Origin of the sequence: Gimesia alba (assembly GCF_007744675.1) — a bacterium.
Lineage (GTDB): Bacteria > Planctomycetota > Planctomycetia > Planctomycetales > Planctomycetaceae > Gimesia > Gimesia alba.
Genome location: NZ_CP036269.1, coordinates 4,934,166 through 5,395,538, shown reverse-complemented (window position 1 = coordinate 5,395,538; position 461,373 = coordinate 4,934,166). Strand labels below are relative to the sequence as shown.

General features: G+C 49.1%; 322 protein-coding genes, 1 tRNA gene and 1 pseudogene. 162 read left to right on the top strand and 162 right to left on the bottom strand.

Annotated features, from left to right (window positions below; translation table 11 throughout):
• The first annotated feature begins 400 nt into the window (after positions 1 to 400).
• The 6 genes from Pan241w_RS20020 to Pan241w_RS20000 all read left to right on the top strand — a co-directional run bounded on the left by Pan241w_RS20020 (position 401) and on the right by Pan241w_RS20000 (position 3,616).
• Entirely contained in the window at positions 401 to 826 is a 426-nt protein-coding gene (locus Pan241w_RS20020) for a hypothetical protein (protein ID WP_145219261.1), read from the top strand.
• A 122-nt stretch (positions 827 to 948) separates the two neighbouring features.
• Positions 949 to 1,176: a hypothetical protein gene (locus Pan241w_RS30085; protein ID WP_232107209.1), complete on the top strand. Its 228-nt coding sequence runs from the start codon at positions 949 to 951 to the stop codon at positions 1,174 to 1,176.
• An 8-nt stretch (positions 1,177 to 1,184) separates the two neighbouring features.
• A complete protein-coding gene (locus Pan241w_RS20015) occupies positions 1,185 to 1,697 on the top strand; it encodes a dioxygenase family protein (protein ID WP_232107208.1) in 513 nt (170 codons plus the stop codon).
• Positions 1,698 to 1,846: 149 nt separating this feature from the next.
• Positions 1,847 to 2,314: a DinB family protein gene (locus tag Pan241w_RS20010; RefSeq protein WP_145219260.1), complete on the top strand. Its 468-nt coding sequence runs from the start codon at positions 1,847 to 1,849 to the stop codon at positions 2,312 to 2,314.
• 102 nt (positions 2,315 to 2,416) lie between these two features.
• The gene (locus tag Pan241w_RS20005; protein ID WP_232107207.1) at positions 2,417 to 2,626 is read left to right on the top strand and encodes a hypothetical protein; all 210 of its coding nucleotides are present in this window, start codon (positions 2,417 to 2,419) and stop codon (positions 2,624 to 2,626) included.
• Between the two features lie 105 nt (positions 2,627 to 2,731).
• Entirely contained in the window at positions 2,732 to 3,616 is an 885-nt protein-coding gene (locus Pan241w_RS20000; RefSeq protein ID WP_145219259.1) for an SDR family NAD(P)-dependent oxidoreductase, read from the top strand.
• 13 nt (positions 3,617 to 3,629) lie between these two features.
• Here Pan241w_RS20000 and Pan241w_RS19995 read toward each other — a convergent pair whose 3' ends face one another.
• Both Pan241w_RS19995 and Pan241w_RS19990 read right to left on the bottom strand, forming a co-directional pair.
• Positions 3,630 to 4,055: a hypothetical protein gene (locus tag Pan241w_RS19995; RefSeq protein WP_145219258.1), complete on the bottom strand. Its 426-nt coding sequence runs from the start codon at positions 4,053 to 4,055 to the stop codon at positions 3,630 to 3,632.
• A gap of 60 nt (positions 4,056 to 4,115) precedes the next feature.
• Complete coding sequence (locus Pan241w_RS19990; RefSeq protein ID WP_315940498.1) at positions 4,116 to 5,018, bottom strand: DUF1559 domain-containing protein; 903 nt, start codon at positions 5,016 to 5,018, stop codon at positions 4,116 to 4,118.
• A gap of 440 nt (positions 5,019 to 5,458) precedes the next feature.
• Between Pan241w_RS19990 and Pan241w_RS19985 the strand changes: the two genes are divergently transcribed.
• The 3 genes from Pan241w_RS19985 to Pan241w_RS19975 all read left to right on the top strand — a co-directional run bounded on the left by Pan241w_RS19985 (position 5,459) and on the right by Pan241w_RS19975 (position 10,245).
• Positions 5,459 to 6,154 carry a GntR family transcriptional regulator gene (locus Pan241w_RS19985; RefSeq protein WP_145219256.1) on the top strand — a complete coding sequence of 232 codons (696 nt, stop codon included), beginning with the start codon at positions 5,459 to 5,461 and terminating at the stop codon, positions 6,152 to 6,154.
• 46 nt (positions 6,155 to 6,200) lie between these two features.
• Positions 6,201 to 8,864, top strand: a complete 2,664-nt coding sequence (locus Pan241w_RS19980) for a DUF1592 domain-containing protein (RefSeq protein ID WP_145219255.1) — start codon at positions 6,201 to 6,203, stop codon at positions 8,862 to 8,864.
• 64 nt (positions 8,865 to 8,928) lie between these two features.
• Complete coding sequence (locus tag Pan241w_RS19975; protein WP_145219253.1) at positions 8,929 to 10,245, top strand: DUF1552 domain-containing protein; 1,317 nt, start codon at positions 8,929 to 8,931, stop codon at positions 10,243 to 10,245.
• Positions 10,246 to 10,305: 60 nt separating this feature from the next.
• Here Pan241w_RS19975 and Pan241w_RS19970 read toward each other — a convergent pair whose 3' ends face one another.
• The 11 genes from Pan241w_RS19970 to Pan241w_RS19920 form a co-directional block, all read right to left on the bottom strand.
• A complete protein-coding gene (locus tag Pan241w_RS19970) occupies positions 10,306 to 11,196 on the bottom strand; it encodes a transglutaminase family protein (RefSeq protein ID WP_145219251.1) in 891 nt (296 codons plus the stop codon).
• Positions 11,193 to 13,730, bottom strand: a complete 2,538-nt coding sequence (locus tag Pan241w_RS19965; RefSeq protein ID WP_232107206.1) for a circularly permuted type 2 ATP-grasp protein — start codon at positions 13,728 to 13,730, stop codon at positions 11,193 to 11,195. Before Pan241w_RS19965 ends, Pan241w_RS19970 begins: the two co-directional genes overlap by 4 nt.
• Positions 13,731 to 13,865: 135 nt before the next feature.
• Positions 13,866 to 17,231, bottom strand: coding sequence for a transglutaminase family protein (locus Pan241w_RS19960; protein WP_145219247.1), 3,366 nt, complete (start codon positions 17,229 to 17,231; stop codon positions 13,866 to 13,868).
• Between the two features lie 54 nt (positions 17,232 to 17,285).
• A complete protein-coding gene (locus tag Pan241w_RS19955; protein WP_145219245.1) occupies positions 17,286 to 18,290 on the bottom strand; it encodes an alpha-E domain-containing protein in 1,005 nt (334 codons plus the stop codon).
• Entirely contained in the window at positions 18,283 to 19,773 is a 1,491-nt protein-coding gene (locus Pan241w_RS19950) for a circularly permuted type 2 ATP-grasp protein (protein ID WP_145219243.1), read from the bottom strand. The genes Pan241w_RS19955 and Pan241w_RS19950 overlap by 8 nt, the downstream gene beginning before the upstream one ends.
• Positions 19,774 to 20,197: 424 nt before the next feature.
• A complete protein-coding gene (locus tag Pan241w_RS19945; RefSeq protein ID WP_145219241.1) occupies positions 20,198 to 20,650 on the bottom strand; it encodes a carboxypeptidase-like regulatory domain-containing protein in 453 nt (150 codons plus the stop codon).
• 91 nt (positions 20,651 to 20,741) lie between these two features.
• Positions 20,742 to 21,743: a DUF1559 domain-containing protein gene (locus tag Pan241w_RS19940; protein WP_315940497.1), complete on the bottom strand. Its 1,002-nt coding sequence runs from the start codon at positions 21,741 to 21,743 to the stop codon at positions 20,742 to 20,744.
• A 398-nt stretch (positions 21,744 to 22,141) separates the two neighbouring features.
• Complete coding sequence (locus tag Pan241w_RS19935; protein ID WP_145219237.1) at positions 22,142 to 23,464, bottom strand: cyclic 2,3-diphosphoglycerate synthase; 1,323 nt, start codon at positions 23,462 to 23,464, stop codon at positions 22,142 to 22,144.
• 17 nt (positions 23,465 to 23,481) lie between these two features.
• Positions 23,482 to 24,420 carry a carbamate kinase gene (locus Pan241w_RS19930; protein ID WP_145219235.1) on the bottom strand — a complete coding sequence of 313 codons (939 nt, stop codon included), beginning with the start codon at positions 24,418 to 24,420 and terminating at the stop codon, positions 23,482 to 23,484.
• Positions 24,421 to 24,436: 16 nt separating this feature from the next.
• Complete coding sequence (locus tag Pan241w_RS19925; protein WP_145219233.1) at positions 24,437 to 26,914, bottom strand: Lon protease family protein; 2,478 nt, start codon at positions 26,912 to 26,914, stop codon at positions 24,437 to 24,439.
• Positions 26,915 to 26,948: 34 nt separating this feature from the next.
• Positions 26,949 to 27,359: an Hsp20/alpha crystallin family protein gene (locus Pan241w_RS19920; protein ID WP_198000041.1), complete on the bottom strand. Its 411-nt coding sequence runs from the start codon at positions 27,357 to 27,359 to the stop codon at positions 26,949 to 26,951.
• A 344-nt stretch (positions 27,360 to 27,703) separates the two neighbouring features.
• Here Pan241w_RS19920 and Pan241w_RS19915 point away from each other — a divergent pair, with 344 nt between their 5' ends.
• Positions 27,704 to 29,521 (top strand): arylsulfatase, encoded by a 1,818-nt coding sequence (locus Pan241w_RS19915; protein WP_145219229.1) that lies wholly within the window; start codon positions 27,704 to 27,706, stop codon positions 29,519 to 29,521.
• Between the two features lie 153 nt (positions 29,522 to 29,674).
• Entirely contained in the window at positions 29,675 to 30,376 is a 702-nt protein-coding gene (locus Pan241w_RS19910; protein WP_145219227.1) for a 3-keto-disaccharide hydrolase, read from the top strand.
• Positions 30,377 to 30,586: 210 nt separating this feature from the next.
• Here the strand turns inward: Pan241w_RS19910 and Pan241w_RS19905 are convergent, their stop codons facing one another.
• From Pan241w_RS19905 to Pan241w_RS19895, 3 genes are all read right to left on the bottom strand, one after another.
• Positions 30,587 to 32,212 (bottom strand): SPFH domain-containing protein, encoded by a 1,626-nt coding sequence (locus Pan241w_RS19905; protein WP_145219225.1) that lies wholly within the window; start codon positions 32,210 to 32,212, stop codon positions 30,587 to 30,589.
• 54 nt (positions 32,213 to 32,266) lie between these two features.
• Positions 32,267 to 33,895, bottom strand: a complete 1,629-nt coding sequence (locus Pan241w_RS19900; protein ID WP_145219223.1) for an SPFH domain-containing protein — start codon at positions 33,893 to 33,895, stop codon at positions 32,267 to 32,269.
• A gap of 684 nt (positions 33,896 to 34,579) precedes the next feature.
• A complete protein-coding gene (locus tag Pan241w_RS19895) occupies positions 34,580 to 36,355 on the bottom strand; it encodes an adenosylcobalamin-dependent ribonucleoside-diphosphate reductase (protein WP_198000040.1) in 1,776 nt (591 codons plus the stop codon).
• Between the two features lie 246 nt (positions 36,356 to 36,601).
• Here Pan241w_RS19895 and Pan241w_RS19890 point away from each other — a divergent pair, with 246 nt between their 5' ends.
• Positions 36,602 to 37,981, top strand: coding sequence for an alkaline phosphatase family protein (locus Pan241w_RS19890; RefSeq protein ID WP_145219219.1), 1,380 nt, complete (start codon positions 36,602 to 36,604; stop codon positions 37,979 to 37,981).
• 10 nt (positions 37,982 to 37,991) lie between these two features.
• Here the strand turns inward: Pan241w_RS19890 and Pan241w_RS19885 are convergent, their stop codons facing one another.
• Complete coding sequence (locus Pan241w_RS19885; protein ID WP_145219216.1) at positions 37,992 to 40,742, bottom strand: MGH1-like glycoside hydrolase domain-containing protein; 2,751 nt, start codon at positions 40,740 to 40,742, stop codon at positions 37,992 to 37,994.
• 1,205 nt (positions 40,743 to 41,947) lie between these two features.
• On the opposite strand from Pan241w_RS19885, the gene Pan241w_RS19880 reads away from it, so the two are divergent.
• The 4 genes from Pan241w_RS19880 (at position 41,948) to Pan241w_RS19865 (ending at position 45,212) form a co-directional block, all read left to right on the top strand.
• Positions 41,948 to 43,354: a cation:proton antiporter gene (locus Pan241w_RS19880; RefSeq protein ID WP_145219215.1), complete on the top strand. Its 1,407-nt coding sequence runs from the start codon at positions 41,948 to 41,950 to the stop codon at positions 43,352 to 43,354.
• A gap of 159 nt (positions 43,355 to 43,513) precedes the next feature.
• Positions 43,514 to 44,014 carry a hypothetical protein gene (locus Pan241w_RS19875; protein ID WP_198000039.1) on the top strand — a complete coding sequence of 167 codons (501 nt, stop codon included), beginning with the start codon at positions 43,514 to 43,516 and terminating at the stop codon, positions 44,012 to 44,014.
• A gap of 145 nt (positions 44,015 to 44,159) precedes the next feature.
• Positions 44,160 to 44,354: a hypothetical protein gene (locus tag Pan241w_RS19870; protein WP_145219211.1), complete on the top strand. Its 195-nt coding sequence runs from the start codon at positions 44,160 to 44,162 to the stop codon at positions 44,352 to 44,354.
• 447 nt (positions 44,355 to 44,801) lie between these two features.
• Positions 44,802 to 45,212, top strand: coding sequence for a hypothetical protein (locus Pan241w_RS19865; protein ID WP_145219196.1), 411 nt, complete (start codon positions 44,802 to 44,804; stop codon positions 45,210 to 45,212).
• A gap of 187 nt (positions 45,213 to 45,399) precedes the next feature.
• On the opposite strand, the gene Pan241w_RS19860 is transcribed toward Pan241w_RS19865, so the two are convergent.
• The 4 genes from Pan241w_RS19860 to Pan241w_RS19845 form a co-directional block, all read right to left on the bottom strand.
• Positions 45,400 to 47,331: an ankyrin repeat domain-containing protein gene (locus Pan241w_RS19860; RefSeq protein WP_145219194.1), complete on the bottom strand. Its 1,932-nt coding sequence runs from the start codon at positions 47,329 to 47,331 to the stop codon at positions 45,400 to 45,402.
• Positions 47,332 to 47,799: 468 nt separating this feature from the next.
• Positions 47,800 to 48,222 carry a hypothetical protein gene (locus tag Pan241w_RS19855; RefSeq protein WP_145219192.1) on the bottom strand — a complete coding sequence of 141 codons (423 nt, stop codon included), beginning with the start codon at positions 48,220 to 48,222 and terminating at the stop codon, positions 47,800 to 47,802.
• Between the two features lie 222 nt (positions 48,223 to 48,444).
• The gene (locus tag Pan241w_RS19850) at positions 48,445 to 49,050 is read right to left on the bottom strand and encodes a hypothetical protein (protein ID WP_145219190.1); all 606 of its coding nucleotides are present in this window, start codon (positions 49,048 to 49,050) and stop codon (positions 48,445 to 48,447) included.
• Positions 49,051 to 49,151: 101 nt separating this feature from the next.
• Positions 49,152 to 50,171 carry an MBL fold metallo-hydrolase gene (locus tag Pan241w_RS19845; RefSeq protein WP_145219188.1) on the bottom strand — a complete coding sequence of 340 codons (1,020 nt, stop codon included), beginning with the start codon at positions 50,169 to 50,171 and terminating at the stop codon, positions 49,152 to 49,154.
• Positions 50,172 to 50,812: 641 nt separating this feature from the next.
• On the opposite strand from Pan241w_RS19845, the gene Pan241w_RS19840 reads away from it, so the two are divergent.
• Positions 50,813 to 52,183 carry a Gfo/Idh/MocA family protein gene (locus Pan241w_RS19840; protein WP_145219186.1) on the top strand — a complete coding sequence of 457 codons (1,371 nt, stop codon included), beginning with the start codon at positions 50,813 to 50,815 and terminating at the stop codon, positions 52,181 to 52,183.
• A gap of 108 nt (positions 52,184 to 52,291) precedes the next feature.
• On the opposite strand, the gene Pan241w_RS19835 is transcribed toward Pan241w_RS19840, so the two are convergent.
• From Pan241w_RS19835 to Pan241w_RS19805, 7 genes are read right to left on the bottom strand one after another with little or no spacing between them, the layout of a single operon-like run.
• Positions 52,292 to 53,095: a radical SAM protein gene (locus tag Pan241w_RS19835; protein ID WP_145219184.1), complete on the bottom strand. Its 804-nt coding sequence runs from the start codon at positions 53,093 to 53,095 to the stop codon at positions 52,292 to 52,294.
• Positions 53,092 to 53,709 (bottom strand): heparin lyase I family protein, encoded by a 618-nt coding sequence (locus Pan241w_RS19830; protein WP_145219183.1) that lies wholly within the window; start codon positions 53,707 to 53,709, stop codon positions 53,092 to 53,094. Before Pan241w_RS19830 ends, Pan241w_RS19835 begins: the two co-directional genes overlap by 4 nt.
• The gene (locus tag Pan241w_RS19825) at positions 53,687 to 55,837 is read right to left on the bottom strand and encodes a glycosyltransferase family 2 protein (RefSeq protein ID WP_145219181.1); all 2,151 of its coding nucleotides are present in this window, start codon (positions 55,835 to 55,837) and stop codon (positions 53,687 to 53,689) included. The genes Pan241w_RS19830 and Pan241w_RS19825 overlap by 23 nt, the downstream gene beginning before the upstream one ends.
• 6 nt (positions 55,838 to 55,843) lie before the next feature.
• Positions 55,844 to 56,245 (bottom strand): iron-sulfur cluster assembly scaffold protein, encoded by a 402-nt coding sequence (locus Pan241w_RS19820; RefSeq protein WP_145219179.1) that lies wholly within the window; start codon positions 56,243 to 56,245, stop codon positions 55,844 to 55,846.
• A 40-nt stretch (positions 56,246 to 56,285) separates the two neighbouring features.
• Positions 56,286 to 56,990 carry a hypothetical protein gene (locus tag Pan241w_RS19815; protein WP_145219177.1) on the bottom strand — a complete coding sequence of 235 codons (705 nt, stop codon included), beginning with the start codon at positions 56,988 to 56,990 and terminating at the stop codon, positions 56,286 to 56,288.
• 55 nt (positions 56,991 to 57,045) lie between these two features.
• The gene (locus Pan241w_RS19810; protein ID WP_145219175.1) at positions 57,046 to 58,593 is read right to left on the bottom strand and encodes a class I SAM-dependent methyltransferase; all 1,548 of its coding nucleotides are present in this window, start codon (positions 58,591 to 58,593) and stop codon (positions 57,046 to 57,048) included.
• Between the two features lie 48 nt (positions 58,594 to 58,641).
• Positions 58,642 to 59,661 (bottom strand): glycosyltransferase family 9 protein, encoded by a 1,020-nt coding sequence (locus tag Pan241w_RS19805; protein WP_145219173.1) that lies wholly within the window; start codon positions 59,659 to 59,661, stop codon positions 58,642 to 58,644.
• Between the two features lie 2,454 nt (positions 59,662 to 62,115).
• Between Pan241w_RS19805 and Pan241w_RS19800 the strand changes: the two genes are divergently transcribed.
• From Pan241w_RS19800 to Pan241w_RS19755, 10 genes and pseudogenes are all read left to right on the top strand, one after another.
• Positions 62,116 to 68,844: an RHS repeat domain-containing protein gene (locus tag Pan241w_RS19800; RefSeq protein WP_198000038.1), complete on the top strand. Its 6,729-nt coding sequence runs from the start codon at positions 62,116 to 62,118 to the stop codon at positions 68,842 to 68,844.
• Positions 68,845 to 69,663: 819 nt separating this feature from the next.
• Positions 69,664 to 70,371: an ankyrin repeat domain-containing protein gene (locus tag Pan241w_RS19795; RefSeq protein ID WP_145219169.1), complete on the top strand. Its 708-nt coding sequence runs from the start codon at positions 69,664 to 69,666 to the stop codon at positions 70,369 to 70,371.
• Positions 70,372 to 70,552: 181 nt separating this feature from the next.
• Entirely contained in the window at positions 70,553 to 71,188 is a 636-nt protein-coding gene (locus Pan241w_RS19790) for a transposase (RefSeq protein ID WP_232107205.1), read from the top strand.
• A 43-nt stretch (positions 71,189 to 71,231) separates the two neighbouring features.
• On the top strand, positions 71,232 to 72,527 hold the full coding sequence (locus Pan241w_RS19785) for an RHS repeat-associated core domain-containing protein (RefSeq protein WP_145219166.1): 1,296 nt from the start codon (positions 71,232 to 71,234) through the stop codon (positions 72,525 to 72,527).
• Positions 72,524 to 73,306, top strand: a complete 783-nt coding sequence (locus tag Pan241w_RS19780) for an ankyrin repeat domain-containing protein (RefSeq protein WP_145219164.1) — start codon at positions 72,524 to 72,526, stop codon at positions 73,304 to 73,306. Before Pan241w_RS19785 ends, Pan241w_RS19780 begins: the two co-directional genes overlap by 4 nt.
• A gap of 1,796 nt (positions 73,307 to 75,102) precedes the next feature.
• Positions 75,103 to 76,386, top strand: coding sequence for a DUF1552 domain-containing protein (locus Pan241w_RS19775; RefSeq protein WP_145219162.1), 1,284 nt, complete (start codon positions 75,103 to 75,105; stop codon positions 76,384 to 76,386).
• 2 nt (positions 76,387 to 76,388) lie between these two features.
• Positions 76,389 to 78,908, top strand: a complete 2,520-nt coding sequence (locus Pan241w_RS19770) for a DUF1592 domain-containing protein (RefSeq protein WP_145219161.1) — start codon at positions 76,389 to 76,391, stop codon at positions 78,906 to 78,908.
• A 51-nt stretch (positions 78,909 to 78,959) separates the two neighbouring features.
• Positions 78,960 to 80,390 (top strand): recombinase family protein, encoded by a 1,431-nt coding sequence (locus Pan241w_RS19765; protein ID WP_145219159.1) that lies wholly within the window; start codon positions 78,960 to 78,962, stop codon positions 80,388 to 80,390.
• Positions 80,391 to 80,474: 84 nt separating this feature from the next.
• A complete protein-coding gene (locus tag Pan241w_RS19760) occupies positions 80,475 to 81,206 on the top strand; it encodes a hypothetical protein (protein ID WP_145219157.1) in 732 nt (243 codons plus the stop codon).
• A gap of 262 nt (positions 81,207 to 81,468) precedes the next feature.
• Positions 81,469 to 82,515 (top strand): annotated as a pseudogene (locus Pan241w_RS19755) (IS3 family transposase).
• Positions 82,516 to 82,740: 225 nt separating this feature from the next.
• On the opposite strand, the gene Pan241w_RS19750 reads toward Pan241w_RS19755, so the two are convergent.
• The gene (locus Pan241w_RS19750; protein ID WP_145219155.1) at positions 82,741 to 83,436 is read right to left on the bottom strand and encodes an IS630 family transposase; all 696 of its coding nucleotides are present in this window, start codon (positions 83,434 to 83,436) and stop codon (positions 82,741 to 82,743) included.
• A complete protein-coding gene (locus Pan241w_RS19745) occupies positions 83,433 to 83,876 on the bottom strand; it encodes a helix-turn-helix domain-containing protein (protein WP_145219154.1) in 444 nt (147 codons plus the stop codon). Before Pan241w_RS19745 ends, Pan241w_RS19750 begins: the two co-directional genes overlap by 4 nt.
• 518 nt (positions 83,877 to 84,394) lie before the next feature.
• On the opposite strand from Pan241w_RS19745, the gene Pan241w_RS19740 reads away from it, so the two are divergent.
• From Pan241w_RS19740 to Pan241w_RS29460, 4 genes are all read left to right on the top strand, one after another.
• The gene (locus Pan241w_RS19740; RefSeq protein WP_145219152.1) at positions 84,395 to 124,192 is read left to right on the top strand and encodes an Ig-like domain-containing protein; all 39,798 of its coding nucleotides are present in this window, start codon (positions 84,395 to 84,397) and stop codon (positions 124,190 to 124,192) included.
• 74 nt (positions 124,193 to 124,266) lie between these two features.
• On the top strand, positions 124,267 to 124,914 hold the full coding sequence (locus Pan241w_RS19735) for a hypothetical protein (RefSeq protein ID WP_145219150.1): 648 nt from the start codon (positions 124,267 to 124,269) through the stop codon (positions 124,912 to 124,914).
• A gap of 390 nt (positions 124,915 to 125,304) precedes the next feature.
• Positions 125,305 to 125,940: a transposase gene (locus tag Pan241w_RS19725; RefSeq protein ID WP_232107204.1), complete on the top strand. Its 636-nt coding sequence runs from the start codon at positions 125,305 to 125,307 to the stop codon at positions 125,938 to 125,940.
• A 247-nt stretch (positions 125,941 to 126,187) separates the two neighbouring features.
• Positions 126,188 to 126,340 (top strand): hypothetical protein, encoded by a 153-nt coding sequence (locus tag Pan241w_RS29460; RefSeq protein ID WP_198000036.1) that lies wholly within the window; start codon positions 126,188 to 126,190, stop codon positions 126,338 to 126,340.
• A gap of 531 nt (positions 126,341 to 126,871) precedes the next feature.
• Here the strand turns inward: Pan241w_RS29460 and Pan241w_RS19720 are convergent.
• The 3 genes from Pan241w_RS19720 to Pan241w_RS19710 form a co-directional block, all read right to left on the bottom strand.
• Positions 126,872 to 126,958, bottom strand: a tRNA-Ser gene (locus tag Pan241w_RS19720).
• Between the two features lie 51 nt (positions 126,959 to 127,009).
• Positions 127,010 to 127,243: a hypothetical protein gene (locus tag Pan241w_RS19715; RefSeq protein ID WP_145219143.1), complete on the bottom strand. Its 234-nt coding sequence runs from the start codon at positions 127,241 to 127,243 to the stop codon at positions 127,010 to 127,012.
• A gap of 274 nt (positions 127,244 to 127,517) precedes the next feature.
• The gene (locus Pan241w_RS19710; RefSeq protein ID WP_198000035.1) at positions 127,518 to 127,784 is read right to left on the bottom strand and encodes a BON domain-containing protein; all 267 of its coding nucleotides are present in this window, start codon (positions 127,782 to 127,784) and stop codon (positions 127,518 to 127,520) included.
• A 436-nt stretch (positions 127,785 to 128,220) separates the two neighbouring features.
• Between Pan241w_RS19710 and Pan241w_RS19705 the strand changes: the two genes are divergently transcribed.
• Positions 128,221 to 130,017 (top strand): glycosyltransferase family 39 protein, encoded by a 1,797-nt coding sequence (locus Pan241w_RS19705; protein ID WP_145219139.1) that lies wholly within the window; start codon positions 128,221 to 128,223, stop codon positions 130,015 to 130,017.
• A gap of 50 nt (positions 130,018 to 130,067) precedes the next feature.
• The gene (locus Pan241w_RS19700) at positions 130,068 to 131,411 is read left to right on the top strand and encodes a CehA/McbA family metallohydrolase domain-containing protein (protein WP_198000034.1); all 1,344 of its coding nucleotides are present in this window, start codon (positions 130,068 to 130,070) and stop codon (positions 131,409 to 131,411) included.
• Position 131,412: 1 nt separating this feature from the next.
• On the opposite strand, the gene Pan241w_RS19695 is transcribed toward Pan241w_RS19700, so the two are convergent.
• From Pan241w_RS19695 to Pan241w_RS19685, 3 genes are all read right to left on the bottom strand, one after another.
• Entirely contained in the window at positions 131,413 to 133,419 is a 2,007-nt protein-coding gene (locus tag Pan241w_RS19695) for a hypothetical protein (RefSeq protein ID WP_145219137.1), read from the bottom strand.
• A gap of 241 nt (positions 133,420 to 133,660) precedes the next feature.
• On the bottom strand, positions 133,661 to 135,118 hold the full coding sequence (locus tag Pan241w_RS19690) for a DUF1501 domain-containing protein (RefSeq protein WP_145219135.1): 1,458 nt from the start codon (positions 135,116 to 135,118) through the stop codon (positions 133,661 to 133,663).
• Between the two features lie 251 nt (positions 135,119 to 135,369).
• A complete protein-coding gene (locus Pan241w_RS19685) occupies positions 135,370 to 138,048 on the bottom strand; it encodes an FAD-dependent oxidoreductase (protein ID WP_198000033.1) in 2,679 nt (892 codons plus the stop codon).
• A 359-nt stretch (positions 138,049 to 138,407) separates the two neighbouring features.
• On the opposite strand from Pan241w_RS19685, the gene Pan241w_RS19680 reads away from it, so the two are divergent.
• From Pan241w_RS19680 to Pan241w_RS19660, 5 genes are all read left to right on the top strand, one after another.
• Positions 138,408 to 139,373, top strand: coding sequence for a DUF1559 domain-containing protein (locus Pan241w_RS19680; RefSeq protein WP_145219131.1), 966 nt, complete (start codon positions 138,408 to 138,410; stop codon positions 139,371 to 139,373).
• 97 nt (positions 139,374 to 139,470) lie between these two features.
• Positions 139,471 to 139,941 (top strand): carboxypeptidase-like regulatory domain-containing protein, encoded by a 471-nt coding sequence (locus tag Pan241w_RS19675; protein WP_145219129.1) that lies wholly within the window; start codon positions 139,471 to 139,473, stop codon positions 139,939 to 139,941.
• Positions 139,942 to 140,156: 215 nt separating this feature from the next.
• Complete coding sequence (locus Pan241w_RS19670) at positions 140,157 to 142,787, top strand: PSD1 and planctomycete cytochrome C domain-containing protein (protein WP_145219127.1); 2,631 nt, start codon at positions 140,157 to 140,159, stop codon at positions 142,785 to 142,787.
• A 5-nt stretch (positions 142,788 to 142,792) separates the two neighbouring features.
• Positions 142,793 to 144,241: a DUF1501 domain-containing protein gene (locus Pan241w_RS19665; RefSeq protein ID WP_145219125.1), complete on the top strand. Its 1,449-nt coding sequence runs from the start codon at positions 142,793 to 142,795 to the stop codon at positions 144,239 to 144,241.
• A gap of 93 nt (positions 144,242 to 144,334) precedes the next feature.
• On the top strand, positions 144,335 to 144,544 hold the full coding sequence (locus Pan241w_RS19660; protein ID WP_145219123.1) for a hypothetical protein: 210 nt from the start codon (positions 144,335 to 144,337) through the stop codon (positions 144,542 to 144,544).
• 15 nt (positions 144,545 to 144,559) lie between these two features.
• Here Pan241w_RS19660 and Pan241w_RS19655 read toward each other — a convergent pair whose 3' ends face one another.
• Complete coding sequence (locus Pan241w_RS19655) at positions 144,560 to 145,468, bottom strand: aminotransferase class IV (RefSeq protein WP_145219121.1); 909 nt, start codon at positions 145,466 to 145,468, stop codon at positions 144,560 to 144,562.
• 18 nt (positions 145,469 to 145,486) lie between these two features.
• Positions 145,487 to 146,515 (bottom strand): FAD:protein FMN transferase, encoded by a 1,029-nt coding sequence (locus Pan241w_RS19650; protein WP_198000032.1) that lies wholly within the window; start codon positions 146,513 to 146,515, stop codon positions 145,487 to 145,489.
• A gap of 50 nt (positions 146,516 to 146,565) precedes the next feature.
• Between Pan241w_RS19650 and Pan241w_RS19645 the strand changes: the two genes are divergently transcribed.
• The 8 genes from Pan241w_RS19645 to Pan241w_RS19610 all read left to right on the top strand — a co-directional run bounded on the left by Pan241w_RS19645 (position 146,566) and on the right by Pan241w_RS19610 (position 156,267).
• Entirely contained in the window at positions 146,566 to 147,609 is a 1,044-nt protein-coding gene (locus tag Pan241w_RS19645; RefSeq protein ID WP_145219120.1) for a formylglycine-generating enzyme family protein, read from the top strand.
• Positions 147,610 to 147,751: 142 nt separating this feature from the next.
• Entirely contained in the window at positions 147,752 to 149,080 is a 1,329-nt protein-coding gene (locus tag Pan241w_RS19640; RefSeq protein WP_145219118.1) for a Gfo/Idh/MocA family protein, read from the top strand.
• Between the two features lie 137 nt (positions 149,081 to 149,217).
• Positions 149,218 to 149,667 (top strand): acetyltransferase, encoded by a 450-nt coding sequence (locus Pan241w_RS19635; protein ID WP_145219116.1) that lies wholly within the window; start codon positions 149,218 to 149,220, stop codon positions 149,665 to 149,667.
• An 88-nt stretch (positions 149,668 to 149,755) separates the two neighbouring features.
• Positions 149,756 to 151,288: a hypothetical protein gene (locus Pan241w_RS19630; protein WP_232107203.1), complete on the top strand. Its 1,533-nt coding sequence runs from the start codon at positions 149,756 to 149,758 to the stop codon at positions 151,286 to 151,288.
• Positions 151,289 to 151,362: 74 nt separating this feature from the next.
• Positions 151,363 to 151,569, top strand: a complete 207-nt coding sequence (locus Pan241w_RS19625) for a hypothetical protein (RefSeq protein WP_145219114.1) — start codon at positions 151,363 to 151,365, stop codon at positions 151,567 to 151,569.
• Positions 151,570 to 151,761: 192 nt separating this feature from the next.
• Positions 151,762 to 152,640 carry an ion transporter gene (locus Pan241w_RS19620; protein WP_145219112.1) on the top strand — a complete coding sequence of 293 codons (879 nt, stop codon included), beginning with the start codon at positions 151,762 to 151,764 and terminating at the stop codon, positions 152,638 to 152,640.
• A gap of 151 nt (positions 152,641 to 152,791) precedes the next feature.
• Positions 152,792 to 153,940, top strand: a complete 1,149-nt coding sequence (locus tag Pan241w_RS19615; protein WP_145219110.1) for a VWA domain-containing protein — start codon at positions 152,792 to 152,794, stop codon at positions 153,938 to 153,940.
• Between the two features lie 68 nt (positions 153,941 to 154,008).
• Positions 154,009 to 156,267 (top strand): VIT and vWA domain-containing protein, encoded by a 2,259-nt coding sequence (locus tag Pan241w_RS19610; protein WP_145219109.1) that lies wholly within the window; start codon positions 154,009 to 154,011, stop codon positions 156,265 to 156,267.
• 13 nt (positions 156,268 to 156,280) lie between these two features.
• Here the strand turns inward: Pan241w_RS19610 and Pan241w_RS19605 are convergent, their stop codons facing one another.
• The 16 genes from Pan241w_RS19605 to Pan241w_RS19530 form a co-directional block, all read right to left on the bottom strand.
• On the bottom strand, positions 156,281 to 157,639 hold the full coding sequence (locus Pan241w_RS19605; protein ID WP_145219106.1) for an MFS transporter: 1,359 nt from the start codon (positions 157,637 to 157,639) through the stop codon (positions 156,281 to 156,283).
• Positions 157,640 to 157,901: 262 nt separating this feature from the next.
• On the bottom strand, positions 157,902 to 158,798 hold the full coding sequence (locus Pan241w_RS19600; protein ID WP_145219105.1) for a hypothetical protein: 897 nt from the start codon (positions 158,796 to 158,798) through the stop codon (positions 157,902 to 157,904).
• The gene (locus Pan241w_RS19595) at positions 158,798 to 159,658 is read right to left on the bottom strand and encodes a hypothetical protein (protein ID WP_145219103.1); all 861 of its coding nucleotides are present in this window, start codon (positions 159,656 to 159,658) and stop codon (positions 158,798 to 158,800) included. Before Pan241w_RS19595 ends, Pan241w_RS19600 begins: the two co-directional genes overlap by 1 nt.
• Positions 159,659 to 159,661: 3 nt before the next feature.
• Positions 159,662 to 160,390 (bottom strand): hypothetical protein, encoded by a 729-nt coding sequence (locus Pan241w_RS19590; RefSeq protein ID WP_145219101.1) that lies wholly within the window; start codon positions 160,388 to 160,390, stop codon positions 159,662 to 159,664.
• A complete protein-coding gene (locus Pan241w_RS19585) occupies positions 160,390 to 161,646 on the bottom strand; it encodes a DUF6754 domain-containing protein (RefSeq protein WP_145219099.1) in 1,257 nt (418 codons plus the stop codon). Before Pan241w_RS19585 ends, Pan241w_RS19590 begins: the two co-directional genes overlap by 1 nt.
• Before the next feature lie 6 nt (positions 161,647 to 161,652).
• Positions 161,653 to 162,789: a hypothetical protein gene (locus Pan241w_RS19580; RefSeq protein WP_145219097.1), complete on the bottom strand. Its 1,137-nt coding sequence runs from the start codon at positions 162,787 to 162,789 to the stop codon at positions 161,653 to 161,655.
• A gap of 21 nt (positions 162,790 to 162,810) precedes the next feature.
• Positions 162,811 to 164,652 (bottom strand): glutamate mutase L, encoded by a 1,842-nt coding sequence (locus tag Pan241w_RS19575; protein WP_145219095.1) that lies wholly within the window; start codon positions 164,650 to 164,652, stop codon positions 162,811 to 162,813.
• Between the two features lie 66 nt (positions 164,653 to 164,718).
• On the bottom strand, positions 164,719 to 165,120 hold the full coding sequence (locus Pan241w_RS19570; RefSeq protein ID WP_145219093.1) for a hypothetical protein: 402 nt from the start codon (positions 165,118 to 165,120) through the stop codon (positions 164,719 to 164,721).
• A 390-nt stretch (positions 165,121 to 165,510) separates the two neighbouring features.
• Positions 165,511 to 166,284, bottom strand: a complete 774-nt coding sequence (locus Pan241w_RS19565) for a TatD family hydrolase (RefSeq protein WP_145219091.1) — start codon at positions 166,282 to 166,284, stop codon at positions 165,511 to 165,513.
• 11 nt (positions 166,285 to 166,295) lie between these two features.
• The gene (locus Pan241w_RS19560; RefSeq protein ID WP_232107486.1) at positions 166,296 to 166,778 is read right to left on the bottom strand and encodes an ExbD/TolR family protein; all 483 of its coding nucleotides are present in this window, start codon (positions 166,776 to 166,778) and stop codon (positions 166,296 to 166,298) included.
• A gap of 11 nt (positions 166,779 to 166,789) precedes the next feature.
• A complete protein-coding gene (locus Pan241w_RS19555) occupies positions 166,790 to 167,206 on the bottom strand; it encodes an ExbD/TolR family protein (protein ID WP_145219087.1) in 417 nt (138 codons plus the stop codon).
• Positions 167,203 to 168,066, bottom strand: coding sequence for a MotA/TolQ/ExbB proton channel family protein (locus Pan241w_RS19550; protein ID WP_145219085.1), 864 nt, complete (start codon positions 168,064 to 168,066; stop codon positions 167,203 to 167,205). The genes Pan241w_RS19555 and Pan241w_RS19550 overlap by 4 nt, the downstream gene beginning before the upstream one ends.
• Positions 168,067 to 168,100: 34 nt before the next feature.
• Positions 168,101 to 169,159, bottom strand: coding sequence for a tetratricopeptide repeat protein (locus tag Pan241w_RS19545; protein ID WP_145219083.1), 1,059 nt, complete (start codon positions 169,157 to 169,159; stop codon positions 168,101 to 168,103).
• Between the two features lie 28 nt (positions 169,160 to 169,187).
• Entirely contained in the window at positions 169,188 to 169,751 is a 564-nt protein-coding gene (lspA, locus tag Pan241w_RS19540; protein WP_145219081.1) for a signal peptidase II, read from the bottom strand.
• A gap of 66 nt (positions 169,752 to 169,817) precedes the next feature.
• Positions 169,818 to 170,846: a vWA domain-containing protein gene (locus tag Pan241w_RS19535; protein WP_145219079.1), complete on the bottom strand. Its 1,029-nt coding sequence runs from the start codon at positions 170,844 to 170,846 to the stop codon at positions 169,818 to 169,820.
• A gap of 151 nt (positions 170,847 to 170,997) precedes the next feature.
• The gene (locus Pan241w_RS19530) at positions 170,998 to 171,972 is read right to left on the bottom strand and encodes a LolA family protein (RefSeq protein ID WP_145219077.1); all 975 of its coding nucleotides are present in this window, start codon (positions 171,970 to 171,972) and stop codon (positions 170,998 to 171,000) included.
• Between the two features lie 326 nt (positions 171,973 to 172,298).
• Between Pan241w_RS19530 and Pan241w_RS19525 the strand changes: the two genes are divergently transcribed.
• The 6 genes from Pan241w_RS19525 (at position 172,299) to Pan241w_RS19500 (ending at position 178,713) form a co-directional block, all read left to right on the top strand.
• Positions 172,299 to 173,438 carry a hypothetical protein gene (locus tag Pan241w_RS19525; protein ID WP_232107202.1) on the top strand — a complete coding sequence of 380 codons (1,140 nt, stop codon included), beginning with the start codon at positions 172,299 to 172,301 and terminating at the stop codon, positions 173,436 to 173,438.
• Between the two features lie 157 nt (positions 173,439 to 173,595).
• On the top strand, positions 173,596 to 174,342 hold the full coding sequence (locus Pan241w_RS19520) for a hypothetical protein (protein WP_145219075.1): 747 nt from the start codon (positions 173,596 to 173,598) through the stop codon (positions 174,340 to 174,342).
• Between the two features lie 67 nt (positions 174,343 to 174,409).
• The gene (locus Pan241w_RS19515) at positions 174,410 to 175,678 is read left to right on the top strand and encodes a DUF11 domain-containing protein (protein ID WP_145219073.1); all 1,269 of its coding nucleotides are present in this window, start codon (positions 174,410 to 174,412) and stop codon (positions 175,676 to 175,678) included.
• 495 nt (positions 175,679 to 176,173) lie between these two features.
• Complete coding sequence (locus Pan241w_RS19510) at positions 176,174 to 176,509, top strand: STAS domain-containing protein (RefSeq protein ID WP_145219071.1); 336 nt, start codon at positions 176,174 to 176,176, stop codon at positions 176,507 to 176,509.
• A gap of 160 nt (positions 176,510 to 176,669) precedes the next feature.
• On the top strand, positions 176,670 to 177,785 hold the full coding sequence (locus tag Pan241w_RS19505) for a serine hydrolase domain-containing protein (RefSeq protein WP_145219069.1): 1,116 nt from the start codon (positions 176,670 to 176,672) through the stop codon (positions 177,783 to 177,785).
• A 118-nt stretch (positions 177,786 to 177,903) separates the two neighbouring features.
• Positions 177,904 to 178,713: a lysophospholipid acyltransferase family protein gene (locus Pan241w_RS19500; protein WP_198000031.1), complete on the top strand. Its 810-nt coding sequence runs from the start codon at positions 177,904 to 177,906 to the stop codon at positions 178,711 to 178,713.
• Here Pan241w_RS19500 and Pan241w_RS19495 read toward each other — a convergent pair.
• Complete coding sequence (locus tag Pan241w_RS19495; RefSeq protein WP_198000030.1) at positions 178,673 to 183,244, bottom strand: putative Ig domain-containing protein; 4,572 nt, start codon at positions 183,242 to 183,244, stop codon at positions 178,673 to 178,675. The genes Pan241w_RS19500 and Pan241w_RS19495 overlap by 41 nt on opposite strands.
• Positions 183,245 to 183,562: 318 nt before the next feature.
• Here Pan241w_RS19495 and Pan241w_RS19490 point away from each other — a divergent pair, with 318 nt between their 5' ends.
• The 5 genes from Pan241w_RS19490 (at position 183,563) to Pan241w_RS19470 (ending at position 189,575) form a co-directional block, all read left to right on the top strand.
• Positions 183,563 to 184,279 (top strand): pyridoxine 5'-phosphate synthase, encoded by a 717-nt coding sequence (locus Pan241w_RS19490; protein WP_145219063.1) that lies wholly within the window; start codon positions 183,563 to 183,565, stop codon positions 184,277 to 184,279.
• 665 nt (positions 184,280 to 184,944) lie between these two features.
• Entirely contained in the window at positions 184,945 to 186,357 is a 1,413-nt protein-coding gene (glnA, locus tag Pan241w_RS19485) for a type I glutamate--ammonia ligase (RefSeq protein ID WP_145219061.1), read from the top strand.
• Between the two features lie 364 nt (positions 186,358 to 186,721).
• A complete protein-coding gene (locus tag Pan241w_RS19480; protein ID WP_145219059.1) occupies positions 186,722 to 187,165 on the top strand; it encodes an Hsp20/alpha crystallin family protein in 444 nt (147 codons plus the stop codon).
• A gap of 575 nt (positions 187,166 to 187,740) precedes the next feature.
• Entirely contained in the window at positions 187,741 to 188,556 is an 816-nt protein-coding gene (locus Pan241w_RS19475) for an HAD-IIA family hydrolase (RefSeq protein WP_145219057.1), read from the top strand.
• A 227-nt stretch (positions 188,557 to 188,783) separates the two neighbouring features.
• A complete protein-coding gene (locus Pan241w_RS19470) occupies positions 188,784 to 189,575 on the top strand; it encodes a phosphoadenylyl-sulfate reductase (RefSeq protein ID WP_145219055.1) in 792 nt (263 codons plus the stop codon).
• Between the two features lie 11 nt (positions 189,576 to 189,586).
• Here the strand turns inward: Pan241w_RS19470 and Pan241w_RS19465 are convergent, their stop codons facing one another.
• Positions 189,587 to 190,546: an endo alpha-1,4 polygalactosaminidase gene (locus Pan241w_RS19465; protein ID WP_198000029.1), complete on the bottom strand. Its 960-nt coding sequence runs from the start codon at positions 190,544 to 190,546 to the stop codon at positions 189,587 to 189,589.
• Positions 190,547 to 190,659: 113 nt separating this feature from the next.
• Between Pan241w_RS19465 and Pan241w_RS19460 the strand changes: the two genes are divergently transcribed.
• Positions 190,660 to 192,165 (top strand): sulfatase-like hydrolase/transferase, encoded by a 1,506-nt coding sequence (locus Pan241w_RS19460; RefSeq protein WP_145219051.1) that lies wholly within the window; start codon positions 190,660 to 190,662, stop codon positions 192,163 to 192,165.
• A gap of 12 nt (positions 192,166 to 192,177) precedes the next feature.
• On the opposite strand, the gene Pan241w_RS19455 is transcribed toward Pan241w_RS19460, so the two are convergent.
• The 7 genes from Pan241w_RS19455 to Pan241w_RS19425 all read right to left on the bottom strand — a co-directional run bounded on the left by Pan241w_RS19455 (position 192,178) and on the right by Pan241w_RS19425 (position 200,434).
• Entirely contained in the window at positions 192,178 to 195,075 is a 2,898-nt protein-coding gene (locus Pan241w_RS19455; protein WP_145219049.1) for an outer membrane protein assembly factor BamB family protein, read from the bottom strand.
• A gap of 93 nt (positions 195,076 to 195,168) precedes the next feature.
• On the bottom strand, positions 195,169 to 195,831 hold the full coding sequence (locus Pan241w_RS19450) for an MFS transporter (protein ID WP_145219047.1): 663 nt from the start codon (positions 195,829 to 195,831) through the stop codon (positions 195,169 to 195,171).
• A 5-nt stretch (positions 195,832 to 195,836) separates the two neighbouring features.
• Positions 195,837 to 196,817: a tryptophan--tRNA ligase gene (gene trpS / locus Pan241w_RS19445; RefSeq protein ID WP_145219044.1), complete on the bottom strand. Its 981-nt coding sequence runs from the start codon at positions 196,815 to 196,817 to the stop codon at positions 195,837 to 195,839.
• A 78-nt stretch (positions 196,818 to 196,895) separates the two neighbouring features.
• Positions 196,896 to 197,834 (bottom strand): dihydroorotate dehydrogenase, encoded by a 939-nt coding sequence (locus Pan241w_RS19440; protein WP_145219042.1) that lies wholly within the window; start codon positions 197,832 to 197,834, stop codon positions 196,896 to 196,898.
• Positions 197,835 to 198,162: 328 nt separating this feature from the next.
• Positions 198,163 to 198,381: a hypothetical protein gene (locus Pan241w_RS19435; RefSeq protein ID WP_081459548.1), complete on the bottom strand. Its 219-nt coding sequence runs from the start codon at positions 198,379 to 198,381 to the stop codon at positions 198,163 to 198,165.
• A gap of 535 nt (positions 198,382 to 198,916) precedes the next feature.
• A complete protein-coding gene (locus Pan241w_RS19430; protein ID WP_145219040.1) occupies positions 198,917 to 199,375 on the bottom strand; it encodes an HU family DNA-binding protein in 459 nt (152 codons plus the stop codon).
• Between the two features lie 627 nt (positions 199,376 to 200,002).
• The gene (locus Pan241w_RS19425) at positions 200,003 to 200,434 is read right to left on the bottom strand and encodes a YkgJ family cysteine cluster protein (RefSeq protein ID WP_145219038.1); all 432 of its coding nucleotides are present in this window, start codon (positions 200,432 to 200,434) and stop codon (positions 200,003 to 200,005) included.
• A gap of 72 nt (positions 200,435 to 200,506) precedes the next feature.
• Here Pan241w_RS19425 and mobA point away from each other — a divergent pair, with 72 nt between their 5' ends.
• Positions 200,507 to 201,154 carry a molybdenum cofactor guanylyltransferase gene (gene mobA / locus Pan241w_RS19420; RefSeq protein WP_145219036.1) on the top strand — a complete coding sequence of 216 codons (648 nt, stop codon included), beginning with the start codon at positions 200,507 to 200,509 and terminating at the stop codon, positions 201,152 to 201,154.
• Between the two features lie 15 nt (positions 201,155 to 201,169).
• Here mobA and Pan241w_RS19415 read toward each other — a convergent pair whose 3' ends face one another.
• From Pan241w_RS19415 to Pan241w_RS19400, 4 genes are all read right to left on the bottom strand, one after another.
• The gene (locus Pan241w_RS19415; protein WP_145219034.1) at positions 201,170 to 202,921 is read right to left on the bottom strand and encodes an ArnT family glycosyltransferase; all 1,752 of its coding nucleotides are present in this window, start codon (positions 202,919 to 202,921) and stop codon (positions 201,170 to 201,172) included.
• A gap of 462 nt (positions 202,922 to 203,383) precedes the next feature.
• Complete coding sequence (locus Pan241w_RS19410; RefSeq protein WP_145219032.1) at positions 203,384 to 203,833, bottom strand: hypothetical protein; 450 nt, start codon at positions 203,831 to 203,833, stop codon at positions 203,384 to 203,386.
• Between the two features lie 32 nt (positions 203,834 to 203,865).
• Positions 203,866 to 205,389, bottom strand: a complete 1,524-nt coding sequence (locus tag Pan241w_RS19405; protein WP_145219030.1) for a 2-isopropylmalate synthase — start codon at positions 205,387 to 205,389, stop codon at positions 203,866 to 203,868.
• A 383-nt stretch (positions 205,390 to 205,772) separates the two neighbouring features.
• Positions 205,773 to 207,494, bottom strand: coding sequence for an NADPH-dependent assimilatory sulfite reductase hemoprotein subunit (locus Pan241w_RS19400; RefSeq protein WP_145219028.1), 1,722 nt, complete (start codon positions 207,492 to 207,494; stop codon positions 205,773 to 205,775).
• Between the two features lie 325 nt (positions 207,495 to 207,819).
• Here Pan241w_RS19400 and Pan241w_RS19395 point away from each other — a divergent pair, with 325 nt between their 5' ends.
• Both Pan241w_RS19395 and folD read left to right on the top strand, forming a co-directional pair.
• Positions 207,820 to 208,311 (top strand): phosphatidylglycerophosphatase A family protein, encoded by a 492-nt coding sequence (locus Pan241w_RS19395; protein ID WP_145219026.1) that lies wholly within the window; start codon positions 207,820 to 207,822, stop codon positions 208,309 to 208,311.
• 70 nt (positions 208,312 to 208,381) lie between these two features.
• Positions 208,382 to 209,257 carry a bifunctional methylenetetrahydrofolate dehydrogenase/methenyltetrahydrofolate cyclohydrolase FolD gene (gene folD / locus Pan241w_RS19390; protein WP_145219024.1) on the top strand — a complete coding sequence of 292 codons (876 nt, stop codon included), beginning with the start codon at positions 208,382 to 208,384 and terminating at the stop codon, positions 209,255 to 209,257.
• Positions 209,258 to 209,380: 123 nt separating this feature from the next.
• Here folD and Pan241w_RS19385 read toward each other — a convergent pair whose 3' ends face one another.
• Positions 209,381 to 209,647: a hypothetical protein gene (locus tag Pan241w_RS19385; RefSeq protein ID WP_145219022.1), complete on the bottom strand. Its 267-nt coding sequence runs from the start codon at positions 209,645 to 209,647 to the stop codon at positions 209,381 to 209,383.
• 471 nt (positions 209,648 to 210,118) lie between these two features.
• Here Pan241w_RS19385 and Pan241w_RS19380 point away from each other — a divergent pair, with 471 nt between their 5' ends.
• On the top strand, positions 210,119 to 211,054 hold the full coding sequence (locus Pan241w_RS19380) for a YybH family protein (protein WP_198000028.1): 936 nt from the start codon (positions 210,119 to 210,121) through the stop codon (positions 211,052 to 211,054).
• Between the two features lie 119 nt (positions 211,055 to 211,173).
• Here the strand turns inward: Pan241w_RS19380 and Pan241w_RS19375 are convergent, their stop codons facing one another.
• On the bottom strand, positions 211,174 to 211,407 hold the full coding sequence (locus Pan241w_RS19375) for a hypothetical protein (protein WP_145219018.1): 234 nt from the start codon (positions 211,405 to 211,407) through the stop codon (positions 211,174 to 211,176).
• A 41-nt stretch (positions 211,408 to 211,448) separates the two neighbouring features.
• Between Pan241w_RS19375 and Pan241w_RS19370 the strand changes: the two genes are divergently transcribed.
• The 4 genes from Pan241w_RS19370 (at position 211,449) to Pan241w_RS19355 (ending at position 215,508) form a co-directional block, all read left to right on the top strand.
• The gene (locus Pan241w_RS19370) at positions 211,449 to 211,775 is read left to right on the top strand and encodes a hypothetical protein (RefSeq protein ID WP_145219016.1); all 327 of its coding nucleotides are present in this window, start codon (positions 211,449 to 211,451) and stop codon (positions 211,773 to 211,775) included.
• Positions 211,772 to 212,773, top strand: coding sequence for a hypothetical protein (locus Pan241w_RS19365; protein WP_145219014.1), 1,002 nt, complete (start codon positions 211,772 to 211,774; stop codon positions 212,771 to 212,773). The genes Pan241w_RS19370 and Pan241w_RS19365 overlap by 4 nt, the downstream gene beginning before the upstream one ends.
• Before the next feature lie 975 nt (positions 212,774 to 213,748).
• Positions 213,749 to 214,225: a hypothetical protein gene (locus Pan241w_RS19360; protein WP_198000027.1), complete on the top strand. Its 477-nt coding sequence runs from the start codon at positions 213,749 to 213,751 to the stop codon at positions 214,223 to 214,225.
• A gap of 176 nt (positions 214,226 to 214,401) precedes the next feature.
• Positions 214,402 to 215,508, top strand: a complete 1,107-nt coding sequence (locus Pan241w_RS19355; RefSeq protein ID WP_145219010.1) for a hypothetical protein — start codon at positions 214,402 to 214,404, stop codon at positions 215,506 to 215,508.
• Here the strand turns inward: Pan241w_RS19355 and Pan241w_RS19350 are convergent.
• Both Pan241w_RS19350 and Pan241w_RS19345 read right to left on the bottom strand, forming a co-directional pair.
• A complete protein-coding gene (locus Pan241w_RS19350) occupies positions 215,471 to 215,944 on the bottom strand; it encodes a hypothetical protein (protein WP_145219008.1) in 474 nt (157 codons plus the stop codon). The genes Pan241w_RS19355 and Pan241w_RS19350 overlap by 38 nt on opposite strands.
• 115 nt (positions 215,945 to 216,059) lie before the next feature.
• Positions 216,060 to 217,277 (bottom strand): dipeptidase, encoded by a 1,218-nt coding sequence (locus tag Pan241w_RS19345; RefSeq protein ID WP_145219006.1) that lies wholly within the window; start codon positions 217,275 to 217,277, stop codon positions 216,060 to 216,062.
• Between the two features lie 307 nt (positions 217,278 to 217,584).
• Here Pan241w_RS19345 and Pan241w_RS19340 point away from each other — a divergent pair, with 307 nt between their 5' ends.
• Positions 217,585 to 217,827, top strand: coding sequence for a putative signal transducing protein (locus Pan241w_RS19340; RefSeq protein WP_145219004.1), 243 nt, complete (start codon positions 217,585 to 217,587; stop codon positions 217,825 to 217,827).
• A 7-nt stretch (positions 217,828 to 217,834) separates the two neighbouring features.
• Here Pan241w_RS19340 and Pan241w_RS19335 read toward each other — a convergent pair whose 3' ends face one another.
• Both Pan241w_RS19335 and Pan241w_RS19330 read right to left on the bottom strand, forming a co-directional pair.
• Complete coding sequence (locus Pan241w_RS19335) at positions 217,835 to 218,404, bottom strand: class I SAM-dependent methyltransferase (protein WP_145219002.1); 570 nt, start codon at positions 218,402 to 218,404, stop codon at positions 217,835 to 217,837.
• The gene (locus Pan241w_RS19330; RefSeq protein ID WP_145219000.1) at positions 218,401 to 219,474 is read right to left on the bottom strand and encodes an NAD(P)/FAD-dependent oxidoreductase; all 1,074 of its coding nucleotides are present in this window, start codon (positions 219,472 to 219,474) and stop codon (positions 218,401 to 218,403) included. Before Pan241w_RS19330 ends, Pan241w_RS19335 begins: the two co-directional genes overlap by 4 nt.
• A gap of 628 nt (positions 219,475 to 220,102) precedes the next feature.
• On the opposite strand from Pan241w_RS19330, the gene Pan241w_RS19325 reads away from it, so the two are divergent.
• Positions 220,103 to 221,116 carry a DUF1559 domain-containing protein gene (locus Pan241w_RS19325; protein ID WP_145218998.1) on the top strand — a complete coding sequence of 338 codons (1,014 nt, stop codon included), beginning with the start codon at positions 220,103 to 220,105 and terminating at the stop codon, positions 221,114 to 221,116.
• An 89-nt stretch (positions 221,117 to 221,205) separates the two neighbouring features.
• Positions 221,206 to 221,661 carry a hypothetical protein gene (locus Pan241w_RS19320; RefSeq protein ID WP_145218996.1) on the top strand — a complete coding sequence of 152 codons (456 nt, stop codon included), beginning with the start codon at positions 221,206 to 221,208 and terminating at the stop codon, positions 221,659 to 221,661.
• Positions 221,662 to 221,743: 82 nt separating this feature from the next.
• On the opposite strand, the gene Pan241w_RS19315 is transcribed toward Pan241w_RS19320, so the two are convergent.
• Genes Pan241w_RS19315 through Pan241w_RS19305 form a run of 3 tightly spaced genes read right to left on the bottom strand, consistent with a single transcriptional unit; the run spans position 221,744 to position 224,646 of the window.
• Positions 221,744 to 221,947 (bottom strand): hypothetical protein, encoded by a 204-nt coding sequence (locus tag Pan241w_RS19315; RefSeq protein ID WP_145218994.1) that lies wholly within the window; start codon positions 221,945 to 221,947, stop codon positions 221,744 to 221,746.
• Positions 221,948 to 221,962: 15 nt separating this feature from the next.
• A complete protein-coding gene (locus Pan241w_RS19310) occupies positions 221,963 to 223,348 on the bottom strand; it encodes a hypothetical protein (RefSeq protein WP_145218992.1) in 1,386 nt (461 codons plus the stop codon).
• A gap of 41 nt (positions 223,349 to 223,389) precedes the next feature.
• A complete protein-coding gene (locus Pan241w_RS19305) occupies positions 223,390 to 224,646 on the bottom strand; it encodes an outer membrane protein assembly factor BamB family protein (protein WP_145218990.1) in 1,257 nt (418 codons plus the stop codon).
• A gap of 449 nt (positions 224,647 to 225,095) precedes the next feature.
• On the opposite strand from Pan241w_RS19305, the gene Pan241w_RS19300 reads away from it, so the two are divergent.
• The 3 genes from Pan241w_RS19300 (at position 225,096) to Pan241w_RS19290 (ending at position 229,793) form a co-directional block, all read left to right on the top strand.
• On the top strand, positions 225,096 to 225,872 hold the full coding sequence (locus tag Pan241w_RS19300) for an ABC transporter ATP-binding protein (protein ID WP_145218988.1): 777 nt from the start codon (positions 225,096 to 225,098) through the stop codon (positions 225,870 to 225,872).
• On the top strand, positions 225,872 to 228,094 hold the full coding sequence (locus Pan241w_RS19295; protein WP_145218986.1) for an ABC transporter permease subunit/CPBP intramembrane protease: 2,223 nt from the start codon (positions 225,872 to 225,874) through the stop codon (positions 228,092 to 228,094). Before Pan241w_RS19300 ends, Pan241w_RS19295 begins: the two co-directional genes overlap by 1 nt.
• Before the next feature lie 142 nt (positions 228,095 to 228,236).
• On the top strand, positions 228,237 to 229,793 hold the full coding sequence (locus Pan241w_RS19290; RefSeq protein WP_145218984.1) for a sulfatase family protein: 1,557 nt from the start codon (positions 228,237 to 228,239) through the stop codon (positions 229,791 to 229,793).
• Between the two features lie 17 nt (positions 229,794 to 229,810).
• On the opposite strand, the gene dinB is transcribed toward Pan241w_RS19290, so the two are convergent.
• On the bottom strand, positions 229,811 to 231,010 hold the full coding sequence (dinB, locus tag Pan241w_RS19285; protein WP_145218982.1) for a DNA polymerase IV: 1,200 nt from the start codon (positions 231,008 to 231,010) through the stop codon (positions 229,811 to 229,813).
• Positions 231,011 to 231,272: 262 nt separating this feature from the next.
• Here dinB and Pan241w_RS19280 point away from each other — a divergent pair, with 262 nt between their 5' ends.
• The gene (locus Pan241w_RS19280; protein ID WP_145218980.1) at positions 231,273 to 232,646 is read left to right on the top strand and encodes a Gfo/Idh/MocA family oxidoreductase; all 1,374 of its coding nucleotides are present in this window, start codon (positions 231,273 to 231,275) and stop codon (positions 232,644 to 232,646) included.
• A gap of 120 nt (positions 232,647 to 232,766) precedes the next feature.
• On the opposite strand, the gene Pan241w_RS19275 is transcribed toward Pan241w_RS19280, so the two are convergent.
• Together Pan241w_RS19275 and Pan241w_RS19270 are read right to left on the bottom strand one after the other, a co-directional pair.
• Entirely contained in the window at positions 232,767 to 233,606 is an 840-nt protein-coding gene (locus tag Pan241w_RS19275) for an MBL fold metallo-hydrolase (RefSeq protein ID WP_145218978.1), read from the bottom strand.
• Positions 233,607 to 233,864: 258 nt separating this feature from the next.
• The gene (locus tag Pan241w_RS19270; protein ID WP_145218976.1) at positions 233,865 to 234,926 is read right to left on the bottom strand and encodes a Gfo/Idh/MocA family protein; all 1,062 of its coding nucleotides are present in this window, start codon (positions 234,924 to 234,926) and stop codon (positions 233,865 to 233,867) included.
• Between the two features lie 720 nt (positions 234,927 to 235,646).
• On the opposite strand from Pan241w_RS19270, the gene Pan241w_RS19265 reads away from it, so the two are divergent.
• The 6 genes from Pan241w_RS19265 (at position 235,647) to Pan241w_RS19240 (ending at position 241,070) form a co-directional block, all read left to right on the top strand.
• Positions 235,647 to 235,850, top strand: coding sequence for a carbon storage regulator (locus tag Pan241w_RS19265; RefSeq protein WP_145218974.1), 204 nt, complete (start codon positions 235,647 to 235,649; stop codon positions 235,848 to 235,850).
• A gap of 107 nt (positions 235,851 to 235,957) precedes the next feature.
• Complete coding sequence (locus Pan241w_RS19260; RefSeq protein ID WP_145218972.1) at positions 235,958 to 236,269, top strand: acylphosphatase; 312 nt, start codon at positions 235,958 to 235,960, stop codon at positions 236,267 to 236,269.
• 338 nt (positions 236,270 to 236,607) lie between these two features.
• On the top strand, positions 236,608 to 237,522 hold the full coding sequence (locus Pan241w_RS19255) for an ABC transporter permease (protein WP_232107200.1): 915 nt from the start codon (positions 236,608 to 236,610) through the stop codon (positions 237,520 to 237,522).
• Positions 237,523 to 237,577: 55 nt separating this feature from the next.
• Positions 237,578 to 239,665 carry an ABC transporter transmembrane domain-containing protein gene (locus Pan241w_RS19250; RefSeq protein ID WP_145218968.1) on the top strand — a complete coding sequence of 696 codons (2,088 nt, stop codon included), beginning with the start codon at positions 237,578 to 237,580 and terminating at the stop codon, positions 239,663 to 239,665.
• Positions 239,666 to 239,694: 29 nt separating this feature from the next.
• On the top strand, positions 239,695 to 240,282 hold the full coding sequence (locus Pan241w_RS19245) for an HD domain-containing protein (RefSeq protein WP_145218966.1): 588 nt from the start codon (positions 239,695 to 239,697) through the stop codon (positions 240,280 to 240,282).
• A 152-nt stretch (positions 240,283 to 240,434) separates the two neighbouring features.
• Positions 240,435 to 241,070 carry a DUF3124 domain-containing protein gene (locus Pan241w_RS19240; protein WP_145218964.1) on the top strand — a complete coding sequence of 212 codons (636 nt, stop codon included), beginning with the start codon at positions 240,435 to 240,437 and terminating at the stop codon, positions 241,068 to 241,070.
• 43 nt (positions 241,071 to 241,113) lie between these two features.
• Here the strand turns inward: Pan241w_RS19240 and Pan241w_RS19235 are convergent, their stop codons facing one another.
• Positions 241,114 to 242,826, bottom strand: a complete 1,713-nt coding sequence (locus Pan241w_RS19235) for a hypothetical protein (protein WP_145218963.1) — start codon at positions 242,824 to 242,826, stop codon at positions 241,114 to 241,116.
• A gap of 295 nt (positions 242,827 to 243,121) precedes the next feature.
• Between Pan241w_RS19235 and Pan241w_RS19230 the strand changes: the two genes are divergently transcribed.
• The 4 genes from Pan241w_RS19230 to Pan241w_RS19215 all read left to right on the top strand — a co-directional run bounded on the left by Pan241w_RS19230 (position 243,122) and on the right by Pan241w_RS19215 (position 247,391).
• The gene (locus Pan241w_RS19230) at positions 243,122 to 244,408 is read left to right on the top strand and encodes a glycosyltransferase family 2 protein (RefSeq protein ID WP_145218960.1); all 1,287 of its coding nucleotides are present in this window, start codon (positions 243,122 to 243,124) and stop codon (positions 244,406 to 244,408) included.
• The gene (locus Pan241w_RS19225; RefSeq protein WP_145218958.1) at positions 244,405 to 245,025 is read left to right on the top strand and encodes a class I SAM-dependent methyltransferase; all 621 of its coding nucleotides are present in this window, start codon (positions 244,405 to 244,407) and stop codon (positions 245,023 to 245,025) included. The genes Pan241w_RS19230 and Pan241w_RS19225 overlap by 4 nt, the downstream gene beginning before the upstream one ends.
• Positions 245,006 to 245,710 carry a class I SAM-dependent methyltransferase gene (locus Pan241w_RS19220; RefSeq protein ID WP_145218956.1) on the top strand — a complete coding sequence of 235 codons (705 nt, stop codon included), beginning with the start codon at positions 245,006 to 245,008 and terminating at the stop codon, positions 245,708 to 245,710. Before Pan241w_RS19225 ends, Pan241w_RS19220 begins: the two co-directional genes overlap by 20 nt.
• A 136-nt stretch (positions 245,711 to 245,846) precedes the next feature.
• The gene (locus Pan241w_RS19215; RefSeq protein WP_198000560.1) at positions 245,847 to 247,391 is read left to right on the top strand and encodes a sulfatase family protein; all 1,545 of its coding nucleotides are present in this window, start codon (positions 245,847 to 245,849) and stop codon (positions 247,389 to 247,391) included.
• 8 nt (positions 247,392 to 247,399) lie between these two features.
• Here the strand turns inward: Pan241w_RS19215 and Pan241w_RS19210 are convergent, their stop codons facing one another.
• Entirely contained in the window at positions 247,400 to 248,821 is a 1,422-nt protein-coding gene (locus Pan241w_RS19210) for a sulfatase (RefSeq protein WP_145218952.1), read from the bottom strand.
• 239 nt (positions 248,822 to 249,060) lie between these two features.
• On the opposite strand from Pan241w_RS19210, the gene Pan241w_RS19205 reads away from it, so the two are divergent.
• Together Pan241w_RS19205 and Pan241w_RS19200 are read left to right on the top strand one after the other, a co-directional pair.
• Positions 249,061 to 249,918, top strand: a complete 858-nt coding sequence (locus Pan241w_RS19205; protein ID WP_145218950.1) for a deoxyribonuclease IV — start codon at positions 249,061 to 249,063, stop codon at positions 249,916 to 249,918.
• A 110-nt stretch (positions 249,919 to 250,028) separates the two neighbouring features.
• The gene (locus tag Pan241w_RS19200; RefSeq protein ID WP_145218948.1) at positions 250,029 to 252,047 is read left to right on the top strand and encodes a hypothetical protein; all 2,019 of its coding nucleotides are present in this window, start codon (positions 250,029 to 250,031) and stop codon (positions 252,045 to 252,047) included.
• 39 nt (positions 252,048 to 252,086) lie between these two features.
• On the opposite strand, the gene Pan241w_RS19195 is transcribed toward Pan241w_RS19200, so the two are convergent.
• Entirely contained in the window at positions 252,087 to 252,437 is a 351-nt protein-coding gene (locus Pan241w_RS19195; protein ID WP_145218946.1) for a PilZ domain-containing protein, read from the bottom strand.
• 556 nt (positions 252,438 to 252,993) lie between these two features.
• On the opposite strand from Pan241w_RS19195, the gene Pan241w_RS19190 reads away from it, so the two are divergent.
• Together Pan241w_RS19190 and Pan241w_RS19185 are read left to right on the top strand one after the other, a co-directional pair.
• The gene (locus Pan241w_RS19190) at positions 252,994 to 255,222 is read left to right on the top strand and encodes an efflux RND transporter permease subunit (RefSeq protein WP_145218944.1); all 2,229 of its coding nucleotides are present in this window, start codon (positions 252,994 to 252,996) and stop codon (positions 255,220 to 255,222) included.
• Positions 255,223 to 255,476: 254 nt separating this feature from the next.
• Complete coding sequence (locus Pan241w_RS19185; RefSeq protein ID WP_145218942.1) at positions 255,477 to 256,610, top strand: SDR family oxidoreductase; 1,134 nt, start codon at positions 255,477 to 255,479, stop codon at positions 256,608 to 256,610.
• Here the strand turns inward: Pan241w_RS19185 and nusB are convergent.
• From nusB to polA, 5 genes are all read right to left on the bottom strand, one after another.
• Positions 256,603 to 257,139 carry a transcription antitermination factor NusB gene (nusB, locus tag Pan241w_RS19180; RefSeq protein WP_145218941.1) on the bottom strand — a complete coding sequence of 179 codons (537 nt, stop codon included), beginning with the start codon at positions 257,137 to 257,139 and terminating at the stop codon, positions 256,603 to 256,605. The genes Pan241w_RS19185 and nusB overlap by 8 nt on opposite strands.
• Before the next feature lie 79 nt (positions 257,140 to 257,218).
• A complete protein-coding gene (gene ribH / locus Pan241w_RS19175) occupies positions 257,219 to 257,701 on the bottom strand; it encodes a 6,7-dimethyl-8-ribityllumazine synthase (RefSeq protein WP_145218938.1) in 483 nt (160 codons plus the stop codon).
• Between the two features lie 157 nt (positions 257,702 to 257,858).
• Positions 257,859 to 259,292: a transcription termination factor Rho gene (gene rho / locus Pan241w_RS19170; RefSeq protein WP_145218936.1), complete on the bottom strand. Its 1,434-nt coding sequence runs from the start codon at positions 259,290 to 259,292 to the stop codon at positions 257,859 to 257,861.
• A gap of 229 nt (positions 259,293 to 259,521) precedes the next feature.
• Positions 259,522 to 260,154 (bottom strand): dephospho-CoA kinase, encoded by a 633-nt coding sequence (gene coaE, locus Pan241w_RS19165; protein ID WP_145218934.1) that lies wholly within the window; start codon positions 260,152 to 260,154, stop codon positions 259,522 to 259,524.
• A 298-nt stretch (positions 260,155 to 260,452) separates the two neighbouring features.
• On the bottom strand, positions 260,453 to 263,161 hold the full coding sequence (gene polA / locus Pan241w_RS19160) for a DNA polymerase I (RefSeq protein WP_145218932.1): 2,709 nt from the start codon (positions 263,159 to 263,161) through the stop codon (positions 260,453 to 260,455).
• A 486-nt stretch (positions 263,162 to 263,647) separates the two neighbouring features.
• Here polA and Pan241w_RS19155 point away from each other — a divergent pair, with 486 nt between their 5' ends.
• Positions 263,648 to 265,144: a hypothetical protein gene (locus Pan241w_RS19155; RefSeq protein WP_145218930.1), complete on the top strand. Its 1,497-nt coding sequence runs from the start codon at positions 263,648 to 263,650 to the stop codon at positions 265,142 to 265,144.
• Between the two features lie 86 nt (positions 265,145 to 265,230).
• Here Pan241w_RS19155 and Pan241w_RS19150 read toward each other — a convergent pair whose 3' ends face one another.
• Positions 265,231 to 266,991, bottom strand: a complete 1,761-nt coding sequence (locus Pan241w_RS19150; protein ID WP_145218928.1) for a DEAD/DEAH box helicase — start codon at positions 266,989 to 266,991, stop codon at positions 265,231 to 265,233.
• A gap of 539 nt (positions 266,992 to 267,530) precedes the next feature.
• Here Pan241w_RS19150 and Pan241w_RS19145 point away from each other — a divergent pair.
• The gene (locus tag Pan241w_RS19145) at positions 267,531 to 269,579 is read left to right on the top strand and encodes a prolyl oligopeptidase family serine peptidase (protein WP_145218926.1); all 2,049 of its coding nucleotides are present in this window, start codon (positions 267,531 to 267,533) and stop codon (positions 269,577 to 269,579) included.
• A 152-nt stretch (positions 269,580 to 269,731) separates the two neighbouring features.
• Positions 269,732 to 271,096 carry a sulfatase-like hydrolase/transferase gene (locus Pan241w_RS19140; RefSeq protein WP_145218924.1) on the top strand — a complete coding sequence of 455 codons (1,365 nt, stop codon included), beginning with the start codon at positions 269,732 to 269,734 and terminating at the stop codon, positions 271,094 to 271,096.
• Positions 271,097 to 271,126: 30 nt separating this feature from the next.
• Here Pan241w_RS19140 and Pan241w_RS19135 read toward each other — a convergent pair whose 3' ends face one another.
• Positions 271,127 to 271,600 (bottom strand): DUF2203 domain-containing protein, encoded by a 474-nt coding sequence (locus Pan241w_RS19135; RefSeq protein ID WP_145218922.1) that lies wholly within the window; start codon positions 271,598 to 271,600, stop codon positions 271,127 to 271,129.
• Positions 271,601 to 271,790: 190 nt separating this feature from the next.
• The gene (gene trpD, locus Pan241w_RS19130) at positions 271,791 to 272,813 is read right to left on the bottom strand and encodes an anthranilate phosphoribosyltransferase (protein WP_145218920.1); all 1,023 of its coding nucleotides are present in this window, start codon (positions 272,811 to 272,813) and stop codon (positions 271,791 to 271,793) included.
• A 294-nt stretch (positions 272,814 to 273,107) separates the two neighbouring features.
• Here trpD and Pan241w_RS19125 point away from each other — a divergent pair, with 294 nt between their 5' ends.
• From Pan241w_RS19125 to Pan241w_RS19095, 7 genes are all read left to right on the top strand, one after another.
• Entirely contained in the window at positions 273,108 to 274,253 is a 1,146-nt protein-coding gene (locus Pan241w_RS19125; RefSeq protein ID WP_145218918.1) for a hypothetical protein, read from the top strand.
• Between the two features lie 60 nt (positions 274,254 to 274,313).
• Complete coding sequence (locus Pan241w_RS19120) at positions 274,314 to 275,522, top strand: outer membrane protein assembly factor BamB family protein (RefSeq protein ID WP_145218916.1); 1,209 nt, start codon at positions 274,314 to 274,316, stop codon at positions 275,520 to 275,522.
• A 49-nt stretch (positions 275,523 to 275,571) separates the two neighbouring features.
• Entirely contained in the window at positions 275,572 to 275,967 is a 396-nt protein-coding gene (gene crcB, locus Pan241w_RS19115; RefSeq protein WP_145218915.1) for a fluoride efflux transporter CrcB, read from the top strand.
• Positions 275,968 to 276,218: 251 nt separating this feature from the next.
• A complete protein-coding gene (locus Pan241w_RS19110; RefSeq protein ID WP_145218913.1) occupies positions 276,219 to 276,731 on the top strand; it encodes a TIGR03546 family protein in 513 nt (170 codons plus the stop codon).
• Positions 276,728 to 278,464, top strand: coding sequence for a TIGR03545 family protein (locus tag Pan241w_RS19105; protein WP_145218911.1), 1,737 nt, complete (start codon positions 276,728 to 276,730; stop codon positions 278,462 to 278,464). The genes Pan241w_RS19110 and Pan241w_RS19105 overlap by 4 nt, the downstream gene beginning before the upstream one ends.
• Before the next feature lie 437 nt (positions 278,465 to 278,901).
• Positions 278,902 to 280,068, top strand: coding sequence for a M24 family metallopeptidase (locus Pan241w_RS19100; protein WP_145218909.1), 1,167 nt, complete (start codon positions 278,902 to 278,904; stop codon positions 280,066 to 280,068).
• Positions 280,069 to 280,263: 195 nt separating this feature from the next.
• On the top strand, positions 280,264 to 281,259 hold the full coding sequence (locus tag Pan241w_RS19095) for a cation diffusion facilitator family transporter (RefSeq protein ID WP_145218907.1): 996 nt from the start codon (positions 280,264 to 280,266) through the stop codon (positions 281,257 to 281,259).
• A gap of 41 nt (positions 281,260 to 281,300) precedes the next feature.
• Here the strand turns inward: Pan241w_RS19095 and Pan241w_RS19090 are convergent, their stop codons facing one another.
• Complete coding sequence (locus Pan241w_RS19090) at positions 281,301 to 282,470, bottom strand: porin (protein ID WP_198000025.1); 1,170 nt, start codon at positions 282,468 to 282,470, stop codon at positions 281,301 to 281,303.
• 1,112 nt (positions 282,471 to 283,582) lie between these two features.
• Between Pan241w_RS19090 and Pan241w_RS19085 the strand changes: the two genes are divergently transcribed.
• The 3 genes from Pan241w_RS19085 (at position 283,583) to Pan241w_RS19075 (ending at position 300,564) form a co-directional block, all read left to right on the top strand.
• The gene (locus Pan241w_RS19085; RefSeq protein WP_198000024.1) at positions 283,583 to 296,548 is read left to right on the top strand and encodes a beta strand repeat-containing protein; all 12,966 of its coding nucleotides are present in this window, start codon (positions 283,583 to 283,585) and stop codon (positions 296,546 to 296,548) included.
• 380 nt (positions 296,549 to 296,928) lie between these two features.
• Complete coding sequence (locus Pan241w_RS19080) at positions 296,929 to 297,288, top strand: DUF3467 domain-containing protein (protein WP_145218901.1); 360 nt, start codon at positions 296,929 to 296,931, stop codon at positions 297,286 to 297,288.
• Positions 297,289 to 297,696: 408 nt separating this feature from the next.
• Positions 297,697 to 300,564 (top strand): 2-oxoglutarate dehydrogenase E1 component, encoded by a 2,868-nt coding sequence (locus tag Pan241w_RS19075; RefSeq protein WP_145218899.1) that lies wholly within the window; start codon positions 297,697 to 297,699, stop codon positions 300,562 to 300,564.
• A gap of 29 nt (positions 300,565 to 300,593) precedes the next feature.
• On the opposite strand, the gene fhcD is transcribed toward Pan241w_RS19075, so the two are convergent.
• The 4 genes from fhcD to surE form a co-directional block, all read right to left on the bottom strand.
• On the bottom strand, positions 300,594 to 301,520 hold the full coding sequence (gene fhcD, locus Pan241w_RS19070; RefSeq protein ID WP_198000023.1) for a formylmethanofuran--tetrahydromethanopterin N-formyltransferase: 927 nt from the start codon (positions 301,518 to 301,520) through the stop codon (positions 300,594 to 300,596).
• 85 nt (positions 301,521 to 301,605) lie between these two features.
• A complete protein-coding gene (locus Pan241w_RS19065; protein WP_232107198.1) occupies positions 301,606 to 302,262 on the bottom strand; it encodes a response regulator transcription factor in 657 nt (218 codons plus the stop codon).
• Positions 302,252 to 304,300 carry a PAS domain S-box protein gene (locus tag Pan241w_RS19060; protein ID WP_145218895.1) on the bottom strand — a complete coding sequence of 683 codons (2,049 nt, stop codon included), beginning with the start codon at positions 304,298 to 304,300 and terminating at the stop codon, positions 302,252 to 302,254. Before Pan241w_RS19060 ends, Pan241w_RS19065 begins: the two co-directional genes overlap by 11 nt.
• A gap of 202 nt (positions 304,301 to 304,502) precedes the next feature.
• Positions 304,503 to 305,306 (bottom strand): 5'/3'-nucleotidase SurE, encoded by an 804-nt coding sequence (surE, locus tag Pan241w_RS19055; RefSeq protein ID WP_145218893.1) that lies wholly within the window; start codon positions 305,304 to 305,306, stop codon positions 304,503 to 304,505.
• Between the two features lie 104 nt (positions 305,307 to 305,410).
• Between surE and Pan241w_RS19050 the strand changes: the two genes are divergently transcribed.
• Together Pan241w_RS19050 and Pan241w_RS19045 are read left to right on the top strand one after the other, a co-directional pair.
• On the top strand, positions 305,411 to 306,046 hold the full coding sequence (locus Pan241w_RS19050) for a nucleotidyltransferase family protein (RefSeq protein ID WP_145218891.1): 636 nt from the start codon (positions 305,411 to 305,413) through the stop codon (positions 306,044 to 306,046).
• Positions 306,047 to 306,453: 407 nt separating this feature from the next.
• A complete protein-coding gene (locus tag Pan241w_RS19045; RefSeq protein WP_145218889.1) occupies positions 306,454 to 307,785 on the top strand; it encodes a hypothetical protein in 1,332 nt (443 codons plus the stop codon).
• A gap of 164 nt (positions 307,786 to 307,949) precedes the next feature.
• Here Pan241w_RS19045 and Pan241w_RS19040 read toward each other — a convergent pair whose 3' ends face one another.
• The 5 genes from Pan241w_RS19040 to Pan241w_RS19020 form a co-directional block, all read right to left on the bottom strand.
• A complete protein-coding gene (locus tag Pan241w_RS19040) occupies positions 307,950 to 308,285 on the bottom strand; it encodes a hypothetical protein (protein ID WP_390620949.1) in 336 nt (111 codons plus the stop codon).
• A gap of 411 nt (positions 308,286 to 308,696) precedes the next feature.
• The gene (locus Pan241w_RS19035; RefSeq protein ID WP_145218887.1) at positions 308,697 to 309,035 is read right to left on the bottom strand and encodes a hypothetical protein; all 339 of its coding nucleotides are present in this window, start codon (positions 309,033 to 309,035) and stop codon (positions 308,697 to 308,699) included.
• A 79-nt stretch (positions 309,036 to 309,114) separates the two neighbouring features.
• Positions 309,115 to 309,444 carry a hypothetical protein gene (locus Pan241w_RS19030; RefSeq protein WP_145218885.1) on the bottom strand — a complete coding sequence of 110 codons (330 nt, stop codon included), beginning with the start codon at positions 309,442 to 309,444 and terminating at the stop codon, positions 309,115 to 309,117.
• A gap of 843 nt (positions 309,445 to 310,287) precedes the next feature.
• The gene (locus Pan241w_RS19025) at positions 310,288 to 310,617 is read right to left on the bottom strand and encodes a hypothetical protein (protein WP_145218883.1); all 330 of its coding nucleotides are present in this window, start codon (positions 310,615 to 310,617) and stop codon (positions 310,288 to 310,290) included.
• A gap of 736 nt (positions 310,618 to 311,353) precedes the next feature.
• Positions 311,354 to 311,671, bottom strand: coding sequence for a Flp family type IVb pilin (locus tag Pan241w_RS19020; RefSeq protein ID WP_145218881.1), 318 nt, complete (start codon positions 311,669 to 311,671; stop codon positions 311,354 to 311,356).
• A 746-nt stretch (positions 311,672 to 312,417) separates the two neighbouring features.
• Here Pan241w_RS19020 and Pan241w_RS19015 point away from each other — a divergent pair.
• Positions 312,418 to 313,287 carry a formyltransferase family protein gene (locus tag Pan241w_RS19015; RefSeq protein WP_145218879.1) on the top strand — a complete coding sequence of 290 codons (870 nt, stop codon included), beginning with the start codon at positions 312,418 to 312,420 and terminating at the stop codon, positions 313,285 to 313,287.
• 14 nt (positions 313,288 to 313,301) lie between these two features.
• Here the strand turns inward: Pan241w_RS19015 and Pan241w_RS19010 are convergent, their stop codons facing one another.
• On the bottom strand, positions 313,302 to 313,994 hold the full coding sequence (locus Pan241w_RS19010) for a uracil-DNA glycosylase (protein ID WP_145223444.1): 693 nt from the start codon (positions 313,992 to 313,994) through the stop codon (positions 313,302 to 313,304).
• 297 nt (positions 313,995 to 314,291) lie between these two features.
• Between Pan241w_RS19010 and Pan241w_RS19005 the strand changes: the two genes are divergently transcribed.
• Positions 314,292 to 314,762 carry a hypothetical protein gene (locus tag Pan241w_RS19005; protein WP_145218877.1) on the top strand — a complete coding sequence of 157 codons (471 nt, stop codon included), beginning with the start codon at positions 314,292 to 314,294 and terminating at the stop codon, positions 314,760 to 314,762.
• A 39-nt stretch (positions 314,763 to 314,801) separates the two neighbouring features.
• Here the strand turns inward: Pan241w_RS19005 and Pan241w_RS19000 are convergent, their stop codons facing one another.
• Positions 314,802 to 316,523: an SMP-30/gluconolactonase/LRE family protein gene (locus Pan241w_RS19000; RefSeq protein WP_145218875.1), complete on the bottom strand. Its 1,722-nt coding sequence runs from the start codon at positions 316,521 to 316,523 to the stop codon at positions 314,802 to 314,804.
• A 58-nt stretch (positions 316,524 to 316,581) separates the two neighbouring features.
• The gene (locus Pan241w_RS18995) at positions 316,582 to 317,412 is read right to left on the bottom strand and encodes a DUF5077 domain-containing protein (protein WP_145218874.1); all 831 of its coding nucleotides are present in this window, start codon (positions 317,410 to 317,412) and stop codon (positions 316,582 to 316,584) included.
• 177 nt (positions 317,413 to 317,589) lie between these two features.
• On the opposite strand from Pan241w_RS18995, the gene Pan241w_RS18990 reads away from it, so the two are divergent.
• The 5 genes from Pan241w_RS18990 (at position 317,590) to Pan241w_RS18970 (ending at position 325,187) form a co-directional block, all read left to right on the top strand.
• Complete coding sequence (locus Pan241w_RS18990; RefSeq protein WP_145218872.1) at positions 317,590 to 318,129, top strand: NUDIX hydrolase; 540 nt, start codon at positions 317,590 to 317,592, stop codon at positions 318,127 to 318,129.
• A 102-nt stretch (positions 318,130 to 318,231) separates the two neighbouring features.
• Positions 318,232 to 319,347, top strand: coding sequence for a pyridoxal phosphate-dependent aminotransferase (locus Pan241w_RS18985; RefSeq protein ID WP_145223443.1), 1,116 nt, complete (start codon positions 318,232 to 318,234; stop codon positions 319,345 to 319,347).
• A gap of 161 nt (positions 319,348 to 319,508) precedes the next feature.
• The gene (locus Pan241w_RS18980; RefSeq protein WP_145218870.1) at positions 319,509 to 321,209 is read left to right on the top strand and encodes a serine/threonine protein kinase; all 1,701 of its coding nucleotides are present in this window, start codon (positions 319,509 to 319,511) and stop codon (positions 321,207 to 321,209) included.
• A 187-nt stretch (positions 321,210 to 321,396) separates the two neighbouring features.
• On the top strand, positions 321,397 to 323,121 hold the full coding sequence (locus Pan241w_RS18975; RefSeq protein ID WP_145218868.1) for a SpoIIE family protein phosphatase: 1,725 nt from the start codon (positions 321,397 to 321,399) through the stop codon (positions 323,119 to 323,121).
• 59 nt (positions 323,122 to 323,180) lie between these two features.
• Complete coding sequence (locus Pan241w_RS18970) at positions 323,181 to 325,187, top strand: ATP-dependent DNA helicase (protein ID WP_145218865.1); 2,007 nt, start codon at positions 323,181 to 323,183, stop codon at positions 325,185 to 325,187.
• On the opposite strand, the gene Pan241w_RS18965 is transcribed toward Pan241w_RS18970, so the two are convergent.
• Complete coding sequence (locus Pan241w_RS18965; protein WP_145218864.1) at positions 325,184 to 325,594, bottom strand: hypothetical protein; 411 nt, start codon at positions 325,592 to 325,594, stop codon at positions 325,184 to 325,186. The genes Pan241w_RS18970 and Pan241w_RS18965 overlap by 4 nt on opposite strands.
• Positions 325,595 to 325,964: 370 nt before the next feature.
• Here Pan241w_RS18965 and Pan241w_RS18960 point away from each other — a divergent pair, with 370 nt between their 5' ends.
• The 8 genes from Pan241w_RS18960 (at position 325,965) to Pan241w_RS18925 (ending at position 342,981) form a co-directional block, all read left to right on the top strand.
• Positions 325,965 to 327,137, top strand: a complete 1,173-nt coding sequence (locus Pan241w_RS18960; protein WP_145218862.1) for a serine/threonine-protein kinase — start codon at positions 325,965 to 325,967, stop codon at positions 327,135 to 327,137.
• A 179-nt stretch (positions 327,138 to 327,316) separates the two neighbouring features.
• The gene (locus tag Pan241w_RS18955; RefSeq protein WP_145218860.1) at positions 327,317 to 328,228 is read left to right on the top strand and encodes an SGNH/GDSL hydrolase family protein; all 912 of its coding nucleotides are present in this window, start codon (positions 327,317 to 327,319) and stop codon (positions 328,226 to 328,228) included.
• Positions 328,229 to 328,297: 69 nt separating this feature from the next.
• Positions 328,298 to 331,783: a PVC-type heme-binding CxxCH protein gene (locus Pan241w_RS18950; RefSeq protein WP_145218858.1), complete on the top strand. Its 3,486-nt coding sequence runs from the start codon at positions 328,298 to 328,300 to the stop codon at positions 331,781 to 331,783.
• Positions 331,784 to 331,908: 125 nt separating this feature from the next.
• Entirely contained in the window at positions 331,909 to 332,928 is a 1,020-nt protein-coding gene (locus tag Pan241w_RS18945) for a hypothetical protein (protein ID WP_145218856.1), read from the top strand.
• Positions 332,929 to 333,347: 419 nt separating this feature from the next.
• The gene (locus tag Pan241w_RS18940; RefSeq protein ID WP_145218854.1) at positions 333,348 to 334,841 is read left to right on the top strand and encodes an aldehyde dehydrogenase family protein; all 1,494 of its coding nucleotides are present in this window, start codon (positions 333,348 to 333,350) and stop codon (positions 334,839 to 334,841) included.
• A 291-nt stretch (positions 334,842 to 335,132) separates the two neighbouring features.
• Positions 335,133 to 338,276, top strand: a complete 3,144-nt coding sequence (locus Pan241w_RS18935) for a PSD1 and planctomycete cytochrome C domain-containing protein (RefSeq protein WP_198000021.1) — start codon at positions 335,133 to 335,135, stop codon at positions 338,274 to 338,276.
• Between the two features lie 2 nt (positions 338,277 to 338,278).
• Positions 338,279 to 339,736 carry a DUF1501 domain-containing protein gene (locus Pan241w_RS18930; protein WP_145218849.1) on the top strand — a complete coding sequence of 486 codons (1,458 nt, stop codon included), beginning with the start codon at positions 338,279 to 338,281 and terminating at the stop codon, positions 339,734 to 339,736.
• Between the two features lie 173 nt (positions 339,737 to 339,909).
• On the top strand, positions 339,910 to 342,981 hold the full coding sequence (locus tag Pan241w_RS18925; RefSeq protein WP_145218847.1) for a DUF7133 domain-containing protein: 3,072 nt from the start codon (positions 339,910 to 339,912) through the stop codon (positions 342,979 to 342,981).
• Positions 342,982 to 343,114: 133 nt separating this feature from the next.
• Here Pan241w_RS18925 and Pan241w_RS18920 read toward each other — a convergent pair whose 3' ends face one another.
• The 9 genes from Pan241w_RS18920 to Pan241w_RS18880 all read right to left on the bottom strand — a co-directional run bounded on the left by Pan241w_RS18920 (position 343,115) and on the right by Pan241w_RS18880 (position 354,098).
• Positions 343,115 to 345,418, bottom strand: a complete 2,304-nt coding sequence (locus Pan241w_RS18920) for a glycoside hydrolase family 2 protein (protein ID WP_232107195.1) — start codon at positions 345,416 to 345,418, stop codon at positions 343,115 to 343,117.
• Positions 345,419 to 345,471: 53 nt separating this feature from the next.
• The gene (locus Pan241w_RS18915; protein ID WP_145218845.1) at positions 345,472 to 346,566 is read right to left on the bottom strand and encodes an aldose epimerase family protein; all 1,095 of its coding nucleotides are present in this window, start codon (positions 346,564 to 346,566) and stop codon (positions 345,472 to 345,474) included.
• 10 nt (positions 346,567 to 346,576) lie between these two features.
• Positions 346,577 to 348,208, bottom strand: a complete 1,632-nt coding sequence (locus Pan241w_RS18910; RefSeq protein ID WP_145218843.1) for a solute:sodium symporter family transporter — start codon at positions 348,206 to 348,208, stop codon at positions 346,577 to 346,579.
• 300 nt (positions 348,209 to 348,508) lie between these two features.
• On the bottom strand, positions 348,509 to 349,657 hold the full coding sequence (locus Pan241w_RS18905) for an AraC family transcriptional regulator (RefSeq protein ID WP_198000020.1): 1,149 nt from the start codon (positions 349,655 to 349,657) through the stop codon (positions 348,509 to 348,511).
• Between the two features lie 140 nt (positions 349,658 to 349,797).
• The gene (locus Pan241w_RS18900) at positions 349,798 to 350,244 is read right to left on the bottom strand and encodes a hypothetical protein (RefSeq protein WP_145218842.1); all 447 of its coding nucleotides are present in this window, start codon (positions 350,242 to 350,244) and stop codon (positions 349,798 to 349,800) included.
• 202 nt (positions 350,245 to 350,446) lie between these two features.
• Entirely contained in the window at positions 350,447 to 351,469 is a 1,023-nt protein-coding gene (locus Pan241w_RS18895; protein WP_145218840.1) for a DUF1559 domain-containing protein, read from the bottom strand.
• A 351-nt stretch (positions 351,470 to 351,820) separates the two neighbouring features.
• Complete coding sequence (locus tag Pan241w_RS18890; RefSeq protein WP_145218838.1) at positions 351,821 to 353,371, bottom strand: hypothetical protein; 1,551 nt, start codon at positions 353,369 to 353,371, stop codon at positions 351,821 to 351,823.
• Positions 353,372 to 353,388: 17 nt separating this feature from the next.
• Positions 353,389 to 353,748: a hypothetical protein gene (locus Pan241w_RS18885; protein WP_145218835.1), complete on the bottom strand. Its 360-nt coding sequence runs from the start codon at positions 353,746 to 353,748 to the stop codon at positions 353,389 to 353,391.
• Positions 353,749 to 353,768: 20 nt separating this feature from the next.
• Positions 353,769 to 354,098, bottom strand: coding sequence for a DUF2089 family protein (locus Pan241w_RS18880; RefSeq protein ID WP_145218833.1), 330 nt, complete (start codon positions 354,096 to 354,098; stop codon positions 353,769 to 353,771).
• Positions 354,099 to 354,384: 286 nt separating this feature from the next.
• Between Pan241w_RS18880 and Pan241w_RS18875 the strand changes: the two genes are divergently transcribed.
• Together Pan241w_RS18875 and dgt are read left to right on the top strand one after the other, a co-directional pair.
• Positions 354,385 to 354,948, top strand: a complete 564-nt coding sequence (locus Pan241w_RS18875) for a tetratricopeptide repeat protein (protein ID WP_145218831.1) — start codon at positions 354,385 to 354,387, stop codon at positions 354,946 to 354,948.
• A 195-nt stretch (positions 354,949 to 355,143) separates the two neighbouring features.
• Complete coding sequence (dgt, locus tag Pan241w_RS18870) at positions 355,144 to 356,508, top strand: dGTP triphosphohydrolase (RefSeq protein WP_145218829.1); 1,365 nt, start codon at positions 355,144 to 355,146, stop codon at positions 356,506 to 356,508.
• A 15-nt stretch (positions 356,509 to 356,523) separates the two neighbouring features.
• Here dgt and Pan241w_RS18865 read toward each other — a convergent pair whose 3' ends face one another.
• Both Pan241w_RS18865 and Pan241w_RS18860 read right to left on the bottom strand, forming a co-directional pair.
• A complete protein-coding gene (locus Pan241w_RS18865) occupies positions 356,524 to 359,892 on the bottom strand; it encodes a M56 family metallopeptidase (protein ID WP_145218827.1) in 3,369 nt (1,122 codons plus the stop codon).
• Positions 359,889 to 360,308, bottom strand: a complete 420-nt coding sequence (locus Pan241w_RS18860; protein ID WP_145218826.1) for a BlaI/MecI/CopY family transcriptional regulator — start codon at positions 360,306 to 360,308, stop codon at positions 359,889 to 359,891. The genes Pan241w_RS18865 and Pan241w_RS18860 overlap by 4 nt, the downstream gene beginning before the upstream one ends.
• Positions 360,309 to 360,889: 581 nt before the next feature.
• On the opposite strand from Pan241w_RS18860, the gene Pan241w_RS18855 reads away from it, so the two are divergent.
• The 4 genes from Pan241w_RS18855 (at position 360,890) to Pan241w_RS18840 (ending at position 365,298) form a co-directional block, all read left to right on the top strand.
• On the top strand, positions 360,890 to 361,321 hold the full coding sequence (locus tag Pan241w_RS18855) for a hypothetical protein (protein ID WP_145218824.1): 432 nt from the start codon (positions 360,890 to 360,892) through the stop codon (positions 361,319 to 361,321).
• 43 nt (positions 361,322 to 361,364) lie between these two features.
• Positions 361,365 to 362,855, top strand: coding sequence for an amidohydrolase (locus Pan241w_RS18850; protein WP_145218822.1), 1,491 nt, complete (start codon positions 361,365 to 361,367; stop codon positions 362,853 to 362,855).
• Between the two features lie 242 nt (positions 362,856 to 363,097).
• Positions 363,098 to 364,036 carry a PAC2 family protein gene (locus tag Pan241w_RS18845; RefSeq protein ID WP_145218821.1) on the top strand — a complete coding sequence of 313 codons (939 nt, stop codon included), beginning with the start codon at positions 363,098 to 363,100 and terminating at the stop codon, positions 364,034 to 364,036.
• 56 nt (positions 364,037 to 364,092) lie between these two features.
• Positions 364,093 to 365,298, top strand: coding sequence for a methionine adenosyltransferase (locus Pan241w_RS18840; RefSeq protein ID WP_145218818.1), 1,206 nt, complete (start codon positions 364,093 to 364,095; stop codon positions 365,296 to 365,298).
• Between the two features lie 9 nt (positions 365,299 to 365,307).
• Here the strand turns inward: Pan241w_RS18840 and Pan241w_RS18835 are convergent, their stop codons facing one another.
• Together Pan241w_RS18835 and Pan241w_RS18830 are read right to left on the bottom strand one after the other, a co-directional pair.
• The gene (locus Pan241w_RS18835; protein WP_198000019.1) at positions 365,308 to 365,982 is read right to left on the bottom strand and encodes a protein-L-isoaspartate(D-aspartate) O-methyltransferase; all 675 of its coding nucleotides are present in this window, start codon (positions 365,980 to 365,982) and stop codon (positions 365,308 to 365,310) included.
• Between the two features lie 28 nt (positions 365,983 to 366,010).
• A complete protein-coding gene (locus Pan241w_RS18830) occupies positions 366,011 to 366,448 on the bottom strand; it encodes a CBS domain-containing protein (RefSeq protein ID WP_145218817.1) in 438 nt (145 codons plus the stop codon).
• 283 nt (positions 366,449 to 366,731) lie between these two features.
• Between Pan241w_RS18830 and Pan241w_RS18825 the strand changes: the two genes are divergently transcribed.
• Both Pan241w_RS18825 and Pan241w_RS18820 read left to right on the top strand, forming a co-directional pair.
• A complete protein-coding gene (locus Pan241w_RS18825) occupies positions 366,732 to 366,983 on the top strand; it encodes a hypothetical protein (RefSeq protein ID WP_145218815.1) in 252 nt (83 codons plus the stop codon).
• Positions 366,984 to 367,163: 180 nt separating this feature from the next.
• On the top strand, positions 367,164 to 367,703 hold the full coding sequence (locus Pan241w_RS18820; protein WP_145218813.1) for an Hsp20/alpha crystallin family protein: 540 nt from the start codon (positions 367,164 to 367,166) through the stop codon (positions 367,701 to 367,703).
• Positions 367,704 to 367,828: 125 nt separating this feature from the next.
• On the opposite strand, the gene Pan241w_RS18815 is transcribed toward Pan241w_RS18820, so the two are convergent.
• Both Pan241w_RS18815 and Pan241w_RS18810 read right to left on the bottom strand, forming a co-directional pair.
• Positions 367,829 to 368,476, bottom strand: coding sequence for a response regulator transcription factor (locus Pan241w_RS18815; RefSeq protein WP_232107194.1), 648 nt, complete (start codon positions 368,474 to 368,476; stop codon positions 367,829 to 367,831).
• A gap of 167 nt (positions 368,477 to 368,643) precedes the next feature.
• Complete coding sequence (locus tag Pan241w_RS18810; RefSeq protein WP_145218808.1) at positions 368,644 to 369,804, bottom strand: baeRF3 domain-containing protein; 1,161 nt, start codon at positions 369,802 to 369,804, stop codon at positions 368,644 to 368,646.
• 695 nt (positions 369,805 to 370,499) lie between these two features.
• On the opposite strand from Pan241w_RS18810, the gene Pan241w_RS18805 reads away from it, so the two are divergent.
• From Pan241w_RS18805 to hypE, 12 genes are all read left to right on the top strand, one after another.
• Entirely contained in the window at positions 370,500 to 371,003 is a 504-nt protein-coding gene (locus Pan241w_RS18805) for a Crp/Fnr family transcriptional regulator (protein WP_145218806.1), read from the top strand.
• Positions 371,000 to 372,127, top strand: a complete 1,128-nt coding sequence (locus tag Pan241w_RS18800) for a 4Fe-4S dicluster domain-containing protein (RefSeq protein ID WP_145218804.1) — start codon at positions 371,000 to 371,002, stop codon at positions 372,125 to 372,127. The genes Pan241w_RS18805 and Pan241w_RS18800 overlap by 4 nt, the downstream gene beginning before the upstream one ends.
• Positions 372,124 to 372,999, top strand: coding sequence for an FAD/NAD(P)-binding protein (locus Pan241w_RS18795; RefSeq protein WP_145218802.1), 876 nt, complete (start codon positions 372,124 to 372,126; stop codon positions 372,997 to 372,999). Before Pan241w_RS18800 ends, Pan241w_RS18795 begins: the two co-directional genes overlap by 4 nt.
• A gap of 2 nt (positions 373,000 to 373,001) precedes the next feature.
• Positions 373,002 to 373,790 (top strand): NADH-quinone oxidoreductase subunit B family protein, encoded by a 789-nt coding sequence (locus Pan241w_RS18790; protein WP_145218800.1) that lies wholly within the window; start codon positions 373,002 to 373,004, stop codon positions 373,788 to 373,790.
• Between the two features lie 5 nt (positions 373,791 to 373,795).
• Positions 373,796 to 375,088: a Ni/Fe hydrogenase subunit alpha gene (locus Pan241w_RS18785; protein ID WP_145218798.1), complete on the top strand. Its 1,293-nt coding sequence runs from the start codon at positions 373,796 to 373,798 to the stop codon at positions 375,086 to 375,088.
• A 26-nt stretch (positions 375,089 to 375,114) separates the two neighbouring features.
• Positions 375,115 to 375,594: a hydrogenase maturation protease gene (locus Pan241w_RS18780; RefSeq protein WP_145218796.1), complete on the top strand. Its 480-nt coding sequence runs from the start codon at positions 375,115 to 375,117 to the stop codon at positions 375,592 to 375,594.
• Positions 375,587 to 375,958, top strand: coding sequence for a hydrogenase maturation nickel metallochaperone HypA/HybF (locus tag Pan241w_RS18775; RefSeq protein ID WP_198000017.1), 372 nt, complete (start codon positions 375,587 to 375,589; stop codon positions 375,956 to 375,958). Before Pan241w_RS18780 ends, Pan241w_RS18775 begins: the two co-directional genes overlap by 8 nt.
• The gene (hypB, locus tag Pan241w_RS18770; protein WP_145218792.1) at positions 375,955 to 376,644 is read left to right on the top strand and encodes a hydrogenase nickel incorporation protein HypB; all 690 of its coding nucleotides are present in this window, start codon (positions 375,955 to 375,957) and stop codon (positions 376,642 to 376,644) included. Before Pan241w_RS18775 ends, hypB begins: the two co-directional genes overlap by 4 nt.
• Entirely contained in the window at positions 376,622 to 378,919 is a 2,298-nt protein-coding gene (gene hypF / locus Pan241w_RS18765; RefSeq protein ID WP_145218790.1) for a carbamoyltransferase HypF, read from the top strand. Before hypB ends, hypF begins: the two co-directional genes overlap by 23 nt.
• Positions 378,910 to 379,185: a HypC/HybG/HupF family hydrogenase formation chaperone gene (locus tag Pan241w_RS18760; protein ID WP_145218787.1), complete on the top strand. Its 276-nt coding sequence runs from the start codon at positions 378,910 to 378,912 to the stop codon at positions 379,183 to 379,185. Before hypF ends, Pan241w_RS18760 begins: the two co-directional genes overlap by 10 nt.
• Positions 379,182 to 380,276: a hydrogenase formation protein HypD gene (gene hypD / locus Pan241w_RS18755; protein ID WP_145218785.1), complete on the top strand. Its 1,095-nt coding sequence runs from the start codon at positions 379,182 to 379,184 to the stop codon at positions 380,274 to 380,276. The genes Pan241w_RS18760 and hypD overlap by 4 nt, the downstream gene beginning before the upstream one ends.
• A 78-nt stretch (positions 380,277 to 380,354) precedes the next feature.
• Positions 380,355 to 381,392 (top strand): hydrogenase expression/formation protein HypE, encoded by a 1,038-nt coding sequence (gene hypE / locus Pan241w_RS18750; protein ID WP_145223439.1) that lies wholly within the window; start codon positions 380,355 to 380,357, stop codon positions 381,390 to 381,392.
• 19 nt (positions 381,393 to 381,411) lie between these two features.
• Here hypE and Pan241w_RS18745 read toward each other — a convergent pair whose 3' ends face one another.
• Genes Pan241w_RS18745 through atpD form a run of 10 tightly spaced genes read right to left on the bottom strand, consistent with a single transcriptional unit; the run spans position 381,412 to position 388,784 of the window.
• A complete protein-coding gene (locus Pan241w_RS18745; protein WP_145218784.1) occupies positions 381,412 to 381,918 on the bottom strand; it encodes a CBS domain-containing protein in 507 nt (168 codons plus the stop codon).
• A 57-nt stretch (positions 381,919 to 381,975) separates the two neighbouring features.
• Positions 381,976 to 382,878 (bottom strand): F0F1 ATP synthase subunit gamma, encoded by a 903-nt coding sequence (locus tag Pan241w_RS18740; protein WP_145218782.1) that lies wholly within the window; start codon positions 382,876 to 382,878, stop codon positions 381,976 to 381,978.
• Between the two features lies 1 nt (position 382,879).
• Entirely contained in the window at positions 382,880 to 384,427 is a 1,548-nt protein-coding gene (locus tag Pan241w_RS18735; RefSeq protein WP_145218780.1) for an alternate F1F0 ATPase, F1 subunit alpha, read from the bottom strand.
• Positions 384,428 to 384,476: 49 nt separating this feature from the next.
• A complete protein-coding gene (locus Pan241w_RS18730; RefSeq protein WP_145218778.1) occupies positions 384,477 to 385,274 on the bottom strand; it encodes a F0F1 ATP synthase subunit delta in 798 nt (265 codons plus the stop codon).
• Positions 385,275 to 385,304: 30 nt separating this feature from the next.
• Complete coding sequence (locus Pan241w_RS18725; protein ID WP_145218776.1) at positions 385,305 to 385,583, bottom strand: F0F1 ATP synthase subunit C; 279 nt, start codon at positions 385,581 to 385,583, stop codon at positions 385,305 to 385,307.
• A gap of 14 nt (positions 385,584 to 385,597) precedes the next feature.
• Positions 385,598 to 386,326: a F0F1 ATP synthase subunit A gene (locus tag Pan241w_RS18720; protein WP_145218774.1), complete on the bottom strand. Its 729-nt coding sequence runs from the start codon at positions 386,324 to 386,326 to the stop codon at positions 385,598 to 385,600.
• Positions 386,323 to 386,643 (bottom strand): ATP synthase subunit I, encoded by a 321-nt coding sequence (locus tag Pan241w_RS18715; protein WP_198000015.1) that lies wholly within the window; start codon positions 386,641 to 386,643, stop codon positions 386,323 to 386,325. Before Pan241w_RS18715 ends, Pan241w_RS18720 begins: the two co-directional genes overlap by 4 nt.
• Positions 386,643 to 386,996, bottom strand: a complete 354-nt coding sequence (locus Pan241w_RS18710) for an AtpZ/AtpI family protein (protein WP_145218770.1) — start codon at positions 386,994 to 386,996, stop codon at positions 386,643 to 386,645. The genes Pan241w_RS18715 and Pan241w_RS18710 overlap by 1 nt, the downstream gene beginning before the upstream one ends.
• Positions 386,989 to 387,384 carry a F0F1 ATP synthase subunit epsilon gene (locus Pan241w_RS18705; protein WP_145218768.1) on the bottom strand — a complete coding sequence of 132 codons (396 nt, stop codon included), beginning with the start codon at positions 387,382 to 387,384 and terminating at the stop codon, positions 386,989 to 386,991. Before Pan241w_RS18705 ends, Pan241w_RS18710 begins: the two co-directional genes overlap by 8 nt.
• On the bottom strand, positions 387,381 to 388,784 hold the full coding sequence (gene atpD / locus Pan241w_RS18700; protein ID WP_145218766.1) for a F0F1 ATP synthase subunit beta: 1,404 nt from the start codon (positions 388,782 to 388,784) through the stop codon (positions 387,381 to 387,383). Before atpD ends, Pan241w_RS18705 begins: the two co-directional genes overlap by 4 nt.
• 450 nt (positions 388,785 to 389,234) lie before the next feature.
• Here atpD and ppsA point away from each other — a divergent pair, with 450 nt between their 5' ends.
• The 4 genes from ppsA (at position 389,235) to Pan241w_RS18680 (ending at position 394,866) form a co-directional block, all read left to right on the top strand.
• Positions 389,235 to 391,658, top strand: a complete 2,424-nt coding sequence (gene ppsA, locus Pan241w_RS18695) for a phosphoenolpyruvate synthase (protein ID WP_145218764.1) — start codon at positions 389,235 to 389,237, stop codon at positions 391,656 to 391,658.
• A 54-nt stretch (positions 391,659 to 391,712) separates the two neighbouring features.
• A complete protein-coding gene (locus tag Pan241w_RS18690; RefSeq protein WP_145218763.1) occupies positions 391,713 to 392,168 on the top strand; it encodes a hemerythrin domain-containing protein in 456 nt (151 codons plus the stop codon).
• Between the two features lie 77 nt (positions 392,169 to 392,245).
• Positions 392,246 to 393,250: a zinc-dependent alcohol dehydrogenase family protein gene (locus Pan241w_RS18685; RefSeq protein WP_145218761.1), complete on the top strand. Its 1,005-nt coding sequence runs from the start codon at positions 392,246 to 392,248 to the stop codon at positions 393,248 to 393,250.
• Positions 393,251 to 393,411: 161 nt separating this feature from the next.
• Positions 393,412 to 394,866 carry a sulfatase gene (locus tag Pan241w_RS18680; RefSeq protein ID WP_232107193.1) on the top strand — a complete coding sequence of 485 codons (1,455 nt, stop codon included), beginning with the start codon at positions 393,412 to 393,414 and terminating at the stop codon, positions 394,864 to 394,866.
• 11 nt (positions 394,867 to 394,877) lie between these two features.
• Here the strand turns inward: Pan241w_RS18680 and Pan241w_RS18675 are convergent, their stop codons facing one another.
• The 4 genes from Pan241w_RS18675 to Pan241w_RS18660 form a co-directional block, all read right to left on the bottom strand.
• The gene (locus Pan241w_RS18675; RefSeq protein ID WP_145218759.1) at positions 394,878 to 395,765 is read right to left on the bottom strand and encodes a sugar phosphate isomerase/epimerase family protein; all 888 of its coding nucleotides are present in this window, start codon (positions 395,763 to 395,765) and stop codon (positions 394,878 to 394,880) included.
• A gap of 52 nt (positions 395,766 to 395,817) precedes the next feature.
• On the bottom strand, positions 395,818 to 396,834 hold the full coding sequence (aroF, locus tag Pan241w_RS18670; protein ID WP_145218757.1) for a 3-deoxy-7-phosphoheptulonate synthase: 1,017 nt from the start codon (positions 396,832 to 396,834) through the stop codon (positions 395,818 to 395,820).
• A gap of 358 nt (positions 396,835 to 397,192) precedes the next feature.
• Complete coding sequence (locus tag Pan241w_RS18665) at positions 397,193 to 398,137, bottom strand: hypothetical protein (RefSeq protein WP_145218755.1); 945 nt, start codon at positions 398,135 to 398,137, stop codon at positions 397,193 to 397,195.
• Positions 398,138 to 398,370: 233 nt separating this feature from the next.
• Positions 398,371 to 399,138, bottom strand: a complete 768-nt coding sequence (locus Pan241w_RS18660; RefSeq protein ID WP_145218753.1) for a 3-keto-disaccharide hydrolase — start codon at positions 399,136 to 399,138, stop codon at positions 398,371 to 398,373.
• 284 nt (positions 399,139 to 399,422) lie between these two features.
• Between Pan241w_RS18660 and Pan241w_RS18655 the strand changes: the two genes are divergently transcribed.
• Positions 399,423 to 401,147, top strand: coding sequence for a GGDEF domain-containing protein (locus tag Pan241w_RS18655; protein WP_145218752.1), 1,725 nt, complete (start codon positions 399,423 to 399,425; stop codon positions 401,145 to 401,147).
• A gap of 162 nt (positions 401,148 to 401,309) precedes the next feature.
• Complete coding sequence (locus Pan241w_RS18650) at positions 401,310 to 402,107, top strand: glycosyltransferase family 2 protein (RefSeq protein ID WP_232107192.1); 798 nt, start codon at positions 401,310 to 401,312, stop codon at positions 402,105 to 402,107.
• Between the two features lie 26 nt (positions 402,108 to 402,133).
• On the opposite strand, the gene Pan241w_RS18645 is transcribed toward Pan241w_RS18650, so the two are convergent.
• The 3 genes from Pan241w_RS18645 to Pan241w_RS18635 all read right to left on the bottom strand — a co-directional run bounded on the left by Pan241w_RS18645 (position 402,134) and on the right by Pan241w_RS18635 (position 405,633).
• Positions 402,134 to 403,108 (bottom strand): leucine-rich repeat domain-containing protein, encoded by a 975-nt coding sequence (locus Pan241w_RS18645; RefSeq protein ID WP_145218750.1) that lies wholly within the window; start codon positions 403,106 to 403,108, stop codon positions 402,134 to 402,136.
• Positions 403,098 to 404,135 (bottom strand): mandelate racemase/muconate lactonizing enzyme family protein, encoded by a 1,038-nt coding sequence (locus tag Pan241w_RS18640; RefSeq protein WP_145218748.1) that lies wholly within the window; start codon positions 404,133 to 404,135, stop codon positions 403,098 to 403,100. Before Pan241w_RS18640 ends, Pan241w_RS18645 begins: the two co-directional genes overlap by 11 nt.
• 142 nt (positions 404,136 to 404,277) lie before the next feature.
• Positions 404,278 to 405,633 (bottom strand): HEAT repeat domain-containing protein, encoded by a 1,356-nt coding sequence (locus Pan241w_RS18635; RefSeq protein WP_145218746.1) that lies wholly within the window; start codon positions 405,631 to 405,633, stop codon positions 404,278 to 404,280.
• Between the two features lie 652 nt (positions 405,634 to 406,285).
• On the opposite strand from Pan241w_RS18635, the gene Pan241w_RS18630 reads away from it, so the two are divergent.
• Entirely contained in the window at positions 406,286 to 407,221 is a 936-nt protein-coding gene (locus tag Pan241w_RS18630; RefSeq protein WP_145218744.1) for a histone deacetylase family protein, read from the top strand.
• Between the two features lie 27 nt (positions 407,222 to 407,248).
• Here Pan241w_RS18630 and Pan241w_RS18625 read toward each other — a convergent pair whose 3' ends face one another.
• From Pan241w_RS18625 to Pan241w_RS18615, 3 genes are all read right to left on the bottom strand, one after another.
• Positions 407,249 to 408,277 (bottom strand): prenyltransferase/squalene oxidase repeat-containing protein, encoded by a 1,029-nt coding sequence (locus tag Pan241w_RS18625; RefSeq protein ID WP_145218742.1) that lies wholly within the window; start codon positions 408,275 to 408,277, stop codon positions 407,249 to 407,251.
• A gap of 110 nt (positions 408,278 to 408,387) precedes the next feature.
• Positions 408,388 to 408,747 carry a 2Fe-2S iron-sulfur cluster-binding protein gene (locus Pan241w_RS18620; protein WP_145218740.1) on the bottom strand — a complete coding sequence of 120 codons (360 nt, stop codon included), beginning with the start codon at positions 408,745 to 408,747 and terminating at the stop codon, positions 408,388 to 408,390.
• Between the two features lie 123 nt (positions 408,748 to 408,870).
• Entirely contained in the window at positions 408,871 to 409,341 is a 471-nt protein-coding gene (locus tag Pan241w_RS18615) for a universal stress protein (protein ID WP_145218738.1), read from the bottom strand.
• Positions 409,342 to 409,845: 504 nt separating this feature from the next.
• Here Pan241w_RS18615 and Pan241w_RS18610 point away from each other — a divergent pair.
• Positions 409,846 to 410,949 (top strand): hypothetical protein, encoded by a 1,104-nt coding sequence (locus Pan241w_RS18610; RefSeq protein WP_145218736.1) that lies wholly within the window; start codon positions 409,846 to 409,848, stop codon positions 410,947 to 410,949.
• 13 nt (positions 410,950 to 410,962) lie between these two features.
• Here the strand turns inward: Pan241w_RS18610 and yidD are convergent, their stop codons facing one another.
• The 4 genes from yidD to Pan241w_RS18590 are packed head-to-tail and all read right to left on the bottom strand — an operon-like array spanning position 410,963 to position 412,971.
• Positions 410,963 to 411,214, bottom strand: a complete 252-nt coding sequence (gene yidD / locus Pan241w_RS18605; RefSeq protein WP_145218734.1) for a membrane protein insertion efficiency factor YidD — start codon at positions 411,212 to 411,214, stop codon at positions 410,963 to 410,965.
• The gene (gene rnpA, locus Pan241w_RS18600; RefSeq protein WP_145218732.1) at positions 411,211 to 411,576 is read right to left on the bottom strand and encodes a ribonuclease P protein component; all 366 of its coding nucleotides are present in this window, start codon (positions 411,574 to 411,576) and stop codon (positions 411,211 to 411,213) included. The genes yidD and rnpA overlap by 4 nt, the downstream gene beginning before the upstream one ends.
• A gap of 37 nt (positions 411,577 to 411,613) precedes the next feature.
• The gene (locus Pan241w_RS18595; protein ID WP_145218731.1) at positions 411,614 to 412,054 is read right to left on the bottom strand and encodes a hypothetical protein; all 441 of its coding nucleotides are present in this window, start codon (positions 412,052 to 412,054) and stop codon (positions 411,614 to 411,616) included.
• A 5-nt stretch (positions 412,055 to 412,059) separates the two neighbouring features.
• Entirely contained in the window at positions 412,060 to 412,971 is a 912-nt protein-coding gene (locus Pan241w_RS18590; RefSeq protein ID WP_145218729.1) for a DnaJ C-terminal domain-containing protein, read from the bottom strand.
• 349 nt (positions 412,972 to 413,320) lie between these two features.
• On the opposite strand from Pan241w_RS18590, the gene Pan241w_RS18585 reads away from it, so the two are divergent.
• Positions 413,321 to 414,676, top strand: a complete 1,356-nt coding sequence (locus Pan241w_RS18585) for an ABC transporter permease (protein ID WP_145218727.1) — start codon at positions 413,321 to 413,323, stop codon at positions 414,674 to 414,676.
• Positions 414,677 to 414,724: 48 nt separating this feature from the next.
• Entirely contained in the window at positions 414,725 to 415,402 is a 678-nt protein-coding gene (locus Pan241w_RS18580; protein ID WP_145218725.1) for an ABC transporter ATP-binding protein, read from the top strand.
• A gap of 98 nt (positions 415,403 to 415,500) precedes the next feature.
• Here Pan241w_RS18580 and Pan241w_RS18575 read toward each other — a convergent pair whose 3' ends face one another.
• Positions 415,501 to 415,998, bottom strand: coding sequence for a hypothetical protein (locus tag Pan241w_RS18575; RefSeq protein ID WP_145218723.1), 498 nt, complete (start codon positions 415,996 to 415,998; stop codon positions 415,501 to 415,503).
• A gap of 567 nt (positions 415,999 to 416,565) precedes the next feature.
• Here Pan241w_RS18575 and argB point away from each other — a divergent pair.
• Positions 416,566 to 417,441 carry an acetylglutamate kinase gene (gene argB / locus Pan241w_RS18570; protein WP_145218722.1) on the top strand — a complete coding sequence of 292 codons (876 nt, stop codon included), beginning with the start codon at positions 416,566 to 416,568 and terminating at the stop codon, positions 417,439 to 417,441.
• Between the two features lie 5 nt (positions 417,442 to 417,446).
• Here the strand turns inward: argB and Pan241w_RS18565 are convergent, their stop codons facing one another.
• On the bottom strand, positions 417,447 to 417,941 hold the full coding sequence (locus Pan241w_RS18565; protein ID WP_145218720.1) for a hypothetical protein: 495 nt from the start codon (positions 417,939 to 417,941) through the stop codon (positions 417,447 to 417,449).
• On the bottom strand, positions 417,938 to 418,903 hold the full coding sequence (locus Pan241w_RS18560; protein WP_198000013.1) for a hypothetical protein: 966 nt from the start codon (positions 418,901 to 418,903) through the stop codon (positions 417,938 to 417,940). The genes Pan241w_RS18565 and Pan241w_RS18560 overlap by 4 nt, the downstream gene beginning before the upstream one ends.
• A gap of 183 nt (positions 418,904 to 419,086) precedes the next feature.
• On the opposite strand from Pan241w_RS18560, the gene Pan241w_RS18555 reads away from it, so the two are divergent.
• From Pan241w_RS18555 to Pan241w_RS18530, 6 genes are all read left to right on the top strand, one after another.
• Positions 419,087 to 421,054 (top strand): hypothetical protein, encoded by a 1,968-nt coding sequence (locus Pan241w_RS18555; RefSeq protein WP_145218716.1) that lies wholly within the window; start codon positions 419,087 to 419,089, stop codon positions 421,052 to 421,054.
• Positions 421,051 to 421,722, top strand: coding sequence for an ABC transporter ATP-binding protein (locus tag Pan241w_RS18550; RefSeq protein ID WP_145218714.1), 672 nt, complete (start codon positions 421,051 to 421,053; stop codon positions 421,720 to 421,722). The genes Pan241w_RS18555 and Pan241w_RS18550 overlap by 4 nt, the downstream gene beginning before the upstream one ends.
• Positions 421,719 to 422,897, top strand: a complete 1,179-nt coding sequence (locus tag Pan241w_RS18545) for an ABC transporter permease (RefSeq protein WP_145218712.1) — start codon at positions 421,719 to 421,721, stop codon at positions 422,895 to 422,897. The genes Pan241w_RS18550 and Pan241w_RS18545 overlap by 4 nt, the downstream gene beginning before the upstream one ends.
• Before the next feature lie 11 nt (positions 422,898 to 422,908).
• Positions 422,909 to 423,862: a metal ABC transporter substrate-binding protein gene (locus tag Pan241w_RS18540; RefSeq protein ID WP_145218710.1), complete on the top strand. Its 954-nt coding sequence runs from the start codon at positions 422,909 to 422,911 to the stop codon at positions 423,860 to 423,862.
• A 504-nt stretch (positions 423,863 to 424,366) separates the two neighbouring features.
• Positions 424,367 to 424,603: a hypothetical protein gene (locus Pan241w_RS18535; protein WP_145218708.1), complete on the top strand. Its 237-nt coding sequence runs from the start codon at positions 424,367 to 424,369 to the stop codon at positions 424,601 to 424,603.
• 83 nt (positions 424,604 to 424,686) lie between these two features.
• Positions 424,687 to 425,535, top strand: coding sequence for a TatD family hydrolase (locus Pan241w_RS18530; protein ID WP_145218706.1), 849 nt, complete (start codon positions 424,687 to 424,689; stop codon positions 425,533 to 425,535).
• A 70-nt stretch (positions 425,536 to 425,605) separates the two neighbouring features.
• Here the strand turns inward: Pan241w_RS18530 and mog are convergent, their stop codons facing one another.
• The 7 genes from mog to Pan241w_RS18495 are packed head-to-tail and all read right to left on the bottom strand — an operon-like array spanning position 425,606 to position 432,628.
• A complete protein-coding gene (gene mog, locus Pan241w_RS18525; protein WP_145218704.1) occupies positions 425,606 to 426,148 on the bottom strand; it encodes a molybdopterin adenylyltransferase in 543 nt (180 codons plus the stop codon).
• Positions 426,149 to 426,175: 27 nt separating this feature from the next.
• Positions 426,176 to 426,868, bottom strand: coding sequence for a hypothetical protein (locus tag Pan241w_RS18520; protein ID WP_145218702.1), 693 nt, complete (start codon positions 426,866 to 426,868; stop codon positions 426,176 to 426,178).
• 40 nt (positions 426,869 to 426,908) lie between these two features.
• Positions 426,909 to 428,573: a formylmethanofuran dehydrogenase subunit A gene (locus Pan241w_RS18515; RefSeq protein WP_145218700.1), complete on the bottom strand. Its 1,665-nt coding sequence runs from the start codon at positions 428,571 to 428,573 to the stop codon at positions 426,909 to 426,911.
• 58 nt (positions 428,574 to 428,631) lie between these two features.
• A complete protein-coding gene (locus tag Pan241w_RS18510; protein WP_145218698.1) occupies positions 428,632 to 428,892 on the bottom strand; it encodes an FmdB family zinc ribbon protein in 261 nt (86 codons plus the stop codon).
• A gap of 31 nt (positions 428,893 to 428,923) precedes the next feature.
• A complete protein-coding gene (locus tag Pan241w_RS18505; protein WP_198000012.1) occupies positions 428,924 to 429,916 on the bottom strand; it encodes an ABC transporter permease in 993 nt (330 codons plus the stop codon).
• 44 nt (positions 429,917 to 429,960) lie between these two features.
• On the bottom strand, positions 429,961 to 431,493 hold the full coding sequence (locus Pan241w_RS18500) for a sugar ABC transporter ATP-binding protein (RefSeq protein WP_145218694.1): 1,533 nt from the start codon (positions 431,491 to 431,493) through the stop codon (positions 429,961 to 429,963).
• On the bottom strand, positions 431,486 to 432,628 hold the full coding sequence (locus Pan241w_RS18495; RefSeq protein WP_232107191.1) for a sugar-binding protein: 1,143 nt from the start codon (positions 432,626 to 432,628) through the stop codon (positions 431,486 to 431,488). The genes Pan241w_RS18500 and Pan241w_RS18495 overlap by 8 nt, the downstream gene beginning before the upstream one ends.
• A 349-nt stretch (positions 432,629 to 432,977) precedes the next feature.
• On the opposite strand from Pan241w_RS18495, the gene Pan241w_RS18490 reads away from it, so the two are divergent.
• Complete coding sequence (locus tag Pan241w_RS18490) at positions 432,978 to 435,905, top strand: c-type cytochrome (RefSeq protein WP_145218690.1); 2,928 nt, start codon at positions 432,978 to 432,980, stop codon at positions 435,903 to 435,905.
• A 199-nt stretch (positions 435,906 to 436,104) separates the two neighbouring features.
• Complete coding sequence (locus Pan241w_RS18485) at positions 436,105 to 437,376, top strand: hypothetical protein (RefSeq protein ID WP_232107190.1); 1,272 nt, start codon at positions 436,105 to 436,107, stop codon at positions 437,374 to 437,376.
• Between the two features lie 43 nt (positions 437,377 to 437,419).
• Here the strand turns inward: Pan241w_RS18485 and Pan241w_RS18480 are convergent, their stop codons facing one another.
• The 3 genes from Pan241w_RS18480 to Pan241w_RS18470 all read right to left on the bottom strand — a co-directional run bounded on the left by Pan241w_RS18480 (position 437,420) and on the right by Pan241w_RS18470 (position 444,422).
• Positions 437,420 to 440,314, bottom strand: coding sequence for a c-type cytochrome domain-containing protein (locus tag Pan241w_RS18480; protein ID WP_145218688.1), 2,895 nt, complete (start codon positions 440,312 to 440,314; stop codon positions 437,420 to 437,422).
• Positions 440,315 to 440,378: 64 nt separating this feature from the next.
• Positions 440,379 to 442,895 carry a DUF1549 domain-containing protein gene (locus Pan241w_RS18475; RefSeq protein WP_145218687.1) on the bottom strand — a complete coding sequence of 839 codons (2,517 nt, stop codon included), beginning with the start codon at positions 442,893 to 442,895 and terminating at the stop codon, positions 440,379 to 440,381.
• Positions 442,896 to 443,045: 150 nt separating this feature from the next.
• Positions 443,046 to 444,422, bottom strand: a complete 1,377-nt coding sequence (locus Pan241w_RS18470; protein WP_145218685.1) for a DUF1501 domain-containing protein — start codon at positions 444,420 to 444,422, stop codon at positions 443,046 to 443,048.
• 200 nt (positions 444,423 to 444,622) lie between these two features.
• On the opposite strand from Pan241w_RS18470, the gene Pan241w_RS18465 reads away from it, so the two are divergent.
• Positions 444,623 to 445,384 carry an AraC family transcriptional regulator gene (locus Pan241w_RS18465; protein WP_145218682.1) on the top strand — a complete coding sequence of 254 codons (762 nt, stop codon included), beginning with the start codon at positions 444,623 to 444,625 and terminating at the stop codon, positions 445,382 to 445,384.
• Here Pan241w_RS18465 and Pan241w_RS18460 read toward each other — a convergent pair.
• From Pan241w_RS18460 to Pan241w_RS18445, 4 genes are all read right to left on the bottom strand, one after another.
• A complete protein-coding gene (locus tag Pan241w_RS18460) occupies positions 445,381 to 446,868 on the bottom strand; it encodes a DUF1501 domain-containing protein (RefSeq protein WP_145218680.1) in 1,488 nt (495 codons plus the stop codon). The two genes, Pan241w_RS18465 and Pan241w_RS18460, sit on opposite strands and share 4 nt — an antisense overlap.
• 68 nt (positions 446,869 to 446,936) lie before the next feature.
• Positions 446,937 to 450,059: a DUF1549 and DUF1553 domain-containing protein gene (locus Pan241w_RS29455; RefSeq protein ID WP_198000011.1), complete on the bottom strand. Its 3,123-nt coding sequence runs from the start codon at positions 450,057 to 450,059 to the stop codon at positions 446,937 to 446,939.
• Positions 450,060 to 450,153: 94 nt separating this feature from the next.
• A complete protein-coding gene (locus tag Pan241w_RS18450) occupies positions 450,154 to 451,797 on the bottom strand; it encodes a LamG domain-containing protein (RefSeq protein WP_145218678.1) in 1,644 nt (547 codons plus the stop codon).
• Positions 451,794 to 452,411, bottom strand: a complete 618-nt coding sequence (locus Pan241w_RS18445) for a sigma-70 family RNA polymerase sigma factor (RefSeq protein ID WP_145218676.1) — start codon at positions 452,409 to 452,411, stop codon at positions 451,794 to 451,796. Before Pan241w_RS18445 ends, Pan241w_RS18450 begins: the two co-directional genes overlap by 4 nt.
• A gap of 428 nt (positions 452,412 to 452,839) precedes the next feature.
• On the opposite strand from Pan241w_RS18445, the gene Pan241w_RS18440 reads away from it, so the two are divergent.
• The 5 genes from Pan241w_RS18440 (at position 452,840) to Pan241w_RS18420 (ending at position 458,222) form a co-directional block, all read left to right on the top strand.
• Complete coding sequence (locus tag Pan241w_RS18440; RefSeq protein WP_145218674.1) at positions 452,840 to 454,090, top strand: beta-ketoacyl-[acyl-carrier-protein] synthase family protein; 1,251 nt, start codon at positions 452,840 to 452,842, stop codon at positions 454,088 to 454,090.
• A 321-nt stretch (positions 454,091 to 454,411) separates the two neighbouring features.
• Complete coding sequence (locus tag Pan241w_RS18435; RefSeq protein WP_145111109.1) at positions 454,412 to 454,675, top strand: acyl carrier protein; 264 nt, start codon at positions 454,412 to 454,414, stop codon at positions 454,673 to 454,675.
• Between the two features lie 21 nt (positions 454,676 to 454,696).
• The gene (locus tag Pan241w_RS18430) at positions 454,697 to 456,082 is read left to right on the top strand and encodes a phytoene desaturase family protein (RefSeq protein WP_145218672.1); all 1,386 of its coding nucleotides are present in this window, start codon (positions 454,697 to 454,699) and stop codon (positions 456,080 to 456,082) included.
• Between the two features lie 248 nt (positions 456,083 to 456,330).
• On the top strand, positions 456,331 to 457,758 hold the full coding sequence (locus tag Pan241w_RS18425; protein WP_145218670.1) for a phytoene desaturase family protein: 1,428 nt from the start codon (positions 456,331 to 456,333) through the stop codon (positions 457,756 to 457,758).
• Positions 457,759 to 457,796: 38 nt separating this feature from the next.
• Positions 457,797 to 458,222: a 3-hydroxyacyl-ACP dehydratase FabZ family protein gene (locus Pan241w_RS18420; RefSeq protein WP_145218668.1), complete on the top strand. Its 426-nt coding sequence runs from the start codon at positions 457,797 to 457,799 to the stop codon at positions 458,220 to 458,222.
• Between the two features lie 11 nt (positions 458,223 to 458,233).
• On the opposite strand, the gene Pan241w_RS18415 is transcribed toward Pan241w_RS18420, so the two are convergent.
• Positions 458,234 to 459,520, bottom strand: coding sequence for an outer membrane protein assembly factor BamB family protein (locus tag Pan241w_RS18415; protein ID WP_145218665.1), 1,287 nt, complete (start codon positions 459,518 to 459,520; stop codon positions 458,234 to 458,236).
• Between the two features lie 175 nt (positions 459,521 to 459,695).
• Positions 459,696 to 460,196 carry an FxsA family protein gene (locus tag Pan241w_RS18410; protein ID WP_198000010.1) on the bottom strand — a complete coding sequence of 167 codons (501 nt, stop codon included), beginning with the start codon at positions 460,194 to 460,196 and terminating at the stop codon, positions 459,696 to 459,698.
• Positions 460,197 to 461,373 lie beyond the last annotated feature (1,177 nt).

Below are 461,373 nucleotides of genomic sequence, written 5' to 3'. Positions count from 1 at the left end.
GATCATATTTAAAAGCGGATCTTTATCTCTAATATGCGTTTGTGGTACCTATCTTATCAAATGTAAAACAACAGGAGTAGTTAACCGGGAACTTTACAGAAGCAGGAATATGAAATGTTTTTCACCACTTTTCCAGATTCTTCGCAATATTTCCGTTTCGATTTCGAATTACATTACAGGTTTTAATGCGGTCAAGTTAAAACAGCATAACGACTTATTTTTTCAATTTCAGAAAGGGGAGGAATTTTAAGCAAAAATCGGGAACGTTCCCTGTCTTAGAAATGTCAAACAGAGTCAAGTAACCAGTAAGGTAAGAAGGTTGATTCTTTTCAGCCTTTCCATCGTATCCAACATTTCAAATGATCGCTTTCGCAGGCATCGAAAGTGGGAGATCGCTTCAATGAAAGATCTGCTTACGACCACTTCATCCGTTATTGTGATTATATTTTGTTGCTCGGTGTTGTTTCTCGCAGACGATGCAGAAAAAGGCCTGCAGGAACAAGATTTAGAAATGATCACAGCCCGTAACGGCGAAGAGTTTCTCAAGGCACCCCATCCTTTGGCCAAGACCACTCTATTTCATCGGGTACAATCTGTCAGACTGGAAAATGGAGTTTTGATGTTTGTCACTCTAGAACAGGATCGGGTTAAGGAACATTTTTTTGTAGTTCGAGACAAAAATGTCATCTTAGTCAAACAGGATGCGGGAGACATGCCTTCTAATTCCATCAAGTTTTATGATGATGGGCGTAGCAGAATCGAGGTGACCATTCCCAACACATTTGAGCTTGATCCGATGCAGGACTTGCTTTCCTGCAGGAACTGAGGTTAATCAAATCATCGCGTTACGAAAAATTCATCTTTCGACGAAACCTGTTTCCGTTCTGTGTGTTTCATGTTAGAATGCTTTACCGGTAAACTTTGATTCTAATAGCGACCAGAGGACATATGATGAATTTTCAATTACCAGATTGGGATCGACGGGATTTTTTGAAATGGTCTTCTTTCAGTGTGGCGGCGTTTACCACGCCGGGACTTATGGCTGAAGAATTGACGCGGACGCCTGCGATGACGGAAGGTCCGTTCTATCCAGACAAAATGCCACTGGATACCGATAACGATTTGCTGGTCATTAATGACTCGATCACGCCCGCCGTGGGAGAAATCCTCATCTGACCGGCAAAGTGCTGGATGCCAAAGGACAACCGCTCAGAAATGCGTTCGTCGAAATCTGGCAGGTGGACAGCAAAGCTTCCTATATTCATACGCGTGGCGAAAACAAAGATGGCCGGGACGGAAACTTTCAAGGCTATGGCCGTTTTCTGACCGATTCCAAAGGGCAGTATTACTTCCGCACCATTAAACCGGTTCCCTATCGGGCTGGTCGCGGGTTTCGTACGCCGCACATTCATGTCGCCGTCAGCAAAAACGGAAAACGCATTCTGACGACACAGTTATTAATTAACGGTCATGAACTCAACTCGGAAGATGGCGTTTATCGCCAGATCAGAGAGCCCGAACTGCGCAAATCGATTCTGGTCGATTTCAAACCGTTACCTCAATCCAAGCTCGGCGAACTGGCTGCCAACTTTGATATCGTTTTGGGCAAAACTGCGGAAGAGAACGAAGATGGAACCATCAAGGGGGGCATCGGAAAGTCTCAGCTTAGTCGCCGTCCTCCTCGTCGTCGTAATTGAGAATTGTCTCTTCCGTGACTCAACAGATTGAAAGATCCACGTGGTTGAACATCGGCGACCTGGAGACGATAATAAAGGCGTCTCTACGAACGTGGAATTCGTTTCTCGTTCGGTTCAAACCTTTTTTTCAAACTGAATTTGAGTGACTTATGGATATCGCACAACGGATTGAAGAGTATCTTGCCGGGCCAGAAGCATTACGCCAGTCGATTGCCGGCATGACGGCTGCGGAAATAGACGCGGCTCCCGTACCGGGCAAATGGTCGACGCGGCAGGTCATCTGTCATATTGCAGATTTCGAACCGGTGTATGCCGATCGGATGAAGTGGATCATTGCGGAAGAGAATCCCCCATTACCAGAAGGTGATCCGAATCTGTTCGCGGAACGGCTGGCGTACGAGCATCGGGATATTGAAGAGGAACTGCAACTGATTACTGCCGTGCGTCGGCATACCGCTCGAATCCTGAAAACACTCAGTCCGGATCAGTTTCAGCGGTCGGGTCTTCATTCTCGTGATGGCAAATTGACCATTGCTGACTTGCTGGATCGGATTACCAATCATATTCCACATCATATTCAGCTGATCCAGGAAAAACGGGAAGCCTTAAAAGGATAAACAATTCTTGATGTTTCCCGAAAACCGTGATCGGATTTGAATCCACGGGAGATCTGCTATGATGGGGCGAGACATCTTCTTTGTCCTTGAAAGGAATGGTTAATGATGACAAACCTTGGGTTGGAATCCAGCGTGGTCGAGTGGGTCATGGAGTATCCCCAAGTTCAGGGCGTTCTGGAATCATTGGGAATTGATCAGTCTTGCCAGGGAAAATCTCTTGAATTTGTGTGTCAGCAAATGGGGCTGGAGCCTCATTTTGTTCTAAAACAGCTGCACGAGGTCATCGGTGATGATTCAACCGTGAACGAGTGATCTCAGTTTGCTCAGAACCCCTGAAGAAACTCTTTACCCTTTTCGCCGTATCTCATACACTCCTCGCTCGGGCATGGAATTTGGACAGAGGAGTCAGAGTGAGCGATGCAGAGTTTATGTGGGAAAAGAGCACTCGTAACGGGGGCTGCAGCTGGGATTGGCCGAGAAATCTCGCTTCAATTAGCGGCGGAAGGCGTTGATCTCTTTCTGCTTGACATTGATGAGAGTGGGCTTGCTGATACCGTGGAAACCGCATCTCTGCTGGGTTCTCAGGTTTTCTCTCAGTATTGTGATTTGTCTGAGCCGCAGCAGATCACCAATGCAGTGCAAGCTGTACTCGATGAGTGGGGTTATATTGACATCTTAGTCAATAATGCTGGTGTCGCGTTTTACGGCCCCACACATACGATGACTGCCGCACAGTGGGACTGGTTGCTGGCGATTAATTTACTCGCACCGATTCAGATGACGCGCGAACTACTGCCTACACTAATCAATCGGCCCGAAGCTCACATTGTGAATGTATCCAGCATCTGCGGGCTCGTTTCCGGATCTCGGTTCAGCGCCTATCAAGTCAGTAAATTCGGTTTGCTCGGGTTCAGTGAAGCCCTGCGAGCGGAATACAGTCGGCAGGGACTGGGTGTTTCGACGATCTGCCCCGGTCCTGTAACGACGAGATTATTTGAAACGGCTCCCTGTGGACGCGCAGATAAAAAAACACCCGTGCCTCCGCGTTGGCTCTGTAGTACACCCGAAGTCGTCGCACTAAAAACGATCAAAGCCATCTACCAGGATAAAGGACTGTGTCTGGTTGGGTGGTTCGCCTATCTCTTGTATTACGTGAAACGATTGGCTCCCTGGGCACTGGATCTGGCACATCGATTCGGACGCCATAAAAGAATGAAAAAGAAAGCAGAACAGCTTAAGCAGGGGCCCGTGTTGCAGACGGCAGAAAAGCGTGCCACAGACTCTCAGTCGAATGCCGCTTAGCATCGCGAGTGGACTACGGTTTGCTTGTTAATTCAAAGTCATGAACATGATCTCCGTCTTGCGTGACCATGACTTTCAAGATGCTTTTTCGATTGTATTTCTCCGGAATGACATTCTGAAACTCCTCTTCGAATGCATCACCAACGCTGCTCTGGACTTTCTTTCCAGTCGATTGGCTGGAATCAATTTCGACCCGGTATTCCCCTGCCAGTGCTCCGTCGCTGGAATCAATCAGATACTTTCCGTCTGTAATCGTAGTTCCTACTGATGTACCTGGTCCTACCGGGATCAAGGTAATTGCCCCAGAGGAGAGCATCTCTCCCTCCAGTTTGACAGTACCATTAATTTCCAGTCCTTGAACATGGTCGCCCGATCCACAACCAGTTGAAAGGGGCGAGAGGACGAATAGCGAGAGGTAAATCAGCTTATAGGGCATCATGATACCATTCCTCATCTGCGAAAATGAAATAGAATTGAGCCAGTACATTATCAGGTTCGTTTAGTATTCTCCGATCACTTCGCCACCGGCCATACTGCTCAGGCTTTGCCAGGTTGTGAGGTCGATATTATTTGAGACAAATCGAACCGAGCCATCACACAACAGAGTATGCACGCCACCGGTGTGCATGCTGCGCGCTGCAACACTGCGATTGCCGGGGGTGGCTTCCGCAACACATGGCAACCGGCCAGCCTCGTTAACGCATCGGGTAACTAGATCGGGAGAGGAAGAGTTGGGGCTGACGCGCGTCATTAACGGATACGCGTCTGGCTCATCGTTCCAGATCCAGGCACGCAGGTCCCAGGCGGTTGTCGCAGGTTTTAGCATTTCCATCATAGCCAGTGTATTACTGGTTCCGTCTGTAATATCACGAAACTTGGCACCAAAAATATTATTGAAGGGAGACGCAACGCCCTGATTTGCAAAAGTATTGCGGCCCCAGTTCAGGCCATAGTTTCCTCGAATACTTTCACCGGCCATATAGAATTGGAAAGGAAAAATCGCTTCCCTGTCGCTGGGACATTGCCACGTTGGAATGGGAATGATGCGGGCCGGGTCGTTTGAGGTCAGGTGCCAACTGTCATTGTGATTATAGAGGTTGTAAATGTTGGCCTGATCAATGAACGGCAACAGGAAGAGGCAGAAGGGGGTTCGCTTCGTACTTGAAGTACCGGGAATTTTGACCCGGTAAAGCATTCCCGGGGGAAATCGCGTGTGTGCATCATGGTAATTGTGTAACGCCAGACCCAATTGCTTCAGGTTGTTTTTGCAACTGGATCTGCGAGCCGCTTCACGTGCTTGTTGTACTGCGGGTAGCAATAACGCAATCAGAATGGCAATGATGGCGATCACGACCAGTAATTCAATCAGAGTAAATCCGCGTTTTTGAGTTCGGATCATCATTTGAGCGCTCCTCAAGAAAGAAATTAATGAATTGAAAGGACAGCAAAGAAAGAATATTCCGTCGACAGATTGAACATCTGACGCCACTGTTCTGGGAGATAGCTTGCTAATTATTATGCATAATATATAATGCATAATGTTTAATGTCAATAAGGCGAGATTTAATTCATGATTCTTGTCAGGGTGCGTCTTTCGAACGAGGAATGTAAATGTCTGTTATATAGAAGGATACGGTAATTAAATATGGTGGATTGGTGTTTAAGTAGCGACAGAAGTAGGGAGGGTTTGGTAATCACAGGTTTTAGGTTTTCTACTCTGACCATCTACATTGGCGTTGAGTGGTCAAAATGATGTATTATGCATAATGTGTAATTGGAGGGCCAATTGAAATGAATCTCATCTTTCGTTTCTCAGACATCTCAAATTGAGGAGTTTTAACAATGAATCCGCCGGCATCACTCACCGCGCATCGGTTAAATGTAGGCTCACTTCGATTCGATATCTTCAGTCAGATTCTGCTCTCCATTTTTACAGGGGAGTATCAGGCGGGAACGCGTTTGAAAGTGCAGCATCTGGCAAAACAATATGGAGTGAGTAGTACGCCAGTCCGGGAAGCCATCGTTGAATTAACGGGGATTGGCGTGGTCGAATTGATTCCGAACCGCGGTGCCGTGGTTGCGCCGTTTGGGATTCCCGAGATTCGAGAAATCTATCACGTCCGTCGAATCCTGGAAGTGGAAGCCGTACGCTGCGCCTGTGATTGCATTGATTTGCACGAGATTGAACAACTCCTGAAAGACACAAAAGCATTACAACAGGCAAGCCGCGATGAAAACTGGGGCGTTCGCTGTTCCGATTTGGATAAAAGAACGCACATCGCCATTGCGAATGCAGCCGGGAATACACGGTTGAAAGCAGAATTGGATCGCTATGATCGCCTGATGCATATCATTCGAGTTCTGGTGAATGACTGGGAGCCCTTTCTGGACCAAATTCATTCGGAACACATTGATGTCCTGGAAGCAATCATTCGCCGGGATAAAGATGCGGCAGGCGAGGCCATGTCACGTCATCTAAAAGCAACCTGTGAACGTGCCATTGAAGGCGTGTTTCTACACGGACTTCCTGAGGCATAAGAAGCTTCGAACCAATTCAAACTCGGAGAGAGTTATTCCAGGTCTTATGAAAGCCATTACAATGATGATCATTCGCGTGTCTCTTCAGCAAGCGTTGCAATTCAATCAAATCGGGAGAATTGTCATCTGGTTGGGCATCACACTGATCGTATTTTCCCCGAGTGGATTTGCAGCAGACACTGTCAGTCCAACGTCGGGTGAAGTTGTTCATCAGCTGATCCTGAAGTCTTGCGTTGACTGTCACAATGACGAGACGACGGAAGGCGGACTCAATCTGGAACGGGTTGACTGGAAGCTGGAAAACCCTCACCTACGTCGCCGCTGGGTACAGATCCATGATCGTGTTGCTGCAGGAGAAATGCCCCCCGAGGCGAGTGAACTCCCGCCAGTAGAACGCCAGGCTCTGGTGAATCAACTCTCAAAGGCAATCCTTAAAGCAGACATACAGGATGTCCGCGCAGCAGGACGGGGCCCTATACGACGGCTGACACGTCATGAATTTGAACAAAACCTGCGCGACCTGCTTAAGTTGCCGCATCTTGATATCAAAGACATGCTGCCCGCGGATCGGGAGCAGCACCATTGTAATAAAGTCGCTGAGGTCCTCGATATCTCCCGCATTCAGATGGAAGCATATCTTAATGCTACGGAAGCGGCACTGCGTCAGGCGGTTGTTTCAGGGCTCAAGCCACGGGAACCGGAACACCATCGGTTGCCTGCCACACGCATGTTTCTGACTGCGCAGACATTCGGCGAACGTGAGGCGATGTTTTACGCGAAGCATTCGCAAATGGTTCCATTGACCGGTGCTGATCTGGCACGCATCCGTAAAGAAAATAAACACGACCCGGAAATGGAACTGGCTATCTTTCGGTCGGCTTCCTGGCCTTATTATGGATATCCGGATGTATTCAAAGCGGTCGAACCAGGTACGTACCACCTCCGTTTTTCCGCTCGTGCGGTTCGGCAATTACCCGATTTCAGTCTCAGGCCGGCCCGAAATTCCATTTCCATGAATTTTCGGGCACGCAAGCGATCCGGTGCCGATGTTTCAGGTGATGTCCGTGCCACTCGCGACATTCTAGATATTCAACCACAGGTTGCTGAATACGAAACGACCATTAGGCTCAAACAGAATGAAACGTTCGAGTACAGTCTGCTCGGGCTGCCCGTTCCCCGTGCCATCAATCCGCCGAATGCACCTCTGTATTATGACTTTCCACCAATGCCAGAAGGGGGGCATCCGGGAATCGCGTTTCAATGGCTGGAAGTGACCGGTCCCATTGACTCGGAAGAATGGCCTCCCCCTTCGCACAAACAACTTTTTGACAACCTTCCGATTCGGAAGGCAAGTCAAGGTTCATTGGCTGTTGAACTGGTTTCCACTCATCCGAAACAGGATGCGGTTCGACTCCTCAAGCGTTTCGTTCATCTTGCACAGCGTCAGCCGACGCCTGAGGATGTTATCAAAATATATGAGCGACTTGTATTAAGTGAACTCAACCAGGGAGCGCCTCTGGCCGAAGCGCTTCTGACAGGATATAGCGCGTTTCTGTGCTCCGGACCGTTTTTATATCTCCCGGAACCTCAGTCAGAGTCTCTCGACAGACATTATGCCATCGCTTCACGGTTGTCGCATTTTCTGGGAAATACGCGTCCGGATGCCAAATTGATGGCACATGCCGTACAAGGAGAGCTATTGGATCCGGGTATCTTGCAGAAAGAAACTCAGCGATTGCTCAATTCCGTTACCAATGAAAACTTTGTGACGAATTTTACGGATTACTGGTTGTCTTTAAAAGAGATCCGCCGCGATGAGCCCGATGTGCGACTTTATCCGGAGTACCGCTTTGATGATTATCTGATTGAATCGATGGCAGCGGAAACGCGTACGTTTTTTAAAGACATGATTCGCAATAATCAGCCCGTTACAGCACTCGTGAATTCAGATTATGTTTTCATCAATGATCGACTTGCGCGTCACTACGATCTGGAACCGATCAGCGGATCAAAATTAAGACGGATCTCTTTGCCAGCCTCAAGCCCTTACGGTGGTCTGCTCACACAAGCAGCGATGATGAAAGTCACGGCCAACGGGACTACGACGTCACCGGTGTTACGTGGTGCCTGGATTATGGAACGCATCATGGGTGACCCGCCTCCACCACCGCCCGCCTCAGTTCCCGCTGTTGAACCTGATATCCGCGGAGCTTCCACGATTCGCGAACAGTTGGCCCGACATACAAAAGACCCGGTTTGTGCCGCCTGTCATGCCCGTTTCGATCCGGTTGGATTCGCACTGGAGAATTTCGATATTATGGGGGCCTGGCGTCAGCGCTATCGTAGCTTAGGCAGTGGTGAAAAAGTAACGGGCATCGATCGTGCCGGGCATGCATTTGCTTATCGTGTAGCCGGACCCATTGATGCCAGTGGGCAGCTCAGAGACGGACGGAAATTTCGGGATATTCAGGAACTCAAACAGATTCTCATGGCCGATCCCCGACAGCTTGCACGAAATTTGATCCAACAGTTAACAGTCTACGCAACCGGCACGCCAGTCCGGTTTTCGGATCGACCAGCCATTGAAGCCATTCTCGATCAATGCAGCGCGAATGGATATCGTACGCGTGACCTCCTGCTGGCGCTGATTCAAAGCCCGATTTTCCTCGGCAGTGATCTACGATCAGATGTGACGCAAAATTCCGAATAACGCTTTCGAAACCACAAGCATACTTGAAACTCGATGCAGCATTCTTAACGACAAGAAAAGTATTATGACTTCCAGAACGAATTGCTCGAAGACTGCAAAAATGATGTCCCGCCGCCGTTTTCTGCGTGGCGCTGGAGTCACGTTGGCTCTACCGCTGTTGGAGTGCAGTGCGAAACAGATCGATGCCTCACTCACGGGAAAGTCGCAACCCGGTCGAATGCTGTTGATCTCTAATAATCTAGGAGTCTTGCCGAAGCCATTTTTCCCGAAGACCACGGGCGCCAATTACCAGCTCTCGCCCTACCTGCAGGAACTTAAGGAATATTCTCAGGATTTCACTGTCTTTAGCGGCTTGTCTCATCCCGCCTGCGAAGGAGGGCACTCGACAGAAAACTGTTTCCTCACCGGAGCCAAACATCCCACGAGTAGTGGATTTCGCAATACGGTCTCGCTCGATCAATATGCCGCAGAGCATCTGGGGCGACAGACCCGTTTCAGTACGCTGAATCTTGGTGTGAATATTGATAAAGCAAACCGCAGCCTGTCATGGACCAGAGACGGCGTCTTGTTACCAGCGGAAGACAGCCCGTCCCGCCTCTTTCAAAAGATGTTTATCCAGGGGAGTGATGCAAAGGTCAAACAGCGTCTGCATCAGCTCAAGCGGCGTGGCAGTATTCTGGATGCCGTTTCAGAATCGACACAAAAATTCAGCAAGAATCTGGGACGCAATGATCGGGCGCGACTCGATCAATATTTCACATCGATTCGCGAACTGGAACAGAGACTGGTCACTGCCGGTGAGTGGGAACAAAGTCCCAAGCCGAAAACTGATCAGGAACCACCGAAAGACATTGTAGACCGCGCTCTACTTTTCGAAAAATTCGAACAGATGCTGACAATGGCGACATTGGCGCTGCAATCGGATTCCACGCGCATCGTTACATTAATGGTGGATGCTTTTGCAACGCCCGTCTTTCAGTTGAAGGGGGGCGAGAAAAGTTCTACTGCTTACCACCCGCTGAGCCATCATGGCATGCGTGCCGACCACTTGGCCCAACTGGAAAAAGCGGATCGCCGTCAGATGAAGCTGTTAAAGCAGTTTTTGCAAACACTTGCGAGCGTGCAAGGCGAATTCGGTCGGCTGCTGGACAGTACGATGGTCTTGTATGGCAGTAATATGGGGGACGCGAATACGCATGACAATACGAACCTGCCGATTCTGTTGGCCGGCGGTGGTTTTCGACATGGTCAGCATCTTGCCTTCAACCGCGACAACAACGCACCCCTGTGCAATTTGTATGTGAGCATGTTGCAACAGCTGGGTATCGAGACCGATCAGTTTGGGTCAGGACATACCGCACTGACAGGACTCAAAGCTTAAAGTAACTCTCATCGGCATGCACTCCCGGGAGTCTGCGTTCAAACAGGATGACTCCCGTTTTTATGTGGGAGAAACTTCTTCGGGAGCGACGTCTACAGAAACGTTCATGCGATGTTCGCCACCTCCGACAATCGTTCCCTGGATCGGACAGACGTCGTAATAATCTCGCCCCCAGGCGACTGTAACATGGTCAGTTGAGGCGGGGACATTATTTGTCGGGTCGAGATCAATCCAGCCTGCTTTTTCGCCACAGTATACCGAGAGCCACGCGTGTGAGGCATCGGCTCCTACAAGACGCGGTTTGCCCGGTGGCGGTTCCGTTCTTAGATAGCCGCTCACATATCGTGCCGCCAGACCCAGTGAACGCAGGCAGCCGATCTGAAAATGGGCAAAGTCCTGGCAGACACCATGGCGTTGTTCAAAAACTTCATTGATTTCGGTATGCACGGTTGTCGCACGCGGATCATATTTAAAATCTTGATGAATGCGTGCTGTCAGATCTGTCACCGCCGCTAAGATCGGGCGATCCTTCTCGAATGAAACTTTCGCATAATCCAGTAGCTCGGGAAACAGCTTCACACCCGCAGAATTAAAAACAAACTGATACGCGTCGAGTGTTTCCGGGGATCGGTCTTTTTCCAGTTGAGTAACGACAGCCTCCCACGCGGGTGTTTCATGTTCTGAGATTTTGGGGACGGGAGAAACCACAACATGACTCGTCGCCGTCACGGTCAGCCCCAGATGCGGTTGATCGATCGAAAAGTATGAGACATCGTTACCGAAGTAATCTTTACGGTTCGTAATACTGAAGGGATCAGGATGAATCAGCAGCTTGAATTCATGGCACTTTTGATGCGGCAATTCTCGCGGAGCCAGATGCACCAGGTTATGGCAGACCGGCACCGCCTGGGAATAGGCATATTTTGTAGTGTGTGTGATTTTATATTTCATTGCGGGCTGATGTCTGAGAGTTGGTGAGAAGGAACAGCATGCACGAGATACCGGTGTGAAATCGCCTCCGAAAGTTTGGGTAACTGAAACTCCCAGGTTTCAATCAGACGTTCGAGTGGTTCATAGTCACCCAGACTATGTGCTTCTGCTGCCTCCTGGATATCTAACATTCGAACCGAATGCAGTAACGTCATGGCCAGTCTTTGTTCTGCCGTATAACCCGGTTGTTCGTGATTGCGTGGCAGTCGTTCCACATGTTTGGAAAGCTGCATGAATTGGAATACCAGAGAACGCGGGTTTGTTTCATCTGTTAATAAAAGATCAAGGACCGCTGCTAATTGCAGGTTGGCCAGATAGCGCGAGCGGTAGGTCATTAGACTGTCAGCAACTTCCAGCACGGTTTCGAATATCGGTCCTTGTGCTTCCGGCATCGGGATAAAGCAGTTCTTGACGAGGCTGATAATTTGAAAAGACCGTTCTACCCGGCGGCCTAGTTCGAGAAATCGAAACGCCTGGGTCCGAGTCATACTTTCCATGATAATACCACTGAATGCGGAGAGCTCGGTAATCAGATCGTCGGTTTTCGTCAAGACATCTGCCAGGTTGGTAACGCCGAATCGTTCCGGAAGAAACCCTTTGTCAATGCGACGGATAATCCGCCACGTATCAAGCGAAATTCGGTCTCGTACGATTGATCCCAGTCGGAAAAGTTCACCAATCACAGAACGCAACGACGCGGATTGTGTTTTGTCAAATACGGAAGTTGGTAAGACATGTTCAATCGGCGGCATCTGGTTGCGCATTTTATCAATGGCATAACCTGGTTCGATTTGACCTTGATCGGCCAGACACCGCAATAGTACTGGCAATTCAACATCGCTCGTAAAGCGGGTTTCGCCACTCATCCGATTGACGGCGGCACGCAGCAATCGTGCCAGTGCTTCTGCCCGTTCCAGGTGGCGTCCTAACCAGAAGATATTGTCCGCTGCACGACTGGGGAGTTCGGAACCACTGCGACGTAGTTTGATCGTGCGTCCCTGTTCTTTCAGCAGCGTTACATGTTCGACCGGACTGTCTGATAATACCCAGGCGTCTTTACTGCCTTCTCCTTTACGAATCGAAACTTCCAGTGGATCAAGGGCAGAAGAGGTTCGTGCCAGTGCGCCTCGCATAACTGTATAAGAGTCGCCGCTGGCAACTGCATACGCACGCAGAGCCAGATGAGCTGGCTGGATTTTTCCGCGCCAGACTGGCACACTGGATCGCATCACTTTTTCCTGTGCGGCAAATTGTTTTGGGTTTGCCTTGATTAATTCCGTCAACTTTTTCGGAGACATCTGGTTCAATGACTCCAGTGAGGGAGTGTCCTTTCCACGGATGCGAAATGCGGGTTGAATAATCAGTTTCTCGAGGTTCTTGAGCACATAATTCAATTGATCCGGCAGGCCGCACCACCACGAGGCCACGCCGGGTATCAACAGGTCTTTTCCCAAAAGTGATTGTGACAGGCGTGGCATAAAGGCCATGAAGGCAGCGGATTCAAGTAAGCCGCTGCCTAGTGCATTCGCGATTCCGACTTGTCCTGACCGTGCCGCCTGGGTGAGTCCGGCGACACCCAAACTGGAAGACGCATCCAGTTCCAGTGCGTCGCAATCACTGCTGTTTTGTCGTCTGAAAATGACGTCTACCGGAATCAGACCGCCGAGCGTTTTCAGCATCACTTGATTTTTACGGACAGCCAGGTCTCCCCCTTCCACAAGTGTGTAACCCAGATAGCGTGCCAGATAAGCATCCTCAAAGTAATTGGGGCTCGTTGGTCCATGACTCAACAGTACGACCCGCGGGTTTTCTTGTCTTTGGGGGGCCAAGTTATGCAGCGTTTCCTGCGCGGCGATAAAAAATGGTGCCAGTCGTTCAACATGGTATTGTTGAAACAGATCCGGAAACATGCGCGAAGTCAGAATGCGATTTTCCAAAGCGAAACCGATGCCTGATGCTGCTTCTGTTCGATCTGCCAGAACCCACCACTCACCGTTGGGAGCACGTGCCAGATCAGCCGCATAAAAATGTAGAAAGCGGTCGTTTGGCAGATCTTCTCGCTGGTAGGCGCGCAGAAATCCAGGATGAGAGAAAACCAGTTCCGGCGGTAAAACTCCCTCCTTCAATAAGGATTGTTTGCCATACAGGTCTTTCAGGATCAGGTTCAGTAACTGGGCACGTTGTTCCAGAGCCGTTGAAACTTGATTCCATTCATCAGCGGAAATCAGAAAGGGAATCGCATCCAGTTCCCACGGACGTGGTTTATCTTCCGGGGTGACATAGCCACTATAGGCAAAATCATTGGCTTGTACCGTGCGTTGTGCCTGCTGCCAGCGATGTTCGAACTCGTCACGACCAATTTTAACAACGGCATCAAGAAATAATTTCGAATGCGGACGCGGCTGAGTGGCATCCATCATGAATTCGTCGAAGACACCTCCGGGGGGAGCGTAGCCTTGGAATATATTGTTCACGGAAAGTGGATGTGTCGACACGTTCACTCTTGTTCCTAAAGAAAAGTATGTAGATCAACCAGTCGCTTTACGACATCTGATTTGATGGGGAAAGCAACTGGTAGAAAATAAGGCAACCCGGAGGCAGTTGTTGCTGCAAACCGGATTGCCGTTATTTTATACAATGCCTCGGTTCCGGCGAAGGTCAAGTGTCATCGGAAATAGAGGGTTTTTCTCATCTGCAGGGATTGCTTTCGTGCCTCCCGTGTGTCCCATCTTGAAAAAGCGGGCTGCGCGGCGACCTTCTGCTTCATAAGCGTTCACAGGGAACGTTCCGGGATTGAGTCCTCCCGGATGGCCGACATGGTAAGTACAGCCTCCTACCGAACGGTTCACCCAGGTGTCCAGTATGTCAAACACCAGCGGCTCGTCGACCGGAATGGTGGGATGCAGGCAACTGGGCGGCTGCCAGGCACGATAACGTACCCCGGCGACAAATTCTCCTTCCGTGCCCGTTGAATGCAGCGGAATTTTTCGACCGTTGCATAACAGGATATGACGTCCGTTCGACATCCCTCGCACTTTCACTTGTAAGCGTTGAACCGAAGAATCAACAAACCGTGCCGTTGCACCCCCCGCGGGTTCTTCACCTAGTACGTACCAAGGCTCGATGGCAGTTCTCAGTTCCACATGAATTCCCCGATTTTGAATTTCACCAATGAAAGGAAATCGAAATTCATAGTGTGGTTCAAACCAGTTTGCTTCCAGCGGGAATCCTTCCTCAAACAATTCTTCAATGACGTCTTCAAAATCCTGGTGGATAAAATGTGGCAATAACCAGCGATCATGAATTGACGTATTCCAATCGACCAGATCCGGTGTATATGGTTTTTTCCAGAAGCGGGCGACTAGTGCGCGGAGCAGCAGTTGCTGCGTCAAACTCATCTGCCAATGAGGCGGCATCTCGAATCCACGAAATTCCACCAGCCCCAATCGGCCCGTAGCACTGTCGGGAGAGTACAGCTTATCAATACAGAATTCTGCGCGGTGCGTATTGCCTGTCAGGTCGACCAGCAGATGCCGGAACACACGATCCACCAGCCAGGGGGGGCAATCGCCTTTTTCGGGAATCTGCTCAAATGCAATCTGCAATTCGTATGTCGCATCGCGTCGGCCTTCGTCGACTCGCGGGGCCTGGCTGGTCGGTCCAATAAACCGTCCTGAAAAATAATACGAGAGTGAAGGGTGATTATGCCAGTAGGCAAGCAGACTTCGCAGCAGGTCCGGGCGGCGTAAAAATGGACTGTCATGAGGTGTGTGGGAACCCAATACAATGTGATTCCCGCCACCGGTGCCAGTGTGCGTGCCGTCCAGATCGAATTGTTCGGTACCCAGTCGCGTATGGCGTGCGTCTTCGTAGACCCCGGCTGTGATTTCGACCAGTTCCTGCCAGTTGTGGGCCGGTTGCACGTTGACTTCAATCACTCCCGGGTCAGGGGTAACTTTAATGTGTTGTAATCGATAGTCAGTCGGCGGAAGGTAGCCTTCCAGAATGACGGGAATATCCAGTTCTTCCGCGGTCAGTTCGATCTCTGTGACCAGTTCCAGGTAACTTTCGAGTCGGTCTACGGGAGGCATGAAAACATGCAGGTTGCCTTCTCGCGGTTCAAAGCACATCGCAGTGCGAATGATTCCAGATTCTTCTGAGGGAGGTTCTGTATCTGTTTGTTCTTCTTCAAGCGGTTTCTCGAGTACAGCACCCGAGCCAGCTCGCTGCAGAACCTGATGCTGAACACGACCGTTTGACTTGTGTGCGGGACGCTGAAATGCGGCGTGCTGACGCAATCGTTCGTAATCCGGCAGCGCTTCTGTTTCTTCAAAGGGGACGACCGGCACGGGAGAATACTCACCCGAAGTAGGAGCAGGTAGAGAATCCAGAGGCAGTCGAAGTCCCATGGGAGAGTCGCCTGGAATCAGAAACAGATTCTCGGATCGAACCGGCCAGTGACCGCTTCGCCAACGCGGTTTGGCATTCCACCACTGGTGCATTAAAGGGAGCAGGCAACCTACGGGGGAATCCAGACCCTGCTCAAAAACACGCGCCAGGCGAATTCGTTCTTCTTCATCTTCAAGATCAGAATTTAAAACGTCGACATTCACGGCCAGCCGACGCTCTTTCCATAAGTAATACATCGCATCTTCATAAGCGAGTGTCGCATGTTCGGAATTGAGCCCCAGTCGTTTTGAGAATCGTTCTGCAAAAAGTTGGGCGTGTTTGATACTGATACCATTATCCTGATCCGGATCGGCGAGCAGCCGCACATTTTTCCAGATCGGTTGCCCGTCTGTTCTCCACATGCATGTCATAGCCCAGCGAGGCAAAGATTCACCGGGATACCATTTTCCCTGTCCATAGTGGATCAGGCCGTCCGGGGCAAACCGCTGTCGCAGCAGTTCAATCAGATTTCCTGACAGACGTCGTTTTGTCGGACCAACGGCGGCGGTTTTCCATTCATCTCCTTCCATATCATCAATGGAAACGAACGTCGGTTCTCCCCCCATAGTTAATCGTACGTCATTGTTTTCTAGCTGCTCATCGACCTCGTGACCAACTGATTCGATCCGCTGCCACTCTTCTTCTGTGTAGGGTTTCGTGATCCGGGCGTCTTCATGAACGCGGGTCACAGACATTTCATGCCGAAATTCGACTTCGCATTTTCCTACGTTCCCGCTGATGGGGGCCGCATTGGAGGGCTCTGGGGTACATGCTAGTGGAATATGTCCTTCACCAGCCAGTAAACCGGATGTCGGATCAAGCCCGATCCAGCCGGCGCCAGGCAGAAAGACTTCAGTCCAGGCGTGCAAATCGGTAAAGTCTTCCGCGGCACCTGAGGGGCCATCGAGTGACTCGACGTCGGGCTTGAGCTGAATCAGATATCCGGAGACGAACCGGGAAGCGAGTCCCAGATGTCGCAGGAGTTGTACCAGCAGCCAGGCGCTGTCGCGGCACGAACCGCTGGACAGTTTTAATGTTTCTTCCGGTGACTGGACCCCGTGTTCCATCCGAATGACATAGCGAATCATTTCCTGCAAACGTTGATTCAGACCAACCAGAAAATCGATTGTTTTGATCTCGGAGCGATCGATGGAATTGATCAGGGCAGTAAATTCCGGTCCCGGTTCGATCTTAGCCAGGAATGGCTGTAAATCTTTTGCCAGGCTTGCTTCGTATTGGAACGGATATTCCATCGCCTCCGGTTCGAGGAAGAAATCAAATGGATTGACCACGGTCATTTCCGCGACGAGATCGATTTCCACTTGCAGGTGGCGTGTTTTTTCGGGGAAAATCAGCCGGGCAAGATGGTTGCTGTGCGGGTCCTGCAGCCAGTTGACAAAATGCTCTTCCGGAGTGACACGAAGCGAATAGCTGCAGATCGGAGTGCGACAGTGTGGCGCAGGACGCAGGCGGACGACTTGTGGCGCCAGTTCCACGCTACGATCATACTGATAAATTGATTTGTGATTTAATGCAATGCGGATCATGTTGTATCATCATTCAGTTTGAAAAATTAAAATACGTTCTTATGTATGTCGGATTCAGTAATTCGACTGCGTCTGGCTGACTGTCTCAGAAGTCTGGACCTGAGTTTGTGATGACTGTTTCGATGTGAAAAAGTCATCCTGAATCGCTTCACCAACGAGATTCAACTGTTTCTGAAAGCCGTCGATATATTGGTGCAACCCTTGTTGAATGATATTCTCGATACTGGTGTAATCCATATTCGCACATAACAGGCCGATGCGTTGTTCGGTCAGGTTAAGAAACGTGCCTGCGGTGCTGCCTGTAATACTTCTTAACGACTGTTGTGCTTTGGCTAGGCAGAAGTGCATTGAACGGGGAAACCGGCTGTCAAGAATCAGAAAATCAGCGACGTGGTCTGGAAGAATCTTACCGTATTGGCGTCGATACATGGCCAGGGCACTGGCAGATTGCAGTAAAGCCGACCAGCGAACGACATCGAGTGCAGAACCGACATCGTGCGCGTCGGGAAGTAAAATGTAGTATTGCACATCGACGATTCGCGATGTTTTATCGGCCCGTTCGATCATTCGTCCAACGCGTGAAAAATGCCACGCTTCACCGTGAGACATGGTGGCGTCAGTTGCACCAACCAGCATATGACTAGCCAGTCGCACACGTTCACAAAATTCTTGCGGCTGGTCCAGTGTTGCTTCAAGACTGGCCGCCGAGCGGACCATGAAAAAGAACTGGTTTAACTGTTCCCAGACGACCGAAGGAATAATCTCGCGGATGGTGCGGGCATTTTCGCGGGCAAATGAGGCACAGGAGAGAATGGAATTGGGATTTTCCTTATCAAATAAAAGGAACTTTAAAACATTCTCGCGGCTGAAATCTTTGTATTGTTCTTCATATATGGCTTGATCACCGGTTGTGAAGATCAAGGGGGCCCACTGGTTGCCGAGTGTGTCGGTTTCTCCCAGGGTCAGATTGTAGTTGACGTCGATAAAGCGTGCGACGTTCTCCGCGCGCTCGACATAGCGACTCAACCAGTAAACAGAATTCGCGACTCGACTAAGCATTCTTGTCCTCCCAGGCTGCTCGTGAAATGTGCGGCTCAGGGATTGAGTTACCGTTTCGCAGGATCCACGTATCTTTGCTACCACCACCTTGCGACGAGTTGACGACCATTGACCCCTCTTTCAAAGCCACTCGCGTCAGTCCGCCCGGCATCACATAAATGTCTTTTCCACAGAGGACGAACGGACGCAAATCCACGTGCCGTGGCTTGAGTTCGTCTTCGACCAGTGTCGGGACAGTCGAGAGGTTCAACATCGGTTGGGCAATCCACTCGCGAGGATTGGCCCGAATCGCGTCGGCACATTTGTCTCGTTCTGCTTGTGAGGACTGAGGGCCCATCAAAATTCCATACCCGCCCGATTCGTTCGTGGGTTTCACAACAAGTTTGTCGAGATTTCCAAGCACATGATTCCGTTGCTTTTCATCAGAACACAGATGTGTGGGAACGTTGGGCAGAATAATTTCTTCACCGAGATAATATTTTATGATGTCCGGTACATAGGCGTAAACGGCTTTATCGTCGGCGACTCCGGTACCGGGGGCATTTGCTAAAGTCACGCGTCCTGCCCGACAGACATCCATCAAATGGTCGACACCCAGAGCAGAATCAGGGCGAAAACATTTGGGGTCAATAAAGTCATCATCGATCCGACGATAGATAACATCGACGCGACTTAAGCCTCGCGTCGTTTTCATATGGACGTAGCCGTTTTCAACAACCAGGTCAGTACCCTGGACCAGCTCGACCCCCATTTGCTGAGCTAGAAACGTATGCTCAAAATAGGCCGAATTGTAGATACCTGGTGTGAGTACGACGGCTGTCGGATCGGTCACCCCTTCCGGTGCGCAGTCCAGTAATGTTTTCAGAAGTTGTTCGGGATAATCTTCGATCGGTGCGACAGACATGCCTTGAAAGACGTGTGAGAATGTCCGCTTCATTAACTCGCGATTTTCAAGCACGTACGATACGCCGGAAGGACAACGCAGGTTGTCTTCCAGAACGTAAATCTGTCCATCACGATCACGGATCAGGTCAACGCCGGTGATATGGCACCAGACTCCCTGCGGGGGGCGATATCCTTTGCATTGAGGACGCAATGTTTTGGAAGACTGGACCAATTCTTCTGGGATTTTGCCGTCTTTTATTATTTTGCAGTCATTGTAGAGATCATCAACAAACAGGTTCAGAGCGTGAATTCGCTGGCGCAGTCCGCTTTCGACCATTTTCCATTCATGTGCGTCAATGATCCGCGGGAGAAGGTCGAAAGGCCAGACTTTTTCGGTACCCGCTTCATGTCCGTAAACATTGAAAGTAATCCCCATGTTCTGCAGACTGAGGTCGGCTGTTTTTTGCCGTTGCTGCAAACTACCTTCTGAGAGCGTTTGCAGCCGCTCTACAAACTTTTCCCCACTGGGTCGCGGCTGACCATCGGGGGCAAACATTTCATCAAAACTTTCGCCAGACTGGTAGGGAGCTAGCCTCATTAACTGGATTCCTCAACGAGCGTTTTTGGACGGAATTGCTGTAATTTCACTATATGAAATAGATTTAAAGCAGATTGCGTGCCGTTGCTGGTGCTTATTCGCTGTTTACAAGAATCAGTGACGAAATATCTTGATTTAGCGGATTTTTCAAGATCCTTTCGCGCAATGTGTCAGCAGCTCTCCAAGAAGCATGCCTGTTATTTAGGCAAATGTAGTCTGAGTAGAGCTCTGTTAGTTTTGTTGTCTACGCAGCATAATCTGTAGACAAAATGGGAACTTGTTGTTTGCCAGGCAATTTCACACGTAAGTCCATAGGGTAGCAGTTCTTGATTCACCGTGCATAGATCAAAAGGCATAATTCGTGAATCGGAGGGGAATGCCAGCATTTCATAAATATAAAAACAAAAAAAATCAACGAAGTTCCTTAATCTGCAATCGATTTCAGATCAAAGGTAAAGTCATTCGTCCCTGAGCCCACTTCGACCTTATAGGGGCTGGTGGCAATTTTTTGTGCCTGCTTGGGGATGGGGAGAGCTACTTTCGGTTTGGGAGCTGTTTCGATACCGGGGATTACCGGTTCCTCAGCAGGGGGATTGATGGTGACGGTGTATGATCCCAGTGCCACCATTGTCATCGTTGTTTTTCCCTCGGCATCGAGAGTGCCACCTCCACCTTCCCCCGTTTGTTCATTCACAAGATCGACCTGTGCATCTACGACAGGGGCGCTGCCGTTTGTAATCCGGATCGTAACATCACCTCTTGGTTTCTCTGAACCTGGCGAATGATCACAACTGTTGAGACCTACAAGGAATAGAATTAAGAGTCCTGTCAGACTGAGTTGTCGAAATGCGGAAGGGGAAAACGGGATATATTTCATGATTTTTCCAGCAGCGTTGTTTGGTGGGAAGGAAGTTGTCTGGCTCCCCTGATCGAGAATCAGGGGAGTTAGAAAAGAAGTTTAAGAGAGATTAATATTCTCCTATCACTTTTCCATCATCGCGAACACACAATTGTCTGAGCGTATCCATGTCGATGTTTTCAGAAAGAAATCGAACGGAGCCATCAGCTAATACGGCATGTACGCCTCCGACATGATGCGAGTTAATAATCGTATTGGCAGAATAACGACTGTTTCCTGGCCCAGGGGCGGTAGATTTCCAATATGCATTCGGTGGGTAGCGAACCGTGGTGGTACCAGCGGCATACCAGAAACCACCTGCACTGAGTGGCATGGGAGTCCGTGCATTCCAGGCTGAAAGACTGGAATTAGCCCAGCCATGCCATGCACCCAGCGCATTTGCACTTTTCTGAGTACCACTCACTTGACCCGATTGTTCTGCCAGGATGATGGTATTGGTGGTTCCGTCTGTGCAATCGCGAAATCGCTTGCTTTCAAAAGGAACCAGCATTCCCGTATTACAGTTACTGGAACTGCTTGCCAGAATATCTCCCGTACATACATTCGTTCGACCTGCAGGGTCCGGCGTTGCCCCCGAGATACCAACATAGTCAATAATCATACTTTGCAGACTGGCGTCCGCATTACTGGCAGAGTAATTGAAATCGGTCGTGTTGGTCATGCCATACGGATTTGAAGGACATTTATAGACGGGGAGACGAACGGAATATAGAACCGTGTTTCCGGGAAACCCTGAATGCGCCCAATAGCCGTTGGCCCTGGTTAACAGATTGTAGACATTTGCCTGATCCAGATAAGGCAGGACACCAACACGCCAGTTGGGGAAAGAGCCGGTTTGTGAACCGATCGGTAAGACGGTGAAATTATCATTGTAGTTGTGCAAAGCCAGTCCGAGTTGTTTCATATTGTTTTTGCAAGTTGAGCGGCGGGCTGCTTCACGCGCCTGCTGGACTGCCGGTAGCAGTAACGCAATCAGAATCGCGATGATGGCAATCACCACGAGTAATTCAATTAAAGTAAAACCTCGTTTTAAATGGGATCGGTAGTTCATAATCAGTTTCCTGTGGAAGGAGAGGAGGGCAAGCTTGTTTGTGAGGACTTAAGATACAGCAACTTAAATGCCATAATTAAGTATTATTACAAAATAATGCTAATTAAGTGGAGGGGAAACACTTATGTGCGATCTTTTATGCTTAATTTCAAAAATGGATTCAGATCGTTCTGTGATCGATGTGTGTAACTAATTGTTAAATATATAGATACGAGAATATGCTATCGAAGTGGAAACTGGTGAGTTCGCAGGTGATTCTTCACCTGGATCCATTTTCAGGGAGCCAATCTGCTTAGAGGATAAACAAGCTTTGCCCAAAATTGATGCGTCTTGAGCATCCCTGTCCATGGAGAGAATGGTCTGGCGGATGTCTGTAATGAGTGAGATCTATCAGGGACTTACCGGCCTGCAAATTCTTGGATCATGCGTTGCAGGGAAGTCCCGGAAGACTGCTGGAATTCGTACCGGACTCGAACGATGGGAATGGACGTCTGGATGACATGAGACAGACCGGCCGGGGTGGCGTCGATAATCAGATCGGCCTGGGAGGCCTGAATCGTCTGACTTAATTCCGCTCGCTGCCTCTCGGAGTATCCGAGTGCAGGTAAGATTGATCCCATGTGTGGGTATTGTTGAAACGCCTTGGCAACGCTACCAACAGCGAACGCGCGCGGATCAATCACCTGCTTCGCCTGAAACTGAATTGCCGCACAATAGCCAGCCCCTGTTGCCATCCCGCCGTGGAGCAGGGTCGGGCCATCTTCAACCACCAGCACACTCCGATTCGCAATTTGCTCAGGTTGTTCAACGACTATTTCCAGATTCGATTCCATCACTGCCGCGTTCGGATTCAAACGCTTGATATTTGCCTTGATTTGTGAAATGTGGTCTGCTTCTGCAGCAGCGACTTTATTAATTACAATCACGTCCGCCATTCTCAGATTTGATTCGCCAGGGTAATAATGCACTTCGTGTCCGGGGCGTAAGGCGTCGGCAACAGTGATCAGCAAATCCGGTTTGATAAATGAGAAATCATTGTTGCCTCCATCCCACAAGATGATGTCCGCTTCCTGTTCGGCGGTTCGCAGAATCAGTTCGTAATCGACGCCTGCAAAAATGGGAAGTCCCATTTCCAGGTAGGGCTCGTATTCCTCGCGTTCCTCAATCGTACAATGATTCGCGTCTAGATCGTCTTCGGTAGCGAAACGCTGGCAGCGCTGTTGTTCCAGATCTCCATAAGGCATTGGATGTCGAATGATGCCCGGCGTTCGTCCCCATTCAACCAGTTGGCTGGCAATCCAGCGTGTCAGCGGACTTTTCCCGGCACCTGTTCTGACGGCCGTGACCGCGATGACAGGCTTGATTGATTTCAGTTGAAACTGATTCGGTCCCAGTAGCACGAAGCTTGCTCCACACGACTGCACGAGCGAGGCGGTATGCATCACCGTGTCGTAGGCGAGGTCACTGTAGGCCAGGAAAACGAAGTCGATTTCAAACCGGTTGATGAGTTCCGGCAACTGTTCTTCTGGAAAAATGGGAATATCAGAATCGTAGTCCGGCCCTGCCAGTGATTGTGGAAAAACACGCGCATCAATAAATGGAATTTGAGTGGCTGTAAAAGCACAAACATGGAATTCAGGATGCTTGCGAAAGAAGGTCTGAAAATCATGAAAGTCACGGCCAGCCGCTCCAGCGATGAGACATTTGAATTTCGAGGGCATAAACTCAATCTTTCTTTTCAGTCGTGTTCTATGATCGTTCCTGATCGCCCCTGTAACGCCTGCTCAAGAGTGTCGATGTTACAGATAATGGTGCGGCAGTTAGGGCGGCGGGAAAACTGGATTCCTGCTTCGATCTTCGGCTGCATACTCCCTTCGCCAAAATGTCCCTCATCAAGCATGCGTTGTGCTTCAGAGATTCCGATTCTGCCGATTGGACTTTGTTCGGGTGTGTTGAATTCGCGATACGCACAAGGAACATTGGTTAGAATCAAAAGCAGTTGTGCCTCGATCAACGTGCCCAGCAGCGCAGAAGTCAGGTCCTTGTCGACGACTGCTTCTACTCCCCGCAGTCGATTTCCATCGCGAATGACCGGAATTCCGCCTCCGCCTGCAGCGACTACAAGCACACCATCGCGAAGTAATGACGCAATCACATCAACGTCAATAATCTCTCGCGGATGGGGGGAAGGAACGATTCGCCGGAAACCACGTTCTCCCTCGTCTCGTAACGGAAAACCGCGTTGACGGATTTCATCCGCCTGGGCGGCGGTGTAGAAGGGACCAATTGCTTTTGTCGGGTGCTCGAAGGCGGGGTCATTATGATCTACTACAACCTGTGTCAGAATTGACGCAATCGGGCGATGCCGTTCCCCTTCATCCAGAACGTTATGGAGCGTTTGCGTAATCACGTACCCCAGTTCTCCTTCAGATTCCGCAACGCAGACTTCCAGGGGAACCGCATAGGCTTTCCCCAGTGCTTCCTCGACTCGAATCAGCATATGCCCCACCTGCGGACCATTGCCATGAGAAATGATTAATTCGCGATCACCCATCAGTAACGGGGAAAGAGACTGAAATACCTGCCTGGCAAATTCAAACTGCCGGGCCATTGTGAGCGGGGCTCCCGGTTTCGCAAACGCATTGCCTCCCAGCGCCAGGATGGTTCGTTCTGTCATCGAATTGGCTTCCCGTTTATTGCCCTGGCATTGGTGGTCTGGGATCAGGGGGAGGAGGCAGGAGAGTACCAGGCGTCCACAGCAGACGGCCAGTATCAGTCAGCATCTGCTTTTCCAGTAGAGTGGCAATTTCGGTCAACCGTTCCAGCACGCGACCATGAAAACTGCGTTTGTCAGAAATGTCACCGGGTTTCATGCCAGTGAATAACTCGATGGCCTGATCCACGTCTGAAATGGCCCAGACGTGAAACTGCTTTTTTTGAATCGCTTTGACAACTTCGGCTCGCAATACAAGATTCTGCGCGTTCGATTCCGGGATGCAGACTCCCTGAGTTCCCGTCAGTCCGTATTCATTACACACATCAAAGAAACCTTCAATCTTTTCATTCACGCCTCCAATTGCCTGCACTTCACCCCATTGATTGATCGACCCCGTGACGGCAATATCCTGACGCAGGGGGACATCGGCCAGCGCACTAAGCAGACAGAGTAGTTCTGCGACCGAAGCACTATCTCCATCGACGCCGCCGTAGCTTTGCTCCATCGCAATACTGGCGGACAGGGTAAGAGGTTGCTCGCCAGCATAATAATTGCGTAACAGTCCCTCCAGAATCAGCATGCCTTTATCAAAGGTATTGCCGCTCATTCGGCTTTCACGCTCAATGTTAATGATGCCGGCCGTTCCGACGCCCACACTGGCTGTCAAACGGGAAGGGCGTCCAAATGCATAGTCTCCCAAGTCAGCCACAGCCAACCCATTGATCTGACTGACTTCAGAGCCTTCCACCTGGATCAATAGCGTGCCGTCTGCAATCAGTCCTCGAATTTTTTCGGCGATCAAATCAGAGCGATAGACTCGCTCCTGCACCGCCTGGCGAATGTATTTGGCTTTGACGACTTTGAGCTTTTTCTTGCTGGCCCAGAAACTGGCTTCGCGTGCTACATCTGCGATGTGACTGAAGACCGAAGTCACTTTTTTCTGATCACTCGCCAGCCGCGCACCAACACAAACCAGCTCGGCGATCGCCGCTGCATCGAAGGGAAGTAACTCTTCTTTTTCTGAAAGCTGACGGATCAGACGCCCATAAATCAAGCCCGTTTCGGTATCTCGATTCATTTCCGGATCAAAGTCGGCTTTCACGCGAAATATTTCCCGGAAGTCTTCATCGTGCAGATAAAGCAGATGGTAGATTAACGGTTCACCCAGCGCAACCAGACGCACATTCAGCGGAATCGGTTCGGGTTGCAGGGCGGTCACAGTAAACATGGCAAACGGATCCTGTACCTGAATGCCGAGCGACCGGCTTTTCAGTGTCCGTTTCAATTCTTTCCAGACAAATGGTTCAATGATCGCATCCATCAGGTTGATCACCAGGTAGCCGCCATTCGCCTTCAGGATACTGCCTGATTTAATCCGCGTGAAATTGGTAATCACGCGACCGGCACGATCCACGACCCGCTCGATCGTACCGAACAGGTTTCGGTAATTGGGCGCGTCTTCCACAATGATCGGCGGTTCTTTCAACTGGCTGTTATCCACGACCACGTTGATGTGGTATTCCAGAAAACGCTGTTCCGGGTCGGTCGCTCCCTCACCCATCATCATCGCCGCAACTTGAGGCGGCATATCAGATACATCACGGAACAGGTTCAAATGGTCAATGATATGTGACTTGAGATGGTCAAACCACAGGCTGAGTTTGGGGTTGTCGTACTTTTGTTGGAGTTCCACAACAAGTGGTTCCACGAGATGAACGGCAAATCGCTGCGCCACTTCACGAACGTCGGTCGAAAGTTGCCGCTGAATTTCCCGTTGTTCCTGCAGCACTCGACCGGCCATTTCCACCAGTTCGTCCTGGTGGCTGTCCAGAACTTTCATTTCCTCAGGCGTCAGTTGCTCAATCTCTTTCTGCGTCATGGGACGGTTATCTTTGAGCGGGATGAACAAAATTTGTCCGTCCGGGAGTTGCTGGACTGTCATGCCGTGTTGTTCTGCCAGCTTGAGGAGTTTGTCGAAGACTTCATCGCCGCGCTTGCGATAGATCTGTCGAAGTTTTTCTTTTTCTTTGCCAAAGTCTTCTTCTTTGAACGCTTTTGGCAGAGATTCCTGCAATTGTTCGATCAGCGTTTCCATATCCCCACGCAGCTGGACTCCTTGACCTGCAGGAAGACTGATTGCCAGCGGACAATCTGGTTCATCAAAATTGTTGACATAGACCCAGTCCGGAGGGGTGGAATCATCAAGGACCCGTTCACGCAATGCATGGGTCACCAGATCCATGCGGCCCGTTCCTACCAGCCCGGCAATGTAGATATGGTAATTGGGATGGCGAATTCCGGTTCCCAGATCAAGGGCCCTTAACGCACGAGGCTGACCGACGATTTCGGTCAACGGTTCTAATTCGGCTGTTGTCTTGAAACCGAACGATTCAGGATCAATATCTAAAGTGACTTCACCCTTACTCAGTTCGCGATATTCCGTGGTGTTCGTCATGAGTTTCCTCGGCTGGTCGGCAAGATCGGGGTTGTTACTTTTGTTTCAGTTTGGGGATTTTCAAGATCAGTGTTCCCGACTGAGTTTCTCGTTTCACATGGTGAGGATCAATTGCCTGATCGAGAGAAAAACGACGGTAAAAACTCCCTTTCCGACGTTCAATACAGACGCCTTGCGCTGATTTCTCGACACAACCAGATCGCCTGGTTCCGGAGATCGCCAGCGAATACTGATCTACTTCCACATGAATTTCTTCAGGGGGGACGCCGGGCACATCGGCTTCTACAAAATAACTGTCTGTGGTTTCATAAATGTCGATGTCCGGCTGCCAGACACCGCTGGGGCCAGCGAGCCCCCATTGACCATGAATCAGTTCATCAAAGGCCTGGTCGATCTGCTGTTCCAGATTTCGCAGACGAATTGGCTTCCAGGGTAAATGCGACATGGGATCACCTGTCATAAAATCAAGGATCAGAAGCATGTAAATTGGATCAACGACTCTTAATATTTTACCCGGATCAGACTGGCTCGTCTACAACACTAAATCTGTTTGATAAATGTTGTCTTCAATCTGCTTTCCTCATCAGTCGTATTCAAAGTTCTCTGTGAACGCCCGTAGGAGCTTGGTTCGCTTTTTAGAAATCACGTGATTTCGCTACAGCTTCATAATAGGATGCAGTATCATGAAAAGTTCGAAAGGGGAGACGAGTAACGTTTCCCCTCCACGATACTTATTTTTATCCGATTTCGAAGTCGGATCTTAATCATTACTCACTTAAGAGCACCCAAATGAAATTGATTATCACTCTAGGTATGCTGGCTTGCGTTCTCACCAGTGGCCTGTCGGCAGAGGAAAAAGCCTCAACACAAACGAAGCGATCCTCGTCTGAACCTGCAGGGGACAAAACGCAGCATCCCAATATCGTCGTGTTCCTGGCGGACGATCAGGGTTGGGGCGATGTGAGCCATAATGGAAATACGAATTTGTATACGCCGAATATCGATTCACTGGTTCGAGACGGTGTGCGGTTTAACCGATTTTATGTCGGCGCAGTCTGTGCTCCCACGCGTGCTGCATTTCTGACGGGACGCTACCACGCCCGCACAGGTACTACGGGAGTTTCAAAAGGCGAAGAACGTTTTAATTCGGATGAATTTACCATTGCTCAAGTCTTCAAAAAAGCGGGATACGCCACCGGTGCATTCGGGAAATGGCACAATGGAACACAGTATCCCAACCACCCGAATGCGAAAGGATTCGAGGAATATTACGGTTTCACATCCGGTCACTGGGGGCACTATTTCAGTCCGATGCTGGATCACAATGGGACCTTTGTGAAGGGCAACGGCTATATCACCGACGATCTGACAGACAAGGCGATGGCGTTTATTAAAAAACAGGTTCAAAACAACAAGCCTTTTTTCACTTATATTCCGTACTGCACACCTCACTCTCCGATGCAGGTCCCCGATCGGTTCTGGGATCGCTTTGCAGATAAGAAACTGGAAATGCATAATCGGGAGCCTGGAAAAGAACAACCCGACCATCTCCGTGCCGCCCTGGCGATGTGTGAGAACGTCGACTGGAACGTTGGACGTGTCCTGAAACAACTCAACCGGCTGGGAATCGCCGATGATACGATTGTGATTTATTTCTCAGACAACGGCCCAAATGGATTTCGCTGGAATGGGGATATGAAAGGCAAGAAAGGTTCGCTCGATGAAGGGGGAGTTCGTTCGCCGTTCGTCATCCGCTGGACAGGTCACCTGCCCGCCGGTCATGAAGTCGACAAGATCGCTGGTGCGATTGATCTGTTGCCTACGTTGACCGATCTGGCAGGAATTCCGCGCCCCGAGCCGAAACCCATTGATGGTGTCAGTCTTAAACCACTCATGATGGATGCAGTATCTGATTGGCCGGACCGCATGATTTTCTCAAGCTTGCGTCAGCGGACCAGCGTTCGCACCGATCAGTACCGCCTGTCACATAAAGGTCAGCTCTATGATATGACAAAAGATCCCGGTCAGCGAAACGACATCGCCAAGCAGCAGCCCGAGGTCACCGCAAAACTCAAACAGGCGGTCGAAGCCTGGAAAAAGTCAGTCTGGCCGGATGGCTATACGAAAGATACGCGACCGTTTTTAATCGGGTATGGCGGCGCACCAACCACACAACTGCCGGCCCGCGATGCCCTCTCACACGGCGGAATCAAACGCTCCTCACGTCACCCGAACTGTTCCTTTTTTTATCATTGGACCAATACTGAAGACAGCATCACCTGGAATGCGAAAGTAGTTGAGGGGGGAACCTACGAAGCGATGCTGTACTATACCTGCCCTCAGACTGACATCGGTTCGACCGTTGAACTGAGTTTCAACGGCAGCAAAGTTCAAGGAAAGATCACAGAGGCCCATGACCCGCCACTTCAGGGAGCAGCGCAGGATCGCGCCAAACGGTCAGAATCGTTTGTCAAAGACTTCAAGCCAATGGTACTGGGGAAGATTAAATTGTCTCAGGGAACCGGCCCGTTAACCCTGCGTGCACTGGAAATTCCAGGCGATCAGGTCATGGATTTTCGTCTGCTGATTCTCAGACGGGTTCGATAATGAAACGAATTGAATCGTGATCAGCGCGATCTCGATTCTGTTCGGAAACTGAGTCAAATGACTGGAATCATCCTGAGGGACAGGTCATAATGTTCTCTGACAAAATGTTGAAGCTAAAACTCTTTTTAAACCACTTAACATGATGGATACACCATGAAACATCACCTGACTTTTTCCGCGATCTGTATCGCATTACTGTGCAATGTAACAAGCTATGCCGGCGACAAAGGCTTCACTCCTCTGTTTGACGGCAAGACTCTCGACGGCTGGGTTCAGCAGGGGGGGAAGGCCAAATATGAAATTGTCGGTGACACGATCGTCGGTACCTCGGTTCCGAAGACCTCCAACAGCTTCCTCTGCACAAAAAAGAAGTACGGCGACTTTGAGTTGGAGGTCGATTTTAAAGTCGATCCGCTGTTGAACTCAGGCATTCAGATTCGCAGTAATGTGTTCGATGAAGACAAGGTCATTAAAATCAAAGACGCCAAAGGCAAAGAGACAAAAAAGAAAATTCCCGCTGGTCGTGTTCACGGCTATCAGGTTGAAATCGACCCTTCTAAACGCGCCTGGTCGGGTGGGATTTACGATGAAGCCCGGCGTGGCTGGTTGAACAATCTGGCTGATAACAAAGCTGCCCAGAAAGCGTTCAAGCAGAATGAATGGAATCATTACCGAATTGTCTGCAAAGGCGATTCCATCAAGACCTGGATTAACGGCGTCCCCGCCGCTGATCTGAAAGACGGTCTGACCCCGGAAGGCTTCATCGCCCTCCAGGTGCACGGTGTCGGAAATGATCCAAAGAAAATCGGCAAGCAGGTCAGTTGGCGCAACATCAAAATCAAAGAGCTGAAATAACACTCATTGGATAAAAACGTTCTGTCTGCACAGCAGGAGTCATGCTCCGCTGTGCAGACTTTTTTATGCGCTTACCACAAGCGTTTGCTAACCACAAAAGCACGAAAAATAAACCCATTCAAAAGAATTTCGTGTCTTTCGTGCTTTTCGTGGTAGAAATTAAAAAACAAGCCACCTTGTATGGCCGTTGCTAGTGCTAACCAACGGTTACTACTTTGAACTGGTTCTGTGCACGGTACTTGAATCCGGTTTCAGAGGAATCGTTGCCCGCACGCCGAATCCACCATTGACTCCGTTCATGTCGGTCCACAGCGTTCCTTCGCCCGCGTACAGAAAATTGAGATCCACGTCTTCAGGCAGGTTTGTGGCAAAGAACCAGTCATTGTAGGCTTTGGCTGATCCAAACGCTTCCACGGCCAGTTTAAACCGGTCCGCTTTGGCTTCTTCCACCATTTTCTTGCCTTCGTTTGTCGCTTCACCCAGAATTGTGGCCGCCTGCGCTTTCAACTCTTCGGTCTCTTTGTCAATCGCTGCGACCTTTTTTTCTGTTTCGGCGTTGATCTTCGCGGCCTCGCGTGCCCCGCCGGCTTTGGCTTCTTCTACTTGCTTTTCGGTATCCGCGTCCACGGTATCTGTCGCCAGACCAACTTTATTTTCCGCTTCACGCAGTTTGGCTTCTTCTTGCGCTGTGGTCTGTTCTTCTTCCCGAGTGAGTTTCATTTCATCCGCAATGAAAGCCATCTGGATCGGTTCACGTACCTGTTTGGGAATATACACGTGGCGAACCAGGCCGTACAACAGCGTGATCTCTTTGTCGTCCAGCACACCATGAAACTGTTCCAGGCAGGTTTTCTGATAGACCTCTCGATCACTACCCACCAGTAGCTGGACCGCCTTGTATTCCGATCCATTATTCCGGCAGATAGATTCAATCTGCGGTAACACAACCTTTTTCTCAACCTGATCCACATTCCCGAATGTACGAACTGCGTGGGGAGCCTGGCTGGGCATTAAACCCCAGATCCCGGTGAAGTCAATGTGCATGGGAAAACCGTCTGCACTCGGAAATGCGATTCCGCTGTGCGTATCAGCAATCAGAGGTTCTCCGTTTTCATCGACAAGAGTATTCCCCTCGGCATCACGTTTGACTTCTACTCGAATGGTACTGTGACGGAAGCCGATTTCCACGATATCGATTTGTTGCTCACGTCCGTTGATCGGATAGTTTCCAGGAGGAAGCACCTCTTCCTGAACGCCTTTTTTAACACCAGTGGCTTTATTGTCTGACAGTTGAGTGACGACGCCCACATACCCGGTCGGGATCTCAACCCAGCCTGCCACTTTATTGGATTGGCCGGATGTGAAATCGATTTGTTTCTTCACTTCGACAGTGTATCCGTACGGATTAATTCGGTAACGTCCGGGATGCAGGACCTTGCGGAGCACCCCTTTGTATTCCGTATTTCCAATGTCACCATCAACGAGGAAGTTCGCCCCTTCGAGGTTCTTTCCCAGTTTACATGTGACTTCGCCGATTTCTCCGGGTTTGATTACAACGTCATCGACAATTTTACGTTCCCACCAGATGGGACAGTAGAAATGCCGCCCGGGGCCGCGTAATTCTGCCTGTACGCCCATCTGTCCTTCTTTGGCCCACATGCCGGGCTCTGCTTTGATTCGACTGCCAAATAGAAGCGGCCCTTTGTAACGCAACTGCAGGCTTTGGCCTTCTTCGACATAGATCCGGTCTATTGTCCAGTGAAAGGCAAGACCCGCCATGAGCAGTAACAGCAGTAAAATCGTAATCGGGATCGTTAATATTTTGATTTTATTCATCAGTCTTCTCCTGAAGAGAATTGGTTGATTAGTTTGTTTTTCTATTGGGCAGATTTACTTGTTTGTTGTTTTCGAGGGAACAGGTTGAGGTGTTCCCTGTTTTTCATCCACGAAATTATCAAACACCCTCATCAGTGGAGAGTCTGCCGTATTGGTCATGATTTTCTTGAAACCCGGTGCGAGCTTCTGATAAAGAACGTAGCGACCAAAACTGGATCCATCGCCACCGAAGGCTTCTACCGTCCGTTTCCATCCGGCGGCATCAGCGATATTCTCAAATCCGATTACGGCTGCTTCTGCACGTGACTTTGCCAGAATCGCCAGGGCTTTATCTTTGGCGGCTTCGAGCTCTTCTTGTGCCACTTCTTTGTCTCGCTCCGCTTCTTCAAGAGCAACACCCTGTTCCTGTTTCGCCAGTGTGATTTTCTTAATGATCTCACGTTCCGCATTAATCAGTTCTTTCTTCTGTTCGATTAATGCGGTTTCCGTTGCCAGTACCGCTTCCTGTTCTTTCTGCAACGTTTCCTGTTTGTATTGCCCTTTCTTTTGGACGGCAAGTTCCCGATCACGTAACGGTTCTGCAATCGCTTCGGGTGGTTTAATCGTGGTAATCAGTGCTTGTACAATCTCAATGCCTTGTTCTTTGCAGGTTTCGGTGATTTTGGTTTGAAACTCTTTCTGGAAGGCTGCTCGGGTTTCGCCACCAATAAATTCGCGGGCACTGGTATTGGAACCGCGTAAACGACAGAATGCCCGCGCGTTTGGCATGATGACCTTGTTGATGATTTCATCCGCGATTTCCGTAGAAGTGAGTTCATCGTTAGAAACATCATTGTAGGTTACATAGGTTTGAGCCGCCGTTTCCGGTATCACACGAAACTCGATCACGCCGTCGAGGGTAATCGGAAAGCCATCCTTACTGGGAAACATCATTACGCCTCCCTGTGACAGGTCAAACCGCAGCGAACGCGTATCGATGGCATTGATCCGAATGGTATAGGGATTGAGATAATACGTTCCCTCGTCCAGGGTCGCTTTCTGCGGTCCACGATGATCGGCTTCTACCAGAAGTTGATTCGGGTCCTCCGGCATGGGGCCCGCCAGATTAGTGACGATACCTTTATATCCGGCCGGAATCACTTTGGGTTCCCAGAGTTCGATGATCTCGATGTAGTCACTTTTCACTCGAGGTGGACCAATCGGTTTCTTGGTGATCCGGTCGATCACAAGTGCGTTGATTGCATAACGACCCGGTTTGAGGACTTCCTCGATGATCCCTTTGTGTTTTTCGCTGGTTGACATGAAATCTCCCGGGGGCAGATCTTCGCCGTACAGGCGAATGCGAACTCCCATCGAGTCAGCCGGGATTTCAACCATCGGATAAATTTCCCAGTTCCAGTGGTAACAGTTATAAAAGTAGCGTCCTTCCGGCAGCACTTCTCGCTGCAGGCCTTTGTGGACTGCTTCCTTCAGAGTGGCGTCCGGCGAGATTTCTTGATCGTTCGTAAGATCGATCCCAGTTTTTCTGGTTAAGACGGCAAAGTGTTTGGCGGGCACATCAATGCGAAACTGCGTGTAAATGATGTATCCACCAATCACGAGAAATAATCCGCTCAGAAAGAGCCCGATAATTCCAAACTTGAGCCAAAGCATTCTGGCTTTCATCTTATACTCGTCTCTCATGTCTGTTCCTCCTGTTGGGTTGCCGCCGGATTCCACAGAAAGCTCTGAGCCGGCCCGTGCTGTGTTCTTTTCTCTTCATCATGAAGCTGTGAATATTTTCTAACTTTGGTCTGTGAGGGTAATAAAGTTTCCCCCGTTTGTAAGTGCAATCATCATAGATCGTATCTGTCAAAATCATATTCAGTGTTGGCTATGTGTTGTAAGGCGTTATTTAGTAATGCCTTAATGCTATTAATTGAAACCCGTTAATAATACGAGTCTGTCTTATGATCGAAAACGGTAAAGGAGAGAGTAGAGATCAAAAATAATCGACAGTGAGGGCCTGTTCTCGCGAAAATTGATAAACACAAAAACCCTAAAAATACGGCGAAAATCCAACATCCTTCTCCTGTATTTCGTAATAAGTATGAGAGGGAAGGAAATCAGGGATGAGAAAAAGGGGCGCGAGATTCGGACCCGCCATCCGGCTCGCGGTATGAGTGTCGAAGAGAGGAGGATAGATGGTACGGGTAATCAGCAGTATTGGGAGGCAGCTTCGTAATCGAAGGTGAACTTCGAGATAAGAGGGCCAAGGCCGTTGGGCTGCGGCATCCTGCAAACGGGGAATTGCGATTCACACGCTTACGAAGCTGAGTGGCCGGTGTCGGAAACGACAGCGGTTTTTTAATGCGCAGAAGAGCGGCATTATAGTTTACAGTCATGCGGATCACAGCGGGCAAAGTGTTCGTGCTGTGTGATCGTCTCTCCTGTTCCCAGGTAGAGTACCTGTTGCCCCTTGCTGCCATAGCGGTAGACTGTCACGCCTTTGAGGCCCATCTCCCATGCGCGCCGATAGATCTCAGCGATTGTTTCAACGCTTGCCGATTCCGGCAGGTTAACCGTTTTCGAAACCGCGTTGTCCACATGTTTCTGAAACGCAGCCTGAATTCGCAAATGATCTTCGGGAGCAATTTCCAGAGCCGTGCGGAATAATGCCTTAACTTCTGCAGGCACTCCCGTCAATTTCGACAGCGAACCGAGACACTGTAAATCATCTTTTAGTTTCTGACTCTGCAAGCCATATTGTTCTGCGTAGCGCAAAAACAGCGGGTTGACTTCCACCAGCGTTTGCTCTCCTAGAACATGCTCCCGGCGGTAGGCCAGGGCAAACAACGGTTCAATTCCCGCAGACGTGCCGGCGATAATTCCAATCGTCCCCGTGGGAGCAATCGAGGTCCGCGTTGCATTTCTTAGTCGAATTCCTTTGGCAGCATAGATGCTTTTTTCCCAGTTGGGAAACACCCCTCGTTCTTCTGCCAGTTGCTGTGAAGCGGCCAGCGCTTCAGCCGCGATGTACTGCATTAATTCTTCAGCAAGTCTCACTGACTGGTCAGAACCATAGGGGATTTCCAGGAGAATCAGCAGTTCGGCAAATCCCATCACACCCAGGCCAACTTTGCGGTTTCCACGAACCATTTCAGCGATACGGGAATCAGGCCAGCGGCAGACTTCGATGACATTATCCAGAAACCGTAATGAGAGTCGCGTCGTATCTGACAGTTTTTTCCAGTCGATGAAATACCCCGTCGCATCCTTCCGCACCATGCGACTGACATTGATCGAGCCCAGGTTGCAGGCTTCGTAAGGGAGCAGGGGAACTTCACCACACGGGTTAGTGGCTTCGATCGCACCGAGTTGGGGTGTCGGATTTTCGCGGTTGATGGCATCCATAAAAATCATGCCGGGATCACCAGTTTTCCAGGCAGCCTCGGCGATACTCTGCAGTAGTTCCCCCGCCGGGATTGTCTCCGTCGCTTGTCCGCTGCCCGGATGAACGAACGCGAAAGGCTCGTTCTTTTGTGTGGCCTGCATGAAAGCATCCGTGATGCCGACCGAGAGATTAAAGTTCTGAAAGCTGACTCCATCGAGCTTGGCTCCAATGAAATCGCGGACATCGGGATGATCAATTCGTAGCACCCCCATATTCGCACCGCGACGCTTTCCTCCCTGACGGATGTTTTCGGTCGCACAGTCGAAAATTCGCATAAATGAGATCGGTCCCGAGGCCTGGCCGCCGGTCTTTTTTACCAGATCACCTCGTGGGCGCAGACGCGAAAACGAAAATCCGGTTCCCCCGCCAGCCTGTTGAATCAATGCCATCAGTTTCAGAGATTCAAAAATCTCTGGCATGCTGTCTTCGACCGGCAGCACGAAGCAGGCACTTAACTGCCCCAGCGGTGTCCCCGCATTCATCAGCGTTGGTGAGTTCGGCAGGAATTCCCGCTTTGAGAGCAGGTCAAAGAATTCTTCTGCGTATCGCTCTGCTGTCTTGGCGTCAGCAAAACTCTGTTCCGCGAGCGCCACGGCATCCGCCACTCGATGAAACATTTCCTCGGGAGTTTCGATAAGAGCCCCCTCTGAATCACGCAGCAGATACCGCGCTTCCAGGACTCGAATCGCATTTTCAGAAAATCTTTCCACGATGTATTCCTGGTCCTACGCCACTCAATTAAACAGGAGAACCGCTCTCTTTAAGCATAACAGAAAACAGACGGGAATAAATCCGGGAAGTGGATTCTTGTATCGGAACCAGATAATTTGCTGGCGACAGACCGATCCTTCGGTTGCATTGCCCCCGTAGGGGCAGCACAATGGAAAGGAGTCAGTCCATTGAAATGGGACAAGACTTTAAACGATCTGATTATAGAACCTGGGAGACTGCTTCTAATGCGCGAAAAATTTGTGGCTTTCATTCTGGCCTTGATGGTGTTGTTTCATCTGGGAACGGTTTCTCAAGCAGCCGAGCCTCATGACGACCGTTGTGTGATTCTGGTCAGCGTAGATGGCCTGGCCAACTTTTACCTGGATGATCCGCTGGCTGACATGCCGACGTTGCGAAAACTTGCGAAAGACGGTGCCCGTGCAGACGGAGGCATGATTTGCTCGTTTCCGACTGTTACCTGGCCCAACCATACAACTCTCGTAACAGGAACAACTCCCGCAAAACATGGTGTGATCGGAAACAATTATCTGGATCGCAAAAGTGCTTCGTCGGTGGCATTCATTCCCGATCCACTGTTCGATAAAGATCAGATTGTCAAAGTGCCCACGATTTACGATGCCGCGCATCGTGCCGGACTGGTCACTGCAGGAATCGTCTGGCCGGCAACGCGGAATGCCCGTACGCTCGACTGGACGGTCCCCGATATGTTTGGCAAAGAAGCCTGGCCCAAGTATGGCACACCGGTCTGGCTGGATGAACTGAGGAAAGCCGGACTTCCCGTTGATCTGCACGGTTCCTGGACGGGAGAAAAAGGGGGCGGCGTAAAACGAGACTGGCTTTATACACGCATGACGCGGCATCTGTTCCAGAACCATCCCCCCAATTTATTATTAATTCACCTTGTCGAGGTCGACCATGTGGAACACCAGTACGGCCCGAAAACTCCGGAAGCCTACTGGTCGGTCAGCTATGCCGATGACCGTCTGCGAGATATTGTCGAAGCGGTCAAACTCTCTCCGCATCGCGACAAGACCACACTGGTCATTGCCAGCGATCATGGTTTCTTCCCGATCACGAAAGATATCCGTCCCAATGTCCTGCTCAAACAGGAAGGGTTGCTCTCCAAGGAGAAAAAGCAGGTCTACTGTCTGTCGCAAGGCGGAGCCTGCATGGTCTACATTTTAGATGATGCAAACCGCGCAGAAACAATCAAAAACTTGAAGAAAAAAATGGCGGCTGTTGAAGGCGTGCAGGCCGTGCTCGATGCGGATGAATACACAAAACTCGGTCAGCCAACTCCAGAGCAGGATTCTCATGCCCCCGATCTCTGGCTGGCAGCGAAATCCGGCTACTCGTTTACAAACAGCGATTCAGGCGACGATGTCGTGACGCCACGCAAGACTCCCGGCGGGACACACGGTTATCTTCCCGATCAGCCGGACATGCTCGGTTCTCTGGTCATTTCCGGACACGGCATCAAGCCCGGCACCAAGCTCGGCAAGATCCAAAGTCTCGACGTGGCACCGACCATCGCCCGTTTACTGGGAGTCAAACTTCCCACCGCCCAAGGCAAACCACTCACACCAGCCTTACAGGAAGATTGATCGAATCAAGTTACGAAAATCGATGTTTCACTTCTTCCGGATTGACTGCACTGCCGGTCGCTTCGTTCTGTTGTTGGGACTGACAGCGACTGGCCAGTGTGCCCAGAATCGGTGAAATCAAAGCCGTCCAACCGGTCTGGTGGCTCGCCCCCAGACCGCGGCCTGTCTCTGCGTCGAAGTATTCGTAAAACAATACCAGATCGCGCCAGTGCGGATCGTTGAGTAAAACATCGGTCCGTGCATAACTGGGACGATCCCCTTCTTCGTTTGACAGGAACAGTTTCGAGAGCCGCTTGCGAATTTCGTCGGCCACTTCCTGGAGGTCCATGTAGTTACCCGATCGCGTGGGGCATTCAACACGCAGCGATTTCCCGTAAAACATGTGATACCGTTCCAGCGCTTCAATCAACAGGTAGTTGAGCGGAAACCAGATCGGGCCGCGCCAGTTGGAATTACCACCGAACAGACCGCTGTCCGATTCGGCCGGCTGGTACTGCACTCTTAACAGCTCGCCATTCAGTTCATATTCGAACGGGTGTTCTTCATGATACTTGGAAAGAGAACGAATGCCGTAGTTCGACAAAAATTCGTCTTCGTCTAACAGATATCGCAGCATTCGCATCAATCGATCACGCGTAGGAATCGCCAGCAGACGATGACCGCCGTCAGAGGTTTCTGAATCACGTTCCATGTAAGTCATGAATTTGGCCAAGTCAGGGCGGCTCTTGAGGAACCAGTCCATGCGTTTCCGAAAACCGGGCAGCTTGTCGATCGTTTTATCGAAAATAACATCGACGGTGAATAAGGGAATCAACCCGACAATCGAGCGGATTTTCAATGGAATACTGCGACCATCCAGATGCAGATGATCGTAGTAGAAGCCGTCTTCTTCATCCCAGAGTCCGGTGCCGTCAAGCGAATTCATCGCTTCGGCGATCGAAACATAATGCTCGAAGAATTTCGAGGCCATGTCTTCGTAGGCAGGGTTGCCGTCGGCCAGTTCAAAGGCAATGGACAACATGCTCGAACAGAAAAACGCCATCCAGGCAGTTCCGTCTGCCTGCTCCAAGTGTCCCCCTGTCGGCAAAGGCTTTGAGCGATCGAAAATCCCAATGTTATCCAGTCCCAGAAAACCGCCACTGAAGACATGCTTGCCGCGAATATCTTTACGATTCACCCACCACGTGAAGTTGATCAGCAGCTTCTGAAAGACTCGTTCCAGAAAGTTGCGATCCCGATCGCCGTTGGATGCCGTCATTTGATAAACGCGCCAACAGGCCCAGGCGTGAACCGGCGGATTCACATCGCTGAAATTCCACTCGTAGGCCGGCAGTTGTCCGTTGGGATGCATATACCATTCGCGGAGAAACAGAATTGCCTGTTCTTTCGCGAAATAGGGATCGATTTTAGAAAACGGGATCAAATGAAAAGCCGAATCCCAGGCCGCGTACCAGGGATATTCCCACTTGTCGGGCATCGAAATAATATTGCGATTATATAAGTGTCCCCAATCAGCATTTCGGGGACTGGGCGCACCAGGCGAAGCAGGGGTCGGCTTCGTTTCACCTTTTCCGGAAGCTTGCAACCAGCGAGGAATCACATAGTGATAAAACTGTTTCGTCCACAAGAGCCCGGCATCAGCCTGTCGCATCACTTGTTGTTCGTCAACAGAGAGCCCTGGTGAAACAAGCGATTCTGCATAGCGATCGGCTTCTTTAATCCGCTGCTCAAAGGCATCGTCAAAGCTGGCTCCAAACGCTTCGACCGGAAGTTCGTCGACAGCCGACATGCGTAACCGAAATTGTACGGAATCACCGGCGGGAACCGTGCACTGAAAATGAGCCGCCGTCTTGGTTCCTTTCGGACGTGGATTGATCACGCCTTCGACGCCGTCAACGACTGCCAGATGAAAGGCATCTTTGCAGGAAGGGCGCCTGCTCTCAGGATCATCAAACCGCCAGGTGTTGGTTTCGTTTTCCGTGAACAGCCATTGGGGAAGCGCACCGTCCGGACCGGCGTCAGCGTAAAGATGAAACTCGCCCAGTGTTTCGTGTTTTGCAACAAGCTGGTTGTCCGCCACCTGAGACAGGCTTGGCTTTTCATCCGGTCGATCAAACGTCGAGCCCCAACTCCAGGTATTCCGAAACCACCAGGAAGGGAGGAAATGCAGCGGAGCGTCTTCCGGACCACGATTAAAAATTGAAACCCGGATTAAGATGTCTTCGTCAGCCGCCTTCGCATATTCAATCTGAACGTCAAAGTAGCGCCCTTCATCAAAGATGCCGGTGTTGGTCAATTCGAATTCGGGCTCTTCGCGCGAGCGCCTTGCGTTTTCTTCGCGCAGCTGTGTATACGGAAATTCGGCCTGGGGATATTTATAGAGTGCCTTCAAATAAGAATGCGACGGCGTGGAATCGAGATAGTAATACGCCTCTTTGACATCCTCGCCATGGTTGCCTTCCGGCCCGGTCAAACCAAACAGGCGTTCTTTGAGAATCGGATCTTTTCCGTTCCAGAGTGCCAGTCCAAAACAGAGTCGGCATTGACGGTCGCAAATTCCCAACAGGCCATCTTCACCCCAGCGATAAGTCCGCCACGTGGCTTCTTCGTGGGTAAAATTCAGCCAGGGGTCGCCGTCGGCAGTACTCTCACGTACAGTACCCCATTGTCGCTCTGCCAGATAAGGCCCCCAGCGTTTCCAGTTCGCACCCGACTCACGACGTGATTCTGAGACAAGACGTTCCCATTCCGGTTCTGGCATAAATGTTTCAACTTTTAACAGTCAGGCAGAGGCAAGCGTGCCTGATAAAATAGCAGGATGCGCAAGAATATTGCGTTCCTGCGCGGGAAAAAGCGTTATAACTCTACGATATGCTTCTAATTCAAGCAATGCGAATCTCATTCCGATTGGCAAGATTAAAATGGGCATCAGCGGTGAGAGGCATCTGGTGCAACTCAGGAATATTCATTCTAAATAAATTGGCACAAAAATCTGTGATGATCAGCTGGATATTTTCGACTTGACTCCCTCGCGCCACCCGCGATAACCCTTGTTATGCGTCGCGCGCGTGAGCACTGCTGGTTCAGGTGAAACTGTGAAAGCGGTTTTAACCGCACCTGCAAAAAACCGCTTGTTTTAGACCGATTTTTCAATTGGAATCCTTCAAAAGTTATGCGGGTCGACACACATCGGCGCATTTCCGACACCGTCCGGTCCACTCTCCGCTTCTTGAGACACACTGCCAACCCCCGTTCGTACCACATCAAAATCTCCTTTCCTCTTGACCACCTCACGCCCCTGCAGATGATCTGCATCACAGATTTTGTATTTTCATTCCAACCACGAGTAAGCCCGGAGACAAATCCCAAGACAAATCCGGGCCGCACGCAGCGAGCAGCAAACCAACAGATGATCTTACAAAAGCAGAACATAAATTCATCCACCAAAAGTAGGGAGCGGCCCTATGTGGCCGCCCGCCTGGCGACATTCAATTTCAACTCACCGCGTAAATGGAACCAGTGCGGCCTGAAAAAAAGTGAGCACCTCGGCACCAACCGCCGTTTGCAACCAGAGTGCGAAATCAAACCAACGGCAAACCAACCCTACCAGATATCACCAGACCAGCTTAGATGAACTTTCAACACCTGCGGCTCGTCGGAAAAAATACCTACCCCTTTTAGCTCATCAGTTTTTCTGATCAGACTTGGCGTCCCTCATGGATGCATAAACAAAAAATAAGTGAAGGACAGACTCTGATTCGGAATCGGCGTCACAATTGGGAAATCAGGCACGCATTTTACTAGAGAGCAACGCAGCCCCTGAGATGAACATCGTTAACTAGAACCAGAACGGCTTTTCTGAGTCCGTAACAGGTCAGTGTGGGCAAACGAAGCTCGTTGATTTTTCTGTGCCGCAAAACCACCAGACTCCTTTTCTTCCGGGCACAGGCCCCTATAATAGCGGCCATGAACTTCTTCGATATCGCCGGCATCCTCGTGGCCCTCGCAGCGGCCTTCGCATTCATTAACCACAAACTGCTCAAGCTGCCGACAACGGTCGGCCTGATGCTGTTGGCGATGCTGCACGCAATCGCCCTGCTGCTGATCGATCAGATCGTGCCCGGGGCGACTGTGCTCACCGTGGCCGAAACGCTCATCGGCTCGATTGACTTTGACCAGACGCTGATGCAGGGTATGCTCGGCTACCTGCTCTTTGCCGGGGCGTTGCATGTCAACCTCAACGACCTCAAGGAACAAACCGCGGCCATCGCCCTGCTCGCGACCATCGGCGTCCTCGCCACGACATTCATCGTCGGCGGGCTTACCTTCGTGATCACCGGCTGGCTCGGTATCGAGGTCCGCTTCATCTACTGCCTGATCTTCGGCTCCATCGTCGCCCCCACCGACCCGATCGCAGTTTTGGGAATCTTCAAGAGCCTCGGCGCCCCCAAGTCGCTGGAGACCAAAATCGCAGGCGAGTCACTGTTTAACGACGGCGTCGGCGTGGTGGTCTTTATCGCACTCCTGGGCATCGCGGGGTTGGGCGGGCATGGCGAGTCACACACAGACGAAAATCAGCAGGAGAAGTCTAGTCAGGTCGTTCAGCAGAGCGAACAGGAACATCCGCACGAGGCTCAAGCAGGCACAGAGGTCGCAGAGACGAACGCCAGCGACGTCGCGAAACTCTTCGCCCTCGAAGCCGGCGGCGGAATTGCGCTGGGCTTTGTGCTGGGGCTGCTTGCGTTCTTGCTGTTGCGATCCATTGATCACTACGCGACGGAGATTTTGATTTCGCTGGCGGTAGTGACATGCGGATACGCGCTGGCGATGAAGCTGCACCTCTCCGGGCCGCTGGCGATGGTAGTCGTGGGGCTGATCCTGGGGAACCACGGCCGCACGCTGGCGATGTCCGACAAAACCCGCGATCACCTGGACACGTTCTGGGAGCTGGTCGACGAACTTCTCAACGCGGTACTGTTTGTGCTGATCGGTCTGGAGGTGCTGGTGCTGTCGTTCCAGGAGAAATATCTGCTGGCCGGGGCTCTGGCCATCCCCGCGGTGCTGCTGGCGCGGTTCCTCTCCGTGGGCACGGTGATAACCGCCCTGAAGAAGTCGGCCGGCCGAAAATTCACGCCCCACGCGATCAAGGTCATGACCTGGGGCGGCCTCCGCGGCGGAATCAGTGTGGCCCTCGCCCTCTCGCTCAAGGAAGAGATCCACGCACAGCAATCGAAGTACAACAACGTCGGCGAACTCATCCTGACCATGACCTACGTCGTCGTTGCCTTCTCAATCCTCGTCGGCGGCCTGACCATCGGCCCCATGCTAAACCGCCTGGGCCTTGCAGGACAAAGCAAAACAGACGCCCATTAACGATTGATTAAAATAAAGAGACCTGACCCCTTTTACTGTCCCTGACGGCTTTGTGGTAACGCGGAATTATGGTTGTTTGTGAGATCTAGCATGGTGTATGATGAAAGATTCATTTCGGAAATAGCAATCTGGTATACGGTTTCAATAGGCTGGAATAACATGCAGGTGGGAATAGCGCTCGTTGTGGTTGTCTGTCTGAGCATCAGCGGTTGCTCGGGCCAGCAGGCTTCTGTTGACAAAATGACTCATCAGACCGGCGATTTTGAATCGCTGGTTGAGGCTGCCCGCCAGGTCGCTGACACGATTTCAGATACCCATTCTTCCGAAGGGCACACCTATACGCTCGAGGTTATTGGCGGTTATCCCGATAAAGAAGAAATACTGATTGCCTGTGATGACAGAAGTGCGTCAGATGTCTCGACCAACTTTGCGCTCGTCAAATGGAAGAAGGTTGATGGAGTGTGGCGATTCGACTCGATGGAGTCTGGATGGGACGACTTTGGCATGCTGTCGATTATCATTGAACAGCAAATCGTCAACAAACTCTGCCGGGCACTTGATGATCAATTTAAACCGCCCCGGTCCGACCCGAAGAAAAGTGCAGAAACCGCTGAGGCTCTGATGAAACTCATCGAAATGAGTAAACAGAAGCAGGACTGAATTCTTTATTATTGCCCGGGAGCAGGTCGTTTTCAGTGAACGAATTAAAAGGGCGATTAAAAGGGGTCAGGACTCTTTGATTATATAGTCCTGACCCCTTTTTTCTGTTCTCAAATACACTTTCTCTGGCGTCTTGGCAGCCCCCGTGTATGATGACAACCGTTGCACGATTTACTCATTGTATGTCTGTCATGCGATCAAGTTTGCACAAGACTTGAATGCACATCAGATCGCCCTACCTGTGCCCATCGGCCCTTGGCGTTGCCGTTGGTGGGACAAATACCAGTCTGGATTTCGTGTCGATTGCGAGTTCCCGGAAGATGATGCTCTGTTTCAATGATCGCAAAAATGCCAGATAACAAGACGCTCAACCTGCCCGTATTTTTAGAACTTACCAGCACTTGAACCACTACTGGTTCTCCCACCTCGATCACATTCGTAATCCTATCAACTCATACGTATTCCGGTTTATACCTTAATTTCACTCATTTAACGTTTTCCGGTACGGCTCTGAATGTCCCGAGAAACAGTGTTCTAAAGCAACTCGGACAGGTAGTATGCTGACAGCTTCAGTTCGACTTTTGGAGTCGCATTAATCGAACTATTATTCGGAAACATTTTTGGTCGGTTCACCAAAGCGAGTCATTCAACATAAATTCCTTGTTGATTTAACTTCCTCAATTTCCGCTTGACTATTCATCCCTGTTTAAACAGAATTTCACAAACCTTTCCGTTTAATGGGTGATACCGAAACAATTCAGTCTAATTCAAGTTATGTTGTTATTTGATGGCGACACCTGAAGATGAATTCGATCCACACTGGTCGCTGCTCGAAGCGATCGTCGAGGAGATACTGACACCGGCGCTTGCGCGCACTAGCAATCAAATCGGGAAACCATTCGTCGCTCGGGTCGCTGTTTGGGTGCGTGACACAGAGATCCCAAAATTCTCCCTGTCCCCAACGGATCGTGGCCACTATGATGTTGAAGAGAACACTGACGTTAGGATTCGATTCCGACAAACCATCAAAGCAACGCGACACCTATTCTCGATTCAGGTCCAGCACGCGGAGGCGTGGCGTCAACAAAAACTGTCTGGCATCTGGATCAAGGGTGATGTCGATATAGCCCAAAAAGTCCCGATATTCAGAGTCCGGGATGAGACTATTCGGTACACTGGCGAGTGGAAGAAGTGGTAACGTTCATTTTGGTTTCGCACCTTCCGAGGAGAATAAAGGGGGCAGATATCACCAGACCAGCTTAGATGAACTTCCAATACCTGTTGCTCGTTGGATAAAATTCCAGGGGGGACAGAAAAGGGGTCAGGACTCTTTGATTATAGAGTCCTGACCCCTTTACAATCATCCTGAAGGTAAAGTGCCATGCTCATTGAGAAAATTTCTTAATTTTCGATTTGACTGGCTTTCCTGGTTCTGCATTTACTGCCAGAAGAATTTTCACCATGTCTGTTTTTTTGTATTTACGAGCAAGATCGAGCGGCGTTGCCCCATCGCGATTTTTCAGGTTGGCTTTTGCACCTTGTTTGAGGAGGAATTGAAGCATCGTTGTATGTCCATGCTTTACCGCTAAGTGCATAGCGGTTTCTAGAACGGGACTTTCATCAAAGTCAGGTGGACCACAAGGCGGAAACCTTGGTGATCCTGAAAGTGCGTCGATTGATGCACCATACTTCAAAAGAATTTTCATCGCTTCGAGATGGTTATACTGTGCAGCAAGATGCAAGGGAGTCTCTTCATCGTAATTCAGAACTTCAGGACTAATACCATGCTTCAACAGAAGTTCAAGAGCATTCTTTTTGTTGTGTAAAGTGGCATAATGCATTAAGGTTAAACCATTATATGATGAACCAATCGGGTCAGTCGTGTTGGCTTTTGATTCTAAAAGTAACTCGATTATTTTTGGGTGATCAATCTTTACCGCATAATACAATGGGCGCATATCATCTGTTTTTGAATTGACAAGTGCACCTGCATCAAGAAGTTGTTTCACAATTGTGGTTTGTCCGTTACTTGCAGCAAATGCAAGGGCAGTCCCTCCCCTGTTTTTCAGTTTGAATGTATCGATCTCGTAAAGATTCAAGAACCGAGCAACAGTCCTTTCATCGCCTAAAGCTGCTGCTGCTTTCAAATCAACTCTTGAGCCATGTGCGATCAATATATTTGCAATTTTCAGTTTGCCTTCCAACAGTGCTTCATGTAATGGAGTAAAACCATTTTGTTGGTAAGCATTTACGTTCGCTCCCCGTTTTAATAACAACTCGACTATCTTCAAATCGCTGGTTGCAGCGACATGTAATGCTGTTTGTCCGCGATAGTTGATCGCATCAATATCAAGGCCTCGTTTAATGAAGAGTTCTATGTGTTGGGTTGATTTTTTCTCCACTGCCAAATGCAAAAAGGTTTTTTGCTGGTAACCACCACGATCGTGGCTGACAGAATACTGCACCAAGTCAGGATGCTTATCAAGTTTTGCTTCAATTGCATCAAAATTATCACTCAATAAGAATTTATCAAAATCCCAATCTGAGTAGCCATCTTTTTTGATGGAGTTCCTAAGTTTGGCGTTGCGGATTTTATTAAAGTGGTTGTGAATTGCGATTTCCATTCCGTGTGGAGAGAGCCAGCCATGTCGTTCTAACAACTCAGGACGTTTTTTGGATTCATCCTTGGATTTTATCAATAGTCTGTCGTTCGATACAAATAGAGCAGTGTTCGGTCCGCCACCGAATAACTTCCAAGTGGAATTCTGCATGTTATCAACTAGAATTGTTGACTGGATACCCATCTTTTCTTGATATGTTTTTGCTCTGACAATCCGAGCTTTCAGTGTTGTTGGTTCATTTACGAGTATCTCATCATGCACATTCCGGCGAGTTAGCCATTCGCGGTCGCTGTAGGGCGAAGGCGATCCCAGAGGGTGCGCTTCTGTAGTATAAATAATCACAACATTGATTTTATCCCCATATTTTTTTTGAATACGATCGACTGCAGGGCAATTATCACGAGAGACCGGGCAGGTGAGAGAAGACATGACCAATAATACCGGTTTGTCCTTCCATGTCTCAGAAAGTAAAACGGGCTCGCCGTTAAGAGTATGCAGTGTATGCTTTGAACCTTCTTCGATGAGTGGGATATGTTTCAATTCGAAGGTAGGAATTTCACTCGGGCGACCTATCTCACCTCGGCTGAGTTCTATTTTTCTGGGGTTGTCCGTATTCTCAAATGCCATGATCGGGAGTAAGCATGATTCCAGGCAAAGTAAGAATGAAATTAAAAACGGAAACGTTGTAAATTTCATCAAATATCTCTCTGTTGGAGAATTAATTGACCATCGGCTGAGGCATAAATCTTTACGAAACTCAGCTTCGGTGTATACCGATAAATACCACTCAAATCAATGTCAATCCAATGCTGTGTTTCATACTTTAATCAGCCTAGAAAACTACTTACGTCAATAAACAATTTTACCATCAAGCATGGTAGTGAGAATCTTGATCTTTTGGATTTCTTTTTCAGAATAGGTTAAGAAGTTGCGATCGATGACGATTATATCTGCAAGGTAGCCTTTTGGGAGGGGAGATAAAAGGGGTCAGGTCTCTTTGATTACCTCGACGATCTACAAAGTCGCAGCTCATCCCTGATGGCCATCAGGGATGAGCTCTTGTCAATATAACCAGCCACATCAACTCTGTAAGCCTGGTTAAACAGTGCTCGTACCAGAGATACTAGGACTCTTTGAATATAAAGTCCTGACCCCGTTTACTGTCTAAGGAATAAAGACGAATACAATTCTTACCCGCTCTTTACCAAAAATATTAGATAAGTAATCTATGATATGGATCAAACGTTGTACCGGTTTTTGTAACTGACATTTATCGATGGAAGCGTGTTGAAGGGAACATTCAAATTCGTTTGCATCTAACCACCCAACATTTTCTTGATCTTCAATATGTTGGCTAGCATAGCATAAAGAGTCGATAAAATCAGAAACTCCACGAAGCTGAAAAAGTGGAGCTGGAAAACTATTGTCAGGGTCAAAACCAAGTGCAGCATACAGTCGTCTTTCACCACAGTTGACTAAGGAGTAATCATCTGAAAAAGCCCATATAGAGGGGCTGTGTGAAAAAACAGGAAGATCTTCAGGTGTGTTGTCGTCAAAAGCGATATATGTTTCAAATCCTATTGACATTGATTTAACTCTCCACCTGGCTAAGAAAACAACAAGTGTGCGAACAACTTTCAAATGGCCTTGAACTTCTTTAACAAATCAAAAAGGACCAGGACTCTTAACTCTATTAAAGAGTCGCTGGCCCCTTTACGCATCGTTGCTTTGCGGTTCGATGTTCCAGTTTTTGGGGAAAACTCTGTTGGGAAATATCTTTTGGAGATAAAAGGGGTCAGGACTCTTTGATTACCTGACCCCTTTATAACCTTCTGACCGTTGTTTACACCTTGATCCTAATACAAAAAAAACTGGCGATAACAAGCCAATCAAAGCTAAGATCTCGATTGCCCATGAATTCATCCGAGTAGGTTTCAATGCCAATAAATGTTCTTTTTTTGCAAAAGGTAGAGTATTGACATCTTTAATTTCGAATTGTTTTCTCTCAGGGGGATAATAACCATCGAGTTGAAGTGGTGCTTGTATACTGAATATTCTACTTTTTTCACCTGTTCGTCTAATAAGTATTTCTGAAAATTGAATATCATCGTAATCGTAAATGAAATTTTTTAGACCACCGGGTTCAATAGGATAATCAATTTTAGAAGGTATTATGAAGTAAAATGAAGATGAAAATGAGTAAGGTAGTTGATGCCAGGACCCATTGGGGCTCTTTGTACCGATGGGAGTAATAAATAGAATTTCGTTCGTCTTATTTTCTACATTGAAATCAGTCAGGAAAGCCAATGCCATCGGGTTTATGGTATTCCCAATAACTAAGATCGTCAGGCAAAAAAATGGCAGCAACAGAAACGCCAATATCTTAAAGATTTTACTTTTCTGAAATAGAGTCATAATAAAGATCTCCTTAGGATCATCAATTTCCTCATGGAAGATGAGTAAAAGGGGGCTTGATGACCCGTGAAAGACGAGCGTGGCTTCGGTGCAACGCCTTGTTAGATACCGTTGTTTTGCGGTTCGATGTTCCAGTCTTTGGGGAAAACTGTGTTGGGAAATATCTTTCGGCATTCGGCCAGCATCTCAGCCCATTCCTCTGTCGTATACCGGTCGGATAGATGGAATAAGACGAGTTTGCCGAAACCGGAGCGGGCGGCAAGGTGGGAGACCTTTGTTGTCGTTGTGTGAAAGTTGCGTTGTGCGAGATCGATGTCTTGATCCCGGTACTGCGCTTCGCAGACAACCGTGGTGCAATCGCCTAAGACTTCCTGCAGTTGTTCGCTCGTTGTATCGTCGAGCAGGAAATCAGTCAGGTATGCGATCGATTCCCCAGGCGATTCAATTAACAAATCGTTTCGTAGTGCCGCGAGATCAAATGTCCGGCCATCGATGTCAATCACAGGTGTCGCAGTGTCACTTTTGAGTTCTTTCATCCATGGGCCGGGCCGCAGGCCCATTTCAGCAACACGGTCGGTCTGGACGTTCCACTTTGGTTTTTCTCGAACCACATATCCCAGGCAGGGGCCGTTATGCTTCAGGTGGATCGCAGAGACCGAATAGTCGCTTGTATCCAGTATCGGACTGCATTGTTCGGTCTTATTCTCGTTGTGGCGTTCAGAAAACGCCTCGGAAATCTCGTATCGGAATCGTTCAATGTGGGTCGGGTGTACGTCGTTTACAGACCACGTTCCAGATTGATCCGCGTGAAGATTCCACCAGAACCCTTGAAAGCGATGGTGCAGAATGGCAGACGTACCGGCAGGGCCCCAAATCACGTTCGGCTTGACATCGCGATTGAAAGTGCAACGGAAAAACGAATCAAAACCGCCAATGTGGTCCATGTGCAGGTGCGAGAAGAATAGATGATCAATCGCCTGGATCTCGGAAAATGGCAGGCTCGATAAGCAACCATCGCCACAGTCGAAAAGCAATCGCGCGATCGATTGTCCCGACTCGACGCGAACGAAAAGTGCATTATCGCGGCCTGGGTTTCCAAGCACCTGGTAGTGGAGAGTCATTTATCTCAAGGCATCTAATTTATTATTCACCTGCACGGACTTGTTCTGATATGACGCTGATATAGAACAAATACGCACAAAATAATCGATTTTGGTTTTGATATGCTGCCGCAGCGGATTCATATCACACATCGATGCTGGAAATAATGCCAGCATCTTGAGTATGATACTAAGCAAAATTAGATTTACAATATGTAACTTGACTCTTATCTTTCTACCAACAGAATCAGGTGGCATGACCAATTCTGTTCGGCCCGGCAGTTGCTCTCGACGTCTGATTTTTGATCAGGGCTTTCGATGATTGTAAAATCGACGGCGTTCATTGTTTCCAACGGTGCAAGTCGACAATCCAGCAACTGTGATCCGCCTGGCTTGTCAAAATCTTCACGCGTGTCAATTTGAGTTGAATCACCCGCATTTCGTCCCCGTTCGTATTCTGTCAAGTCGATTCCGGCGACAGATTGCGAATTGGCCCCATCTTCCCCAAAGGACCCGATTATGGTGTACTCAATGGTCGGTTTCGTGTAGAATTTATGGTCCCAATGAGCACTGTTTTAGAGGCTGATTGCATGCCCAGAGCGATGCTCACCTGCTTTTGACTTTAAGACTTCAGAATTATTTCTCTAAGAGGATTTCGCTTGATGCCAACATCTCGACAAATTACGCGCCGCAATTTTCTTCAGGGAGCCGCCTTCGCAGGGGCTGCCAGTATTTTCTGCCCTTCTGCTGAGCGAGCATTCGGATATAAATCGCCGAACGATCGTCCGGTTTTTGCGACCATTGGTCTGCGGAACCAGGGTTGGGCGATTACTTCCAAGTCATTCAAATTTGCTGATTTCGCGGCACTCGCCGACGTGGATGCGAATGTCCTCGCAGACAACGTGGCAAAAACAGAAAAGAAACAGGGCAAGAAGCCAGACGCTTACAAAGACTATCGGAAAGTCCTTGACCGAAAAGATGTTGACGCCGTCATGATCGCCACGCCCGATCATTGGCATACCAAGATCGCGGTTGAAGCGATGCTCGCCGGCAAAGATGTCTACTGTGAAAAACCATTAACGCTGACGATTGATGAAGGCAAGTTGATTGAAAAGGTCGTCAAGCAAACAGGCCGCGTCTTCCAGGTTGGTACGATGCAGCGATCGGAATCGGGACAGCGGTTCCTGCAGGCTGTCGCTCTGGTGAATGATGGCCGGATTGGTAAGGTTAAAAAAGTGACGTGCGGCATCAATGGAATGTCGGCTTCACCGGTCATTACGAAGGCACCTGTTCCTGAAGGGCTGGACTACGAATTCTGGCTGGGACCGGCACCGAAAGTGGATTATCGGGCACTTCCCGAAATGCGCAAGGGATATGGCGGCGGCGTGCCGCTCTATAGCAACTGTCACTATTCCTTCCGCAACTGGCATGAATATTCAGGCGGAAAACTGACTGACTGGGGTGCGCATCACGTTGATATCGCCTGCTGGGCTCTGGGGGCCAGCGATACGGGGCCGAGCAAAGTGACGCCACTCGAATTTTCGTTGCCGGTGGAGTACAAAGATGGGCACCCGGTAGTCCAGGATCAGTACAACGCCGCGACGAAATTTAAAATCCAGGTCGATATGCCTGATGACGTGGAAATGATTATCACCAGCGAAGGGGATAACGGCATTCTCTTTGAAGGAACCAAAGGCCGGTTCTTTGTTAACCGCGGCAAGATCGTCGGAGCGCCTGTGGAAGCTCTCAAAGACAATCCTCTGCCGGATGGCGCCATTGAAGCCGTTTATGGCGGCAAGGTGAGCGCAAATCATACTGCCAACTTTATTGAAGGTATGAATGCCCGCAAGCAACCCATTTCGGACGTCTGGTCGCATAACAGGATGCTTGAGATCTGTCACCTTTCCAATATCGCCATGCGACTGGATCGCGGACTCAAGTGGGATCCCGTGAAGCGAGAAGTAATCGGCGACGCCCAGGCGAACTCGTTCCTCTCAAGAGAAAATCGTAAGGGATACGAAATCAATATGTAGTCAGTAAGGTTGCGGCCTGCTGAACGATTAAAACAAAGGCCCACAGCACCTTGGTGACAAGGGGCTGTGGGCCTTATTTTTTTTGGGGGGGATGAAGTGGCCCATTTTTTATGAGGCAACAGCTTTGGGTTGCGGGAGCGGCGAGGGGATTTCAAAGTAACGGTGAAAAGCAGGGCACATTGAACAGGCTGCTTCGACTTTGGTATTGAAAAATTGTTCCAGTTCTTCATCGGAGCATTCAGGATGTAATGGTCGGTAGGCCAGATATTGATCCCAGATGGCAGGCAGATTGTATTTACGGTCCATTAAATTCAGGTAGGCAAGTTGCGGGCACTTGTATAATTTGCTTTCAAAGATCTGAGGGCAATGTTTGGCCACACAGATTTTATAACTGGCCGCGGAATCACCATCATTCCATGGCACCATCTCAGCACCAAAGCCTTCGAAAGTCGTCCTCCATTTTGCCGCCGAGGGGCGATAGGTCAACTTGAATTGATGTTTGCTTTGCCAGGACTCAGTGAGTTTTCTCACGGGAATCAATTTCTCAGTATATTCTGGTCCATCATGATGAACCGAGATGTCGAGTTCACAACCGGTTTGTTCAAGAACGCGGGGGAGGTCCGGATGATTCTTCAGGAAAAATCCATTGGACACAAGCCGTAGTTTCGAGAAGGGCCATTGTTTCCGGCATTCTCTTACAATTTGAGGCAGCTGTTTGTTCAAAGCAGGTTCCCCACCCAGAATCGAAAACACTTTTGGTTTGATTCGGCCGCTCCATTGCATCATCTGGTCTTTGATCTCTTCCAGAGAGATATTTTTACCGACTCTCTGGTCACTGAAATGTGAACAACTTTTGCATGTCAGGTTGCAGGCATAGCTGGCATGAATTTCTAAATTAGGACAAGTAATCATAACACAATCTCCCGTATTTCGTTGCTTTCAAACCTGGTGTCCAGGTAAAGTCCAAATTGAAGATGGCAGGGATTCGAATTAAACATCGTTTTCAGATTGCTTATCTTTCTGCCATTACATTCCACAAATCCATCTCGATGGAGCGACCATTTGATTGAGATTTCGAGGTCGATCCATTCATTTAGGCTGACAGGAAAGAGTTCGTAGTGCGTGAACTTGTTTTTCTCAACAACCAGCCATTCATGTTCCATGTCCAGTAACGGTGTGCTGAGTAACTCATTGTGAGACAGCACCAGATGGTTTTTCCGCACTGAAAACGCCAAAGGTGGAGGCGATGCCAGATACAGAAAAGATTTAGTCCCAACATTGATGTTGTCAGGAATCGTCCACCAATCATGAAACTGAAGAACGATGGTTGCTTTTTCCGAAAAACTTCCATTGAGCCTGAATGAATATTGATAACGTCGTATCCCAGACGCGGTGTTCTGTTTGATTTTGACTTCGGATCTTCCGTTCGGATGCGGTCTGGCAATGATGGTTTCACCAGAACAGGTCACATTCCCGCATTTCTCAGAGCGATCCCACAGCCTTTTATCGATGGTTTTTGTGTGCATTGATTACTTCTGTCTCCAGGGAATCATCGAGGACAGCGTCCCCATAAAGTCCGAGGTCATTCTGGTGAGTTGATGATTGAAACCAGCCTTCCGGGTGTGCTACCACAACTTTGGTATAAGAATGGTTATAAGACAGTTTGAAGATGGCGATGTCTTCCATGTCCGGCAGGTCCATATCCGCCATCGACATTTTGATATCGTCCGTATGGAAACCAATCGTGCCGGTTCCCAGAATGTCCACGAAGGTATCTTCTTTCACCTCTTTGCGTGCATCCAGAACGGTTCGGTCTTTGTAGTATCGATCGATCTTGCCTGGTTTGAGGATGTTGCCATGCGCACCAACCAGACATTTATGCTTATCGATGGCCGAGCACATAACTTCGACATAATCTGAGGGATAAATTAAGTCGTCATCGACGGTCAAAATATATCCCTGGACTTTGTCGGCCCAGAAAAATTTGGTTGAGCCTTTCCGACTGTTATCGCCAAAAATTAATTCGATTTTGTCGTGCTTTAAGAAATCTGGCACATGCTGGAATTGATTCAGGTAAATTTTCAGGTAATCAGCCTGATCAATTAAGGATTCGATGGTCTTTTCTAATGCATAAATCCTGCGTGGAATCGCGGCCATGCAAATATAAACGGGACTGGATCGTCTGAAAATGATCGAATAATCCGGCTCAAAGACATCGGGTTGTACGTCCAGCGTGCCATATTCTGTCGGGTCGATTTTGTCTTGCGATTTCCAGAACGCGTATCTTCTTAAACTCTCTTTCGTCACCGCGTCTCGTTCCGGAGATTTTAAACCGAAGCGCGTATCGCTGTTTGACAAACTGTTACTGCAGACCCGGCGGAATGCAGTGATGTCGGTTGAAACATGAATTTTCGCATTGATATCACTGGGGAACTGCAGACGCTGTGAAAACTCGGTATCTGCGCCGCAGAACATACGACCGTCAAACCCATTAAAGCTCTGAAACGTACTTCGTTTGATGACCATAGTTCCATTGATCAGGCGCGGGTAGGGAATGCAATCGGGTCTGGCACCGGAATCGACGACGGGAATCCGATTGATGATGTTTTGATTTCGCTGGTTATGATTCTCCATCGGGTTCAAAAACTGACGCATGGAACTGCCCCAGACATCAGCGTTATTTTCTTTCAAGTCATGCAATGCCGTCATGAAGTGAGTCGGTTCAAGAATGTCATCTGAATCGGCAATCCCGATCAGGTCTGTCTGCATGTGATAAAACAGATTGTTGGCAATCGCATAGGGACCACTGTTCTGTTTTGTTTTATACCATTTGATGTTTGTCAGATGGCCATACCTCTGTTTCAATGCTGTGTCATCTTCGCGCGAACAGTCATTGACCAGGTGAATAAACGGTCTGACTTTATGTTGCCAGAGGATCGAATCGATGGTTTGTGGTACCAGATGCAGATTCCGAAAGTAGGGGACGAAGACATCGATATCGTATTCAGTGGAAGGACCTTGATCTCGGTTGAGGTCCCTTTTGACTGGCTGGAAAGACAGAGTTTGATCTGCTTTCAGCAGCGTTCCGTTTTGAAACTGAAAGCGAAGCGTCTCGGCTGTCTGCAAGTCGTCTGCAATTTCATTTTGTTTGGAAGACAGTTTGATAAAGAGTCGATTTTCAATACAATGCCTGTTTGGTAAATGGGCGTGTGTTTGAACTGATGCCTTCAGATCGTAACTTCTTTTCCAGCGTTCGATCAGTTTTTTTGCCTGATTGTACTTGCGTTGAAAATCGGGCAGGTCATTTTGCAGATAAATATCAAGCTGACAGCCGGTTTGTTCCAGCAATTCGACTAGATACTCATACCGAATCAAATGCTGTCCATTCAGTTTTAATTGAAGTTGGTATTGGTTCTCTTGAAGTCGATCTTGAGAAATTAATTCGCGCAATTTCGAGAGAAGTTGATCGGAACCATGTTCGTAAACTGCCGTTCGCGCCTCATGTGTATCTGTGATACAAGAGACCTCGTTGAGAACTTGTCTAATCGAACCGGTCAGATCAGACGTTGAAGCGTGATCTTGTGGCTTCTTACTTTTCTCCGGATGCGAGACTTCCGGAAATCGAATCTCGATAGTGAGACATACTGCTTTCATTGATGTTTATTTCCTTTTCACTGATGACTCAAACTTGGTTTTCATTTGTTGCAGTGTTTCCCAGGCCAGCAGCCCACACCGCATTCTCCGCGGAGACAATATGATTCGCATGGATTTAAGCATCTGAGGTGCATCCAAAGAATTCAGTTCAGAAAGCTCCATGCCCTCGATGGTTTCACATAAAATCGAAGCGGCGGCCTGGCAGATCACACAACCCTCGGCTTCAAACTTTGCCTGAATGACTCGATTGCTTTCCAGAAGCAGGTCCAGTGTCACGCTGTCTCCACAAGTGCGATTTAATATCTGGTGACTGACAGTTGGTTTCTCCAGCCGCCCCCGATAGGTTTCAGATTCATAATGTTCCAGGAGAAACTCTTCGTCTTCCTGATCGGAATTCTGATGTTCCATGTCAAACGCTTACCTTTAGAATTGATGGTGTATCTTTAGTTCATTGAATGTGTTCCAAAAAATGATTTGCTTTGCGATGTCCCGCTACGGAAGCAGTGGGGTAAATGGTTGACGTTTCACCGATGTGTTGCACCAGACTGGGGGAATGGACGAAATAAGGAAGTTGCTGCCGTTCGCACCAGAGTCCCACGACGGCATCAATCTGCTTCAAACCCTCTGCAGGGCCGAACCCACGATGATTCAAGACAGTGACATCACTGAGCAGTAAACGCGCGGATGGATTGGAAAAGATATAAGCTAACGCGCCCCAGCTTCTCCAGCCGCGATCTTCGCGAATAAAATCTGGTGTTGAGTTTTGCTGGTAATGACTGGGGCAATAAATTGAAACGACACCAATTTCTGCTGCCGGCCATAAGCGGCGTTCCAGATACGCACGCGTGTTTTCCGCAATCAGAACATCGTCCTGGCAGAGCAAATATGCTTCTGCTTTGGGATCTCGCAGCAGCATTTCCGTGAGCGCAAGATACCAGTTCGGAAACGCACCGAGCCGCTCCGTGCGCGGAACGATCAATAGATTCTGAGAATCAGCGGGGATCTCAACCCCCGGTTCTGCATAGATTTGCAGTTGATCCCACCCCGCTTTTCTGAGACTGTCGATCGTTTGATTCAGCGTTGGCTCAGTTCTCGGTGCGGTCGTAATGCCCACTGACCAGTGGGTAATATTGCGGTTTGATAAAACGTCCATGTCTTCCTGCCTGGTGAAATACTCAATGTGAAAGGAACAGTTCCTCGAAGCCGATTTAAGCGACCCTGGTCCACCAGATGTGTCCTGTGGGAGTGCTTTGTACTTCCCCCAGTTTTTCATGCACGGCTGCTTTTACGGAATCCCATCCATAATCATCACCGGCGATAATTCCACCCGGCTTGACTTTTTGCTGCCAGACTCCGATATCACATAAAACCGCAGCAGAGTCGTGGCAGGCATCGATAAAAACAAAGTCCAGACTGGCATGATCGAACAGATTCACTGCATAACGCGAATCGCCGGGAATCAGTTTGACACGCGTGGAAGGAAAACGGGATAACGTTTCCAGATAACGTGTCCGGGAGGGAAGAGAGTGGCCATCCATGGTTCCATTCATGTTACCCATAAACGATTCGACGGAATAAAAATCCATATCGCGATGAGCAAAGCGGACTCCGAGTGTCATAATCGAGCCTCCCTCATAACTGCCGACTTCGACATAACGTTTGATCTCGGGATTGGACTTCACCAGTTCAATCAATTCCGACATACTGCCTCCCTGCAGGCTCAGCATGCGATGCACGCCGCTCACAATTCGATCCAGGACCGGCTCGTCTAACTCGTCCCAGAGTCTGCGTGCTTCCGGATAGACCTGAATGATTTGTGGCAGGAAGTCAATTAAATCTTGTACTAAATGCTGGCTCGCGTCCGGCAGATATTGACAGGGATCGGTTTTCCATTGGCTGCATTTTCCAAACCAGAACATCGTCAGAAACCAGATGTAAGGATAGGTCTGTAAAGCATGTTCCTTGAGAATCTTGTCGCGATGGCCCTGTGACCAGTATTTTTCTGCGCCTCCACAATGAAACGCGCGTTGCGGCGCATTATTCAATGAGCAGTTGATAAACTGACCGTTCCGGAAGTTGATGATGGAGTTCCAGTAAGCCCAGTGTTGACTCCAGAGATGATTCGGCAGCAGTTTGATTTCATCAGTTCGCCCGGCGGCAAACAGGATTGCATTCAAGACTCCCTGATCACCGTGCCCGGGGCACGGCCCCTGGCTATTGAACTCAGCGGCGTTACAGCACTCGCTCCATTTTTTTAGAATCTGTCGATTCTGCTCTGTGACCGCACAGAAAAACAGAGAGGTGCTCATGTACTTGGGGTTGTGCACCGGGGCTTTGATTCCATAGACCTGATAGGGCAGACCATAATCAGCACCGTTGCCGTCGGCGCCTCCCAGAAAACCGCCCGTTTGCTGACAGCGTTCGATTACATCATCAACATTGCTGCACAACAGACAGTCTGAATCGATGCCGATGACGACGTCATATCCTTCACAGAGGTCTTCACAGGCGTAGGCTTTCAGTTCCCAGGCATTGATAAAGCGGGATTTTTTTTCCAGCGCGCGCGAGCTGATCAGCTTCACATGTTCGTCCGCTTGCAGGCATTCGATTTGTGGTGCGGTGAGCGGGTTTTTCTCATTGATCACCACATGGATGGTGGTATCGGGGTGATAGTGTAAAACACTGTTCACGGTGGCTAGTGTGCCGGGAAAAAATGCGTAGTCGGTGACCGTGATGAAGGTAGAACGCGGCTGCATCGGTTGTGTCTCTTTCTCAGGATGGGAACAACAGTGAGAGGTACTGCTTCAGACAGCTTGTACTTCACGGCGTTCGAATGAATTTCGTTCGACTTGGGGCTGATTGTATTGAAGGGCGCCACCTTCGAAATACATTTCAATGCGTCGAATGACATCCTGTGGTGCGATCATGTTCATGCATTTGGGGATCTGCAGATCCTCAGTGACTTGAACCGGGTAGAGACATAGATCCTGGTTTTTGGGGTCGTTATCGTCGACCGGCTGACAGCGTGATTTCCAGCAGCCTCCCTGATCACAACATCGCAAGGCGCCGTTGGTGTTGATGAACTGGTGATGCGGATAGGCTTCCCACTGCGCGGGTTCTCTGCCTCCAGCCAGAACGACGGCAGCCCGGTTTTTCGGTTTTCCTCGTTTCGTTTCCACCGCGGCGGCCAGATGCATGGCAAACGTCACCGGGCAGACCACGCCATCCGCGTGATACATCAGTCGGATGAACTGACGCGTGTCGGTTTTACCAATCAAATTGATCACGCCCTCTAACGGAGGGTGAAAATGTTTTGCTTCGCCGCACTGCACGAATTGAATTCGACCCCGAAAATGGTCGACAACCTGCTGGTAAAACGCGGGATTCCACCACTTGGCGGTGAAATCGTATTTACCGCCGGCCATCATAATCCAGTAGTTTCCCTGAAAGCCGGTCTCCCGCACTTGCGACATCCAGCGTTTTTCCTGTTCTGTCAGATGGATGTCTCCGTGAAAGTTCGTGACCGGAATTTTCAAATCCAGCTGTTTCTCCAGGTACTGCGTAAACCCATGAATGAAATGGAAGGAACTGCGATTCGATTGATGGACCAGGGGATACTGCATTTTAATCGTCGTCACGCCCGGCTCCCCAGGATCGAGGGGAGTGATGTAAGGATTATTCTCCCAGATCTGCATCGCGGTAGTGCGGACATCTGTCAGAAAGCGTCCCGGGTAGGCTCGATGCAGGTCCCGGAGCGTCGCCGTCAACATGACAATATCGCCGGGGCTGAGGGAGTTGCTTAGAATGATCTTGCGTGGTTCCATAGGGCAGGCCAATCCTTTGGCTGGTGAAGGGGAGACTGATGACGAAATCCGGGTGCCTGATATCGAGAGTGCGAGTCTGAATTTAGAGGGACTCCCGTAACCGTTTCTTAATTTCTGGCATATCCAGCCTTGCTGCAAGATCAAGTCAGCGCTCATTGTTCAGCTCAGTACGAGACAGATTCGCACCCTAAATAAACGTGGGGGACGATTACTGAATGAGGCAAGAGAATCACCAGAATATCACGCGATTGATATAAAGTTTTGAAAGAGATAGGCGTGGGCAAGAAATAAGGGGGCAGGTCTCTTGGAACAGAAACCAGACCCTTTTTGTGTTCATCTACGGGTTTGACCCTTTCGAATCGTCTTCTGAATGCCTTCTTAGGTATTGTATCCAATACCAGATTGTGTGAGCGAAGCCGAAGATGCAGCCATAATCTACAAGAAGACCGATCCACCACCAACTAGAGAGGGATTCGTAAGGCTGGAGCCAGAGTCCGAAGGAAACCAAAGCGCCGCCCACAATCGGTACCCATGATGGTGCCTCTTCCTTTGCAACCCAGATTTTCCATGCCACCAGCCAATTCATTGCGACAATCCAGCATCCTGCCAAAATCATAATAACACTGAGAATATTCATGTGATGACTATTAAGCGGGTAGGGGAACTGGAAAAAACTTCTGCGCATTTTTGTATCTTATGAATCTTCCTGGAAAATCAAATACAGAATTATTAATGCAAGTAGAGTGAAATGAATCATTGCTTGCAGCAGGAAAGTTAGCAATAAATAAGGGGCCAAGTCCACTAGAAGTGAGACCAAACCTCATTTGTGTTTTCGTGATAGAAAATTTTAGTTGAGCTTCATTGTCCATTTGGCCTGTTTTATTGATAGAGAACTCCGTCTAAAGATCTTCCTAGAATGTACTGAAAGTAAATGATAATAAAAAAAATATAAATAATATAATTAGAGATTACTTGGAGTAAGAAAAATACTACAGCAAGAAATGCGTTGATAACTTTAGACTTCGTTAATTTTATGTAAAAAGAAGAGACTAGTAGTAGCAGAGTAGAAGAAAATGCTAGAGCCCCAAAAAGAGGTCCTAAGATTTTATCTGGATATAGATATACTTCTCCAGGTGCCACTTCCAAATCCATTCCAATTACTCTAATTAATAAATAATCAAGGACAGTAAGTAGCAAGAAACTAGACCAGAAGATGAAATATGCAAGCAAGGTATTGTTTTTGCAAAGAAATTTGTTCATTCAGGCACCTCGAAATTAATCCTGTAAATAGAAGAGTCATTGCTACTCTCTTTACTATGTGATTAAATTCTATACATTTTATTTTTTTACCCATTGGTCTCTTTACCAATAAGTAAGAAAATGTCAGACGAATCAATACGTAGATTAGCCGAAGCGGTGTTAGTGTAGTGGCTGTGTTTTCGTTCCTTGTACTCGACGGAGTCGTTCGGATTGTCGTTGTGGTCTGCTTTTCAAAAACTGATCCAATTGTTATGACGGTTCTTAGCGTCCTTTAGACGAGGAGAACTTTTGATGAACAAACGAAGAAAACGTCACAACCCTGGGAAAGAAATGAGGGTCAGGTCCACTAGGATTGGTCCTGACCCCTTTTAATCTTCCAGGATTGAATCTATACCTCATTTTCGTTTTTCAAAAAATTAATCGAATCCACAAATATAGATACCTAAACATTATTAGGGTTTTTATTGATAGCGTATGTCACACCTTACATGTCACACTTAGGATGCATTTTTTTACCGTAATCTGCCTTTATGATTCTTTTAACAAAGAGATTAAAACCAGCGCAGATCTTTTTTTACCGCCTTAAGATACGGTGGCAGCACAATCAAAACGTGATCAGAGAAAGAATCTCGCTCCGCTCTGAAACGACACACAGTAAGTCGTATTACAACGACATACTTTTTTTGCGACTGGATGAATCAGCCAAACCATCCACACCTGATTCTTCAGTCCTGAAATAGGAACTTGATCCCCTGCTGACTATTTTTTGCGTGTCAGTGAATTGTCGCGTTATTCGGGTGCAGATTCGCTAATACTCACCCCGATAGCCCTACCAAAACTCTCTTAAACCTGCTGGTTTCAGCAGTTTTTTTAGTCGAGTCGATCATTCGACACCCCTCTCTTGCGACACATTTTGAACCGCATTGAAACGGCTTGCCATGGGTCCAGGGCAGATTGAGCTTTTTTATTGATGACACCAGTCATCTGACGCAGTGCTCATCCGGTCCCATCCGTCTTGAATATTTTCGTTCCCTGGTCTTGTCGGAGTGCCGCCCGCGAATAAATTCCCAACCATAAATGCGGCACTAAATAAAAACATCACGGGCTCCCGGCCCAATGGAACTTTTTAGGGCTCGACTTAAAAACAAAATCACTGAGATCATCTATCTCTACTTTTCAAATTCAAGGACGAAAATGAACGGCAACACCCAAACAACAGCATGGCAGAACAACGTTTCAAAACAGATTCAGGTCTCTCTCAATGGAGCTGCATCCCACCTGACTCCCTCTAATCAATCGTTTGATTTAAAACTAATGCATCTCGGATCGAAACGCTGCCTCTGGGAACAAGAGTTTTCTGACACCAATGGTTTATCCACAGCGGTTTTCAGCGCGACACAAAATAAGAATGGTCTGTTTGAGGTCTGGTTCGGCCTTGAAGGAAATGTTCAAGGACCCCAGTGGTCTGCAGTAGGTATTCAAGGACTCTTTAACACCATTAAATTGTTTCTTGATTCGGATTTCCCGGCAGACTCCTCGATCGCCCAAGGTTGGCCCAAAGAAATTCTGGTCACGTTTTCTCCTTCCGTTCCAGAAAGAAGTGCCTTCTACATCGCTCCTGAATTGAGCGAAAATCAGTTTGCCATGATGGCCGGCATGGGTGAATCTGATTCCGGCTCTGGTTCCGAAAGCTCAACTTCGACTTCTTCTGAATCCTCAGAGTCAGGCGGAAGTCTCGGTAGCGGCGGAAGTGGTGGGAGCGGCGGCGATGGTGGCGGCAGTGAGGGAGGCGGCAGCAGTTCCAGCACCGCCGAGGATGACACTCCCGAACCCAGAACCGAAGTGGGCGGCTGCGGTGATGTTTCAAATGACCCCATTCGCTATGTCGACGGACAAATTCAACTACAGGCCGTCGACGTAGCCAGCCGCGGCTTCGGTCAATACTGGGCACACGAACGAAGCTACTCCAATCAGTTGGCCCGAAATGTCAACATGGGTAATGGATACTGCTGGTGTCTGCCTTACCTGTCTCAGATCGTCAGTGTCACCATCACCAGATATGCGCTGGTGGGGAATATGAACAACGTGATCTATTTTGATAAAGACCTTGAGACCGGTCTGTTTACCACACTTAATGGAAACCTGGAACGACTTACTTATGACGATGTGAATGAAGTGTTTTACCTGCTGTCTCCGGACGGCACATACAGTAAATTTCATGGGTACGATGATACCAGCAATTATGGAAAACTCATCTACTCCCGCAGTCCGGGAGGCAATGAAACAACGGTCGTCAGGACCACTTCCAGTTTCAGCGTCGAACGATCGATCACACTCCAGGCGGGAACGTTTACCCAACGTTTCACTTATACCACCGAAAGTCAGGGCGCTCATGCCGGACAAATTACTGCCTGTTTTCTACAGGTAACTGATCCGTCTGAAAACGTGACGAATATCGCCAAAGCCAACTACACTTACTATGACGGCAGTTCAGACAACGGCTCTCTGAACGACTTAAAAACGGTCTCCATCCAAAAATGGGACACCGATACAAGTGCCTGGATCGACCAGGGAACTACTTACTATCGTTACTATAAAGACAACGAATCCGACGGTTTTAAGCACGGGCTCAAGTATGTCGTCCTGCCCGGTTCCTACGAGCAAATGGTCAGCGACAGTATCGATCCACTAACGACTTCAAATACGACAATCGCCCAGTATGCCGACAATTATTTCGAGTTCGATACTTCCCAGCGCGTCGTGCTGGAACGAAATAAAGGGGGCGCACTCACCTTTACCTTCAGCTATACCGAAAATCCTGCCACAAGCTCATCGACTAGCGGTGGCTCAACAACCTACAACCCCAATTCCTGGGTCAAGAAAACCGTTCAGACTCTGCCCGATTCCAGCCAGAATATTCTGTATTTCAACGGTGCAGGGCAAACGATGCTTGAGGTCAAGAAATCCGGGAATGATGAATGGTGCTGGTTTAAAAAGTATGATGGAAACGGACGGGTCATTCTGCAGGCAGAACCTTCGGCGATCTCCGGATACGACGAACAGTACACCGATCTCCTGCACTATTCCGGTGGCAGCTATCAGTACTTGAATAACAGCACCGGCCTGATTCATCTGTATGACTTTTATACAACCACGGGATCGGGAGCCGCAGAAGGCTATCCCTCTTTCACAAAAATACAGAATGGCGAAAATGGAACGCCCATCAAACTCAGTAAAACCGAATATTCATCTCATTCGGCAAATGGGAATACCATCTATCTGCCCTCCAAAGAAATTTCCTACCCGGACGAATCGAATCAATCGACAACCATTTCGGCGAGCTATTCTTACACGTTCCATACGGGAACCTTGCAGGTAAAACAAAAAACAATCACCCTGCCCGTCATTTCCACCTCTCAGAACGGATCTGGAACCGCCAACACCAGAATCGAAGTCCACGACACGGAAGACAACCTGACCTGGGTGAAAGATGAACTCGGCTTCATTACCAAAATGGTCTACGACAATACGACCGGAGCGCTCATCCAATTAATTGAAGACGTGGATACAACCCAGCAGACTGACGAACCCGCGGGCTGGGTCACTCCCTCAAACGGGGGAAAGAACCTGGTGACCGATTACGAAGTAGACGATCTGGGACGAGTCACTCAAGTTCTGGGACCTGCGCATTCGATCGACATCAATGGTCAGACAACATCCATTCGAACTGCCACCTGGAATGTTTACAAGCAAGGTTCGAGTGTTGACGAAGTCTGGCAGGCCAGAGGATATCAGTCGGGGCCTTCCAACAATTACCAGTACACATTGATCAATCCGGTATCAATTAATAAAACAGATAAATACGGGAACGCACTAGAGCGAATTCAGGCCACACGCAGTTCAACCAGCGGAAAACTGCTGCCCACCGATTCATTCCCGCAGTCTTCATTCGTCAGCTGGATCACCCGCCAGTACACGGGCTGCTGCCTGTTGGAATCCGAACGCGTCTATCATACCATCCCCTCCTCGGGCACCGGTTCCTCGGGAACGAACTACGATCAGTCCAGCTATGGCTACGACAATATGCAGCGGCAAAACCGCAGCACATCACCGGGCGGCACAATCTCCTTTACGGTCTTTGATGTTCGCAATAACCCCTATCAGGTTTATGTGGGCACCGACGATACCGGAGCCACTCAGCAGGACCCGACGGGAGGAGGTGCGACCGGCAACAACATGGTGCTGGTCTCTCAGAATGAATATGATAACGGCGCTGATGGCGGCGACAACAATCTGACGAAACAGACGCTGTACGTTGACTCGTCAGAGACACGTATCACTTCCATGAGTTATGACTGGCGTGACCGCCCCGTCGATACGGATGGCGAAATTGACGCGTTTCAGAGAAAATACTACGACAACCTGAATCGCGTCACCAAAGTGGAACAGTACCATACCACTGCTGCAGGGGTTTTACTCGGACGCTCAGAAACAAAATACGATGATCTGGGCCGCGTCTATCAGTCAATCCAGTATGCCGTCGATCCATCAACGGGGACCATAGGCAACAGCCTCGTCAACAACACCTGGTACGATGCAACAGGCAAAGTTCTCAAGCAGCTTCCCGCCGGCTCTGATCTGTTTACGAAACTGGAATATGACGGCCTTGGACGACAAACCGCCAGTTACACCGGCTACGATCTGGATGAAACCAGCTATGCTGATGCCGGAACCGTTACCGGCGATACAATCCTGGAACAGGCAGAAACAGTCTACGATGATGCAGGTAACGTCATCGAGAACATCACACGGATGCGTTATCATGATGCTCCCGCCAGCCAGACAGGTGCGCTGCAGGATCCAACGACCGCTCCCAAAGCGCGGGTCACATTCCAGGCAAGTTATCCCGATGCCATAGGGCGTGTCATTGCGATCGCGGACTATGGTACGAACGGGGGCACAGCCTTATCGCGTTCCAGCACCGTTCCCACGCGCAGCGATACGGTGCTGGTCACAACTTCGGCCTTTGATTCCGCAGGTCGCGTTTATCAATTGATTGATCCTGCCGCGATGGAATCGCGTAAGGAATATGATTCCGCCGGACGGACCATCAAAGTGATCGAAAATTATCAGGCCACGGCGTCATCCAGTTCCAGCAGCTCTGCGGGATCTGATCCTTCAAATGATACCAATCGCACAACGCGTACGACATATACACCCGATGGTTCCATCGCCACCCTGACTGCGGAAAACGCAGAGACCGGAAATCAGGTTACTACTTACACCTATGGAACGACATTAAGCGATTCCGAAATCGCCAGCAGTACGCTGCTGCGAACAGAGACCTATCCCGATTCCGTGGATGGGAACGATGTGATTACCTACGCCTACAACAGGCAGGGGCAACCGATCAAAAGAACCGATCAACTGGGAACCATTCACGAAATCGACTACGACAAACTGGGCCGAACGACTCAGGATCGTGTCACGACACTGGGTACTGGCGTTGATGGAGCCGTACGACGTATTGGTCTATCTTATGATGCGCGTGGGCTTAACACGGAAATCGGCAGCTATAAGAATGCCACAGCCGGTCAGGGAACACTCGTCAACGAGGTCCAGTTTGCCTATAATGATTTCAGGCAGGCCATTACCAGTTATCAGTCGCATGCGGGAGAGGTGAATGTGAGCACCAGCCCCAAGGTTCAAACCAGTTTTGCCAATGGCAGTGACAATACGATTCGTCCCGCCAGCCTGACCTACCCGGATGGCCGCGTGCTGTCTTACAGTTACGGTTCGTCGGGAAGTATCGACGATGCGACCAGCCGTGTGGCGGCGATTGTGGACGACGACCTCAGTGCTACCCATCTGGCCGAGTATTCCTACCTCGGTATGCGCAGCCCGGTCATCGCTGATGAGACCGAACCGGATGTGAAATACACGCTGGTCGGCACAGCGGGAGGCAACGATCCGGATACCGGCGACATTTATCGCGGCATGGATCGCTTCGGTCGGATTAAAGAGTCCCTCTGGTATGACTACGGTGCTTCTGCTGATAAGGCAAACATCCAGTACGGCTACGACCGAGCCTCCAATCGGACCTGGCGGTATAATCCCCTGGATACAACCCACAGCTTCGATGAATTTTATTCCTATGATGGTCTGCAGCGTCTAAAAGAAACGGATCGCGGCGAATTGAATGCCCCGAAGACCGGCATCAATATGCTCAAATTCGCTCAGTCCTGGTCGCTCGATGAAACCGGAAACTGGAAAGGCTTCCAGCAGGACAATACGGGCAATGGAACCTGGGATTTAGAGCAAACCCGCACGAGTAACACAGCCAATGAAATCACTGACATCACCGAGACGGCTGGCTCGAGTTGGATCACTCCCGCGTACAACAAAGCGGGCAATATGACGACGATCCCGCAACCCACTGATCTGACAGCCAGTTTTACCGCAACCTACGATGCCTGGAATCGGCTGGTAAAAATTATGGACAGCAGCAACACGGTTGCCGAATATGCCTATGATGGTCGCAACTTTCGGATCATCCAGAAATCCTACGTCAGCGGATCACTGGATGAAACCCGACATCTTTACTACACCGATTCCTGGCAAACCATCGAAGAACGCATCGACAGCGAAACCAGTCCCGAACGCCAGTTCGTCTGGGGAATGCGCTACATTGATGACCTATTTCTTCGCGACCGCGATACCACCGGCAACGGCACACTGGATGAACGCCTCTACGCGTTACAGGACGGCAACTGGAATGTCACGGCGATCTGTGATGAAAACGGTGATGTCCAGGAACGCTATGCCTACGACAGTTACGGCAGTCCTACGTTTTTAACCCCCAGCTTTGGTTCCCGCAGCAGCTCCAGTTTTAATTGGGAAACTTTCTATGCAGGCTATCGTTGGGAATCTGCTTCAGAACTATTTCATGTGCGTAATCGAGCTTATCATTCTTTTATGGGGTGCTGGACTCAACGTGATCCGGTTGGATATACAGACTCATTGAGTCTGTATGAATATGAGTTTGGAAAGCCTTTTATCTTTACCGACCCTTATGGTGATCAAGCTTATATGCCAAACTGGAATCCATATGAAGAAAATGTTAAGTGGCATAAAATCCAGGAGCAGAAACGCCTAAATGAACTACATAATACCATGAAATGGATGACAGTTATTGCTGATAGTTATGCACAGACTGGTGATATGAACCGGACTTTAAAAAGATTTAACGACTTACCTCAGGGCTATATCCAAGATCCTGTTCGACCATTTAAATTCCCCGCTAAGACTTATCAAAGCACAACTAATAAAATGATTTACAGCTGGGAGAATTATAACCGGATTGGATTATTTAATGTGGATGCCGGCCAATCAATCATGAATTTGATGGGATCAGGAACTGCGCACAACTATCCAGTTATTCCAGGATTTCAAATTTCTAATAACCAATTTTGGAATGAAAACCCTATTAGTGCGATAGGTACATTAACGCACGAACCACAGCATGACCTTGGATTAGGACCATTTCTAATGGGCATTGGAGGACATGCTAATGATGGATCAGGTTATCACATTCATGGAGTACCAGCTGGAACATATTTAGAAGGTAATATCGAGGATTTAGCCAATTGGATTGAGAGGTTCATTGATCCTCAAACTCGCGATAGGAAAGATAATTTATTGGAACAGATTATAAGACTCTCCACTCAAGAGCCGCCGGTAGCTCCTCCGTATTTACCAAAGCCTAGTAGTAGTCCAGTAACCCCCAAAGGCCGAAAGACACCTTCTTGTCCAAATTTGCCAGGTCTATTGAGAGAGAAGGATTCGTCCGGACGAGACATTATGCCGATTGGGACAATGCCTGGAGGTAGGCAACGGAATGGGAAAATACCTATTTATAAATAATTAGCTTCGAGACCAGATCAAACGTAAAACGTTAGTAACATTGTAAACTAGAAAACTCCATTAATTCGACGCTTAATGAATTGCATTCTTCAAGGAGAATTCATGAATAGAAACCCGCGATTAAGTTCGTTTCTGCTTTTAGGGGTATTGGTGTCACTTACCATAACGATCCCTGCAGCTTACCATTTAAAATCGTTTTTTTATCAAATTTTACTTTTGGGAATATTCTTAGGACTACTCATTTCTTTTTTGTTATGGAAAAAGAGTATCTCGCACACAGTCGTCGATATCATAATTGGTGGCAGTTGCTTCTTTTGGATAAGTCATGGCTCAGATGTTCGGTCTGTCTTAACATTTTTTATTGGAGGCTTGATGGGACTTGGAATCAGCTTTCTACCTTCTTACTGGAGAATAGGTATTTTCACTCCAATGCTATTTGTTTTAGCAATATTTGGGCTTGGACTGTTAACTTCCCCATAAAGAACTCTCAAAAGGGACTAGGCTCAACTTAATCGACGTGTCTCCCAAGCCCTACAGTAGTACCTAACCCAATAATCGAAAACTCAGGGACATAAATAGGGTCTGATAAACATAAAAAGGGGCTGGTCAAATCCTGTTCGGCAAGGCGGTTGCCCTCGGCGTTTGATTTTTGGATCAGGGCTTTCGATAATTGTAAAATCTGCGGAGAGAGTGCGAGTGTTGAACACAAAAGGGGGTCTGGTCTCAATTCTAGTGGACCTGACCCCTTATTTCTTCCACCTTAAAAAAAGAAATGATCTCTAAGCAGACTAACTTACGAAATGTATTTGAGGTTCACAGATGAAACAATCACGGTTGATAAAATTATTGTTTATACTGACAGGAGTGCTTGTAGCTTCACTCCTGGCAGTTCAAGCGTGTATGGTGATAATTATTCATTCTGTGTCTGCGAATCCTTGTGGATTGAATAAATCTATCATGGTAGAAAATACATCTCACGCAGAAAGATTAATATCCCAAGGTATGTTTGATAAACCATGTGGTGGAATATATCCAATCCACGCTGCTTCCCAAAAAGCGAATCAGCAAATCCTGAAACTTTTGCTGAATAAAGGGGAAGACCCAAATCGTCTAGATGACGCAGTATTCATGTCTCCTATAATGTGGCTTGTTACGGGTACTGGTCTAACAAATGAAACAAGCATTGAGTGTTTTGAATTATTAGCAGAAAACGGTGCCAACATAAATCTGAAGTCTCCCGATACAGGGCTGTCTCCTCTTCACTTAGCTGTCGATTCCAGGGACTTTAAAACAACGAAAGTTCTCATTGAACGAGGCGCAGAAATTGATGCTCAAGATAAACAAGGAAAAACACCTTTACACTATGCAGTTGAGTATAAGAATGAAATGCTTGTTGAACTCTTATTGGATAGTGGAGCAAACAGCTCGCTTGTTGATAATAATAATGAAACACCTCTGGATATCGCCAAAAGAATGAATTTCCCGGATATTCAAAAACGATTAACCGAGCAATCTAAGACCGAATAAATATCCTCTATACTGACAGCTGGATACAAAAAGGGGCAGATCTCAATTCCAAGAGACCTGCCCCTTATTTCTTCTCCTTTGAGAAAAAGGGGTCAGGACTTTTTTGTTTTGCTCCAGTTTCTGTTATACTTCAGTCATGCCTAGATCGAAGCGAATTTGTCCTGCTGGTGAAGTGTTTCATGTGCTGAACCGATCTGTTGCGCGGCTGACTCTATTTGAGAAGCCGGACGACTATGCTGCTTTTATGCGGGTGGTGGAGGAGACGTGGCAGAAGAACCCTCTGCCGATCTTTGCGATGTCAGTGATGCCCAATCACTGGCACTTTGTCGTACGGCCTACGACGGATACCCAGTTGACGGACTTCTTCCGACTGCTCACCGTCACCCACACAATGCGCTGGCACGCTCGCTATGCAACTGGCGGCACCGGGCATCTCTACCAGGGACGCTTCAAGTCATTCCCAATTCAGCCTAACGACCATTTACTGACCGTCATGCGTTACGTCGAACGCAATCCCTTGCGAGCGAATCTGGTCAAGAAGGCAGAGGAGTGGGAGTACGGCTCTGCCTGGGCCCGGCAGCAGAAACAGGCCACGCCGGAATGGCTGGCGACGCCGAAGAATCCACCGCTGCCACGAAACTGGCGGGCACTGGTCAACAAACCCCAGACCGAAGCCGAACTGGCCGCCCTCCGCAAATGCATCACCCGCGGCACCCCCTTCGGTAATGAAAAATGGACCAGCAACACTGCCAAAAGGCTCTCATTGGAAAGCACCACCCGACCCCGCGGCAGACCCCGTCTTATAAAAGAGTCCTGACCCCTTTTAAGTCGCTCAGATCAGTCAGACGGCGATTGAGTATGTGAATGGTGTTCCAGAAACTCCCCAGACGCTCATCTTCCTGGCTGATGGTCATGGCAGTACGCGCGTCCTGGCTGATGCTGCTGGTGCAATTGCCAGCATTTCCGGAGTCGAGCAGCTCTTCTTTTATGATGCGTATGGCAATCTGCTGAATATGCAGGCGACACAGGCTGCGACCAGTTATCTATATAGTGGTGAGCAATTTGATCCCAAAATTGGTCAGCAGTACCTGCGTGCTCGCTACTACGATGCGACCACAGGACGCTTTAATCGGCTCGATCCGTTTGCAGGAAATACAAATGATCCACAGTCACTGCATAAGTATCTCTATACTCACGCTGATCCAATTAATGGAACTGATCCGAGTGGTTTATCGAATCTTCCATCTGCGCTTGGTGGACTCTCGATTGGCTCAACCCTAGGTAGTTTTATTAGCGCAGCGGTAACACAAGTTCTAATAAATGTTGCTACTTCAGCAGCAGTTTATTTAGGAGAGGTTTACAAACAGAAAATACGTCCGATCCCCAGGAATAAGCTTGGTATAGACCAAGGGTATGCGGAACTCGCACGAGCAGTATATTCGCAAGATACTAAAGGCGCACGTCCAGTCTGGAAAAGAAAAGCCCGCTTCAGTGATGATGCATCTGGTTACAAAGCTGCTCTGTATGAGAATAAAGATACAAGAGAATTGGTTCTTGCCTTCGCTGGAACGGAAGAACTAAATCCTATTCAATGGCCGCTGCTTGGGATTGATATGGTTACAAACATAGCCTATGGATTATTCAACAGTAGTCTTCAATATCAACGCGCAGTTGATGATTCCTGGGATGTCATTCGCAAATTCCCGGGTCGCAAGCTTCGGTTTGTTGGCCATTCCCTTGGAGGGGGATTGGCAACTGTTGCGTCTTTGTCATATAATATAAAAGCGACGACCTTCAATGCAGCTGGAGTTCATCCTGTAGGCAACTTAATTATTGGACGGGGACAATTATTTCCTGCTCCGAATCCAGTTTTTGAATGGTTTTTTAATCCAGGACCTAAAGCAGATAAATTCGTAGATGCGTATCGTGTTCGAGGAGAAGTTTTAAGTACTTTGCAAGATCTTCCGCCTGCATATGCGAATGCTTGGCAATTTGGAAGAGCTTTTTATGGGATAGCAGGAGCCGGCGCATTAGCTATTCTGATGCCAAATTCTGCTGGTAAAGCGTATTGGCTTCCGAGCCGTTATTATATCGACCCATTTAGTAGACATACTATTGGTACCGTGCTTGACTCATTCGATATTGTGTTAAAATGACCAAAATCTTTCTTCAATCTGTGGCGAGTAAAACCTATTATGTCTGGGGTTTCGGAATATTTTTATTACTGCTTCAGAGTTGCAGTGGATCAGCGGGTGGGGTGGATGTGTGGGAGGCAGTGGAGAAGGAAAATCTGAAGGCCATCGAACAATATGTCAAAGCGGGCGGAGACGTGAATTGTCAGTCATGGGATGGAGTAACGCCATTACTCAATGCTTTGATCAACAGGAAACGAAAAAGTTATGAGAAGTTACTCAAACTTGGTGCAAACCCTAATATCATCGCTGATAACGTAGCGAGTATGCCCCATTATAATCGTTCAGTGATGACTGATGCTGCTCGTATCAAAGATACATTCTGGATAAAGCTTGCTCTTGAGCATGGTGGAAATCCAAATCTTCAAATTAAAAGTTCTGATAAAGTGCGTAATAGTACTGTATATCAATATGCTCTAGAAAATGATGCGTTTGAAAATATAAAACTGTTAGTTAAACATGAGATGGATCTTAATCTAATTGATAAGCGGGGAGAAACACCATTAGTCTTGGCAGCTAATTATGCACGATTTGATATCGTCTATTTTCTCTTAGAGGCCGGCGCAAACTACAAACAAAAAGGAACAAAGGGTTCTGAATCTTTTATTGAGTTTATGAGGACAAGGGAACTTGGGGAATATCCAGATGAAGAGACGAATCAATGGCTTGCAAAAGTCTTCGATTGGTTGAAAGCAAGAGGTGCCCACCCTAAAGCTCAGATGAAAGTTAACGATCGATCATAGTTGATCGGATGAAAAAGGGAACATACTTCATGAAAGGCTTACGCCGTGCATCACTTTGGAGTAAGTTAAATAAAGAACAAATGGTGGAATGGTTCCATGATAAACTTCGTTGTGATTGGATTACTCGGCTTGCTGATATGTATTGCTATTGGTATGCTTGAAAGTGCTGGTATAGCGATGTTAATAGGGTGTATCCGTTTAATTCTGCGAGTTGAAAGTGATTGGGTAAGAATCATCGTTGTGTCTATTCTTTTGGCTTTCTGTAGTCTTGTAGGTTGGTTTATTGTTAAATGACTGCCACGACAGACATAAAAAGGGGGTAGCGACGAATGTCGCGCTGTCGCTGAAATATTGATTTGTATTTGCACAACGCCTTCTGTGTGACGCAGTCACGATTTTAATATTCTGATTTTTTGTCAGTTCGCTGGAAATTTTGTTTGGCAAAACCTCTCCTGGCATGATGCCAGATAAAACAGCTTTTGGCTTGGATGTAGTGTTATCTTCCCTTTTTAAAAGAACGATGATGCAAGATCGTTCGCTCCCGTAGGTCGACGGTCTGCGCTGGCATGTCCACTGCACGAGCGCTTATTCGGGGCATGTTACAGGTGAGTTTTATTCATGCGCGGTGCGGGGTGTTCATCTCTCATGCTGCCGGTGATATCGGGTAGGATTTGTTTACCGGTGGGTTGGTTCTTTGATCTGGTTTCTACCGGCGGCGTGGTAGTGTTTCTTAATTCGAACGGTCCTTACCAATGACGTACAACCGGGGCTAAGGCCCTGCGGCTAATTGGGCTTTCCTGTTGTCAAAGTCCTGAAAACAAGGGTAACAGCACATCGACTCGTCCCTGTATCTGGAGAGAGTATCATGATTGTGAAACGGATTTTTGCGAACTGCGTGGGGGAGTCAAGGGGGCGTTGCGTATTTTCGTCAGGAATGTCATTTGATCTCCTGGGATGGGCTTGTGATGTTCTGGGAATGTTAAATGAAGTCTTGCGATGTCGTTTGATAACTGAGGTGCATCGGAGCAGTGGTTGGGAAAATCGTGCTGAAACAAGCGGGTTTGATGGTGCTGATGATTTCAGTGGTTTGAAAAGGGTCACTGAACCCGTAGTGCTCACTCACGCGCGCGACGTTATCTCCGCATGATGATCTTGATCTGCGCGATGCGGTCAAGTCGAAAATTGACAGTCGTGAGGTGACGTCGTTTCCTGGATCAAAGCAGGGGAGTGGAGATGCTGGCGTCCTCGGGAAAGGCTGCGCCAAAAAGAAAAGCCTGCCGAGGGTAACACAGCTGGCAGGCATGGGGCACAACTCAAACCCATTTTCCGAAAGAGGGAAATAATGAAGTTTCAAACAGAAACCAACGCAGTCATTCAGATCAGCGTTGTGAAAAGAGTGTGATTCGATCTCGTCAAGTGAGTTTCTCTCTCCATTTCTCTTGATAGGAAAAAAGGAATGCCACAAGACTGCCACAAATATTTTGGTCACTCATGAGTTTACATTTGCTATCGCAGGCCTGGATTAGTCTCTCTGACTACTATAATGCCGATAATTGTACTGGACTCACCACTCCGATCAGATGTGATATTGGGGATCTTGTTGTAAATATACATGGCGTTGCATCTCCATTTCGGGTAAAATCAGGCGGCCAGATTCAGTTTCTTGACCAGGCTCTGTGCGTATTGAAAATACACTTAAACGCTGATAGAAGCGGTTTTCAAACAACCAGACTTTCAAGAGGCCCGACTTTCAATAGGATTCTACGTTTCCCTTTGTGATTGGACAGACTGCTAATATGAACGATAAAATCAATCGCCGCCGATTCATTCTTCGGTCCTTTGCCGGATCTCTGGCTTTGCCTGGGCTGCCATCCCTGATGACGGGCTCACTGGCGGGGAATTCCGCGATTACTGAGTCTCGTGGGGCCGGTGCGGGGGCACAACGGTTTGTCGCTGTCGGGAACTTGCTTGGTTTTCAACTGAAACATTTTTTTCCTGAGAAAACAGGCAAAGGGTATGAAGAGACGACGCTGCTCAAGCCTCTCGCAGCCAATCGAGATCAGCTGACGGTCTATCGCGGACTCGATCATGGACTTCGCGGCGGCCACTTTGCCGTGCATACGTTCCTGTCGGGTTTGCTCCATCACGAGTCCAAGAATCGGACAGACGGCAACGTTACCATCGATCAATTCATCGCGGATGAAATCGGTAATCAGACACGCTTTCCGTCGCTCACGGTCGGGTCTGAAGGGGGAATTCATGGTGGCTGTCAACTCTCTTGGACGAAGTCAGGTGTGCGGGTTCCGCCGATCACAGGGCCTGCGGAATTGTTTGACCGACTCTTCATCGCGGATTCGAAACAGCTTCAGGCACAGAAAGTGAAAGAGAATTCACTGCAAGCGTCGATTCTTGATTCGATTCACGACGAAGCCCGCTCGCTTTCGAAACGAGTGAATAGTGAAGACAAGGCGAAACTCGATGAGTATTTCAGTTCCATTCGCGATGTCGAAAAACGTCTGAAGCTCCGTCAGATCTGGTCTGATCAGCCCAAGCCGAAAGCACCCTTCGACAAGCCCGCCGATAAGAACACCGTTGAAGACCTGCCTATGCTCTACGAATTGATCGCGCTGGCTTTGCAGACAGATTCAACACGGATCGCCACGCTGGAAATTGGCGGCAGCTTTTTGCCACAGCACCTGGGTATTAATAAGTCCTACCATGGTCTTTCGCATCACGGTAACAACGAAGAGTCGGTTGGGCACCTGGTCACCCTTGAGCGATATCAGATCGAACAGTTTGGAAAATTCCTGACCCGTCTGGCTGGAATATCCGACGGCGAACAGACGCTTCTCGATTCCACGGCGGTCCTGTTCGGCAGCGGCATGGGGAATGCCAATTCACACACCAACTCAGATTTACCCATCATTCTGGCTGGAGGCGGGTATGGGACTGGCGAATTTAAGAAAGCCCCCTCGAAAGGCCCGGGCAAAGTCCCTCTGTGCAACCTCTTCCTGGATATCGCCCAGAGAATGGGGGTTGAGAAGGAATCGTTCGGAACGAGTACCGGAAGGTTCTCTTGAAGATGAATACACAGTTTATAGAGACTCTCAGTATGCGAGCATTTCGCGCCGTTTGCGGATTCGTTATCAGCGTTTCCGTGCTGCTGCCTTGCTCAGCAGAGGAAAAGCAGCACAAACACAATCCAACCGTCACCCGGCTTTTAAAGAAATACTGTCTTGATTGCCATGACATCAAGACTGCGGATGGTGAGCGCGAGTTTGAATCGTTCTCGCTGCCGATCAAAACCCAACAGCAGCTGATCACCGCTGATGGAATTATCGATCAGGTCACACTGCGGAAAATGCCACCGGAAGAATCGGACCAGCCGACCGATGAAGAGAGACTCGCTTTAATCGGTGCCTTGCGAGACAGTATTCAGGAAGCGCGCAGCCAGTTTGAAAGTACCGGGTCACGCACGATCATGCGTCGCCTTTCCAATCGGGAATATGAAAATACCCTGGCGACTCTGTTTGGCCGTCGTGTCGACACGCTGGGATTAACGGCGGACTTCCCGAAAGAAGAGACCAGTCAGCACATGGACAATATCGGTGAGTCGCTGGTGACTTCCGGATTTCTGTTGGATCAGTATATTCAAGCCGCCTCCCGACTGGTAGAAGCCCGTCTTGGAAAACCTGAAATGAAACCCAAGTCGTGGCACTTTACTGACAATTTCAAACAGTATGAAGAACTGTCGGGCTCGCATCGAAGTGTCTTCAAATATCGGTATCTCTGTCTCTACGAACAGCCCAACACTGATACGCGCCAGGGGGGCTACGGGCACATTGAAGATTTCCTGGCGGGCGTGCCGATCTCAGGGCTTTATGACATTCAGGTGCAAGCGCAAGCGATGCACCGCGACACTCACTACGATCCCAAGATTTTCCGCATCGACTTTTCAGAACCATTTCAATTGGCGGTTGTTCCCGGTGATGTGACGAAAGGTCATATCCATTATCCCCAGGCGATTGAACCGATCCTGGCAAGCACCGTGGTTCCAGATGACAAACCAGAGTGGTTCAAGTTTCGCGTCTGGCTTGAAGCAGGGCAGACACCGCGCTTCATTTTTCCAAATGGACCTTATGAGTCGCGTGCCTCTGTCATCGCACTTAACAAACGCTATAAAGATGAATTCAAAAATCCGGATACCGGTGTCAGACGGAAGGCGTTGCTTCGCGAGGGAAAGCTGCCTCATATCAGGATCGGCGAAATCAAAATCCATGGTCCAATTTCAGAACCAGCCGGCAGCAAAGAAGAGATCGCCGTGTTCGGGAAAGAGGGGTTTCAGGAAGACCATGCGCTGGAACAACTCTTTGCCTTTGCGAACAAAGCCTATCGGCGTCCGTTAAACGAATCGGATCAACAGCGGATCAAAGCGCTTTACGAGCTGCGATTGTTCGAGCAAGCAACGCCACGTCAGGCGGCTCTCGATACACTCAAGATGATACTTTGCTCTCCCTCCTTTTTGTACCTCAGCGAGATCACTCCCGAGGATGAGCTCGAATTGCACCCGTATGATCTGGCGTCGCGACTTTCCTATGCGCTCTGGACAGCACCCCCTGATGCAGAGTTATTCGCCGCGGCCGCCTCTGGTCGACTGAAGAAAAAAGAAGAATTACAGAAGCAGATTCGACGTCTGCTGAAAGATCCACGTTCTGATGAATTCGTCAATGGTTTCCTTGATAGCTGGCTGAATCTTCGCGCCATTGGTGACCAGCCTCCACCGCGCAGAGCTGCGTGGGAATACTACGCTCAGAACCTGCCTGAGTCGATGAAACAGGAAGCTCGCTTGTTTTTCCGTTCCCTGCTGGATGAGAACGGATCGGTGAATTATTTTCTGGACGCTGACTTTACTTTTGTTGACAAGAAACTGGCCCATCTCTATCAGTTACCAGAGAAAGACAAGCTGCGACTGAAAGATGGTTTCAGGCGTGTCAAGCTCTCTGGCACGAAACAGCGTGGAGGGTTGTTAGGCATGGCTGGTGTGCTGACGGTCAGCGCCAATGGCGTTGATACCTCTCCGGTAACGCGCGGTGTCTGGGTTCTCGAAAATCTACTCGGAACACCACCACCGCCTCCTCCAGACGAAGTGCCTGCCATTGAGGCTGATGTCAGCGGGGCAACGACAATTCGTGAGAGACTGGCAAAACACAGCACGGATCAAACGTGTTACGTATGTCATCGAAACATCGATCCACACGGTCATGCATTGGAATCATTTGACCCTATTGGCCGGTGGCGAAACAAGTACCCCAAACCGAAAGGAAAAGGAGTCGGTCCTAAAGTCGATCCGACAGGCAAACTTCCTTCTGGGGAAACATTCACTGATTTTGCCAGCTTTAAGCATGTGCTGCTCGAAAACCGTCTTGATCAGTTCACCCACTGTCTGATTGAAAAGCTGCTCACGTACTCAACCGGACGGCAGATGGAACGGTCCGACCAGTACGAGATCGAAGACATACTGAAACGTGCCAAAGCCGAGAACTACGGCCTGCAGACAATCGTGCTCGAAGTCATGACGTCCCGAATCTTTCGATCGCGTTAAAACAGCACGGCTACAATCAGGAATTTCCACACAGGGACAAAGACGAAACAAGTGGGGTGCACAATAAAACAATGGCTCGAAACCTTTTTTACTAGAGGTTTCGAGCCATGGTTCATTGAATGCGGAGAGAGGGGGAAACTCACCCCCGGGTTTCCACAAGTTATTTTTCGGTCTGTCTTTCTGTTGTTAGTGCTTTCTGTCGTTACTCTTGCGATCAGTGTGTTCTTCACGGTTGGTAACGGTTATCACCGGTTGTTGGGGAAACAGTCTAACACATTTTTATCACAATTTACGGGTTTAGAAGCCGTTAGTGACGAGCGTTATGTGGTTCCGATTCCGTCCTTAGCAGGCTTTGGTTTTTACTTTGTATGTGTGCCTCTTCAGAAACATTTGCGAATTCTGTTTTATGGCAGATTTTCCAAAGATGAACAAAGGCAGCAAAGTATTGAAGACCAACTGCAATATTGTAAGGAATTTCTGTCTGAGATGGGGGTGGATGTCTCATCACTTGATGAACAGTGTGATCGTGGAATTTCAGGTGAAATTCATAGTCGGCCAGGTATTGACCAAGTTCGTCAGGGAATCTGGAAACGCAATTGGGACCTGATTATCTCTGAGGATTCCAGTAGGCTGTTTCGAGGTATTTCTCCGTGCATGGATCTGGTTGGTGCGGCTGTCGACAATGATATCCGTGTAATCTGTATCAATGACCGGGTTGATACAGCCAACGACGACTGGCAACAGCGGTTGGAGGAAGCTCAGAGACACCACGGACAAGATAACTATTATACTCGCTTTCGCATTAAACGGGCGCTCAATGGCCTGTGGGATATGGGAGCAGCCATTGGGCCAATTCGAGCTGGATACGAACGGTATCAGAAAAATCCGGAACAGCATAAAGCTCCCAAATTTGATCGTGTCGATCCAGATTGGGCGGGAATGATTCGCGATGCGTTTCAGATGGTTGCGGATGGGCGCCCGTTAGATTTGATTGCGAATTATTTGACAGAACAGGGCCTCCCTAAAGGGTCAAATGCACAGAAAGAGGAATGGACTGAGGGCAATGTTCGCAGCATGGTTCGTTGCTCTCTTTATCGAGGAGAGGAAATATTTCGCAAGACGATCTCTCGTAAACAACATACGACAGGTAGGTCAAAACAAATTAGAAATCCAGATCCAGGGAATATTCAAACTCGAGCGATGCCACACTTAAGAATAATTGAGGATTGGCTTTGGTATAAGGCGAATGAAGTGATTGATCAAAGAGGAGCGAGATCAAGTTATCCTCAGGGGATCGATCATCCACTTTACGGGATTTCCAGAGATTCTCGCAGCCCTCTGTCGAGATTATTTATCTGTGGGATCTGTGGGAGTAAGATGCATATGGACGGTCGAAGAGAGGGTGGATTTCGTTGCAGTGCAGCCTCGAAAAATCGGTGTTGGAACAGTGCTACAGCGCTGCGTGATTTTGTTTATCGTTAAATTGGAAGCAGGGTTTCTGAAGTTATCCTGCAGTCCTCCAAAGCGATTCTAGATCCTCTGATTGCCTACATCGAGAATTTACTGTTGACTCCAGTAGAAATCGAAAAATTAAGAGTTGGGTTGAAGAAACGCCGTGCTGAACTCAAACGGCAGAAGGACAACCTGTTGAAGGTGGTTATGAAAAGTGGGGATCCTCCAGAGTTTGTCATTGTCAAAGCCGAGGAAATTCAGGCTCAACTGGATGGTCTGAGGCGGGATGAAGAGCAGCTGGAGAGTCAGTTAACCCAAGCCAGAATGCTGCCATCCCGAGATGAGATTATTGAGAAATTCCAGGGGGCTGCCGAGCAGATACTTGCAATGGAACGCAGTTCAGGTGCGGTATTGGAGCAACTTCTAAAAGGCCCCATTCGAGCGGTCCCTTGCCAGCAATTTGGTCGTAATAAGGTGGTTCTTCGGGCAGAAATGACACTTCTCCTTTCTGAAATCAGAATACAGGGGATAGAACTACATTCAGCTGGCCGAGAGGAGGTTCCAATTAATCCTAAAATATTTCAAAAAGACGTTGTCGTCGATTTATTTGAGCCTTCAATTGCGCCCAGGTATGCGATGTCGGCTCTGAACTATTACAATCTCAATTCAGATCACCGACCGACATTAGAGGAGATTGGTTCCTATCTCGGGATTTCGAAACGAGGTGCCCACCTTGCTCTCCAGATGGGAAAAGAACTTCGGAGACAAGGGCTGAGTGATCCCTTTGTCCCGCTGACAGAGGCACCGGAAAATGCCTCTCGCAGGCGTCCTCAACAGACTGCCTGAAGCAAAACAGGTCCAGCGATAGCCATCCAGCAGGGGGGGCTATTGTTGTTTTTTTAGCTATTAGAGAATTCTGTATTCTGGGGAGGAATAAATGGGTTCTTACAAGTTGATTGTATCTGTGAGTTTCATTCCAAGAGACAACAAAAACAAGCGGAATATAGTTGTTATCTTTCTTCATCAAGTAACCTTCCCCTCCCGTTTCCTGATCCATGCGGTATGCGAGAGATTTTGTTATCTTGTATTCACAAAAAGGACCAGATCTATGAAACGAAAACGATACACAGAAGAACAAATTGCCTTCACTTTACATCAGGCGGAATCAGGAACTCCGGTTGCGGAAGTAACCCGCAAAATGGGAATCTCCGAGTAGATCCTCTACTGCTGAAAAAAGAAGTTTGCCGGGATGGGAGTGGCTGAGTTGCGGCGCCTGAAACAGCTTGTGGCCGATCTCAGCCTCGATGAAAAGATGCTGCAGGATGTAGTCCAGTGAAAGGTATGAGGTCTGATCGTCGTCGCGTAGTGGTGAAGCGGCTTCAGGCAGGTTATTTCCAAAATGAACGTCGTGTTTGCAGGGCATTGAATTTTCCCCGAGTCAGCCACCGTTACAAAAGTATTCGAGACGAGCAGACCGAATTACGAATCCGGTTACGTGATCTTGCCAGTACCCGTGTGAATTTCGGTTATCGGCGGTTACATATTCTCTTGTTGCGTGAAGGATGGAATGTGAATCACAAGCTGGTTTACCGACTTTTTATCGAAGAAGGCCTACAAATGCGTCGAAAACATCCACGGCGGAATCGAAGTTGCCAGGTCCGAGTAACGCGACCGAAAGCCAGCTGCACTAAATGAGAGTTGGAGTATGGACTTCATGGCCGACCAGCTGTTTGACGGGAAGCGATTCAGGCTGTTGACGTTAGTCGATAACTTTAGTCGTGAGAGTCTTGCCATTCGAGTCGGCACGCGGCTGACGGGGGATGATGTAGTAGCAGCATTGGAACGAGTCAAAGAGGTTCGGGGCTGACCTCAATCGATTCGCGTGGATAACGGTCCCGAGTTCATTTCGAAGAGCCTGAACTGGTGGGCTTAATTCAACAACGTGACTCTGGATTTCAATCGGTTTGGAAAACCGACGGAAAATGCGTATATTGAATCGTTCAACGGACGGGTTCGCCAGGAATGTTTAAACCAGCATTGGTTTATAAGCTTGGCAGACGCTCAAGAACAAGTTGACCAGTGGCGGCTGTACTATAACGTAAACCGCCCGCACTGCTCACTGGGAATTCTAACATTCCAACTGGCTCAAGGTTAGGGCAAAGTCACGCAATTTCCACAAGCACAAACCACTCGCATCTCGTCCTCGCAATTTCTACAATAACTCAAGGACAAGTTTCAAAAAAAGAGTACACCTCGTACCCAAAATACTAGGTCATTTTCCTGTCCTTGTCCAAACCAACCCAATAAAAGCCTTGCCAGAACGCAGCATATCGACAGGAGAGGTTTTGCCAAAATCAAACTCCAGAGGACTAGTGCTGTGTCATGTTTTGATTTTGGGATAGAGTGATTTCAATTTCACTCGGGCGTTCTGAACTTTGAATTGCCAGTCCACTCCACGCTGCTTTTTGTTGGCGTACTTCGACCAGGCTTTGGTTTCCGCTCGCAACAGTCGTGCGGATTCGAAGCGGCGACCAGTAACGTACTGTCGGGGCATCGTGCTCAGTTCGTTTTCAGCGATGTTCAGCCAACTGCCATGAATGGGAGTGTGGCGAAATTCGATCCGCCGGACCAGTGAGCGCGCCTTCTCTGCGGGGAACGCTTCGTAAAATGCCCCTTTGGTGTGCGTGTTTAAATTGTCGCAGACGACGATCACTTTTCTGGCAGAACGGTAGCGCGTTGTCAGCAGCCGTTCCATTTCAATGGCCCAGTCGACTTTGGTCCTTTGATCGCGGACACGGACCTCACGCCAACCCGACAACGGTTCTGTAAACAGGAATACGCTGACAGTTCCACACCGCTCATATTCATAGTCGACTCGACGTGCCTGTTTTCTGGTCGCCGGTATGGGCTGGCGAACTTCTTTGTGAAGCTGGACGGGTTGCTCATCCATGCACAGCACGGGATATTCGCTGTTGTAAGGTGCTTCGTAGGTGTCCAGAACCTCTTCCATCGACGCTATAAATTCTGCGTCGGCCTCTGGTGGAATCACCCAATACTGAATTTTGCGCTGTGTCATACCGTTTTTTTAAGCGTTTGCCGAATTGTCTCGTGACTGATCGATTCGACCAGTCCCAGTTCCACCACATGTTCCGCCAGCAGCCGAAGCGACCAGTTCGCATATCCTTTCGGCGGTTTACCCAGACGCATGGCAATCACCTGCGCTTCCTGCTTGCCATCGAGAACTTTCTGTCTCGGTGGTGATTCCCGCGCTTTGCCATTCAAGGCGATCTCAAACCCTTCGACGACCAGTCGTTTGCGGAGATTATCAACAGTCTGTACGCGGCACGAAAACGCCTCGGCGATCTTCATGTCAGTCCAGTTCGGTCCCTGCACATCCGCCTTTAGCAGAATCTCCGCGCGCCTCACCTTCTGTGATGAACCTTTCAGCCGCTTGCGGACATCCGTAAGCGTATCTCGTTCCTTCTGCGACAGACGTACCATGTATTTCTTTTCCATATCAGATCCTCCTTGAATACGTAAGGGATCTGATATTCAATCGATCTTGGCAACCTAAATTAGTAAAACTGACGGAGCACTAGTGATAAAAAACAAGACCGCACCACGATGGCACTGTTGCACTAACTCGAATCAAAAACTGCGGCAGCACCATTCGCACTTGGCACATTTCTACCCCACAGCGCAGACTTCTTATAGATTGGCTAGATGTTAGACAGGTGGGTATGGGTGCTGTGGGTGATTAGGCGCGTTTGTTGTGATTGCGTGTAATAGGTGCGGGGTTACGACGACTTGCTGTGTTTTTTTAATCTCTGTTTTTTTCCAATTTTTGTATAGATATACTGAGTTTTGTACGGTATTCTCCTCCTTTTGGCTTATACATAAACTCATTGGGACAACTGTAAACACATCCCACGTGTAAATGGCCCCTGGTTTTTATGTACTGAATCCCATTGCCATTCATTTGTTGTCCACAGTGAAGCAGCAATAGATTTACATTCGGTTGAGAGGAGTTCACCGTGCTCATATCCAATTGGCTCAGTTCTTTGGTTTCCCGTATTCGTCGCCGTCCCCGCTATAATTCCCGCGCGCGACGCGCCATTCGAAAACGGTGGCAAGCCATCCAGCAAAACCGACTCACAACCATAGATCGCTTAGAAGACCGGACTCTTTTAACGGCGCAGGTTGTTGATCTTAATGGCACCGCTGGAGCGGACGATTTCCAGGTACAGATGAATGCGGATGGCGTGACGCTGGAAGTCTGGAACGGCGCTTCTCTCGCGTTCTCCGACCTGCTGACGGAAGTGGCAGAGCTGAACATCAATGGTGGTGCAGGCGCTGATACATTCACTGTCGATCTGAGTAATGGTCTGCCATTTCCGGTTGGCAACATCAACTTTGATGGCGAAGCCGACGGCGGATCGGTTGTATTGGATTCGGGCAGCTACGCTGGTTCTCTGACCACCGTCACCCATACCTTGAACAGTAACACTGCGGGCACCATTTCCATCGACGGTCAGTTGATCAATTACAACAGCACTGGTTCCCTCGCCGATAATCTGGATGTCACTAATCGGGTGTTTGATTTCCTGGGGGCCACGGAAACGGTCACACTCTCTGACTCTGGCACGAGCAGCGATGGCATCTCCAGTATTGATTCCACACTGGGCGCTGCGATCACGTTTGCAAACACGGCGTCTGCCGTCAGCTTGTTAACCGACTCCGGCAGTGGAACTGATGCGATTAACGTCACCGGACTCGACAGCCTGAATGCAGCCGACTTCACCATTACCGGCGACAGTGACGATGATGTGACGTTTCTGACCAATACAACAACCATGGGAGCCAACGACCTGACCGTCAGCGGGCAAACCATCACTGTCAATAGTGGGATTGATTCTACAACAGGAGCGATTTCTCTGACCGCCAGTGAAAACATCCTGCTCAATTCCGGCAGCAGCCTGACCACCGTGGATGGGGGCATCACGCTGCTGGCCAATAATGGCGGGACTGCTCCGGGAACCTTTATCGGCATCGAAGCCAATAATGCCACGATTCAAACCACGGGGACCGGGAATCTTTCATTAACCGGCTACGGTGAAAATGGAGAAGGGATTTATTTACACTCCGGAACCTCAATCACATCCACGGCAACTGGTTCGTCAGCAGGAACGATTACTCTAGAGGGAACCGCAGGAACTGGTGCTGCTTATCAGCATGGTATTCTGCTGATTGATGTTTCGATCAGTAGCGTTGATGGTGCAATCTCCCTGACCGGCCAGGGGGGCGGCGATGGGACTGGCGACAATAACAACGGCCTGTATTTATACGATTCCAGCATCAGTTCAACCGGCACGGGCGCGAATGCTGCTACCATGACACTGAATGGAACCGGGGGAGCGGGGACCAGTATCATCCGTGGTATCCGGACCAATCTGCTTGATTTGAACAGTGTTGATGGTGACATTTCCATTACTGGTATCGGGCAGGGGGGCGTAGCGGGTAGCGACAATGAAGGAATTGTGCTGGGCACGTATACGACCATTTCCTCCACAGGGACCGGCGCGGATGCCGCGAATATTAGTATTCACGGGACAGCGGGAGAGGGTGCTTCGTATAACCAGGGTATTTATACTAGTAGCCTGGCAAATACCAGCAGCGATGCCGGTGATATTTCCATAATTTCGGATGGTAACTACTGGATCGACACCAACAGCGCGATTACGTCGACTTCGGGTGATATTGCAGTCGACGTCAATTATGCGAATGCCAGCAATCTTGGTACCCTGACGATGAACAGTACCACTTCCTTTCTCACGGACAGCGGAGATATCAACATCGACGCGAACGGCGATATTTCCTTAACGCGCGTGTCGACGACAGGAACCGTGACCATCGATTCGACATCCGGCTCGATCTTGGACAACGATGATACCTGGATGGATATTACCGCTGGCACAGCGGCTCTTACTGCCGCCGGTTCGATCGGGACCTCGGGCAACCCGTTGACCACCCAGATGGATTCCCATACCGCTGTCTCTGGAATCAACGACGTTAATATCAACAATCGCGAGCTGTTTTCTATCAATGATGTAACCGATAACGAAGACGGCACCTTCAGCTTTACCGTAAGCATCGCTCACGCGACCGATCAGAACGTAACCGTCCTGGCCAGTACTTCGTATGGGACAACCAATTCAGGTGACCTGACACCGATCAGCAATCAACTGGTCACGATTCTCGCTGGACAGACATCAGCAACTGTTACCGTGAATGTCACCGATGACAGTGTGCTGGAAAACGACGAAACCTTCACTGTCGTTCTCTCCGATCCCCAATACAATGGCGCAACCAATTCCGCTCGAATCACCATCGGAGATGGCACTGGTGTTGGCACAATTCTGAACGATGACACCATAAAAATCATCGACAATGGCGACACCGGATTTTCGCAGACAGGTACCTGGATCACCGCCAGTGGCAATCCTGCCTTCTATCAAGGCGATTATTCCTACGTAGATGGCATCGGTGGTACTGGTCAGAACACCTCGTCCTGGGCATTTACCGATTTGGCCGCTGGAAGGTATCGAATCTCAGGAACCTGGAGCAACGATCCGTTGGGGGCCAGTAATCTGCCCATTACAATCTCCGGCGTCACAGGCGGCGATGTGAATCTGACCGTCAGCCAGAGAGGAGTCATCCAGGATCTGTATGACGACGGTGTCTACTGGCAAGACCTTGGATTCTTTGAAGTAGACGCAAATGGTGTGATTACGATTTCCATTTCTGATGACCAGACCAATGGGTACGTACTGGCAGAAGCATACCGCCTGGAAAGAGCTGACGGCATTTTGTCAGTTTCTGATGTGAGTGTCAGTGAAGAAGCAGGAATCGCCACCGTCACTGTTACTTCCAGCAATGCAGTCGGCGGGGCATTTACTGTGGACTACTCCACCGTTGATGGTACTGCTCTCGCGGGCTCCGATTACACCACGACCAGTGGTACATTGAATTTTACGGGAACCACAGACGGTGAAACACAAACCTTTACAGTTGCTCTCACAGATGATGCGATTGATGAGCAACTGGAATCATTTCTGGTCACTCTGAGCAATGCACAGCATCCTACGGCTAATATCGTCATCGCGAATCAGGGTCAGGTTTCGATTGCAGGCAGTGATGGACCGGTTGTCACCGTGGATGGCACTTCCGCAGCCGACGACTTAAAGCTGCAAATGAACGCCGACGGCATGACGCTGGAAATCTGGAATGGCACAACGCTCCTGCATTCCGGTTTGCTTGTGAATATCACAGAAATCAACATCAACGGCGGCGCGGGCGCTGATACATTCACTGTCGATCTGAGTAATGGTCTGCCATTCCCCGTCGGGAACATCAACTTTGATGGTGAAACTGACGGCGGTTCGGTCGAATTAGAATCTGGCAGCTACGCTGGTGCTCTGAGTACGGTCACACATACATTGAACAGTGATACGGCTGGCAGTATTTTGATTGACGGTCAGTTGATCAATTATACGAGCACAAGTTCCCTCGCCGACAATTTGGATGTGATCAATCGTGTGTTTGATTTCCTGGGCGCTGCAGAAACGATCACGCTCTCCGACTCGGGTACCAGCAATGATGGGCTGACCAGCATTGATTCCACACTGGGCGCTGCCGTTACCTTTGTGAACACGGCTACAGCCGTAAGTATCTCAACAAACTCCGGCAGCGGCGCTGATGCTATCAACGTCACGGGCCTGGATAGTTTGAACGTAGCAGACGTTACGATTACTGGTGATACCGACGATGACGTGACCTTCCTGACCGATACCACAGCCATGGGAGCGAATGACCTGACAGTGACCGCGCAGACCATTGCTGTCGACAGCGGTATTTCTTCTACGACGGGGGCCATTTCTCTGACCGCCAGTCGTAACATTCTCCTTAACACTGGCAGTAGCCTGACGACCATCGATGGCGGAATCACTTTACTGGCGAATAATGGTGGCACGACTACAGGCGACTTCATTGGAATTGAAGCCGATAATGCGTCGATCCAGTCGACCGGAAACGGGGATATATCACTCACGGGGCGGGGAGGTGCTGGAACAGGTGTGAATAGCTTTGGCGTCTCAATCACTAATGGAAGTATCACTTCTACAGGGACTGGAGTGAATGCAGCTACGATTACGATTGATGGAACTGGTGGCACAGGCAGCAGTGGCCATCGTGGCATTTTTGTTTATCAAGCTGACATCTCCAGTGTTGACGGCGATATCTCATTCACTGGAGTTGGCGGAGGGAGTTATACTTCGGATGAAAACTCGAATCATGGAGTCAATTTCCATGAAGTCAATATTACTTCAACAGGGACAGGCGCTAATGCTGCCACGATTACAGTCAATGGAACAGCCGGAACTGGACTGACTGGTAACGTCGGGGCCTATATTTTGGGAACTGACATTACGAGCGTTGATGGAGCTATCTCACTGACCGGAAATGGAACGACTACCTTTGGAGATCACAACTATGGTTTGATCTTGCAGGGGGGCACTGTTGGATCAACAGGAGTGGGAACAGGTGCAGCTACGATCACCCTGAATGGAACAGGTAGCGCAGGTGTCAATGATAATTATGGGGTTTATCTGACGCCGGAAGCTACTGTGACAACAATCGATGGTGATATCAACATTACAGGGCAAGGGGCCGGTACAGGATCTAATAACTATGGAGTGTATCTGACTGGAGGAATCACTTCCACGGGGACAGGAGCCAATGCAGGTCAAATTATTGTGAATGGAACCGGCGGAAACGCGGGAGGAGAGAGAAACTACGGTGTCAGCCTGTGGGCCTCAGTACTGGAACACGATTTTGTTTCCAGTGTTGATGGAGATATCGTCATTTCCGGAACTGGTGGATCCGGGAGCGGGGGGAACCATTTTGGTGTCTTAACTACAAATGGTATGATTTCCTCAACAGGAACAGGGGCGAGTGCAGCAACCGTTACGATCAATGGGGATGGTGGGACCGGTGGGTCCGATAACTATGGCATTTTCCTCTCTGGCACAGAAGTAAGTAGCCAATCAGGCGATCTTTCGTTTGTAGCTGAAGAAGATTTCGTGCTGGGAGGCGGCAGGTCGATCAATTCAAGTTCCGGTAACATTTCTCTGACGGCAGATCACAGTGCGGGTAATAACGGGGGACTTATTTATCTGTATGAAAGCGCATACGTTTATACCGGCTCAGGAGATATTGACTTAGACGCCGATGGTCATATTTACGTGACAAGCTTGACTACATCAGGAACCGTAACCGTGGATACGACATCCGGTTCAATCGTGGATAACGACGATCTCAAATCAGAGGTCTTTGCAACTACGGCAATCCTGAATGCTTACGATTCTGTCGGCACCAGCGGAAATCCCTTAGAGGCCAACGTGGTGAATCTTTCCGGCACTGGAACCTCCGGTGGTTTCTATGTCAATAACTCGATTTATACCCATATTATTGACGATGGAGACAGTGGATTCTCAACCACAGGATGGGATTATAGTAACGCTCCTGGCAGCGAATATAATCAGTCTGATATTCATTATCTGGCCCCCGGTGCGCATCCGGGGGAATCAGCCAGTTGGGCGTTTAGCAACCTTCCGTCAGGCACCTACCGCATTTCCGGATTCTGGGCTCCCTGGACCAATCGTGCCACTAATACAGAAATCACGGTATCCGGAATTGAAGGCGGATCGGTTTCACAGACAGTGAATCAGCAATACCTCACTGCAGACTTGAATGATGCGGGCAAGGACTGGCAGGATCTGGGTTACTTCACCGTTGATGAGAGTGGAACGATTACCGTTACAATGACCAATGAAAATGCCGACGGTTATGTGCTGGCAGATGCGATGCGGATTGAAAAAGTGACCGTGCTTTCAGTCAGCGATGTCATCGTCAATGAAGATGCCGGGACAGCAACATTTACTGTCACATCCAACAAAGCAGCTGGGGCGGCATTTTCTGTTGACTTTGCTACTTCTGACGGCACTGCGATCGCCGGATCGGACTATACCGCTACGAACGGCACACTTAACTTTGCAGGTAATGTGGATGGGGAATCACAAACGATTACGGTCACACTCAACAGTGATACAACGGTGGAGCTCGATGAAAGCTTCGTAGTCAATTTATCCAATGTTCAGAATTCGGGTACATTGAATATCGTTCTGGAGGACGTTCAGGCGACTGGCACCATTACTAATGATGACAGCACTGTCTTTTCAATCGGAACCCCGAATGTCTCAGAACTGGAAGGCGACAGCGGCAGTACTCAATTCAACGTGGTCGTAAATATCTCAAACCCGCTGGATGTCGATCTTCATTTCTGGTCTCCCGTGTTAGACAATACTGCAACAGCCGCCGATGGTGATTTCATTGATCCTCAAATTGGTGGCTATGGAATGATTGCAGCTGGATCTACTTCAGCTACTGTTACATTTACGATCAGTGGTGATACAAAAATCGAAGCGGATGAAGTATTTGACTTTGCCTTCATTGATACGTTTTACAGTTCAGTGAGCCCGTTCACTGTAATTTCAGAAGACTATTCCAACAGCATCAGTTTAGCTGGTGGTGTTGATACACTCTGGGGTACCGGGACCATTATCAACGATGATCATGTGCAAATCATTGATGATGGCGATGCCGGATTCACAATAATTGGTAATGACTGGACTCAAGCTGCTGACAGTGCATTTTACGGCGGTGATATCGAGTATATGAATTCCGGTAATCATACAGGGGACTATGCGAGTTGGGCTTTCAGCGATCTTCCATCTGGAACGTATCGAATCTCGGGTCACTGGTATGTCGATGCCTACCGCGCGACGAACAGCACATTTACCGTTTCAGGGATAACGGGGGGGGCGAGTTCCATACCTCTGGACCAGACTGTGCCACTGGTGGCCGATGTGACTGATGCGGGGTTTGACTGGCAGGACCTTGGTTTCTTTACAGTTGACGGCAATGGTACGATCACTGTCACTCTGACAAGTGATAATGCCGATGGGTACGTTGAAGCCGATGCCATGCGCATTGAAAAAGTCGGTGAAGTTGCAATCTCTAATGTGACGATCGATGAAGCTGCAGGCACAGCAACGTTCAACGTCACATCTAACCGAGCGGTCGGCAGTGCCTTTTCTGTTGACTTTGCTACCGCTGATGGGACTGCTGTCGCGGGCAGCGATTATACAGCGACGAGCGGCACCTTGAACTTCGCTGGTACTACTGCCGGGGAAACACAGACGATTACCGTTACCCTGTCTGATGATGCGGTTGTGGAATCTGATGAAACGTTTTATGTCAACTTGAGTAATCTTGTCACGGGAGGGCAGGCACTCGTCCTCAGCCAGGCACAGGCGAGCGCGACCATATCTGATAACGACAGCGCGAGTCTCTCGATTGCTGATCTGACGGTTAATGAAGGGGCAGGGACAGCCACGTTCACCGTCACTCTGGATCAGGCCGTTCAAGGGGGGGGATTAACCGTCGACTGGTCAACCCTGGATGGAACCGCATTGGCAGGAACCGATTATACGGCTGGTTCCGGTACGCTTAATTTCACTGGTACCGCTGGTGAAACACAGACAATTAGCGTGACCCTGTCCGATGATTCGACGGTCGAATTAGACACAAGTTTTCTGGTCAATCTGTCGAATCTGCAGGCGGGAGGATTGAATGTCACACTGGCCGATGACCAGGCGACAGGCACGATTTCCAATGACGACACTGCGAGTCTTTCGATTGCAGATGTCACCGTCAATGAAAGTGCGGGCACCGCAACCTTCACGGTTACATTGAATGAAGCAGTGCAGGGGGGCGTTGCTGTCGACTGGTCCACCGCCGACGGAACAGCGGTCGCGGGCACCGATTACACGACTGGATCCGGAACCTTGAACTTTGCAGGAACAGCCGGTGAGACACAGACAATCACGGTCACCATTACAGATGATGCGACTGTTGAATTAGATGAAACCCTTCTGGTCAATCTCTCGAACCTACAGTCAGGTGGGTTGAGTGTTACGCTGGCTGATTCACAATCTATTGGTACGATTAGTGATGATGACAGTGCCAGTCTTTCAATTAATGATCTCACAGTGAATGAAAGTGACGAAACAGCCACTTTCACGGTCACTCTCGATGAAGCTGTGCAGGGAGGTCTGAGTGTCAACTGGTTTACCGCCGGTATCGGTTGGGACTCTACTGCAATTCAAGGTGTTGACTACCTCGCTGATTCAGGCACATTAAATTTCTTAGGGACTTTGGGGGAAACTCAAACCATCTCAGTCACACTAATTGATGATAGTGTAGTCGACTTAGATAAAACCTTGTTTGTTATTCTGACGGGATTAGAGGCATCTGGCATGAATGTACTCCTGGCAGATGCAAAAGGGGTTGCGACGATTGTGAATGCGGAAAAGGGCATCCTTTCGATCAACGATGTAACACAGGCAGAGGGGGATTCTGGCACAACGCTTCTTACATTTACTGTTTCTTTAGATACTCCATCTGATGCGGATGTGACAGTTGACTACACGACAGTCAATGGTACTGCGGATGCAACTGACTTCACACCCGTCAGCGGTTCCGTAACTATCGCCGCTGGTCAAACATCGACAACAATAACAGTGGAGGTTGCTGGTGACAGCTTAGTCGAATCTGACGAACAATTTTATATTGAGTTATATAATCTCCAAAATCATGGTCGAGATATTCAATCTAATCAGGTACTGGGTAGTATCGATCGTCTTGGATCTCTTGAAACATTCTATAAAGCAACTTCTGTGCAAATAGTAGGAAACATTGCTTATGTTACGAATAGAGAGACCTCAGATGGTCTACGAATCCTGGATATCAGTGATCCAACCAATATCATTGAATTAGGGAAAGAAACAACCACTTCGTCTACGGGGGTGGAAGTCGTTGGGAATATCGCGTATGTCGCTGGAGCTTATGGCTTCTATGCTTTAGACATCAGTGTCCCTTCCTCTATTATCGAACTTGATATGATCCCTCTTAGTCTTGGGCAAGATCTGCAAATTGTCGGAAACTTGGCCTATGTCGTGGCTGGTAGCGGTGTTCATGTCATAGATATTAGTGATCCTTCCAATCTCATCCAATTAGACCTGATTCAAACAATCGGTACCGAACAGGGCTTGGCAGTCGTGGACAATACTGCCTATGTCGCTGCTGGCTCTGGTGGTCTTTTCTTCTTAGATATCAGCGATCCTTATAATATCACAGAGTTAGGTCACTATAGTGCTTTAGATAATGCTCTAGATGTGGAAGTCGTTGGGGATTTTGCTTACATCGCAGATCGCCATAATGGTTTTCGTGTTTTGGACATCAGTAATATAAACAGTATCACCGAAATTGGTTCCTATATTACTCCTGGTATCGCTTTAGGAGTACAGATTACTGGAGATCTCGCCTATGTCGCGGCTAGTAGCGGTGTGCATGTTCTGGACATTGGTGATCCAGCCAGTATCAAACAAATTGGTTCATTCGAGACTCCCGGTGATGCGCGGCGTCTGGATGTTGTCGGAGATACAATCTATGTTGCAGATTTCGGTGGTGGCTTACAGGTCCTAAATATCAATCTTTTGCCACAGGATGCAACAGGCACGATTACAAACGATGATAGTGCGACTCTTTCCATAGATAATGTTACCGTCAATGAAAGTATGGGGACCGTGACGTTCACCGTAACATTGGATGAAGCGGTGCAGGGGGGCGTTGCCGTTGATTGGTCAACCGCTGACGGCACTGCGGTCGCGGGTAGCGATTACACAGCCGGCTCTGGTACGCTCAACTTCACGGGAACGGCTGGTGAAACACAAACGATCACAGTCACTCTGGCTGATGACAATGGAATTGAACTCACGGAAACATTGCTGGTGACATTGAGCAACCTGGTCGCTACCAGTGGTGTGATCTTGGCTCAGAGCCAGGGAACCGCCTTGATTACAAATGATGACAGCCTCGTGATTGACGAAGATGCTGCCGAACAGACAGTTAATCTGACAGGGATCATCGCCAGTGACAGTGGCCTACAGGTCACAGGCGTGACGGCCAGCAGTGATGATCTTACTTTACTTCCGAATCCCGCCGTTAATTATATCCCTGGAGACACAACGGGAACACTTACATTTACTCCCCATCCCGATCAACATGGTTCTGCACTCATCACAATTACAGTGACCGATGAATTGAGTGTTGAAACGACTCATACTTTTACGGTCGTTGTCAATCCTGTGAATGATGTTCCCACAGTCAGCGCTGTCGTGAGTTCCACTGTCACTGAAGATGACGGCAGCTATAGTCTGGATCTATTGACTGGTGCCAGTGATGTGGACTTGAGCGACATTCTGAATATCGATGGTCTGACTCTCGTCAGCGGTGATGATTCGGGTATCACTCAGAATGGCAACAGTCTGGACATTGATCCGAATGCATATACGGGTCTTGCGGGCGGTGAAACGGAAGTTATCACGTATAGCTATAACGTGACTGACGGCAACGGCGGTGTCGTAGCTCAGACCGCATCCATCACGATCACCGGCGTGAACGATGCTCCCACAGTCAGTGCTGTCGTAAATTCCACTGTCACTGAAGATGACGGCAGCTATAGTCTGGATCTGTTGACTGGTGCCAGCGATGGAGATACCAGTGACATCCTCAGTGTGAGTGGTCTGACGCTGGTGAGCGGGGATGCCTCTGGCATCAGCCAGAACGGGAACAGTCTGGACATTGATCCGAATGTCTATAGCCATCTGGCAGTCGGTGAAACCGAAGTCATCACCTACACTTACAACGTGACTGACGGCAACGGTGGTGTTGTGGCTCAGACCGCCACGATCACGATCACCGGCGTGAACGATGCCCCGACCGTCAGTGCGGCCGTGAGTTCCACCGTCACCGAAGATGACGGCAGCTATAACCTGGATCTGTTAACTGGTGCCAGCGATGTGGATCTCAGCGACATTCTCAATATCGATGGCCTGACGCTTATCAGTGGTGATAATTCCGGTATCACTCAGAGCGGTAACAGCCTGGACATTGATCCGAGTGCCTATAACAGTCTGGCATTCGGGGAAACCGAAATCATTACCTACAGTTACAACGTGACTGACAGTAACGGTGGTGTTGTGGCTCAGACCGCAACGATCACGATCACCGGCGTGAACGATGCCCCCACCGTCAGTGCGGCCGTGAGTTCCACCGTCACCGAAGATGACGGCAGCTATAGCCTGGATCTGTTGACCAGTGCCAGCGATGCAGACACCAGTGACATCCTCAGTGTGAGTGGTCTGACGCTTGTCAGTGGGGATGATTCCGGTATCTCTCAGAATGGCAACAGTCTGGATATTGATCCGAATGCTTATACGGGTCTTGCGGTCGGTGAAACAGAGGTTATTACGTACAGCTATAACGTGATCGACGGCAATGGTGGCGTTGTGGCCCAGACCGCCACCATCACAATCACCGGCGTGAACGATGCCCCCACAGTCAGTGCTGTCGTGAATTCCACTGTCACTGAAGATGACGGCAGCTATAGCCTGGATCTATTGACTGGTGCCAGCGATGTGGACCTCAGCGACATTCTCAATGTCGATGGCCTGACGCTCGTCAGCGGGGACACCTCCGGCATCGTGCAGAACGGGAACAGCCTCGACATTACTCCGAGCGCCTATAACAGTCTGGCGGTCGGTGAAACCGAAATCGTCACCTACACTTACAACGTGATCGATAGCAACGGTGGCATTGTGGCTCAGACCGCCACGATCACGATCACCGGTGTGAACGACGCGCCCACCGTGAGTGCTACGGCGAGTGTAACTGTCACGGAGGACGATGGTATTTCCAGCCTGGATCTGTTTACCAATGCGAGTGATGTGGACCTCAGCGACACGCTCAGCATCAGCGACCTGACGTATGTCAGTGGCAACGCGACCGGTATTACTGAAAGTGCCACTAGTCTGAGTATTGATCCGAGTGCCTACAGCAGTCTGGCGGTTGGGGAAACAGAAGTTATCACCTACAGCTATAACGTGATTGACGGCAATGGTGGTATTGTAGCTCAGACCGCAACGATCACGATTACCGGTGTGAACGACGTACCCACCGTGAGCGCCGCGGTCAGCTCGACACTCACCGAAGATGACACCATCGCCAACCTGGATTTGCTCACCAACGCCAATGACGTCGATTTGAGTGATATTCTGAATATCAGCGATCTGGTGCTCGTCAGCGGAGACGCGTCCGGCATCGCGCAGAACGGCAATAGCTTGGACATAACGCCGAGTGCCTATGACAGTCTGGCGGTCGGTGAAACCGAGGTGATCACTTACACCTACAACGTGATCGATGGCAACGGCGGAGTTGTGGCTCAGACCGCGACCATCACGATTACCGGCGTGAACGACGCGCCCACGGTCAGTGCGGCCGTGAGTTCCACTGTCACCGAAGATGACGGCAGCTATAGCCTGGACCTGTTGACCAGTGCCAGCGATGTGGACACCAGTGATATCCTCAATGTGAGTGGTCTGAGTCTGGTGAGCGGGGATGCAACAGGCATTATCGACAATGGTAACAGCCTGAGCATTGATCCGAGTGCTTATAACAATCTGGCGGTCAGCGAAACCGAAGTCATTACTTACAGTTATAATGTGACTGACGGCAACGGTGGCGTTGTGGCTCAGACCGCCACGATCACCATTACCGGTGTGAATGATGCCCCCACGGTCAGTGCGGCCGTGAGTTCCACTGTCACCGAAGATGACGGCAGCTATAGCCTGGACCTGTTGACCAGTGCCAGCGATGTGGACACCAGTGATATCCTCAATGTGAGTGGTCTGAGTCTGGTGAGCGGGGATGCAACAGGCATTATCGACAATGGTAACAGCCTGAGCATTGATCCGAGTGCTTATAACAATCTGGCGGTTGGTGAAACCGAAGTCATCACCTACACTTACAACGTGATTGACGGCAACGGCGGCATTGTGGCTCAGACCGCCACGATCACGATTACGGGAGTCAACGACGCGCCCACGGTCAGCGCCGGCGTGACTTCCACGCTCACCGAAGATGACGGTGCCGCGAACCTGGATCTGCTAACCAATGCCAGCGACGTGGATTTGAGTGACGTCCTGAATATCAGCGATCTCGTGCTCGTCAGCGGCGATGCCTCCGGCATCGCTCAGAACGGCAACAGTCTGGATATTACTCCCAGTGCCTATAACGGTCTGGCAGTCGGTGAAACCGAAGTCATCACCTACACTTACAACGTGATTGACGGCAACGGCGGCATTGTGGCTCAGACCGCCACGATCACCATTACGGGAGTCAACGACGCGCCCACGGTCAGCGCCGGCGTGACTTCCACGCTCACCGAAGATGACGGTGCCGCGAACCTGGATCTGCTAACCAATGCCAGCGACGTGGATTTGAGTGACGTCCTGAATATCAGCGATCTCGTGCTCGTCAGCGGCGATGCCTCCGGCATCGCTCAGAACGGCAACAGTCTGGATATTACTCCCAGTGCCTATAACGGTCTGGCAGTCGGTGAAACCGAAGTCATCACCTACACTTACAACGTGATTGACGGCAACGGCGGCATTGTGGCTCAGACCGCCACGATCACCATCACAGGAGTCAACGACGCACCTACCGTGAGTGCGACCGTGAGCTCCACTGTCACCGAAAATGATATCAGCTACACGCTTGATTTATTAACGGGTGCCGGTGATGTGGATGCCAGTGACACACTCAGTGTCGATAGTCTGGCTCTGGTGAGTGGCGATGTATCCGGCATTACTGTTAACACCACCACCCTTGATATCGATCCTGCTGCTTATTCCTACCTGACTCAAGGTGAATCTGCAGTCATCACTTATTCCTACAATGTCATTGACGGCAATGGCGGCATCGTCGCTCAAACGGCGACAATTACAATTCATGGTATTAACGGTGCTCCCGTCGCTCAGGATGACAGTATTTCAACCACTGAAGACAGCTCCGTTTATGGAAGTCTGTTTGCAGATAATGGCAATGGAACGGACAATGATCCTGATGTCGGCGACTCCATCCAGATCACGAAAGTCAATGACAGCGAAGCAAATGTTGACAACCAAATCAGCTTGAGCTCTGGTGCTCTTCTAGCCGTCAGTTCTGACGGCACATTCAACTATAACCCCAATGGTGCATTTGAAGATTTGGCGACCGGTGAAAGCACCACGGATACTTTCACATATACAATTGCCGATCTCGATGGAGAGGCAGATACAGCAACAGTCACCCTGACCATTACCGGTGAAAATGATGCTCCCACAGTAAGTGCTGCTGTGATTTCAACTGTCACCGAAGATGATAACAGTTTTGATTTAGACCTGTTAACGGGTGCCAGCGATATCGATTTGAGCGACATACTGAGCGTCGATGGCTTAATACTCGTCAGTGGTGACAATACGGGTATTACTAATAACGGGACGACTCTGAGCATTGATCCCAGTGCCTATAACGGTCTGGCAGTCGGAGAAACCGAAGTTATCACTTACAACTACAACGTGATTGACGGCAACGGCGGCATTGTCGCACAGACGGCCACCATCACGATCACCGGAGTCAACGACGCCCCCACCGTGAGTGCCACCAATATTTCAGCGACAGAAGATGGGACAACGGTCACAACTGGCATTCTGATTTCGGATGTCGACAGTGACGACGATCTCAATTCGCTGGTTTATGAAGTCATCAGTCAACCCAGCGAAGGATTGGCGAGTTCAAATGATAATGGAACCTTCACCTTCGATCCTGAAAGCGCGTTTCAGGATCTATCCGCAGGTGAAACACGCGATGTATTGTTTACCTATCGAGTGACTGATTCCCATAGTGCAGTCAGCACAGAAACCGTAACCGTGACCGTCACGGGCACAAACGACGCGCCTACTGTCAGCGCTGCCGTGAGCTCGACACTCACCGAGGATGATGTCACTGCCAGTCTGGACCTGCTGACCAACGCCAGTGACGTGGACCTCAGTGATATTCTGAATGTTGAGAGTCTGGTCCTCGTCAGCGGGGACGTGTCCGGCATTGTCCAGAATGGCAACAGCCTGGACATCACTCCCAGTGCCTATAACAGTCTGGCAGTCGGAGAAACCGAAGTCATCACTTACAACTACAACGTGATTGACGGCAACGGCGGCATTGTCGCACAGACGGCCACCATCACGATCACCGGAGTCAACGACGCCCCCACCGTGAGTGCCACCAATATTTCAGCGACAGAAGATGGGACAACGGTCACAACTGGCATTCTGATTTCGGATGTCGACAGTGACGACGATCTCAATTCGCTGGTTTATGAAGTCATCAGTCAACCCAGCGAAGGATTGGCGAGTTCAAATGATAATGGAACCTTCACCTTCGATCCTGAAAGCGCGTTTCAGGATCTATCCGCAGGTGAAACACGCGATGTATCGTTTACCTATCGAGTGACTGATTCCCATAGTGCAGTCAGCACGGAAACCGTAACCGTGACCGTCACGGGCACAAACGACGCGCCTACTGTCAGCGCTGCCGTGAGCTCGACACTCACCGAGGATGATGTCACTGCCAGTCTGGACCTGCTGACCAACGCCAGTGACGTGGACCTCAGTGATATTCTGAATGTTGAGAGTCTGGTCCTCGTCAGCGGCGACGTGTCCGGCATTGTCCAGAATGGCAACAGCCTGGACATCACTCCCAGTGCCTATAACAGTCTGGCAGTCGGAGAAACCGAAGTCATCACCTACAACTTTAACGTGATTGACGGCAACGGCGGCATTGTCGCACAGACGGCCACGATCACGATTACGGGCGTCAATGACGCACCAACCGTCAGCGCTGCCGTGAGTTCCACGCTCACCGAAGATGATGGCGCGGCGAACCTGGATTTATTAACCAATGCCACTGATGTCGATTTGAGCGACACTCTCAATATCGAGAGTCTGGTCCTCGTCAGCGGCGACGACTCTGGCATTGCCCAGAACGGCAATAGCCTGGAAATTACTCCCAGTGCCTATAACGGTCTGGCCGTCGGAGAAACCGAAGTTATCACTTACAACTACAATGTCATTGACGGCAACGGCGGCATTGTCGCACAGACGGCCACCATCACCATCACCGGAGTCAATGACGCGCCCACGGTCAGTGCCGCCGTGAGTTCGACGCTCACCGAAGATGATGGTACCACCAGTCTGGATCTGCTGACCAACGCCAGTGACGTCGATTTGAGCGACACTCTGAATATCGATAGTCTGGTCCTCGTCAGCGGCGACGCCTCTGGCATCGCTCAGAACGGCAACAGCCTGGACATCACTCCCAGTGCCTATAACAGTCTGGCAGTTGGCGAAACGGAAGTCATCACTTACAACTTTAACGTGGTCGATGGTAATGGTGGTATTGTCGCTCAGACGGCAACCATTACCATTACCGGCGTCAATGACGCACCGACCGTCAGTGCCGCCGTGAGCTCGACGCTCACCGAAGATGATGGTACCGCCAGTCTGGATCTGCTCACCAACGCCAGTGACGTCGATCTAAGTGATATCCTGAATATCGATAGTCTGGTCCTCGTCAGCGGCGACGCCTCTGGCATCGCTCAGAACGGCAACAGCCTGGATATCACGCCCAGTGCCTACGACAGTCTGGCCGTCGGAGAAACCGAAGTTATCACTTACAGCTTTAACGTGATTGACGGTAACGGCGGCGTTGTTGCTCAGACCGCCACGATCACGATTACGGGAGTCAACGACGCGCCCATAGCAAACGATGCGAGTATCGAAGCAACTGAAAATGGTCCCATCGTAACCTTCAATGTGTCGGGTTCCGATAGTGACAGTGACGACGACGCGAGTTCATTGACTTATGAAGTTATTTCGGGACCGAATGAAGGGACTGTCGTTTCGAATGCAGGTGGGGAGTTTGCCTTTGATCCCGGAAACGACTTCCAGGACTTAGGGGTCGGCCAAACGCGGGATGTAACGTTTACTTATACGGCAACCGATGGGCATGGTTCTATGAGTAATACAGGAACGATCACGGTGACGGTTACGGGCGTGAACGATGCACCGACAGCCGCCGCAGTGGAAGTTGCGACCACGGAGGATGGTGTCACCGTTCATGGCGCATTTGCCGGTGACGATGCTGATTCAGACAATGATGTTAACAGTCTGACTTACGTGATAACCTTGATGCCGGGTGAAGGTTCTATACTCAACAATGACGACGGGACGTTCACGTTCGATCCTGGCAGTGACTTCCAGGACCTGGCGATGGGTGCGACGCGCACGGTGACGATTGATTATACAGCCACCGATACCCACGGCGCGGTGAGTACTACGGGAGAGATTATCGTAACCGTCACCGGTATAAATGACGCACCGACATCCACCGCGGTGGAAATTACGGCTATGGAGGATGATCTAACAGTCGCTGGTTCATTTGCTGGCGCTGATGTGGACTCGGACGATGATATCAACAGTCTGATCTATGCAATTAATTCCATGCCCGGTGAAGGAACAGTTCTCAATAACAACGACGGGACATTTACGTTTGAACCAGGGAGCGACTTCCAGGATCTAGAGGCGGGTGCATCGCGCACAGTGACGATTGATTATACAGCCACCGATATCCACGGCGTGGTGAGTAATACGGGAATGATTACCATAACCGTTACTGGTATAAACGATGCACCCGTTGCCGTCGATGATACATTCAGTACCGATGAAGCGACGGCACTGACTACGGGTAATGTATTGAATTTCAATCCAATGACCGCCGACAGTGACGTCGAAAATCAGAGCTTTAATGTAACAGCAGTAACTGGCGGGACTATTGATTCACAATTCGCTCTAAATTCTGGCGCACTCCTGACTCTGAACTCTGATGGAACTTTCATTTATGATCCGAACGGTCAGTATGAATCACTGGCGGTTGGGGAAACAGCCACAGACAGCTTTACCTATACAATTACTGATTCCCAGGGAGGAACCGATACGGGTATGGTAACGATCATGGTCAACGGTTTGAATGACCCGGTGACGGCTGCGAATGATAGTATTACGACAAATCAATACAGTGCAACTTCTGGTAACCTGTTTGACGATAACGGGAGTGGCGTTGACAATGATATTGACACCAATGATGTCTTTAGTGTGAGTGACATTTCAGAGGGGACAGTGGGGACTCAGTTCGCGTTATCTTCAGGTGCTCTACTGACGGTCAGCTCTGATGGGACTTTCAGTTATGATCCAAATGGCCAATATGATTCACTGCTGGCTGGTACAACAGCAACGGAGAGCTTCAGTTATACAATTGATGACGGACACGGTTCCACAGATACTGCAAGCGTAGTAATTAGCATTCAGGGACTAGAACCGGATCCGGTAGCTGCATCAGATTCTTTTGAGGTGAATGAAGACAGCATACTCAACGGTGATCTCTTTGCAGATAATGGAAATGGGATAGACCATGATCCGAATAATAATTTTGTCGTTTCAAAAGTGAATGGATTTGAAGCGAGTGTGGGGACGCCATTCCTGCTTGGGTCATATGCTATGGTCACCATTTACAGCAATGGTACCTTTACCTATGACACTAATGGTCAATTTGAGGGTCTGGCGGCAACAGAGACTGTTAGCGACAGCTTTACCTACACTATTATTGATGACAGCGGACTTACAGACACCGCGACAGTCACGATCACGATTACAGGAGTGAATGACGCGCCTGTAGCACAGTCAGACAATATTATTGTGAATGAAGGCTATGGTGTTTCCGGTAATTTATTCTTTTCTCACGGAAGTGGCAATGACTTTGATTCTGACATCAGTGATTCATTTGACGTCACAGCAGTAAACGGTATTTCTGGGGATGTGGGTTCTCAGATTTCACTTTCCTCAGGAGCCTTACTGACAGTGTATCAAGATGGCAACTACAGCTACGATCCAAATAGTCGGTATGATTATTTAGGCCATGGAGAGACTGCAACAGAGTCGATTACTTATACTATTGAAGATTCTTCTGGGGCTACAAGTACTGCTACTGTGACATTCATTATCCAAGGAGAAAATGAATACGGAATTGAAGGAGCGGTTCTCAGCATTAATGATGCCACGGATTATGAGACTTTTGCTGCCAGCGACAATGATCTCAGCGGCGTTCTGGAATTTACTATTAGTTTAAGCCAGTCGATACAAGATGACGTCACTTTTCTGGTGAATACGATTAGTGGATCTGCAGATGAAGCTGACTACACTGCATTGAACAACCAACTGGTTACCATTGCTGCAGGGGAATCATCAGCAAAAATAAGTATAAATATCCTGGATGACTTTATTTATGAAGGAACAGAAACATTCAGTGTGGTACTGTCAGATCCTAAAGTAAATAACGTTGCAGATCCTGCTCGCGTTTCTCTTGATGCTTCTGTAGGAACTGGGACGATTTATGACAATGAAATCGCCACAATATCGATCGACAATATTGTCATTTCGGAAGATGCTGGCACGGCTACATTCACAGTAACCCTGGACCATCCTGTAAACGGGTATGTCTCTGTAGATTATAAAACCGTCAATTACTCGGCACAGAGCTTCGAAAATGATTTCACTGAAATAAATGAGACGACGCTCTTTTTTGATGGGACGACCAGTGAGCAGAAAACAATCACTGTTCAGATTAATGATGACATAGAGGTGGAAGGGGATGAATTCTTCTACGTTCAACTCAGCAATGTGGACTCCGTTGGTCTTCCGGTCGTGCTGGGTAATTCTCGAGGCACGGCGGTTATTGAAGATAACGATGATGCTACTGTGCCCTCCGTACCCGGCTTTTCGCATCTGACATATAGCGAAGAGACCGGCGTATTAGTCGGTGTGGTTGATCAAAGTTCGGTCTTGTCATCTCAAGTTGTTGAAATTGATTACAATCTCGACGGTCAGGTTGATCTCACTACGACAGCTCGGGAGTGGGATGGCTTCTTTTCGGTGACTCTGGATCGTAGCAGATTTGCGACTGTTGTTTCCAGCCCCTACACCAGGTCATTCCAAGTCCGCATGACTGGGTTTAATGTGGAAACAATTACCAGAGATTACTATGACTGGCATCAGGTTGGAGTCACGGAGACCGAATTGCCTCCGCTGCCCGAGACCCTTTCCAGTTTTGCTTATATTGTCGTAGATGGTCCATCTGCTGTCGTCACGGGATTTGCGAATGACGCGCTGTTTCTATCCGATAAGTCTGTTGAAATTGATTATGACCTTGATGGGGTTGCAGATGTAACCGTGACTGGTATCACTGCGGTTGATGAATTCCAGACCACGCTGGATCCGGCTCAAATGGACTCCAGTGGTTTTGTTAACTTCCGGCTCACCGGGGTTCAGTCACCGAACCCGGATCGGGTTACGCAGCAATGGTATGCACTGGATGCTTCCTCTGTTTTGATTACTGCTGATCTTGAAATTACCAGCTTACAACTGCTGAATGATACGGATATTGTTGGTGACAATATCACGTCAGATCTGACGATTGTGGGACAGGCCACATCAGTAAACGGCTTTGAGAATGTCATCATCGAATTTGATACGAATGGGGATGGCATTATCGATCACTGGGTCAAGCCAGACAGCAATGGAGCTTTTACGATTGAGCCAGCCAGTTATCTGGAGCATATTCACCAAAATACAGTGCGTGTCCGTGCGCGGGATCTGTTTCAAAATGTAATATCGGAGTGGGAATCACAATCGTTATACTGGGTGTTTGATGGTTTTACATTTGAAAATACTTCAGTAGTAGATCAAGGGTATGCCTCCGTATTTCTCAGGTCGACCAGTTCATCTGCCTTCAAGGGAATTGAAGTAGACTATAATTTGGATGGTATTGTTGACCAGACCATCCTTTTTAATTCTGTCTATTCTGGTACTGGATATGGATGGGTCTCTGCTGGCAAGGTTGATATTGAACAAATTCAAGCAGACAATCTGCTGAGAATTCGGGGGTTCGGCACCAGTTCAAGTGTGGACAGTGGGCTGCTCGATGTGAACACATCCTGGCATGACACCCTCTACAGTCCAACTCCCAAGATTATTCCAAACTCCCTCGAATTAATGAATGATACCGGGTGGTTCGACTCTGATCATATCACATTTGATCCTAAGATTAAGGGGGTTGTTGATTATGAAAGTGATCTTCTGGGAGACTTGATACAAATTCAGGTTGATGTGGATGGAGACGGGGGGGTTGATGGGGTTTATGTTCCTGGGGCTACGGGAAGGTTTGCTTTCGATGCCGCAGCCCTGATTGAGTATGGCCACTATGACCTGCGTTTGCGGCCTGTTTCGGAATATACCGGAGTTGTCGGAGAGTGGGAGACGATCACGTTTAGCTATGTCCCTCCTCCGACATATCCTGCAGTGATTAACCTGCATCTGGTGCAAGATACAGAGAATCCATACGATCATATTACCTCTTATCCTGAAATTAGGTGGGCTTTAAATTATGTGGGAAATATCTTTGATGATCAAGTAGTGACGCATGTGGACTTCGATCAGGATGGAGCCACAGACTTGATCCTGACTCCTGACAACGCGAACGTCATGTCATTGGATCTTTCAGAGTATTTAGATTATGGAGCTTACACTGTTCAAATCAAAGCCGTCTCTCAACTCACAGGACAGGCAGGCCAATGGACTCCGATCGATGTGACTCTGATCCCACCGGAACAACCTGATCGAACTCCATCGATCAGCTGGATCTACCTGGTAAATGATGACAGAATTCCGGGTAACAGAAAAACGACTGATCCGCGGATCGCAGGTTTTAGTGATTATGCAGATCTTATTAAAATTGATCTGAACAGTAATGGGACGATCGATCAGATTGTCAGTGTGGATGCTGCGGGCAAATTTACATTTGATCCCACTGGATTGATCACATATGGCAGCAATCAAATGCGGTTTCAGCCTGTCAAGAGTACAGGCGAAACGGGGGATTGGATTGACTTCGGATTCAAATATTATCCACCCAGTTCAAGTGCTTTCTATCCTGAAATCCAGAATCTTTATCTTGTGAATGATACCGATCTACCAGGGGATCTGGTGACCCGAGATGCCACGATTGGAGGCCATATCACCTATGACACGGATCTGGTAGATTCAGGACAAATTTGGAATTTAGAAGTGCTCATCGACTTGGATGGAGATGGGCACTCTGATGCGAGAGTCATTCCGGATGAAAATGGCGATTTTACGTTTGATCCGGCAGGTAATATCGAGTTTGGGGCAAACCAGATCGGCTTTGCAGTTGCCTATCAGACCTGGAATGAGGGGGAGTATGAATATGTTTCAAGTCTCTGTTCGCATATTTCTTTTGACTACCGCCCCGAGCCTCCTATACTGATAGACTTTGGTATTCAGGAAGGTAATCCGTCTGTTGTAGTCGGACAAGTTGAGTATGAAGGAGACATGTCTGATCTCGAAATTCTGATTCAAATGGACAATCATGTGATTCAGTTTCCAGTGAATTCTGACGGAACCTTTAGTTTCGACCTGCTGGCTTTCAATCCTTACGGGATCTATTCGCCCGTTACGGCTTCGATTTATCAGATCTCGACAGACACGATGTGGGTAGATGGCTGGTCAAATTTCTTTGTTGATTATTATCCAAGCGAAACGGTTTTCGATATCAGAGAGTTAGACCTGCTGAATGACACCGGAATTGTCGGTGATAATGTCTCAGATGATTTGACAATCCGAGGCTTTGCAGCGGCCGCAATTGGCAGTCAGTTTGAATTAGGACAATTAGTCGTAGAGTATGAATCCAATTCAGACGGAATCATTGATGGAACTATTTCACCTTCTTATGACGATACTTCGAATGCGTTGTACTTCGAGTTCTTTCCTCATTCGTTTGATCCTGTTCCTACGGACTTATTTTCCCTCGCACCTGAACTTGGTTATGGAGCATTTACAGTTGATGTCCGCCTGAAGTTTGTATTTTACCCTGAAGTCGGTTTAGAGGATGAGGTCAGCGTCTGGAGTACGATTACCATTCAGAGAGAATCTCCCGAAGGAGGGACACGTCCTAAAAAATATGTTAATGAAGGAGGTACGATTTCGTTTACCCCCGAACCGTACCCGACTAACATTGCTGGTTTTCAACCCGGCGAGGCCCCACCTACAATTCGACTCCTGAACCCGCAACCGGGGATGAGCTATGATTCGGAGACGAATACATTTTCCTGGACAACAACGCCTTTCCAGTCAGGTTACAATGGTGTGGCGTTCGAATATGAGGTAGATGGATATTTCCGTAAGGGGGACTATCTGGAAGAAGGTACATACAGGACAATCTTGGGATATTCTATTGTCGTCTTGGAATTAAACCATCAACCGATTTTTACAGGTGGTGACGATCTGGTATTCCCACCGGGAACGGATGAGATCGAGGTTGAAAACTGGGCGACGGATATCATTCCGGGGATTGATGTCGAAGATGAAGAAGAACAGGAGCTGTGGTTTGATGTCTCGAATTCAGCCCCGGAATTATTTTTAGTTCCCCCCGAAATTTCCCCCGACGGTACTCTGCACTTTATTGCGGCTCCCGGTGCTTCCGGCACTGTTACCGTTAGTGCAGTTCTGCACGATGACGGGCTCCCTCATTTTTCGATGTGTGGCACGCACTACGGTCCCCATTCAGAACTTTATGGAGCTTATGCTCCTAATCAGTCAGATGCGTATCAGTTTACAATTATGCTGATGCCTCACCCCGTGAATACCAAGCCCCAGTTCCAGAATACGCCACCGACTGAAATTTATGTCGGTGAAACGTTCGACTTTACACCTGTTGTCATTGATATAGATGGTGATGATTTAGAATTTGAGTTGATTGCGGACAGTTCCGGAGGAACGACGATAGGGCCGGCTGATCCCGTAACGGGCCATTTGAACTGGACATCCACAGCCAATCAGGTTAATCAAGATTTTACATACACGATACAGGTCGATGATGGGCATGGGGGGACTGATACGCTGACCTTTACTGTAGAAGTCCTGGAAGATCCACAGAACAGTGCACCGATTATCTGGTCCACACCAGATACGGACCATACTGTGGCCACCAATCATAATCCAGCGACCGGTGAAGTCTCGCCGACCAGTATCAATCTGGAACTGGCACCCGGTGAAACAGCGACTCAAAATGTTACCGTAAAAGTTACTAATAATGAATTGGCTTATCCTCTTCCTGCAGGTGTAGAAGATTCATTGGCAGTCATAAATCAAGCAGATGAACTGAAGTTATTAGATGCGCTGTTAGCGGGAGGCGGCGCTGGTATTAATGTCATTAGTACAAATTTAGTCGGCCTGCATGCAAAAGATATAGAATTAGTGCATGGGGCTAATCAACTCGCTGATCCGGATACTTCATTTGAATTTACCTATCAGCCAGAGATTACACTCGATTTTACGCCAACTTATTATCTGGATGCCCTCTCTTCAGGCAAAGGTATGGCTATTGACTCTGTGACGGGAGAGCTCACATGGACTCCAACAACAGGTGATGTTGGTCATCATATAGTACAGATCTTTGCCTATGATGAATTTGATCAATTGAGGCAGTGGATCAACATGGTGATCACAGTAGGGACAGTAAGCACTCCTCCTCCAGATGGAAAAAGCTTTGAAATACATCCTCTGATTGGTCAGAGTTATTCATCTACTGGAGTCTATGTAAATGATAATGGTACGTTTGGTCTCGACAAATACGGTATTATTCTTTCGACTGGCGATGCTTATCAACAGGGAGAGAGCGATAACGAAAACGCAGCTGAGACTACTCCATTAGTAGAATATTTTGATAAACACAAAAACTATAGTTACGAGTATGATGACGAATTAATCGCGATTGCCAGTCATCCAGATTTATTTGAAATGACTGAATTCACAATCGACTTCGAACTCTTACCCGGGTATGACACTCTCAGCTTTGATCTTGCTTTTGGGTCTGAAGAATACCCGGAATATAAGAATGAATATAATGACAGCTTTGGAATATTTTTGGATGGTGAAAATATTGCTGTGTCTAATGGAGCCCCTGTAAACATCAGCCATTCTGATATGGAATTTGCTGGAGTTTTGTCGGGAATAATTGATAATTCTCTGGATCTTCTCAGTGCGAGCGTACAAGTGGATTATGATGGTGACGGGGTGGTAGATGTAGAAGCTCCTGTTAACCTTGCTGATGGTACTTTCGATTTTCTATTGCTGCAGCATTCAAAACTCAACGAGTCCAACAATGTCAACATTCGTCTGGTAGGTGTTGATTCCAATCAAATGAACGTGGAATATAACTGGAACTCGGTTGGAGTTTTGCCAGCATCGATTGATGTCTCGGGAACTAGCGAATTCACAGAGTTGAATTCAACTGCAGCTCTCTTAGGGACAGAGTTAAATGGTTTTTTAGCACCTGATGGAAATCCGATCCTCAATTTTACTTCACTTGTAGAGAACCAGACCTTAGATTCAACAGCTTGGCTTGAAGTTGACACAGTAGTTTCCCAATCAAATACAACAAGTCTGGCAGGATTTGATTTATTCACATTTGATTCTTCATCAGGACAGTTATCCGGTAAAGTTGCTGATTCATTCATGCCTTATTTACCATTCATTGAGATCGATTACGATCTGGATGGGATTTCCGATGAGACAATTAGTGTCAATTCTCAAGATGGGACATTCCAGGCAACCCTGGACGCATTACAGATTGATGTGAGTGGGAACGTCAAACTTAAGGCGAATGGCTATTCTAATTATGATACTAACACAGGTAAATTCACGCATTCTCTGACTTTTGCAATTGCTGATGTTCGAGATGCTATTTTAGATACCGCCGTTTATATTTCTAATCTCGGAGCAACTGGGGGAGCAATAGCCTCAGTAGATGTTTCAGCATCACAGCCTGATGCGAATTTTGTCAGGACCCCTGGTCCCATTGCCGCTGATCCAGGTGACGTTGTCACCTTCTCAACAGAAATCTCAGCCAGTGCTACCGGTGATGCAGACTCTTTTGATTTAAAATTTGTTGATCTGAGCACCGGTACCTTATTAGGAACGATTCCGGTCACGATTAATAATGGGTACCTATATCAACTGCGGGCAACAGACCCTGATGGCGACGAATTGCAGTATACACTACAAGATGCACCCGAAGGCGTTGAAATTGATCCGGAAACTCATGCGATATTCTGGGCTTCACCAGAACTTGGTTCTCATGAGTTCTCAGTAAGTGTGAGTGATGGCAAAGGTGGCGTTGCGACTCAGGACTTTATCCTCAACGTTACCGACAGTGAAGGGCCGAATGTTGCTCCGGAGATTGTTTCGACTGCCGTCATTACAGCCGAGGTGAACCAGGAATATATATATCAGATCGAAGCTACGGACGCTGATGGAGACGACCTGCGATATTACTTGCAGGGGACTTCACCAGAGGGAATGAGTATCGATATCAATACGGGCGAGATCAACTGGACTCCCTATTACGGACAGGAACTGATTAATGATGGTGTCTATACGGTTTCTGTTCTCGTTACTGATCGACGTGGTGGATCGGATGAGCAGACATTCCAGTTAGACGTTTCTCGAGATGACATTTTTGTTAATAGTATCCCCCACATTACATCCAGTCCCGTTACGGAGGTATTAGTTGGTACTGAATACCGCTATCAGGTGAAAGCAACTGACCCGGACGGTAACCGGTTACAATATCAGGTGATCACACCTCCTGGAGCTCCAGCAGGCATCACGATTGACCGGGATTCAGGAGTATTGTTTTGGGATGTACCGATAGACTTTGTCAGTTTTGAAGGATCCACGTCGATTCCAGTTATCGTTCGTGTGACAGATGCTTATGGTGGAATTGCTACGCAGCCGTTTGAGATCCATGTTACAACAAATAATCATGCTCCCGTCTTCAGTCTTGACGCACCTTCGTATACTGAACCGGGTGAAGAATGGACTGGCCAGCTTAGTTTTACAGATGAAGATGGAGACGATGTTATCTTCTCTCTCCAGAATGCACCATCTGGCATGACTATTGATGAGCAGAATGTCATCCACTGGACACCATCTGCTGCAGGGACCTTTAACTTTTATATCCTGGCTGATGACGAGCACGGCGGGCAGGTCAGCCTGCAGGTTCCGCTACTTGTCAATAGTCTACCGGAAATTCTGTCGATTCCTGAATTGACTACGCTGATCAATACTCCTTATTCCTATGCGGTGAATGCATCTGATGCTGATGTCAATCAGACATTAACCTTAAGCCTGGTGAGTGTCTATCTGCTTGATGCCCAGAGGAATCCGACGGGCCAGAATCTGGCAGAGTTGACTGATGGATCAGAACCAACATTATCCAGTCAGGTACTTAACTGGACTCCCACGCAAAGTGGTTACTACCAGATTGTAATTACGGCAACTGATGACGTCGGAGCTGTGGCGACGCAAACGTACGTTCTGGATGTCTCTACTGGTGCAGATCCGGTCTTTAGCTCCGTACCGATTGGGCCTGCGATTGTGGGTAACGAATGGACTTATACCGTTTCGGTAGAAGATCCGACCGGAATTGAGTTTGAGTTGATCGACCCTCCGATGGGTCTAAACCTGGACGGTAATGTGCTGACCTGGACTCCTTCAGCAACTGATCTTCTGGCTGGTGTAGCGGAAATTAAAATTCGTGCTTTGGGCGAGCACGGCAATGCAACAATCCAGTCCTTCCTGCTGCCGATTGCGAATTCTCAGCCGGTGATTACATCAATTCCTCAACTGTCAGCAACCACTAACAGTGTCTATACTTACGCTGTCAGTGCCAATGATCCGGATGCCGGTCATAGTGTGACGTTAGCATTTTATATTGATAGTCAACTGATTACAGACCCGGCGATCTGGGACGGGAGCAACGTCACCTGGACACCCACCACAGCTGGAGACTACGTCTTTAGAATTGAAGCAACAGACGGCTTTGAGACCACAACTCAGGAATTCACCGTTCCCGTTACCGATGCGGCGGCAAATCAACCGCCGGTCATCATTTCAAATCCTCCACAAACAGTCGAGAAGGATTCATTGTGGGAATATACACCCATAGTAAGTGATCCGGAGTCGGATGCGTATACATTCACTTTACCTCCTGATCTGAATCATCCTGAGCTGAATCCTCCTGGAATGACCGTTTCCCTAGATGGCACAAAGATCCTCTGGACTCCTACAGTTGCCGGAACTTTCACCGTCACGATCAAAGTCACTCAAAATTCAGACCCGTTGAAATTCACAACTCATACGTTTGAGTTGTTGGTCACAGATACCAACCAGAACCCCACCATTACCAGTCATCCGTCACCGAACGCTGAAGTAGGGCAGCAGTATTCGTATACCGTGGATGCTTCTGATCCTGATCCCGGTGACACGGTGACCGTGACACTCAACCCTTACTTCAAAGTCGATGCACAGGGGACTATCCTCTCCGGCCCTCATACTGATGCGGTGCTTGATACCGATGGAAAAACAGTTCTCTGGACACCTGCATCCGCCGGCTATTATCGATTTGAAGTCGAGGCTACTGACGGGAATGGAGGCGGCATTCTTCAGCAGTTTTACATTGCGGTGAATTCGGTCGATCTCAATTCTCCTCCACAGATTACATCTTCCATCTCCAGCGTTCCCGTGATTGGGCAGCCCTGGTCGTATACCGTCACAGCAGACGATCCGGATATGGATACGGTTACTTTCCATCTTAAAACAGCGCCTCCAGGGATGGTAATCAACTCGTCGACGGGTGAGATCACTTGGACTCCGAACAATAATTACTCCAATGGAGATGAAGTGGATGTTGTGATCCGTGCAACGGACGGCAATGATGGCTGGTCGACCCAGTCATATAAATTAACGATTTACGAGAAACAGCCTTCCTTCAGTGCCGGCCCGAGGATTACTTCGTCACCTGTGCAGGATATCGCTGTAGGAGAGTTGTATGAATATCAGATAGCAGCTAACAGCAGTAATGGCCCCCTCTCGTACCATGGCAAGTCGATTGATGATACAGAATCTCGCCTGCCTGCCTGGTTGACGATCAATGAAATGACGGGGCTAGTATCCGGCACTCCTTCCGAAGCAGGAACATACGGACTTGATATTTTCGTCCGTGATGCAGATGGCAACGAGTCATCCCAGTATTACCAACTGATTGTCTCACCGATCAATCACACGCCTGATATTACCTCTGTTCCATTCAGCCCTCTCTTTTCTGGTGTCCCATGGACACATGAATTTACCTATTCTGACCCCGATGATGATTTTGTGGTACTCGGATTACCCACACAGGATGACCAGGGGAATCCGATCAATCAGGATTTCACGCTCGACGGAGACACGGTGACCTATAATGGGTCGACAGTAGGCGAAGTGGAACTAACCGTCACTGTGCGTGATTATTCACGACGCGAATCGTATTGGCAGAATCCGGAAGACAACTGGAAGAGCGAACGGACGGTAACATTCACGTTTGATGTCAGTGCCCCCAATTCAGGTGTGAATGACACACTCGTCGTTCAATCAACTCCGGGATCGGAAATAGATTTTATGTTAGATCCGGTTAATCCGGCTCTCTCAACAGCGTATTGGAAATACGATTTCCAGCTTTCTCCTGAATCCGTCACATCAAACTATCAGTATAAGATTGAGCCTTATGTCAGCGACGGGGAGAGTATCTTTGATGAAAATGATCCAATCCAGACTGCAGGAACCAAGGGCGTTAACACACCGGGGGTCAACATCTATGCGGTCAATAATCAGACAACGGATCCTGTTGGGGATCCAATTACAGGTCGCGCTGAGTTTTTCTTAACTGCGGATGATATCGCCCAGGGGTTTTTCGATGTCTCCCTCATTGTAATTGAATACAATGGTGATATATCCAATAGTGCTAATTTGACCGGCAAAGCAGTCATTCAGCAGTTCCGTATCAATATTGTTGAGCCGACTACGCCACCTGCTTTCACTACCACTCCCGATGTGACGACAACTCCGCTCACGCCATCGACTCCCTGGTCGTATGACTTTAACATTTCCGATCTGCCAGCCGGGGCAATCAGTTATGAAATCGTCGGTCTGGCAGGGGCGACCATTGATGATGTGAATACCGTGCTCAACTGGACGCCGCCATCAGGGAATTATCCAGATGGTCCCGGCAATCAGACGTTCGAAGCAACCATCTATGCCAAAGATGCTTCCGGGTCGATCCTGGCATTACAGCGGTTCAATGTGCCCGTTTATGATGCCAGTGCAACTGGGGATCTCAAATTCACCCAATTGCCAGAACGCTATGCCGAGAGTAACTTCCTCTTCTCAGAACAGGTAGAAGCTTTGGCCCTGTTCGAAGGCGATCCTGATCCCAATGCGGTCCTCGTCTACTCGATCGAAGGTGCGCCCAGTGGCATGGTAATTGATGCCACGACCGGCCTGATTACCTGGTGGCCTAACTTACTGGAAAATGCGGAATATAAGATCATCGTTCAGGACACATTCAATAACGAAACCATCGAAACCACGATGTTCATTTCGGTAATTGCACCGCCTGAGCCTAATGAGGCACCTGAGTTTACTCCTCAGGTCTTAGCACCGGCTATTAAGGATGTGGAATACAACTTTATTCCGACCGCCTATGATCCGAATGGCAGTCTGCTCACTTATGAGCTCGATCCGCAGCAGGCAGCCGCCTACGGCCTGACCATTGACGAAGAGACAGGGGAACTCTCCTGGACGTTCACTTCCGCGATCTTCTCTCCGGAGATCGACTCGGCAACGATCAGTATTACTGTCTCCGATGGCGTTTTTGACACCGTCAAAGAATTTAACATTCCGTTATTGCATAACGCGGATCCCGAGTTTAATTCCAATGATGTGGCCGATTCCGCCAGTATCGGCGTGGAATATACCTATACGATTTCAGCCGGTGATCCGAACCCGGAAGATTTGAGCAGCCTGGCTTACGAAGTTCTTGAAGCACCTCCCGGCTTTGATATCTCTCAAAACTTCAACAGTCTCACGAATCAGATTACCTGGACGCCGGAACTGGATCTGGCAAATGGCATCGACGATACCGGTCTGCAGCGATTCACGTTTAAAGTGACCGACAATGACGGTGCCACCGATACGATGACACTGACGCTCCGCGTAGAAGATCCCGCCGGCACGAATGCGCCTGTCATCGTTTCAGCACCCCGGTCTGAAATTACTGCCCGGTTCCCGTACTCGCATCTGCTAGAGGGTTATGACGCGGACGGTAACGCGTTTAGCTTTGAGCTGGTATCTGGTCCGATAGGTCTGGTTGTCTCGGAAACGGGCCAGTTAACCTGGACTCCTACCTTGGCGCAAGTCAGTCCGACTCCCTATGACGTGCAAGTGAAAATCAGCGAAGTGAATAACCCGGGTTCATTCACAACGGAAACATTCCAGATTGGGGTTGTGAACACCTGGCAGAATGAGTCTCCCGAAATCAACGACGTTGATTTTGCCGAAGCGACCGCCGGAATCAAATTCACTCACACACTCACCGCCACCGATGCGGAAAACGACTCCCTGTTCTGGGTGCTCGAATCCGGTCCAGAGGGCATGACCATCAACGGTGAAACCGGCGAAATAGAATGGGTTCCCGTTCACGATCCGGAAGGTCTCAGTCAATTGAGAGATCAGACGTTTGTCGTCAGGGTCTACGATGCCTATGGCGCTTCCAGCAAACGTGAATTCACGGTTTATGTCAATGAACACAACACGCCTCCCCTGGCTTCCAATACGCCACCGACACTGGCGCCCAACGATGCCATCTATACTCACACCTTTGCTGCCACCGATCCGGAAAACCGCGGCGTCTTCTTCTCTCTGCAGAATGCACCGGCCGGGATGGTCATCAATCCCCGTACCGGTGTGGTCACGTGGGACATCCCGCAGGAAAGTATTTCTCCTGGTCCATACAGCTATCAAGTCGAAGTCCATGACCAGCGCGGTGAATTCGAAATCAGTAAGTACAATGTGAAAGTCTACAATCCCTCCGTCAATAAGCCGCCCGTAATCACGTCGACGCCTGATCCAGTTGCCTTGATTGATGCTCCTTACAGTTATCAGGTTGATATTGATCCTGCATCGATCGATCAGAATGAAACACTCAATTATGCCATCGCTGCCAATGATCAGGGAGCATTGGGGCTGCAGATCGACGACAATGGTCTGGTGACAACGGCTCTCAATCAGGGTCACTTCATCGCCAGCCAGGCGGGAACGTATCAAATCACGATCTACGTCAGTGACGAGACCTTCACCATTCCACAACACTATCAGTTGACAATCCGTGACAACGCGGCTCCGGTGATCACGCCGATTGCCGATCAGAGTGTCACGGCCCGAAACACCTTTACCCAGCAGGTCACCGCCACCGATACCGAAGGCGATACACTGGTTTATTCCATCGCCGCCGTCGATTCAACCAGCACCCCCGTCGCCGGCTTCTCGATTGACCAGAATGGTCTGATCAGCTTCGAGTCAGACGATATGATGATTGGCGAAGTTTATACCGTCACCGTCACCGTCTACGATCAGGTCAACGGCGATAACAAACTGATGACAACCGAAAGCTTCGACCTCACCGTCGAAGCCGATACCACCGATCCCGAGGTCGGCGTAGATATTTCTCATGAAACCATCATTGTAGGCAGCGATCTCACGATTGACTTTTTCGCCAGCGATAATGTGGGAGTTGTGTCGCTCAACTTATCCTATAACGATACCGATAACAGCGGTGCTGATGTTGAAATCACCTCCTTTGAAGAATTGAACTACTATCAGAACAACGGCTCGATCACACTCAATGTCGGTTCAGTCGTGGGAACGTTTACCTTCGATCTGACCGCCACAGATGCAGCCAATAGAGAGACCACTGTCTCCAGAAGTGTGACCGTCGTGACTGATATCTGGCAGCCGGAAATCAGCATCAGCGAGCCCTCTCTGAATGGAGAGATCACGGTTCCCACCGACATCAAAGGCACCGTCAAAGACGATGATCTCAAGTCATACAAAGTCGAACTGGTCTCCAGCGAAACCGGTAATGTCATCTTGCTCAAAGACAATGACGAAAACAACGACGCCAATGTTAATGACGGCGTTCTGGCTCACATCGATACCACGCTGCTGGCAAACGGCTTCTATGACATCGTGGTGACCGCTACCGATAAAAACTTCAATAAAGCGACCACCACTCGCCGTATCGAAGTCAGCGGCAACTTCAAACTCGGCAACTTTACCACCGGCACCACCGACCTGACGGTCAACGCGGGTAACATCCCGATTACCGTCTCCCGCACCTACGACACCTTGAACGCCAACCACGCGGGCGACTTCGGATACGGCTGGTCGCTCGACTTCGGCATTCCGACCATCCAGGTCATCTACCCGGACACCAGTTTCTCCACCATCGGCGAAGGGACCTTCGTCCCATTCCGCGACGGAACAAAGATCATCGTCACCCTGCCGGACGGCACCACCGAAGGTTACACGTTTAAACCTCAATTGATCATTAATAACGGCATCGGTGCCCCCTGGGGTGAAAGAACCTACAAAGCGTACTTCGCCCCCGATGCCGGCGTCACCGGACAGCTCTGGCTGGAGAACTACGAAAACATCGTGCTCTACAAACTGGGCGACGAATTCCTGCTGAACGGCACCGTCTTTAATCCCGCTCGCAGCTACGGCAAACAGTTCTTCGAATACATCACCCCAGACCGGACTCGGTACGGCCTCGATCCGACCGACTCCACCAAAGCCTGGATCGAAGACACGCACGGCAACCGCACGACCTACACGAAAAACGGCATCACCACCACCTACGGCCGGAATGTGATCTTTGAACGCAACGATCCGAGCAACGATTTCATCACCGCCATCATCGACCCGGCCGGCAACCGCCTGCAGTACGAATACGACGCGGAAGGAAATCTGACCCACGTTTACGATCGCAACTTCAATCACAATCTCTACGACAGCACCGATACCGCCAGTCTGCACGACGAATATAGCGATGCAGATGCGAAAGATAATTTCACGCTGCAATACACCTACGACACAACCTTCGCGCATCATCTGGAAACAATCACCAACGCCGCCGGCCGAGTGATTCAGACTGTAGAGTACGACAGCGAAGTGCCACGCGTTCTCTCGTCAACCGACGAGTTGGGTAACAAGACCTCATACTACTTCAACAGCACCACCCGGAAACAACGAATCACCACCGTCCAGGTAGACGCGCCGGACATTGTGCGCGTAGTGGAACTGGATGACAACGGCAACGTCATCCGCGAAGACGACGCGTTAGGCAACATCATCCTGCGAGAATACGACGGCGAAAATCGATTAAAGAAAGAAATCCGCGTCATCGGCGCCATCGACGGCCAAAACGGCAACACCGAAACCGACGACCTGGTCAAATCCTGGACCTATAATTCCTGGGGTCAGAAACTGACCGAAACCGACGAACTGGGGAACACAACCAGCTATCGTTACAACAAATACGGTCAGTTGATTTCCACGGTCGATCCTGGTGGTCAGCAGACGAAGAACTATTACGATGAAGAAAACGGGAATCTGCTTAAAACTGTGAATGCTTTGGGTGATGAGACGACGTTTACGTATTATGTGAACGGTTTGCCCGAGTCGATATTAACTCCTCAAGGCACTATAAATTTAACTCTGAATTCAAAAGGTGATTTTGTTAATATTTCATCAACTGGAGAAAATTCAGAAGAACGTCAATATGATGATTCAGGCCATTTGAAATTAGTCAAACATGAATGGATTGATCCAAATGTACCCAATGCTTTACCAATAGAGGTGGTGTCATCATTTAATTATGATGAAGAAGGGCATCAAATTAGCTTTGTTGGTAATCAAGGATTGATTAGTCACTCTTATTACGATAATACAGGTGAACTGATACTGACACGCTCTCAAGCTCTTAATGAATCAGGTGATATTGTCTGGTTGGTTAGTATGACTATGAAAGTCTATGATTCGACGAGCTATCGGAAAATTACGATTAGTTCGTTTGAAGATAAGAGCGGAACAGATCTCTTTGATCTCAATCCCACATCTTCTTCGGTGACCTATACTGTACCAAGCGGGACAGTCGAACTTTTCGACCAATATGGCCGTTTAAGAAAAACTGAAACATATTCAGACATCGAAGTCACAGTGTCACTTTCTCATGGTGATTATGAAATCAGTCTGTCAAATGGTTTTGAACTTGAGACACCCATTCAAAGTACCGGAGAAACCGTCTATGACAACTATGGACGAGTTCATTCAACAACTGATATCGACGGTCATGAAACGCAATACACATATAACAATCACGGACAGGTGGTTGAGACTCGTAGCGAAAGTAAAAATCAGGATGGAACAACTGCTTGGTTGATCAGTCACACCGTGTATGATGTGTATGGTCGGGTGCAGTATCTGACCGATACCTATCTCGAGTCGGGTAATGGAACTTCCAACGGAATATATACTGAGTACGATTCTTTAGGTCGTGTTGTCAAATCGACCCGTTACCAGAATATGGAGATCAGCCTGGAACCTGCGACAGGAGAGACCACACTGGTCAGTGCCGGAACTCCTGTTTCTTCACAACAGTCTATTTATAACAGTCTGGGACAACTGGTTCGCTCTATCTCACAGACCTTCAATGAATCTGGAGATGAACTCCAATCTACGCAGGAAACCCGCTATGAATATGACAGCCAGGGAAGAACAACGGCAGTTTTATCCCCGATTCGAGAAACTGAGTCAGGCGATCTAGTCCGAGAGCGAAGCGAAACTCGGTATAACGAACTGGGACAAGTCAGCGAGATCCGCAACAATATTTGGGTTAATGTTGCAGACAACAGTATAGACGATGTGAATCAGGTTATTACGACTTATGTCTATGATCAATACGGTAATCGGGTGGAGACAACAGTTATACAAGGAGAAAGTTCACTGACCACATCTACCACCTACGATGCTTTTGGAAAAGTGTTATCAGAAACCGACGCGACTGGGGGGACTCATGGCTATGAATATGATACCCAAGGAAGACAGACCGCGATTCTCAATCCCATTCGTGAGACTGCAGACGGGACTCAGGTCCGACACCGGAGTGAAACCCGGTATAACGCACTGGGACAGGTGATCGAAACCCGCAGCAACATTTGGGTCAATGTCGCAGACAGCAGTGTAGACGATTCGAATCAAGTTATTACGACGTATGTCTACGATCAGTACGGTAATCAGATATCAACATCAGTTACGCGGGGGAGTAGTACACTTTCTACCTCTACCACCTATGATGCTTCTGGTCGAGTAATATCTGAAACCGATGCGACCAATGCCACTCGCGACTATGAATATGATACTGTGGGGCGTCAGGTGGCGGTCCTGGAACCGGTTGTCGACCTGGGGGGAACCCTGATCCGTCACCGAGTAGAGACGGTTTACGATGCGTTGGGACAAGTTGTCCAGGCACGGGCCAATATCAAAGTGGCCGTGGATGGGGCTGGTAATGTACTTGGTGTCGATGATACCCAAGTACAGGTGACCGACTATGAATACGATGCCTTTGGCAACCGTACGAAAACGACCGTTTATCAAGGTCTGACGGAGCTGTCGACTTCGACGGCTTATGATCACCAGGGACGCATCATTTCCGAAACCGATGCACTGGGGCAGACGAAATCGTATGAATATGATGAGTACGGCCAGTTGATCAGAGTTACGTTGCCTGAAGTACCTGATCCTGAGAATGGCGATGCTCCCACCCATCCAACCTATGAATATGCTTACGATGAGTACGGCAATCAGATCTCCATCACCGATCCCCTGGTGCATCTCACAATGTTTACTTACGATGCGCGGGGGAATCAACTGTCACGGACGCTGCCGGACGGCTTGGAGGAAACGTTTACCTACGATGAATTCAACCGGATGTCCTCACATGTCTCGTTTGAAGGGGTAAAAACGGTTTATGTCTATGACGACAGTCTGTACGTCAGCAGTCAAGTCATGGAAAAGCAGTTCTTCCAGGCCACCAATGTGACCACGACCCCCAATGAAACATTTACCTACGAATACGACGAGCGGGGACGAGAAATCAGTGTCACTCAGACCAAAGGAGCTGAGATCCGTGTCACCACCCAGACCTATAACGGTAAAGGAGAGTTGATTCAGATTGATTCCCCCGAAGGAACGGTCAACTACGAATATGACGAGTACGGTCGTAAGACGCGGACCTTTACCGGCGACTCCGCTGATCCGGTCACCGATACACTTTATACTTATGATGAACTGGGACGACTCTTAACCGTCAGTGTTGTCGAACGCAATGACGTTACCCTGGTTACACCTGAAACCACCAGCTACGAATATGACTTGGTGGGGAATCTCGATGAGACGATTCTCCCTGACGGCGTCATCACCGATTACGTCTACGATGAATTGAATCGCTTGACCTCACTGATCCAGTACGAAGGGGATGCGACTCCTGAAGACTTAAGCGACAATCAGAAAATCGTTCAGTTCGATTACGATCTGCGTGCCGATGGCAGAAAGAATGGTTCGGTTGAGACCTGGTATCTGGATGCCTTTGATGCCTTTGATGCCAACACTGACGGCATCGTCGATGAGAACGAGGCAAAAGAGGTCACAATATCCTGGACCTACGATGAAGCCAACCGGCTGACCGATGAAGTCTTTACGCATTACGATGATCTACTTTCGCAAACGTCGCACTTCGCTTATGACCTGACTGGGAATCGGCTGGAACAGGAACTGGTTAAAGATTTTGACAACGATGGAAACGTCGATCGAAAGACGACGAGTTATTACTATGACGAAAATGACCGCCTGCTGTCGGAATCCACAGAGTTCGATGACAATGATGATCTGACAAACGATCAAGTCACTATTTCAACTTCGAACTACACTTATGAAGGTACGCAACAGGCTGGTAAGACGGTCATCAACGAGTCAAATTATACCCAGTCGACGACGGCATTTACTTATGATTTGCAAGGCCGACTGGAAACCGTGACCCGTGCAGAAAAGGATGGCACACAACAGCAAAATTCAACCAGGGTTGAAAAGACCTCCTATGATTACGATGCCACCGGCATCCGTGTGTCCGCTAAGCATGAGGTCGATGCGGATGTGAACGGTACCTTTGAGGAAACCACGAAAACTGAATATCTGAACGATCCGCATAATTTCACGGGCTACTCCCAGGTGATTCAGGAAACTGAGTTTGATGAGAATGACGTCATCACGAAACGCACGATTTATACGATCGGCCACGACCAGATCAGTCAGACGACCATTGAACACGAAGCCGGTGTGCCGCAAACACCACAGACGCTCTTCTTCCTGGCTGATGGTCATGCCAGTACTCGCGTTCTGGTGAATGTCGCCGGAGCAATTGCCAATATCAACGGCAGGGAGCAGGTGTTCTTTTTTGATGCCTATGGAAACCTGCTGGATCAAGAGAATTTCCAGCCTAACCGAATCGGGACCAGTTACCTCTATAGTGGTGAGCAGTTTGATGCGAAGATCGACCAGCAGTATTTGAGAGCCCGTTATTATGATGCGACGACGGGACGCTTTAATCGATTGGATGACTTTGCTGGAAACAGTCGTGATCCGCAGTCATTCCATAAATATCTATATACACATGCGGATCCAGTAAATGGGATGGATCCTTCAGGATTATTTTCACTCGGTAGTTTATTATCGTCACTTGGATCTGTTTCATCACTTCGGTCTTCAAATGCTGGTGCTCAATATGTTGCTCGGCAATCGATAATAACAGTAGCTCAAACAACTATTGAATATTCTTTGTATAAAATAATCTTCCCCGATGCTGATTTTAATTTAATTCGCACATTATATACCAATTTTGCAGTAAATCTTGTAACGGGTGGAATAGGTAATTTTTGGATTAGAAATCTCGCTGATATTGCTGTAAATTCAGCAATAGATGCTGCACATGGCGAGAACGTAACGTCTTCTTTGGTAATCAATATTTTTGGGTCATTTGGTGGAGAAGCGATAGCTGGTTTAACCGGGAGTATTTTAAAGCGAGCAAGTTCAGAATTGGGAACTGCGGTAAAAGAACTTGACGATATTGGATTGTCATTTACCCCCAAAAAATTGCTACCAAGTGTCCCTATTAGAGTTAGTGAGGGGCTGAAGAAAGTAATTGACTTACGGCAAAAATTCAGAATATCAAAACACAAAACAATTGCTTACGCTGAAGTTGATTTGAATACTGGAGATGTTTTAGAATTAAAAGCGGTTTCAAGTGCAGATCTACGTGAGGGATTCCTACCTCCGCCAGGTCAACCTGGTGGGATTAAAGAATTGCAAAGACGTTTCAAGACTCAACGTACAAGTATTAATTCAGGTAATCAAAGACGATACGATGCTGAATTAATTATATTAGAACAAATAGCGAATTCATTTCCCCAAACAGCAACAGGAACCATTCGACTATTTAGTGAATTTCCGATATGCGCAAGCTGTAACGGAGTAATCAAGCAGTTTAAAGATAGGTATCCTGGAATTACACTTTTAATCAGCGAAGGATATTTTCCGAATTAATTCGAGAATTATTTACTCAAGAAAGAGTATCTTTAGTTAGTTTTACTGCTCGTTCTTGATCAAGGAGTCCTTAAATGACACAACATATTGCGGATATAATAAAGCAGGCTGATTTAGAAAAATTAAATTGGGATTTTTATGAAGATGCGGAAGACGCAGAAGAATACGCTAGGGAAAAGACTATCCCAGGTCGAATCGTAAGTTTCATATTCGATGAAGCAAAGGACGTTAATGATGCGGAAAAAATGATTGGTCTTCTAACTACGTTCGCCTCTCGTAGAAGTTTAGTATGTTGGTTTTTATATTGTAAAAATGAATTTCCATTTTTTGTTGCAAATTCTTTAGAGAAATATTGGTTAGAGTTCTGGCCTGATCGACAAAATATTGATGATTCATGGCTTGAGATCACTGAACCAACTGAAAATGGAAGCCCTATCTATGATTGTAGAAGGCAGGACACGCTTTCTGCTAGTAGTGCAGTTGCACATGCGGCTAGATATGCCAAAAATCAATCTCCACATGATGCAGTTATATCTCTATCACATGCATTTATAGCATTCGATATTTCCCCTGTTAGTTCATATGTCAATTACATCGATTGGCTAGTAAATGTTGCAGTTCCATCTGCATTTGATTTGGAGTATATGCCTCCAGAGAAGATGTTTGCCATGGCCGATTTTGAAATTCCATCCGTCATGAAAAATATGATATCTAAAGGATAGGCTAGACAGGTGGGGGAGAAAAAGGTGTCAGGAACCTTAAATTGGCCAGAAAAAGGTGTCAGGAACCTTTAAATTGACAGTTTAGGTATTTTTCACTTAAATACTGCTTATGGGACGACCAAAACGGGCCGCTCAGGCGGGCTATATTTATCATGTGCTCAATCGGGCGAATGCCCGGATGACGATCTTTGAGACGGACGACGACTACGCCGCCTTTGTGCGGATCTTGTCGGAAGCGGTCGAGCGGTTCGAGATGCGGCTGCTCAGTTTTTATGTGACGGACAGAAAAAGGGGTCAGGACTCTTTTCTCTTGTCATTCTCTCTGGTTTCTGCTAGACTTGGGACATGCCTAGAGCCAAACGAATTTGTCCTGCCGGTGAGGTGTTTCATGTGCTGAACCGGTCTGTTGCGCGGCTGACTCTGTTCGAGAAGCCCGACGATTATGCTGCGTTCATGCGGGTGGTCGAGGAGACGTGGCAGAAGAATCCTCTGCCGATTTTTGCGATGTCGGTGATGCCCAATCACTGGCACTTTGTCGTACGGCCCACGACGGACACCCAGCTGACGGATTTCTTCCGACTGCTCACGGTCACCCACACCATGCGCTGGCACGCCCACTATGCGACCGGCGGCACGGGGCACTTGTACCAGGGCCGCTTCAAGTCGTTCCCGATCCAGTCGGACGACCATTTACGGACCGTCATGCGTTACGTCGAACGCAACCCATTACGGGCGAATCTGGTCAATAAAGCAGAAGAGTGGGAGTTTGGCTCCGCCTGGGCCCGGCAGCAGAAACAGAACACGCCGGAATGGCTGGCGACGCCGAAGAATCCATCGCTCCCTCGAAACTGGCGGGCCCTGGTTAACAAACCCCAGACCGACGCCGAGCTGGCCGCCCTGCGAAAATGCATCGTCCGCGGCACCCCCTTCGGCAATGACAGATGGACCAGCAACACCGCCAAAAGGCTCTCCCTGGAAAGCACCACCCGCCCCCGCGGCAGACCACGCCTCAGAAAAAAGTCCTGACCCCTTTTAGGCACTTTCTGACCCTTTTTAGGCACTTTTAGGCAGGTGATGATTTCTGCATGTCTGCTTCTCTCTGTTCATCTCTCATGCTTTCGGTGCGATCTGGTAGGATTGGTATGCCGGTGGTCAGGTAGACGTTCGGAATTCGAACGCCCCTTACCAAAGATGTACAACCGGGGCTAACGCCCTGCGGCTGATTTGTCTTTCCTGTTTTGAACGTTCCTGAGAATAACGTCTGCTGTACGGTGTGAGCGGTTCATACCTGGGGGATGTACCGGCGGCTAGTGCCGACCCGCTCACATTATGGGGAGCCGAACTGGTTCCACTTGGTCTGTTGTCAGTATTTGAATGTCGCGCGGCGGGTGAGCACATCGACTCGCCCCTACAGGAAGAAGCATAATGCTAGAGGAGAATTCATCATGATGGTGAAACGAATTGTTGTGAATGTCGTGGGCCGGTCAAGGCGTTTTGAGAAACGTTATGCGGAGAGGAGTGGTGGGATGTGTTGCACCAGTGGCGGGGTGTGTTGTTTATGGGGTGTTATGCGTCGGCGTGTGTCGACCCGCATAACTTTTGGGGGAGTGATTGATGAAAATCGTGCTCAAACCAGCGGTTTATTGCATGCTGCCGTTTGTTTCGTTCGTGGTCTTCACCTGAACCAGTACTGTTCTCGCGCGCGACGCATAACCAGAGATCATGAAGAACCGCACGGCGGCGTCAAGATAATTTTATTCAGGGAGAGGTGCGGGAGATTCAGGAGTGAAGAAGAAGAATTAGTATACGAAAAAAGAACAGAGGCTTTGGTCTGGCAATAATTGATAGAAAATCAGAGTCAGGAGATGCGACTCAAAATTATTCCAAAAGGGGAAAACCGATGTGAGTGCAGAGAAAAACCAACGCCGCCGTTTCGAGCAGCGTTGGTCAAACTAAGCGGAGAGAGGGGGATTCGAACCCCCGGTCCCGTTACCGGGACACAGCATTTCCAGTGCTGCACAATCGGCCACTCTGCCACCTCTCCGAGTGGTTCATCGTCGGTCGAGCAATGTCAACCAGATTGAAATCTTAGAACTTAGCCTTCTGCAGCCAGTTTCTGTTTGATCGCTTCTTCTCTGTCTTCAATGACTTTCAGAGATTTGAGACGGTTTACGATCTGAGTTCTTTGTGCGTTGACCTGCCGCCATTTGGGGTGTTTTTTCCGAGCTGATTCATCAATCTTTTGCTCATCAAGTACTTTACCATAATCGGCAATAGCAGTTTCCGCGTTCTGTAATTGTCGTTCCAATTGAGCTCTTCGTAAAGACATAGTCTTCCACTGTCCCTTTTGATGTTGTAGTAATGACCGTTTTATTGTGATTCAGGTTCGACCTGATTCTCTTTGCGCAAAGCGAACACTTCCCTTTTCAGAAATTCAAGGGAACGAAGATTCTAACAAGATCCGATTGGATTTGACAACGCTCAAATCGCGCAACATGCTGCATTGCCTTGTTTTTTTGTTGGGAAACAGAGCAAATGAACATGTATTATGGCTACACCGAAAGTGGAAGGAGTTGTTGTGAGTCGAAGACAGGCCTCAATACTCAATTGGTACTGAGTGTCTCGACTGCTTTCTGAGCAGGTTCTACCGTCAAACGATTGTGGACCTGGCGAACTCCGGTGATACGACTAACCGACTCCTGAGCCAACTGCTTTTCGTAATAGCTGCTGACAATGCCGGTCAAGAACACCTGTTCCTGCTCAATTTTGTATTGAACATTCTGGTTGGCGATTAAATTAGAAGTGGATATAGCATGCTTGACCAGTTCACTGAGCTGGTGGGCATGGTCAAAGGCGATGTGATGTGACATAATAGACCGATACTTTAAGGATCTTAAAAAATTCACTCTATCCTTATACATTTTTCTCATCCTGAAGTTAGAAGAAGTAGTGCAGCCTGCATTTGCACACTTTGTTCTCTTCGGTCAGGGGAATTGAGAGCTATCAGGAAAAATGTAACGATCCGATCGATTTCGTAGCTCTGGTGATGATTAGGGATTACAATCCTGAGAATTGGTATGAACGATACTGATGAGAAGTAAGAAATCTCTTTCCGTGTCTAAAGTTAAACCTAATGACTGCTGATTTCTTCGAGGCTTTTCTCTGAGAAACAGTGTTCCTTCGTTTTTCCGTCCGGTACAATCAGAGAGACAGGGATAGTGAAGTGCGATGTTGTGCTCTGTCGTCAGACGTTGAGTCAGATGTATCGCAGAGGGTGCTGCGGTTTTGGTAGAAGGATTAAGCCTGTTGGTAATTATTAGTGATCAGGAACTATTACAGCGGTCAGTAGAGCCTGCTCATGATTTATTTCCGGTGATGCGACGTGCGGCAGTCATGTCGCCTCTGGTCATCTTATTGGCTTTAGGTCCCGGTTTATTAGCCTTTCATTCGTATCGCATTGATGAATTGTCTGCCTGGTTTGGCTTGGAGTGTCTCGGAAAAGCCAGCCTGATCACCGATAATACCAACGCACTTATTTCTCAACCCCCATTGGTTCGCTGGCTTTGTATGGGGCTGCTTTCTTTAGTCGGACACTGGTCTTCATCACTGGTTCTCTTTTCTTATTTTTCGACAGCCTGCATGTTGGTTGTTGCGTATCGATTAACGAGAAAAGTTTGTAATCCTCGTTACGCGCTGGTGTTTTGTTTTCTGCTTGCCTTTCATACAGTCGTCTTAAAACAAATTCAACTGATTGAAGCGCCTGCATTTCCGATTCTGTTTGCCTTGCTGACGATCTGGGGATACATCACTCATATCCAATTCGAATCTGGAATTGTATCCTACAAGCTATTGTGTGGGGGAATTTCGCTGGGGCTGTGCCTGTTGTCCGGAGGGGCTCTGGCATTGGGAGTCCTGCTGATGTTGTCGTTGTATATTGTGAATCCCACCGATCTGCCGAAAGGTCGTTCCACCTCAGAACAGAAAAAACTACCCGTATTGAAACAGGCGGTGCGAGCCTGGAAGTCATTATTGATTTTGGGATTTACCGGTTTTGCTGTCGGGGGCTGGTGGGAGTTAATGGCGGCATCACAGATTGAAGGATTCTGGGGGAAATGGTTTGCGGGTCCCGGGCAGCCCACGATCAGCCTGTATTGGAAAACGGAATTCTATCCTGCCTATTTCGTTCGCGATGTGATTTCTTCGCTGGGTTTTTTATTAGGATTTGCACTGTTTGGTCTATTTCATGGCATTAAGCGTGTACTGAAGCCGGCAGGAAATCAACAGGAAATTGCCTGGCTGCGATTGGTTGTGATCTGGGTATTTTGTGGTGCTTTTTTCTGGTGGGGAGTGCAATTCCTTCCCCAAATGGAAGCCAGTACCCGTGCGATGTGGAAATTATTTTTCATCATTCCGTTGATGGCGATTGTGACTTGGGAATTTCAGCAGATTGCACTCCGCCGTGTCAGTTATCCAACGGTGCTTGCTGTATTTACTGTTGGTGTGTTGTCGGTTATTTTCATCAGTGCATCACAGGGAGATACACTCAGCCCTCAGATCTCCGCCCGTTTCTTACGTCAGTTAGTCATTCTTGGGTTATCGCTCGTGATGGTGCTCTGGTACAGTCATCGCTTTAAAAAAGAGCAAGGCCATCGTGTGGTGGAAATGGCATTGGTGGTTGCGTTATCTGGCCTGCATGTCGTTTATGGCGTGTATTCCGTACCCAAGCCGAACCCGGCAGGCGAACGTTTATTGCAGTTTGAACAACAACTTCGTTTAACCCAAAACGTGACTAACTGCATTCTGGTGAGCAAAACGGATAAACCTCCTCTGGAACTCACGTTTTTAATCTTCTATCTCTGGGGTGATATAGATTTCAAGCAGATTCAGGGGACAGTGCTTCCACAGGACCTGGAGATACCAGTAACAGAAGAATCGGATGCGACACCAGAAAAACAGGTGATTATTCGCTGGGGGGCTTCATCTGTTTCATTACGAAATATCGTCAATGCCGGTTTTGTTTTAAAGCCGGTGGCTTCGCCTGATGTTTACAAACAACACGAACTGCAGGCAGATTTAATCAGTAAGTCTCCTCAGGGTTTTTAAGATTTGAATTGGATTTATTTTCTGTGATATTTTACTTCGGAGTGATAAAGATGAACCGCCTTGAATCGACTCGCAGTGTGCAAAAGCATTCTTTTCTAAAATCTGGTTTGTTACTGGTAGCCTGCTTTTTCTTTCTGGGAACAATAACCTATGCAGCAGAACCAGTTCAGTTAAAAGAAACCGACAGTCAGAAATGGTATAAAGGGAATTTGCACACGCATTCCTTGTGGAGCGATGGTGATGATTATCTCGAGATGATTGCCGACTGGTACAAAACTCACGGTTATGATTTCCTCTCTTTTACCGACCATAATGTGCTTTCCACGTCAGAACGCTGGACGGTTCCTGAAAAGAATAAAGGTAAGCTGCACGCTTACCAGGAATTAAAAAAACGTTTTCCGAATTGGATCGAAGAACGGAAAAATAAAGACGGTCAGATCGAAGTACGCTTGCGCACATTTGAGGAAGTATCGGATAAACTGGGGGAACCCGGAAAGTATCTGATGATTCAAAGTGAAGAAGTGACGGATCGCTATAAAAATATGCCCGTGCATATGAACGCGACCAACTTGCATTCACTGCTGACTCCGCTTGGAGGTAAGAGTGTTTATGAGGTGATGCAGAACAATACAAACGCGCTGTTGGCACAACGGGAACGGACCGGTCAGTCGATGATGATTCATTTAAATCATCCCAATTTTCATTATGGAGTGACAGCAGAAGAGTTGATGAAGGTCATCGGCGAAAATTTCTTTGAGGTTTATAACGGCCATCCCGGTGTGAATAACAAAGGTGATGACACTTATGCCAGCACGGATCGGATCTGGGATATTATTTTAACGAAGCGACTGGCGGAGTTGAACCTGCCTATGATGTATGGTCTGGGAACAGATGACGGGCATAACTACCACAAAATCCCCAGTCGTGCGAGTGAACCGGGCAGGGGATGGGTTGTTGTTTTATCGGAGAAACTGGAGCCCGAAGCACTGGTAGATGCGATGGAAGCTGGACGCTTTTATGCTTCATCGGGCGTCAAACTGAAATCTGTTACTTCTTCCGACAAAGGAATTCAGATTGAAATCGACCCGGAAGAGGGAGTGGAATATACCACTGATTTTATTGGAACGTTGGAAGGTTATCCCAAAGCGGGAATGCCGGTGTTGGATAAACGAGGACAGGAATTACATGCCACAAAACGTTACAGCAAAAAAATCGGTGCAACATTGAAGTCAGTGAAAGGCAACTCTCCCAGCTATAACTTCAACGGCAAAGAAATTTATGTGCGGGCATTGGTGCGATCAACAAAGCTGCATCCCAATCCTGCACAATTGGGTGAAGTCGAACGTGCCTGGGTTCAACCTGTTAAAGGGCCAGCCGCTCCCAAACAGGAGTGATTTAAGGCTTCTCGGCCAGCTCTGAGTTCATGAGGCCGCTGATCTTGGTGACAATCAGGGTCTGGCGGCTAAGGAGCTGACTGTTCTTTGTGTTATAGACTGAAGTTTCCATCTGTGCGATTCCAAAGGGGATCTGGTCTGATATCCAGAGATCCTTGCGATACCGCAGTTTTTGTTCTGCTTCAGTTTGGGAGGCAATGGTGACCGCGACTTGTGACGCTGCCAACTGGCAGCGGAACGCGTCGTCGCGGAGTGGTGTAAACAAGTGCCTGATCTTTCCCGGGTTATACTTTCGGGGACGTGGCATCCCATAAAAAAATCGGTAAGCCGCAAATTTCTCGGCTTGACTGACATCTGCGTTCGGCCAACGTAAGAACTCTTTCGGCCATTTTCCTGCTTCGAACGCAGTCACGTCAATTGTGTATTGCTTTGTCTCTACTTCTTCTGTGCCGAGGAAGCGTGAGACTTGGATCGTGCGTAAGTTCTCTTCGGAAGCTTGATCTTTAGTGAGTTTGACAACGCTGATTCTGAGTTTAATCAGGCGACCGTCGTTGGCAGGGCCTGAGAACTCGACAAACGGTTCTGGGATTTCTGGCGTTGGTTCCGGAATCGAGGCTAGCCAGGTCGTCATTGGTCGCTCCATTGCAGGTGGGCGTTGCTCATAACTAATCCAGCCGGCTTGTTTCAGTGCCGTGAATAACCAGGGAGCCCGCCAGGGATTATGCAATGGATGCTGGGCTGAAAACACCGATCCCAGTAGGCAGATCACTCCCAGAACCTTCAGCCAGCGTTTGTCTGCAAACTCATCCAGGAGTGGGATCATACTGATCAGCCAGAATGGTGTGAGCCATAACATCCAGCGGAGTGCGGCACTATTACCACCGTAGTTGTAGTTACCCGTTCGTGACATGTAAAAGCCGAAGACAATTAGACTCAGGCAGACGCTGACCCATAACAGGGGGCGTAGAATATGGCCTTTTGTTTTGCCGATTCGCAGCCACGAAATCAACGTCAGCAGATAAATTGGTGAGAGCGAAAAAATGCCGTGATGTCCCAGCGTGCAATGGAACAGATATACCAGTGGCGAATCCAGGTTCTGGTCGAGTCCCTGGGGATTCTTCCAGTAGCTGGGGATGCCACGATATTCATATAAGTATTTTTCCGTTCCATAATACATGTAGAACGGTTTCCAGCCTCCTGTCGCAGCATAATTGGTTACGAAAAATCCAATCAGAGGGACCAGAGCGGCAGGGGCAAATACGAGGCACGTTAAACGCGGGTTCGCTTTGAATAGAAGCCCGAAAACAATGACGCCGAATAATGCGGCCGGCAATTCATTGCAGCAGGTAAACATTGCAAAGAACCCCGCCAATAGAAAGTAGCGTTTTCTTTGTTCTTGGTCGAGCAGGATTCTCATCAAGGGGTATAATGTGAAGACCGCACTGACCGCTGCAATTGAGTGATTATTCAATGTTAAAAGAAACGGAGTTAAGAGTGTTGCAAAGCAGGCTGCTATGACGACGAAGTAGCGAGTGAACTCGGTTTGTGCATAGCGTTCGACCATTTTGCAAATCAGCATCAGGGCGATCAGCATCGGCAGCAGATTGACAATGATTAAGATAATGTGCGCGACATCATAGAGATTGGAATTCAGGCTCATTCCGGTTGTCGTTTTAATCAACCAGTACAAACCAGCGACCATGGTTGGGAAGAGGGGGGGCTTTGAGGAATAAAAGTGTCCGTCGTGTCGAACTTTATCGATACTCGACCAATTGGATCGCTCGTTGATAGTATCGATCTGATAGGTGCCTTGTTCCACAAGTGACCAGACAGTGCACCAGCGCGAACGATCATTGGCACTTTGCAGAGGCACACTGTTAAGAATTGCAGCCAGATTTTGTCCCATCGTGACGGATAACAGTAATACATAAACAAGCCAGCGTAGTCGGGCTGAGCTCGTATTTTGTTCCGGAGATGAGATCGATGGCGAGGCGGTGGAATTCGGCATAAATCAGAGGCATTTTCTGAAAGGACGCATGTTGAATCAAAGTGGATGACGAAAAGCAGATATGTCTTGGCATAAACTGGTTTTCGGAGTCAAAGTGCAGGTTATAATATGCCATGAAAAAAGCAAACGGGGAACGACCGCCTTTGCCGCCTGTTTTTGATTTTTTCGGTAAATAAGACTGTTTTACAGGACTAAATCCGCGCTGAGCGGGCACTCTGGTAGTCGCTGCTGGAACGAATGCTTAGAATAATTCGTGAATCGGTTCACCATTTTCGATGGCGAAATTCGGGCGGCCTTTTTCATCAATATATTGAGTATCCAAGGGGACTCCCATGTATTGATAGATCGTGGCTGCCAGGTCTCCCGGGCGAACGGGACGATGTTTGATCTCGGCACCATCGTGTTCACTGGCGCCGATGACCTGACCGTGGTTCATGCCACCGCCGGCCATACACATCGACATCACTACGGGCCAATGGTTGCGGCCATCGGTACTACCTTGGGTTCCGGACATTGGTGAGCGACCGAATTCTCCCATCGCGATGACCAGCACCTGATCCAGAAGCCCGCGTTCTTCCAGGTCGAGGACAAGGGTCGTCAGCAGATGGTCGAACAGAGGGAGCAGTGGACCAAGACCATTTTTAATACCACCGTACGGCGGAATATTATCGCCGTGATTGTCCCAGGTTCCGGAAGCGGTATGGTAACTCAAATCGAGAGTCACAAATGAGCTTCCTGCTTCAACCAGACGACGGGCGAGCAGTGCCTGTTGACACCAGAGATGTTTGCCATAGCGATCTCGTGTGGCCGGTGATTCCTGGTTCAAATCGAACGCCTGTTGCACACGCTGACCAAGCACCATGTTATACGCGCGTTGACTGTAGCTGTCGATAGCTGACATCGAGCCGGCTTGATCAATGTCACTTCGCAGCTTATCAAACTGTTGCATCAAATCGCGTCGGCTTTTCATTCGTTCGTAGGATAGACCAGGGGCGAATTGGAACATTTTGCCGCCACTGGTTTTTCCGGAATCTTTCCCCACCAAGTCATAGACAGGCAGGTCAGCTGCATCGTTGGCGATGAACGGATCGTATTCTTTTCCCAGATAACCTCCCCAGGCAATGTGCGAATGATGTTTCATGAACGCGACATAGGGCGGCATGCCGGGATGGTTAGCGCCATGATGCTTGGCCACGATTGAAGCCATCGCAGGATACTTGTCACCTTTACGATTCGTACGAGGGGTAGCGCGCAGATTGGCAGTCTGCATCACCTGATTAGGCTGATGGCTGCTCATCTTGGGATCAACGGAACGGATCAAGGTGAAACGATCCATCATTGCAGCTTGCTTTGGTAACCGATCTGTAATGGTGATGCCGGGCACGGATGTTTGTGTCACTCCGAACGGTCCCCGGTTTTGAATCGGGCGGTCTGGTTTGGGATCCCAGGTATCGATATGACTCGGTCCCCCGGTCATCCAGAGGAGAATGACACTTTTTTTGGACAGCGAAGATTTCCCGGCGGCCATCAGTTGATCTGAAGTTCGTAAGAGGTTGGGGACAGATAGACCTGCCAACCCTGCCAGTGAAGCCTTGAGCATATTCCGCCGACTACGTAACACCAAGCCTTCAGGAACCAGCGGGTTAAACGCAGTAAAAGCGTGCTGGGTGTGAGTGCGTGAATGGTTTCTGGACTTCATTGCTGATTCCACTTTGCATTATGGATAGCGAAGCGCGAGCGGCGCGTGGCTTACATATTTAATCTTCTTAAATATATCGTCATTTACTGATGTGTTCAATATGATTCTCCGGTCGCTACGGAAAATAAACAGAAATCGGTTTGGGTCAGGAATAGCTGGAAACTTGTCTGGGACAGGCGTGATTCCACAGAAGCTCTTCTGTGTCTGGCGACTGAAATCGGAAAAGCCAGGTGAGAAATCCGTCTTTCAACTCATTTCTTTTGAGGGGCAGGCTCAAATGTGACCCAGTTCAGACAGGTATTCGTTCCGGAATCAGGCTTACCAATCTCAATGGTCAATCGCTGGTCTGTGACGGTTACATTGGCTGACTGTTCCAGGAAAAAGCCGTCTATCGTGGCTGCGTCTTTTACAATTTGTTTTCCCTCGACGGTGACCCATTGTCCGATTTGTTCGTGCCCTGAGTCTCCCACACAGACAGTCACGAGCCATGTACCGTTTGGAACTTCGCATTCCCAGGTATCGTGGTCTCGGGTAAATACAAAGGTATCACGATAGGTCTCGGGGACTTTATTTCGTTGTCGATGATTTTGACTGAGATCCCGGCGCCATCCATATCCCCGTTTGGCGTCATAGACATGACCATGGTCCGCTTCAAAATCTGTGAGAGGGGCCGTCTTCTTTCCTGCGAAATTGATGCGTCGGGCTTTCTTTGAAGTGGCTTTATCCAATAGCCCATCCTGGTCTTTGGATGCTATTTTTTTCTTCCATTGAATTGGTTCACCCGGAGTAAACAGACTGGGGTCATCGATGTCCGGGATCCCGTCTCCGTCAGCATCTTCGCGGTTCACTCGAGAATAGGGGCGTATGGGCAATGCCTTCAGCGAATCCCACAAGCGTTGGCAGTACTCTCCTCGACTGAGCCCCTCTTCCGGGAAGATCGGCAGGTTGGCAACTTGGACTGTTTGATAAGCGAGTTGCCGAGTTTTGTGTCGCCATTCCGTTGTCGCGGGGGCATCGGGTTGAAAATCAATCTTGCGGATATCCATTGGTATAATGCCGCGGGCCGCCAGTCGGTTGATGGCAACAAAGGCCGGATGCGAAGGTGCTAAATCACGATAAGGCCAGATCAGGACTGCCACTCCCTCGTCTGCTGCACCGCACAATGCATGGCGAACCTGTTCCAGTCGTTCACGATTGTAGGGGATGTCGCGGGGGGCGATGTTCTGTTGTAAAGAAACCGCTGCCGTTGCGCCTGCTGCTTGTCCGAGTGTGACGCATTGATCATGCAGACGAATTGCCGCGCTTACAATACTGCTGTACCCCACATTTTTCTGAGCGCCCAGCAGGCCATCCATGTCGACAGGAACCAGGCTGCGTAGCGGAAATACGGAACGGTCGCTGACCAGTTTGGTATTTCGTCCCGGTTTTTCAAAATCAATCCAGGGACCTGAATTCCCTTCCGACTTCAAGTAGGCACGTCCGGTACGGTGGAAATCATAATGGAACTGCCAGGCGAATAATCCATCAGGATACATGACCCGTGCAAATCGTTCACGGGCGAATTTCTTGGTAGGACCATCCATGTTCCGGCCATCCTGCTCGCGCATCATATACATGGCTTTCAGACGCAATGACTCACGAATATAGGGTTTAGGAGGCAGCTGATCTGCAGTGCCAAATTCTTTACTCAACTGGAAGTGTCTGAAACTGTTTGTTTTATCGGGGGCATGTTCGTGTACGAAATTCTGTAGATGATAGAACAGACATAACGAATGTCGTTTGGCATCGTCAAAAATGATCTGCCGCTGACGACGGTTCATTCGCACAATATTTTTTGTAGATGCTCCGGGTTCGGTTGCTTCCAGTGCGTCGACCACATGTTTTGGCAGCCGTTCGAGCGGGTAATCCTGGCCCAGCATATAATTCAACAGGATGCTGGTTTTGTGATCTTGACTGGTATAGCCATCTACAATTCGACGAACTGTAAAAATCGAAAGCTGTCGAGGTGATGCTTTTCCTGCGTCTGGCCAATGCAGAATCGATCCCAGTCTCGCCGGTCGATCCCATTTTAAATGTTTCATCTCAGCCAGGCTCAGTTTCGAGGTCCGCACAAAATTGCGATCATCATAGCGTTCCGGTTTCGGAATCGGCGTGTCTTTGTCGGCTTCTTCAACGATCATCGCCCACGTGATCGGATTCATTTCATTGGCAGGGTAGTCATCAGTATTCACCGGGGCACTCGGTTCGTTGTAACGCGAACGCGGATCGGCTCCGACTTCAAAATCTGCCCCTGAAACCTGGATCACGTCTCCCCAGTCCGACGCATCGATGGTCAGTCTCGCGGTAATGTGTAGATCAGGCGTTTCTGAACCGACGGGGGCAAACCAGAGTCCCGTGAGTTGCTGCCTTGACTCATTTTGTTTCAAGTCAGCTTTTACCGGATAATGTCCGGTGATCAGTCGCACTTGGCCACTCTCAATATAGGGTTGGAGCATTTCCCGGAAGATCGCCTCTGCTTCAGCCGGACGAAAGGTAGACGGACCATGAAATGGGCGTCCGGGCATTGGGGAGCCATACTTTTCAGTATTGAAGGCTTCGATGCGATCCATCAATTCTTTAAACAGGCCACTTCGATGAAACGAACGCTTCATCGGATGCCAGTCGACTCCCCAGCCAACTTTGCCGGGGCCTTTGTTTTCATCAACGCAGGCCAAAGCTTGTTCGGTATATTGTCCGCCCAGCCACGTCCCATCCAGGACAAGCGTGACCGATTTCACTCCCAATCGTGCTGCCTGAATTGCAGCGGCCCAACCTGATTCAGTCCCTCCAACGATTAACAGGTCGGTCGTTTTCTGTGGCAGTTCTGCTTGAATTTCTCTTTCCGAAAAAAAACAAAAAAAACAGATCAGGAGCGCGATCTTATTTTTCATGGAGAGGGTTTCTTTCATTTGTAAGGATTATTTTTTAAGGATTGCCAAACACCAAATTGTAATAAATATGATCTGAGCCATCATAAGGCATGTTCACGTGGAAAGTCATCAGTCATTTCATTTTGGTATCGAGATTGGTTCAAATTCAATAATACAGAGTACCGTCATTGAGGAGGCTGGATTTAAGAACGGGACCGTGAAATGGCATTGATTTTGCATATTCTGAATTGTGTTTAGAAATTCTAGTCAAAAAACCTCAGTTCGCCTGATAAAGCAGCATTTTCTGGAGGTTTCGTGAGCAATTCACGTTAGAGTTTTTCAGTTTATTTTTATGTTTCTTATTTTTCAGGAGTTTTCTGATGTCCCAATTTCTGAGGCAGAAGCGGGGTTTTACGCTGATCGAGTTACTGGTTGTGATTGCAATCATTGCGATTTTGATTGCACTACTTTTACCTGCTGTACAACAGGCCCGTGAAGCGGCCCGAAGATCTCAATGCAAAAACAATATGAAACAACTGGGATTGGCCCTCCATAATTATCACGAAACGTTTCGAGTGATGCCTCCTGCCCATATTGGTCGCTGCACCACTCCCCGGCTGTCTGCTAGTGGGTTGACGATGTTGCTGCCTTACATCGATCAAGCCCCTTTATACAATCTCTACAACTCCAATGGCAGTGCGACCACTCATACAAGTATTTCAACTGCCGGTCCCTTAATTGCTGGTGACGACCCCGTGACAAACGGAAATGCTGCAGTTGTAAAAAACCTGATTACCGTATTTCTCTGTCCCTCGGACAGTGGGACATATCATATCACTGCGACAACCGGTAGCTATGGAATTTCCTCAACGAATACGGGTACAGGTGGGGCAAAAACCAACTACGATTTCATTACCATTACTCCCTATAACTCTTGTGAGAACTGGGCGGGAACAGCACCAACATCCCGCTGCATGTTTGGGGATAACAGTAAATGTCGACTGGATGACGTTAAGGATGGAACCAGCAATACATTAATGATGGGCGAAACCACACGCGACGTCTACAACGGTGGTACAAACGCCTGGGGTTATCGCGGACACGTGATGGTCGGTCTGAACCTGGTTTCGTATCCGATCAATCGTTTCTGGTACAGTTCTGCGTCTCCTCAAGATCTCCCGCAAGGAAAACTGGGGAGCTGGTCTTATGCCGGGAGTCTTCATACGGGCGGTGCTCACTTCCTGCTGGCCGATGGATCAGTTCACTTTATGAGCGAAAACATCGATACCACGACCCGTCAAAATCTGGCACGAATGTCAGATGGTAACGTAATTGGCGAATGGTAAGCTGATTGACTTGTATTAGCACTCAAGAAAAAACTCCACGGTCTCAATGACTCTATTTCATTGGGACCCTGTTGGAGCTCAACAGAGGAAGACAGAAATGAAGTTGCAAAGTTATCGTGTTCATTTTGTGCTCTGCATCTTATTGGTCGGAATGACCGGATGTGGCGGAGCCAATGCTAAGGAGTCACTCCCCGAAACCGTACCCGTCTCAGGGATCGTCACAATGAATGGAACTCCTTTGGTTTCTGCAACGGTGACATTCGTTCCCCAAGGAGCAACTAAGGGCGTAGAATGTGTCGGAGTCACCGATGAAACAGGGAAGTATACACTGAAACAAGTGCGCGGCGCAGAAGGAGCGCCACCCGGGGATTACCGGGTTGTCATCAATCATTTTATAAAAGCGGATGGAACTCCCATAAAAATCGACGGAACAGAAGCACCTGCTAACTTGGGTGCTGATGAATCGTTACCCCCGATCTACAGCAGTTTCACTGATTCAAAATTATCTGCGAAAGTAAGCCAGGCAGGGGGCGATTTTCCGTTTGAGTTAAAAGGTAAGAAGAAATAAGAACTGGTACTGTCAAATCGTACGGTTCGATTTTCAAAATCAAATCATCAGGCAACACTGTTTTGCCTGATGATTTTTTTATTTCTCCAGTGATATGAATTATTGTTGTTGGGGCTATTTTTCAAACTTTGAAGTGCATGCTTCCCTACGTATAAATATTTGGTTATATTAAAGGCCGGACTGTCCCAAACTCACTCTTGAGACAAGGAGCTTTGATGCGCGATCAAAGTGGCTGCCAGAAATGGAAAGGGGACACAACTGGACTGGGATTTGTCTGTTGTGTGTTGGTCCTTTTCTGTTTAGATCTGAGATCAGTTAAAAGCAGTCCGCCTCCGAAAAAATTACCTGCAAATGCCATCAATTTTGCACGAGATATTCAGCCGATTTTGGAGGCACACTGTCTTTCCTGCCACGGTTTGGATGAACCGGAAAGCAGCTTTTCGTTAACCACACGTCAATCTACGCTTGCTGGTGGTAACTATGGTAAGGCCATTCAGCCTGGCACTCCTGAGAATAGTCCCCTGTTTCAAATGGTCTCCGGCACGCATCAGGATCAAATCGTGATGCCACCTGAAGGGGAGGGCGAGCGCCTTACTCCCAAGGAAATCGCACTGATCCGGCAATGGATCAGGCAGGGAGCAAAGTGGCCAAAAAAACTGGTAATTGGCGCTCCAGTGAAACACAAACGCAAAGAGAAACATTGGGCCTTTCAGCCGATCTCCAGGCCGGAAGTTCCTTCCGTACGACAGAACACCTGGGCAAAGAATGAAATCGACCATTTCATTTTACATCGACTGGAGCAGGAAAAAATTCAACCCGCAGAAGCTGCCGACAAGGCGACGCTCATTCGACGTGTCACTCTTGATCTTACCGGACTGCCTCCCACTCCCGAAGAAGTTTCTGCTTTTTTAAACGATGATCGCGATGATGCCTATGAACGGGTCGTGGACCGACTCTTAAAATCGCCACACTTTGGTGAAAAATGGGCAAGGCTCTGGCTGGACTTATGCCATTACGCCGATAGTGATGGCTATCTCACCGATGCTGTTCGTCCTCATGCCTGGCGGTTTCGTGACTGGGTTGTGCAATCGCTGAATGAGAATAAGCCCTTCGATCAGTTTACGATTGAGCAGATCGCAGGCGATCTGTTGCCCGATGCCACACCGACCCAGCAGGAGGGAACGGGATTTCTGCGACAGACGTTGAGTAACAGGGAGGGAGGCGCGGATTTAGAAGAATTTCGCGTGAATAAAGTCATTGACCGAACCAAACTGGTTGGCACAATCTGGTTGGGACTTACTCTGGATTGCTGTCGCTGCCACAATCATAAATATGATCCAATCACTCAGAAAGAGTTTTATCAGCTCTACGCGTTTTTCAACTCCGCGTACGAAGTGAACGTCGACGCACCTCTCAAAGACGAACAACAACGACTGAATCAACAAGCGGCATATCAGAAAAAACGACATGCATTAATTAAACCTGTGCAGGAGCCTCTGAAAAAACTGCAGCGGGAGTGGGAAGCAAAAATGCTTTATGCGGCTGCGCATCCCGCAGAAGACCATCACTGGGCGCGTGCCTGGGAAGTCATGGGACTCGTCTGGGGTGTTGGTACGGGAGAAGGACAGCAGGAAGGCCTGGAAATTCTCAAGCTGGATCCCGAGCAGAGAAGTCAGCGTCAACAGGATGACCTGCTCGATTATTTCCTGGCGCGAGGACACATCGTCAGCGGGGAAAAATTTAAAGAACTCAAATTAGCAGCACTTGCCAAAAATCTGGCTGCCTTGAAACAGGAATATCCTCCCGTTTCCCGGGCTCCCGCAATGCAGGAAATGCAAATACCTAATCTGGCCTTTGTACATTTGCGAGGCTCATTTCAGTCGCCAGGGGTTCCCGTTCATCCCGGCACACCAAAGACTTTGCCTGTATTTGATTCTGGCAAGAATCCGAATCGACTCGATCTGGCACGCTGGCTCGTCTCAGCTGAGAACCCGTTGACGTCCCGCGTGACTGTGAATCGTATCTGGCAGGAGTATTTCGGCCAGGGAATCGTGATTTCGTCAGACGACTTTGGTACGCAAGGTGATGATCCTTCACATCCCCTATTGCTCGATTGGCTCGCGTTTCACTTTAAGAGTCGTGGCTGGGATGTCAAAGACCTGCATCGGTTGATTGTGACTTCAGCTACTTATCGTCAATCTTCAAAATTCCGTCCTGACATGCATCAGAAAGATCCTGCGAATCGGTTACTCAGCCATCAAAACAGTTTGCGTCTGTCTGCCGAAACGGTCCGCGATCAGGCACTCGCCGTCAGCGGCTTATTGACGCGGAAACTGGGTGGACCCTGTGTACGACCACCTCAACCAGACAGTGTCGTGATGGAAGCCTTTGGTTCGAATACCTGGGACGTCAGTACTGGGGAAGACCGTTATCGTAGAGGGCTGTATACGTTGATTTTAAGAACGTCCCCCTATGCTCAGTCGGTGATTTTCGATGCACCCAACCCCAGCCAGACTTGTAGTCGTCGAGATCGCTCCAATACACCTTTGCAGGCTTTGACGCTGTTAAATGATCCGGTGTTTTATGAAGCGGCTCAAAAACTGGCCCAGCGAATTCGACAGGAAAATTCGAGTGATCTCGACGCACAATTGCATTTTGCGTTTCAACTCTGTCTGGCTCGTGAACCTCACAAAGAAGAAATCGAAAGACTCAAAACACTTTATCAGCAGCAAATACATCGACAGTCACAGCAACCTTCCAGCGGAAATGTTTCCGGAGAAGAAACAGCTTGGACTGTGGTTGCCAGTGTTTTAATGAATCTGCATGAATTCATCGTACGGGACTGAGAACAATGCTTGAACAGGGCGGAAGTTTAAATCAGCGGCGACGTCTTTTTTTAAAGTCGACTGCCTGCGGCCTTGGTTCGATCGCCCTGCATCAACTCCTGGCACAGGAGAATCCGGTTCGTCAATCAACGATGGACGCCGTGAATCCGCTGGCAGTGAAAGCACCGCATTTCAAGCCGAGAGCCAAAAATGTAATCTTTATCTTTATGTCCGGCGGGCCAAGCCAGATGGATTTGTTTGATCCGAAACCAAAATTAAAAAAACTGCATGGTCAGCCGGTGCCTGAATCGTTTCTCAAGGGTATCAATGACGCCTTAATCAAATCCACCGCACAGGTCATGGCATCCCCCCGCACCTTTAAAAAATATGGCGAGGCAGGACTCGATTTTTCTGATAACCTGCCTCATCTGGGAACCTGTGCCGACGACCTCTGTATGATTCGTACCGTGCACACAGATGTCAGTAATCATCACCCCGCGCAAATGCTGATGAATAGCGGGTCAACCATGTTCGATCGACCCAGTATGGGATCGTGGGTGACTTATGGGCTGGGTAGTGAATCAGAAAACCTGCCCGGCTATGTCGTCCTGCTCTCGAATTCCGGCAAAGGCGTAGATGGAGGTTCGTCACTTTGGAGTAATGGTATTTTACCTTCGACCTATCGCGGCGTCACCTTTCGCAGTCGTGGCGAAGCAATTCTGTATCTATCGAATCCAGAGGGAATGACACCTCCCCTTCAACGGGAACGGTTGGATGCCATTCGAGATCTGAATACTCTGCGTTTTGATCAGACGGGCGATCCCGAAATCGCTTCCCGAATCGCCTCCTATGAACTGGCATATCGCATGCAGACTTCGGCTCCGGAGCTATTGGATTTTAGTGATGAGTCCCAGGCGACACTCAAAATGTATGGGATTGAAAATGAAACCACAAACTGGTTCGGCAGTAATGCCCTGCTTGCCCGCCGAATGATTGAGCGCGGCGTACGGTTTGTGCAACTCTACCACTCCACCTGGGATGATCACTCAAACCTCAACAAGAACCTCAAAACAAACTGCGACATGACAGACCAGCCCAGTGCAGCATTGATTAAAGATCTTAAACAGCGGGGGTTGCTCGAGGATACGCTTGTCATCTGGGGTGGGGAATTCGGTAGAACACCCATGACCGAAGTTCGCAGAGGTTCTTCTCCAGGAAGAGAAGGGCGTGACCATCATCCTTTCAGTTTCACCATGTTAATGGCCGGCGGCGGAGTCAAAGCAGGGACGGTGATTGGCAAAACGGATGAGCTTGGTTTTCATCCAGTGGAAGACGAAGTACACATCCATAACCTGCATGCCACCATTCTGCATCTGCTGGGATTTGATCACACTAGACTGATCGTGAAGCACAAAGGGCTCGACTATCGTTTGACCGGCGTGGAAGGAAAAGTCCTCGAGAATCTGATTGCCTGATACAGTCTGGTGTATACTTGTGTTGACTGGTGTGTTATTCTCAGTCAAAACAATCACTGTAACAACTGTATCAATGGTAAAGAGCGTGATTTCATGAAACCCAAAACCGCAGTATTGCTGATATTGAGCACTTCCGTATTCTTTGCGTGTGCCATCATCTTGGCTGACACTTTGCTTGAAGGCACGAAATGGAATCAGATTGTGATGTATTCGCTCATCGCTCTGTGGTGGATTCCATTTGTGTATTTGTCGGTTGCATCCAAACGTTCGAAGCAGACTGCGTTTAATGGCACAGCCGAATAACAGTTGCATCAGTCATTAATCTGACTGTGCCTGCTCGAGGAGATCAACGCCCACCATTTCACTCCACGCGGCCATCAGTTTTTTCGTGATCGGTCCGACTTGGCCATTGCCGATCATAGTACCATTAAACTTCGTCGCCGGCATGATGCAGTAAGGCGTGCTGGTGAAAAAAGCTTCGTCAGCAGTGATCACGTCATAGGGCAGCAGTCGACATTCTTCGATGGGAATATTGAGCTGCTCGGCCAGTAAAAAAATCGTCTGCCGACTGATTCCATCCAGGCAATTGATTGTACTCGGAGTGCGGATACAATTGTTCGTCACCAGGAAAAAGTTACCGCCTTTATTTTCGGAGAGAAAACCATCGGTGTCGAGCAGCAGGCTTTGTGCCTGCGGGTCAACCAGCTTCACTTCTGACTCAGCCAGTGTATACAGGAAGCGACTGCGATTTTTTATGCGCGCGTCAAGTGACTGTGCGGGCTGAATTCGAGTAAAAGGAGTCACCGCATGACAGCCCACCCGATAAAAGTTAGCCCAGTAGGATAGATCGAGTGGCAAGGTAACGATCATGACCGTCGGTTTTGATTCTGCCGGTTTCTGTCCACTGGAGGGGACCCAGGTGCCGGGGGTGATATTGTGAATAATCCAGGCATCGGTGCCGGGGGCATAATTGGGCTCGTTCTTTTTCCAGACTTCCAAAGTGAGCTGTTCCAGTTCATCCGCCGTCATTCCCGCGTCAAAGCGGGCCGCTTTCAGACTGAGAAACAGGCGGTTGATATGATCACGCAAACGATATGGTTGATGTGCGAAGGTACGCGTGGATTCAGTGACAGTCATTCCCAGGCTGATCGCACCATCAAAGATAGAGATCTTTGCTTCATCTGCAGGAACATATTCGCCATTCAAATAAACGAGATTCTCAGACATGGAAGTTCCTCTCAAGATTTAATTTTGTTCCAGTTCGTAGCATGAAAAACAATTTGATTCGTATGCTCTTAGTTGCCCCGCTTCGTGTCTCAGAATCAAACAGGCGGTTCCGGGTTTCTGATTCAAAAGTTGCATTCCCCGCTCTGGCCCCAGGACACTGATGGCGGAAGCCAGGCTGTCCGCAGTCACACCATCCGGGGCAATCACGGTGACCCGACTCTGATCGGTCAGCCCCAGTCCTGTATGCGGATCAACAATATGTGAATAGCGTTTCCCATTGATGACAACATGCTGCAATGCATCGCCGGAAGTCGCCACCGCCATATTGTGTATCTGCAGATACCGGTCAATCTTTGCATTTGGGGCATCCGATGAAGAGATACCAATTTTCCAGCCGCAAGTACCTGGAGGAGGGTCACCTAATACAATATCACCGCTGGCATCAACCATTGCCCGGGTGATGCCCTGTTCTTTCAAGACGCTGAGAGCGATATCCGCGGCGTAGCCTTTCGCAATGCCTCCCAGATCCAGTCGCATGTCTTTTTGGGTCAGTTCAACGGTCTGATTTGGGAGGGAAATCTTCATCAATCCGAAACCGACTTTGGAGCGAGCCGCCTCGAAGCGTTGACTGTCAGGCAATTTTTTTTGTCGCCGGGCCCGACGCCAGAGTCGTACCACGGGGCCAATTGTCACATCAAATGCCCCCTTTGTTTCCTCTGAGAGTGCTTGACTTTTTTTCAGTAGTTTTAGCAGGTGAGGACTGACTTTGATTGGTTTTCCCGGCCCAGATAACCGACATAACTGATTTAACTCACTTTCCGGATCGTAATCGCTGAGTATTTTGTTAAGTTCCTTTATACGGGCAAAAGCATTTTGAGAGGCTTTGTTTGCGATTGGTTTGTCGGTAGCATATAATACGATGCTCCACTGCACCCCCATATGTACTTCCTGAAATTCATACCGATTCAGAATTTCGCTATCCGTGCACTGTTGATTGCCTGACAAAGTGGAGAGCAGCAGGCATGTCTGAAAAACGTATGACATCATCAACCCTGATAAAAGACCGATTGAAGCTTACCAATACGGAGTAAACTAATATGCTTAGCGTATGTCGTTCCAGTCTCTTAATGCAAGGCAAATTCGCATTCCTTGCTGCAATCCTGTTTTCTGTTTCTCTGGCGAATGCTGGTGAAAAAGCCAAGGAGATGAAACCTTACACAGAAAAAATTGCGAATACCGATGTTTCTTTCGATATGGTTCCCATTCCTGGTGGCGAATACCTGATGGGGAGCCCCGCGAATGAGAAGAATCGGGAAGATGACGAAGGTCCACAAATCAAAGTCAAAATCGACCCCTTCTGGATGGGCAAGCACGAAGTCACCTGGAATGAATACGATATCTGGAGTTTCAATCTCGATATTCAACGTCGTAAACTGCTACGGGGAAAATCGGACGCGAAAGAAAAAGCCGCCGATGCCGTGACTCGTCCAACCAAGCCATATACTGACATGACCTTTGACATGGGCCACGATGGCTATCCTGCGATCTGTATGACTCAGTTGGCTGCCAAGACCTATTGTAAATGGTTAAGCGAAAAAACAGGTCACTATTACCGTCTTCCCACTGAAGCAGAATGGGAATACGCGTGCCGCGCCGGTACCACCACTGCCTATTCCTTCGGCGATAATCCGGAAAAGTTAGATGACTATGCCTGGCACTACGCCAACTGCAACGACACCTATCAAAAGGTCGGTAAGAAGAAACCAAATCCCTGGGGACTGTATGACATGCACGGCAATGTCTCCGAATGGGTACTTGATCAGTATATTCCGGATGCCTACAAAAAATGGAGTGGTAAGGGAACCCTGAATTTCCCAATCAATGTACCAACGACGCTCTATCCTCGTGTCGCCAAAGGTGGCTCCTGGGATGATGAGCCAGAAGCATTGCGTAGCGCAAACCGAATTGCTTCCAGTTCTGACTGGAAAATTCAGGACCCACAAATTCCACAAAGTATCTGGTATCACACCGATGCGATTATGGTGGGATTCCGCGTGGTACGTCCTTTGAAAGTACCAACGGCTGAAGAACGAAAGAAATATGGTCTTGATCCAGCAATCCCTGAGGATGAAGGACGCTGATTATAAACTTAGAGTGAAGAATTTTATTGAAAACAGATGCATAGGCTGAAATTCAACAAACGATTTGTCTCGCTGATTGCATATGTAAATTAGGTAACGTAAAACCGACCAAATCCACCTGCAGATTAGGGAAAGGCCTCTGATGACTCAATCTAACAATCAATCAACCTCCAGACGTGACTTTTTAAAAACAACAACGGCAACGGCTGTTGGGACTGGAATTCTTGCCAGTTTAGGATCGGCGGCTCATGTCCATGCAAGCGGCGACGATCAAATCAAAGTTGGTCTGGTAGGCTGTGGTGGCCGCGGTACCGGTGCTGCTTCACAAGCCTTGTCCACAAAAGGAAACGTGAAGCTGGAAGCAATGGCGGATGCATTCAAAGATCGAATGGACAGCAGCCTGAGCAACCTGCAAAAGCAGTTTTCCGGTCGACCGGAGCGAGTCGACGTCGCCGAAGAGAAAAAATTCGTCGGGTTCGACGCCTACCAGAAACTCCTCGACAGTGGTGTCGATGTGGTGATTCTGGCAACACCTCCCGGATTCCGTCCAATTCACTTTGAAGCTGCCGTCAATAAAGGCGTGCATATCTTCATGGAAAAACCAGTGGCCACAGATGTGACCGGAGTCAAGAAAGTCCTTGAAGCCGCTAAAAAAGCCAAAGAAAAAAATCTGGCGGTTGGAGTTGGTTTGCAGCGTCATCACCAGGCTCCTTACATTGAAACCATCAATCGCCTGAAAGATGGTGCGATTGGCGATATTACTTCAATGCGTTGTTACTGGAACAGTGGTGGCGTCTGGGAACCACGTCTGGCTCGCGAAGATGCCAAATCAGAAATGGAATACCAGATGCGAAACTGGTACTACTATAACTGGCTGTGTGGTGACCACATCAACGAGCAGCACATTCACAACATTGATGTATGTAACTGGTTGAAAGACGATTTCCCCGTCAAAGCATATGGTATGGGGGGACGTCAGGTTCGTACCGACAAGAAGTATGGTGAAATCTATGACCATTTCGCTGTTGAATTCGTTTACGCCGATGACACTCGGATGTATAGCCAATGTCGGCACATTCGCAACTGCTGGAATAGCGTGACTGAGCATGCTCAGGGAACCAAAGGTTCTTGTGATATCAGTGGTGCGAAGTATGAAACTACAGCTGGGTACAAATGGAAATACCGTGGCAAGAAAGCCAACCCTTATCAGGTTGAACACGATGATCTGTTCGCTGCCATCTATAACGGAACGCCTTATAATGAAGCGGAGTATGGTGCGAAATCAACCATGACTTCCATTCTGGGACGTCTGGCAACCTACAGTGGTAAACCAGTCACCTGGGACGAAGCCATGGCATCGAACGTCGATCTGATGCCAAAAGAGTTCTCCTGGGAAGCAGCTCCCGTTACAGGACCTGATGAAAATGGTTTCTACCCGATCCCAACTCCAGGTGTGAGCAAAGTTCTCTAATATTTGTTCAACGTCAATTACCAAGCCGATTCGTTCCTCACGAGCGAATCGGCTTTTTTTCTTGGAATGAGTTCAGTAAACTCACTCGGTGAATTCGAATTCCCTGTCATTCAATTTATCTGAAACTCACTACAACGATGACTTCTCAACATCAGATTACTGCTGTCACTCCTGCTGACTATCCCCGTGCATTAGAAGTCTGGGAATCTTCGGTAAGGGCCACGCATGGTTTTCTAACAGAAGCAGACATTCAATCGCTTAAGCCTCTCGTATACGACCATTGTTTAACGCGAATGCCTCTCTTCTGCGTCCGCGACGATACTGAGACTGTGATTGGTTTTCTGGGTGTGGACTCACCAAAAATTGAAGCACTGTTTATCGATCCTGACTGGCGGGGAAAAGGTCTGGGACGCCAACTTGTGGAATATGCAATCAAGGATCTGGACGTGGAACTGGTCGATGTGAATGAGCAGAACGAACAGGCCGTCGGTTTTTATCTGCATTTGGGGTTTGAAGTCGCTCTTCGCTCTAAGCGGGACGGGTTTGGAAAGCCGTTTCCCTTATTGCATCTGAAACTACCAGGTTGAATCGGTCGTTGAGTTCGCTGCAGGTGCATTTCTGTTTTGAGTATGGTATCGTAAAAGCCTCTCTTTTTTCTTTCCAGGAGTCTGAACCATGCCCGTACGTTTCATTCAATGTCTGCTGATGGCTGCTTTTTTATTACTTTGCTCGTCGCTGAGTTTTGCCGAATCGCCGCTCGAAATTGGGAATCGACGGGAGTTATTTATCGATGACGTGTTAGTGGAAAAACTGACGGGAGAAATCGAGATTCGCCTCCAACATCCTATCCCGCGTGAGGTGGTTTTTAAATTTGATCAAGACTGGGAAGGGAGTAGTTCTGGTTATCATACCATTTTCCAGGACGGCGACTTGTATCGGCTCTATTATCGCGGCTCCCATATTATTGTTTCAGACGGGCGCATCAATACTGGCAGCCATAAGCCTTTTTATTGTTACGCGGAAAGTAAGGACGGCATTCACTGGACGCGACCTGAGTTAGATTTAGTTGAGTTTCAGGGATCGAAAAAAAATAACATTATTTTGGAAGGGTTGGGCACACATAATTTTGCACCCTTTAAAGATGAAAATCCGAACTGCAAACCGGAAGCAAAGTACAAGGCACTGGCAGGTACTCAAAGTGAAGGAGGCCTCTATGCTTTTCAGTCAGCGAATGGAATACACTGGAAGTTGATGCAGGAAAAACCGGTGATTACGAAAGGAGCCTTCGATTCACAAAATCTGGCGTTCTGGGATACCGATCAACAGACCTATCGAACCTATTATCGCGTCTTTTCTGGAGGAGTTACCACTTCCAAAACTTGGAAACCAGAAGGCGATCGCGCGATTCAAACAGCCACTTCTGATGATTTTCTCAACTGGAACAATGCAATTGATCTGACTTACGAAGATTCTCCCAGCGAACAACTTTATACCAATCAGGTGAAAGCCTATTATCGGGCACCTCATATTCGGATCGGCTTTCCTGCCCGTTATGTGGAACGAGGCTGGTCCGAATCGATGCGGGCACTTCCCGATCCCAAACGTCGTAAACAGCGGGCTTCTTCTGTGGAACGTTATGGGACTGCTATCAGTGAAGGGCTTTTGATGGCCAGCCGTAATGGCGTCCACTTTAAACGTTGGAATGAAGCGTTTCTGCGTCCCGGTATCGAACGTACTGGTACCTGGCAGTACGGGCATCAGTTTATTGCCGAACACGTTGTCGAAACAAAATCAGCACTTCCCGGTGCTCCGAACGAATTATCGATCTATGCTGCCGAAGATTACTGGCACGGGAAAGGAGGATCACTCAGACTCTATTCACTTCGATTGGATGGGTTTACTTCGGTACACGCTTCGATGAAGGGGGGAGAACTGATCACACGACCGTTTACTTTTGAGGGAACGAAATTATCTGCTAACTTTGCGACATCTGCCGCCGGGAGCATGCGAGTGGAAATTCAAACTGCAGAGGGGCAGCCGATTCAAGGATTTACTTTAAAAGAGTGTGCGGACCTGTTTGGCGATACGGTCGATCGGACCGTGACCTGGAATCAGAAAGCAGATGCCAGCAGCCTGCAAGGGAAACCAGTTCGCCTGCGCATTCAATTGAAAGATGCTGACTTGTATTCATTTCAGTTTCAGAAGTAAATCAGATCAGTCCCTTCAACTCGCCGTTACTGTCACCAAAGCGGTCAGACACCACTTTGGGAATCTTCAGGATCATGACAGTCGGCGCAATACTGGAACAGGATAGGGCGAACGGACTTTTCAAAGAAGTCCGCGGGTTCCGGCTCCGCAGTAAAAGTGCTTCTACACAACAGGCAGGCAATCTAACACCAGAAAACGATACGCATATTCAGACCTGTTCCAGACTGGGGGGAAATATGTGCAAAGGCAAGGAGCGGGAGAATTCTTTCGAATTGAATTAACTCTGGTTATAAACGGATTCAGAATCAGAGAAAAAGTAGTGATCTGATAAGTTTCCAGTTACGTATATTACTCATGTTATGAAGGACCGTTTTGCTCGGTGAGACATGTTGACCTCATCAAGGTTTATCAGACATAATCCCTTTGCAATACAAAGAATCGTTATCCGCGGCTTACTCTTGGAAAGTATTTGAATGTCAGATCCCAAACCTGCTCAAGAAAAGAAACCTCAAACCTGGCGCGAGCAGATGTATGAGATAATCTTTGAAGCAGATACACCTGCCGGAAAACTGTTTGATGTTGTGCTGCTGATTGCCATTTTAGTGAGCATTCTGGTGATCATGCTCGAGAGCGTCAAATCGTTTGATGCGAAGTATGATCGCCAATTTAGTATTGCCGAATGGTTCTTCACAATTTTGTTTACCATCGAATATGTCGCGCGGATCATCTGTGCCCGTCGACCGCTGCGGTATATCTTCAGCTTCTACGGTGTGGTGGATTTGTTGTCGATTCTTCCCACCTATCTGATTTTTCTGGCATCAGTCGATACAGTGGATATGCAGCGACTGGGGGTCATTCGAGCGTTGCGACTACTGCGTGTGTTCCGAATCTTCAAGTTGGGGCATATGTTGACCGGTGCGTCGGAATTACGCCATGCCATCTGGACCAGTCGTTCAAAAATTATTGTGTTTTTAACAACGGTCCTGATTGCCGTCGTTATTGAAGGGGCTGCGTTGCATTTAGTGGAGGATAATGCCCAAAGAGAGGCTAATTTAAATGGTTTTGATTCGATTCCCGAAAGCATGTATTGGGCGATCGTCACGATGACAACCGTAGGTTACGGTGATGTCACACCCATCACCCCTTTAGGGAAATGTCTGGCGGCCATGATTATGTTTTTTGGATACAGCCTGATTATCGTACCCACAGGAATTGTGTCCGCTGAGTTAGCACATTCGGGATCGAAATCGGACTCATCTCGAATTACGACTCAGGTATGTCCGGAATGCATGAAAGAAGGGCACGATTCCAATGCGATTTTCTGTAAATTCTGTGGCTCACGCCTGAACTGAATGGCTGCCATTCGATCTTCCAGATAAAAGAAGTTCCTGAAATTGATCAATTTTTGGGAACTTCTTTTTTGCGCACGCCGTCCAATGAGCGGTGCCCGGTGTGAGGCACTTCATTTCTCAGTAATCCTGTGCTTATCCAGGAGAAGTTTCCATGCGCAAACTGTTTCGACTTACGGCGTTAATTCTATTTACTTTTTGTCTGTCAGCCCAAATGAGTCAGGCAAAAGAAAAGCCACAGCCAGCACAACCTTCAGTCGAATTGGCGATTCTGCTTGATACGAGTGGCAGTATGAGTGGATTAATCAATCAGGCACGGACACAACTCTGGAAGATTGTAAACGAACTGGCCACCGCGAAACAAAACGGGAAGATTCCCGTGATGAAAGTCGCCCTGTATGAATACGGGAAAAGCAGTCTGCCTGCCAGCGAAGGCTACTTGCGACAAATCGTGCCGTTGACGGAAAATCTGGACCAGATTTCGGAGGAACTGTTCGCATTAAAAACCAATGGTGGTGAAGAATATTGCGGTCAGGTAATTCAGGCAGCGACCAACGGTCTGCAATGGAGTGAAGACAATGATTGTTTGAAAATGATCTTCATCGCCGGCAATGAAGGCTTCAGTCAGGGAAAAGTGGACTATAAAGTGGCCTGTCCGAATGCTGTCCAAAAAGGAATCACGGTCAACACGATTTTCTGTGGCCCTGAGCAAACGGGGATCCAGACGGGGTGGAAAGAAGGAGCATTACTGGCAGACGGTTCTTATCTGAGTATCAATCAGGGACTGGAAATTGTGACTCCTGCCACACCCTACGATAAGAAATTGAATGATTTGAGCCGGGGAATCAACAGGACCTATCTCTTTTATGGCTCTCAGGAAGAACAGAAAAAATCCACCACCAGTCAGTCAGCAGCAGATTCTTTATCTCAGGAAGCAGCTCCTGCATCTGGTGCAGAACGTGCGGCTTTTAAAGGCTCAGGCCGGTATCGTGCCAAAGGCGATTTAATCGAAGCGCTAGCTGGTAAGAAAGTCAAACTTCAGGATCTGAAAGAAGCAGAACTACCTGCCGAACTAAAAAAACTGTCACCTAAAGAACGAGAAGTTTATATCAGTGAGAAGCAAAAAGAACGAAAACAAATTCAGTTACAGATTCAGGAACTGACTAAAAAACGAAAACAGTTTATCGCTGCCGAAATGAAAAAACAGAAAAATCAGGCACAGGATAATACATTCGATGCTGCGGTGATCCGAGTGATTCGTTCCCAGGCAAAGAAAAAGAATTTCCAGTTTGAGTCAGAATAATGTAGTTCAGAAGTCGAATCCTGAATCTTTCATTCCACCGGAAGCCGTTTTAATCAAGGGGCAATGACATGCGATTTTATCTACGCGGTTTCGGAATTATTGCCGCTGCCATCCTGCTTTCCACTGTCAGCACTGTGACGCATGCCTGTTTTATGCGGGCTCCTCAACCGGTTCAGGTCTGGCTGGATCATATCAACGTCGATATTCAGGATCAGGTTGCCGTGAAGACCTATCGTTGTGGCTTCCGCAATCCCAACGGCAGGGCCATCGTCGGTGGTACCTGTTACATGGAACTGGAACCGGGGACGCAAGTTAACAACATGTCTGTGCTTGTTGACGGAAAGGAAATGCAGGCGGAAATTCTGGATGTCGAAAAAGCAAATCAGGTGTTTCAGGAGATTGTGAAGAAAGGTGGCTCGCCTGCATTACTGGAATATTATGGCAACCAGCTCATCCAGACAAAAATTCCGCGGGTCGAAGCAGGGAAAACCGTGATGGTTAAACTGACTTATACTACGGTTTTGAAGAAGCGGGGCGATCTGATTCGCTTGCAGATGCTCAATACGAATCCCAAAGCGTTAATGCAACCGCTCAAGGAAGCATCTGTGACTGTGAATATTCGCAGTACCGAACCCATCAAAAATATTTATAGTCCGACCCACCAGGTGAAACTGGTTGAGAAGAGAGACTGGGATATTTCCGTCGAATGGAAACAGAAAAATTATCTGCCAAAACATCCGTTTGTGCTTTATTATCAGACTACCCCCGATGAAGTCGGCGCCAGTCTGATTGCACATCGCGAGCCAGGCGAACCCGGTTATTTCATGATGATGCTCTCACCCACTCAAGGGCAGGGCGTCGGGAAGTTGACCGAAGAGAAGATCCTGCCGAAAGATGTGGTGTTCTGCGTCGATACCTCTGGCTCTATGTTGCAGCAGAATAAGATGGAGCAGGCCCGCGATGCTTTAAAGTATTGCATCAATCACCTACGTCCGGGGGATCGGTTTAATATCATCGATTTCAGTACCACGGCGCGGCATTTCCACCAGCATGGGCTGATCGAGTTCAACGAAGAATCAAAGCAGAAAGCGCTGGCTTATGCCGATGCGATGACCGCCCGCGGTGCCACGGCGATTGAAGAAGCGTTGTTACTTTCGTTAAAGCATCTCGAAAAGGAAGTTTCACTGAGGAATCAGCGGCTGAAAATGATTGTCTTCTCAACGGATGGATTGCCGACTGTGGGAGAACGCGATGCCAGTAAGCTGTTGAAAACCATTTCAGAGAAGAACTCGCAACATGTCAGGCTGTTCGTATTTGGTGAGGGATACGATGTGAATACAAAGCTACTTGACTTTCTGGCTCTCGATCACCGTGGAGAAGCAGACTATATTTTGCCAGATGAAGATTTGACGAAGAAAATCAGCCAGTTCTTTGACCGGGTTGGTAGCCCGATCATGGCGGATGTGTCGATCGATTTTGCAGGGGCAATAGTGACTGATGTCTATCCGCGTCATGTGAAAGATCTCTTCAAAGGCGAACAATTACTGATTTATGGACGTTATACCGGTTCAGGATCAAAGACGGTTCGAGTTACAGGTACCGTCAACGGTGCGAGAGTGACCCAATCCTATCAACTGGAATTTCCCAGGAAATCGGCTGATGATAAAAACAGTTTTGTACCGCGACTCTGGGCGGGGCAGAAGGTTGATTATCTGATTGCACAAATTCGTAATAGCGGACAGGCAAAGCCGGATCAGGAACTGGTTGATGAGATCACTTTGCTAGCAAAGCAGCATGGGATCGTAACTCCTTATACAAGTTTTCTGATGGCCGATGATACCATCACAGAGCAGTCTCCGATGCCTCTATTGGGAGCATATCGACGGAAACTGGGGCAGAAGTTCGAAAAAGAACTGGAATATCAACCATTCAAACGTTCGACAAATGGAAGTGTGCAGCAGGAAAAAGTCCTCGATGCACAAAGCACCAACCGGGACCGATATGCAGCTGGTAAAAGTGGGAATGCCGCCCGTTATTACGATCAAGCAGAACGTGAAATGAAGAAATTCAACAAGAGAGGTTCTGCACTAAAGACCATTCGTTATATCGGAAATCGAACCTTCTATAAATCGAAGGGACTGTTCTGGAACGAAAGTCTGTACGATCCACATCTCCATCAAAACCTTAAAATAATCGAAGTGGGATCTACAGAATATTTTGAACTACTCAAGCAAGATCAGCGGCTGGCCAAATATTTCTCACTGGGGAACGTGATACTGCAAATTGATCAGCGCTGGTATCAGGTTACGGAAAAGTCTCGATCGTAGGATGCCGTTTGAATTAGACGACTGGTTCTGATTCAGTCTCTTCTTGTTCTTTAAACAAGCGAGGAGGATGCGCTGACCAGACAGCGAATGCCGCCACAAGAGGCATGGCTGTGAATAAACACAGGACCGGGTTGTAAGAACCAAAATAGTCGATCGACATCGCGACCGGCAAAGGGCCGAGCGCGGATGCCAGGATCATCATCGACCAGGCAACGCCGCGGACAGCTCCCTGGTTCATGCGTCCGTAATAATTGATCCAGACGACTGTCGCCGTACTACGAAAAATACTACCAGTCATTCCCAGTAAAAAAGAATAACCGACCACCATCCAGACAGCGGGCATCGTCAGGACGATCAGATTCGCGACAGATAAACAGAGCATCGAAAAGCAGAGGATATAGCGGCTGGGAAGTCGGTCAGTCACCCAGCCTGCTGGAAACATCAAGACCGTTGCACAAATCGCCTGGAACGACATCATTCGGATGGCCCAGTGTTCGGGAACGCCGTGGCTGCCGAGTAAAGAAATCTGATGAAAGACCAGACCGGTGCCTACCAGAGCATGTGTGGTGATTACGGTTAACAGCTTCCAGAATGTCGGATCACGCAGCACTTCACGCACTGTCCAGGATTCAATCGTGGCAGTGATTAAGGGGCGTCTCGGGTTCTTCCCGGATATTTCCTCTTCTGGTTCCGGTTCCAGTGCAGGGTCGATCCCATCGGGGTGCAGTCCCATGTCTTCCGGTCGGTTTCTAACAATAAAAATTCCCGGCAGAATCAAACAAAGGGCAACAGTGACGGCATGAAAGATCCAACCGGTTTTCCAACCATAATGAGTAATGAGCCAACTATTGAGTAGCGGTACCGTCATGACGGAAAAGGCACTACCAAAGCCAGCCAAAGCGGTGGCGCGTCCTCTTTTCTTTTCGAACCACTCACCCACCATCCAGACTGAGATTAAAGTGAGAGCGCCCTGTCCCAGACTGCGTACCAGACTGAATCCGATATAGAGCTCCGGGAGTGTGTGGATGCGGGACATAAAAAAACAGGCCAATGCCAACCCTGTAGCAGTTACCGGGAGAATAATTCGGGCGCCCCAGCGATCCAGCATCCGACCAACAAATGGCAACAGACAGGCACTGACAATGGTGGCAAAGCCATAAGCTAAGGAGTATTGCGTTTCCGTTAGTCCCAGGCCAGCCCGCATCGGGTCTTTAAACACAGCCACAGAAAATGACTGGCCGGGAGCCGACAGAAATTGCGCCATGGCAGCAATTCCCAGCATCGTCCAGCCGGGAAAGTATTTGTGGGTGGTGGAGATTTCGTCGTGTTCTTTTTTGGGTTCCGCGTCAGCACAGGCAGGCTGCGAATTCATTTCTCTGGTTTTCTTCCCTGGGATCAATAATCAGTCGGCAGGGCGCGCGACCGGTGGGCTGAATTCGAATATAGCAGAAGCAGAAACGAACGCGTAGGGTATCGAGTGGTTGCTTTAGACAAAAATCATTTCTTCACACAGATCTCATCAGAATAAACTGTGCGGTATTTCTATCTGATTCGTGATTGAATTGTCTGTTTTATCATATTGAGGTTAATAGACTTAACAGAGTTGAGGTTACTGGAGTCAAGACGGAACCAGTCTAGATGCCCAGCCAGTCGTTGAATAGAAAATTGAGCCGGCCACTAAGTAGGGCAATTCGTCCCATCACCGTATAAGCAAAGCTGGCACCGAAGGTGACCATCAAAAACCAGACGCCTAAACGTGAAATATATTTGATGATCCCTTCATGTTCGATTGAGAAAAAGAAATAGACCATGCACGACAGTACGCCGACAATCACAATTGAATTCCGCAATGATTCGATCCACAGGAAAGCGCCTTTGGAATCAAAGACGATGAACGGCATAATCGTGTTTTGGATTTGCCCGACGAAATCCGCTTCAAGATAACTGATGAGACGTATTCCAGCGGTCGCGCCAATAAAAAATGCCAGCGGCCAACGCGCGATCCAGCTTCCCTTTGGCGCCAGTCGCCAGAGGAGTAGAACACTCAGGACAAGCGGGATGAGATATAGCAAACTGGCTTTGGTTCCTTCTTCCATATCTGGGAAAAAACTAATCCTTGCCAGGCCGGGCAGAAGCTTTGCAAACAGATTTGTGACAATTTCTGTCCAGAACGCGACGACCATAGCATAACCCGCGGAGACACCGACAAAGACCGATTCCGTAAATTTGTAGAGTGGGTTATCACCATAGAGAAAGGAAAAAATAGCCAGCGTGCAAAAGGCGGCCACCCACAAACCTATGGTTCTTGACAGGCTAAAGCTGACGCCCGGTTCGCCTTTTTCTTTCGCGGGAACCTGTTGGTATTTCGACCATCGATAAACCTGCTCTGGAGATTCCGGCTGTGATGCTTTGGCTTCGACGGGAACTTCACGAACATAAACAGCGCCTTGAGTTCTGAATATTTGAACGGACAGCAGGCCCAATCCACCAAAAATCATCAGCAGTGTCCAGATGAGTGTTGACTGTTTCATTAAGCCATTCCCTGCTTTCGTTCCCAGAAATAAATCACGTTACCCAGCACAATCAGGCTAATCAGCAGTACGTGGGCTACCAGTTGTGGCCCCATGCGTTTCAGTCCTTCTTTGGCGTTCGGGTTGTCTTTCAACTCAGGATAACCATTGATGATTGCCTGTTCGTACTCTGCAGCACCTTTAATGGCGGCAAGCATTCCATCGAGTTGCTGAGGGATATAAGGCAGCATGATCGGTGCCTGAACCCCGGTGCAACCGACGACTGTCGGAATATCAAACGGGGCCGAACCATACAGCACCCATTCTTTCGAGCCGGGGTAGCCGGCACTGACATTCGCTAACAGATCAACCTGTTGAATGTTCTTAAGATTCTTAGTGAGTGGGATGTTCTCTAGATCCGTACCATTGATGTCCGAGGAATACGATTTTTTTAAATCTTCTACTACCAGTTTAATGACCCCCTCATTGCCTGCCCGAAATCCCAGATTCACATACTTGGTGCCGTATTTTCCTTTGTAGGTATCGGGGTATTCACTTTCCAGCAGATCAATTGAACGTTGAATCATCGGGATTCCCTGAGGCCAGAGAGTCATGAAATAGAGGTTGTGTTTTTTTAAGGCACAATGCCGGGTAAATGCCGACGCCATTGGCTGTAGCTCACCCTCACTGGCTGGGTCATAATCCAAGGCGACGACCACATTCGATCCGTCGGGGAGATCATCGACGGCATGAAAAACGGCCATTACCTGATCGGATGGTTCTTCCGGAAACGTGGTGCCCATGATCAGCGGCACTGAGACGGCGATAAACATCATTAAAAAGATCCAGCGACGATCCAGGTTTTGTAGTATATCCAGCATCGTTCACGCCTCCTGATCTGATCCAAGGTAAGAACGATCGACGCCTAGAAGAACTTTCAATGAAGTCGAGGCGACCCCCAGTGCAATTCCAATCGTAATCGCTCGCATGCCGGGAGTGGTAAAGTCGTCCATGATGATTTCCGATAAATGGGATAAATGAAAATCGCTATAAGTGATGCCACTAGTACCAAGGATAGGTTCATTCGGGAGCCAGCTGGTGAGCCAGACACCAGCGTAAGTCCGTCCAAGTAACACGATCACGGCGATCAAGAGTAAAATAGTGGCTTCGGTATTTTTCGCTCGGAACGCACGAAATGCAGCTGAGGAAATATAGAACGCCAGCAAAGCAAACATCGTGGCTGAAAGTGGGTAGAAAATATATTCGAACAGCCACCAGAAGGCACTCCCCTCTTCGAGGTAGTCTCCGGACCAGGCATACTCCGGAAAATTGATATTCGGATGCACTCCGACTTTCAGCAGGCCGACAATCAAAGTGATGAAAAACGCGATGAGAGTGACTGCTGAGTATCCCCAGCCCGCTTGCTGCGCGGAAATTTTCTGCAATTGCATTTTCAGCAAGTTACCGCCACCCAGGATAAATGCAAACGCCGCCAGAATATTAAACCAGGCCATCGCATCATTGCCCCAATCCACAAATTTGGGAATGAATGCCGTACAAATCAGCACAAATCCCGTGACTGCGGAAATAAACAGGGGGATGGTTCGTTTCATTATTTAAAACCTCCTTTACCGAGGATATTCTCTTTAATATAGGCTTGAGCAGACTGCAGAAAGGTTTCGTGTTCTTGGTCCGGAGCGACACCCCGCGATTCAATAGCAGACAGCGTCATGAGCAGGCAGCCGGCAATCAGCAACAGTCCACCAATCAGCTTGCCGAAGTCCTGTCCTTTCAGACTTCCTAACTGTTGTGGTTCTCTGGAAAGGTAGGCGGATGCGGCAAAAAATTCTTCTCCAATCAGTGTGAAGTCACAGGCCGCTACAAAGAACGGAAGCTGTGTGGGCATTGCGGTTCCTGCCACCTGAATTGCTCCGACTGAGTTGCCAGTTTCTGCCAAAATTAATGATTCGGCATAAAACGCACCCATGTAGAAACAGGCGGCCGGTTTGTCACGGACCATTTTCCCCGTCACACTGGCTACGTACCCAAATTGTTCGTCAGTGATATAGTAAATGTCGTCTTCGTTGTATTCATCAGGGCGACCTGCGGCGAGGTAGGCGGCTTCGACGGTATCCCGAGCTGTTGTCATAACCAGAGACCGTGATGTTGGTACTTCAAGATGAGCGCGATAGTCGGCCGTTGTTTCTGCAACCTGGGCCAGTACTGTGATTCCCGCAACGGTTTGAATGTCATTGATATCCTGGATGCCGGGCACGAACAGACAGGATCGCCCCATTTCGGTCGCACGTCCAACGGCATCTGTGATTGCTTCCAGGCCGGCGATTTTGCGTACCTTGAGTTTTTTTCCCTTGCGCGCCATTTCGATGAATATGATCACCGAACCACAGATCAGAAACACAAAAACTGCGAACCAACTGCGCTGCAGGTTAAACCACTGCAGCGAGGCAATCACGGGTTCGCTGATGACAACCGGTTTTGATTTCAGATTTTCCTGCCCGACCGCTTCAATGCGATATAGATAAGGCACGTCGGTTTCGCAGTTGGAATCTCGAAATGTATTCACGCGGTAAGTCGGTTCGCCGATGTTCTCGTACAGGGACTCGTCGCTGTTAGCCTCTTTGCGGGAGATGATATAACGTAAAACCTTGCGTGGTTTTGTGTGTTCCTCGTCATCTGGGGATAGGGTCCAGAACAGATCGATACCAGTTCCTGCATCGCCGGGAACATCTTCCGCTCTGAAATCCGTTGGCGGAGCCGGTGGTTCGGCGGCGTTCGCTCCCGCCAGATCTACTGTTAAGAACAGGAGCGGAAGTATGAGTCTGAGAATAACATCTTTCCCTAAATGCATCACGATTTATCCTTCGATGAGTTCCACATTGGCACGGGGAACAATCACTTTATTTCCTGTATGCAAAACCACCTCAAGCACACGGGATTCGGAACCTGATTCCAGTGTTCGTAATTCCGTTGGCATCTCTCCTACTTCACCAAGCAGTCCGAAATAAGGTTCGCGAATAATACGCACGGGAACGCCGGTTTCCAAAATGCCCAGTGAAGCAGCCTGTTTTGTTTCGGATTGGGGCGCGGCCTTCATTTTTTCATCCAGTGGGATCACTATTTCAGGACGCATGACACCTGCACGGATTTGTGTGGTCCCATTGACGGCGGCTTCGGATCCTTCCCGTTCTTTGAGAAGATTGAAGGTTCGTTCTGCCATCGCGATGTCGCCAAAGCCTTCGGTGATGATTAGTGTGGTACCAATATGTTCTGACCCGGTGACGGCGACTCCCAGATCATAGCCCAGAATTTCTTTCAGATCCTCGTCGTCCATTCCACCAGAGATGATGGCCGCTACGCCAATTTCGATTCCCCGCTTGACGGCTTCTCCCGTCATACGGGCACCGCCGATGATGATTTTTCCCTGCATCGATTCATCAAGTAGAGAGGCGATCAATGGTTCATCTTTATCCTGGCAGGCAAACTGAATGGTTCCATAAGCTTCTCCGCCAATCCCCAGAATGCCCTGCAAGAATGTCACTTCCGACTCGATGACGACTCCTTGTTCGGGAATGACTTCTTTAATCGTGCCTGCCTGATAAGCGCGGACCTGAATCGGCAGGGGCGCTCCGCGCAGAATAACCTGGCCTGTCACATGAGAGATGGATTCAATCGTTCCAGCCGTTTTGGCTTTCGTTTCTGCTTTGAAGAAACCAAAAATCCCTTTACTGCGGGCCAGTACGTCGCCTACATGAATTTCGTCTCCCACCGAAAACAGCATGCAGCTCGGTACTTCAGAGGGAGCCACCGAAATTTGATTGGCGATATTAATGGGTGTGACATCACCGGGCATGAAGGTTTGGGCGACGATTTGTTGAGAGGTGACTTGATCGCCGACCTTGCCCAGTACATCACCCGGAATGGGGAGTATGCGCCGGCTGGAATGCAGCACTCGCTGGCGGATTTGTAATCCTGGTGAATATGCCTTTGCCATAATAGCCAATTCTCTGAGGGGTTATCGTTGTGCCATCACATGAGTTTCGGGGTAGAGCTTCATTTCCTCGACCCAACTCGTCAATTCTGCTAAATGATTTTGTTCGTCAGCAGGGACCATGAGCGGTCTGCCTCGAGCATCAAGAATCAATCCCACTGTGCCGCCCCGCGCTTCGAATTCCATTCGTTTTCCTGAACCGGCTCCAAAGTCATAACCGCGTCTTGGTTCTACTATGACTGTTGCTGACTCATCGTAACCTAGAGGAAACAGTTTCATCTCACCGCAGACCATCTCACCGGTTTCATTCAGCGAGTTTCCGGAAATTTGATACTGAAAACAGGTTCTTCCAGATCGATAAAAGCCGCGCGGGGCGATGCAGGTTCCCAAATAGATCAAGCAGTCCCGCTCAAATACCTGTAACGCTGCATGGGGATGGACCTGAGCCAGTACACCTAAATGGGGCATCATGAAAATACTGTCTTTGGCAAGTACGGTCATTCCTTCTGGCTCGAAGGCATCGACCATCATGGCTGCGGTCTGATTCATGTTCGGAGCATGTGAAAGAACACCACCTGAGCCGACCAGCAGGTTCAGTTTCATGTTATCCACAATCGATTGACCGCTGCTGACCTGACTGAACGTATCACCGACCGTTCGTTGCTGCTGGACCCCTTTGAGTGTGGTTGCAAACTCTTTGTGCTGAATATAGGCCAGCCGCAATGCCTCACGGGCAACCGCCTGTTCAAAAACCAGCCCTTCCTTTGTCTGGGGAATCGTGGTCGGGCGGATCATTTTGTTTTTGATGCGGTTCTGCAGTTCTCGTGGATCCATCTCCAGGTGTACCCAGCGTAAAATCATGGGGAGAGTTGCAGAAGCACAGACGTTGGAGATGGAATAGCTCATTCCCAGATTGGCACTCACGGTACGGTTAAAGGTCCCGTCGAACACACTAAAGACATCTGTCGTCGCACCCCCAATATCAACTCCCAGAGCGTTGATGCCTTGACGCTCCGCGATCGTTTGCAGAATATTTCCCACGGCACCGGGGGTCGGCATGATTGGAGCATCGGCCCAGGAAATCAATTTGTTATAACCCGGGGCATGAGCCATCACATGTTCTAGAAACAGATCGTGAATCGCATCACGAGCGGGGGCTAAATTTTCCTGCTCCAGCACCGGACGAACATTCGCTACTGTGGTCAGTTTGACATCTTCATCGAAGGCTTCTTCAACCAGTTCCTTCGCTTCCTGATTGCCAGCGTAAATGATTGGCATTTTATAGGTGCCACCAAAGCGGGGTTGCGGCTTGGCGGGAGCAATCAGTTCTGCTAATTCGACGACGTGTTTTTGAGTTCCTCCATCCGTTCCGCCAGCCAGCAGAATCATATCAGGCCGCAATTCACGGATGCGTTGAATCTGTTCGTGAGGCAGTCGTTTGTCATTGGAGCAAATCGTATCCATGACAATTGCCCCGGCCCCCAGGGCGGCACGTTTGGCACTGGCGGCAGACATTTCGCGTACGACTCCTGCGACCATCATTTGCAGTCCGCCACCGGCACTGGAAGTCGAAATATAAATATCACAGCCTGTATCACCCTGTGCTGGGCGAATGATTTCCCCATTTTCATCGATCAGTTTGCGACCCGCTAATTCGCCGACTTCCGTTACGGCATTCACCACACCCACGGTCACATCTGCGGCTGGCTCTTCAACGGTTGTGGGAGCTTCGCCTCGAAATGTCTGCCGATACTCGCCATTTTTTTTCTCAATCAAAATCGCTTTGGTGGTGGTGCTTCCACAGTCCGTGGCCAGGATGACATTGATTTGATCAGGGTCTAATTTTTTCTCTGCTGTCGAGTTCATATTCTGATTAACCATCCGTGTAAATATGAAAGCGGGTTGGGCACGATTCGGGTTGATTGATCTACGTCAGGAATCATCCTGTTTGACTGTGTATTCAGAGTGGACCAGAGAATGGTCCTCATTCAGAGAGGCGTTCTCAGAGTCAACCAGTGACGAACTCAATGTTTCCAGACGCTGGCATAACCATTCGATGGAACCTCGTTTTTCGAGAAATTCTGCGAAGATTTTTTGTGCTTGGGGATCGACCAGGAAAGACAGGAAGGGAGCAAAAAAGTGAATCGCCTGTGAGCCGATATAATTTAAGGGGCGGCAGGTTTCCAATGAGAGGATCGCCAGCGTGACCATATCCCGCCGAATAATTTCTCGGCAGATGCGGTCTGCAATCTGTTGTTGCTCTGCTGTCGGAGCAAAATCTTCCGGGCGTTCTACCGCGAAGGCGTGCGCAAGCCACTGTTTGATCATTACCATCCTAGCCAGTGTCCAGGTTTATTGCAGCGTCTCCACGGCCATGCGGATCAAGTCAATTAACATGGTAGATACTATGGTTAAATGGGACGCGCTTTAGGAATTCCTGCTGTGGGTTCAATTGACGCAAGTTATGTCTATGACTCAACTAAATGTAACAATAACAGGATTGAATAAAAATGAAAGTATCCTCTCGGAAGAAATGCAGATTACGAAAGAATCAACTCGGAGAAAATCCAGGCGAAATCAGGCGACGCTGACGCTTCTTGAGGTCAGTCTCAAAAAATGACGAGGCCGACATCTAGACTGTGTCCAGTTTTACTGTAGCGTCTCCAAGGCTTTTTGGACCGAGTATATTAGATTGAGGCACGCTATGGTAAAATGTGATGCGATCTAGTTGATTTTGAAGAGCGATTTCGCGTTCGCCGTTGTGATTTCTGCCATCTCTTCTGCTGTTTTGTTGTGGAGTTCTGCCAGACAGGCACAAGTGTGCTTTACAAACGCCGGTTCATTTCGTTTGCCACGCATCGGGACGGGAGCCAGATACGGTGCGTCTGTTTCTACCAGCAGGCGATCTAATGGGATGTGACAGGCTGTTTCGCGGAGTTCGTCATTCTTCTTGAAGGTCAACATGCCTGCAAAAGAGATATGCAGCCCCAGTTCCAGGCAGGCAGCGGCGGTTTCCGGGCTTCCGCAAAACGAGTGCATGAGCCCTTTGAGGGGAGCTCCCTTTGCTTCCTGCTGTAATAGCTCGACCACATCGGCTTCCGCTTCGCGACAGTGAATGACGAAAGGCAAATCCAATTTTTGCGAGAGCTGGATATGCTTGCTGAAATACTCGCGCTGTAATTCGATGGGCGCGTAATCCCAGTAGCGATCCAGGCCCGTTTCACCAATCCCGACCACTTTGTGAGCGGTGGAGAGGCTTTCAATCAGTTCCCAGTCACCTGGTTTCATTTGCGCGACATAGTTGGGTTGAATGCCGACAACGGCATATACGTTGGGAAAGGTGTCGGCAAGATCGACAGCGCGCTGGCTGCTCTCAGCAGTAGTGCCGATGGTGAGTATCGTTTCGACGCCCGCATTAATCGCTCGTTGCACAGTTTCAGGGCGGTCAGGATGAAAGGCTTCTTCATCAAGGTGGGCGTGAGTATCAAATAAATTCATCGTGAGTGAGTTCAGTTGTGGGATGTAATTGATTTCTTTTTGGGGGTGATCTTGCTTACGTCAGTGGCAAAATTAATGGAATTGAATCCGGCTGCCAGGCAGGTATCGTAGGTGCGAATCATTTCACCCAGCGGGACATCCTCGTTGATATCGAGAATCACGGGAATCTCCGGAGCCAGTTCTGCCAGTTCGGTCAATGTCTGTTTTAATTGTTCGAACTGAGCATACTCGCGCTCATTCAATTCTACAATGGTCTGGTTATCTTGCCGTTTCAATTTCAACCAGACTTCCCCTAATGGTTGTTCCTGTGGAACGGTTTCTGTTGATTCAATACTGCCGGTTGCCAGTTCTGTGGGGAGCAAAAATTCCCGAATCTGATTCGCTGAGGCACTGATAAAGAAGATCAACAGTAGAAATACCACGTCGATCATCGGCGTCATGGTCGCCTGATCCTGAATGTCGTGTCGTGTATTATGGTGCGAAGGAATTTTCATCTCAGACAAGCTTACTCGTTCAGGACGGCAAATTGAACATTGGAAATTCCAGCACGGGCACAGCTGATGAGCACGCGTTCGACGATCTGGTACGGAATCCGTTGATCACCGCGAATGCGAATTTCCGTTTCTTTTCGCTTGGTGTCATCAATCGACAGAAGTTGCGCGTCCAGTTCTTCAGCCGAGATTTCTTTGCCGCGCAGATGCAGCTTTTCATCTAAAGTGATCGTGATGATCATTCGCCGTGGGGCTTCTACGGGTTCATTTTCATGCTGTGACGCTTGTGGAAGCTCAACTGCTTCCAGTTTTTCATTTTGTGTTAAATGGGTGGCTGCCAGAAAGAAAACAATCAGCAGAAACACAATATCAATCAAGGGGGTGATATTAAAACGAATTCCCTGCTGACGGGCGCGGGTTGGAATTTTCACGGTTCTTGTCCTCCGGGCGGAGGTGTTGGCCGAGTTGCCTGCTGGGGTGCGATTCGTTGGGCCAGTTCTTCTTCAGGACGCTTGCGAAGCGGCTTTCCAGTCTGTTTAGCGGGAAGGGCCATTGTGTGTTTAAAGTCGGCAAACACATGTTCCGCTAACAATGAGGATTGTGCAACAAGTTCATCAATCCGGTTTCGAAAGAAGGCGAAACTGGCTAGTGCTGGCACGGTCACACTCAAGCCGAACAGTGTTGTGATCAAAGCTTTGGAAATGCCGGGCGCGAGTTCAGCGACGTCCGGATTTGCTTTGGCGGTGAATTCAGAGAATGCCAGAATCATCCCCCAAACCGTTCCCAACAGACCGAGCATGGGGGACAGCGTTCCGATTACGGAGAGATATTCAATTTTGCGATTCAATCGTGCCGACTGTTGCATGGCAGCATCTTCCATCGCTTTCTCAACCGCACCATAGCCCATTTGAACTTCTGCTAAACCTGCCGAGAGCACATAGGATAAAAAGCTGGGGTTGGACTTACAGACGGAATCGGCACTGCGGTATTGCTGTTGGGTAATTAATCCATGAACTTCTTCAGCCAGTCCAGGAGGCATCAGGGCATTGCTGCGGATGCTGATGATGTGTTCGACAATCAGCGCAACCATTGCCACACTCAGTACGGCAATGATAATTCCAATCGCACCGGCATCATCAACCAGTTGACGGAGATCAACTTTGGCAGCGCCTGTACCCTCGGCGTCCGCAGGTTCGTCCGCAGCTGAACAGAGCGCAGGGGTCGCCAGACTGATGCTGAAACAGACAAGACTCAACCAGACAAATTTTAAAAAAGGCTTACTTCGATCCATCAAATTTTTCTTTTCCAGACTTGTTCGATTCAAATCAATTGGGGGCAGTCGTCGGACTGTTGTTGAATGTATTGGTTTTTAAGAGTTGGTCCACCATCTGTTGTGCCATTTGTTTTGAAGGAGATTTTGGATAACGGGCAACGGTTTCCTGATACAGACGCAGAGCATTGGCTGTTTGGCCTAGAGCCAGCAACGAGTCGGCCGCTTTCAGATTCGCCAAGGCCGATAATTGCGGATTGGAATCGTAGGCCAGTGGAATCCAGAGAAACGAGGCGGCAGCCTGACCGTGGCGTTCCAGCATGGCATAACCTGTTCCCAGTAGAAAATAGGGTCCCGCACGTAAGTGCTCCGGCACCTGATGTAGGTTTCGTTCCCAACGCTGCAGTTCCCTATGGCTGACATCGCCTTCTCTTAAACGGAGACGCCAGAGTTGTGTTCGAGCCAGTTGCTGGATATTGATGTTTGTGCTGGTTGCCAGTGATCTCATCGCGGCTTCGGCCTGTGCCTGATACTCAGGGGCGGTCAGCAGAATGCTTGCCCCCATCAATTTCTTGAGTTCGTTTTTGTCAGTCAGCCAGCCCCGCGCGGCACTACGAGCTGGAGAAAGTGTTTCTTTGATGGACCAGTCCAGTGGAATCAGATCAAAAGAACGAGAGTCCGGTTCACTTTCTACCATGATCTGAAACCGCAGCGCTGCCTTCAGGTCATCACCCTGGCCTAACGCAGCTTTGATCATCAAGGCCAGGACTTCACGCCGCACCCAAGACCGATTTTCAATATTCAGCGCTTCAGTAAACGAGTTGATTGCCTTTTCATATTCCCCATTTTGCAGTTGTTCCAAACCCTGTTGATGTTGCTCTGTTTGCGGAGTATGGACCTTGACGATTTGTGAACTGGGATACGTTCGCACGAAACCACTGGGAAGCAGTTTGACTTTAATATTTGATTGCGTGAAGTCCAGAATAGTGCAGGGGAGTGTTGCCTGACCGACGTGATGATCGGGGCGAACTTCGATCTTATCCTGGGCACAGGTGGGGACTGTTTTCAGTAATAGAAAAACAGTGGTCAAAATGGCGAGAGCAAAAGTTCTCATAGTATTCTTTCGAAGTCAGCCGAATTGATTACTCCGTTGTAGAGGGGGTGACCTGCTCAGTCGGAGACGATTCAACGTGGTTCCCTTTCTGGTTTTGATCTTTCGTAAATAACCAGGATACCAGCATCAGTAAGGCGCCCCCTGTGATTGCCATGTCAGCAACATTAAAAATTCCCGTACGTAATGGACCAAAGCCAATGTTGAGAAAATCAATCACAATCCCATTCAGAAAAACGCGATCAATCAAATTACCAATGCCACCCGCGAGTAGCAGTGAAAGTGCAATGAATTGAATCAGCGGCATTTGCCAGCGGAAGATCAACATGCCGCTGACAATGATCAAAAAGGCTGCGTTGGCAATCACTAACAGAAAAAATCGGACTGGTTTCGAAAGTCGACTGCCGACACTGAGAAAAGCGCCGGTGTTCTCAGCGTATTCCATGCGCAGCGTATTATTAAAATAGGTAATGGGCGGTTCGGATTTTAGTTTTTCGACGGCGATTTTTTTGGTGTATTGATCACAGCCGACGCAAAACAGCAAACAGGCTATCAGTAAGGTATAGCGAGTTGCTTTGGATACCGTCGCAGACATGAATGATCGACTTTCTGGGGTATGTTGGTTTTGATTAGGGATCAAGTTGGCAAAACTGAAAAACAATTAACGGTTCTTGATAAACTTGCGGACATTATAATAACGGTAGCTACCCCGGTTCTGTCGAGCGAGCTTGTCGAGGGAATTCCCCTCTTTGACGGGGAAACCTTCTCCAAACTCGATACAGTGAATCTTGGCCTTGCCGCCATTGCGGACGCGAATTTCGTTCAAATCCGCGCTGGATAACTGAGGATGCTTCGCGTCTGTCAGAAAGAATATGACATCTGGTTGAAAACTTAAAGCTCTTTTTAAAGCCGGGAGGTGATCCGTGCCTCCGTCTGGTTCGACACTCTGGATAAACTGGCGGGCCAGGGTACGGTTAATATCAGTCGCATACAGCAATCCGGCTGCTTTGCCGCGCTGCTGCATTGCTCGAGTGGTGGTATTATAGAAGATGATTTGAAACTGCTGGTGATGATTGAGACCAGCCAGGCTGGCGATCAGTTCCGAGCGAGCCTTACGAATAGGGGCTCCCTGTGGTGCTGCCATACTGCCTGAACAATCGAGGACAAAAACAAATCGCTTACCGGAATCGACGGCATCAAAAAAGTTGACATTGCCAGTCCCCATGACAGGGGGAGCGAGCGCTGTGCTGGGAGACATCAACTGGTTTGTTGTTAAATCTGTTGTGGGAGAACTGGGAATACTGGGATTCTGACTTGGTCCTGCTCCCAGCAATTTTGAGTTCAATTCCGGCAGTTGCGGATCAACGGGGGGCTGATCCATCACTTCTGTCACCTGGTCCTGTGGAGACAGCTGGTTTTGAGTGGTTTCCTGCGATTCCTGTTCTGATTCCTGAATTTGTTCGGCATCGGGAGATTGTTTGACATAAATGCCAACACTTCGGAGGTCTCCTTCCTGGCCTCCCGTCTGACCACTGTCACACCGGTTGAGGCTCGTAATCAGAATCAGTAGGAAAAGAGAATGGATGGCCAGCGAGGCAGCCCAGCTTGGAACCGCGAGCAGAGGAGAATTGCTCTGCCATCGTGATTTTTGCTGTTTTAGTTCTGTGAACGCTGCCGGCATGGTTGTCATGGTCCGATGATTGTGTTTCAGAGATGAAACAGAGACTCTTAATAGTAATTAACTAAGTTGTTATTCAGTAATGGATTAGGAGATATGAGTTAGCTTGATGAGAAAGCCCCGTTTTTGCTGACAGAACGAGACCCTTCTCCTTATTACGTATTTATTGCGTTAATTGTTTAAGATATTGATTCGTAATATCAACCGGAAAGACACCATCGGGGGGCTCATAGGCAAATTCCGTCGCTTTAATGGGGGCATTGAGGGTGACTTTCGAAAAATTGAGAGTCACCATACTCTCCAAAGTCTCTTTATTTTTTTTCAGGTACACAATTCTTCTGGGAAAGAGTGTTTGCTGATCTAGATAGATTCTGACCCCATCCGGTACATATGCAGGAAGTTGCACAGGAGCAGTAGGATCTCCCCCCTTCCATTGTGCCAGAAATTTGTCTTTCCAGGTCCCGTTTAGGACGGTCAACGTTTTCCCATTGACCTTGCGTTCAGAGACGCTCTCCAGTTTCATGTTTTTCTGGATTGATGCTAACATGCCGGGAAGTCCACCCAGACCTAACTCAGCCACCAGCATGTTTGGCTGTGATTTCGGGTTCAACTCGGCTTGTTGCATAATTGCCTGCACATCGCGACGGGTGACCCGTGAGGTGCCTTTGATGTTATGTTCCGTCCAAAGAACCTGCCCGTCACAGATTTCTAATAACGTTCCGACAGGCTTCTCATTTTTCTTCTGACTCTGGACTTGAAATTCCAGCCGAAGCTTCAGGTCTTTGCCTTGCAGATAGCTGCCACTGATCACAAAGGACTTTGGCCCGATTTCTACTTTTTCGGTGATCTGTGCCCTGATTGAGGTGTAGGTCCACAATTTTTCGCGTGCTTTTTTGAGTAATGCATTCGCTTGGGCCGGATTTTTTTTCAAATTCTTTTCCGACTCGTCTGCCGGAGCCGCGGTCTTTTTTTGCTCTGGCTCTTGCGAGGCCCAGGCCAGCAGCCGGTCTGGGATGGATTTTGTATCCTCTTTACTGGTAGCGGCTTGTGATGAATCAGCCCAGGAAGTAATCGTAAAAACGTCATTCAGGCCCGCCACGAGCAGGAGACAAATTGTCAGAGTTAAAATGCGTAACATGTTCTAATTGTTCGGAAAAAAACGAATTTACCAAAGAATCGGACCACAATAGTCCGAAAACAGATGTATGAGGCCATCTATGTGCCTCTAGTTGGCTGGAGTATTTCAGTCAGCAGACCGTTTTAGCTCAGAGTGAAATCGTCGAAATACGGGACTCGCTGTATTTTAACGATATTTCGGGCTTGGGGTCGACCTGAAAACTGAGTCTTTTTTGAACCGAACGTCGACCGTTCCAAATTACCAGGGATCGACGTCTTAGTTTGTGATGGACGGTTCTTCACTTAACAAGTCGCATTATTCGTCGTGGGGTATTCGAACAAGGGGTCATGATGAAGTACTACTTCCTGGCTTTAGGAACATTGGTTGTTGTTTGCGTAGGCTGTGCAGCCGACGGGCAACAAGTTATTAACAAAGGTGAGTACCATGCTCCACCGGCTGCGATGATGCAGCGTCCGGGGCCAATGGTAGATGGACCGGGACCCGGCGTGTTGCCGATGCTGGCTCCCCCTCCAATGAGCGCGTTTGCTGCTCGCACCTCACAAATTCGTTTTGTGGGACCAGCAGGGATGAAGGTTGGCTGGCAGGTTGCTGAAGGCTATGCCGAAAACCAAATCACTGCACCCGGACGTTACAATTTTAACCAGGGGGCAACCTACCGGTTAAAGCTGTCACACATTCCAGGGCGTGCGATTCCAGCTTTGTATCCTTCGTTGCAGGTGTATCCTTCACACCCGACAACGGACGCTTATCTGTCTCATAACAGTATTCCTCTGGAGATCACTCCGGAAGATCTGGATCAGGTAGAAAGCAACAACTTTGTCACTAAAGTCATCTATCTACCAGATGAAAAGTTCCAGGAACTGGCGATTGCCGGTGTGGAGACTCTGGTTTCAACACGTCTGGATCCTGGTGTGGACCCTGTCGCAGAAGCAGATCGTCGTGGTACGATTATGGCTGTGTTGCGAATGGGTAACATGGATCTGGAAATGCCGTCCGGAGATGGTGGAAACGAAACCGTTTCACAAGTTTCTTACGATGGTGATGCAGGGGCTCACATGGCTCCGATGCCAATCCCCGGTAATTCCATCGGCGTCGCTTCTGGCGTACCTGTTCCTACAATGATGGGCGGAATGGGAGCACCTGGACAACCTGCTTACAATCCGATTGCCGGTGCCGGCCCTACTCCTGCCTGGGGTATGCCAATCACGGGAACTCCAATCGGACTACCTGGACCACCTCACATTCCATTGGGGGGACCAGCCAGCTTGAAGTCTTATACAATTAGAAATACGTCAAAAACAAATCTACCCAAACCAGTGGATCACTTCCTGATGGACGTCAAACAGAATCCGGCACCAAGTTTGCCCAAACCTGTTAAGTATGTCCAATACTCAGAAAGCCACCCGGTTCACACTCCCGGTCAGGTTTCTTATCCAAGAACCATGGCACCAGGACCAGGGTATTAAAAGACTCAGGACCCACGTTGCACTTCCTGCTGCACTCTTTTGCAGGAAGTGCAACCCCTTGTCTTTTCATGTTTCATTTCTTTGCTGCAGTTGCTTCTTAATCGGCTAAAACTCTTCTGTCATCCTTCAGGACATTTGATCGTAGAAATCCTTAGTCATGACGATATTTAAACGACAAAACCGATCACGCTTATTAACAATGCTGTTAATGACCATGATCGTTTTTGTCATGGAGCTACCCTCGGCCTGGTCTCAACAGGTCATCGGGGGGCGTAAGTATAATGCGGGGAATCAATTCTATCATCCCCTGAATCAACGCACGCCACCCGGAGTCGCCGGTCAATGGGCGGCTCTGTCCGGGCAGGTTCAAGCCGGTTATATTCAACCGATGAAATTTTCCTTGCCTTCCAAAGGTACTGTCACCTTCTTTGCAGGAGGTCCTGAGCAGTCGATTCCCAAAGCTTCGCCCGCTTCAATCGGATTTGCTGTTGGCTATGTTTATCGTGTCAAACTCAGTGGAATGCCCGAATTTCCGGGAATCGAACTCTATCCGACCATTGAATTGATAGATCGTTTGCATCCGCCAGCAGGGTTAGCAGAACAGTATCCGATTCCCGTGAGTTTTACTCAGGAAGATATCGAACTGGCACTGTCAGGCAGAATGGTCACCAAAGTCGTTTATCTGGAACGACCTCAGACCGCGGTGCCGGCCAAATTTGATCGACAACCAACACAGGCAATCACGGCTCAGAAAAACCTGATTGCCGAAGCAGATTTATTAGGTCGTCCGATGTTGATCCTGCGAATGGGCGGACGGCTGCCTTCAACTCGAGGAGAGGATCCTGCTTTTTATGGAAGCGGGGCACCTGTTGTTGAACTCAAAAACTCAAATGTAAAACATTGATACTTAACTGATTGAAGGATCGTCTGTGGTGAACTTGTCGTACCGAATTCGAAGAGGAGCATTGCGAATGCAGCGTGTCTGCTCTGCGGTAGCGATAATGCTGCTTGGCTTCAGCAGCGGGTGTTCCAGTTTATCCCCCATCACAGTCTCTACGCCTTGGAATAAACCAATTCCTAAACAGGTAGAGGAACAATCACCGGCCGTACAACATGCCGACTTTGATACAAAAGTAGGAGCAGTGCGTCTCGCGGCTCCTGCACAGGTCGCGGCCCAGGCTATGGCTCCCGCATCGCCAGTGCAACAGGTTGCTTACTCTCAGCCCGTTCCCGTAATGGCACAACAGTGTCCTCCTTATTCTGAATTTTCTCCGGCGGTCGCACGAGATTTCTCTCTGCCTGCCGGTACTGATCCTGCGGTCATTGAAATGTACCCGGATGAATATCTGTTTGATGGTGGCGATCGAGAGAATCCAGTGCACTATGATGACTACCATCGTCTGGGACTGGATACGGAAGACACTATCGTTGAGTATCAAACTCACAAAGGGAAACACGAAGTGAAAAAATCAAATCGGGTCGCCGTTTATGCTCCCCGGTTTGCAGCGATTCGTTCGGCCAGCTCACCTCTCTCTGGAACGTCTGTTGATACTCTGGCGGCAACCGAAGACACAGTACATGGCGTTGGTCTGGAAGCACGGACGGTCATTACGCAGCACAAACAGCGCGAGCAGTTGGAAGGCATTCGGATGCGCTCGCGTGCCAGTGGAGTGGAAACAGAAAGCCAACAGGGATCTGTGGGACAGACGGCCTATCTCAGCGGTCATACCAAGCTGAACAACCTGTTCCAGGATACGGGAACAGAGACTACCGGGCAGTTTGAACAATCGGACGAAGCCCGGATCGCCTATCAGGTCCAGGCAGCGGCAATCTGGTCGCGAACTCAGTTTCCGGTTATTGCAATCCGGGAACGATCGGCTCATGAATCTAAGCGAGCCGTCAAGCCTGAAGAATATATTGGCATCGAAGACAAACGGAAAACAGAGGGTAATCTGCGACTCATTAAACTGGCAGATAAGAAAAATGCAGAACCCGGTGATGTCATTACCTTCACCATTAAATATGAAAATGTCGGTGATTTCGATGTCGATGGGATTAAGATCGTGGACAACTTAACGCCTCGTCTGGAATACATTCAGGATAGTGCGACTTCAGATCGCAAAGGGCGTCTGGTTGTCGAAGATAACAATGAAGGCAGCTTGATTCTGACCTTCGAAGTCGATGAAACAGTGAAAGGACACCAGGGGGGCGTCGTAACCTTCCAGGCACGTGTTCGCTAAACCAATCATCTGAAAAACACTTTGTGGATTCCCGCGAATCCTAAGCCCGCTGTGCAATATTGCAGAGCGGGCTTTTTTAGTAGATTGGAAAAATGCTCCCTGTCTTCAAATCTACCCGCTCTTATGGGAAACAATGAGTGAGTGGCCCATTGCCTTGGAAAAAAGCAGAGGTGCCTTGCAGGACTGTTTCATTTTTTAACAGGGTGAGGTATTTTACTGCAGTCTGTTTGGGTGGCGCCCTCGCTGTTGATTACAGACTTGTCGGACCTATGTTCTGTAAGTGTCATTTATTAAACATCTTAAGGTGTGGGTATTTGCCTTTAAGTCATCCTGTCTGGAATATTATGTATAGATGTCGGCATTGGCACATAAATTGCCGCTAATAGTTCGCTGAATTGGAAACGAATTGTGAAGCTGCTTTTGGACTTTGTTGTTCTTTTTTCTTTCTTATCTTTGCTTCGCTTTATTTTCCCTTAAATAAAGGAATCGATTGCGATGACAGTTCAACAGGGAGGAATTCTCCAAGTCTATCATACAGGACCCCTGTGTGTGGCTGGATTTGGTGGAAGAGATATCCTGGATACTTTTAGTGTGAAAGATATTCGGGATGAGTTACTGAAATTGGTTAAAGAGAGTCACTGTGAAACACTCGCCATCGATTTAACGGGGGTGAAACTGATTCCCAGTGGCATGCTCGGCCTGCTGGCTTCCATGCGAGATCTGAATATTGAAATTCACCTTTACAATGCTTCAGACGATATTCGTGAAGTTTTGGAGATCACAAAGTTGAATCAATTCATGCATCTACATGATGTGGAGATTCCCTATTAGAAGATCATTCGGAATTCATAGAACAGCGAAAGTCGATTACGTCGGCTTTCGCTGTTTTCATGCGCGGTCTGGCAACTACCTTTTCAAATTTGAAAAGAGTGATTAGGCTGGAAGCAGTTTTTTTACTCTCCCTAGACTCTGAATCATACTGGCTGGATGAATGCCTCAAATTAATGCGGAACGCTGGCGCGCGGTCGAAACACTGGTTGATCATTTCTGTGAGACAGACCAGGTACCGGCGATTGCGCTGCAGGCTATGGTGGAAGGGACTTCTCGCTGTTATCGTAAAGGACGACAGCGAGTCAACGACGAACGCGAACCTTTGCGCGAAGATGCGATTTTTTTAGTCGCTTCGATTACAAAACCGTTTGTTGTGCTGGGAGTGCTCAATCTGTTGGAAGCCGGAGAACTTTTACTGGGTGACCGGGTAAAGCGATTTATTCCGGAGTTTGGTTGCTCAGGCAAGCATGGAATCACAGTTCGGCATCTGATGACGCATACCTCCGGATTGCCCGATATGCTGCCGAATAACCGGGAATTGCGTTCTGCGAATGCGCCGCTTTCTGAATTTGTCAAACAGATTTGCCAGCTCACACCCGATGAACCACCCGGGCGAATCGTACAATATCAAAGCGCGGGGATAGCGATTTTAGCGGAGGTCATTCAGCGGGTTAGCGATCTATCCTGTGCTGAGTATTTAAAACAGGCGCTGTTTGAACCTCTGGAAATGCATGATACATCGCTGGGAGTTCCTGACGAATGGTCGACCGGGAATCAGCCGAAAATTGATCGGATCACCGAAATTCGAATACCAGAAGAATTGAACATAGAACCGCATTGGGACTGGAACAGTTCTTACTGGAGAGGCTTTGGTGCCCCTTGGGGAGGGTTATTCACGACTCCCTCTGATTTAGCAAACTTAGTCGAGATGTTGCAACAGGGGGGGCGCTACCAGCATAAGCAGGTCTTTTCTGCACGGACGATTGAAGAAGCGACGCGGAATCAATTAAATGACATTCCCGGTTTATCGAAGTCAGCCCGACAAGGTAAGGGGTGGGGACTGGGGTGGCAAATTGTGACGGCAGCCAATAGTGATTATTATGGAGATTTACTTTCTCCCACGGCATACGGGCATGGCGGTGCAACAGGGACACTATTGTGGATCGACCCTCAGTTAAAAGCGTCCGCCATCATCCTGACAACCCAGCCTCAAGAGCCACATGGGCGATTTCTGGCCCGCATTTCGAATACAATCGTTGCAACAATCGAGCAGTAACTGTCCGTGTGTTGATTGCGAGAGTTTATGTTGCCATATTTTTTTTATTGAGACTATAATTGGGAGCAGCAAATCCTGTGTTTCGTATCATATATCTTGTTTTGCACGAACTTTGAGAATGAATCCAGAAACAGTCAGCATCTTGACACTCGTGTTTTATACTCTCGTTGTTTTAACGGTAGTTGTCTATCAGGCGGTGAAACTTCCCGATGGATGGCAAGCCTGGTTCTTATTTGTGATTGCACGGGTTTATGTACCGGCACTGTGGCATGTCAGAGCAAATCGCCGTTGTCCCTTTCCTGGTGACTCAGCCGCGATCATCATCGCCAATCACCGCAGTCCAGCCGACCCTGTGATTCTCTGGTATAATTCCCATTTGGGAAATCCAAAGAAAAAAAAACGTTGTATCAGTTTCTTGATGGCACGAGAGTATTATGAACTTCCTGGTCTGGTAGGCTGGATCTCTCGGTCGATGAAATCGATTCCTGTTGACCGGAATGGTAAAGATGTCGCCCCTGTACGCGATGCACTTCGCAGATTAAAGCAGGGAGATCTGGTCGGCGTCTTTCCCGAGGGAGGGATTCAGGAAGGACGTCCTATAACACATGCGAACTCAGGGATTGCCTTTCTGGCACTGCGTTCCCAAGTGCCCGTGTATCCTGTCTATATCAATAATTCTCCCGGCGGCAAGAATATGGTGGAGCCATTCTATTCGTTTGCGAAGACATCACTAGTCTACGGCGATCCGATTGATCTCTCCCCTTATTATGATCTCCGTGCCTCGAAAGACGTTCTGGAAGAAGTTACCACACTCATGATGCAGAGACTCGCCGAACTGGGGGAGACCGAGTATCTGGGAAGTCCTGCATCTGATGAGCGGGAACAGCTTATCCAAATGCCAGCAGATCAGTATCGTTCAGCGAACTGAAGAACTGATCGGTTTCCTGAAACTGTTCGTACTGGTGGTGAGCATGAATTTTCCCAGTAGGCAGTCGTCGGATGCCGGGAGAAAGTGTTGCTTTCCTCAAGCCCGATGACTCATGTTGGTGTCCTATTTGATGTTCTAGTTCATGATAGATCGTCGTCAAAAGATCGACTTGTTCTGCTGCTATGGAATTCGCACGAGCACGCCAATCAGAGGTACCGGAAGCATGAAATTCAGAGTGAGACCAAGGGGTACTGTCCACAAACCAGCCGTGTCCGGCAGCAGAGACATCAATTAGAATGGTTCCTGGCAGTGCCTTGGCTAAGGTTCTCCCGGGGAGATCTACGACTTCGATCTTTGTGTTCTTGAGTGCCTGGTATTTCTCCGAAGAAACAGACTCTGCATAGGCCTGGATGGCTGCTTGTGCGGTCGAAGTTGCCTGTTCTGTCGTGAGTGGTGTTACCTCTGTTTTAATTAGAGGCATCGATTCCACAGTCAGGTTTTGTGAAGACCAGGCATCGGGATAATTGGGAGGTAGTGTGACATCAGGCGAGTTCATTTTCGATTTGCCATAGTTTGCGATCAACATCACCAGATCACGAATATTTACACTACCCGACTGGTTGAAATCCATCAGCCAGGCATGTGGAACGTTTGAATTCGAACTATTCTTTCCATAGGCGGTGATGAAAGAGACCAAATCTCGAAAATTGATCATGTCATCATCGTTTGCATCATAAGGGACCGCCCAGATTTCAGTATCCGCGACGTTGACTGCTCCCATTTGATGGCCAACCTGATTGGTCAGTTGAAACTCCGGTTGATCAATCGCAAAACCAGCCTGAGCAGGGCCAATACTCTGGGTATCGTAATTGATACTGACTTGATCATTTTCGGTTGGTGTGAACTCAATTCGGGCGAGTAATACAAACTGGTCATCGCCGACATCGCTCATGTTTGTGCTGGCTGAGATGCCTTGAATCGTTCCATTTTCATCAATAATTTCCCCAGACTGATTTTCCGAGAAAGCAGCGCCAAACTCGATACTTGTTGCGGTCGTGTAATCTGTATTGTAATTCAGATTGAAGTTAAACGTATTAATTCCTGTATCTGACGAATTGGAAACACTGCCCCAGACTTCGACCCAATACGATTCCCATTCATGCAGTGAACCGGCACTTTCAGGCAGCGTTGTGGTTTCTCCATTCGCAGAGGTAGAACTGGGCGATTTGACAATTCTCGTGTCATATTGCGTAAAGAGCAGAGGACTTACTGTCAATTGGAACGAACTACTGGCTTCGAGACCTGCCAGATCAGTGGCTGTGACCACAATCTCGTAGTTGCCTGCATCTCCAATGCCGGGGTTAGCACTCAATAATTGAGTTTCTGGATCAAAAATGAGCCAGTCCGGTAACGCTGCATTTCCAGACAGCATCGCAGATAATGTAAGCTGATCTCCGTCTACCATATTGGCATCAGAAAAAATCCCATTGAGATTCAGTAAGAGGGAACCCCCTGCCTGAATGTTTTGATCGGAAATGGGCCCTGCGACGGGAGCCACGTTGGTAAAATCATCATCGAGAATCAGACCTGTTGCCAGATTGACTTCCCCCAAGTCGTAATGATCCTGGTCCAGAAGCTGGATTTCGATCGATTCATTGTCTTCATCAATCAGATCGTCCAGAATACTGACAATAAGCGGAACTGACGTTTCATTGGCAAGGAAGGTAATCTCTCCTGTCAAACTGATGTAATCATCACCGGCCGTGGCGCTTCCAGAAATCTGGTAAGTTACGGTCAAAGGTTGGTCCAGCTTGTCCTCACTGCGAGTGAATGTGAATTCAAGATTTGAGGTGCTGAGTTCCTCGACTCCGGAAGCGGGCGATTCAATACTCACAACCGGAACAGCGGTATTGTTTTCGATAAAATCAACAAGCGACTGATATTCATATGCCTCTTCCAAGGGCTGATCCATATTATGTAACAGCCCCCAGTCACCCCAGTCTTCAGACTCACCGCTGCCAGTAAAGACATACTGATTATAGAGATCAACGCCAATTTGATCCGCACCGTTCAGTAGCACTTGATAAACATCATACATGCGAGGACTGAGTGAGGCTTCATGCACGGCTGTTTCAGCTGGCCAATTAGCAGCGCTGGGATGAGATCCACCTTCGTATGTGACCAGGTCAATTTCCCGACCCAGGATTGCGGAATATTGATCTGCAATATTCTGGTGGTCAACCAGACGGGCCAGACTCCACGGAACTGATTCTTCCAGTATGGTATCGATCACTTCATCGGCTGTGGTAAATTCATCAAAACTTTCTAGTTGCTCAGTGCCAAGTCCCGCGTATGCAGTGACTGAAATGGCATCGAAGTTTCCATCCATATACGCGAGCAGGTTTTCCAGAACCGATGGTGTTGCTTGCTGGCCTGCGACTACACGTACGAGGCGATCTTCCTGTCCGGCGAAAACGTCCTGCCAGATTTCAAAATCCTGCTGTATTTGACCGGCCGCAAATTCAAACCAGTTTATTCCCTCATTTTCGGGTAGATTCAGTTGCTCATCGATCCAGTAGCTGGTCTCAAAACCATAAGCGTAGTTCCAGATTTCATTGGACCATTCAACATAAACCGTCAGTTCCGGATCAAGGTTATCACGGACCATTTCCGCAAACTCACGTACGAAGTCATCGTCCGCCATATGGGGCATGTTGAACCAGGGGTTGGCATCCAGTGTATTAGAGAGCTCAATCATATATTCCGGGGCAATGCCGTTATGGAACTCGGTAGTGTCGTCACTGCCAAAAAAGGTCGCGTCGTTGACTTTTGCTCGATCATCCCAAGAGACAATATCGGATCCATTCGTATGCATCCAGTCCATAAAACGCAACGTTTCAAAGGGAGCCAGACGCTCCAGGAACAAAGGATGGAAGGGAGAGAAAGTGTCACCTGGCTGCCAGTCCTGACCGACAAAACTTTGGTCATTGTAGTCTGGCAACCACAGGTTGAAGTCGCGGAAATAATTCGTTGGATCAATACCACTCACGGTAAGTAAGATATCATAGTTTTCTGGCAGATCGAGGAGTGCGTAGTGGCGTCCTTCAGGGGTAATTCCCTGTTCAATGATTCCTGGAAGCCAGACTGTTGCTTCGCCATCCCATTCCGCCCGATAGATACCAGCGGGATTCACGTTCCCCGTCAAGATTGGTGCAACCAGCTGTTGCGTGATGGTTTGCCCCTCTTCGTTGGTAGTTGAGTGGGATTCGGTAGGCCAGCCATTTTCATCCAGATTGATATCGAACAGTGTGGAGCCCCAGTCTTGTGAAAATGTAGCTTCATTGTAGCTGACGCTTACCCAGGATCGCATGGTGTGAGCCATGTCGGTAAAAGTCCAGGCCGTGCTCCAGTCCGCGATGCCTTCCAGATTCATTCCGATCTCCATTGGAAAATCGGTGTCTGGATTAGGAAGAATGGGTGAATTCACGTTGTCGCCTAAGAAGGAAAGTAATTGCAAATTTGTGGCATGGATTCCCAGGTTCGTATCCTGTAAATATTCCGGAATTTCGGGACGATCAAATTGAATGAATTCGAATCCCGCGACCAGGTCTGGTTGAAAAGGAACAAAGGGCGTCGGATCGAAGCCTCCTGGTTGCAGGGCGTTATTGTTCTGGTAGAACGGGTCATAGTCATTGGCTTTTTCCCAGTCGGTATAGGCCACCATGCCAACCTGAAGCGTTTCCGGTAAATCCGGTCGCGGGACACGGCTATTGAGGACCCACTCTTCACCCGGAATTTGATAGAGCGTATAAACGGTATCGCCTATGCGGGCAATCTGCAGATTCATCACAGAGTTATTACCCATGTCTTGCAGGAAGAGATCGGAATCGCTGTTGCGGGTTGTTTTCGTTTCCAGCTGAAATTCATTTCCTGAATTTCCCCAGCCGAGAGACAGGAAGACATAATTCTCACCATTATTGGTACCGTCATCCATTTGTGATCCCTCACTCCAGTCGAGTTCGGGGTTTACAATATTCCGTGGAGTCCGAATCATCAGCCCCGCCAGCGAGAACTCCGAACCGTTTGGTATATCGTCCAGGTCGCTGTCACCTATTTCGTCACGATCTCCGATTTGTACCTGAGTAGTGACAACAAAGTCGCCTGTGATTTCTTTGTAAACCAAAGGGCCACGGTAATTGTCGAACCATACGGTTGTATGAGGGGCAAAGACCATATTGCCTGCTTGTGTATTATTGATGTCCCAAATTTCCAATTGATCGCCGCCCCAACCTTCGGTTTGATAGATTCTCTGCCAGTTGGGAAGTGTGTCGGCGTTTTCAAAATCGTCGCTCAGGTCTGTCAAATCGTCGGCTGCCAATAACTGTCTCTCTTCCAGAATTTCTGTTTGAGCGTAAACATAACTTGCCGCTTTTCTACTTCGGCGTGCAGAACGGTTTGTTTTCTGAAACAGGTTTTGGCAGATGCTGGTGATAAAACGTTTGTAGAACTTGCTGGATTTATGGAAAAACATGGTCATCTCACTGTTGAATTGAAGTTGCGAATCAGTTGGAAACGGGGAACTGGATGCTTGATCCGTAAGTGATTCGTCAGCGAGTGGAAAAATGCGACAAAAAGAGTTTCTTTTTGTTTGGAAAAAGAATGATTGCCCGAGATTCGCAGACTCTTGTTCTGGATATTCTCTCAAAATCCAATAATATACGTTTTATCCTTATGAGATTTCTGAGAACTTTTTTGTAGTTAGAGTGTCGGGAAAGAGGGACTTCGTCTCACTTTTGTTTTTCTGGTTAGAATTCTCGAACCTGTTTCCGTTTTAGAAAGAAAATCTGCCATGCCAGGTCTGGGCGTCAATATTGATCATGTAGCCACCGTTCGACAGGCCCGTTTAACTTATGAGCCGGATCCAGTGTGGGCCGCGGTTCTAGCGGAATTAGGCGGCGCAGATGGCATCACTTTGCACTTGAGAGAAGATCGCCGTCATATTCAGGATCACGATCTCTATACCATGAAGAAGACAGTTCAAGTCAAACTGAATCTGGAAATGGCAGCCGAAGAAGAGATGACCGCGATTGCCTTGGAAGTGCGGCCCGATCAGGTTTCGCTGGTACCCGAAAAAAGAGAGGAATTGACCACGGAGGGGGGATTGGATGTGATCTCAAACCTGGAACGTGTCAAAACCTGTGTACATCAGCTGCAAGAGGTGGGTATTGAAGCCAGTCTATTTATTGATCCGGATCTGGATCAGATTGCGGCCTCAAAAAAACTGGGTGTGCAGGCCGTCGAACTGCATACAGGCCGTTATGCAGACGCGTCCTCTGCTGAAGAACAGCAACAGGAATATGAAACACTCCTCAAGGCATCTGAGTTTACAGTTGAACAAGGCCTGAAACTGCATATGGGGCATGGTTTAACGTACCGGAATGTCACAAAGATTGCTGCGATCCCCAATGTTTGTGAATTAAATATCGGGCACAGTATCATTTCCCGTGCTGTCCTGGTGGGAATGGAGCAGGCGGTACGTGAGATGAAAGCATTGGTCTCAACCTAAGCGGCCAGAGAGCCGTTTTTCGCTATAGATCGTGAGTCATGCGGGAAAGGTTGCTTTACATAAGAACGATTAGTTATCTCTTGTGCTCAGTTATTTCAGGGCGACCTGCTTAACAGGCTTCTCTAATCGTTAAGAGTCTTAAAGCCTATTTGATTGTCAGGACTTAGGAAATCTCAGATCCAGCAAGGATTTATTATGAGACAGGAGCCTGACAGTAGATTTCTATGGGTTGATTCGTTACGGTAGTAGACTGTCAAACAAGATGTGCCTGCTGAGGATTCCGTCATCATCGTGCGTGGTTGCATCTTGTGCCTATGGGTTTCGGTATGGTTGCGATCTCCTGCAATCGCTGTTGTTTCCAACCGATCTACTTAAAATCATGAGGAAATTAAGTAACCAGGGAAGTGTGAGTTTCGTTCCTGAAATCACTTTGTCGGTGAAAGGGGCCGAAGTGGCTCATACGAAAATAAGTAAAGTGACGAGTGTTCTGAAAGCGACTTTCGTTTTGTTGATGGATTACTTTTCAGAGGCAGGATGAAGCTAGATTTTTCCGCTTCCAGCTTTGCTTAAACTTATTGTGAATATGATCGGTTCTTCGCAGGACAGGGTATGACGGGCCTCTTCACCTGCTGTTTCACTCAGACATTATAGAGGAGCAAATTGCGATGACTCCCAAAGATTTTTTTGCTTTTGCAGAAAAAAATGGCGCAAAGATGGTCGACTTAAAATTTACCGACATCTTTGGTACCTGGCAGCATTGTTCGTACCCTATCAGTACCTGGGACGAAGGTACTTTTGAAGATGGCGTCGGTTTTGACGGATCTTCTATTCGTGGCTGGCAGCCGATTGACAGCTCAGACATGTTGGCTGTGCCGGATCCAGAGACGGTTAAACTGGATCCCTTCTTCAAACAGCCGACTGTCAGTGTTCTGGCTGACATCGTCGATCCGATTACCAAAGAAGATTATAATAAGGACCCACGTGGTGTTGCTAAAAAAGGTCTGGCTTACCTGAAACAGACCGGTATCGCCGACTCCTGTTTTATCGGTCCGGAACCAGAATTCTTTATCTTTGATGACGTACGATACCTCTCTAATCAGAGAGGGGCGATGTATGAAATCGACTCATCAGAAGCGGCTTGGAATACAGGTCGGTCTGAAGAAGGGAACCTGGGGCATAAAGTGGGATACAAAGGGGGATATTTCCCCGTATCACCAAGTGACACCTATGGCGACCTGCGTGCAGAAATGGTTGAAGAACTGCAAAAAGTCGGTATTGTGGTTGAAGCACATCACCACGAAGTGGCGACTGCCGGTCAGTGTGAAATCGATATGGAATTCGCACCTCTGATGCAGATGTCTGACCAGTTTATGTGGTACAAGTACATCATCAAAAACGTTGCCAAACGTAATGGTAAAACTGTGACATTCATGCCGAAACCTGTCTTTGAAGATAATGGTTCCGGAATGCATACTCACATCTCTCTCTGGAAAGATGGAGATACATTGATGTACGGTGATGGTTATGCAGGTATGAGCGAACTCGCTCTACATGCCATTGGCGGTATCCTCAAACACGGCCGTGCTTTGATTGCACTGTCGAACCCAACTGCCAACAGCTTCCACCGTCTGGTACCAGGTTTTGAAGCTCCTGTGACTTTGGCAATGAGTCAGCGTAACCGATCTGCTTCTTGCCGAATTCCAATGTATTCCGGCAGCCCCAAAGCGAAGCGGGTTGAATTCCGTTGTCCCGATCCGACCGCTAATGGTTATCTTAGCTTTACCGCTCTGATGATGGCCATGATTGACGGTGTTCAGAACAAGATTGATCCCGGTGAGCCTTTGGACCGTGACATTTATGACATGACACCGGAAGAGTTGGCCGAAACCAATGTTGCTCCCAAATCATTGGATGAAGCCTTGATCGCTCTGGAAGAGGATAGTGCCTTCCTGACGGCCGGCGATGTCTTCAGTCAAGATTTGATTGATTCCTTCATTAAGCACAAGCGGACTGAAGAGTTGGATCCAATCCGCTTACGCCCTCATCCTTATGAGTTTGATCTCTACTATAACGCGTAAGCGTTGCAGGTTGAGAACTCCCTCTGGGGACTCGATATTAACTCGCAGTAAATCAATTGGTTTACTGCGAGTTTTTTTACGTATGGATTACAGGCGGTGCCATAATGGCATTCTCTCGGGGTTGGTTGATAGTGTCATAATGGCACTGCCTTCTGTTTTGCGAGGTGAGTCAAAATTGTTGTTTTCGAAAAATCCGATTTGCAAGTTGTTTTAAATAAATGCTTTAGGGGTTAAGCGTTTCGGGGGAAGGTCAATATGGCATGCTGTGTGCTATGACATGAATTGCTTAGAGTTGAGTCGGAAATAAAGCTTGAGGTCTCGAAATCAAATAATGTTGTCTCTTATTTATTAAGGAGAAAATATCATGTTAAACACACGTACTCACAAATTAGGATTCCCTTTTTCTGCAAACCTTCGTTCTGATTTAGATGATGCGTTCGGTCAATTGTTCGGAAAATCTTTTCCAAATGTGGAGGGCGCTTATTCTCCTCTCTCTGTCTGGGAAGAGGATAGTAAGTACCATATTGCACTGGATGTGCCGGGAATGAAAAAGGATGAGCTTTCACTCGATATTCAGGATGGTCATCTTATTCTGACCGGAGAGAGAGTGTCAGTCGAAGACCGTGAATACCTGCATAATGAACGCCGTTATGGCAAGTTTAAACGTGTTGTCCAATTGCCTGAATGGGTTGATCCGGGGTCGGTGACTGCGACGCTGGAGGCAGGTGTGTTGACGGTTGTCCTGGAGAAGAAGCTGGAAATGCAACCCAAGCGAATTGAAATTCAGGATGTAACTAAGCCAGAGTAAGAGTTGTGATGACTCTCCCATTTTGAAAAATTGTTGGTTGCGGCCCCGGTTGTCTATTACTTAGACAGCCGGGGTTTTTTTGTAGTGCGCTCCAGAAATGAGCCTGTCTAATCTATTTGTTCTCGTTTCAATTCCTGTCTATTTCCTGTGCAGCTCCGCTTAAATGCTAAGTCTAATGCAATCAGTCTATGTGAGGTCTTGATAAAGATTATATGGTTTTCAGATCAATCCTTATCTCGAACAAACACAGAAACGTGCATTGAGCAAAGGAGTTACGATTATGGTGGGACTTGTCTGATTTCTTCTGTGCATTGAGTCCGGCACGGCAATTGCGAAGTCCTTTTAGCATGTTTTGTTTTAAATGCGCTAAAACGCTTCAGCAGATGCTAATGAAAATGAATTGTTCTAATGGTCAATTTGGAGTTTAAATTTAGACAACACCTTGGGCTGTAGTTAACAGACAGTCTTCCATGACCCGATTCAAACACTGATTTTTTCAGTGAGCGCGCTCCAGCATCTGAAGATATCCTACCTGAGTTTCGACTCAAAGTTTATTAATTCAAGGACCGAAAGCGATGTTACCAGGATACTTGATTGACATGGATGGTGTCATTTACAGAGGGACTGACCTGATTGAAGGGGCAGTCGATTTTATCAACGAACTCAAAAAGCGAGATCTGCCTTTTATCTTTTTGACGAATAACAGCCAGAGAACCCGCCGTGATGTCGTCACAAAATTGTCCCGCATGGGGATAACGGTCGGGGAAGAACATATCTTTACGTGTGCTATGGCGACCGCTCGCTTCCTCGCGCAGAGTAAGCCTAACGGGACTGCCTATGTCATCGGAGAAGGCGGCTTGTTGCACGCGCTGCATCGAAACGGATATTCGATCGTTGATCATGACCCCGATTATGTGGTCGTAGGTGAAGGCCGATCGATGAATTTTGAGATGATCGAAGCGGCGGTACGTATGATTGAAAATGGGGCGAAACTCATTGCCACAAATATGGACCCGAACTGTCCCACACAAAATGGTCTCAGGCCGGGGTGTGGGGCGATTGTGGCGATGTTGGAGGCAGCGACCAAGAAAAAAGCCTTTAGTGTCGGAAAGCCAAGCCCTGTCATGATGCGAAGTGCCCGCCAGGAACTGGGGATTTCTTCAGCCCAGACCACGATGATTGGCGACACTATGGAAACGGATATCTTGGGAGGCGTGGAAATGGGCTATCGTTCTGTGCTTGTTCTCTCGGGAGGGACTGCATTGGGCGACTTGGATTATTATGCCTATCAGCCGGATCTGGTGGTCGACAGCATTGCCGATCTGAACAAAGAGGAATTCTTTCAGCTGGAAGGGGCTCGTTTTCCCAAGATGGAACGGCTACTGGCCTGATTTTCTAACTGTCCTGAATCGGTTTGGGGTGGATCGTGATCTATTTCACTCTGAATGGGCGAGAACACGTTCATGCGCGCATTGAGGTATTCCTGACGGTTCGCTACAATTCCTGAAAATAATGTGGTCAAAGTAGATTTCGCACTACATTTGCAGGAATATGTTTCAAATTCAGCGAATTTCTCTTCCCGCTATGGAAGGGAGCAAATCGCCGCAGGAATACTTGAATGGCACGTCTGACACAAGCCGATTTAGCAGATCTTAACGAAGCATTTGAAGAACGAACCCCTCTTGAGCTGATCCACTGGGCTCAGGAAATGTTCGGTACCAGGTTGGCAGCATTGTCGTCAATGCAGCGAGCAGGGTGTGTTGTCGCCCATATGCTCAGTCAGATCAAAGCAGATCTTCCGATTCTGTTTGTAGATACCGGCGTTTTATTTCAGGAAACTCTGGACACCCGGGATCGGTTGATCAAGGAGTACGGTTTAAATATCGTCACTCTGGAACCAGCTAAGACCATGCAGGAACAGATTGACGAACTGGGGGTCTTGTACCTTTCGGTTGAAGGGCAGGAGCAATGCTGTGATTTGCGAAAGACACAACCACTGCTTCAGGTTGCCGATCAGTACGATGCGTTGATTGGCAGTCTACGCCGTGCCGATGGGGGGCAACGCGCCAATGTGCCGATACTGGCGATCGATCCTGCGATGAATTGTCTGCGTGTAAATATCCTGGCGAGCTTGTCCAAGGAAGAATTTCAAGACTATCTCAAAGAAAATCAGGTCATCACAAATCCACTGCACAAGCAAGGCTATCCCACCATCGGCTGCAATCGATGCACGACGCCAGTAATGGAAAGCGAACCGAATCGCGCCGGGCGTTGGCGGCATCTGGGCCCCTGGTCACAGTATTGTGGGATTAACCCGACCGATGTTTCCGGAAAACAGGCGCCTGCCATCGACTTATCTCAGGATCTGGTCGATCGGATTCTGGGACGCGAAACTGACTTTATGATCTAACCAGAGTTCTTTCACTCTGTCTCAGTATTCTGTGTCAGTTCCTTGTGGAGCTTCGTATTTGAGCTTGCCCAGGTGGGTATGAACCCCGCAGCACGACTGTTCTGAAAGAATTGCTTCCGTGAAACATTCGTGTCGGCATAGCCTAGCGTGAAAACTGACGTAAATCCATTTTTTCGAATCTGGATCAGGTCCCGTTCTTTACTGGCAATCCAGGCACTCGAATAAGCATAGGCCCCCGTCCACAGTAAGCCATCCGGGTTATCAGGATGAGAATGCGCGAGATCAAGCCCGGCAATAAAAATGCCGGTGGCATCACCGACGAACACGTTTTTTCCGATAAGATTCAACCCACGGTTTTGCATGATGAATTTCTCTGGTGAGAATGCTTTGATTAATCGGATCAGGCTGATCATTGCTTTGACATTTTGAGCCCGGCGCGATATCGACCATTCTTTTCGGGTAATATACAGGTCACTGGTATCCACGGTATCCAGAAACAGGCCATCGACATTCTGTTTATAGATGTGTTTGATTTTTTGCTTTAAAAATTCACGCCATGATTTCTCTGAGACATCAATACGCCAGGACTGAAATGCTTCGTTTTTACTCAGGATCATACTGTCCAACGATGTTGGTATTTTTTTTTCTTTCAGGAACTGTTCAAAATTCGCTTTTTCCAGCTGTCCCAGTTCTCCTATGCTGATGTAAGCGATGACTTTAGAGCCAACCAGCCGAGCTTTTTTTACGATCTCAGCAATTTGATTTTGGCTCAGGCTGCGTAATTCAATAATCACAACCTGGCCTTTTTGCATTTTCTCTTGCAGGTCGCTTAAAACTTCAGAATCATTTCCATAATAAAGCTGAAGCCCGGTCGGCTTGAACTCATTTTTTTCAGCCCCCAAACTCGATTCTGTCGTGGTCAGGCCCAGACTGCATGTCATAATCAAAATCAGGTATAAAACGTTTTTCATCAAGTTCGTTCTCGTATATGTGATTTGTGTTTTCCTGGAAGCATTTGCTATTCTAAAGAAAGATAAACTCGTTCCTAATGTATTTTCCACAATATTCATCGAAAAGACCAGCTATGCAACGATATCGGATCAATCAGGGTAGTCGTCAAATTATCAGGGGGTTGTCTCTGGTGTTATGTTTCTGGCTGTTATCTACGCTTTGCGCCTTTGCTGCAGAAACGCCTCCCAACATTATTTTGATCGTCAGTGATGATCAAGGGTATCACGATCTGGGCTGCTTTGGCAGTCAGGAAGTTATCACGCCCCATCTCGATCGATTAGCGAAAGAGGGCGCCAAGCTCACCAACTTCTATGTCACCTGGCCGGCCTGTACTCCCAGTCGAGGCAGTTTGTTGACGGGACGCTATCCCCAGCGGAACGGTGTTTACGACATGATTCGCAATGAAGCACCCGACTACGGTTACAAATACAAGCCCGAAGAATACGATGTCACCTTTGAACGCATTGGTGGGATGGATGTCCGTGAAAAATTACTGCCTTTGTTATTGAAACAGGCTGACTATGTCAGTGGAATTTATGGCAAGTGGGACCTGGGAGTTCACAAACGGTTCCTGCCGCTCGCGCGAGGCTTTGATGATTTTTACGGGTTCAGTAATACAGGCATCGATTATTTTACGCACGAGCGATACGGCGTGCCTTCCATGTTTCGCAATAATCAAGCTACCGAAGAGGATAAAGGCACCTATTGCACTTACCTGTTTCAGCGAGAAGCGGTTCGATTTGTGAAAGAAAATCATCAGAAACCATTCTTTCTCTATCTGCCGTTCAACGCACCGCATGGTGCCTCCAGTCTTGATCCCCGCATTCGCGGTGGTGCCCAGGCCCCGGAGAAATATAAGAAGATGTATCCGCATTTAAAAGATACACTGGTAACGAAGAAAAAAACGGGCCGCTATGAATATCGGGAAACTCCCAAGGGGCCTGTCATCAAGCAGGGCGTTTCTCCCAGCAAACGTCGGCTCGAATATGTCGCCTCGATTACCTGTATGGACGATGCGATTGGCGAAGTTTTGGATCTGCTCGATGAATATCAAATCGCTGACAATACCATCGTCGTTTTCTTTTCCGACAATGGGGGCGGAGGTGGTTCTGATAATTCGCCGCTCACAGGCAAAAAAGGGATGATGTTCGAAGGCGGGATTCGCGTTCCCTGTCTTGTACGCTACCCCAAAAAAATCAAGCCCGGCACAGTCAATGAAAGTCTGCTGACTTCATTGGAATTGGTTCCGACATTCCTTAATGAAGCGAAAATCGCTTTGCCGGAAGATATTGTTTTCGACGGATATGATATGCTGCCGACTTTAATGGGGCAGGCTGATACGCCACGCAAAGAAATGTACTGGCAGCGTCGGGCCGATAAAGCCGCCCGGGTCGGCAACTGGAAGTGGGTGGAATCGGCGAAAGGGAATGGCTTGTTTGATCTTTCTAAGGATGTGAGTGAAAAACACGATCTTTCCCAAACACATCCTGAAAAACTGAAAGAAATGAAAGCTCACTTTGCCAACTGGAAAAAAGAGATGGCAGAGGCTGAACCACGTGGTCCCTTTCGCGATTATTAATTGAGCACAGAGTTACTCTTTACTAAGCAACTCCGGTTTTCGATCCGGTAGTTCCACTAAGTCATCCAGAGGCAGGCTATTCTTGACCAGTTCCAATCCACAAATCAGAGGCGTACCCGCGCTGGCGTTAAAAGTCAGGTTCAGATCACCACCCAGAGAGAGCTGAGAGAACTCACGCACCAGAATCTTTTGCCGTGACTCCGTTTCGCGAAAGATATCCAGATCCTTGATGAGCGGCTTCCCATCCAAATTCACATTGAAGACTCGCTTTTTTGGTGCAGAGAACTCAGGTTCCCGGAAGTAGAGCCGAAGTGTGTATTCAGCAGGTTTAATATTTTTCAGGGTGATCTGTTCAACGCCGGTAATGCCGGATGCGCCCACCCAAGGCCAGCCACGTCCTCCTTCAATCCATAAGGCGTGTTCATAAAACGGTTGAATGTTTTGGGGCTTCACAGCCAGTTCCAACTCTGGGGAAGGTCCTCCTACACTGGGAACATCCAGCCAGAGTGTGCCGCGGTGGGTCATCCGATCGCCGGGGGCGCCAAAATTAAGGCCGACGCGTTGCAGTCCTTGCACTTCACTTTTTCCCCAGACCATCCATTGCTCATGTGTTTCTGGCAACGAAATGAGCGAGAGGCCGACAGGGAGCGGATAACTGCACGTGCAACCCTGAAAATAATAGGGCACGTTGAGCAGGCCATTTGCAGGAACAATACTGTTCGTACAGCCCGAACGCGGTCCGCTGATGTGGATTGTTCCGCTCTCCACACGTTTGTCATAAAAGGCAGCGGTTCCCGATCGCATGGTGTAGAGGTAGCTGTAATCAACACCACCATCGCATCCGTAACTTTTGGGAAACGCGCGAGGCTCTGATCGACCAGTCAGTGGGTTGGTGCGTTCTCCGATTACTGGAGGGGCAGGGCTCCAGTCGTTTTTCTGATAGGGGGGCCGATACTGGCTTGGTTGTTTCTGGTCTCGGTCCAATGTCGGCAGTTCTGCAACCAGAGATTTCGCCTGTGTTTCATTGAGCTTTCTGCCGGTATAGACATCAGAGAATTGCGGCGCGAGCAGTTTATAAGGGGGGCGTATTCCGGCCGGATAGCCTTGCCAGTATTTGGAATGTGAAATCATGACGCCGTCGACAAACTGGGGTTGGGGGGCGCGTTTGAAGTTACCGATGCTGTCGTCGTACCATAAGACTCCCACTGGTGCCTTCACCAGTTCATCCGGACTTGACCAACCGCCGGTATAGTTCGAAGAGCCCGGCAGTGCACCCACTTTTTCAAAAACCGTATATCCGTCTTTGCGAGAGATCCGGGCCTGAGTTAAGTCTTTGGATTGCTTTGCCAGCTTGGAGTGTGTCTGCTCCGTGCATTTTACCAGCAGACTGCCTCCATAAGGTCTGAGCGAGGGATACAGTTTTGCAACCAGCTGTGAACAGGAATCGCTGCCTGATTGTTGTGGATCTGAAACGATAATCAGTTGCGCAAAATACGCGGGCAACTCGAAGTCTGACAGAGGGCCTGGGAGAAATGAGAGTTCCGCAGCCGACCGGCCTTTTGCGTGGTAGGTCTGGTGGAGAGCCGCAATCCGGTCTGTGTTGGTATCCAGGGCAACAACTTGCAGGCCCTTCTGATTGAGCAATCCGTCGATCAGTGTTTCATCAGGAATTCCCGCCAGAAAGACGTAGCCACCGGCAGTAAGACGGTCTGAAATCACGGCCGGTGTGTTGGTTGAGGCCGGAGCCTGGTCACGCTTGGCACGTTCTCTGATGGGAGAAACATAGGTCTGAGGTTCAGTTTTGTCTGGCCCTAAGCAGTAGATGTTTCCTTCTTGTGTGACGACGAATAATCGATTTGCCGCCACGAGGAGAGAGTGGATCGTTCCGCTCACTCCTGGAATGGGTTTGTCGTAAGCGAGTTTTTTGTCTCCTGCCTGAATCTGCTGACGCAGCCCCCGTTTTCCATCAGGACCATAATTTTGCCCGTTTTCATGGCGTGCGGAATTCACGTCCCGATCAAAGAGCAATTCTGTTTTCTCAAGTTGCGTCTCACCGCGTCGGGCCGCTTTGCCTGCTGTGGTAAACCATCCGCCAGGCGTGCGTCCTGGTTTCGGGAGCGCGAACTGGATGAGTTTGCCCGTTTCTTTTTCAAGCCGAGCGGGGAATGCGGTGCCGCAAGGGACGATCAATTCATTTTCTGAAATCACGAGATAGCCCTGAGGAGTGACTCCGCCAAACGCCTCGGCGGCATGTGGGTGTTGTCCGTAAATGAAGCCCAGTCGATCATTGACCCACTTCGTCGCTCCCGTCTTTGTATCCAGGGCATAAATGAAGACGCCTTCAAACGGCCAGACACCGGCTGCGAAATAGATAGTGTCATTTTCGATGACAGGACCGCCGCGGACGGGCCATACCGAAGTCAGGCGGCGATTGCCGAGAATCAGACGGTTCGAAGGGACCGCCCGGAATTTCCATTGCAGTTTTCCAGTTTGTGCCTCAATGGAATACAGACAACCATCATCCGAACCAAAAAACACTGAGTCGTTCCAAGCTACGGGAGCCAGTCGAATGGGACCATTCGTAAAGAATCGCCAGAGTTCCTCGCCAGTTGATACGTCTATGGCTGTGACTGAGTTAGTGCTGGATGAGCCATAAAACAAGATCCCGTTTTTGACGATCGGTTCATAGCCGGCATCAAACTGTAAGCGTGCATTCTTAAACGCTGGTTCCAGCGGAGGCAGTTGATGAACCCACTGGACAATCAGTGATTCCGGAAGTGTTTCTGTCGTGGCTGCTGAACGTTGTGGATTCATGCGCCACATCGGCCAATCATTGGCTTCGGCTGATCCTGACAGGAGCTGGATCAGCAATACGCACAGGATTATCGGGCGTAAACAGAGGTCAGTCATGGGTTGCACTTTTTTCAGGTTTTCAGATCAACGGTAAAAGCGTGTTTTTTTAACTCGCGGATACTATCAAACTACCATGAGATCGGAGGGCATTCAACTCCCCGTTTCATCCCGGTCCTGATCGATGGGGGATTCCGGCTCTGGTTTCGCCACTTGTCGGCTGGCCCAGATCGCTGCCAGACAACATAGAATGAGTTCTAGGAGCCAGAAAAGGTGAGGCCAAGGCGATTTCAGGGTAGCAATCGGGGAAATTCGATGCTGCAGGTAAGAGGATATTTCAAGCAACCGTTGTTCTTTGTCTCTGCGTTCTGCCTTTGCTTTTTCAAATTGTTCGATGACCTGTTCATATTCCTTGCGTGCTTCAGGATCTTCCGGCGGTTCTCCTGATCGCAGCATCCGGTCAATAACAATCGACGTCTGGTCTGCTTTGAATTGCCTCTGAGTCGCTTCCTGATAACGCTGATGAGATAGATACAGAATCAGCGACTGCCCCAAGATAACCAAACAGACAATGGAAAGCATGAGTGTCCGTTTGGCGGGGACTCCCAGTTTGATAGCTAAGGTCGTTAAGGCACCGCCGGAGATCAGTCCATAGACTACCGCATAGACCAGCAGCAACTTCAAGCGTTCAGGAAGATGGACCGCTAACAGAGACAGAGCCGTGATCAGAATTAATGAGACAATGAGCCATTGTATAAAAACGGCAGGAGAATGCCGTTGTTGAGCAGGCGGTGATTCTGAAGGCTGATCCGACATAAAATTCATTTCGCTAGATGATTTGATCCCAGACCACAGGCCTTTTGAACCCGATCCAGCACTTCCTTGCCTTTTTCCCTTGCCTGACGAGCTCCCTCTGCCAGAATATCGTTGAGGGTGTCAGTGTCGTCAGCCAGTTGCTCCCGGCGTTCGCGGGCCTCTCCGAAGTACTCCAGAGCCGCTTCATGCACGGCCTGTTTTGCATCCCCGTAGCCCATGCCCCCCGCTCGATAGCGTTGCGCTAACTCTGCCTGCTGAGTTTCATCGGCAAACAATTTGTACAAGGCAAACACGGCGCAGTTTTCCGGGTCTTTGGGATCTTCCAGCGTTGCCGAATCAGTTTTGATCGACATCACTTTTTTACGTTGTTTTTTCGGAGTCTCAAAAATCTCAATCACATTTTTATAGCTTTTTGACATTTTCTCGCCATCGATACCCGGTACTTTGGCCGACGTATCCAGAACCCGGGATTCCGGTAGTGTCAGCGTTTCACCAAAGAGGGTATTAAAGCGTTGTGCCAGATCCCGTGTGACTTCGACGTGTTGAATCTGATCCTGCCCGACAGGCACTAGATCGCTGTCATACAGCAGAATGTCGGCTGCCATCAAAACCGGATACGTAAACAGTCCTGCATCCGCGGCGATCCCTTTTGTCTTCTTATCCTTGTAGGCATGGCATTTTTCCAGCAGACTCATTTGCGTGATCGTCATCAGAATCCAGGTCAAACTGGTGACTTCTGGAACATCAGACTGGCGAAACAGAGTTGCCTGTTTGGGATCCAGCCCCAATGCGAGCAGGTCAATGGCTGCTTCCTGGGTGTTTTGTCGCAGTCGTTCCGCATCGCGGATTGTGGTCAACGCGTGTAGATCAGCGATGAAATAGAATGCCTGCTCATTATCTTGCAGGTCGATATACTGCTTGATGGCTCCGAAATAATTGCCCCAATGAAAACGGCCTGTTGGCTGGATTCCCGATAACACTCGCATGAGCTGATTCTCTTTATGATTCTAAATCTGTAGGAAGTTGAAATTAAGTCTCTGAAAGGAGCTGGATTTGATGAAAACTTATCTTTCTGGATACACAAGTGACCCAACAAGTTCACTCACATGGGCGCATTTTTCTTCGAGAACAACCTGTTCCAGTTCTCCAACGAGTTGGGTTGCCAGGCCAGGATTGTAAAAGTTTGCGGTTCCGATTTGAACAGCCGAAGCACCCGCGACAATGAACTCCATCACATCATCGATATTGGAAATACCGCCGACCCCGATAATCGGAATCTCAACAGCACGCGCCACCTGGCAGACCACTCGTAAGGCAACAGGCTTAATCGCTGGACCACTGAGACCGCCAAAAATTCCCCCTAGAATGGGTTTTCTGCGACGCCAGTCGATGGCGGTTCCTTGTACCGTATTGATCAACGAGACAGCATCGGCTCCTCCTGCAGCGGCCGCTTGTGCGATATCCACGACGCTGGTGACATTCGGCGTCAGTTTGGCAATGATTGGTAGTTGGCAGCTTTCCGTGACCTGTTTAAGCATCTTTTCTGTCAGCTCGGGTTGCGTGCCATAATCGACGCCACCGCTGACATTCGGGCAGGAGATGTTTAATTCCAGTGCGGCAATCTGATCTCCGAAGGCATCCAGTCGGGAAGCCATGACGGCCATTTCGTCAATGCTGCGTCCAGCGATGTTGACAATCAAAGCCGTCTCCAGCGAAGCCAGGTAGTTCAGATGCTTTTCCAGAAACAGATCGATACCGTCATTATCCAGACCAATCGAATTCAAGAGACCGGCGCTGGTTTCAATCGTGCGTGGTGGTGGATTTCCGATCCGTGGTTCCGTGGTGATTGTTTTCGGGATAATGCCACCCAACTTGGAAAAGTCGAGAAAGGGCTGCATTTCGCGTGCGTAACCAAATGTTCCCGACGCGACCAGAATCGGGTTCTTGAGAGTAAGACGGTTCAGCGTAACTGATAATAGATCCGTTTGTGTTGGGGCGTTCATCGAATAACTATCCGGGGTGCAGTCATGGACTGCATGATCGTGATTTTGGATATTGAAGAAAGTGCCCTGCCACCCGCCATGTTCTGAGGTCGGTTGATGAATCATTGCACTGTGAAGGGATCAGAAGATCCATAAAAGCTCATCTTAGCGTTCTCACAGTGGGAGGACCAGTAAGTGTGCCTCGGAAAACACAATCCTTAAATGCAGAACAGCTGCCGAAAACAAATTTTCGGCAGCTGTGTATTATGTATGGGATTACGATTGTTCAATCGATACGGAACCAGCTTGAACAGAGCGGTAGTGACATGCGTTTGACCAGAAGGGTGAATTAAATCACGCCACCGTGAGTTCGATAAGGTGTTGCCACATCGGGCATATCTAGCCCCCAGATCCGTTCCCAGATCTTTGGAATATGTCGCATACTTTCTGATTGGAAAATTAATTGACGAGCACGATCATCTCGTGAGGATGAGTAGATAGGAACCACACATCCGACCTGAGTGAGAGAAACTGCAATTAACATGCTGGCCAATAGGAACTTACGCATTTTTTTCTCCATGATATGGTCGTGCCATATTTGTGCTGGTATTGATCCCAGGCAACGATCCCTTAATTCAAACCATTGAATGAAAGGCATCTAACCGATATCGAAGGGGTTAAAGTGCTGAAATGTAACTCGAGGAGAGGAGAGAGAGGGGATTATAAATACCACCTTTAATTTCCTCTAGTTCGTTTTATCGACAATCAGATCAGGAGACTTTGGTAAAAAATGCGGATTATTCCAATTATTGTGTTAAATCGGTTTATCCGGCGAAAAACGGGATGCAAGAGTTGTAAAATAAAGTAATGTACGGAACAACCATTCATTATTGACGATTCGAAGTCGGTATTAGTGGGGGATTTCCATTGGAGAGGGCTCGATATGCCAGGAGAGGACTAGCAGGTTTTCTGGCAATGCTCGATGCGAACGAACGGAAGCAGAAGCAATAAAAAAACCGGTCTGTTTCGGTACATTCAAAACAGGCCGGTTATGAAAAAGCTCATACCAGTTCTTTCAGCAGTAAAGTCTTGAGGATGCAGGTTTAAGGTGTATGCTGAGTTCCCGAAGGATAAGAACCGTTATTGTAAGTTCCTACCTGTGGGGTTCCCGGAGTTGAACCTGGAGTCTGTGGAGCCGCAGGTGGTGTCTGCTGTGGCTGTGACGCCGCAGGAGCACTCGCCTGAGGTTGTGAAGCGGCAGCCTTAAGTCTTGCAGCTTCTTCTTCCAGGTTACGCACACGCTTTTCCATTTCCTTGCCAGGCTTAAACGTTACGACGTATTTTTCTTCTACGTCGACACGATCTCCTGTGCGAGGATTCCTTGCCTTTCGTGCTGCTCGCTTTTTGACTTCAAACACGCCAAAGTTGCGGAGCTCAATGCGCTTGTCAGTGACAAGAGTGTCAACAATCGCATCAAACGTTTTTTGCACGATCTCTTTTGTCTTGAGTTGCGTCAGACCAATCTCTTCCGAAATTACTTTGACTATCTCTTTTTTCGTCACGACTGGGTTCTCCCAATTTTGAGAAGCCGTCGGACAGCTACGCCCTTCCGCTGGGCACTCTTGAGCCGTCTCAACTGTAATGGGTTACACGACTTAGTGTCATAATAGATTATTTCCCACAATTGAACAGTAAGTCAAGACCGATCTTTGGCAGGGCACGGGAAACAGAGCGTTGTTATACAAAATGTCACTTGGCTACGGTAATTCTTACACTTTCATTTTGGCTCTAATTAATCGGAACTCAAATAGAACTGATGATGTGTAACTCATTTATTATCAACTGGATACAAAATTAATTGTTCTTTGAATCATGAGATCATCCAAACATTCGCAGTCTTGTCAAAATCCCCAGTTAAAGCCACGAGGATTTTTTTACAAACTTCTCACGAAATTTGAAAAAAGCGGGCTGGAGAGTGACTTTCGCAGTAATCGAGAGCTACAAAGCCTTTATGAATCGATACTTATTAAATCGCAAATCATCGATGTTATCAGGTGACTCAAGACTGTATCACGTTACTTCCGAGTTGTAAGTTGAGTCCAAAGTCAGCAGACCGGAAGTCATTAGAATGGATTGTTCTAAAGGGACTGGTTTGTCAGCAGATAGGGAAAGTAAAACAGGGGCAGAGATTATAAGTCTGTTTGTGAAGCACGCTTTTGGATTTCTTCAAAACTGATAAACGCTCCTTTGCCTGCACCCGGACAATCTGGTGAGAGAGCGTCCCAACTCGCTTTAGTTTCAAGGTTTGAGTTCCAGAACGGCCAGGTACGGCATTGGGTGGGACGGGCTTCATATATGGTGCAGCCTCGTTTCTCCGGATCGAAAAACGTGCAGTCACCGTTCGCAAATTCAGTTAATGAACGCCGCCCAGCATAAAGCCGGGTATGCATCAATAAGATTTCCCCTTTTGATTTTCCCGTTAGTTCTGCGATCGCCTCGATTTCTGAATCATCGACCCACACAACACCGGGATCTCCCGTGCAACAGTTACCGCATTGAGTACAGGTAAATTGTAATCCATCACGATACCAGGGTTCTTGTTCAGAATTCTGATCACTCATTTTTCAGATCGTTTCTCTGTATTGTGTTAAACTGCTGTTTTCGAATTCTTTTTGTAAGTAACCTGCAGGAATATGTCAAACTCAAACAAAAAAATGAAGATCGGCGGGATCATTCTCTGTGGTGGAGAAAGTACACGTATGAATTATCCCAAGGCGCTACTGCCAGTGGGAAATGAACTCATGTTACAACGGGTCGTGCGAATCGTTTCTTCCGTTGTTTCCCCTGTGGCTGTGATGGCCTCGCAAGATCAGAAGCTACCCGAGCTGCCTGATTCAGTGATTGTCGTACACGATCGGGAATCCGGGGCAGGCCCGTTGTCCGTCATTGGACACGGGTTGGAAGTTCTGAAAAATCAGTGTGATGCTGCTTATGTTTCAGGCTGCGATACCCCCTTGATTCAGACAGAGTTCATTGAAATGATTATTTCCCGGCTGGGGAAAAATCAACTGGCGATGGTTCAAGAAGGGAAATGGTTTCATCCTCTGGCAGCCATTTATCGGACATCGCTGGTTGAGTCGATTCAGCAATTGTTAAGTGAAAACAAACGGCGGCCTCTCGATCTGGCTGAAACTGTGGAAGCCTGTTTTATAAATTCCGAGGATCTACGCGAAGTTGACCCTCATTTGCTGGGACTGCAGAATATAAATACCCGCGAGCAATATCATAATCTGCTGCAAGAGATGGGACTGGATACGACCTCCCCTATGCCATTTGAGTAATTTCAGACCGGCTAATTAGTTGATGGGAAGTCCCCTCTGGACGCGGCTCACCGCTGTTTGCCAGCGAATCACATCTTCCGGTGTCAGTTCATAAACATTGATCGAATATCCCAGCCGCGCTTTGGGTTTGAAGAAACGGAGATAACCCAAAGCATCGTTCCCCAGATTATGACGACTTCCGTCCTGTTTGCGAATGGAATAGGGACGCCCCTGTAACAGGCTGGCACTGATGGCATAAGTTCCCGGCTCAGGATGAAATTCGGGTGGCAGGCGATAGGGAACGCCCAGAGTAGAGGGAGGCACTGTCCCGAAGTAGGCCAGACCAAGGTCGTCCACCTTGTGTTGTTTCAGATACTCTTTCAGCCGGTACAGATCCTGCCCCCAATCGAGATTCGAGTCGATCAAATGTAAGCCACCATTTTCCGGTCCACCAGACAGTTCATTAAAATACGCTAAGTGATCTGGAGCAAATCGGAGCGAAAAGGGCAGCGTCAGAGCGGCGACAATGATCGCGTAGGAATAGAGCTTATTCTTCTCAAGATCCAGTTGTTCCGCCAGAGGGGCAATCAATAAAAACAGGAACGGGAGCACGGGCAGAATGTATCTCAAACCCAGTTGATTATTCGACAGACTGGCGATGCAGACTAATAACACCACTGGCGTCAGCAGCATTCCCAGGGTTCGGAGTGATATGTAGTCTGATTGGTTTCGCTGTTTGAACCATTGAAAAGCAGCCAGCAGAAGTAAAAACTGAACGCCGTGAGGCAGCTTATAAATCAGCGTGTAAAGGTAATAGCTGCGAAAGCCGGTTCGCGTCCATTCGGAATCCAGAAAGGTGGGATGCGACTGCTGCATGATGAAGCGTTGCAGGTCGAAGCCCATTAAGTAATCCCGAGGAAGGGGCAAGGGGATGTTTTGCAGCAGCGGAGGGAGCTGGTTTAAAACTTTGAGTTCGGAACTTTGAAATTGATAGGCACTGATAGGCTGAAAACTGCCTTGAAACAAGTAGCCGGCATTCAACACAAAGCAACTTACCAGCAGGAGCACTCCCCATCGGGCCAGGATCGTTTTTCGGGGGATGTCATGGTTGACATCAGTGTTTTTCACCCGCAGCAGAAACCATTGGATCATCAGAATCGGCACCAGCAGGATTGCCGTGTATTTGGTGATTTGTGCCAGCCCCAGAATCAAGCCGGTGATCAGAGCCCATTTCCATGAAACCTGCTTTGCAAACTTCCAGCCACAGTAAACCGTTGCCAGGAAGAACCCCGCGATTGCCAGATCCTGTGTCCCCAGAGCCGCGTTGGCTAGAATATTAGGACTCATCGTCCAGAGCAGAACTGCCAGACAGGCTGAGAGTGTTCCAAACAGCTCACGCGCCCATACTGCCAGCAGCAGCCCCGATGCGATTGAAAGCAGAAGAATCGGAATCCGTCCCAGTGCATAATACTGATGGTAGTTTTCCGGGTTTGCCTGGAGAAAGGCGTCTCCATAGTCCGCAGGATCTGACGAGCGAGCGGGGGCACCCGCCTTCGCTGATGTGAATAACAGAGGCACCGCTGCCCAGGTTCGAATCAGGGGAGGATTCAGTCGATCATAGTCAAACCGACCGGTTTCCCAGCCAAGTAAACCAACGGGCAAATGCCAATATTCGTCATGAGTGACCGTCAATTTTTGAGCGGAATACAGCCCCAGGCAGAATTGAAATAGCAGGAGAATGCTGATTGCAGACCAGAATCCTTTACTTGTTCGTAATTGATTCTGCATGAGATTGATCGCTGTCCGGGCTCAAATTGAAAAAACGGGGTGTCTCGTCAGACATGTTTTTTTGATAATAGCCGGAGTATCTGGGTCGCGAAAGAGAGATTTGAAGGGAGAAGCGATCAGCTCACTGGAAAATCGGCACCAGGACGAGGTTGATTTCAGTGTGAGAGAACTTTCCGAGTGTGGCTATCCCTCCAGCCAATTTAAGACGGGCGTCATCACTTTGGCTGGAGGGAAGCCTACTTGTTCTTCTCAGAACTTATATGATGACAGGCTTGGTTTCACTTGCTGCAATGCGTGTGCCAGTGATAACTTAACAGGGGGATTCCTGAAAATTCGTGTCGGGAAACTGTAAAACAGGACCTGAGGCAAATCAGGTGAGGACAGACAAAAATTGAAATGAGACACAGGTGTCGGATTGAACGACATGTCTGTCGTTGGCTTCGACGCGTCGTCTGAGGGATCCTAATTTACGGCCCGCTGATCAAGCCAGGTTTTGAGATCACGTTTGACGTCCCGCATGATGATGGTTTGTTCGGGAACCGCCTGGTAAAAATGGAGTTCTGCCTGCTCATATTGGGTCAGGTCCATGTTCTCAGAGGCAATTTCCAGAATGCGATCAGTCATCTTTTGGATTGCCGCGTCATCCTCATTTGGATTGAAGGGAACCGCCAGGGTAACACGAAAGGTGAGCGGGTTTTCCGGTTTGCCTTTGAGCCGGCCCCCTTCCACGCGTGGACGGGACTTGGGGAATTCTCTCGCCAGCGCATTCTGAGCGTCTGCAAAGTGAAATGTATTCACAGCCTGAAACACATACAGCGATCCTGACATCAGCAGACCAAAAATCAACAGGCTCAGAACAATCGTTCTGCCTTTGAAGCTCTTGGTCTGTGACTCAGGATCGTCGGTTGTCATTTCTGACTCGTATTCAGTTGAAGAGAATATTCTCAGTTTTCCAGTTTGGCGGCTGCCTTGTTGATCGCCTGCAGATACGCTTTCGCACTCGACTCAATAATATCGGTGCTCACACTGCGGCCGGTAAACAATTCTCCGTTAATGCGAACTTCCACACGCACTTCCCCTTGTGCATCCTTTCCGCTGGAAACGCTGCCGACATGGTATTGTTCCAAAACAGCGGTGATTCCCGAAATCCGTTCCAGTGCCCGAAACACCGCATCTACCGGGCCATCGCCGGTCGCAGCATCGCAGTGAATTTTTCCGTTTTCATCTGCCAGTTCGATCGTCGCCGTGGCAATGGTGCCTGTTCCGGCAGAGGTGTGGAAGCGGGCGATTTTCCATTTTTCCGGTGCGTCCGTCACCTGATTCTCGATCAAAGCGACAATATCGGCATCATAGACTTCCTTTTTCTTGTCTGCTAATGCAATAAACTCATTGAAGATCCGCTCGAACGTTTCATCATCCAACGTATGTCCCAAAGACTGAACCCGGTCGCGAAATGCATGCCGCCCGCTATGCTTACCGAGCACAAGGTTCGTGCCCACATAACCAACATCCTCCGGATGCATAATTTCATAGGTCGTTCGTTCCTGAAGAACGCCGTGCTGGTGAATGCCGGCCTCATGGGCAAACGCATTTTTTCCCACGATGGCTTTATTCCGTTGAACCGTCATACCGGTGACCGTCGAAACAAGGTGGCTGATCGGGTACAGACGCTTGGTATTGATATTCGTGTGCACGCCGTAATAGTCGGCACGTGTTTTCAATGCCATGACGACTTCTTCCAGCGCACAGTTGCCAGCCCGTTCGCCTAAGCCGTTAATTGTACATTCAATCTGTCGTGCGCCCGCTTCGACGGCAGCCAGACTATTGGCAACCGCGAGCCCAAGATCGTTGTGGCAGTGGGTGCTGATTATCGCCCGGTCAATGTTAGGCACATTGTTCTTCAGCGTTCTGATCACATCGTGAAAATGAGCCGGCGTCGCATAGCCGACGGTATCAGGGATGTTAACGGTCGTCGCCCCGGCGTCAATTGCTTTTTCGACGACTTCACACAGGAAGTCTTTCTCGGTACGGGCAGCATCTTCAGGTGAGAATTCGATATCAGGGCAGTAATCGCGGGCCCGCTTCACCATTTCGACGGCGGTCTCTACGATCTGTTCCTTGTTCATTTTCAGTTTATGTTCGCGGTGGATCGAACTGGTCGCGAGAAACACGTGAATGCGGGATTTCTCCGCGTCTTTCAAGGCTTCCCAGGCTCGGTCGATATCGTCTTTACGACAGCGGGCCAATCCACAGATTGTTGTCTGGCTTCCGAATTCATTGGCAATTTTGCGGACCGCTTCGAAATCGCCTGGGGAGGCGATAGGGAAACCGGCTTCTATGATATCCACGCCCAGTTCCACAAGTTCCTTAGCCACTTTCATCTTTTCGGCGGTTGTCATACTGCAACCAGGCGATTGTTCACCGTCTCTCAAGGTGGTGTCAAAAATCTTTACTGTGTCGTTGGACATCGGTTTTCTCCATGAATCAATTTCCGCTCCCGATCAGGGGAGCTAATGAGAGACCAGAATAGTACCAGCGGGCAAAATAAAAAACCCTGAGGCCAATCTGGTCTCAGGGTTTCGCTGTTTTTGATTAACAATCGTACAAAGAACCTAGGACCTGGCTTGGGATAGCAGGTTTAGTAGTAGGCTCAGGTTTAGCAGATTGTGAATTTGCATTTGGTTTTCAACTCAATTGATCGTTGGTCTCGGCAGCAGGACTGCCTTCTTGTGCAGATAATCTACCTGCTGAATCACTCATGGTCAACCCGTTCCGGATTGATTTTGTCAAAATGATAGAGGAGCTTTGCTCGGATCAGGTTCGGTAAAATCGCAAAAAACGGGGCCGAATGTTACTTCGCTGCCAGACCTGCTTTTTCCTGTAATGCTTCCTTGCCCATGCGATGACAGAAATCGCCAAACAATTCGCCAGCCTCACGAGCTTCTTTGAAGTATTCCAGTAAAGGCGAGAGCCGGCTGGTGATTTCCCCCATTGGAACCAGATCGTCATAGACGAATGACAGGCGAGTTCCCAGTGAGTTGCCGCCCAGGTACAGCGTGTATTTACCAACCGCTTTTCCGACCAGTCCGATATCAGGAACATAAGGGCGGGCACAACCATTCGGGCAGCCCGTCATATTAACTGAAATTTGTTCGTCCTGCAGTCCCAGTCTCTCCAGTTCTTCCTCGAACTCAGTAATCAGATCCGGCAGTACGCGTTCTGATTCGGTAATCGACAAGCCACACATCGGCAGGGCAGGGCACGCCATTGAGAGGCGACGAATTACCGAGAGTTCATCGGCGCGTTTCATGCCATGGTCTGCCAGAATCTTTTCAATGTCCTCTTTATCCGCAGGATCAATATCACAGAAGATGACACTCTGTTTCGCAGTGATACGTGAGTTGAACCCGTAAGTCTCCAGAATCTTGCGGAGACCGGTTTTAATCTTGAGGTCTCCATCATCTTTGATCCGGCCATTTTCAATATTTACGCCGAGGAACAGTTTGCCATCCCCCTGTTCATGCCAGCCCATGTGGTCGTCAATTCCCGTGACTTCCACATCGCGGGGGGCTGTGATCGCTGAACCCAGATATTCGGCCACTTTTTCCCGGAACGTTTCAATACCCAGATTGTCGACCAGATATTTCATACGTGCCTGTTTGCGGTCTTCCCGGTTACCAAAATCGCGTTGGACTTTGACGACCGCTTCCGCAACCGCGAGCACCTGATCATTTTCAACAAAGCCCAGAGGTTTACCGAGAGCAGGGTAGGTTTTCTTGTTACTGGGAGTGACTCCCATACCGCCACCGACATAGAAGTTGTAGCCGATAATGGCATCGTCTTCGACAATCGCCAACAGGCCAATGTCCTGCGTAAAAATATCAACACAGTTGTCTTCAGGCAGAGCGATGCCAATTTTGAACTTACGCGGCAGATACGTTTTGCCGTAGATCGGTTCTTCTACCGGCTGGAACTCTGCTGCGTTAGTCTTGTTGCCTTCTTCGTCCGTGATCCACAAATCGAAGTACGATGTTGTTTTCGGTCGCAAATGCTCAGCGATCGCGTATGCCATGTCCTGCATCGAATCGAAGATCGGATTGTTTTTGTATGGGGCAGGGCATGCCATCACGTTTCGGTTCACGTCACCACAGGCGGCCAGCGTGGTTAGCTTGGAGTCATTGATTCCTTTAATGGCTGCACGCAGGTTGCCTTTAATCACACCGTGCAACTGGAATGCCTGACGTGTTGTCAAACGCACGGTGCCGTCGCCATATTGATCGCATAAATCCAACTCGGCCAGGAATTGTTCCGGGGTGACTTTACCGCCGGGAACCCGGGTACGGATCATGCAGCTATACGCTTTTCCCTTGCGGGTTCCGTCCGGATTCTTGGCTTTTCTGAGATCACGGTTATCCTGCTGATAAGTGCCGTGGTGTTTCAAGAGCTGCGTGGAATCGCCGGTGAACTCATCGCTGTCATTCAATAGTTCTTCAGCAATGGTTCCACGAAGCTGGCGGCTGCCTGCTTTGAGATGTTCCAGTTTGGAAAGCTTGGGGCCTTCTTGGGATGTCATGTCTTCAATCCTGGTTGGTATGGTCGTAATGACATTCAGAGTTCAGCTTCACAGGAAGAGTTTCTGAATGGCTGGGTAGGTTTAGTTTGAATCCAATTGGCAATCTCTGGTCGTTCAGGTACTATTCATGACTTTGAAAGACTGGATCACTCAGAATTGTAGAGATTTACCTCTACAGGAACAGCTCACTTCAGAAAAGTGAATTGTTCATTTGTACCCGGGAAAATTGCTTCCGCGTAGAGTATAAACGACTTCGATTATCTTGAATAGTGACTTTTTTCCGTCCTGCACAGCAGAGAATTTGCTGGTCGAATATCTATCATTAATGAGAAACCTCAAAAAGCAATCTATTCTGCTGTTCGCCACCGGACTGGGAATTGGCCTGATTCCCAAGGTCCCCGGGACATTCGGCAGCCTGTTAGGACCCCCGCTGGTTTTAGGGATGTTGTGGCTCAATCTCTCCTTGCCCGTTTATCTTCTGGTCTCCGTGGTCCTGTTTCTGGTGGGCGTTTACCTCTGTGATCGCGGCGCCAAAATTCTGGGCCTGGACGACCCTGGCTGTATTGTTTTTGATGAAATTGGCGCGTTTACGGTCGTGTTGCTGCCTGTCTTTGATCGGGCCATCGATCTGCGGTTCTTATGGTATTCGGTGATTGCTTTTCTCTGGTTCCGTCTGTTTGACATCTGGAAGCCGTGGCCGGTTCGATATTTTGATCGGATTCATGGCGGCTGGGGCATCATGGCAGATGACTATGTGGCCGCCATTTACGCCGCGATTTGCCTTTACCTTACATTAATTCTGTTGGGGTGGTTTTAGATTTTCGGCTGATGCGTTATGTTGTGGGCGAACTGACAATCTCGGAAGTTTTATTCAAGGAATTGACAGCGTGTCTGCAGAAATTATTGATGGCAAAGCCCTCTCCGCTTCGTTTCGTGAACAGATCGCTCAGGAAGTGGCGCAGTTCAAAGCGGAATCGCAGGTAGTTCCGCATTTGACGGCGATTCTGGTCGGTGACGATCCGGCAAGTGCCGTCTATGTTCGGAATAAAGAGCGCGCCTGTGAAAAAGCGGGCATTCAAAGTACGCTGAAACGGCTGCCCGCTGAAACGACTGAAGCCGAATTGATTGATCTAGTGCAGCAATTGAATGCTGATCCAGAAGTGCATGGGATCCTCGTTCAACTTCCGCTGCCAAAACACATCAACGAAACGGCGATTTTGGATATCGTGAATCCATTGAAAGACGTCGACGCTTTTCATCCTGAAAACGTTGGTTTGATTGTTCAGGGACGTCCTCGTTACCTGCCTTGCACGCCTTATGGAATTCAGCAGATGATCCTCTCCACCAAAATGGAGACAGGGGGAAAGCACGCGGTCATTTTAGGACGTAGTGAAATTGTAGGAAAACCGATGGCTATGCTGCTGATTCAGCGTGGTGTTGGGGCTGATGCAACCGTTACCATCTGTCACAGTCGTACTCAGAATCTGAAAGAGATCGTACGCTCGGCCGATATCATTATCGCCGCCATTGGTCAGCCCGAATTTGTGACTGCAGACATGGTCAAGCCTGGTGCGATTGTCATTGATGTCGGCATCAATCGCGTAGATGGAAAGCTCGTCGGTGATGTCGCGTTTGAATCCGTGAAAGAAGTTGCCTCAGCGATTACGCCTGTTCCCGGCGGAGTCGGGCCGATGACCATTGCCATGCTCTTGAAAAATACATTAGCAGCTGCCCGGATTCTGACTGGAAAGCTATCCGATTGAATCGAACTTCATCGACCAGGCGAAGGAGAGAATCTCTTCTGTTGGAATAGACATTAAAAAAGCTCTCCCGAAAGATTCAGGAGAGCTTTTTGATTTCATACCTTACAAGAAGGGAGAAGCAGATTACTCAGACTTCTTTTCTTCTGGCTTGGCTTCAGGTTTTGCTTCTTCTGGTTTAGCAGCATCGCCTTCAGGTTTTGCAGCGTCACCTTCTGGTGCAGCAGCATCGCCCTCTGGTTTAGCGGCATCACCTTCTGGTGCAGCTGGTGTTTCAGGAGTTTCAGCTGGAGCGGGGGTTTCAGATGGTGCTGGTGGCTCAGTAGGCTTGGTGCAACCAGTTGCGAACAGTGTCAGACCCAACAGTGTGAAAAGTGTCGACAGTAATTTCATCTCAGTTCTCCGTTTTCTCAATGGAATATCTGATTTGCAAGTATGAGAATCTCACAAACCGGGTTTGATTCAGTAATTATTGAAGGAAACCCTGTTTTCAGGCCTGTTCTCAAAAATCAAACAAGACCTCCCTATCGCCTATAAGAGGCTGTATCTCACTACTTTATTCCACAGAATTCTGAAGAATTCATAAATTATTCAAAAACCTGAAAATCGGCGTATCCACTTTAAAATCTTCGTATCAAGAACCTCTGATTCTTTGCAATTGATACAGAAAACGTGCAGATGTCTGTTTGTTTGTCTATTTTCGCCGTCTTACTTACTTTTTGTTGACATCTACAAATTACAGACCTATCTTGACTAGGTAGACCGGACAATGATTGTTCGCGCGGATTTGAAAGGAGGCTCCCATCGTATTCATCTGCAATTCAGGCATTTTGAAATCGGATGTCTGTGTTGGGGAGCAAAGTTATGAAGCTGTCTGTGTCTCTCGCGCTGATTCTCTCTCTTTCAGTCGCTGCCAATATATTTTCCGAGAACTCCGCTCCGCCGACGATCTCGGGTGGCTCCACTTCTGAACTGGTGGCTCTTAAAGCAGCGAATCAGGCGTTTGTGAAAGCCTTTAATCATCGCGATGCGAGTGCGATCGCTGAAATGTGGGATGAAGACGGCGATTACATCGATGAAACCGGCACGCATTACGTGGGCCGCGATGCGATTCATGCCGAATTCGAAAACTATTTCCATTCCAGCTACGGACGAAAAATTAAAGTGCATGCGAATTCCATTCGCTTTCTCCGTCCTGATATTGTGCTGATTGATGGCACCTCGGAAGTTGATCCTGCACCCGAAGGAAAACCGGTCGTCGGCCGTTTCTCCGCGATTCGTATTAAAAAAGATGGAAAGTGGTTACTCACTTCCGTACGTGAGTCAGCGGAAGAAGTTCCTTCGAACTACGAACATTTAAAGCCTCTGGAATGGATGATTGGAGAGTGGGTGGATCGGGAAGATTCTTCCAGCATCTATACCTCAGCTGTCTGGAGTAAGAATAAAAACTTCATTCTCCGCAAATTCAAAGTCAATCTAAAAGGCCGCATTGTCCTGTCTGGGACACAACGCGTTGGCTGGGATCCGATCAGAAAACAGATTAAAAGCTGGACCTTCGATACCGACGGCGGAGTGGCTGAAGGATACTGGTCGCAGCAAGGCAATCGCTGGGTGGTACAGAAAGTCGGTGTACTCCAGGATGGCACACGTGCGACTGCAACAAACACTTATACTTTCAAAGAAAACGACGAAGACAGTTTTCTCTGGAAATCGGAAAACCGAATAGTCGGAAACGTACACGAACCAGATATCGATCAAGTAAAAGTGGTCCGCTTACCACCTGCACTTGACTCTAAATAACTCAATTGATGACATGCCTCCTCTTTCGTGATTGAACAGGCTGAACTGATGAAAAAGATTACTGCTGTAACGATGACTTTCCTTGCGATGATGTTTATCTGCGAGCTCGATTGTTTTGCTCAGAGAGGAGGTCGCGGCGGTGGACGAGGTGGCGGCGCTTCCCGTGGCGGCAGCCGAGGTGGCGCATCACGTTCGGCGCGTCCGGCTCCCTCCAGAGGTTCGTCTTCAAGACGTAGTCCATCGATGAGTCGTCCCAGTTCTTCACGTTCATTCAGCAGGCCGTCTTCAAGTAGGCCTTCATCACGACCTTCGAAACCAGCTTCAAAGCCGGGCAAAACGCTCGATTTTTCCAATCGAAAACCCGGTTCTTCAAGGCCATCAACAAGACCAGGAAGTGGATCAGGGAATCCTGGTTTACGACCCGGAAGTGGAAGTCGGCCGGGAAGCGGAAGCCGACCAGGAACAAAACCAGGCAACAAACCCGGTGGAAGTAACCCGGGCTTATCTCCCGGCGGTGGAAACCGTCCGGGCAGTGGAAATCGACCTGGTAGCGGAAATCGACCCGGTGGCGGAAAACCAGGACTCAAGCCAGGCGATCGTCCGGGCAGTGGTCCCGGAAATCGACCAGGGAACGGTAATCGTCCTGGAAATGGCAATCGACCAGGAGACGGCAATCGCCCCGGAAATGGAAATCGCCCCGGCGGCGGAAAACCCGGATTGAAACCAGGCGGTGGCAAGCCACCCGGAAATCGACCACCGGGAAATCGTCCTCCTGGAAACCGACCCGGTTATGGAAACAAACCTTATTACCCGCCCGGATACTGGCACGGCCATCGTCCCGGGTACAGATACAATCCGTACCAGCACTATCACAGATATGGCTACCGCCCCTGGGCCTGGGCTACCTTCGGTGGTGTCGCAGCCTGGATTGGTTATAGCGCGGCAACACCTGTGATTTACAACTACTCGGTCAATGATGGCTACGTTTATAATGACGGCGTACAGGTCGCTTCCGTGAGTGAATACGAAACGCAGGCCGACCAGATCGCAGAGAGTGTACCACCACCCGATGATGCATCGGAATGGATGTCTGTTGGCGTATTCGCGATCCTTCCTGAAGGAGTCGAAGAAGTCGATGTCACCGTGCAGCTGGCAGTCGGAAAAAATGGTGCCGTCGCGGGAACCTATTACAAGAAAGACGGCGATATCACGCTGCCTCTCAAAGGTGCCATCGATGAAAAGAATCAACGCGTCGCCTGGAAAGTTGGCGAAGAAGATGCCATCACCATGGAAACCGGACTGGACAGTCTCACAAAAGATCAATCGAAAGTGATTATCTACTTTAGTGAAGGCGTTTCGGAAACCTGGAATATGCAGAGAATCGATGAAGAAACCGCCAAGCTGGCACAGCAGGAAATTCACAACGAAGATCTGAAGAGCCAGTTAGTGACTTCTTATCAGGAACTCGAAAGCAATCTGGATGATGCCTGGAAAGATTATCTGGCTTTGCCCGATAGCATGTATTCTGAAACGGCGATTCCTACGAAAACCGAACTGGAAATCGTGATCAAGCACTATCAGCAGATTCAGTCAGATTCCAAATATCAGGTTCTGACTAAACGTCCGGAATTCCAGAAAACCTATCAATTGCTCAATGATTATCTCAAAGATCTGGAACAGCAACCCGAAGTACCGGCACCGCCACCAGCAAACAGTTGATCTGTCTCAGCAGAGGCAAGTCGGATTCAATTTCCGAAACTCACAAAAGTGCCCTGGAAACAGGGCACTTTTTTTGTTGGTCCCTGTCAAACTTGAATTGAGAGGTGTCTGATGAAAAATGCCAATTTCTGTGATTTTCAATTACCCGGTAAAATCAGGGGATTTTTCCTTTGTTTTCAGGACTTTCTCACGCCGATCGATTTCGGGTTTCGTTCACCGAATCGTGAGACGGGATTACTTCACGTTGACTTTCACAATTTGAATTCCTATCTTGAATACGTGAGAAGGACAAGGATTGTTCGACTGCTCAGCAGGACGCGCCCCACGTAATGTTACTAAGCTAGAGTACTGTTAGACGACCTCTGCGCTTGAGAACAATGGCAAGAACATCGTCTCCATCTGATGCGGCTTGTTATATTTTCTCGCGATGAACGTCGTTTCTAATGAACTTCAAACACAGCCGCCAGGTTATGCCAGTGCGGTTCACCTTGCCCCACAAGGTTGATTGTTGATTGACGGAGTCTCGCTAGTCGATGCTACTCCTGCAGACAAATACGCCCTCAAATTGGTAATCAGAGCGGGAAGTGCAAAGTAACGTCCCGTGGCTGAAGCCTGTGTCCAAAACTCGTTGAATGAGATTTGTGTCATTTTAAACAGACATTGAGGGATGGCTGTTTGTTGGTCAGATCCAGCATGCGAAACGCTTCTGTTCTCGGCGACAACTGCTCTGCTTTTGCAGAACATTCGTTATGATTCAGGGCAATTTTCTTTTGGTCCTCCCAAAACAGAATTGTTGACTACAATGATACCAGTGGAATCCGAGCAGGTCAGATCTCTCTTTACCCTCTCGTGATACACGTGAAACAGGCCGGTCAGTTTTTCTCTCACTGATCGAAAAGGTGAAAAAAATGAAACAGTTTACGATTTTAATGATGACATTACTCGCGGTAATGTTTATCAGCGAACTTGATTGCTTTGCCCAGCGCGGCGGCCGTGGAGGTGGAAGTCGTAGCGGCGGAAGTCGAGGTGGAATATCACGTGGTGGCGGTGGTCATCACAGTGGAAGGTCATCAGGGAGTATGTCTCGCAGCAGTGGTCGATCGAGCAGGTACTCGGGTTCTAGATCCTCCAGGGGAAGTTCGTTTTCACGCGGCAGTTCCTCATCACGCAGGATTGCTCCTTCGTACTCGATCAGCCCGTCACGCTCAGCGAGTGCATCACGATCAGGCAGATCGTCTTCCAATCGAATTACAAGATCAACGATGCGGCCGGGGAGCGCGAGTACTTCATCCCGAAGCGGTCAGAGGAGGTCATCCAGCAATTCGATTTCATCACAGTTACGAAACAGGACCAGCAATCCGGGGTTCCGCTCCGGAAGCAGCAGCCGATCCCGATCAAACTTCTCAAACTTTAGCTCAGGTTCAAGAAACAGAGATCGAAGCCCAGGCTTGAGCCCGAGAGGAAGCCGCAGCGGATCAGGAAACCGAAGCATTGGTCGAAGTCCCAGCCTGAGCCCCAGGAGTGGCCGAAGTGGGTTTGACAATCAGAACGTTGGTCGCAGTTCAGGCCTCAGTCCGAGGGGAAGTCGCAGTGGGTTTGGAACCCAGAATTTCAGTCGCAGCTCAGGTTTGAGACCACGAGGAAATTATCATGCCCATCGCAGTCCCGGCTTGAAACCGGGAGGAAGTCGAAGGGGCGGATCTCATCGACACGGTAATGCGAACAGGTCCTATTATTATCGCCCCGGTTACTGGACTGGTTACCGACCCTGGTACGGCTTGGGATTAAGTTATGGTTATGGCTCCCGCTACAGGGGATATGGATACTATCCCTACTATCATTATCGCCGCTATGGCTACCGTCCCTGGGTCTGGACGACGTTCGGCGGTTTAAGTGCCTGGATTGGCTATAACAGTCTGGCTCCCGTCGTCTATAACTATTCAGTGAGTGATGGTTATATTTATAACGACGGCGTGCAAGTCGCTCCTGTCACGGTTTACGAATCACAGGCGGATCAGATTGCAGAGAGTGTTTCTCCGCCGGAAGATGCGGCTGAGTGGATGCCCGTCGGTGTGTTCGCCATTGTCCCGCAGGGAACCAAAGACGTTGATGTAACGGTTCAATTAGCAGTCGGAAAAAATGGTGCGATTGCTGGTACCTATTTCAACAAAGAGGGTAATATTTCATTGCCGCTTCAGGGCGCGATTGATGAAGCAAAACAACGCGTGGCCTGGAAAATCGGCGAAGAAGATACCATCACGATGGAAACCAGTCTGGATAGTTTGACCAAAGATAAATCAACGGTGATTATCTACTTTAGTGACGGCGTTTCTGAAATCTGGGATATGTTACGCGTGGATCAGGAGACCGCCAGACAGGCACAGCAGGAACTGACTCAAGACGAATTGAGAAATGCCTTGCTGAGTGCGCATCAGGAACTTGATCAGATAGTAAATGATGTGTGGAAAGATTATCTGGCTCTGCCCGAAAGTTTGTCTTCGACTGGTACCACTCCTACCCTCTCGGAACTCGAACCTGTGGTTAAAAATTATCAACAGGTTCAACTGGATTCGAAGTACCATTTGATAACAGACCGTTCGGAGTTTCAAAAAACGTATCAACTGTTGCAGGATTATCTGAAAGAACTGAAGCAGCAGAATGTTCAGGAGATGCAGAAAAATCTACCTGCACCCCCTGTCACAGCGCAACCGGTTTTAGTGGCACCGAAGCCATAGCGTATTCAAGTAACCCTTTGATAATTTCACAAAAATTCAAGAAATGCCCTGGAAACAGGGCATTTTTTACGTCTTGACCCTCCGGTGGCGATTTTGACAATGCGGAGATAAAGTCGCGCGCGAGACGAGACCCAAAATACTTGGCATATCGACAGCCTGTCGAAAACAACATCATCAAAAAGCCCTTATTTGAGCCACATTTTGCGCGTCCGACACTGACTGCTTCACTTTGAGCACCGACGCTTTGTGACGCTTCGCACGACATCATCACACTATCACAGGCGTACGTAGAGATATGATAAGCGATCAGAGGCGAAAGATTGGCGCAACCCAGCTTGACCCGGTCCCGTCGAATCATACGATGCCTGTCACTACCGACGGTGATAGAAAGGAAAACAAAGGGGAGCAGTTGATACCTGAGTTTCTGTCGTCTCATCGGAATACCTCAATTGAGAACGGTTTTGGTTTGCGCACGCGCTGATTTCTTTCACGCGTGTATTTTACAAAACCGTCGCGCCGGCACTCAGATGAAAATCGAGCAGTACTTTCTGTTATTCCGCCGGTTGCTGCTGGAGCTGTTTGGCAACCTGTTCTGCCTTTCGTAACACGCGCATCAGATTCTGTCCCATAATCTGTTTGATCTGCTGATCCGTGTATCCCCGATCCAGTAACGCCTGGGTGATCAGCGGGTAGGTGGAGACATCTTCCAGTTGCTTTGGCAATGAGGAAACGCCGTCGAAATCGGAGCCGATCCCCACGTGTTCCACACCCGCGACTTTCGCGATGTGGTCAATATGATCGACGACATCATGAATCGTGCCCGGTTTCATTTTGTGGCTGCTTTTCCAGCGATTGTATTCCCGGTTGAATTCCGTTTCATTTGGATATTTCTGCTTCAGTTCGCGGCGGACGTTAAACATTTCCGTCATCTGCCGGGCCGATTCAGGAACCACGAAGCCAGAGAAGTAATTCACCATCACCACGCCATCGTTCGCTTTGATTTTGAGCAGGATCTCATCGGGAACGTTCCGTGCATGATCGGCAATCGCCCGCGCGGAAGAATGTGATGCGATAATCGGTGCCTTGCTCACACGCAGCACGTCCTCCATTGTTTCCGGAGAAACGTGTGAAATGTCAACCAGCATTCCCAGCCGATTCATGGTGAGGACGACTTCTTCACCGAATGGGGAGAGTCCATTATTTTTCGCATCATCGGTTGCTGAATCGGCCCAGTCGAGCGAGTCGGAATGTGTCAAGGTCATGTAGCGGACGCCGAGCCCGTAAAACACACGCAGCAGAGACAACGAATTTTCAATCGAATGCCCGCCTTCCACGCCGATCATTGAGGCAATTTTTCCCGACTTGTGAATTCGTTCAATATCATCGGCCGTGGATGCCATCTCGAATGTTTCAGGATATCTCTTAATCATACGATGAATCAGGTCAATCTGTTCCAGTGTATTATGGGCGGCACGCCGTTCGAGTCGCGTTTCAGAGGGAACATATGCAGACCAGAACTGGGCGCCGACATTTCCTGTTTTGAGACGGGGAATATCCGTATGAAACTTGGGTTGAGGCTGCGAGATATCGGCCTGTTTGAATGAAGAAGCCGCCTTTTGCCGCATCGTCCAGGGGAGATCATTGTGCCCGTCAATTACCAGGCATTGTTGATGCAACTTACGTGCACGTTCTGTCAGGACGACTGGTTTGCGGGGGAAATCTTCAGCCGGTAGCGAAGCGGGAGCGAGGAACAGGGTGAAGGCAAGCATCAGAAGCACACGTTTTGCCCTGATTGTAACGGATGAGGAGTGGAATTTCATAACGTCCCTTTATTCTCCGGGAAAATACGGAATGGCGCCGTCTTTCAGAGTATCGCCGAGCTATATTAGATTACAAGCATCAAATGAGACTCTGTCTCTTTGTCAGGGATCTGACCTCAAGTGCCGAAAACAGTATTGAAGTAAATTGAGTTTCCAGTTAGCTTGATCAGATGCAAAACGAATAACTGACTGACTGTTGAGCGCTCCATGTATCGAATCCGATAACATGGACGGTTTGTCTTAAGGAAAAATAGCGATGAGCGAAAGCCTCGAAACAGTGTATTCTACCACAAACGTGATGGAAGCGGAATTTATTAAAATGACGCTGGAAGGGGAAGGAATACGCTGCATGCTCGAAAATGAACTTCAGGCAGGTTATACCGGAGTCTTTGAAGTCAAAGTCGATGTCATGTCAAACGATGTGGACCGTGCCCGTCAGGTGATCGAAGAGATTCGCGAGTCGTCCGAATCTGCAGAAGATTCATCAGAAGAAGAGTAGTCTGCCGCTAACTCTCCGGCTTTTGTGCCACAAGCAACCGTGGTGCGCTGGTCGATTCCGATCGCGCCAATATAACTTCAATTTTAAAATGACTCTCTTCCAGTTGGCGGAAACGTTTTGCCACCGCTGTCATTTCTGAATCACCCCCGGCGTGACCGGGATACGCCATTACGGTCAGGATGCCGCCAGGTCGTAACAACAACAGTGCCGCTTCGATCGCAGTCAGCGTCGAGTCTGTCTGTGTGATTTGACTATGATCTCCGCCAGGCAGATATCCCAGGTTGAACATGATCGCACCAATGCGTCCCTGGTACTCTTCAGGTATCATCTCTCGAAGTAAGCTGTGATCACAACAAACCAATTCACAGTTTGTATAACCGGATTGATGCAGTAATTCAGCCGCTTGGTTCAGCGCCACCTGTTGAATGTCGAACGCGTAAACCTGCCCCGCTGGACCCACGGTCTGACATAGAAACAGCGTGTCGTGCCCATTGCCTGCGGTTGCATCAACGGCAGTTTCACCCGGCTGTAACACAGCAGCAATCAGTTGGTGAGCTCGGTCGGTTAAGCGTGTCATTGGGTAAGATCGACTTTGCGGCTAAGGTCCAGTTGTTTGTCTAAAGGTTGTTTGCCTTCCAGCACGTCGACGAAATAATTCGCCATCCAAGGCGTTTGCAGGCTTCCCTTCGAAGCGAAGCCGTTAAAAAATCCGACTTTGTTCTGCGCGGGATGCAGGCCCATAATTGGTAAGCGGCCCCGAATCACCGGTCGGACGGCTGCCCGGTGGTCAACGACTTCGAAGGGGAGTTTGAGAAACTCGGAAAGTCGCGCACAGATTTCCTCGCGGCCGGCGGACGTTGGTTCACAGTCAAGATGTTCGCGATCATAAGTCGAACCGGCACGATACAGGTCTTCTTTCCAATGTGCCAGCCAGACTCCTCGATGCACTACGCGTCGTTCTGTCAGTCCCGGTATTTTCAAGGTAAGGATTTCTCCTTTTGCTCCTTCAAAAGGGATGCTTTGAAACCAGGGATTCTGTTGACCGTGAATGCCTTCACAAAAAATGATTCTATCAGCAGAGATATTCCAGCGAGGGAGAATCACACGCTCTGGTTCAAACTTGACATCGCTGACCGGATTGAGGTCTGCTTTCAGAAAACAATTCTGTGTGGAAAAGTGCGTGCGGGAGACACTCAGGTAAGTTGGCACATCCAGCTGCCCTCCCTGTGCCATTTCAAAGCCGCCCCGGCTCATCTCAAACGCACTTTCATCAGCCAGTGGTTGCGGTTGAGAAACCAACTGCGGGAAGTGCGTTTGTGAACGCTGCCGATATTGGTCCTGCTCCTGTTCGGAAGCAAACAGTCGCAGCATCGGCTTGAGTTCGAAAAAGTGAGAAGCGGTTTTTTGTTCAATCTGCTGATAAAAGTCGGTCGCAAACGGCAGAAAATCGTCGAGTCGCCAGGAAACCACCAGCCGCAATCCGGTGATCGGCGTGATCAGTCCCGCCGCGATTTGGGAAGAAGTGGTCGATTCACAACGGTCAAGAATTAATACCTGATAGCCACGGTGCAGCAACGTCCACCCCAGCGCCGTACCAGCCAGACCCTGCCCCACAAGGATCAAATCAAATTGTGTTTGCTGGGACATACGACAGGTTTTCTAGCTGAAATCACCAAAATTAGGACGGGGACAGAAATCCTCGTTCGCTTTGACGAAAAGGTAACTTGAGTCAGAGCCGTTTTCAATTTCGAATGGAGTGTATTATTTTGTGTACAAGATTTTGGATAAAAGATCAGTTGTGAACAAGGATGTGGATTCCGGGCGAGTTCAGGGGGACTGATCCTGTAATGCCGTTTTCTCACCTGTGATAAAAAACTGGTTAATATTCGTATTTTAACTGAAACGAAACAAGGGAGCATTTTGCGACGAAATTGACTTTTTTATAAAACCTTTTATAAAATCAGGTTTACGCAAGTGTGTATTAATGAGAGTATTTAGATATATTAAGACCACCTTCTACATAAATTAATAATTCTACTTTTTTGTGTAGTAGGTGATACTGAGGGAGTTCAAGATACTCCTCTACAACTCTTTTTTCGATCTAAAACCTAGACAACTCTTTTACGACGTCCGGTTCTCCGGGATTCTGCTTTGATCTTTGCTGCGTATATTCAGATGCTCTTTTCGAGTATTGAAAATATTTGCGTGTTGTATGGAACAGAATAATCATATCGATTTTCACTTTTTCTTATTTTATTTTATGAAGGAGAGTAGTATGAATCTGAGACAGTCACAAAGGAAAGGTTTCACGTTGATCGAGTTGCTGGTGGTGATTGCCATCATTGCAATTTTGATTGCGTTACTGTTGCCCGCAGTGCAGCAGGCGCGTGAAGCCGCCCGACGCAGTACCTGTAAAAACAATCTGAAACAACTCGGATTGGCACTGCACAATTATCATGAAACACATTCGATTTTCCCGAATGATGTGTGGACCAACGATCCAGGTGGATCAAATCCCGGCGCGCGTAACTACACCTGGATTACATTAATTCTGCCTTTCCTGGAACAGGCGCCACTTTACAATCAGATTAACTTTTCTGCGCCTCTCTTGAATCAGACCGGACCCGCCGGCCCGATTCAGGCGACCAAGCTCCCGGTTCTACATTGCCCCTCCGACCAGGATCACGATCCCAGTGCACGCGATGGTTTTGCTACCACGAACTACGCTGGATCACAGGGGTTTGACTGGTGGCAGCGACCCAACCAGATTCATACCGGAGTCTTCACTCTCAAATCGAAAGTACGCATCCGTGACATCACCGATGGAACCACGACCACGATTGCTGTCGGTGAAGTTCCCCAAAATGGTTTTGCCGGTGGCGGACGGACTTGTGGTGCAGGTCGATTGCGTGACGGTGGCGGCGAAGCCGTCTATCGGATGGCGTTCGTTGCTTCAACTCACATTGTCGTGATGAATAATGCTAACAATAATCTGCTGTTACCAGATGGAACATCGACAGGAGAAGACGGCACGTTTTACAAGACTGCTCCTTACGCCTGGGGACCTGTCTACATCGCCGCGCATTGTTTGAACTCTGACTGGCCGGGACCTGGTTCCGTACATCAGGGGGGCGCTCACTTCATGATGGCCGATGGCTCCGTCCGCTTTGTCAGTGAAAACATTGACTATCATGGTGACCACAATCAGTCTGCCGGTGCACCCAGTCTCTGGATGTCACTCAACACCATCGCTGGTGGCAGATTCGATAGTATTGTCGGAGAATTTTAATCAACACTTCAGGTTCCTCTCCTTCAGGAGAGGAACCGTTTTTCTTCACTTCCGATTCATTTAGTCTTATTCTAAGAAGGTTTTTAGAGATGTTGCGCTCTGTGAATGTCCTGACTGTCATCTTGATGCTGACCCTTTCCGGGTGCGGTGGAGGTGATGCGTCCGGCGATAAACGTACGGTGAAAACCGTTCCCGCCTCTGGTGTGCTGACTTTGGATGACAAGCCGTTTGGCCCGATTCATATCGATCTGTTACCGATTCAGAAGCAGGGAGACAACGTTCGAACTGCGAAAGCAAACGTCAACGCAGATGGCACGTTTGTCTTGGGAACCTACGAGGAAGAGGATGGTGCTGCTCCGGGTAACTATCGCGTAGTGCTGGGCAACATGGGAGAAAATTTCATGGATCCCCCACCCGCTGTCCAGGATACCCAGGTGATGGTCCCGGAAGGGGGCGGAGACTCGATCAAAATTGTCCTGAAGTCCGCTAAAGGAGATACGGGTGCAGGTAGTCTGCTGGATATGAATCTCAAAAAAGCAAAATAAGAAAAACGAGTTTGTTAATCTGAAAACTGTAGTCGGTTCTGTATCGGCTACAGTTTTTTTGTGCGCGATAACATAACGTGTTTCATTCATCTTCACCGGGAAAGAGAGTAACAACAATCATCGGTAATGCAACACCTCCCAGAAAACAGGCAATGATGATAGTGCCTTGGTACGGCCAGCTGTCGAAGTCTATCAACTCATAAAAGACATAACCCAGCATCAGCAGTGAAACAAAGATCGTTATACAAAGGACACTCCAACGGAAAAGGCGTTTGCTGGTTTTCAATAATGTAGTCTCCTTTTAGTGTTCACTCGCCGGGGTCGAGTTTCCTTTGAGCCGTCTCCAGATCAGGAAGCCGATCAGGCAGAAAATGATCATTCCGCCAATGAACACTGCAGCGTTCCGTTTCACGGTACCCCAGAGCGTGCGCCCCAGAAGACGCGTCATGAAGCGATCCGTCGCTTTGACGGGGGTATCATCCAGGATCGTATTATTCTCGGTATCGAGATCCAGGATGATGGTATTGGCTGGTAATTTCAAAGGCTCACCTTTACTCACAGAGTCATTTACCGCGATCGATTTGATTTGGAGCGTCTGGATGCCTCCGATACCAAACGGCGTATGTCTCCAGGTCCGTTTTTCTCTGTATGTTTCTTCGGTTGGATGAAGTGTGATATGCTTATGCATGATCTTGAACGGATACCAGCCGGCGCTTTCTAAGTTCTGGTAGTCATCGAAAAAAATAATTTTCAACGGAACCGCTTCCTTGCGTGAGTTGGTTGTTGAATGATTCCGAAAAAATTCGATCTGTGCGGCGAGATTGGACACGATTTCCGGAGTTAAATTCTCAATGGAATGGTCGTCGATGCACTGCATCAGTGAGCTCCATTGTGGCATTGCTCCTTTGGATACATCCAGCGCGACAAACTGAAATTGCATGTTGTCAAATGGTTTAATCAGTAACTGAAGAGGGCCGCCGGTCTCGGGGATCCAGCTTCCGAATGACTGGATTTTTTCTGGTTCGTCCCAGAACGTATTCCAATGAGTCGAAGATTCCGTTTTTAGAAGCCCTGATTCCAAGAACAAAGGTAGTGGTGCTTGCCTTGTGTCCCAAATCGTTTTGGAGCATGCAACAGGGTACGTGCTATTGACATAAGGATAAGGTTCAAGGCAAAGCCATCCTCCCTCTACTTTTCGTTGGACATGCTGAAAATCGCCGCCGGTGAAGGACTTCAAACCGCGCGCCACTGCAGATTTCTGGCGAAGATCATTCATTTTCGCGTTCTGATACAAGTGGAGATCCCATTGTTCGGGCGTCATTCGGAAGAAAATATGTTCGTGTTCTATGATGGCTCTCAACTCCAGTTTTCTCATCATCTCTCTGTGTGCGATAAACTGCTGCTTTGCTTCCTGGAAACTGGAGCCGGGGGATGCCTTTGCTTCGATAATCCGAATAAGCTCAACAGGCAAGTCATCCACCTGTAACTGTTTCTTCAAGTAATCGATCTCGGCATCGATACTGGCAGGGAGCTCATCGGAATGACCCCAGTGGTAGAAACAGTCAAGTTCCATTGCGACAAAGGACGCGTGATTCTGCTGATAGATTGTGAACAGTTCGTCGACGGAGAAATCGGCTTTACCTGGAGCTATAACAGCAAGCATCGACAGTAGATAATAAACAGCCATGATTTCCCCTCAACGATTCCGCAGCCGATCTATTTTGATGCTCACTCTCCAATGCAGTACAGAAACTCCTGACGTTTACCGGACGCGCGGCTGGCAGCGCGATGGAAAATTTGATTGCCGCAGATCGCTGGCGTCGCGAAACCTTCATCGCCGAGTTGGTTTTCTGCCACCAGTTCGAATTTGGCAGGATTGGCCCGAAAGACGAATGTTTTTCCCTTTTCGTTCGTTAGGTAAATATTTTCGTTAGCCAGTACAGGCGAGGAAGAGACTTTCCCGCCCAGGCGGCTTTTCCACTGTTCCTTTCCCGTTTGTGCGTTCCAGCAGTATGCGATGCCGTTATCGTCGACCGCATACAGATATCCTTTGTAGGCCAGCATCGATTGCTCATAACATTTCACTCGATTCGTCCAGACGATTTTTCCGGAACCGTCGGCTTTGACGGCCATCGTCCCTTTTAAAGGAAATCCGCCACTGGTGAAGACCAGATCCTTGTCCCAGACCATGGTTCCGCAACTGACGAGCCACATCGCCGGGGCAGACCAGAGATCGCGTCCGGTCTGGGGATCAAAACTGGCGACTTTCGCGTTGCCGCTGAGCAACATCTGGTCGCGGCCCGCGAGCCGTGCCACGATGGGGGTGGAAAAATTCATCTTCTCCGGCCGTTTGATGCGCCAGGCTTCGCGGCCCGTTTGCTGGTCAAAGGCTGCGATAAAACCATTCTTTTCGTATTCTGATGTGACAATCACATTTCCCTGATACAGAATGGGCGAGGGGGCATAGCCAAACTGATATGCTTGTGGCAGATAACCGCCGGCTTTGATCTGCCACCGCTGTTTGCCCTCCAGATCCAGTGCTGTGAGCTGAATCCGATCGAATTGCGGAAAAACGGCGAAGATTGATTCCCCGTTCGAAGCCAGTGTCGGTGAAGCGTGTGTATTTTTCTGATGAATCTTAGGGGCAAAATCTCCCTGACTGACATCGGTTTTCCAGAGCTGTCGCCCCGTTGCCCGATCAAAACAGACCACCGATTGAATTTGTTTCTCTTCATCCGCAGTGGAAATCAGAACACGATCATTCACCACAATTGGTGAGGAATGCCCCCGACCAGGCAGAGGTGCCTTCCAGCGGATATTTTGGGACTCACTCCATTTGATGGGAGGTGTTTCACCCTCGGCCGCGATGTTATTTGCATTCGGACCCCGCCAGACGCGCCAGTCGTCTTCTGCAGATGCAAAGTTAGTGATCAGGCAGAGCATTAGAATGCAGTTTAACCAGTAGCGGGAGATTTGTAGGCACATCGGAAGACCTTTTTGTGTTTGGAAGAATCGCAGATGATAAATAGCGAGGCACAGTTGTGTTTCTTTATTGTGGTCGCGCTGGCGAGATGGTGCAAGGAGTTTCAGCGGGCTTCTTGAAGTCCTGAAAAAATGAGGACCTGGTACAAAAATGTTCAAATGCTTCAGGGGGAAGGCATTCTGACTTCTTTACTGATTCTTTGGTGGTAGCGTTTTTAGTACGTGACAGACTGGCCTGGAGTTTGTTAGAATGTCCTCGACCCAGATCACGTTGGTGGTGCGCCAGCATTTCGATTCACAGTTCTCGTGATATCAACGTGTTTGAAGCAGGCAAATCCTTCAAGTCATTTTTTTTTCGTCGTGACACAACCTGTCATTTCATGAATGCTGCATTCAGGGCGCATGGATTGTGCTTCACGGGTGGGTCAGGCGAGAGCAGAAGGCGGGCCAGCATGATTTTTGTTAAAGATCTCACGCGAATATTCGAAGCGAGAAATCAGGATGTTCTCGCAGTTGACCAGATCTCGTTCCAGGTAGAGCAGGGGGAAGTCTATGGTTTGCTGGGACCCAATGGTGCCGGCAAAACAACGACGCTCCGCATGATCCTGGGGCTGTTGAAACCAACCAGCGGTGATGCGGAAGTCGAAGGCTTTCTGGTTTCAAGTCATCCTGATGAAATCAAACGGCGGGTTGGTCTGGTCTCGACCAGTGCGGGCCTCTATCAATGGCTGACGCCGCGCGAGATTCTTTCCTTCTTTGCCGACGTGTATGGAGTTCCCCGCGTCCAGGCAGAAGACCAGATTGAAAAACTGTCTCGGTTGTTCGATATCAATCCCTTTCTCGATCGTCGTTCTGCCACCCTGAGCACGGGGCAAAAACAACGTGTGAACCTGGCACGGTCTTTAATTCATGATCCTCCCGTGATGTTGATGGATGAACCAACGCGCGGCCTGGATGTTGTAGGCAGTAAAGTGATTTTTGATTACATCGATCTGCTGCGCGATGAAGGTAAAGCCGTGATTGTCTGCACCCATCGGCTGGATGAAGCAGAGCAACTCTGTGACCGTTTCGGGTTGCTGCACAATGGTAAAAAGAGCTATGAAGGAACCCTGGCTGAACTACAACAATGCACGTCCTGTCAAACATTAACACAAATCTTCCTGCAACTGCTCGATGCGCCCGTTGAGCCAGCTGAATCGATTCCCACTGCGCAACGGGAGTTTATTTAATGGCGTCTCCCTATGATCAGGATTCTGATGACCGCATCTACACTCCCACTCCCTCGTTTCGTTTTTCAGGATTGCTGAAAAAAGAGTTGCGAGAAATATTGCGCGATCGTCGGACGGTCATCACACTGATTTTAATGCCCTTGCTCGTTTATCCGCTACTTGGGCTCATGCTGCAGAAGTTTTTATTGAAGCAAGTGACTCAAGTCAGTGAAGTTGAATATCGCGTTGTGTTTCCCAACGATTCGGAAGCACAATTGTTTCGCGCCCTGTTCAACCAGGGTGATGCGATGCTGGCCGAGAAAGAAAATTCAAAATCGGCAGAATCAGAGTCTGAATCGGAACCAATGCAGGGGATGCTGTCAGCCTTCCAACAGGTGAAGCCGGTCATGAAATTCATGATCGCAGAGGAAAGCGGGAAAAATTCGAATCTCTCCAAGCTGGTCAGTGAAGGGTCCGTCGATGTCGGCGTACGCTATATTCCTCTCGAAGTGGAGAATAGCAAAACCAAACACAAACAGACCAGCGGTCGATTCGAAATCATTTACGGTGCACAATCGCCACATAGTCGACGTGCCGCTGAATATATTGAGGACCGTTTGCAGGCCGTCCGTTGGAACTATCGGAATCAATTACTGAAAAATCTGGGAGAAAGCAATCTCGTCCCCTTTGAAACGACTGTGGCGACTGTGAAGTCTGAGACTGAGCAGGCGTATTCACTAGTGACGATCGTCCCCTTGATTTTAATCCTGATGACCATGACCGGTGCTGTCTATCCCGCTATCGATCTGACAGCCGGTGAACGTGAACGCGGGACGTTGGAAACATTGATCGCAGCCCCACTCCCGCGGATGTGGATTCTGTCTGCCAAGTTTTTTGCTGTGCTGGTCGTGGCGATTCTGACTGCGCTCGTGAACATGACGGCGATGCTGGCGACCGCGTATGCTAACGGGCTGGAAAGCGTCTTATTTGGCGAAGGGATGACGCTGTTAATTATTCTGGAAATCCTGTTGTTGCTGGTGATTTTTGCTGCTTTCTTTTCTGCGGTGCTATTGTGTATCACCAGCTTTGCCCGCAGCTTTAAAGAAGCCCAGGCATATTTGATTCCGTTGATGTTGATTTCAATGGCGCCCGGCATTTTGGGAATGGTGCCTAATTTAAAGATGACATTGATCTGGGCGGTCGTTCCTTTAGCGAACATTGTGCTGCTTAGCCGAGATTTTCTGCTGCACGAAGCCCAGCCTCTGCTGTTTTTTGTATCCGTGTTTTCCACGCTGTTTTACGCAGTGGTGGCGCTAAGTCTCGCGGCACGAATATTTGGCACCGATACGATTTTATATCAAAGCGAAACCTCCTGGTCTGACTTTTTCAAGCGGGCAAAAAAAACACATCTCGTGCCTGCTTTGAATAATGCCATGCTCTGCCTGGCAGTCATGTTTCCAGCATTTATTCTCTCTGCTGCATTCGTCAGCCGCCTGGGAGGAATCACATTCTCGCAACGTCTGCTGGTTTCGGGCACACTCACATTCTGCCTGTTTCTTTTGATCCCGCTGCTGTTTGCCTGGCTGGGCGGTGTGAAACTGAAATCCGGATTTCGCTGGTATCGACCTAAGGCGCTGTCCTGTCTTGCCGCGATATTACTCGGCTTGACACTCTGGCCCTTCGCATATGAAATCGAAATCATGGCGCTCTCCGATGCGCGAGTCGAAACACTTTCCAAATTATTTGAATCCATGAAACTGGAGCTGTCATCAATTCCCTTATGGGTCAAACTGGTCTCGCTGGCGGTATTACCTGCTGTATGCGAAGAGCTGTTTTTTCGAGGGTATCTGTTAAGTTCGCTCTTGAATCGCTTTTCAACGAACGGAGCCATTCTGGCCTCGTCCTTTCTGTTTGCGCTGTTCCATGTGATCGTGCGCGATTCGCTGTTCATCGAACGCTTCTTCCCCAGTTTCTTCATGGGGCTGTGTCTGGGATACGTGAATGTGATCTCGCGCAGTGTGATTCCCGGCATCCTGCTCCATATGATTCACAACGGTTTGTTAATCACTATCGCCAGTTATCAGGATACGCTTTCCCGCTGGGAGATCAATCTGGAAAATCAGAAGCATCTCCCGATCTCCTGGCTTGGTGGCTCGCTGTTGATTGTGGTTGCCGGCTTTGTTCTGGTTTACATTAGCAATCGCGGAGAACCAGCTCCGGCGACCGATCCTTCCGCGGCTTGAACAGCTTCCGCTGGTCCACGTTCAACAGCACCACAGATTCCGGTTGTGTCTCAAAAATCGTCTGAAATTCAGTTTCATTCCCTGCCGCTTCCCTTTAGGATTGAATGCCCTGTTTCAACGAAATTTCTGCCTGGAGAAATTCATGCCTCTGAAAATGCTCTTATTAATCTTGTTCAGCATCTGTCCTGTTACTCTTTTCGCAGATCAACAGGAACGTCCAAATATTGTCGTCATTCTGGCCGATGATTTTGGCGTAGGCGATATTCAGGCTCACTATCCAAACAATAAAATTGCCACGCCTTACCTCGATCGTCTGGTGCGAGAGGGGATGAGTTTTACCGATGCGCATAGTGGGTCTGCTGTTTGTACTCCGACACGTTATGGATTATTGACGGGGCGTTATAGTTGGCGTACACGCTTGCAGGAATGGGTGGTCGCTGCTTACGAACCACCGTTGATCGCGGAAGAGCGCTTGACGCTCCCCGGATTACTCAAGAAACAGGGATATCAGACGGCCTGCATCGGGAAGTGGCACCTGGGCTGGAACTGGCCCGGCCCTCAAACAAGTCAGATGATGGAGAAAAAAAACGGGCAATGGAAGCTGGAGTGGGATTTCACAAAACCGATCAACGGAGGACCGACCGAACGGGGCTTCGATTACTATTTCGGCGTCGATCTGCCGAATCTGCCTCCATTCACATTCATTGAAAATAACCATGTAGAGACTCAGCCCACCGCACGCTTTGAGTTGGATGCCAGTGAAGGCATTGTCTTACCGAAAAACTTTGTGGGAGCTCCAGCGGCACCTGGTTGGCGAATGCAGAAGATTCTGCCGGAGATCACCAGTCGTGCTGTACGCTACATTAAAGATCAGTCAGAGCAACAGTCCCCGTTCTTCCTTTATTTTTCCATGACGTCTCCTCATGAACCAGTGGTCCCGTCCAAACCCTTTCGCGGTAAAAGTGGTATCGCCCCCATTGCCGACTTTGTCATGGAGACCGACTGGTCTGCAGGGCAAATTATTGAAGCCATCGACAAAGCGGGGATCGCAGACAACACGGTTGTCATTTTCACTGCCGATAACGGGCACTCGCATTACACCGGCTGGAACGATCTGATCAAAGCCGGCCATCTTCCCAGTGGCCCTTATCGTGGACATAAAGGAGACATTTGGGAAGGGGGGCACCGCGTGCCGCTTGTGGTGCGTTGGCCAAAACAGATTGGTGCAGGTTCTAGTAGTCAGCAGATGGTTTGCCTGACTGACTTACTGGCGACAAGTGCCGAAATTGCAGGAGCTGAGTTACCTCCAGACGGAGCAGAGGACAGCATCAGTTTTCTGCCTGCATTACAGGGGAAACCGAATCAGGCCGCGCGTCAATCACTGGTGAGTCATTCGAATCACGGCGAATTTGCTTATCGCGACGGCCCCTGGAAACTTGTGTTCAAAATGAGTGGGAAAAATCTTCAGCAGTCACGCGGGAAGCCGACGATTCCAGAACTTTTTAATTTAGATACCGATATCAGCGAAGCGCATAATCTCGCGAAGCAGCGCCCACAAAAAGTAGCGCAGATGACGGCTGATTTCAAACGCTTGATCGAACAAGGCAGCAGTCGTGCCGGCCAGAAAGCGACCAACGACACGCACGTTCGTTTCGATACAATTCAGAAAGTTCGCTGGGCACCCCCGCTTAACGATTGAACTGAAAATAGTTGGTTTCAACCTGATTCCGATGCGGTTGGTTCGTCTGGTTCAGCCGCCTCAATCCGATTTGCGCGTTTGATGGATTCTGTTCCGAAACGGTTGGCGATCTGATCTTTGACCTGATCCAGCCGCGAATGTTTCTGCTGATCTTCTTCATCAAATAGCGAACGTTGTTGTCGGGCTCCCGTATCAAAACCAGTCACGCCGACTCCGATCAAACGAATGGATAATGGTCGCTCGGGGAGTCTCTGTTCCAGCAATAGAATTGAGGCTTCTTCGATTTCTCTGGTGATGTTAGTCGGTTGATGGACCGTCAGTGCACGGGTAAAGGTCGCAAAATCATCGTAGCGAATTTTGAGTTGAATGGTTCTGCCCCGCAGTTCATTTTTACGGAGTCGGCGGGCGACGTCTTCCACCAGTTCAATCAGAACACTTTTTAGAATTTCCAGATCCGTTACATCCAGAGAAAAAGTCGTCTCGCGCGAGATCGATTTGGCCTGCCGTTCGGGAACCACCGGACGCTCATCAATTCCCTGTGAGAGTTCCCATAGATGCTGCCCCTGTTCGCCAAACAGTTCTGTTAATAATCCCGGATCAAGCGCCCGCAGCTGAGATATGGTATTGATACCCAGTTTGGAAAAACGTCGGGTGGCCACCTTGCCGATGCCCCAGACACGGGAAATGGGCAGGGGATCAAGGAAGTCGTGGATTTTATCAGATTCAACAATCACCAGGCCGTCCGGCTTGTCGGCATCGCTGGCAATTTTCGCCAGAAATTTATTCGGGGCCACGCCAACAGATGCGATCAGGTTGAGTGACTCTTTGATCTCGTCTTTGATTGTGATCGCAATTTCCTCTCCGGTGCCGAATAAGAGATGACTCCCGGTCACATCCAGAAATGCTTCATCCAGAGACAGTGGTTCCACTAGCGGCGTGTATTTGCGAAAGATCCATTGAATCGAACGGGATATCTCTGCATAGTCCTGCATGCGAACCGGAAAATAGTGTGCCTGCGGGCAAAGTTGCCGCGCAGTTTTCATTGGCATGGCGCTGTGCACGCCGAATTCGCGCGCTTTGTAATTCGCTGCGGAAACGACACCCCGAAGGTCTGCACGACCGCCAACAATGATGGGCTGCCCTTTCAGTTCCGGGTGTTCCCGTTCTTCAATCGACGCATAGAACGCGTCCATGTCTACGTGCAGGATCGTGCGCATGAGAGTAATCGTTCGTGTGACCTATTTATTAACTTCACTTAAAAATGGGTTGTTTGCTGTTTTCCTGCTTTCAGTTTAGCAGGAAACGTTTGAGAGACGTACAAAAAAGAATAGAGGGCAAACCAGATATAAAGACCGCTTGATCTTTGCAAAGCTGTTTCCCAGTTCATTATAATGACTGATCACGATTAATCTTCCTGCAACTATGCGATTCGTTGATCCGGGTCGTCCTGCACCATTTTTTGTTGATAAGGAGTCTTCAGTGAGTAATCAAAAGCAGAATCGTCGCGACTTTTTGAAAACATCTGCTGCCCTCGTCGCTGGTAGTAGTGTTCCTTTCTGGTTCGATATTGACCCTGCCAGCGCTTACAAATTCAAAGCAGCCAATGACCGTCCGGTTGTGGGATGTATTGGAACCGGCAGTCGTTGGAACGCCGTTGGTCCCAACGCCATGAAGTACGGCGATGTGATTGCCGTCTGCGATGTCGATGCCGCACATGCCGATAAAGCCCGGAACCGAGTGAAAGACATCCAGGGCAAAAAAGGCAACAATAAAGAAGTCGCTGTTTTTGAAGACTATCAGAAGATTCTCGAAAACCCGGAAATTGATATCGTGACGATCGTCACCACCGATCACTGGCATACGAAAATCGCGATTGAAGCCATGAAAGCCGGCAAAGACGTTTACTGTGAAAAACCGCTGACATTGACGATTGATGAAGGCAAAAAAATCATTAAAACGTTGAAAGAAACCGGCCGTGTCTTCCAGGTGGGCACACAACAGCGCAGTGAAATGGGACAGCGGTTCCTGAATGCGTTGGGAATTATCAAAGAAGGTCGACTGGGTGATATCACCGAAGTCGAATGTGTGATCGGCGGAATTGCTCCCAGTGGCCCCATTCCGGTGGCGGAAGTCCCCAAAACATTGAACTGGGAAAAATGGCTCGGGCAGGCACCGAAAACCGCGTATCGTTGGAAATCTGTTGATGGCAAGCCCAAAACTCGTGGTCATTATGAGTTCCGCTGGTGGTATGAGTATTCCGGCGGCAAAATGACCGATTGGGGCGCACACCATGTCGATATTGCCCAATGGGGAATTGGCATGGATCACTCCGGGCCGACTCAGGTCGTGCCGATTTCTGCAGAGCATCCAGTGCCTCTGAAAGACGGCATGCCTACCAAGGACGACGCTTATAACGTCGCTTCCAAGTTCGAAGTGCAATGCACGTTCCCGAACGAAGTGAAAATGAAAATCAAAAGCGATGGACGTAACGGGATTCTCTTTACGGGAACGAAAGGTCGGATGTTCGTCAGTCGTGGCGATCTGACCGGAAAACCGGTAGAAGACCTGAAAAACAACCCGCTTTCCAGTGACACGATCACAAAGCTCTACAAAGGGCGAAAGCCTGGCGATCACATGCGCAACTTCTATGAATGTGTTGATGCGCGGGAACAACCGATTTCCGATGTAATGACACATCATCGCGCGATTACGACTTGTCACCTGGCAAATATCGCCATCCGGTTGAATCGCTCTCTCGAATGGGACCCCAATACAGAGCAGATTATCGGCGACGATGATGCCAATCAGTGGCAATCACGCGAACAGCGAAAAGGCTATGAAATCAACGCATAGTCGGTTCGTTCAATAATCAAAAGCGCTCCGCCTGAAGGAAGCAGTTTCCTTCAGGCTTTTTTTACGCTCGTCAGTGATAATTAATCTACACCGTGAATCGCCAGTCGAAAACAGGCCGGCTTACATCCAGAGTTGCAGACGTTCCTGTAGTTCAGCAGGCAACCGCTTTTTGACGGCGTTCATGACCTGATTATCGTGATACCGCGTGCTGAAGTGTGCGAGAATGAGCAATTCGTTCTGAAATCGGTCTGCACGTTCGACAATATCGTCCAGGTGCATGTGTCCGAATTTATGAATCTTTTCCCGCCGGTGTTCGGGGCGGTAAAATGTCATTTCTGTAATCAGAACTTTCGATTCATACGCCTGCTCAAAATGATCCAGGCCTGCGGGTGCGGTGTCACCGGTATAACACACCAGCGGCACGCGGATCTCTTCACTGACTTCGATCCCCGACATCCGGGCATCGCGGATTTCCGTTTCCGGCTTCCCCAGATATTCAGCTTTCAGTTTTTTGCGGCAGTCCCAGACCTGAAATCCCAGAGAGGGGACCGTATGCTTAGTGCGAAATGCCGTCACGGCGTGTTCGCGCGAAAGCTGGACTTCTTCTCCATCTTTCATGCCGACCAGATCACATTCCATTCGCCCCCGGTCTAGCTTCTGCCAGCTTTTCAGCATGTTCCACACCGGGTCGACAACCTCTTCGGGCATATAGATCGTGGGAGGACTCATTTTCATCATCCGCCGCCGGGCAACATATGCGGGTAGCGCCGCCATGTGATCCAGATGCGCATGTGAAATAAAATAGACAGCAGTTCCCATAAACGCCCAGGGGCTGCCTCCCATATCGAAGCCCAGTTTGAGTTCGGGGACTCTCCAGTAGCTCTGAACGGCGGCGCGAGAATAGCCCTCGATCGTCAGCCCTTTATATTTCACAGATTGGAGAGGTAAATTTTCAAGCATGGTCATAACGTTGTCAGGAAGTGAAAGAATCGAATAATTTGTCCCGAAATTCGGGTTTTGAATCGCGTTTTCGCGCCATTCGGACTGGCTGCGCCTGTAATGAGGAATTATTCCGGTTTCGACGAATGGGCTCTTGGAGGACGTCAGATTACCCCAATTCTGTCAGCATACCAATAAACAGACCGCCGTATTTCGAGAACCATTCGAGATTCGGCGGTCTGATCGTTGAAATGATCACATTACAAAGTCAAAGGACACTTATTTGACCGGAATGGATCGCCCGGTTTCAATACTTTTTGCTTCCGCGTAGCAAATTTTCAGGGCATCTCTTGCCAGTGCGCCCGAGAGGGCCTCTGGTTCGACGCCTGATTCCAGGGCGTTGACTGCAGCCTGCAATTCCAGAGTAAATGCGGCACACCAGGCATCGCCCCCTTTGAGTTTGGGGTGCTTCAACTGACCATTTTTGGTAATCAAAGTCAAAGGTTGGCTGACGACCCATTCCTTATTCTTGCCAACTCCCATCGTTCCAGCGCCGAACAGCAGCGTTGCATCTTCAAAGTAGAGTTCGTATCCATGTGCAAATTCCAGCCCTCGTGTCGCGATCCCGCCACTCACGCAACTGACTGCCAGATTCGGGTCTTCAAAGTCATAGACCGTATGAACATGGTTTATGTAGCCTTTATTCTCAATTCCGCGCGACGTCACTTTTCGAGGCACGCCGCACATCAGGCTGATTAAATGATTGTCATGAATATGAAGGTCGATTCCCCAGCCCCCCAGTTTCTGGAAGTCTTCGATATTTTCAGACCATTTGGGAGGGGCCATCACACGACGGAAATGAGCGGCCAGCAGTTTTCCATACTTCTGACTCTGCACACATTCAACAGCGAACTGAAATTCCGGGAAAAAAGGCAGTACCTGGGCGACCATAAACTGGACTCCTGCCTTTTCTGCGGCCTTTACCATTTTATTGGCGGCTTTGAGGTCGATGGCAATCGGCTTTTCGACCAGCGTATGCTTGCCAGCCTTGATGGAATCGAGGGCGACTTGCTCATGCATCTGGGTTGGCAGGCAGATATCTACCAGATCGATATCGGGGTCAGCCAGTAAATCATGGTAGTCGCTGTATTGTTTAACTTTTGAAAGATCCTCCTGCCCGCCGCGCGGACCGAAATTGCCTTCAATGCTACTCCAGTCCCCGGACAGTTTTTTGGCATCGCGGGTTGAAATGGCTGTGACTTTGGCTCCCTTGAGTTTTTTGGCTCCCTCGTAATGAGCCATTCCCATAAAACCAATTCCGATAATTCCAATACGAATCATGATGTTCCCCTGCTGTTGAGGCAGAAATTCTGTGTGAGACCGAATTCGGATTTCTGTAACGACTCTCAGGCCACTGTAGGTCACGTCCGTTGTGTGATGGAGTGTTACAGATTTTTGAAAAACGCAGATTACTTAACACTGTTGCTAAAGACTGACGATCCTGATCGAAATCGTCAAGCGGTCGCCAGCCAGTTTTCATGCTTCTTTTTTTATCTTGTCAGAATTTAAACCAGGCTCTGTATTTTCGCGAATTGAATTAATTGCTGAAAATTGAACAGAGACCAGCTTCGCTGTTGGGAGCCTATTTCCGATATAATGGAAATAGGTTTCTCATTCAGGTGAAAGCCGTCTGCCAACGAGAAAAGCATCTCTTATCGACGAGCCATAATCGCTGATTTACTGCCCGTTTTTTGTGCAGCTGTGGGTGTGCACGTTTTTTGAGCATAAAGATAGGGTATGTGGCTGAAATAGAGGGAGGCTGTGACGTTTTTAGGGGTTGGGTTGATATTTTTAGGTCTGGGGTAGACACGTTTAACGAAAAGGTGTTATCATACTGATGTCGACATCGTAGTGATGGCAGTTTGCTGAAGCGTACAGGTTGTTTTCATCAAGCTGTTGAGATGAGTACTCTTGAACGACCCTCATCCTGCAATTTGCTTCGACCTTTAAAAAGGTTACAGGGAAGTATGAGGGAAAAGACAACGAAGGATTCGAAAAGAAATGCTTGTATTATCACGTAAGCCCGGTGAGCGAATTCGGATTGGCGATGATGTAACTCTGACAATCGTTCGCATTGGCCCTAATTCTGTCCGACTGGGTATTGATGCCCCCCGAAGCATGAGTATTGTTCGCGAAGAGTTGTGTATCGACTTCTCTGAGCTGCCTGAAATTGAGCAGCTTCCTGAAGGAACAACTTCGCATTAAGCGGACTGCTGACAGGCTTCCCATCTCAAGACTCAAGTCTTTCTTGATTGTCTATCAAAGCGCTATTAATTCATTCGCCATTTCTGTTCTGTTATAAAGTAGAGGCCATGTGTGCTGGTTCTCAGCAACCTGATTCATCGGCAGAGGCAGTTTGTCTGCGCGCGATTTTTCAGGGACGCGTCCAAGGCGTGGGATTTCGCTACCGCACTTCAAGGCTGGCGCACCAATATCCGATCACTGGCTTTGTGAAAAATTTATCGGATGGAACGGTCGAGCTTGTAGCACAAGCCGAAAGTAAGCCGATTCTTGACCAGTTTTTCGATGACATGATGCTGATGTTTGCAACGAATGTGACAGATGTATCGATACAGGAATCCACGCCCAACCCGATCTGGACCAAATTCGAGATCAAACGCTAACCCTATGCAGTTGAGCAGGTTCAGGTTGGTGTGAAACCAATTTGGCAAGTTATAGCGAACGTTCATCCCAGATTAGGGAAAACGACGACCGGAGTGCCTTGCTTTCTTTACTTTGACCACCTTTTCTCGGTAAAGTAGCTCTTGCTCGATAGAAGTTGGTTCAAAATGCTGAACTCCGCATAATTTCAGAAATAAAACCAACGTTTGAGGCACTCTGATTCGTAAGAGGCGAGATTGATTCTGCGCCGGAAATAGCCTGATCGCGAGTGTGACCTTATTTTTCTTCAATTCATAATAGTTTTTGTTATTTGATTGGTGAATGAACGATGGAAAGCCTGTTGGTTTTTTCTGCTGAAACCGCTGACCTGACTGTGCAATGGTGGATTACCGGTGCCGGGGTTTTGCTCTATTTTATTCTTTTGTTTGGTGTGAGTGCCAAAACGCAGGCAGGAGTGATTGCCCGTGCCACGACAAAAGAAGCCATTCGCCAGCCGGTCTTTTTGCTCCTGGTGGCGTTAGGCTTGATTCTGTTATTGTTGAATACGTTCCTCCCGTTCTTTTCGATGGGCGATGATGTCAAGATGTTAATGGACTGCGGTCTGGCAACCATTTTGATTTGTAGTCTGCTGCTGGCAGTCTGGTCAGCCAGTACGAGTGTTGCAGATGAAATTGAAGGTAAGACGGCAATGACATTGCTGTCCAAGCCGATCAATCGGCGGCAGTTCATCGTGGGAAAATACCTGGGCATTCTGAAAGCCGTCGTCTGGCTGATGCTGCCCTTGGTGATTACCTTCCTGTTACTCGTGTATTTCAAAGTTGGCTATGACGCGCGGGAAGCTTCAAAGGATGTTCCCAGTCATGCAGAAAAGATGGCCGCCGTCTGGCTGATTCTGCCCGGGATTCTTTTGATCTACATGGAAGTCGCCATTCTGGCCGCAATCAGCGTCGCCATTTCAACTCGACTGCCAATGATGGTGAACATGATTATTTGCTTCGGTGTCTATATCATTGGGCACCTGACACCAAACCTGGTTCAGGCGAAAGCAGAAGGGCTGGAGTTTGTGAAATTCACAGGGCAATTGATTGCCACCATTCTGCCCAACCTGGATAACTTTAATATGTCTCCCGCGGTAGCAACGGGAACAGTGGTTCCACCAGTTTATATCGGCCATTCCGCTTTAAGCTGCCTGCTTTATTCTGGAATCGCGATTCTGGTTGCCTTTATCCTTTTTGAAGACCGTGACCTTGCCTGACGCACAGAGAATGGTCTTCGTTTCTTAATAATTTAAAACAGATTCGGTGGGTCTTGTGTCAAATCGTCAGCCCAACGCATTCCACCGCGCGTTTCCAGCGCGGGAATTCTTTCGGGGTTCCGCCAGATCCGTATTGTTCTGGTCTCTCATCAATGGCCTGGTACTGGTCTGCTTACTGGTCGACGTGTTTCTGATTGTCGACTTGCTCAATCATCGCGGGAGAATTACTGTCCGAGGCGAGCAGAATGTCCAGTTGCTCCAGAAAATCAGGAATGTACCCCCGCTTGTCATCCCGCCTGTGGAAGCAGAGTCAGACGCACCACCAGCAGAAGCGGAAACAGAAAAAAAACAGGCGGAACCGGCTGCAAAGCAGCCCGCGTCTCAACCGGAAGAAAAGCAACCCGTCGCACCTGCTCCCGTGAATTTAAATTTGAGCATTCTGACGGATTCTGGAATTCTTCCTTCAGTCTGGTGGCTACATTCCAAATATCAGTTGGGAATTATGTCGGGGATTTACCAGCGTGTGCCCCTGTTGCAGGAGAATCAGACGGCTTTATTCACTCTGATTCTGGTGGCTCTGATTCTGGCGAGCATCCGGGTTCTGATTCGCTGGCGAGCAAGGCAGCGCAGTCTGAAAATTTCGCATCACGTTTCTACGACGTTGCGCAATATGATTCACCGACAGGCACTGCGCCTGGGCCCCGGCGATTTATCGGGCAAAGAAACAGATCAGGCATTTCACTTATTCATCAAGGATGTCGGAACGGTTCAGAATGGCGTTTTCGAGTGGGTCTATCAACTTTCTCGCCATCCTCTCGCGCTGTTGATCCTGTTACTATTCGCGATATCCATTGATTGGAGACTGACATTACAGTGTCTGATTCCGCTGGCGGCGGCCTGGTACTTCTTGTCGCAACATCGAAAAGAGTACGAAATTCAGCATGCGAAAACGCTGGTGAATATTGAATCCGAGCTCTCCTTGCTTGCAGAAAATTTGCGTAGCACGCGGCTGGTTCGCGGCTATGGCATGGAAACCGCAGAGCATGAACAGTTTCAGAAATATCTCGATAAGTATACGGATAACCTTGATAAGCTGAAGCGCGTTGAGGGTTGGGGGCATCGCATTGCCCGCGGTCTGGCGGTGTTCTGTTCCTGTCTGGTTCTATTTCTGGTTGGCTATAAGGTACTGGTCAATCCGGAAAGTTTGCCGCTCTCTGCAGCAATCATACTTGTTGGCATTTTTGCCTTCTTCTATCTGCCAGTCAACGGCTTGTATCAACTGATGCAGATTCGAAATACTGCCAGCATTGCCGCCAGTTCCATCTATCGCTATCTGAATCAGATTCCGGAAGTCAGTCAGGCCGTCGGTGCCAAGTTTCAGGAACCCTTGTCACAATCACTCCAATTCGAAAATGTCAGCTACAGCCAGTCAGCCAACGGTCCGAAAATTCTCAATGGCTTTGATATCAAAATTCCAGCGGGGACCAGCACGGCACTGGTGTCGCTGGAAACGTTGGCACCGCGGGCAGTCAGTTATCTGATTCCCCGGTTCATCGAACCAAAATCGGGACGGGTTTTGATGGACGGGGAAGACACTGCCTGGGTGACTTTAGAATCACTCAGGGCCGAAGCGATTTATGTCAGCGGGAATGATCCCTGCTTAACGGGGACAGTCAAAGAGAATATCCAATGCGGCGATGAACGTTATTCACTGCAGGAAATAATCGCTGCTTCAAAAGAAGCGCACGCACATCAGTTTATTCAGAATTTACCACAAGGTTATGAAACCGCACTGGGACAACATGGAGAAGAGCTGACGGTAGGCGAATCGTTTCGTTTAGGTTTGGCGCGGGCCTTGTTGCGAAAGCCGGCCTTGATGATTATTGAAGAACCAGAAGAAGCGCTCGATGATGATACCAAGACACTTCTGGAGGATGCCTACACGCGTATATTTCAGAATCGCACTATTCTCGTGATTCCCTCCCGGATTACGACACTCCGCCGCGTGGATCAGGTTGTGCTGATTCATGAAGGAAAGGTCGAAGCTGTTGACAGTCAATCGAATCTGTTGAAGAAGTCGGCCCTCTATCGCCACTGGGAATACACGCGATTCAATCAGTTCAGGCACTCTCAGGAATCTTAGACAGCACGTTGAACCCCAAAGAAACAGGCATGGAACCACTTCACTCTCCCATAGTCGAACATGCGGTCCGGCTGGCCGCTGTGGCTCATAAGTCTCAAAAACGAAAATCGTCTGGAATTCCCTACATTTCACACCCGATGAGTGTCTGCCTGATCTTAATGAAGGCCGGGTTCCATGATGAGTCGATTCTCGCTGCAGCCGTTCTGCACGATGTCGTCGAGGATACGGATTTGACGATCGAAGAACTGGCGGAACTCTTCTCCGGGGAGGTGGTTCAATACGTCAAAGAAATGACGGAAGAGAAAGAGACCCGTGAAGGGAAAAAACGGAGCTGGCGGGATCGCAAGCAGGGGCACATTCAAGTCATGCAACAGGCGACGCTGGGTGCCCGTGCAATTGAGCTGGCCGATAAACTGCATAACCTGGAAGCGATGCTGTTTGATCTTCAAACAGAAGACAAAGTGGAATTCTGGGGACACTTCGGCGCCAGTCCGGAAGAAATCGTGCAGTACTATCGCTCCATGATCGATGCTGCCGGTCAGTCTGACCCGCAATTAGAATCGCTGGTCAAGAACTGCAATGAGAAGCTTGAGGGATTGAAAAAATATTTACCTTAATCGTCGGATCTTTGAGTCGCACTTTCCTATTTAGCCTCACTATAGTTTAATACAATCCAGGAAACGGGCGTATTGTCAGGCTCCCGCAGGAAAGCAGAACCCGCGCTCAACAACAGTCGGAAATAGTTGCTTGAAGAGAAAGCGAGTGCACGATGCAAAATAAAAACGAGTATCCTAACTGGTTTCTCTGGTTTTGTGAAAACTGGATCGGGCTGTTAGTTTTGCTGGGGACGATCAGTCTGGTCATGATCAGTGCGGTCGTTTACCTTGATAACCGCTTTGCTAAGTTTGAAGACCGAGTCAAATATATTCCGCCGCGCAGTTATCAACCGCCAGACCTCAGTCTCTATTCAGCAGGCGAATTCGATCGGCAAAAAATATCCCGCCGCGGCTCGACCTATGTTCCCTGTTACTCACACATTTATTATCACGGCGGATCTCCGTTACTCCTGGAGACCACTTTGAGTATCCGTAACATCGATCCTAATCAATCGATTTATCTGGATAAGATTGATTACTTTGATACGGATGGCAAACAGGTGGAATCGTTTCTGGACAGTACGATCAAACTGGAACCGTTTCAGACGATCGATTTTCTGGTCGAAGAACGCGACAGCAGTGGAGGGGCCGGGGCGAATTTTCTGGTGAATTGGTTCTCAGAGCAGGGGGCAGAGAGACCGCTGATGGAAACGGTTATGATCGGTACCTCTGGTTCACGGGCCATCGCCTTTAGCAGAACCGGGATTGAGATTTCTCCCACGACAAAGCGTGAGGTCGGGAAAAAATAGCGATAGTGAGATCAGTTTTTTTGGGACCCCCCCAAAAAAAAAATTATGAAGCGGAGGAAGTGTTGGATAGAGTCTCAGGCTTTTGATTTGGAGGCAGGCCTTTCACCGGTCTCAGCTTAAGCTGTTTGGCATCTGCATCGAGCCACCAGATCTGGTGATCCGCGAAATGTTCAATCAGCTTCTGATTCTCTTTGTTGGTTAAAATATGCGCCCAGACGACTTCCGCATTGTCGATGTCGGCCCGATTATAAACCCATTCAAAATGCGGATCATGTTCGGGTGAGTATTTCACAAAGATCAAATCCTTCTGCGGACGTTTTTCTAATGCTTTAATCAATTCGGATCGCTGCAGCGCAAGCGCATGCCGGGGAGTTGTCTCGGGATTGGATGATTGCAGCCAGATCCTGGAAAAACTCAACGTGACAAACAGCAGCCAGAGTCCCATGACGAATACGGGGCCCTGGCTCTGTTTTCTCCAGTGCGCCGCTCGTAAATGGCGTACCCCCTGAATCAGGATAAAGAAGATGAGTGAGAAAATCGGTGCCAGATAATGTGCCAGGAAAAACGTCGCACAAAAGATATTGATCAGGCTGATCAATAATACGATGATCACTGCAATGCGTCCCCAGCGATCCTTTACGATCCAGGGGAGCATCAGCAGGAGAATGCCTAGCGGAAACGCAATCATCTGGCGAATGATTCTTGTTGTTTTTTCAGAGACTTCATTCCAATAGCCACTGGCGTCCTGCTGTCGTTGATAAATATCAAGAGACCAGCCATAGTGCAGTTTTTTCAAATGCGGATTGTAGGGAGCCAGATCGGTTCGCGGCGTACCCCAGACAAAAAGTGGCGTCGGAGAATAGGTCTCCTCATGCACTTGGTAAGGTAAGCGGAAGGCGCTCTCCGTGAGATGGTAATTGTAAGTTGCCAGCGCGCCGACGATCATTAAAGATGCGACTCCCAGTGGGAGCAGCACCGATTTTAGCAGAACCATTCTGGGAAACCGGGTTTGTCTGACCATCCAGATCACCAGTAGTACGGCAGCGCAAATCGCCGTCAAAAAACCTTCAAAGGGTCTGCTGATGGCCAGTAGAAATAACCCCATACCGAGTATGAATGCCGTACCTGTACGCGGTTGCTGCATCAGTCGCCGCAATGCGCCAAACAGTAATGCGCCACCGAGAATGGCGACAGCCCCTCCCCAATAATTCTGCCCCCAGAAAATGGATAACGGATGGAGTACGGCCAGCAGGCCTCCCATAAAGGCCCATTGGGGAGGTACCCAGGCACGCAGCATCCAGCAGACTGCTGCACACGCCAGCGAAACACTCAACCAGACTCCGACGATCGGGTGCCCGGTTAGCACCTGACCGATAGCCAGAAACAATCCCTGTCCTGGCGGGTATTTCGAAGCATAGGTTGGTCGCTGGAAAATATGGAACGATTCAAAATGTTTCCAGAAGGGATGAGTCGGGTTTGTCAGTCGGCCTTCAGAGAATGTATCTGACGCCAGCAGATAGCTGAACTCATCAGGCACGGAGGGAACCGGGTTGTGGTAATAAGAAATACCAGCTGACAGCGCAAAGCAGAGGAGGAAAACTGTGACGACCGAGGACCGGGGACCGCTCAGGAAATGCACGATGCCCCGAAAGCGATTCAGAATTTTGAAACGAATGAATTGATTGGGCAGCACGTTGGTCAGCGCCCACAGCGCGAGAAAGACATACAGCGATAAGAAAAACAGCGACTTGTACATTGATAGAAATCCGGGCCAGACTCGTCAGGTAGTAGTGTTGGTTCTGTGAGGAAAAACACGATTACAACGATTCCGCTCAATCGTAATGATATAAAAAGACTTATCGTCCTTTTAGGCCTCTGTCCAGAATCTCAGAATTCAGACTTTCTTGTTGACCATCCCCTTTAAAGTTCCCTATTATGCAGTCTTAGCTATATTGAAAGCAAGATATTTCTCCATGGCACTGGCACCTCAGTCACACGGATGATTGATTTAAGCAGGCGCCACTCACGCAATAAGAGATGAGTTGTAAACAATGGATAATAAGAGGCTTACGATTGTCATTCCGGCATTGAACGAAGAAGAGGCCATTGGTGGCACAATCGCGCGATGTCTGGATGCCAGGGAGGAAATTTCTCACCAGGCAGGCTTAGATGGCGTAGAAATCATTGTTGTCAGCGATGGGTCAACCGATCGGACGGTTGAAATTGCACAAAGCTATGAAGATGTTCAGGTTGTCGTATTTGAAGAAAACCAGGGATATGGAGCTGCCATTAAAGAAGGTTGGAGACTCGGACAGGGTGATCTGGTTGGGTTTCTCGACGCCGATGGCACTTGCGATCCACGGTTTTTCGCGCAACTCTGCCGGACCGCGTTAGACGAAAATGCTGATGTGACGCTTGGCTCGCGCTTGGGATCCGACTCACAAATGCCGTTAATTCGCAGAGCGGGCAACCGAATTTTCGCGTTTCTGCTGGGCTTGTTATGTGGTCGAAAAGTGACGGATACCGCCAGTGGAATGCGGGTTGTACGGCGGCAGTCTCTCAAGCATCTGTATCCGCTACCAGATGGATTGCATTTCACGCCGGCGATGAGTGCGCGGGCGTTGATGAATCATCTACGCATTATTGAAATTCCCATGAAATACGAGGAACGTATCGGGGAAAGTAAACTGAGTGCACTCTGGGATGGATTTCGTTTTCTCAAAGTCATCGGTGAAGGGGTGCTCTGTTATCGGCCGGAGAAGATTTTCCTGGCAGGTTTTACATTCTGTGTATTACTCATCCTGCTGCTGGCGGCCTATCCAGCTGAATTCTACTTTCAGCACGGTCGACTGGAAGAGTGGATGATCTATCGATTTGTCGTCTGCCAATTGGTTGGTTCCTTTGGCATGATGTTACTTCTGGCTTCGGCACTGACCAATCGGATGGCGCAGCTCAGTTCCCGTCGCGAAGAATCGGTTGGATTCTGGTCGTCGATCGTGGTCAGTCTGTTTTCTGGGAAATCTCTTCTCTTCATCACCGGCCTGTTTACCTTACTGGGAATTGGATTCCTCTGGCCAGGCATCGTCGAGTATGTAACAACCGGGACGATTACCCTGCATTGGTCACGATTGATTGCAGGCGCATTTGCGCTGTTTACTGTCATGCAGACACTCATTTTTTTCGTACTCATGAAAGTTGTCGCTATTTGGTATTTTGAACAAAGTGTCCTCAAAAAAAATATCCTTGAAGCGATGTCGAATGAATCGAGTGAGCTTCGAAACGTAAACTATCAGAAAATCACTCCGACGGTTGAAACTTCACGACACATAATGAAATGAAAATGCTCCAGCAGATCCATTCTCGTACGGTTCACAGTCGACGTGTTGAATCACTGATCAGACACCTTACACCATTATTACCCCCGGATGGTCTGGTGCTGGATCTCGGTTGCGGTGATGGCCTGTTGGGAAGTTGTCTTGCCGAGGCCAATCCGAATCTAAAGCTCAAAGGCCTTGATGTACTTGTCAGGCCGGATACAAAAATTCCGGTTACAGAATATGATGGAACAACAATTCCTTTTGAGGATAACAGCGTTGATTCAATTCTGCTGATCGACGTTTTGCACCACACCGTCGATCCCACCGTGATTCTGAAGGAAGCCCGGCGGGTCGCGCGGAAATCCATACTTATAAAAGATCATACCCGAAACGGGCTGTTTGCGAGATCAACTCTCCGCTTCATGGACTGGGTGGGGAATGCAGGTTATGGCGTTGCTCTGCCGTACAACTATTTGTCTTATGAAGAGTGGCAGCAGATGTTCTCCGTATTGGAATTGGAAGTGACGGACTGGGAAAGTAACCTTCATCTCTACCCTAGGCCGGCAGACTACCTCTTTGGTCGATCATTGCATTTTGTTGCCAGGATTCGAGTCAGCCATGAACATACAGCAGAATGAGTCCGCCTTGCAGATTGAGTACTGGCATCCAGGAATGGAATGCTGTGATGAGATCTGGGAAGCCGCCTATCGCCATTTCGAGACGCCAGAACAGGAATGTCAGAAATTTCTGAAACGACTCCAGAAGTTGGGTGTTGATCAGTGGGATAAAGATCTCAAAGTCGTCGAGCTGTTTTGCGGGCAGGGTACGGGATTGGATGTCCTGCATCAACTGGGCTTTCATTCTGTAGAAGGTGTCGATCTTTCACCTCATTTACTCAAGCAATATCAAGGCAACGCACAATTGTATGTCGGAGATTGCCGGGAGTTGAAATTTGAAGATCACAGCCGGGACGTTTTAATTGTGCAAGGTGGACTGCATCATCTGCCCGAACTCCCCGTTGATTTGGAACGGACCTTAAGAGAAATGCAGCGCGTACTTCGTCCGGGAGGATGTGTCGTCATTGTGGAGCCCTGGTTGACTCCCTTTCTGCGAATTGTGCATGCAGCCTGCAAAGTTCGGGCATTCAGAAAGCTATGGCCGAAATTAGATGCACTGGCGATAATGATCGAGCAGGAATTGACGACCTATGAACAGTGGCTCAGTCAGCCTGAAGCGATCCTTGCTCTACTCAATAGTTGCTTTCAAACCAAGCAGCAGAAAGTTGGTTTCGGGAAGCTGATGTACGTGGGACAAAAAGTCTGATGCGAATACAGATGGAGAAAATAGATTGTTATTCGTAGAACCAGCCCGTCGCTTGTAGTACCATAAATCTTTCTGTTCCATTCAAAAATATTCTTATCTAGTCACTGAGAGAATCACCATGCGCCGTTGTCTCCTGATGCTGTTCCTGATTACGCTACTGGGACTGGTTAACCGACAAACGTTTGCTGAAACGCCGAATGTCATCGTGATCATGGCCGATGACCTGGGCTACGGTGATGTTTCCTGTTACGGTGCCACGGAACTCAAAACGCCGCACATCGATCAGTTGGCTGCCGAGGGCCTGCGATTCACCAACGGCTATTGTTCAGCTTCGACCTGCACGCCAACGCGCTACTCACTGCTGACGGGCACTTATGCCTTTCGCGGCGAACGGACGGGAATCGCACCACCGAATGCACCGGCCATTATCAAGCCGGGTACGGAAACGGTTGCCTCCATTCTGAATCGCGCCGGTTATACGACGGCGGTCATCGGAAAATGGCACCTGGGACTGGGCGGACAAGGGGGCCCGGATTGGAATGGACAGTTAAAACCCGGGCCGATGGAAATCGGCTTCGATACCTGCTTCCTGCTGCCGACCACCAACGATCGTGTACCACAGGTTTATGTGCAGGACCATCGGGTGCTCAATCTCGATCCCGCCGATCCGTTATGGGTAGGAAACAAAAAACCAAGCCCCGATCATCCCACAGGATTGACTCACCGTGATACTCTGAAAATGGACTGGTCACACGGTCATAATTCCACCATTCACAACGGCATCAGCCGTATCGGTTTTTATACAGGAGGGCATGCAGCGCGATTCCGCGATGAAGATCTGGCCGATAAGTGGGTTGAGAAATCCAATGAGTTTATTGAGCAGAACAAAGACAAACCGTTTTTTCTGTTTTTCTCTTCACACGATATTCATGTCCCCCGCATGCCTCACGAACGGTTTCAGGGAAAGACATCACTCGGATTTCGCGGCGATTCCATCGTGCAGCTTGACTGGTGCGTAGGTGAGCTGATGAAAACTCTCGATCGATTGAAACTGGCGGACAACACGCTGGTCGTGTTCTGCTCCGACAATGGTCCGGTGCTCGACGACGGTTACAAGGACGGCGCACTGGAAAAAATCGGCAAGCATCGCGCTGCCGGTCCCTATTCCGGCGGCAAATACAGCGTCTACGAAGGGGGAACGCGAACACCCTTCATTACCCGCTGGAAAGGCCACATCCAGCCCGGGGTGAGCGATGAACTTGTCTGTACTATCGATATGCCAGCCAGCCTGGCTGCTCTCACAAAACAGACGCTTCCCCAAAACAGTTGCCGGGACAGTTTCAATGTGCTGGATGCCCTGCTAGGTAAAGACAAGGCGCAGGGCCGTGATCACCTCGTACAACAGAATAACGGAAATAATGGCACCTATGCTTTGCGGGTCAGCGAATGGAAACTGCACCGCTACGACAAAAAGACGGCCCGCAACGTCGTCGTTGAGCAACAGTTGGCAAATAAGAAAGTGCCACAGTACCAACTCTTTAATCTGGTAAACGATCCTGCGGAGAAAACAGACGTTTCTGCAGAGCATCCCGCGGTTACAAAGCGACTGAAGCAACAGCTTGCCCGCATCATCAAGCAGGGCAGCAGTCGACCCGGTGCAGACGTGTCACGGCAAGACTAAACGATCTGTTATTGAAAAATCGCCGGTTTCATTTGTGCGTTGAGTTCTTTCCAGCGCGCTTTCAACTCGTTCAACTTCTCTGCCTGCTGTGAAGCGAGGTTCTGTTCTTCGGACAGATCCTCGGCGATGTTGAACAGTTCCCAGACCGGTTCTTTTCGATGTCTGCGATGATTCACGATTTTCCAGTCCCCTTTTCTGAGAGCGGCTCTGTTTCCTTGTCGCCAGAACAGTTCCTCATGCGGTGCGCCTGTTTTCTGTTTCAACAGATAAGGCATCAGATCGCGACCATCCAAATTTGCAGGCGCCTCTGCGCCAGCCAGCAAGGCTGAAGTGCTGAAGATGTCCATGCTGCTGATCGGATGAGAAAATGTCTGCTTTGGTTTCAAAGTACCCGTCCAGCGCATCATAAAGGGAATCCGCAAGCCTCCCTCATACATGGAGCCTTTTCCACCACGCAGGGGGAGATTACTCGAAGTAAGTTCTCGTGTGGGGCCGCCGTTATCACTGAGAAAAATGATCAGCGTTTTCTGGTCGAGCTTTGACTTGTGGACCTGATTCAGGATCTTTCCCACGCTGTCATCCAGCGAAGCCAGCATCGCCGCAAAAATACGACGGTGCACGTCTTCGATATCTTTAAAACGCTGCATGTCTTCCTGTTTACCTTGCAGGGGACTGTGCACCGCATTATAGGCCAGATAAAGAAAGAACGGTTTGTCCTGATGACGGTCAATAAAGCTGACCGCTTCGCGCGTGAATGCATCGGTCAGGTATGCGGTTTCTTCAACCGGCTGCCCGCCTCGAATGATCGGATTGTTGGCATCATAGTCGGGTTCATCATGTCCCATATGAGAGGAGTAAATCAGGTTGTCACTCATCCAGCGTCCTTTACCACCGCCGGGAATCGTTTTGCGGCGCAGCATTGTAGTCACACCCTGATAGGGGGGCGGGACAAAGTAATGACCTTCATGCACGAAGCCGAAGAATTCATCGAAGCCATGCCGGTAAGGATGGTAATCAGCGGCTCCGCCCAGATGCCATTTACCAATCAGCCCCGTGGTATAACCTTGATCGTGTAGCAGTTCAGCCAGCGTTTGTTCTGCAGGGGGCAGGCCGGTTCCCGGATCTTCATTTCGCGCGCCGATGGGATTGAATTCGTAACCGAAGCGAGTAGGAATCTTTCCCGTCAGTAGACCGGCACGAGAGGGGCTGCAATTGGGCGCGGTGACATACGCTTGCGTGAAGCGGATTCCGTCGGCAGCGATGGAGTCGATATGAGGCGTCGGAATTTGCGGATTTCCCTGACAACCCAGTTCACCATAACCCAGGTCATCGGCCAGCAGGATAATGATGTTGGGTTGTCCGGCTGCCTGGAGCATGTTTGGAAACAAACACAATGAGAGCAATAGCGAGCACCATTTGAGGGATTGCATGATTCGTCCAGTTTCAATCAGAAAAGAAAGCAACGAAAACCTGTAATAGCAGGGAGATGAAATTGAATTAAGAATACAGATCGATTGTAACGGCTCGCTATAAAACTTCCCACGGAATTCAAGGCAATCCGCTGGGATTTTGTTTCGCACTGCAGTGGCTGGAGGGGGCAGGGCAGACAACCTATAATGATTTTTGACGTCTGAACTCATCTAAATAATTCGTTTTCTGGATTTGCGACATGCCATTACTGGGAGCACATCAGTCGATTGCTGGTGGATATTATAAAGCCGTTGATACCGCCGCTAAATTTGATATGGATTGCGTACAGATCTTTACCAAAAATAATAATCAATGGCGCGCCAAGCCGCTCACCGACAAAGATGTCGATCTGTTTCAGGAGCGGATGGAAGCAACGGGGATTACACATCCCTGCTCACATATGAGCTATTTAATCAATCTGGCGAGTCCGAAAGACGAGTTGTGGAATAAGTCGATCGATGCCGTTGTGATCGAACTGGAACGGGCCGAGGCACTGGGGCTGGAAGGGGCCGTCATGCATCCCGGGAGTTATGTGACGTCGAGTGAAGAAGAAGGACTCGATCGGATTGTGGCTGCCATCGATCGCATTCATCAGCAGACCGAAGGGTTTGCCACACAAATCTGGCTGGAGACGACGGCAGGGCAGGGTTCGAATCTTGGATTTCGGTTTGAACAGTTGGCCTATCTTCTGCAGCAGGTGCAGGACGGGCAGCGGTTGGGTATCTGTGTTGATACCTGTCACATCTTTGCCGCCGGTTATCCCCTGATCAAAAAATCGGAATATAAAGCGACAATGGCCGAGCTGGATGAAGTGATTGGCATTGATCGGGTACGTGCCTTTCATCTTAACGACAGTAAATGCGAATTCGGCAGTCGCAAAGATCGGCACGAAAATATTGGCCGGGGCTTTCTGGGCCTGGAACCGTTTCGGCATTTGATGAATGATCCGACATTTCAGGATCGGCCCATGTATCTGGAGACCCCGAAAGACGAAGAAGACGGGGTCCCGCTGGATCAGATTAATATGGAAACGTTACGCAAGCTCTGCAAGAAATAAGCTATTTTCTCAAAGACGATCAAAATCCAAAATACCCTCTCATGCCATCAATTCAGCCTAGTCGATAAAAGATCACAGGCATTTCGTCGGGTGCGGTTGCGCGCCTGCGAATGATGCTTCCTGAACCTCAAGCCCCCATTGAGGTTACTTCCCGCGACCCAGGCAGAGAGTCAAAGTCCCGTTTTGACCTCTGGATGCAGATGACAGGATTTGTCGTTGTGAAGACCGGTCTAGTAAAACGAAAACTGACAACGGTTTATTTGCTGTTGATTGTGAGCTGTTATTTCACGGCGGGGTGTTTGCGCCAGCCCTCTGAGGTGATTTCTCAATCCAGTAAAAAGTCTGAAGACGCGCTGATTGCTTCGAAAAGCAGTTCCAGCTTTAACTTTTTTGATTCGAAAAAGAAAACTTCAGATAAAGAAACTGCCGCCAAAGTTAAAGTCAGTGGATATTACCCCAATGCAAATCAGGTGGATCTGGGAACCGAAGCACAGTTGTCCCATGCTGAGATTGCAGCGAATGCTTTAATAAATGACCGCGGTGCCTCAGAAGGTTTGAATAAACCATCCAGAAAAACGGTAGAAGCACCGCTTGAGAACTGGCGATCTAAATCGCTGGTCGAATCGGCTAAGAAATATCCTGCAAAGGTCGCTGAAACCTATCATCGGAAAATTGACCGAATCAAACAGGCATCAAGTTCCGTCAATCAGGAAATCACAAACGGCATTCAGCGAGTTTCCAATGCGATTCCTGCTGCTGAATCAAAAGCAGAATCAAAACAAGCGAAAAGCAAGTCGGCTGTTTCGGCAGCACAATCTGAGTTGGTAGAGACAACACCGTTTCGTACCGAAGAAATCAGCCGTTCTTTAGATCAGATCCAGGATCAGAAAATTCAATCTCAGCTTTCGCAAATGGGCAAAGATCTCAAGCAGGATCTAGAGCAGATGCAGCCTGCATTTGACGACGTCAATCAGGAAATGCGGCGGTTGCAGATTGATTCTGTCATGGCGCGTGCCAAACGCGAACTGAAACAAAAGAACTATGAATACGCTGAGTTTTTAGCAGAACAGGCGCTGGAGTCCAGCTACCGCGGGCATGTTGCTTTTGGAATCGATGAGCAGTCTCCCCAGATGTTACTGCAGCAGATAAAAAGTTCGAAGCCTGCGATGCAAACTTCGCCCGCCCGGGGATCTTCAAACGTGCAAGCCGTAGAGCATGCTCAGCCAAAAGTGCAGACAAATAGCGGCCAGAAGGTACACAATTTTCAATTTCAACCTTCACGCGTTCATCCACTGAAAAGGCGTGCTGTCACAAAGCCGCAATCACCAGAACCCCCAAAAACACAATCGCGACCTTCAGCAGGTAGCTCAGAGGAACTGCCACTGATTGTGCCGCGTAATGTGGGGAACGAACCACAGTCGATCACTATTCAGCCCCGGCAACGTGACGTCTGGGGACAGAAAAAACGGTCTGGCGGAATCGGACTGGAACCACCCTCATTTGAAGAGAAGGCAGAAGAGCCATTCGAGATTCCGTTCCCGAAGAAAACAGCTCCCCCTCAAACCAACTCCGTTCCTTCTCCCTCACTCGAATTGGAAGAAGTGACCGATGAACCACCGGCCCGAATCAGACTCAGTGGGCCAGAACCCGCTCAGCAGGAATCCGTTCAGCCGAAGTCGGTTCCCGTTCCGCAAGAACCAATCAAAGCAGTGGAAAAAGCAGAATCACCTACAGCACCGGGGCCGAAATTGATGCTGCCCAAATTGCCAGCGTTGCCAGGGGATCTGACATCACAGGCCGATCAGCCTCAGGGACAATCAGCAACGATGTTGAACCATTCTGGAGGGAAGCAGGGGGTACAGACGGCGCCTGTAAAATTCCGGTCGAAGATTCAGGAACGGCGCGAGAATGGACGTGTGTTAAACGGGGAGAATCGAAACGGTCCTCTCGCCGAAACCAGTTTAACACTGGATGAGATCGAATGGGATCTGGACGAGAAAAAACGTCCTCAACTGAGAAGTGCGTGGTCGGGAATGACGACTCTGTTGCTGATTGTGGGCGGGGTGATCATTCTGTTACTGTTGATGATCATCGTGATCCTGCTGAGGCGGGGCAATCCTTCGCCCTGATCATTCCATTTGTTTGTTCAGCTTAGTTGAACCGGCAAATTAGTCTTCCGGCTTGGTCAGAAATTCTCCGCCGCTGATAAACATGCCGTTGTCGCAAGGCGTACACCACATGATTTTGACACGGTATTCAAATTCCCGTGTTTCGCTGGCCAGTTTGACAGTGACTTCGCCGGGGTTCAACATGCCTTTGTGCAGCATACCCAGCCCCTGACGACTGATTTCTCGAGTCATCGCGGCAATCACATTTCCACGAGAGGTCTTTATCTCTGCGGGAACAGACAGCTCCAAGCGGTCAACTTCTCGCACGTTGACGGCATCGCTGTTTCCAAAACTTTCCAATACGTGTTTGAGATCCTCAATCGAGGGACGGCTCCACGGGGTCTCTTCCATTGAATTTACTCCTGAATGGGAAGTCATTTCGAAAGTCTGCCAGGACTCTGATCCATAGCTGATATTGAAATATAGGCTACAAAAATAAAGCAGGGACGGCTTTAGTTTCAAATTGCAAACGGAGTGCGGTCTCGATGATGTTTGAGAGCCGATAGAGCAAATTCAAGTGGTGCGAACGCGGAAGACTGTTAAACACTAACAGTTATAACGCCCGACAAAACAACAGAAACAGATCGATTCCTGTGTGTTATGACGATTATCCGCACCTCGATGGCGCGTGTTGTATCAATCATTCCAAAGACTCCTGCAAATTCTGCTATAACGTTTGTTGTTTATAAAATCCTCATGACGTCCATCTCAAAAATGGTTCGATACCAAATTGGGGTGATCCCGATAAAAAACGGGAGATACCTCCAAAACTAAATAGTTCAAGAACAATTCAACAGGCGGCCTTTCAAAGTGTCAGTCTGTTGATGGAGATTTTCTCAATGAATTTCTTTTTGAGAGAACTTGGACTGACTCGAACAAGAGAAAGCAGATTGATCTACCAATACTTATGATGATCTCTTCTTTTTACAAAAAATATAGCAGGCAACTCATCTGGGGCGTCTTTTGTACGCTGCCAATTCTGACATTTCTGGCGGAATTGTTGCCTTCCAATAACGACATCGAAACCTGGTTACCCAAAGATTCTGATGTGCGAATCGTCTACGATCGATTCAAGGCAGAATTTGGTGCGGAAGAAGTCGTCTTGATCGCGGTACAGCAAGGTTTGGACCAGCCCCTGTTGATCGAATCCACCGCCAGCAGAATCGAAACATTGCCTACGGTCAGGCAATGCTGGACTCCTGAGCGGCTTAAAAATATCCTCAATGAATTCCAGGTTGAAAAAGAAGAAATCAATCACCGGTTGAACGGCCTGTTAATCAACTCGGAAAAAAATGTTGCTGGTATCGTCGTTTTACTGTCGGATGTCGGAATTAAAGATCGCGCCGGGACAGTAGAAGGCATCCGTGCGAAACTGGAATACAATCAGCTAACAGGCAAAGAAGTTCAACTGGCGGGAGCTCCGGTTGTGATTGCCGAACTGGATCGGCTTGGCAGTCAGAAAAGTAATAAGAAATTCTTTATCATCACGCTGCTGATCAGTCTGGGACTGTTATATTACTCCTTCCGGGAATGGAAAAAAACGCTGGCGACGCTCGGTTTGACTGTCTGGGCAATCAACCTGACGACTGCCTTGATCTACCTCGGAGGCGGAGAAATGAATTTCATTCTCGGTGCCCTCTCAGTAATGGTGATGGTCTTTACCCTCGCGATTTCGATTCACGTACATCATTATGTTGTCAGCTGTATCGATGAAGAAGATCCTATTACGGCTGCTTTGAAAATAGCCTGGAAGCCCTGCTTTCTGGCAACCCTGACCACGACGATTGGACTCTTCTCCCTGACCGTCAGTGAGATTGGTCCGGTGGTTCAGTTTGGATATGCCGCCTCTATTGGAACATTTGTGTCATTGATTACTGGTCTGGGACTAACACCAGCGGTATTAACGATCTGGCCCATTGATCCAAAAATGGTGCATGCTGGAGAAAGCCGCTGGGATTTCAAACGCTGTGCCAACTGGCTCATTGATCATTCCGGCCGTGTATCCATCGCGACGATTGTCCTCGTGCTGATCACGGGAGTCGGGCTCTTTAACCTCAGGACCAAAATTGATCCGCTCGATTTCCTGCCGGCTGAAGGCAGAGTGATTCAGGATGTGCGTGCCGTGCAGGAGAATTTGACCGAACTGGATTCGATTGAAGCGATCGTCGATTTTGGTGAGGAAGAAATTCCGTTCATTCAGAAAATCGATCGGGTTCGTAAGCTGGAAGAAACGATTCAACAACATCCCGCAGTGCGGCATACCATGTCTCTGGCCAGTTTTTTCCCGAAACAGTTTCCGGAAAGTCCATTCGAGACCGCGCGCCTGTTATCACATGCACAAGCGGCTCATGGCGAGAACGATTTTGTTTCCGATGGTGAACGACTCTGGAGAATTTCCGCCCGAATCAGTAGCGGTGCCGATCTTCCTCAAGATATGATTTATGATCAACTATCTGAGATGATTGATGATCCGGATGTCATTCTGACTGGTGTTGCCCCCCTGTTAAGACGGGCACAAAATCAGATCTTCATCGGATTCTGGGAAAGCTTCTCGATGGCGTTTCTGATTATCACCGTGGTCATGATTGTTTCGCTGCGTTCGATCAAGGCTGGACTCGTGGCGATGGTGCCTAACCTGACACCGATTTGTATTGTGTTCGGGATTTTGGGTTGGTATCAGATTCCCATCGACATCGGGATTATGATGACGGCCAGTATCGCCCTGGGCATCGCCGTGGATGGGACCTTCCATTTCCTGGTACGCTATCAGAGCCAATATCGACTGACTAAGAATTCAGCGCAGTCCTCTCGTGATTCTCTGCTGATGACCGGAGAACCCATTTTCACAGCCGCTGTGATTACGGGGGCTGGCATGCTGGCTTTGACATTGAGCAATTTTGTACCCACCGCGCGATTCGGGTATATGATGACCTCACTATTGGGAGCTGCCCTGGTGGGTGACTTGATTCTACTTCCCTGTCTGCTGGCGTTACGACCACACAAACCAGAAGAGGGTGAATCCACTGATCACAATGACAGCGATGAGCTACATGAGGGGCGGCATCCTGGTGCCCCGCATTTCATCAAGCAGAATCACCTCGGAACGAAAGATCAGTCAGAGAAAGCAGTTGCATAAAGACTTTTTCTGAGAAACAGGCACTTGGTCTTGCAAACTCTCGGCTTTTCGGTACCCCTTGATTGATATATGAAGCCAGTTCATTATCATTGACGTTCCCCTGCTCAGTCAGCATCCCCCTTTTGTTCCATTCCATGCTGATTCTGCCTCGATACAAAATGCAGCAGACGAACAATCTCAGGGGAGTGGTGGAACAACAATTTCAGGTATCAAACGACCTCAACTTTATTTATTGAAACACAGCGGAATTCAAAATGGGATATCATCTGATAACAGGTGCCACAGGATTACTGGGACGATATTTAATTCGAGACTTAGCTTCTGCAGGAGTCCCGCTGGCTGTTCTGGTTCGTCCTACACGACGGATGACGGTTGATCAGCGCATCGATATGATCATGGCTTTCTGGGATGACCATTTAGGTCGTGAATTACCGCGGCCCGTTGTGCTGGAAGGGAATATCAACGAAGAAAATCTGGGGTTGAGTCAGGAACAACTTGAATGGGCGACAGAGAATGTCGACCGCATCATTCACTCTGCCGCCAGTCTGTCTTTTTATAGCACCAGCCAGGAGAGTGAGCCCTGGCGTTCCAATGTGGGCGGTGTGAAAAAAGTCCTCGAGTTCTGTAAAACAGCGAACATCAAAAAATTTGACCATGTCTCAACTGCGTATGTGTGTGGTTTACGCACGGGCAGAATCATGGAATCGGACGTTGATGTGGGGCAGGAATCGGGCAACGATTATGAACGCAGTAAACTGGATGCAGAGTTACTGGTGCGAAGTGCCGATCATATTGAATCGTTGACGGTCTTTCGGCCTGCGATTATTATTGGCGATTCGAAAACCGGCTTCACGAACACGTTTCACGGGTTTTATGCCGCCTTGCAGCTGGGGCATACGCTCACGCAAATGCAGACCCCCGATGAAACGGGACGGCTCTATGCCAACTCTCGCTTTACTCTCGATGGTGATGAATCAAAAAATCTGATTCCCGTTGACTGGGTTTCTGCTGTGATGTCTTACATCATTACACATCCCAAGCATCATGAGAAAACGTATCACCTGACCCCGTTGCATCCGGTTCAGTCCAGATTGGTGCATGACGTGCTGGAAGCAACCTGTAATTTTTACGGGTCAATTTTTGCCGGTGCTGGTGTTGAGTTGACAGATCCGACCGAAGCAGAGCGGTTGTTCTATGATCACATCCGCGTTTATAACTCTTATTGGCGCGATGATCCGGTGTTTGACAGCACCAATACTCAGACCGCAGCGCCGCACTTACCCTGCCCGCACATTGATCGTGAGTTATTAACACGACTCTCGCAGGCCGCCATCGATATGAACTTCAGCTGGAATGACCGCACGCCACATCGATTCGGCGTTAAGTAGACCAGGGGTTCTTCGACTTGCGGTAAGGAGACGGAGCACGGGGGGCCATTTCGTCCTTGGCAGGGGCTTCCGGCTCCTGCTTTTCAGGTGGCGCTGGTGCAGGTTGTTCTTCTGTTGTTTGTTCTGGTGCCGTCGGTTGATGCAGCAGCTTGTCGAGTATCCCATTTACAAACTGAGAAGATTGAGCACTGCCGAACTCGCGCGCCAGTTCCACTGCTTCGTCAATCACGACAGGCGACGGCGTATCGGTGTGGAGTAATTCGTAGGCACCCAGTCTGAGGATATTCCGATCCGTTACCGCCATCCGTTTCAGTGACCAGTTTTCAGCGACACGGACAATTTGCTCATCCAGCTGCGGTTTATACTCCATCACGCCAGAAAATAACTGCCAGGCGAAAGCACGGGTCGTTTTATTGCGACCATGTTCGTCTATCATACGACGAACCTCTCCTGCAGAAATATCAGGATTGAGATCAATTTGATAGAGCATTTGCACGACTAATGTTCGCGCTTGTTTTCGGAGAGACATGAGAGCATCACTAACACGGTTGAAGAATATATAATAATCAGAGTATTTAATAACTCTGGTTGTGGTTTAGCAGCGCAGATCAGGACTGATCCTGGTCAATAGATTGTAACAGATTGATCATCTCAATCGCAGCCAATACCGCTTCACTCCCTTTATTGCCAACTTTTCCGCCGGCGCGATCCAGCGCCTGCTCCATGGTTTCGCAGGTCAGAACTCCGAACAGCACGGGGACACCACTTTCCTGGCTGCTCCGCATAATGCCTGCCGCCACTTGATGATTGATATAATCGTGGTGCATTGTACTTCCCTGGATTACAGCACCCAGACAACAGACGGCCTGGTACCGGCCACTTTTAGCCAGTCGATCCGCAACCAGAGGAAGCTCGAATGAACCGGGTACCCAAACGACAGAGACATTTTCTTCCGAACCACCGTGACGACGGACTGTTTCGAGAGCTCCCTCCAGCAGCCGGCGAGTAATCAGTTCGTTCCAGCGGGAAACAACGATCGCAAATTTTGCATCGCGGGCCAGTAAATCGCCTTCAATCAGTTTATGGTTCATCGAAGTAGTAACTTAATCTAAATGGGAAACGGAAAAAAACAGACCAGCGGGTTGTTCAGATATTGTTCTGTGGAGTGAATCGCGGGGATTGCGATTCTGAATCAATTTGGTATGACTCACGCATTTTTTGAATCCGGGGGGCAGATCTTAGAGACGTTTAGCCCAGATTCATACTCAATAAAAATTCTTCATTGGTTTTGGTACGACGCATCCGGTTTGTCAGAAGCTCCATCGCATCCACGGGGTTCATATCATTAAGCACGCGTCTGAGAATCCAGACTCTGCGGAGTTCTTCTTCATCCATCAACAGTTCTTCACGTCGCGTTCCGGATTTATTCACGTCAATCGCAGGCCAGATTCGTTTTTCGACCATTCTGCGATCCAGGTGCAGTTCGGTATTACCGGTTCCTTTGAATTCTTCAAAGATCACTTCATCCATGCGGCTGCCTGTATCGACCAGGGCTGTGGCCACAATCGTCAGGCTGCCCCCTTCTTCCACATTACGGGCGGCACCGAAGAACCGTTTGGGGTGCTGCAGCGCGTTGGCGTCGACACCACCAGACAGGATCTTACCGGAATGCGGGACTTCCGTATTCCAGGCACGTGCCAGTCGGGTAATGGAATCCAGGAAGATCACCACGTCTTCGCCGTATTCGACCATCCGCTTGGCTTTTTCAATCACCATTTCCGAAACCTGAATGTGGCGGCTTGGTGGTTCATCAAACGTACTGCTGACCACTTCGCAACGATCGCCACCGACCTGGCGTTCCATATCGGTGACTTCTTCCGGTCGTTCATCAATCAACAGGATAAAGACATAAGCACCGGGATGACTGCCCAGGACACATTTTGCCATTTCCTGTAACATCACAGTTTTACCGGCTCGCGGTGGAGAAACAATCAAACCACGTTGTCCCATTCCGACGGGAGCCACGAGGTCCACAATCCGTGTACTTAAATTGCCGGCAGGCGAAGAAAGTCGGAGACGTTCTTTCGGGTGGAGCGGCGTCAGATCGTCAAAGAAGACTTTGGTTGTCAGGATTTCGGGATCACAGCCGTTAACGGCTTCGACGCGAAGTAACGCGAAATAGCGTTCATTTTCTTTCGGAGGTCGAATCTGCCCGGCCACGATCGCCCCGGTCCGTAAACCAAAGCGACGGATCTGGCTGGGGGAGACATAAATATCATCCGGGCAGGGCAGATAGTGATAATCGGGGCTGCGTAGAAATCCAAATCCATCCGGGAGTATTTCCAGCGTGCCTTCACCAAACATCAGACCATTGACTTTGGTGCGTTCTTTCAGGATTTTGAAGATCAGATCCTGTTTTTTGAGCCCCGTGTACTCGGTGAGGTTCTCTTCTTTGGCCAACTGCATGAGATCTTTCATCGTCAACCGTTGCAGATCGGCGATATGAATCTCACTTTGCTTAATTTTCTCGTAGCGTTCATCGGCAGATTTGGTAATCGCCGACTCGCTTTGACTGCGCGAATCAACTTTCTCCCGCTTTGGCTTGGGAGTTAACTGTTCGATATTTTTTGAAGCCACAGGTCCGTCATTTTCAGAAGTCTGAAGTTTAATGGATTTGGCCATAGTGATAACTTTCCGAATTACAAAAATAGTGAGATGAAATAGCGTGGAGTTCTTGAATCAATTGAGATGTGTTGAACGCGAAGATGAATTTAACCTTTGGCAAGGCTGTCAATATAGTGAAAAGCATCAGTGGGTATTTATGATACGATCTGGGATGAGCCTGCTTTGAAATTGTCTTTTCGACTCGCAGGTGTTACTGGAACATCCGGAGTCCGGTCATTTGTTTAATTTATTTCGTTTTAATTAAGTCATCAATAAATCTGGATAAGGCCAGCCCGGCGGCAGCCAGATCCTGGTCATTTTGAATCACATCGTTTGCTAGTTTACGTTTTTCTGAGAGGGGCAGCTGATGTTTTTCCCGTTTTGTCAACTCTGCTGACGACCAGCCTCGGTTCTGAGTGACTCTGTTGAGTCGTTTCTCAAAAGGGCACTCAATAAATACGATCTGATCGCACAAATCTTTCCAGCCCGCTTCCAAGATCACAGCCGCATCAACCAGGATTGCATCGACCTGTCCTTCAGACCGGGCCGCCAAAATTTCCTGCTCAAGTCTCCGATGAATCTGGGGGTGGACTATTTCTTCCAGTTTCTTTAATGATTCCTGATGTTGTTTCTCGTCTCCAAAAACAAGTTTGGCAAGGTTGGAACGGACGATCTTTCCTTGTTCATTGAACACCGCAGTTCCAAACTGCTCTCGAATTTTCTGCTGAACTTCTGGAAAATCTAGTATCTCATGTCCGATTTGATCGGCATCAATTATCTTTACAGATCGCAAAGTTTTGACTTTATTGGCTACCGCACTTTTGCCAGACCCGATCCCTCCGATCAGTGCAATTGTGGGAATGAATGTATGACAAGACACAAGATGGTTAAAACAACTTGCATTGGTGGAAAATGGTTTTCTTACACATTCCTTCGCAACAGAAACTTACCACACAGGAGGTTTATGATTGCTGAATCCCTTAGCAACTGGTAGATGAGACACATGGGCGTGCATTAATATCGTTACCGATAGCATGCTGGTTGTCAACAAAAAAAAGGAAACTTCGCTATTTTCCCCTTAAAATTGTACTTTTCCATGTGACGACTCTGACTCAAATATCAGGGGCGATTGATCTATCATAGAGAGGGGGCGAATTTCTGCTATAATCATCACAGGTTCAGGCCTGGGAGACCTCCAGCGGAGTCTGTTCGAGCCAGTTTGAACCGGATGAGATATCGACAATCAGCGGGACATCCAGTTCCATTGCCGACTCCATCTCTTCGCGGACCAGATGACTCAGCGAGACCAGTTCGGCAACCGGGACTTCAAACACGAGTTCGTCATGAATCTGCATCAACAGGCGGCCTGGATGTTGCTCCTGTTTCAATCGTTCACTCAAATTGATCATGGCCTGCTTAATCAGGTCAGCTGCCGATCCCTGAATCACGGTATTGATGGCGGTTCGTTCGGGCATGTTCAGTTGCTTCTGGAGACCAGTTCGCACTCCCTGGATATCCCGTTTTCGGCCACAGATCGTCCGCACAAAATGATTCTTCGCACAGTCTTCCAGAATCTGATCGAGGAATTCTCGAACGCCGCTATAACGATCAAAATAATCGTCGATAAAACCAGCTGCTTCGGATTGCGGGATGCCGATTGCTTCTGATAATCCAAACGGGCTTTGTCCATAGATCACACCAAAGTTGACCGCTTTGGCGGTGCGGCGCATGTCGCTGTCGACGTCGTCGTGGGAGACGCGAAAGATGTCAGACGCGACCGCAGTATGAATGTCGGCACCTTCACGGAATGCCTGGCTGAGCGCTTCGTCCTGACTTAGATGCGCCAGAACCCGTAATTCGATTTGCGAATAATCAGCACACAGCAGTCGCCAGTCTTCGTTTTCCGGAATAAAGGCTTTGCGGATCTGGCGACCTTCTTCCGTGCGAATCGGAATGTTCTGCAGGTTGGGATCACTGGAACTTAATCGGCCTGTCGCAGCGACTACCTGATTGAAGCTGGCATGAATCCGCCCCGTTTCCGGATTAACGAGATCGGGCAGGGCATCCAGGTAAGTGCTTTTCAGTTTCGATAGATGTCGATGCTCAGTAATCTTAGCCGGCAGTTCATGCAACGGCGCTAACTTCTCGAGAACACTCTGGTCAGTGCTGGGGCCGGTTTTCGTTTTCTTGAAGACAGGCAGATTCAGCTCTTCAAACAAAACCGTGCGCAGTTGCAGCGGCGAAGCGATGTTGAATTCATGGCCGGCAATTTCATAGATCTCGCCAATCAGTTCGGTCAGACGCTCCTGAAGCTGCTCGCTTTGCTGCTTTAACTCGGCCTTATCTATTTTGATGCCTGTGAATTCCATCTCTGCCAGAATTGGAATCAATGGGCGTTCGAGGTCCCAGTAGAGATCCCACAGACCTTCATGCTTGAGTTCTTCTTTTAGTATGCGCGAAAGCTGCCAGGCGATATCGGCGTCTTCCACCGCATATTCGGCTACTTTTTCGACATCGACTTCAAACATTTTTTTCTGCTGTTTTCCCGAACCGATCAAATCCGAGATTGGGATCATCGTATGTTGTAGATAGCGTTCGGAGAGTTTATCCAAGCTGTGTCCGCGCTCCCCGGCACTGAGCAGATAACTGGCGACCATCGGGTCAATGCTGACTCCCTGCAGAAATACGCCCACGCGCATCAGCACGACCATGTCGTATTTGATGTTCTGGTTCGTAATCTGAATTTCCGGGTCTTCCAGGAGTGGTTTCAGATGTTCGAGAACATATGCTGGATCAAGGGCTTTTTGACCAGCGGGGCCTTCTACGGGAATGTAATAGCCCTGGTTTTTCTGCCAACTGATGGCCCAGCCCACAATTTCGGCCTCGGCTGGTTTTAAGCCGGTCGTTTCCAAGTCGACGCAAAATTCATCCTGCTGCTTCAGCAATGCCAGGAATTTTTCGAATGCCGGTTTGGTATCAACCGTTTCCTGAACTCGTTCTTCGGCAACCTGCGGTTCGCTCTTGTGTGTGAAATCTTCCTTCATTTCATCGGCGAAGCGGCGGAATCCAAATTCGAGAAACAGCTCGCGCAATCGCTCTCGATCGGGGTGTGTTAAGCGCGAGTCTTCCCAGTCGACTTCCAGATCCAGATCGGTATTCAGAGTGACCAGTTCGCGCGACATGCGAGCCTGATCGGCGAATTCCTTCAGATTTTTCTGCAGTTTGGGGCCTTTCGCCTGATCGGCGTTGGCAAGTACTTCTTCCAGCGAGCCGAACTGCTCAATCAAAGTCTGTGCTTTTTTCGGGCCGACCAGAGGAACGCCCGGGATATTATCGACGCTGTCTCCCACCAACGATTGAAAATCAATCACCTGATCCGGGCGAACGCCCCAATCCTCTTCGACCGCTTTGGCGTCCATGAACTTGTCTTTACGAATATTATAGAGCTTCACAGCCTCGTTGATCAGCTGGCGGGCATCTTTATCATTGGTCACAATGACCGTTTCAATCCCCTTTTCCTTCGCCTGGCGGGCGATGGTGGCAAAGACGTCATCGGCTTCCCAGCCCGGACAATCGATGACAGGCACCTGAAATCCCTTGACCACATCCATGATATGCGGAATCTGAGGCTTGAGATCTTCGGGCATTTCACTGCGGTTTGCCTTATATTCCGGATAGATCTCGTTTCTCGTTCCCGGCCCGCTCGAATCCATGGCGAAGATCAGATAATCGGGCGAATGGGTTTTAATGATATTAAGGATATCGCGAGTGATACCAAATATCGCATTGGTGGGCTGACCAGTAGGGCTGGCCATGTTGGCCGGTACAGCATGAAAAACCTGAAATACCAGAGAAAACGTATCAATGATGTAAAGTGTTTCTTTCATAAAGATTTAGCTTTACCTGAAATTCTGAAAAGAGATAGCCGAAATTGAAAACATGCGGAGGCTAACACCACAGTTTGTCTGCAGGATCAGGCTCATTATTGAAGAGACAGGCCTTGATCGCCATCGACAGGCAAGTCGAACTCAAAACTCGTTGAAATCTTTTATCAGTGACGGCTGCTTTGGTCGTATGACTGATAGTTTGTGTACTTTTCTGGAGAGGTCAACCCTGCCAGCGATTGTAAAACCAATTGACAGCACTCGATATAGAATGAGAAAGCTTCTTGACACTGCTTTTTCAGCATTTAAAATGGATTACAAGGCAGGATGCTGGTTCTTCAGAATTTTCAGATTCATTTCATCTGTCTTTCCTGTAGTGAATCAAGGCTGATCCAGAGCGACCCTAAACTGGTTTTACACATCAGACGATTACCGTCACGGTGCAATCCGCACCTGATTGTCACTTAAAAATCCTTAAGGTTTAAAAACATGGCTGCCAGTAAACCAACTGCTGTTCACTTTTCTCTCATCTTCTTTGTCATGACCACATTGATTGGTGGCGTTGCCGCTTATCTGGGTTATAAAGATCTGGCAGAAGCGAATGTAAAGTTGGATCAGGCCCAGAAGGACTCGCAGCGGGATGGTGCCGCAGTCCGCAAGCTGGACGAAGAACTACAGGCCCTTAAAAAATTGCTCGGCAATGAGCAGGATGATATCGGATTGGATAACAAAACTCCGAATACCGTAATTGGTGCAACGGAGCTGGATATCAAGACCCATGCTGCTGTGCTGGCTGAACCAACCATTAAGAACACACTGATCAAGTTGTCTGGTCAGCTGAATCAGACCAAAAGCCAACTCGCTCAGGAACAGACCGCTAAAAATGAACTGGAAGCAAGATTCCTGGCCTTAAAGGGAGAGTTGGACAAAGTCGTCGATGAACACAAAAAGGCCCGCGACAGTTCTGAAAAAGATTTAGCGGATACACAGAAAATCAAAGAAGAAGAAGTTTCTGCCAAGGATCAGCAAATTGCGGCTCTCCAGAAAGAAAACGAAGAGATCCTGATCGAATTGGATCAATTGCGTGAAACAGACGCGAAGAAGATTAAAGATCTCGAAAACAAAAATAATCGCTATGCCGGTCTGGTTGATACACTTCGCAGCCGCCTGGATCAGGTGCAGAAAGTCAGCTTCGAAAAGCCAGATGGTGTCGTCCGTACGGTTGATAACAGCACGGGCGTCGTCTGGATCAACCTGGGAGAAGCCGATCGTCTTCCCAAGCGGATGACTTTCAGCGTCTATCGCAAAGCGCATCAGGGAATTGGTCGTGGTGAAGAGGATATCATCGGTGCCATTGAAGTGACCAAAATTCTTGGTCCCCATCTTTCTGAAGCTCGGATTGTTGGCGATGACATTTACCAGCCCATCAGCCCCGGCGACCCAATTTATACGCCTCTTTGGGGAGTCGGCCGACCAGAAACTTTTGCCATCTCAGGCATCATCGATTTGGATGGAGACGGAAAATCGGACATGGATCTGCTGCGTGGCATCATTGAAAATGCCAACGCCAAGATCGACAACGAAGTTACAGAAAACGGGGAACGGCTCGGAAATGGTTTGACCGTTCATACCAAATTCCTCGTGATCGGTGAGACTCCTGATGTAGACTCCGCAAAGACTGATGAACAACGTGACAAAATGCTGGAGCTGATCTCTAAGATGAAAGAAATTCGCGAAGAAGCCCGTCTGAAGGCGGTTCGCGTGATTGGAATTAACGACTTTTTGAGCTATATCGGATACAAGCCACAGCGTCGTCTGTTTGTGCCCGGTTCTGGTGTGCCTTCCAAAATTAAGTTAGGTGCCAAGAAAACGGGTGTGAATGCCTCCTCTTCAGGGGCTGTTTCACAGGTCTTCACTCGTAGCAAGCGTCTCAAACAGCAGACGTCTTCAGGCCAGACAAGTAAGGCATTTGGAAACAACAAATAATAACGAAATCGAAAAACAAAAAACCGCGGTCGTGATTCACGACCGCGGTTTTTTTATGGTCTGGTCAAAACAGCAAACAGCAGAAGTTAAACCTTCTGTTGTTTGTGCTTATGCTTGCCTTTAAAGCGTTTTCGTTTGGCTGAGGCGCCTGCCTGTTCGAATCGTGAAATTCGTAACTGCTGGCCAGAGACCCAGACGGTTTTCAAAGATTGGAAGATATCCCGAGGCATGCCTTCCGGCAGATCAACCGTACTGTAGTCGTCAAAGATATTGATCCGGCCGATATATTGGCTGTCCAGTTCAGCCTCATTGGCAATCGCACCGACAATATTGCCCGGTTTGACTCCATGACTGTGACCGACCTGAATGCGAAAACGTTCCATGCCTTCTTCAGGGGCATCTTCGAGCTTTCGGTTGCGGGGACGTTCTTTGTCTTTCTGGAAACGACGTTCGGGACGCTCGGAGCGAGAATGGTCTCTTCCTGGCCCAGATGATGTTTCCCGTTGTTTTCGAGGAGGAGCCTCGGTTAAGAACAGAGGACGTTTTCCCTGATACATGCAAGCCAACGCGGCTGCGATTTGAAGTTCCGAGCTGCCTGATTCGGCCTGATGTTCGGCCAGCAGTTTTTGGAACAGTTCGAAATCGGGCCCTTTCATGGCTTTCGTGATCGATTCTTTGAAACGCTCTTGGCGGCGTTCATTGATTTTGCTGATCGCTGGCAGATCCATGCGTTCAATTTTATGCTTGATGGCACGTTCGATGCTCTGCAGTGATCGTGTTTCACGAGGAGAAACGAAGGTGATTGCTTCACCCGTGCGACCTGCACGACCCGTACGACCGATACGATGCACATAAGCTTCTGAGTCGCCTGGTAAATCGTAATTGATCACGTGGCTGATGCGATTCACGTCTAACCCACGGGCTGCAACATCGGTTGCGATGACAATATTCACATGCCCGGCTTTGAGCCGACCTACAGTTCGCTCTCGTTGTTTCTGGGGGATATCGCCATTTAAAGGAGCAGCGAGGAATCCGCGCGACTCCAGTTTTTCAGACAATTCCGTGGTAATTGTTTTGGTTCGTACAAAGATGAGTACGCCGTCAATTTCTTCCGCTTCCAGAATGCGGGTCAAAGCATCCAGCTTATGATGGCCTTTCGCCAGCCAGTACCGTTGATTAATGGTATCAGCGGTTCTGGTTTTGACTTTGACGGTGATTTCTTCTGGCGATTGCAGATAGGTCACTGCAATCCGCCGGATGGCTTCGGGCATGGTCGCCGAAAACAGTGTGGTTTGATGATTATCCGGTGTCTGTTCCAGTATCCATTCCACATCATCAATAAAGCCCATTCGTAGCATTTCGTCGGCTTCATCCAGCACGAGACAACGCAAGTTGTCCATTTTGAGTGTGCCGCGACGCATATGGTCCATTACACGGCCGGGGGTTCCCACTACGACGTGGACCCCTCGTTTTAAAGGCTGTAACTGGCTTTTGAAGTCAGCGCCGCCGTAGATCGGAAGGACCTGCAGGCCTTTCAGTTTCGAGCCATATTGCTTAAATGATTCGGAGACCTGAATTGCCAGTTCCCGCGTGGGGGCGAGCACTAATACCTGTGGTGCTTTGACATCCAGATCGATTTTCGAGAGTAAAGGGAGTGCAAAAGCAGCGGTTTTCCCTGTACCAGTCTGGGCCTGACCAACGAGATCACGTCCTTCCAGTAAGTAGGGAATCGTCTGTGCCTGAATCGGAGTCGGGGTCTGGTATCCCAGCTCTTCCAGCGAGTCCAGAACGGGCTGACAGAGTGCTAAATCCGTAAATTTTGCCTGTGATGGGGCATCCGTTGACATACGTTGAACCTTTCGACGAACCTTCAGCCGGGAGGCTGGGCGTATACGTCGTGTTAAAAATAGAAATTGCTCGTGCGAAAAAAAGATACAGGTGAGAGTCGGCCATTCCGGACTCAGGGATTCATTTTCAGGTTATGACCTGAAAAGAGCTCTCCTCGAAGCTCTGCTTCGTATCACCCAACTGCTACCCTCAATCGCGGAATCCCGATCAGGGAATTCGGCAAAAAGTAGCCAAAACAACACGAAAAGAACCGCAAACAGCGTATTCTTTATAAAAGAGATTCTGGAGATCAGTCAAAATTAAATCAGGGATTCTTCCTGTGAACCTGATATTTTTTGACTACTCAACATCGGGAATTATACCAATGACCCGGTTTCATTGCACGTCCCCTTTTCAGTATTTCGAATAATATCTGATTTCACAGGCGGTTCTTCAGAAAAATATGACAAATTCGTTCCGATCTCTTAAGACCGATTCAAGTTTTCATCTACAATACCAGCAGACTCGATCATAGGCCCTTCCCCAACGGAGTTTTAACATGGATTCACTGGACCGCCCTGCAGAGAACAACACGAATCAGGAAGAGGCATTACTCTGGCTGGAAGAGATTGAAGGCGAGCAGGCTCTAGACTGGGTCAGGCAGCAGAATGACACCACCTTGAAAGCCCTGACCAGTGATCCCCGATATCAAGCGTATGAGCAGGAAGCCTTGCAGATTCTGACCGCCTCCGATCGTATTACTTATGGCACACTACGTGGTGAGTATGTCTATAACTTCTGGCGGGATAAGGAACACGTACGGGGCATCTGGCGGCGAACGAGTCTCGCAAAATTCAGAAGCAAACAGCGAGACTGGGAAACTCTGCTGGATATTGACCAACTGGCAAAAGACGAAAACGAGAACTGGATTTATAAAGGCGTCGATTGCCTGGCCCCTGACTACGATCGCTGCATCATTGAGCTTGCCCCGGGGGGCACCGATACTGCCGTCTATCGAGAGTTTGATGTTCCTTCTCAGTCATTTGTCAAAGAGGGTTTCGAAGTACCACTTGCAAAAACCAATCTTTGCTGGGAGAACCGGGATCATCTCTTGATCGCCACCGATTGGGGGGAAGGGAGTATGAATACCTCCGGCTATGCCCGCATCCTCAAACGTTGGAAGCGAGGGACACCTCTCTCAGCAGCCAAAACACTGCTGGAAACAGGCATGGAGGAAACCTTTATTTATCCCATCGATCTCCACCACGGCGAACGGCAGGTCTGTTTCGTCTTGCGCGGACACGATTTTTATCATTTCAGTTTCTACCTGGTTTTAGAGACAGGGGAATTGAAACAACTGCCACTTCCCAAGAAGGCCAGCATATCGGGGCTGTTTCAGGATCAGGTGCTGATTGAATTGAAAGAAGAATGGCGCGGCTATCAGCCTGGCGCTCTGGTCAGTTTTTCGTTAACCGATTTTCAACAGACAGGCGAGATTAATCAGGTCCTGCCTCTATTTGATCCGGGCGAGGTGGGCACCGTTTCACAGGTCCGGTGTTCCAAAGATGCAGTCTACATTACCGGGATCGAACATGTTTCGAGCCAGATTCGGGAATTTACATTCAATGAAAACAAATGGCAGGGACGATTGATTCCCTGGGGAGAGAACGATGTCATCTCCATTCACTCTTCTGACAGTAACAGCAATCATCTGCTGATGTCCCGCGACGGTTTTCTGCAACCAAGTACGCTGTATTACGTCGATTTTTCAAAAGAAGTCGAGGAACCAATTCAATCAACTCCCGCACGATTCGATACCAGTGGTTTGAAGGTCGAGAAAAATTTTGCCATCAGCAAGGACGGAACCGACGTCCCGTATTTCATTGTCTACCGGGAAGATATCAAGCTCGATCATTCGACTCCGGTACTACAGTATGGCTACGGCGGCTTTGAGATTTCGATTCTGCCCCATTACAGCCCGCTGTTAGGGAAACTCTGGCTGGAAAAAGGGGGGGCGTATGTGCTGGCCAACATTCGAGGCGGCGGTGAATATGGTCCCCGCTGGCATGATTCTGCTCTCTTGGAAAATCGTCAGCGTGCGTTTGATGATTTTTACGCGGTTGCCGAAGCGGTCCAGAGTCGCGGCTTCAGTGCCCCCAAGCATTATGGCGCCATGGGCCGCAGTAATGGTGGGCTGTTGATGGGAGTCGCATTTACGCAACGCCCGGAACTGTTCAACGCCATCGTTTGTGGCGTGCCTTTGCTCGACATGAAGCGTTTTAACAAGCTTCTGGCTGGTGCCAGCTGGATGGCGGAATACGGAAACCCCGATCTGCCCGAACAGTGGGCCTATCTGCAGAAGTACTCGCCTCTGCAGAATTTGAAAGAGGGGCAAGCTTATCCCAAGGTCTATTTCTTTACCTCGACCAAAGATGATCGCGTGCATCCGGGGCATGCCCGTAAAATGGCTGCCCGCATGGAACAGATGGGCTACGATTTTTATTATTATGAGAATATCGAAGGGGGCCACAAAGGAACCGCAAACCAGAAGCAGGAAGCGATGCTCAGTTCGCTGGAGTATCTGTATTTAATGCAACAGCTCGCTTAGCGAAGTGGTTTCAAGCAATTGCGATCAGAGCCCTTTGATTGACAGCGGCCGTTGAAATTGTTCAGATGAAGAGGAACGAAAAGACGTCTTGCTCGCTGCTCGTTCCTGAAAAATCATGACGCCCTGTCTTGCAACTGATTAGAGGATCTTCAATGTATCGCCGCCTGTTTTCTTTCTTGGTCGTAGTTTGTTTGCTTGCTCTGTTTTCTCTTAGTCCGATTTCTGCAAAAGAAAAGCAGACACGACAACGCCCGAATATTTTGCTGATCACAGCCGACAATCTGGGTTACGGCGACCTGGGATGCTACGGCAATCCCGTGATGAAGACGCCGCAATTGGACAAGTTAGCAAAGCAGGGGGTCAAACTGACCGATTTTTATACCGCCTCGCCGACATGTACGGTTTCCCGGGCCACCTTGATGACCGGCCGCTATCCGCAACGCATCGGACTGAATCACCAGTTAAGCGCGGATGAAAATTACGCGGATGGCTTGAGGCAGAGTGAATTGCTGATCCCGAGTTACCTGAAAAAACAGGGTTATCGCACGGCTTGCTTTGGGAAATGGAATATCGGTTTTTCACCCGGCAGTCGCCCGACAGAGCGGGGCTTTGATGAGTTCTTCGGTTTCGCAGCCGGTAATATTGACTATTATCATCATTACTACGCCGGTCGGCACGATTTGTGGCGCGGCTTAAAAGAAGTCTTCGTGGAAGGGTATTCAACCGATTTATTCGCCGACGAAGCTTGCAACTTCATTGCCGCCAATCGTCAGCGACCATTTTTCATCTACCTCCCCTTCAATGCCCCCCATTTTCCCAGCAAACGGAATAAGCAGCCGGGACAAGGGAATGAATGGCAAGCGCCCGATAGTGCATTTGCCGCCTACGGCTATTCGCCGCAAACGAAAAATCCGCAGGAACGCTACCGCGCCGTTGTCACTGCACTCGATACTGCCATCGGTCGGGTTCTGAAACAGCTGGAACAAAGCGGGCTCAGCGAAAATACGATTGTGATCTGGTACTCGGACAATGGCGCGTTCATGCTCAAGGATCGGGGCCTGGAAGTCGCCAGTAATAAACCGTTGCGCGATGGAGGCGTGACCTTATGGGAAGGGGGAATTCGCGTTCCTGCAATCGTACGCTATCCAAGTCATATCAAAGCGGGAACGGTGAATGACGCCCCGCTGATCAGCCTGGATATTCTGCCGACGTTGGTCTCACTGACAGGGGGCACGCTTCCTACCGACCGGAAACTGGATGGACAGAATATGCTTCCCGTACTCGAAGCACCAGAAACCGCGACGCCCCGCATGTTCTTTTTTCAGTATCGCAACTATAGCGCCGTACGCAGAGGCAAGTGGAAACTGTTACGAACAAAACCGAAACAGTCATTCATGCTTTTTGATCTTGAGCAGGATCTGGGCGAAACGAACAATGTCGCCGCAAAGTACCCGCAGATCGTGACGGAACTATCGCAGGCGTATCAAGAGTGGGAGCGCGAAGCAACAACAAAATAAAACGGGTACCGGCTTTCTAAAAGCCGCGGATTACATCAGTGGCTCATCGCTGTTTTCGTTATCATGATTTAACGATTCTTCAAACAGCACCTGTCGTTCGGAAAAGCCTTCGTCCAGCGTATGCCAGTGAGATACTTCTTCCTCTCCCAGTTTCCAGCAAAGATAGATTTCTTTGCCATCACGCAGGGCAGGGAAGTTCACCACGCCCAGAGCCGGGTCTTCCAGTTCGACACCCAGTTCCAACAACTCGGTGACATAGGCTTTGAGTTGTTCCATATCGTTTTCGATATCAACCTCAGCCTGGAGCAGTTCTTCGCTGTAAGCAGACTCTTCGTCACGGGCGGACGCACCAGGCAAGCGTTTGATTTCGGTGATGCGTTCCTGGCGATCATGCAGGTTTTGATATAACTCGACGATGTCTTTGACGATCGCCTGCACGAGTGGTAAACGAAGATTGGCCTCTTCAGGTGTGAAAATCAGCTTGCGTTGTGCTTCAGCATTCATGATGAGACCTTTATTTCTTAATCACAGAAAACAATCACTTAAGTAGCGAGATTGCTCTTTTGAGTGTTCCTGTTTGAATTGTCATAGTTTTGAAGAATTATAAGAGGATGTTCAGATTCGGCAAGTCAACACAAACGAAGAGACGTGTATTTTCCCATGACCTGACAGAAATCCTAAATATTCATTCTCCTTATATTTTACTGGTAAACTCGATGAGATGTTTGAGTTTTTCGAATACTTTTCCTGCATCGATCAATTCAGAGGCTTTTTGAACAGCTTGCTCCAGATTTGAAGCCTTTTCCGCTGCCAATAAGGCAGCTGCGGCATTGGCCACGACCATATCGCGTGCTGCTCCCTGTTCACCATGAAAGACATCCAGAATGATCTGAGCACTTTGCTCTGAGGACTTGACGACTAACTGACTTACGTCACATTCCGATAATCCGAAATCAGCGGCTGTCCATTCAAATTGACGTAATTCGGAGCCGGTAATTTCATAAACTGTTGTTTTTCCCCAGAGGCTGATCTCATCCAGTTCTCCGTTCCCACAGACAACCAATGCATGTTTTCGACCTAATTTTAATAAGGCTTGAGCTATTTTTTCGGCCGCCTGTCCCGAGTTTGCACCTAATAACTGGTATTCCGCACTCGCTGGATTCGTTAAAGGCCCGAGGTAATTGAAGATGGTGCGAATTCCCAGTTCCCGGCGCACGGGGGCCACATACTTCATCGCCGAATGTAACAGGGGGGCAAAACAGAAGCCAATTCCTGTTGTTTCCAGACATTGACCTATTTGTTCAGGTGTTAGGTCGAGTCGGACCCCTAATGCTTCCAGCACGTCAGAAGAACCACTGGAACTGGAGACACTCCGGTTACCGTGCTTCGCGACGGGAATCCCGGCTGCGGCCGCTACGATCGCGACGGCGGTACTGATATTGAACGTATGGAGTTGATCTCCTCCCGTTCCACACGTATCCAGCAATCCGGTTGTCTGAGTGGGAATCGCTAGAGCCCGTTCATGCATTGCCCGCGCTGCACCGACCAGTTCGTCAGAGGTTTCCCCTTTCATCCGCAATGCCGTCAAAAGTGCCGCGATTTGCACTTCGCTGCATTCACCACGCATGATGGAAGCGATCGCCTCGTACGCTGCCTCACTCTCCAGGCTTTCGCCTTGAAGTAATCGATCCAGGGTTTCTTTTAAAACTGTCGACATCTACGAAAATCCAAAGACTCAAAAGCGGTTTATCTGGTAACAGACAAAAATTATAACAAGATCACAGACAAGATTCAGCCAACGTTTACTGGTTATATACAGGAAGTTAATTTTATTTAAACATCGTCCCAATCTCATTTTCCAGACTTGAATCACTCATAAGTTTCCTGTCATACTTGTCGGTACTGATTGCAGATTGGTACAATCCAACCTCGTACGACGTTCGATTCCACACTGATCCTCCCGCCTTCAGAGGATCATTCTGATAACTTCGAAGAACCTCAGGAGACTCCCATGAAGCGAAGCCGTTTTTTACTCTGCCTCATGTTCCTTTTCAGTTCGCTGACGACACTTCAGGCATATGACGTTAAGCAAGACATTGCCCAAATCAAACTGGTTCAAAAAGAAGGTCAGGGAAATCTTGCTGCCTCCAAAGCTGTGAAGCAACTATCCCAGGCGGACGCGTCGGCTTTGATTCCGATTCTGAACAGCTTTGAAGGAGCCAATCCGCTGGCCGTCAACTGGCTGCGTGGTGCATTTGAAACCATCGCGGCCAACGCCATCAAGCAGAACAAACTTCCCGTCGACCAGCTGGAAAAATTCATTCTGGACAAATCTAAGAATCCGCGGGCACGACGTCTGGCTTATGAAACTCTGATCAAAGTTGATCCCAAAGCCGAAGATCGGTTGATCCCCGGCATGATCAATGATCCCAGTGTCACACTCCGCCGCGACGCTGTGCAACGCTTGATCGACGAAGCCAAAAGTCTGGAGAAAGCCAGCAAGAAGGATCAGGCCAAAAAAGTCTATCAGCAGGCACTCAGTGGTGCGACCGATGATGACCAGGTCAAAGCCATTGTGAAACCCTTACGAACGCTGGGCCAGAAAATTGATCTGCAGAAACACTTTGGTTTTCTGTCTGACTGGATGATTGTCGGCCCGTTCGATAATAGCGACAAAAAAGGCTATGACACGGTTTACGCACCAGAAGAAAAAATCGATCTCACATCAAAGTTCGAAGGGAAAGAGGGTAAGGTCGAATGGAAGTCGGTAAATACCGAAGACGATTATGGCATCTTTGACATTGCCAAGTCGATTTCTCCCTACAAGGGGGCTGTGATGTACTGCACCGCTGATTTCTATAGCCCGGAAGAACAATCGCTGGAGATTCGTCTGGGCACGCCCAACGCCTGGAAAATTTGGGTGAACGGCAAGTTACTGTTTGCCCGCAACGAATATCACCGCGGAATGGTGCTGGATCAATACAGTGTACCTGTGACATTTAAACCCGGCAAGAATGTGATCCTGCTCAAGCTCTGTCAGAACGAGCAAACCGAAAGCTGGGCACAGCGCTATCAGTTTCAGCTCCGCATTGCGCGTCCTTCGGGAACGGGTGTGCTTTCACAAAAGCCCGAGTCAACCACTCAACTCAGTCCGTAACGTGCGTTCTCATTCCCAAATCATAGTTTGATACGCTTCTTTCCTGAAAAGGATGAACTGATGAAAAACGAATCTCTTAAATTACTGCTGCCCCTGATCGCCGTTGGTTTGTGTTGTGGAGCCGACTGGCCTCAGTTTCGCGGGCCGTTAACGAATAATGTGGCCACGTCCGATGCACCCCCTTCAAAAGTGGATCAGGAAAGCATTGCCTGGACTGCCGACCTGGAAGGACGTGGGGCTTCAGGTCCCATCATCGTTGGCGATAAGGTGTTTATCACCAGTACGACGGGATTCAAGCAGGATCAGCTGCACGTCATGTGTTTTGATGTCAAAACAGGGAAACGTCTCTGGGAACGTCAGTTCTGGGCGACAGGGCGTACACAGTGCCATTCGAAAATGTGTGTCGCAACGCCGACGCCGGCCAGCGATGGTAAGCGAATCTTTGCGACCTTCTCCAGTAACGACGTCGTGTGCCTCGATCTGGATGGCAATCTACTCTGGATTCGTGGGCTGTCTCACGATTTCCCCAATGCCAGTAACAGTCTGGGAATGGCTTCATCACCCGTTGTCGTCGGGGAAACGTTAATCGTACCCGTCGAGAATGATGATGATTCCTTCACAACAGGCCTGGATGTCAAAACCGGTATCGCCCGCTGGAAAATCAAACGTCCGCGCGTCGCCAACTGGACTTCGCCCGCGATTCTGAAGGCAGCAGGTGATGGCGAAACGTTGGTATTGCTGCAGTCGAATGATGGCGTCGATGCCATCTATCCTGAAACGGGCGAAACCGCCTGGAAGTACGAAGAGGGCGCCGGTCGTATTCCCTCAACCACAGTCGGGGATAATGTGCTGTATGTTCCTTCTAAAGGATTGACCGCGTTGGCCCCCGGTTCCAGTAGCGAGCCTCCTAAAGTACTCTGGTCGGAACAGAAACTGTCTCCCTCTACCGCCAGTCCGCTCTTTTATCAAAAGCGGGTCTATACAGTGAATCGCGCGGGGGTTTTGACCTGTGCGAATCCGGAAAATGGCGATGTCGTCTGGAGACTGCGTTTAAAAGGCCCTTTCAGTGCAACACCGATTGCCGCCGCCAATCATCTGTATCTGGTCAGTGAAAAAGGGTTATTGCAGGTCGTGCAATTAGGAGAAGAGAAGGGGGAACTCACCGGGGAAATCGATCTGAAAGAAACGATTCTGGCAACACCGGCAATTGCAGACAACTCGCTCTTTCTTCGTAGTGACAAACATCTCTGGAAAATCTCTTCCAAATAAAAGGCTGCTCACGTTTCGCGTCAATTATGACTGAGTAAAGGACTGATTTGTGTCACAATTGCTGGCTGTCGGGTTAGGAGGCTTTGTCGGTGCCATCGCGCGCTACAGCATCTCGGAATTCATGTGGAGGAAATATCCGGGGTTTCCGGCAGGAACGTTTCTCGTGAATGCCACCGGTTGTCTGTTGATTGGAATTCTGATGGCGATCGTCACGCATAAACAACTGCATCCTTCATTGGCCGTGCATGAGCATGCGAGTCTATTTTTGATCTCCGGTTTTCTGGGTTCACTGACCACCTTCTCGACTTTCGGCCATGAAACGGTCAGTTTGCTCAGGAATTCCGAACTGCATCACGCGCTGTTCAATGTCACCGGAAATCTGGTCGTCGGCTTCTTTGCAGTCTGGTTGGGCTGGGCTTCGGTCATGTTCTGGCTCGAAAAGTAATTCGAGTTATTTCCCTCCAAAAAGCTTCAGATATCAGACTTTGCTGATCCCTTTTCTTATTCCGGTGCACATTCTGTACTGGCATATGGGGAATTTGTGAATGTTAAGATTTTCTGGTTATAACGATTAAGGAGAACGTTTATACGGGCCGATAAAACATCCTAACAGGGGGGATTCTGCCTGACCTTATCAGGCGGGCAGAATTTTTTTTCATCCCTCAATTTCAGGTTAAAAGCGGAGTTCGCCTCAACATGTCTTATTGGCTTCGATCTCTGCGATTTCTTGCGAGTGCGCTCAGTAGCGCCTCTTCTCCCCGGCAGTTGGCCCTCGGCTTCAGTATGGGAATGGTCATTGGTCTGGTACCTAAAGAGAATTTGATTGCGGTAGTTCTGCTGTTCATTCTCGCCAGTTCTAAAGTCAATCTTTGCTCGGCTTCCCTGTCGACAATTCTGTTCTCCTGGCTTTCTTTACTGTTCGATCCGTTAAGTCATCTGATCGGTCGTAGCGTTCTGCTGGCATCCCCATTTCAGAATTTCTGGCAGTCAGTTTATGAACTGCCCCTGGCACCCTGGACTGATTTCAACAATACCATCGTGATGGGCAGTCTGATTCTGGGACTGTTGCTGTTTTATCCGATGTTTCATTTCTCAAAACCTCAGTTTGAAAAATACACGCCGCTGGTGGCAGCGAAATTAAAAAAATATTGGATCGTGAAAATACTCTGGGGAACGGAAGTCGGTACGATTGTCGGGGAAGTCTCATGAAGTGGAATTACCTGCTCCCTCGATTTACGCTGGCTGCCATTCTCTGGGTCTTTTTTGCCTTCGCCTTTGATCCATTGATTCGGACCGGCTTGGTCCAGATGGGAGAATCGCTAACCGGTACGAAAGTAGAAATGGTGAGCCTCCAGACAGGCTTCTTTCCTCCTTCCATCAAGGCCGGCCCGATTGCGATTGCCAGCCGCAAGGATAAAAGCTATCTGGCGACCTTCGATCAAGTCGAACTGAAACTATCCGGTAAACCTCTGTTGCACCGAAATCTGATTGTTGAAGAAGCAACCATCTCCGGGATGGAGTTTGATACGCCCCGTACAGCAACCGATGAACTTTCGGAGAATGATTCCAGTCATCCCGGTAACAGTTTCTTTTTAGATTCCCGTCGCTTTCGTGAAAAATCAAAAGAGTTAGGGAAATCCTGGCTGAGTATTTTAAAAGACTCGGCTGCCGAGCAGCTCGACCCGAATCGTCTGCAGACCGTGCGTGTTTCGAAGACGATTCAGCAGGAATGGAAGCAGCGATTTGACCAATATGAAACGCGTCTGAAGCAGGTGAAATTGGAGATTGATTCCGTCGAGAACAAAGTAAAGACGGCGGATGGCAAGACGATTGATAAAATCAAAACCTATGCCGAGTCGGCTGAGCGAGTCGACTTGCTGGTCAGAGAAGGCAAGCAGATTCGTAGTGAACTGAATGCTCTCCCTCAAATTGCACAACAGGATTATTTGCGAATTGAGCGGGCCAAGGAACAGGATCTGGCGAACCTCGATCAACTGGTGGATTCTGTCTCACCGGACCCGCAGAAAATTTTGCACGCATTGATCGGCGAGGAATTGTCTCAGCAGTTGGAACAGATTTCCGGTTGGTCAGGCATGATTTTTGAAACTGTCAAAACGCTACGGGACGAACAGGAACCGGAACGGATGCAAGGCGAATGGATTGATTTTCGTCGAGACACAGAGCTGCCGAAGATTCTGTTCAAGAAAATCCGCTTAAGCGGAAACGCTCGCGTCGATCAGCAGAAGTATCCCTTCGTCGGACTGATCAAAGAGCTTTCATCCTCTCCTTCCCTGTACCGGCAACCGATTCATCTCCAGGCCCAGGTCGAAGCAGACGCCGAGATCAAATTCGCCGGAGATCTCAAATTTTATGAAGCGGATCCCACACACGAGTTTGTCGTTCTGTTTCAATTGCCGCACCAGAAAAAAATCAAGCTCGAAGATTCCGACAAGCTGTCACTGTCTTTAATTGCTGACCAGACCGAATGCAAATCTTACGTCACGTTAAGAGAGCGTGAGTTTCAATGCCGCCTTGAATTCAATCAGAGCCCGGTTCGGTTTGAAGTCGCTACATCTGAGTCCGGGAATCAGGTCATGGCGGGCATCGTGCAGCAGACACTAGCGTCGATTGACACTATTTCCGCGACCCTGCATTGCTCCGGTTCGTATGAGCGACCGGAAGTCAGGCTGGAATCGGAACTGGGAGAGAAAATCGCCCAGGGTTTGAAGCTTGCGTTCCAATCACAATTAGTGAAACAAAAACAGAACATGGCTCAGCAGATTGAGCGACTCGCGGGACAGGAACGGGAGCAACTCGTTCAAGCATTGAATCGCCAGTATTCCGACGTCATTGCAAACCTCGAACAAGAGGAATCCAAAGTACAAGCGGTCATTCAAAAAGTCTCAAACCGTCCCTTGGATATTCGTAGACTACTCCGCTAACGGGAACGCGCATTCACTGAATAACAGTGAAAATCTCCACATCTTGTCTTATTGAACCCGCTGGTTCTGTTAAATTCCCCTTGATTTCTCTCACATTGTGATATCATTAATAGATGGGGAACGGAGTGCGATGCAGGAAGCTTTTATTCGCCTTTATTTTGCCTGTTCTGGCTGCACCCTCCTGTCCACAAGACCATCGTTCTTTTCACATCTTGCTTTGCAAACATTCTGGTTTGGAACAGCCGGATAAATGACATCGTAGCAACAATTGAGACGAAACTTGGCTTTCTTAGTTGAGATCAACGAGAAACGCTTGACTTCAACAATTTTCGATACAAAACTCAGTAATTAGATCAACAGTCAAACATACGAATTTCAAAGGGTCTGTTACGTGTATTTGAGATGTCGTTTGTAAACATTCGAGTCGGGAGTCTTTTATGACCATCGTGGCAGTCAATGCGAATGCACCTATCTCTTCCGGAGAAATTCCCACGAGCGACCCACGACGTGCAATCGATGTTGACTACAAACAGCAGCAGATCGTCGACTTTCTGGAACAGAATCAACTCGATGCTTTGCTCTTGCAGTCTCCTGAAAACATCGCCTGGTTTACTTCCGGAGCCGATTTGACCCGCGCCGGATCAGCGAATGAAAGTTGTGCGGCTGTCTTTATTACCCAGGATGCCCGGCTGATCGCTTGCAGCAATGTAGACGCCAATCAGATCTTCGACCGTGCGATTCCCGGTCTCGGTTTTCAAATTAAAACCCGTCCCTGGTATGAACCATTATCACAGTTGATTAAAGATCTCTGCAAGGGAAGAAAAGTCGCCAGCGATACGGGCGTGGAACAGACGCAAAATGTTTCCGCTGATTTAAAAGCATTCCGTTTTCCTTTCACCGAACTGGAAGGCGAACGTATTCGAACTCTGGGCAAACTCGTCTCCCACGCAGTGGAAGCCACTGCCCGCAGAGTCGAACAGGGTCAGACAGAACAGGAGATCGCAGGCTGTCTGTCCCATCGGTTGTTAAAACACGGCGTCAGCCCCAAACGCTTACAGGTGATGGTTGATGGTCAGAGCATTCGCTATCGGCACTGGGGTTTCGGAGAAGACCGTCTGGAACGTTACTGCGTGATTTCAGCGGTCGGCTCACAAAATGGGTTGCATGCCGCGGCGACGCGAACGGTTGCGCTGGGAAAACCACCCTCCAGCTTTATCAAGTCTCATCATCTGGCTTTGTTGATGCAGGCAACGGGGATCTATTTCTCCAAACCAGATTGGGCATTGTTCGATACTTGGAATCGCGTCAAACGGATTTATGAAAAGTATGATTGCCCTGATGAATGGCAGCACGCTGATCAGGCAGATATCATCGGCTATCAGCCCGCAGAAACGTCCATTCTGTTGAATAGTGATTTCAAATTTAAACCCGGTATGGCAGCGTTCTGGCATCCTTCTGTGGGGCCGGCGATGACGGGAGATACAATTCTGATCGAACAGGATCAAACGATCCTGATCACCCCGATGGAACAGTGGCCGACCGCTAAGATTATGGTCAAAGAGCATCAAATGTCGTTGCCCGACATTCTGATCCTGCCCGATTGAGATTTGAGAATGTTTGCTGGCGTTGATGGATTTAAAAAAACAATAAAGAATATTTCATTCCACGACGTTCGGTCTTGTCAAAATTCCTGATTCGAATCAAGATGTTTTCAGAAACCGAGTCAGTCGAGTCACGCGGGGGTAAATAATGTTGCTCCCGGTCATTCTTATCATTCCATTAGGTGTGTTAACACTCTCATGGCAGCGTCCGATCCATCAGGGCAACCCGATTTACCGCCTCAGGCTCCTGTGCTTGATGTCTTCCCCGATGCGCTGGAATTATCAGTTGATGTTACGCGTGTCCGCCGTCGCAGAACCGCACGCCTGATCAAAGTGGCCTGGCTGGGAATTTCGGTTCGCCTGTTTGTGATTGTGATGGAGCTGGTCGGGCTCTGGTTTCTGGGGCACTCTGTCCTGCTGGTCGATGCGCTGGCGAGTTGTGCCGATGTCTTTACGTCACTGGCGATTCTGTTTGCCATCCGACTGGCAGAACAGCCTCCCGATGAAGATCACCCCTTCGGTCACGGTCGCTATGAACCTCTGGCCGGATTTCAACTGGGCATTCTGATTCTGATTGTGGGAACGGGAACGTTCGGATATCAACTGTTTGCCGCCATCAGTCATACACAGTCGGAACTGATTGGCTGGGTCAGTTGGACAATTCCTCTGTTTGCTGCGATTCTGCTGGAGTTGACCTGCCGCGTGGTATTGAGAATGGCCCAACAAGAAAAAAGCTCAGCCATGATCGCCGAAGCCTATCATTATCGAGTGGATGCCATCACCAGTTTTGTGGCTGCCTTTGGTTTGATTATCGCCAGTCAGATTCCCAGCTATGGACATCTAATCGATCACATCACAGCGATGATTCTGGCTGTGATCATGGTCTACCTGGGATGGGTCGCCGCCCGAGAGAATCTGCATGAACTGACGGATAAGATTCCCCATCAGAAATATTTCGACCAGGTAAAAGCCTCTGCGATGAAGGTCGAAGGGGTGCTCGACGTGGAAAAAGTTCGAATTCAGACTGCCGGCCCAGACGCGCACGTGAACATTGATATTGAAGTCAATCCTAATGAAACCGTCGATCAGGCTCACTTAACGGCTCAACAGGTACGACACCAGATTCAACACGACTGGCCCACGGTAAGGGAAGTGGTGGTGCATGTCGAGCCTTATTATGAAGCCGATCACTAAGACACAAGCTCCAGCTACCGGTAGCGTTCTTAACTCGCCTCTTAGAAGCGAATGATTAAGTCACCGCCCAGCAGGACCTGATAATCTGACTGGAAGTTACGGTAAGGGCCTGGAACATTCGGTATTGTGGCGCTGGTGTCAGACCAGTCGAATCGTAATTCTGGTCGAACTGTCACACAGGGGTGAGGACGCCAGTTGGCTCCTACCGTCAATTCAAAGTAATTGCCCCCTGAAGCAAACGGGGGAGCTAATTGCAGAACTCTTGAGAAATCCTGATCGCGGAACCATTCGAAGCGGGCTCCCCATGCGAGTGTCTCAGAGACATCATAGTACAGATATTGATTGATTGAGTACCATTTTGCCGGCGAGAGTTGGAATGCCTGATTGATATTCCCGTTTTCCTGAATTCCGAAATCACTCTGGAAGACATAGGTCAGACAATCATTGAGTTGATGGGACAGAACGAAACTAATAATGGTACGGTTCGCACTGGCGTCGGCAGCAACGTCCTGATCGCCAGAGGACAAAGTAAGATTGATGTTGGTCGCTTGATTGCTGCTAACCCAGCCGATTCCAGCCAGTAATTCGGCATCGTCATTCGGATCTTCCCATGCATCCCAGCCACGAGCGACACCTGCCAGCAGTTGAAGTTGCTCATTCACCTGGAAGGTTCCCAGAATACCGGTGTGGGTGAAGGGTTCACCGTATTGCATGGTATAAGAGTGTGAATAGAAGAAATTATCCGGTGCGGTTACTTTTTCATATCCGATCGGTGTGTAGAAGTGACCTGCTTTGATACTCACACCTTCCAGCCAGGGAACATAAAGCTCGGCATAAAGTTGAGGCATCGCAAGCCCATACATGGCATAAGTGTTGGTGCCAATGCGACGAGGACCATCTCCACTATTCCAGTGGGGAGAACCGTCTGCGTGGGTTTCGAGTCCCAGGGCAGTGGTATAAAAGTAATCGGTACCATAGAGTAAGTCGGCGCGGAAACCCCAGTCCAGTTGATCGCCGCCAAAATCAACGGCTCGTTCCATGAACAGATACAGCTGGTTCATCTGATATTCATTGGAACGGTCATTGAATGTCACCGGCAGGTTGAAATTGTTGGAAGGTTTCTGGAAATTCCCGGTAAAACCTTGATCGATCCAGCCACCCATTTGAATCCGTTGGGACTTCATTGAGGGATAAATGGGAGAATTATTCATCAGAAACTGATCGAGGAAATTGCAACATTGGCATTCTGGCAGGCAAATTTGATCCACGCAACTCTCAGCACACGCCTGATCGGGGCTGCATGTGGTCGTCTCTGAATAAGTCATCGAAACTGGTTGATATACAGTTTGATCTTCGGTTGGTACGTAGTCCGGAGAAGCCGTCTGCGCGACTTGGTAATCCTGCCCATGACTTAAACCAGGCGTACAAAGAGCAACTATAACCACAATCCATTGTGAGATTTTATTTATGTGCATCTTATTCCAACTTTTGTTATAGCTTGGCATATGAACGATAGTTCTGTTGTTCATCGAGTGCCTGAACAATTCTCTCATTTCAGCATCGGTGGAACGGCTTCCTCTGGCGGAGATGATGGAATTGAAAACTATAAGTTATTTAAAAATAAGTATTTTTATTGCCTGCCTGTTAGAAAGGAGGTTCTGCCTTTTGAGAGACAGAATCGCTCTTCTTCTCCTTTTTTCGGTTTACATGGTCCAACATGCAGAAACTAATTATTTGTTAAGTGATGTCTTAACAGTGATTCTCGGTGGTAAACGTTAACTTCGGTCCTGAATTACCCAAATTATTGTCGTCAGCTTGGCAGCAGAGAACAGTGGTTGGTTACGAAAAGAAGTCGTGTGAATTCAAACACGAATCGAGAGCAGATTGAATACACTCATTTTGTACAGAATGCTTAACACGATCGTTCTCTAAGTTGAACAATTATGTTGCTTTAAGGCAACACCCCCCACCATCCCACTTACTGAACAGGATTCGCACTTTTAGGATGACCTTTACGAAGGTCCTACAACCTGAACAGGATTGCCTAAACGTTGTATATTCTCTTTTTATTAATTGCAATTCGTTCGCGCGTCGGCAAAGATATTCCATATTCCGCATTAATATCTGCAATCTTGAGTCAAAATGGCGTACACAAAAAAGAAATTCCTTTTATGGAACGCTTGGCTCACTGTTAGATTTAATTCGTTTAATCGTCAAATTAAGTGACTATTTTGACAGTAAATACCCTCTCAACCATACCATTTGTGAATCATCCACTATCCAATCAGTTACGAGTAAAAAACCTATGAAGAGCCTGAAGAGATTGTTTGGCCGTAAATCTACTCGAAAAGCAACCCGTCGTTCACCATTTCGGATCTCTCGTCCGATTGGATATGCGAGCCATGTCGAACGGCTTGAAGATCGAACTTTGCTGGCCAGTAATATCCTGGCTTCGCTCGAAAGTTCAGTGAATCAGCCCAATGATTCGACCGAACTGGTTTTGAATGTTGGCCCCGGCAGCTCTCCCACGCTTGGGTTTGAGGTCAGAGCATCTGCAAGCTCGACCTTCGATCCAGCAGCGATTCAAATCTTTGATGCGAATACCAACGCGGTCATTCCGTTGAATCTTGCGGAAAATGATCATAATGGCCCTAACTCGCTGGTCTTAGCGACACTGAACCCAGGGGAATACAAGATCCTAGTGAACGGTCAAACTGCTGATACCGGTGGATTTATCGTGGATGTGTTCCTGCCCGGTGATATGGACGGCAGTGGAACCGTCTCGGATCCCGAATACCAGCACGCGCTAGCAGCCTTCTATCAGCATACGTATGGCTACAATCACTTTACAGCGCAATTCATACAGCAGTTGGGGTTGGATCCAAGCGCTGACTACTATTCAGAAGAGCTGGATGGCGATAAAGATGGTGACGTTGATAACAACGACTTACTAATGATGAATTCCAACCGGAATATTCCTCCAATTCAACTGGAGCTGATCGGTGACCAGGATGCACCCGCGGTCGATGCCGGTCTGGAGGTCGATTCCGGGATTTCTGATTCAGACGGTATCTCGAACGAATTGACGATTGTGGGGACCGTCACCGACGAGAGCCTGATCACGCAATTCAAAGTCGCCCTGGACGGGGGCAGCTTTGTGGATATCTTCGGAGAACTCTCCGGCGGTGCCAACGGGGGAACCTTCACGTTAACCCGCGGCTGGCTGGAAACGAACCTGAACAGTGGCGCTTCACTTGAAGGGGGCACGCACACGCTGCACTTCATGACGGAAGATGAGCACGGCAATATCAGTTCCGCTGGCATGTTCGACGTCAATTTTGAACTGGATACGATCGCTCCGAGCCAGGGGAGCTTAAATTTGGGTAGTTTCTCAGCTAATGAAGACTTCGGCACTTATACTGTAAACCCACTTTCGGCCTATATTAATCAGAATGGGGGAACAGCACTTCAATACGAGGCCGTCCACGTATCCGGGGATGACCTCGTCACCTTCGATTTCTCAACCGATGACTTGACTTTCAATTCGATCCTGGATGCGTTTGGGGCTGGCGTATATAAAATCATCGCGACCGATCTGGCCGGCAATTCGTTCGAAACACCCACATTCAATGTTTTCATTACAGCGATCAACGATGCTCCGGTTGCCGTAGATGATCAGTATACCACCAATAATGAAGATGATGTCTTCAATGCATTCGGGCCGGGGTTGGTAATTGCGAACGACACCGATGTCGAGAATGACATGCTGACCGTAGTGGAAGTGAACGGTTCCTCGGGGGATGTTGGAACTGAGATTACGATCGGTGCAGGTGGAAAACTGACACTCGAGTCAGATGGTAGTTTTTCGTTTGATCCAGACGGAGTCTATAATTATCTGGCTGCCGGCGAGACCGCGACCGAAACCTTCACCTACACGATCAGCGATGGGAACGGCGGCACCGATACTGCAACTGTGACGATCATCATTACAGGTACCAATGATGATCCTGTCGCTGAAAATGACGCTTTGACGACCGATGAAGATACCGTCTTGTTTGGCGGCGATGTATTCGCTGACAACGGCAGTGGTGCCGACAGCGATGACGATACCACGGATACTCTGACGGTCGTTGGTATTACCGATAGTGTCACAACCGGCACTGTGGGCAGTGCGTACATGCTGGCCTCGGGCGCCATCGTCACGATCCAGTCAGACGGCACGTTTGATTATGACCCCAATGGGGCTTTTGAAGGCCTGGCTGTGGGGCAAAACGCGACCGATTCCTTCACTTATACGATCGACGACGGTAACGGCGGCACAGATACGGCGACCGTGACGATCACCATTGATGGTGTGAATGATGCACCTGTTGCCGAGAATGACGGTTTCAGCACCGATGAAGATACTGTGCTCGTCGGTGGCGATGTCTTTGCCGACAATGGCAACGGGACGGATAGTGACGTCGATCTGAGTGACACGCTGACGGTCACCGGCATCAACCAGGGAATGACTACCGGGACCGTGGGCAGTGCCTTTTCGCTCGCCTCCGGTGCAATTGTGACACTCCAGTCAGACGGCACGTTTGACTATGATCCGAACGGTGCCTTCGAATCTTTAGCCATCACTGAAACGGCCACCGATTCCTTCACCTATACAATCGATGATGGCAACGGCGGAACTGATACCGCGACTGTGACGATCACCATTGATGGAGTCAATGATGATCCGCTGGCACAGGCTGATGCCTTTACCACGGATGAAGATACGGTCCTCACGGGAGGCGATCTTTTCGCTGATAACGGCAGCGGTCCCGACAGCGATCCTGATACGAGTGACATCTTTACTGTGAGCGAAGTGAATGGCGTCTCCATGAACGTGGGGACTCAGATTACCCTTGGATCCGGTGCTTTGTTGACGCTGAATGTGGACGGCACGTTTGACTACGATCCCAATGGTGCTTTTGAAGGCCTGGCTGTGGGTGACACCGATACCGATTCCTTCACCTATACGATCGATGATGGTAATGGCGGAACTGATACCGCGACCGTGACAATCACGATCAACGGTGTGAACGATCCGCCAATCGCCGAGAATGACGGGTTTACGACTGATGAAGATACAATCCTCGTTGGTGGTCTCCTGTTCGAAGATAATGGTAACGGAACGGACAGAGATCCCGATCTGACTGATGTGTTTTCCGTGACAGGTATCAGTGAGGGAATGACGACGGGTACGGTGGGCAGTCCCTTTGTGCTGGCCTCGGGTGCCATCGTTACGGTTCAGTCAGCCGGCACGTTTAGCTACGATCCCAATGGTGTGTTTGAAAGTCTGGCAGTCGGTGAAACTGATACAGATACCTTTACCTACACAATTATGGATCCGTTTGGTGGAACAGATACAGCCACCGTGACGATTACCATTACCGGTGTGAACGATGATCCAACTGCGGAATACGATGAGTTTGCGACAGATGAGGACACGGTTCTTACTGGTGGAAATGTGTTGGTCGATAACGGCAGTGGTGCTGACAGCGATCCCGATACGTCTGATACGCTGATGATTTCAGAGGTCAATGGCGTCTCCGGTAATGTAGGAACTCAGATTCTCCTGCCGTCCGGTGCTTTGTTGACAATGAATGCGGACGGGACCTTCGAGTACGATCCCAATGGTGCCTTTGAATATCTGAGTGTGGGTGATGCAAACATGGACAGCTTCACTTACACCATCGATGATGGGCATGGGGGTACCGATACGGCTACTGTCGCGATTACCGTCCATGGTGTCAATGATGTCCCGACCGCACAAGATGATGCATTTACGATCAACGAAGACACGACGATTGCGGGCGGCGATTTGTTTGCCGATAACGGTAATGGTGTCGACAGCGATCCCGATAGCAACGATGAATTTCTTGTGTCAGAAGTAAATGGATCTGCCGGAAACGTAGATTCCCAGTTTACGCTACCTTCAGGGGCCCTGCTGCTGGTCAACAATGACGGGGGCTTCAATTACGATCCCAATGGTGTCTATAACTATCTGGCCGTTGGTGAAACTGCTCAGGATAGCTTCACTTATCAGATCTCTGATGGAAACGGGGGGAGTGATACGGCGACAGTAACCATTACCATCACGGGTCTGAATGATGATCCCACCGCGAATAATGATGAGTTTTCGACAGATGAGGACACGGTTCTCACTGGTGGAAATGTGCTGATCGATAACGTCAATGGCGCTGACAGCGATCCTGATACAAGTGATACGCTGATGGTTACAGAGGTCAATGGCGCTTCCGGTGATGTAGGAACCCAGATTACACTTGGATCCGGTGCTCTGTTGACGCTGAATGCGGACGGGACCTTCGAATACGATCCCAATGGTGTCTTTGAGAATCTGTCTGTGGATGAACCAAACATGGACAGCTTCACTTACACCATTGATGACGGGCATGGGGGTACCGATACAGCAACCGTCTCGATCACCATCATTGGTGTCAACGATGCACCGACTGCACAAGATGATGCATTTACAATCGATGAAGAAACGACGATTACGGGCGGCGATCTGTTCGCCGATAACGGCAGTGGTGCGGACAGTGATCCGGATACACTCGATACTCCGTTTGTCTCACTGGTCAATGGATCTGCCGGTAATGTGGATTCCCAGTTTAGCCTGGGTTCGGGGGCATTGCTGCTGGTCAACAATGATGGAACCTTCAACTACGATCCCAATGGTGCCTATGACTATCTGGCCGTGGGTGAAATTGCCACAGAAACCTTTACTTACACGCTCAGTGACGGTAACGGCGGTACGGATACGGCGACCGTGACGATCACGATCAACGGTGTGAATAATCCTCCGGTTGCTCAGCCTGATGCCATCGACGTCAACAAGGAACAGACCATCAATGGCAACGTCTTTGCCGATAATGGCAGCGGCGTCGACAGCGATGTGGATGCCAGTGACACCTTTAATGTCACTGATGTGAATGGTCAGTCAGGCGATGTCGGAATGCAGATTACGCTCGGTTCCAACGCACTGTTGACTTTGAACGCAGATGGAACATTTACCTATGATCCCAACGGCCAGTTTAATCATCTGACCGGCCTGGATACTGCCACTGATACGTTCACTTATAAGATTGATGACGGTAACGGCGGTACGGATACAGCCACGGTGACTCTAACGATTTCGGCCAACCAGATGCCGATCGCCAATCTCGATATGGCGGCGACCGATGAAGAGACGGCACTTCCCGGAATTGACGTTCTGGCGAACGATACCGACCCGGATGGTGATGACAACAATCTGGTCGTTGTCAGTTTGTTCAGCATGTTCTCCAGTGGCGGTGCCTTTCTGTCGCTGAATATGGATGGTACAGTCAGCTACGATCCGACGGGGGCCTTCGATTATCTGTCTGCCGGTCAAATGGTCACTGATACCTTTACTTACACAGTGGGGGATGAACGGGGCGGTTTTGCTACCGGAACGGTACAGGTGACTGTGACTGGCGTGAACGATGATCCTACTGTTAGTGCACCCGTGGAGTCGACCACCACCGAAGATGATGGCTCTGTCGACGTCGATCTGCTGGCGAATGCCAGTGATGTGGATGCGAATGACACCTTGTCCATTTCCGCTATGACGAAAACGAATACTGGAAACGACGGCGGGATCTCGATCAATGGAACGACGCTGACGATCAATTCCAGCTTCTACAACAATCTTTCGTTCAATGAATCCGAAGTCATTACATACAGCTATAACATAGAAGATGGAAACGGCGGCGTGGTCGCACAGACGGCAACGATCACCATTAACGGTGAAAATGATGCTCCCACCGTCTCGATGGGCGTGGTTTCCACACCTACAGAGGATGACGGTCAGTATGTCCTCAATCTGCTTTCCAATGCTAGCGACGTTGATCTGAGTGATACACTGTCCGTCATGAATTTGGTCAAGACCAGTGGTGACGCCAGTGGAATCAATGTTAACGGAAATCAGCTCACCATTACGCCGAGTGTCTACAACGGCCTGGCTGCCGGGGAAACGGAGGTCATCGAGTACACGTACGATGTCATTGACGGCAACGGGGGATCGGTTGCTCAAACGGCAACCATCACGATTAACGGTGTGAATGACGCACCGACTGTGACAGTTCAGACGATCTCAGAAACAAGAACAGAAGACGACGGCAGCTTTAGCATTGACCTGCTGCAAAATGCCAGTGACGTTGATACTACAGATGTGTTAATGGTCGATAATCTAGTCAAATTCAGCGGTAACAATGTTGGTGTTACGGTCAATGGAAATACGCTGGATATCGATCCGAGCGAGTATAACTTCCTGGCCGCCGGTGAGGTTGCTGTGGTTGTCTATCACTATGATGTGATCGACGGTAATGGTGGAAGTGTGCCGCTGATTGCATCCATCACTATTACGGGGGTGAATGATCCGCCGGTTGCTCAGAATGATGGCCTTTTAAACACAACCGAAGATACGGTGCTGGATTCGGCACTGGTGGGGCTGGGGATAAGTGTCTTAGACGACAATGATGCTGGTCCGGACAGCGACGTCGATCTGAGCGACACCCTGTCTGTTACTGGCATCGCCGATGGTTTCACGACCGGTACCATCGGTAATCCCTTCATGCTGGCTTCCGGGGCCATTGTCACGCTGCAGTCGGATGGAACATTTACTTATGATCCGAACAATGCCTTTGAAGATCTGGCTGTCGGAGAAAATACAACCGACACTTTCACTTATACTCTCAGTGACGGCAACGGCGGCACCGATACGGCAACGGTGACCATTACGATCGACGGTGTGAATGATGCTCCGGTCGCCGCTGATGACGAGTTTTCCACCAACCAGGATTTTGTCCTCACAGGAGAGAATCTTTTCGCTGACAACTCCAATGGTGCCGACAGTGACATCGATGCCAGCGATTCATTAACCGTGATGGAGATCAGCCAGGGGGGAAGTGTGGGGACCGTTGGCAGCGGATTCACGCTGGCTTCAGGTGCGATTGTCAACGTTCTGGCAGACGGGACCTTCAGTTATGATCCGAATGGTGCCTTCGATTACCTGGGAGCCACGGAATCGGCCGTCGATCAGTTTACCTACACGATCGAGGACGACGAAGGCGTCACCGATACCGCCACCGTGACCGTAACGGTCTTTGGTTTAAATGATCCTCCCGTCGCAGCAGATGACGACATTACCCTCAATGATGAAAATTCGATTCTGCTGGGGAATGATGTCTTTGCTGACAACGGCAACGGTGCCGATAGTGATGTCGATGCGACTGATATGCTGACTGTGATTGGCATCACCGATGGTGTCTCAACCGGAACGGTGGGAAGTGCCTATGTACTTGACTCCGGTGCCTCTGTCTTACTTTCGGCAAATGGGATTATGGGATACTTTCCCAATGGTGCGTTCAACAGTCTGGCTGTCGGGGAAACGGCAACCGATTCGTTCACGTACACGATTAGTGACGGAAATGGCGGCACCGATACGGCCACGGTGACCATTACGATCATCGGTGCGAACGATCCTCCAAACGCCGTTGCTGACGATGTTGTCACCAATGAAGATACCATTCTCGTCGGTGCCGATGTCTTCGTCGATAATGGCAATGGTGTCGATAGTGATGTTGATACGACTGACATGCTGACCGTGACCGGTATCAACCAGGGAATGACCACCGGCACCGTCGGCAGCGGATTCACGCTGGCTTCGGGGGCGATTGTCACGATGCAGTCTGACGGAACCTTTTCTTATAATCCCAATGGTGCCTTTGAGCACCTGGCAGTCGGTGATACCGCAACGGATACCTTTACTTATACGATCAGTGATGGGAACGGCGGAATGGATTCGGCGAACGTACAGGTTCTGATCAATGGTGTGAACGATGATCCTCAAGTCAGTGCCGCTGTGACGTCGACCAGCACGGAAGATGATGGCATCGTCAACGTGGATCTGCTGACCAATGCCAGTGATGTCGATCAGAACGATACCTTGTCCGTCACAAATCTGATGCAAACCAATGGCGGGAACGCCGGTGGGATCACAATGACCACAGCGTCAAGCTGGTCGATTGACACCAGCTTCTACAGTTTTCTGCCCGCAAATGAATCGGAAGTCATTACTTATAGCTACGATGTCATTGATGGCAACGGAGGGACTGTTGCTCAAACACTGACGATTACCATCGACAGCGTGAATGATGCTCCGGTCGCTCAACCTGATGCTTTCTCGACGGATGAAGATACGACTCTGGTTGGCGGTGATGTCTTTGCCGACAATGGCAGCGGTGTGGACAGCGACATCGATGAGCTTGATTCATTTACCGTGACGGGTATCAGCGAAGGGATGACAAGCGGTACTGTCGGTCTCCCGTTTGTCCTCTCGTCAGGAGCCAATGTTACAATCATGTCAGACGGTACGTTTGACTATAATCCGGATGGTGCGTTTGAGAACCTGGCCGTAGGTGAAACTGCGACAGACGAATTTACTTACACGATTGATGACGGGAACGGCGGCACCGATACCGCAACCGTGACGATTACGATCAATGGTGTGAATGATCCCGTGATGGCAGCAGATGACGCTGTGACAACGACCAAAGATACACCGTTGAACTTCGACGTTCGCCTGGATAACGGGAGTGGTCCTGATACAGATGCGGACACAAGTGACACACTGTTGGTCACTGAAATTACTGATACGATGCTGGGGACTGCGACCGCTACAGTAGGAATGCCGATTATTCTGGATTCCGGTGCGACGGTGACTCTGCAGTTAGATGGAACGTTGGTTTATGATCCAAACGGGCAGTTCCCAAGTCTGGTTGAGCCGACTGATGTCGACACAGATATGTTTACCTATAAAATCAGCGATGGAACTACGACTGATACCGCAACCGTGACTGTCACTGTGACTGGTAGCAATGAGTTGCTGGTGGCGACTGATGAACCATTGGTTGATATTTTCCGAGATGGCCTGACGCCGGAAACGATTGATCTGGATCTCCATTTTAATGATCCTGATGTTGGTGATACCGTGACTTATATGGTGGACACACATGTCGAGGGTGATATGCCAGGGGATGCGTTACCCGCCAACTTCTGGGCCAATGTTTCAGTCTCAGGTAGTGATTTAAATATCACTTATACCGACTACAGTTCGGAACAGGTGCGTCTGCCGCTGGTGATCACGGTAACTGCTCATTCTGATGATACCATTTCTCCGGATGTGATCAGAACATTTAAGCTGATCCCAGATCCACAGTCGACAGTGGATATCCGGCTGATTGCTCGTAATGTGGCATCCAGTGGCAGAGACTTCACCTCGTTCCGGGCCGAATTAAATGTCACTACGTTACTCGCCGACGAACTGGGGGGGGCTCGGTTCCAGCTGGTCAATGGATTACAGGATCTGAATTATTCGATCTATCTTGGTGATTATGGCTTGGATGTTGATGGGACAGCCAATGGTGACTCCACAGATGATTTAAAAGAACTCAGGATCATCGATACTACCAATGATAACGTATTGTTTACTGTCTTTAGTAACAGTTCAGCTGACGATAATCCAACCATTGATTCCGTGAATGACATACTTACCGGAACATGGACTCTTGGAGAAGGGCTGTCTAGTGCCATCATTGACAAATTGTATGACGGAGTTCTGGCCGTCGAGGTGATCGAGAATACGGGGGGAGCCGGCACTGCTTCGATTGCTTCGGGGGGAAATATTGTTGTTTCTCCTGAAGTTGCTGATGTGACTGATCTGCCCTCGTCTGTCAGCCAGGTGGCTGTAGGTGACCAGTATGTTGTAGAAATGTGGATCAGTGATCGGTTGGCGCAGGTGCTGGCCGGTGTGTCTACACCGGCAGGTGGTGTGTCATCTCTGATCATGGACATGATCTGGGATGTTGCTGATGCTTCTCTGGTTGATGATCAATTTACTATTGATACTTCTGCCTTTGGTTTCCTTACCAATGTGACCAGTGTTGATGGCCCCGGCGGCGTGCTTTCTGATATCAGTGCTACGAGTGTGCTTCCCGATCTAGCTTCCAACGGATATGGCCGGGTCGGCTATGCCATCTTTAGTGCAGATGACATCGCAGATGATGTTGATTTCATGATTGATACAACTGATATACTAACCGGAGTTGATGGAGTAAACCGAGACGTTAGGGTTAACTTCAGCCAGCTTTCGATTACCAATACTTCAGTGGATCAGGTCACTCCTTCTGAGTTCTTTATTCAGACCGACCTCAGTAACTTGTCCGTGTCGGGGACCATTACAGTCGATGGTCAAGAGATTAATCTATTGCCACAGTCAGCCGGTTCGGATGCGACCAGTGTCAGTGGTCGTCTGGATGTACTTCTGGATGATGTGAATAGTCCCGGAACGATTCAGATTGTTGATTCTTACATCGAAGTCAACCCCTCAGGTGATGCTCGCCCTGATCGTGGTCTGTCAGACGATTACTCAATCCTGGATCTGGCCGACTTCGGCCTGGTTGGCGATCAGTTGATTCCCGATGTTTTTTCAACTTTTGATGGTGAAATAAATCTGGCGATTCGCGATGCGATTGCTCAGGTGATCTCAAGTCCGCAGGCGATTGATGGTTCTGGTAACTTTGATATCTCAGAAAACTGGTTACTGGAGAACGGGCTACTAGACTCGATGATTTCATTACCGGGTTTCACTGATACCGTTGTTGACTCCAATTCAGAGTCGACGGCCGGTGAAACGATGTCGTTTTTCGATCCACTCACGATGGCTCCTGTAGGTTTAGCGGCCTGGAGCCAGGCCAACTTGACTTTAGTTTCGCCGGGAGTCTATGAGTTGCTGATTCCGATCAGCCGTCGCATTGAATTTACAACTTCAGACGGGGCTGATGTGGTGCTGAACCTGGTGGGATCAGCGACTGCCCGTTTCGATGTAAATCAGGATGATACGGATGAAGCCGGCGATACACTGGCCACAGCCGAAGTGACCGGTTTGACCTCGGCAGCTCCTGGAACTCAGGTCTTTCAAGGGGTTATCGGAAACAACACTGTTATTGCTGATCCGTTGCTGGATGTCGACATGTATGAGATTCAGTTGGATGCCGGTGATTCGGTGATTGTGGATGTTGATGCCAATATGTTCGAGACAGGGCTCGATAGTATCGTTCGCATCTTTGATTCGCTGGGCAATCAAGTTGCCTACTCTGATGATGATTTGGCGCCGGATGAGTTTCTCGTAAACCAGTTATCAACCCCGTTGGATTCGTATGTTACGTTTACCGCGTCTTCAACCGGAACCTACTATATTGGTGTCAGTGCCTACAATGATTCTAATGATCCCTCAACTTATGACCCAACCAATACTGCGGGTCGACCAACAGGTGTCGATCCCGCTGATGTTGGCAGCTATGACCTGACAATTACTGTGCAGGAAGGGGCACTGCCATTACATGGTACTCAGGCGATTGTGACTGATACCACATTGGATGCTGGGACTGCCGTCGATCTGGTCGTTGTTCGTACTCAGACAGAATTGAATCAGTTCGGGCAGACTTCTGAATTACCCGCCAGTGATACCTGGATTGATGAATGGAGCTCATTCTGGGTTGAAGTTTATGTGGAAACTGCAGATGCAAGAGGGATCACTGATGCAGCAGTTGACCTAAACTACAACACAAATTTCTTTTCTGCGACTGAGATTGAGTTTAGCAGTGCTTTTGCTGCTTCAGGTCAGGCTGTGATCGACGATACAACGGGAGTTGTGACTGGTCTCAGTGGTACAGCGATCTACGAAAAGGTCGGAAACGGAGAAAAAACCCTGCTGGCTCGAGTCAAGTTCGAATCGTTGTCACAGGATGATGTCTCCATTGACTTTGAAGATAAATTCATCGGCCCGCATGCTTTGGGACTGTCACTCAGTAATGTGAGTGTCAATCTGACGAATGGAAGTGATACCACTTTGATTGTCGGAGATGCTCCCGAAACGGATCTATGGGCGATTGCCTATGATGTGAATGATGATGATCAGATCAATGCTCGCGATCTGGTCGTCATGATCACAATTTATGGTCAGAATGTACTTGATTCAGATTCACCCTATGTCTGGGCATTAGATGCTGATAAAAGTGGTACGGTGGACCATAGGGATTTGAGATATTTCATATCTAACTACGGCGTTCAAAAAGGGGGAGACAGAGATGTTGTTTATCCTGCCAACTTCCTGCAACGCTGGTATGGTAAAACGACCGATATCACTGGTGATTCCTCCATTGATCAGGTGATGGATGAAGCGTTGGGTATTTGGCAGGATGCGTTGGGGCTGGAAGAACCGCTGGATATTCAGTTGGTTATTACCAACCTGGGGGGCACTCAACTGGGTGAAGGTCAGATTACCGGTGTCGACTCTGAAGGTCGTCCTGTTTCCGGGATTGTGACGCTGGATGACAATGCCGCCGGTCTCGGCTGGTATTCGGATCTGGACTCTTCCGCCTTCGGTGATACGGTTCTGGAAGGGGGCGTGGCTTACACCGCTGATGCGGGTTCCGATGCCGCCGGTCACTATGACTTGTTGACGGTTCTGTTGCACGAAATTGGTCACGTGCTCGGGTTCACTGAAACGTATGCACCGTTTGAAAGCTTCGTGCAAACCGGAGTTGGTGGAACGTTGAGCTTTGTTGGCAGTGGCTTTGAAGCCACGCTGACCGATGATGGCCTGCACCTGGATGATACGGTTCATGCCGGAGATGTCATGAATGCGACACTCGATCCGGGGGTTCGTAAACTGCCTTCGATTCTGGATGCCTTGATTCTGCAGTCTGCTCACGAAGCCGCTGCTTCAGGGAGCTTCGAGATTCTGGTAGGCGTGAATGCTCCTCTAATGGCAAATCTGCCTGCAGATGAGCAGCTCGAAACCAGTGTTGAGCCGTTGGCAGTCTTGGAATCCAACACTGTCGTGTTTTCCAACAGCGTGTCAGAGTTTAACGAAAGTGTACTGCCAGAGTTCAATCTGACTCGAAATCAGTTGGATCTCAATTCGTCTACTCTGAATCAGGTCGAGCTTGATTTAACCGTGCTGGAAGGTCTGAACGACGAACTGGTCAGTAACCTGCGGCTCAATGGGTTGTCGATCGTGGACAGTCGCGAGCACAGCCCGAGTTCCGATGCGAACCAGACAGAAACCGATACTGATCTTCTGGGGCTGACTCAAGAATTCGACGCTGGATTTGATGATGTCTTCTCTGACTGGGCAGGCCCGATTCTATAATTCAGCAGAATTCAAGATATGTACAACGCGCCCTTATGAGTGCCTTCCAGATCACCGTAAGGGCGCTTTTTCTCTAACCTGAAACGAATGGCTGCTGTAGGAAAGATGGGGGGCGCGTTGATTTTTAGCAACATGCAGTCAATTTCGTTATCCAAATATGAATGTATTAAAAGACTTTCAAAGTCTGTCCTTTCTTTTCTTGAATACTGAACAGTCTGATGTTATGTTTCAGGAGTCTTTGAACAAGTCAGGACAAAACAATCTAATCTGGGGGACGAACTGTTTTTCAAACAGATCGTTTTCATTCCCCATCAGTTCAGGTCCCTATTTCTGGAACCAATTACTTCTTAAGATTTTGTAACATTGAGGAGAAACCAAGCGTGAGTGCTAAGAAAGATGAAAAATCAGCTGAAGCAACAACAGAAGCAGCCGCAGAGCAGGCACAGGCTCCCGCTCAGCAACAGCAGCAGGTTAAGGTGAACGACGACAACGTCGCAGCCAGCTATGCTAACTTCTGTCGCGTTTCCAGTACTCCAGAAGAATTGATTCTGGACCTGGGATTAAATCCACAGCCACTTGATCCTGCAAACACTGAGATCAACGTTGGCCAGCGGATTATTCTGAACCATTACACAGCCAAAAGACTGCTGAGTGCACTTTCAATGGCACTGCAACGTCACGAACAGGCTTTCGGAGTTCTGGAAACAGACATTCGTAAACGTGTTGTTCAGAAGTCATAGTGCTTTCACACGAGCGCGATTGACGAAGGCTACATCTAAAACCGGCCCGATGTGAACTTGCATCGGAGCCGGTTTTTTTGTTGCGCTGCTGAATGTGTTTTCGTTCTGCTTCTAAGGCCCCTCTATTACCGGTTCAGGCATCCTTTTACCTGTTATTCCGGTTTTTCCTGAAATTTTGGATAAAAGATTGGCAGCGGATGAGTAGGAAAGCCAAAACGAGTTTGGTAACTTTCATAATGACAGCGCAAGTCAACTAGAGGAGAAAGCTTTAAAACTCTGATCTTATACAATATTGTAAAAGAAAACCGTTTAGAACTCGTTTCATCGACAATCCAGTTGTGATTCCCTGTCAGAGGGGCCTTACTATTGCCTTGTCGGTAGTTCGTCTCTAAGCCCGGAGAGGGCACAATGCTAGATAAACCAGATGCAGTTTCATCCCACTTTGACGACAATGGGCACTATGAGAGTCAGTTGCCGGAAGAATTAGTCAACGAAATCAGCTCGGAATCCTTATCGTTCGTTGAAGATCTGTACACAAGCTATCTGAAGTCCCCGGGCTCTGTTTCCCAGGAATGGCAGGACTTCTTTGCCCGGTTCCCCCACAAGGTCACGCGTAAGCAAAGACCTGGGTTTGGGCCTTCGTTTAAACGCCATACGATGTTCAATCCTCCCGGATCTCAAAAAACGGAAGGATTGGATCGCCAGACAATGAAAATTGCTGATCGCCAGGAACGTCTCGATCAGCTGATTCGGAACTACCGGGTGCGGGGACATATTCTGGCTTCACTGGACCCGTTGGGGAAAAAACGGGCCACACCTGCCGAGTTGATGCCCGAATTCTATGATTTTTCCGAACGCGACTATGACCGGATTTTTTCTACATCCACCTTTGGTGGCCCTTCGCAGCGCACATTGCGGGAGATGATCCAATGGTTAAAGAACACCTACTGTCGATCCATTGGTGCTCAGTTTATGCACATCGACAGCTTGCGCGTTCGCAAGTGGCTGCAAGACCGCATGGAAAGCACCGCCAACTTTCTCAAGTTTGAACGCCCTGAAGCGCTGCGGATTTTGCGTCGTTTAACCGATGCGGTTGTTTTCGAAGAGTTCATTCAGAAGAAGTACGTCGGCTTGAAAAGCTTCTCACTGGAAGGGGCGGAAAGCCTGATTCCGCTGCTGGATCTTGCTGTTGAAAAAGCGGGTGAACAAGGCGTTGACGAGATCGTCTTCGGCATGGCTCATCGCGGCCGGTTGAATGTGCTCACGAATATCATGGGCAAAAAACCGCGCGAGATCTTTCGGGAATACGAAGACTCGGTTCCTGAAATGAGTGTAGGACGCGGTGATGTCAAATATCACCTCGGATACAGTTCCGACTGGATGACCGAATCAGGGCACAATGTCCATCTGACGCTCTGCTTTAATCCCAGCCATCTGGAATTCGTGAATCCCGTTGCCATGGGCCGGATGCGAGCCAAACAGGACCGCTGGCACAACATTGATCGGACTAAGGGAATGGTCCTGTTGATTCACGGCGATGCGGCATTTGCAGGCGAAGGCGTGGTTCAGGAGAGTCTGAACCTGAGTGAGTTAAAAGGTTATCGCACCGGTGGAACGATCCACGTCGTCGTGAATAACCAGATCGGTTTTACGACGGACCCTGCACAAAGCCGCTCTTCGACCTACGCGACGGATGTCGCGAAAATGCTGCAGATTCCGATCTTCCATGTCAATGGAGAAGATCCGGAAGCAGTCGCCCAGGTTGTCAAGCTGGCAATGGACTTCCGTAAGGAATTCCATCGTGATGTTGTCATCGATATGTACTGCTATCGTCGTCGCGGTCATAATGAAGGAGACGAACCTTCTTTCACACAACCATTAATGTACGACATCATCAACCAACGTCCCTCTGTGCGAGACAGCTTCCTGCAGCGAATGCTGGAACGCAAGTCTGTCACGCAGGAGGACGGCGACCGTCTGCAGGAAGAGAGTATCACACACCTGGAATCGGAACTGGCAGCAGCCCGAGTGGACAATTATCCGCATACTGTGGAACTGCCAGCAGGCATCTGGGCCGGATATCGCGGGGGGGAAGAGCTTCCTGCCGATCAGATCGATACGGGAGTTCCTGAAGAAAGTCTGGTCAACCTGTTATTAAAGCAGACCGAATTTCCGGACGGATTCACGCCGCATAAAAAAATTCAGAGGCTATTGCGCATTCGTAGAGAAATGGCAGAAGGTGAGCGTAAGTTAGACTGGGGCGCCGCCGAATCTCTGGCCTTTGCTTCCTTGTTGACCGAAGGCTACCGGATTCGCGTGAGTGGCCAGGATGCCCAACGTGGTACATTCAGTCATCGCCATGCTGTGCTACATGATGTCAAAACCGGAAAAAAATATACACCGCTCAAACATCTGGTGGCCGGTCAGGGACCTGTTGAATTCGTCAACAGTCCTCTATCGGAAGCGGGTGTTCTCGGCTTTGATTACGGTTACAGTTTAGACTGTCCCGATGGTCTGATTATCTGGGAAGCCCAGTTTGGTGATTTCTGTAATGCAGCCCAGGTGATTATCGATCAGTTTATCGTCAGTGCCGAAGATAAATGGCAACGTTACAGTGGAATCGTGATGCTCTTGCCACACGGATTTGAAGGACAGGGGCCGGAACACTCCAGTGCGCGATATGAACGATTTTTGCAGATGGCTGCGGAGAACAATATTCAAATCGCAGTCCCCACCACGCCTGATCAATTTTTCCACTTGCTCAGACGCCAGATGATCCGCAAATGGCGCAAGCCATTAATTGTGATGACGCCTAAAAGTCTGCTCAGACATCACGATGCGGTCTCCAGCTTTTCATCGATGAGTTCGGGTTCGTTTTTCAAGGTGATCGCCAACACGACAGACATCGATCCTCAAAAGGTCACTCGGATTTTACTCTGTACCGGAAAGATCTATTACGATCTGAATGAGCATCGAAAACAGGCAGAACGCGATGATATCGCCATTATTCGGATGGAGCAGCTGTACCCGATTCCCAAAGCTGAGCTTGAGGCGGCGTTAGCGCCTTATCCTGAAGGAACTCCTGTGTACTGGGTCCAGGAAGAACCGGAAAACATGGGAGCCTGGCAATTTATCTATTGTCGCTTTAAAGGGAATCTGTTTGGCCGTCATCCACTTGAGGGCGTCTATCGTCAGGCGAGTGCCAGTCCGGCGACAGGATCCAGCAGGAGCCACCAGTTCGAGCAGGAAATGCTGATCTCAGAAAGCTTCCGCTAAGTGGCGATGGTATCTGGAATCAGGCGATTTTACAGGCCAGAGGTTTCCACGATGTCCTTCAGGTGAAAATGGTGTTTTCCCAACTTTCCACCATAGTTTCCGGCAGTGATTTCGAGGACCCCCGGTTGTTGGCTGACGGCAATTAATCCAGCCTGCATCGCCTGTTGTACGGTGTCGAATGAGTCACCATCGATGACGATTTCGTAAACACAGCCGGTACCCTCAGGCAGTTCTGAAGTGGTCTGTGCGCGAACCGTCGGACAATAGGCATCGTTGGTGCTGGCTTTCAGTTTGGAATAACGCGAACCGACTTTGCTGCCACTGCGAACGATCCCTCCGGGGAAAGGCAGGATGATCTGTTCCAGTTTCTGCATGGCGGCAACGGCGGCTTCTGTCGCTAGCAGCCCCCTTTTCTGATCCGTCGCGCAGATGAGCAGATTGCCTCCCGCCACTCCTTTGAATGTGCCAACCCGGTCTTCGCAAACGAATTCTCCATCCATTACGGGAATCCGCCAGAGTCGGCGGTGGCCCCATTTCTTGGAGACCTGAAAACCATCACCAAAAAAACGCAGTTGGCTTCCCAGGGCGATCTGCTTTTCCGGATCTGAATCTGTGATACCGGAATAACAGGCGGTTGTCGGACAGGTCAGAATACACTGTCCGACTCGGTTCGTAACCGCTGTTTCCAGAGCAGAGCGGCTGAATGCGAAAAACATCAGGCTGACTCCCGGTCGTCCGTCGGGGCTTTCTGCTGGAGACAGATATTTTTCTACGCCGGCTTCTGCATCGCAGGCAATGACGCTTGTCGCGTAACCACTGACTTCGGCCGCAGCAATTTTGACCCAGGACTCCGTCAACGCCGTCACAATGATGCGAGTTCCCACAGTCGTGAATGCTTCAGCAAACGTGTCACAAACGGGAACGCCGTTTAATTCCAGTTCAGTTTGAGTATTCAAGTTCGTTCCCAGCCGATGTCAAAACAACGGTTTTCAGTAAAATTGTCTGCAGGATTGTACGGGGCAGTGTCTCTAAAAAGTCAACTTAGAAGCGTTTGGGGTCAGTCGTCGTGCTGCCTTGAATGAGCAGATCCATTTGGATCAACTTGGGAACACTTTTGACTTGCATTTTCTTCATGATTTTTGCGCGATGCGCTTCGACGGTTTTAAAACTGACGTCCAATTTGTCTGCAATCTCACGGCTGGATAGACCGGCCACAACATATCCCATCACTTCACGCTCCCGGCGTGTCAGTGATTCTTTACGTTCGATGAGTTCTTTGTTTTGTAACCGAGCCTGTTTATTTTTGATATCCTGTTCGATTCCTTTTTGGATATAATCCAGCAAAACCTGATCACTCACAGGTTTTTCTAAAAAGTCTACGGCACCTGCTTTCATGGCCCGCACGGCCATCGGAACATCGCCATACCCGGAGACAATAATTACCGGAATGTCATATCCCCGTTCGCGCAGTTTCTCCTGTAATTCCAGACCACTCATTCCCGGGATGCGCACATCCAGGACGAGACAGCCGGGAGAATCGGGGGAATAGCTCTCCAGAAAATCACTGGCCAGTTCATGGGTCTGAACTTTGAGGCCGACAGATTCGATGAGCCACCGAAGCGACTTGCGTATCGCCGGGTCATCATCAACTACAAATACGGTTGCTTCTTGATTGATCGTCATAACATCAGAAACCACGATGATTTTCTCCATTGATTGCAGGCAGAGTTATGAAAAAACTCGTCCCTTTTTTATTTCGACGGGGATAGAGTTTTCCGCCATGCGCTTCAATAATTGTCTGGCTGATAGACAAACCCACCCCTAGTCCTTTTTGTTTAGTTGTGTAGAACGTTTCGAAGATAGAATTTTCTTCCTCTTTTTTCAAACCTATTCCGCTATCTGTGACACAAATAACTAAATTTCCATCTTCGTCCCGATCTGATTGAATGATCAGTTTTCGTTCTTCAGCTGGTATATCGGCCATGGCTTCAATGGCATTGATTATGAGATTGACCAGAACCTGTTCAATTTGAATGGCATCGCCAATAGTCTGTAAAGGGCTCGGGCTCAGTTCCAGGTGCAACGCGACAAAATTGCGCTGGATTTCATGTTCAAGTAGTGAGATGGAATTTTGAATCACCATGTTAATATCGAGTGGTTTATGTTCGACATCACTTTTTTGGACATGCCGACGCAGACGTTTGATGGTTTCGCTGGCACGCTGGGCCTGGCGCGACATTTCTTCCAGCGGTTCAATCAATTTGTCCAGGCTGGTGGTTCCGGATCGGATACGGCGGATACAGCCATTTGTGTAATTATTGATGGCGGCGAGGGGCTGGTTTAATTCGTGGGATAATTCTGCAGCCAGTTCGCCCATTGTCGACAGGCGGGAAAGATGCGCCAGCTCGGCACGACGGCGGACTAACTCTTGCTCAGCCTGCTTCTGTTGCGTGATATCGGTGGCAATCACCATCGCTGCTATGATGACTCCCCCGCTCACCATTGCCCCCACGCGACAGGAATAGAGGGCTTTCTTGCCTTCTGCGTTGAGGCCTTCTGTTTCCATGACCTGGGGAGTGCCTGACTGAAAGACTTCTTTCAGAATCTGTTTTGCTTTGGAGATGTCCTCGGTCTTCATATATTGAAAGATCGTCGACCCAATAATCTCCTCCATTCCCAAGGATGAGATATTATGGTTGACGTAGAGGATGGTGCCATCGCAGTCCAGTGTCAAAATCGTATCGGGGGCATTGGTGACCAGCGAACGCCATTTGGCTTCCGTCTGCTGTAACGCACGATAGAGCCGATTCCGTTTTTTATACTCTTCATTCAGAATGGAATGTGCGTGTTGAAGTTCGGCTGTTCGAGATACGACTCTGGCTTCCAGATGCTCATTTAATTTTTCTAGTTCTTCCAGTGCCTGATGTTCTCCAGTGACATCTTTGACACATGAGAGCAGCAGGTTTTCGCCCCGGAAATAAATCTGGACTGCCGACAATAAGGCGCAGATGCGGGTCCCTTTCAGGTTTACGAAGTCGAAAAACAGTTCCCGCGCGGTGCCCTCCTGTTTAACCTGTTCAATCATTTCTCGGCGTTTGTCTTGGTTCGGCCAGAAACCGATATCTAAGGCACTTTGTCCCAGGATCTCTTCCCGGCTGCATTGCAGTGCAGACAAAAAGCCTTCATTGACTTCAACAAAAATTCCCGTTTCCATTTCGGTGATGCACATCGCAATCGGGTTGACCTGGAAGATTTTACTGAATCGTTCTTCAGAGAGTCGCAGTTCCTCTTGGGAAAGCGTTTTTTCTGTAATATCCGTAGCCACGGACAGAAAACCATCCACCTCTCCCTGCTCGTCAAACAGGGGCGTGTATTCCACGTCTAAAATCAGGTTGTCAAACGAGCGTTCCAGGCGTAATGCTTCACCCCTCAGAGTTTTTCTGAAGATTGAGATTAAGTCCGGATCATCGGAATACTCTTCGAAGATAGACCTGCCAACCCATTCACCAGGTTGATAGCCTACCTTTCTCAATCCTCCTCCTTCTGAGAAGGTCACGATTCCGTTCCGATCCACGGCCCAGATGATCAACGGCGTATTGGCAAGAATATTCCTGAGCAGTTGATGATCGATTTGCACCAGATTCTGCAAAAAGTCGCTGGTTTTCAATTCCGTAACATTCACTCCTGGAAATGAAGAATCGACTGGGGGGCTTTGAAGCGATTTTTTCTCTGTCACTGCTTACCTCTTAATCGCATTGGGAAGAACGTCCTAAAGTATCATGGTTAGCAGGAGTCGATTTCGAAACTGAATAATTCTGAATAGCCTGTTATCATGCATTTCAGGAAAAAATCAACTAAATGGAAACAAAATCACTACTGTCAATGGTAACTGGGCATGTAGGAGAAAGTCAAATTTTGCGCCCCGTTTCAACTGTCTGTCATGCGGGATTTTGTAAATCCAAGTCGAGTTCTCTATTGGTCTGTCCGTTTAATGTATCGTTGAGTAATACATGGTCGGTTAAATCAAACTTGAGCGGTGTGACCGTCACAAAGCCTTCGGAAAGTTCCTGTATGTCTGTGCCTGCTTCCAGACGGTGATTGCTGATTGGATCCAGGCCGCTCCAGTAATAAGGTCGTCCTCGCGGATCAATCCGTTTTTCCATGACATCAAAGTGCCGTTTGACGCCGAGCGATGTCCATTTCACACCACGAGGCCATTCTGGTTTCGTTTCCGGAAAATTCACATTCCAGAGTCTGTTGGAACCCGAGTTTTCCTGTAACAGTTTTTTGATAATCGGAATGCTCTGTTCCGCGCACTGATCATAGTCCGGCTTGATATCATTCGAAAAACTGCTGGCGGCAGAAATGGCAATCGACGTGATTCCGGCAAAAGCACCTTCGATCGCGCCAGCCACCGTTCCCGAATACAGCACATTGATTCCCACATTCGATCCGGAATTAATTCCGCTCACGATCAGATCAGGGCGTTTGGGGCAGAATTCCAGGATCCCGAGTTTGACACAATCTGCTGGACTGCCGGCAACGGCCCAGCCCCAGTGCTGTTCCTCTTCGAATTCCTGGTGTATCATCAGGGGATGGAGGTAGGTAATACTTAAGCCGACGCCACTCTGCTCAGATAAGGGAGCAACGACTTCGACATCGCCCAGTTGAGTGAGCGCCTTTTGCAGGCTCCGAATCCCAGGGGCATGAATTCCATCATCGTTGGTTAATAAGATTTGCACGAAACGACCTCAAGTGAAAAATAGAGAGCAGGGGGGCTCAGTTTGCGAGCTTCCCTGTGGTTTACTTAATTTCTGTTTGAACGAGTCATTAATATTTTATCCGAATGAGCAACTTAAATACACCGCCACGACTTTTTGTCATTATTCCGGCTGCCGGCAGGAGCCGTCGCATGGGCACACACAAACTACTGCTGACACTGGGTAAAGAAACGGTGATCCAGCGGCTGGTTCACGGATTAAGTGCACCATTTATTACCCGGATCGTGATTGTTGCCCGCAAAGAGGATGATCGATTGAAAGATCATCTTTCCGATATGGATCTGGATTTAGTTCAACCTGATGTCGATCCGCCTGATATGAAACGTAGCGTGCAAATCGGTCTGAAATGGATTGACGAGCACTATCAGCCTTCAGAACAGGACAGCTGGCTGTTAATCCCCGCCGATCATCCGGTCCTCAAACGTGAGGTGCTTGAAGTGCTTTATCAGGCTTGGAAGCAATGTCAGGCAGACGTCATGATTCCTACCTTTCAGAATCAAAAAGGGCACCCCGCTTTTTTTCGCTGGCCCGTTTCTAAGGACGTTTTTGAACTTCAAGATGATGAAGGAATCAATGCATTATGGAAAAAGCACCGGGTTCAACCTGACTTGTTCGAATGCGATTTTCCGGAAATTCTGATTGATCTGGATACGCCTGAAGATTTCGAGTCGGTGCAGCAGCAATTTTCTGAAGATTTCTGAACCTGAAGGCATCCAACAATTTAGATGCTTGGATGCCAGCCATTTTCCGGGTTTGGTTTTCTGTTGTATTTCGGGCTCATGTTGCTATCTGACAATAGGTTAACGCGCACCCATGTTGCTTTTGTGAAACTTTGCAGGTGATAACGATTGTAAAGTGAAAGCTTGATCGACCTCTTAACTAAAAAGTCATATCCCCCTTTTTTCCTCAAGTTGCCAAAACTATGTGATCTATGCTTGAGTGCTAGATAGAACAATCCGATGCGATTTTGTTTTTTCCATACGAGACGTCAGCTTTTGATTTGCATCTTTTTTCAGGTCATGTCAATAATGCAGGCAGTCATGTATGAAATGAAAATTCGGAAAACGCACACTTTCATCATGTGACGAACTTTTTTGGAGGGGGAAAAATGAGAAAGACTTTAGCCTTGGCATTTGCCACTGTGGCGATGCTGGCTGTCAGTGATTCAGCACAAGCCTGCAGGTATTTTGGAGCAGCCAGTTATAACTGTTGCCCCACTGTTGCCTGTCAACCAACGGCCTGTTACACCGCTTGTCGTGTTGAGCGGAAAACATGCTACCGTACTGTATACGACCGGGTTTTAGAACCTCAGCAGTATACGGCTTATCGTACTGAATACGAGACAGTCTACGAAGACAAGCAGCAGACCTGTTATCGCATGGTGAATGAAACCGTTTACCGCGATGTCGAATATACGGTCCAGAAACCAGTATATCAAACATCGGAACGTGAAGAACGTTACACCGTGCGACGCCCTGTAGTCGAGACCAAGTATCGCGATTGCAGCTATCAGGTACAGCGCCCTGTCTGGGAAAATCATGAGCGGGAGTGTCGTCGCACCGTGATGCGACCGGTTGTGGAAACAATCGAACAGGAATGCCGCCAGACGGTGATGCGTCCTGTTACGGAAACTGTAAACCAGGAACGTTGCTACACGGTCATGAAACCAGTAACAACCTACCGTACGGTACATCGTTTACAGGGTGTTTGGGAAACCAAACAGATTCAAAAACGGGGAAGATGCCGTCCCTGCTGGACGACGGATGCCTGTGGCGTTCCTCGGATGACCATGGTTCAGGTTCCCGGCAGAACACACTGTCGGAAAGTCTGGCGACTGAAAAGAGTCGCTTGCCAGGTTCCTTGTACGCAGTATGTGCCTCAGGTAGTTCGTCAGAGCTGCCCGGTTCAGGTGACTCGTTATGTGCCTGAAGTGATCGTGAACAAAGTACCTGTGAAGGTCTGTAAAATGGTCCCTGAAGTGGTTGTCACCAAGGTTCCTTACCGGACTTGTCGCTGGGTCACCGAAACGGTTGCTCAGAAAGTTCCTTACCAGACCTGTAACTGGGTCTGCGAAGAGCGAGTCCGTAAAGTTCCCGTGCAAACCTGTAAAATGGTTTCAGAGAAATGCACCCGCAAAGTTGCTGAGTGCGTGACTCGTAAAGTTCCTTTCACAGTCACTCACCGTGTTGCTCGTTGCGTACCGAAACAGGTACCTGTTACTTGCACACGTTATGTTTCCAAGTGTGTGGCCCGTAAGGTTCCTTACGAAGTTTGCACCATGGTTCCACAAACGGTCTGTCCGACAACTGCCTGTGCAACCGGCAATTGTGGACTGGTACCTCAAACTCGGGAATCAGCAAAACCTGTGGTTCCGGAACCACAACCAGAACCAGAAGCAAATCCTAAGACGGCTCCAGCGAAACCAGATGTTTCCGCTTAGTCGTAAAAGTGATTCGCTTGTGATGTGAATGAATCGAGGCAGGTTTCAATTGAAACCTGCCTCTTTTTTTATAGCCCTGACAAAGGGACTGACGAAAAGGAACAAAACTCTGGCCTTCTCATGATGACGATGTCTGAAACGACAAGTGTGTCATTTCGTGAGGTTTAATAGCCTCCTTCAGATCGCAGTCCTTCGGCACCACAGACGATATCGCAGCTTGTGTTCAAGTCGCAATCGTCAAACGCATCATCGAATTCACTGCCCATGTAATAGCTTTTGGTTTTGCCGTGGCTACCTGACCAGAATCCAGTGAAGGCATACGTCTGGTTCAGAGCACCAATTGCGTTGGAAACGTCGTTCAATTCCGTATTCACGGCGACGGCAACTTCACTCAGGCCAACGATCATTGCCAGAACTGCAATCGTCAGAACCAAGACTAATTCAGCAGAAATGATGAACCCCGCTTCATCATTGTACAAACGGCGTACGATACCTAACATTTGAGAGTCCCCTTAACTTGATTGTAGAGTGTGCCGAAAAACGATGGATTGTTATTCAGCACAGTGAGAGAGTTATTCTTTTCGTGAGAGAGTTTTACATTTCATCAATCTGCATTGAGGTCGCACTCAATTGAATTGACGTGTAGGATAAGAATGCAGACTGTGTGCCAGAACAGTTCTGTCGGGGAAATCAACAGTCAAACGCGTGGGGCTATCTCTTTTGTTTCCCTTTGTTTACGAGTTTTTTGGTCGGGTTGCCACGGGGAAACTTCTTTCAGACAAATTAGTCCAGTATGTAAACTGGATTGAACACTTTTTTTGAACAAAGTGTAAGATCTGCTAATCGTAAAAAAAGAACCGGCGGGGGTCCCCACCGGTTCAATGAGAGAGTTGAATTATCGCATTTGGTAACTACGGAGTGACACTTTCAGAAGCAGTCACCGCGTTTGTTCCTGTCACCAGATCACAGCTCGTGTTCAGATCGCAGTCATCAACAGCGTCGTGGAACCCGGAACCTGCGTAGTGACTTTTCGATTTGCCTTCACAAAAAGTACTGGCAGTAAAACCGGTATAAGCATAACTTTGATTCAGAGCACCGATGGCGTTTGAGACGTCGTTCAATTCGGTGTTTACAGAAAGAGCAACTTCACTCAATCCCACAATCATAGCCAGAACAGCGATAGTCAGCACTAGAACCAGTTCTGCCGAAATAACAAATCCACATTCATTTTGCCAAAAAGCCCGCATCATGATTTTGATCTCCTGTTTTGAAGAAAACTCTGCTCAGGAAGTTCCCGAGCAGAGTTTTGTGAATTTAGCCGTAATAAAATTACGGAGTAACTGATTCAGAAGCAGTTACAGCAGTTGTACCTGTAACCAGGTCACAAGTGGTGTTCAGGTCGCAGTCATCGACAGCGTCATTGAAACGTGAACCAGCGTAGTGGCTCTTGTTTTTTCCACCTGTTCCAGCGAAACCAGTGTAGGCATAGCTCTGGTTCAGAGATCCGATTGCGTTTGAAATGTCGTTTAATTCAGTGTTAACAGCAACAGCAACTTCGCTCAATCCGACGATCATAGCCAGTACAGCGATGGTCAAAACGAGTACTAATTCTGCGGAAATAACGAAACCTGCTTCATCGTTCCAAAGTTGATTTAACATACTAGTGAGTTCCTTGGTTTTTAAAATTTAGTTGAGAGACTAATAGTGGATCGATTTCTCAAAATGAGAAACCTATCCCATAACGAAGAGATCCATATCACAGATGCAATATTTCTCTCTGAGCCAGAGTGAGACAACGCTCCATTCAGGCACACTTTGTGAAACTACCGGCCCGTAATTTCACGTCACAAACTGCAGTATTGTTTTCCTAAATATTTTTAAATGCACACGTTATGACCCGCGGAGCAATGGAAGCCCAAAATGATGACATTGGCACCATTCGCATTGAATGCTCTCTCACCTTCATGCAATGCAGTTAGCTCCTCTTCTTCTTTCGGGGACAAATCGCAAGAAATAGAAGAAGCCTCAACACGGGTCACAACGCTGCGAATCAATATGTGAGTATTAACCAACCAGACTTCCTGGTTTTTTCAATTCGATTCAACTTGTTATGCTCAGCCCATAACGCAGTCGGTGTGCCAGACAAAAAAAGAAACATTGATGACAGAAGTCCACAAAGCGTGTGGAGAGAAAGAAACACATCTTTGGAATCGCTATAAATGTAATCAAAGATAGAATTTACACAGATAGTCGATAGGAGAGTCACAAAGACGTAGAAAGAGCGATTGGTTGTTTTCTGGCAACGCGGTCTATCAAAAAATTTGAACAGTCTGATAAAACAACTGTCAAACAGTTGAGCGGTTTTTTATACATCGCCCCCGTAGTGCCTGTCTGTCTTGCCAGGCCTGGAGTAAAGGGTGGTGAATCAAAATCTGGGAAGAACTCTGCTCAGGAGAAGCCCTGAACAGAGTTTTCGTCTTTACATTCATCCCAAAACTAATACTAGGGAGTAGTAGCTTCAGAAGCAGTCACAACACCAGTACCAGTTACCAGGTCACATGTGGTGTTCAGGTCACAGTCATCAGTAGCGTCGTTAAACCGTGAACCGGCATAAAAGCTCTTGCTTTTTCCACCATTTCCAACGAAACCAGTGTAAGCATAGCTCTGGTTCAGGGCTCCGATTGCGTTTGAAATATCGTTTAATTCAGTGTTTACAGCGACAGCGACTTCGCTCAGTCCAACGATCATGGCTAGAACGGCGATAGTCAGAACGAGAACTAATTCCGCAGAAATTACGAAACCAGCTTCGTCATTCCAAAGTTGATTCAACATGTTTGAGTTCCTTAATTGTTTTACTTGAGAATAAGAGTTTTTGTTTTCGATTCAGATCGAGAAATCATGAACCGCGAGAGACTACATCCACGTGATTTCACGCAAATGCACCAGCATTGATCACTGAAAGACCGGACAAGCACCAAGGAACTTATCAGAATACTTCCAGCGATCGGGGAAACAGTCTGCTTCTGCTACCAGCGAAAATATGAGAACCGGTTCACCCATATTGTCTTTGGAACGCGAACCTGTAAGTCACAGGTCCGAAGCAGAGTTTTCCCACTATGCTGGTTATGGTGATCGCACAGATCGTGCCGAAGGCGTAATCTTTACAAGCCCTACAATGGGTAGATCAGGAAAACTTTCGCTAACGCCTTTTATTGTTCAGGTTTAACATGCGGAATTGCTGCAGCTATAAGTCGCACGATGGCTTAAGATGTGGCCTATTTGTAAGGAATCTGAAACACTGCTTTACATTTTCTGTTTATAATGTCCTACAAATCGTTTTATTGATCATAATCTGTTGATTTATCTTAAAAGCAGTTCCACTCTCAAGATAAATTCCAGACCCTGTTTCAGTTGTGCCATTTGATTTTTGACATCATTTAAGACTCAAAACTAGCAGCGGAAAATCGAATTTGTTTTGGATAAGGATCTCCGGAAGAGCCGAACCTCTCCCGGAGATCTGGTCAGAGTTGCAATCGAATCACTCTTTTTGAACCGATCGAATTAACTCTTACCTCAAGATTCCGCCTTCAGAACTTGATCTGCTAGCCGGTATTAACAAGTCACAGGTCGTGTTCAAATCACAGTCATCGACCGTGTCCAGGAACATGGACCCAAGATACAATGAATCATTCCCCTCAAAACCTGTGGCTACGTAACTTTGATTGAATGATCCAAAGGCATTTGAGAGATCGTTGAGTTCTGTGTTCACAGCGACAGCAATCTGGCTGAGGCCTACTATCATCGCCATGCAGCCGATGGTGAGTATGAGAACGAGTTCTGAGGCGATAATGAAGCCCGCTTCTTCTTTCCAGAATTGATTAATCATAATGAGTTCCTTTTTAGAGAGGACAAAAATCAGGTCCGAGATTGAGAAATCTTGAACCGAGAGAATGTGTCAGGTATGGATGGTGCCATACACTTCAGCAATTGTTAGAAAGTATCCGTTACAGTCAGAATGACTGGTTGAGATGACCCACTAACCAGAAAACTCAGGAGAACCAAACGAAGATGTGAGAACCGGTTCATACAAATTGCGTTTGGGGTCAGCCTTTTTACAGGTCTGTTTCATTGAATTCCCAAACTGCTAAGCTGAATAAAACGCAGAGAACATGCCAAGCTGAGATTCTTTCCAAACGATTCAAATCGCAATTTCAAAAAAAGCTTCCTAATCACTTTTATCGGTAGTGTTTAGTGTGTGTATAGGTGATTTTGTACCTGATCATATGGTGTCTTCTGGTGGATATTATGATGAACGATTTTGTACAATTCGTGAAACAAAATGCTCAGTCCATGTTAAATATTTGTTTGCGATTTTTTACGTGTGTCGAAATGCAATGAGTGTAAAGCCTCCTATAGTAAGAGTTTACTAAATCAATGAATTCAAGGGAACTGTTAAATTGTCGGCACAGCGGTTGGCGATCAAATGCAAGTATAAATGGTCTCCCGGAAAACCTGATTAACCAATCGACTTTATTTCAGTAAGAAACGCAGTCATGTGTTAAAGTTAAGTGAGAGATAATTCGTGTCGTTACGCACGAGTGAATGATCTAATTTAGAAAGCGTTTTTTAGCTATGCAGGTTACCATTTCCGCCGTCGGTCCGGACAATCGTGGATTAGCTGATCCCATCGTGCATTATGTCACAGGTGTGGGGGCGAATATTCACGAAATTCAGATGTACGACCATGATTCCGAGCATCTGTTTGCGATGTTGCTGCGAATCGACTGGCCGATCGACGTGGAACCCATTGCAGTTCTGCGCGAGCGGATCATGCAGATCGGCACGCAAAAGGGACTGACCTTGAGGGTCTGGGCGCGGGATGAACATGATCGTCCCCCACGCCTTGCCATTTGTACGACCTTTCGTAGTGAACCTGCGGAAGCCGTGCTGAATGCTATTCAGTCTGGTGTCGTCAATGCAGAGCCCGCTGTAATTATTGGAAATCGGGATCGCTGTCAGGCTTTAGCCGACAGGCATCAGGTTGATTTTCACAATATCGGCGATGATCGCGGTAACCCGGATAATTCCCGTATGGTCGAACTGTTCGACTCCTACGATATCGATTATGTTTTGCTGGCCCGTTACATGCGCGTTTTGCCCCCCAGTATCTGCTGGAGTTTTGCCGGTGGGAGAATCATCAACCTGCATCACGGGCTACTCCCTTCTTATCCCGGTTTCCAACCTTACGAAGATGCGTTCAGCCATCATATGCTGACGTTTGGCGCCACGATTCATTTTATTATTCCAGAATTAGACGCGGGCAATCAGATCATCCATCAGAACGCGTTCACGGTTTCACCGGGGACATCATTAAAAGAGATCAAGCGAATTGGTGAAACGGAGCATGAGCCGGAATGTCTCGTGGAAGGGGTCCGTCGAGTCATCGATCGCGAAGTCGAACTCCACTTCCATCGTGTGGTGGGCATGGAAGACCGGAAATAATGTTGTCTCGACGCCTATGAGGTTTCTTGCAATTTGGTTTTGACCAGCTCAAACACCGAGTCGAACATGGGTTCGGTCAACCGCCCGGTAAAGGTATTCTGTTGGCTGGGGTGATAGCTGCCGACCAGCCAGTGCCCATCGGGGAATTGAAATGAGGCGCCATGTGAGAAAGCGGGGCGTTTGCCGGTCCAGTTGATCCCCTGGCGTTTTTTGAAATCCAGTACCGCTTTCCAGCCGATCTGCCCTAATGCCAGAAAGACTTTGACGGGAAGCAGGTCGACCGTCTGTTCCAGCCAGGGATGACAGTTTTCAATTTCTTCACGCGTCGGTTTATTGGCCGGGGGGGCACAATGGCAGGTGGCGGTGATTACACAGTTTCGTAGTTGCAGTCCATCGTCTATGTGCTCTGCCTGAGGCTGATTCGCGAAGCCTGCTTTGAACAGTGCCCGGTACAGCCAGTCTCCGCTTCGGTCTCCCGTAAACATGCGGCCGGTGCGGTTTGCCCCGTGTGCAGCGGGTGCGAGTCCCACAATCAACAATTCCGCCTGTGGGTCGCCAAAATTAGGAACTGGTTTGCCCCAGTACTCCCAATCTTGAAATGACTTTCGTTTTTCAGCGGCGATTTTTTGACAATGGGCCAGTAATCGTTCACATTTCGTGCAATTCACGATGTTCTGATTCAACTGATTCCATCTGGATCCAGGCATCATTCCCTCTTTTTTTCAAGCTCATTCATTAAAATACCGGATTATAACTGTTGTGATACTTAGTTCAGATAAACCGATTAAATACGACATATCTGCATTACCAATACCAGCAAACAGGTGAGACAGTCAAACCGGACTCTATATTTAAAGAGAACATTTTAAAATCCAGACTTGAAAAGCCGTCTGATGCCACTTTACGATAGTGTCAAAGTGCTGCTTAGTTCGATTTTGCATCGGCACGGCGCTTGTCAATGATATTCCGCTTTTGAATTTAAGCCCATTTCAGGAACAGTGATTGTGTCGAAACTTCAACTCCCTCTGATGTCACTGGTAGCGGCAATACCCGGTGGTTTTTTGACTTACCTGCTGGTGATGGCATTTCTGAATCATGCAGAAGCCATGTCGACCCCCCTGCTTGGTGTGGCAGGACTGACGCTTTTGCTGAGTGGCTTTCTGACAATCTTACCAATTGGTGCTTTGATTTTTGGCCCCAAAGGAGCCTCGAAGAAAAAAGCGAAAGACGAGGATCAGCCCGAGCCTGCAGCTGAAGAAGATGAATATGCTTCTGATTCGGCAGCCGAACTTTCCGATGAATTCGCCGAAGACGAATTTGAAGACGACGACGAAATGGCGGCCTCAGGAGATGACCTGGATTTCGGCGAAGAAGATGAGTTCAGCGACAGTGAAATCAGTGGTGAGATCGAAGACGAAGAATTTGATTTCAGCGATGAGTACGAATTCGATGATGAGGATGAAGAGGACAAGTAAACGGGCCATTGCCCTCTTTCATTCTCATTATCATTTTGCTTATTTCAGGTGTTCCTGAAAAAACTGATCCATGTCAGCGACCATGTCGTTGAACCAGGGGAGTTGATTCCAGCAACCATGTTTCCCGTTGGGATACACTTTGACGCCGGTCTTGACGCCCAGCGACGTCAGTTTTTCACGCGAAGGCGCGTTCCGTTCGGGATGATCGTGCTCTCCCATCATGAATAGCAGTGGCGGAGTCTGCTCGGAAAGATGCAGATACGCGTCACTGAGTTCATATAACTCGGGTGCTTCATCAATGGTTTTTCCCAGCCACTGATTCGAATTGGATTTCTGGGGATCCTTGTGAGAGCGTTCCGCGACTGAGCCCGTAGCCATCTGCATCGGCCCCGCCATGACGATGGCTGCCTGCAGTGCAGAAGACTGATCTTGGTGACCGGCGTCTCCCTGCAATGTTTTGACATGCGGTGCCGCCGCCATAAGTCCGACCAGATGACCGCCGGCAGAACCTCCCACGGCACCAATTTGCTGTGGATTCACATGATACTGTTTTGCTTCTCCCCGCAAAAACCGGACGGCGGCATTGCAGTCCTGAATTCCTGCCGGAAACTTTGCTTCATGTCCCAGGCGATATCCAACGGCCATTGTGACATAACCGCGTTCCGCCAATGCAATCGCCAGAGCTCGGAACTTGGCTTTGTCTCCATTCAGCCACCCGCCGCCGTGTACGACAACTACCGCGGGAAACGGGCCTTTTCCGTTCGGGACAAAGAGATCAGCCAGTAATTTCCGTGGTCCAGCTTGTCCATATACCACATTCAGATGGGGAGTGACGGTATCAGGAACATTTGTCGAAGGACGTTTTGAACTGGTTTTTGTAGTCGGCTCGGAAGCAGGTTCAGGCACACAGCCGTAGGCGTTCATGCGTTGACGATATAAACCGCCAAAACCGGTAATGTAGAGCGAACGCAGATCCCGATCGCCGAACGCACAGTTAATGGGACGCGTCGGCGTATGAATTTTCGCCAGCAGTTTGCCTTCGGGATTCCAGATCCAGATATCCGCGGGACCCGCGCAATAGACGTTGCCTGCACGGTCAACTGTCATGCCGTCGGCTCCTTTGTCCGGACCCGAATCCATTTTGGCAAATAATTTCCCGTTAGCGGTAACACCTGGTTTGGTCACGTTATATGCCCAGATTTCTTTCGGGACATAAGCGGCGACATACAGCGTCTTGCCATCCGGTGACAGGATCAATCCGTTGGGGGTTTTAATGTCGTCGATGGCGACAGACTGTTTGCCCTCCGGGGAAATATAGATGACTTCTCCCTGGCCGGTGAGCGTGTAATAGATCCCGCCATCTTGATCAACGACCAGATCATTGGGGCGGCGGGGAGGCTTGGCGTCCGCTGGTTGACCAGCGATTCGTTTTTTTTGCTTGCCATTCAATACACTGATCTGACTGGCTCCGTTGTCTGACAGATAAAGTTTACCATGATTGAAATAACTGGCGCTGATCCGGCCGGCGTCATCCAGAAATACCGAAACTTTTCCCGAGCGGGGATGATAACGATATAGTTTGCCCCCTTTCACGTCGGGGAAATACAGATTGCCTCCTCCGTCCCAGGCAGGGCCATCCGCCAGACCGAAATCGGTGGCGATGGTTTCCAGCGGAGATGAAGTATCGACAATCGAATCGGCGGCGGTGCCGATCTGATTGAATAAGGCAAGCGACAAAAGAAAGAGGGCGAGTTGTTTCATAGATCGTTCCTAAAATTCGGTTCAAAGGTGTAAGAATATTGATCGGTCTAAAAGCTTATTATTGCCTGACGAGACGGATTTGTCGTACGTCCATCACGGCATTCCTGGCTTTTTTGATTGGTTTCACCTGGAGCGACTGGACCCCGGTTTGATCGAGTTTCAGTTTCCCAATGTGACGTTCTTTAAAATTTTGAAAGTGCCCCGTCTCTTCAACGGTTAATTTCAGCTTTTGATCATTGACTGAAACTTGAACTTCACTGCCTCCCTGTCCGCGGCCGCAGCCTTGTAGCAGATAAACATCAAATACACCGGGTGTTTTCAGATCCAGTTTCCATTCACACCAGTCGTTTTCATTAGCCCAATAGCCGACCGTATTTTTATGAGGCTGCGGTTCATAGCGGAGCAGCATGCCGTGCACGAGGGCATCTTTGGCATCCAGAACGACCTGCTGATCGGCATTTTCGGAAATGACTTTCGGTTTCACAGGCAGATAAGGGGCCTCATTAAATTCCACGATCACCGTTGCCGATGCTGGCACTGACTCTGGCAGCTGGATTTCCCATTCTTCAATGCCCGGTTTGAGTGTGAGTGGTTTTTTCGTGTCATCGTCTGCAAGGTAAATCGTTTTGACACGGTTATTCAAACGCGGGATAGTGACGCTTTTGGGGGGCTTGGAATCAGAAAGCTTCAGTTTCAGGCCTTGCGGTAAAGCACTGATGGTTCCCCAGCTTTTTTTGATGGGAAATTGTTTCTGGTCTGTCTGAGCAGCGAATTTCGTCGCGGACAGGGCTGAGTGACCGTGGAAAAAACAGACCACGGTCCCTACAATTAAGAGCACGGAAAACTGGGGGATGAGATTTCGAGTGAACCTCAACGTCAAGTTGTGCATCAAAACTAGTGCCTCTCGATTGATGTTGAAAATGGAAGTCAGTGAAATTAATGTTCCATTCTTGATGATCTCAATCGGCAGATCAATCGATAAACAAGTGAATGGGACAGTTCTTCCAAAGAAACCTTTTCTGTCCGTGAATGACCAGGACGAGACAGGACAAAAAGAAAGACATCAATGAGCGACGAAGATCAGACGATCGCCGAAACCCGTTTCTTAAAATTAATCAAACGCGGACGCTGGGAATTCGTCCAGCGTGTGAATCTGTCGGGGGTCGTCTGTCTGTTTCCGCTTACGGAAGATTACCGGGTGATTCTGGTGGAACAGTTTCGTCCCCCCGTCAATGCGCCCGTGATCGAGTTTCCTGCAGGACTGGCCGGAGATATCAAGGGGCAGGAGGAAGAAGCGTTCGAGACAGCCGCTGCGCGAGAACTGATCGAAGAAACAGGATATGAAGCACAGACCATGATTCCACTGGGATCCACTGTCTCTTCCGCCGGTCTGACTGACGAAGCCGTTGATTTCTTTCTCGCGCTGGATCTGAAAAAAGTCGCGGCCGGGGGCGGTGATGAATCAGAAAATATCACCGTACATGCGGTTCCCTTCCAAGAGATCGAGTCGTGGTTACAGGCCGCACAGGAGCGAGGTTGCCTGTTGGATGCGCGGATTTACGCCGGCCTTTACTTTTTATCAAAACACATTCCCGAAAACCTCTGATCGGTTTCTTTCTTTCAGAGTCATTTCCGCGATATAATCAGCGGATCTTTCAACATTAATCTGCGATAACAACAGACCTTTCAGGAAAAGAACGTGAATCACATGAGTGAAGAATGGATAGCCGACCGCATGCATCTGATCGATGCCTCAGGAATTCGAAAAGTATTCGATCTGGCGGCGAACATGAAGAACCCGGTGAATCTGAGTATCGGACAGCCGCACTTTGATACTCCTGATACTATTAAGGATGCTTTATGTCAGGCGGTCCGAGACGGCAAAAATGCTTATAGCCAGACGCAGGGGATTGCGCCATTAATTGAGAAAATACAATCACGGGTCGACGCCGAATATCATCATGAAGATCGCCAGGTGTTTATTTCCAGCGGGACCAGTGGCGCATTGATGCTGGTTTTGAATACCCTGATCAATCCTGGTGATGAAGTGATTGTCTTCGATCCTTACTTTGTGATGTATACACATCTGACACGTGTTGTCGGTGGTAAACCGGTGTTTGTGGAGACCTATCCGGATTTCACGATCAACATTGAAAAAGTCCGCGCTGCCATTACCGATCGCACCAAGCTGATTTTGTTTAACAGCCCGAGCAATCCGACCGGGCACGTTGCATCGGAAACCGAGACGCGTGCTCTGGCAGAGTTGGTGGCGGAAAAGAATATCGCACTGGTCAGTGATGAGATCTATCGTTCCTTTTGTTATGACGAGCCGTTTGTCAGCCCGGCTGCCTTTAATGAGAAAACGATTGTGATCGACGGGTTCAGTAAATCACACTCGATGACCGGACATCGTCTTGGTTTTGTGCATGGCCCCAAAAGCGTCGTGCAGCAGATGATTAAGCTACAACAATACACGTTTGTCTGTGCGCCGCATCCGGTGCAATGGGCGGGGCTGGCTGCTCTGGAATGTGACATCTCGGATCGGGTGGAAGAATACCACGAGAAACGTGATCTGATGCGGGATCGCTTATCAGACAAATTTGAAATTGCCGGCGCTGGCGGTGCCTTCTACATGTTCCTCAAAACGCCATGGGGAACCGGCACCGAATTCTGCACGGAAGCGATCAAAAATAATTTACTGATTATACCCGGCAATGTGTTCAGTAATCGCGATACGCATTTTCGCATTTCCTATGCGCAGGAGAACCCGGTTCTGGAAGAAGGGGCCGCAATTCTCAATCGTCTGGCAGACCGCAAAATGTGAAAAACCGGGCAGAAAGCCTGTTGTTTTTCTCTGCAGAGTAAGTTTTTTACGACAATTGAAAACTTTCTCTATACCTCAAAGGGTATCACCTCTATTATGGAGAGTGTGTACTTCTTTCTATCAGGTGATAAACGACTTACGATACTGCCAGACAACAACTTATGCCATCTGACAAACGACGAAAAAAGATCGGACCGGTCTCGGCTGGAGCGACCGGAGAAAGTTCCCCGCCGCCCTCAAGCCAGGGAAAAGGAGTACGTACGCAGCAGGCGACAGGGATTGACGATGCTGATACCACTCAGGAAACGATTTCTCAAACCAGTGATTCTTCAAAGCCGTCAAAAAAAGCCAAATCAGCGAGTCTGATCGGCGTTCAGTTAGATGACTTCAAGATTCTGAGAAAGCTGGGGCAGGGCGGGATGGCCACCGTTTATCTGGCCGAGCAGGTCTCTCTCAAACGAGAAGCCGCCATCAAGGTGATGCATAATGAACTGATGAGCGATGAAACGCACGTCAGGCGTTTTGAACGCGAGGCAAAAGCAGCCGCCGGCCTGACCCATCCGAATATCGTTCAGGTCTATATGACCGGCGACTTTCAAGGTACGCATTACATTGCGCAGGAATATGTGCGCGGGATCAATTTAAGAGAACATCTCGCACGCAATGCACCCCCTGATTGTGCGTTGATTCTGCGGATTATGCGACAGGTAACTGCTGCGTTAAATGCTGCTGCGGAAAAAGGGATTGTGCATCGGGATATCAAACCCGAAAATATCATGATCACCTCTCGAAAACTGATCAAAGTCGCCGACTTTGGCCTCGCGCAAATTGCCCAGTCAGACGAACGCGTCGAACTAACCCAGGTCGGCACGACCATGGGCACGCCTTTGTATATGAGTCCGGAGCAAGTCAACGGCAAGCCATTGGACCAGCGAAGTGACATCTATTCGCTGGGAGTCACCTGCTATCATCTGATTTCCGGACGTCCGCCCTTTCACGGGGAAACGGCGCTTTCGATTGCCGTCAAGCATCTGAACGAGCCAGCTCCGCCGCTCTCAAAACGCCGACCGGATCTTCCCGTCGAGCTCTGTGACCTCGTGCATCGCATGATGGAAAAAGATCCCGAGAAACGCCCGGCGAATGCAGCGGAGCTGATGCAGGCGATTAAGAAAATTCCGGAGCAGCCTTCTCTGAAGCAGGGGCGAAGCTGGATGTCACTGATTCCCTTTCAGGGGAATCGTAGCTTTCAAAAGCAGTTCCTTGCGTTTGTACTGGCGTCGCTCTGTCTGGGGAGTGTGGCAGCGGCCATCGGATGGGTGAATCGTCCCGGCGATCCATTGAATGCACCTTTTCAGGAGCAGGCAGGGAAAGCAGCTGTCGAGAGCATCATCCCTCATGAAAAAACGGCGTTTGCGCAGTTCTTGCTCGCGACACGTTTGAAAGATAAAGAAGAAGCCTGGCAGTCGGTGATTGATTATGAACCCGTTAGTGAAGTTTATAAAAGACGTGCCCAGATTCGTTTAGGGGGGTTATTGATCAAACCAGATCGATATGACGAAGCCAAAGCCATTTTTCAGGAGCTGAAGGACTCAGGGCAGGCTCAATATGAAGTGAATGGTTATGCGGGGTTAATGGCTCTGGAGAGTATCAACGGGAATGCGCGTGAAGCACAGGATATCTGGGATATTCGTGTTGGGGATCATATGAACTATTTGGATGCCGGATTGATTGATTATGTCGTAACGGCACTGGAAGAGAACCAGAAGACTCTGGGGGACAAGGTTGATAACAGAGAGGATATTCGCAGGCTTTCTAATTTCACTGATGAGGAAGATCGATCCCCTGGCCCCTCTCCTGATTGATCTAGATGGCACAACGGATGGAATTCAGGGAGAGTTCTGACAATCTTCCGAGCTCCTGTCGAGGAGAGATGTCTTTTCGTGAGCAATGACCTATAATGGCTGCAGTTTCAGCTTTGTTTGAACGGCGCTCCAGTTTTAAGCGTCGATTTAGTTTATCAGGCAGATTTAAGTACATTCGGGCACAGCGGTGGCGATTTTACAAATTTTAAAAGGGAAAGTTCCCGAACAGATTATCGAACTCAGTGGCGAGCGGGTCATCATGGGCCGGCATCCCAACTGTGAGATTGTGCTTGATAATGTCGCTGTCAGCCGCTATCACGCTCAGATTCTGGAAAGTCACGGCTTCTTTTATCTGGAAGATCTGCACAGCCGCAACGGAACCCTGCTGAACGGGACGGTCATCGAAGGTCGCACGGAACTACACGAAAACGATACGATCAGCATTTGTGATATTCAGATGCAGTTCCTGCTCGATTATCAGGAGACCCCCGATTTTCTTGACTCTGCCATTCAACAGACCATGGAAGTCAGTAATCAGAGCTTGAAACAGGGCTCACATGTTGTTGCCCTGGATGGAAGCTCACATGAAGGTGTGCTGGATGGTTCCTCGATTATCAGCCAGCTCGATCTGAACAGCAGCAGTCAGCTCCGAATCAGCGTGAAACCAGAAGTCAAACTGCATGCGGTTCTGGAAATCAGTCAGATCCTCAGTCGTGCTCTGAAACTGGATGAGGTGCTGCCCCGTATTCTGGATGGTCTGTTTAAAATATTTGCCCAGGCCGACCAGGGTTTCATCATGCTGCAGAGCCCAGAACGGAAGAAGCTGGTGGTGAAAGCCACGAAAGCCCGCCGTGCGGAAGATGAAGATTCGATTCGAATCAGTACGACCATCGTACGCCAGGCGATCATGAGTGGTTCTGCCATTCTGAGCGCCGACGCTGTCGAAGACGATCGCTTCAAAATGAGCGAGAGCATTACGTCACTCCGCATTCGTTCAATGATGTGTGTGCCGCTGGTTTCCCAGGGGGGAGACATTCTGGGAGTCATACAACTTGCGAGCCGCGATATCGGTCAGCAGTTTAACAAAGACGATCTGGATGTGATGGTGGCGATTGCACAACAGGCAAGTCTGGCTGTTGAAAATGCCAAACTGCATGAAGATCTGGTCAAACAGCGGGACATCGAACGCGATCTGGAATTTGCCCATCAGATTCAGTTAGGACTGCTGCCGCACAATCGACCCAAATTCAAAGAGTATGAGTTCTTTGATTACTATGAATCAGCTCAGAGCGTAGGCGGCGATTATTTTGATTATATCGAACTGCCGAATGGAAAAATGGTTGTGACGTTAGGCGACGTCGCGGGCAAAGGTGTTCCCGCGGCGATTCTGATGGCGCGGCTCTACGCCTCAGCACGTTATCAGGTTCTATCTCGAAATACTCCGGAAAAAGCCTTAGGCGAATTGAACGCGGAAATTGCGTCCAGTGGAGTCGGGCTGCGGTTTATCACGTTCGTGTTGGCTGTGCTCGATCCGAAAAAACATACGGTTTCGATCGTCAATGCAGGGCATATGGCGCCGTTGCTCCGGAAGAGTTCTGACGGAACCGTGGAGCCGGTAGCACAAGAGAAATCGGGTATGCCGTTGGGCGTAATGAAGAAACAGACGTTCCATGTCGAAACGATTTCGCTCGATCCGGGGGACACCCTTTTGTTTTACACGGATGGAGTCACGGAAGCGATGGACCATGATAATAACCTGTATCACAAAGACCGCCTGGTCAAATATCTGAAGTCGGGACCAGATGAGGTTGAGCCGCTCGTGAAAGGCCTTCTGTCTGATGTTGAGGCGTTTCAAAACGATTCCATGCAAAAAGATGACATGTGCGTTGTCTGTTTTCGTCGCAAGAAATAAAACACTCTCTCAGAGCCCACTCAAGAATATGCTGGTCTCTTTTTTGTTCCACTCAACAGTTGAGGCCCACTTTGACAACCGATGTGATTTCAATTCTCGGCAATGAGGGTAAGGTCGCCCAGAGGCTCGAACGCTACGAGCATCGTCCCGAGCAACTGGAAATGGCCGAAGCCGTCGCACAGGCGATTGAGAACAAAAACCATCTGCTGGTGGAAGCAGGAACTGGAGTCGGAAAAAGTTTTGCCTATCTGGTGCCTGCGATTCTGGCGACCTGCAAACAGAATGAAACCCGGTCGGGTAAAGATCGTAAACGGCTGATCGTCTCGACAAATACCATCAGTCTGCAGGAGCAGTTGATCAACCGGGACATCCCGTTTTTGAATGCGGTTCTTCCGGTTGAATTTTCAGCGGTACTGGTCAAAGGCCGCTCCAATTACATGAGTCTGCGTCGCTTGAAAGGGACCGTCGATCGAGCCAGCAGTACATTTTCGCGTGAAGATGAGTTAAGTCAACTCGATCAGATTGTGCAATGGTCGCGCAAGACCAGTGACGGCAGTCGGTCGGACCTGGAATTTCGGCCTCTGCCCAAGATCTGGGATGAAATCCAAAGCGAACATGGGAACTGTCTGGGGAAACGGTGTCCAACTTATAATGACTGTTTCTATTATCGAGCACGTCGTCGTGTCTGGAATGCGGATGTGCTTGTTGTGAACCACGCTCTGTTTTTCTCTGATCTGGCAATCCGCCGGGAAGGCAGCAGCATTTTACCCGATTACGACACGGTGATTCTGGATGAAGCGCACACGATTGAAGCGGTTGCCGGCGACCATCTTGGTCTCTCGATTACCAACAGCCAGTTCGATTACCTGTTTAACAAGCTCTATAACGACCGCACCCAGAAAGGCCTGCTGTTGCACCACAATCTGGTCGATTGTCAGCAGCATGTAACGCGTTTGCGATTTATGGTCGAAGATCTGTTTGATCATTTGCTGGAGTGGCAGTCGAGTCAGGGCTTGTCGAACCGACGTATCCGACAGCAGCCGCCGATTGAGAATGCAGTCACGCATGAGATGAAGTTGTTGGCAGCGCAAATCTCCGAATACGCCTTTTCACTGAAGAGTGAAGAGGAAAAGATTGAGTTGCAGGCGGTCGCCGAACGCAGCTCTGCTTTGGGGGATGCGTTAAACAGCTGGTTGACGCAGCAGGCTGACGGCGATTCGGTTTACTGGGTAGAAGTTTCACGGGGACGAACACAGCGGGTCAAAATGGTTAATGCGCCTGTCGATGTCGGGCCGGTACTTCGCGACGAACTGTTTAACCAGGCGAACACCGTGATTCTGACCAGCGCCACACTGGCGGTCGGCGATCAGGATTTCAGTTTCACTCGTTCGCGTCTCGGTTTAACGCAGAGTGAAGAGTTGAAGCTGGGCAGTCCGTTTAATTACCGGGAACAGGTCCGCTTGATTCTACCAGGAGCAATGCCCGATCCCGGTGATGCACCGGCTGCCTACGAAGCGGCGGTGGCCGATAAATTAAAACAGTACATCGAACAGACAGACGGTCATGCGTTTGCACTGTTTACCAGTTACAAAATGATGACGCAGTGTGCCGAACGGATTAGTGGCTGGCTGCAGGAACATAATCTGGCTTTGTATCTGCAAGGCGAAGGTCTACCACGTTCCTTGATGCTGGAGCGGTTTCGGAACAACCCTCGGGGTGTTCTGTTTGGCACAGACAGTTTCTGGCAAGGCATCGACGTACCCGGCGACGCGCTCATCAACGTGATTATTACCAAGCTCCCTTTCAGCGTGCCCGATCATCCCCTGCTCGAAGCCCGGGTCGAAGCGATTCGCAATCGAGGCGGAAATCCATTCATGGATTATCAGATTCCCGAAGCGGTCATCAAACTCAAACAGGGGTTTGGACGGTTGATTCGCTCTGCCAGCGATCGGGGACAGGTCGTCATTCTCGACCCGCGGGTACGCACCAAGAGATATGGTCAGAAGTTTCTGGACAGTCTGCCTGACTGTACGGTGATCATCGATCAGGAAGAGGATTTCGATTAATCGGAACCGAAAATGATATCGCTGCTGCAGTAGGAACCGCCGAAGTTATTTGCCAGAGTGACGACCTGATCCAGTCCATCGAGAAACAGATTGCGGCTCAAGTCAGTCAGGGGATGTAGAAACAGAGACCAGAGCACGCCATCACCGATGGCATAACGTGCATCGAGCGAGCGGTCAAAATTGGCTTCCATGACTTCCCATAAATCATCTTCGTCCAGGTCTTCTTCTTTCAGGATCGGCGTCATGATCCGTACGCGGTCGTGAATTTCATCCACAATCAAAAATAGAACCCGTTTCTCATATTCCGCTTTCCAGCAACCTTCTCCCGTCTCAAGGATCGTGCTCACCTCTTCAATCAACTCTGAAATCGATTGCGTGTTCAACGCCGTTTTTATTGTCGCAATCATTGTCCTACTCCTTGAACAAATAAAACCACTGATTGAAATCGTGGGCCGACTTTCAGAACCCAGCGTAATCGAACCTGATGCACTGGTATTCTGTCTAAACCATTACTTTCAGGAAGTCAGGCCTTTTTTTGCAACAAAGATCTGTTACGATTCCTGAGATCGGACCGATTTCAATGTTCCTCACATCTCTATTGTTTAGCAACTCGCTTCAAAAAAGCAACATTTTTTTTGATAGCTTGCCGAATTCTATTTTTTGAAGATAGGAAATCTTTGAATTCGGATTAAAATCAACACGGTTTCTCACTCGATTATTACGTCTGATACAGACAAATACAGGATCACATTCTCATCCTGTTCATGCGGAGTTCCATTGACGAACCAAGACTCAACACAATCAGGTCATCTGGCAGAATTAGAGAAGCAATACCAGGATTTGCTCAATAATAATTTTCTGCAATGGAACAACCGCCGGACGTTTTCACGTTGTCTGGGTGTCGGAGGTCAAGGGGTTGTCTACTTGAGTGCGCGCGAAGGTGCCGATGGCTTCAATATTCCGGTCGCACTCAAACTCTTTTCTCCAAAACGCTATGACAACTGTCGTGCTTATCAAAACGAAATGGGCCGGCTGTCTCAGGTCGCCGCCCGTGTAGCACGGGTTCAGGAAAATCACTTGGTCGCTGTACAGAATTTTGTAAAGCGGAAGCAGATCTACATTATGGAAATGGAGTGGGTCGACGGCTATGACTTGCGCAGTTTGCTCACACCGGCCACATTCAAACAGATTCGTGAACAGGTAACGCTGCGTCGCTGGAAGAACATCAATAACAATGTTTTTACCAAGGGCGTACAACAGCCCCGTTTGAAACCGGGCATTGCCGTCGCCATTCTTCGCGAGTGTCTGGCTGCTCTGGCAGCGTTACATCGCAACGATATTATTCACTGCGATATGAAACCCGCCAACATCATGCTCAAACGCAGCGGGAATGCCAAAATTATTGATATCGGATCGGCCATCGATTTGAATAACCTGCCGTCCATTCAACCCTGCACGCCCACCTATGCTGCACCGGAAGTGCTTTCAGGTGAACGGGCCACCCCGCAGTCCGACCTTGCCAGTCTGGGGTACATTCTGATTGAAGTCATCACCGGATTTCAGCCGTTTGCGAATTTGAAATATGCTCAGTTGATTAAAGCCAAACAGAATATCCTGCAGCAGCTTCCCCAGTGGTTTCCCGACGAAGAATTCGCGCTAAGCGAACCTTTAATGAAACTGATTCATCGCCTGGTGCATCCCAACCCTGCCGAGCGTTTTGCCAGTGCCGAAGCCGCTGACCTGGGCGAAGACGGTGCTGCCGAATTCCATCGTTTACTCGTGAAGAGCGATCTTCCCAGTGATTACGAGAATGAATTGCGGCTCTGGATTGAAGAAGTCGAGACCGACTATTTTGATGAAGGAAAATTTCCGGCCGACCCCGATACGACCGTGTTCACTACACGTGTCTGGCAGGAGCAGGATCAGGATGAATTGTCTGCGGAATCCTGATTGATTCTGGATGACGCCGATATCTTTACAATACTAATAAATGCAGGCCCTGTGCATCCGGTTTTGATTAGAGTTTCCCTCTGATTTTTTCTCAATCCAGATTTGCCGTTGCCCTCAAGGCCTGTTATTTTAGATAGATACAACATTCTTTGTTCTCAATCATCATCAGAGGTCCTTCCGTGAAAAAGCGTCTCACCTTATTTCTGCTTCTGTTTATTTTCGTCGCTTCGACTTCCGTCCCTGCTGCCCCGCCGACATTCGAATTAAAGTCGGGTGATCGGATTATCTTTCTGGGCAATACCATGATCGAACGGGCACAAAAGTTCGGAAGTTGGGAAAGCCTCTTTTTGCGAAGTTTTCCGAAAGCAAAACTCTCGTTCCGAAACCTGGGATGGAGTGCAGATACCGTCTGGTCTGACTCACGTGGCATTTTTGATCCCCCGGCTGTCGGTTATCAGCGGATGCTCAAACAAGTCAAAGATTTGAAACCGAATGTGATTCTGCTGGGCTATGGAGGCAACGAAGCATTTGCCGGCGAACAGGGCTTACCCGCCTTTCAAAAACAGTTGAATCAACTCATCACGGATTTGAAGCCAACCGGCGCCAAGCTGATTCTGGTCTCGCCGCATCGTTACGAAAATGCTGGCCACCCACTGCCGGACCCTGCCAAACACAATCGGGATCTACAGCTCTACGCTGACCTGTTGCAGGAGACCGCCGCCGCAGGAAATCATTATTATGTCGACCTGTACTCTGAGCTCATCCTGGAACCTGCCGGCAAGCCCGGACTCAAGCTGACGACCAACGGGATTCACTTGACCAAAGCCGGCTATCAGAAAGCGGCTGAATTGATTGCCGCCGATCTCGACTTAAAACCGATTACATTATCTCCTTCTGTTGAGCAGGAAGTGAGTCAGTTAACATTCGATAAAAACCGTGAGTACTTTTACAACTGGCGACCGCAGAATATTACTTATCTGCTGGGCTTCCGCAAACATGAGCAAGGCCAGAATGCCAAAGAACTGCCTCAGTTCATTCCGCTGATTGAAGAAAAAGAGGCGACCATCCATCGTCTGGTTTCCACTCAGTAACCCAAATCAATGGTTCTTTGCATACGAAATTCTTTCCGACCTGTTTTTGATCTCTAAAGGATCGTTCCTGTGATAAATCAAGCCGCTCTTCCTCTGAAACGTATTATTTCCGGTTCACTTTCACTGCTCTGTCTGTTGAGCAGTTCCACTCTCTGGGCACAGCGTGATTTGACTGATATTCCTCCTGCCGATCCCGAACTCGAACGGAAGTCGTTCAAGGTGGCAGAGGGTTTCGAAGTCAACCTGTATGCGGCTGACCCCCAAATCGCCAAGCCGATTCAGATGAACTTTGACGCGCAAGGCCGACTCTGGATTGCCGCATCGGAAATTTATCCGCATATCAAGCCGGGTGAAAAAGCCAACGATAAAATTCTGGTCGTCGAAGATAAAGACGGAGACGGCACCGCAGACAAAACCACGGTCTTCGCAGACGGCCTGTTGATTCCAACCGCAGTGATGCCCGGCGATGGTGGTGCCTATGTCGGAAACAGTACAGAACTTTTACACCTGAAAGATACGGACGGCGACGGTAAAGCAGACGTTCGCAAGACGGTACTCGCCGGGTTCGGAACCGAAGACACGCATCATATTCTGCACACACTCCGCTGGGGACCGGGGGGACACCTTTACTTCAATCAGTCAATTTATATTCACAGCCACATCGAAACGCCGCACGGCGTCCGTCGTTTAAACGGGGGTGGCATCTGGAAATATCGTCCCGAAACGATGGACCTCGAAGTCGTCATGCGCGGCATGGTGAATAGTTGGGGCCATCACTTTGATCGTTGGGGCCAGTCCTTCGCCACTGATGGTGCCTACGGGCACGGAATCAATTACACCTTCCCCGGCGCTGCTTTTGTGACGGCGGTCGGCATGGATCGCATTCTGAAAGGATTGAATCTCGGCAGTCCCAAACATTGTGGCCTGGAAATTCTCAGCGGTCGCCATCTGCCCGATGACTGGCAGGGGAATATGATCACAAACGATTTCCGCGGCCATCGCGTTTGCCGCTTTGTGGTATCGGAAAATGAAGCCGGTTATGTTTCTCGCGAACAGGTCGAAGTCATTAAAACCGACCACGTCGCATTTCGACCGATTGATGTCAAGATGGGGCCCGACGGTGCGATCTATATTGCCGACTGGTACAATCCCATCATTCAGCACGGCGAAGTTGATTTCCGCGATCCCCGCCGCGACCATACGCATGGTCGCATCTGGCGCGTGACTTATAAAGGAAAACCAACACTGCCCCGACCAAAGCTGGTTGATGCCACCAATCAGGAATTGTTGGATGCATTGAAAGTACCAGAAGAGTGGACCCGTCAAAACGCGAAAAATGTTCTGCGGGAACGGGGACAGGCGAAAGTTGAACAGGATCTGGAAACCTGGGTGAGCAATCTCGACCCTAAGGACCCGCAATTCGAACACAATCAACTCGAAGCCCTCTGGGTGGCACAATGTATTAACAGTGTGCAGCCTGAACTGCTGCAGAGTTGCCTGAAATCAAAAGACGGCAGAGCCCGCGCCGCCGCGATCCGCGTCGCACGGCACTGGAAGGATAAACTTCCCAACACCTATGAGCTAATCGCACCGCTCGCCGGTGATACGCATCCCCGAGTGCGTCTGGAAGCGGTCCGAGCACTTTCGCTCTATGATCGACCGACTGTCTTGACTGATGCATTGCAGGCTCTCGATCAGCCCGTTGATGAATATCTGGACTACGCACTCTGGCTGACCACGCGCGAAACAAAATCGATCTGGCTGCCTCAAGTACTGGAAGGCACGTCTTCACTGCAAAAAACACCGAAGAAACTGTTGTTCGCATTGACTGCCGTCAATTCGCCTGAAGTGGCACCGGTGATTACTAAACTGATCAAAACCGGACAGATCCCTGATAGCGAACTGCAAACCAGCCTGAATCTGATCGCCAAATTTGGTAACGCCAATGATTTGCAGCAACTGTTTGCACTCGCCTTGAAAACCGATACCAAACCGGCTCAACAGGCCGCTATTCTGCGGACGCTGTCGCAGGCGTTTCAAGCGAGAAAAGTGCGACCGACGGGTGACTTGAGTTCACTGCAACAGCTGTTTTCTTCGAAAAATCTGTCTGTACAACAGGCGGCCATCGATTGTGCCGGGCTCTGGAAAATCGAAGCATTGCAGGGACCCATTCGTAATCTGGCACAATCAGATCAGACCAAATTAGCGCTGCGAAAATCGTGTTTCTTTGCATTAGCCCGCTTTGGCGGCGTAGAGAATCAGGATGTTCTCGAGAATCTGAGTATTGACGGTGATTCACAAGATCTTCGCATCGCATCTGTTGCCGCACTGGCAGAGATGAATCTGAAACTCGCAGCCAAGCAAACGGTGAGCTTGATGAAAGAGATCACCGCATCAGATCAGCTTTCCGCGCTGTCGAATATCTTCCTGCAGCGTAAAGGGGGCGCAGGAGTGCTCGTCAACGCACTCAAAGGGAAGCAGATCGCGAAAGACGCCGCCATTCAACTGGAACGATTGATTCAATCAACCGGACGATCCAACCCTAATCTCGCCAAAGCAATCGCCGTTGCCGGTGGTTTATCCAGCAGTGGTGCTCCAAAACCAGTGAAACTCTCTCCGAAAGAGATGGCCGAGATCGTCAATGCCGTCAAAACCAATGGGGACGCCCATCGTGGCGAAGCCATCTTCCGCCGTGAAGATCTATCCTGCCTTAAATGTCATGCCATTGGGGGCGCCGGCGGCAAAGTCGGTCCCGACATTATCAGTCTGGGTGGCAGTGCGCAGCTGGATTACATCGTAGATTCCCTGTTAGACCCGAACAAAGCCGTCAAAGAAAATTATAATGCAGTGACTGTGATTACCGATCAGGGGAAGGTATTCTCCGGGGTTTTGGTGCGTCGCACCGACAGCCAGCTGGTTCTGCGAGATGTGAATGATAAGATCATGAATGTTCCACTGGATCAGATTGACGAAGAAGTCCCAGCTGCCTCACTGATGCCGGTTGGGTTGCTCGACAAACTGACTCAGCAGGAACTGATCGACCTGGTTCGCTTCCTGTCAGAGCTTGGTAAAACGGAAGCTTATACCGTAGGCAAAGATCGTGTCGTACGTCGCTGGCGCGTGATGAAAGGGACGCCGGAAGCCATGCATGCCATCCGCCGTACCCGACATGCAACCGCTGCCACGGAAAACCCTGCGTTTGTCTGGGAGCCTGCATACAGCCGCGTGGACGGCAGTCTCCCGGTTCGATCTTTCGACGAGATTGGAAAACTGCACATTTCCAATCGTGCCAAGGGTGCTGCATTTGTGCGTTGTGAACTGGAAGCGACTTCGCCTGGCAAAACGATTCTGAAATTCGATTCGGTCGATGGTCTCAAAATGTGGATCGGCGAAAAACCGGTGGTCCTCAAACCGGAGACCGAACTGGAACTCACCAAAGGCAAGCACCGGTTAACCTTCTCGATTGACCTGACTCCCGAACGGGATGTGCTGCGGCTGGAACTGCTGGACGTAAAAGAGTCACCAGCCCAGGTGTCGATTGTAAACGGGAAGTAAGCCACGTTCATACATAACAGGTGTGTTTGAGTCAGTTATTGACTCTGTACACTGCTTTTCTATAGTATAAACGTCTGGTTTAAACAAAGGTGTATGACTTCCTGTTTGCAGAAAAGCTTTGCATTTTGAGTACTCAGCCTCCCCGCCGCCGACGCAGATCGAAACGAAGTGCCGACGATGAAGTTGTGTCTCCTCGCCGGCGTAAGAAAACCTCGGACGGCTCCGTCAGAAAGCAGGCCGTGAATGATACAATTATCATGAAATCAATCGCCGCTGTGGCAGTCTGCTTTGCGGTAATCTACTTTGTTTTTATCTTCGACTGGAGAGATGTCGGCGTGGCGGTTGGCATGGATCGATCTGTAGCGAAACTTCGGGATGATCTAAAGTATTATCAGCAGAAACAGTTAAATTTAGTCGCCTCATTAGACAGTAAAGAACAGGCTGATGCGGCGGCTTCTCAATTGGATGAGCTCGCGAAAAGTCTGGCGGAAATTTCTGTTGAATACGACAACTGGCGTCACCCCACAGACGAAGACGAAATCAGGGCGGCTCAGAATCGCGCGCCGGAAGTAGTCGCAGCGGAAAGACAGATATCAGAGGAAATCAGCCGCCTGATGTCACAGCATCCGGCTCAACTCACCAGGGCATCAAGTCGACCGGCTGATGCGAGAAAATTAGGTGCTCATATCAGCTATCTTGTTTACAGGGCGAAAAAAGAAGCAGACAAATATGGCAAAGAATTGAAACTGGAAAAAGCAAAAGAAGGTGCCTTCAAGGAAGGTTATTCGCCCGTCACAGCCGATACGCGTCTGGCAGAAGGCATGCATCTTCAGGGAATCGATGATTTCTGCAATTGGGCAGACTGTATTGTCAGAACCGTCAATCAGGATGGTACAGTGCGAGTCAGCTTTCATGATCAAACGACCCAGGAAATATTCGGCCATGGGTCTGCATATTTTGACAAGAAGCTGGAACGCGATCAACTGCGGATTCCCGATGGTGTCGGAGCCATTCAGGTTCAACAGAATCCGACGCCCTCCAGGACAGGCCGACGCATTGAGGGAACAGTAAAACGTCCCGGCGTTACAGGAAAACGTATCCTGTCACACCCGCCTGCCAAAACTCGCTCAGATCGCTCTTTTTGATAGCATCATTAAAACTGACTTCCAGAGCGTCTGGTATTTTTTCTGATAATCGAGTCGGTTTCTGTTACGATTAATTCTATAACCAGCTTCAGGATTAAAAGATCAAGAAGCTGGTTCTAGAATGTTCTGAGGCTACCCGTCCCAGACTTCATAAGCTCACTCAATTGATTTGCCTGTCTCTTTTATCAGATGGTCGATTTAAGGCATTATATTTACCACAGCCAGATCACAGTGAACTACCAAACTAAACCGCGTTTTGAGTTTAAATTCGGGATGCGTTCCGGTTATGATGAAATGAGGCAGCAGGAGGCCGTCGGGGATAATTAACGCAAGAAATCAGCCTTGGATCAAACAAATGATGTTTTGAAGATCGAGGCGCGAATCCGTCATTTCTGAAATTCATTGAACAGGAGCGCACGATGTCAACAACTACAGCCAGTGAACTGTATCCCGAAGTCAAAGCCTTTCTCGAAGGGGGGCCATTGAAAGGTATTGTCGGGGGAAACGAAGTCGAAGCGAACAGCGGTGAGACGTTCGTCACATCCGATCCGGGATCGGGAAAACAACTGGCCGAAGTCTTCAGCTTCCAGGCTGCTGATATTGATATGGCCGTCGATGTCGCGGATGCCGCATTCCGCAAAACCGGCTGGGCCCAATTGCCGCAGAACGAACGCAGTGCGCTGCTGCATCGTCTGGCGGATGCCGTCGAAAAGCACAAACCGATGATCGCTCAACTCGAATCGCTGGACGCCGGGAAAATCGAAGCACAGGCACAAGGCGATGTGCAGAACTTTGTGGATACGATGCGTTACTTCGCCGACCTGGCTCAACACGTTCAACGTCGTTCCGTTCTGGCTGTTCCCAATCACGAAGCCTGGACCGTGCGTCAGCCTTACGGTGCCTGCGGCTTCATCTTCCCCTGGAACTTCCCGTTTCTGCTGATCGGCTGGGGTATCGCACCTGCTTTGGCAGCGGGAAATACAGTCGTCATTAAACCGGCGGAAGATACGCCGATGTCCGCCATTTATCTGGCACGACTGGCCAAAGAAGTCGGCATTCCCGATGGTGTCATTAACGTCGTTCCCGGACTCGGTTCAGTCGCGGGAGCCGCACTGTCTGCCAATCCTAAACTCAAACGCATGTCCTTCACCGGCTCTCCCGAAGTGGGGCGTCTGGTTGCAGAATCCTGCGGCCGTAATCTGGTGCCGGTCAAACTGGAACTGGGTGGCAAGGGGGCTGCCGTTCTCTTTAATGATATCGACATTCCTGATACGGCAGAAAAACTGGTGAATGCGATTACCTTCCACACCGGTCAGGTCTGTTGTGATGCCACCCGTTGGCTGGTTCACAAAGATATCTACGATGAATTCGTCAATGAATGTGTCGGGCGTCTGAAAAAAGTCCAGGTCGGGTATCAGCTGAATGATGCTTCGCAGATGGGGCCCGTAGTGAATGAAAAGCAACACAAGCGCGTGCTTTCGTATCTGGAAAAAGGGCAGGCCGAAGGGGCCGAGTGTCTACTCGAAGGGGGAGCTGCGAAAGTCGAAGGCTACAATGGTTACTACGTGAAGCCGGCGCTCTTGGCGGGCTCACTGGACAATGTCGCGGCCCGCGAAGAAATTTTCGGCCCCGTCGCGTATCTGGCGCCGTTCGAAACCGAAGCGCAGGCAATCGAGATGACCAACGCAACCGACTACGGTCTGGCGAACAGCGTCTGGACGTCTGACCTGAGCCGCGCGGCTCGCGTCGCGGAAGCTATGTGTGCCGGCAATAGCTGGATCAATGCACACAATGTCTTCGCTCACGGCGTGCCTTATGCCGGCATCAATAAGAGCGGCATGGGTGGCGGCGTGTTGTCTGTCGAAACCCTGTTCGACTACTGGCGTAGCCTGTCGGTCGTACGTCCTCTGTAAGCGATCTTTACTTGTGAGATTTTCAGGCCCGCAAAACGTTTGAATCAAGGCGTTCTGCGGGCCTTTTTTGTAATGTTTCTTGGCAAAATAAGTAGTTTTAAATTCAGACACCATAAATGGTTGGGACGCGTCGATTCCTTGCTTGACAGGCCCCATTCTGAGGCTCTAAGATCAAGGTAACGATCCGTTTGCTGGGACCCACCTGTTCTCCCGGACCATGATGGCATGGTTTGGTTTCTAAGAGACGCACCAGGATCGCTACCAGATGAGAAAATATAGGGCATGATCAATATGCGTTCTCGTTCCCTTTTAATCTGGCTCCCCTGTGTTGTGTTGGGGGCTACATTTATTTCGGTCTTTGCTGCGGAAGAGAGTCAACCGCTCACGGCGTCTGTCGAAGCGAAAGTTGACTTCAGTCGCGACATCCGTCCGATTCTCTCCAATAACTGTTTTTTCTGTCACGGCCCCGATGAGAAACACCGCGAAGCCGATTTACGGCTCGATACGAAAGCAGGCGCTTTCGAGAGCGCCATCGTACCGGGCAATCTGAAAGAGAGTGCCTTGATCGAGCGAATTTTGTCGACCGATGCCGATGAGCAAATGCCGCCCGCTGATTCAGGAAAAACATTGAAGCCCGCAGAGATTGAACTGCTCAAGCAGTGGGTCAAGCAAGGCGCCGAGTGGCACGATCACTGGGCGTACGTCAAACCGGAACGACTCTCTTTACCCAAAGTCAAACAGACCGGCTGGCCGAAAAACGAGATCGATTATTTTGTGCTCGCGAGACTGGAACAAGCGGGACTCGCTCCTTCCAAACCAGCCGACCGTCGGAGTTTGATTCGCCGCCTCTATCTGGATCTACAGGGTTTACCCCCCTCAGCAGCCGAAGTTGATGCATTTGTGAATTCGAAAGATCCGAACGCCTATGAAAAGCTGGTCGACCAACTGCTGGCATCTCCACAGTACGCGGAACGCATGACGCTCAAGTGGCTCGATCTGGCCCGCTATGCTGACACAAACGGTTATTCGATCGACGGCGGCCGGCATATGTGGCTCTGGCGGGACTGGGTGATTGACTCCTTCCATAAGAATAAACCGTTTAATGAATTCATCACCGAACAGATTGCCGGCGATCTGATTCCCGACGCGACTCCCTGGCAGAAAGTCGCCACCGGCTTCAGTCGCAATCACATGATCACGCACGAAGGGGGCACGATTCCCGCAGAGAATCTGGTGAACTACACCGTCGATCGGGTGAAGACCACGTCCGAAGTCTTTCTCGGTTTAACGATGGGCTGTGCTCAGTGTCACAATCACAAATACGATCCGATCACGATGAAAGACTTTTATCAGTTCTTTGCTTACTTCAATACGCTTGAAGACCGGGGGCTGGACGGGAACGCCGGAATCAATGCCGGTCCCAAGTTGTCGGTGAAAACGGAACTTTCATTCGCTGCTGAAGAAATCAAATCTCTGGATCAGGAGCTGACTCGTCTGGAGAACGAACTGGCCCACCCAGACGAGACAAAGCTTGCTGCCTGGGAATCGCAAGTAAAACGGGAACTGGCGGAACGCGGCCAGGGTTTGAAACTGCACGAACTGGAGATCATCAAGGTCTCCGATCCAAATACGCGGACCGCCTTTGAAACCAGTGAGGACGGGCACGTGCTGGCATTAAAGCCCAGTGGCCGTTCGCCTTCGATTTCTCTCAAAGTCAAAGAAGGCGTTGACCAACTCACGGGGCTGCGGATTGTCTTTTATCCCAATGAAAAATTACCGGAAGGGGGCATCGGGCACGGCAAGAAACAGTCCTTCCCCGGCGGATTCATTCTGACGAGCTTCGCGGCCTCGGGAACCGCAATCCATTCCGATCAGCTTGACCTGTATGCGATGTTTAATATCGCCAAGATCACTGCCAGCAATTCACACCCCGATTATCCGGTCATCGATTGTCTCGATCCGCGAGACCACAACGGCTGGTCTCCCGCGCCGGAAAACAAGAAGCAGCAACATTTGACGGTGACATTTGACAAACCCTACGATGCGAAAAACTCGCACTACGTCACTGTGATGCTGGTCTGGGGGGGCGGCAAGTTTGGCGGAGGTCAGACTCTGATGGCCGGCGATTATCAGGTTTTCGGAATCTCAGGCCAGGATGACGGCACCAACATTCCTGCTGAGATTCAAAGCATACTTGCCGTCGATCCGAACGCCCGCAATGCGAAACAGATCGAAACTCTAAAAGCCTACTATAGCCAGATTGCTCCCGAATTCAAAAATTTGCGGCATCAATTAGTTAATCTCAAAGAGCGTCGCCAGATGCTGACAAGTTCGTTTGAAACCATGATCATGAACACGGCGAAAAAGCCGCGGGAAACATTTATTCTCAATCGTGGACAGTACGATCAGCCGACCGAGAAAGTTTCCACAGGCGTGCCCGGCTTCTTACCCGGTTTACCAGAGAAAGCACCCGCGAATCGGATGGCACTCGCCCAGTGGTTGACCTCGCGTGAGAATCCGCTGGTGACCCGCGTGGCCATCAATCGGTTCTGGGAAATGCTGTTCGGGCAGGGCATCGTTTCCACGACCGCCGACTTTGGTTCACAGGGTGATCCGCCAACGCATCCGAAACTGCTTGACTGGCTGGCAGTTGATTTTTATGAGTCGGGTTGGGATGTCAAACGCATCATCAAGAAGATCCTGATGTCGGCCACGTATCAACAGTCGTCCTCGGGAACGCCGGAACTCTGGAAGCGGGACCCGCAGAATCGTCTGCTGGCGCGCGGCGGTCGGTTCCGTTTGCAGGCAGAAGCGATTCGGGACGCCACCCTCAAAGTCTCCGGCTTGCTCGTCGAACGCGTGGGCGGAGCGAGTGTGAACCCCTACCAGCCGGAAGGACTCTGGCGGGAAGTCAGTCACTATGGCAGTTCTCCCGCAACCGCGCAGGTCTTCGTGCAGGATCACGGCGAGAAACTGTATCGTCGGAGTATGTATACCTACTGGAAACGGACCGTTCCACCGCCAAACATGCAGACCTTTGACGCACCGAACCGCGAAGTCTGTCTGGTGAGTCGGGCACGCACGAATACGCCGCTGCAGTCGCTGGTACTGTTGAATGACGTGCAGTTCGTGGAAGCATCACGGAACTACGCCGAGCGGATCATGAAAGAAGGTGGTTCGGACATCGATTCGCGGATTCAGTTTGCTTTCAAAGAAGCGTTGGGGCGTTTGCCTGAAGCGTGGGAAGTGAAAACGGCCAAAGCCGCTTACCAACGCGAACTGAAAAATTATCAAACAAATGAAAGTGCCGCACTGGCTTTGTTGAGTCAGGGAGAGTCGAGCCGCGATGAAGCGCTGGCTCCTGCGGAAGTGGCTGCCTGGACCGCGGTGGCCAGCATGATTTTCAATACTTACGAATTTATTACCCGGGGATAGTGATGGACCCAATATTTGAATACGAACGCAATATAACACGGCGCACGCTGCTCGGACGCTCGGCACGTGGCATCGGCGGGGCAGCTCTGGCGAGCTTGCTTTACCCGGAACTGTTCAATCAGAGTGCGAATGCGGAAGCGATTCCCGAAGGCGTACAGCAAATTGCACCCAAGGCGAAACGGATTATCTACCTGTTTCAGTCGGGCGGACCTTCGCACGTCGACCTGTTCGACTACAAGCCGATTCTGCGCAAACTGCACGGTTCGGATCTGCCCGATTCCGTAAAGGGGACACAAAGGGTGACGGGGATGACGGCCCGCCAGAAATCGTATCCGGTTGTGGCACCCTTCTGGGAAATGAAGCAGTGCGGCGAACATCAGACCTGGATCAGCGAGCGGCTGCCGCATACGCAGACCATCGCCGATGATATTACGATTATCAAATCGCTTAATACCGAAGCGATCAACCACGATCCCGCGATTACCTTCATCAATACGGGCACCCAGCAGATCGGCCATGCGAGCCTTGGCTCCTGGCTGAGTTACGGGTTGGGAAGCGAAAACGAAAACCTGCCCGCGTATATGGTGATGCTATCACAGGGAACGGGAAAAAATCCGGGACAGCCTCTGTTTGATCGCCTCTGGGGTTCCGGCTTTCTGCCACCCAGTCATCAGGGCGTCAAACTGCGTCCCGGTTCCAGCCCGGTGTTGTATCTGTCGAATCCGGCGGGTATCGATCGAAAACAGCGTCGCAAATTATTAGACGATTTAGCCACTCTGAACCGGGGTCAGGCTGAAGAAATCGGCGATCCTGAAATTCAGGCTCGCATCAATTCGTATGAGATGGCGTACCGAATGCAGACCTCGGTCCCCGAACTGATGGACCTCTCCAGTGAGACGCAGAAAACATTTGAAATGTACGGACCCGAATCCCGCAAGCCGGGCAGCTTTGCTGCCAATTGTCTGCTGGCCCGCCGGATGACCGAGCGCGGCGTCCGGTTCGTGCAACTCTTCCACCGTGGCTGGGACCAGCATGTCTCGCTCAAAGCACAACTGCCGAACCAGTGTCTCGACGTCGATCAACCCTCAGCCGCGCTGATCAAAGATCTGAAACAACGTGGTCTGTTGGATGAAACGCTGGTGATCTGGGGCGGCGAATTCGGTCGCACCGTTTACAGTCAGGGCGCCATTGGCAGCCCGAGTGCGGGCCGCGATCATCATGGCCGTTGTTTCTCGATCTGGATGGCGGGCGGTGGCATCAAACGGGGTTTCGAATACGGCAAGACCGACGATTTCTGCTACAACATCGTCGAAAATCCGGTCCACATCCGCGACATGAACGCCACCATCCTGCACTGCATGGGCATCGACCATCGTCGCCTGACCTACAAATACCGCGGCCTCGACGCCCGCCTCACCGGCGTCGAAGAAGCCCACGTCATGCACGACATTTTGGGGTGATGCTGGTTTTGTGGGAATTGTCCGGGCTAGGGATGCTGTAGATGATCTGCACTGTCGGGCCAGCCGACAGTGGCACCCAACGCGGAAGATGTCGTTGATATTTAGCATTACTTTGTTCGTTTCTTACGCTTTTCATAAGCACTGCCTTGCCTTGATTCTCTGAAAGTCTCGGAATGAAATTCTGTTGTTTTGCGCTTGCGTTTATGCTCTGTTTTCCGGTTGATTCACAGGCTGCTGATGTTTCAAAACCAGATAAGCATGTTGGCAACTATCGCCGGGGGCGGGCTCTGTTTGCGCAGCGGGGGTGTGCGGCCTGTCATGCCGTGGATGGGAAAACGGTTTCACTGGGGCCGGATTTGACCAAGCCTGAGAAGCCATTGACGCGGCAGGAATTTCTGGAGTCGATCAATGAGCCGAGCAAACAGATCAAAAAGGGATATGAGGCATATTCGATTCTGCTGGAGTCGGGAAAAGTTCTCACGGGACGGATCACGAATCAGACCGACGACGCAGTGACTGTGTTGATCCCGGATCATCAATTGGTCGAAGAGCAGACGATTCCCCGCGATGAAATTGAGGAACTTGTCAAACAATCGGTTTCCGTGATGCCGAAGGGACTTTTGAAGGGAGTTCCCGAGTCACAGGTCTCTGATCTGCTGGCTTACCTTGCCTCTGTGGGTGACCCGAAAATGACGGCACCACCCCGTGTGACGATTCCTGCTAAACAGCCGGGTGTGATGCGCGAACCGGAAGACGCCGATTCCACATTTTATTCTCCTGAAGAATCGATGAAGCGGATTCATCTGGCACCCGGTTACCGGCTGGAACTGGTGGCTGCGGAGCCGATGATTGAAGAGCCGGTGCTCTGTGTCTGGGATGGCAACGCGCGGATGTATGTGGCTGAGATGCGGACTTATATGCAGGATGCGGATGGTGTTGATCAGGATTTGCCCCGGTCGCGCGTGTCGATGCTGGAAGATACGGACGGTGACGGCCGCATGGATAAAGTCTCGCGATTCATTGACAATATGGTCCTGCCGCGCATGATTTTGCCGTTCGATGATCGGATTATCGTCAATGAAACGTACACCGAAGATTACTACAGCTACCGCGATACCAACGGCGATGGCGTGGCGGACGAAAAAATTCTGCTCTATCCGGGGGGCAAAGCAGGGGGGAACCTCGAACACCAAAACAGTGCGCTGACCTGGGGCATTGATAATTGGATTTACTCTGCACGCTTGGGATCCCAACGGCACCGTTTCCGAAACGGGAAATGGGAGTCCGAGCGGATCTACGGTGATCACGGTCAATGGGGGCTGGCGATGGATGATGTCGGGCGGTTCTTCCTCTCAGCTGCGGGGGGAGAGAAACCGGCGTATGGATTCCAACAACTGCCGCAGTACGGCAGATTGAACTTACCCGGAGAACTTGAACCGAATTTCGAAGCCGTCTACCCGATTGTAAAGATGGTCGATGTTCAGGGCGGACTGGGACGCGTCGATAAGGAACGGGGCGGGTTGAATCGATTTACTGGTTGTGCCGGACAATCGATTTATCGTGGCGATCAGATGCCCGATGATTTTAAGGGAGACTATATTCTCCCCGAGCCGGTCGGTCGCCTGGTGCGACGGGCGAAAGTGACACAGATCGACGGCAAGACAATGCTTAGCAATGCCTATGAAAATTCGGAATTTATTGCTTCGACGGATAAAAACTTTCGTCCGCTCTGGTCGGCCACCGGTCCTGATGGATGCCTTTATATTGTTGATATGTATCGCGGCATTATTCAGGAAGGGAACTGGACGCGGAAAGGCTCTTATTTGCGAGGCGTAATCGACAAAGAGGGCTTTGCGAAAAACATCGGCCGTGGTCGCATCTATCGCGTTGTGCATGAAACAACGAATCGCCAGCCGCCTCCGAAACTGTTAGGTATGACCACTGCACAACTGGTGGAAGAACTTTCGCACTCCAATGGTTGGCGACGTGATACGGCGCAGAAGTTGATCGTGTTACGAAGTGACAAATCAGTCGTTCCCGCTTTGGAACAGTTAGTAAAAACCGGTGATTACCCTCTGGGACGCTTGCATGCACTGTGGACATTGGACGGATTGGAAGCGACGACGAAAGTGTTGATTCTGACTGCGCTCGGTGATTCCGATTCGCGAGTGAAACAGGCGGCGATGCGACTCAGTGAGCCTTTACTGGCAGACGATGCCGATCTTGTGAAGTACGTTGCGGATGCCGGCTATGATGACGACATCGGTGTTGTCGTGCAGGCGGTGAATTCGTTGCGGTATGCAAAGTCTGACCTGGGGCGGCAGTTGATCAGCGAATTTGCCGCCGCGTATGCTGAGAATGATCTGGTACTGGTTTCTTCACAGGCCAGCCTGCGATATCGGGAAGGGGGGAATCAACCGGTGTTTGCCAACCTGGATGCGAAAACACTAGAGCAGATGAAGCAGGGTTATCAGACTTATACGCTGTTGTGTATCCGCTGTCACGGGCACGATGGAAAGGGAGCGATTTCGAGCGACGGGTTACAGTTGGCACCGTCACTGGCCAAATCGCCTCGCCTGCTGGCAACTCCCGAACTTCCGGCCCGGATTCTCCTGCACGGTCTCAAGGGGCCGATTGAGGGGAAGAAGTATCCAGGTCTGATGGAGTCGATGCAGCGACAGGACGATGCATGGATCGCCTCGGCTTTGACTTATGTTCGCAAGAGTTTTGGCAATAACGGCTCTGCAGTCACGGTAGAAGACGTTGCCCTTGTACGCAGCATGACACAGGACCGGGATCAACCTTATACGATTGAAGAACTAGCCGATTTCCTGCCGATCACACTGGATGTGATGAAAACGTGGAAACTCTCCGCTTCGCATGGCGGAGAGCATGTGGGGGCGGCGATTGACGGGAATTCGAATACGCGGTATTCCACAAACGAGAGTATGAAGCCCGGTATGTGGTTTTCGTTTGATATGCAACAGCCTTACAACGTGACCAGCATTCTGCTCGACACGCAGAAATCAAAGGGGGACTATCCCCGCGGCTATACCGTCTCGATCAGCGACGATGGCAAGACGTGGTCTGAACCCATTATCGAAGGCAAAGCGACGACCGCAATCACCGATCTCCCGTTTCCCAAAGGTGTGTCAACCCGCTTCGTGAAGATTGAACAAACGGGCCAGCATGGTCTGTTCTGGTCGATTCATGAATTAAAGGTGTATGGGAAGCCGACTGAGTGATTGATTCTTTTATTGACTACCACGAAAGATATTTCGGTCCTATTGTTCACTGGCAAATTAAAAAATGGAGGCAGAGCAGGGAGGCAGGCCCGCATCGCCCCCCTGCATTCGACTGCCTGTTAGCACGATGTGTCTAGGGGTTGTCTGAGAAGAGTAATTCGTGGAGTTTGGCGAGATCTTCTGCGGGGATTTTAATGACCCTGCGATCGTAGGTCATTAAGCCGTTGATTTCTCCTTCGACATCGGTTGTCTGTGTATACACTCCGGCTGCGATGCCCCGTTTGCGGAGGTCGTCCAGTAACTGGAGTGATTTCTGATAACGGGTTTGATATTCGGCTTCGTTTTTGGGTAGATCCCCATAACCCCAGTTGCGGCGGGTGGAATCCCATAAGTGGTCTTTCATTGGATAACCGTGTCCGCCGAACTCTCCGATGACTTTGATATAGTCGTCAAAACGACCGGGTTCAAAGGGAAAGCCGGGGTGAGGATATTGGTGCGCATCGACCACATCACCGACGGGCCAGAAATTGCCGCCGCTGGCGATGTTGATCAGCCGAGACGGATCGCGTTTGACGATCCATTTTCCGACTTCCATGGTTCGGTGTTGTCCCCAGGCTTCGTTGAATGGAACCCAGACCACGATACAGGGATGATTCTCCAGCGTGTCGATCATCCGTTCCAGTTCGACCATGTACTGATCGTGATGTTGATCGGGCCATTTGGCGTCTTTCGGATTGGGTTTGAGTCGTGTCCAGGGCGGTTTGTGTCCTGCACTGACCTGATCCTGCCAGACCATCATGCCCAGTCGGTCACAATGATAGTAAAACCGTCGTGGCTCAACTTTAATGTGCTTGCGGATCATATTGAAACCGGCGGATTTCAGATATTCAATGTCAAATAACAGGGCTTCATCCGAAGGGGGAGTTAAGAGCCCATCGGGCCACCAGCCTTGATCCAGGGGTCCCCAGTGAAAGATCGTTTTTCCGTTGAGGGTGAATCGCAGCTGGCCGTCTTTGTCGCGGATTTTGCTGACGCTGCGAATTCCCGCGTAAGACTTGACCTGATCGGTGACGTTGCCGTTCTCGATCAAGGTGATTTCCAGATGATAGAGATGCGGTGAGTCGGGAGACCAGAGTTTCGCGTCGGGAACGGTTATTGATAATTCACCGTCGGTGCCTTTGGCTTCGGCGACTTGTTGATCCCCGTCTTTGACGATGATCTGGACCGTTTGATTGGGCTGACCGTTGTTAATCTGGGGGCGAACTGTGATGGTGCCCATCTTAGTATCCGTTTGAATCTTCAGATCTTCGATGTAACTTGCTCCGACCTGTTCCAGCCAGACGGTCTGCCAGATGCCGGAGACCTGGGTGTACCAGATTCCGCGTGGATCAAGTGTTTGTTTGCCACGGAGTTGCCAGCTTTCGGTGGCATCTTTGACGCGAACGATCACACTATTTTTACCGGGGCGAATCTGCTCAGTCACATCAAACGAGAACGGCGTATGTCCGCCTCGATGAGAGCCGACAAATTTGCGATTCACAAACACGTCGCAGAAGTAATCGACAGCTTCAAAGTTGAGCAGCGTACGACGATCAACTGACTGGGGTGCTTCGAAGGTGCGGCGATACCAGAGTGCTTCCGTGGGATTGAGTAACCGTTGAACGCCCCCCAGTTTCGATTCCAGGCAGAATGGGACCAGGATATTTCCCGTCCAGTCTCGGGGGATTTTCTTCTGATCCAGGGCTGTGATGGCATAGTCCCAGTGACCATTCAAATTCTTCCAGTTGTCGCGCTCAAGTTGCGGACGCGGGTATTCGGTCCACGCGTCTTCAGGGGTAACCTGTTCGCCCCATTTTGTGATCAATTTGGATTTAAAGGGGACCGTACTGCGTTGGGGAGGGGGCAACTGGGGAACGTGCTTGATATCGACCACGTGCACATCGATAAATTGCCCCCCTCCATCCTGAAAGCAGTGGACCGCCAGCAGGTTCTTCCCTTTCTGAAGGGTTTGACGTCCTTTTTCATCCAAGGGAATCACGCTGTAGCTGGAAGTCCAGCCTTTTAATTCCGTGACCGGCTTGCCGTTAATGAAAATTTCGGTTTCATCATCATGGTGTACCATCAGCGCGGGCCTTTGCGGGATCTCTTTCAGTTGAAATGATTTCCGCAACCAGATGTTTTTCGTTTTCCAAATGGTTCCGATACGTGAACCGGGAGTACTACGTGTACCGAATCCGCCGAAGCCCTCGTTCCACGCACGGTCATCGAACTCTGTTGCTTGCCATCCTTCGGCAGGTTTTTGGAGCGTATATCGCCATTGATCATTGATTTCCTGTGCCAGAGCCAATGTGGGACTGCAGATCATCAACGCCATTGCCAGAGCATTGCGAAACAATACGGCAAGCGAGGATAAGGATATTAGTCGTCTTGGATGCATAGCGCCATTCCAAAAAGTTTGTTGTTGAAGTGATCGAAATTGATCTGGTTTCGTTATTTCGTTGAAAATTGAAAGACCGTGGTCGATTTGTATTCCTCACCCGGTTTTAAGATCGTGGTCGGGAAATTGGGTTGATTGGGACTGTCGGGATAGTGTTGTGTTTCCAGGCAGAAGCCGCCGCGATGCACGTACGGTTTGCCCGACTTTCCAGTCAAACGCCCGTCCAGGAAGTTGCCGCAATAGAATTGAATTCCGGGTTCGGTGGTGCTGATTTCGAGAACGCGTCCTGACTCAGGTTCATACACTTTGGCGGCGAGTGTCAGCTGATTTTCTTTGCCGTTTTTGTCGAGGACCCAATTGTGATCAAAGCCGCCGCCGAATTTCAACTGTTCATCCTTTTGATTGATGTCCCGGCCAATGGGTTTGGCTGAGGTAAAGTCAAATGGTGTGCCTGCGACAGCCGCCAGTTCGCCGGTGGGGATCAATGTTTCATCAACGGGTGTATATTTTTTGGCATTCAGCATCAGTTCGTGGTCGAGAATGGTGCCGGCGCCTTCCCCTTTCAGGTTGAAGTAAGTGTGCTGCGTCAGATTGACGGGGGTTGCTTTGTCGGTTGTCGCGAGGTAGTCCACGATCAATTGATTCTTGTTGGTCAGTGTGTAGGTGACTTTAATGTTGAGGTTTCCCGGGTAACCTTCTTCGTGGTCCTTGGCGAGGTAGGTCAGTTCGATTTTTGTCGGAGAAACCTGGGTTGCGTCCCAGACGACTTTATCGAGGCCGATGATGCCGCCGTGCAGATGGTTCTCGCCATTATTTTTAGCGAGGGAATACGTTTCGCCGTTGAGCGTGAATTGGCCTTTGGCGATGCGGTTACCGTAGCGGCCCACGATGGCGCCGAAGTAGGGCTTATCCACCGCGTTGATGTAGTCCTCAACACGATTGTAACCGAGGGCAATGTCTGCCATTTTTCCGTTGCGGTCTGGGACGGTAATGGATGTGATGATGGCACCGTAGTTGGTGACCTTGACTGTCATGCCAGAATTGTTTTTCAACGTATACAGCTTGATGCTGTCGAAATCTTCCACCTGACCCAAGGCAGAGGCAGCCAGGCATAAAACAATGGCAGTAAATAATGAGCATGTTTTCATTTCAACTTCCTTATGAGGCGAGAACTGAGAAGTTTGCAAATGTAGCGTAAATTGTAAAGACGATCAGAATCAGGATATAGCCGGCCGGTTTAGCGAGTTGCCACGGCGTCATATCTACGGCTCCGACGTCTTCCTGTTCAAATTCGGTTTCGCGCGGGGCGATTTCACCGATGATCAGCATTAAAATCACTAACCAGCTGAAGACGAGACCCAGAAAGTGATATTCGTGCAGAGAAGTGACGATGGTAGAGAACGGATACACGAAATAACCGATGGCAATCACGGTGAAGCCCACAATCAGTCCAGCCTTGGCGGCAATTGATGGGACGCGTTTGGTTAACATCCCTATCAACACCACAGCGAAAATGGGGATGAAGTAAATGCCGTTCATCTTTTGCAGATAGCCGAAAATACTGGTGGTATTTGCCAGTAACGGGGCGATCGACATTGCCACTACGGCAACGATCCAGCCGAATACTTTTCCCGATTTCACGACGGCGGCTTCACTGGCATTCGGTTGAAATACATTTTTATACAGTCCCAGGCTAAACAGGGTACAGGAACTGTTCAACGCGGAATTGAAACTGGAAAGAATCGCGCCGATCATGGCGGCGGCGAAAAAACCGGTCAGTGGTGCAGGCAGGACATGCTGTACCAGTAACCCATAGGCACGGTCGGCTTTGATGTTGTCCCCTGCAAACATGGTGAAGGCGATCATGCCGGGAATCACCAGATAGAGGGGGCCCAGCAGCTTGAGTGCTCCAGTCAACAGGACTCCTTTCTGTCCTTCTGCTAAACTGCTGGCGCCCAGCGTGCGTTGGATAATCTGCTGGTTCGTCGTCCAGTAGAACAGGTGCAGAAGAAAGATGCCCGAAAAGACAGCTCCAAACGGAACCGATGAGGTGCGGCTGCCGATGGAATTGAATCGCTCTTTCTGTTCTTCAAATATCTGAGAGGCACCCGCGGAGATTCCGCCTTCACCACCCAGCGTCGCCAGTGCGAAACCGGTAATTAAAAAGCCGCCGACCAAGAGGCCGATGCCATTTAATGTGTCGGAGACGGCCACTGTTCGCAAACCACCGAACAAGGCGTAGATGGATCCGATGATGCCGACAATCCAGACAATCAGCCATAGAGCCAGCGTGTGAGCATCGATGTCCAGTGATTCCGGCCAACTCCCTAAGATGGAATGGATGTCGAGAATATCAATCATTCCGGTAGCACCCGTGTAGAGAATGATCGGGAGCAGAATCCCTACATAGGCGACCAGGAAGATCAGGTTCGTGATGACCTGTGTCTGGTGGTCAAAGCGAATTCCCAGATATTCGGGCACAGTAGCGACCCCGCTTTTGAGGAACCGCGGCAAAAAGAACCAGGCCATGAAGACCAGGGCAATTACGCAGAGCACTTCCCAGACCATCACACACAGCCCGTCGGTGAAGGCAGCGCCGTTGAGCCCCACCATCTGTTCGGTGGAGAGATTGGTCAGTAACAGTGAACCGGCGATTAAGGGAAACGTCAACGAACGCCCGGCGAGAAAATAGCCGCTACTGCTGGCATGATCATCGCGGCGCGTAATTCGCCAGGTAAGGAAGGCGACCAGACCGGTGAAGAACAGAAATGAAAGAATTGTCATTAGCATGTTGTTTCGTTCCCATAATCGTTTGAGGCTATGATTTGGTTTTAGTGCATCGAAATGGTGCGTTTATTGAAAGGCAACACGATACAGTACACAGCCTCTACTCTGAATACCAGTAAAACAACAGCGTTCACTGTCTGTTGCACTGGTTTACTTCAGAGTGATTTGCCCATTCACGATATTCGATTTAGTTTGAGGGATCATTACAGTTGATGAAGGGAAGCAAATCAGATTATAAGTGCGCTCTGACCGGAAACAATGAGATGAAACGTCACGGATGTAAGATATATTGTCAATTTGGAATCAGGCCTGTGACTGTCGGCGGAATTCTCCGGGAGTGATCTGGGTCAGCCGTTTGAACACGACGTGCATGTACTCCGGGTGCTCGAAACCGCATAATGTAGAGATACGTTCGATCGATAAATCTGTCGTCAGCAGCAATTCCTGAATGCGCCCGACTTGCACATGTCGGATCTCTTCCTGCGGGGTACGTCCGAGATATTTTCTCAACTGACGTTCCAAAGTGCTGCGTGAGATGGAAGCGTTCTGTGTGACTTCATCGACGCTGATTCCCCGGCAGGCATTTTCGCGAATGAACTGCAGGGCCGCTGCGATCTCCGGATCATCAATGGCGACGACATCCGTTGATTGTCGCGTGGCGATACCAATGGGCGAGATCACCTGAGACGATTCCGTGATGTTGTTGCCATTCATGACCTGGGACAACAGATCGGCGGCACGAAATCCGACGGCTTCGGCGTTCGGAATGACACTGGACAGGGGAGGCGCACAGATGCGGCATAATAAATCGTCGTTATCAACGCCGATGACGGCCACCTCTTCTGGCACTGCCAGTTCGGCATTCGAGCAGGCATCGAGCACATGCTGACCGCGCATATCGTTACAGGTCATGACGGCGAAGGGGCGCGGAAACTGCTTCAGCCATTTTGTCAGTTTGCTTTGAACGTCTTCCCATGATCGAACGGAAGGACCATGCCAGGGGGAATTATAGATGTCACAGTCAAATCCCGCCGCACCTAACGCTTCAACAAAGCCGTCCTGTCTGCGTTTCGACCAGGCTTCACCGGTGAAGCCACAAAATCCGAATTTCTGGAAACCGCGTTCGAGTAAATGTTCGGCTGCGATCCTGCCGATTGCATGATCGTCTGACCTGACTTGCAGGAGGCCTAGGTCTTCTCCGCGGTCCGTGAGTTCGACCAACGGAACGCCGGTCGTCGCGATGGCCTTGACCAGATCAGGAGTGGTGGCACGGGAAATGATTCCATCGCCGTTCCATTTTCTCAGCCACGCGGGCGGCTTTTTTCTGAGATCGCGTTGTTCCAGAAAGACGGACCATTCATCATGCATCCGCATAAAACGGACGATGCCCGCCAGAAGATCTCTGCCGTAGCTGCTGGAAGTTTCAATAATGAGTGCCACATGTCGTTTCATCCTGCATAGCTTACCGGTTTCGAAACGCACCGTCGAGGCTGTGTATGCTGTGATGAAGCGGGGATAAATTTCAAGACCAGCGTCTGCCTCTAGTAATTTGGCGGGGGCAACTGGTCTCTTTCATGACAACCCATCAATGATTACAGGGGTTTGAGATCAATATTCAATGATTCATTTTGGCCGTTGGGATCGATTTTGACTGTCACAGGCGATTTTGCTGCGTCAGAATAGAGGATGGGGATTCGATCCTTCTTTTCTACTGTTTGAATTGGTTCAGTAGGAGCAGGTCCGGGACTTGTTTCCGATGCAGCGCCATCACTATCTTCTACTGTTTGTGGTTCTTGCACCGTGGTTTGATAAACGATGACGCGAAATTCTCCCTCGATGGAACCATCGCCTTCTTCATAAGTAGACATGACAAAGGTGCCATCTTCTTTGATGATTCCACCGGCGGCCTTACCTTTTTGACTGGAAATCGGGACGAACGAAATTGCCCCTCCCCCCACCATCGGCTTGCCATCATAGTGGACGATGCCACTGGTGGGATAAACTGTGGCCCGTTCCTCACCACCGCAGCCGTTCAGCATGATGGACAAGTTCAGAAAAACAAAGAGGGAGTATGTATTTCGATTGAATGAAATCATGGTATTTCTTTGAATAAAAATAATCTCACACAATGTCCTCGGTTATGATGAAATTCATTGTGTAGGAAGCGAAAGTGAGAAGCGAAAGAGCGGTTCGGTCCTGAACAACATGAAGCGAGTCGTTTTATAAGGCTGCGACTTCTGGTTAGAAGTTATCCACAACTTCGCGACCGCCTCGGGTACTCAAGGCTTGCCAGAGCGCAAGGTCGATGTTCTCAGAGAAAAATCTCACTGAGCCATCTGCCATGGCGCCCTGAACTCCACCTGTGTGATAGCTGCGTGCGGCAGAGTACATTTCGGTATAGGGCGAGCCGATTTGAATACACGGCATGCCTTCCTCGGGATAACTGCGGCAGCCCCAGATTCCATCGGGTGTCGAGCTGTTTGGTCCGGTCTGCGTACTGAAAACGTTGCCGCCCATGACGCCGTAAGGCCAGGTACCACGGGTATCCTGCCTGGATGGTCCGGTCGAACTTTGCAGACGAAACTTGAGTTCGCTTAATGCCAGTGTATTGGATGTGCCGTCGATGATGTCCCGTATGCCGATACTGGAATTATTGCCGAAGACGCCTCCTTTTTTCATATCGTTTGTATGAATCCGGCCATAGCCGGCTTTGCCATAGTTGGCTGCGTAATTTCCCCGGGCTAAATTTTCCAGGGCGGTTCCATTTCCAAATTGCTCTAGATTTTGAGGATGCGAGGGGCAAAGCATCGACTTGATCTGTTTGCTGCCAACATCAATGCCTTGTGAGGTATAGGTTCCATTTCCAAGCCAGTCCAGAACTTCCGGTCGTTCGTTGGCGATTTTCATGAAGTCGTTGAACATGGCCGACTGCTCAATATCTGCCAGTAACATGAGAATCCATGAGCCACCAATGGCGACCCCTCCGGACCCATTCGAGCCATTGGGATTATCGCCGGCACCGTTCACACTGCCGGGGGGGAAAACCGTGTGCGTTGAGTGATAGTTATGTAATGCCAAAGCAAGTTGCTTCAAGTTATTTTTGCAGGTAGAGCGTCTGGCCGCTTCGCGTGCCTGCTGGACTGCCGGCAGCAATAATGCGATCAGAATCGCAATGATGGCAATGACAACGAGAAGTTCAATCAAAGTGAATGCGGAGCGTCGAAATAATTTTGAATCAAATCGGCAAAAGGAATGATTTCGCATCGTTAATTCCTTATTCTGTAGAATTGTATGGAGAAAGAACTCAATCATCAGCAAATGTTGGAATTCTGCTTACTCTACTTCCAGGCCATTACAAAATCGCATTCATGCGGATACGTTATCCACGGATTGTTCCGTGTTCAATGGCATTGTGTTTGACTTCGCTTTTATTCATCAATTGTTAACTCGATGTTAACTTGAAATTGTCAGAGAGACTTATCTCGATCAATCCCGTGTATTTTGTTCCAAAGATGCGATCGGTCTGAACTCTGATTTCCGGTCCGTCTCAAAGTGACTGAGAATGAAACCAGGGGGCGCCAGCGACTACGTGATTGTGCTTACATTTGATACTTTTTAGCGGCTGACCTTGAGGACGATCTTTGAGCCTTTTTGTCGAAATGCAGACTGCATGTAGCCGGTGGTAGGCAAGTCTACCTGGATATGCAATCGCTGCCGCTGGCCCTCCGTCTCGACGGTATAGCCTAGCAGTCGGTTTTGGATGTCTTGTCCAGCAGCACGTGCTGAAGAAACTTCGACCGAACTGATTTCCTTCCAGTCCTCTGGCAGATCAACGACGATCAGGGCGCGATCGTTGAACAGTTGCTTATTCGAGGACAGATCGGAGTGGTAGGTGTCAGTGAATTCGCTCTTCAATTGAGTGTTCGACAAGAGCGCCGTGATTTGGAACTGATCGGAACTGATGAGTGATGTCGTCACCTCAAACGGCGGTTTGGTGAAAGCCTCTGAAACGATCAACGCAGGGTCGCCAAACAAAATCCGCGCAGCCGTCCCTTTAAGCATCACATCGCTGGGAGTCCATTTTGGCGAGGGCATCTTGTCCCTAAACGGCTCGAAGGTTGGCAGCGTCCCACCGTTTCCCAATATGACTCCGTTGTGCGTGTGTCGCATGACATCGCCGATTGATTTTCCAGAGTAGGCCAGGTATTCCATTTCCTGGTAAACGGGAATCCCGTGGTCAGGGTGCAGTGCGGCCAGATAGGCGATGGCGCTGTTACCGAGCAGGTTCAGGCAAAAACATTTCTCAGTGGCAATCGTTTCACTTTTGACTGCTCCATTCGCCGTCCATTGATTGAACCAGCGACTGGTGACACCCGTGTAACAGGCGCCGTTGAATACGATGCAGGGGGAGAGTTTCAGTTGTTTCGTCTGCTGCGCTTGTAGTCCGTCAACAATCCGGTCCGGATAGCCGTGCCCGCCGAGATGGATTAGACCTGCGTCTTGCATTGATCCCAGTCGATGATTGGTGAATCCACTTGTTCCGTGAGAGATGCTTGCGAGTGCAGTCCGTTCCTGATAAACGGGAATCATAAAACAACCCGGCTGCTGGATGAAACTGTTTTCTAATGCTTGGGGGTTGGGCCCGAAATTATCGATGAGCTTACCCGGCAATGTCAATTCACCGCTTACGGTTTTGGCAATCCGGTCAACGAATGTGGCGGCTGCTGCGGGAGTTGAGCCGGTGATGAATCCGCTGCTGACGTCAACGAGAGTGTCGTCGTCAATCTGCGTCGTCAATTTCAGCCATTTCCAGGCAAAGTTCACATCCAGTTCGTCCGGCTTGATAAAGATCAACGCATACCGCGGCTGGATTGTTCTGAGTTGTTCTAGAACCGATTCCAAATCGTCGGTTGAGAACTTCAAACGGGTGGCTTTGGGATGCAGAGCCTGCGCTTTTTGAATTGCCTGCTGATAGTCGCGATCTGCGGCTGCGGAAGCGAGAATGAGATAGGGGCCTGACGAATCCATTCGAACGGCCAGTGGTTCACGCGGCTTTGACAGTGCGAACGGCTGATAGGCAGAGAACAGGACAAAACCGACGACAGTAATTCCGATCAGACTGAAGGTCCAGATCGAAGCCAAACGTCTCTTTTGTTCGATGACCACGTTTCGTCTTCCTTCATTCAGCCGACGCGAATTGACTTTGCGGCGATGCGGCGATTCTCAGCCTGCTCGTAGTTTTTGCGAATCACAGGAATCAGTGCGCCGTTGACGGTCGCAAAAACGAATCCCGACATCAGGAATGGATACCAGATCCCATACGGTTGCCCGCTCAACAAGGCGAACAGGCCGGTGGCAAACAAAAACAGTCCGATGATGGCAAAGACGAACATTCCGCCAAGGATGAATTTTCGTCCCTTCCCGCGCGGGCTCAGGATCCCGCACAGAGCCCCCAATAAACCACACAGCGTACCTCCACCTCCGCCGACAATCATGCCGAACCAGGCACCAAATGTATTAGGGTCAAACCAGGGTGCGTCCATATTAGGATTCCTCTCTGCTGTTAGTGATTGGATCGATGCAACTCGAGAATGCTCTGAGCCGCTGTGCTGGTGAGTTGGCTGGCTTCAACAAGATTGGCCAGCAGATTCGCCATTTCATCCCGCTCGCGGCTTTCGACGATCAATTGCAGCCGCACGATCAATTTATCCAGCCGTGCTCGCACCGTCGGGTAGCTGATCCCGTAATAGCGTGCCAGTTCTTTCAGTGAACCGGATGCCAGGACCAGCTGCAGAACGAACTCAAGATTCTCCTGATCCAGAGACAGTAATGGATGCTCGGGGCGTTGAGTTCGACCGGGAATCAGCTGTGATTTGTTGGTGATTCTGTTCATAGATTCATTTTGCTTAATGTTGCTCATGTTTAATATTGTTGAGTTATTGTTTAATAATGTAAAGAATAAAGTTGAGTTAAAATGATAAAAATTCAATAATTTGCTGGATTCAGGTAGTTTACAGCGAGCGGAATCGTATTGCAGTAATGGCGTGTTCTGGACTACATTACGCGCGACAGGGGCGGTTTTTATCGTGAGGCGGACGGGGCTGGAACTGTGTTCCTTACCCACTTTATCATTCAAGTAGGTGTATCCAGAACCGAATTCGTCTGGATCAGGATGTTTTATGCGGAATCAGTCAAAGCGCCCCTTGTCGTGGATGGTCCTGTGCCTGTTCAGTCTGTCGGGATGCATTCCGGTCTATATGACTGCGCCTGAGCACTATAAGCCACTCTCCTATTTTCGCACGTTGGATGATGCGGGAGAATATCAGGAGCGATTAGCAAAATACAATCTCGCCATTGATGCCAATTCAGGAGACGTCGATGCGCTTTTTGGGAGGGCGGTATTGTATATGGGCGTCGGGCGCTACACGGCTGCCAAGGAAGATTTGGATCAGGCAATTCAGCAGGCGGAAAAACAGCCTGATTATAATTCAACCCGACTCGCTTCCATTTACGTGCACCGGGGGCTCCTCCGTTGGGACAACGAGCAGGTCGATCTGGCAATTGCCGATTATTCTGAGGCAATTGAACTCAAACCCGATGACTGGGAAGCTTATTTCCATCGCTGGCTGGCTTATCAGTTTCAAGGCGAGGAAGAGAAAGCAAAACGGGATCGCGAGCGAGGCAAGGAGTTGATGCCCAATGTGTTTGAGAAAGAGTACTCATTCACAGACCGGATCATCTAACTTCCAATCAGCGGCAGAGGGCATGAAAACAGTCTCAAGTCCCAGCGATCGTCTGAATACGGGAATGCTTGCGCAAGAAATGTAGTGGTGTTGGTATTTTTCAGCTATCACCCCTTTGACCTTTATTTGCTGCTTTCCTATTCTCTCTGAATACTTTTTTCCTGTTTTTGTTTTTCTGGAGTGAGATCGAAGTCGATGTCTCATAAATTATCGTGGAATAAACTCCTCTCAGCCAGTAGAGTTCCCAGTCCCCAAAAAGAGGCTGTCAAAGAATTTGACCGGAGTTATGTGGAAAAAGATCGAAGAACGGCGTTTGAAGCCGATTACGACCGGATCGTTTTCTCTCTGCCGTTCCGCAGGTTGGCCCGAAAAACACAAGTTCATCCGATGGCCAGTAACGATCATATTCATAATCGGCTGATTCATTCACTCGAAGTGGCCAGTGTAGGGCGTACGTTTGCCGATCTCGTTGTGGAATTGGCAGGAAAAGAGAGCGATCTTTCTGAGAATGCCCAACTTGATGTCAGTTGGATTCTTCAATCTGCGTGCCTGATTCATGATATCGGAAATCCCCCCTTTGGTCACGCGGGAGAAGAGGTGGTTCGGGCCTGGGTCCAGGAACACCTGGACGAATATTTTTCCGAGGATGCCTTTGAGAACGAGGAGCAACGTAACCAGTGTGTCAGCGATTGTCTGAACTTTGAAGGGAACGCGCAGGGATTTCGGGTTGCCGCCCGACGAGACAATGCGATTGCCGGATATCTGAGATTGACTTACGCCACACTGAGTTCTGCCATCAAATATCCGTGGCTCTCAACAGATCCCAGAACGGAACGGAAAAAGAAGCACAATGTCTATACGTCAGAGTCAGAACTCTTTCAGCAGATCTCAGCGGAATTGGGATTGTCTAATAAACAGGGAGAGATCTGTCGACATCCCTTGTCCTTTTTAACCGAAGCGGCCGATGATATTTGTTATCGTATTCTGGATCTGGAAGATGCCGTCGAAATGGGGATTTGCAAGCGGCGAGATGTGCACAGACTGTTTCTGGATATTTCAAATAATCCGAACAATGCCTGGATGAGTCTTCCGCAAATTCGCGGTCAGGCGATTCAAAGCCTGATCGAAGAGTTCTGGAATGTGTTTGAAACTAATTTCCGATTTATTATGAACGGCGAGCGCGAGGATGATCTCAAAGCGTCTCTAGACAAAAAATATTTTGATCTGCTCAACGAAGTCAATCAGTTTTATGACGATATCTTCGGGCACCGGAAAAAGATCGCGACCGAACTGGGAGCGTATCATATTCTGGGGCGCGTTCTGAAGTCACTGTTTAAAACCATTCAATCCATTGTCAGTTCCACAGACTATGAACAGATCCATTTTCTTTCCAAACGTTGTATCGAACTGACGTGGGGACAAGATCATGTTCAACAGAATCTGGAGAAAAATTACAGCTGGTGGGTTCAGCAGGTCATGGATTATGTCAGCGGCATGACTGATGATTACGCCATGAAAGTCTCGGGTGAAATCGGCGGATTTTCATTGGATATGAAATAAGCGCGTCGCCCTGTTTCACTTTTTGTCAGGTACTGTGATCGCTCCCAGATCGATTTTTTGTCCTGGTTTGATTTTGATCTGACCCGGCAGAGGATAAAAACGCCGTCCTTTCCATTGGTTTGCACGCAACGTGAATTCAGCACCAACCATCAGATCATGGAACAGGAAATTTCCTTCAGCATCGCAATTTTTTTGACTCATGACGAGTACGGATTCAAAATTGGGTAAAGCTTCTGTGCCGGGAACCGCTTCCCGATGGATTGAAATCGGGGCATCAATGTCTGGCTTCCCCTCCGCAGTGAGTAATTGACCTTTTACTGACCCGAGAGGCTCTAGTTTTACTTTGCGAATATTGCGATCGTCGGGGACTCCATAAATCGTGACGGCGCGCCCCAGTTGCTTCTGCAGATGTCGGAAATAAATCGTTCGGGTTCGCTGTGGATGAAAGCCATTTACCGTAGCGGGTTCTCCAGCAGTGCCGGGAAAACGGTGGTGGTTGATGGTGTAGTTTGTGAGTGGTTTTTCATCAGGTCCGACCACTTCAAACCGGAGCGATTCCCCACGATCTGCCTGTAAGTCAACCTGAACTTCGCTTTCTCCTGTGGGCACCGTTACTAGTTTTACAACCTGGTAGAGTTTTGTGAAACAATCGTCGTGTGTTTGAAGTCGCTCTTTGTCGAAGAGGTGAGTCAGTTTTTCCAACCCGATTCCTGATAGATAATCGCCTTTCTGGACACGCACTCCGATGATTCCCGCTCCTGGAATTCCGACGAGCGAAAATGAACCGTCTTCCGCTGAGATAAAACGGTGTCGCATTGGTTCCAGGCTGGTCGAATTATCCTGATAACGTTTGTAACTGGCTGCATTTTTGTTAGTGAGCAGCGGGAAGTAGTCAAAGCTGGCATTGGGAATCGGTTTGCCTGTTTGCTTGTCAGTCAATGTGCCGTGAAACATCACGCCACGCCGCAGCTTGATATTGAACGAAACTGGTTTGAGACCGCTGGGCTTCGGCAGAGAATAATCTGACGCAAAGTAGGGCTGATCGACGTCGGGGATCACGTAGAGCCGTAAAGTGCCTGAGTAGGGCAGTTGCTCAAAACGATACTTGCCTTTCGAGTCTGTATGGGGATTCGGAAGCTCAATTTCTCTCATTGATCCTCGAGCCCATTGGCGTACCATCAATCTTGCTGAAATGGGGATGCCGGTTTCTCGATCTTGCAAAGTACCCTCCACGACGAGACCTGGCTCTGTCACATGTGTGAACGTCGCTCCATAGTGGGTCCCATTGAGGGGACCACCATAGCCGATCGGACGTGCCTGAACTGGTTGCATCTCTCTTGCAACAACCGCGATACGTTCGGTTGCCATTTGCGGGCCTTCGGTTTTGAGAATCAGCAACCGGTCAGCACCGATATTCGTGATTTGAAAACGGCCTGCTTGATCTGTCTGGACCGAGGTCGGGAATCCGGGCGTGTTAGCGCTCACCATGGATGCGCCGGGATACTTCCCGATGGAGGCGCGGTAGCTGCCTGATTTCATATTCATTTTTTCCGGGGGGAGTAGTCCCTGTTGGTGCAGCGTGGGTAAATCATGCAGCCAGCGATCTACGGCACCCTCTTCTGCAGAACAGATTCCCTCTACCGACACGGTGATACCTGCGAGTCCGCGGCCCTCCAGATCGACCAGTCGCCCGCGAATCGGGGCGGCACTTTTGCTTAGAGTAATCTTTAATGGAACATCCGGATCGGCGTCGGTGGTAGTGATCCATTCCGTTGCATATCCGGGAGCCGAGGCAATGATGAGCGTGCCAGGATTTTGTCTGTAGTAAAAGTTTGCTTTGCGTACTGTGCTTGCACGCATGACGCGCGTCCAGGCGTCATCAAATTCAAGACGGAATGTTCCATCTGCATTCGTCAGGGTTTCTGTCAGCTGCTTATGGACGGGGAAAGAAATATTCGATTGCCGGTGCTTGGAGTGATACTGTGAATTGTCAACATCGACTTTCGCACCTGCGATGGGATGTCCCTGTGAATCGACAATCCGACCAGTATAGACGAAATGATTGTTTTCAGCATCATCGGTCTTTGCTTTCTCATCAGCGACCACTTGCTTTGTGGAACTCCCAGAACCAGTCGCCTGATCGGGCTGTTTGACCTGCGCATTTCCTGTGGTGTTCTCAGCGACCACCATTGAGAGCGTGCCGAAAGCAGCCATGCTGGCGATTCCCGCCGACATGAGAGTGAGGAGTACCAGAGTTCGCTTGTTCAAACGTGTGATGCGACAGCGTTGTTCATCCAAAAGACCGATGATCCGCTGCTCCAATTTCCAGCGCGAGGTAAACAGGCCAACGGTACCGGGAATGGCACGGGGCGAATTCAGGATTTGAGCCATCGTCAGCAACGTTCGGCTATAAGAGGGGGCATCAGTTACGGTCAGTACGTAATTGTCGCACACTTCTTCGCGGGCCTCTGCGAGCTGACGATTGAGCAGCCTGACCAATGGGTGCGCCCAGAAGAGAGCGTCCATGAATGTTTGCAGCAGGACCACAAATTGATCGCGTCGCGCGATATGGGCCAGTTCGTGAATCAGAATTCCGCGCATTTGTTCTGCACAAACCTGTTGCAGTAAGGTTTCGGGGAGTACGACTTTAGGTGACCAGATTCCGGCGGCAAAGGGCCCTGAGATCCGGTCTGAAAAAACCAGGTCCGGGATCGTTCTGTTTTGCGGAACTTTCAGAGACCGCCATGTTTGCTGAAACAGTTGTGCTAAATTTTCATCGGTATTCACTTTTGTTGACTCTAATAGCAGTGTTAGACGATACCATTTCACAGCCAGTCGAATCAGTAGAAATAGTGAAATACAGGACCAGAGGATGAGTAGCGGAAGTACAACAGAGTGTAAAAGACGGCCTGCAACAGTGGGAGCCCGGGTAATGGTTACTGCGGCTGTCTCTGATTTCTTCATCCGGCCAGGAGCAGTCATGGGGGATGAACTGCTGGCTTTGTCAGATCCGGCGTTCTGTTTCTCTTCAGGCTGGGCCCGATGATCAGGTTGTTGCTGGACGAAGGATTCGGGAGCTTTCTGGCTCAATAGATGGGGTGAAGATGCAGCCGGTTGTGTGCTCACTTTTGTTGACGCAGGCGTGTTTTGTATCAGTGAAATCGAAAAGATGTTCATTCCGGTTGACTGAATCACTGCGGAAAGCAGGGGGGACACACAAATCAGGAACAGTGAGGAACAGAGCAGGCAGTAACGTCTTGCCGGGGAGCGTCGCAGCATAAGACTTACCAATGATGCGAGAGCGGCGATGCAGCCAACCTGAATTAATAGGTTCAGACTCCAGACCAGGACCTGATCTAAGGGATTTCCAATCAAACTGTTCATGACCGCTTCCCTCTCCGTTTTCGAGATTGTTTTTGCTTTGACTCCGCTTGTTCAATCATTTCGCGAATGCGTTCTGTCTCTTCACTGGTCAGGCCGCGGTATTCAATCAAAGCGGTGACCAGATCTTCCGGGGAACCGGCAAACAAACGGTCGACCATCTGACTGACCTTCATTCCCAGGGAGGCTGCCCGGGGGCGGGCGGCGGAATAAATAAACGTACGGCCCTGCGTCCGATGCTGCAGCCAGCCACGCTCTTCCAACCGCACCATCATCGTCAGCACGGTGTTTCTCGCCAGCTTCCGCTTTGCTTCCAAAGCATCCCGTACTTCGCTGACGGTCACTTCATCTTTCTCCCAGACGATTTCCATAATCTCGCGTTGGGCTTTGGTGAGCGGGGTTGAATCAGGCGGGACCATTTTTTTACTCCAGAATAAAACGAATGACTACATTGTGTAGTTATAATGCCTACGGGATGTAGTTATGTCAAGAGCTTTCTGGAATAATTCTTCTCTGGATGTAGTGAGGTGAATTTGGTTCCCGGTAAGTGAATGAGAGGAAATTTCTTTCAAGCTGAAAATGAAAGAAAGCAGTCGTGCTGGAACATCAGCCTGTTAGCAGGTTGATTGTCGCAGTGAAACAGAGGATCGGGAATGGCTTCATGGGAAACACTTTCTGAATCTTGAGTGAAGGGACGCTGGTCTCTTTTATCCTGAGTTGCGGTACTCAGATAAGCAAGTGTTTTCTTTCAGTCTGTTTCATGCACTACTGCTGGTTGACCAGCTGCTGTTGTTGGTGGTGATGGGATAGAATGGGGCTCCTGTATTTGGGTTAATCGTTTGTTGAACTGACTCATTGCCGGCTCTGTTTGGGCACTGTTGGGAAAGCCAACAGCGGCACCCGGTAAGTTGAATAGCGGCACCCGGTGAGCTTGATATTAGCACCCATCGAGATTGCTTGTGGCACTTGGGGCTCTTGATGTTTGCACGGAGTTTTTATTTTGGAATACATGAATTTTTTATTTCTTGTGGAGATTGCGAGCATGTTGACTTGGAGTGATTTTGCTGATGGACGCGACAAGGTCAAGCGGAAAGCTGGTCGAATTCTGGCTCAGCTTTGTCAGAATTTGGTTCAGGTTTGTCGCAGTTTGGTTCAAATTGTGTCCAGTTTGTCGCAGAAAATGGAGCAGCTTGTGCAGTGGGGCAAGTTGTTCAGAAGCAAAATCGTGCTGAAACCAGCGGGTTTTATAGTGCTGAGATGTTTTGCTATCGATACGGTCAGCAAATATGTGGTCTCACTCGCGCGCGACGCTTGCTCCGCATTCTCGTGTTGGACAACTGAGTGTCAAGTTCTGTTCTTCCACTGGGGATCGAAGGGCAATGAACAGGGAAAACAGATGACATCATGCGCAGGCTTTGGTAGGCTGGAATGATGAATGGAAAACTGACCCGCGTTGATCTACAAGGAAAAACATCATGCGATTGAACCTGAATAAACAACTGTTGTGGGCTGGATGTGTCCTGGTTTTGCTGCACTCGAATATGGGTTGTCTTGCTTCCGCTGCGGAAAAGTCTGCTACGAAGCTGACTGAGTCTCAGCAGACGGCTGTCGATAATGTGACTCAACGGGCAGAAGAACTGAAAGCCGTCAATCAGTCGATCTGGAATTATGCGGAGGTCGGCTTGCAGGAAACGAAGTCATCGCAGCTCTTAATCGAGAAGCTGAAGGCGGATGGATTCACGATCAAAAGTGGTGTGGCAGATATGCCGACCGCATTTGTGGCCAGTTACGGGAGCGGCAAGCCGGTGATTGGGATTCTGGCGGAGTATGATGCGTTACCCGGCTTGTCACAGCAAGCAGTTCCTTATCGCGAAACTCAAGCAGACGGTGGAGCGGGGCATGCCTGTGGTCATAGTGGTTTGGGAACAGCCGCTCTGGGAGCAGCGCTGGCGGTGAAAGAGGCGATCGACAAGCATCAGCTCAAAGGAACGGTTCGTCTGTATGGAACGCCGGCAGAAGAGACGGGACTGGGAAAAGTTTACATGCTGCTCGACGGGCAGTTCAAGGATCTGGATATCTGCCTGCACTGGCATCCTGCGAATAATACGAACGTGCATCTGGGGAGTTCCAAAGCGCTGGTTTCAGTCAAGTTTACATTCACCGGTCTGCCGGCGCATGCTTCAGTGAGCCCGGAAAGTGGTGTGAGTGCCCTGGATGCAGTTGAGCTGATGAATACCGGCGTGAATTATATGCGGGAACATGTGAAAGAAGACGCGCGGATGCATTATGTGATTATTGATGGGGGAGGTCAGCCGAACGTGGTGCCGGCGAAAGCAACGGTCTGGTATTACGTGCGGGCGAATACGCATGAGGATCTGGAACGTAATTATCGTTGGGTCGTTGATATCGCCAAAGGGGCGGCGTTGATGACGCGGACGAAACTGAAAATCGACGTCGATACCGACAATCACGAACTGATTCCCAATACGCCTTTATCGGAAATGATTCATCAAAAATTGACGACGATCGGACCACCGGAGTTTTCCGCGGAAGAAAAAGCCTTCGCACGGCGGATTCAACAACCGCTGATTGAAGAATTCGGTCAAACTTTCCCCGTCGCGATTGACAGCCGCGTGCATACGCTGGTCGAGTCCAGAACATCATCGAAAGGTTCAACCGATGTGGGAGATATCAGCTGGCATATTCCGACCGGGGGACTGCGGACGACCTGTTTTGCAGCAGGGAACCCGGGGCATAGCTGGCAGAACGTTGCCTGTATTGGTTCATCCATTGGTGAAAAAGGGATTTTATATGCGGCTCAGGCCTTGGCGGCTTCCACTGTGGAGTTGCTGGAAAACCCGGCGTTGGTGACGGAAGCGAAAGCGGACTTTGATCAACGTATGCAAAAGCGAAAATATATTACACTGATTCCCAAGGGACAAAAGCCGCCTGTAAAAATTCGGTAGCACAGGAGATTAACGCGCTGGAAGTTTTGTGGATTCATTATTTCGGATGTTGATTTTATTGACCCGATATCAGGAGTACCCCGATAGTTTTTGAATTTCCTAAGTAATAATACTGACGCACGTCTTACGTGTTAGGAGGTTCTCAGAATTTACTGAGTGGAGTCATTGTTGTTTTAATTCTGAAAAGTCATAACATGAAAGCGCTAGAATGATTCAGTAAAACCATTCTGAAGGAATGAACTATGATAGACGATACCGAAGAATTGTCAGATCCCTGGTTGATTGCAGTTTGGCCGGGAATGGGGAATGTTGGTTTGAGCGCTGGTTATTACCTGATGGCGAAGTTGGGGATGGAGCTGCTTGCGGAGTATTCCCCGCCGGAATATTTTGATGTCGATCATGTGGATGTGAAGCGTGGTCTGATTCGCACGGGGGTTCGTCCCCGCAGTCGTTTTTTTCTCTGGAAAGATCCACGGGGAAAACATGATCTGGTCGTATTGATTGGGGAGGCGCAGCCTCAATTTGGCAAGTACAGCTACTGCCAGAAACTGATTGCCTATGCACAGAATGATCTAGGGATTCAACGCGTCTTGACCTTTGCCGCGATGGCTACCGCCATGCATCCCGATCATGAATCGCGGGTGTTTAGCGCTGTCACTGATGTTGAGAGTCTGGATGAGTTGAAACAATGGGACTTGAATATTTTGGAAGAGGGGAACATCAGTGGTTTAAACGGGATTTTGCTGGGGGCCGCCGCCGATAAGGGGCTTAAAGGGACTTGTCTTTTGGGCGAGATGCCGCATGTTTTTTCTCAGCTCCCGTTTCCCAAGGCGTCTTTGGCAGTTCTGGAGTCGTTCAAATTGATTTCCGGAATTGACATCGATACCACAGAGCTGGCCGAGCAGGGAAAGGAAGTGGAGCAACGACTGGGCGAACTGCTATCGCGTGTTGAACAATCAATGGGCGAACAACAGCCAGAATCCTATGAAGAAGCTTATCAAGCTGAGCCTCCGGAAGAACCAAAGCTGACACCTGAGGAAGAGCAAAACATTGAGAACTTGTTTGCCCAGGCGGAGCAGGATCGTTCTAAAGCCTATGAGCTGAAACAGGAACTGGACCGACTGGATTTGTTCAAAGACTATGAAGATCGTTTTCTGGATCTGTTTAAGAATAACAAATAAGATCAACTTGCGCCGTAATCTGAGTTGAATACAGGAACCAAGAAGAAAGAACGTAGATGCAAAACTTCAATCTGGCACTGTCGGGAACGGTTGCGACTCCTGAACAACAGACCGAATTTGTCGAACGCAAGGGGATCGGACATCCAGATACGATTTGTGACGGGATTGCCGAGTCGATTTCCATCGATTTATCTCAGGCCTATTTTGAAATGATCGGCCGTGTGTTACATCATAATATTGATAAAGGGCTACTGGTCGCCGGGCAGACAACTCCTGCTCTGGGCGGGGGGATAGTGAATGAACCGATGCGTCTGGTGATTGGGGATCGTGCCACCGCAGAATGCGACGGTTACCGGATTTCGACAGACGAGATCGCGATTAACAGTGCAAAGAGATGGATCCAGGATAATTTACGACATGTGAATCCAGAGAAGCATCTGATCTTTCAAAATGAATTGAAAGCCGGTTCCCCGGAACTGACCGATATCTTTGCCCGGAATTTACTCTCTGCCAATGATACGTCCGCCGCGGTAGGCTATGCACCTTTATCGGAGACCGAACAACTGGTGTTGGCAACGGAACAGCGGATCAATTCTGAGGAATTCAAAGTTGAATATCCGGATACAGGGGAAGATGTCAAAGTGATGGGGGTCCGACGCGATCGCAGTTTATATCTGACGGTTGCTATTGCGATGGTCGATTATCATTTCAAAGATGCAAAGCAGTATTTCGACCGGAAACAGGAGCTGCAACAAGAGTTGATTCAATATTTAGAGCCTCAACTGAAAGAGCTGGATCAGGTTCAACTTGAAATCAATACGCTCGATGATCCGGAGCGTGGCTCAGGGGGGATGTATCTGACTGTGTTGGGGACTTCAGCAGAAGGGGCCGATGGGGGGCAGGTTGGGCGTGGAAATCGGGTGAATGGTTTAATTACCTTGAATCGTCCCATGAGTACGGAAGCAGCCGCGGGCAAAAATCCGGTCAGCCACGTCGGTAAGATTTATAATGTATTGAGCCATTATCTCGCGGACCAGATCTACAATTCCATCCCGCCTGTGAAAGAGGTCTGCGTCAGGCTCTGTAGTCAGATCGGACGTGAAATCAGTGATCCCTGGATGATGAGCGTGGAAGTGATCTTAACCGCGAATACCAGTCTGTCGGATGTTGAGCCGGCAATTCAGGAGATCCTTCAGAAAGAGCTGGCGGGGATGGACGATTTTGTTCTACGGCTTTCGAGGGGAGAGTTCAGCGTTTATTAAGCAGATTTATCATCGCGACCAGCCATATTCTCCGATCAGGGGAACAAAGGCGAACGCTCCCAGATTTTCCTGTGTTAATTCCCCTTTGATCAGCGTGTATCGGTACATGGTTTGTCCCATCGTTTCTGACCCGATGGGGATGATGATTCTGCCTCCTTCATTGAGTTGTTCGACATAAGGTTCCGGCAGAGTTTCTGCTCCAGCAGTGACAATGATGGCGTCAAAGGGAGCCGCTTCGGCGACTCCCAATGTTCCGTCAGAACTGTAAACGTGTACGTTGGAGTATCCCAGTGACGTCAGTCGTGCGCTCGCCTGTTGTACTAATTCCGGGATGCGTTCAATTGTATGGACTTCATGAGCGAGCAAAGATAAAACAGCCGCCCCATAACCGGAACCAGTGCCGACTTCTAACACATTTTCATGCCCGGTCAGTCGAGCTGCTTCACACATAAAGGCGACGGTATACGGCTGGGAGATCGTCTGGCTGCAATCAATGGGGAGGGCACAGTCGTTATAAGCGAACTGTTTCTGCTCGGGGGAAACAAATTTCTCACGCGGGACGCGGCTCATGGCATCCAGCACGCGAGGATCACTGATGCCTCGAAATCGGAGCTGGTTTTCGACCATTTTTTGTCGCGCCGTTTCCCATAGATCACTGTCGTGGTTCGATGTTGGTTCGGTCATGTTATCTCGTTCTTTCGTCGAACTGGTTTTAAGGATGCGCCAGACTGCGGGGGCTTTCTTTTCGGATGAGATTCCCGATCTCGGTAAATTCAGAACAGAGCAGCTCAAGAATGTCATCGAGTGAGAGCACGCCGACCAGTTTTTCATCTGCATCGACAACAGGTAGTCGACGAAAGCCGCCCGATCGCATTTTCGAAAGTGCCGTCTCTATGGGTGTCTCTTCGCTGACATGGTAAGGGAATTGAGTCATGATCTCGCCGACCAGCGTTTGAATCGGATCGCGGCCTTTGCCCACGATTCTCAAGGCCAGATCACGGTCGGTAATCAGACCGACTGGATGCGATTCCTGATCCAGTACGATGAGCGTTCCCACATTTCGCGCATTCATGCGTTCTGCTGCCACCTGGACTGATTCATCCGCATCGACTAAGTCCGTTTCTCTGGTGCAAATTCGGCCTACGGTCATGATGATCTCCTTAAAAAGAATTCACGTTTCTGATGATCTGCCAGTGAGTTGAAAACACAAGAAGATCTGGCACAACATCAAATCTACTCTCAACATACCCTTCTGATATTAGTGTGTAAATACATGAAGGGTGGTAGATGAACCGTATGGTTTATTGGGGGATTTCCCTAGTCAGGTTTATCTCAATTCCTGATTTTATTCTTGTTGGGAGAGGGTATTGTATTGAATCAAAGGAGTGTGTCGATTTCTTCAAATTCCTGATAGGTAAAGAAAGGAAGTTGTAATGACATTAGTAGCCGAACGACAAATGGAACACATAGGCGAAACCAAAGGCTGTGCTGATCATGATCACGACATGATTCATGAGTTAAGTAAGCGGCTGGACTCTCTCTGGCGTTGCGATCAATACATTGCCAATGCGCAAGGTCATTCCGAATTGCAGAAGTTCTGGGAAGATATCAAAGCGCAGGAAGAGGATAATATTAGCCGCATGAAGGAAATTCTGGCGGACCATATCAGTAAAGGCTGCTTTTAAACTTTGTTCCTCAGGTCGGCTTTCATTATTGAGGGGGAATTAAAGAAAACGGAATTAAGTGTTCTTTGTCGTATTGTAAAGACAGAAATTCGTGGTAAATGACAACGTTCATTTCTGCATGACTGCTGCAGTTTTGCAGAGGTTTTCAATCTAACAATATTTGTAGTAAGGAAGACGACAATGGCTTCGACAATGACAAAGGAAAAAGAAAAAAGTGCACCTGCTGAAGCGACTCAAATCGCGCGTAAAAAAGCACCGCTGTCACGTTTTTCTCAGGAGCTGAACTCCTTGTTCGGGCGTGCTCCTTTCTGGTCGTTACGGGATGAAATGGACAGCCTGATTAACCGTTTTTCTGATGACTGGAGCGGTGGCTGGTTAACCCAGGGGTTTGATGCTTCACTGGATATGTCAGAAACCAATGATGCGATTGAGGTTCGGATGGACGTTCCGGGGATCAAACCGGAGGAACTTGAAGTCGAAGTCGTCGGAAATCAATTGCGGATTAGCGGCGAACGAAAAGAAGAAACGGAAGAAAAAAGCAAGACGTATCATCGTATTGAACGGCACTCAGGCAGTTTTTCCCGTGCCGTGACTTTGCCTTGTGAAGTCAATGAAGATCAGGTTCAAGCCGACTGTGAAAATGGTGTCCTGACTGTGAGTCTCCCCAAATGCGAATCTGTGAAACCTCATAAAATTGCTGTGAAGCCTAAAGCGAAATAGCATGAATGAAGAAGAGTGAACTCTCAGAACGCGGGAGTGGTGTGTCACACAAGGGTGTGTTGTGGCACACCATTTCTTTTGTTTTCAAACCTGCACGATGCTTCGAATTCTTAAGCAATCAAGGCTTATTCATTTTCCAGAACCCATTGGATCGCATGCCGTGTTAACTCGGTTGCATTTCCCAGGTTGAGCTTGTGCTTGATGTTTTCCCGGTAAGTTTCGATGGTCTTGGAACTAAGATTGAGTTTGTTGGCTATTTGACGCGTCGTTTCACCATTGCCGATTTGTTCAAAAACTTCCAGTTCCCGGTCAGAGAGACTTTCAATGGGGGATTGGTCCGAATAATTATCGGAACCGATCGAGCGGCAGATCATCCGTTCGGTGACCTCAGGGCTTAGATAAACTTTACCCTGGATGACCTGATCGATTGCTTTGATGAGTTGTTCGGGAGCCTGTTGTTTATTGACAAACCCCAGGGCTCCCGCGCGAATGGATCGTTCAGCAAACAGTGATTCATCATGCATCGAGACAGCCAGGATCTTGATTCCCGGGAATTGTGCTTTGATGTCTTTGATCAATTCCAAACCACTGCCATCTGTGAGCGAGATATCCACAATGACAAGATCCGGTGTATTCTCTGAGATCTGCTGAATGGCTTCGGCTTTACTTCCTGCCTGTGCACAGGTTTGTAAGTCCTTCCGTCTGGCAATGAGATGGACGTACCCCTCACGGACAATCGGATGATCATCCACAATCATGATTCGCGTTTGCAAACAATTTGTCTGATCTCTCTTCGGTTCTTCCATCACAGGCCCTGAGAATGCAAGATATAGAGATAATTTAAATTTAGGATTCGAGTAAGACTGCGATTGTATCTGTTCAATTCGAATGAGAGAACTCTGTCATGCAAATGTTTTCGACACGATCGAAGTTTTATCTCTTACCAACGAAAATAAGCGATCAGTGGTTGGTCTTCGGGCATATCCTCGTTATCGATAATGTAGGGGGTGCCACCATGCTTGTAGGTATGTCGGATAGCACAGTTCAGTAATGCAGTGTCTTCCGCTTCTGGCTGTGAGTGTGTTTTTACCAATTCACCATCACTCGGTACTTTTCCCCAGAGTTCTTTACCGAGAGGAGTAAACAACGCATCAACACGGCCTTCACCGGCTGCCTGTAAAATGTCTTCCAGTTGATGAGAAATTCGCTCGGTACCCAGATGCTTGCGATATTGTTTGACTGCTTTATGCAAAGACTCTTTTGAAAACTGATTTACCAGTGGTAAAGCCAGTTCCAGTAGTTCCTGATCGCCCAGACGGTCGGGCGATGTCTGAATCCGATCTCTGAGAAGATTCTTCGACTGAAAATGTTTACGGAACAGACTCTGTTGTTTTTCCGCAGCGACCAGAATCAATGGCGGACCATCGTTATCCAGATGTTTTTCCAATTGTTTTGCCAGCAGTTGAAAATAGTCGGAAAGCAGCTTTTCATTCTGCTCTTTTGTCAGACCATGTCCATGCTGCATTCCGTCATTCTCTCCCCCGGAGCCACTGGGAGAGGTGGAATGATACTGTAATGATTCTTCAAATTGGGTTTCTGCAGAAATCTCTTCCAGGTTCGCAGGGACATTGTCCGGAAGTTCGAGCTGTTTGAAATCGCCGTTTTGATATCGAAATAACCTGACTGATTTGGGGCAAATTGCCAGCAAATGGAAGTGATCGTCTTCGTATGCTTTGTAAAATAAGGGGCTGACATAAAACGCTTCATCAACAGACAGCATCTGTGGGCATTGATAGGTCAGATCGTATTGATGTGATAATCCAGGTGCTAACAGCAGACAAAGTCCCTGTGCGGGGCCTCGTTCCCAGAAAGTTGCGTCATTCTGAATCTGTCGACCTGTTTCCAGAAACTTACGTGTTTCTACTGCACCCAGCCCACGCTGTTGTAGCAATGTTTCAGCTTCATCAAGCAAATTTCGAAGTTGAATTGCATCTTTCCCATGTTCTGAGACCGCTTGATGGCGTGGTAAATAGATCGAAACACAAGGGCCTTGTTCCCACTCGGACAGGGGTTTGAGTTCATCGTGTGACAGGGTCTTCATCGAACGCTCCTTGATCATGAAATTCTGAGTAAGACGGGTATGCACTCAACGGATAAATCTGACCCTGAATCGTAAGGGGCTCCTCCGATTGCAGGACCTGTCTCGGAAACTTTTTAGTTTTCCTTCTTTGGGTATCGTGTTGTTGTTGAAAAAATAATTCTGATCACTACCTCTATTATACAGAAATAGTTCTCTGAAAAGAAAATGTAGATCGTATTAATTTGAGAACGTTTTGATACGATCGGGCGGGTTGAATTATGTTATTTTGGGGCAGTGGCACAATTCGAAGGTGGAATATACTCCGTTTTCTGCTCTGCTTATTTAAAAGTGAGATAATTTTTGACAGCGATCACTCCTTCCGTTACCAGTGCGATTTCTTCAACGGTCCGATAAGCGAGCCAGTTTGAAACGATGCCCAATTAGTTTAAAATCGCCCTCTAGATATTACATCAGGCGATCAGTCTGATTTGATATCAGATGATATTCTTCACTGAGTATGGGGGGATCCCCCATACGTGGCAAAGCGTGCTTATTATCTATTTCTGGAACAGCGAAAGAGTCGCTGTAAAATCGCGATCACGAAATCTAAGCTTGCAGACGGAAGCTCTCTTTCTATAGACGGTTTTGTAACAGAAGGTTAAACTTGAGAGAGATCTGGATGTATCGTTTCTACTCTTCAAATATGAGAGGCTGCAATGGAGACTCAACAGCTTCAGCAAATCTTGAAGGAACTTCGTTTTACGGCAGGGTTGTCGGAAGAGGATCAGAAAAAACTGGCTGAGATATCGCGATCCCAGGATTTTCCTAAAAATGCCACGATCTTTACGGAAGGCTGCGAGCACAACGACATTTATGTTATCCGTAGCGGTCGTGTTGAAATTTGTATGAGCATTCCCGCCCGTGGTTGTCTGCCGGTTCTGACATTGGAAGCCGGGGATCTGGTAGGTTGGTCCTCGGTTCTACAACAGGGGGAGATGACGGCAACAGTCGCCGCGGTAGATGACACGCAAACGATTGCCATTGATGCTGCGAAATTACGCGCGCTATGCGATGAAGATCATGACATTGGCTATCAGATCATGCGGCTGATCGCGAAGGCATTGTCTCAGCGGCTGGTTGCCAGCCGACTACAGGTGCTTGACATGTTTGGCGATGCCAGTTCCTACAATCAAAACACTCCGGAAGGGGCTTCTGAATGAGTCAAGAACCGCAGACGGAAGCGATTCGATCCTGTTTTCTCTCAAATAAACAGTTCGAAAAGCTCTTCGAAGTCCTGTACGGCCTGGATTATGAGGTCATCGGGCCGACCGTTGATCAGGGAGCGATTACTTATGATCGTCTGACTTCAGTCAATGATCTGCCCCGTGGTTGGACCGATATTCAGGAGCCAGGTAAGTATCGTCTTCAGGAACGGGATGATGACGCCTTGTTTGGATATGTCGTCGGCCCTCATTCCTGGAAAAAACATCTGTTTCCTCCGGTGAGTACGCTCTCTGTTGCAGATCGTACGGAGGAAGGCTGGCAGTTTTCTGAAGTGGATGAAGATCTACCCAAACTGGCATTTTTAGGAGTGCGGGCCTGTGAATTAGCGGCACTTAAAATTCAGGATCGGGTCTTTCTAGGTGGTGCGTATGTCGATCCGATTTATCAGGGGCGGCGTGCAGAAACCCTGGTCATTGCCGTGAATTGCACACAGGCGGCTGCAACCTGCTTCTGCACTTCCATGAATACGGGGCCCCGCTGTCAGTCTGGTTTTGATCTGGCTTTGACCGAACTGAGAGACGGATTTGTGGTAGAAGTGGCGACACCCGCAGGTGAGACGGTCATTGAGGCTCTGAAGACACAGGAACTCTCTGACGAACAGCTGACCCAAGCCTCTGCAGCGCGTCAACAGGCTGTTGATCAGATTGAGCGAGAATTGGATACCACCGATATTCATGACTTGCTGATGTCGAACCTGGAGTCGCCGCATTGGGATGATGTCGCTGAACGCTGCTTGTCCTGCACGAACTGTACGATGGTCTGTCCGACCTGTTTCTGCAGTTCGGTCGAAGAAGTCAGCGATCTGACAGGCGACCACGTTGAACGACAGCGCGTGTGGGACTCCTGTTTCAATATGAACTTCAGTTATATGAATGGGGGACTGGTTCGAAATAATATTCGCAATCGCTATCGACAATGGCTGACGCATAAACTGGCATCCTGGATCGATCAGTTTGGAACTTCTGGTTGTGTTGGCTGTGGTCGTTGTATTTCATGGTGCCCCGTGGGCATTGATCTGACACAGGAAGTCGCTGCAATTCGGAAAGACGGAGAAACATGAATTCCAGGAGCGCGACAACCAGAGGGGACAGCGATTCCGCAAATAATCCCTGGCTACCACATTCGGCGATCATTCAAAAGATCACGGCCGAAGTCAATGACGTCGCCACGTATCAACTAGAACTGACTGATCCTGCTGTCGCAGACGCGTATCGCTTCCAGCCCGGACAATTCAATATGCTGTATGTTCCGGGAGCCGGTGAGTCAGCCATTTCGATGAGCGGGAATCCTGAAACACACGATTCATTGCTGCATACAATTCGGTACGCCGGAAATGTGACGCGCAGCATCGCGGGCATGAAAGTCGGCGATACACTGGGGCTTCGGGGCCCCTTTGGAACCAGTTGGCCTTTGGAATTGTGTGTTGATCGGGATGTGATTCTGGTTGCAGGGGGAATTGGCTTACCACCATTGCGCCCGGCAATTTATCGTCTGCTTGCCGAACGCCAGCGATATGGACGCTTGCATTTGCTCTATGGAGCCCGTTCACCAGATATGCGGCTCTATACGGAAGAGTACAAACAATGGAGCGAAGGAGGTCTGGATGTCAGACAGACCGTGGATCGATCCAGTCCCGGTTGGCACGGGAATGTGGGAGTGGTGCCGATGCTGCTGGAGCGGTTAGAGACATTTGATCCTGCGCGGACAATTCTCATGATCTGCGGGCCGGATTTAATGATGCGGTTCACTGCCCGAGCCGCATTGCAGATGGGAATGACTGCCGAGCAGATCTGGGTTTCCACCGAGCGCAATATGCAATGCGCGGTGGGATTGTGCGGACACTGCCAGTTAGGGCCGGAGTTTATTTGCAAAGACGGACCGGTTTTTCGTTACGATCGAATTTCACCTTATATGAGAGTCGAAGGACTGTAATCGTGGAACAGGAAAAACCCCGACTTGCCGTTTTCAAATTCGCGTCCTGCGATGGATGCCAATTGTCGCTGCTCGATGCGGAAGATCAGCTGTTGGCTGTCGCTGGAGCGTTGGAGATTGTTTATTTTCCGGAAGCCACCAGCCGGATGGAAGACGGTCCTTATGATATTGCACTGGTGGAAGGTTCTGTCACAACTCTGCACGACGCCGAGCGGATTCAGCAGATCCGAAAAGACTCAAAATATTTGATGACGATCGGTGCCTGTGCCACCGCAGGAGGCATTCAGGCACTTCGGAACTGGGCGGATACCGATGAATTCATACGGGCCGTGTATGCCAAACCGGAATATATTCAGGTACTGGAAAGCTCAACGCCGATCTCCGATCATGTCAAAGTCGATTTTGAATTGCGTGGCTGTCCGATCAATCAGTATCAGTTGATCGAAGTGATTCAGTCTTTATTAGCAGGCAGAAAGCCACGCACGCCGCAGCATAGTGTGTGTCTTGATTGTAAACGCCGCGGAACCGTTTGTGTGACCGTGGCACAGGGGATTGCCTGCCTGGGACCCGTGACGCAGTCAGGCTGCCATGCATTGTGCCCGAGTTATCACCGAGGATGTTACGGCTGTTACGGACCGGCCCCGCAATCGAATCTGGTGAGCCTGGCGACACATATGGAAAAGGAGGGCGATTCCCGAACTGAGATTTCTCATCGCCTGCATAACTTCAATGCTTATGCCCCCGCCTTTCGGAATGAAAGCCAGCGGTTACTCGAACAGGATGGGGAGTAGAGCGGATGGCTGACCGTACGATCAAAGTCGAAACGTTAACGCGAGTTGAAGGGGAAGGCGGGCTTTACGTTCGTTTGAGTGGTGATGCGGTAGATGAAGTGCGGTTGGAAATTTATGAGCCCCCTCGCTTGTTCGAAGCACTCTTACGCGGTCGTCCGCTGGAAGACACACCCGATATCACGGCACGTATCTGTGGGATTTGCCCGGTGGCCTATCAGATGAGTAGCGTGCATGCATTGGAGTCGGCCCTTGATGTGACTGCCTCAGCAGAGATACGCCGTTTGCGGCGGTTGCTCTATTGTGGCGAGTGGATTGAAAGTCACGGCTTGCATATGCATCTGCTGCATGCTCCTGATTTTCTGGGCTTCGACAGCGGCCTGGATATGGCGAAGCAGTTTCCGGACGAAGTCAATCGAGGGTTGCGCTTAAAGAAACACGGCAATCAACTGGTTGACATGCTGGGGGGACGGGCCATTCATCCGGTCAATGTCTGTGTCGGTGGTTTTTATCGCATGCCGCGGCGGGATGAATTTCAGAAACTGATTCCCGATTTCGAATGGGGCTTGAACGCCGCTGTGGAGACCACACGGTGGGTAGCCGGCTTTGAGTTTCCCGATTTCGAAACCGAATGCGAATATATTTCGCTGTCTCATCCCGATGAATATCCCATGAATGAAGGCTTCATAAAAACCAGCAGCGGCGATTCGATTGAAGTCAGCCACTATGAAGATGAATTCCAGGAACGACACGTTCCCCATTCGACGGCACTGCAGGCGATTCGCAAATCAACGGGGCGGCCTTATTTATTAGGTCCGTTAGCACGCGTAAATCTGAATCGGGAACAGCTTTCGCCGACCGCACGTCAATTAGCAGATGAAGTGGGACTAGAACCTCTGTGCAAAAACCCGCATCGGGCGATCATCGCACGCGGGCTGGAAATTGTGCATGCCTATGAAGAAGCATTAATGATTATGCGCGGCGATCACCCGACCGGGAAGCCGCGTGAATCTTATTCGTATCAGGCGGGTGAGGGAATGGCTGCCACAGAAGCACCGCGGGGAACCTTATTCCATCGTTATGTGATTGATGAAGCGGGCAAGATTGTGAAAGCGGTGATTATTCCGCCGACCTCACAAAATCAGGCGCAAATTGAAGCGGATCTGAAACAATGGGTTACTCAAGTGATCAGTGATGATGAACAGCAGACGGCCCGGCAATGTGAAAACCTGGTGCGTGCCTATGATCCCTGTATCAGTTGTTCGACGCATTTTTTGAATGTGAAAATTGAGCGGACTTAAGTAGTCAATTTGAAAGCGGTAACGTCATGCAACCACAGACCATGATAGCAGGGATTGGCTCTCCTCACGGTGATGATTGTGTGGGTTGGGAAATTGCCAACGCCATTCAAAGCAGAATCAGTGATCGAGCTATTTCTGTTCGTCTGGTGCGTACTCCCGATGCATTGCTGGATTGGATCGAACATGTTCAGGAACTAGTGATTTGCGATGCCTGTCTGGGAGCAGGGGAAGTCGGCAGCGTCCATCAATGGGAGTGGCCTTGTCAAGAACTGGAATCGATCAGCTGGTCGGGAACGCATAATCTTTCATTGCCGGCTGTTCTAGCGTTGGCGCAGCAACTGGAACGACTTCCCGCATCAGTCCGGATCTGGGCAGTGGAAGTGCAGCAGGTCCAGCCTGATCAATCGATGTCTAACACAGTCGAAGCGGGAGCGAAAACCGCTGTCGATTCGATTTGTCAAGCACTGAGCATTCACCAAAATGAAACGGAGAAGCAGCATGCATGAACGCTCTCTGGTTCAACGTTTACTGCATCAGGTGCAGCAGATCGTCGCTGAGGACGGGGGCGGTCGGGTCACGGAAATACGAGTTCAGGTGGGGGATTTATCCGGCGTCGAACCGCTGCTGTTTCAAGCGGCTTTTGAGGAAATGGTGTCTGATTTGTTTTCGTCTGAGTGTCAGTTGGCCTTGGATATCGTCCCCGTGATGGCGGTTTGTGATGATTGTGGTCAGCAGTTTGAAATTGTCGATTTTCAGTTTCAGTGTCCTGCCTGCCCAACGGGAGCAGTGCAGGTGATTCAGGGGGACGAGGTGAAGCTAATCAGTATCAACGTCAGCTCAGACAACCCGGTAGAAGGAGTTGCCTCATGAATCAACGTACGATTATCGTCAAAAAAGATATCCAGGCAGATCAGAAAGCAGATGCAGCCGTTCTGCGTGAGCAGCTGGGACGACGGGGAACCTTGGTCGTCAATCTACTCTCATCACCGGGAGCCGGGAAAACGACGCTTCTGGAAGCAACGGCTCAAGAGTTTGCCGGTCGTCGGAGTATGGCGGTTCTGGTCGGGGATCTGGAAACCGATCGAGATGCGCAGCGATTAGCGCCGCTGGTTCCGGTCGCACAACTGACAACCGGCGGCGCCTGTCATCTTGAATTGCCGCTCGTGCAGCGCGGGCTGCAGGCGCTGGGCGATCCTGCTGTCGATTTTCTGTTTATTGAAAATATCGGAAATCTGGTATGTCCCGCGTCGCATGATCTGGCGGAGCATTTGCGAGTGGTACTGATCAGCACGACCGAAGGCGATGACAAGCCGGGAAAATATCCCAAGATGTTTCGCACCAGTCAGGTGATGGTGATTACCAAACTTGATTTACTGCCGCATGTCCCTTTTTCCGTCGACGCAGTCACAGAGGATGCACGCCGGATTCATCCGGAGTTGGATGTATTCACGAATTGTGCTTTGAAGGGAGAAGGCGTGTCGGACTGGTGCGACTATCTGGAGCAGCAACATCAACAACTTTTGGCTCGATACCATGCAACGGCAGGCAATCACTGATCTCACCGAATCAAAATCAGCCGTGCAGTTGACCCTCAATGGTCGCGTGCAGGGAATCGGATTGCGCCCCGCGATCGCACGTTGGGCACGCGAAATGGACTTAGTCGGCTGCATCAAAAACACGACCGGGGGAGTTGAACTGACTGTGGAAGGCTGTGTCTCTGCCGTAAAACGTTTCGAAACAGAACTGGACGCACATCTGCCCCAGGAAGCCTGCATTGAAAAACGGCAACGGACACAAAGTACCAAGAGTGGCTTCACCGGCTTTGAAATCATCGGCGGTGAAGCAGAGGGACCTCTGGCGACACAAGTCCCCACTGATCTGGCCGTCTGCTCCGAGTGTCTGGCAGAGGTTTCGGATGAAACGAATCGACGCGATGGTTATCCCCTGACGAGTTGTACCCACTGTGGTCCCCGATATTCCATCATCCAATCCATGCCTTACGAACGGGTACAAACGGGGATGTCTGAGTTTCCACTCTGCGATTTGTGCCGGGATGAATACCAGTCTGCCACTGATCGCCGGTTTCACGCGCAAACAAATGCCTGTGCCGCCTGTGGTCCAGGTATCTGGTCTACCGATTCCACAGGGCAACATCTCGCATCGGGACGCGAGGCACTGCAATCAGCAACCGCTGTATTACAGCAGGGAAAGATTCTTGGCGTACGTGGATTAGGTGGCTATCAGCTGTTGGTAGATGCGACGTCCGAAACTGCGGTAGCGAATCTACGGGAACGAAAGCGGCGTTTTGGAAAGCCTCTGGCTCTGATGGTGACCTCTGTAGAACAAGCGGAAACGCTGGTCTTTCTCAACAATTCAGAGCGCCGAGAATTGAGCGGCCCCGCCGCCCCGATAGTATTATTGCGAGCGCGAACTGATTCCAGCGTGACGCCTAGCGTCAATCCCGGCTTGAATCTACTCGGTGTGATGTTACCAACAACGCCCCTGCATTGGTTACTGCTGCAGCAGTGCTTAGGACCATTGGTTGTGACGAGTGCCAATCTCGAAGGGGAACCGCTGGCTTATCAAAGTGAACGTATAGGCGATTCACTGAAGTCAGTCGCCGATCTCTGGTTGGAGCACGATCGCCCCATCGAACGTCCAATTGATGATAGTGTCGTACGCTGGATGGCGAGGCGACGCGTGACCATTCGACTGGCTCGTGGTCTGGCGCCCTGTGCCTTGGATTTGCCGTGCGACGAACCTCTCATTGCTCTGGGAGGACATCAAAAAGCGGCACTGGCCCTCTGTAACGGCCGACAAAGTATTCTGGGACCGCACGTTGGTGATCTGGAAAATCTGGCTTCCCGTGAACGATATCAGGATCAGTTACAGGCCTTACAAACATTATATGGGATGGAGCAGGCATCGTTTGTCTGCGACTCGCATCCCAATTATTTCACCTCTCAGTGGGCGGAACAGCAGTCAGCATCACTGGAAACGGTGCAGCATCACCATGCGCATATCGTCGCTGGAATGTTGGAACAGGGCTGGCTTGACAAACAGGTATTAGGAATCGCCTTTGATGGAACCGGATGGGGCGATGATCAAACAATCTGGGGGGGAGAACTCCTATTATCCACGGCGACCAGTTACGAGAGAGTTGCGCATCTGCGAACGTTTCCTTTACCCGGCGGCGAACGTGCTGTCCGCGAACCGTGGCGGGTCGCCGTTTCCCTGGTGGCGCAGGCAGAAGGGAAACGGGCGGCTTCCCAATTGAATCTGACTGGAGAGTCGATAGAACCGTTTTTGAAAATCATCAATTCAGAGCGTTTCTCACCGAAAACAAGCAGCGCCGGTCGTCTGTTTGATGGCGTGGCGTCGCTGATATTGGGAGTGACGCATGCGGTGTTCGAAGGGCAGGCGGCGATGATGCTGGAATCGCACTGTGATTTGTCAGAATCGGGGAGTTATGAGATCGTTTTACAGGCAGGCAAGCCGATTCAACTCGATTGGCGTCCGCTGGTTTCTCAGATACTGAAAGATCGAGCCAGGGGAGTTGCTCCGTCTGTGATGGCGATGCGTTTTCACCGCGGGCTGGCTCAAGCAGTAGCTCGATTGTGTAGTCGATATGCCCCGATGCCTGTTGTTCTGGGGGGCGGCGTTTTTCAGAATCAATGTCTGGTAGAATTGTTTGTTGAGGAATTTGCAGACAATCAGCAGCCACTCGGATTGCCTGGAATGATTCCTCCCAACGATGGCGGTCTGGCGGCGGGGCAACTGGCGGTTGCGGTTTCACGACGGAATCAGAAAGAGATAGGCCGATGTGTTTAGGGATACCTGGTAAGGTCGTTCGCTGGCTGGAACGGGAAGGGACGTTTGCCCAGGCCGAAGTGGAATTTGATGGAGTCCGCCGGGTTGTGCATATGGCGTGTGTCACTGAAGCGGAGTTGGGAGATTATGTGGTCGTTCACGCGGGAATTGCCATCAGCCGCATCGATCCGATTGAAGCGAAACGGATTTTCGAAACGATCGCTGAATGGGGTGACGATGAAGGCTGGCGTCCAGAACGATCGGATGAAGCTGAGGCACCTCAATGAAATATCTTGACGAATACCGCGATCCTGAGGCCGCTCGGTTATTATTGGATGAAATACGCAGAGTCTCCACTCGCTGCTGGACGTTGATGGAAGTCTGTGGCGGGCAGACTCACAGCTTGTTAAGACATGGAATTGCCGCTGAACTGGAAGGGATGGTAGAGTTAATACATGGCCCTGGCTGTCCCGTCTGTGTGACGGACCAGGAAGCGATCGATTTTGCCTGCCAGTTGGCACAACGCGACGATGTGATACTGGCCAGCTTTGGTGATATGTTACGCGTGCCGGGGAGCCGTGGTTCATTGCTCGATGCCAGGACGGCTGGCGCGCGAATTCAGATTGTTTATTCTCCTCTGGATGCCGTGCAGTTGGCGCGGAAGCATCCTGAAAAGCAAGTTGTGTTTTTTGCCGTTGGCTTTGAAACGACGGCACCTGCGACAGCGCTGGCTGTCAAGCAGGCCGATCGGGATCAACTCGACAATTTCAGTCTGATTGTTTCGCATGTGCGTGTGCAGCCTGCGATGGAGTCTTTGGTTCAGGCACCCGATAATCGGGTTCAGGCTTTTCTGGCAGCCGGGCATGTCTGCACGGTGATGGGGTATGAATCGTACGAGTCGTTTGTCAAACAGTATCGCCTGCCGGTGGTCGTGGCTGGTTTTGAACCGCTGGATTTACTGGAAGGAATTCTGGCGTGCGTGAAACAGCTTGAAGCGTATGAGGCACGACTTGAAAATCGGTACGCCCGCACGGTACAGGCAGCCGGCAATCAGCCAGCGCAGGATCTGGTACGGGAGATCTATCAAATCTGTGATCGTGGTTGGCGTGGTTTCGGAGTGATACCTGAGGGAGGCCTGGAACTGCGAACAGAGTACCGTCGGTTTGATGCCCGCACACGTTTTGCCGCGTCCGCGTTACCGGTGATTCACGTCGATGAGTGCCGCAGTTTTGATGTGATGACCGGGCATCTTAAGCCACCCGATTGTCCTCATTTCAGAAAGTCTTGTAATCCCGAATCGCCGCTGGGAGCGCCGATGGTCTCTTCTGAAGGGGCATGCGCGGCTTACTATCGTTATGGAATGACAGCCAGCCGTTGATCGAACAGAAGATTCAAACTCTAATTAGTTATTTCGAACATGCATGACAAAGAGCAAAACGCGTTTTCCTCCTGGCAGATGAATTGCCCCGTTTCCATTCCCGCCAATGCAGACTGTGTGACGCTGGCCCATGGGGAAGGGGGGCGCCTTTCACGGAAATTGATTCAGGAACGAATTATTCATGCTCTGAGTAACGAAACTCTGCAGGCGATGAACGACGCCGCTCAACTCCCACGGGTGATGGGGTCTTTGGCGCTGACGACGGACAGCTTTGTGGTTTCCCCTTTGTTCTTTTCGGGAGGTGATATCGGCACGCTCGCCGTTTATGGAACAGTCAATGATTTAGCCGTCAGTGGTGCCAAGCCGCTCTGGCTCACACTTTCATTGATTATGGAAGAGGGGTTGCCGCTGGTGATTTTGGATCGTGTGTTGGAAAGTATTGCGAACGCGGCTCAACAGACGGGAGTTAAGATAGTGGCCGGTGATACCAAAGTGGTTCCCCGGGGAGCCGCGGACGGCTTGTTTATCAATACAGCGGGGGTCGGCGAGTTAATCGCGCCGATTCCGCCCGGTGCGGCAACGCTACAGGAAGGTGACGAATTGATTGTCAGTGGCACCATCGGTCGACACGGCATTGCGATTTTAGCCGTACGGGAAGAACTGGGGTTGGAGCCGCTGCCCTCCAGTGACTGTGGATCTTTGCTGCGACCTGTTGAATGCTTACGCGAATCAATGGGGCATCAGATTCGCTGTCTGCGTGATGCCACCCGCGGAGGGGTTGCCGCTGTGATGCAGGAATGGGCGGAAGCGAGTGGCATGACCCTGAGTATCGACGAACGCAGTCTTCCGATCGCGGCTGACGTGCGGGGGATTTCGGAACTATTGGGTCTGGACCCTTTGCATATTGCCAATGAAGGGACAATGGTGATCGCCGTTAAATCAGGGGCCGGCAGTGAAGCCGTGTCCCTGCTACAGTCGTTATCCGAAACGGCTGAAGCTCGAGTGATCGGGACGGTAAAACCCCGGGGCATTGCAGCCGTGACCATCAGGCGGACCCTTGGCGCAGAACAGCCTCTCGACGATCCACTCGGGAGTCCTTTGCCGCGAATCTGCTGAACCGTTTTTTTAGCAGGCTTTAACCGCGGTCAATATTAAATCTGAGATTCATGATCTGCGAGGTATCGCGTAATTGCCGTTCGTGATCACTCGTATGCACGATTTGACTGTAGTAGGTTTCCATCTCTTTCAGAATATCAGAGCGACTGACAATGCCCAGCAGTTCTCCGTTTTCTACGACCGGTAGATGATGGACGTTATGGCTCGTGAAAATAGAGACAATCGAAAATAGTTCCGTTTCAGGAGCGATACAGATTGGATGCGCGGTCATGATGGTTTTCGCACTTTGTGGCGGACTGGGGTTACCAAAAAACAGTTCATTGGAAACGGCCTTCAGACAATCGCCTTCCGAGATAAAGCCCAGGAGAAATTTCTTGTCATGCTTGATTTCAGCTACAGGTGCGTTCGAAAGTTTATGTTTCAGTAAGAAGCGAATGACCTCGGTGAGAGTCATGTCGGGCGTCACTACTTCTACGTAGTGTGTCATAAAATTCTTGGCATGCGGTGATTGTATAGGATCGTTCATGGGTTTGCGCTTTCTATGAGGAAGATGTTGGAATGAGTCACTTTTACGAATTCTATTTTATCCTGATTCGTTCAATTTGGAATCTTTCAAGGCTTCGAATCCCGTGACGACATCAAGTAATTCTTCTGTAATCGAAGTCTGTCGTTGTTGGTTAAAGTCTGATTGCAGATTTACGAGTCGTTCTTTGATATTGCGTTCAGCTGCCTGCATGGAGGCGATTCGGCTGGCATTTTCACCCGCCAGCGATTCCGCACAGGCGCGAAATAACGAGACGAACAGATATTGGCGAATCAGCCGCGAGAGGAGAACACTGCGATTCATCGTAAACAGGGGGAGCGTGCGTGAAGGCCAGTTTCGTTTTTGATGGCGGAAAAACCGTTCTGGATCAATCGGGAGTAGCTGCAGCGCATGCGGTTTATAGGTCGAGGCTGAAACACGCTGGTTGTAGAAAATAAAGATGCGTCCTAAACGTCGCTGGTGACGCCAATGATCAATGTTGGTCAGGATATCAGTGACCAGGGGGGCGATGCTTGTGGCGGAGCCCGGCAGAGTGAACTCGAAATCGATGTTAACACCCGTATCCTGTATTTTTCCCTGGATGCGGGAGCCGATCACCATCCAGGCGAATTGTTCCAATCTCAAATTGTCATCAGAAAAATATTCTGAAGCGTACAAAGCAATCTGCTCATTGAATTGCCCGCACATTCCCTGATCAGAGCCGAAAATAATGATGCCGGTAGTCCCATCCGTCTGTAACTCCGAGAGGCTGGTTTCCTGTTCCAGGTCCCAGAGCACCATTTTAAGCCCCTGTTCGACCGTTTCCGAGTAATCTTCCAGAGAGTCTACGGCCTGTTCATACTGTCGGATACTGACCGCTGCCAGAGTTTTCATCGTGCGTACGACGGACTGCAAATCTCGGGTGCTATCAATGCTCCGCTTTAAGGTTTCCAGGTCTTGCATTTCAGGGGCTGTCTTCAGGAGTTTTGTGATGAAATTTGTGAATGAGTTCTTTGGCAGTATTAATAATCGTTTGTTGATTTTCTTCAGTGAGTTTCTGGCCTTCCTGAATTGCCTCACTCAGGTCTGGAAAATCATTGATCAGGATTTTTTGCACGAATTCTTCTGTTTTTCGAATCTGAGATAAATCAGTCTCGTCAAATGCGCCTCCGGCCATTGCCAGTAACACGGTAATTTGTTCGGGAACAGAAAGCGTTTCATATTGGGGTTGTTTGAATATTTCACGAACCCGGCGACCTCGTTCGAGTGTGGCCAGCGTTTCTTCATCCAGTCGACTGCTAAACCGGGAAAATGCTTCCAGCTCTTCAAACTGGCTGTAAGAGAGTCGTAAGTCGCCAGCTACGGCGCGATAAGCGGGGAGCTGTGTTTTACCACCGACACGGGACACTGATCTACCGACATCCACTGCGGGCAAAATCCCTTTTTGAAAGAGATGAGGCGAAAGATAAATCTGACCATCGGTAATTGAGATCAGATTTGTCGGGATATAGGCAGACAGGTTTTGGGCTTCTGTTTCCGCGACAGGCAATGCTGTCAGAGAACCGCCACCCAAAGATTCTTTTAAATGTGTCGAACGTTCCAGCAGACGGGAATGCAGATAAAAAATGTCGCCGGGGAATGCTTCTCGTCCCGGAGGGCGTCTCAACAGCAGCGATAATTCGCGATACGAGCGCGCATGGGAAGTGAGATCATCGTAGACAACGAGTACATCTTTTCCCTGATCCATGAAATATTCACCCAGCGTTGTGGCTGCGTAAGGTGCGACAAACTGCAGGCCGGGAGGGGCATCGCTTTCAGCAACGACCACAGCCGTGTATTCGAGGGCTCCGTGTTGTCGTAAATCGTCGATTACCTTGGCGACTGCTGTATTGCGTTGGCCAATCGCGCAGTAAATGCAAATTACATCTTTATTATGTTGATTGATAATTGTATCAATGGCGACGGCGGTTTTTCCCGTTTGTCGATCTCCCAGAATCAGTTCTCGTTGACCACGACCGATGGGAATTAATGCATCAATGACTTTGATACCGGTTTGTAGAGGAACGGTCACCGGCGCACGGTCGGTAATCGAAGCGGGATCTCGTTCATAAGGTCTGCGCTCGGCTGCAGAAACCGGTCCATGACCATCAAGCGGCCGTCCCACCGGGTCGATGACGCGTCCGATTAATGATTCGCCGACGGGGACATCCAGCAGGCGATGGGTCCGCCGAACTTCATCGCCGGCAGTCAACTGCTCACTGTGGTCAAGCAGAACGACGCCGACTTCATCTACGTCCAGGTTTAATGCCAGGCCGAGAACGTGGTTGGGGAACTGCAACAGTTCTTCCGATTGGACATTGGGTAAGCCGCTGACGCGTGCATGGCTGCGACCGACGTACGTGACTTTGCCGATTTCGATCGGTCGTGGCTCGAAAATATGCTCTGCCAGTACACCATCAAATTTTTCAAAGGTGCGATCAAGGAGTGTTTTGATTTCGGGGGAAATCGACATGTCTTACTTTCAATATAGTACGTCAGCCTGTTTGAATACTCGTTCCTGATTACGATGTTGAGGGGACTTCTACTCCTGATTCCAACGTAATGACTTCATTAAGCGATTGAACAAACTCCTCTTCCAGTTCCTCAAGTGGTTCCTGGATATTCCAGGCAATTTTGTAGCCTCCGACATGAAAGTCAATTCCACAGATCAGTTCCGGTTTTTCCTGAAATTCGATGTCGACATCGGTGCTTAAAAAATCGTGCACGAATGCAGTGATCTTTTTACGGTCTGCTTGGCTCAGGGAAAACGCACTTTCCACCAGAATGTTATTTTGTGTCGATTCAAGCAGAGAGATGAATTGCTTTTTTTGTTGCTCATCAATTCCTTTGATCCGGTCAAGAAATACCTGAATCGTCTGTTGCTGCAAGTCGGTATTGGCGAGTTCTTTTAATACACATTGGCTCATGTGATGAATGTGACCCGCCATCCGTAGTCGGGCTTCGCGCAGAAATGACTCGCGTTCCCGATGTAATGCCCGATACCATTCGGTTTTTTCCTCATCCACTTCAGCGCGGGCGCGTGTCAGATGTTCTTCGCGCCAGTGTTGGATGTCTTTCCCCGCGTCGGCCAGCAGTTCATCTTTCGCATGGGTCAGTTGCTCTGTTTTCTCTTTGTAGGATGCTGCTTCAGATTCCGCCTGTTGTTGAAGCTTGACTGCGGTTTCATGTTCTGTCGCGATCTGTTTTTCCCGTTCCTGCATGGCATTGAGGATTGGCTTATACAGGAAGTGCGATAACAACCAGACCAGGACCAGGAAGTTGAGAATTTGAGCGGTAAAAGTAAACCAATCAATGGACATTGTTTAACCCTGTCTTCTATTTCAAACTGATTAACCGCCGTTTGCCTGCAGAAAGTAATTCCAGAACGGATTCGCGAAAATCAAAATCATGGAAATGACGAAACAGTAAATTGCCGTTGATTCCACCATTGCCAGACCGACAAACAGGGTACGTGTGATGGTGCTTGCTTCATCGGGTTGCTGGGCAATTGCACTCAGTGCCTGGGCCAGTGCCCGTCCTTCGCCCAGGGCAGGTGCCATTGAGCCAAGGGCAATGGTGATTCCTGCGGTAAAGATGGAGACGGCTGCTATAATCGTATTTGAATCCATAAAAATATCCTCTTTTAGTTACTCTTTGTGTTTACGGGTTCCGTGTGATCGTCCGGAACGTTTTCTTTAACGTGTTGATCGAGATTTGAATGCGTTGCTGATGCGATGTAGACCATCGCCAGGACAGAAAAGATGTAAGCCTGGATGATTCCGGTCAGTAATCCGAACGCCTGCATCAGTATCGGAACAAACAGTGGAACAAATCCCAGCAGAATCGCACCGATGACAGCGCCGCTCATCATATTTCCGTAAAGGCGAACTGCCAGAGCCAGGGTGCGTGAGAGTTCGCCGATGACATTAAAGGGCAGCATGAAAATGGACGGGCTGATATATTGCTTCATGTATCCCAGAAAACCCTGTTGAGCAATGCCGTAAATGGGAACAGCCACAAACACGCAGGTTGCCAGTGCGGCTGTTGTGGAAAGTGAACCGGTGGGAGGATGGTAGCCGGGGACGATCGCCATAATATTGGAAACAGCAATAAATAAGAACAGGGTCCCTATAAATGGGAGATAGGAGCCGGGGTTCTGCTGGCTGACTTCCTGAATCTGATCGCGCAGGCCGAGTACCAGCACCTCCAGCAGGTTCTGACCACGTGACAATTTCGTACTGGAAGAGAGCCGGCGTGTGATCAGCCAGGATACAAAAACCAGCAACGCCATGACAAGCCAGGTAAACAGAATCGTCCGGTTCAGGATGATGAATTCCCATTGCCAGAGCGGTTCATCAGGAGAAATATTCATGAAACGGTTTCTCCTGAAAATCTCGTGTTTTCCGGTCTCAATTGACGCGTGCAGGCATAACGGGCGATCATAAAGCCGAGCAGGCAGGCGACCATTCGTTGCCAGCGTCCAGTTTCAGAGAGCCAGATTCCAACAAACCAGAAGCCGGCCAGTGTGATCAGCGTTCTGCTGATCGCACTTATCAGAAATAAGAGCCAGGGGTGTCTGGCTTTGGGGAGTTGCTTAATTGTGAACCAGAGTCCGCCGAAAAAGAGGACTCCCAGAATTGTGCCCGCAATGAAGCTTACAATCAGCTGGATTGTCAAAAGTTGATTCATTATTCGATATTTCCTTCTTTGTGCAGCCATTTCCAGGCATTAAAGCAGCCTAAGCAAATTCCGCCGATCAGCAGCATCAGGCTCCATGAGTAACGGGAAGGCCAGCGTGAGTCGATCCACATCCCGATGATGGCTCCTACGACGGCGGGCACTGTGACCGACCAGCCAATCAGGCCGAACATCCCGAGCCCAAACCAGATCGTATGATGTTTTTCGCTTTTTGCTTTTAGTTTTCGCATTTCCTGAGCGGCAATCCGTTGTTCTATTTCCGTCTGATTATGCAGGTGTAGTTGATGCGGCTCAAAGTTTGCTTTGGTGGAATCACTGTTTTGTTCCGGGGAGGGCTCAGACATCGACGGTCGCTCCCTGTTGTACAAAGTGCCTGAGAATATCCGCTTCGAGTTTGGCAATCGCGGAACGAACGAGTCGCTCGCGCTCATGGAATTCTTCAAATTGTTCGGCAACTCTCTGGCGGAGTGTGCCCAGATCGTCCCCCTGAACGGCATAGATTGTGGAAACACGCACTTCTGATCCGGTTTTTGTAAGAATGCCCCCGCCTATTCCCAGATAATTTTCGCAGTTCTGTTCGTCCACAAAAGTCAAAATCCCTGGTAGCAGTGCCGATAAGAAGTCGACATGCTTTGGCTTTAAACAGAAGGAACCATTTTCCGCTTCTGCGATGATCTTCGTCACCGGCTGGTCGATTTTGATTTCGGTGGGTAATAGTACTTTCAGGTTCATTTGGCGTCGCTCTTTTTCACTTCCGCTATGGAACCAATCATATACAGGGCGCGTTCCGGGACATCGTGAAACTCGTCATTTAAGATTCGTTCGCAACCATCCAGGGTTTCTTCCAATGAGACAAACTTGCCTTCATAACCGGTAAATTGCTCGGTGCTGAAAAACGGTTGTGTCATAAACCGTTCCAGGCGGCGTGCCCGGTTCACCGTTCGTCGGTCTTCGCGGGAAAGCTCTTCCAGCCCCAGCATGGCGATGATGTCTTTGAGGTCTTCGTAATTCGCCAATGTTTCCCGTACTGCTTGCGCAACCTGATAGTGATGATCGCCTACAATCGGAGGCATCAGCATTTTGGAGCTGGAGTTCAATAAATCGATGGCGGGATAAAGCCCTTCTGAAGCCCGCTTGCGAGACAGAACTACGGATGTGGAAAGGTGGGCGAAAGTATGGACGGCAGATGGGTCAGTGAAATCATCGGCGGGGACGTATACAGCTTGCACCGAAGTGATCGATCCGTTTGTAGTCGTACAAATCCGCTCTTCCAGTTCTGCCAGATCGGAAGCCAGCGTGGGTTGATAGCCGACCCGTGAAGGAAGTTCTCCCATCAGCCCAGAGACTTCGGTTCCTGCCTGAATGAAGCGGAAAATATTGTCAATCAGCAGCAGCACATCCTGTCGTTGCTCGTCACGAAAGTATTCTGCCATTGTCAGCGCGGCATGCCCCACCCGGTAACGGGCGCCCGGCGGTTCGTTCATCTGGCCGAAGACCATGACAGTGTTTTCGAGGACGCCTGCCTCTTTCATTTCACGATATAATTCTTCGGCTTCCCGGCAGCGTTCGCCAATACCGCAGAATAGACTGACTCCTTTGTGCGCCCCGACCACATTGTGGATCAGCTCGGTGATTAACACCGTTTTTCCGACGCCGGCTCCTCCAAACAGTCCTGCTTTACCGCCTCGTTCCAGTGGGGAAAGCAGGTCAATGGCTTTGATGCCGGTTTTGAAAATATCAGAGCGAGGCGGGCGTTCAACTAATGCCGGCGAATCATGGTGGATCGAGCGCCAATTGGTGCTGGCAATTGGTTCTCCGACATCAATGGTCTGCCCGAACACATTTAACATCCGGCCCAGAAGTTCTTGTCCCACGGGAACTTTGAGCGGATGGCCGGTATTGCTGACTTTTGAACCGCGTGATAACCCGCGTGTGGATGTTAAAGCAATGCCGCGTATGGTGTGATTATTTAACTGGGTGAGGACTTCAATCACGATCTCCTGATCATTACCGGCATGCAACTCGCTTTGGACTGGTGGCAAATGATGGGGGAAATGGGCATCAATGACACTACCTCGAACCGAGAGAATCGTTCCCTGGTTGAGATCATTGGTCAGGATTTTCTGCTGCATAGAGAAACGCATCCTTCCTGTGCTAAACAGGTCTCCCGTTGACTCATAACTTCATGTTATCAAATTGGCAGCCGTCTGACTACTAGCCTATAGCTGTGAAAATGAAGGATATATTAGCAGAACGCAAGCGATTGAAAATGAATTATGGTTGTTTTCGTACGATTTTGTAATGCCAACGAGAGGGGACAATTCAACTAATGGTTTTCCCCATGGGAGTACCGGGAATTGCCTCTATTGAAGTCCCACATATTCTTGGTACTAATGAGACTGGCGAATTATAGGTACGAGAAAGCGGCAAGAAAATTTGATCGGCGTTCTCAGGTTAGATATAATCAGGGGCCTGATCTCTGGATCAGAGTGGTGGGGTTTAAAGGCGTTGAGCCGCTTTTAATCTGGAAAGACCGAGCACTGATGGCGCACATTCATAATTAGAAAGCAAGGAGTAGCACTGTGACGACGAAGGAGCCTCTGGTTTTATGGTTCGAGCAAATCAGCATCGGAGATGTCCCTGCGGTAGGAGGTAAAAATGCCTCACTGGGGGAAATGTATTGCAATTTGAATTCCAAGGGGATCTCTGTACCCAATGGATTTGCCACGACGGCGGCTGCCTACCGTCTGTTTATGTCGGAAACCGGCCTGGATCAACAGATCCGGGACATACTCCAGGATTTGGATACCTCGGACATTTCTAATCTTCAGGAGCATGGTTTAAAAGTCAGACATGCGATTCTCGCTGCTGAAATTCCGGAATCCATCCTAGAGGAAATTGTACAGGCGTATCGAAGACTGAGCGACAATCGGACCGGAGGCATTGATGTTGCTGTGCGGAGTAGTGCGACCGCCGAAGATTTGCCCGATGCGAGTTTTGCCGGGCAGCAGGAGTCTTATCTGAATGTGCAGGGAGAAGCCAACTTACTGGATACCTGTCGTCGCTGCTTTGCGTCCCTGTTTACGGATCGTGCGATTTCGTATCGCACGGAAAAAGGCTTTGATCATTTTGACATTGCACTTTCGATCGGAATTCAGCGGATGGTCCGTTCCGATCTGGCTTCGTCCGGGGTCATGTTTTCTATTGATACCGAAACCGGGTTTCGGGATGCGGTTTTAATCAACGCGGCCTATGGATTAGGGGAAAATGTCGTTCAGGGAAGTGTGAACCCGGATGAATATTATGTATTCAAGCCGACGCTCAAAACTGGCTATAAACCGATTCTGAAGAAGTCATTGGGATCGAAGGAATTCAAACTGATCTATGACACCGGGGGCGGGAAAATGACCCGTAATGTGCCCGTTGATGTCGCCGATCGAAAGCAGTACGCACTCAGCGAAGAAGATATTCTGACATTGGGACGCTGGGCCTGTTTGATTGAAGATCATTATTCCAATGTGCAGGGACACTTCTGCCCGATGGATATGGAATGGGCCAAAGATGGTGTCACAGGTGAATTATTTATCGTCCAAGCCCGTCCTGAAACCATTCATTCAAATAAAGAGATCAAACGGTTAAAGACTTATCATCTCAATCAGCGCGGAAAAGTACTATCTACCGGGCATAGTGTGGGGGAACGAATCGGTCATGGCATCGCACGTGTGGTTCAAAGTGCGAAACATTTAGATGAAGTTCAGCCCGGTGATGTGCTGATCACTGACAAGACCGATCCGGACTGGGAACCGATTATGAAAAAAGCGGCTGCAATTGTTACCAATCGCGGTGGTCGTACCTGTCATGCAGCGATTGTCAGCCGGGAACTGGGACTTCCGGCGATTGTCGGAGCGGAAGATGCCACGACCGCGATTGCCTCCGGAACGATGGTGACCGTCTCCTGTGCCGAGGGGGATACCGGTTTTGTGTATGAGGGGCAGCTTGATTATAACGTCGATGAAGTCGATCTCACTGAATTGCCGCACCCCAAAACCAGCGTGATGATGATTGTGGGGAATCCCAATGAGGCCTTTCGGCTTTCGATGCTTCCCAGCAACGGCGTCGGGTTGGCCCGGATGGAATTCATCATCAATTCGTTCATTCGGATTCACCCGATGGCACTTCTGGAATACGATCAGTTGAAAGACCAGTCTTTGAAAGAAGAAATCGATCGTCTAACTCCCTCTTATACAAATAAGCCTGAGTTTTTTATCGATACGTTGGCGCAGGGAGTGTCGATGATTGCGGGGGCCTTTTATCCGCGTGATGTGATTGTGCGGATGAGTGATTTCAAAACGAATGAATATGCCAATTTGATTGGCGGACAGCTTTACGAGCCGAAAGAAGAGAATCCGATGATCGGCTTTCGAGGGGCTTCCCGGTACTATCACCCGCACTACCGTGATGCCTTTGGTCTTGAGTGTCAGGCGATGCGCAAGGTGCGCGAAACGATGGGGCTGAAGAATATGAAACTGATGATCCCCTTCTGTCGCACGGTAGAAGAAGGGAAAAAGGTTTTAGAAGAGATGGCCAAACATGGCTTGCACCGTGGAGAAGACGGCCTTGAAATCTACATCATGTGTGAAATTCCGAGTAATGTGATTCAGGCCGAGGCATTTGCGGAAATCTTTGATGGTTTTTCGATTGGTTCCAATGATCTGACGCAATTGACGTTGGGCGTTGACCGGGATTCTGAAGTCGTGGCGCACATCTTTGATGAGCGCGATCCTGCCGTAATGGATTCGCTTGCAGCGGCGATTCATCGCGTTAAAGGGGCGGGGAGAAAAATCGGGATTTGCGGTCAGGCTCCCAGCGACTATCCTGAAATCGCGGAATTTCTGGTGAAGCAGGGGATTGACAGTATCTCACTCAACCCCGATGCCGTTCTGAAAACGGTCACACGTATAGCTGAGGTCGAAGCTGAGTTAGGCGCTAAAGTCAGCGTGTCATAAACATTTAGCAAACAGAAAGATCGAAAATAATAAAACGAACCGGAAAAGGAGTAAATGATGAACAAAAATACGAATTCTCACGAGCATTTGCAGTATCTGTTGGATGAGCATGAGCAAATCCTGACGCACATGAAAGAGTTAAATGACTGGTGGACCGAGCTCGATGAACGTGGATTGCCCAAATTCGGTGAGATGGGAACCCGAGTGGAGCGATTTCGCGAGTTGCTGGCCAAGCACTTCGAAGATGAAGAGCAGGAAGGCTATTTCAAGCCGGTGTTAGATGAAACTCCCGGATTCTGTATTATGGTCCCTGATTTCAAAGAGAAACATACCGCGATCTTATGTCAGATTGATGATTTTATCTCGCGTCTCAAGCACCCGGAACCACCATTTGAAAACTGGAACGCCGCGTTACAGGAATTTGAAACGTTACTCGCCGATCTCCGGGAACACGAAAATCATGAGATCCAATTGGTCCAGGAGGCATTTGACAAGTCCTCTGCAGAATAGTACCTGACAACCGATCGAGAATGTCTTTGGGGTTACGGTTCTGGTATCAATTCAAAAATGTGGGAGCATAAGACCTGATGAAAGCCATGATACTGAATCAGCGTGCTGACATCAGTCGTTCGCCTTTATCGCTGGTCGATGTTCCTGCACCTGAGCCGGGGCCGAATGAAATATTGATTCGCGTGCATTGTTGTGCGATATGCCGGACTGATTTGCATGTGATCGAGGGAGATTTGCCAGAAACCAAGTCTCCCATCATCCCGGGACATCAGGTCGTAGGGACTATCATAAAAATGGGGACGGCTTGCAAGCGTTTCCAGCATGGTACTCGAGTTGGCATTGCCTGGTTGCGTAGTACTTGTGGTGTTTGCGAGTTTTGCCAATCCGGACGCGAGAATTTATGTGAGCAGTCTCACTTCACCGGGTATCATGCAGATGGAGGCTATGCCGAGTTGGCGGTGGTGCATGAAGATTATGCGTATGCAATTCCGGACGTCTTCAGTGATACCGAGGCAACTCCCTTGCTCTGTGCGGGCATTATTGGTTATCGCGCCTTAAAACGAAGTGAATTGAAGCCGGGAGAACGGCTGGGGATTTATGGATTCGGTTCTAGCGCGCATGTCGTGATTCAAATTGCTCTGCATCGAGGCTGTGATGTTTTTGTCGTCACACGTGGGGAAAAGCATCGTAAACTGGCACGGGAAATGGGAGCCGTCTGGGTGGGAGAACGTGCCGATCAGATGCCCGTGAAAGTTCACTCGGCAATTATTTTCGCACCCGCGGGCGAACTTGTCCCTGCCGCTTTAAAACAACTCGAAAAAGGGGGCACGCTGGCACTGGCGGGAATTTATATGTCCGACATTCCTCAGTTGAACTACGAGGAAACGCTGTTTTATGAACGCAGTCTGCGATCCGTCACCGCGAATACCAGAGCCGATGGTCAAGAACTGTTTCTGGAAGCTGCCGAAATCCCGATCCGTCCTCACATCACTACCTATTCATTACAAGACGCGAATCGGGCCTTGATCGATTTGAAAAACGATCAAATTAATGGGACCGGCGTGCTGGTAATGGAATCTTGATCACGCGGCATACAGCACTTTAAGACTGTTTTACTGTGTACAAGCCTGTGTCGCCGTGTCAAACTCTAGACTGAGTTTTGTTTTTTGATGTCAGTCAGTGTTTGTGGTGGGAGTGATTTTCTGTGAATGCGAGTCGCTTTTTGTCTTTCAGAATATTGGTTTTGTCTTTTATCTTTTTATTGTGCTGGTTACCCGTACCAGCCGCTACGGCACAGCAGAAACAACGTCCCAATGTGTTGTTTATCGCCATTGATGATTTACGAACAGAACTGGGATGTTACGGCGTGTCTTATGTGCAGAGCCCCTCTCTGGATCGACTGGCATCACAGGGAGTTCTGTTTACAAATCACTTTGTCCAGGTTCCGACGTGCGGAGCATCCCGTTATGCCTTGTTGACCGGGCGTAGTCCAAATCATTCAGGAGTCACCCGCAGTAATCAGGCTTTCTATCGCGGGAAATCAGCACTCTCTGCCAAGCAAACTGCCGGAGCGCAGACACTGCCAGAACTGTTTCGCCGCAGTGGTTATCATACAACGTGTATTGGAAAAATCTCGCATACGGCTGATGGGCGCGTGTTTGAATATAACGGAAAGGGAGATGGCCGTGATGAATTGCCTCATGCCTGGGATGAACTGGCGACTCCCTTTGGATCGTGGAAACGGGGCTGGGGTATCTTTTTTGCCTATGCGAATGGGCGCAGCCGCGAAGATGGCTCTGGTATACGAGATCTAATGGAATTCACTGTCGAACAGGATGAAGATCTGCCCGATGGATTGCTGGCTCAACAGGCGATTCAGAAGCTAGGTAAATTCAAACAACAGAAGCAACCTTTCTTCATGGGGCTTGGTTTTTCCAAACCGCACCTGCCGTTCGTGGCTCCTAAACAAGATTGGGAAGCGATGTCGCGTGTGACGATTCCCCCGCCGCCTCATCCTGAGAAAATCAATTCTCCCTACTGGCATAAAAGTGGTGAATTTTACAGTTACAATATGCAATTCGAAAAAACGCGTCCCTTAGATCAAGCCGCCCAAATCAAGACACGACGGGCTTATCTGGCGTGTGTGCGTTATGTGGATCGGCAGGTCGGAAAAGTGCTTACTGCGCTGGATGAACTGGGTCTCAGTGAGAATACGATTGTTGTTGTCTGGGGAGACCATGGCTGGTTTCTGGGAGATACGGCACTCTGGGCCAAGCATGCACCATTTGAACGCGCTTTAAAAAGTACGCTGATAATCCGAGCGCCGGGAGTTTCGCAGACAGGTTTGAAATCTACTGCACTGGTGGAGACGGTTGATCTTTATCCTACCCTCGTCGATCTTTGTCAGCCTAAATTTCAAAGGACAGAGCATACATTGGACGGCATCAGTTTGAAACCAATTTTGGATGGAAGCAAGACCGATGTGCGCGAAGCGGCGTTGAGTTATTGGAACAAGGCGATCAGTGTGCGTACGAAAACACATCGTCTGATAGCCACCACCGGCAAAAAACAGCCGGTGAATCTAGAACTTTATGATATATCAGAGACGCCTGACCCGGTGGAGAATCTTGCAGACAAACAAACGGAAAAGGTTCAGGAATTATTAGAGTATCTTCCAACTCGAAAAAAAGTTGACTGATTTCACGCGTTTCAAAACAAATGTGTTTTCATCCAGGTCAGATACTCTGATGCATAATCATTCAGGTTTTCCAGACTGCCGCCACCACGAATGGGTGAGCACATTTCATAGGTTGCGGTGCCTTTGAATCCGCCTTCTTTAAAGCCGTGGAAGAAAGCAGAGTAATCGATGAATCCGGTACCAAATTTGACAGCACGAACCATATCAGGCTGCTGCCGCTGATAATTGATCACATCAGGCTGATAGTTGAAACGGGGGAGTCTGATGTAGTCCGCATTGGTAGTGATGGCGGTGTAAGGCGCCATTTTTCGGGCTGCTTCGAACAGGTTTTCTTCGCGCAGGGCAGGGGACCAGGCATCAAAACCGAGCTTGCAGTTCGGGCGGTCGATATCGTGCAGCAGTTCTAACAAAGCATCCGAGTGGACGCCAACGTCGTGGTGATTCTGGACCGCGATTGTAACATCATAAACGGCAGCACGGTCACAACATTCCTGGAGTGCTGACACGACCCGACACCAGAGTGCGTGTGGTGTCTGTTGCGGGGAGTCATAAGCGGTAAAGATGCGAACGGTTGACGCGCCCAGTTGCTGTGCTAACTGTGCCAGCTGCTCGACGTACTGGATTTGTAATTCCAGAAAGGGAACTTCAGCGGCTCCCGTACCTGAAAAGTCAGTGTAGCCTCCGATGATCGAACATTTGATTTGATGTTCATTGAGCGCTTGTTGGATCGAGGCGACCTTCTCAGGAGTCACATCCAACGGAGACAGGTGAGGCCGTTTGCCCATTAACATCACCGAATCATAACCCAGTTGGGAAGACTGGGCGATGAATTCGACGAGATTCAATGTAGATTGTCCCCAGAACCCAGCATAACTTACAGAAAAGAGGCAAAGCTTCATGTTCGGGCTCCAGCGGTCAAACGGTGAATTCACAGTACTCGTTAACAGACGATTATCCTAATTCCTTCCCGATGGCCGCGGCAACTTTGCGGCAGGTTTCCATCGTATTTGCGAAAACCTCTGGTGTCAGTGACTGGGCTCCATCGCTCATTGCGCGAGAGGGATCAGGGTGAACTTCGAGGATTAAACCATCACAGCCGGCAGCAATCGCGGCGGCACACATGGGAGGCACCAAGCTGGCGATTCCGGTTCCATGACTGGGGTCAATCACGACAGGTAAGTGTGTTCGCTCATGCAGGTAAGGGACCGTTGCCAGAGGCAAGGTGAAGCGAGTATGTGTTTCAAATGTTCTAATTCCCCGTTCACAAAGCATGACCTGCTGATTGCCCTGGTCGAGAATGTATTCCGCGGCGAGCAGGAATTCTTCGATGGAGGCAGAGGGGCCTCGTTTGAGTAGGACAGGAGTCCGCGTTTCGCCGACGGCTTGCAACAGGTGATAGTTCTGCATGTTGCGAGCACCAATTTGTAGTACATCCGCATATTGACAAAGCATATCAACGTGTTCGGGAGTCATGACTTCGGTGACAATTGCGAGCCCTGTTTCTTCACGTGCCAATGCCAGCAACTTTAAGCCTTCTTCTTTCATACCCTGGAATGAGTAAGGGCTGGTTCTCGGTTTGAAAGCACCACCTCGTAACCCCGTCGCGCCAGCTGCTTTCACCTGACGGGCAACCTGCAGGATTTGCTCTTCACTTTCCACGGAGCAGGGGCCTGCAATCACTCCCACATGGGAACCACCAATTTTAAGATCGCGGGTCTGGACAACCGTGGGGTCCGGTTTGGTTTCTTTACTAGCGACTTTGTACGAAGCGACAATGGGGACGATTTTTTCCACTTCGTCGCACGATTCAAGCTCTGCCTGATGGCCGTCTCGTTTAACACCAGCGGCTGCAATCACAGTCCGTTCTTCGCCAACGATGACATGTGCTTTCAACCCCATTTCTTCCACACGCTTCACCATTGCCTGAACCATTTCCGCGGTGGCATTAGGCTTCATTACTACTATCATGGCTTTGACTCGTTTCTATTTTAGACTCAGGGTACAAAAAAAGCCCTGTAACCAGGCAGGTTACAGGGCCAATCGAATTCGGGGTTTGTTCATCTATTGTGAACAATGTATGCTCGATCGGTCTGATAACCTGTTCCGGTAAACCAATAGCTAAAAAAGTGCCAGGCTGAGAAATAAGTCAGCCGCACAAAATTAAAGCTAAAAGTACCAAACCGATGTGTCACGGAGAAACTCCAAAACAATAAAAATACTAATTCAACGAAATTTCTTTCGAAATGACTTCAAACTAGATCATACTCCTGTGCAGGGAATTAAGTCAACTGATATTCCTTCAAGTTTCTTCTCATGTCGGAAGTGATCAGGAGGATGACTCATTTGGATTCCGTTTTTTAAGCTTGGAAAAGCTGATCGACGCTTTCTGATTGAAGGAGGAAAGATCTGCTTTTACTTTGGCTGGTGGCTTGGGGATTGTCTGTTTCTGAGAATGCGTTCCAAACAGGCTCCGGTACATGGCTGTGTTAAAGTGTTCCGGTAGATGATCCGGGTGCATTTCCGGATGCTGACCACTACGCTCGATTCGAATTCGCTGGAGGGATTTCATCGTGGCGGAATCGTTAAAACATTCTGACGGGTAGCAGGCGATAATTGCTGCTAGCATTTTTTCCCAATGATCGTCGGTTTTGCTGGAGAGGCCCGCGGGGAACGAGATACGCAGGCCGGCGGTGATCAGATCCCATGTTTGTACTGGATGAGGTGCATTTAGATTAGAGATCTGGTCTTCCCCAAAATCTCTGGAACGGGCCGCATCGTGAGCGAATTCTTCCAAGCCAAATTGGAAGACCAATTGTCCTAAAAACAAGTCAGTCCAGCGTTCGATTGAACGTCTGATACGGTTAAGGCTTTTTAAAGTCTCCAGGCTCATCTGTTTTTCAGACACGAGAATTGTCAGCGCTAACTTTTTGACATCGAGAAATGACAAAAAGAGACTCCGGGAAATGGGTTCAGCCTGGCATTGATTGCGTCTTTTATCAGCGGCGGTAAACACCGCGGTAACGACACGAACCAGCATTTCTTCAGCGAAGAAGTCTTTGAGGATCACTTCCAGCTCTTTTTCGGAGAGAGAAGAATCCCCAGTTTCATTGGCAATTGGCTCCAGAGCTTTACGGCGTTGTTTCAGGTGTTCCTGTCCATGAAACCAGAAATCGTAAAGTGCTGTGGGAGAGAAGGGTTTCGTTCCTTCTGCCAGAGAAAGACTTTGCGATGCAATCAGTGCAGCGACTTCTGCGGTTAATTGTGAATTCAAGATAAACCCGTTTTGCCCAGAGTAAAGAAAAAGAGGGCTTGAAACCACGCACTATTCCAAACCCTTCTGTCTCTTGATAAATGCAAAACCGATACCGGTTGTTTCCTGAATTGATGAGTTTTCGTCTAAATATAATTGGGTTAACAGGTTATGGATTCACAAAAGTGAGGACCAGCATTCAGAGTGGTGAGATTGTCCATCAGTCTGTTGAGATTAATCAACATGTTGATCTTTTACTTCGGTGCTGTTTTAGCGACTTCCTGCTGAGTCAGTTTGCGCAGTCGGATATTTTTTAAAGCAGCTGTCGTGGCAAAGGATGTGATTCCAAAAGGACGGGAAAGTTCTACTTCGTGTCGAATGGAAATTTTTCGATCTTTTAAATTTTGATCGACGATCTGTTTGTCATCCAGCCAGGCCTGAATTTTATGATCCGTTACCTGAAGCCGGATTTTATACCACTGCTTCTTCTTAAAAGTTTGAAATGTCGTGGTACTGTTTTGAGAGGCGTCATCTCCATCGATACTGGAAATTCCACACAGACTGCCGCCCCAGCCGCCCAAGATGAAGGAACAGGGGGCTTTTTTAACCGGAAATGTCAGGCCACAGAAGAAGTCTGTGCCATCGACACGCATCGCTTCCAGCTCAACTTCATAGTTAGATTTAGGCAGATTTTTGACTTTCGTCAATGTGACGCCTGTCAGATCGACGCCCATTTCCAACATCAGGTTTCCATCCTTGACATGGACTTCACCTTCTCCACCGAATTCAGGGACCTTCCAGCCTTCGAGATTTTTGCCATTGAACAGTGATACCCATGGCGTTGCGCTCTTCTTTTTAGAGGAGTCCGCTTTGGCTGATTTCTTGTCGGGGGCTTGTTCTTTTTTCTTTTCAGCAGAAACTGGCACTGCCTGAGTTACAAACAGAGCCAGAACGAACAGCAGACAGATTTTATGAGAACGGTATCGGGACTGTGAACAGGGGAGAGGGGCGGTTTTATTCATGGCAGGACCTGGCACTCTGTAAAAAGTTATCTGTAAAGAGTTTAGCTACAGTAATATTAGAAATAAATGGTCTTAGGTCTGAAAGAGAAAAAAGTCACTTTCTTTGGATTATAACGAATTCAGCGGGGAATCAGAAGTAGTGGGGGATTTCCCGATTGGTGAACGAAAAATCCAAGCTCCCCAACCACGTTTTTTGAGCTAAGTTTTAATAACTACTACAAAATTCAATTTGATTTTCGATTCATCTTAATTTGGGCCTGTATGTTAGAAAGCGCAGGAGACCGTTGTCTTACCTTATCGCATCAATCATTGAAGTATTTACGAATAATGTGGCGCATGGCGTGTCCAGCTTAAGTGTTGTGGCGATCGCTTGTGTGTGTCTCCTGCAATATGCAGTTTACTCTTTGAAAATGTCTGCAGTTCGTAAAGAAAATGAGGAATTCCAACGTAATATTTCTGCCGTTGAAGAAGAATTAAATGACGTTCAATCTGATCGTGCCATGACATTGATCGAGAATCATATTCTGCGCGAGTTTGTGACTCAGTCTGAATTTGACCAGACGATTGAATTATTGCTAAAACGGTATGTTCCTTCTTTACGTGAAGGATTTGGGCTTTATCTCAATCAGATTGATGGGGAATTCAAATTAAGAGAAGCACGCGGTATTACTAAAAATACCAAAGCCGTCTACGATGTTGATCGGGAAATACTACATCAATTATGCAGTGAAAATGTTCTGATATTGCGCGGAAAGAAACTGCGTGAATCCCAAATATACGCCTGCTTTCACGAACAGGATCGAGCACGAGTTCAAAAGCTTTGCCTGATGGCTGTGTATGATAAAGAAGATGTTTCCGGCATCTTTATCACGACCGACCTGTATCCCAAAGGCGTGGATGAAAAACAGCAGATCAAACTGGCAAAACGATTGCTGATCTGTATCTCGCGGAACATCGTGAAGAATCAGGATTTTGAATCTCACCGTTATGAATTACGGGTGACAAGAGAGCAACTCGAATTACGATCTTTAGCCGATCAGCAATATAAAACTCCCGTCAAAATGCTTGAGGAATTTTTAGACCGGCTCCGCCAACTGACAAATTCCAGCAGAGCTGGTTTATTTCTGTCGACACCCGGTGAAGAAACGGGCTGTAAAGCCATAGTGCAATGTGGGATTACACTACAGGCTGGTGTGAAAGCCCGCTGGAGAGAACATGAGATTAATCTGGTCCGAATCGGCTTAAATTCGGGGGAGAATACTTCACTGGCAGGCGATCAACTGGAAAAGCATGGCATTCGTTCGTTAATCGGGGCTGCGTTGATTTCTCCCCTGGTTACGAACCGAAAACGAATTGGCGCCATTTGCCTGACCAGTCAGGAAAGTCAGCCTTACGATGAGCGCTCACTGCGTCTGATCTCCTGGGCTTCTCAGTTTCTATCGAATACACTACTCAAAGTGCTTAGTCATGCCACGATTGAACGGCAGGCCAAACAGGATGGTTTAACAGGTTTGGTGAATCGTCGTTCGTTTGATGAATTGATTGAGGATGAATTTAACCGCGCACATAGTATGCAGATGTCGTGTTCGTTGATTCTGATTGACCTCGATCACTTCAAATCAGTAAACGATACTTATGGCCATCAGGCAGGAGATGAAGTTCTCAGACGGGTAGCCCATATTCTGCGAGAACGGATCAAAGAGATACGTTCTTCGGACAGTGTCATTGCTGCCCGCTATGGTGGAGAAGAATTAGCGATTCTGCTGCCTGATATCGGCTTGGCAGGTACTGAACGAATTGCCGAAGTGATTCGTCATTCGATTGAATCTTCAACGATTGAATTCAATGACACCGTCATTCCAGTGACAGCCAGTCTGGGCATTTCAACCTATGCACCCCATGTCATGGAGAGTGTAGAAGCGATGGTAGCCGCTGCAGACAGTGCTCTCTATCAGGCAAAAGCAGAAGGAAGAAATCGGGTTTGCAGCCTGACATCCTCTCCTGTTTGACAGATTCGCTAAAACTGACGCTTTTAGACTTGTTTACGGACTGTTTCTCGTAAACAATGCATCGCTGTCGGTTGCTGAGTTTGATTCATCTTGTAGTTCAGACATTCATTGTGATTCTCACAACGTTGCCTTTTACTACCCCCGTCTTTTTTCGATTATACTATGTCCGATCCCATTTCTCATGAGCCTGGTTCCGTGCCTCCCCGAGGTCGAGTCATCGCAGTCATGCCGGCTTACAACGCAGCCAGCACGCTGGAACGAACAGTTTCTGATATTCCGGAAGGATCGGTTGATGAAATAGTGCTGGTCGATGACTGCAGTAGCGACAATACCGTTGAGGTTGCAAAGCGTCTGGGATTAACCGTGATTCAACATGAACAGAATACCGGTTATGGTGGAAATCAGAAGACGTGTTACCGCTATGCATTAGAGGCTGGCGCTGACTATGTGGTGATGATTCACCCGGATTATCAGTATGACAGCCGTGTTGTGCCGGTGGCGATTGAACTGATTCGATTGGGAATTTGTGATGTCATCCTGGGGTCGCGAATTCGAACCAGGGCAGAAACGCTGGAAGGCGGGATGCCGTTTTACAAGTATGTTGCCAATCGTGGTCTCACCATTATGGAGAATATCGCACTCGGGCAGAATCTCGGCGATTTTCACAGTGGCTTTCGCGCTTACCGACGAGAAGTTCTGGAAAAGATTCCCTTCGAGAAAAACTCGGATGACTTTGTGTTCGACAGTCAGTTTCTTGCACAGGCAGTGCGATTTGGATTTAAACTGAGCGATATCCCTGTGCCCGTTCGCTATTTTGAAGAAGCCTCCAGCATCAATTTCAGACGTAGTTCCCGTTATGGATTACTGACACTGGGAGTACTTGTGCAATTTTGGGCAAATCGACTTGGGATCTGGAAGTCAGATATCTTTTCCGACAACCGACAGCATCTGGTCGATTGAAGCCGTCCTGCATGCGGGCAAGGCTGTTACTTTTTCTTCGCACTTTGACTCAGGTCATATTCTTTCCAGAATTCCGCAGCTGCTTTCACATTCTCAAAGTTCGTTCCAATTCCCTGAATGGATTGATTCTCACGAATGATATCCATGCCTTTTGTGATTTTGGATGGCGTGAAGATCAGCCGTTGTAACGGCATTCCTTTGAGCGGGGTCAGATCAGTGACCTCTGAGTTTGCCAGATTCAACCTGAGAAACTGCATGCCTTTCAGCGGGGAGATATCGGCTACTTTCGTATCTTGAATATCAAGACTTTCGAGCAGCATTCCTTTGAGCGGAGTGATATCGGTGATTTCCGTTTTCGGAATCCACAATGTTTTTAAAGGGAGTGTATTGATCAGGTTTAAGTCTTTGACCTTTGTATCAAATAGATTGAGCTGATTGAGGGGCATTCCTTCCAGGGGGGAGATGTCTGAAATCGGAGTATGTTCCAATCGGAGAATCTGGATCGGCATTCCTTTTAGAGGACGTAGATCGCTGACATAGGTTCCTTCCAGATAAAGTTCCTGCAGCTTCATTCCTTTTAAAGGACTTAAATCAGCGACCGGACAATTGGTCAGGTCAAGATACTGCAGTTTCAATCCCTCAAGCGCAGAAATATTTTCTACTTTCGTGTTGAACAGATTGACCGAAATAATTTCCCCTTTTACTTTCCCGAACTCAGCATTGTTCTGGTAATCCGGATTATCTTTTTTCAGTCGTTCATGAACGTCCTCTTCGGACAGGATCGCTGGACCGGCCGGCGCTGTGAGAATAGGGGGATCCTCTTTAATCGGCTCTGGTTGGGTGGCTGTTTGAGATGAGTCCTGATTGCATCCTGCCAGAGACAATAAAGTTGTCAGAAAACAGGCTGCTAACATGGGGGAAAGAGAATTGTTGTATTTCATATTCAGCAGCGCTTTCGGTGTCCAGAGTGATAAGGACGCTAGTGTTGTTTCAATAGACAAGGGAGAGACTCTGTTCGTCGAACAACAGACCAAAGCCAGGTCGGTCCGATAATTCGATTGTCCCCTGTTTCACTTCAGGCTGTCCTGAGACCCATGTCATCCAGGGGCGACCTGTTTCAGCAAGCGGATCAGGATCAAGGGCTGCAATCGCATGCAGGGCCCAGATTTCACATCCTCGATGAGGACAAACTCGTAATCCTGCCTCGTTAGCCATTGTGTAGATTTTAATGAGTTCCGTCAAACCACCACACCAGCAGACATCTGGTTGTAATACCAAATGCAGCTGTTCCTCAATTAACTGACTGAAGGCGGCCGATGTAAATTCGTGTTCTCCCCCCGCAATCGGAACGGCAGATTGTTCCTTGAGCAGTCGATACCCGGCTAAATCGTCAGGTGAGAGCGGTTCTTCAATCCACTCGATTCGAGAGGATGCGATTTGTTGCGAGATGGCGATTGTCGACTCGACATCCCACTTCATCCAGGCATCAACCATTAACAGTGGATCGGGGCCAATGGAAGAACGCGCCTCCTCTACAGAAGAGATCATTAACTCCCGTTGATCCGGGGCAGCTACTTTACCCAGGTGTAGTTTATACCCGGCATGGTCCGTAGTTGACTGTAAATCCTGGGGATCCCAGACAGTCCGATAGGTGGGTATTTTTGCTCCGGGTATTCCGCCCAAGAGGGAGACAATCGGCTGTTGTTCGTGTTTTCCTCGCAGGTCCCATAGTGCCAGATCGACGCCGCTGATGGCCATGATCGCAATTCCTTTGCGGCCGAAAGCCAGTGTGGCCTGATACATTTCGTCCCAGAGATGGGAAATCTCATCTGGATTTCTACCAAGCAACAAGTCGCGGAGAACGGTTTTGACAACATGCATGCCGGCAAGTCCGCCACCACCAACACCGTAGCCTGTGATTCCTGAATCGGTATCAATGGCGACCAGTATTTGCCCCAAGCTGGTACGCCAGTCAGCAGGTGAATTTTCTCCGACCGGTTGTATTGCGCGAACGTCTGTAATTTTCATGCAGTTAGTTTACATGAACTATTGGAAAAATGCAGTGATCACCTTTCAATTCTGATAAGAGAAAATAGTGATTTCTGCACATGAATCATGACAAACGCACTGTTGTCAGATAAGAGAGAATACGAGATTTCAAGCGAAAGGTTTAATTTCCTTCAGCAACTTGCTGATTTTTAGGTTTCGCCTGAACGGGGGCCACGCGGAAGTTTTTAGGAAGATTTTTTTTCAACCAGTCATCCATTGATTTGGTGACGTCGGGGGCAATGGGGGGAGTTACTCCCGTTTGAAGGACCGTGTTTACTGGCTTGATGATTTGTTTGTAGGCATCATTCACGACTGTCTGATTGACTGGTTTTTGAGTTAAACCATTATTCATGCCAGCCGCCTCTGGTTTAAAAGCCAGATACACGTTCCAGAAACAACGCTTCCAGAAGCGGGCTTTGTTATTTCCGTTATAGGCTTTGATCATGTTCCGAGTCAGGTCAACGATCGAATATGTGATCAGTTTGATATCCGAATTGGCCTTAAGAGGGAGTTTCCCTAAATTGTATGCAGCGGCAGTTCTGACGCGCCAGGTTCGCTTTGGATCTTTCATCACTTTCAGTAAGGCATCAACAACAACAGGACGTCGGGCCAGGTTATCTGTGATCCCCATGGATCCCAGTGTGTCTACCAAGCTACGCTGATACCAGGAATGTTCATTTAATGAGCGATCCAAAGCGGGTATGATGGCCTCGACGATTGAAACACGGCGAGAATTTGAAGCCTCGCTCATTTCTCCAATCCGAGCGAGGCCGTTGGCTGCTGTAATTTTTAACTCTGTAGGTTGATTGGGAGAAGCGATAACTTTGAGGAGCGGAGCATAAGCAGGTGTAAACGCGACCCGCTCGATCTTCTTCCGCCGATCTTCATCACGAAGATCAAGACTTGATAACAGAACTACCGCACTGAAACGTACAAGTCGATGATTATCAAATAAGTCTTCGGCGCGTTTGGTCAGTTCTTCAAGATAAAGTTCTCTGGCCTGAAAATTGCCTGAAACACGACCGGAAAATCGAATGTCGCGTATAATATTTGCTCGGAGTTTTTTGAGGTCTGTCTTATTTTCCGGGTTTCGGGGATCCTGCTTTAATGTCATCAAATACAGGTTATAGCGAGCCCCTTCGGCAATCAGTTTTTTGTCTGCCGCGGAACTGATCTTGCCTCCTCGCAGCAATTCCTCAAAATTTATCAGTTTTGTTTTACGAAACCGTTCAGCCTCTTCTGGAGTCATTAACTCCTTGATCTGTTCCAGGGCCGGATCTTGCATTTGTGGTTTTGGTTGTGCTGCAGCCGGTTTTGCATTTGCCGGGTTCGCATTTGGCTGAGCAGGTTGTTGGCTTAGAAGCACCGAACTGCTTGAGAGTAACAGACCGGTTGCTAATAGAGGAATCGCCGTTATTCTGGCGGCCATTATTCCAATTTGCAAAAAGGCCTGATACGAGCATCTAGATTGTCGCACGGAAAGTTCCTTCATTCAACGTTCTGCTCGAACCCCGGTGATTAAATAAACTTATGGGGCATTCTAAACTACAATAGGGAGCTTTACATTCAAGGAAAATATTACACAAATAAGGCAAATAACTCTATGGCAGCCGAATAGAATTCCTGTGATTAAATGTCGGCCGTAATAATGGTTCCGAACGAAGCGGAATGAAGAGATGATTTACTATAAATAATACGATAAATTCGAGTCAGATTCCAACTAAATATGTCAATTTATACTATAGCTGACAAGGAATTACTGTTTTAAAGATACCACGGAGCGGAGAAAAATACATCAAATGATGTTGTGAAATAGAAAAGGTTGTTTTTTACAGCTTAATTTTATTATCTTACGTTATCGCTTTACCTTACGAGCTGTCAAGATTTTTCTCTACCTCCAGGTCGTTTTCTCTTCAGAAGGGGCTTGAGCTTGATTGGATCTGTGTTGGATCGAATCCGGATTACCTGTTTACTCTACAAAATTCATGTTCTGTTGATGTTCGCTGTTGAGTCCATAAGTGCGATGAGAATGTACAGTTTGGTAAGAGCTGGTTTGTCCTTTCGTAATGGTTATATGACTTACACTGAAATCCGAAAATTTGAGATATCCTGATTGAAATGGAATCTTCATGGCAGATTTTTTTCAAAGCCCGACTTTTTTGCTCCATGAAACAGGAGAGCATCCTGAGAACTCTGTTCGTTTGAAAAAAATCAAGGAGCGTGTTGCGACAGAAAAAATTACCAATCTACAGTCCGTAGTTCAATGGGACACTGGAACCCGTCAACAGATTCTCAGAGTCCATACCGCCGATTATTTGCGTGAACTGAAGCAATATTGTGCTGAAGGGGGAGGCAGGATTGAGACGGATACGGTGGTCTGTTTGGAGTCTTATGATGTGGCAACTTATGCTGCAGGATGTGCAGTTACAGCTGTGAATGAGGTGTTGGGGAAAAAGACGAAGCGGGCATTTTGTGCAGTGAGGCCGCCCGGACATCATGCCTTGCCTGATCAGGCGATGGGGTTTTGTTTGTTGAATAATGTTGCCATCGCAGCCCGCCATGCCATTAAGCAGCACCAACTGAATCGGGTTCTGATTGTTGACTGGGACGTGCATCATGGTAATGGGACCCAGGATATCTTTTATAAAGACGGGCAGGTGTACTTTTTCTCCGCCCATCGATTTCCCTTTTATCCGGGCACAGGAACCGCAGCGGAAACGGGAGCCGGCGATGGTTTGGGAACAATCTGGAATCTGCCACTGGCATTTGGAATTTCAAGGAAAGACTATTTCGCGAAATTTGAGCGGATGTTGCTCGATGCTGCTCGTAAATGTCGACCGGAACTGATCCTGATCAGTGCTGGCTTCGATGCGCACAAAGATGATCCGATTGGCTCATTGGGATTAGAGACCGAGGATTTTGGAAAACTGACACAGTTGGTGCTGAATGTTGCTAATGAATACTGTGACGGAAAGGTCGTCAGTCTGCTCGAAGGGGGCTACAACCCAGAGAAACTAGCTGAATCTGTAGTCAGCCATTTAAAAGTGCTGAGTCAGAATCAGTAAGTTCGCGTTCCTGCAACGGCAGAGATGCTATTTCTGATAAATTGGCAGATATCCATTATCCAGTTGCAGGATCGTCGCATTAATTGCCGTGGTATAGACCGGACCAACGTGACCTTCCAGCCAGGCGCCGGACGCCGATTGTTTTCGTATAATCTGCTGGCCGATATCCTTGATATATTTGTCCCAGTCTTTGGATTCGCCGCGGTACATGACCTGTGCATAGTAAAAATGAGCGTAGTGCCAGTGCCCGAAGTAACTTCTCGAATTTCCACCAGGCCAGATGTTTTTCCGACAGAACTCCAGCATGTTTTTCAATTGATCTGAGTCAAATTCGCCAGCGTTAAATAACGCAGCACAGGCGGCAGCGGTAATCGCCGGCCGGGCGCCTCCGCCGCGAATGCTGTATTGAACGCCCCCCTCGGGAGTCGTGCAGTCTGCAATATATTTTTTCGCTCGATCAATAATCTTTTTATCAACGGGAATGCCGGCATTGCGGCAGGCACGCAATCCCTGAACCTGAGTAATACAGGTTGAGCCTTCATCAAAATCATTGCCGTCTTTTGCAGAAACATATCCCCAGCCACCCCGCGTTGTTTGGGCGCCGGCACAAAATTCGACCGCTTTCATCAGTACTTTTTTTAGTTCTTCACGACGCAATGAGTCTTCTTCTTCTCCATAGACCTGCGATAAAAAGACCATCGAATACCCGTGCCCATAGGTGTAATGGTAGTCGTTCTTGTAGCCGATCAAACCGTTCTGCTGACTCATTTCAAGAAGATAATCAACGGCGTTCTTGATATTCTTGGCGTATTTGCCACGTGTGGTAGTTGAACCTTCAGATAACAGTGCATTCCCGGCAAGAGCCGTCATCGCGACACGATACTGGCCTCCGTTTGCTTCCCAGTATCCCTGGCGACGCTGTTCTCTGGCCAGATATTGCAGAGCATTCGTAATCGCCTTCTGGAGCTTGGGATCACGGGTTTTAGCGAATGCAGAATCCGTGACAGGCAGGAGTACGCAGCCTGTTATCAGAAGAAAAGCCAGAACTCTTCGCATGAGGTTCTCCCTCGATTAAGAGGTTCCAATTCCAGTCACAGGAGCAGAATTGGTCGAAAGAGAAGCCCTGATCATTGCGCAAACAGAACTTCCCGGGATTTGATCATTGTCTATTTATCAACCCATTCAACGGGCTGTGGTTCAATTTCGTCTTTCGGTCTATGGCCTGCGTCAGCACGTCCACTGCCTTCGAGTCGGCTGATAACGCGGACAGTCATATCATGATCACAGAGAATTTGACAGCTCAATCGGCATCCGGACAATTCGCGGGCCTCAAGCGTATTTTTTTCTGCGACGGTCATCTGGTTCGGTTCACCTTCTATAAATTCGACACGACATGTCGTGCAGCGACTTGCGCCACCACAAGCATGTAATTGATCGACGTGGGCATCATCGGTTAAGGCCAGTACCAGCCGTTTCCCTGAGTCCACTTCGAATTCTCCTACATTTTCAACAGTCAGTTTCGGCATTATTTCCTCAATGTAATGTGGGGTTCAGTATTAGTGATTTTATCTTGAATCAGCGTCCAGTACTCTTGAAATCCTTCCGAAAGGAAAGACTCAGATCCATTATAGGCTTTAACGGCACCTGTTTTAAGTCGGCATTACAAATTCTCTTTCGGGATGTGATACCGTTAGTACAGGGCAAGGGGCTTTGCGGACCACTTTTTCCGCCACGCTGCCTAGTAACATGTGTTTAATGCCGGTTCGGCCGTGAGTTCCTATGACGATCAGGTCGATTTCTGCCTGTTTCGCATAACGGATGATTTCGAGAAATGCGGGTCCGACACGTACTTCCCGCACTACTTCCAAGTCCTCGGTTCCTGGCAGGCCAGGCATTTCTTCCAGCTGTTTTTGGGCTAAATGCTGCATGTCTGATACGAGATCATTCATGGATGTCCCCATCATATTCGGTTCCGGGAACATCGCGACGGCATCCTGAACGACATTCAGCAGATGTAATTTTGCATCAAATCGTTTGGCTAATTCGCAACCATAGAGCAGGGCCTGCTCGCCAAATTCACTGAAATCGGTGGGTACGAGTATGTTTTTGAGTTCTATCATGGGGTTCCTCCTGGCTCAAGTAATCCTGATTGAGTCGATCTTCTTTTAATTGTAGTAAATCTAAGGACCTGTTTCCGAGTGACCGGCCGTGATCTTATGCAATATTCTTCATTAATCTATCGCGTCCCGCTTTCGACAAGTGAATATTGTTATCAGGAATAATCATTATATTTTGACTAATTCCTAAGCAGTGTATTATCTGAAAAACTGGCTTTGCAGTGATTTTCCGCATCTCAAATCCGGTTATAAACAGTACGACCGTTAGAGAACGAAAAACAGAATTATCAATCACGACACTTTTATTTATGAGAAATCGTTTTAGCAAGAATAAACGGATGGTTGTTGAACCTATTCTAACTGATTCATCACTTTCATATATCAGAAAGCGGCAGATTTAACCGATTTTTATTCCGTGTGCCATACCACATTTTGAGAGTTTGTCAAATTGGAATCGTGGTATTTGAAAATGGTGCGAGTCGCACGACACGGAAAGAGGAAATCAAGATGACAATGCCGTATAAAAAAACAGTCTCGTTATTTGCCTGCCTGCTTTCATTGACGGGATCATATGGCTGTCAGTCTGCCCAGCAAAAGGTCTATCAGCAGGCTGCTCGCCCCAGTGCAGAATACCAGTCAGCTCCCTACAGCCAAATGGAGTCCGAGCATCAAAGCCCCGGACACTATTTTAATGAGCCGGCTCCTGCCCCGGTCGACAACAATTTTCCTCCGGCGGCACCACCAAGTTTGAATCTGCCCGTGCCTGAAAAACAGACGAATAATGGGGGGCCTCTGATTCAGAGAACATCGCAGGAAGAGGTCGTTGACGACCAGGAGTATTTTAAGTCGGTATTTAGTGCGGAACCAGTCGAGCCTGCCCAGAAACATCTGGGGCTCGTGCCTCGCTATTCGACCGTCTCCTCGTCTGTTTCAAAGAAAGTCAAACAGATGAATGGGAAGGTCAAAGGCCTTTATTCCAAAATGAAATCGCATGTAAAAACGCCTGAGTGGATTCGAAAAGTTTCAGGCAGTCAGGTTGTCGTCCAGGAAGAAGAGGTGTTTTGTACTGATATGTCCTGCGTTGAAACAGCGCCGGTATTTGAGGAATTTCCTGCTCAAGCTGAGCCTGTAAATCCAGATCCCATCGGACCACAGCCTGTGCTTCCTCAGCCAAAACAACTACAACCGGTGTTCCCACAACCGGAACCGCAAAAAGAGAACAATCTTCCACGACTGCCCCCTCCGGGAGAAACAACGCATTGGGATAATAACTGGCGCGTTTCCGCTACCTTGGAGCAGCTTCCCGTCGACGACTATTCAACCTTAGATGATCAACTGGAACAGTGGCCTCATTCGAAACAACGCATGCAGTCGAATGCACAGGCATTTCAATTGAAAAAAACGGTACCCGTTTCAACGCCTCAGTTCATGCCGAATGAGCCAGTGCAGAAGCATCCGAGTCAATTGACCGTGCCTGCCATGATCTCTCAGGAACAGTCTGGACCGATTCGCAAAATTGGCCTGCAGAATTCGCAAAATGCGAACGGCCCAGCAACTTATTCTCCCTACACACCATTGCCAGCCAAGGCGACTTCGTTGAAGAATAATTAAGTCGAACGACGTTTTAAGGTGGGTCATAGCCACCCGGGTGAAAAGGATGACAGCGGCAGATCCGCAAGATTCCTTTTATACCCCCTTTTACCACCCCATACTTCTGGACTGCTAGAATAAAGTATTCGCTGCAGCTGGGGTGAAACCGACAGTGTCCTCCCAGAATATAGCGAAACGTCTTCTGGTAGATCCGCACCAGTCCGATCAGTATGTTGGCCGGAATCTGATAAAGAAATCGGAAAATGTGCAAAGCAATCTGTTTCATCCGCTTTGCTTGTGCTCCAGACGGTGGTTTATTTTCTGGGAAAGTCGTTTCAGCGAACTTTGATACTGTTTCAGGTCACCCTCGACAGTCGGTCGCGGTATGGCAATCAGATCTAGCCCTCGAGGGAGTTGGTGCTGCACGAGCCGAAAGGCCTCACGAATCAGTCTTTTCTTACGAGCCCGTTTGACTGCGTTTCCATTCTTTCGGGACACGCTAACTCCCAGGCGGGTCTGGTTCAGTTCATTTCTCACGGCAAACAAGAGCAGACACTGGTCTCCTGCCCGCTGCCTGGCGGAATAGATCGTGTCAAAATCCTGCTGGCTGCGTATTCTTTTCGTGTTTGGAAATTCGAATTGTTTCACAGGGAAACACTGCCTCCCGCAGACGTCGTAGAAATGTTTATGCTTTTGGCGGTTCTTCTTCGACCTGCTCTGAATCGTCAGGATTGTCTGGTGCTGGTTCCACAGGAATCTGTTGGTCAGGATGTGTCTGATTTGGATATGGTCTTCTAATCATGCTGCGAACAGAATGACCAAACAGGGATGTGAAAATCAAAATGCCAATCCCGGTTCCCGCCAGAATCCAGACAATGAGGATCAATACTCCCAGTTCCCGCGGTCGCTCATCTTTCTTTTTGCCATCTGACTTCTCGTTCTCCCCCAGCTCAGAATCAGTCGGTACGTCGACTCCTGATTGATTGCTGGAATCGACGGTAGCAGAACCAGCTTCCTCGTTCTGCTGTGCAGACAGGTTAGAGACCGGCATGCTGATGAAGAACAGCAACAGCATCAGGAAACACAATCGATGTTGCTTTTTCTCTAGTAGGCGGAATGCTTGCATTGAGATCACCATGCTTTCGACCGAGGCGCTTCTTGCTTGATTTGCTCATAAAGTGAGCGGTCCTGCTCACTGAGTTCTTTGGGGGCCACAATTTTGATGGAACAGATCTGGTCTCCAGGTTGTTTGGTTTTCTGATCGGTGATTCCTTTTCCGCGCAGTCGTAATTTCGTTCCACTGGACGTTCCCGGAGGAATCGTCACGGTGACTTCACCTTCCGATAACGTGGGGACGTCGACCTTTGCTCCTAAAGCTGCTTCAGGAAGTGTAATGGGAACTTCCAGCAGCAAATTGCTTCCATCCCGTTTGAAATACGGGTGGTTTCCGACTTTGATCGTGATCAATAAATCGCCGGGAGGCCCGCCATGAATTCCAGGGCCACCTTGACCACCAAGTCTGATCACCGATCCGTTATCGACTCCAGCCGGGATTTTGATCGTCAACCGTTCGGAAGAACTCCCCTGTTGAACGGTAACCTCGTGCTGACCTCCGACTGCTGCCAGATGAAAGGGGATTTCAATCTGAAGTCGTTTCGACTCCCCCTTCTGGGGTCTGGGTTGTGCGCGTTTGCCTCCGCGGAATGCACCACCAAATAAATCGCCCAGGTCAATCCCACCACCGCCAAACAGGTCTTCCATATCAATTGGCCCGGCTCCCCCACCGGATTGGTAATAACCGCCTCCTCCGGGGCCTGCCTGTTGAAACGAGTGGCCAAACTGATCGTATTGCTTGCGCTTATTCTCGTCGCGCAGAACTTCGTACGCTTCTTGAACTTCTTTAAATTTCTGATCCGCCGATTTATCGTCAGGTGCCATATCAGGGTGATATTTTCGCGACAGTTTTCTATACGCTTTTTTAATCTCATCAGCGCTGGCGCTGCGGGATACCTCCAGTATATCGTAATAGTCTCGTTTGTTCATTGGTTCGAAATTCGTTTAAAGTACCAGACGTCAAAATAGAGTTTGCAGATCAAAATCGTTTCGGGAAATCTGAAAACCCCTTGTTTTCAGGAGTATACCGAAAAATCAACCGGCCAATACCGTCAGATCCCAGGTTTCGGTTGAATCGATTATTGACTGACTTGAGCTGGGAGCATTCTACGTTTGAATTTGACTGGTTTTCAAGTTAGGTCTGTCTATAACTCCTTATTATCAGTTCTTTTATTATGAGAATACGAATCAAATTGATTCATTGATGGAACTGATCTGCATAGAATGACACAGACACTTTGAAGGACGGAATGAATTGACTCACTGGAAAATAGCATAAATGTTCAAATTTGCCTTACGAAACCTCCTGAGCCGCGCTTTACGTTCGTTTTTATGTTTGATGGGATTGACCATTGCGATTGCCGGAATGGTGGGCCTGTTTTCCATCGCCGGTGGGCTGGAAGAGACCGTCTCTCAGACATTCGGTAAAATATCGGGGATTGTCGCAATGCAACCCGGTGCGCCAATCCCGTTGTTTTCCCGGATTCCCCGATCGTGGGGAACTGAGATCGAAGAAATTCCTGGCGTGTCGGTGGTGAATCCGGAAATCTGGTCCCGAGTCAATATTATCGAAGGCAAACCGGTTATCAGTCCACCCCGATTGCTGTTTGGAACAGACCTACCCACACGTATGAAGTTAAAAAAAGGCATCTATCGCGAAGGCATCTATGCGGGCCGGTTTTTAAATCTGGAAGATCGGGGGAAACTCAATACGGTAATCAGCCGCCAGATTGCAGAACAGCATCACAAGCAGGTCGGCGACCAGATTGAGGTCAACGGTCAGCAGATGACAATCGTCGGTCTTTATGAATGCGGCTCGATCCTGCTCGATGTGGCGATCATTCTGGACATTGATGTCGTACGAGATATCACCAGATTTGATCCGCAGACTGTCAGTTGTTTTTATATTGAGCAGTCGGGGGATCTCAAAAATGAGGTGATTGTGAAAAACATTAAAGACCAGTTTCGGGATCGGGAACTGGCTTCCTGGCAGCCATCCTCTTTAGCATTAGCCAATGCTTCAGATTCAAATATTCTCAAAGACTTGGTCAATGCCATCGATCAGAGTCTAAAAGGAACCTCCGATCAGGGAGCGACGAAAACGGAGAACCCTGAAAAGCAGTCGTCCTCCCCCAAAACGCCTGTTGTAGAAACCGCGGATGCGAAAACGGGCGAACATCCCAGTGCATTGGAAGTCCGGGCGGCGTCTGATTGGGGAGACCGGTTGGATACATTCACAGCTGACCTGGATATCTTTCTGGGATTGATGACAGGGATTGGTATGTTAATTGCCATGCTGAGTATCATCAATACGATGTTAATGAGCGTGATGGAACGGATTGTGGATTTTGGGATTCTCAAAGCCAATGGCTGGTCCAATCGGGATGTAATGCTGCTGATCACCGCCGAGAGTTCGCTTTTAGGAGTCACCGGTGGAGTCCTGGGAGGAATTCTGGGATTAATCGCCATCAACATCGTGAACTGGAAATTTGCCAGCCAGGTCCATCTTTATGCCAGTCCGGGATTACTTCTGTTTGGTGTGGTCTTCAGCACGCTGCTCGGCATTCTTGGTGGGTTGTATCCTGCCTGGTGGACCACACGCATGACTCCCATTGATGCAATTCGACGTGGGTAAAACTTAAACCATCTAATCTGGAACGTGTTTGCAGAAAGTTGACAGCAGATGATCGAAGTTCGTGATGTTACGAAAATCCACCAGAGCGGCGAAACGGAAGTTCGTGCGCTGCAGGGTGTGAGTTGCCGCTTTCCCGGGCAAACGTTTTCGTTTATCCTGGGACCATCGGGAAGCGGGAAAAGTACGTTGCTCTATCTGATGGGGGCGCTGGATGCTCCGTCAACAGGCGAAATTTTTGTGCAAAATCGATCCCTGTCGACATTGAATCAAACTGAACGCGACACCTATCGTCGAGAAAAAGTCGGATTTGTCTTTCAGAGTTTTAATCTATTGAAAAACCTGAATGCATTGGAAAATGTGCTGGCTCCCTATTTGCCACAGGGGGTGACTGCCGAACAGAAGCAACGTGCCGAAGCTCTGCTGAAACAGGTGGGATTAGGCCAGCGGATTACCCATCGTCCGAATCAATTATCCGGTGGAGAGCAACAGCGGGTGGCGATCGCCCGTGCTCTGTTAAAACGGCCTTTATTGATCCTGGCCGATGAACCGACGGGGGAGCTGGATACTAAAACCGGCGCGGAAATCTTTAGTTGTCTTCGCGACATGAGCGAACAATATCAAACAACCGTTGTGATCGTGACACACGACGAACGCTATATCAGAGAGACCGATTATATTATCAGGTTACGCGATGGGAAAATTGCAGAGGAGAATGCGACCGATTAGTTCAAATCGATGACTCTGTAGAATGGTATAGAAAAACAGCTACGATTCAAAATTTAGAAGTCGTAGCTGTTTTCAGGTTTGCGATTATTGGTCTTGAATCAAACAGTGTCAATTTTTCCGTCGTGCGATTTGCGAAAGCCGGGTCCTGCCTCTTCGGGGGGAGTGGCATAGACATTCAGACGCACAATTTCCAGATCAGCCAGATGACCTTCAATCGTGATATAGGCGGAAGCCGGTGTGCTGGCGATAGCTGCTTCTGAATCTTCCTGATAATGGAAATGGAAGCGATTGACAGACTCGAATCGGTCCAGCAGTTGTAACAGGTCGAACTGAAAGCTGGCGGCAATAAATTGACCGTCGCGTTGTCCACCAACGATTTCCGTGCTGCCCAGGAACAGTCCCACTTCCCAGCATTCTTCAGTGAACTGACAGTCGAAGCCAACCCGACCTACTTCATCATACGGATTGAAGATGTCAGCGACCTCGTCCACAAAACTACTGAGCCAGGAAGGACGACAATTGATGTTTGTTTGATCTGAAGCAAAGTTTTCCATTTGTTTCATCAGGTGTTGAATCGGCAAGTGTGAATGGGCCAACGTTGTTTCTCCGTCTCAATCTCTTAAGGTCTCATAGTGGTTGTAAAGCAAGCAATTTCGTGAGCGATTACGATCTTGTTCTGTAGAGTTAAATATCGGGGAATTGCATGGAACGCCCACACAACAATTCTGCTGTTCTCCTGAGATGGCCCGTATCTGTGTCTGTGAGCGCAAAATTGCCGAACCGGCCTGTCGCACCATTCCCTCTACTTGCCGGGGCCGTATTGATCAGTCCGATTGTGTTGCCTGTCAGGTAGTCGATTCAAGTTGGATTATGCCAGTTCGAGGACTGAAAAATTTTACGAAATCCTGTTTTGCGATGTTTGAAATTGAAGTTGAGTGAAAAAATATGAAAACAGATTAAAATATGAAAAAAACATGTTCTTTTGTGGACAGAAATCAGCGCCGCTGGGGTTTCAGGGCAGTCGTTTGACAGTTCACTGAGGTCACTTACAATAAGTCCTGAGTAATTCTGTTTTCAGGTCAAATTAAAATCTCTTTAAAGAGATCGATTTTAGAATACAAATTTGCATCCGTTGATGTATCAAGAAGGATTAAAGGTCTACTGTGGAAGGTGCCGTTCGTAAAGCTGCTGTGTTGATCGAAGCGTTAAGCTGGATTAGGAGATTTCGTGGGCGATACGTTGTGATCAAACTCGGAGGCAGCGCCCTCGAAGAAGAGTCCGCCGTCAAAGCGTTTTTGACTGATGTGATCTTTATGCGCACGGTGGGTATGCATCCCATTCTCGTACACGGCGGTGGAAAAGCTATCAGTAAGGCGATGAGTGAAGCCGGGATTGAACCCCGGTTTGTGCATGGTCGACGTTTTACCGATGAAAAAACACTGGAAATCGCCACCGATGTCCTCGCTAATCAGATCAGTGAATCTCTGGCTCAGGAGATCAGAGCACAGGGGGCAAAAGCAGAACCACTTCATTTTGGGACACGGAACTGTCTTAAGGGAGAGCAACTGACTCTACAAGCGGATGATGGTTCTACTGTGGATTTAGGGCACGTTGGTTATGTCACAGACGTCGATCAGAAACTCCTGGCAGAAATCTGCGAATCGGATGCGATTCCTGTGATTCCATCTGTTGCCCTGGATCAATCAGGACAGAAGCTAAACGTGAATGCAGATACCGCTGCTGCGGCCCTCGCTCGTATTCTAAAAGCGGAGAAGCTTGTCTTTTTGAGCGATGTACCGGGCATCTTTCTCGATCGGAATGATCCCGAGACGCTGGTTTCCCATCTGGAAACCGAACGCTGTCGGGCTCTCATTGCGGATGGCACCATTGATGCCGGCATGGAGCCCAAGGTCGATGCGGCTCTGGAAGCGCTGGCAAGCGGGGTCGGGAAGGTTCACATCGTTGACGCCCGGCTTCCGCATTCGATTCTGCTGGAAATTTATTCCGATAAAGGGATCGGGACCGAAATCGTCAAATAGGGATTTCAATCGCTGGACTGCGGATTTTCCGGTGTGACGGCTTCTACCGGATTCGATCCGGAAAACCGGATCTCCGGGTGCCTGATCATGCCGCCCCAGTGCGCGGCGATGGTCCAGAAAACGGCCATTGAAATCGTGCCGACCACAATCAGTGATCGCTGCCAGCGAGGAATGGTTTCCCCTTGAAATCGTTGAATCAATGCATTGCCGACCACCATCGATAAAACGACCATCGCCAGCAGGCAGGAGCGAGCCAGGATGGCGTGAAACTCGACTGTTTGCTTCTCGACGCTAAAATGTGCTTTCAAGAGATCATAGGCGGGAGGACCGGAAAAGTAGGCGACTGTTGCCAGCAGCAGAATCGTCAACAGCAACCAGCAACAGATTTCAAACAGGCGGTCATCACGTAGCAGCCGCGACAGAATAAATAAGATCGATAGCCCCCAGCATCCTACAATGGGGACATGGACCGTGATGAGATGAATCTGGGCCGCGTTCATTGTCGACCTGTCTTGATCGCTTCGCTGGGATCAATTCCCTGGTCAACCTGACTGTAATCCAGTTCGCTGCCCCCCATACTGTGGGGAATCAGATAGCAGACTGTCATCACAATCGTGGCGGTGAAGACGGCAATTCGCATGATGGCGGTCACCTTTTTGTAGGGATTCAAACCGATCACCGAACAGGCGAAGACCCAGGCCAGAAACATGAACAGCATTTTATTATCGGTCCAGTCACCTCCCAGCGGAAATCCGGTCCAGTATTCTCCGAAGGCATATTTTTGAACCATGGGGCCTAAAATCATTCCGCCAACGGTCATGCCACACAGGGTAACCCAGGCCAGTTGCCGCATATTGTAGGGAGCAAACAGAGCGGCCAGACCTGATCGCATGCCTAACAGGATCGAAAAAATCATCAATGTGATATGAGGGATCAAAACGCCATCCGGGACAGGATCCTTGAAGCGAATCAAAACATTAGAAGCTGCATCTTTCGGGAACCGACGTTGTTTGCCATCGATCTTAGCTTCAATGTAATACTCCAGCTTTCCTGCAGCCGGTTGTTTGGGGAGGGGCGCCTGCAACTGGGGCCCTGAATCCGTGTCCGTCAACTCCATCAGGACCGGCGTAAAGTCATCCTTCGTCCGGAATCGTTTATAAAACAGGGTGCCACTGACTCCTTTGGAGACGTTCTCGGGAACCGGCAGTTCCACGACGGCGTCATGCGTGGATTCATGTGTACGAATGAGCTTAGCGGTGATTCCGTCAGCCACTCGGAATTTCATCGGATGAGTCGGTCCAGTTGCCCGCTGATAAATCATCGCGGAGGCGGCCAGCAGGAATGCCAGAAACCAGAGCCCTCTCCGTTTTAGCAGACTGGGTTTAGGCGGGAGCGTGGAGGCAGCTGTAACTTCTTGTGATGTTTCAGCTTCGGTCTGGTCTGAATCCTGAGTTTCTTCCATGGGAGACCCTTTTTTCTCAATCATTGTGAATTCAATATTCGTAGTGTCTTATAAGCAGACCACGATTGCAATTCTATACTCTCTCTCGGTACGATCAAATAGTACAGAAATGTAATAAAACCTGCCTGTTTGATACGCTCTTTTCTATTAGAACTCCGTATTTATCCAGTTCGAAATTCCAATATGACCCCACGAGTTGTCGCTTTAACCTGTCACAGTAAGAAACCACGTGGCTGTACTTACAAACAGAGATCAAACATCCGATTGGTGCTGCTCTCTTGTCTGACGCTACTGTGCTGTCTCGGCATTCCCAAAATCGGCGAAGCACATCCGATTTCTGTCAGCCAGGAAAATGTCTACGTCACCCGCGACAAGGTGATGCTCTCGATGCAAATTTACGTCGAAGATCTCTACTTCTTTCAGAAACTGGAACCGGACAAAGAAAATATTGTCTCTGCTGATAAAATCAAAAAAGCGATCGAACAACACAAACAGTTCCTACTGGATCGGCTGATTGTGCGGGACATCAACGGCGAGAAATTAAAGGGAAAAGTGGTCTCTGTCGACGATTCCTCAATTAAACCGCAGGGCGTTGCGATGTCAGACCTGATGCTGTTTACGCTGGTTTTTCAGATTGAATATCCACTCGCAAAACCCCCGGAATTTCTGACCTTCAGCCAGCAACTGGTTGATTCCAATGCAGGCTTTCCCGCGATGGTGCAGTTTAATCTCAAACAGGAAGGTTCTGAAACCCCCTATGCGGTCTCGATGAAACCGCGAGAGCCACAAACGATTCGTTTTAACTGGGACAGTCCTCCTTTGGCTCCGGATGCTTCCGAAGCCGACTGGCAGAAGTGGCTCAAAGATCGCCGCGAGGAGACGCTGGGTATTACCAGTTACGGTACCATCTATTCGTTCCTGTATATTGAAGATTTTGAAGTCCGGCACGAAATTCTGATTCCGCTGGCAACACTGGAATCATTCTTCACCCTTGAACGCAAAGAAGACGATTTCCTGTCTGTCTCGGAACAGGAAGCATCAAGAGAACAAATTGAGCAGTTTTTTGCGAAAGCAAATCCGATTGAAATTGACGGCATCGAGGTGAAGCCTGTCATTTCGCGACTCGATTTTTATAGTCTCGATTTCCGGGATTTCGCTAAGCCAGCGGAGAAAAAACGGGTCAGTACCGCTAACGCCCGTGTCGGAATCATTCTGAATTACAGCACCAAAGGGACTCCCGAAAAAGTCAAAGTGACCTGGGACATGTTCAATCGGAGTGTCTGGAGTGTGGAATCGGTCTGCTTTGCCTTTGATCAATCTTATAGACCGGTCTTTTCCAAACTGGAGCGGAGCAGTGTTTTTGAATGGGTGAATCCGGGCCGCAAAGTCAGCCTGGATGTCAATCCCGTAGCTGTCAGTCTGCAGCCTCGTTCGCTCTGGTCGATTCCCCTGGTCAGCGTGATCGGCTTTCTTTTATGTTTTTGCGTCGCTTTGAGCCTGTTTCGAAAAACACCATCGCACCGAAATACCTTGGTCCTGCTTGCCGTTTTGTTTGTCGCCAGCCTGTTATGTTGGCCTTTATCGCGCGTTACCTTTGCCAATCCTCTGGAGCCGATTCCGAAGGTACCCGCTGATAAGGCGGAAGCCGTCTTCAAAACGCTGCATAAAAATATTTACCGGTCGTTTGATTATCATACTGAAAGTGATGTCTACGATGCGCTGGCGAAAAGTGCTGATGGCTCCTTTCTGGAAACATTGTATCTTCAGATTAATCAAAGTCTGAAAATGCAGGAGCAGGGGGGCGCTGTTGCGCGTGTCACCGATGTGCAATGGGAGACGGTTCAGCCGGAAACGGAGCTGGCGCCCGAAAATCAGTCTACGCGAGATGAACGCAGTTTTGCCGTCAAGACAACGTGGACTGTCGCAGGAACGGTCGAACATTGGGGCCATATTCACACGCGCACGAATCAGTATCAGGCGATCTTTTATCTGGAACCGGTGGACGATGTCTGGAAACTGACCGGCATGAATTTGTTGGATGAACAGCGATTGCCGTTTAAGACCAGAGTACGCGAAGTGAATACGGAAGATGCAACGACTCCTGAAGATAAATCGCCGGAAACAAAGTCCGCTGATTCGAGTTCATCATGATTCAGATGCAACAACTCAAATTCAGTTATCCTCAATCCCCTTTTCGATTGAGCATTCCCGAACTGGAAATCAAAGACGCCGAAAAAGTCGCCGTGATTGGCCCCAGTGGGTGCGGTAAGACGACACTGCTGAATCTGTTTTCCGGCATTCTGATTCCCGAGCAGGGTACACTGGTTTCCTGTGGCATTGATTTGAAAACACTCAACGACAGCCAGCGACGCGCTTATCGCATTTCCAAAATTGGTTTTGTCTTTCAGGAATTTGAATTAATCGATTATTTGAATGTCCGTGAAAACATTCTGCTACCGTATTTCATAAATTCGACACTGCAACTGGATGAAGGTGTGCAGCAAAGGGCACGCGAACTGGCGGCAGCCATGCAGATCGATTCCTATTTCAACTCGCGCATTGATCGCATCTCTCAGGGTGAACGCCAGCGAGTAGCGATCTGCCGGGCACTCTTGCCTCAGCCACAGATTTTGCTGGCAGATGAGCCCACTGGAAATCTCGACCCGACTAATAAACGGCTCATTCGTGATCTGTTACTCGAACACGCCACGAAAACCAACGCCACCTTAATCATGGTGACTCACGATGATCGCCTGCTGGATCAGTTCGAACGCACGATAGATATCGAACGTTTTCATGAATTGGTGGAAACGACATGAATGGAATCCTCCGGCTGACATTACGCTATTTAGCTTACAATAAGGTGAAAACGATCACGTTGATTGTGTGTGTTTCGCTGGCGTTGCTCTTGCCTGTATTACTGCAATTTGGCGTAGCACAGTTCGAACAGGACCTGATGGCCCGAGCCCATTTGACTCCGTTGGTAGCAGGAGTTAAGGGAAGTCGTTTTGATCTTGCGCTACAGAGCATGTATTTCAGTCGTGCAGATCTGGAGCCGACATCGATGCGGGAAGTGGAGACGATTCAGGAGACAAACTACGCCCTCCCAATACCACTGGCTCTCCGTTTTACCGCGCAGGGATTTCCCGTTGTCGGAACCACGCTGGATTATTTTGAGTTTCGCGAGCGGGAGATAGCGAAGGGAACACAACTGAAGCGGTTGGGTGATTGTATAATCGGAGCCAATATCGCTGAGGAACTTCAGTTACAACCCGGCGACAAACTGATGTCGGATCCGCTCAATGTGTTTGATCTATCGGGAAATTATCCGCTAAAAATGCGGGTCGTGGGAGTACTCGAAAAATCAGAGTCTCCCGACGATGATGCCGTCTTTGTCGATTTGAAAACCGAATGGATCATCTCGGGTATCGGTCACGGACATCAGAGTATCAATGCGGAAACGAATAAAGATCTGGTGTTGAAGCAGGAAGATCAGACAACCGTCGCGAACGCCGCCGTTCCTCAGTTTAATGAGGTGACTAATGAGAACTTGTCTTCGTTTCACTTTCATGGAGAGACTGATACATTTCCCATTTCCGCTATCATTGTGGTTCCCGTTGATCCAAAGTCGGAAGTTCTGCTGTTGGGCATGTATGATACGAAAGAATCACAGTTACAGTTGATTCGTCCGACCGAAATTGTCAATGAGTTGATGGGTATGGTGTTTCGCGTCAAGCAATTGTTTGATATGAATGCCTTGCTGGTTTCGATTTCCGTCGGATTATTATTGGCACTGGTATTTGTGCTTTCGCTGCGTTTACGCAAGCGGGAACGAAAAACGATGTTTCAATTGGGCTGCAGCAGATCGACGATCTGGAAGCTGCAGCTGACAGAAGTCTTCTTTATTTTAGCTGCCAGCCTGCTGATTGTGCTGGGCATTACCGCCATCGTGCGCGTTTATGCGAGTCAGCTGCTGCGTCTCTGGTTTAGTTAGTGATTTTAAATATGCAACGGACTATTTTGCTCATCGCATTGTTTTCAGTACTGACACTCTGTGCCTGTCAGCCGGACACAGAGTCGAAACCAAAAAAGAAGTCAGAAAATGAAACACCGGTTGTCGTGGTGGTCAACTATCCTCTGCAGTTTATTGTTGAGTCACTTGTCGGTCCGGAATTTGAGGTTCTCAATCCGGTACCCCCTGATGCAAACCCAGAAACCTGGTTGCCTAATGATACGATGATTCAGACAATTCAAAAGGCCGATCTGATTGTCACCAACGGCGCTAATTTTGCCGACTGGGTTAAGAAATTATCGCTGCCGCGTTCCAAAGTCTTGAGAACATCGCTTTCGTTAAAAGACGCGTTGATCACGGTTCCCGATTTTGAAGTGCACAGCCATGGAACGGGTGGCGCTCATTCCCACGCCGGGACTGTTGCCTTTTTCTGGCTGGATCCGGCTTTAATGGAGCGACAGGCTGAAGCGATCGCACAACGATTGATCGACATTGATCCGCAGCAAAAAGAGAGTATCGCCGCCAATCTGGAGAAACTGAAAGAATCTCTTAAGTCGCTCAGCCAAAAATTGGATCAACTTGAAGCCGAGTATCCGGGTTTGCACTGGTTCTCCGAACGCCCCGTTTATCAATACTTGGCGCGGCGGTGTGGCTGGACGATGCATCATCTGCACTGGAAGCAGGGAACCAATCTCAGCAAGAGTGACTGGGACAAATTGAACACGATGCAGCAGGAGCACAAAATCCCGTTTCTGGTGTGGGAGCATCAGCCGGAAAAGGAACGAGTGAAAGATCTCACAGAACATGGCGTGACTTCGGTGGTCCTCGATCCTTTGACGGTGAAACCAGCTCAGGGGGATTATGTGAGCGAAATGCAACGCCAGTTAGCACAATTGGAACTATTTCTGAAACAGCGTCAGACTGAGAGCTCTAAATCAACGAATTAGGCGATGATCATTCGCTCTAAAAAAGATAGTGCTGCTGGGATCAGGCACTGTAAAGGAACAGGCCTCTCTAGTCACAATCGTTGAAAATCGGATTATGGGGACTCCCTCGTATTACCCACAATTTGGCTTGTAACCCGCTTTTCAGTATCAAATTTTCTGCGAATTTACGGGCGAATATCCAAAGGCATTTATGATTCATCTCCTGACAAACAAAGGGTTTCAGTCGAAAGCAGGAGACGCCTGATATCATCCCGTTTTTGACTCACTCTAATTCCTACGACTCGTCTGATTATACTGAAATTCTGTTTCGGCTTTCGGGAATTTGACTTGAACTCAGTTAAGAGAGTAGGAAGAACCGATGTAAGGTGTATAATAAAGCGTGACTCAGATCACCCAAATTGGAGGTGATCGTAGCGTTTTTCGATCCCCTGGCGGATTCGTTGAAGACGCTTTCGTATCATGAAGGAGCGAGCTACCACAGACGTAATAATCCGAAAGGTTTTAATGATGCAAACAGCTTTACAGGTTTTGGATCGAGAGTATCTCGAAGCCCGTTGTTCTCTGTTGGAAATCGCTGCGGCATTGGATCGCATCGATCGGGCCAGTGATGAAGAGGAATCCAACGATTTCAATGATTCCCGCCTGGATCTTTTGAATCAGGCCATCGCACTTTTGACTGAGAAAAGTCATCTGCCGAATCGATCTGAACGAATGCTGCTCCTCTTTTCTGATTTGGACTAGATCGAGTTCAATCAAAACGATTTGGAGCGAGCCGACGCGAAATACTCCCACCCGCTTACTTTTGAATAAACAGTGAGACGATCATGCAAATCATCCAACCCCATTATCATGCCATTGCAAGAACCGCGCAAGATTACGAGCGCATGGCGATGTCCGGCGTTGTCGCCGTAGCAGAACCTGCCTTCTGGGCCGGTTTTGACCGCCTGTATCCGGAAACCTTTCTAGATTACTTCAGGCAGATCAGCGAATTCGAGCCGACGCGTGCCGCCGAGTATGGCATCAAGCATTATTGCTGGGTCGCCGTGAATCCCAAAGAAGCAGAAAATCCGGAATTGAGCCGCGAAGTGCTCAAGCACATGCCGGAGTTTTATGAAAAACCGACTGTGCTCGGCGTGGGAGAAATTGGCTTTCATAAAACCACGAAAAACGAAGAAGAGATCTTCGAAGCGCAGGTCGAACAGGCCATTAAATATGACCAGTTGATTCTGATTCATACACCACACCTGCAGGATAAAGTGCGTGGTACAAAACGCACACTGGAAGTGTTATCGCACATGAATGTGAATCCGGAGCGAGTCTGGATCGACCACGTAGAAGAACACACTATCCGTGAGCCTTTAGAAGCCGGTTACTGGGTCGGATTCACGCTTTACCCCGTTACCAAATGCTCTCCAAAACGAGCCGTTGATATGCTCGAAATGTATGGGCATGAGCGAATTCTGGTTAACTCTTCAGCCGACTGGGGACCCAGTGATCCCTTCACGCTGCAGCAGTGTGTGGTTCAATTCCGGGCTCGAGGATATTCGGTTCAGGATGCGATCGAAATTTTCCATAACAACCCCGCTCGTTTCCTGGGGCAGAATCCAAAATTCGATATTAAACCCATTCAACTGGAAACGATCGAAGACGAAATCAGCTCCAATCTGGTTTAACAAAGAGCGTTTATTGCAAGTCCATAAAACAGGAGCCGCGATGTCAATTGCGGCTCCTGTTTTTATGCGCTCATTTCTTTTTCGGTCGGAATGCGACGAGTCGCGCTTCATTGGTTTCCAGGTAAGGGCCTTCCAGCAGATCAATACAATAGGGGACAGCCGGAAATACCGCGTCCAGACATTCCTGAATCGCTTTTGGTTGACCTGGTAGATTGATGATCAATGAACCTCCTCGAATGACCGCTGTTTGGCGAGAGAGAATCGCCGTCGGAACTTTTTCCAGCGAAACTTTTCGCATCAGTTCTCCGAAGCCCGGCATCTCTTTTTCAGCGACTGCCAGTGTGGCTTCAGGAGTGATGTCTCTTTGGGCCGGCCCTGTGCCACCGGTGGTGACAATCAGGCAGCATTTTTCCAGATCACTGAGCTCTTGCAGGGTCTCGGTAATCGTATGCAGTTCGTCGGGTATCACACGTGCGACAGGGGTCCAATCGCTTTTGAGTACTTCAGACAGGTAGTCCAAAATTGCAGGGCCACCCCGGTCTTCATATTCCCCTCGACTCGCGCGGTCGGAAACAGTCACGATGCCTATGTTGGCAGCATCTGAATTTGACACTGGAAGCCTTTCTGGATTGAGAGATGACTACAGTTCAATACACTCACTGTTTTCAATGGTCATGTAATCGTCCGCGCCATCGTCGGTGTTGATCAGAATCCCCCCCACCAGCACGATCCGTTTACAGGAGAATTGATCAACGGTCGCATCGACTAATTGATTGACCTGTTCGTGAATGAGTTCATAGCTGATCTGAGTGGCTTCCTTGATGGGAGAGTCAGCTGCTAAAATGCGATCCCGCCAGGGTGTCAGCATCTGAATAATCTGGGGTTGTTGAAAATCATCATATTCGGCAGCCGGTTCATTGCCGGCTTTGATTTGAGTCACTGCACCTACCAGCGCACCGCAGGCTGAACTGCACTTCGACTGACCGGGACGTTGCATCTCTCCAATTTGACCATCAGCAGAAATTCCGATATGCGGACCATACAAAATAAACGCGGTTCCGCCATCATGAATGTGATGGGAGTACGCAGTCATCCCGGTTTTTCCCGTAAACGGAAAACCGGCGAGCCCTCCCAGTTGAAAAGGTCCGTCAAAGTCTCTCGTTAAATTCTTATCTGTTAAGACCAGGTCATCGGCACAGCGCGAACTGGCCATCAGTGTCGTGCGCCGGTCTCCCCCCAGCTCCTGTTCAATGTAATTCAGGTTTTCTTCCGCAGCCTGCGAGCAGGTCAGAGCATCCGGATAGTGGCTTTGAACGATTTTATCCCAACTCATGGCAACTTTCTCTCTCTTTTCTTTCTTGCTGATAGGTTAACTATTTTTGTCCGCAAGTGACTTGTTCTGCTTGAGGAATTTCCTGCTTCTCAATCTGGTAGTTACGGAACCGGATCGAGTAGTTCTCGTCAAACCATTCTTTGATATGCGGTAAAAATTCCTGATCAAAATCGGGCGCTGTAAAAAAGGTTCGGCCGAACTGATGTTCCTGAATTTCTCCGTCCGCTACGACAAGTTGACCATCTTTAAAGACCCAGCGCGGGCGTTCAAACATTTCCTGACGGTTTTGTTGAGGTGAATAGATGGTAATGTCAGCATCTGCTCCCACGCCCAGCTGTCCTTTGTCTTTCATACCCAGAACACGGGCGGGGGCGGCACGCGTGATGATGGCGATTTCGTAGAGCGAGTATTCACGCTCCAGATCAGCCAATACACTTCGTTCGCGAATTTCTTCCGGCATCTGAGACAGAAATTCCTGACGGAAACTCTTATCCATCAGCAGATAAATGATCTCCGGATAATGATAGAACGCCCCTCCATTCGGATGGTCGCTGGTCATGATTACCCGCCAGGGATCTTCCATCAATAGATACCATTCCAGTGCGATGGCCCATTGGACGGCATTGATTAAGCTGCGTTGCGGGCGGTATTCAATTGGAATCACGCCACAACTGCTTTCCAGTTCACAGTCGGCGGTATACCACTTGTTGCGGTTAATGTTATGCAAAAATTGACTGAAGGGGGTGTCCCCCGTCATTGAGAGCGTCAATCCGGGGTTGATATGACCGACATCGACGGTGATGTTTTCATGGGAGTTGACATAGTCGACCAGTTTCTGTGTCGCCGAGGAAAAACTGGTCGGGTCATTCGGATCACCGTCATACGAATGAAACTGGACATGGGCCAGATGTCCGCGGTGACCTTCCAGCGACTCCATTGTATTCAACGTGGTTTCCCAGTTTCCGGGGATTCCCAGATTGTTACAGTGAATATGTACGGAGTGCGGCAGTTTCAGTCGGTCGGCTGTACCGGCCAGGCCGCGCACAATCTGTCGGGGAGTGACGCCGAAATTCTGAACGGGAGAATCCAGTTCCTTTATTGATTTACGACTGATTTGTTTCCAGTCTTCAACACCGCCTGGATTCACAATTTTGATCGTGTAACCTTTGGCTGATTCCAATAGCCAGCTGCAATAAGAGTCCAGGGCTTTCTCATCCTGATTCCGTAGATGCTTCATCACGAAATGGTTGTTGCCGAACAGCAGGTAAAAACCCTTGTCCAGAATGGGCGTATCCTGCAGTTCTTCATGTGCATGTCGTGCGTGCAGACCGGGGATCGCGGCATCCATGGCGGTGGTATAGCCGATACTGGCGAACAGATATCCGGTGGCGAATGTGCTGGGAACCACGCCTCCCGTTCCGGAACGTGTATGTTCGCTACGATAAATAGGGGGGGCGTTGCGTTTCATCTCGGGCGTCATTTTGCGTCCGGCGTTGACTTTCGGACCCGCGATATGACAGTGCATATCGATCCCGCCCGGCATCACCACATAACCGGTCGCATCCAGTGTTTTTCCCGAAAATGTATCTGCGTTGGGGGGAGTAGAAATGATTTTGCCGTCCTGAATCCACAAGTCGCGCACTTCGCCGTTCACGCCGTTGGCAGGATCGTAAATCGTTCCATTTTTAATTCGGGAAACAGACACAATAAACCTTTAACAGCGACAGAAGAAGGATTCAGGAGCGGAATGATGCAGCGGGCAGTTAGTGTTGGTGTCGACAGCAGTTGGAACGGCCGCATCCGGGATCGGCCATTGGGAGCTGTGACTTTTTATTGGAACTCTCCCCTTTAAACAGGAGTCCACCCGAAATCAGGCGTTCGATGGGAGTTGCTTTGGGAGTTTTCTCCAAGGGAATCCCGGCTTTCTGACAGAGTTCTCCCCAGGTCTTGAGCGATTCCGACATGCGATGGCTGACTTCGACAGTTTTGCCGTTGGCCTCGCAATAATATTCATAAGTAATCATGCTGATTTATCCACGATGTAACTGAGAGAAACTATCCGGAGGTTTGCCTTGCCTGTAGAACCGCTCTGCGTTTTTGGGCATAGCGTTTTACCAGTTCGTCTGTGATCACTCCGACTAATATCACTGCTCCAATGATAGCAAATTCCAGTTGGGAGGGAATCCCCAGCATGGTAATCGAATTGCGGAGAACCCGCATCAGGGCTGCACCAATCACCACCCCCAGAATGGTGCCTTCGCCCCCACGAATACTACAACCTCCTAAAACAGCGGCTGCAATGGCGTATAGCTCGTAAAAATTGCCGATGCCTTCCGGTTGGACAGAGTTAATATCCAATGCAAATAAGACGCCACCCACGCCTGCTAAAAAGGAGCAAATGACGTATGACATGATCACCACCCGGTCCGTCTTGATGCCGGAATAGCGGGCCGCTGCTTCGTTATTGCCGATCGCTTTCAGGTAACGCCCAAAAATCGTTTTGTTTAAAAAGAAAGCCGCCACAATAGCCAGACCGAGCATGATCAGAAAGGGAACGGGTAATTTGAACCCTTCCCAAAACGGGATTTCGACTTTTCCGGTTGCCAAATAGCGTAATCCGGTATATCCCGTTCCAAATCCCTGCGTCTGATCCTCGGTGATTCCCCGGGCAATCCCACGGTAAATCAGTAAGCCACACAGCGTCACAATAAAAGGTTGCAACTTGAGCTTGGTAATCAGTAACCCATGAATCAGCCCGATGGCAATTGAGATTGCTCCTGAAAGAAGCAGTGCACTCGCGATTGAATATTGTTTTTCTACGATCAGATAGGGCAATAGACTGCCAACCAGGCAGATGACCGAACCAATGGAAAGATCGATACCCCCGGAAATAATGACGAATGCCACACCGATACTGATGATGCCGAATAATGACGTTAACCGGATCACATTTTGCATGTTGTAAGCAGATACAAAATTCTCATTCGAGACCGCCGTCACCACGCACACGACAATTAATAAAATTAAAATGCCCAGGATTTTCTTCATGATTCAAACTCTTCAGCGCTGTTCTGTCTTTGAAATATATTAGCTCAAGCAGTCACTGCTTTCTCTGTTTGTCCGGTCGCCAACTGCATGATGGCTTCTTCACTCAGTTCGTCTCGAGACAGTTCTCCCGGCAGCTGTCCTTCATGCATCACCAGCACACGATCTGAAATGCCGCGAATTTCTTCCAGGTCACTACTTACGAACAAGACCGCCATTCCTGTGGAAGCCAGCTCATTCATCAAATTATAAATCTCTTCCTTGGCACCCACGTCCACGCCTCGTGTGGGTTCATCCAGCAGCAAAACTTTCGGTTTCATCGCCAGCCACTTTCCCAAAACGACTTTTTGCTGGTTTCCCCCTGACAAAAACTGAACAACCTGGTGATCGGTGGGAGTCTTGATTTTCATTGCGGCGATCATTTCTTCTGAAATATCTCGCTCTTTTGAAAAATTGATCATTCCCAGCAGTTTTCGATCACGAGAGAGACTGGCCAGACTCATATTCTCGCGAACCGCCATTTCCAGTACGAGTCCCTGCAATTTGCGATCTTCGGGAACCAGTGCCAGGCCAGCTTTGATCGCATCCCGAGGAGAATGAATTCGCGTTTCTTGACCATTCACGAAAATCGCTCCTCCTTGGGGGGCATCGATTCCAAACAGAACCTGCATCAACTCAGTTCGCCCTGCGCCAACCAGTCCCGCAATCCCAACGATCTCATTCTTCCGGAGCGAAAAGTTAATCGGGTGTGTTGGGTTTACCGGCGTCCGCAGATTTTTTACCTCCAGAATCATCTCGCCTGGCGAGTGAGGAGTATGAGTAAAAAACTGGGACACACTACGTCCCACCATCAGTTGTACCATCTGGTCGTGCGAAATCGAATCGCGATCCAGATCACCGGCGTTTTCCCCGTCACGCAGCACAACGACCCGGTCAGCCAGATCGTTCACTTCCCCCAGACGGTGAGAAATATAAATGATACTGACGCCTTGTGCTTTTAACTCCCGGATCACAGAAAATAAAGCTTCCGATTCATGCAGAGACAAAGACGAGGTCGGCTCATCCATAATCAGAATTCGGGCATTAATCGACAGCGCTTTGGCAATCTCGACCATTTGCTGCTGCCCAACCGTCAGGCTCCCCACCAGTGTATAAGGCGAAACATTTAACCCCACACGTTTCAGCAGTTTTTCCGATTCGAGGTATGTTTGCTTCTGACGAATGATGCCGCTCGAATTAGGTTCACGCCCCAGGAAAATATTCGCTGCAATATCCAGATTTTCACAGAGGTTTAATTCCTGATGAATTAAAGCGATCCCACACTCGAGGGCATCCTCTACGCTGGAATTCGAGATGCGTTTTCCGTTGATCAACAGGGTTCCGGAATCCGGGGGTTGGACACCTGCCAGAATCTTCATCAAGGTGCTTTTACCGGCTCCGTTTTCCCCGATCAATGCCAGTACTTCCCCGTGACCTAAAGTCAGACTGACCTGACTCAAAGCTTTCACACCTGGGAACTGCTTGGAAATCTTCTGTACTTTCAGAAGCGGAGCTGAGTGAGCCGAACTGGAATTACTCATCCGCCTTAGCATCTTTCTGTTTTTCGGTAGATGTTTTAGTTTCTGTTTTCTCTAACTCAGATTTGCCGTTCTTTGTTTGATCGGTATCACCGATCAGAGATTTCAGCTCAGCCCAGAACTCTTTCACATTGTCTTTGGTGATTTTGCGAGCAGGAATATGAATGATTTTATTTTCTGGTATGACAGATTTGTCGCCGTTGGCAAGCGCGTTCAGAACACGAACCGATTCATATCCGTACTGGTAAGGATTCTGAACGACGGTTCCTTCGACAGTCCCGTCAACGATCCCTTGTAGACTGGTTTCATCTTCATCGAATGAAATGACTTTAATCTCATTCAGTTTCCCGGCATCACGAATCGCTTCTAAACACAGCGGAGGATTGTAAGCAAACAGACCAACCATACCTTTCAGGTCGGGGTTATTGGCAATCGCATCCTGAGCATTGGCTTTCGCTTGTGGGAAATCAAAATCGTCCAGACGTGTATCCAGGATCGTGTATTTCTCGTTTTTGATGACTTTTCCCGGCTCATCATAGCGTGTGTTATCATGCGAGCGATCCATCAATTCATCGATGACTCCTTGCCGTCTTAGCTTCGCATTGGCTTGTCCCAGTCGTCCGACAAACAGCATGATTTCACCGCCATCGGGCAGCGCTTCCTTGACCAGTTCACCACACATGCGGCCCGCTTTGTAGTTGTCCATGCCAATATAACATTGCCGCGGACTCTCTGGTGCATCGGAATCCTGTGTGACCAGAATGGAGTTGTCAGCGATTTCCTGTAACAGATCATTCTGATTATCAGGGTCGATCGGGCTAATGGCGATTCCATCAATGCCTTGCGCTAAAAGTTCCTGCACCATTCTTTTTTGATCGGTGACACCTTTGGGAGGCATGCGAACTTCTACATTCACATCCAGATCCTCTCCCGCTTTTTCTGCGCCTTTCTGTGCAATCACCCAGAACGAAGCGATCCCATTTGTGACAAAGGCCACATCATTTTTTTCTGCAGATTTTGAACCTGTTGCGTCAGAACTCTCATTGCCTTTTTGCTGATTACAGCCCGCAAAGAGGAATGAGATACTTAATAATGTTGCTAAAAAGCGGCCATTCCGAATCAATTCACGACAAGTCATCAAGTGAGGCTCCTTGTTTGTATGTTGTGCAGAAGATCAGATGTGATTGAAAATAATATGATGATTGACTTAGTTATATGATGCAATGATTTCGTAGAAATATCGAGCTTACCTGATAGAAATCAAATAAATAAAAATGAATACAGTCCAGTTTTCAATGCATCAACCAACTGTTATTATGCAAGATAGCGATATTTGGTGATCCGGGTTCCAGCACCAGGAACCCCGTCCTGTTTTCAGATTAAGGCGAAATGAGGCATTCCCGTTTCGAAAGATCGATCAGGCCAACCCAACACGACAATTCGGTATTATTTCATTTTCCATTTGACATCGGAGCAGGGGCAGCAACGTGATTCAAGCACTCAAAACTTTATCCATTGCCGTTAGTGCGGTACTGGTCTCACAGTCGTTAATGGCAGACGACGCCAGTCAATCGCAGTCGAACCAGAAGTGGACCTTCACGGGCAGTGACCATGGTTGGACTGCCTATACAGATTGTACTTTAGATGTGAAAGATGACGCACTCCAGGTTCACAGCACAGGCAAAGATCCTCATTTTGGCCGCGATCTCAAATCTCCTGCCGGCTGGAAGAAAGTCAAACTGCGAGTGCGGTCTGCTCATAGATTAAAGGGGGAGATCTACTGGAAAACGCAGAAGCAAAATGCATATTCCGATTCCCGTTCAGAAAAGTTCCAGACAAGAAACAATAATAATAACAAATGGCAGGATCTGGCATTTGTTTTTTATGCAGATTCAGAATTGACGGGCCTGCGGATTGATCCTGCCAGTCGAAAAGGTTTGGTCGAAATCGAATCAATTTCACTGGAAGATACCGAGCCTCCTGCTTCAGCATCAGCCACTCCCGTCGATCAAATTAAATTGCTGCCAGGATTCAAAATCGAACTGCTGTATTCCGTTCCTACCGATGTGCAGGGTTCCTGGGTCAGTATGACCATTGATCCCAAAGGACGGCTGATTGCCTCGGATCAATACGGCGACCTCTACCGGATTACTCCTGCCAAAATTGGTTCTCAAGTCAACGATACAAAAGTTGAAAAGCTACCCGTTGATATGGGGATGGCACACGGCTTACTGTATGCGTTTGATAGTCTGTACGCAGTTGTGAATGGTGGCAAGGAACGTCCTTCCGGCTTATACCGTCTGAAAGATACGAATGGTGACGATCAGTTTGATGAAGTCAAATTCCTGAGAGAAATCAAAGGGGCAGGCGAACACGGGCCGCATGCAATTATTCTTTCGCCTGATAAAAAGTCACTGTATATCGCCGCCGGTAACCATACTGATTTGCCTGCTCCCGAAAAATCGGTCGTGCCCCAGAACTGGGATGAAGACTTACTCCTGCCTCGACTCTGGGATGCCCGCGGCCATGCCGCCGGTAAACTGGCACCGGGTGGCTGGATCTGTCGTACCGATCCTGAAGGAAAAGAATTTGAAGTCGTCAGTATTGGGTTCCGAAACGAGTATGACATCGCCTTCAACCCTGAAGGAGAATTATTTACTTATGATGCCGATATGGAGTGGGACGTGGGTTCGCCTTGGTATCGTCCGACTCGTGTGAATCATGTGACCAGTGGAAGTGAATTCGGCTGGCGCTCCGGTACCGGAAAATGGCCCGACTATTATCCTGACAGTCTACCTGCGATTGTAAATATCGGTCAGGGATCACCAACGGGGATCGTCTTCGGAACTGGCACGAAATTTCCCGCAAAATATCAGGAAGCATTGTTCATTTCTGACTGGAGCTATGGAATTATTTACGCCGTACATATGAAGCCGCAAGGTGCTTCCTATGTTGCAACATACGAAAAATTTGCGTCCGCCACACCGCTTCCTGTAACGGATCTGGTAGTCAATCCTGTCGATGGCGCGTTTTATTTTACAATTGGCGGTCGTAAGACACAGTCTGGCTTATACCGGATTACTTACACCGGAAAAGAATCAACGGCTCCCGCAGAACCGAAACCGGATCAGCTAGCAGCCCTTCGGGAATTGCGTCGCGATCTCGAAGCATTTCACTCGCAACGGGATGAATCCATTGTCTATTCCGTCTGGCCTTACCTGGGGCACGCTGATCGACATATTCGCTATGCCGCACGCATCGCACTGGAGCATCAGCCTGTGGAACAATGGCAGAACTGTGTTCTGTTAGAAAAAGATCCCGCAACGCTGATCAACGCCGGCATCGCCTTAGCCCGAAACGGCAAACCAGGGTTTAAAACGCCGTTAATTAACCGGTTGAAGAGCCTCGACTGGAATGCCTTAAGCCAGACACAGAAAATGGATTTACTGCGGTTGTACCAGCTCGTATTCATTCGATTAGGAGAACCAACGGAAAAAGAACGCAAAGAAGTGCTCGCACAAATTAACGGCGCTTATCCGGCTCAGAATTCGTTCATGAACCGTGAGCTAAGTCAGGTTCTGGTTTATCTGAATGCTCCCAAGGTCATTGAACGCACCCTGGAACTGCAGGATAAAGCACTGACTCAGGAAGAACAGATTCATTATGCAAAAGTACTCAGCAGTCTGACGACTGGCTGGAATGATGATCTGCGTAAGAAATATTTTGAGTGGTACTTAAAATCAACGGCTCACAAAGGGGGCATGTCATTCAATAAATTCCTCGTGAATATTCGCGCGGAGGCAATTAAAACACTGACTGATGCCGAGAAGGAAACCCTGAAACCAGTTCTGGAAGTGAATCTGGAAAAAGCGGAGCCCATTGCACAAGGACCGCCACGACCTTTTGTCAAAAAGTGGACCGTCGATGAACTCTTGAATGCAGCCAATACCGATAAGGTTCAGCGAAACTTTGAGCGGGGGCGGGAAATGTTTGCCGCTGGCACGTGTTTCAAATGTCATCGCTTCGCCGGTGAAGGCGGAACAATTGGACCGGATCTCACCGGAGCCGGTGGTCGCTTCAATGCACAGAATCTGCTGGAGTCAATCATTGAGCCTTCCAAAGTGATTTCCGATCAATACGCTTCAACCATGTTTCTTCTCGATGATGGTCGAGTGGTGAACGGACGCGTCATCAATTTGCATGGTAAAAATTTGATGGTGCTGACCGATATGGCGAACCCCAGCAATTTGACCAGCGTCAACCGGGATACGGTGGAAGAAATGATGCCTTCCAAGTCGTCGATGATGCCCACAGGCCTCGTTGATACGTTGACCAAAGAGGAAGCGTTGGACCTGTTGGCCTACTTGCGATCAGGGGGAAATCCTGATCATGAGTTGTTTAAGAAAAAGGACTAGTTCTGGATAAGAATTTGATTCCTGTGGAAGCGATTTGAAAATCATCAAACGCTTCCCAGGAATTTAGTCGGTTCGCATGCGATCAATCATGCGGTCGTAGTATTAAGCTGACTCCAGGCGATCCCGTTTTCTGCGCAAGAAGGGGAGCATTTCGGTCTTTGAGTCAACAACTTGAATCCGATAAGGGCTAAAGTGAACCATGAAGAATCCTCAGTTGATGACTCGCAGAGACTGGTTGGCCGGCGCAGCAGCCGTCGCCAGTGGAGCCACTGTTCAACATGCAAGAGCCAACATTACAGAGCCAGTCAAAGCGAAGTCGGTCGCAGCGGTGGTATCCATTTATGAACCCAAAACTCACGCCGATGTGTTGATTGGGAAAATTCTGGAGGGCTGGAAACAGGACGGCGGAGCAGGGCCGGCGCTGAAGCTTTCCTCATTGTATGTAGATCAGGTTTCCGATCGGGACATGTCTCGTCAGATGGCGGCAAAATATAACGTGCCGATCTTTGATACGATTGAAAAAGCGGTTACTGTTGGCAGTGATCGAATTCCTGTGGATGGCGTCATCAGTATCGGCGAACATGGGGACTACCCCTTAAATTCCAAGGGGCAGCAGCTTTATCCACGTCGGCGTTTTTTCAAAGAGATTACTGATACCTTTCAGAAATACCACCGCGTGGTGCCGGTGTTTAATGACAAACATCCCGGCCCCGTCTGGGTTGATGCAAAATGGATGTATGATCGTGCTCAGGAGTTGAAAGTTCCTTTCATGGCTGGTTCGTCATTACCTTTGACATACCGGAAACCAGAACTCAAGTTACCACTGGGAACTGAGATCGAGTCAGCGGTCGGAATCGGCTATTCTGAGCTCGACCGATATGGCTTTCATGCACTCGAGTGTTTTCAGTGTCTGGTCGAGCGACGCCGGGGAGCAGAAAGCGGCGTGGAATGGGTGCAATATTTAGAAGGGGACGCCATGTGGAACGTCCTCGATGAAGGACTCGTTTCCCAGGATGTCTTTAATGCTGCGCTGGCAGCGGTTCCGAAAGTCAGGCAGGGAGATGTTCGTGACGATTCAGATGCCGGGCTGTTTCTCTTCAAGTACAACGACGGGTTTCTGGGAGTACTGTTCATGCTGCAGTCCGTGAATCGTACTTCAGTGGCGTTGAAGCTCAAAGGGCAAGCGAAACCTGTGGCCACTCAGTTTGAAGAGCGAACCGAGCCCGCCCATCCGCATTTTGCGTATCTGTTAAAAAGCATCGAAAGCATGATTCACACAGGCCGTCCCAGCTATCCCGTCGAGCGGACCATCTTAACTAGCGGCATTCTCGATCGGACTTTAACCTCACGCTTTCTGGACGGTAAAAAACTGAAAACGCCAGAGCTGGCGATTCGTTATCAACCCGTTGCCTATCCTCACGCACCCCAGCCGGATTTGAGTTCGAATCCATCGCAGCCGTTAGTCAAATAAAGCGTACCTGTCACGTGTTAACATGACTTGCCCGGTTAACATTTTATTTCGAACTTGCGGCCAGCTTATCTCTCTGTTTGACATGCAGTAACACAGGAATGGAAGTCTGTTTTCCATCCTGGGCGGCTTGCAAATGGAACAGTCGTGTTGTCTCAGGCACCCACTTGGCAGCGGTCAGGTAAAAGGTTCGTTCGTTTTGATTATCCAGCAGCAACAGGCCGTTCAAGCCGATATTGTCCACGTAGACTCCGTGCGGCAGATTACGTCCCGCATACTCACGACCAAAACTGACCACACCGTTGTAACCGTTTCGTAACAGTAGCACCTTTGCGGCAATAGTTTCTCCAGGATGGATGGTCAGCTCCAGCGGCTTGTCCGGAATTTGCTCCAGGTTGTCGCCGGCTACGGTTATTGGATTGATTTCCAGCGACACCATACGAATGATTAACTTCGGTCTTGGAAGCAGTTGGACCGTTCCCAGGGAATTCACTGCATGGGTTTGTTTCACTCCTGCGATGGTGGCGATCGCGGTTACTTTGATCGGAGTATAACGGGCATCGTCGGGTCGCGTTGCGACCAGTGGACCTTCAGACTCTGCAATCGGATCAGCAGAAATAACGCCGTAAGCACGATCATGACCGGCTTGAATGATGATTGGACTGGTCACATGAAACCCGGGTGGCACGTCGGAAAGATCAACTTGAATCGGTCCATCAAAGCCATCCAACCGCTGGGCGACCACTTCAAATTCTTTACCGCTGCCCGCGTTGACTTTGGGGTTGGCTCCTTTCAGTGTGACTTTAAAATCAGGTTTCCGGGGACGAACCGTCAATTCGTAATGAAAGTCTTTTCCCTGAAAGCTACGGACATCTGAAACACGCACATAGTAGACGCCGTCTTTCGGGGCTTTGAAGATCAATCGCGAATCATCGCCCAGTTCGCGGCGGCCGTCATCGTTGTTCTCATAATAAACAGTGAAAACAGGCAGACCGTTAGGAGGTAACTCGGTTCCGACCGGATGTGGTTCGACGATATAACACGGTTCGTGCAGTGCGTGCGTAATTGGGCTGGTTCCAAAGTAAGTATAGCGCTTACCGCCGCTACCGGGATAGACGTTGAAGCCTGAATCGGGACCACGCGGATAGAGCCAGAGTTTGACGACTTCGCCATTCGCATACAGGTATTCGTTTAATTCCATCTCCTGCCAGTTTTGAATTCGGAAATCGTTCAGAATATTTGAGTCTTTTCCGCGAAAGGTAAAATAGGAATCGCGGACAGCCTGCAGTAAGATACGTGGAGTCTGATTTCCTTCTGCATTCAGGACTTCAATTTTGGAGTCGAGTTTAGATTTTTTACGAGCGGCATTGGTTTCAATGAGCCATTCTTGCCCCGCTTTGGATTCAAAGCGGTACAGATCCACGTCTGCTTTGTTTTGTTGAGTAGACTCAATCACACCGCTGGCGACAATCGCGGGAGATGTTAAAACCGTTGCCTGGGCAGGTTGGTTATTGGGCTCTACTTCTTTGATCTGAATTACTTGGGGAGTGTCTTTACGAAGTGGGGAAGTCGTTGCATCTGTTTTCGCGACTTGCTGTTTTCCAGTCGGTGCGGAAAGCGTGGCCGGGAGTGGGAATCGTTTTAAGAGTCCATTGCTGAAACCGACAATCGATGTATTAGAATCAGGGGAAAACGCAACGGAGGTCGGAATGGTGGGCAGATTTTCGATCACATGTAAGAGCTGAAGCTGATTCGCATCCCAGATCTTTAGAGAAAGGTCATCAGAAATCGACCCCAGCAGTTTTCCATCAGGAGAATGTATGATTTGAATCACTGGATTTTCATGGGCAAACCGGGCATAAATCAGAGGATTGATTTTTGCAGATTTACGAGAAACAAATTTCCATTTACGAATTCGATTGTCCGCACCAGCAGCCAGAATCGAGTTACCATCGGGACTGAAGGAGACTGTGACCTGTTCCTTGAGTGGCTGGCTGCGGGTATCCAGACGATTGCCGGTTGCGACCTGCCAGACTTTGACAGTGGAGTCGGCGGAGGCACTGGCGAGTGTGGTACTGTCCGGGCTGAATGCCAGATCAAAGACGGCCCCATTGTGGCCCGTCAGCGAACGAATCTGTTTTCCTGTCGCTATATCCCACAGAATAATGTTCTGATCGTAGCTACCCGTCGCCAGCGTTTTTTTATCTGGACTGATCTGAGCGGCGTACAATACGTCTCGATGACCAACAAATTCTTTCAGTTTCTTGCCAGTGGCCACATCCCAGATGTCAGCCTGGCCGAATAAACCTGTGGTTCCCGAGGAAGTGATCAACCATTGTCCATCCGGGCTGAAGCGAACGGAATTCACCTTGCCCGGGAGGCCTTTGATCGTGCGAACAATTTTGTTCGAGGCTCCCGAGAGTAGATCGACTTCAGAATAACGGGCAATGGCAATGAAATCGTTGGTCGGTGACCAGGCCAGCGAGGCAATGGGTTTGGGAACTGTTTTTGACGGTGCGATTTCAGGCACCATCAATTCTCTGCGGGCCGGAGTCTTCCCGGAAGGCCCTTTCGCTCCCTGCTTAACCCACTCCGTCAGTAATGTGATTTCCCGGGAAGTAAGTTTCTCTCCACTGTCTTCCGGCGGCATCACTGGTTTGGCTTCACCCGTGATCATGCGAATTAGACGGCTGCTCTTGCTGTCACCCGGGAGAACTGCGGGACCATGTTTCCCCCCTTTGAGCAGACCGGCATAGGAATCGATGGCGAATTTTCCTTCGGCATCATCGACACTGTGGCAGCCTTCACAATATTTTCGAAACAGAGGGGCGATCTGTTTTGAGTAATCAATCTGCGTTTCGGCGGCCTGCAGAGAATCTGCCGGGAAGATCAACAGAATGAGTGAGCAAAGCAGGATGGTTTTTGACAGGAGTTGTAACATCGATGACCTCAAGTCAGCTGTATATAAAAGTGTGTATGATAATTAATGAGTCTGTCTGAAAGCGTTAGTGGTTAAACAGAAACTCGCGGCTGCTCAGAATGCCCCAGAACAAGTCTTCGACAGCCTGACGTTTTTCTGCCTGTGGCGTTTCTGCCAGCAGTTTCGTCAGTTCGGTTTCCTCTTTTTGTGTCGGCTTGCGAGACAGGCAGAGCATGTAAATGTCGGCAATCAATTCCTTGTCTGATTTTTTGGCGTCCAGCAGTTTCGTGACACGACTCTCTTTGGCTTTGAGCTTGTCGTTGATCGTATCACCGTTCGAAAGGTGCAGGACCTGTACCATCGTGGGTTCTTCGGTCCGTTCGCATTCACAGGTAATCATCCGTTCGTTCCGGCCGAAGGTTTTCAGGAAGTAGGAAATCACAGAAGAATCATAAAGCTGAATCGCCCGCGTCCCTTTGGGGTAAAAGTCTGTTTTTTGCGGACTCGGCTCAAAATATTGTGTGAATTCGTCAGGCACTTCTGTGACTTGCGAAATGGCATCGAGCAAAACTTCCGCCATCATGCGGCGGGGATAATACCGTGAGTAAAATCGCTTTTCATCCTTGTTTTCCGGTAGCGGCTGGCTGCTGCGTTGGTACGCAGCCGATTGCAGAATGACTTTCATCAGCGCCTTTAAATCAAACTGCTGCTGAACCAGATAGTCAGACGTAGCGGCCAGTAATTCCTCATTGCTGGCAGGATTCGATTCCCGCATGTCATCCACCGATTCCACAAGGCCCACTCCAAAGAAGTTGGCCCAGACACGGTTGGTAATAGAACGGCTGAATAAGTGATTCTCTTTCGAAGTCAACCAGTTGGCCAGATAAACGCGGCGGTCTTCCGGGGCATTGATGTCGATCGGTTTTCCATCCAGTGGAGTCGGCGGTTGGGGTTTGCCCGTTAAAGGTTGCACCAGATCTCCTTCGGTCGCCACGAATAGGGTTCGGATACCATCTCCTGAACTCTGACTGCCGCCCCAGCCTTTGGCGCGGACGCGAGAAAAGAAATTCGCCATCGCATAGTATTGATTGTTTGTCCATTTCTCCAGCGGATGGTTATGGCATTTCGCACACCCGATCGCCAGACCCAGAAACGCCTGACTGACATTTTCCGTCATCGATTCCGGATCCTGATGGATCGCATAAAAATTCGTGGCACCATTTTCGATACTGCTGCCTTGCGCGGTGATCAATTCCCGCACCATCTGATCCCAGGGAGTATTTTGCTTCACATGCGAGTGAATCCACTCATGATAGGCTTTTACCGCCTGTGGGCGAATCAGGGCTCCATTTACCAGTAGCAGATCCGACCATTTGTAAGTCCAGTAATCGACAAACTCCGGGCGATCCAGCAGTTGGTCAATCAGTTTATTTCGCTTGTCGGGATTTTTGTCAGCGACAAATGCTTCGACTTCTTCTGGTTTGGGTAGCGTACCGATGGTGTCGATAAAGGCTCTGCGGATAAAGTCGGCGTCATTCGATTGAGGAGAAGGGGGGAGGTTCAACCGTTTTAACTGTTTAATCACCAGCTCATCGATGAAATTGTGTTTCGGCGACTGAGCATACAGGGCGAGATCGATTTTCTGTTCGTAAGGTGACGTGATTTTGGAGATGGCGATTTTACTGGAGAAATTACAGACAATCGCTCCTTCTCCAAAACCGGTGACTTTGACCGTTCCCCGCTCGTCAACGGATGCCACACTTTCATTGACCGAAGAAAACGCGGTCCACTGTGTCACATCGCGCACTGACTGATCGGAATAGTGTGCCTGCACGAGCAGATTTTGCGTTTGTCCTTTTGTCAGGATGGAGCGGGCCGGCAGGACTTCCAGGCGTTCGATAACCGGATCGGTTTCAGCGGGAGCAGGAGCACCTTGCGCAATCCATTCCGACAGAATACGGTATTCGGGTGAGTCGGTTTCGAAACGCACGCCCCCTTTGTGAGGAACCGCGCCCGTTGGTTTGATCAGAAACAGACTGCGTGCCGGGTCGGACAGTTCAATTCGGCGTCCGCGTGACTGTTTCACGATCGTATGAAAGTCTCCTTTAACATCATAGGCTTTCAATGACAAACGAAAACCTCCTTTGCCGGCAAGAGCCCCATGGCAGGGACCGGAATTACAGGCTGCTTTGGTTAAGACGGGCTGCACATCATTTCGGAAACTCCATTGATGCGGTTTGTCGATGCCTGTGACATTGACCTGACTGCTCGTCTTCAGTTTTCCCAGCGTTGCAGTGATGACAGCCGTTCCGTTTGCAACGGGAACAACGGTCTGGCCTTCGATTTTAGCGACGGCCGGATTGCTGGATGAAAGTTGGGATTCCGCCGTGACTGGCCCCGCAATTTCAGCGTCCTGGTTGATTTTCTGAATCGAAACGCCATGCCGCGCTTCTTTGCCGGAGAGGTGAATCGTTTCCGGAAGCAGGACGATTTTTTCAACAGCATCCGCAGCACGAAGAGAGCCCGAGTGTAAGCCGGGAGAAAGCAGTCCGGTCAAAATCAAAAATAGTGTGAAGCGTGTGACTCGTCTGGCAGGAAACATAGAGCACTTCTCTTTAGTGTTGGGATAGTTTGCTTTGAGTGATGACGTAACGGGAATGATTTCAGGAGTATGGGGCAGACTCCCTGTCCGATTTGGTAAAATCGTGATTTATATTAACATCAGCGGTTCAACCGAGCTGATGATCTGTTGTTAAAACAGCTCGCGGATTTCATGCTTGCCCACATCAACCAGTGGGAAGGGGCGGCCTGAAGGACCGGGCAGTACGGTATGCAAATCGAAGCCGAGGCTGTGATAAACGGTTGCTGCCAGATCACCGGGAGAAACAGGGTGATCCGCGGGAACACCGCCGATGGGGTCACTGCTGCCGACAACACGTCCGCCTTGCACACCGCCACCGGCAAAGTAGGTGGTGAAACATTGAGGCCAGTGATCTCGACCGCCGGCGGGATTGACTTTCGGGGTGCGACCAAACTCAGCCACGTTGCAGACCAGTGTTTCGTCGAGCATGCCCCGATCGTAAAGATCTTCGATCAATGCACTATAGGCCTGATCGTACATCGGAGCCACAATGTTTTTCATGCCTTCAATGGAAGTAAACGGTTTGGAACCGTGAATGTCCCAGGTGACTTCATTGAAGACGGTCAGAAACGTATTGATGGTCACAAAACGCACACCCGATTCCACCAGCCGACGGGCCAGCAGACAGCACTGACCGAAACGATTCATGCCGTAACGTTCCCGGACCTTGTTTGGTTCTTTCGCCAGATCAAAGGCTTCACGGGCTTCTTTACTGGTCATCAGGCGGTAGGCGGAATGGAAATTACCATTTAACAGCTTGGCATCTTCGGTGGATTCAAAATAGTCGATCGTATTATCCACAACGTCGCGGATTTTCTTACGTCGTTCCAGGCGGGCCGTCCCGATCTCTTTGGGAGGCAGCATATCGGGCACTTTGAAGTTCGGTTTAGACGGGTCTGCCATCAGTGCGAACGGATCGTGGGCTTTTCCTAGAAATCCACCCGCTTGACCATTGGGTAGATTTCCACCACCCCGGCCCATTGTTTCAGGCAGGACGACATTCGCAGGCAGATCTGTTCGACGACCGCGAAGATAATCAACGACCGAACCAATATGTGGGGTATTGATTCCGCCGGTAAACAGGCGACCGGTCTGCATCATCTGCCAGCCGGCATCATGGACGGCGGCTGCGGTGTGATAACAGGAACGGACCAGCGAAAATTTGTCAGCGACTTTCGCATGCAGGGGCAGGATTTCAGAAATATTGATCTCAGGGGATGCAGTGTCGATTGGTTTAAAGGGACCTCGAATTTCCGCCGGGGCATCCGGTTTCATATCGAAAGTATCCAATTGGCTGGGGGCACCCAGATTAAAGATCATAATCGCCGAACGGTTATCGTTCTTTTTGTCGACCAGCCCCTGGTCTTTGGCTTCCAGATATTGGGGTAAAGAGAGTCCCATCGCACCCAGTGTGCCGACTTGCAGGAAGTCTCTGCGTGTGACTCCACTACAGGTATGTGCCGTTCCCTGACCAGTAAACTTCAGCATAATGCACCCCAAGATGATGATTTTAAAAACAGAACAGACCGTTTCAGGTCGATCTTGTATTATGATTTAGTAGAGCGAATTCAAAGGCATCCATTCCGATGATGCGCAAGAAAATCCTTATTCGTTTATTTTCGCATATAGTAGATGGTCAGATCAACGTCGTCTTGTAGAAAACACGCATAAATTTGTATTATTTACGCATGACTGATTCGCAACAATTTCGGAACGATTTCATCAAACGGCTGGATCACAAGCTCCATCTGGAAGAGTTATTCAATTATATTCCGGACGCGTATTTTTTTGCGAAGGATTCGGAAGGCCGGTTTATCAAAATCAGTCGCACCTGGATGGACGTTCGCGCGATTCCTAAAGAAGAAGACATCATCGGCAAGACCGACTTCGATATTCATCCAAAGGATTTAGCGCAGCAGTATGTCGCCGAAGACAAACGCGTGATGGAATCCGCGGCTCCGCTCGCCAATCAGGTTTGGCTGATTCCCGATCGGAGCGGAAATTTAAAATGGTATCTCTGCAGCAAGATCCCTTTGTTTGGAGACGGCGGTAAGGTGATCGGCGTCGCGGGAGTCTTACGTGATATTAAAGTCGCGGGTACTGAATTCCAGTCGTATCAGGAATTGGATAAAGTCATTGCCTATGTGCTCGAACATTATCATGAACGGATACAGATTTCGGATCTGGCCGATTTGATCTATTTATCCGTCAGCCAGTTGGATCGTAAATTCAAAAAGCTGTATCAGATCACGCCTCAAAAATATATTTTGCGTGTGCGAATCAACGCCGCCTGCCAGTCGTTGACGCGGACGGAAAAACGGATTTCCGAAATCGCACTCGAATCTGGTTTTTATGACCAGAGTTATTTCACCAAACAGTTTGTGAATCTGATGGGCGTCTCGCCGTCCGAGTATCGTCGCAAATTCAAACAGTCGGAACCAGAATCCTAAGCGATGATTTTGTCAATCACATGCCCGCCGACATCAGTCAGCCGGTATCGTCGCCCACTGTAGAGATACGTCAGTTTTTCGTGATCCATACCCAGCAGTCTTAAAATGGTGGCGTGTAAGTCATTCACGTGCACTTTATCCTCGGCGGCTTTGAAGCCGATTTCATCGGTGGCGCCATAGGTGGTGCCCGCTTTCACACCGCCGCCTGCCATCCAGGTGGTGAAGGCATGCGGGTTATGGTCACGACCGGGATTCGCGCCTTTCTGTGCGATCGGCAGGCGGCCGAATTCACCACCCCAGATGACCAGCGTTTCGTTGAGTAACCCCCGCGATTCCAGGTCAGCCAGTAATGCGGCGATGGGCTGGTCTGTTTCCGCGGCGAATCCACTGTGATTGCCTTTGATATCAGAGTGACCATCCCAGCTCCGCTGGTTTTCCATACCGCCTGAATAAATCTGTACGAAGCGGGTGCCGCGCTCGACCATCCGTCGGGCAATCAGACATTGTTTCGCGAAGTGTTCGCACTTTTTGGTGCCGATGCCGTATTGTTCCTGCAGGTGTTTCGGTTCTCGAGAAATATCCAGCGCTTCGGGTGCGGCGCTCTGCATGCGATAAGCGAGTTCAAAACTTTCAATCCGTGCTGCCAATTCCTGGTCGCCTTCATTCTGTTGAAGGTGCTGGCGATTCAAAGATTTGAGCAGGTCAAGCTGTGAACGCTGCCGTCCTTTTTCGGTGAGGACAGAAGGAGGCTGAAGATTATCAATCGGTTCGCCTGTTGGCCTGAGATAAGTGCCTTGGAAAACGCTGGGCAGAAAACCGGCGCCCCAGTTCAGGCTATGTCCTTTGGGAAGTCCTCTACCGAGCGGGTCTGACATCACCACGAACGCCGGCAGGCTGTTGCTTTCGGAGCCTAAACCATAAGTGACCCACGAACCAACACAAGGATGCCCCATTTTGGGAACGCCACAATTCATCATGAATAACGCGGGGCTGTGATTGTTCGATTCCGTATGCCCGGAATGAATGAAGGCCATCTTGTCCACATGCTGAGACAAATTGGGGAAAATATCCGAGACCCATTTTCCCGATTCGCCATGCTGTTTGAATTGAAACGGACTTTTCATCAAGGGGCCGACAGCGTTCTGGAAGAACCCGGTTTTGTTATCGAAACCTTCCAGCGCGACGCCGTCCCGTTTTTCGAGTTCTGGTTTGTAGTCCCAGGTATCAACGTGGCTCGGCCCCCCGTTTATGAATAGCCAGATGACGGCCTTCGCTTTTGCCGGCATATGAGTCGGCTTTGGAGCCAGGGGATTGATTGCTTTCATTGACGGAGCGGCATCGGCGGTTTCCAAAACGCCTTCCTGCTGTAACAGGCTGAGCAGACCCAACGTACCCAAACCACCGCCAGCTCGTTTGAGTAACTGCCGTCGTGCCAGGAGTTGGTTTAAGGAGACTGCCGGTAGTTCTGAATAAGATTGTGTCATTTTACTTCCCCAATGAAAAATGTTGGGTGATTTATTTTGTTGATACTCTTTAGAGTCAATTATCGATTTCAGTTTGGATAAACAAATTCGTTGGTGCTTAATAACGCGTGTGTGAAATCGGTCAGCGCCAGCAAGGTTGGCTCAGGCAGCTTTTCGGCTGCATATGACTTTTGATGTTGTTGAATGAACGCCAGAGAAACCGCGGATTCACTGGCAGTAGGGGCACGTCCCAGAGCGATTTGATAGGCGGCTTCAATCGATTTCTCGAGTGAATCTGGATGCTGCTGTTGAACCCGTTTTGCAAACGACCTGGCACTTTCCCGAATGAATTTGGCATTCATAAACAGCAGTGCCTGTGGTGCAATCGTAGTGCTGGAACGCTGTCCGATGCTGACTAACGCTTCGGGAGCATCAAACAGCTGCATCATGGGAATAAGCTTGCTGCGTTTGATTTTGAAATAGATGCTGCGACGCTGGCTGTCTTGTTGTAGCGTTCCCGGCCCGTACATGGTGGGATCAAGTCGGCTGCCGATATAGAGAATGGAATCGCGAATGGCTTCGCCTTCCAGTCTTTGAGGCGAACGGCGCCAGTGCAGTTTGTTTTCTGGATCGAGTTTTGATTTTTGTTCATCAAAGTAGGTGGACTGCCGGTAGGTCGCACTCAGCATGATCTGCTTATGTAACGGTTTCAGATGCCAGCCGTGCTGAATGAGCTGATTGGCTAAATAATCGAGCAGTTCCGGATGAGTCGGTCGCTCTCCCTGCAGGCCGAAGTCGTTGGGAGTCGCGACAATTCCGCTGCCGATATGGTGCTGCCAGACCCGGTTGACCATCACACGGGCCAGTAATGCACCCGCACCCTGTTTGGTGTCTGTCATCCAGTTCGCCAGTGACGTGCGGCGGTACGAGGTCGTCGCCGATTTGGGAGGGGCTTCGATCCAGGCTTTTTCCTGTTGAGGCGATCGCATCAATACCTGCAGGAAGCCTTGTTGGGCAACGTCCCCTTTTTGCTCCGTGTCTCCGCGAGTAAGAAAATACGTTTCGTCAAAGAAATCTTTGCCTTGCGTATGATGCCGCACCGGTTTGATGTCCGGTCCTTCGCTGCAGATCATGACTTTCGTCAAAGCTGGCTGAGGTTCCGTTTTGAGATGTTGATTGACTTTTGTAGACAAGGCGACCCATTGGGAATCCTGCTCACGAAAGCGGCGTTCGAGAATCTGCTTTTGCGCGTCGGTCAGTTTTTCCGGGTGTCCCTGTTCTACCAGTTGCAGCGCTTGAGAAAGTTGCTCGGGACTGCCGGTTCCTGTTTTCACTGTAGGAGAGCTGGAGTTGCTGACCGAAAAACGCGGGCGACCGATGCTGTGATTCACATTGTTTGTGAACGATATGGTAATGGTCAGCTCGGTTTCGCCTTTCACTTCCAGAGGTGATTCCAGGTCGAACACGATTGCCTGATCTTTCCCGATGCCTCCTAAATCGACGGCCCAGCCGGAACCGTATTGCCCGTCAATGGCACTCGCGGCTGAAAGTGTGGTCTTGTTCTGTTCATGAGTCGCTCGGGCATTGGTCAGTTTGACGTCTTTCGCGGCTCCCTTTTTGTCCGTAAGGGATTTCGCTTTGACTTTAAATGCGGTGAGAGAGAAGTTGCCGTTCACTGCCCGGCCCGGCCCCTGTTTCGGTAAAGAGCGATGGCTTAACGTTTCGAGACGAATCGAACGGATCGGCGTGACATTGGTTCGCAGTTTAAACGTGTACTGATCCTGATTGATATTGGGGCCACTAACCAGCACCGAACCATCTTCCAGCGTTTCGAAACGGGCTTTCCCTTTTGAACTGTGGCTGACGACATGGGGCACAATCCATTCATCAAGTTGCGCCGCATCGACCTTTCCCTGTTTCAGCCAGTCGGCAAACTTCGGCTTGATCTGGCTGGTTTCATATTCCTGCAACGCTTTGACCAGCGGCGCGTGTGCCAGATCAAATTGGGCTTTGTCCCGTTTGTATTTTTCAGGGTCCAAATCGATTTCAATTTCCGTGCGGACGGTCGTTGTGAATGTGGACAGCATGCGGTAATAGTCTTCACTGCCAATTGGATCAAACTTATGATCGTGACACCGCGCACATCCCACGCTTAGTCCCAGCATCGCCAGACCGGTCGTATTCAACATATCGTCCAACGCATCATAGCGGGTGCGCTCGACTTCGTTGGCGGTGATCTGTGTGGGGAACACGCCTGCGCCTAGGAATCCGGTTGCCATGAGCGCCAGCGGATCATCGGGGGCAATCTCATCGCCGGCTAACTGCCATTTCACAAACTGATCGTAGGGCATATCCTGATTCAACGCTTTGATCACAAAGTCCCGATAGTGATAGGCAAAGTTGCGATCGTAGTCGTGCTCGAAGCCATGACTCTCGGCGAAACGGGCGATGTCCAGCCAGTGCCGGGCCCAGCGTTCGCCGTAACGCGGGCTGGCCAGTAACCGGTCAATCAGATTTTCGTAAGCATCGGGAGACTGGTCGGCAAGAAATTCATCGACTTCGGCCGGAGTCGGGGGGAGGCCGATTAAATCAAAATACGCGCGGCGGATATAGGACCGCTTGCTGACAGGATCGTTCGGCGCCAGTCCTTTTTCTTCCTGCTTTGCGAGAATAAAGGCATCGATGTCATTCTGGCGCCAGGATTGATGTTTGTCTTTCGGGACGGAGGGAGAACTCAGAGGTTGAAACGACCAGAACTTTCGGTCGTCGTCTGTGACCACCAGTTTACCTGAGTTCGCTTTATCCGATGTTGCGAGAGGTTTATCATAAGGGGCGCCCAGATCGATCCACTTGGACAGACTGGCGATTTCCTTCTCAGAGAGTTTCTTTTCCTTGAGCGGCATATAGGGTTCTTCGCGGTGCTCAACCAGCGCCATCAGGTAGCTCGCTTTCCCCGTCTTTTCGATCATGCCACTGTCGAGCAGGAATTTGCGGTTGGAAAGATCGAAGTCCCCTTTGACTGATTTGCCGCCATGACATTTAAGACATTTTTCAACTAACAGCGGCCGCACTTCTTTTTTGAAGAGCTCCAGTCCCTGTTGCATGCGTTTCGCATGGTCGGGTGGAAGGGCAGGTTTCTTTTCTGCTGCAGAGAGAGAAACGGGTAACAGGATACCGACCAACAGTATGAGCGCGCTTGTCGAATTCCGCATCAAAGCCTCGTCGTCTTGAATGTAAAGTCAGGTGAGATTTCAGGGAGTGAGTATGGTTAATCTATATGTCACAACAAATTCGTTGAGAAATCAATCAGGAATTGGGTTTTCCGGACTGATACAACTTCAAAATTTCTTCTGCCGATAAGGCCCGTCCGAATAACGCAAATTCATCCAGGCGGCCGTTTAAACTTCGGATGGAATGTTCGCCCGTGTGTTCTTGCGGTCGCCAGTTGCCGATTTCGGCAGGTCCAATCACCAGCGGAATCGGGTTTTCAATTTTATGATGGCTGACGGGAACGCCATCCAGATAGTGCACGACTTCTTTATTCCGATGATCATAAACGGTCGCTAGATGAATCCAGCGGCCGAGGTCTGTGGGTTGCAGGACGACGGGCGAGAAAAAGTTCTTGCCGGGGCCGGTTTTGACGCCGAGAATGATTTCGCCTTTATCACTGAGCTGCCAGTGCGGATTGCCCGCGTTGTAGCCATCGGTGAGCATGAGCGAGCTGAGCCAGCGGTCGAAACCTTCAATGCGGACCCAGGCCATTAGTGTCAGTGACTCATATTCGCCCGGAACATGCAGCCGCACGCGATCGCTGGTCCGTTTGAATTCCAATGCCCGTTTCTGCGGCCAGCGGCCTGACGTCCATTGGCAGCCCACGATCGCGCCATCGGCGGAAGACGCATCATGTTTTTTATTCTTGAGTGTGCGTAACCAGTTTGAGGATTCTTCAAAGTCGTAATAGGCGATCAAGGACGGATCGGTTTTAAGAGCGGCATTCTGTTCCTGCCAGCGGGTGAATTGCTGTGCCTGCTGTTGTTCTGCCAGATGCGAGAGTTCTTCCGGATTGAGCAGTGGCAGGATCACGTCAGTTAAACGATTGATCGAACCCCGTTGATCAAACTGCACGCCTTCCCCAGTTTTTAAATTCTGAATATTGGGGCGAGTCGTTTTTTGATCGGGAGAATGCAGTTCCACTTCGCCGTCTATGACCTGCACCTGTCCGTTGCCGGTCGCATCAAGAGAGAGCGTGAATTCGGTTCCCAGATCGACGACGTTCAATCGCGACGTTTCAATCGTAAAACCCTGCGCCTGTTCGGGAACGGAAGCCCGGACTTTACCATACTGACAAAAGGCTTTGAGTGGAGAAATCAATTCGAACGCGGCGGGGCCTTCGATGAGGACCGAAGCACCGCTGATCAGTTCTACCTGAATCGTGCCGCGTTTCAGTTTCAACCAGCCTGCGGATAATCCGGCGCCTGGTTGCAGATTGCGGGGTGTATCCCACTCCACACCGACGGCTTGCGTTAATAAAGCGATGTGATCGGTTTTCGGCACATTCGTTTCGGACTCCGGTTGGGACACCGGAGTTTCTGCGATCAACGGTTCATGGCCTGAACCGGTATTCCAGCCGGCGTAGTAGGCCAGAGAGAGCAAGAGTGTCGCCGCCACGAGTGAAGTTACTAATAGCAGCAGAAAGCGGGGAGTTCCTAATTTTGTATGTTGTTCTGGCTGCGTGGGATGGGGAATCCAGTCTTCAGACTCATTCGTTTCCGTCGCCCAGGTTGAGAGTCCCACATGCACGCGCATGTAATCCACGTAAAGCTGTCGCTGCTCGGGATCTTCTTTCAACTGTCGTTCCAACTCCGCATGTTCTTGCGGAGTGATGTCCCCTTGCAGGAACGCATCGATCAATTGGATCAGTTGGTGATTCTGAAGAGTCGTTTTTTTCATGAGCCTGCCTCCACTGAAGGGAGGGACTGACGAACGCAGTCCATCAGTCGCAGTCGTAAGCGGGAGAGCTTTTTATAAATCGCATCGCTGGATCGCCCCAGTTGTGCGGCGACTTCTTTGATCGTGCGTTGACTGTGGTAACAATCCAGGATGAGCTGTCTGTTTTCGCCTTCCAGTTTCTGGATGCAGTCTTCGAGTGCCTGTTTTTGCTGATCGGTTTCGGGAAGTGTGTTTGTCTGGTGCTCTGCGATGAGTGACAGCACTTCGTCAGAAAAATAGAGCCGATCCCGACTCTGGACCCGTTGAAAGTTTTTGACTTCATAAAAGGCAATTCCGCAGGCCCAGGACGAAAAGCTTTGTGCTGAGTCAAAGGTATTCCATTTTCTCCACAAAACCAGGCACGTTTGCTGAAAAACATCTTCGGCGTCGGTCTGGTGAGGCAGCAGCGTTCCAATAAAACCACGAATCAGGCTGTGGTGCCGGGCCAGTAATGAGACAAACTGCTCATTCGGGACCGGTCCCGGGGCTGCTGCTGTGTCTGGTTGTGATTCCAATGAATGGTCCATATCAGTAATCGTACGCAAATGCAGAAAACGGACGGAGATAAACAGCATTATTTTCTTGAACAGATGGCTTCTATGAGTAGGTCTCGATGTAAGTCCCTGTTTTTATGGAATTTATGTTTTGGAAATCAGAATCGTATTTTTTCAGGGAGGCAGATTATTTCTTCGTAGATGAGGGAATGATCGCGTCGCTTTGAGATAGCTCAGAGTGCCGTCTTCCATCTTACCCGGTTTCTGAGGAAATGGGAGATCCAATTCCATGGTTCAGAAAAGTAAAGTTACCTATACAGAAAGTTTTTCGGCAGTGTCGTCTATTCTATCTTGAATCACAAATCTCATTTGCCGCGCCACTTGCGAGTTTATTGTAGAACGGGTAATCTCCTTGGGTTATTATTTATCATTTCCCCTGCTCGGCTGAACGGCTGAGTGGCCTATGAATATTCACCGCATTTGTAAATCGATCAGAGTGGTATAAATCCATGCAGGAATCAGTGGACCCTCAAAGCCGCATTGTCATTACTGGAATTGGCTTGACGGCTCCGAATGGAAACAATCTGGAGGAATTTCGGCAAAACCTGCTGGAAGGTCGTTCGGGTGTCGTTGATTATAACATTCGCTATATGGGCGATGTTCTCGCCGGTGTTTGCGATTTTGATGAATTACGTTATCAGAAACGCAAAGAGGTCCGTCGAGGGACACGGGCTGGCTCAATCGCCATTTATTGTGCGAATGAAGCCGTCAATCAATCGAAGCTGGATTGGGAAAACGTGGCCCGGGATCGGGTAGGCGTTTATCTCGGAATTACCGAGCATGGTAACGTCGAAACCGAGAACGAAGTCTACGAGATTTCCCAGTTCGATTATGACACCAAAGTCTGGTCGCATCATCATAATCCCAGAACTGTTGCAAATAATCCCGCCGGTGAAGTCACGCTGAATATGGGGATCACTGGTCCGCATCTGACATTGGGAGCGGCTTGTGCAGCGGGGAACGCCGGTTTTATTCAAGGCGTGCAGATGCTGCGGCTGAATGAAGTCGATATCGCATTGTGCGGCGGTGTGTCTGAAAGTATCCATACATTTGGTATTTTTGCCAGCTTTCAGAGTCAGGGGGCACTGGCAACGAACGCCGATCCTGCGAAAGCCTGTCGGCCCTTTGATGTGAATCGCAACGGGATTGTCGTTGCCGAAGGGGGCGCGGTCTGCACATTGGAACGTCTGCCCGATGCACTCGCACGTGGTGCTACGATTTACGGGGAAATCGTGGGGTACGCCATGAATTCCGATGCCAGCGATTTCGTACTTCCGAATTCGAATCGACAAGCAGAATGTATTCAACTCGCACTCAAGCGAGCTGGATTGAAGCCGGAAGATGTTGATATCGTCAGTAGTCATGCCACAGCGACAACGCAAGGTGATATCGAAGAAGCCAAAGCTTTGGCGAGTGTCTTCTCTGATTGTCCTGATCTGGCAATCAATAATACCAAAAGCTTTATTGGGCATGCGATGGGAGCCGCCGGTGCACTGGAAATGCTGGGGAATCTTCCCGCGTTTGAAGATGGCATTGCCCATGCGACGCTGAATCTGGATGAGCTCGACCCGGAATGTAATTTACCACAACTGGTCCCCAATCAGCCGCGGCAGATGGATCAGGTCGAATGTATTCTGAACAACTCGTTCGGCATGCTGGGAATTAATTCTGTTCTGATCATCAAAAAATATTCTGCCTGAACAGATTACTTGACGGATTTGTTTAACTTCAAATCACAAAGCAGCTTTTCCCGTCTCAGCATGATTTCCCTCATGAGATATGACGCTTCCGTGTAGATTTTCTGAAAAACTCTGATTTCTCAAGGGTTCAGTCGGTTTAAATCGTTTCGAACGCGCTATAGTATTCCATATAAGGGGCGGTTTTTTATATCCCGGCTTCTGGCGGGGGTTTTGTTTCTTTGGTATAAGAGGCTTCCCCGCACTAAAATTCGCAGTGAAAGCCGTGAGATTCACTGATCGAAATCGACGTTATAGGATTTTTAGAAAGTTTGGAGTTTCTGCATGGCGCCGGAACAAATCAGATCGGTTATCTTGGATATTTTAGCGCGAATTGCTCCCGATGAGGATCTTTCGGAGCTTGACGATAGTGTTCCTTTTCGTGAACAGATGGAATTAGACAGCATGGACTTCCTGGACATCGTCATGGAGTTGAGAAAACTCTATCGCGTTCAGATTCCAGAAGAAGACTACGGTGAGCTGGTAACAATGGATAGCACTGTTACTTATCTCACACCTCTCCTGAAGGATGCGGAAAGCACCGTCTGATTCCCGTAGATTCCCTCCGCCATGAGCTACGATTCAATCATCATTGGTGCCGGTCTCTCCGGTCTGGCTGCGGGAATCCGCCTGGCTTATTACGGAAAGAATGTGTGCATTCTCGAAAGGCACACGACCATTGGAGGCTTGAATTCCTTCTATCGCCTGCGCGGTCGGAATCATGATGTCGGCCTGCACGCGATTACGAATTATTCGCCCCCCGGTGGTAAACGGGGGCCGCTGAATAAAATTCTCCGTCAGCTCCGCTTTCAATGGGAAGACTTTGACCTGAGCCCGCAATGCGGTTCCTCGGTCGTCTTTCCCGGACATACCCTCCGATTCAATAATCAGTTCGATTATTTCGAAGCTCAAATCGCCGAGCAGTTTCCTCAACAGATTGACGGCTTTCGCACATTGGTTGCGGAAATCGATGCGCATAATATCGGCGACCTGGGGCAGACCTGGATCTCGGCCCGCGAACGGATGGCCGCTCATATCTCCGATCCGCTGCTGATCAATATGTTGCTTTGTCCGCTGATGTTTTATGGCAGTCCTTCCGAGCATGACATGGATTTCAATCAGTTCGTGATCATGTTCCGCAGCATCTACCAGGAAGGCTTTGCCCGCCCTTATAAAGGCGTGCGTCTGATTCTGAAAAATCTGGTTCGCAAATTCAAATCACTGGGGGGAGAACTCAAACTCCGAGCCGGCGTCAAGGAGTTGTTGACCGATGGCAATCATGTCTCGGGCGTAATGCTGGATGATGGCCAGATTCTCGAAGCGAAAAACGTACTCTCTTCGGCCGGTTCCGCAGAAACACTACAAATGTGCGGCGCAGACGTGCCACAGGATGATCGTTTCACTCCCGGCGAGATTTCCTTCGTCGAGACCATTTCCGTATTGGATCAAGAGCCAAAAACGTTCGGACATGACGAGACCATCGTCTTCTATAACGATTCCGAAGACTTTTACTACGAGCAGTCAAAAGAGCCGTGCGACATCCGCAGCGGCATTATCTGCTCGCCGAATAATTTTGAATACGATCAACCACTGGAAGAAGGTTCGATTCGCATCACCGCGTTGGCAAACCCCCAATACTGGATGAATCTGTCCGAAGAAAAATACATCGCCGAAAAGAAATACTGGTACGATCAGATTCTCGAATCTTCGATGCGATTCATACCCGACTTCCGGCCGCATGTGATCGACGTTGATACCTTTACGCCACGAACTATCAAAAAATTTACAGGCCACATCAACGGCTGTGTGTATGGCGCGCCGCAAAAAATTCTGGATGGCACGACCCCATTCAACAATTTATTTCTGTGTGGCACTGATCAGGGGTTTCTCGGAATTATCGGCTCGATGCTCTCCGGAATCAGCATCGCCAACCTGCATCTGCTGAACCCCAAATAGCCGCTCTCATTGGCTGGTGAGATGCTGTACTCTTGCATCATCGTCTGGGAAAACATTCATTTTATTCCATTGCTGCGTGTTGAATTGTCACACTTTTGTCACAGAAACCTGAATTGCTCTGGTTTAGTAGACAAAGCCCCGCAATTTCGATAAACAGGAGAAGCAATCTAATGTCATTAATACAGGATTTGTGAATTCTCACTGTCCCTTTTTCTACTCTGCTGGACTGTATACGACGCTGAATTATCATGGCCAAAGATTTTCTGAAAGACGCAAAAGACGAATATGATGTCATTGTCATCGGCAGTGGTTTAGCCGGAATGACCTCTGCCAACATTCTGGCCCGTCAAGGATATTCCGTACTGCTCCTCGAACATCATTACCAACTCGGCGGGATGGCCACCTGGTTCAAACGCCAGAACGGTCACATCTTCGATATCTCGCTGCACGGCTTCCCCTATGGAATGCTTAAGAGCTGTCGTAAATACTGGACGCAGGAAATCGCTGATTCCATCGTTCCCCTGCGCGGCGTCCGGTTCGAAAATCCGCAGTTCTCGCTCGAAACCACATTCACTCGCGAAGACTTCACGCGGCTGTTGATCGAGAAGTTCAACATTGAACCGGAGACGGTCAAAAATTTCTTTGACACCGCCCGTAAAATGAACTTCTTCGACGATCAAGGAAAAACCACCCGCGAACTGTTCGAAGAATTCTTTCCCGGTCGCGACGATGTCGTGCGTCTGTTAATGGAACCCATTTCCTACGCCAACGGTTCGACGCTGGAAGACCCCGCGATTACCTACGGCATCGTCTTCTCTAATTTCATGCAGAAAGGCGTCTACACATTTCGTGGCGGCACCGATCGGCTGGTCAAACTCATCAAAGCCGAGTTGGAACATAACGGCGTTGATGTCCGCATTCGAACTCAAGTCGAGAAAATCGAAGTCACTCCCGATCGCCGTGTAACAGGTGTGGTCGTGAACGGCAGACGCATCGGCTGTAAAGCCATCATGTCGAATTCCAACATTAAAGGCACGATTCTGAATCTCGTCGGCGAAGAGCACTTCGATCCGGAATTCGTCGAAGAAACCAAAGCCGTACGGCTCAACAACAGCAGCACCCAGGTTTACATCGCTTTGAAGCCCGGCGACGAACTCGACTTCTGTGGCGATCTGCTGTTTCACTCCGAGCACAATGGTTTTGATATCGAAGCCATGCTCAGTAAAAATGTCAGCAGCCGTACTTTCTCGTTCTACTATCCTGAAACGCGGCCCGGCAGTAATCGTTCTCTGATCGTCTCGTCGACTAACGCCAACTTCCGCGACTGGGCCGATCTCCCTGAAGAACAGTATGAAGCCGACAAAAATCATCTGATCGAAACGACCCTCGATTGTCTGGAACAATACGTGCCTAACATTCGGGATCGTGTGGATCATCTCGAAGCTTCGACGCCGCGCACCTTCCAGCGCTACACGCAGCATCTGCAAGGTGCTTCGTTTGGTACCAAGTTTGAAGGTCTCAAAGTCAGCAAGGAACTGCCCGAGCAGATTCAGGGGTTGTATCATGCCGGTTCGGTGGGAATCATCATGTCCGGCTGGCTCGGTGCCGTCAATTACGGCGTAATTGTCAGCAATGATGTCGATAAATATCTGACTCCCGCCGCCGCCCGCATCTGATTTCCAATCTCAAACGATAAAAGAAACGGATCAACCTCGTGAATCTGGATGAGATCAAAGCTTGTATTCCGCACCGAGAACCTTTTTTGTGGCTCGATGAAATCATTGCGCTGGAAGAAAACAGCATCCATGCCCGCAAACTGGTCTCACCCGATCTGGACCTGTTTCAGGGACATTATCCCGATCATCCGGTATTACCCGGCGTGATTCTGTGTGAAGCTGCCATGCAGGCCGCCGCCGTCTTCATCGCCAAAACGGATACCCCCGATGCAGGCAAAGTTCCCGTTGCCACTCGTCTGAACAACACCAAGTTCCGTCGTATGGTGAAGCCGGGAGAAACACTCGACATTCATGTCACGCTTACCGAAAAACTGGGCGGCGCTTACTTCTTTACCGGCAAGATCACTGTTGGTAAAGAAACCGCCGTGCGACTGGAATTCGCGGTTACCGCCGCCGACGGTTAATCAGACTAAGCTTACTTCTGCTGTGACTGATCTTCGATCCGATACAGGAAATGCTCGGTTCGCAGAATGATCGATTTCCCTGCGATCGCCAGCGACGCGACGCAGCCTTCTTCCAACTTGTTAGCGGCCAGTTCCTTGTATTCTTTTCCGGGAACAAACACCCGCGTCACACCTTCGCGATCGGGGGCGTAAATCTTGCCATCAGCATAAATGGGAGAAGCGGAAAATGAGCTGCGTTCCATCCGTTCTTTCCAAATCAGCTTCCCAGTCTTTGAATCCAGACAGGAGGCGATGCCTTTATCGTCCACCAGAAACAGCAGTCCGTCGATCAGCAATTGTGATGGCTTCGAAGGAATACCCTTCTGCTCAATCCATTTCACATGTGTTTTGGTAACATCCCCTTTTCCGTCTGGTGTCACCGCATACAGGTGTGCTTTTCCAAATCCGGTGCCGACGTAGATCTTTTCTCCATCATACAAGGGGCGATTCGCGGCCGAATGTTGTGGGTAATAAAACTTCCAGTACTCATCCCCCGTCAGCGGATTATAAGAAACGGTGGCTTTTGCCGCCGGGCTGATCAACTGCACGCGTCCGTCATGTTTAATGATCCGCGGCGTTGCGAATGCTTTTTTGAAATCGCCGTTCTTGGTGCCGTAATCGATGTCACGATCTTTCTTCCAGACTTCCTTCCCCGTTTCCTTATCTAATGCGACGACGTATTGATAGTCGTAGCCATCAAACTGCAGGATCAACAGATTCTGATAAATGATGGGTGACGAACCCGCGCCCCGCCAGTGATTGCACGGATAATCGCGGCGACTCCAGAGGACTTTCCCCGTTTTCGTATCCAGACACGCGGTTCCATAAGCACCGTAATGTACATAGATCCGACCCTCTTCAATGATCGGCGTGCTGGAGGCGTGTGAGTTACTCGGATCAATATACTGTGGTTTCTCGACGTCAAAGATTTTCTTGTCGATCAGAATCTTGCCGGTGTTGAAATCCACACAGACCACACCCAGCTCTTTGCCGTCTTTCGTCGATGTGGTCACCCAGACCTGATCTTTCCAGACGACCGGTGATGACCAGGCCCGACCATGAACGGGGGTTTTCCAGACGATGTTTTCTTTTTCGCTCCACTTCACCGGAAGTCCGGTCACTTTCGAAGTCCCATCGGCGTGTGGCCCGCGGAATTGATTCCAATAGGGTTCTTCCGCTGTCGCGAAGGACGCCGTAAAGATCATCGCAGCACACAAGCAGAGCGCGGAGAACAGACTTCGGATTTTGATCGCAGCCATGACGGATTCCTGAGTTGAATAAAAACAAGCGGGAAGGCTATCGGGAATTGATCTGGCGGCACCATGCGCCGCAGAATCAGAGGGTAATAACTAAAGGAAGTTAATTAGCGACGCACGTTTTCGCCGCTATTCTGATTATAAGAGCCGTCACACCTGATGCAATTGTAAAGCCGCTTCATTCTGATTCTGAAGATTCTTTACGAACAAACTCCACATCAATAATATCCTCTTCGGGCGTGGATGTAGTCGTCTGCTGATATTCTTGATAGGTTCCCTCGCTAGTATGAAAACTGGTCCGGGATTGAAATTGCATCATCGCCCGCTGTTTCAGCCATTCTCCCACGCGGGCCTTCAGGATCTCGCGTACCACAGGAATCAGTAAGGCAAAGCCGACCATGTCGGTCATAATTCCAGGGGTAATCAGAAAGGCCCCGGCGATGAGAATCATCAAGCCGTCCAGAAGCACGCCGGTGGGAGGCTGTCCCTGCACCATATGCTGTTGAATTTTTCGCCAGGCCTGCGACCCCTGTTTCCGTGCCAGCCAGGCGCCCAGAATCCCCGTCACCACCACCAGACCAAAGGTCACAGTCGGGCTGGTCAGCGAACTGAACCAGAGCAGTAGCCACAGTTCGGCGAGCGGAATGATCGTGAATAAAAGAAACAGGCGTAACAGCACAGTCAGTCACCATCGTGAAAACAAAAAATAGAAACGCTGACTCTTATTCTATACCAAACCGACGTGGCTGAACATCCCCACTCTCGGATTCGCTGGTGACGAATTTGCCAGAATTTCACAGACTTTCTACGCGTATGTAATCGACGAAACAGGTTGATATTCGTGCTCCTTTACGGAATATTGACTGAAAAATTCGATCTGGACAGTAACACGGCGTTCACGAGAATGCGGAGATAACGTCGGGCGCGCGAGCAAAACCGGTTTATGCACTGGAAACAGGCGCCCCTGTGAATCCGCTCCCCATAAAAGTCCCTCGTTTGAGCATGATTTTTTCCACGTCTCACTCAATGGTTCCGAATCAGCACCTCGCATCACACGACATCGCAGTGCGTTTATAGGATCGTTTCTGGTGATCACAGAACATGAGAGGTCTTTCATAAGCGATTTGTAGAACAAAAAAAACAATCCCCCGTTGACACCTTCACGACACGAACGAAGATAGCGAGTATCAAAACAACACAAGTTAAAATTCAAAACATACAGACAAAACATACCTGTGATTTCCCCTTACCTTTTTCAATAGAATCCCGTAATGAATAAGCGGCACAGCGCCAGGTAATATTTACTTAAACACTTTGAGTGTGATTCCCAGGACCGCCACCGTACCCAGATCGGTATTAACCGCGGCTAAGACCGTGCGGCTGTTTTTGTTTTCGGTAACTTACCCACCGGTGTTCCCTATTAGCCGAAGGGCGTTAGCCCCGGTTTCTCTCATTTGCAAAGACGCATTCGAATTAAGAAACACTACCAGGCCGCCGTTTTCGAACGGGAAACAAAACCAGATCCTACCCGATATCTCCCCACGCACCACAGATGAAAATCAATCAGGTGAAGCCAGAGCAGGGGAGCAAAAAGGCAGGAGCCAGAAATGTAGGGGGGGGCCTGTGTGCTGCCCGGCCTTACGAGTTTCGGTCCGGGGTCACTCCTTTCGAGGGACCATTTTTCGCATTCAAGTGATGCAATACGAAGCTGATTTATTGTTACCACGAAAAGAACGAAAGTGACTGGCCATTCTTAGCAAACACCTCCTGTTGGATTTCTCCTCCCAATAATCCTGTGCCGGTTTATCTATTTTTTCTTTAATTGGTATGTTGTCGTAAGTTCAGGACTCTTCAGT

Bases quoted from the DNA above. Each gene is read 5' to 3' on its own strand.
- Pan241w_RS20020 (WP_145219261.1), top strand. From the start codon at position 401: ATGAAAGATCTGCTTACGACCACTTCATCCGTTATTGTGATTATATTT.
- Pan241w_RS30085 (WP_232107209.1), top strand. From the start codon at position 949: ATGATGAATTTTCAATTACCAGATTGGGATCGACGGGATTTTTTGAAA.
- Pan241w_RS20010 (WP_145219260.1), top strand. From the start codon at position 1,847: ATGGATATCGCACAACGGATTGAAGAGTATCTTGCCGGGCCAGAAGCA.
- Pan241w_RS20005 (WP_232107207.1), top strand. From the start codon at position 2,417: ATGATGACAAACCTTGGGTTGGAATCCAGCGTGGTCGAGTGGGTCATG.
- Pan241w_RS20000 (WP_145219259.1), top strand. From the start codon at position 2,732: ATGCAGAGTTTATGTGGGAAAAGAGCACTCGTAACGGGGGCTGCAGCT.
- Pan241w_RS19995 (WP_145219258.1), bottom strand. From the start codon at position 4,055: ATGATGCCCTATAAGCTGATTTACCTCTCGCTATTCGTCCTCTCGCCC.
- Pan241w_RS19990 (WP_315940498.1), bottom strand. From the start codon at position 5,018: ATGATGATCCGAACTCAAAAACGCGGATTTACTCTGATTGAATTACTG.
- Pan241w_RS19985 (WP_145219256.1), top strand. From the start codon at position 5,459: ATGAATCCGCCGGCATCACTCACCGCGCATCGGTTAAATGTAGGCTCA.
- Pan241w_RS19980 (WP_145219255.1), top strand. From the start codon at position 6,201: ATGAAAGCCATTACAATGATGATCATTCGCGTGTCTCTTCAGCAAGCG.
- Pan241w_RS19975 (WP_145219253.1), top strand. From the start codon at position 8,929: ATGACTTCCAGAACGAATTGCTCGAAGACTGCAAAAATGATGTCCCGC.
- Pan241w_RS19970 (WP_145219251.1), bottom strand. From the start codon at position 11,196: ATGAAATATAAAATCACACACACTACAAAATATGCCTATTCCCAGGCG.
- Pan241w_RS19960 (WP_145219247.1), bottom strand. From the start codon at position 17,231: ATGATCCGCATTGCATTAAATCACAAATCAATTTATCAGTATGATCGT.
- Pan241w_RS19955 (WP_145219245.1), bottom strand. From the start codon at position 18,290: ATGCTTAGTCGAGTCGCGAATTCTGTTTACTGGTTGAGTCGCTATGTC.
- Pan241w_RS19950 (WP_145219243.1), bottom strand. From the start codon at position 19,773: ATGAGGCTAGCTCCCTACCAGTCTGGCGAAAGTTTTGATGAAATGTTT.
- Pan241w_RS19945 (WP_145219241.1), bottom strand. From the start codon at position 20,650: ATGAAATATATCCCGTTTTCCCCTTCCGCATTTCGACAACTCAGTCTG.
- Pan241w_RS19940 (WP_315940497.1), bottom strand. From the start codon at position 21,743: ATGAACTACCGATCCCATTTAAAACGAGGTTTTACTTTAATTGAATTA.
- Pan241w_RS19935 (WP_145219237.1), bottom strand. From the start codon at position 23,464: ATGCCCTCGAAATTCAAATGTCTCATCGCTGGAGCGGCTGGCCGTGAC.
- Pan241w_RS19930 (WP_145219235.1), bottom strand. From the start codon at position 24,420: ATGACAGAACGAACCATCCTGGCGCTGGGAGGCAATGCGTTTGCGAAA.
- Pan241w_RS19925 (WP_145219233.1), bottom strand. From the start codon at position 26,914: ATGACGAACACCACGGAATATCGCGAACTGAGTAAGGGTGAAGTCACT.
- Pan241w_RS19920 (WP_198000041.1), bottom strand. From the start codon at position 27,359: ATGTCGCATTTACCCTGGAAGCCAATTCGTCTGCGAAATCTGGAACAG.
- Pan241w_RS19915 (WP_145219229.1), top strand. From the start codon at position 27,704: ATGAAATTGATTATCACTCTAGGTATGCTGGCTTGCGTTCTCACCAGT.
- Pan241w_RS19910 (WP_145219227.1), top strand. From the start codon at position 29,675: ATGAAACATCACCTGACTTTTTCCGCGATCTGTATCGCATTACTGTGC.
- Pan241w_RS19905 (WP_145219225.1), bottom strand. From the start codon at position 32,212: ATGAATAAAATCAAAATATTAACGATCCCGATTACGATTTTACTGCTG.
- Pan241w_RS19900 (WP_145219223.1), bottom strand. From the start codon at position 33,895: ATGAGAGACGAGTATAAGATGAAAGCCAGAATGCTTTGGCTCAAGTTT.
- Pan241w_RS19890 (WP_145219219.1), top strand. From the start codon at position 36,602: ATGCGCGAAAAATTTGTGGCTTTCATTCTGGCCTTGATGGTGTTGTTT.
- Pan241w_RS19885 (WP_145219216.1), bottom strand. From the start codon at position 40,742: ATGCCAGAACCGGAATGGGAACGTCTTGTCTCAGAATCACGTCGTGAG.
- Pan241w_RS19880 (WP_145219215.1), top strand. From the start codon at position 41,948: ATGAACTTCTTCGATATCGCCGGCATCCTCGTGGCCCTCGCAGCGGCC.
- Pan241w_RS19875 (WP_198000039.1), top strand. From the start codon at position 43,514: ATGCAGGTGGGAATAGCGCTCGTTGTGGTTGTCTGTCTGAGCATCAGC.
- Pan241w_RS19865 (WP_145219196.1), top strand. From the start codon at position 44,802: ATGGCGACACCTGAAGATGAATTCGATCCACACTGGTCGCTGCTCGAA.
- Pan241w_RS19860 (WP_145219194.1), bottom strand. From the start codon at position 47,331: ATGAAATTTACAACGTTTCCGTTTTTAATTTCATTCTTACTTTGCCTG.
- Pan241w_RS19855 (WP_145219192.1), bottom strand. From the start codon at position 48,222: ATGTCAATAGGATTTGAAACATATATCGCTTTTGACGACAACACACCT.
- Pan241w_RS19850 (WP_145219190.1), bottom strand. From the start codon at position 49,050: ATGACTCTATTTCAGAAAAGTAAAATCTTTAAGATATTGGCGTTTCTG.
- Pan241w_RS19845 (WP_145219188.1), bottom strand. From the start codon at position 50,171: ATGACTCTCCACTACCAGGTGCTTGGAAACCCAGGCCGCGATAATGCA.
- Pan241w_RS19840 (WP_145219186.1), top strand. From the start codon at position 50,813: ATGCCAACATCTCGACAAATTACGCGCCGCAATTTTCTTCAGGGAGCC.
- Pan241w_RS19835 (WP_145219184.1), bottom strand. From the start codon at position 53,095: ATGATTACTTGTCCTAATTTAGAAATTCATGCCAGCTATGCCTGCAAC.
- Pan241w_RS19830 (WP_145219183.1), bottom strand. From the start codon at position 53,709: ATGCACACAAAAACCATCGATAAAAGGCTGTGGGATCGCTCTGAGAAA.
- Pan241w_RS19825 (WP_145219181.1), bottom strand. From the start codon at position 55,837: ATGAAAGCAGTATGTCTCACTATCGAGATTCGATTTCCGGAAGTCTCG.
- Pan241w_RS19820 (WP_145219179.1), bottom strand. From the start codon at position 56,245: ATGGAACATCAGAATTCCGATCAGGAAGACGAAGAGTTTCTCCTGGAA.
- Pan241w_RS19815 (WP_145219177.1), bottom strand. From the start codon at position 56,990: ATGGACGTTTTATCAAACCGCAATATTACCCACTGGTCAGTGGGCATT.
- Pan241w_RS19810 (WP_145219175.1), bottom strand. From the start codon at position 58,593: ATGCAGCCGCGTTCTACCTTCATCACGGTCACCGACTACGCATTTTTT.
- Pan241w_RS19805 (WP_145219173.1), bottom strand. From the start codon at position 59,661: ATGGAACCACGCAAGATCATTCTAAGCAACTCCCTCAGCCCCGGCGAT.
- Pan241w_RS19800 (WP_198000038.1), top strand. From the start codon at position 62,116: ATGAACGGCAACACCCAAACAACAGCATGGCAGAACAACGTTTCAAAA.
- Pan241w_RS19795 (WP_145219169.1), top strand. From the start codon at position 69,664: ATGAAACAATCACGGTTGATAAAATTATTGTTTATACTGACAGGAGTG.
- Pan241w_RS19780 (WP_145219164.1), top strand. From the start codon at position 72,524: ATGACCAAAATCTTTCTTCAATCTGTGGCGAGTAAAACCTATTATGTC.
- Pan241w_RS19775 (WP_145219162.1), top strand. From the start codon at position 75,103: ATGAACGATAAAATCAATCGCCGCCGATTCATTCTTCGGTCCTTTGCC.
- Pan241w_RS19770 (WP_145219161.1), top strand. From the start codon at position 76,389: ATGAATACACAGTTTATAGAGACTCTCAGTATGCGAGCATTTCGCGCC.
- Pan241w_RS19750 (WP_145219155.1), bottom strand. From the start codon at position 83,436: ATGACACAGCGCAAAATTCAGTATTGGGTGATTCCACCAGAGGCCGAC.
- Pan241w_RS19745 (WP_145219154.1), bottom strand. From the start codon at position 83,876: ATGGAAAAGAAATACATGGTACGTCTGTCGCAGAAGGAACGAGATACG.
- Pan241w_RS19735 (WP_145219150.1), top strand. From the start codon at position 124,267: ATGACACAACATATTGCGGATATAATAAAGCAGGCTGATTTAGAAAAA.
- Pan241w_RS19715 (WP_145219143.1), bottom strand. From the start codon at position 127,243: ATGTCTTTACGAAGAGCTCAATTGGAACGACAATTACAGAACGCGGAA.
- Pan241w_RS19710 (WP_198000035.1), bottom strand. From the start codon at position 127,784: ATGTCACATCACATCGCCTTTGACCATGCCCACCAGCTCAGTGAACTG.
- Pan241w_RS19700 (WP_198000034.1), top strand. From the start codon at position 130,068: ATGAACCGCCTTGAATCGACTCGCAGTGTGCAAAAGCATTCTTTTCTA.
- Pan241w_RS19695 (WP_145219137.1), bottom strand. From the start codon at position 133,419: ATGCCGAATTCCACCGCCTCGCCATCGATCTCATCTCCGGAACAAAAT.
- Pan241w_RS19690 (WP_145219135.1), bottom strand. From the start codon at position 135,118: ATGAAGTCCAGAAACCATTCACGCACTCACACCCAGCACGCTTTTACT.
- Pan241w_RS19685 (WP_198000033.1), bottom strand. From the start codon at position 138,048: ATGAAAAATAAGATCGCGCTCCTGATCTGTTTTTTTTGTTTTTTTTCG.
- Pan241w_RS19680 (WP_145219131.1), top strand. From the start codon at position 138,408: ATGTCCCAATTTCTGAGGCAGAAGCGGGGTTTTACGCTGATCGAGTTA.
- Pan241w_RS19675 (WP_145219129.1), top strand. From the start codon at position 139,471: ATGAAGTTGCAAAGTTATCGTGTTCATTTTGTGCTCTGCATCTTATTG.
- Pan241w_RS19670 (WP_145219127.1), top strand. From the start codon at position 140,157: ATGCGCGATCAAAGTGGCTGCCAGAAATGGAAAGGGGACACAACTGGA.
- Pan241w_RS19665 (WP_145219125.1), top strand. From the start codon at position 142,793: ATGCTTGAACAGGGCGGAAGTTTAAATCAGCGGCGACGTCTTTTTTTA.
- Pan241w_RS19660 (WP_145219123.1), top strand. From the start codon at position 144,335: ATGAAACCCAAAACCGCAGTATTGCTGATATTGAGCACTTCCGTATTC.
- Pan241w_RS19655 (WP_145219121.1), bottom strand. From the start codon at position 145,468: ATGTCTGAGAATCTCGTTTATTTGAATGGCGAATATGTTCCTGCAGAT.
- Pan241w_RS19650 (WP_198000032.1), bottom strand. From the start codon at position 146,515: ATGATGTCATACGTTTTTCAGACATGCCTGCTGCTCTCCACTTTGTCA.
- Pan241w_RS19645 (WP_145219120.1), top strand. From the start codon at position 146,566: ATGCTTAGCGTATGTCGTTCCAGTCTCTTAATGCAAGGCAAATTCGCA.
- Pan241w_RS19640 (WP_145219118.1), top strand. From the start codon at position 147,752: ATGACTCAATCTAACAATCAATCAACCTCCAGACGTGACTTTTTAAAA.
- Pan241w_RS19635 (WP_145219116.1), top strand. From the start codon at position 149,218: ATGACTTCTCAACATCAGATTACTGCTGTCACTCCTGCTGACTATCCC.
- Pan241w_RS19630 (WP_232107203.1), top strand. From the start codon at position 149,756: ATGCCCGTACGTTTCATTCAATGTCTGCTGATGGCTGCTTTTTTATTA.
- Pan241w_RS19625 (WP_145219114.1), top strand. From the start codon at position 151,363: ATGACAGTCGGCGCAATACTGGAACAGGATAGGGCGAACGGACTTTTC.
- Pan241w_RS19620 (WP_145219112.1), top strand. From the start codon at position 151,762: ATGTCAGATCCCAAACCTGCTCAAGAAAAGAAACCTCAAACCTGGCGC.
- Pan241w_RS19615 (WP_145219110.1), top strand. From the start codon at position 152,792: ATGCGCAAACTGTTTCGACTTACGGCGTTAATTCTATTTACTTTTTGT.
- Pan241w_RS19610 (WP_145219109.1), top strand. From the start codon at position 154,009: ATGCGATTTTATCTACGCGGTTTCGGAATTATTGCCGCTGCCATCCTG.
- Pan241w_RS19605 (WP_145219106.1), bottom strand. From the start codon at position 157,639: ATGAATTCGCAGCCTGCCTGTGCTGACGCGGAACCCAAAAAAGAACAC.
- Pan241w_RS19600 (WP_145219105.1), bottom strand. From the start codon at position 158,798: ATGAAACAGTCAACACTCATCTGGACACTGCTGATGATTTTTGGTGGA.
- Pan241w_RS19595 (WP_145219103.1), bottom strand. From the start codon at position 159,658: ATGCTGGATATACTACAAAACCTGGATCGTCGCTGGATCTTTTTAATG.
- Pan241w_RS19590 (WP_145219101.1), bottom strand. From the start codon at position 160,390: ATGAAACGAACCATCCCCCTGTTTATTTCCGCAGTCACGGGATTTGTG.
- Pan241w_RS19585 (WP_145219099.1), bottom strand. From the start codon at position 161,646: ATGCATTTAGGGAAAGATGTTATTCTCAGACTCATACTTCCGCTCCTG.
- Pan241w_RS19580 (WP_145219097.1), bottom strand. From the start codon at position 162,789: ATGGCAAAGGCATATTCACCAGGATTACAAATCCGCCAGCGAGTGCTG.
- Pan241w_RS19575 (WP_145219095.1), bottom strand. From the start codon at position 164,652: ATGAACTCGACAGCAGAGAAAAAATTAGACCCTGATCAAATCAATGTC.
- Pan241w_RS19570 (WP_145219093.1), bottom strand. From the start codon at position 165,120: ATGGTAATGATCAAACAGTGGCTTGCGCACGCCTTCGCGGTAGAACGC.
- Pan241w_RS19565 (WP_145219091.1), bottom strand. From the start codon at position 166,284: ATGAATTTATTTGATACTCACGCCCACCTTGATGAAGAAGCCTTTCAT.
- Pan241w_RS19560 (WP_232107486.1), bottom strand. From the start codon at position 166,778: ATGAAAATTCCTTCGCACCATAATACACGACACGACATTCAGGATCAG.
- Pan241w_RS19550 (WP_145219085.1), bottom strand. From the start codon at position 168,066: ATGGATCGAAGTAAGCCTTTTTTAAAATTTGTCTGGTTGAGTCTTGTC.
- Pan241w_RS19545 (WP_145219083.1), bottom strand. From the start codon at position 169,159: ATGAGAACTTTTGCTCTCGCCATTTTGACCACTGTTTTTCTATTACTG.
- lspA (WP_145219081.1), bottom strand. From the start codon at position 169,751: ATGTCTGCGACGGTATCCAAAGCAACTCGCTATACCTTACTGATAGCC.
- Pan241w_RS19535 (WP_145219079.1), bottom strand. From the start codon at position 170,846: ATGACAACCATGCCGGCAGCGTTCACAGAACTAAAACAGCAAAAATCA.
- Pan241w_RS19530 (WP_145219077.1), bottom strand. From the start codon at position 171,972: ATGTTACGCATTTTAACTCTGACAATTTGTCTCCTGCTCGTGGCGGGC.
- Pan241w_RS19525 (WP_232107202.1), top strand. From the start codon at position 172,299: ATGATGAAGTACTACTTCCTGGCTTTAGGAACATTGGTTGTTGTTTGC.
- Pan241w_RS19520 (WP_145219075.1), top strand. From the start codon at position 173,596: ATGACGATATTTAAACGACAAAACCGATCACGCTTATTAACAATGCTG.
- Pan241w_RS19515 (WP_145219073.1), top strand. From the start codon at position 174,410: ATGCAGCGTGTCTGCTCTGCGGTAGCGATAATGCTGCTTGGCTTCAGC.
- Pan241w_RS19510 (WP_145219071.1), top strand. From the start codon at position 176,174: ATGACAGTTCAACAGGGAGGAATTCTCCAAGTCTATCATACAGGACCC.
- Pan241w_RS19505 (WP_145219069.1), top strand. From the start codon at position 176,670: ATGCCTCAAATTAATGCGGAACGCTGGCGCGCGGTCGAAACACTGGTT.
- Pan241w_RS19500 (WP_198000031.1), top strand. From the start codon at position 177,904: ATGAATCCAGAAACAGTCAGCATCTTGACACTCGTGTTTTATACTCTC.
- Pan241w_RS19495 (WP_198000030.1), bottom strand. From the start codon at position 183,244: ATGTTTTTCCATAAATCCAGCAAGTTCTACAAACGTTTTATCACCAGC.
- Pan241w_RS19490 (WP_145219063.1), top strand. From the start codon at position 183,563: ATGCCAGGTCTGGGCGTCAATATTGATCATGTAGCCACCGTTCGACAG.
- glnA (WP_145219061.1), top strand. From the start codon at position 184,945: ATGACTCCCAAAGATTTTTTTGCTTTTGCAGAAAAAAATGGCGCAAAG.
- Pan241w_RS19480 (WP_145219059.1), top strand. From the start codon at position 186,722: ATGTTAAACACACGTACTCACAAATTAGGATTCCCTTTTTCTGCAAAC.
- Pan241w_RS19475 (WP_145219057.1), top strand. From the start codon at position 187,741: ATGTTACCAGGATACTTGATTGACATGGATGGTGTCATTTACAGAGGG.
- Pan241w_RS19470 (WP_145219055.1), top strand. From the start codon at position 188,784: ATGGCACGTCTGACACAAGCCGATTTAGCAGATCTTAACGAAGCATTT.
- Pan241w_RS19465 (WP_198000029.1), bottom strand. From the start codon at position 190,546: ATGAAAAACGTTTTATACCTGATTTTGATTATGACATGCAGTCTGGGC.
- Pan241w_RS19460 (WP_145219051.1), top strand. From the start codon at position 190,660: ATGCAACGATATCGGATCAATCAGGGTAGTCGTCAAATTATCAGGGGG.
- Pan241w_RS19455 (WP_145219049.1), bottom strand. From the start codon at position 195,075: ATGACTGACCTCTGTTTACGCCCGATAATCCTGTGCGTATTGCTGATC.
- Pan241w_RS19450 (WP_145219047.1), bottom strand. From the start codon at position 195,831: ATGTCGGATCAGCCTTCAGAATCACCGCCTGCTCAACAACGGCATTCT.
- trpS (WP_145219044.1), bottom strand. From the start codon at position 196,817: ATGCGAGTGTTATCGGGAATCCAGCCAACAGGCCGTTTTCATTGGGGC.
- Pan241w_RS19440 (WP_145219042.1), bottom strand. From the start codon at position 197,834: ATGAACGCCCCAACACAAACGGATCTATTATCAGTTACGCTGAACCGT.
- Pan241w_RS19435 (WP_081459548.1), bottom strand. From the start codon at position 198,381: ATGCGTAAGTTCCTATTGGCCAGCATGTTAATTGCAGTTTCTCTCACT.
- Pan241w_RS19425 (WP_145219038.1), bottom strand. From the start codon at position 200,434: ATGAGTGATCAGAATTCTGAACAAGAACCCTGGTATCGTGATGGATTA.
- mobA (WP_145219036.1), top strand. From the start codon at position 200,507: ATGTCAAACTCAAACAAAAAAATGAAGATCGGCGGGATCATTCTCTGT.
- Pan241w_RS19415 (WP_145219034.1), bottom strand. From the start codon at position 202,921: ATGCAGAATCAATTACGAACAAGTAAAGGATTCTGGTCTGCAATCAGC.
- Pan241w_RS19410 (WP_145219032.1), bottom strand. From the start codon at position 203,833: ATGACAACCGACGATCCTGAGTCACAGACCAAGAGCTTCAAAGGCAGA.
- Pan241w_RS19405 (WP_145219030.1), bottom strand. From the start codon at position 205,389: ATGTCCAACGACACAGTAAAGATTTTTGACACCACCTTGAGAGACGGT.
- Pan241w_RS19400 (WP_145219028.1), bottom strand. From the start codon at position 207,494: ATGACATCCCAAGAAGGCCCCAAGCTTTCCAAACTGGAACATCTCAAA.
- Pan241w_RS19395 (WP_145219026.1), top strand. From the start codon at position 207,820: ATGAGAAACCTCAAAAAGCAATCTATTCTGCTGTTCGCCACCGGACTG.
- Pan241w_RS19385 (WP_145219022.1), bottom strand. From the start codon at position 209,647: ATGAAATTACTGTCGACACTTTTCACACTGTTGGGTCTGACACTGTTC.
- Pan241w_RS19380 (WP_198000028.1), top strand. From the start codon at position 210,119: ATGAAGCTGTCTGTGTCTCTCGCGCTGATTCTCTCTCTTTCAGTCGCT.
- Pan241w_RS19350 (WP_145219008.1), bottom strand. From the start codon at position 215,944: ATGAGACGACAGAAACTCAGGTATCAACTGCTCCCCTTTGTTTTCCTT.
- Pan241w_RS19345 (WP_145219006.1), bottom strand. From the start codon at position 217,277: ATGCTTGCCTTCACCCTGTTCCTCGCTCCCGCTTCGCTACCGGCTGAA.
- Pan241w_RS19340 (WP_145219004.1), top strand. From the start codon at position 217,585: ATGAGCGAAAGCCTCGAAACAGTGTATTCTACCACAAACGTGATGGAA.
- Pan241w_RS19335 (WP_145219002.1), bottom strand. From the start codon at position 218,404: ATGACACGCTTAACCGACCGAGCTCACCAACTGATTGCTGCTGTGTTA.
- Pan241w_RS19330 (WP_145219000.1), bottom strand. From the start codon at position 219,474: ATGTCCCAGCAAACACAATTTGATTTGATCCTTGTGGGGCAGGGTCTG.
- Pan241w_RS19325 (WP_145218998.1), top strand. From the start codon at position 220,103: ATGAATCTGAGACAGTCACAAAGGAAAGGTTTCACGTTGATCGAGTTG.
- Pan241w_RS19320 (WP_145218996.1), top strand. From the start codon at position 221,206: ATGTTGCGCTCTGTGAATGTCCTGACTGTCATCTTGATGCTGACCCTT.
- Pan241w_RS19310 (WP_145218992.1), bottom strand. From the start codon at position 223,348: ATGGCTGTTTATTATCTACTGTCGATGCTTGCTGTTATAGCTCCAGGT.
- Pan241w_RS19305 (WP_145218990.1), bottom strand. From the start codon at position 224,646: ATGTGCCTACAAATCTCCCGCTACTGGTTAAACTGCATTCTAATGCTC.
- Pan241w_RS19300 (WP_145218988.1), top strand. From the start codon at position 225,096: ATGATTTTTGTTAAAGATCTCACGCGAATATTCGAAGCGAGAAATCAG.
- Pan241w_RS19295 (WP_145218986.1), top strand. From the start codon at position 225,872: ATGGCGTCTCCCTATGATCAGGATTCTGATGACCGCATCTACACTCCC.
- Pan241w_RS19290 (WP_145218984.1), top strand. From the start codon at position 228,237: ATGCCTCTGAAAATGCTCTTATTAATCTTGTTCAGCATCTGTCCTGTT.
- dinB (WP_145218982.1), bottom strand. From the start codon at position 231,010: ATGCGCACGATCCTGCACGTAGACATGGACGCGTTCTATGCGTCGATT.
- Pan241w_RS19275 (WP_145218978.1), bottom strand. From the start codon at position 233,606: ATGCTTGAAAATTTACCTCTCCAATCTGTGAAATATAAAGGGCTGACG.
- Pan241w_RS19270 (WP_145218976.1), bottom strand. From the start codon at position 234,926: ATGATTCGTATTGGAATTATCGGAATTGGTTTTATGGGAATGGCTCAT.
- Pan241w_RS19265 (WP_145218974.1), top strand. From the start codon at position 235,647: ATGCTTGTATTATCACGTAAGCCCGGTGAGCGAATTCGGATTGGCGAT.
- Pan241w_RS19260 (WP_145218972.1), top strand. From the start codon at position 235,958: ATGTGTGCTGGTTCTCAGCAACCTGATTCATCGGCAGAGGCAGTTTGT.
- Pan241w_RS19245 (WP_145218966.1), top strand. From the start codon at position 239,695: ATGGAACCACTTCACTCTCCCATAGTCGAACATGCGGTCCGGCTGGCC.
- Pan241w_RS19240 (WP_145218964.1), top strand. From the start codon at position 240,435: ATGCAAAATAAAAACGAGTATCCTAACTGGTTTCTCTGGTTTTGTGAA.
- Pan241w_RS19235 (WP_145218963.1), bottom strand. From the start codon at position 242,826: ATGTACAAGTCGCTGTTTTTCTTATCGCTGTATGTCTTTCTCGCGCTG.
- Pan241w_RS19230 (WP_145218960.1), top strand. From the start codon at position 243,122: ATGGATAATAAGAGGCTTACGATTGTCATTCCGGCATTGAACGAAGAA.
- Pan241w_RS19225 (WP_145218958.1), top strand. From the start codon at position 244,405: ATGAAAATGCTCCAGCAGATCCATTCTCGTACGGTTCACAGTCGACGT.
- Pan241w_RS19220 (WP_145218956.1), top strand. From the start codon at position 245,006: ATGAACATACAGCAGAATGAGTCCGCCTTGCAGATTGAGTACTGGCAT.
- Pan241w_RS19215 (WP_198000560.1), top strand. From the start codon at position 245,847: ATGCTGTTCCTGATTACGCTACTGGGACTGGTTAACCGACAAACGTTT.
- Pan241w_RS19210 (WP_145218952.1), bottom strand. From the start codon at position 248,821: ATGCAATCCCTCAAATGGTGCTCGCTATTGCTCTCATTGTGTTTGTTT.
- Pan241w_RS19205 (WP_145218950.1), top strand. From the start codon at position 249,061: ATGCCATTACTGGGAGCACATCAGTCGATTGCTGGTGGATATTATAAA.
- Pan241w_RS19200 (WP_145218948.1), top strand. From the start codon at position 250,029: ATGATGCTTCCTGAACCTCAAGCCCCCATTGAGGTTACTTCCCGCGAC.
- Pan241w_RS19195 (WP_145218946.1), bottom strand. From the start codon at position 252,437: ATGGAAGAGACCCCGTGGAGCCGTCCCTCGATTGAGGATCTCAAACAC.
- Pan241w_RS19190 (WP_145218944.1), top strand. From the start codon at position 252,994: ATGATGATCTCTTCTTTTTACAAAAAATATAGCAGGCAACTCATCTGG.
- Pan241w_RS19185 (WP_145218942.1), top strand. From the start codon at position 255,477: ATGGGATATCATCTGATAACAGGTGCCACAGGATTACTGGGACGATAT.
- nusB (WP_145218941.1), bottom strand. From the start codon at position 257,139: ATGTCTCTCCGAAAACAAGCGCGAACATTAGTCGTGCAAATGCTCTAT.
- ribH (WP_145218938.1), bottom strand. From the start codon at position 257,701: ATGAACCATAAACTGATTGAAGGCGATTTACTGGCCCGCGATGCAAAA.
- rho (WP_145218936.1), bottom strand. From the start codon at position 259,292: ATGGCCAAATCCATTAAACTTCAGACTTCTGAAAATGACGGACCTGTG.
- polA (WP_145218932.1), bottom strand. From the start codon at position 263,161: ATGAAAGAAACACTTTACATCATTGATACGTTTTCTCTGGTATTTCAG.
- Pan241w_RS19155 (WP_145218930.1), top strand. From the start codon at position 263,648: ATGGCTGCCAGTAAACCAACTGCTGTTCACTTTTCTCTCATCTTCTTT.
- Pan241w_RS19150 (WP_145218928.1), bottom strand. From the start codon at position 266,991: ATGTCAACGGATGCCCCATCACAGGCAAAATTTACGGATTTAGCACTC.
- Pan241w_RS19145 (WP_145218926.1), top strand. From the start codon at position 267,531: ATGGATTCACTGGACCGCCCTGCAGAGAACAACACGAATCAGGAAGAG.
- Pan241w_RS19140 (WP_145218924.1), top strand. From the start codon at position 269,732: ATGTATCGCCGCCTGTTTTCTTTCTTGGTCGTAGTTTGTTTGCTTGCT.
- Pan241w_RS19135 (WP_145218922.1), bottom strand. From the start codon at position 271,600: ATGAATGCTGAAGCACAACGCAAGCTGATTTTCACACCTGAAGAGGCC.
- trpD (WP_145218920.1), bottom strand. From the start codon at position 272,813: ATGTCGACAGTTTTAAAAGAAACCCTGGATCGATTACTTCAAGGCGAA.
- Pan241w_RS19125 (WP_145218918.1), top strand. From the start codon at position 273,108: ATGAAGCGAAGCCGTTTTTTACTCTGCCTCATGTTCCTTTTCAGTTCG.
- Pan241w_RS19120 (WP_145218916.1), top strand. From the start codon at position 274,314: ATGAAAAACGAATCTCTTAAATTACTGCTGCCCCTGATCGCCGTTGGT.
- Pan241w_RS19110 (WP_145218913.1), top strand. From the start codon at position 276,219: ATGTCTTATTGGCTTCGATCTCTGCGATTTCTTGCGAGTGCGCTCAGT.
- Pan241w_RS19105 (WP_145218911.1), top strand. From the start codon at position 276,728: ATGAAGTGGAATTACCTGCTCCCTCGATTTACGCTGGCTGCCATTCTC.
- Pan241w_RS19100 (WP_145218909.1), top strand. From the start codon at position 278,902: ATGACCATCGTGGCAGTCAATGCGAATGCACCTATCTCTTCCGGAGAA.
- Pan241w_RS19095 (WP_145218907.1), top strand. From the start codon at position 280,264: ATGGCAGCGTCCGATCCATCAGGGCAACCCGATTTACCGCCTCAGGCT.
- Pan241w_RS19090 (WP_198000025.1), bottom strand. From the start codon at position 282,470: ATGAATAATTCTCCCATTTATCCCTCAATGAAGTCCCAACGGATTCAA.
- Pan241w_RS19075 (WP_145218899.1), top strand. From the start codon at position 297,697: ATGCTAGATAAACCAGATGCAGTTTCATCCCACTTTGACGACAATGGG.
- Pan241w_RS19050 (WP_145218891.1), top strand. From the start codon at position 305,411: ATGAGCAACTTAAATACACCGCCACGACTTTTTGTCATTATTCCGGCT.
- Pan241w_RS19045 (WP_145218889.1), top strand. From the start codon at position 306,454: ATGAGAAAGACTTTAGCCTTGGCATTTGCCACTGTGGCGATGCTGGCT.
- Pan241w_RS19040 (WP_390620949.1), bottom strand. From the start codon at position 308,285: ATGTTAGGTATCGTACGCCGTTTGTACAATGATGAAGCGGGGTTCATC.
- Pan241w_RS19035 (WP_145218887.1), bottom strand. From the start codon at position 309,035: ATGATGCGGGCTTTTTGGCAAAATGAATGTGGATTTGTTATTTCGGCA.
- Pan241w_RS19030 (WP_145218885.1), bottom strand. From the start codon at position 309,444: ATGTTAAATCAACTTTGGAACGATGAAGCAGGTTTCGTTATTTCCGCA.
- Pan241w_RS19025 (WP_145218883.1), bottom strand. From the start codon at position 310,617: ATGTTGAATCAACTTTGGAATGACGAAGCTGGTTTCGTAATTTCTGCG.
- Pan241w_RS19020 (WP_145218881.1), bottom strand. From the start codon at position 311,671: ATGATTAATCAATTCTGGAAAGAAGAAGCGGGCTTCATTATCGCCTCA.
- Pan241w_RS19015 (WP_145218879.1), top strand. From the start codon at position 312,418: ATGCAGGTTACCATTTCCGCCGTCGGTCCGGACAATCGTGGATTAGCT.
- Pan241w_RS19010 (WP_145223444.1), bottom strand. From the start codon at position 313,994: ATGCCTGGATCCAGATGGAATCAGTTGAATCAGAACATCGTGAATTGC.
- Pan241w_RS19000 (WP_145218875.1), bottom strand. From the start codon at position 316,523: ATGAAACAACTCGCCCTCTTTCTTTTGTCGCTTGCCTTATTCAATCAG.
- Pan241w_RS18995 (WP_145218874.1), bottom strand. From the start codon at position 317,412: ATGCACAACTTGACGTTGAGGTTCACTCGAAATCTCATCCCCCAGTTT.
- Pan241w_RS18990 (WP_145218872.1), top strand. From the start codon at position 317,590: ATGAGCGACGAAGATCAGACGATCGCCGAAACCCGTTTCTTAAAATTA.
- Pan241w_RS18985 (WP_145223443.1), top strand. From the start codon at position 318,232: ATGAGTGAAGAATGGATAGCCGACCGCATGCATCTGATCGATGCCTCA.
- Pan241w_RS18980 (WP_145218870.1), top strand. From the start codon at position 319,509: ATGCCATCTGACAAACGACGAAAAAAGATCGGACCGGTCTCGGCTGGA.
- Pan241w_RS18965 (WP_145218864.1), bottom strand. From the start codon at position 325,594: ATGATTGCGACAATAAAAACGGCGTTGAACACGCAATCGATTTCAGAG.
- Pan241w_RS18940 (WP_145218854.1), top strand. From the start codon at position 333,348: ATGTCAACAACTACAGCCAGTGAACTGTATCCCGAAGTCAAAGCCTTT.
- Pan241w_RS18935 (WP_198000021.1), top strand. From the start codon at position 335,133: ATGCGTTCTCGTTCCCTTTTAATCTGGCTCCCCTGTGTTGTGTTGGGG.
- Pan241w_RS18930 (WP_145218849.1), top strand. From the start codon at position 338,279: ATGGACCCAATATTTGAATACGAACGCAATATAACACGGCGCACGCTG.
- Pan241w_RS18925 (WP_145218847.1), top strand. From the start codon at position 339,910: ATGAAATTCTGTTGTTTTGCGCTTGCGTTTATGCTCTGTTTTCCGGTT.
- Pan241w_RS18920 (WP_232107195.1), bottom strand. From the start codon at position 345,418: ATGCATCCAAGACGACTAATATCCTTATCCTCGCTTGCCGTATTGTTT.
- Pan241w_RS18915 (WP_145218845.1), bottom strand. From the start codon at position 346,566: ATGAAAACATGCTCATTATTTACTGCCATTGTTTTATGCCTGGCTGCC.
- Pan241w_RS18910 (WP_145218843.1), bottom strand. From the start codon at position 348,208: ATGCTAATGACAATTCTTTCATTTCTGTTCTTCACCGGTCTGGTCGCC.
- Pan241w_RS18905 (WP_198000020.1), bottom strand. From the start codon at position 349,657: ATGAAACGACATGTGGCACTCATTATTGAAACTTCCAGCAGCTACGGC.
- Pan241w_RS18900 (WP_145218842.1), bottom strand. From the start codon at position 350,244: ATGCTGAACGGCTGCGGTGGTGAGGAACGGGCCACAGTTTATCCCACC.
- Pan241w_RS18895 (WP_145218840.1), bottom strand. From the start codon at position 351,469: ATGCGAAATCATTCCTTTTGCCGATTTGATTCAAAATTATTTCGACGC.
- Pan241w_RS18885 (WP_145218835.1), bottom strand. From the start codon at position 353,748: ATGGACGCACCCTGGTTTGACCCTAATACATTTGGTGCCTGGTTCGGC.
- Pan241w_RS18880 (WP_145218833.1), bottom strand. From the start codon at position 354,098: ATGAACAGAATCACCAACAAATCACAGCTGATTCCCGGTCGAACTCAA.
- Pan241w_RS18875 (WP_145218831.1), top strand. From the start codon at position 354,385: ATGCGGAATCAGTCAAAGCGCCCCTTGTCGTGGATGGTCCTGTGCCTG.
- dgt (WP_145218829.1), top strand. From the start codon at position 355,144: ATGTCTCATAAATTATCGTGGAATAAACTCCTCTCAGCCAGTAGAGTT.
- Pan241w_RS18865 (WP_145218827.1), bottom strand. From the start codon at position 359,892: ATGAACAGTTTGATTGGAAATCCCTTAGATCAGGTCCTGGTCTGGAGT.
- Pan241w_RS18860 (WP_145218826.1), bottom strand. From the start codon at position 360,308: ATGGTCCCGCCTGATTCAACCCCGCTCACCAAAGCCCAACGCGAGATT.
- Pan241w_RS18850 (WP_145218822.1), top strand. From the start codon at position 361,365: ATGCGATTGAACCTGAATAAACAACTGTTGTGGGCTGGATGTGTCCTG.
- Pan241w_RS18845 (WP_145218821.1), top strand. From the start codon at position 363,098: ATGATAGACGATACCGAAGAATTGTCAGATCCCTGGTTGATTGCAGTT.
- Pan241w_RS18840 (WP_145218818.1), top strand. From the start codon at position 364,093: ATGCAAAACTTCAATCTGGCACTGTCGGGAACGGTTGCGACTCCTGAA.
- Pan241w_RS18835 (WP_198000019.1), bottom strand. From the start codon at position 365,982: ATGACCGAACCAACATCGAACCACGACAGTGATCTATGGGAAACGGCG.
- Pan241w_RS18830 (WP_145218817.1), bottom strand. From the start codon at position 366,448: ATGACCGTAGGCCGAATTTGCACCAGAGAAACGGACTTAGTCGATGCG.
- Pan241w_RS18825 (WP_145218815.1), top strand. From the start codon at position 366,732: ATGACATTAGTAGCCGAACGACAAATGGAACACATAGGCGAAACCAAA.
- Pan241w_RS18820 (WP_145218813.1), top strand. From the start codon at position 367,164: ATGGCTTCGACAATGACAAAGGAAAAAGAAAAAAGTGCACCTGCTGAA.
- Pan241w_RS18810 (WP_145218808.1), bottom strand. From the start codon at position 369,804: ATGAAGACCCTGTCACACGATGAACTCAAACCCCTGTCCGAGTGGGAA.
- Pan241w_RS18805 (WP_145218806.1), top strand. From the start codon at position 370,500: ATGGAGACTCAACAGCTTCAGCAAATCTTGAAGGAACTTCGTTTTACG.
- Pan241w_RS18800 (WP_145218804.1), top strand. From the start codon at position 371,000: ATGAGTCAAGAACCGCAGACGGAAGCGATTCGATCCTGTTTTCTCTCA.
- Pan241w_RS18795 (WP_145218802.1), top strand. From the start codon at position 372,124: ATGAATTCCAGGAGCGCGACAACCAGAGGGGACAGCGATTCCGCAAAT.
- Pan241w_RS18785 (WP_145218798.1), top strand. From the start codon at position 373,796: ATGGCTGACCGTACGATCAAAGTCGAAACGTTAACGCGAGTTGAAGGG.
- Pan241w_RS18780 (WP_145218796.1), top strand. From the start codon at position 375,115: ATGCAACCACAGACCATGATAGCAGGGATTGGCTCTCCTCACGGTGAT.
- Pan241w_RS18775 (WP_198000017.1), top strand. From the start codon at position 375,587: ATGCATGAACGCTCTCTGGTTCAACGTTTACTGCATCAGGTGCAGCAG.
- hypB (WP_145218792.1), top strand. From the start codon at position 375,955: ATGAATCAACGTACGATTATCGTCAAAAAAGATATCCAGGCAGATCAG.
- hypF (WP_145218790.1), top strand. From the start codon at position 376,622: ATGCAACGGCAGGCAATCACTGATCTCACCGAATCAAAATCAGCCGTG.
- Pan241w_RS18760 (WP_145218787.1), top strand. From the start codon at position 378,910: ATGTGTTTAGGGATACCTGGTAAGGTCGTTCGCTGGCTGGAACGGGAA.
- hypD (WP_145218785.1), top strand. From the start codon at position 379,182: ATGAAATATCTTGACGAATACCGCGATCCTGAGGCCGCTCGGTTATTA.
- hypE (WP_145223439.1), top strand. From the start codon at position 380,355: ATGAATTGCCCCGTTTCCATTCCCGCCAATGCAGACTGTGTGACGCTG.
- Pan241w_RS18745 (WP_145218784.1), bottom strand. From the start codon at position 381,918: ATGAACGATCCTATACAATCACCGCATGCCAAGAATTTTATGACACAC.
- Pan241w_RS18740 (WP_145218782.1), bottom strand. From the start codon at position 382,878: ATGCAAGACCTGGAAACCTTAAAGCGGAGCATTGATAGCACCCGAGAT.
- Pan241w_RS18735 (WP_145218780.1), bottom strand. From the start codon at position 384,427: ATGTCGATTTCCCCCGAAATCAAAACACTCCTTGATCGCACCTTTGAA.
- Pan241w_RS18730 (WP_145218778.1), bottom strand. From the start codon at position 385,274: ATGTCCATTGATTGGTTTACTTTTACCGCTCAAATTCTCAACTTCCTG.
- Pan241w_RS18725 (WP_145218776.1), bottom strand. From the start codon at position 385,583: ATGGATTCAAATACGATTATAGCAGCCGTCTCCATCTTTACCGCAGGA.
- Pan241w_RS18720 (WP_145218774.1), bottom strand. From the start codon at position 386,326: ATGAATATTTCTCCTGATGAACCGCTCTGGCAATGGGAATTCATCATC.
- Pan241w_RS18715 (WP_198000015.1), bottom strand. From the start codon at position 386,643: ATGAATCAACTTTTGACAATCCAGCTGATTGTAAGCTTCATTGCGGGC.
- Pan241w_RS18710 (WP_145218770.1), bottom strand. From the start codon at position 386,996: ATGTCTGAGCCCTCCCCGGAACAAAACAGTGATTCCACCAAAGCAAAC.
- Pan241w_RS18705 (WP_145218768.1), bottom strand. From the start codon at position 387,384: ATGAACCTGAAAGTACTATTACCCACCGAAATCAAAATCGACCAGCCG.
- atpD (WP_145218766.1), bottom strand. From the start codon at position 388,784: ATGCAGCAGAAAATCCTGACCAATGATCTCAACCAGGGAACGATTCTC.
- Pan241w_RS18690 (WP_145218763.1), top strand. From the start codon at position 391,713: ATGATGAACAAAAATACGAATTCTCACGAGCATTTGCAGTATCTGTTG.
- Pan241w_RS18685 (WP_145218761.1), top strand. From the start codon at position 392,246: ATGAAAGCCATGATACTGAATCAGCGTGCTGACATCAGTCGTTCGCCT.
- Pan241w_RS18675 (WP_145218759.1), bottom strand. From the start codon at position 395,765: ATGAAGCTTTGCCTCTTTTCTGTAAGTTATGCTGGGTTCTGGGGACAA.
- aroF (WP_145218757.1), bottom strand. From the start codon at position 396,834: ATGATAGTAGTAATGAAGCCTAATGCCACCGCGGAAATGGTTCAGGCA.
- Pan241w_RS18660 (WP_145218753.1), bottom strand. From the start codon at position 399,138: ATGAATAAAACCGCCCCTCTCCCCTGTTCACAGTCCCGATACCGTTCT.
- Pan241w_RS18650 (WP_232107192.1), top strand. From the start codon at position 401,310: ATGTCCGATCCCATTTCTCATGAGCCTGGTTCCGTGCCTCCCCGAGGT.
- Pan241w_RS18640 (WP_145218748.1), bottom strand. From the start codon at position 404,135: ATGAAAATTACAGACGTTCGCGCAATACAACCGGTCGGAGAAAATTCA.
- Pan241w_RS18630 (WP_145218744.1), top strand. From the start codon at position 406,286: ATGGCAGATTTTTTTCAAAGCCCGACTTTTTTGCTCCATGAAACAGGA.
- Pan241w_RS18625 (WP_145218742.1), bottom strand. From the start codon at position 408,277: ATGCGAAGAGTTCTGGCTTTTCTTCTGATAACAGGCTGCGTACTCCTG.
- Pan241w_RS18620 (WP_145218740.1), bottom strand. From the start codon at position 408,747: ATGCCGAAACTGACTGTTGAAAATGTAGGAGAATTCGAAGTGGACTCA.
- Pan241w_RS18615 (WP_145218738.1), bottom strand. From the start codon at position 409,341: ATGATAGAACTCAAAAACATACTCGTACCCACCGATTTCAGTGAATTT.
- Pan241w_RS18610 (WP_145218736.1), top strand. From the start codon at position 409,846: ATGACAATGCCGTATAAAAAAACAGTCTCGTTATTTGCCTGCCTGCTT.
- yidD (WP_145218734.1), bottom strand. From the start codon at position 411,214: ATGAAACAGATTGCTTTGCACATTTTCCGATTTCTTTATCAGATTCCG.
- Pan241w_RS18595 (WP_145218731.1), bottom strand. From the start codon at position 412,054: ATGCAAGCATTCCGCCTACTAGAGAAAAAGCAACATCGATTGTGTTTC.
- Pan241w_RS18590 (WP_145218729.1), bottom strand. From the start codon at position 412,971: ATGAACAAACGAGACTATTACGATATACTGGAGGTATCCCGCAGCGCC.
- Pan241w_RS18585 (WP_145218727.1), top strand. From the start codon at position 413,321: ATGTTCAAATTTGCCTTACGAAACCTCCTGAGCCGCGCTTTACGTTCG.
- Pan241w_RS18580 (WP_145218725.1), top strand. From the start codon at position 414,725: ATGATCGAAGTTCGTGATGTTACGAAAATCCACCAGAGCGGCGAAACG.
- Pan241w_RS18565 (WP_145218720.1), bottom strand. From the start codon at position 417,941: ATGAACGCGGCCCAGATTCATCTCATCACGGTCCATGTCCCCATTGTA.
- Pan241w_RS18560 (WP_198000013.1), bottom strand. From the start codon at position 418,903: ATGGAAGAAACTCAGGATTCAGACCAGACCGAAGCTGAAACATCACAA.
- Pan241w_RS18555 (WP_145218716.1), top strand. From the start codon at position 419,087: ATGACCCCACGAGTTGTCGCTTTAACCTGTCACAGTAAGAAACCACGT.
- Pan241w_RS18550 (WP_145218714.1), top strand. From the start codon at position 421,051: ATGATTCAGATGCAACAACTCAAATTCAGTTATCCTCAATCCCCTTTT.
- Pan241w_RS18545 (WP_145218712.1), top strand. From the start codon at position 421,719: ATGAATGGAATCCTCCGGCTGACATTACGCTATTTAGCTTACAATAAG.
- Pan241w_RS18540 (WP_145218710.1), top strand. From the start codon at position 422,909: ATGCAACGGACTATTTTGCTCATCGCATTGTTTTCAGTACTGACACTC.
- Pan241w_RS18535 (WP_145218708.1), top strand. From the start codon at position 424,367: ATGATGCAAACAGCTTTACAGGTTTTGGATCGAGAGTATCTCGAAGCC.
- Pan241w_RS18530 (WP_145218706.1), top strand. From the start codon at position 424,687: ATGCAAATCATCCAACCCCATTATCATGCCATTGCAAGAACCGCGCAA.
- Pan241w_RS18520 (WP_145218702.1), bottom strand. From the start codon at position 426,868: ATGAGTTGGGATAAAATCGTTCAAAGCCACTATCCGGATGCTCTGACC.
- Pan241w_RS18510 (WP_145218698.1), bottom strand. From the start codon at position 428,892: ATGATTACTTATGAATATTATTGCGAGGCCAACGGCAAAACTGTCGAA.
- Pan241w_RS18505 (WP_198000012.1), bottom strand. From the start codon at position 429,916: ATGAAGAAAATCCTGGGCATTTTAATTTTATTAATTGTCGTGTGCGTG.
- Pan241w_RS18500 (WP_145218694.1), bottom strand. From the start codon at position 431,493: ATGAGTAATTCCAGTTCGGCTCACTCAGCTCCGCTTCTGAAAGTACAG.
- Pan241w_RS18495 (WP_232107191.1), bottom strand. From the start codon at position 432,628: ATGACTTGTCGTGAATTGATTCGGAATGGCCGCTTTTTAGCAACATTA.
- Pan241w_RS18485 (WP_232107190.1), top strand. From the start codon at position 436,105: ATGAAGAATCCTCAGTTGATGACTCGCAGAGACTGGTTGGCCGGCGCA.
- Pan241w_RS18480 (WP_145218688.1), bottom strand. From the start codon at position 440,314: ATGTTACAACTCCTGTCAAAAACCATCCTGCTTTGCTCACTCATTCTG.
- Pan241w_RS18475 (WP_145218687.1), bottom strand. From the start codon at position 442,895: ATGTTTCCTGCCAGACGAGTCACACGCTTCACACTATTTTTGATTTTG.
- Pan241w_RS18470 (WP_145218685.1), bottom strand. From the start codon at position 444,422: ATGCTGAAGTTTACTGGTCAGGGAACGGCACATACCTGTAGTGGAGTC.
- Pan241w_RS18465 (WP_145218682.1), top strand. From the start codon at position 444,623: ATGACTGATTCGCAACAATTTCGGAACGATTTCATCAAACGGCTGGAT.
- Pan241w_RS18460 (WP_145218680.1), bottom strand. From the start codon at position 446,868: ATGACACAATCTTATTCAGAACTACCGGCAGTCTCCTTAAACCAACTC.
- Pan241w_RS29455 (WP_198000011.1), bottom strand. From the start codon at position 450,059: ATGCGGAATTCGACAAGCGCGCTCATACTGTTGGTCGGTATCCTGTTA.
- Pan241w_RS18450 (WP_145218678.1), bottom strand. From the start codon at position 451,797: ATGAAAAAAACGACTCTTCAGAATCACCAACTGATCCAATTGATCGAT.
- Pan241w_RS18445 (WP_145218676.1), bottom strand. From the start codon at position 452,411: ATGCTGTTTATCTCCGTCCGTTTTCTGCATTTGCGTACGATTACTGAT.
- Pan241w_RS18440 (WP_145218674.1), top strand. From the start codon at position 452,840: ATGCAGGAATCAGTGGACCCTCAAAGCCGCATTGTCATTACTGGAATT.
- Pan241w_RS18435 (WP_145111109.1), top strand. From the start codon at position 454,412: ATGGCGCCGGAACAAATCAGATCGGTTATCTTGGATATTTTAGCGCGA.
- Pan241w_RS18430 (WP_145218672.1), top strand. From the start codon at position 454,697: ATGAGCTACGATTCAATCATCATTGGTGCCGGTCTCTCCGGTCTGGCT.
- Pan241w_RS18425 (WP_145218670.1), top strand. From the start codon at position 456,331: ATGGCCAAAGATTTTCTGAAAGACGCAAAAGACGAATATGATGTCATT.
- Pan241w_RS18415 (WP_145218665.1), bottom strand. From the start codon at position 459,520: ATGGCTGCGATCAAAATCCGAAGTCTGTTCTCCGCGCTCTGCTTGTGT.